431 protein-coding genes, 5 tRNA genes, 51 pseudogenes and 1 other annotated feature (1 of these 488 cut by a window edge) are annotated in these 461373 nt (G+C 38.0%); of the genes and pseudogenes, 296 read left to right on the top strand and 191 right to left on the bottom strand.

Annotation, left to right across the window (positions count from 1 at the left end):
• Positions 1 to 62: 62 nt before the first annotated feature.
• The 4 genes from ArsFIN_RS11490 to ArsFIN_RS11470 all read left to right on the top strand — a co-directional run bounded on the left by ArsFIN_RS11490 (position 63) and on the right by ArsFIN_RS11470 (position 12910).
• Positions 63 to 3725 (top strand): hypothetical protein, encoded by a 3663-nt coding sequence (locus ArsFIN_RS11490; protein ID WP_026823877.1) that lies wholly within the window; start codon positions 63 to 65, stop codon positions 3723 to 3725.
• Positions 3726 to 4079: 354 nt separating this feature from the next.
• Positions 4080 to 6593: a C80 family cysteine peptidase gene (locus ArsFIN_RS11480; RefSeq protein ID WP_026823730.1), complete on the top strand. Its 2514-nt coding sequence runs from the start codon at positions 4080 to 4082 to the stop codon at positions 6591 to 6593.
• A 113-nt stretch (positions 6594 to 6706) separates the two neighbouring features.
• Positions 6707 to 12199: a calcium-binding protein gene (locus ArsFIN_RS11475; RefSeq protein WP_026823731.1), complete on the top strand. Its 5493-nt coding sequence runs from the start codon at positions 6707 to 6709 to the stop codon at positions 12197 to 12199.
• A gap of 45 nt (positions 12200 to 12244) precedes the next feature.
• Positions 12245 to 12910 carry a hypothetical protein gene (locus ArsFIN_RS11470; protein WP_026823732.1) on the top strand — a complete coding sequence of 222 codons (666 nt, stop codon included), beginning with the start codon at positions 12245 to 12247 and terminating at the stop codon, positions 12908 to 12910.
• Here ArsFIN_RS11470 and ArsFIN_RS11465 read toward each other — a convergent pair.
• Positions 12899 to 13743 (bottom strand): IS5 family transposase gene (locus ArsFIN_RS11465; RefSeq protein ID WP_135677396.1). Its coding sequence is split into 2 segments (ribosomal slippage): positions 12899 to 13398 and positions 13398 to 13743, totalling 846 coding nucleotides; the frame shifts between segments, so codons are not numbered across the junction. The genes ArsFIN_RS11470 and ArsFIN_RS11465 overlap by 12 nt on opposite strands.
• A gap of 217 nt (positions 13744 to 13960) precedes the next feature.
• Here ArsFIN_RS11465 and ArsFIN_RS11460 point away from each other — a divergent pair.
• The 3 genes from ArsFIN_RS11460 to ArsFIN_RS11450 all read left to right on the top strand — a co-directional run bounded on the left by ArsFIN_RS11460 (position 13961) and on the right by ArsFIN_RS11450 (position 19759).
• Positions 13961 to 14395 (top strand): hypothetical protein, encoded by a 435-nt coding sequence (locus ArsFIN_RS11460; RefSeq protein WP_026823852.1) that lies wholly within the window; start codon positions 13961 to 13963, stop codon positions 14393 to 14395.
• A 68-nt stretch (positions 14396 to 14463) separates the two neighbouring features.
• Complete coding sequence (locus ArsFIN_RS11455; protein WP_135677735.1) at positions 14464 to 16464, top strand: C80 family cysteine peptidase; 2001 nt, start codon at positions 14464 to 14466, stop codon at positions 16462 to 16464.
• Entirely contained in the window at positions 16415 to 19759 is a 3345-nt protein-coding gene (locus ArsFIN_RS11450) for a calcium-binding protein (RefSeq protein ID WP_026823850.1), read from the top strand. Before ArsFIN_RS11455 ends, ArsFIN_RS11450 begins: the two co-directional genes overlap by 50 nt.
• A 105-nt stretch (positions 19760 to 19864) precedes the next feature.
• Here ArsFIN_RS11450 and ArsFIN_RS28830 read toward each other — a convergent pair.
• Positions 19865 to 20544, bottom strand: a pseudogene (locus ArsFIN_RS28830) (transposase zinc-binding domain-containing protein).
• An 81-nt stretch (positions 20545 to 20625) separates the two neighbouring features.
• Here ArsFIN_RS28830 and ArsFIN_RS11440 point away from each other — a divergent pair.
• From ArsFIN_RS11440 to ArsFIN_RS11430, 3 genes are all read left to right on the top strand, one after another.
• A complete protein-coding gene (locus ArsFIN_RS11440) occupies positions 20626 to 21384 on the top strand; it encodes a hypothetical protein (protein ID WP_026822755.1) in 759 nt (252 codons plus the stop codon).
• Between the two features lie 131 nt (positions 21385 to 21515).
• Positions 21516 to 22154: a calcium-binding protein gene (locus ArsFIN_RS11435; RefSeq protein WP_026822754.1), complete on the top strand. Its 639-nt coding sequence runs from the start codon at positions 21516 to 21518 to the stop codon at positions 22152 to 22154.
• 259 nt (positions 22155 to 22413) lie between these two features.
• Entirely contained in the window at positions 22414 to 23706 is a 1293-nt protein-coding gene (locus ArsFIN_RS11430) for an NAD(P)/FAD-dependent oxidoreductase (RefSeq protein ID WP_026822753.1), read from the top strand.
• An 84-nt stretch (positions 23707 to 23790) separates the two neighbouring features.
• Here the strand turns inward: ArsFIN_RS11430 and mfd are convergent, their stop codons facing one another.
• Positions 23791 to 27231, bottom strand: a complete 3441-nt coding sequence (gene mfd / locus ArsFIN_RS11425) for a transcription-repair coupling factor (protein WP_026822752.1) — start codon at positions 27229 to 27231, stop codon at positions 23791 to 23793.
• 195 nt (positions 27232 to 27426) lie between these two features.
• Between mfd and lolC the strand changes: the two genes are divergently transcribed.
• The 5 genes and pseudogenes from lolC to pepT all read left to right on the top strand — a co-directional run bounded on the left by lolC (position 27427) and on the right by pepT (position 32850).
• A complete protein-coding gene (lolC, locus tag ArsFIN_RS11420; protein ID WP_026822751.1) occupies positions 27427 to 28629 on the top strand; it encodes a lipoprotein-releasing ABC transporter permease subunit LolC in 1203 nt (400 codons plus the stop codon).
• The gene (gene lolD, locus ArsFIN_RS11415) at positions 28622 to 29311 is read left to right on the top strand and encodes a lipoprotein-releasing ABC transporter ATP-binding protein LolD (protein WP_026822750.1); all 690 of its coding nucleotides are present in this window, start codon (positions 28622 to 28624) and stop codon (positions 29309 to 29311) included. The genes lolC and lolD overlap by 8 nt, the downstream gene beginning before the upstream one ends.
• A 16-nt stretch (positions 29312 to 29327) precedes the next feature.
• Positions 29328 to 30575, top strand: coding sequence for a lipoprotein-releasing ABC transporter permease subunit LolE (lolE, locus tag ArsFIN_RS11410; protein WP_026822749.1), 1248 nt, complete (start codon positions 29328 to 29330; stop codon positions 30573 to 30575).
• 91 nt (positions 30576 to 30666) lie between these two features.
• Positions 30667 to 31488 carry a Sir2 family NAD+-dependent deacetylase gene (gene cobB / locus ArsFIN_RS11405; RefSeq protein WP_026822748.1) on the top strand — a complete coding sequence of 274 codons (822 nt, stop codon included), beginning with the start codon at positions 30667 to 30669 and terminating at the stop codon, positions 31486 to 31488.
• Between the two features lie 109 nt (positions 31489 to 31597).
• A pseudogene (pepT, locus tag ArsFIN_RS11400) lies at positions 31598 to 32850 on the top strand (peptidase T).
• Positions 32851 to 32922: 72 nt separating this feature from the next.
• On the opposite strand, the gene ArsFIN_RS11395 reads toward pepT, so the two are convergent.
• From ArsFIN_RS11395 to rluE, 8 genes and pseudogenes are all read right to left on the bottom strand, one after another.
• On the bottom strand, positions 32923 to 34050 hold the full coding sequence (locus tag ArsFIN_RS11395) for a ribosomal protein uL16 3-hydroxylase (RefSeq protein ID WP_026822746.1): 1128 nt from the start codon (positions 34048 to 34050) through the stop codon (positions 32923 to 32925).
• A 70-nt stretch (positions 34051 to 34120) separates the two neighbouring features.
• Positions 34121 to 35573: pseudogene (gene phoQ / locus ArsFIN_RS11390) on the bottom strand (two-component system sensor histidine kinase PhoQ).
• Positions 35560 to 36249: a two-component system response regulator PhoP gene (gene phoP, locus ArsFIN_RS11385; protein ID WP_026822745.1), complete on the bottom strand. Its 690-nt coding sequence runs from the start codon at positions 36247 to 36249 to the stop codon at positions 35560 to 35562. The pseudogene phoQ and the gene phoP overlap by 14 nt, the downstream one beginning before the upstream one ends.
• 175 nt (positions 36250 to 36424) lie before the next feature.
• Positions 36425 to 37795, bottom strand: a complete 1371-nt coding sequence (gene purB, locus ArsFIN_RS11380) for an adenylosuccinate lyase (RefSeq protein WP_026822744.1) — start codon at positions 37793 to 37795, stop codon at positions 36425 to 36427.
• 21 nt (positions 37796 to 37816) lie between these two features.
• Positions 37817 to 38443, bottom strand: coding sequence for a high frequency lysogenization protein HflD (hflD, locus tag ArsFIN_RS11375; RefSeq protein WP_026822743.1), 627 nt, complete (start codon positions 38441 to 38443; stop codon positions 37817 to 37819).
• Complete coding sequence (gene mnmA / locus ArsFIN_RS11370) at positions 38440 to 39549, bottom strand: tRNA 2-thiouridine(34) synthase MnmA (RefSeq protein WP_026822742.1); 1110 nt, start codon at positions 39547 to 39549, stop codon at positions 38440 to 38442. The genes hflD and mnmA overlap by 4 nt, the downstream gene beginning before the upstream one ends.
• A gap of 87 nt (positions 39550 to 39636) precedes the next feature.
• Positions 39637 to 40086 (bottom strand): NUDIX domain-containing protein, encoded by a 450-nt coding sequence (locus tag ArsFIN_RS11365; RefSeq protein ID WP_026822741.1) that lies wholly within the window; start codon positions 40084 to 40086, stop codon positions 39637 to 39639.
• Positions 40079 to 40707 (bottom strand): annotated as a pseudogene (gene rluE, locus ArsFIN_RS11360) (23S rRNA pseudouridine(2457) synthase RluE). Before rluE ends, ArsFIN_RS11365 begins: the two are co-directional and overlap by 8 nt.
• A 139-nt stretch (positions 40708 to 40846) precedes the next feature.
• Here rluE and icd point away from each other — a divergent pair.
• The 4 genes from icd (at position 40847) to ArsFIN_RS11340 (ending at position 46258) form a co-directional block, all read left to right on the top strand.
• Entirely contained in the window at positions 40847 to 42097 is a 1251-nt protein-coding gene (gene icd, locus ArsFIN_RS11355; protein ID WP_026822740.1) for an NADP-dependent isocitrate dehydrogenase, read from the top strand.
• 622 nt (positions 42098 to 42719) lie between these two features.
• The gene (locus ArsFIN_RS11350; RefSeq protein WP_051297002.1) at positions 42720 to 44555 is read left to right on the top strand and encodes a hypothetical protein; all 1836 of its coding nucleotides are present in this window, start codon (positions 42720 to 42722) and stop codon (positions 44553 to 44555) included.
• A gap of 301 nt (positions 44556 to 44856) precedes the next feature.
• A complete protein-coding gene (locus ArsFIN_RS11345; protein WP_135677734.1) occupies positions 44857 to 45351 on the top strand; it encodes a lysis system i-spanin subunit Rz in 495 nt (164 codons plus the stop codon).
• Between the two features lie 142 nt (positions 45352 to 45493).
• Positions 45494 to 46258: an N-acetylmuramoyl-L-alanine amidase gene (locus ArsFIN_RS11340; RefSeq protein ID WP_026822739.1), complete on the top strand. Its 765-nt coding sequence runs from the start codon at positions 45494 to 45496 to the stop codon at positions 46256 to 46258.
• Between the two features lie 599 nt (positions 46259 to 46857).
• On the opposite strand, the gene ArsFIN_RS11335 is transcribed toward ArsFIN_RS11340, so the two are convergent.
• The 3 genes from ArsFIN_RS11335 to ArsFIN_RS11325 form a co-directional block, all read right to left on the bottom strand.
• Entirely contained in the window at positions 46858 to 47508 is a 651-nt protein-coding gene (locus tag ArsFIN_RS11335; RefSeq protein WP_026822738.1) for a hypothetical protein, read from the bottom strand.
• A 356-nt stretch (positions 47509 to 47864) separates the two neighbouring features.
• Positions 47865 to 48827 carry a hypothetical protein gene (locus ArsFIN_RS11330; RefSeq protein WP_026822737.1) on the bottom strand — a complete coding sequence of 321 codons (963 nt, stop codon included), beginning with the start codon at positions 48825 to 48827 and terminating at the stop codon, positions 47865 to 47867.
• 211 nt (positions 48828 to 49038) lie between these two features.
• On the bottom strand, positions 49039 to 49233 hold the full coding sequence (locus ArsFIN_RS11325; RefSeq protein WP_026822736.1) for a hypothetical protein: 195 nt from the start codon (positions 49231 to 49233) through the stop codon (positions 49039 to 49041).
• Between the two features lie 469 nt (positions 49234 to 49702).
• Here ArsFIN_RS11325 and ArsFIN_RS11320 point away from each other — a divergent pair, with 469 nt between their 5' ends.
• The gene (locus tag ArsFIN_RS11320) at positions 49703 to 50062 is read left to right on the top strand and encodes a pyrimidine dimer DNA glycosylase/endonuclease V (RefSeq protein ID WP_246067202.1); all 360 of its coding nucleotides are present in this window, start codon (positions 49703 to 49705) and stop codon (positions 50060 to 50062) included.
• Between the two features lie 190 nt (positions 50063 to 50252).
• Here the strand turns inward: ArsFIN_RS11320 and mgtS are convergent, their stop codons facing one another.
• Entirely contained in the window at positions 50253 to 50330 is a 78-nt protein-coding gene (mgtS, locus tag ArsFIN_RS28825; protein WP_148305538.1) for a protein MgtS, read from the bottom strand.
• A gap of 1182 nt (positions 50331 to 51512) precedes the next feature.
• On the opposite strand from mgtS, the gene ArsFIN_RS11315 reads away from it, so the two are divergent.
• On the top strand, positions 51513 to 52973 hold the full coding sequence (locus tag ArsFIN_RS11315) for an alanine/glycine:cation symporter family protein (RefSeq protein WP_026822734.1): 1461 nt from the start codon (positions 51513 to 51515) through the stop codon (positions 52971 to 52973).
• Positions 52974 to 53185: 212 nt separating this feature from the next.
• Here the strand turns inward: ArsFIN_RS11315 and ArsFIN_RS11310 are convergent, their stop codons facing one another.
• Positions 53186 to 53842 carry a lytic polysaccharide monooxygenase auxiliary activity family 9 protein gene (locus ArsFIN_RS11310; protein WP_135677733.1) on the bottom strand — a complete coding sequence of 219 codons (657 nt, stop codon included), beginning with the start codon at positions 53840 to 53842 and terminating at the stop codon, positions 53186 to 53188.
• Between the two features lie 575 nt (positions 53843 to 54417).
• Complete coding sequence (locus ArsFIN_RS11305; protein WP_026822732.1) at positions 54418 to 54810, bottom strand: helix-turn-helix domain-containing protein; 393 nt, start codon at positions 54808 to 54810, stop codon at positions 54418 to 54420.
• A 381-nt stretch (positions 54811 to 55191) separates the two neighbouring features.
• Between ArsFIN_RS11305 and mgrB the strand changes: the two genes are divergently transcribed.
• Complete coding sequence (gene mgrB, locus ArsFIN_RS11300; RefSeq protein ID WP_210409074.1) at positions 55192 to 55314, top strand: PhoP/PhoQ regulator MgrB; 123 nt, start codon at positions 55192 to 55194, stop codon at positions 55312 to 55314.
• Between the two features lie 151 nt (positions 55315 to 55465).
• Entirely contained in the window at positions 55466 to 56830 is a 1365-nt protein-coding gene (locus tag ArsFIN_RS11295; RefSeq protein WP_026822731.1) for an amino acid permease, read from the top strand.
• A 56-nt stretch (positions 56831 to 56886) separates the two neighbouring features.
• On the opposite strand, the gene pagP is transcribed toward ArsFIN_RS11295, so the two are convergent.
• Positions 56887 to 57504 (bottom strand): lipid IV(A) palmitoyltransferase PagP, encoded by a 618-nt coding sequence (pagP, locus tag ArsFIN_RS11290; RefSeq protein ID WP_276324667.1) that lies wholly within the window; start codon positions 57502 to 57504, stop codon positions 56887 to 56889.
• Between the two features lie 496 nt (positions 57505 to 58000).
• Here pagP and ArsFIN_RS11285 point away from each other — a divergent pair, with 496 nt between their 5' ends.
• Together ArsFIN_RS11285 and ArsFIN_RS11280 are read left to right on the top strand one after the other, a co-directional pair.
• Entirely contained in the window at positions 58001 to 58210 is a 210-nt protein-coding gene (locus ArsFIN_RS11285) for a cold-shock protein (RefSeq protein ID WP_026822729.1), read from the top strand.
• A 497-nt stretch (positions 58211 to 58707) separates the two neighbouring features.
• A complete protein-coding gene (locus ArsFIN_RS11280; RefSeq protein WP_026822728.1) occupies positions 58708 to 59004 on the top strand; it encodes a hypothetical protein in 297 nt (98 codons plus the stop codon).
• A 155-nt stretch (positions 59005 to 59159) separates the two neighbouring features.
• On the opposite strand, the pseudogene ArsFIN_RS11275 reads toward ArsFIN_RS11280, so the two are convergent.
• From ArsFIN_RS11275 to ArsFIN_RS28230, 4 genes and pseudogenes are all read right to left on the bottom strand, one after another.
• Positions 59160 to 60278 (bottom strand): annotated as a pseudogene (locus ArsFIN_RS11275) (IS91 family transposase); the annotation flags it as partial.
• Between the two features lie 66 nt (positions 60279 to 60344).
• Positions 60345 to 61107: pseudogene (istB, locus tag ArsFIN_RS11270) on the bottom strand (IS21-like element helper ATPase IstB).
• On the bottom strand, positions 61094 to 62134 hold the full coding sequence (gene istA / locus ArsFIN_RS11265; protein WP_135677651.1) for an IS21 family transposase: 1041 nt from the start codon (positions 62132 to 62134) through the stop codon (positions 61094 to 61096). The pseudogene istB (ArsFIN_RS11270) and the gene istA (ArsFIN_RS11265) overlap by 14 nt, the downstream one beginning before the upstream one ends.
• 46 nt (positions 62135 to 62180) lie before the next feature.
• A complete protein-coding gene (locus tag ArsFIN_RS28230; protein ID WP_276489383.1) occupies positions 62181 to 62309 on the bottom strand; it encodes a hypothetical protein in 129 nt (42 codons plus the stop codon).
• Positions 62310 to 62767: 458 nt separating this feature from the next.
• Here ArsFIN_RS28230 and ArsFIN_RS11260 point away from each other — a divergent pair, with 458 nt between their 5' ends.
• The 10 genes and pseudogenes from ArsFIN_RS11260 (at position 62768) to ArsFIN_RS11215 (ending at position 70366) form a co-directional block, all read left to right on the top strand.
• Positions 62768 to 62974 carry a hypothetical protein gene (locus tag ArsFIN_RS11260; protein WP_026823702.1) on the top strand — a complete coding sequence of 69 codons (207 nt, stop codon included), beginning with the start codon at positions 62768 to 62770 and terminating at the stop codon, positions 62972 to 62974.
• A 1065-nt stretch (positions 62975 to 64039) separates the two neighbouring features.
• A pseudogene (dtpA, locus tag ArsFIN_RS11255) lies at positions 64040 to 65499 on the top strand (dipeptide/tripeptide permease DtpA).
• A gap of 304 nt (positions 65500 to 65803) precedes the next feature.
• Positions 65804 to 66199, top strand: a complete 396-nt coding sequence (locus ArsFIN_RS11250) for a GFA family protein (protein WP_026823703.1) — start codon at positions 65804 to 65806, stop codon at positions 66197 to 66199.
• A 90-nt stretch (positions 66200 to 66289) separates the two neighbouring features.
• Positions 66290 to 66697, top strand: a complete 408-nt coding sequence (locus ArsFIN_RS11245; protein ID WP_026823704.1) for a phosphate-starvation-inducible PsiE family protein — start codon at positions 66290 to 66292, stop codon at positions 66695 to 66697.
• Between the two features lie 182 nt (positions 66698 to 66879).
• On the top strand, positions 66880 to 67536 hold the full coding sequence (locus ArsFIN_RS11240; protein ID WP_026823705.1) for a LuxR C-terminal-related transcriptional regulator: 657 nt from the start codon (positions 66880 to 66882) through the stop codon (positions 67534 to 67536).
• A complete protein-coding gene (gene uvrC, locus ArsFIN_RS11235) occupies positions 67529 to 69361 on the top strand; it encodes an excinuclease ABC subunit UvrC (RefSeq protein ID WP_026823706.1) in 1833 nt (610 codons plus the stop codon). Before ArsFIN_RS11240 ends, uvrC begins: the two co-directional genes overlap by 8 nt.
• A 53-nt stretch (positions 69362 to 69414) precedes the next feature.
• Entirely contained in the window at positions 69415 to 69963 is a 549-nt protein-coding gene (pgsA, locus tag ArsFIN_RS11230) for a CDP-diacylglycerol--glycerol-3-phosphate 3-phosphatidyltransferase (RefSeq protein WP_026823707.1), read from the top strand.
• A 127-nt stretch (positions 69964 to 70090) separates the two neighbouring features.
• Positions 70091 to 70166: transfer RNA gene (locus tag ArsFIN_RS11225), tRNA-Gly, on the top strand.
• 32 nt (positions 70167 to 70198) lie between these two features.
• Positions 70199 to 70272: transfer RNA gene (locus tag ArsFIN_RS11220), tRNA-Cys, on the top strand.
• A 7-nt stretch (positions 70273 to 70279) separates the two neighbouring features.
• Positions 70280 to 70366 (top strand) — tRNA-Leu (locus tag ArsFIN_RS11215).
• Between the two features lie 141 nt (positions 70367 to 70507).
• On the opposite strand, the gene ArsFIN_RS11210 is transcribed toward ArsFIN_RS11215, so the two are convergent.
• The 11 genes from ArsFIN_RS11210 to ArsFIN_RS11165 form a co-directional block, all read right to left on the bottom strand.
• A complete protein-coding gene (locus tag ArsFIN_RS11210) occupies positions 70508 to 71524 on the bottom strand; it encodes a tyrosine-type recombinase/integrase (RefSeq protein WP_026823708.1) in 1017 nt (338 codons plus the stop codon).
• A 2-nt stretch (positions 71525 to 71526) separates the two neighbouring features.
• Positions 71527 to 71745 (bottom strand): DUF4224 domain-containing protein, encoded by a 219-nt coding sequence (locus ArsFIN_RS11205; protein WP_338023276.1) that lies wholly within the window; start codon positions 71743 to 71745, stop codon positions 71527 to 71529.
• Positions 71746 to 71895: 150 nt separating this feature from the next.
• Positions 71896 to 72141, bottom strand: coding sequence for a hypothetical protein (locus tag ArsFIN_RS11200; RefSeq protein WP_034250100.1), 246 nt, complete (start codon positions 72139 to 72141; stop codon positions 71896 to 71898).
• Between the two features lie 22 nt (positions 72142 to 72163).
• A complete protein-coding gene (locus tag ArsFIN_RS26355) occupies positions 72164 to 72340 on the bottom strand; it encodes a hypothetical protein (RefSeq protein ID WP_167876688.1) in 177 nt (58 codons plus the stop codon).
• A gap of 211 nt (positions 72341 to 72551) precedes the next feature.
• Positions 72552 to 73976 carry a DEAD/DEAH box helicase gene (locus ArsFIN_RS11195; RefSeq protein WP_246067200.1) on the bottom strand — a complete coding sequence of 475 codons (1425 nt, stop codon included), beginning with the start codon at positions 73974 to 73976 and terminating at the stop codon, positions 72552 to 72554.
• A complete protein-coding gene (locus tag ArsFIN_RS27495; RefSeq protein ID WP_246067198.1) occupies positions 73948 to 74733 on the bottom strand; it encodes an antA/AntB antirepressor family protein in 786 nt (261 codons plus the stop codon). The genes ArsFIN_RS11195 and ArsFIN_RS27495 overlap by 29 nt, the downstream gene beginning before the upstream one ends.
• A 65-nt stretch (positions 74734 to 74798) precedes the next feature.
• On the bottom strand, positions 74799 to 75575 hold the full coding sequence (locus tag ArsFIN_RS11185; RefSeq protein ID WP_135677732.1) for a BRO-N domain-containing protein: 777 nt from the start codon (positions 75573 to 75575) through the stop codon (positions 74799 to 74801).
• A gap of 291 nt (positions 75576 to 75866) precedes the next feature.
• The gene (locus ArsFIN_RS11180) at positions 75867 to 76148 is read right to left on the bottom strand and encodes a PDDEXK family nuclease (RefSeq protein ID WP_135677731.1); all 282 of its coding nucleotides are present in this window, start codon (positions 76146 to 76148) and stop codon (positions 75867 to 75869) included.
• A complete protein-coding gene (locus ArsFIN_RS11175; RefSeq protein ID WP_135677730.1) occupies positions 76139 to 76360 on the bottom strand; it encodes an ANR family transcriptional regulator in 222 nt (73 codons plus the stop codon). Before ArsFIN_RS11175 ends, ArsFIN_RS11180 begins: the two co-directional genes overlap by 10 nt.
• Positions 76361 to 76386: 26 nt before the next feature.
• Positions 76387 to 76668: a hypothetical protein gene (locus ArsFIN_RS11170; RefSeq protein ID WP_135677729.1), complete on the bottom strand. Its 282-nt coding sequence runs from the start codon at positions 76666 to 76668 to the stop codon at positions 76387 to 76389.
• Between the two features lie 47 nt (positions 76669 to 76715).
• Positions 76716 to 78779: a DNA polymerase gene (locus tag ArsFIN_RS11165; RefSeq protein WP_135677728.1), complete on the bottom strand. Its 2064-nt coding sequence runs from the start codon at positions 78777 to 78779 to the stop codon at positions 76716 to 76718.
• Between the two features lie 175 nt (positions 78780 to 78954).
• Here ArsFIN_RS11165 and ArsFIN_RS26350 point away from each other — a divergent pair, with 175 nt between their 5' ends.
• Together ArsFIN_RS26350 and ArsFIN_RS11160 are read left to right on the top strand one after the other, a co-directional pair.
• Positions 78955 to 79125 carry a hypothetical protein gene (locus tag ArsFIN_RS26350; protein WP_155847046.1) on the top strand — a complete coding sequence of 57 codons (171 nt, stop codon included), beginning with the start codon at positions 78955 to 78957 and terminating at the stop codon, positions 79123 to 79125.
• Positions 79103 to 79627 carry a helix-turn-helix transcriptional regulator gene (locus ArsFIN_RS11160; RefSeq protein ID WP_135677727.1) on the top strand — a complete coding sequence of 175 codons (525 nt, stop codon included), beginning with the start codon at positions 79103 to 79105 and terminating at the stop codon, positions 79625 to 79627. The genes ArsFIN_RS26350 and ArsFIN_RS11160 overlap by 23 nt, the downstream gene beginning before the upstream one ends.
• A gap of 90 nt (positions 79628 to 79717) precedes the next feature.
• Here ArsFIN_RS11160 and ArsFIN_RS11150 read toward each other — a convergent pair whose 3' ends face one another.
• From ArsFIN_RS11150 to istA (ArsFIN_RS11115), 9 genes and pseudogenes are all read right to left on the bottom strand, one after another.
• Entirely contained in the window at positions 79718 to 79912 is a 195-nt protein-coding gene (locus ArsFIN_RS11150; RefSeq protein WP_026824018.1) for a hypothetical protein, read from the bottom strand.
• A gap of 75 nt (positions 79913 to 79987) precedes the next feature.
• Positions 79988 to 80542 (bottom strand): DUF2815 family protein, encoded by a 555-nt coding sequence (locus ArsFIN_RS11145; protein ID WP_135677726.1) that lies wholly within the window; start codon positions 80540 to 80542, stop codon positions 79988 to 79990.
• Positions 80543 to 80557: 15 nt separating this feature from the next.
• Complete coding sequence (locus tag ArsFIN_RS11140) at positions 80558 to 81877, bottom strand: DUF2800 domain-containing protein (protein WP_135677725.1); 1320 nt, start codon at positions 81875 to 81877, stop codon at positions 80558 to 80560.
• Positions 81849 to 82793 carry a hypothetical protein gene (locus ArsFIN_RS11135; RefSeq protein ID WP_135677724.1) on the bottom strand — a complete coding sequence of 315 codons (945 nt, stop codon included), beginning with the start codon at positions 82791 to 82793 and terminating at the stop codon, positions 81849 to 81851. The genes ArsFIN_RS11140 and ArsFIN_RS11135 overlap by 29 nt, the downstream gene beginning before the upstream one ends.
• Before the next feature lie 12 nt (positions 82794 to 82805).
• Positions 82806 to 82940 (bottom strand): hypothetical protein, encoded by a 135-nt coding sequence (locus tag ArsFIN_RS28225; RefSeq protein WP_276489382.1) that lies wholly within the window; start codon positions 82938 to 82940, stop codon positions 82806 to 82808.
• Positions 82941 to 83036: 96 nt separating this feature from the next.
• Positions 83037 to 83799: pseudogene (istB, locus tag ArsFIN_RS11130) on the bottom strand (IS21-like element helper ATPase IstB).
• On the bottom strand, positions 83786 to 84190 hold the full coding sequence (locus ArsFIN_RS11125; protein ID WP_210409073.1) for a hypothetical protein: 405 nt from the start codon (positions 84188 to 84190) through the stop codon (positions 83786 to 83788). The pseudogene istB (ArsFIN_RS11130) and the gene ArsFIN_RS11125 overlap by 14 nt, the downstream one beginning before the upstream one ends.
• Positions 84180 to 85341: pseudogene (locus ArsFIN_RS11120) on the bottom strand (IS3 family transposase). The gene ArsFIN_RS11125 and the pseudogene ArsFIN_RS11120 overlap by 11 nt, the downstream one beginning before the upstream one ends.
• 62 nt (positions 85342 to 85403) lie before the next feature.
• On the bottom strand, positions 85404 to 86087 hold the full coding sequence (istA, locus tag ArsFIN_RS11115) for an IS21 family transposase (RefSeq protein ID WP_246067197.1): 684 nt from the start codon (positions 86085 to 86087) through the stop codon (positions 85404 to 85406).
• 97 nt (positions 86088 to 86184) lie between these two features.
• Here istA (ArsFIN_RS11115) and ArsFIN_RS11110 point away from each other — a divergent pair, with 97 nt between their 5' ends.
• On the top strand, positions 86185 to 86805 hold the full coding sequence (locus ArsFIN_RS11110; protein ID WP_135677723.1) for a super-infection exclusion protein B: 621 nt from the start codon (positions 86185 to 86187) through the stop codon (positions 86803 to 86805).
• A 126-nt stretch (positions 86806 to 86931) separates the two neighbouring features.
• Here the strand turns inward: ArsFIN_RS11110 and ArsFIN_RS28220 are convergent, their stop codons facing one another.
• From ArsFIN_RS28220 to ArsFIN_RS11100, 3 genes are all read right to left on the bottom strand, one after another.
• Positions 86932 to 87057: a hypothetical protein gene (locus ArsFIN_RS28220; RefSeq protein WP_276489381.1), complete on the bottom strand. Its 126-nt coding sequence runs from the start codon at positions 87055 to 87057 to the stop codon at positions 86932 to 86934.
• 58 nt (positions 87058 to 87115) lie between these two features.
• On the bottom strand, positions 87116 to 87682 hold the full coding sequence (locus ArsFIN_RS11105) for a hypothetical protein (RefSeq protein WP_135677722.1): 567 nt from the start codon (positions 87680 to 87682) through the stop codon (positions 87116 to 87118).
• Between the two features lie 184 nt (positions 87683 to 87866).
• Positions 87867 to 88541: a S24 family peptidase gene (locus ArsFIN_RS11100; protein WP_026824170.1), complete on the bottom strand. Its 675-nt coding sequence runs from the start codon at positions 88539 to 88541 to the stop codon at positions 87867 to 87869.
• A gap of 119 nt (positions 88542 to 88660) precedes the next feature.
• Between ArsFIN_RS11100 and ArsFIN_RS11095 the strand changes: the two genes are divergently transcribed.
• From ArsFIN_RS11095 to ArsFIN_RS11045, 10 genes are all read left to right on the top strand, one after another.
• The gene (locus ArsFIN_RS11095; protein ID WP_051297207.1) at positions 88661 to 88882 is read left to right on the top strand and encodes a helix-turn-helix transcriptional regulator; all 222 of its coding nucleotides are present in this window, start codon (positions 88661 to 88663) and stop codon (positions 88880 to 88882) included.
• A 369-nt stretch (positions 88883 to 89251) separates the two neighbouring features.
• A protein-coding gene (locus ArsFIN_RS11085; protein WP_135677411.1) for an IS3 family transposase occupies positions 89252 to 90411 on the top strand; the annotation gives its coding sequence in 2 pieces (ribosomal slippage) (positions 89252 to 89531 and positions 89531 to 90411; 1161 coding nt in all).
• Entirely contained in the window at positions 90401 to 90658 is a 258-nt protein-coding gene (locus tag ArsFIN_RS11080) for a hypothetical protein (protein WP_026823088.1), read from the top strand. Before ArsFIN_RS11085 ends, ArsFIN_RS11080 begins: the two co-directional genes overlap by 11 nt.
• Before the next feature lie 1439 nt (positions 90659 to 92097).
• The gene (locus ArsFIN_RS11075) at positions 92098 to 93720 is read left to right on the top strand and encodes a TULIP family P47-like protein (protein WP_026823089.1); all 1623 of its coding nucleotides are present in this window, start codon (positions 92098 to 92100) and stop codon (positions 93718 to 93720) included.
• A gap of 21 nt (positions 93721 to 93741) precedes the next feature.
• On the top strand, positions 93742 to 95019 hold the full coding sequence (locus tag ArsFIN_RS11070) for a TULIP family P47-like protein (protein WP_026823090.1): 1278 nt from the start codon (positions 93742 to 93744) through the stop codon (positions 95017 to 95019).
• Positions 95020 to 95176: 157 nt separating this feature from the next.
• A complete protein-coding gene (locus ArsFIN_RS11065) occupies positions 95177 to 96673 on the top strand; it encodes a TULIP family P47-like protein (RefSeq protein WP_026823091.1) in 1497 nt (498 codons plus the stop codon).
• Between the two features lie 81 nt (positions 96674 to 96754).
• Entirely contained in the window at positions 96755 to 97201 is a 447-nt protein-coding gene (locus ArsFIN_RS11060; RefSeq protein WP_026823092.1) for a hypothetical protein, read from the top strand.
• 80 nt (positions 97202 to 97281) lie between these two features.
• Positions 97282 to 100281 carry an RHS repeat protein gene (locus tag ArsFIN_RS11055; RefSeq protein ID WP_026823093.1) on the top strand — a complete coding sequence of 1000 codons (3000 nt, stop codon included), beginning with the start codon at positions 97282 to 97284 and terminating at the stop codon, positions 100279 to 100281.
• 6 nt (positions 100282 to 100287) lie between these two features.
• Positions 100288 to 101178 carry an RHS repeat domain-containing protein gene (locus ArsFIN_RS11050; protein WP_026823094.1) on the top strand — a complete coding sequence of 297 codons (891 nt, stop codon included), beginning with the start codon at positions 100288 to 100290 and terminating at the stop codon, positions 101176 to 101178.
• A gap of 18 nt (positions 101179 to 101196) precedes the next feature.
• On the top strand, positions 101197 to 102084 hold the full coding sequence (locus ArsFIN_RS11045; protein ID WP_081700660.1) for an RHS repeat-associated core domain-containing protein: 888 nt from the start codon (positions 101197 to 101199) through the stop codon (positions 102082 to 102084).
• A 1347-nt stretch (positions 102085 to 103431) separates the two neighbouring features.
• Here the strand turns inward: ArsFIN_RS11045 and fbaB are convergent.
• The 7 genes from fbaB to ArsFIN_RS11010 all read right to left on the bottom strand — a co-directional run bounded on the left by fbaB (position 103432) and on the right by ArsFIN_RS11010 (position 115971).
• A complete protein-coding gene (gene fbaB, locus ArsFIN_RS11040; protein WP_026823097.1) occupies positions 103432 to 104469 on the bottom strand; it encodes a class I fructose-bisphosphate aldolase in 1038 nt (345 codons plus the stop codon).
• 464 nt (positions 104470 to 104933) lie between these two features.
• A complete protein-coding gene (gene trhP, locus ArsFIN_RS11035) occupies positions 104934 to 106316 on the bottom strand; it encodes a prephenate-dependent tRNA uridine(34) hydroxylase TrhP (protein WP_026823098.1) in 1383 nt (460 codons plus the stop codon).
• Positions 106317 to 106440: 124 nt separating this feature from the next.
• The gene (gene baeR / locus ArsFIN_RS11030) at positions 106441 to 107133 is read right to left on the bottom strand and encodes an envelope stress response regulator BaeR (protein ID WP_026823099.1); all 693 of its coding nucleotides are present in this window, start codon (positions 107131 to 107133) and stop codon (positions 106441 to 106443) included.
• Positions 107130 to 108455 (bottom strand): envelope stress sensor histidine kinase BaeS, encoded by a 1326-nt coding sequence (gene baeS / locus ArsFIN_RS11025; protein ID WP_246067437.1) that lies wholly within the window; start codon positions 108453 to 108455, stop codon positions 107130 to 107132. The genes baeR and baeS overlap by 4 nt, the downstream gene beginning before the upstream one ends.
• A 75-nt stretch (positions 108456 to 108530) precedes the next feature.
• Complete coding sequence (gene mdtC / locus ArsFIN_RS11020) at positions 108531 to 111608, bottom strand: multidrug efflux RND transporter permease subunit MdtC (protein ID WP_026823101.1); 3078 nt, start codon at positions 111606 to 111608, stop codon at positions 108531 to 108533.
• Positions 111605 to 114745: an MdtB/MuxB family multidrug efflux RND transporter permease subunit gene (locus ArsFIN_RS11015; RefSeq protein WP_026823102.1), complete on the bottom strand. Its 3141-nt coding sequence runs from the start codon at positions 114743 to 114745 to the stop codon at positions 111605 to 111607. Before ArsFIN_RS11015 ends, mdtC begins: the two co-directional genes overlap by 4 nt.
• On the bottom strand, positions 114745 to 115971 hold the full coding sequence (locus tag ArsFIN_RS11010; protein ID WP_406929759.1) for an MdtA/MuxA family multidrug efflux RND transporter periplasmic adaptor subunit: 1227 nt from the start codon (positions 115969 to 115971) through the stop codon (positions 114745 to 114747). Before ArsFIN_RS11010 ends, ArsFIN_RS11015 begins: the two co-directional genes overlap by 1 nt.
• A 333-nt stretch (positions 115972 to 116304) precedes the next feature.
• Here ArsFIN_RS11010 and ArsFIN_RS28820 point away from each other — a divergent pair.
• The 6 genes and pseudogenes from ArsFIN_RS28820 to ArsFIN_RS10980 all read left to right on the top strand — a co-directional run.
• Positions 116305 to 116634: pseudogene (locus ArsFIN_RS28820) on the top strand (pentapeptide repeat-containing protein); the annotation flags it as partial.
• A gap of 37 nt (positions 116635 to 116671) precedes the next feature.
• Positions 116672 to 117679 (top strand): pentapeptide repeat-containing protein, encoded by a 1008-nt coding sequence (locus ArsFIN_RS11000; protein ID WP_071846876.1) that lies wholly within the window; start codon positions 116672 to 116674, stop codon positions 117677 to 117679.
• Between the two features lie 57 nt (positions 117680 to 117736).
• Positions 117737 to 118774, top strand: a pseudogene (gene istA / locus ArsFIN_RS10995) (IS21 family transposase).
• A complete protein-coding gene (gene istB, locus ArsFIN_RS10990) occupies positions 118761 to 119519 on the top strand; it encodes an IS21-like element helper ATPase IstB (RefSeq protein ID WP_135677720.1) in 759 nt (252 codons plus the stop codon). Before istA (ArsFIN_RS10995) ends, istB (ArsFIN_RS10990) begins: the two are co-directional and overlap by 14 nt.
• Positions 119520 to 119654: 135 nt before the next feature.
• Positions 119655 to 120239 carry a hypothetical protein gene (locus ArsFIN_RS10985; protein WP_026822598.1) on the top strand — a complete coding sequence of 195 codons (585 nt, stop codon included), beginning with the start codon at positions 119655 to 119657 and terminating at the stop codon, positions 120237 to 120239.
• A 278-nt stretch (positions 120240 to 120517) separates the two neighbouring features.
• On the top strand, positions 120518 to 122677 hold the full coding sequence (locus tag ArsFIN_RS10980; RefSeq protein ID WP_026822597.1) for a pentapeptide repeat-containing protein: 2160 nt from the start codon (positions 120518 to 120520) through the stop codon (positions 122675 to 122677).
• A gap of 151 nt (positions 122678 to 122828) precedes the next feature.
• Here ArsFIN_RS10980 and ArsFIN_RS10975 read toward each other — a convergent pair whose 3' ends face one another.
• The 7 genes and pseudogenes from ArsFIN_RS10975 to purM form a co-directional block, all read right to left on the bottom strand.
• The gene (locus ArsFIN_RS10975; protein ID WP_026822596.1) at positions 122829 to 124136 is read right to left on the bottom strand and encodes an MFS transporter; all 1308 of its coding nucleotides are present in this window, start codon (positions 124134 to 124136) and stop codon (positions 122829 to 122831) included.
• Positions 124137 to 124627: 491 nt separating this feature from the next.
• Positions 124628 to 125899, bottom strand: a pseudogene (mgtE, locus tag ArsFIN_RS10970) (magnesium transporter); the annotation flags it as partial.
• Between the two features lie 379 nt (positions 125900 to 126278).
• A complete protein-coding gene (gene ppx, locus ArsFIN_RS10965) occupies positions 126279 to 127808 on the bottom strand; it encodes an exopolyphosphatase (protein ID WP_026822594.1) in 1530 nt (509 codons plus the stop codon).
• Between the two features lie 4 nt (positions 127809 to 127812).
• Positions 127813 to 129882, bottom strand: a complete 2070-nt coding sequence (gene ppk1 / locus ArsFIN_RS10960) for a polyphosphate kinase 1 (protein WP_026822593.1) — start codon at positions 129880 to 129882, stop codon at positions 127813 to 127815.
• Between the two features lie 57 nt (positions 129883 to 129939).
• Entirely contained in the window at positions 129940 to 130524 is a 585-nt protein-coding gene (gene speG, locus ArsFIN_RS10955; protein ID WP_026822592.1) for a spermidine N1-acetyltransferase, read from the bottom strand.
• A 278-nt stretch (positions 130525 to 130802) separates the two neighbouring features.
• Complete coding sequence (purN, locus tag ArsFIN_RS10950) at positions 130803 to 131447, bottom strand: phosphoribosylglycinamide formyltransferase (protein WP_026822591.1); 645 nt, start codon at positions 131445 to 131447, stop codon at positions 130803 to 130805.
• A complete protein-coding gene (gene purM / locus ArsFIN_RS10945; protein WP_026822590.1) occupies positions 131444 to 132487 on the bottom strand; it encodes a phosphoribosylformylglycinamidine cyclo-ligase in 1044 nt (347 codons plus the stop codon). The genes purN and purM overlap by 4 nt, the downstream gene beginning before the upstream one ends.
• Before the next feature lie 231 nt (positions 132488 to 132718).
• Between purM and upp the strand changes: the two genes are divergently transcribed.
• Positions 132719 to 133345 (top strand): uracil phosphoribosyltransferase, encoded by a 627-nt coding sequence (gene upp / locus ArsFIN_RS10940; protein ID WP_026822589.1) that lies wholly within the window; start codon positions 132719 to 132721, stop codon positions 133343 to 133345.
• A gap of 110 nt (positions 133346 to 133455) precedes the next feature.
• Here upp and ArsFIN_RS10935 read toward each other — a convergent pair whose 3' ends face one another.
• Positions 133456 to 134193, bottom strand: a complete 738-nt coding sequence (locus tag ArsFIN_RS10935) for a hypothetical protein (RefSeq protein WP_026822588.1) — start codon at positions 134191 to 134193, stop codon at positions 133456 to 133458.
• A 565-nt stretch (positions 134194 to 134758) separates the two neighbouring features.
• Here ArsFIN_RS10935 and uraA point away from each other — a divergent pair.
• Together uraA and hda are read left to right on the top strand one after the other, a co-directional pair.
• Positions 134759 to 136054 (top strand): uracil permease, encoded by a 1296-nt coding sequence (uraA, locus tag ArsFIN_RS10930; protein WP_026822586.1) that lies wholly within the window; start codon positions 134759 to 134761, stop codon positions 136052 to 136054.
• A gap of 105 nt (positions 136055 to 136159) precedes the next feature.
• A complete protein-coding gene (gene hda, locus ArsFIN_RS10925; RefSeq protein ID WP_071846860.1) occupies positions 136160 to 136882 on the top strand; it encodes a DnaA inactivator Hda in 723 nt (240 codons plus the stop codon).
• Positions 136883 to 136922: 40 nt separating this feature from the next.
• Here hda and arsC read toward each other — a convergent pair whose 3' ends face one another.
• Positions 136923 to 137282, bottom strand: a complete 360-nt coding sequence (gene arsC, locus ArsFIN_RS10920) for an arsenate reductase (glutaredoxin) (RefSeq protein ID WP_026822584.1) — start codon at positions 137280 to 137282, stop codon at positions 136923 to 136925.
• 12 nt (positions 137283 to 137294) lie between these two features.
• Positions 137295 to 138761: a beta-barrel assembly-enhancing protease gene (gene bepA / locus ArsFIN_RS10915; RefSeq protein WP_026822583.1), complete on the bottom strand. Its 1467-nt coding sequence runs from the start codon at positions 138759 to 138761 to the stop codon at positions 137295 to 137297.
• A 136-nt stretch (positions 138762 to 138897) separates the two neighbouring features.
• Here bepA and ArsFIN_RS10910 point away from each other — a divergent pair, with 136 nt between their 5' ends.
• A complete protein-coding gene (locus tag ArsFIN_RS10910) occupies positions 138898 to 139962 on the top strand; it encodes an AI-2E family transporter (RefSeq protein WP_026822582.1) in 1065 nt (354 codons plus the stop codon).
• A gap of 56 nt (positions 139963 to 140018) precedes the next feature.
• On the opposite strand, the gene bcp is transcribed toward ArsFIN_RS10910, so the two are convergent.
• Positions 140019 to 140489, bottom strand: coding sequence for a thioredoxin-dependent thiol peroxidase (bcp, locus tag ArsFIN_RS10905; RefSeq protein WP_026822581.1), 471 nt, complete (start codon positions 140487 to 140489; stop codon positions 140019 to 140021).
• 615 nt (positions 140490 to 141104) lie between these two features.
• On the opposite strand from bcp, the gene dapA reads away from it, so the two are divergent.
• The 6 genes from dapA (at position 141105) to ArsFIN_RS10875 (ending at position 148363) form a co-directional block, all read left to right on the top strand.
• Positions 141105 to 142022: a 4-hydroxy-tetrahydrodipicolinate synthase gene (gene dapA / locus ArsFIN_RS10900; RefSeq protein ID WP_034249492.1), complete on the top strand. Its 918-nt coding sequence runs from the start codon at positions 141105 to 141107 to the stop codon at positions 142020 to 142022.
• Between the two features lie 9 nt (positions 142023 to 142031).
• The gene (gene bamC / locus ArsFIN_RS10895; RefSeq protein ID WP_026822579.1) at positions 142032 to 143081 is read left to right on the top strand and encodes an outer membrane protein assembly factor BamC; all 1050 of its coding nucleotides are present in this window, start codon (positions 142032 to 142034) and stop codon (positions 143079 to 143081) included.
• Positions 143082 to 143353: 272 nt separating this feature from the next.
• Entirely contained in the window at positions 143354 to 144067 is a 714-nt protein-coding gene (gene purC / locus ArsFIN_RS10890; RefSeq protein WP_026822578.1) for a phosphoribosylaminoimidazolesuccinocarboxamide synthase, read from the top strand.
• Positions 144068 to 144877: 810 nt separating this feature from the next.
• The gene (gene ypfJ / locus ArsFIN_RS10885) at positions 144878 to 145756 is read left to right on the top strand and encodes a KPN_02809 family neutral zinc metallopeptidase (protein WP_026822577.1); all 879 of its coding nucleotides are present in this window, start codon (positions 144878 to 144880) and stop codon (positions 145754 to 145756) included.
• A 124-nt stretch (positions 145757 to 145880) separates the two neighbouring features.
• Complete coding sequence (locus ArsFIN_RS10880) at positions 145881 to 146333, top strand: DUF441 domain-containing protein (RefSeq protein WP_026822576.1); 453 nt, start codon at positions 145881 to 145883, stop codon at positions 146331 to 146333.
• Positions 146333 to 148363, top strand: a complete 2031-nt coding sequence (locus ArsFIN_RS10875) for a tRNA(Met) cytidine acetyltransferase TmcA (protein WP_026822575.1) — start codon at positions 146333 to 146335, stop codon at positions 148361 to 148363. Before ArsFIN_RS10880 ends, ArsFIN_RS10875 begins: the two co-directional genes overlap by 1 nt.
• On the opposite strand, the gene ArsFIN_RS10870 is transcribed toward ArsFIN_RS10875, so the two are convergent.
• On the bottom strand, positions 148344 to 148535 hold the full coding sequence (locus ArsFIN_RS10870) for a YpfN family protein (protein WP_026822574.1): 192 nt from the start codon (positions 148533 to 148535) through the stop codon (positions 148344 to 148346). The two genes, ArsFIN_RS10875 and ArsFIN_RS10870, sit on opposite strands and share 20 nt — an antisense overlap.
• A gap of 79 nt (positions 148536 to 148614) precedes the next feature.
• Here ArsFIN_RS10870 and ArsFIN_RS10865 point away from each other — a divergent pair, with 79 nt between their 5' ends.
• Positions 148615 to 148992 (top strand): DUF454 family protein, encoded by a 378-nt coding sequence (locus tag ArsFIN_RS10865; RefSeq protein WP_026822573.1) that lies wholly within the window; start codon positions 148615 to 148617, stop codon positions 148990 to 148992.
• A 44-nt stretch (positions 148993 to 149036) separates the two neighbouring features.
• On the opposite strand, the gene dapE is transcribed toward ArsFIN_RS10865, so the two are convergent.
• The 3 genes from dapE to ArsFIN_RS10850 form a co-directional block, all read right to left on the bottom strand.
• On the bottom strand, positions 149037 to 150173 hold the full coding sequence (gene dapE, locus ArsFIN_RS10860; RefSeq protein WP_026822572.1) for a succinyl-diaminopimelate desuccinylase: 1137 nt from the start codon (positions 150171 to 150173) through the stop codon (positions 149037 to 149039).
• Positions 150174 to 150175: 2 nt separating this feature from the next.
• Positions 150176 to 150550 (bottom strand): ArsC family reductase, encoded by a 375-nt coding sequence (locus tag ArsFIN_RS10855; RefSeq protein ID WP_026822571.1) that lies wholly within the window; start codon positions 150548 to 150550, stop codon positions 150176 to 150178.
• A gap of 262 nt (positions 150551 to 150812) precedes the next feature.
• Positions 150813 to 151433 (bottom strand): response regulator, encoded by a 621-nt coding sequence (locus ArsFIN_RS10850; protein ID WP_026822570.1) that lies wholly within the window; start codon positions 151431 to 151433, stop codon positions 150813 to 150815.
• Between the two features lie 406 nt (positions 151434 to 151839).
• Between ArsFIN_RS10850 and ArsFIN_RS10845 the strand changes: the two genes are divergently transcribed.
• Both ArsFIN_RS10845 and ArsFIN_RS10840 read left to right on the top strand, forming a co-directional pair.
• A complete protein-coding gene (locus ArsFIN_RS10845) occupies positions 151840 to 154119 on the top strand; it encodes an NADP-dependent malic enzyme (protein WP_026822569.1) in 2280 nt (759 codons plus the stop codon).
• Between the two features lie 307 nt (positions 154120 to 154426).
• On the top strand, positions 154427 to 156487 hold the full coding sequence (locus tag ArsFIN_RS10840) for a S9 family peptidase (protein ID WP_210409072.1): 2061 nt from the start codon (positions 154427 to 154429) through the stop codon (positions 156485 to 156487).
• A gap of 73 nt (positions 156488 to 156560) precedes the next feature.
• Here ArsFIN_RS10840 and xseA read toward each other — a convergent pair whose 3' ends face one another.
• Positions 156561 to 157910, bottom strand: coding sequence for an exodeoxyribonuclease VII large subunit (gene xseA / locus ArsFIN_RS10835; protein WP_026822567.1), 1350 nt, complete (start codon positions 157908 to 157910; stop codon positions 156561 to 156563).
• A 74-nt stretch (positions 157911 to 157984) separates the two neighbouring features.
• A complete protein-coding gene (locus tag ArsFIN_RS10830) occupies positions 157985 to 158473 on the bottom strand; it encodes a hypothetical protein (protein ID WP_167876687.1) in 489 nt (162 codons plus the stop codon).
• A 701-nt stretch (positions 158474 to 159174) separates the two neighbouring features.
• Here ArsFIN_RS10830 and ArsFIN_RS10825 point away from each other — a divergent pair.
• The gene (locus ArsFIN_RS10825; protein ID WP_135677718.1) at positions 159175 to 160407 is read left to right on the top strand and encodes a tyrosine-type recombinase/integrase; all 1233 of its coding nucleotides are present in this window, start codon (positions 159175 to 159177) and stop codon (positions 160405 to 160407) included.
• Here the strand turns inward: ArsFIN_RS10825 and ArsFIN_RS10820 are convergent.
• The 13 genes and pseudogenes from ArsFIN_RS10820 to ArsFIN_RS10775 all read right to left on the bottom strand — a co-directional run bounded on the left by ArsFIN_RS10820 (position 160352) and on the right by ArsFIN_RS10775 (position 168454).
• Positions 160352 to 160546, bottom strand: a complete 195-nt coding sequence (locus ArsFIN_RS10820) for a hypothetical protein (protein ID WP_135677717.1) — start codon at positions 160544 to 160546, stop codon at positions 160352 to 160354. The two genes, ArsFIN_RS10825 and ArsFIN_RS10820, sit on opposite strands and share 56 nt — an antisense overlap.
• Before the next feature lie 219 nt (positions 160547 to 160765).
• Entirely contained in the window at positions 160766 to 160942 is a 177-nt protein-coding gene (locus ArsFIN_RS26345; protein ID WP_167876686.1) for a hypothetical protein, read from the bottom strand.
• 55 nt (positions 160943 to 160997) lie between these two features.
• Positions 160998 to 161759 carry an IS21-like element helper ATPase IstB gene (gene istB / locus ArsFIN_RS10815; RefSeq protein ID WP_135677409.1) on the bottom strand — a complete coding sequence of 254 codons (762 nt, stop codon included), beginning with the start codon at positions 161757 to 161759 and terminating at the stop codon, positions 160998 to 161000.
• Positions 161746 to 162786 (bottom strand): annotated as a pseudogene (gene istA / locus ArsFIN_RS10810) (IS21 family transposase). Before istA (ArsFIN_RS10810) ends, istB (ArsFIN_RS10815) begins: the two are co-directional and overlap by 14 nt.
• Before the next feature lie 199 nt (positions 162787 to 162985).
• On the bottom strand, positions 162986 to 163162 hold the full coding sequence (locus ArsFIN_RS26340; protein WP_167876666.1) for a hypothetical protein: 177 nt from the start codon (positions 163160 to 163162) through the stop codon (positions 162986 to 162988).
• A 209-nt stretch (positions 163163 to 163371) separates the two neighbouring features.
• A complete protein-coding gene (locus tag ArsFIN_RS10805) occupies positions 163372 to 164796 on the bottom strand; it encodes a DEAD/DEAH box helicase (protein WP_246067195.1) in 1425 nt (474 codons plus the stop codon).
• The gene (locus ArsFIN_RS10800; RefSeq protein WP_135677568.1) at positions 164768 to 165622 is read right to left on the bottom strand and encodes an ORF6N domain-containing protein; all 855 of its coding nucleotides are present in this window, start codon (positions 165620 to 165622) and stop codon (positions 164768 to 164770) included. The genes ArsFIN_RS10805 and ArsFIN_RS10800 overlap by 29 nt, the downstream gene beginning before the upstream one ends.
• Before the next feature lie 12 nt (positions 165623 to 165634).
• A complete protein-coding gene (locus ArsFIN_RS10795; protein ID WP_135677569.1) occupies positions 165635 to 166120 on the bottom strand; it encodes a hypothetical protein in 486 nt (161 codons plus the stop codon).
• 240 nt (positions 166121 to 166360) lie between these two features.
• Complete coding sequence (locus tag ArsFIN_RS10790; RefSeq protein WP_034250355.1) at positions 166361 to 167005, bottom strand: hypothetical protein; 645 nt, start codon at positions 167003 to 167005, stop codon at positions 166361 to 166363.
• Positions 167002 to 167370, bottom strand: coding sequence for a DNA-processing protein DprA (locus ArsFIN_RS28215; protein WP_276489379.1), 369 nt, complete (start codon positions 167368 to 167370; stop codon positions 167002 to 167004). The genes ArsFIN_RS10790 and ArsFIN_RS28215 overlap by 4 nt, the downstream gene beginning before the upstream one ends.
• Positions 167327 to 167887, bottom strand: a complete 561-nt coding sequence (locus ArsFIN_RS28210) for a DNA-processing protein DprA (protein WP_276489378.1) — start codon at positions 167885 to 167887, stop codon at positions 167327 to 167329. Before ArsFIN_RS28210 ends, ArsFIN_RS28215 begins: the two co-directional genes overlap by 44 nt.
• Positions 167888 to 167975: 88 nt before the next feature.
• A complete protein-coding gene (locus ArsFIN_RS10780) occupies positions 167976 to 168257 on the bottom strand; it encodes a PDDEXK family nuclease (RefSeq protein WP_135677570.1) in 282 nt (93 codons plus the stop codon).
• Positions 168248 to 168454, bottom strand: a complete 207-nt coding sequence (locus ArsFIN_RS10775) for an ANR family transcriptional regulator (protein WP_338023353.1) — start codon at positions 168452 to 168454, stop codon at positions 168248 to 168250. Before ArsFIN_RS10775 ends, ArsFIN_RS10780 begins: the two co-directional genes overlap by 10 nt.
• 53 nt (positions 168455 to 168507) lie before the next feature.
• Between ArsFIN_RS10775 and ArsFIN_RS10770 the strand changes: the two genes are divergently transcribed.
• Positions 168508 to 169667, top strand: a protein-coding gene (locus ArsFIN_RS10770; RefSeq protein ID WP_135677716.1) for an IS3 family transposase whose coding sequence is annotated in 2 segments (ribosomal slippage) — positions 168508 to 168787 and positions 168787 to 169667 — 1161 coding nt in all. Because the reading frame shifts where the segments join, the coding sequence is not laid out codon by codon here.
• Positions 169668 to 169755: 88 nt separating this feature from the next.
• Here the strand turns inward: ArsFIN_RS10770 and ArsFIN_RS10765 are convergent.
• The 3 genes and pseudogenes from ArsFIN_RS10765 to ArsFIN_RS10755 all read right to left on the bottom strand — a co-directional run bounded on the left by ArsFIN_RS10765 (position 169756) and on the right by ArsFIN_RS10755 (position 173358).
• Positions 169756 to 171820, bottom strand: a pseudogene (locus ArsFIN_RS10765) (DNA polymerase).
• Positions 171821 to 171832: 12 nt separating this feature from the next.
• Positions 171833 to 172534: a hypothetical protein gene (locus ArsFIN_RS27490; RefSeq protein WP_246067193.1), complete on the bottom strand. Its 702-nt coding sequence runs from the start codon at positions 172532 to 172534 to the stop codon at positions 171833 to 171835.
• A 65-nt stretch (positions 172535 to 172599) separates the two neighbouring features.
• The gene (locus ArsFIN_RS10755; RefSeq protein ID WP_026824058.1) at positions 172600 to 173358 is read right to left on the bottom strand and encodes a BRO-N domain-containing protein; all 759 of its coding nucleotides are present in this window, start codon (positions 173356 to 173358) and stop codon (positions 172600 to 172602) included.
• A 288-nt stretch (positions 173359 to 173646) separates the two neighbouring features.
• Here ArsFIN_RS10755 and ArsFIN_RS10750 point away from each other — a divergent pair, with 288 nt between their 5' ends.
• Positions 173647 to 173991 carry a CCDC90 family protein gene (locus ArsFIN_RS10750; RefSeq protein ID WP_026824057.1) on the top strand — a complete coding sequence of 115 codons (345 nt, stop codon included), beginning with the start codon at positions 173647 to 173649 and terminating at the stop codon, positions 173989 to 173991.
• 10 nt (positions 173992 to 174001) lie between these two features.
• Positions 174002 to 174077: transfer RNA gene (locus ArsFIN_RS10745), tRNA-Lys, on the top strand.
• Between the two features lie 2 nt (positions 174078 to 174079).
• Here ArsFIN_RS10745 and ArsFIN_RS10740 read toward each other — a convergent pair.
• The 5 genes from ArsFIN_RS10740 to ArsFIN_RS10720 form a co-directional block, all read right to left on the bottom strand.
• Positions 174080 to 174274 (bottom strand): hypothetical protein, encoded by a 195-nt coding sequence (locus ArsFIN_RS10740; protein WP_026824018.1) that lies wholly within the window; start codon positions 174272 to 174274, stop codon positions 174080 to 174082.
• A 75-nt stretch (positions 174275 to 174349) separates the two neighbouring features.
• Positions 174350 to 174904: a DUF2815 family protein gene (locus ArsFIN_RS10735; RefSeq protein WP_135677572.1), complete on the bottom strand. Its 555-nt coding sequence runs from the start codon at positions 174902 to 174904 to the stop codon at positions 174350 to 174352.
• Positions 174905 to 174919: 15 nt separating this feature from the next.
• Entirely contained in the window at positions 174920 to 176218 is a 1299-nt protein-coding gene (locus ArsFIN_RS10730) for a DUF2800 domain-containing protein (protein WP_167876685.1), read from the bottom strand.
• Entirely contained in the window at positions 176211 to 177167 is a 957-nt protein-coding gene (locus ArsFIN_RS10725) for a hypothetical protein (RefSeq protein ID WP_135677714.1), read from the bottom strand. The genes ArsFIN_RS10730 and ArsFIN_RS10725 overlap by 8 nt, the downstream gene beginning before the upstream one ends.
• Before the next feature lie 12 nt (positions 177168 to 177179).
• Positions 177180 to 177437 (bottom strand): hypothetical protein, encoded by a 258-nt coding sequence (locus tag ArsFIN_RS10720; protein ID WP_135677680.1) that lies wholly within the window; start codon positions 177435 to 177437, stop codon positions 177180 to 177182.
• 35 nt (positions 177438 to 177472) lie between these two features.
• Between ArsFIN_RS10720 and ArsFIN_RS10715 the strand changes: the two genes are divergently transcribed.
• Positions 177473 to 177748 carry a hypothetical protein gene (locus ArsFIN_RS10715; protein WP_135677679.1) on the top strand — a complete coding sequence of 92 codons (276 nt, stop codon included), beginning with the start codon at positions 177473 to 177475 and terminating at the stop codon, positions 177746 to 177748.
• Here the strand turns inward: ArsFIN_RS10715 and ArsFIN_RS10710 are convergent.
• Positions 177743 to 177973, bottom strand: coding sequence for a hypothetical protein (locus ArsFIN_RS10710; protein WP_135677678.1), 231 nt, complete (start codon positions 177971 to 177973; stop codon positions 177743 to 177745). The genes ArsFIN_RS10715 and ArsFIN_RS10710 overlap by 6 nt on opposite strands.
• 251 nt (positions 177974 to 178224) lie before the next feature.
• Between ArsFIN_RS10710 and ArsFIN_RS10705 the strand changes: the two genes are divergently transcribed.
• Positions 178225 to 178521 carry a bssS family protein gene (locus tag ArsFIN_RS10705; protein WP_246067172.1) on the top strand — a complete coding sequence of 99 codons (297 nt, stop codon included), beginning with the start codon at positions 178225 to 178227 and terminating at the stop codon, positions 178519 to 178521.
• Between the two features lie 417 nt (positions 178522 to 178938).
• On the opposite strand, the gene ArsFIN_RS10700 is transcribed toward ArsFIN_RS10705, so the two are convergent.
• A complete protein-coding gene (locus tag ArsFIN_RS10700; RefSeq protein WP_026824160.1) occupies positions 178939 to 179619 on the bottom strand; it encodes a LexA family transcriptional regulator in 681 nt (226 codons plus the stop codon).
• A 123-nt stretch (positions 179620 to 179742) separates the two neighbouring features.
• Between ArsFIN_RS10700 and ArsFIN_RS10695 the strand changes: the two genes are divergently transcribed.
• Both ArsFIN_RS10695 and ArsFIN_RS10690 read left to right on the top strand, forming a co-directional pair.
• Positions 179743 to 179949 (top strand): helix-turn-helix domain-containing protein, encoded by a 207-nt coding sequence (locus ArsFIN_RS10695; RefSeq protein ID WP_338023274.1) that lies wholly within the window; start codon positions 179743 to 179745, stop codon positions 179947 to 179949.
• A 15-nt stretch (positions 179950 to 179964) separates the two neighbouring features.
• A complete protein-coding gene (locus ArsFIN_RS10690; RefSeq protein ID WP_246067192.1) occupies positions 179965 to 180411 on the top strand; it encodes a hypothetical protein in 447 nt (148 codons plus the stop codon).
• Positions 180412 to 180440: 29 nt separating this feature from the next.
• Here ArsFIN_RS10690 and istB (ArsFIN_RS10685) read toward each other — a convergent pair whose 3' ends face one another.
• Positions 180441 to 181202: an IS21-like element helper ATPase IstB gene (gene istB, locus ArsFIN_RS10685; protein WP_135677409.1), complete on the bottom strand. Its 762-nt coding sequence runs from the start codon at positions 181200 to 181202 to the stop codon at positions 180441 to 180443.
• Positions 181189 to 182229 (bottom strand): IS21 family transposase, encoded by a 1041-nt coding sequence (gene istA, locus ArsFIN_RS10680; RefSeq protein WP_135677417.1) that lies wholly within the window; start codon positions 182227 to 182229, stop codon positions 181189 to 181191. The genes istB (ArsFIN_RS10685) and istA (ArsFIN_RS10680) overlap by 14 nt, the downstream gene beginning before the upstream one ends.
• Positions 182230 to 182365: 136 nt before the next feature.
• On the opposite strand from istA (ArsFIN_RS10680), the gene ArsFIN_RS10675 reads away from it, so the two are divergent.
• The 6 genes from ArsFIN_RS10675 (at position 182366) to ArsFIN_RS10650 (ending at position 186773) form a co-directional block, all read left to right on the top strand.
• The gene (locus ArsFIN_RS10675) at positions 182366 to 184174 is read left to right on the top strand and encodes a virulence-associated E family protein (RefSeq protein ID WP_246067433.1); all 1809 of its coding nucleotides are present in this window, start codon (positions 182366 to 182368) and stop codon (positions 184172 to 184174) included.
• A gap of 209 nt (positions 184175 to 184383) precedes the next feature.
• Positions 184384 to 184815 carry an antiterminator Q family protein gene (locus tag ArsFIN_RS10670; protein ID WP_210409071.1) on the top strand — a complete coding sequence of 144 codons (432 nt, stop codon included), beginning with the start codon at positions 184384 to 184386 and terminating at the stop codon, positions 184813 to 184815.
• 242 nt (positions 184816 to 185057) lie between these two features.
• A complete protein-coding gene (locus ArsFIN_RS10665; RefSeq protein ID WP_034250608.1) occupies positions 185058 to 185294 on the top strand; it encodes a hypothetical protein in 237 nt (78 codons plus the stop codon).
• 372 nt (positions 185295 to 185666) lie between these two features.
• The gene (locus ArsFIN_RS10660; RefSeq protein ID WP_135677578.1) at positions 185667 to 185909 is read left to right on the top strand and encodes a phage holin family protein; all 243 of its coding nucleotides are present in this window, start codon (positions 185667 to 185669) and stop codon (positions 185907 to 185909) included.
• Positions 185869 to 186351 carry a lysozyme gene (locus ArsFIN_RS10655; protein WP_135677713.1) on the top strand — a complete coding sequence of 161 codons (483 nt, stop codon included), beginning with the start codon at positions 185869 to 185871 and terminating at the stop codon, positions 186349 to 186351. Before ArsFIN_RS10660 ends, ArsFIN_RS10655 begins: the two co-directional genes overlap by 41 nt.
• Positions 186321 to 186773 carry a lysis protein gene (locus tag ArsFIN_RS10650; protein WP_135677580.1) on the top strand — a complete coding sequence of 151 codons (453 nt, stop codon included), beginning with the start codon at positions 186321 to 186323 and terminating at the stop codon, positions 186771 to 186773. The genes ArsFIN_RS10655 and ArsFIN_RS10650 overlap by 31 nt, the downstream gene beginning before the upstream one ends.
• A gap of 7 nt (positions 186774 to 186780) precedes the next feature.
• Here the strand turns inward: ArsFIN_RS10650 and ArsFIN_RS10645 are convergent, their stop codons facing one another.
• Entirely contained in the window at positions 186781 to 187176 is a 396-nt protein-coding gene (locus ArsFIN_RS10645; protein ID WP_135677581.1) for a hypothetical protein, read from the bottom strand.
• Positions 187177 to 187306: 130 nt separating this feature from the next.
• On the opposite strand from ArsFIN_RS10645, the gene ArsFIN_RS10640 reads away from it, so the two are divergent.
• The 69 genes and pseudogenes from ArsFIN_RS10640 to ArsFIN_RS10305 all read left to right on the top strand — a co-directional run bounded on the left by ArsFIN_RS10640 (position 187307) and on the right by ArsFIN_RS10305 (position 242728).
• On the top strand, positions 187307 to 187759 hold the full coding sequence (locus ArsFIN_RS10640) for a hypothetical protein (RefSeq protein ID WP_135677545.1): 453 nt from the start codon (positions 187307 to 187309) through the stop codon (positions 187757 to 187759).
• A gap of 8 nt (positions 187760 to 187767) precedes the next feature.
• Complete coding sequence (locus ArsFIN_RS10635; protein WP_135677546.1) at positions 187768 to 188127, top strand: HNH endonuclease; 360 nt, start codon at positions 187768 to 187770, stop codon at positions 188125 to 188127.
• Between the two features lie 115 nt (positions 188128 to 188242).
• On the top strand, positions 188243 to 188719 hold the full coding sequence (locus ArsFIN_RS10630) for a phage terminase small subunit P27 family (protein WP_135677583.1): 477 nt from the start codon (positions 188243 to 188245) through the stop codon (positions 188717 to 188719).
• Positions 188719 to 189732: pseudogene (locus tag ArsFIN_RS27485) on the top strand (terminase large subunit); the annotation flags it as partial. The gene ArsFIN_RS10630 and the pseudogene ArsFIN_RS27485, both read left to right, overlap by 1 nt.
• Before the next feature lie 165 nt (positions 189733 to 189897).
• A complete protein-coding gene (locus tag ArsFIN_RS27480) occupies positions 189898 to 191085 on the top strand; it encodes a tyrosine-type recombinase/integrase (protein ID WP_034250440.1) in 1188 nt (395 codons plus the stop codon).
• Positions 191086 to 191100: 15 nt separating this feature from the next.
• Positions 191101 to 191325, top strand: coding sequence for a helix-turn-helix transcriptional regulator (locus tag ArsFIN_RS10620; protein ID WP_026824086.1), 225 nt, complete (start codon positions 191101 to 191103; stop codon positions 191323 to 191325).
• 74 nt (positions 191326 to 191399) lie between these two features.
• Positions 191400 to 191684: a helix-turn-helix transcriptional regulator gene (locus ArsFIN_RS10615; RefSeq protein WP_026823957.1), complete on the top strand. Its 285-nt coding sequence runs from the start codon at positions 191400 to 191402 to the stop codon at positions 191682 to 191684.
• Positions 191685 to 191950: 266 nt separating this feature from the next.
• Positions 191951 to 192445, top strand: coding sequence for a hypothetical protein (locus ArsFIN_RS10610; RefSeq protein WP_135677712.1), 495 nt, complete (start codon positions 191951 to 191953; stop codon positions 192443 to 192445).
• A 468-nt stretch (positions 192446 to 192913) separates the two neighbouring features.
• Complete coding sequence (locus tag ArsFIN_RS10605) at positions 192914 to 193102, top strand: hypothetical protein (RefSeq protein ID WP_026824156.1); 189 nt, start codon at positions 192914 to 192916, stop codon at positions 193100 to 193102.
• Positions 193099 to 193302 (top strand): hypothetical protein, encoded by a 204-nt coding sequence (locus ArsFIN_RS10600; RefSeq protein WP_026824155.1) that lies wholly within the window; start codon positions 193099 to 193101, stop codon positions 193300 to 193302. The genes ArsFIN_RS10605 and ArsFIN_RS10600 overlap by 4 nt, the downstream gene beginning before the upstream one ends.
• Complete coding sequence (locus ArsFIN_RS10595; protein WP_026824154.1) at positions 193295 to 193894, top strand: ORF6N domain-containing protein; 600 nt, start codon at positions 193295 to 193297, stop codon at positions 193892 to 193894. The genes ArsFIN_RS10600 and ArsFIN_RS10595 overlap by 8 nt, the downstream gene beginning before the upstream one ends.
• Positions 193887 to 194204, top strand: coding sequence for a hypothetical protein (locus ArsFIN_RS10590; protein WP_135677549.1), 318 nt, complete (start codon positions 193887 to 193889; stop codon positions 194202 to 194204). Before ArsFIN_RS10595 ends, ArsFIN_RS10590 begins: the two co-directional genes overlap by 8 nt.
• Positions 194201 to 194443, top strand: coding sequence for a hypothetical protein (locus ArsFIN_RS10585; RefSeq protein ID WP_135677711.1), 243 nt, complete (start codon positions 194201 to 194203; stop codon positions 194441 to 194443). The genes ArsFIN_RS10590 and ArsFIN_RS10585 overlap by 4 nt, the downstream gene beginning before the upstream one ends.
• A gap of 146 nt (positions 194444 to 194589) precedes the next feature.
• Positions 194590 to 194973: a hypothetical protein gene (locus ArsFIN_RS10580; protein WP_135677710.1), complete on the top strand. Its 384-nt coding sequence runs from the start codon at positions 194590 to 194592 to the stop codon at positions 194971 to 194973.
• Positions 194974 to 195013: 40 nt separating this feature from the next.
• Positions 195014 to 195334 (top strand): hypothetical protein, encoded by a 321-nt coding sequence (locus ArsFIN_RS10575; RefSeq protein ID WP_135677709.1) that lies wholly within the window; start codon positions 195014 to 195016, stop codon positions 195332 to 195334.
• Positions 195331 to 197595, top strand: a pseudogene (locus ArsFIN_RS10570) (primase-helicase zinc-binding domain-containing protein). Before ArsFIN_RS10575 ends, ArsFIN_RS10570 begins: the two are co-directional and overlap by 4 nt.
• A gap of 1198 nt (positions 197596 to 198793) precedes the next feature.
• A pseudogene (locus tag ArsFIN_RS10565) lies at positions 198794 to 199804 on the top strand (phage major capsid protein).
• Positions 199805 to 199808: 4 nt separating this feature from the next.
• Positions 199809 to 200365, top strand: a pseudogene (locus ArsFIN_RS10560) (HK97 family phage prohead protease).
• The gene (locus tag ArsFIN_RS10555; protein WP_135677489.1) at positions 200365 to 201582 is read left to right on the top strand and encodes a phage portal protein; all 1218 of its coding nucleotides are present in this window, start codon (positions 200365 to 200367) and stop codon (positions 201580 to 201582) included. The pseudogene ArsFIN_RS10560 and the gene ArsFIN_RS10555 overlap by 1 nt, the downstream one beginning before the upstream one ends.
• Entirely contained in the window at positions 201579 to 201917 is a 339-nt protein-coding gene (locus ArsFIN_RS10550; RefSeq protein ID WP_026824207.1) for a phage head closure protein, read from the top strand. The genes ArsFIN_RS10555 and ArsFIN_RS10550 overlap by 4 nt, the downstream gene beginning before the upstream one ends.
• Positions 201913 to 202211, top strand: a pseudogene (locus ArsFIN_RS10545) (head-tail connector protein). The gene ArsFIN_RS10550 and the pseudogene ArsFIN_RS10545 overlap by 5 nt, the downstream one beginning before the upstream one ends.
• Positions 202212 to 202680, top strand: a pseudogene (locus ArsFIN_RS10540) (HNH endonuclease).
• A gap of 242 nt (positions 202681 to 202922) precedes the next feature.
• Entirely contained in the window at positions 202923 to 203288 is a 366-nt protein-coding gene (locus ArsFIN_RS10535; protein ID WP_135677454.1) for a phage terminase small subunit P27 family, read from the top strand.
• Positions 203263 to 204917 (top strand): annotated as a pseudogene (locus ArsFIN_RS10530) (terminase large subunit). Before ArsFIN_RS10535 ends, ArsFIN_RS10530 begins: the two are co-directional and overlap by 26 nt.
• A 147-nt stretch (positions 204918 to 205064) precedes the next feature.
• A pseudogene (locus tag ArsFIN_RS10525) lies at positions 205065 to 205805 on the top strand (terminase TerL endonuclease subunit); the annotation flags it as partial.
• Positions 205806 to 205815: 10 nt separating this feature from the next.
• A complete protein-coding gene (locus tag ArsFIN_RS26330) occupies positions 205816 to 205983 on the top strand; it encodes a hypothetical protein (protein WP_167876663.1) in 168 nt (55 codons plus the stop codon).
• Positions 205984 to 205991: 8 nt separating this feature from the next.
• Positions 205992 to 207220 (top strand): annotated as a pseudogene (locus ArsFIN_RS10520) (phage portal protein).
• Positions 207198 to 207836 (top strand): annotated as a pseudogene (locus tag ArsFIN_RS10515) (HK97 family phage prohead protease). Before ArsFIN_RS10520 ends, ArsFIN_RS10515 begins: the two co-directional pseudogenes overlap by 23 nt.
• 16 nt (positions 207837 to 207852) lie before the next feature.
• Positions 207853 to 209061 (top strand): annotated as a pseudogene (locus ArsFIN_RS10510) (phage major capsid protein).
• A gap of 15 nt (positions 209062 to 209076) precedes the next feature.
• The gene (locus ArsFIN_RS10505) at positions 209077 to 209430 is read left to right on the top strand and encodes a head-tail connector protein (RefSeq protein WP_246067190.1); all 354 of its coding nucleotides are present in this window, start codon (positions 209077 to 209079) and stop codon (positions 209428 to 209430) included.
• Positions 209408 to 209734 (top strand): phage head closure protein, encoded by a 327-nt coding sequence (locus ArsFIN_RS10500; RefSeq protein WP_135677666.1) that lies wholly within the window; start codon positions 209408 to 209410, stop codon positions 209732 to 209734. The genes ArsFIN_RS10505 and ArsFIN_RS10500 overlap by 23 nt, the downstream gene beginning before the upstream one ends.
• 370 nt (positions 209735 to 210104) lie before the next feature.
• A complete protein-coding gene (locus tag ArsFIN_RS10490) occupies positions 210105 to 210518 on the top strand; it encodes an HK97-gp10 family putative phage morphogenesis protein (RefSeq protein ID WP_135677664.1) in 414 nt (137 codons plus the stop codon).
• A 17-nt stretch (positions 210519 to 210535) separates the two neighbouring features.
• Positions 210536 to 210730: a hypothetical protein gene (locus tag ArsFIN_RS10485; protein WP_034250263.1), complete on the top strand. Its 195-nt coding sequence runs from the start codon at positions 210536 to 210538 to the stop codon at positions 210728 to 210730.
• Positions 210731 to 210888: 158 nt separating this feature from the next.
• Positions 210889 to 212094, top strand: coding sequence for a tyrosine-type recombinase/integrase (locus tag ArsFIN_RS10480; RefSeq protein ID WP_026823955.1), 1206 nt, complete (start codon positions 210889 to 210891; stop codon positions 212092 to 212094).
• The gene (locus ArsFIN_RS10475; RefSeq protein ID WP_026823956.1) at positions 212091 to 212315 is read left to right on the top strand and encodes a helix-turn-helix transcriptional regulator; all 225 of its coding nucleotides are present in this window, start codon (positions 212091 to 212093) and stop codon (positions 212313 to 212315) included. The genes ArsFIN_RS10480 and ArsFIN_RS10475 overlap by 4 nt, the downstream gene beginning before the upstream one ends.
• A gap of 72 nt (positions 212316 to 212387) precedes the next feature.
• The gene (locus ArsFIN_RS10470; RefSeq protein ID WP_026823957.1) at positions 212388 to 212672 is read left to right on the top strand and encodes a helix-turn-helix transcriptional regulator; all 285 of its coding nucleotides are present in this window, start codon (positions 212388 to 212390) and stop codon (positions 212670 to 212672) included.
• A gap of 269 nt (positions 212673 to 212941) precedes the next feature.
• The gene (locus ArsFIN_RS26325) at positions 212942 to 213940 is read left to right on the top strand and encodes a hypothetical protein (protein ID WP_167876684.1); all 999 of its coding nucleotides are present in this window, start codon (positions 212942 to 212944) and stop codon (positions 213938 to 213940) included.
• Positions 213933 to 214535 carry an ORF6N domain-containing protein gene (locus ArsFIN_RS10460; RefSeq protein WP_034250261.1) on the top strand — a complete coding sequence of 201 codons (603 nt, stop codon included), beginning with the start codon at positions 213933 to 213935 and terminating at the stop codon, positions 214533 to 214535. Before ArsFIN_RS26325 ends, ArsFIN_RS10460 begins: the two co-directional genes overlap by 8 nt.
• Positions 214528 to 214845 (top strand): hypothetical protein, encoded by a 318-nt coding sequence (locus ArsFIN_RS10455; RefSeq protein WP_026823959.1) that lies wholly within the window; start codon positions 214528 to 214530, stop codon positions 214843 to 214845. The genes ArsFIN_RS10460 and ArsFIN_RS10455 overlap by 8 nt, the downstream gene beginning before the upstream one ends.
• Positions 214842 to 215078, top strand: a complete 237-nt coding sequence (locus ArsFIN_RS10450; RefSeq protein WP_135677550.1) for a hypothetical protein — start codon at positions 214842 to 214844, stop codon at positions 215076 to 215078. The genes ArsFIN_RS10455 and ArsFIN_RS10450 overlap by 4 nt, the downstream gene beginning before the upstream one ends.
• Positions 215075 to 215617 carry a hypothetical protein gene (locus ArsFIN_RS10445; RefSeq protein ID WP_135677706.1) on the top strand — a complete coding sequence of 181 codons (543 nt, stop codon included), beginning with the start codon at positions 215075 to 215077 and terminating at the stop codon, positions 215615 to 215617. Before ArsFIN_RS10450 ends, ArsFIN_RS10445 begins: the two co-directional genes overlap by 4 nt.
• A 9-nt stretch (positions 215618 to 215626) precedes the next feature.
• A complete protein-coding gene (locus ArsFIN_RS10440; protein ID WP_135677705.1) occupies positions 215627 to 215977 on the top strand; it encodes a hypothetical protein in 351 nt (116 codons plus the stop codon).
• Positions 215974 to 218202 (top strand): DUF5906 domain-containing protein, encoded by a 2229-nt coding sequence (locus tag ArsFIN_RS10435; RefSeq protein WP_135677704.1) that lies wholly within the window; start codon positions 215974 to 215976, stop codon positions 218200 to 218202. Before ArsFIN_RS10440 ends, ArsFIN_RS10435 begins: the two co-directional genes overlap by 4 nt.
• Positions 218203 to 218551: 349 nt before the next feature.
• A complete protein-coding gene (locus tag ArsFIN_RS27475; RefSeq protein WP_246067189.1) occupies positions 218552 to 219055 on the top strand; it encodes a hypothetical protein in 504 nt (167 codons plus the stop codon).
• Between the two features lie 434 nt (positions 219056 to 219489).
• Entirely contained in the window at positions 219490 to 220644 is a 1155-nt protein-coding gene (locus ArsFIN_RS10425; protein WP_135677703.1) for a phage major capsid protein, read from the top strand.
• Between the two features lie 5 nt (positions 220645 to 220649).
• Positions 220650 to 221204, top strand: a complete 555-nt coding sequence (locus tag ArsFIN_RS10420) for an HK97 family phage prohead protease (protein WP_135677702.1) — start codon at positions 220650 to 220652, stop codon at positions 221202 to 221204.
• Positions 221204 to 222421: a phage portal protein gene (locus tag ArsFIN_RS10415; protein ID WP_135677701.1), complete on the top strand. Its 1218-nt coding sequence runs from the start codon at positions 221204 to 221206 to the stop codon at positions 222419 to 222421. The genes ArsFIN_RS10420 and ArsFIN_RS10415 overlap by 1 nt, the downstream gene beginning before the upstream one ends.
• The gene (locus ArsFIN_RS10410) at positions 222418 to 222756 is read left to right on the top strand and encodes a phage head closure protein (protein WP_026824207.1); all 339 of its coding nucleotides are present in this window, start codon (positions 222418 to 222420) and stop codon (positions 222754 to 222756) included. The genes ArsFIN_RS10415 and ArsFIN_RS10410 overlap by 4 nt, the downstream gene beginning before the upstream one ends.
• Positions 222752 to 223051, top strand: coding sequence for a head-tail connector protein (locus ArsFIN_RS10405; RefSeq protein WP_026824208.1), 300 nt, complete (start codon positions 222752 to 222754; stop codon positions 223049 to 223051). Before ArsFIN_RS10410 ends, ArsFIN_RS10405 begins: the two co-directional genes overlap by 5 nt.
• Positions 223052 to 223522 (top strand): HNH endonuclease, encoded by a 471-nt coding sequence (locus ArsFIN_RS10400; protein ID WP_135677488.1) that lies wholly within the window; start codon positions 223052 to 223054, stop codon positions 223520 to 223522.
• A 240-nt stretch (positions 223523 to 223762) separates the two neighbouring features.
• A complete protein-coding gene (locus ArsFIN_RS10395) occupies positions 223763 to 224128 on the top strand; it encodes a phage terminase small subunit P27 family (RefSeq protein ID WP_135677454.1) in 366 nt (121 codons plus the stop codon).
• Positions 224103 to 225764: a terminase large subunit gene (locus ArsFIN_RS10390; RefSeq protein WP_135678190.1), complete on the top strand. Its 1662-nt coding sequence runs from the start codon at positions 224103 to 224105 to the stop codon at positions 225762 to 225764. The genes ArsFIN_RS10395 and ArsFIN_RS10390 overlap by 26 nt, the downstream gene beginning before the upstream one ends.
• A gap of 153 nt (positions 225765 to 225917) precedes the next feature.
• Positions 225918 to 226202: pseudogene (locus ArsFIN_RS10385) on the top strand (phage tail protein); the annotation flags it as partial.
• A 52-nt stretch (positions 226203 to 226254) separates the two neighbouring features.
• Complete coding sequence (locus tag ArsFIN_RS10380) at positions 226255 to 226482, top strand: hypothetical protein (RefSeq protein WP_026824210.1); 228 nt, start codon at positions 226255 to 226257, stop codon at positions 226480 to 226482.
• Between the two features lie 10 nt (positions 226483 to 226492).
• Positions 226493 to 226840 carry a hypothetical protein gene (locus tag ArsFIN_RS10375; RefSeq protein WP_026824209.1) on the top strand — a complete coding sequence of 116 codons (348 nt, stop codon included), beginning with the start codon at positions 226493 to 226495 and terminating at the stop codon, positions 226838 to 226840.
• Between the two features lie 92 nt (positions 226841 to 226932).
• Positions 226933 to 227064 (top strand): hypothetical protein, encoded by a 132-nt coding sequence (locus ArsFIN_RS28205; protein WP_276489376.1) that lies wholly within the window; start codon positions 226933 to 226935, stop codon positions 227062 to 227064.
• Entirely contained in the window at positions 227057 to 229942 is a 2886-nt protein-coding gene (locus tag ArsFIN_RS10365) for a phage tail tape measure protein (RefSeq protein WP_135677699.1), read from the top strand. The genes ArsFIN_RS28205 and ArsFIN_RS10365 overlap by 8 nt, the downstream gene beginning before the upstream one ends.
• Positions 229943 to 229945: 3 nt before the next feature.
• Positions 229946 to 230545, top strand: coding sequence for a hypothetical protein (locus tag ArsFIN_RS10360; RefSeq protein WP_135677659.1), 600 nt, complete (start codon positions 229946 to 229948; stop codon positions 230543 to 230545).
• Complete coding sequence (locus tag ArsFIN_RS10355; RefSeq protein WP_135677658.1) at positions 230545 to 231126, top strand: hypothetical protein; 582 nt, start codon at positions 230545 to 230547, stop codon at positions 231124 to 231126. The genes ArsFIN_RS10360 and ArsFIN_RS10355 overlap by 1 nt, the downstream gene beginning before the upstream one ends.
• Before the next feature lie 134 nt (positions 231127 to 231260).
• Positions 231261 to 231797 carry an Ail/Lom family outer membrane beta-barrel protein gene (locus tag ArsFIN_RS10350; protein WP_135677590.1) on the top strand — a complete coding sequence of 179 codons (537 nt, stop codon included), beginning with the start codon at positions 231261 to 231263 and terminating at the stop codon, positions 231795 to 231797.
• A gap of 69 nt (positions 231798 to 231866) precedes the next feature.
• Positions 231867 to 232214: a DUF6950 family protein gene (locus ArsFIN_RS10345; RefSeq protein ID WP_246067188.1), complete on the top strand. Its 348-nt coding sequence runs from the start codon at positions 231867 to 231869 to the stop codon at positions 232212 to 232214.
• On the top strand, positions 232199 to 234919 hold the full coding sequence (locus tag ArsFIN_RS10340) for a phage tail tip protein J-related protein (protein ID WP_135677657.1): 2721 nt from the start codon (positions 232199 to 232201) through the stop codon (positions 234917 to 234919). Before ArsFIN_RS10345 ends, ArsFIN_RS10340 begins: the two co-directional genes overlap by 16 nt.
• Positions 234920 to 234923: 4 nt before the next feature.
• The gene (locus ArsFIN_RS10335; RefSeq protein ID WP_135677595.1) at positions 234924 to 235232 is read left to right on the top strand and encodes a hypothetical protein; all 309 of its coding nucleotides are present in this window, start codon (positions 234924 to 234926) and stop codon (positions 235230 to 235232) included.
• A gap of 9 nt (positions 235233 to 235241) precedes the next feature.
• A complete protein-coding gene (locus tag ArsFIN_RS10330) occupies positions 235242 to 235883 on the top strand; it encodes a hypothetical protein (protein ID WP_135677596.1) in 642 nt (213 codons plus the stop codon).
• A gap of 57 nt (positions 235884 to 235940) precedes the next feature.
• Positions 235941 to 237299, top strand: coding sequence for a phage tail fiber protein (locus tag ArsFIN_RS10325; protein WP_135677698.1), 1359 nt, complete (start codon positions 235941 to 235943; stop codon positions 237297 to 237299).
• 410 nt (positions 237300 to 237709) lie between these two features.
• Positions 237710 to 239173 (top strand): IMP dehydrogenase, encoded by a 1464-nt coding sequence (gene guaB, locus ArsFIN_RS10320; protein WP_026822842.1) that lies wholly within the window; start codon positions 237710 to 237712, stop codon positions 239171 to 239173.
• A gap of 67 nt (positions 239174 to 239240) precedes the next feature.
• A complete protein-coding gene (gene guaA / locus ArsFIN_RS10315; protein ID WP_026822841.1) occupies positions 239241 to 240818 on the top strand; it encodes a glutamine-hydrolyzing GMP synthase in 1578 nt (525 codons plus the stop codon).
• A 497-nt stretch (positions 240819 to 241315) separates the two neighbouring features.
• On the top strand, positions 241316 to 241912 hold the full coding sequence (locus ArsFIN_RS10310; RefSeq protein ID WP_026822840.1) for a lytic polysaccharide monooxygenase: 597 nt from the start codon (positions 241316 to 241318) through the stop codon (positions 241910 to 241912).
• Positions 241913 to 241978: 66 nt separating this feature from the next.
• Positions 241979 to 242728 (top strand): S1 family peptidase, encoded by a 750-nt coding sequence (locus ArsFIN_RS10305; RefSeq protein ID WP_026822839.1) that lies wholly within the window; start codon positions 241979 to 241981, stop codon positions 242726 to 242728.
• Between the two features lie 100 nt (positions 242729 to 242828).
• On the opposite strand, the gene ArsFIN_RS10300 is transcribed toward ArsFIN_RS10305, so the two are convergent.
• The 3 genes from ArsFIN_RS10300 to ppsR all read right to left on the bottom strand — a co-directional run bounded on the left by ArsFIN_RS10300 (position 242829) and on the right by ppsR (position 246637).
• Complete coding sequence (locus tag ArsFIN_RS10300) at positions 242829 to 244316, bottom strand: helicase HerA-like C-terminal domain-containing protein (protein WP_026822838.1); 1488 nt, start codon at positions 244314 to 244316, stop codon at positions 242829 to 242831.
• Between the two features lie 295 nt (positions 244317 to 244611).
• Positions 244612 to 245658 carry a 3-deoxy-7-phosphoheptulonate synthase gene (locus ArsFIN_RS10295; protein WP_026822837.1) on the bottom strand — a complete coding sequence of 349 codons (1047 nt, stop codon included), beginning with the start codon at positions 245656 to 245658 and terminating at the stop codon, positions 244612 to 244614.
• Positions 245659 to 245797: 139 nt separating this feature from the next.
• Positions 245798 to 246637: a posphoenolpyruvate synthetase regulatory kinase/phosphorylase PpsR gene (ppsR, locus tag ArsFIN_RS10290; protein WP_026822836.1), complete on the bottom strand. Its 840-nt coding sequence runs from the start codon at positions 246635 to 246637 to the stop codon at positions 245798 to 245800.
• 237 nt (positions 246638 to 246874) lie between these two features.
• Here ppsR and ppsA point away from each other — a divergent pair, with 237 nt between their 5' ends.
• On the top strand, positions 246875 to 249253 hold the full coding sequence (gene ppsA / locus ArsFIN_RS10285; protein WP_026822835.1) for a phosphoenolpyruvate synthase: 2379 nt from the start codon (positions 246875 to 246877) through the stop codon (positions 249251 to 249253).
• Between the two features lie 127 nt (positions 249254 to 249380).
• Here the strand turns inward: ppsA and ArsFIN_RS10280 are convergent, their stop codons facing one another.
• The 7 genes from ArsFIN_RS10280 to ydiK form a co-directional block, all read right to left on the bottom strand.
• Complete coding sequence (locus ArsFIN_RS10280) at positions 249381 to 250172, bottom strand: heme ABC transporter ATP-binding protein (RefSeq protein WP_034249622.1); 792 nt, start codon at positions 250170 to 250172, stop codon at positions 249381 to 249383.
• 10 nt (positions 250173 to 250182) lie between these two features.
• Positions 250183 to 251178, bottom strand: coding sequence for a FecCD family ABC transporter permease (locus tag ArsFIN_RS10275; protein ID WP_026822833.1), 996 nt, complete (start codon positions 251176 to 251178; stop codon positions 250183 to 250185).
• The gene (locus ArsFIN_RS10270; protein ID WP_026822832.1) at positions 251178 to 252002 is read right to left on the bottom strand and encodes a heme/hemin ABC transporter substrate-binding protein; all 825 of its coding nucleotides are present in this window, start codon (positions 252000 to 252002) and stop codon (positions 251178 to 251180) included. Before ArsFIN_RS10270 ends, ArsFIN_RS10275 begins: the two co-directional genes overlap by 1 nt.
• Positions 252003 to 252022: 20 nt before the next feature.
• Positions 252023 to 253075 (bottom strand): hemin-degrading factor, encoded by a 1053-nt coding sequence (locus ArsFIN_RS10265; protein WP_026822831.1) that lies wholly within the window; start codon positions 253073 to 253075, stop codon positions 252023 to 252025.
• A 352-nt stretch (positions 253076 to 253427) separates the two neighbouring features.
• Complete coding sequence (locus ArsFIN_RS10260) at positions 253428 to 255347, bottom strand: TonB-dependent receptor domain-containing protein (RefSeq protein WP_026822830.1); 1920 nt, start codon at positions 255345 to 255347, stop codon at positions 253428 to 253430.
• 229 nt (positions 255348 to 255576) lie between these two features.
• Complete coding sequence (gene hemP, locus ArsFIN_RS10255; protein ID WP_026822829.1) at positions 255577 to 255759, bottom strand: hemin uptake protein HemP; 183 nt, start codon at positions 255757 to 255759, stop codon at positions 255577 to 255579.
• A 1215-nt stretch (positions 255760 to 256974) separates the two neighbouring features.
• Positions 256975 to 258084: an AI-2E family transporter YdiK gene (gene ydiK, locus ArsFIN_RS10250; protein WP_026822828.1), complete on the bottom strand. Its 1110-nt coding sequence runs from the start codon at positions 258082 to 258084 to the stop codon at positions 256975 to 256977.
• 213 nt (positions 258085 to 258297) lie between these two features.
• On the opposite strand from ydiK, the pseudogene ydiJ reads away from it, so the two are divergent.
• The 9 genes and pseudogenes from ydiJ (at position 258298) to ArsFIN_RS10205 (ending at position 268757) form a co-directional block, all read left to right on the top strand.
• Positions 258298 to 261352: pseudogene (gene ydiJ / locus ArsFIN_RS10245) on the top strand (D-2-hydroxyglutarate dehydrogenase YdiJ).
• Positions 261349 to 261759 carry a hotdog fold thioesterase gene (locus ArsFIN_RS10240; protein WP_026822827.1) on the top strand — a complete coding sequence of 137 codons (411 nt, stop codon included), beginning with the start codon at positions 261349 to 261351 and terminating at the stop codon, positions 261757 to 261759. Before ydiJ ends, ArsFIN_RS10240 begins: the two are co-directional and overlap by 4 nt.
• A 316-nt stretch (positions 261760 to 262075) precedes the next feature.
• The gene (gene sufA, locus ArsFIN_RS10235; RefSeq protein ID WP_026822826.1) at positions 262076 to 262444 is read left to right on the top strand and encodes a Fe-S cluster assembly scaffold SufA; all 369 of its coding nucleotides are present in this window, start codon (positions 262076 to 262078) and stop codon (positions 262442 to 262444) included.
• 12 nt (positions 262445 to 262456) lie between these two features.
• On the top strand, positions 262457 to 263956 hold the full coding sequence (gene sufB, locus ArsFIN_RS10230) for a Fe-S cluster assembly protein SufB (protein WP_026822825.1): 1500 nt from the start codon (positions 262457 to 262459) through the stop codon (positions 263954 to 263956).
• A gap of 44 nt (positions 263957 to 264000) precedes the next feature.
• The gene (gene sufC / locus ArsFIN_RS10225; protein WP_026822824.1) at positions 264001 to 264747 is read left to right on the top strand and encodes a Fe-S cluster assembly ATPase SufC; all 747 of its coding nucleotides are present in this window, start codon (positions 264001 to 264003) and stop codon (positions 264745 to 264747) included.
• On the top strand, positions 264722 to 266041 hold the full coding sequence (gene sufD / locus ArsFIN_RS10220) for a Fe-S cluster assembly protein SufD (protein ID WP_026822823.1): 1320 nt from the start codon (positions 264722 to 264724) through the stop codon (positions 266039 to 266041). The genes sufC and sufD overlap by 26 nt, the downstream gene beginning before the upstream one ends.
• A 1-nt stretch (position 266042) precedes the next feature.
• Positions 266043 to 267299, top strand: a complete 1257-nt coding sequence (gene sufS, locus ArsFIN_RS10215; protein ID WP_026822822.1) for a cysteine desulfurase SufS — start codon at positions 266043 to 266045, stop codon at positions 267297 to 267299.
• Between the two features lie 31 nt (positions 267300 to 267330).
• Positions 267331 to 267759: a cysteine desulfuration protein SufE gene (gene sufE / locus ArsFIN_RS10210; protein ID WP_026822821.1), complete on the top strand. Its 429-nt coding sequence runs from the start codon at positions 267331 to 267333 to the stop codon at positions 267757 to 267759.
• Between the two features lie 80 nt (positions 267760 to 267839).
• Positions 267840 to 268757 (top strand): L,D-transpeptidase family protein, encoded by a 918-nt coding sequence (locus ArsFIN_RS10205; protein ID WP_034249620.1) that lies wholly within the window; start codon positions 267840 to 267842, stop codon positions 268755 to 268757.
• A 173-nt stretch (positions 268758 to 268930) separates the two neighbouring features.
• Here ArsFIN_RS10205 and ArsFIN_RS10200 read toward each other — a convergent pair whose 3' ends face one another.
• Positions 268931 to 269167, bottom strand: a complete 237-nt coding sequence (locus tag ArsFIN_RS10200) for a major outer membrane lipoprotein (protein WP_026822820.1) — start codon at positions 269165 to 269167, stop codon at positions 268931 to 268933.
• 559 nt (positions 269168 to 269726) lie between these two features.
• The gene (gene pykF / locus ArsFIN_RS10195) at positions 269727 to 271139 is read right to left on the bottom strand and encodes a pyruvate kinase PykF (protein WP_026822819.1); all 1413 of its coding nucleotides are present in this window, start codon (positions 271137 to 271139) and stop codon (positions 269727 to 269729) included.
• Between the two features lie 494 nt (positions 271140 to 271633).
• On the opposite strand from pykF, the gene ArsFIN_RS10190 reads away from it, so the two are divergent.
• A complete protein-coding gene (locus ArsFIN_RS10190; RefSeq protein WP_026822818.1) occupies positions 271634 to 272536 on the top strand; it encodes a hypothetical protein in 903 nt (300 codons plus the stop codon).
• Between the two features lie 219 nt (positions 272537 to 272755).
• Here the strand turns inward: ArsFIN_RS10190 and ArsFIN_RS10185 are convergent.
• Positions 272756 to 272953 (bottom strand): annotated as a pseudogene (locus ArsFIN_RS10185) (Fe-Mn family superoxide dismutase); the annotation flags it as partial.
• Between the two features lie 156 nt (positions 272954 to 273109).
• Positions 273110 to 273268, bottom strand: a pseudogene (locus ArsFIN_RS26320) (IS91 family transposase); the annotation flags it as partial.
• Positions 273269 to 273358: 90 nt separating this feature from the next.
• On the opposite strand from ArsFIN_RS26320, the gene istA (ArsFIN_RS10180) reads away from it, so the two are divergent.
• On the top strand, positions 273359 to 274387 hold the full coding sequence (istA, locus tag ArsFIN_RS10180) for an IS21 family transposase (protein WP_135677697.1): 1029 nt from the start codon (positions 273359 to 273361) through the stop codon (positions 274385 to 274387).
• Positions 274384 to 275151: an IS21-like element helper ATPase IstB gene (gene istB / locus ArsFIN_RS10175; protein WP_167876683.1), complete on the top strand. Its 768-nt coding sequence runs from the start codon at positions 274384 to 274386 to the stop codon at positions 275149 to 275151. The genes istA (ArsFIN_RS10180) and istB (ArsFIN_RS10175) overlap by 4 nt, the downstream gene beginning before the upstream one ends.
• 67 nt (positions 275152 to 275218) lie before the next feature.
• Here istB (ArsFIN_RS10175) and ArsFIN_RS10170 read toward each other — a convergent pair.
• Both ArsFIN_RS10170 and ArsFIN_RS10165 read right to left on the bottom strand, forming a co-directional pair.
• Positions 275219 to 276286: pseudogene (locus tag ArsFIN_RS10170) on the bottom strand (IS91 family transposase); the annotation flags it as partial.
• An 87-nt stretch (positions 276287 to 276373) separates the two neighbouring features.
• A pseudogene (locus ArsFIN_RS10165) lies at positions 276374 to 276757 on the bottom strand (Fe-Mn family superoxide dismutase); the annotation flags it as partial.
• A gap of 239 nt (positions 276758 to 276996) precedes the next feature.
• On the opposite strand from ArsFIN_RS10165, the gene ArsFIN_RS10160 reads away from it, so the two are divergent.
• Positions 276997 to 277344: a Grx4 family monothiol glutaredoxin gene (locus ArsFIN_RS10160; RefSeq protein WP_026823663.1), complete on the top strand. Its 348-nt coding sequence runs from the start codon at positions 276997 to 276999 to the stop codon at positions 277342 to 277344.
• A gap of 71 nt (positions 277345 to 277415) precedes the next feature.
• On the opposite strand, the gene rnt is transcribed toward ArsFIN_RS10160, so the two are convergent.
• Together rnt and gloA are read right to left on the bottom strand one after the other, a co-directional pair.
• Positions 277416 to 278057 carry a ribonuclease T gene (gene rnt / locus ArsFIN_RS10155; protein WP_026823662.1) on the bottom strand — a complete coding sequence of 214 codons (642 nt, stop codon included), beginning with the start codon at positions 278055 to 278057 and terminating at the stop codon, positions 277416 to 277418.
• Positions 278058 to 278175: 118 nt separating this feature from the next.
• Positions 278176 to 278583, bottom strand: a complete 408-nt coding sequence (gene gloA / locus ArsFIN_RS10150; RefSeq protein WP_026823661.1) for a lactoylglutathione lyase — start codon at positions 278581 to 278583, stop codon at positions 278176 to 278178.
• A gap of 873 nt (positions 278584 to 279456) precedes the next feature.
• On the opposite strand from gloA, the gene slyA reads away from it, so the two are divergent.
• Positions 279457 to 279891, top strand: a complete 435-nt coding sequence (gene slyA / locus ArsFIN_RS10145; protein ID WP_026823660.1) for a transcriptional regulator SlyA — start codon at positions 279457 to 279459, stop codon at positions 279889 to 279891.
• A 97-nt stretch (positions 279892 to 279988) separates the two neighbouring features.
• Here the strand turns inward: slyA and ArsFIN_RS10140 are convergent, their stop codons facing one another.
• From ArsFIN_RS10140 to ArsFIN_RS10130, 3 genes are all read right to left on the bottom strand, one after another.
• Entirely contained in the window at positions 279989 to 280456 is a 468-nt protein-coding gene (locus tag ArsFIN_RS10140) for an outer membrane lipoprotein (protein ID WP_026823659.1), read from the bottom strand.
• A gap of 418 nt (positions 280457 to 280874) precedes the next feature.
• Complete coding sequence (locus tag ArsFIN_RS10135; protein WP_026823658.1) at positions 280875 to 281207, bottom strand: hypothetical protein; 333 nt, start codon at positions 281205 to 281207, stop codon at positions 280875 to 280877.
• Positions 281208 to 281364: 157 nt separating this feature from the next.
• Positions 281365 to 281562, bottom strand: a complete 198-nt coding sequence (locus ArsFIN_RS10130; protein ID WP_026823657.1) for a hypothetical protein — start codon at positions 281560 to 281562, stop codon at positions 281365 to 281367.
• Positions 281563 to 281687: 125 nt separating this feature from the next.
• Here ArsFIN_RS10130 and ArsFIN_RS10125 point away from each other — a divergent pair.
• From ArsFIN_RS10125 to ArsFIN_RS10080, 11 genes and pseudogenes are all read left to right on the top strand, one after another.
• Positions 281688 to 282970, top strand: a pseudogene (locus ArsFIN_RS10125) (phage/plasmid replication protein, II/X family).
• A 20-nt stretch (positions 282971 to 282990) separates the two neighbouring features.
• Entirely contained in the window at positions 282991 to 283284 is a 294-nt protein-coding gene (locus ArsFIN_RS10120) for a hypothetical protein (RefSeq protein ID WP_026823656.1), read from the top strand.
• 3 nt (positions 283285 to 283287) lie between these two features.
• Positions 283288 to 283392 carry a tail virion protein G7P-2 gene (locus ArsFIN_RS28815; protein ID WP_407061971.1) on the top strand — a complete coding sequence of 35 codons (105 nt, stop codon included), beginning with the start codon at positions 283288 to 283290 and terminating at the stop codon, positions 283390 to 283392.
• A 91-nt stretch (positions 283393 to 283483) separates the two neighbouring features.
• Positions 283484 to 283735: a major coat protein gene (locus ArsFIN_RS10115; RefSeq protein WP_026823655.1), complete on the top strand. Its 252-nt coding sequence runs from the start codon at positions 283484 to 283486 to the stop codon at positions 283733 to 283735.
• Positions 283736 to 283777: 42 nt separating this feature from the next.
• Positions 283778 to 284875: a hypothetical protein gene (locus ArsFIN_RS10110; RefSeq protein ID WP_051297125.1), complete on the top strand. Its 1098-nt coding sequence runs from the start codon at positions 283778 to 283780 to the stop codon at positions 284873 to 284875.
• Complete coding sequence (locus ArsFIN_RS10105; RefSeq protein ID WP_026823654.1) at positions 284875 to 285216, top strand: DUF5455 family protein; 342 nt, start codon at positions 284875 to 284877, stop codon at positions 285214 to 285216. The genes ArsFIN_RS10110 and ArsFIN_RS10105 overlap by 1 nt, the downstream gene beginning before the upstream one ends.
• Entirely contained in the window at positions 285217 to 286266 is a 1050-nt protein-coding gene (locus ArsFIN_RS10100) for a zonular occludens toxin domain-containing protein (protein WP_026823653.1), read from the top strand.
• Complete coding sequence (locus ArsFIN_RS10095) at positions 286247 to 286678, top strand: hypothetical protein (RefSeq protein ID WP_034250065.1); 432 nt, start codon at positions 286247 to 286249, stop codon at positions 286676 to 286678. Before ArsFIN_RS10100 ends, ArsFIN_RS10095 begins: the two co-directional genes overlap by 20 nt.
• Positions 286675 to 287511, top strand: coding sequence for a hypothetical protein (locus tag ArsFIN_RS10090; protein ID WP_338023272.1), 837 nt, complete (start codon positions 286675 to 286677; stop codon positions 287509 to 287511). Before ArsFIN_RS10095 ends, ArsFIN_RS10090 begins: the two co-directional genes overlap by 4 nt.
• A gap of 160 nt (positions 287512 to 287671) precedes the next feature.
• Positions 287672 to 287947 (top strand): helix-turn-helix transcriptional regulator, encoded by a 276-nt coding sequence (locus tag ArsFIN_RS10085; protein WP_135677695.1) that lies wholly within the window; start codon positions 287672 to 287674, stop codon positions 287945 to 287947.
• A 422-nt stretch (positions 287948 to 288369) separates the two neighbouring features.
• Positions 288370 to 288627 carry a hypothetical protein gene (locus ArsFIN_RS10080; RefSeq protein WP_135677694.1) on the top strand — a complete coding sequence of 86 codons (258 nt, stop codon included), beginning with the start codon at positions 288370 to 288372 and terminating at the stop codon, positions 288625 to 288627.
• Positions 288628 to 288774: 147 nt separating this feature from the next.
• Here ArsFIN_RS10080 and sseB read toward each other — a convergent pair whose 3' ends face one another.
• Positions 288775 to 289326, bottom strand: a complete 552-nt coding sequence (gene sseB / locus ArsFIN_RS10075; protein ID WP_135677693.1) for a type III secretion system translocon protein SseB — start codon at positions 289324 to 289326, stop codon at positions 288775 to 288777.
• A gap of 190 nt (positions 289327 to 289516) precedes the next feature.
• Here sseB and ArsFIN_RS10070 point away from each other — a divergent pair.
• Positions 289517 to 290374: pseudogene (locus ArsFIN_RS10070) on the top strand (IS91 family transposase); the annotation flags it as partial.
• A gap of 59 nt (positions 290375 to 290433) precedes the next feature.
• Here the strand turns inward: ArsFIN_RS10070 and istB (ArsFIN_RS10065) are convergent.
• Positions 290434 to 291195, bottom strand: a complete 762-nt coding sequence (istB, locus tag ArsFIN_RS10065; RefSeq protein ID WP_135677409.1) for an IS21-like element helper ATPase IstB — start codon at positions 291193 to 291195, stop codon at positions 290434 to 290436.
• Positions 291182 to 292223, bottom strand: a pseudogene (istA, locus tag ArsFIN_RS10060) (IS21 family transposase). Before istA (ArsFIN_RS10060) ends, istB (ArsFIN_RS10065) begins: the two are co-directional and overlap by 14 nt.
• An 86-nt stretch (positions 292224 to 292309) precedes the next feature.
• Here istA (ArsFIN_RS10060) and ArsFIN_RS27465 point away from each other — a divergent pair.
• Positions 292310 to 292663 (top strand): annotated as a pseudogene (locus tag ArsFIN_RS27465) (transposase); the annotation flags it as partial.
• Between the two features lie 181 nt (positions 292664 to 292844).
• Here the strand turns inward: ArsFIN_RS27465 and sseD are convergent.
• Together sseD and ArsFIN_RS10045 are read right to left on the bottom strand one after the other, a co-directional pair.
• A complete protein-coding gene (gene sseD, locus ArsFIN_RS10050) occupies positions 292845 to 293240 on the bottom strand; it encodes a type III secretion system translocon protein SseD (RefSeq protein ID WP_135677692.1) in 396 nt (131 codons plus the stop codon).
• Between the two features lie 541 nt (positions 293241 to 293781).
• On the bottom strand, positions 293782 to 293982 hold the full coding sequence (locus tag ArsFIN_RS10045; RefSeq protein ID WP_026823782.1) for a hypothetical protein: 201 nt from the start codon (positions 293980 to 293982) through the stop codon (positions 293782 to 293784).
• 224 nt (positions 293983 to 294206) lie between these two features.
• Here ArsFIN_RS10045 and ArsFIN_RS10040 point away from each other — a divergent pair, with 224 nt between their 5' ends.
• From ArsFIN_RS10040 to pdxY, 14 genes and pseudogenes are all read left to right on the top strand, one after another.
• Complete coding sequence (locus ArsFIN_RS10040) at positions 294207 to 295442, top strand: phage/plasmid replication protein, II/X family (protein ID WP_246067180.1); 1236 nt, start codon at positions 294207 to 294209, stop codon at positions 295440 to 295442.
• Between the two features lie 20 nt (positions 295443 to 295462).
• Positions 295463 to 295756: a hypothetical protein gene (locus ArsFIN_RS10035; RefSeq protein ID WP_026823780.1), complete on the top strand. Its 294-nt coding sequence runs from the start codon at positions 295463 to 295465 to the stop codon at positions 295754 to 295756.
• 9 nt (positions 295757 to 295765) lie between these two features.
• Positions 295766 to 295990 carry a hypothetical protein gene (locus tag ArsFIN_RS10030; RefSeq protein ID WP_135677691.1) on the top strand — a complete coding sequence of 75 codons (225 nt, stop codon included), beginning with the start codon at positions 295766 to 295768 and terminating at the stop codon, positions 295988 to 295990.
• A 2-nt stretch (positions 295991 to 295992) separates the two neighbouring features.
• Complete coding sequence (locus tag ArsFIN_RS27460; RefSeq protein WP_246067177.1) at positions 295993 to 296274, top strand: major capsid protein; 282 nt, start codon at positions 295993 to 295995, stop codon at positions 296272 to 296274.
• A gap of 19 nt (positions 296275 to 296293) precedes the next feature.
• A complete protein-coding gene (locus ArsFIN_RS10020; RefSeq protein ID WP_026823778.1) occupies positions 296294 to 297922 on the top strand; it encodes a hypothetical protein in 1629 nt (542 codons plus the stop codon).
• A gap of 12 nt (positions 297923 to 297934) precedes the next feature.
• Positions 297935 to 298222: a DUF2523 family protein gene (locus tag ArsFIN_RS10015; protein ID WP_135677690.1), complete on the top strand. Its 288-nt coding sequence runs from the start codon at positions 297935 to 297937 to the stop codon at positions 298220 to 298222.
• Positions 298223 to 298225: 3 nt separating this feature from the next.
• Positions 298226 to 299254 carry a zonular occludens toxin family protein gene (locus tag ArsFIN_RS10010; protein ID WP_026823776.1) on the top strand — a complete coding sequence of 343 codons (1029 nt, stop codon included), beginning with the start codon at positions 298226 to 298228 and terminating at the stop codon, positions 299252 to 299254.
• Positions 299251 to 300417 (top strand): annotated as a pseudogene (locus ArsFIN_RS10005) (type II secretion system protein GspD). The gene ArsFIN_RS10010 and the pseudogene ArsFIN_RS10005 overlap by 4 nt, the downstream one beginning before the upstream one ends.
• 241 nt (positions 300418 to 300658) lie before the next feature.
• Positions 300659 to 300937, top strand: a complete 279-nt coding sequence (locus ArsFIN_RS10000; RefSeq protein WP_026823775.1) for a hypothetical protein — start codon at positions 300659 to 300661, stop codon at positions 300935 to 300937.
• Positions 300938 to 301305: 368 nt separating this feature from the next.
• Entirely contained in the window at positions 301306 to 302481 is a 1176-nt protein-coding gene (gene sctE, locus ArsFIN_RS09995; protein ID WP_135677689.1) for a type III secretion system translocon subunit SctE, read from the top strand.
• Between the two features lie 330 nt (positions 302482 to 302811).
• Positions 302812 to 303897: an anhydro-N-acetylmuramic acid kinase gene (gene anmK / locus ArsFIN_RS09990; RefSeq protein WP_026823905.1), complete on the top strand. Its 1086-nt coding sequence runs from the start codon at positions 302812 to 302814 to the stop codon at positions 303895 to 303897.
• Between the two features lie 35 nt (positions 303898 to 303932).
• Positions 303933 to 304586: a pyridoxamine 5'-phosphate oxidase gene (gene pdxH, locus ArsFIN_RS09985; RefSeq protein ID WP_026823906.1), complete on the top strand. Its 654-nt coding sequence runs from the start codon at positions 303933 to 303935 to the stop codon at positions 304584 to 304586.
• Positions 304587 to 304702: 116 nt separating this feature from the next.
• The gene (tyrS, locus tag ArsFIN_RS09980; RefSeq protein WP_026823907.1) at positions 304703 to 305977 is read left to right on the top strand and encodes a tyrosine--tRNA ligase; all 1275 of its coding nucleotides are present in this window, start codon (positions 304703 to 304705) and stop codon (positions 305975 to 305977) included.
• Positions 305978 to 306147: 170 nt separating this feature from the next.
• Positions 306148 to 307011: a pyridoxal kinase PdxY gene (pdxY, locus tag ArsFIN_RS09975; RefSeq protein ID WP_026823908.1), complete on the top strand. Its 864-nt coding sequence runs from the start codon at positions 306148 to 306150 to the stop codon at positions 307009 to 307011.
• 68 nt (positions 307012 to 307079) lie between these two features.
• On the opposite strand, the gene gstA is transcribed toward pdxY, so the two are convergent.
• Complete coding sequence (gene gstA, locus ArsFIN_RS09970) at positions 307080 to 307559, bottom strand: glutathione transferase GstA (RefSeq protein ID WP_135677688.1); 480 nt, start codon at positions 307557 to 307559, stop codon at positions 307080 to 307082.
• 185 nt (positions 307560 to 307744) lie between these two features.
• Positions 307745 to 307903: pseudogene (locus ArsFIN_RS26315) on the bottom strand (IS91 family transposase); the annotation flags it as partial.
• 282 nt (positions 307904 to 308185) lie between these two features.
• Here ArsFIN_RS26315 and istA (ArsFIN_RS09965) point away from each other — a divergent pair.
• Complete coding sequence (gene istA, locus ArsFIN_RS09965) at positions 308186 to 308662, top strand: IS21 family transposase (RefSeq protein ID WP_167876682.1); 477 nt, start codon at positions 308186 to 308188, stop codon at positions 308660 to 308662.
• Between the two features lie 203 nt (positions 308663 to 308865).
• On the opposite strand, the pseudogene ArsFIN_RS09960 reads toward istA (ArsFIN_RS09965), so the two are convergent.
• Positions 308866 to 310024: pseudogene (locus ArsFIN_RS09960) on the bottom strand (IS3 family transposase).
• A 225-nt stretch (positions 310025 to 310249) separates the two neighbouring features.
• On the opposite strand from ArsFIN_RS09960, the gene istB (ArsFIN_RS09955) reads away from it, so the two are divergent.
• Positions 310250 to 311011: an IS21-like element helper ATPase IstB gene (gene istB, locus ArsFIN_RS09955; RefSeq protein WP_135677409.1), complete on the top strand. Its 762-nt coding sequence runs from the start codon at positions 310250 to 310252 to the stop codon at positions 311009 to 311011.
• 114 nt (positions 311012 to 311125) lie between these two features.
• Here istB (ArsFIN_RS09955) and ArsFIN_RS27455 read toward each other — a convergent pair.
• The 5 genes and pseudogenes from ArsFIN_RS27455 to ArsFIN_RS09940 form a co-directional block, all read right to left on the bottom strand.
• Positions 311126 to 311481, bottom strand: a pseudogene (locus ArsFIN_RS27455) (transposase).
• Positions 311379 to 311681 (bottom strand): transposase, encoded by a 303-nt coding sequence (locus tag ArsFIN_RS28810; protein ID WP_407062039.1) that lies wholly within the window; start codon positions 311679 to 311681, stop codon positions 311379 to 311381. Before ArsFIN_RS28810 ends, ArsFIN_RS27455 begins: the two are co-directional and overlap by 103 nt.
• 99 nt (positions 311682 to 311780) lie before the next feature.
• Positions 311781 to 312116 (bottom strand): transposase zinc-binding domain-containing protein, encoded by a 336-nt coding sequence (locus ArsFIN_RS27450; RefSeq protein ID WP_246067175.1) that lies wholly within the window; start codon positions 312114 to 312116, stop codon positions 311781 to 311783.
• Positions 312117 to 312204: 88 nt separating this feature from the next.
• Positions 312205 to 312309 (bottom strand): annotated as a pseudogene (locus ArsFIN_RS09945) (glutathione transferase GstA); the annotation flags it as partial.
• A 167-nt stretch (positions 312310 to 312476) separates the two neighbouring features.
• A complete protein-coding gene (locus tag ArsFIN_RS09940; RefSeq protein ID WP_026823288.1) occupies positions 312477 to 312671 on the bottom strand; it encodes a YegP family protein in 195 nt (64 codons plus the stop codon).
• Positions 312672 to 313031: 360 nt separating this feature from the next.
• Here ArsFIN_RS09940 and ArsFIN_RS09935 point away from each other — a divergent pair, with 360 nt between their 5' ends.
• On the top strand, positions 313032 to 314681 hold the full coding sequence (locus ArsFIN_RS09935; protein WP_026823289.1) for a hypothetical protein: 1650 nt from the start codon (positions 313032 to 313034) through the stop codon (positions 314679 to 314681).
• 414 nt (positions 314682 to 315095) lie between these two features.
• Positions 315096 to 316196 (top strand): hypothetical protein, encoded by a 1101-nt coding sequence (locus ArsFIN_RS09930; protein WP_135677686.1) that lies wholly within the window; start codon positions 315096 to 315098, stop codon positions 316194 to 316196.
• 101 nt (positions 316197 to 316297) lie between these two features.
• Here ArsFIN_RS09930 and fabI read toward each other — a convergent pair whose 3' ends face one another.
• From fabI to pspF, 7 genes are all read right to left on the bottom strand, one after another.
• Positions 316298 to 317089, bottom strand: coding sequence for an enoyl-ACP reductase FabI (gene fabI / locus ArsFIN_RS09925; RefSeq protein ID WP_026823291.1), 792 nt, complete (start codon positions 317087 to 317089; stop codon positions 316298 to 316300).
• A gap of 172 nt (positions 317090 to 317261) precedes the next feature.
• A complete protein-coding gene (sapF, locus tag ArsFIN_RS09920) occupies positions 317262 to 318071 on the bottom strand; it encodes a putrescine export ABC transporter ATP-binding protein SapF (protein ID WP_026823292.1) in 810 nt (269 codons plus the stop codon).
• Positions 318068 to 319063 (bottom strand): putrescine export ABC transporter ATP-binding protein SapD, encoded by a 996-nt coding sequence (gene sapD / locus ArsFIN_RS09915; protein ID WP_026823293.1) that lies wholly within the window; start codon positions 319061 to 319063, stop codon positions 318068 to 318070. Before sapD ends, sapF begins: the two co-directional genes overlap by 4 nt.
• Positions 319063 to 319953: a putrescine export ABC transporter permease SapC gene (gene sapC, locus ArsFIN_RS09910; RefSeq protein WP_026823294.1), complete on the bottom strand. Its 891-nt coding sequence runs from the start codon at positions 319951 to 319953 to the stop codon at positions 319063 to 319065. The genes sapD and sapC overlap by 1 nt, the downstream gene beginning before the upstream one ends.
• Entirely contained in the window at positions 319940 to 320905 is a 966-nt protein-coding gene (sapB, locus tag ArsFIN_RS09905) for a putrescine export ABC transporter permease SapB (RefSeq protein ID WP_026823295.1), read from the bottom strand. Before sapB ends, sapC begins: the two co-directional genes overlap by 14 nt.
• Positions 320902 to 322572: an ABC transporter substrate-binding protein SapA gene (gene sapA, locus ArsFIN_RS09900; protein WP_051297070.1), complete on the bottom strand. Its 1671-nt coding sequence runs from the start codon at positions 322570 to 322572 to the stop codon at positions 320902 to 320904. Before sapA ends, sapB begins: the two co-directional genes overlap by 4 nt.
• A 273-nt stretch (positions 322573 to 322845) precedes the next feature.
• A complete protein-coding gene (gene pspF / locus ArsFIN_RS09895; RefSeq protein ID WP_026823296.1) occupies positions 322846 to 323856 on the bottom strand; it encodes a phage shock protein operon transcriptional activator in 1011 nt (336 codons plus the stop codon).
• Between the two features lie 194 nt (positions 323857 to 324050).
• Between pspF and pspA the strand changes: the two genes are divergently transcribed.
• The 7 genes from pspA (at position 324051) to tyrR (ending at position 329881) form a co-directional block, all read left to right on the top strand.
• A complete protein-coding gene (gene pspA, locus ArsFIN_RS09890) occupies positions 324051 to 324716 on the top strand; it encodes a phage shock protein PspA (protein ID WP_026823297.1) in 666 nt (221 codons plus the stop codon).
• A gap of 40 nt (positions 324717 to 324756) precedes the next feature.
• Positions 324757 to 324984 (top strand): envelope stress response membrane protein PspB, encoded by a 228-nt coding sequence (gene pspB, locus ArsFIN_RS09885; protein WP_026823298.1) that lies wholly within the window; start codon positions 324757 to 324759, stop codon positions 324982 to 324984.
• Entirely contained in the window at positions 324984 to 325343 is a 360-nt protein-coding gene (gene pspC, locus ArsFIN_RS09880; RefSeq protein WP_026823299.1) for an envelope stress response membrane protein PspC, read from the top strand. Before pspB ends, pspC begins: the two co-directional genes overlap by 1 nt.
• A 155-nt stretch (positions 325344 to 325498) precedes the next feature.
• Positions 325499 to 325669 carry a phage shock protein PspD gene (locus ArsFIN_RS09875; RefSeq protein ID WP_167876681.1) on the top strand — a complete coding sequence of 57 codons (171 nt, stop codon included), beginning with the start codon at positions 325499 to 325501 and terminating at the stop codon, positions 325667 to 325669.
• Positions 325650 to 327047, top strand: coding sequence for a YcjX family GTP-binding protein (locus tag ArsFIN_RS09870; RefSeq protein ID WP_026823300.1), 1398 nt, complete (start codon positions 325650 to 325652; stop codon positions 327045 to 327047). The genes ArsFIN_RS09875 and ArsFIN_RS09870 overlap by 20 nt, the downstream gene beginning before the upstream one ends.
• On the top strand, positions 327044 to 328105 hold the full coding sequence (locus tag ArsFIN_RS09865) for a YcjF family protein (protein WP_026823301.1): 1062 nt from the start codon (positions 327044 to 327046) through the stop codon (positions 328103 to 328105). The genes ArsFIN_RS09870 and ArsFIN_RS09865 overlap by 4 nt, the downstream gene beginning before the upstream one ends.
• A gap of 204 nt (positions 328106 to 328309) precedes the next feature.
• Positions 328310 to 329881 carry a transcriptional regulator TyrR gene (tyrR, locus tag ArsFIN_RS09860; RefSeq protein ID WP_026823302.1) on the top strand — a complete coding sequence of 524 codons (1572 nt, stop codon included), beginning with the start codon at positions 328310 to 328312 and terminating at the stop codon, positions 329879 to 329881.
• Positions 329882 to 329983: 102 nt separating this feature from the next.
• On the opposite strand, the gene tpx is transcribed toward tyrR, so the two are convergent.
• Positions 329984 to 330487 (bottom strand): thiol peroxidase, encoded by a 504-nt coding sequence (tpx, locus tag ArsFIN_RS09855; protein WP_026823303.1) that lies wholly within the window; start codon positions 330485 to 330487, stop codon positions 329984 to 329986.
• Positions 330488 to 330635: 148 nt separating this feature from the next.
• On the opposite strand from tpx, the gene ArsFIN_RS09850 reads away from it, so the two are divergent.
• Complete coding sequence (locus tag ArsFIN_RS09850; protein ID WP_135677685.1) at positions 330636 to 330860, top strand: hypothetical protein; 225 nt, start codon at positions 330636 to 330638, stop codon at positions 330858 to 330860.
• Between the two features lie 206 nt (positions 330861 to 331066).
• Positions 331067 to 332299: a tyrosine-type recombinase/integrase gene (locus ArsFIN_RS09845; protein ID WP_135677684.1), complete on the top strand. Its 1233-nt coding sequence runs from the start codon at positions 331067 to 331069 to the stop codon at positions 332297 to 332299.
• On the opposite strand, the gene ArsFIN_RS09840 is transcribed toward ArsFIN_RS09845, so the two are convergent.
• Positions 332244 to 332438 (bottom strand): hypothetical protein, encoded by a 195-nt coding sequence (locus ArsFIN_RS09840; protein ID WP_135677683.1) that lies wholly within the window; start codon positions 332436 to 332438, stop codon positions 332244 to 332246. The genes ArsFIN_RS09845 and ArsFIN_RS09840 overlap by 56 nt on opposite strands.
• A gap of 219 nt (positions 332439 to 332657) precedes the next feature.
• Entirely contained in the window at positions 332658 to 332834 is a 177-nt protein-coding gene (locus ArsFIN_RS26310) for a hypothetical protein (protein WP_167876680.1), read from the bottom strand.
• Between the two features lie 75 nt (positions 332835 to 332909).
• Between ArsFIN_RS26310 and istA (ArsFIN_RS09835) the strand changes: the two are divergent.
• Positions 332910 to 333949, top strand: a pseudogene (istA, locus tag ArsFIN_RS09835) (IS21 family transposase).
• Positions 333936 to 334697 carry an IS21-like element helper ATPase IstB gene (gene istB, locus ArsFIN_RS09830; RefSeq protein WP_135677409.1) on the top strand — a complete coding sequence of 254 codons (762 nt, stop codon included), beginning with the start codon at positions 333936 to 333938 and terminating at the stop codon, positions 334695 to 334697. The pseudogene istA (ArsFIN_RS09835) and the gene istB (ArsFIN_RS09830) overlap by 14 nt, the downstream one beginning before the upstream one ends.
• Before the next feature lie 177 nt (positions 334698 to 334874).
• Here istB (ArsFIN_RS09830) and ArsFIN_RS26305 read toward each other — a convergent pair whose 3' ends face one another.
• The 9 genes and pseudogenes from ArsFIN_RS26305 to ArsFIN_RS09790 all read right to left on the bottom strand — a co-directional run bounded on the left by ArsFIN_RS26305 (position 334875) and on the right by ArsFIN_RS09790 (position 342448).
• Positions 334875 to 335051: a hypothetical protein gene (locus tag ArsFIN_RS26305; protein ID WP_167876666.1), complete on the bottom strand. Its 177-nt coding sequence runs from the start codon at positions 335049 to 335051 to the stop codon at positions 334875 to 334877.
• Positions 335052 to 335260: 209 nt separating this feature from the next.
• On the bottom strand, positions 335261 to 336685 hold the full coding sequence (locus tag ArsFIN_RS09825) for a DEAD/DEAH box helicase (protein ID WP_246067174.1): 1425 nt from the start codon (positions 336683 to 336685) through the stop codon (positions 335261 to 335263).
• Positions 336657 to 337511 (bottom strand): ORF6N domain-containing protein, encoded by an 855-nt coding sequence (locus tag ArsFIN_RS09820; protein ID WP_135677568.1) that lies wholly within the window; start codon positions 337509 to 337511, stop codon positions 336657 to 336659. The genes ArsFIN_RS09825 and ArsFIN_RS09820 overlap by 29 nt, the downstream gene beginning before the upstream one ends.
• A gap of 12 nt (positions 337512 to 337523) precedes the next feature.
• The gene (locus ArsFIN_RS09815) at positions 337524 to 338009 is read right to left on the bottom strand and encodes a hypothetical protein (RefSeq protein WP_135677569.1); all 486 of its coding nucleotides are present in this window, start codon (positions 338007 to 338009) and stop codon (positions 337524 to 337526) included.
• A 240-nt stretch (positions 338010 to 338249) separates the two neighbouring features.
• Positions 338250 to 338894, bottom strand: coding sequence for a hypothetical protein (locus ArsFIN_RS09810; protein WP_034250355.1), 645 nt, complete (start codon positions 338892 to 338894; stop codon positions 338250 to 338252).
• On the bottom strand, positions 338891 to 339775 hold the full coding sequence (locus ArsFIN_RS09805) for a DNA-processing protein DprA (protein WP_026824038.1): 885 nt from the start codon (positions 339773 to 339775) through the stop codon (positions 338891 to 338893). Before ArsFIN_RS09805 ends, ArsFIN_RS09810 begins: the two co-directional genes overlap by 4 nt.
• Before the next feature lie 88 nt (positions 339776 to 339863).
• The gene (locus ArsFIN_RS09800) at positions 339864 to 340145 is read right to left on the bottom strand and encodes a PDDEXK family nuclease (protein WP_135677570.1); all 282 of its coding nucleotides are present in this window, start codon (positions 340143 to 340145) and stop codon (positions 339864 to 339866) included.
• Entirely contained in the window at positions 340136 to 340357 is a 222-nt protein-coding gene (locus ArsFIN_RS09795; RefSeq protein WP_135677571.1) for an ANR family transcriptional regulator, read from the bottom strand. The genes ArsFIN_RS09800 and ArsFIN_RS09795 overlap by 10 nt, the downstream gene beginning before the upstream one ends.
• Positions 340358 to 340383: 26 nt before the next feature.
• Positions 340384 to 342448 (bottom strand): annotated as a pseudogene (locus ArsFIN_RS09790) (DNA polymerase).
• A 154-nt stretch (positions 342449 to 342602) separates the two neighbouring features.
• Between ArsFIN_RS09790 and ArsFIN_RS09785 the strand changes: the two are divergent.
• Complete coding sequence (locus ArsFIN_RS09785; protein ID WP_135677682.1) at positions 342603 to 343277, top strand: helix-turn-helix transcriptional regulator; 675 nt, start codon at positions 342603 to 342605, stop codon at positions 343275 to 343277.
• 11 nt (positions 343278 to 343288) lie between these two features.
• Positions 343289 to 343364: transfer RNA gene (locus tag ArsFIN_RS09780), tRNA-Lys, on the top strand.
• A 2-nt stretch (positions 343365 to 343366) separates the two neighbouring features.
• On the opposite strand, the gene ArsFIN_RS09775 is transcribed toward ArsFIN_RS09780, so the two are convergent.
• From ArsFIN_RS09775 to ArsFIN_RS09755, 5 genes are all read right to left on the bottom strand, one after another.
• Positions 343367 to 343561: a hypothetical protein gene (locus tag ArsFIN_RS09775; protein WP_026824018.1), complete on the bottom strand. Its 195-nt coding sequence runs from the start codon at positions 343559 to 343561 to the stop codon at positions 343367 to 343369.
• A gap of 75 nt (positions 343562 to 343636) precedes the next feature.
• Positions 343637 to 344191 (bottom strand): DUF2815 family protein, encoded by a 555-nt coding sequence (locus ArsFIN_RS09770; protein WP_135677572.1) that lies wholly within the window; start codon positions 344189 to 344191, stop codon positions 343637 to 343639.
• Between the two features lie 15 nt (positions 344192 to 344206).
• The gene (locus tag ArsFIN_RS09765; protein ID WP_135677681.1) at positions 344207 to 345526 is read right to left on the bottom strand and encodes a DUF2800 domain-containing protein; all 1320 of its coding nucleotides are present in this window, start codon (positions 345524 to 345526) and stop codon (positions 344207 to 344209) included.
• Positions 345498 to 346442, bottom strand: a complete 945-nt coding sequence (locus ArsFIN_RS09760; RefSeq protein ID WP_135677573.1) for a hypothetical protein — start codon at positions 346440 to 346442, stop codon at positions 345498 to 345500. Before ArsFIN_RS09760 ends, ArsFIN_RS09765 begins: the two co-directional genes overlap by 29 nt.
• A 12-nt stretch (positions 346443 to 346454) precedes the next feature.
• A complete protein-coding gene (locus tag ArsFIN_RS09755; RefSeq protein ID WP_135677680.1) occupies positions 346455 to 346712 on the bottom strand; it encodes a hypothetical protein in 258 nt (85 codons plus the stop codon).
• A 35-nt stretch (positions 346713 to 346747) separates the two neighbouring features.
• On the opposite strand from ArsFIN_RS09755, the gene ArsFIN_RS09750 reads away from it, so the two are divergent.
• On the top strand, positions 346748 to 347023 hold the full coding sequence (locus tag ArsFIN_RS09750; protein WP_135677679.1) for a hypothetical protein: 276 nt from the start codon (positions 346748 to 346750) through the stop codon (positions 347021 to 347023).
• Here the strand turns inward: ArsFIN_RS09750 and ArsFIN_RS09745 are convergent.
• Complete coding sequence (locus tag ArsFIN_RS09745; RefSeq protein ID WP_135677678.1) at positions 347018 to 347248, bottom strand: hypothetical protein; 231 nt, start codon at positions 347246 to 347248, stop codon at positions 347018 to 347020. The two genes, ArsFIN_RS09750 and ArsFIN_RS09745, sit on opposite strands and share 6 nt — an antisense overlap.
• A gap of 251 nt (positions 347249 to 347499) precedes the next feature.
• Between ArsFIN_RS09745 and ArsFIN_RS09740 the strand changes: the two genes are divergently transcribed.
• Positions 347500 to 347796, top strand: coding sequence for a bssS family protein (locus ArsFIN_RS09740; protein WP_246067172.1), 297 nt, complete (start codon positions 347500 to 347502; stop codon positions 347794 to 347796).
• Positions 347797 to 348262: 466 nt separating this feature from the next.
• On the opposite strand, the gene ArsFIN_RS09735 is transcribed toward ArsFIN_RS09740, so the two are convergent.
• The gene (locus tag ArsFIN_RS09735; RefSeq protein WP_026824163.1) at positions 348263 to 348961 is read right to left on the bottom strand and encodes an XRE family transcriptional regulator; all 699 of its coding nucleotides are present in this window, start codon (positions 348959 to 348961) and stop codon (positions 348263 to 348265) included.
• A gap of 113 nt (positions 348962 to 349074) precedes the next feature.
• Between ArsFIN_RS09735 and ArsFIN_RS09730 the strand changes: the two genes are divergently transcribed.
• The 3 genes from ArsFIN_RS09730 to ArsFIN_RS09720 all read left to right on the top strand — a co-directional run bounded on the left by ArsFIN_RS09730 (position 349075) and on the right by ArsFIN_RS09720 (position 352359).
• A complete protein-coding gene (locus tag ArsFIN_RS09730) occupies positions 349075 to 349242 on the top strand; it encodes a Cro/CI family transcriptional regulator (protein ID WP_071846922.1) in 168 nt (55 codons plus the stop codon).
• A 3-nt stretch (positions 349243 to 349245) separates the two neighbouring features.
• Positions 349246 to 351603, top strand: a complete 2358-nt coding sequence (locus ArsFIN_RS09725; RefSeq protein ID WP_135677677.1) for a DUF5906 domain-containing protein — start codon at positions 349246 to 349248, stop codon at positions 351601 to 351603.
• A gap of 327 nt (positions 351604 to 351930) precedes the next feature.
• Positions 351931 to 352359, top strand: coding sequence for an antiterminator Q family protein (locus ArsFIN_RS09720; protein ID WP_135677676.1), 429 nt, complete (start codon positions 351931 to 351933; stop codon positions 352357 to 352359).
• Between the two features lie 351 nt (positions 352360 to 352710).
• On the opposite strand, the gene ArsFIN_RS09710 is transcribed toward ArsFIN_RS09720, so the two are convergent.
• Complete coding sequence (locus ArsFIN_RS09710; RefSeq protein WP_246067171.1) at positions 352711 to 352962, bottom strand: DUF1883 domain-containing protein; 252 nt, start codon at positions 352960 to 352962, stop codon at positions 352711 to 352713.
• A 354-nt stretch (positions 352963 to 353316) separates the two neighbouring features.
• Between ArsFIN_RS09710 and ArsFIN_RS09705 the strand changes: the two genes are divergently transcribed.
• The 4 genes from ArsFIN_RS09705 to ArsFIN_RS09690 all read left to right on the top strand — a co-directional run bounded on the left by ArsFIN_RS09705 (position 353317) and on the right by ArsFIN_RS09690 (position 354849).
• Positions 353317 to 353613, top strand: coding sequence for a hypothetical protein (locus ArsFIN_RS09705; RefSeq protein WP_135677674.1), 297 nt, complete (start codon positions 353317 to 353319; stop codon positions 353611 to 353613).
• Positions 353614 to 353742: 129 nt separating this feature from the next.
• Positions 353743 to 353985, top strand: a complete 243-nt coding sequence (locus ArsFIN_RS09700; RefSeq protein ID WP_135677673.1) for a phage holin family protein — start codon at positions 353743 to 353745, stop codon at positions 353983 to 353985.
• Positions 353945 to 354427, top strand: coding sequence for a lysozyme (locus ArsFIN_RS09695; protein ID WP_135677672.1), 483 nt, complete (start codon positions 353945 to 353947; stop codon positions 354425 to 354427). Before ArsFIN_RS09700 ends, ArsFIN_RS09695 begins: the two co-directional genes overlap by 41 nt.
• A complete protein-coding gene (locus ArsFIN_RS09690) occupies positions 354397 to 354849 on the top strand; it encodes a lysis protein (RefSeq protein WP_135677671.1) in 453 nt (150 codons plus the stop codon). The genes ArsFIN_RS09695 and ArsFIN_RS09690 overlap by 31 nt, the downstream gene beginning before the upstream one ends.
• 7 nt (positions 354850 to 354856) lie before the next feature.
• On the opposite strand, the gene ArsFIN_RS09685 is transcribed toward ArsFIN_RS09690, so the two are convergent.
• Positions 354857 to 355252 (bottom strand): hypothetical protein, encoded by a 396-nt coding sequence (locus ArsFIN_RS09685; RefSeq protein ID WP_135677581.1) that lies wholly within the window; start codon positions 355250 to 355252, stop codon positions 354857 to 354859.
• A 130-nt stretch (positions 355253 to 355382) separates the two neighbouring features.
• Here ArsFIN_RS09685 and ArsFIN_RS09680 point away from each other — a divergent pair, with 130 nt between their 5' ends.
• The 8 genes and pseudogenes from ArsFIN_RS09680 to ArsFIN_RS09650 all read left to right on the top strand — a co-directional run bounded on the left by ArsFIN_RS09680 (position 355383) and on the right by ArsFIN_RS09650 (position 360577).
• Positions 355383 to 355835 carry a hypothetical protein gene (locus ArsFIN_RS09680; protein ID WP_135677545.1) on the top strand — a complete coding sequence of 151 codons (453 nt, stop codon included), beginning with the start codon at positions 355383 to 355385 and terminating at the stop codon, positions 355833 to 355835.
• An 8-nt stretch (positions 355836 to 355843) separates the two neighbouring features.
• The gene (locus ArsFIN_RS09675; protein ID WP_135677546.1) at positions 355844 to 356203 is read left to right on the top strand and encodes an HNH endonuclease; all 360 of its coding nucleotides are present in this window, start codon (positions 355844 to 355846) and stop codon (positions 356201 to 356203) included.
• A 115-nt stretch (positions 356204 to 356318) separates the two neighbouring features.
• Entirely contained in the window at positions 356319 to 356795 is a 477-nt protein-coding gene (locus ArsFIN_RS09670; RefSeq protein ID WP_135677583.1) for a phage terminase small subunit P27 family, read from the top strand.
• A pseudogene (locus tag ArsFIN_RS27445) lies at positions 356795 to 357808 on the top strand (terminase large subunit); the annotation flags it as partial. The gene ArsFIN_RS09670 and the pseudogene ArsFIN_RS27445, both read left to right, overlap by 1 nt.
• A gap of 165 nt (positions 357809 to 357973) precedes the next feature.
• Positions 357974 to 359161 carry a tyrosine-type recombinase/integrase gene (locus ArsFIN_RS27440; RefSeq protein ID WP_034250440.1) on the top strand — a complete coding sequence of 396 codons (1188 nt, stop codon included), beginning with the start codon at positions 357974 to 357976 and terminating at the stop codon, positions 359159 to 359161.
• Positions 359162 to 359176: 15 nt separating this feature from the next.
• Complete coding sequence (locus tag ArsFIN_RS09660) at positions 359177 to 359401, top strand: helix-turn-helix transcriptional regulator (protein WP_026824086.1); 225 nt, start codon at positions 359177 to 359179, stop codon at positions 359399 to 359401.
• Positions 359402 to 359475: 74 nt separating this feature from the next.
• Positions 359476 to 359760, top strand: coding sequence for a helix-turn-helix transcriptional regulator (locus ArsFIN_RS09655; RefSeq protein WP_026823957.1), 285 nt, complete (start codon positions 359476 to 359478; stop codon positions 359758 to 359760).
• Positions 359761 to 360028: 268 nt separating this feature from the next.
• A complete protein-coding gene (locus ArsFIN_RS09650) occupies positions 360029 to 360577 on the top strand; it encodes a hypothetical protein (protein ID WP_135677670.1) in 549 nt (182 codons plus the stop codon).
• A gap of 72 nt (positions 360578 to 360649) precedes the next feature.
• On the opposite strand, the gene ArsFIN_RS09645 is transcribed toward ArsFIN_RS09650, so the two are convergent.
• Positions 360650 to 360835, bottom strand: a complete 186-nt coding sequence (locus ArsFIN_RS09645) for a hypothetical protein (protein ID WP_135677669.1) — start codon at positions 360833 to 360835, stop codon at positions 360650 to 360652.
• A 46-nt stretch (positions 360836 to 360881) separates the two neighbouring features.
• Here ArsFIN_RS09645 and ArsFIN_RS27435 point away from each other — a divergent pair, with 46 nt between their 5' ends.
• The 42 genes and pseudogenes from ArsFIN_RS27435 to ArsFIN_RS09445 all read left to right on the top strand — a co-directional run bounded on the left by ArsFIN_RS27435 (position 360882) and on the right by ArsFIN_RS09445 (position 392013).
• A complete protein-coding gene (locus ArsFIN_RS27435) occupies positions 360882 to 361136 on the top strand; it encodes a hypothetical protein (protein ID WP_246067170.1) in 255 nt (84 codons plus the stop codon).
• On the top strand, positions 361129 to 361317 hold the full coding sequence (locus ArsFIN_RS09635) for a hypothetical protein (RefSeq protein ID WP_135677668.1): 189 nt from the start codon (positions 361129 to 361131) through the stop codon (positions 361315 to 361317). The genes ArsFIN_RS27435 and ArsFIN_RS09635 overlap by 8 nt, the downstream gene beginning before the upstream one ends.
• Complete coding sequence (locus tag ArsFIN_RS09630; RefSeq protein ID WP_026824155.1) at positions 361314 to 361517, top strand: hypothetical protein; 204 nt, start codon at positions 361314 to 361316, stop codon at positions 361515 to 361517. The genes ArsFIN_RS09635 and ArsFIN_RS09630 overlap by 4 nt, the downstream gene beginning before the upstream one ends.
• Positions 361510 to 362109, top strand: a complete 600-nt coding sequence (locus ArsFIN_RS09625) for an ORF6N domain-containing protein (protein ID WP_026824154.1) — start codon at positions 361510 to 361512, stop codon at positions 362107 to 362109. The genes ArsFIN_RS09630 and ArsFIN_RS09625 overlap by 8 nt, the downstream gene beginning before the upstream one ends.
• On the top strand, positions 362102 to 362419 hold the full coding sequence (locus tag ArsFIN_RS09620; protein ID WP_135677549.1) for a hypothetical protein: 318 nt from the start codon (positions 362102 to 362104) through the stop codon (positions 362417 to 362419). The genes ArsFIN_RS09625 and ArsFIN_RS09620 overlap by 8 nt, the downstream gene beginning before the upstream one ends.
• Positions 362416 to 362652 (top strand): hypothetical protein, encoded by a 237-nt coding sequence (locus ArsFIN_RS09615; RefSeq protein ID WP_135677550.1) that lies wholly within the window; start codon positions 362416 to 362418, stop codon positions 362650 to 362652. Before ArsFIN_RS09620 ends, ArsFIN_RS09615 begins: the two co-directional genes overlap by 4 nt.
• The gene (locus ArsFIN_RS09610) at positions 362649 to 363191 is read left to right on the top strand and encodes a hypothetical protein (protein ID WP_135677551.1); all 543 of its coding nucleotides are present in this window, start codon (positions 362649 to 362651) and stop codon (positions 363189 to 363191) included. Before ArsFIN_RS09615 ends, ArsFIN_RS09610 begins: the two co-directional genes overlap by 4 nt.
• 9 nt (positions 363192 to 363200) lie before the next feature.
• Entirely contained in the window at positions 363201 to 363551 is a 351-nt protein-coding gene (locus tag ArsFIN_RS09605) for a hypothetical protein (RefSeq protein ID WP_135677552.1), read from the top strand.
• Positions 363548 to 365821 carry a primase-helicase zinc-binding domain-containing protein gene (locus ArsFIN_RS09600; protein WP_135677553.1) on the top strand — a complete coding sequence of 758 codons (2274 nt, stop codon included), beginning with the start codon at positions 363548 to 363550 and terminating at the stop codon, positions 365819 to 365821. The genes ArsFIN_RS09605 and ArsFIN_RS09600 overlap by 4 nt, the downstream gene beginning before the upstream one ends.
• 1082 nt (positions 365822 to 366903) lie before the next feature.
• A pseudogene (locus ArsFIN_RS09595) lies at positions 366904 to 368039 on the top strand (phage major capsid protein).
• 4 nt (positions 368040 to 368043) lie between these two features.
• Entirely contained in the window at positions 368044 to 368598 is a 555-nt protein-coding gene (locus ArsFIN_RS09590) for an HK97 family phage prohead protease (RefSeq protein WP_135677555.1), read from the top strand.
• Complete coding sequence (locus ArsFIN_RS09585) at positions 368598 to 369815, top strand: phage portal protein (RefSeq protein ID WP_135677489.1); 1218 nt, start codon at positions 368598 to 368600, stop codon at positions 369813 to 369815. The genes ArsFIN_RS09590 and ArsFIN_RS09585 overlap by 1 nt, the downstream gene beginning before the upstream one ends.
• A complete protein-coding gene (locus tag ArsFIN_RS09580; RefSeq protein ID WP_026824207.1) occupies positions 369812 to 370150 on the top strand; it encodes a phage head closure protein in 339 nt (112 codons plus the stop codon). Before ArsFIN_RS09585 ends, ArsFIN_RS09580 begins: the two co-directional genes overlap by 4 nt.
• The gene (locus ArsFIN_RS09575; RefSeq protein WP_026824208.1) at positions 370146 to 370445 is read left to right on the top strand and encodes a head-tail connector protein; all 300 of its coding nucleotides are present in this window, start codon (positions 370146 to 370148) and stop codon (positions 370443 to 370445) included. Before ArsFIN_RS09580 ends, ArsFIN_RS09575 begins: the two co-directional genes overlap by 5 nt.
• Positions 370446 to 370916 carry an HNH endonuclease gene (locus ArsFIN_RS09570; RefSeq protein ID WP_135677488.1) on the top strand — a complete coding sequence of 157 codons (471 nt, stop codon included), beginning with the start codon at positions 370446 to 370448 and terminating at the stop codon, positions 370914 to 370916.
• A 240-nt stretch (positions 370917 to 371156) separates the two neighbouring features.
• A complete protein-coding gene (locus ArsFIN_RS09565; RefSeq protein WP_135677454.1) occupies positions 371157 to 371522 on the top strand; it encodes a phage terminase small subunit P27 family in 366 nt (121 codons plus the stop codon).
• A pseudogene (locus ArsFIN_RS09560) lies at positions 371497 to 373155 on the top strand (terminase large subunit). The gene ArsFIN_RS09565 and the pseudogene ArsFIN_RS09560 overlap by 26 nt, the downstream one beginning before the upstream one ends.
• Positions 373156 to 373302: 147 nt before the next feature.
• Positions 373303 to 374046, top strand: a pseudogene (locus ArsFIN_RS09555) (terminase TerL endonuclease subunit); the annotation flags it as partial.
• 10 nt (positions 374047 to 374056) lie between these two features.
• On the top strand, positions 374057 to 374224 hold the full coding sequence (locus ArsFIN_RS26300) for a hypothetical protein (protein WP_167876663.1): 168 nt from the start codon (positions 374057 to 374059) through the stop codon (positions 374222 to 374224).
• A gap of 8 nt (positions 374225 to 374232) precedes the next feature.
• Positions 374233 to 375464: pseudogene (locus tag ArsFIN_RS09550) on the top strand (phage portal protein).
• Positions 375436 to 376086: an HK97 family phage prohead protease gene (locus ArsFIN_RS09545; protein WP_135677585.1), complete on the top strand. Its 651-nt coding sequence runs from the start codon at positions 375436 to 375438 to the stop codon at positions 376084 to 376086. The pseudogene ArsFIN_RS09550 and the gene ArsFIN_RS09545 overlap by 29 nt, the downstream one beginning before the upstream one ends.
• Before the next feature lie 16 nt (positions 376087 to 376102).
• Positions 376103 to 377320 (top strand): phage major capsid protein, encoded by a 1218-nt coding sequence (locus tag ArsFIN_RS09540; RefSeq protein WP_135677667.1) that lies wholly within the window; start codon positions 376103 to 376105, stop codon positions 377318 to 377320.
• Between the two features lie 15 nt (positions 377321 to 377335).
• On the top strand, positions 377336 to 377482 hold the full coding sequence (locus ArsFIN_RS27430; protein WP_246067409.1) for a head-tail connector protein: 147 nt from the start codon (positions 377336 to 377338) through the stop codon (positions 377480 to 377482).
• Positions 377445 to 377690: a head-tail connector protein gene (locus ArsFIN_RS09535; RefSeq protein ID WP_246067408.1), complete on the top strand. Its 246-nt coding sequence runs from the start codon at positions 377445 to 377447 to the stop codon at positions 377688 to 377690. The genes ArsFIN_RS27430 and ArsFIN_RS09535 overlap by 38 nt, the downstream gene beginning before the upstream one ends.
• Positions 377668 to 377994, top strand: a complete 327-nt coding sequence (locus ArsFIN_RS09530; protein ID WP_135677666.1) for a phage head closure protein — start codon at positions 377668 to 377670, stop codon at positions 377992 to 377994. Before ArsFIN_RS09535 ends, ArsFIN_RS09530 begins: the two co-directional genes overlap by 23 nt.
• On the top strand, positions 377981 to 378370 hold the full coding sequence (locus tag ArsFIN_RS09525) for a hypothetical protein (RefSeq protein ID WP_135677665.1): 390 nt from the start codon (positions 377981 to 377983) through the stop codon (positions 378368 to 378370). The genes ArsFIN_RS09530 and ArsFIN_RS09525 overlap by 14 nt, the downstream gene beginning before the upstream one ends.
• Entirely contained in the window at positions 378367 to 378780 is a 414-nt protein-coding gene (locus tag ArsFIN_RS09520) for an HK97-gp10 family putative phage morphogenesis protein (RefSeq protein WP_135677664.1), read from the top strand. Before ArsFIN_RS09525 ends, ArsFIN_RS09520 begins: the two co-directional genes overlap by 4 nt.
• 17 nt (positions 378781 to 378797) lie before the next feature.
• Positions 378798 to 379256 carry a phage tail protein gene (locus ArsFIN_RS09515; protein ID WP_135677663.1) on the top strand — a complete coding sequence of 153 codons (459 nt, stop codon included), beginning with the start codon at positions 378798 to 378800 and terminating at the stop codon, positions 379254 to 379256.
• A gap of 52 nt (positions 379257 to 379308) precedes the next feature.
• Positions 379309 to 379536 (top strand): hypothetical protein, encoded by a 228-nt coding sequence (locus tag ArsFIN_RS09510; protein WP_026824210.1) that lies wholly within the window; start codon positions 379309 to 379311, stop codon positions 379534 to 379536.
• 10 nt (positions 379537 to 379546) lie between these two features.
• The gene (locus ArsFIN_RS09505; RefSeq protein WP_026824209.1) at positions 379547 to 379894 is read left to right on the top strand and encodes a hypothetical protein; all 348 of its coding nucleotides are present in this window, start codon (positions 379547 to 379549) and stop codon (positions 379892 to 379894) included.
• Positions 379895 to 379986: 92 nt separating this feature from the next.
• A complete protein-coding gene (locus tag ArsFIN_RS28200) occupies positions 379987 to 380118 on the top strand; it encodes a hypothetical protein (protein WP_276489376.1) in 132 nt (43 codons plus the stop codon).
• Complete coding sequence (locus ArsFIN_RS09495; protein ID WP_135677661.1) at positions 380111 to 381928, top strand: phage tail length tape measure family protein; 1818 nt, start codon at positions 380111 to 380113, stop codon at positions 381926 to 381928. The genes ArsFIN_RS28200 and ArsFIN_RS09495 overlap by 8 nt, the downstream gene beginning before the upstream one ends.
• A 53-nt stretch (positions 381929 to 381981) precedes the next feature.
• Positions 381982 to 382998 (top strand): phage tail tape measure protein, encoded by a 1017-nt coding sequence (locus ArsFIN_RS09490; protein WP_167876679.1) that lies wholly within the window; start codon positions 381982 to 381984, stop codon positions 382996 to 382998.
• Between the two features lie 3 nt (positions 382999 to 383001).
• Complete coding sequence (locus ArsFIN_RS09485) at positions 383002 to 383601, top strand: hypothetical protein (RefSeq protein ID WP_135677659.1); 600 nt, start codon at positions 383002 to 383004, stop codon at positions 383599 to 383601.
• Positions 383601 to 384182 (top strand): hypothetical protein, encoded by a 582-nt coding sequence (locus ArsFIN_RS09480; RefSeq protein ID WP_135677658.1) that lies wholly within the window; start codon positions 383601 to 383603, stop codon positions 384180 to 384182. The genes ArsFIN_RS09485 and ArsFIN_RS09480 overlap by 1 nt, the downstream gene beginning before the upstream one ends.
• Positions 384183 to 384316: 134 nt before the next feature.
• Entirely contained in the window at positions 384317 to 384853 is a 537-nt protein-coding gene (locus ArsFIN_RS09475) for an Ail/Lom family outer membrane beta-barrel protein (RefSeq protein ID WP_135677590.1), read from the top strand.
• Between the two features lie 69 nt (positions 384854 to 384922).
• Positions 384923 to 385270 (top strand): DUF6950 family protein, encoded by a 348-nt coding sequence (locus ArsFIN_RS09470; RefSeq protein WP_246067188.1) that lies wholly within the window; start codon positions 384923 to 384925, stop codon positions 385268 to 385270.
• A complete protein-coding gene (locus ArsFIN_RS09465; protein WP_135677657.1) occupies positions 385255 to 387975 on the top strand; it encodes a phage tail tip protein J-related protein in 2721 nt (906 codons plus the stop codon). The genes ArsFIN_RS09470 and ArsFIN_RS09465 overlap by 16 nt, the downstream gene beginning before the upstream one ends.
• 4 nt (positions 387976 to 387979) lie before the next feature.
• A complete protein-coding gene (locus tag ArsFIN_RS09460) occupies positions 387980 to 388288 on the top strand; it encodes a hypothetical protein (protein ID WP_135677595.1) in 309 nt (102 codons plus the stop codon).
• Positions 388289 to 388297: 9 nt separating this feature from the next.
• Positions 388298 to 388939 carry a hypothetical protein gene (locus ArsFIN_RS09455; RefSeq protein WP_135677596.1) on the top strand — a complete coding sequence of 214 codons (642 nt, stop codon included), beginning with the start codon at positions 388298 to 388300 and terminating at the stop codon, positions 388937 to 388939.
• Positions 388940 to 388996: 57 nt separating this feature from the next.
• A complete protein-coding gene (locus ArsFIN_RS09450) occupies positions 388997 to 390355 on the top strand; it encodes a phage tail fiber protein (protein ID WP_135677656.1) in 1359 nt (452 codons plus the stop codon).
• Between the two features lie 275 nt (positions 390356 to 390630).
• The gene (locus ArsFIN_RS09445; RefSeq protein ID WP_135677655.1) at positions 390631 to 392013 is read left to right on the top strand and encodes a peptide ABC transporter substrate-binding protein; all 1383 of its coding nucleotides are present in this window, start codon (positions 390631 to 390633) and stop codon (positions 392011 to 392013) included.
• Positions 392014 to 392104: 91 nt separating this feature from the next.
• Here ArsFIN_RS09445 and ArsFIN_RS09440 read toward each other — a convergent pair whose 3' ends face one another.
• On the bottom strand, positions 392105 to 392665 hold the full coding sequence (locus ArsFIN_RS09440) for an Ail/Lom family outer membrane beta-barrel protein (protein WP_026823862.1): 561 nt from the start codon (positions 392663 to 392665) through the stop codon (positions 392105 to 392107).
• Positions 392666 to 392981: 316 nt separating this feature from the next.
• On the opposite strand from ArsFIN_RS09440, the gene zntB reads away from it, so the two are divergent.
• Positions 392982 to 393935, top strand: coding sequence for a zinc transporter ZntB (gene zntB, locus ArsFIN_RS09435; RefSeq protein ID WP_034250193.1), 954 nt, complete (start codon positions 392982 to 392984; stop codon positions 393933 to 393935).
• 255 nt (positions 393936 to 394190) lie between these two features.
• Here the strand turns inward: zntB and ttcA are convergent, their stop codons facing one another.
• Complete coding sequence (ttcA, locus tag ArsFIN_RS09430) at positions 394191 to 395108, bottom strand: tRNA 2-thiocytidine(32) synthetase TtcA (protein WP_406933687.1); 918 nt, start codon at positions 395106 to 395108, stop codon at positions 394191 to 394193.
• Positions 395109 to 395307: 199 nt separating this feature from the next.
• Here ttcA and ArsFIN_RS09425 point away from each other — a divergent pair, with 199 nt between their 5' ends.
• Positions 395308 to 395640, top strand: a complete 333-nt coding sequence (locus tag ArsFIN_RS09425; RefSeq protein ID WP_026823859.1) for a DMT family transporter — start codon at positions 395308 to 395310, stop codon at positions 395638 to 395640.
• Positions 395641 to 395793: 153 nt separating this feature from the next.
• Here the strand turns inward: ArsFIN_RS09425 and dsbB are convergent, their stop codons facing one another.
• Positions 395794 to 396315: a disulfide bond formation protein DsbB gene (gene dsbB / locus ArsFIN_RS09420; RefSeq protein ID WP_026823858.1), complete on the bottom strand. Its 522-nt coding sequence runs from the start codon at positions 396313 to 396315 to the stop codon at positions 395794 to 395796.
• Between the two features lie 328 nt (positions 396316 to 396643).
• Between dsbB and ArsFIN_RS09415 the strand changes: the two are divergent.
• Positions 396644 to 397811 (top strand): annotated as a pseudogene (locus ArsFIN_RS09415) (IS3 family transposase).
• A 22-nt stretch (positions 397812 to 397833) separates the two neighbouring features.
• Here ArsFIN_RS09415 and nhaB read toward each other — a convergent pair.
• Positions 397834 to 399143, bottom strand: a pseudogene (gene nhaB, locus ArsFIN_RS09410) (sodium/proton antiporter NhaB); the annotation flags it as partial.
• Between the two features lie 227 nt (positions 399144 to 399370).
• On the opposite strand from nhaB, the gene fadR reads away from it, so the two are divergent.
• Entirely contained in the window at positions 399371 to 400093 is a 723-nt protein-coding gene (gene fadR / locus ArsFIN_RS09405) for a fatty acid metabolism transcriptional regulator FadR (RefSeq protein ID WP_026821956.1), read from the top strand.
• A 156-nt stretch (positions 400094 to 400249) separates the two neighbouring features.
• Here fadR and ArsFIN_RS09400 read toward each other — a convergent pair whose 3' ends face one another.
• Both ArsFIN_RS09400 and gapA read right to left on the bottom strand, forming a co-directional pair.
• Positions 400250 to 401146 carry a D-hexose-6-phosphate mutarotase gene (locus tag ArsFIN_RS09400; protein WP_026821957.1) on the bottom strand — a complete coding sequence of 299 codons (897 nt, stop codon included), beginning with the start codon at positions 401144 to 401146 and terminating at the stop codon, positions 400250 to 400252.
• Positions 401147 to 401267: 121 nt separating this feature from the next.
• A complete protein-coding gene (gene gapA / locus ArsFIN_RS09395) occupies positions 401268 to 402263 on the bottom strand; it encodes a glyceraldehyde-3-phosphate dehydrogenase (RefSeq protein WP_026821958.1) in 996 nt (331 codons plus the stop codon).
• Positions 402264 to 402599: 336 nt separating this feature from the next.
• On the opposite strand from gapA, the gene msrB reads away from it, so the two are divergent.
• A complete protein-coding gene (gene msrB / locus ArsFIN_RS09390; protein ID WP_026821959.1) occupies positions 402600 to 403013 on the top strand; it encodes a peptide-methionine (R)-S-oxide reductase MsrB in 414 nt (137 codons plus the stop codon).
• Between the two features lie 57 nt (positions 403014 to 403070).
• A complete protein-coding gene (locus ArsFIN_RS09385; RefSeq protein ID WP_026821960.1) occupies positions 403071 to 403325 on the top strand; it encodes a YeaC family protein in 255 nt (84 codons plus the stop codon).
• A 29-nt stretch (positions 403326 to 403354) separates the two neighbouring features.
• Here ArsFIN_RS09385 and pncA read toward each other — a convergent pair whose 3' ends face one another.
• From pncA to sppA, 3 genes are all read right to left on the bottom strand, one after another.
• Positions 403355 to 404023: a bifunctional nicotinamidase/pyrazinamidase gene (pncA, locus tag ArsFIN_RS09380; protein WP_026821961.1), complete on the bottom strand. Its 669-nt coding sequence runs from the start codon at positions 404021 to 404023 to the stop codon at positions 403355 to 403357.
• Between the two features lie 21 nt (positions 404024 to 404044).
• Positions 404045 to 405067: an asparaginase gene (gene ansA, locus ArsFIN_RS09375; RefSeq protein ID WP_026821962.1), complete on the bottom strand. Its 1023-nt coding sequence runs from the start codon at positions 405065 to 405067 to the stop codon at positions 404045 to 404047.
• A 155-nt stretch (positions 405068 to 405222) separates the two neighbouring features.
• Positions 405223 to 407103 (bottom strand): signal peptide peptidase SppA, encoded by a 1881-nt coding sequence (gene sppA, locus ArsFIN_RS09370; protein WP_026821963.1) that lies wholly within the window; start codon positions 407101 to 407103, stop codon positions 405223 to 405225.
• Between the two features lie 249 nt (positions 407104 to 407352).
• Here sppA and ArsFIN_RS09365 point away from each other — a divergent pair, with 249 nt between their 5' ends.
• The 3 genes from ArsFIN_RS09365 to ArsFIN_RS09355 are packed head-to-tail and all read left to right on the top strand — an operon-like array spanning position 407353 to position 410907.
• Entirely contained in the window at positions 407353 to 407904 is a 552-nt protein-coding gene (locus tag ArsFIN_RS09365; RefSeq protein ID WP_026821964.1) for an NAD(P)H nitroreductase, read from the top strand.
• Between the two features lie 9 nt (positions 407905 to 407913).
• Positions 407914 to 408957, top strand: coding sequence for a selenide, water dikinase SelD (gene selD, locus ArsFIN_RS09360; protein WP_026821965.1), 1044 nt, complete (start codon positions 407914 to 407916; stop codon positions 408955 to 408957).
• 3 nt (positions 408958 to 408960) lie between these two features.
• Positions 408961 to 410907 (top strand): DNA topoisomerase III, encoded by a 1947-nt coding sequence (locus tag ArsFIN_RS09355; RefSeq protein WP_026821966.1) that lies wholly within the window; start codon positions 408961 to 408963, stop codon positions 410905 to 410907.
• A gap of 20 nt (positions 410908 to 410927) precedes the next feature.
• Here ArsFIN_RS09355 and xthA read toward each other — a convergent pair whose 3' ends face one another.
• Entirely contained in the window at positions 410928 to 411737 is an 810-nt protein-coding gene (gene xthA / locus ArsFIN_RS09350; protein ID WP_026821967.1) for an exodeoxyribonuclease III, read from the bottom strand.
• A 498-nt stretch (positions 411738 to 412235) separates the two neighbouring features.
• On the opposite strand from xthA, the gene ArsFIN_RS09345 reads away from it, so the two are divergent.
• Positions 412236 to 413069 carry a helix-turn-helix domain-containing protein gene (locus ArsFIN_RS09345; protein ID WP_338023346.1) on the top strand — a complete coding sequence of 278 codons (834 nt, stop codon included), beginning with the start codon at positions 412236 to 412238 and terminating at the stop codon, positions 413067 to 413069.
• A gap of 390 nt (positions 413070 to 413459) precedes the next feature.
• Here the strand turns inward: ArsFIN_RS09345 and purU are convergent, their stop codons facing one another.
• The gene (gene purU, locus ArsFIN_RS09340) at positions 413460 to 414305 is read right to left on the bottom strand and encodes a formyltetrahydrofolate deformylase (protein ID WP_034249266.1); all 846 of its coding nucleotides are present in this window, start codon (positions 414303 to 414305) and stop codon (positions 413460 to 413462) included.
• 706 nt (positions 414306 to 415011) lie between these two features.
• Here purU and rssB point away from each other — a divergent pair.
• Positions 415012 to 416028, top strand: a complete 1017-nt coding sequence (rssB, locus tag ArsFIN_RS09335) for a two-component system response regulator RssB (RefSeq protein WP_026821970.1) — start codon at positions 415012 to 415014, stop codon at positions 416026 to 416028.
• Between the two features lie 155 nt (positions 416029 to 416183).
• On the top strand, positions 416184 to 417092 hold the full coding sequence (gene galU, locus ArsFIN_RS09330; RefSeq protein WP_034249268.1) for a UTP--glucose-1-phosphate uridylyltransferase GalU: 909 nt from the start codon (positions 416184 to 416186) through the stop codon (positions 417090 to 417092).
• Between the two features lie 859 nt (positions 417093 to 417951).
• Here the strand turns inward: galU and ArsFIN_RS09325 are convergent.
• Positions 417952 to 418368: an H-NS family histone-like protein gene (locus ArsFIN_RS09325; protein ID WP_026821972.1), complete on the bottom strand. Its 417-nt coding sequence runs from the start codon at positions 418366 to 418368 to the stop codon at positions 417952 to 417954.
• 627 nt (positions 418369 to 418995) lie between these two features.
• On the opposite strand from ArsFIN_RS09325, the gene ArsFIN_RS09320 reads away from it, so the two are divergent.
• Positions 418996 to 419625 carry a thymidine kinase gene (locus tag ArsFIN_RS09320; protein WP_034249270.1) on the top strand — a complete coding sequence of 210 codons (630 nt, stop codon included), beginning with the start codon at positions 418996 to 418998 and terminating at the stop codon, positions 419623 to 419625.
• Between the two features lie 176 nt (positions 419626 to 419801).
• On the opposite strand, the gene adhE is transcribed toward ArsFIN_RS09320, so the two are convergent.
• Complete coding sequence (gene adhE / locus ArsFIN_RS09315) at positions 419802 to 422468, bottom strand: bifunctional acetaldehyde-CoA/alcohol dehydrogenase (RefSeq protein ID WP_026821974.1); 2667 nt, start codon at positions 422466 to 422468, stop codon at positions 419802 to 419804.
• Positions 422469 to 422966: 498 nt separating this feature from the next.
• Between adhE and ArsFIN_RS09310 the strand changes: the two are divergent.
• A pseudogene (locus ArsFIN_RS09310) lies at positions 422967 to 423586 on the top strand (YchE family NAAT transporter).
• Between the two features lie 494 nt (positions 423587 to 424080).
• Here the strand turns inward: ArsFIN_RS09310 and cls are convergent.
• Positions 424081 to 425541 (bottom strand): cardiolipin synthase, encoded by a 1461-nt coding sequence (gene cls, locus ArsFIN_RS09305; protein WP_026821975.1) that lies wholly within the window; start codon positions 425539 to 425541, stop codon positions 424081 to 424083.
• Positions 425542 to 425947: 406 nt separating this feature from the next.
• Between cls and ArsFIN_RS09300 the strand changes: the two genes are divergently transcribed.
• Positions 425948 to 426694 (top strand): TonB family protein, encoded by a 747-nt coding sequence (locus tag ArsFIN_RS09300; RefSeq protein WP_081700613.1) that lies wholly within the window; start codon positions 425948 to 425950, stop codon positions 426692 to 426694.
• A gap of 58 nt (positions 426695 to 426752) precedes the next feature.
• Here ArsFIN_RS09300 and yciA read toward each other — a convergent pair whose 3' ends face one another.
• The 10 genes and pseudogenes from yciA to ArsFIN_RS09250 all read right to left on the bottom strand — a co-directional run bounded on the left by yciA (position 426753) and on the right by ArsFIN_RS09250 (position 436312).
• Positions 426753 to 427193, bottom strand: coding sequence for an acyl-CoA thioester hydrolase YciA (gene yciA / locus ArsFIN_RS09295; protein ID WP_026821977.1), 441 nt, complete (start codon positions 427191 to 427193; stop codon positions 426753 to 426755).
• A gap of 69 nt (positions 427194 to 427262) precedes the next feature.
• On the bottom strand, positions 427263 to 427799 hold the full coding sequence (locus tag ArsFIN_RS09290; protein ID WP_026821978.1) for a septation protein A: 537 nt from the start codon (positions 427797 to 427799) through the stop codon (positions 427263 to 427265).
• Positions 427800 to 428107: 308 nt separating this feature from the next.
• Complete coding sequence (locus ArsFIN_RS09285; protein WP_026821979.1) at positions 428108 to 428863, bottom strand: YciC family protein; 756 nt, start codon at positions 428861 to 428863, stop codon at positions 428108 to 428110.
• A 329-nt stretch (positions 428864 to 429192) separates the two neighbouring features.
• Positions 429193 to 429514 (bottom strand): annotated as a pseudogene (locus tag ArsFIN_RS09280) (BON domain-containing protein).
• A gap of 231 nt (positions 429515 to 429745) precedes the next feature.
• Complete coding sequence (gene trpA, locus ArsFIN_RS09275) at positions 429746 to 430552, bottom strand: tryptophan synthase subunit alpha (protein WP_026821980.1); 807 nt, start codon at positions 430550 to 430552, stop codon at positions 429746 to 429748.
• Positions 430552 to 431742 (bottom strand): tryptophan synthase subunit beta, encoded by a 1191-nt coding sequence (trpB, locus tag ArsFIN_RS09270; protein ID WP_026821981.1) that lies wholly within the window; start codon positions 431740 to 431742, stop codon positions 430552 to 430554. The genes trpA and trpB overlap by 1 nt, the downstream gene beginning before the upstream one ends.
• A 37-nt stretch (positions 431743 to 431779) precedes the next feature.
• Positions 431780 to 433144 carry a bifunctional indole-3-glycerol-phosphate synthase TrpC/phosphoribosylanthranilate isomerase TrpF gene (gene trpCF / locus ArsFIN_RS09265; RefSeq protein ID WP_026821982.1) on the bottom strand — a complete coding sequence of 455 codons (1365 nt, stop codon included), beginning with the start codon at positions 433142 to 433144 and terminating at the stop codon, positions 431780 to 431782.
• Entirely contained in the window at positions 433144 to 434151 is a 1008-nt protein-coding gene (trpD, locus tag ArsFIN_RS09260; protein WP_026821983.1) for an anthranilate phosphoribosyltransferase, read from the bottom strand. Before trpD ends, trpCF begins: the two co-directional genes overlap by 1 nt.
• An 11-nt stretch (positions 434152 to 434162) precedes the next feature.
• Positions 434163 to 434741, bottom strand: a complete 579-nt coding sequence (locus ArsFIN_RS09255; protein ID WP_026821984.1) for a glutamine amidotransferase-related protein — start codon at positions 434739 to 434741, stop codon at positions 434163 to 434165.
• Positions 434741 to 436312, bottom strand: coding sequence for an anthranilate synthase component 1 (locus tag ArsFIN_RS09250; protein ID WP_026821985.1), 1572 nt, complete (start codon positions 436310 to 436312; stop codon positions 434741 to 434743). The genes ArsFIN_RS09255 and ArsFIN_RS09250 overlap by 1 nt, the downstream gene beginning before the upstream one ends.
• Positions 436313 to 436345: 33 nt before the next feature.
• Positions 436346 to 436447, bottom strand: a sequence feature (Trp leader region).
• Between the two features lie 179 nt (positions 436448 to 436626).
• Here ArsFIN_RS09250 and rnm point away from each other — a divergent pair.
• The 4 genes from rnm to ArsFIN_RS09230 all read left to right on the top strand — a co-directional run bounded on the left by rnm (position 436627) and on the right by ArsFIN_RS09230 (position 440331).
• Positions 436627 to 437484, top strand: coding sequence for an RNase RNM (gene rnm, locus ArsFIN_RS09245; protein WP_026821986.1), 858 nt, complete (start codon positions 436627 to 436629; stop codon positions 437482 to 437484).
• Positions 437485 to 437581: 97 nt separating this feature from the next.
• Positions 437582 to 438202 carry an L-threonylcarbamoyladenylate synthase gene (locus ArsFIN_RS09240; RefSeq protein ID WP_026821987.1) on the top strand — a complete coding sequence of 207 codons (621 nt, stop codon included), beginning with the start codon at positions 437582 to 437584 and terminating at the stop codon, positions 438200 to 438202.
• 112 nt (positions 438203 to 438314) lie between these two features.
• Positions 438315 to 439241 carry a 23S rRNA pseudouridine(2605) synthase RluB gene (rluB, locus tag ArsFIN_RS09235; RefSeq protein WP_026821988.1) on the top strand — a complete coding sequence of 309 codons (927 nt, stop codon included), beginning with the start codon at positions 438315 to 438317 and terminating at the stop codon, positions 439239 to 439241.
• Positions 439242 to 439398: 157 nt separating this feature from the next.
• Positions 439399 to 440331: a hypothetical protein gene (locus tag ArsFIN_RS09230; protein WP_026821989.1), complete on the top strand. Its 933-nt coding sequence runs from the start codon at positions 439399 to 439401 to the stop codon at positions 440329 to 440331.
• Between the two features lie 65 nt (positions 440332 to 440396).
• On the opposite strand, the gene ArsFIN_RS09225 is transcribed toward ArsFIN_RS09230, so the two are convergent.
• Positions 440397 to 441182 (bottom strand): YciK family oxidoreductase, encoded by a 786-nt coding sequence (locus tag ArsFIN_RS09225; RefSeq protein ID WP_026821990.1) that lies wholly within the window; start codon positions 441180 to 441182, stop codon positions 440397 to 440399.
• A 113-nt stretch (positions 441183 to 441295) separates the two neighbouring features.
• On the opposite strand from ArsFIN_RS09225, the gene sohB reads away from it, so the two are divergent.
• The 5 genes from sohB to acnA all read left to right on the top strand — a co-directional run bounded on the left by sohB (position 441296) and on the right by acnA (position 450354).
• On the top strand, positions 441296 to 442342 hold the full coding sequence (gene sohB / locus ArsFIN_RS09220) for a protease SohB (RefSeq protein WP_026821991.1): 1047 nt from the start codon (positions 441296 to 441298) through the stop codon (positions 442340 to 442342).
• A 564-nt stretch (positions 442343 to 442906) separates the two neighbouring features.
• Complete coding sequence (topA, locus tag ArsFIN_RS09215) at positions 442907 to 445507, top strand: type I DNA topoisomerase (protein WP_026821992.1); 2601 nt, start codon at positions 442907 to 442909, stop codon at positions 445505 to 445507.
• Positions 445508 to 445611: 104 nt separating this feature from the next.
• Positions 445612 to 446136, top strand: a complete 525-nt coding sequence (gene sodC / locus ArsFIN_RS09210) for a superoxide dismutase family protein (protein WP_026821993.1) — start codon at positions 445612 to 445614, stop codon at positions 446134 to 446136.
• A gap of 333 nt (positions 446137 to 446469) precedes the next feature.
• Positions 446470 to 447444: an HTH-type transcriptional regulator CysB gene (gene cysB / locus ArsFIN_RS09205; protein WP_026821994.1), complete on the top strand. Its 975-nt coding sequence runs from the start codon at positions 446470 to 446472 to the stop codon at positions 447442 to 447444.
• A gap of 237 nt (positions 447445 to 447681) precedes the next feature.
• Positions 447682 to 450354 carry an aconitate hydratase AcnA gene (acnA, locus tag ArsFIN_RS09200; RefSeq protein ID WP_026821995.1) on the top strand — a complete coding sequence of 891 codons (2673 nt, stop codon included), beginning with the start codon at positions 447682 to 447684 and terminating at the stop codon, positions 450352 to 450354.
• Positions 450355 to 450418: 64 nt separating this feature from the next.
• Here acnA and ribA read toward each other — a convergent pair whose 3' ends face one another.
• On the bottom strand, positions 450419 to 451021 hold the full coding sequence (gene ribA / locus ArsFIN_RS09195) for a GTP cyclohydrolase II (protein WP_026821996.1): 603 nt from the start codon (positions 451019 to 451021) through the stop codon (positions 450419 to 450421).
• 546 nt (positions 451022 to 451567) lie between these two features.
• On the opposite strand from ribA, the gene ArsFIN_RS09190 reads away from it, so the two are divergent.
• From ArsFIN_RS09190 to yciH, 4 genes are read left to right on the top strand one after another with little or no spacing between them, the layout of a single operon-like run.
• A complete protein-coding gene (locus ArsFIN_RS09190; RefSeq protein WP_026821997.1) occupies positions 451568 to 451885 on the top strand; it encodes a LapA family protein in 318 nt (105 codons plus the stop codon).
• 6 nt (positions 451886 to 451891) lie between these two features.
• Positions 451892 to 453061 (top strand): lipopolysaccharide assembly protein LapB, encoded by a 1170-nt coding sequence (gene lapB / locus ArsFIN_RS09185; RefSeq protein WP_026821998.1) that lies wholly within the window; start codon positions 451892 to 451894, stop codon positions 453059 to 453061.
• A 44-nt stretch (positions 453062 to 453105) separates the two neighbouring features.
• Positions 453106 to 453843: an orotidine-5'-phosphate decarboxylase gene (pyrF, locus tag ArsFIN_RS09180; RefSeq protein ID WP_026821999.1), complete on the top strand. Its 738-nt coding sequence runs from the start codon at positions 453106 to 453108 to the stop codon at positions 453841 to 453843.
• The gene (gene yciH / locus ArsFIN_RS09175; protein WP_026822000.1) at positions 453840 to 454160 is read left to right on the top strand and encodes a stress response translation initiation inhibitor YciH; all 321 of its coding nucleotides are present in this window, start codon (positions 453840 to 453842) and stop codon (positions 454158 to 454160) included. Before pyrF ends, yciH begins: the two co-directional genes overlap by 4 nt.
• A 62-nt stretch (positions 454161 to 454222) precedes the next feature.
• On the opposite strand, the gene osmB is transcribed toward yciH, so the two are convergent.
• The 7 genes from osmB to rsxC all read right to left on the bottom strand — a co-directional run.
• Positions 454223 to 454441 carry an osmotically-inducible lipoprotein OsmB gene (gene osmB, locus ArsFIN_RS09170; RefSeq protein WP_026822001.1) on the bottom strand — a complete coding sequence of 73 codons (219 nt, stop codon included), beginning with the start codon at positions 454439 to 454441 and terminating at the stop codon, positions 454223 to 454225.
• Positions 454442 to 454600: 159 nt separating this feature from the next.
• Positions 454601 to 456547 carry an exoribonuclease II gene (locus ArsFIN_RS09165; RefSeq protein ID WP_026822002.1) on the bottom strand — a complete coding sequence of 649 codons (1947 nt, stop codon included), beginning with the start codon at positions 456545 to 456547 and terminating at the stop codon, positions 454601 to 454603.
• Between the two features lie 141 nt (positions 456548 to 456688).
• Complete coding sequence (gene nth / locus ArsFIN_RS09160) at positions 456689 to 457330, bottom strand: endonuclease III (RefSeq protein WP_026822003.1); 642 nt, start codon at positions 457328 to 457330, stop codon at positions 456689 to 456691.
• Entirely contained in the window at positions 457323 to 458057 is a 735-nt protein-coding gene (locus ArsFIN_RS09155; RefSeq protein WP_081700614.1) for an electron transport complex subunit E, read from the bottom strand. The genes nth and ArsFIN_RS09155 overlap by 8 nt, the downstream gene beginning before the upstream one ends.
• Positions 458058 to 458062: 5 nt before the next feature.
• On the bottom strand, positions 458063 to 458689 hold the full coding sequence (gene rsxG, locus ArsFIN_RS09150; protein WP_026822004.1) for an electron transport complex subunit RsxG: 627 nt from the start codon (positions 458687 to 458689) through the stop codon (positions 458063 to 458065).
• 9 nt (positions 458690 to 458698) lie between these two features.
• Entirely contained in the window at positions 458699 to 459784 is a 1086-nt protein-coding gene (gene rsxD, locus ArsFIN_RS09145) for an electron transport complex subunit RsxD (RefSeq protein ID WP_026822005.1), read from the bottom strand.
• Positions 459785 to 459812: 28 nt separating this feature from the next.
• Positions 459813 to 461373: the 3' portion of an electron transport complex subunit RsxC gene (gene rsxC, locus ArsFIN_RS09140; protein WP_034249272.1), read on the bottom strand. 200 nt of this gene lie beyond the right edge of the window; only the last 1561 of its 1761 coding nucleotides appear in the window; its start codon lies off the right edge, out of view; its stop codon occupies positions 459813 to 459815.

Here is a 461373-nt window from a genome sequence, read left to right as displayed (position 1 = left end):
CATTATTCTCAGTTAGAAACGTTACTGATTGGCAAAATAAAATACAGTTTGATGTCGTCACGTTGAATGACTACCTTAGTTTTTATCAACCAACTAAAGATAATATTAATTTCATCAAAATTTTAAAACAAAAATTGAGTGTCAATAAGAATTATCAACAGCTATTGATTAATCGTAACAATTTAAATGATTTTGCGGTTATTATGCGGCGCTTAGCTGATATTGATAACCATACAGCACAACAAGTTATCGATAAACATTTTGCCCAAAAATTACAGCAAGAACTATCTCATTTACCTCGCTATGCTTCAATTGTTAATAAATTTTCTCATACGATGCAAATAGTGAATATCATACAATTAATTTCTTCAACCCAATCTACTATTATGCAACTTAATAATGCTAATTTAGTTGATGATCAACGTAACATATTGGAAGATAATTTGATTGTTGCCTGGGCTGCGAGCATAACAAATTTTGGTGATCAGGCTATCCAGCCATTATTATTTAAAGCTGTTTATCGCATGAGAGGCATAGGTAGTGAAGCCAGTACCTTCGCAAGTCGGGTATCAGCTGGCATCACACTTGCATCAGCAGGATTTGATCTTTATTACTCCTATGAAAATTTTAATCAACTAAATCGTGAACAAGATTCGGCTATTCGGCAGGATATGATTATTAATGGGACGTTATCGCTACTTAATGCCGGAATCAGCGTTTCAACCGCTCTTGCTATTTTTGCGGGTTCTTCTTCTGCTGGGCCTATTGGGGTAGCTATTGGCACAGGTTTGATGTTAGGCGGAATGTTTTATAATTCCTATCGAACTGTGGAACGCATTAAAGAAAAAGTTGCATTGACAACATCGGAAACATTGCAAGTGGGTTTTGCAGCAGCTTTGGGATTGCAATTGCAATCTTCAGTGAGAAATAAGTTATTGAAACAACAAACTGAGTCAGCAATCAAAGCTTATCGGCAACAGCAAGAAAAAGATTTTTTTCAACAACTATTAAGACCACATGATTTTAATTTAAGTATTTTTATTACAGAAACAGAATTAGTTGAAGAATTACCTCTATATTATTTATTTGATAAAATTAATAACACTTATTTGAGTAAACATAAAGATAGTCTTTCTAAATATACTTTTGATTATTTAAGGAATAATTTAGATATTGCTACACTCTCAATTAACCTATGGAAACAACAGCAGATAGATGACACTATAGAGATTACAAGCCGAAAATTTACTAAAGAAGAAGTAGAGAAAATTATTCAGCAGTATCCAAACCGATATCAAGTGCAAGTAGCCAAGATAAAAACTTATATTCCTAATTATTCAATTGCATCGGATGAAATACTCATATTAAATCGAGAATTTGATAACTTACTAAAAAAATTAATTAATCATCATAGATTCAATAATTATCAATTTGATGTTGATCAGAGTAAAGTTATTTATTCGTTGCCACAAACTCAGCAGCCTGTATATGTTTACGATAATTTAAATAATTATCTGTCAAAGGATAATCTAAGAAATTATTTAACAGGGGTGAATTTTAATTTTGCTAATGGTGATGATATTATTGTCGGATTTGCATCAATTAAAAATCAATTTATTTGTTATAACGGCAAAAAAATATTTATTGGTGGTGATAAAGATGATTTTTTTATTTTATTAAGCGATAAGTTAGATAAGTATGAAAATAAATATTTTCATGGTAGTCAAGGTAACGATACATTGTATATTGCACAATTACCTTATCAATCATCAATGGCTACTGATAATCATCAACAACTAACTAAATATTCAAATGTAGTAGCTGGAACAGTAATTAATTTAGAGCATGGTACATTAAGGTATCTCAATCAGGTCTACCTAGATGATTTTGATGATCTGCAATCATTAATAAAGAAAAATTATACCATGGGGATTTGCGCAGATTTAGTCAGTATTGAACATGCTATAGGTGCAAAAGATGTACAAGATCTCATTTTAGGCAATGCCGAGGATAATTTACTGAATGGTAATGGTGGAAAGGATATTTTATATGGCTTTTCTGGAAAAGATACTCTGGTATTAAATAATGGTTATGCCAATGGAGGAGAGAAAGAGGATATTTATATTATTGAACGTTATCATTGGCAAGATTATCAGGAATTATTGCCATGGAGAAATAATAATTATCTTTGGAACCCAGAAGATCAAGATTGGATAGATTTATCAATAAATAGCGTAGTGTTGCAGTCTGGATATAATTTTGATGCTAATATTGTAATCGATGAAATTGAAAAAGGGAGTGGAAGTGTCGTAGAATTACAATACACACTTGATGAAATTATAGAAGTAAATTTAGTTGATAATGATATTCATATTAAATTATTATCAGGAAAAACTCAGCTTCATGATCAAATGAAAGAGAGTTATACCAATTTAAAATTAAAGAATGTCTATCGAAATATAGATGACAAGCAACTCATTAATCATGAATATATCATAAAAACAGTAGACGGTTTTTTATTATCACAAAATTTACCTAAGGTATTAAAAAAAACAGAATCTATTGATAAAATTTTTGAAATTATGTATTTTCCTGCATTGGATAAAGCCAAAAAAATTAATAGCGTTGATCCACTTGACATCAATTTGGCTAATAATAGTATCATGAAGTTTGGTAAAAGTTATTTATTACCTACAATGATAAAACCAATGCTGATGACGAGTGATACCTTACAAACTATTTTTCATGGTGATAAATTTAATAATTATTTTACTAGCATAAAGAAAAATAGTTATATTTATTTTTCTCATGGCCTGGATATATATCTTATTGATAATTTAATGACAACAGGAAACATTGATGACAGCATAATATTTGATTTTAAAGAAATTGCTAACACATATACTAATGAAGATATATTTATTATTATCTTAAAAGATCATAATGGATATGATTTTAATTTTGTTAATAACAACCTGTATTACCAAGGATCAGTAAGACTACCAACCATTAAGTTTGTTAATAATTTTGGTGATTTTTATGGTAAAATTTATCTGTTAGATAAAAATAATCAATATTTTTTTATTAGTTATCAAGACAATAAATATCAAATTACGCCTTGTACCACAGTACAAATACCGTCAGAATTTGATGACAATATTTTTTATCCTAAAGGTTATTCTCAAGTGATAAAAGTTAACTTATCTGCAGGTAATGATATATTAACCGATATGAGTGAAACTGGAAAAATTATTTTAGCTGGGGATGGTAATGGGAATGATATTATTTCAACCGGTGATGGTAATGATATTATTATATCAACGCAAGGCAATAATATTATTGATGCCGGTAAAGGGAATAATATTTTAGCGATAAATCATGGTACAGGTGATATAAATGTATTGCTCAATGAAGGAAATAATAAAATTTTTATTCAAGGCTTAGGTGGTGGTGCTGTATTTGACTATCGAGATAATGATTTAGTTATATCATCACGTAATAATAATAATAAAATAACAATTTATGATTATGAAAAATATAAAAACAAGCTTGAAATTAATACTTCTTTAAATAGTGACATATTATTTGATGAAAAAGATATCGCTTTATTAATCGATGTGGCATCTTCTTTTCAGCAAAAAAATAATGAATTTATAATTTCTAATCTGACTGTAAATGAAAAAAATATAGTTAATCAGCTATTTCAATATAATAAAATGAATTAATTTTTTAGAGTAATTTATCAAAAATAACTGGTTGTTATTAAATTAATTATATTATATTTTTACTATATAAAATATACTATATAAAATATACTATATAAAATATACTATATAAAATATACTATATAAAATATACTATATAAAATATACTATATAAAATATACTATATAAAATATAAAATATAAAATATAAAATATAAAATATAAAATATAAAATATAAAATATAAAATATAAAATATAAAATATAAAATATAAAATATAAAATATAAAATATAAAATATAAAATATAAAATATAAAATATAAAATATAAAATATAAAATATAAAATATAAAATATAAAATATAAGGAAATTTATTATGCCAAAAACAAATAAATATTATTTTGATGTTGGTTTCTCTCAGCAAAAGTATATTTTTGAATTATCTGAAAAACGCTTTAAACATATTATTGATAAGTTTATTTCTTATGATGATCCTGGTCTGGCAAAAGAAATTACAGGTATCTGTCTGGCATTAAGTGCCGCTTATTTAACTCAAGTTCGTGAGGGTGGCTTAGAACAAGGTGAAAGATATCTTAAAGGAATAAAGAGACTAGTTAAAGTAATTGAATCACATACGGAAAGTTATGATCCACCCTATATTAAAGCACGACATCAAGCCAGGCAATTACATGCAAAGGAAAAATTAAATTTACTATTTATAGATTTAGTGAGCAGGCAACGTTTATCATTTGATTTATATGAAATGATGAATTATCAACCTGATTATTCAAATTGGCCTGCAATTGAAAAAAATGAAACTATACCAGACTTTATAAAAAAGGTGGTTGATTTTGAAACTAAAAAAAATTATAAATTTATAGAAAGATTTTGGTTTAAAACTCTTATGTTAGAGATTGAACATGGAATTGACACACATAAAGTTAATGTTGACGATATCAAATTGACTGTACATCGTATTTTTCTTGATTTTAAGAAAAAGTATATTAAAGGATATATTAATTATTATAATGAAAGAGGATTAAAAATAAATGATCAGGATATAAATAGCATAGCAAATGACATAGAGTTTGACGTGTTTATAACAAATTATCTTGATAAAGATAGTACTGTCAATAGACGTTATTTTGAATTATCTTCAGAAAACCATATGATGGCAATAGTCATTGACAAAAATAGTCAAACAGAGCTAGTAAAATATGCATTTTTTGATCCCAATTATGGAGTTATTTATTTTGATGATAAAGAGAAGTTTAAACAATTTTTGACTTATATAATAAAAGAGCGAAAAGATATTTATAACTTTTTAGTTTATGATAATAATACTTATATTACGTCTATTATCGAATTAGAAAATGATCCAGTAATTAATAAAAATAATATTTTCCCAATTATTGAAAGTGATTTAGTTAATATAACAACGACCAAAATTCTTTGTGACGAGCAAAGTTTTTTTTATCTTTCTGATAATCAAAAATTGCAATTTAAAAAATTTCATCAACAAAGCGCTAGTACGGAATTGGAGCTGATTTCTGATGGAGAACAATATAAGGCGATAAGTATAGTCATTAATTCGGTTGATTCTAGTGACATTTTAGCACTTATTACCAATCAATATAAAAATATCTTAAAGTTTAATTATGATAAAATCTATTTAAAAATTGAGAATGATAAATGTATTGTTTATAAAATTAACCACAACGTAAAATTATTGGCTAATCAGCCATTACCAATTTCTGATCTTTCAGAACCTATTACTGAATTTACATTAGAAACTTTACCAGTAGAGTCATTAGAGATACATAAAAATGAGGTTTTAGGTCAAGATACGGTTAAGCTTGATCAGTGGTGGGATCCGAGAGTCGAACCTGAAAAAATTCCGTCACATTCCAGCGCTGTAAAGACAAAATTAGCTGAAAGTAATTATCGACATAATTTGATTATTCAGTTAGAAGGAGAAAATATTGTCAGTCAATCGACAGCAAATTTAATTGGTAAACATCCTGATAACACAACCGTTATTCAATATGATCTTGAACAAAATCGCTATCGAGTTGTTTATGGTGATATAAATAAAGTCGCAGGGGAACGAACAAGATGGTTTTTGATTGGTCATGGCAGAAAGGATGACATCACTAAAAAAAGAACCTTTGCCAGAAAAACAGCAGAATATATAGCAGATAAATTAATGCATTTAAGAAAGACTGAATTTAATAATAGTGAGCCAGAAAAGATAGTACTATTGGGTTGTAAACTCGGACAAGCAAAAATAGGTGATAATTTTGCATTAGATTTTAGTCAACAACTTTGGAATGAAGGATTCAATTCAACAATCACTGCTTATACCCGCGATTTATATATTGGTTCACATGGTCGCAAGAATATTTATTTAAATAACTTTGAGCGTAGCCGGAGAGATGCAAGATATTATAAAACAACTTTTGACAAACAATTATCACCACTCGGTCTACAAATTAATAATGAAATATTAATTTTTTATATTCTCAGATTAATTAATTCAGGTGAGCTTTCATTAGATAGTGAAACAATAAAAAATAATGATTATATAAAAAAATACTTTCATTTACCTAATGGTAAATTAGATATAGATTTATTAAAATTAGTAGCATATGATGCTCGGGCATATGAATTATTTTATCAATGTATAAATGAAAATAGACATAATTATACCATCGATGATTTTTTAAATAAATTATGGGCCGAAAAAATTTTTGATCCCCCATTATGGAAAACTATTAATCAAACAGTGATAAAGAAAAATTTATACTCAGTAAAACAAAATAATATAAAAAAAATAATATTCCGTTTTTCTGACAAACAGAAATATACTGTCAGCAGGCTGAATTATTAGCTAGCGAAAATCCTAATGATAGTTTTATTTTTCAAGCAGATAAAAAAACAAATAAAATTTTTTTAGAATATGGTGATCTTGATAAACTAAAAAATAGTGTAATTGATAAATGGATGATAGTAGGTGAAATTGAACTGCATAATCATTTTTTATTATTTGAGCAAATGACAGTAGAAAAGTTAGTTGATATTATGGATAATATACATAAGCAAAATTTTTTAGCGATACCTGATGAAATATGTTTTTTTAGTAAAAAAGCCTTAGGAACATTATCTAGCCCTTATGATACTTCAGGTATTGCCAGTGAATTTTCAATTAAATTAGCAGAAAGAAATATAAATACCGCTATAACAACTTATCAAGTCAATCCAGATCTTTTCTCAACGCGATCATTAGATGGAGTTAATGAATATTTTGATTTAGTTAAAAATAATAATCAATTAACTAAATTTAGATATGATAAAACAACAAAGCAATTATTTTATAATGAATTAGATACTACTTATGCACTATTTTTTGATATTATGAAAGGTAATATTAATATCGAAAAAGATTTAGATCAATATCAGTTTTATTTAAATAACTATCTATATGACAATAAAGGAAAATTGATTACTAAGAGAATAGAAAATATAAAGTATGATCCGATTATTAACCGTAAAGTAAATAATTATTTTAATAGTAAAATGGAGCAACAACCTGATGCATTAGTAAAATGGGAGGAAATATTTACAAATAATAACGAAATGTTAAATGTAAAAGCCCATCATCTTTCTCTTTTATTAGAAAATATTTATTATCGACCAGAAATAATTAATCACCTTAGTGACTATTCTAATCAATTATTAGGTGAAATATATTCATATTCGGATGGTAGTCCTGATATCGGTCGTTTAATGCTATTAGTTAATGATCAGCCAAGATTAAATCAACTACGAACATCATTAATAGAACTTTCCGCAATTGATAATCGAAGTGGTCTTTATACATTACCTTTAAGTGTGGCATTATCAAAAAGTCAAAAATGGCATAATTATTATCTTAATAATATCCTTTTGTTAACAAAAATAACTAATAACAATGCCAATATAATTATAAAACCAATGCCACATGCTTTTTATTTAGAAAAGAGGGCTAACTTAGAAAAATGTATTGGTATTTTTTATGCATCTTTATCTAGTAAAGTAGATAATGTTGATGATATTTTGCAATATCACCACCGCTTACTTGAATCTTCAGCAACCAGAAGACTATCTATAGATGAACAACTTTTTTTGGATAAATTAAATCAAGCAGTAGATTGGGCTGCTTATTTGGTAGTTAATGAAAACGGATTGACTGAACAGGCTAATATTATTTTACCTGAAAATTTAACTTTGGCTCCAATTACTCAATATCAGTTAAGTATAAATAATGTTACCTTTACTCTGATTGTCAAATATAAAGGAAATGCCAGCTATCAATGTCGAATATTTGATCCAAGAATGGGTGAAATAGTCATCAACAATATTGCAAAAGAAAAAATAAATGAAGAAGTTATATCATTTTTAACAAATTATCTTAATCAAGATGTTACAGTTTTTGATACTGTTTATAAACGTTACGAAATATTTGATATAAATAAAGACATCGCGTTATCTGGACAATTTAAAGTTCATAAAATACATGAAAATGATATTATAAAAATAAAAGTTAATGATTTAATTGAATTTTTACCTGTTAAAGAAAATCTAACTGATTTTTATAAAAATGTAACAATAGCCGAACAAAATATTGGATTATTTGCATTAAAGCGGGCAGGAGCGCATATCAATGAAAATTTAATTTCGCCCTTTATGATTAGAAATATTCCTGACTGGCGGTCTAAATTGAAATTTGATATTGAACAACTTAATGATTACCTTACTTTTTCTCAGGGTACAGAGGAAAATATAAGTATTATAAAATTACTCAAGGAAAAGATAAATTCGTCAGAAAATTATAGAGATTTTTTATTCAATCGTGGTGATTTGCATGACGTTGCGACTATTTATCAACGATTAGCAGCCATTGATCAATATGTTGATGCTAACACGGTAGATGGCGAATTATGGCATAATTTTCAACAGGGCATGACAAGATTGCCTCGTTATGCGCATATTGTTAATAAATTATCTAATGCTACTCAATTAGCCAATATTATCCAACTAATTTCTTCGACTCAATCAGCATTAATTTATTTAAATGATCCTCAAGTTTCTATTCAGGAAAGGCAAGATATTGAAAAAAACCTTATTATTGCTTGGGGAGCTGGAATAACAAATTTTGGCACCGAACTTTTACAACCAATATTACTCAAACTCGCTTATCAAATGACTGGCTCAATTGATACAGCGAGTCGATTTGCGGTTCGAATGTCATTAGGGATTAATATTGCTTCTAGCGGTTTTGATCTCTATTATGCTTATCAAAATTTTGATCAATTGCAAGATGAAATCAATCCAGCAAAGCGTCAGGATTTAATCGTTAATGGCACTTTGTCTTTGTTGAGTGCTGGCATTAATATTAGTAGTGCTTTAGCGATATTAGCGGGTGTTTCGTCAGCTGGTCCTATAGGGCTTTTTCTTGGTACTGGTTTAATGATAAGTAATTCATTTTATAATGCTTACCGTACCGTAGAAGAAATAGAGGAAAAGGTTGCATTAACCACCAGTGAGGAATGGGAGACCGGTTTTAGAGCCATATTAGGATTACAACCTGACTATTCGGTACGTAATAAACTTTTAAAGCAGCAAACTTACAGTGAAATTAAAGAATATAAAATAGAGAAAGAGAAAAAATTATTTACAGAGCTGTTAAAACCCTCAGGCTATAATTTGAGTATTGTCGTTGATGAAGATGAACAAGTGTCAGAACTCCCTCTCTATCATTTATTTGATAAAAAAACAAATCTTTATTTATTTAAAAATAAAAATAAAAATAAAAATAAAAATAAAAATGTTCAGTATGATTTAGAAGCTTTAAAACACAATTTTAATATTCTCACGTTACCAATAAATTTGTGGAAACAGCAACAAATAGATAATATTATAGAAATAAATAAAAGAAAATTTACTGCAGAAGAAATTAAAAAGATTTTTCATCAATATCCTGACCGATATGAAGTTGAAGTGGATAAAATTAAAACTTATATTCCATTGCAAAGTATAGTAACCAATGAAATAATTTTGTTGAATAGAGAATATGATAATTTAATTAAAAGAATAACAAATAAACCTTTTTTAGATAATTATTTATTTCGTCAAGCAAATGCGATCTACTCTTTGCCGGGAAATGGACAACCAGAATATATTTTTGAAAGTTTAGATAGTTATTTCATGAAGGGAGTATTAAGAAAATATATTACAGGAAGTAATTTTAATTTAGGTGATGGCGATGATATTGCAGTTGGTTTATCTTTAGCTAAAAATAGATTTGTTAGCTATAGCGGAAGAAAAATATTTATTGGTGGTGAACAAGATGATGTTTTTATTTTAGCTGGCAATAAGTTAGGTTATGGTGAAGATAAATATTTTAATGGCAAGGGTGGTAATGACACAATAATCGTAGAACACTTACCTCGTTATCATAGTAACATGTTATCAAATGGTGAAGCAGGTTTGTCTAATGCGTTGTTATCACTAACAGGAACTTTTATTAATTTACAACAAGGCACTGTTCGATTTCTTTATGAAGATTATCTTGACAATTTTGAAAATATATCATCTTTCAATAATAGTCACTATATTTCTGATGTTCATGTTGATTTAGTTAGTTTTGAACATGTTATTGGTATAAAAGATAAACAGGATATTATCTTAGGTAATAGAAAAAATAATATTTTAAATGGCAATGGCGGAATTGATATTATATATGGTATGGCTGGAGAAGATACTATTATATTAAATAATGGTTATGCTAATGGTGGAGAGGAACAAGATACTTATGTTATTGAACGTTATAATCCACATGAATATAAAAAGAATCTATTATGGAATCAAAGTCATTATTTATGGGATGCTGATAATCAAGAATGGAATTATATTGATGAAGATAAAAAAGAATTTAATGTCGTAGTAACAATTGATGAACAACAATTTAAAGATAAAAGTATCGTTAACCTTAATTATAAATTAGATGAAATTAAAAATTTAAAATTAGTCGGTAATGATATTCATATTCATTTTTCAATAGTTGATAGTCAATTTACTACAGATAAAGACAATAATATTAAATTAATATTAAAAAATGCCTATAAAAATATGGATAATGAAGGTTTAATAGTGAATCATGAATATATATTACAAACTATTGATGGTTTTCTGCTTTCGATGGATCCATCACAAAAAATAAAAAAACAGGGGCAACCAGAAAAAATATTTAATGTAATGTATTTCGAAAAATTAGATAAACAAAAGACCTCTGCACCTTGCACTAGTATTGAAATTAATTTAAGTAACAATAGTATAACTAATTTTAGAAAAAATTATATTTTGCCTGAGATGATTAAACCGTTACTTAAGACTTATAATGCTCAATATACCATTTTAAATGGCGATCGTTTTGATAATCAATTTTTATCAATTAAAAATAATACTTATATTTATATATCTCATGGTGTTGATTTTTATATTATTTCCGATCTTGATGTTGAAAACATTGAGAATAATAAAGATATTATTTTTGACTTTAATAAAATAATTGACGGTTATACAAATGAAGATATTGTTATAATTGTAATAAAAAATTATAGTGGATATGATTTTATTTTTTGTGATAATAGATTGAAGTATAGCAAAAGCGAGAATAAATCTGAAATTGAATTTATTAATAATTCTATTAATTTTTATGGTAAAATTTATCTGGTTGATAAAAATAATGAATATTTTAATATAACATTTAGCAATAATCAATATTCAATTACTCCTGTGCTTAAAGAGTATATTGGAACCGGAAATAATGATAATATTACCTATACTAAAAATAGTCACCATCATAATGTCATAAGAATGTTATCTGGTAATGATATTGTTACTGATACCAGCGAATTAGGTAATATTATTTTTGGTGACGATGGTGATGATATTATAACTGCTAAAGGTGGCTCTAATATTGTTGTTGATGGTAATGGTAATGATATTATTTCAACGGGTGATGGTAATGATATTATTATATCCACAAAAGGTAATAACATTATAGATGCAGGCAAAGGTGACAATGTAATAGTTATAAATTATACTTCGTATAATATAAAAGTTTATCTGAATGAAGGAAATAATAAAATTTTTCTTCAAGGTATGGATAATGCTTATAGTCAAGAATATAAAAATGATAATTTAATTTTATCCTCGGTAGAAAGTGAAAGAAAAATAACTATTTATAATTATAATAAATATAAAGATAATTTGGAAATTAATACGTTATTAAATAATGGGTTAGTCTTGGATGATGCAAAGATAAATTTATTAGTCAATGCTGCTTCCGCTTTTAAGCAAAATGATTATGAACTTTACTCTACCATGTTAACAACAAATGAAAAATATTTGATTAATCAAATATATCAATATAGTGGAATAAGAAAAAAATAATATATTTATTTACTTATAGGAAATCTGGCTAATAAAGGACGATTCATGCCTACTAATTATAACGCGGATATTAATTTTTCTCATAATACCTATCTCTATTTAATGGCAAAAGATAGACTTGTTCATATCACAGAAAAATTTATTTTACATGGTGATAAAAATAGATTGAAAGATATTAAGGGAAGTTTTTATATTGGATTATCAATTTATTATATGGCTCATGTTCGGCAAGGTGGTAAAAAACAAGGAGAGAAATTTTTACTTGATTTAAATAATGTTATTAATATTATTGAAACACCACTTTCTGACAATTTGCCATCATTAATGAAGGCAAAATTGATGGCAGAAAAAATTCATGCTAAAGAAAAATTAGATAGCATGCTTGCTGCAGTAATTGATATTCAAAAACGCTATCTTAGTCGTATTGATATTAATAATTATGTGTCAGATCCCTATATGTGGCTTGAAATGTTGCCGGCCGAGACGGCGCACCATTATATTGATAGAGTAACAAATCGCGCTTTGAAATTGAATAATAGTTTAAAAAATGCCACCTGGTTTGCGGAACTTTGTATTAGTTTAAAAGCCAGATATTTAAATAGTGATACCGATTCGATTGATAATATTAAAAGTAATTATCATGAACTCTTAAGCAAAAAAAAATATGATTATTATATTGATAGTATTAGGCTGTGTCCCTTAATTGCGTAATCGGCGGTAAAACAAGCGAATGCAGCCCAGTTTCACCATTGCTAGATAGTTTCTTGCCGTTTTTTCATAACGTGTAGCGATCCGGCGATATTCCTTTAAACGGCCAAAACACCTTTCCACAACGTTGCGATGGCGATAAGCATCACGATCAAGTTGCGAGCGTCCATCTGAAGCCAGTTTTTCATTTGATTTTCGGGGAATAACCGTTTTCATCCCTTTTCTTTTCAACTCGTTACGTAGCGCATTCCCAGAGTAGGCTTTGTCAGCCAGTACCGTATGACCACGACGCTTCATGCTGCCGTTCTGGCGTTGTACGCCAATGCCGTCCAGGAGTCGTAGCGCGAACAGGCTTTCGTGAGCCTGCCCAGCACTCAGTACGATGTTTAGCGGGATGCCGCTTCCGTCAGTCGCCATGTGGATTTTGGTGCCATAACCACCTCGTGAGCGACCCAAGCTGTTATCGTCGGTAATATCGGGATGTTTTTTTGAGCACCAGCCGCACATTTGAGAGCACGAATATTACTGCCATCCAGCGCAATGGCTGACCAGTCAACCAGTTCATGAGCATCAAGAAATGAAAGCAACTTATTGAAAATAATGTTAATAGTTCCATCCTTTGACCATCTGTTGAAACGGTTATAAACGGTTTTCCATGGGCCGTAACGTTCAGGTAAATCACGCCATGGGGCGCCTGAACACAGTATCCAGAACATGCCGTTGACGATTTTGCGATGTTCTGCCCACGGCCGACCGACCCGCGAAGATGTCAAAATGGTTGGCAACAAGGGCTCAATGATTGCCCATGCTTCATCAGAAAGATCGTAGCGAGCCATAATTCAAAGTATCGTAGAAACAGATGGATACTATAGCTCAAGCAATTAAGGGACACAGCCTAGATTTACTTTAGAAAATGGTGTACAAGCGATAAAATTTAGTGAAAAAGATGATCATCATTATTATTTTTTTGATATTGATTATTTTTTTAAACAGCATCTTGATGATCCAGCAAAATACAATGCTCATTATTTTGAGATTTTTGCTGGTGATCATATGATGATACTCTCAATAGAAAGTGAACAGGATAAAATTAATTACTGTTTTTTTGATAGTAATATAGGTGTATTTAATTTTGTGAATAAAGAAAAGTTTAAATCATTTTTTATTTATTTTTTGCAAGAACATGAAAAACCTTATAACATAATTAAAAATGAAAGTAATAATTATCAATTTAAAATAGCTGCGTATAAAAATAATAATGATATTAAACAACAATTGATTGACTTAAATATTTCACATGAAGAGATAGAAACAACAGCTGCAAAAATTATTTTTGAACAACAAGAAAAATTTGCCACTCGATACATTATTAGAGAACATAAACTTTATCCAGTTGACTTTGAATTTATAAATATTGATTTCATAAATAAATTTTCTATTATTAAATTAACGGGCACTATTGATAATAAAATAGTGATAAAAAAATAGTTATTCAAGAATTATCTATCGATGAAATACTAAATATTCTCAGTAATGAAGTGAGCGACATATTTTATTTGCAAAGAGAAATGATATTAATAAAATATGATCGCGATAATATCATCTATTATGAGTTGAATGATACGATTAATATTAATCAGCAACTTTCTGAAATTTCAAATAATAGAAAATTACCTTATTTGATCAAGAAAAATGATGATTTTTTATTTATGCATGATTATGTCATTGATAATGAGGATAATGAAAGTGTGTTTACAATGGATACTGTTTTAGATAATAAACATACAGTCATTATTCAGATTCAGGATGATAGCGTGATCAGTAATGGTGTTGAAAGATTAAAAAACAAGCATCCAGAAAATACTACTGTGATCTTTTTTGATATCCGCAATCATAAACACCAGGTTATTTATAATTCAACAGTTTTAGCAAAAAAAGATAATGTCCGTTGGTTAATTACTGCTCATGGTTCATATTTTAATAAATTATCACCGGAGTTTTTTGCTACTAGTTTACAAAATTTGAAGTCTAAGCTATTTGATAATCATGATCCGAAAAAAATTATTTTTTTAAGTTGTAAACAAGCTAATAACAATATATTACATGATAATGGGTTTAAATTTAGCCGTGCATTGTGGTCGAAGGGTTTTAGTTCAACGATGGCAGCTTATACAGAAAATATTTATATCTCTGATTCTGGTCATAGGATGGCAAGAGTAACTTTTTTGGACAAACAAACGCGAGATTTGCCTGCATATATATATAAAAATGTATATCAATATCATCAAAAATCGGGAATTATATTGGTCAATGAGCAGGATTATATTTTCGTCCTATTAGATAATATTAATCATGAACATGTATTGGATGATACTGTTTTAGTAGAACATCATGATTATTTAAAAAAATATTTTGCAGATAAGAATGATCAATTGGATATTGACTTAATCAGATTGGTTAGTTACGAAAATGAAGCTTATAAAATTTTCAAATCATATTATCATGAAATGCTTAATAAGCATCTTATGTTTGATAGTCAAATATTAATAAGTAGACTAAGAGCAAATGGTATAATTGAAATACCTATTTGGCGAAAAGTGAATGCAGATTTTATTTTAGCAGATAATAGTCATTTCCCTGTTGCCACAAAAAAAATCATTATTCTAAGGTTTGCTGGAGATGGTACTACGCGCCAGCAAGCTGAATTAATTGCTGCGCAGGATCCGCAGAATACTTTAATTGTTCAACTTGATACGAAGCGGAAAAAATATTTTATTGAATATGGTAGCTTGGCTGATTTTCAACCTCAATCTGAGCAGCATTGGTTGTTATTAGGCCACGTTTCTCCATCAGGTAGAGAATTTAGTGGTTTAAACGCACAATTATTATCACAATCTTTAATAAGTCTGAAAGAGGAATTATCATTTAATAGCCCGCAAGAAATATCTATTATTAGCACTACGCGAATTGGACAATATAGTAATCCGTTTCGTGCTGATTGGATTGTATCAGGTTTAGCAAAACAGCTCTCTGCTGCTGAAATTGATACTATTTTAACATTTTATACCCATAAAAAGAGTTTTTTGGTCAACCAAAATTTATTAGATTATCACGATAGTTTTTTTAATTGCCGTTATGATCGAACCACAAAGCAAATTTTATTAAATGAAATTCCAATTACCCAAGCTTTATTGATGAGTATCGCATTAAAGGAAATTTCTATTTGGCAGGCAACACAAGAAAGCTCGTTTTACTTACAAAATTATTTCACCGATAAGCGAGGTAATATCGATGAAAATAAACTTAAACAAGCATTGTATGATCCGGTTATAAACAAGAAGATAAATCTTTTTTTTCAACAAAATTATTATATTTCTATTAATGCCATGGATCATTGGCAAAAAATCTTTATTAAAAATATTCGGTTACCAATATGGCAACAAGCGGATGAATTATTATTATTATTGGATGCAATATATGTTGATCATAACGTGTTGTATCACTTAAGTGACCATTCCACGCTGGGTATTAAGGCAATATTTTGCTTTAGGTGCTGATAAGATAAATCAGGGGGAAATATTACGTTTAATAGCAAACTATCCTGAATATTTACATTTACAGACTGCATTAAATGATTTGATCGGTCTCGCTACCGGAAGTGGTCTTGAAGGATTATCGTTACAACTGGCATTAGAAAAAAGTGATCATTGGCATAAACGCTTATTTATCAATTTTTCTCAATTAAGACAACAGATTAGTCATAGCTCAGATATTGAAGGGGGGATCAGGTTGTTTCCCCATGCTTTTTTGTTAGATGACCATAATATTTCTGCCGCTAATATTGCAGCGACTTTAGGCACTATATATGCATATTCTATTGATTATAATGAAAATTTTCATCAATTATTGGTCTATCATCGTAAATTATATGAACAGAGATTGAAGTATTCATTTACTCGCGAAGAATTGCATTTTTTGCAGCAATTTGACCATATGTTCAATAATATCAAGCATAGAGAGATGATAGGTAACACTTCACAATACATTACCAGACAATCACTGGAGCAATGGTTATCTACGGCAGTAGCAGGCAGATATCAACTAAAAGCGGGCAATTTAGTATTTACTTTGTCTATTATTCAACAGGCAGATAATTATCAATATGCTTTATTTGATCCTAATAGTGGCGAGATCAAACTAAGTGGGCAGGATAAACAGAATATTTCGACAGAACTATGTAAAGGATTGACTGCTTACTTAACCGTGGAACTGCCTAAAAATTTTATTATCCATAATAAGACGACCAGAGCGGCGGAAATGGGGATAGCAAAAAACGCTGTAGATCAATTTGAGTTTGATATTTATCGCCTCAAACTTGATCCTGTTATTAAGAATGAAATAAGTTCTTTGATATCACAATTACCCAATAAATCCGAATCAACAGCTCAATCACTAACTGTAAAAATAGGCGCAATTGATATTCAATTGGCAACCTTACAGCAAGCAGGTGCGCAGATTGATAACAAACTCGTTACCTCCCAGTCAGTTAATTTATTGTCTCGTCATCCAGATAAATTGACTTTTGATGTTCAACAACTTAATGATTATTTAACTTTTGTTAGTGGTTCACAGCAGAATTCAAAACTAGTTAGCGTAATTAAGCAACAGTTAAATCAGGTGAATGCAACAAATGCGTTATTAGCCAATCAACAAAATTTGGCTTCATCTGCTCTATTATTAGAAAGACTATCAGATATTAAGCAGTCTAATGATATAAATGGAAATCTTTGGCCACGTTTTCAGCAAAATAGTGTCAAATTACCTCGTTATGCCCGCATGATGAATAAAATCGGTTATGGTACTCAGGCTATTGGCCTATTCCAACTGGTTAACTCTACCCAGATGATGTTAGCGGAGCGAGAGTTACCGCAATTAAGTGATGAGCAGCGAAGCGAAATTGATAAAAATATTATTATTGCCTGGAGTGCTGCTGGAGCCAATTTTAGTACTGATATTTTACAACCGTTACTATTAAAAATCGCTTATAAAACCACCGGTTGTTATCGGGTAGCTGGAACGTTTACTGGGCGAGCAGTTATGTTTTTAAATATCGCCGCGGCAGGTTTTGATGTTTACTATGCCTATGAGAATTTTAGTCAACTGAGGACAGAGCAAGCTGTTGATATTCGTCAAGATCTGATAGTTAATGGTACACTTTCATTACTAAGCGCAGGTGTTGGCGTTGGCACGGCGTTTGCTTTTTTCGTTGGTTCATCGGCAGCTGGCCCTATTAGCATTGCTATTGGTGCCGCATTAATGCTAGGCGGAATGACATATAATGCGGTACGAATCGTAAAGAAAATTAAACAAAAGGTTGAATTAACTTCAGCGGAAGAATTTGAAACCGGTTTACGAGCGGCTTTGGGATTGAGTCTAACTTATACAATACAAAATAGATTACAACAATATCACATAGCAGATACTTTTCAGCTAGCATTATTTGAAAAACAGCGCAATCAATTTGAAGATATACTTAAACCGGCAGGTTATAATTTACATTTTTATATTGAAGAAGAACAGCAGGTTGAAGAACTACCTTATTTTCATTTAATAGATAAACAAACAGGTCAATATATAACCTATCGAGATATTAAAGAGCTGTCAATTTCAAAATATATTAATTCATTTACTATTCCAATAACGACTTTATGGGCAAATGACAATATTGATTTTGAGATAGAAGAGAATAAAAAGCGTTTTTCTACATCAGAAGTAAATTTAATTCTACAACAATTGCCCAATCGTTATGAGGTTGAGCGAGTAAAAATAAAAGAATATATTCCTTCTACTTATGCAGCTACTGATGAAATTATTTTATTGGCACAAGATCATGATAATATATTGTCAAATTTTGAGGATATTGTTATTAATCAAAATAGAATATTTACCTCTAATAGCCAAAATTCAAAAGTGCTCCATTTCACAGCGCTAAATAATCCATATGATCATAATTATGATCTTATTGAAAACTATCTGGCAGAAACTTATCATAAAAAGAATATTTCTGCAGTAAGTTTTAATACCGCGAATGGTAATGATGTTATTATTGGATTAGATACCTTAGCCAATCGATTTGAAATTTATGACGGAAAAAAAATATTTATTGCCGGTAACAAAGATGATATTTTTATTCTCAATAATAGGCAATTTGCAATTAATGAAATAAAACATCTTTATGCTAAAGAAGGTAATGATAGCATTATTATTAATACTTTACCTATTCAACAAGATTTAGGGCTTATAGAGCCAGATTTTTCTGTTTATAATAAACATAATAATACTAGTTTTTTTGGCTGTTATATTGATTTAGAAAACAGCAGTGTAAAATATTTAAAGCGACCTTTTACGCGCTTTGAATATGCTCAACATCTACTGAAAAATTTTATTAATAGTGGCAGTAATGCTTCTCAGCTTGTGGCGTCTATTGATAATTTTGAAAATGCGAGTGGGCCTGATAAAGCACATAATATCATTATCGGTAATGAAAAAGATAATATTTTATCTGCTGGTAACGGCCATGCAATATTGCATGGTGGTGAAGGTAATGATGCGCTTTTATTAACCAAGGGCTATGCGAATGGCGGCAGTGGTGTTGATAGGTATGTTATTCAACGTTATAACTGGATGGATCATATAAAAATTTTACCTGACTACCGTTTTTATAATCAATGGAATGCAGAACAGCAAATTTTTATTAACCCAAACCAACAAAAGCAATTATTTAAATTTACTCGATTGTTCATGGTTAGGAATCTCAATCAATACAGTAAGGCATTAATGGAGGTGTTTTGAACTTAATATTTCTATTAAATTCTGACAGTTTTCTCGTTGATTAACCATGAGAACAGTAATTCGGTTAAATTATCATCTAAAAGCCTAATAATAGGCACACTGCTCCTAGGCTGCGGTTTGTAACCATCGTTTTTTGACCATTTTATCCCGCCTTTCTGACAGTAAAGTGACGGCGTGTATTCCTTTTTCCGCACTCATAAACCGCAATCGGTTTCCACATAAAATACATTGGTACGGGTCAGTATTTAAAAAACCTTTGATAAGGGCCCCAAACCCAGGTTTTTCAGGCACATTAGGAGATATCATGTCTAACGCCTCATACACCTTCGGTAATAAGCACCCGCGTTTGCGATTGGCTAAAAAACCGTAATAACGGATCATCTTAAAATGTCGCGCAGGGATATGACTGACATAACGCCGTATCGTTGGTTGAGCAAGTACCAGTTATTGTTAAAAAAAGGCCAAAGTAGGTGAGGCATAGTGAGGGTAATATGTTGCCATTCGCAATCCGGCAAAATATGGCGCTGCTGGGCAATCCACTGTTCGGTGCCTTTGAGGCCACACGCACTGTAGGCTTTGGATTTACAGGTTTGACAAAAGAAGCGTGAATGAGAGCATTCAGGTGAAGAACAGCAATAACGGCGAACGCCCATAGCGCAGGTGCTGCAGGCGAGCATCTTTTCGACAGAGAGTAGTTGCCATTCATCTACGTGATTATTTTCGATGAAAAGGTTCCATCCGTCATCGTATTGAAATAGCAGTTTTGCAGGTCTGGGGATGTACATAGAGCAGAGTATAAAAGACGAGAAGGGAATTGCCTAGAAATAGAGCGCCTTTGCCGCGATGCTCACGCCAAAGGCGTGCTTATGTTCAATTATCATTCTAACGTGGTTATTGATGAAGAAGGCAACAACGGTGAAACTATTGTCGAGCTGGAGTATCAGTTAGATGAGATAAAATCATTTGCATTAAAAGATCGTGATATTATCCTAAAAATTGAAATAGCTGTGCCATCTGAACTAAATAACGTTGCCAAAAGTGATATCGAAATTAAATTAAAAAATGCCTATGGTTATTATGATAATGGTAAGCATTTTTTAACTCATCAATATAATATCCGCACTCAGGATGGCTTTATATTGGCACCTTACCTACCTCAGTCCGTCAATTTACTTATAGATCAACCAATATTATATGAAGCTATGTATGTTAGGCGTTTTGAGCGCCATGTTACCACGGCTCGCCCCTATTTTGTTGCCATTGATTTGGCTGAAAATAGCATAGAAACTTATAAAAAGATCTATCATTTACCAGATAATATTAGGCCTATGCAAACTACCTTTGAGGCGTTGGGAACGGTATTATCCGGTGATCGGTTTGATAATTATTTTTATAATATAAAAAGTGATAGTTATTGTTATATAACCAAAGGAGTAGATCATTATTATATTAGTGATATATCAATATTAAATTTAGTCTCTATTTATATTACTTTTGACTATGCCAAAATAAGTGAAAATTACACTGACAATGATAGAATCATTATTTATCTTGCTGAATATAGTGGTTATGATTTTTTCTTTGACAATAATGAATTAGTACACAAAGATAAAAAAATAATCTAGCCAGAATAAAATTTATAAATTGGCAGCGATTAGAATCATTAAATATTCTAATACAGGACAAAAATCAGCAAAAATTTAATATAATTCTGTCTGAACAAGGTAACTTTATTGCACCATTAGATCCTGTTAAGTTGGCAACAGAACAAGATGATATTATTGTATTGCCACTCGATTATCGTATGAATGCCAAATTACTTGATGCCGGTGATGGTAATGATATTGTTACTGATGTTAGTGAAAAAGGACATATTATAAAAGGCGGAAAAGGGAATGATATCATTACGGTAAAGGCAGGTAACAATATTCTGCTCGATGGTGAGGGTGATGATGCACTTTATGGCGGTGATGGCGATGATATTCTTATCTCTACCGGCGGAAATGTGACTTTAGCGGCGGGAAAAGGTAACAATATTATTTTTATTAATCAGCTTAATGGCTACGTTACCATTATTAATAATGGTGGTAAAGATACCATTATTTTACAGGATAAAAGGATTGCTGATTATCAGATTGTTGATCACAATGGCAATCGATCGTATCTCTCTGCTGATGGTTTATCTGGCATATTAATCGAAGATTATGATCAACAAAATGTTGTTATTAACGCTGCGATCGGGCAGGGAGAAACGCTTAATAATAGACAACTTGATAGTTTAATTGATTTTATAGCTGCGTTTGATTCTAATGGGGAAAATGGCAGCATCGATTTAATGACTTATCTACCTAACTTTAATATTGATCTCGATTTTAGTGTTGCAACAACGATATAAACACGATTATTAATAAATAGTAATTAGATAGTTAGCTTTTGTTATTATCAACAATGACAGTATTTTGTTTTATTTATTATTAATAAGTAATGATGTAAAATAACCAGCTAAATTGATTTTAATCAATTTAGGTATGAGCAAATAATCAACTATGTTATTCTGTAGGTAAAATAAACATTTTTTGAAAAATTATGCTATTTAAAAGCTAATATCAAATATATATTTAAATAAGAAAAAATTATTTTAGGATAAGGTAGTTATGATGACGCCAAAAACCAAGATTATTATTGTCGGTGGTGGGGCAGGAGGATTAGAACTTGCAACTAAATTAGGGCGCAAGAATCAAGCTGAAATTATATTAGTTGATCGTAATCAAAGCCATTTGTGGAAACCATTACTGCATGAAGTTGCGGCTGGCTCTTTAGACGACGGTGTTGATGCACTGAGTTATTTGGCCCATGCCCGTAATCACTATTTTCATTTTCAATTAGGTAGTTTGATAGATATAGATCGTGAAAATAAAACCATCAAACTCGCAGCGATACATGATAAAGAAGGGCAATTATTAGTTCCTGAACGACAGCTAGATTTTGATATTTTAGTCATGGCGTTAGGCAGTGTGTCTAATGATTTTGGTACTGCCGGTGTAAAAAAACATTGTATTTTCTTAGATAACCCTAAGCAAGCGCATCGTTTTTATGATGAAATGTTAAATTTATTTCTCAGTTACTCGGTGCGACATAAACCGGATGATAAGATCAATATCGCGATTGTTGGTGGTGGCGCAACCGGGGTGGAATTGTCTGCTGAACTTTATAATGCTATCGAGCAATTAACTAGTTATGGTTTTGAAGGCTTAGATAAGGAAGCACTTAACGTAACCCTGGTTGAGGCAGGAGAACGCATCTTACCGGCTTTGCCTATACGGATCTCTACCGCTGCTCATCATGAATTAACCAAATTGGGTGTGCGTGTTTTAACACAAACCATGGTAACCCGAGCCGATGCTGATGGCCTCAACACAAAATCGGCAGAAAAAATTAACGCTGATCTTATGGTTTGGGCGGCTGGTATTAAAGCACCTGATTTTATGCAACAAATTGGCGGTTTAGAAACCAATCGAATTAATCAATTGGTCGTTAAACCAACACTACAAACTACACTCGATAGTACTATTTTTGCCATTGGTGATTGTGCCTCTTGTCCTAAAAAAGAGGGTGGATTTGTGCCTCCGCGGGCACAAGCTGCTCATCAAATGGCGACTTTATGTTATAAAAATATCCTGGCATTACTAGAAGGTAAAGAGTTGAAAGAGTATGTCTATAAAGATTATGGCTCTTTAGTCTCATTGTCTCGTTTTAGTACCGTTGGCAGCCTGATGGGAAATTTAGTGCGTGGAAATATGATGGTTGAAGGGAAAATCGCTCGACTAGTCTATATTTCACTTTATCGCATGCATCAGATAGCATTACACGGTTATATTAAAACGGGATTGATGATGTTAGTGGGTAGTATTAATCGTATCATTCGACCTCGATTAAAATTACACTAATTTACGCTGAACACGCTTAATAACGCTAGATTTGATATTAACCATTGCGTCTTATTTAATTAAAATAAGACGCAATGAATTAATTTATACTTGATGTGATTGAAAATCGGCTATTAATTGGCTAACGAAAGTGAGCCTTTCAGCATAAGTAATTAATGGTTTAATAAATTTCAATTTATTAGGGCCATCTAGTCGATAAACCTCTGGTGAGTTTTGTAGTAAGGCGATAAGAAAAGTGGCGTTTACTCTATTTTGTTCACTAAATTCAATAAATCCACCTTTTTCATGCGCTTCTATGCGTTTAATGCCTAATGCTTGCGCATGCATTCGGATGGCAGTAGATTGTAGTAATTGTTTGCCTGCATCGGGCAGATTACCAAAACGATCGATAAGTTCAATTTTTAACTCATCAAGCTCTTTGTCATGTTTGGCGCTGGCTATTCTTTTATAAAAAGATAATCTGAGATTGACGTCAGGGATATAATCATTCGGCAGCAATACCGGCATTCTTAACTCAATTTCAGTCTGTTGGCGGGTTAGCTCTTCTAAAGAAGGCTCTTTGCCTTGCTTTAATGCCTCAACAGCATTTTCGAGTAGTTCCATATAAAGTGTAAATCCGATAGTAGTCAGCTGCCCACTTTGTTCTGCACCAAGCAACTCCCCTGCGCCCCGAATTTCTAGATCATGGGTTGCTAATGCAAAGCCAGCGCCAAGATCTTCTAGCGCTGCGATCGCTTCAAGCCGTTTTTGCGCATCGATGGTCATCGCTTTAGGATGTGGCGTTAAAAGATATGCATAAGCTTGATGGTAAGAACGACCAACTCTGCCACGTAATTGATGTAATTGCGCTAAACCAAAATGATCTGCGCGTTCAATAATGATAGTATTAGCGCTAGGAATATCGATGCCCGTTTCAATAATGGTGGTGCAAATTAATACATTGAACCGCTGCCGATGGAAATCGGTCATCACACGCTCCAGCTCTCTTTCACGCATTTGCCCATGGCCAATTACAAAACGCGCTTCAGGTACCAACGACTCCAAACGCTCTTTGGCTTTTTCAATATATTTTACATCATTAAATAGATAGTAAACTTGTCCACCGCGCAATATCTCACGCAAAATGGCTTCCCGCACAATTAAGTCATCATATTGACGAACAAAGGTTTTAACGGATAATCGACGAGAAGGAGGGGTAGCAATAATAGACAGATCACGCATGCCACTCATTGCCATATTGAGGGTTCGAGGAATAGGTGTTGCCGTTAATGTGAGAATATCAACATTCGCTCGCATCGATTTAATTAACTCTTTATGACGAACACCGAAACGATGCTCTTCATCAATAATTAATAACCCGAGTGCATGCCAGCGGATATCATTTTGCAATAATTTATGGGTACCAATTAAGATATCAACTTTGCCTTCAGCCGCTGCGTTAATAATCTGTTGTTGCTCTTTTGCACTACGAAAGCGAGACAGCATTTCAATCCGTACCGGCCAGTTAGCAAAACGGTCGCGAAAATTATCAAAATGTTGTTGTGCTAGCAGCGTTGTTGGCACCAATACGGCTACTTGTTGATTATTGGTTATTGCCAGAAATGCTGCTCGCATTGCCACTTCGGTTTTACCAAAGCCAACATCACCACAGACCAAGCGATCCATAGCAATTGGTTGGCACATATCACTTAACACGGCATTAATTGCTTGTTCCTGATCAACGGTTGTTTCGAAGGGAAAACCTTGACAAAAAAGTTGATATTGCATTTTATCGTGTTTGAAAGCAAAACCCGGCTTTATACTACGTTGAGCGTGGATATCTAACAGTTCTGCTGCAACATCACGAATTTTTTCAGCCGCTTTTTGTTTGGCTTTCGTCCAAACATCGTTACCTAATTTATGTAGTGGCGCATTTTCATCGCTGCTGCCACTATAACGACTAATCAAATTTAGCGATGAAACCGGCACATAAAGTTTATCATTGCCAGCATAACTCAGCATTAAGTACTCGGCTTGAATACCGCCTGCTGCTAAAGTGGTTAACCCCTGATAACGTCCAACCCCATGTTCCAGGTGAACAACGGGTTGCCCAGGCCGTAATTCTGCCAGATTGCGGATCAATAGGTCGGTATTGATAGCTTTACGTTGTTCAGTATGACGTTGAATAACCCGTTCACCTAAAATATCGCTTTCACAAATAAAGGCAATTTGTTGATCCTGATTAGTAAAACCCTGTTCAGCCGCACCGACGGTGATATAAAAGCCTGGTTTGTTGGCTTCATTTAGGGTTTTAATTCTATTAGGATTAATTTTTATCTGTGCTAGTAAATCTTGTACAGTTTCACGGCGTCCAGCGCTTTGTGCAGAAAAAATAATCCGCCCGGTGAAATTTCTGCTGAACTGATCGAGTTTATCAAGTGGCGCTTTATTTTGCTGACTGATACTTAAATCAGGTAAGGCTAAGTAGGGTAGATTAGTATGGCCTGCTTTTTGGGCAATTGATTCAGCGGATATTTTGATACGTGGCCATGCCTTAAGACCTCGATTAAGTTGTTCGCTATTTAGCCAAAGTGTTTCAGGTAATAGTAGAGGACGCATGGGATCAACACGGCGACTCTCATAACGCTGATAAGTATCAGCCCAAAATCTATCAACAGCCGCGGTTAAATCTTGTGTAATCAGCAAAGTATTAGCGGGGAAATAGTCAAATAGCGCAGATAACGGCTGATTGAAAAAAAGGGGTTGCCAGTATTCAATTCCTGCGGGTAGTATTTTTTTACTGATTTGTTGATAAATATGTTCAGGATCGCGGCGTATGTCGAAATGCTCTCGCCATTGGCTACGGAATAACTCAATCGCTTTATCATCTGTGGGGAATTCGTGAGCTGGCAGTAAATTTATCTGCTCAACTTCGCTTATAGTAAGTTGGTTATCAACATCAAAAGTTCTTAAGCTGTCGATTTCATCACCGAAAAAGTCAATCCGATAAGGGTAGTCACTGCCCATTGGAAACAGATCAAGTAACGCGCCACGAGTAGCATATTCTCCATGTTCCAGCACTTGTTCAACGTGTCGATAACCGGCTTTATCAAGATTATTACGTAATTTTTCACGTGAAAGTTTATCTCCCTTTTGCATAACCAGGGCATTACTGGTTAGAAAATCAATAGGGCAAACTTTTTGCATTAAGGTATTAACCGGAACAATTAATAAACCTTTTGTCAGGGTTGGCAGTCGATAAAGATTGGCTAACCGCACTGAAATAATTTCTTGATGTGGCGAAAAATTATCATAAGGCAAAGTTTCCCAATCCGATAGCATTGTCACTGAATGGGAAGAAAATTGTTGTATTTCATCACATAATTTTAAGGCATTATGCGTATCTTGAGCGATCAAAACAACAAGACCCGGATGGCGTTCGACAATATCAGCACACTCAACAGCGGCCGCCGCGCCAATTAGACACCCCAAATGGCGAGTATCACCTTTTTGTTTGGGTAGTTGGTAATAATATTTTGCCGACATAAGGATTAATTGATTCTCATTGATAGAAATTGTAATACTTGTTTTGTTGACACTAAAACAAACGAAAAATAGTCTAATCTATTAAGTTAGATATAAAAAATCGTAAAACATTGGCTTAGGGTGGTTCCATTCAGTAACGCTACCCTTTATTATCGCCAAACACTTTGCTTTGGCAACAGAGGTATATCGGATTTCATGTCTCAGTCTGTTATCTTTTATATTGGTCTACGTTACATGCGTGGACGAACAGGTGACCGCTTTGGTCGGTTCGTATCGAGTTTATCTACAATTGGCATTGCACTAGGCGTTATGGCATTAATTACTGTGACTGCTGTTATGAATGGTTTTGAACGTTCATTACAGCAGAGTATTTTGGCATACATGCCACAGGCTATTTTAACGACACCTAAAGGAAATCTCAATCCCAGTGAATATCCAGCAAAAAATGTAACCTATCTACAGGGAATCGATCGCATTGCGCCAATTGTGGAAAGTGATGTGGTATTACAAAGCCGGCAAAATGTGGGGGTTGCGGTCATGATTGGCGTTGATGAAGCGTCGAGCGAGCCTTTATTAAAACATTTGCAAGATGTTGATCCGACAGTATTAACCGCCGGCAGTTACCATGTTATTTTAGGCATAAAATTGGCTGAACAATTGGAGGTAAAGCGAGGTGATCAATTGAGATTAATAGTGCCTGGTGTTAGTCAGCTTACCCCAATGGGCAGAATACCCAGTCAGCGTTTATTCACTGTAGCCGGCGTTTTTGCTAGCCAAGGTGAAGCCGATAATAGCGAATTGTTGGTTAATCAGCAGGACGCAGCACGATTAATGCGTTATCCAATCGGTAATATTACGGGTTGGCGTCTTTATCTTGACTCACCATTAACTGTGGATAGCTTGAGTGAACAAACGTTACCGGTAGGTATGATATGGAAGGATTGGAGAGAACGAAAAGGTGAATTTTTTCAGGCGGTTAGAATGGAAAAAAATATGATGGGCTTATTATTAAGTCTCATTATTGCCGTGGCCGCGTTTAATATTGTTACTTCACTTTCATTATTAGTGATGGAAAAACAGTCCGAAGTGGCTATTTTGCAGACATTAGGTTTAAAGCGCGGCCAAATTATGGCTATTTTTATGCTACAGGGAACTGGAGCTGGGATTATTGGTACCCTTATTGGCACATTATTAGGTCTATTTATCGCTAGCCAGCTTAATATAATAATGCCAATGCTGGGTTTATTAGCCAAAGGTATCGAATTGCCGATAGCTATTGATCCTGGCCGTATTATATTTATTGCTTTATCTTCAATCGCTATCTCATTATTGGCCACCCTTTATCCAGCTTGGCGTGCTGCCACCGTTCAACCTGCAGAGGCTTTACGTTATGAATAATTCTCCCCTATTAGTTTGCCAAGACCTCTGTAAATGTTATCAAGATGGCAAAATTGCGACCAATGTACTTAAAAATATCTCTTTCTCTATCAACAAAAGTGAAATGATGGCAATTTTGGGTAGCTCAGGTTCTGGCAAAAGTACGCTACTCCATTTATTGGGTGGGTTAGATACACCAACTCGTGGTGATGTTATTTTTAATGGTAAAAAAATTAGTTCACTTTCTAGCAGTGGCAGAGCAGAACTACGTAATCAAGAGTTGGGATTTATTTATCAATTTCATCATCTTCTACCGGATTTTACCGCGTTGGAAAATGTGATGATGCCATTATTAATTGGCGGAATGGCACACATGAAAGCGCAGCAAAAAGCCGATGAAATGCTAGCAGCAGTCGGTTTATCGCATCGAGTAAATCATCGCCCGGCTGAGTTATCAGGTGGTGAGCGTCAGCGCGTTGCGATTGCCCGGGCAATCGTGAACGAACCCGCTTTAGTGCTAGCAGATGAACCGACTGGTAATTTAGATTTACACAATGCAGATGTCATTTTTGATCTATTATTGGCGCTTAATCAGCAAAAGGGGACGGCATTTTTAGTGGTGACTCATGATTTGCGACTTGCAGGTCGCTTAACGCATCAGTTAGAAATGCGAGATGGTTATTTACAAGATGATCGGACTTAATAGGAGTGCAATAATCATGGTGGAATTACCCCGTGCTTTAAAAATTGCACTTCGCTTTAGTCGAGGCAAAAAAAGAGCTGGCTTGGTTTCATTGATATCAATTATTTCTACATTGGGTATTGTGCTTGGTGTTGCAGTGTTGATTATTGGTTTAAGTGCGATGAATGGTTTTGAACGTGAATTAAAAAATCGCATTCTTTCCGTTGTCCCTCATGGCCAAATTGCGGCAGTCAATCAGCCTTATTTAAATTGGCAAGCTGATTTAGCTAAAGTTCGACAAACTCCGGGTGTGGTAGGTGTATCACCTTATATTAATTTTACCGGATTACTTGAAAAAGGCAGTGCTTTGAAAGCAATTCAGGTAGCTGGTGTTGATTTATCATCAGAACAAACCGTCAGTTCGTTACCCGATTTTATCTTAAATAATGCATGGCAAAAATTAAAACCAGGCAATAACGAAATTATTTTAGGTCAAGGTGTCGCAGAAACATTAAAAGTTTCGCCCGGCGATCATATTACCATCATGATCCCTAATCATGATGATAAATTACGTATTCAGCAACCGAATCGAATTAATGTCACAGTTATTGGTGTATTTAAATTAAATGGCATGTTAGATCATCAACTCGCAATCGTGCCATTGCAAGATGCTCAGCAATATTTAGCCTATGGTGATGGTATCACCGGTTTTCAGATCAGTGTAACTGATGTTTTTGCCGCTAATAAAGTTGTCTATGATGCGGGTATCAATACTGGCCATTATGTCACTATTAAAAGTTGGATAACGGATTATGGCTACATGTATAGCGATATTCAAATGGTGCGGGGTATTATGTATCTTGCCATGATATTGGTCATAGGTGTTGCCTGTTTTAATATTGTATCTACGCTTGTAATGGCAGTAAAAGATAAAAGCAGTGATATTGCGGTATTAAGAACACTTGGTGCTAAAGATAGTTTTATTCGCGCTATTTTTTTATGGTATGGATTAATAACGGGAATGGTGGGTTGTTTTATTGGTATGCTAGTTGGCATTTTTATATCACTAAATTTAACGACTATTATTAAATATATAGAAAATATTGTTGGTCATTCTATTTTGTCAGGTGATGTTTATTTTATCGATTTTTTACCCTCTGAGCTGCATATTACCGATGTATTTTATGTCATGTTAACAACATTAATTTTAAGTTTACTCGCTAGTTGGTATCCCGCTAAACGGGCAACAAAAATAGATCCGGCGCGAATTTTAAGTGGGCAATAACTGTTGTTGTTTTTGCTGTTATTATCTAAAAGAGGCGATTGTTTGATTAAAAGTAATGGGTCGTTGAGCATGAAAAAGGATACTGTCTATGATGCGGTTTCATTGCCGGCTTAGAAAGTTACGCAAAAAGAAAAACTTACATCGACAAAGATTTCGTTGTTGTCTTTTTTACCGTGAAAAACAATTGATTGATAAGATGAAAAGAAAAAAAATTGTCATTTTAACCGGCGCCGGCATTTCAGCTGAGTCTGGCATTCGTACTTTTCGAGCTACGGATGGTTTATGGGAAGAGCATCGAGTTGACGATGTCGCAACACCTGAAGGTTTTGTGAGAGATCCAGAATTAGTACAACGTTTTTATAATCAGCGTCGTTATCAATTACAGCAACCGGATATAAAACCCAACGCAGCCCATTATGCGTTGGCAAAATTAGAACATCTTTTGGGTGATAATTTTTTATTAGTTACGCAAAATATCGATAATTTACATGAAAAAGCGGGTAATAGACGCATTATTCATATGCATGGTGAATTATTAAAAGCTCGTTGTTGTCAATCAGGTCAGGTTATTGACTGGAAAGGTGATTTAACTACTAATGACCGCTGTCACTGTTGCCAATTTCCGCAGCCTTTGCGCCCCCATATTGTCTGGTTTGGTGAAATGCCACTCGGTATGGAAATGATTTACCAAGCTTTATCATCTGTGGATATTTTTATCGCAATTGGTACATCGGGGCATGTTTATCCTGCCGCTGGATTTGTCCATGAAGCTAAACTTGCTGGTGCTCATACTGTTGAATTAAATCTTGAGCCCAGTCAAGTTGAAAGCCAGTTTGATGAAAAATATTATGGTTCAGCAACTAAAATTGTTGAAAAGTATATTGACGGTTTAGTTGCAGAGATCAAACTCTGATTAAGTATTAGTTTGTTTTATTAGTATATGCTGCTAAAGCTGATTTGACGCAATAATTGTCATTAATTCCTTCCGCATAATGCGATAACAGTTCATTGAGGGAGGAGAAATGGATAGGCTTTTAGAGCGTTTTTGGGAATATATTGCGATTAATAGTCAGTCAAAGACTTATACAAAAGCTAAGCCTAGCAGCTCTGGCCAGGTAAAATTAGCAAAGTTATTATTCACTGAGCTGTTAGAGCTAGGAGTTTCTACTAGCGAGCTGTTAGAAAACGGCTGTGTAATGGCAAAGTTACCCGCTAATATTGAATATTCTGTCCCTGCTATTGGTTTTATTTCCCATCTTGATACATCACCTGATTTCGTTGGTAAAAATGTTAAGCCGCAATTGATTGAAAATTATCGTGGCGGAGATATCGCATTAGGTACTGGTAATTCGGTATTATCGCCAGTAATGTTTCCCATTCTGCATGAAATGATAGGTAAAACCATAATTACGACTGATGGTAAAACCTTATTAGGCGCAGAAAATAAAGCGGGTATTGCTGAAATTATGACGGCGATAAGTCATTTAGAACAGCAAAATATTCCCCATGGTGACATTTATATTGTGTTTACACCCGATGCTAAAATAGGTCGTGGTGCGCATAATATTGATTTAGAAAAATTTAATGTTCAGTGGGCTTATAGTTTGCTTGGAAGGGGAATTGGTGGGCTTGAATACGAGAATTTTAATATCGCTAACGTAAGGATAAAAATTATTGGTAAAGGGACGCTTAAGGAGAGTTCTAAAGAGGGTATGGTAAATGCTTTAACATTGGCTACCCGTATTCATAATCAGATCCCAAGCCATGAAATAGCCAAGTCTACCATAATGGATCAAGGTTTTTATCATCTGAATGGTATTAAAGGCACAGTAGAAAAACTGAAATGAATTACATTATTTGTGATTTTGATAAGCAAAACTTTGCCAAACGTAAGCGAGCTATGTTCCAAATTGCTGAAGAACTGGGAAAAGATTTGCATCCTGATTGTTACATTGAATTGACGGTCGATGACATTTGTTACAATATGAATAAAGTTGTTTGCCAGCATCCACATGTTATTGAGATTGCTAAACAAGCGATGATTGACTGTCATTTAAAACCTATTGTGCAACCGATGCGAGATATCACCCATGGCTTGTTGTTAACCGATTATGGTATACCTTGTCCTAATATTTTTACTGGTGGATATAATTTTCATAGTAAATATGAATTTATCTCTTTAGAAGGTATGCAGCAGGCAGTTGAGGTCATTCTACGGATTGTGACATTAACGGCGCAATATGGTAAATCTGACAGAGTGGCTGTGAACGAATGATAGTTAAGCTACCAAATAAAATTATCGACCCGTCAAGCCAATCATGTTTTATTGTATACAGGCTAAATAATTTTAATCGTTAAAATACCAATATCCATCATTAATTAGTTTAGTTACTAATTGCATAAAATAATGATTATTCAATGCGTTACCTAACATATCAGCTTGAATTTCCAACTTTTCAAACAGGATATTAAGGGCAGTTATATTTGATTTAGATGAGTTTAATTGTTCACCATTAACAAAGTATTGATCCGCTACACATAAAGTACGTAAGCCATTAAGTTTGTAAAGCGTATTTCCTTGACGGAGAAGCTGAATAACTTGCTCAACGGTATAGGATGGATCGGGCGGCGCGATATCTAACTCATGACGAGACTGAGAAATAAACGTGCCAAACCAATGAGTAAAAATTTGTGGTTGAGCAAGCAATTGTTGCATTATATGTTGTATTTCAGTTAATTCAGTGGGCAATATGATAGCAGGATTGTCACGTGTGGCTATATTTGGATCACGATAATGGTAGCTACCTAAGTCATTAGCGATCAGGTAATCGGCAAAACTACTAAATAATTCACGGCTCGTTGGTGATCTAAAACCGACCGAGTAATTAAGTGAAGTCTCTATGGAATAACCTTCATGGGGGAAGCCAGGCGGGATATAAAGAATATCACCTGGCTCAAGTTGTTCATCAATAATGGCAGCAAAAGGTTCAACCTGAAGTAGATCTGGATGTGGACAATGTTGTTTCAGTGTCATTTTTTCACCTACTCGCCAATGACGGCGGCCAAGACCTTGAATAATAAAAACATCATATTGATCTATATGGGGGCCAACGCCACCTGCTGGGACAGAATAAGAAACCATTAAATCATCAATTCGCCAATCAGATAAAACACGAAAGGGGGCTAATAAGGCAGTTGATGGATAATGCCAATGGTTAACGGCTTGTACTAGCAGTGACCATCCAGTCTCGCCCAATTGTTCATAGTTATCAAAAGGGCCGTGAGTAACATGCCAACTTCCATCTTGAAAGCTTACTAATCGGCTATCCACTTCATCTTCCATGGCTAATCCCGCTAAATCATTAGCTGAGATAGGATCAATAAAATTAGTCAATCCTTGTTTAATTAATAACGGCCGTTTTTGCCAAAAATTTTTGATAAAATCTGGCCAATTGATATTCAGTTGATAGTCAATCATGTTATTCTGCATATTTATTTAATTTGTTAGCTAAAAGATAAGAAAATGGCGTTGCTATTTAGTGATATTAGCTATCTGTCACCGGGAATTGTTGTCTAAAAGTGACAATCACTCGTGCTCCACCTAATGGATTATGAGTAATAGCAATATCTCCGTCATATTGTTCAATTATTTCAGCCGCAATAGAGAGTCCCAAACCTTGTCCAGGTCGTAGTGTATCAATGCGTTGACCTCGCAAAAAAATCAAATCACGTTTATCTTCAGCAACCCCAGGACCATCATCATCAACAATAATGGTTAACGAATTTTCAGTGCTATTAGCGCTAACTTCGACAAATTCAAGACAATATTTACAAGCATTTTCAATAATATTACCCATAATTTCCATAAAATCTATCGGTTGACCTAGCCAAGTAATTTCAGGCGAGACATCGAGGGTCAAATTGACGCCCTTTTGTTAAGGCACTGCATAAATTATCTAATAAAGCCGAGACAGAAGAAATTTCTCGGATCGCGAAATGATCTTCACTATGTATACTTGCACGGTGCAAATAGTAACCTATTTGTTGTGAAATTCGGCCAATTTGTTCCAGCATAATAGGCTCGGCTTGTTCAATGGTCATTTGTTTACTTGAGCGCAGAGAACGGAGGGTTGACTGTAATACCGCTAACGGAGTTTTTAGGCTATGGCTCAAATCCGCCAGTGTAGTACGGTATTTGCTATAGCGCTTTTGTTCGTTTACCAGTAAATTATTCAAGTTACGCACTAATCCGCTGAGCTCTAATGGTGGATTTTCATCCAGTGCTTCCTGCTCGCCTTTTTCAATGCCGCTTATTTGTGAGCTTAATGATTTAATCGGGTATAAACTCCAGGAAGTCACTAGCCAAAGCAGCGGAATGACCAGAATAAAATTGGTTAATATAACATAGCCAAACCATTCCCAAACTAATCCAGTTTTTTGTAGATCGAAAGGTAAGGTATCTATTACCACAATGGTAAGTTGCGGTAGATTTTTGGTTGCCTGATAGTGGTTGACAGAAACTGAGTGTGTTAAAGAGGGATTTTCAATATCAGTGATTTTTTTCGCTGGTTTACTGCCGTTAGGTGAAACTTTAATTAATTCGCGTGTAGTATTTAAATCGGTGTCTAATTCATATAGCCCATCCTTTTTTAGCCACTCTTTATCGATAGCTTTTTCAATAGCAGGAATGTTGTGTTGTCGCCACAGAATTTCACCTTGTTGATTATAAATTAAAATAAAAGCTGAGGCATTTAAGTTGAAGTCAGTCGGGACATGAATGTCTAACTTATTATTACGCCATTGAGCCAAACTATAAAATAGATTACTTTGACTACGTAGTAAGGTATAGGTTGTTTTATCAAAACTCACTAAATAGCCAACGATGGCAACGGCACCATAGGAGAGTGTCAATGCTAATATTATCCCTGAAGTTGCAAGTAAAAAACGTGTTCGCAACGAAAAGGGTTTTTTGCGTTTTAAAAAATTAAATAGCATCATCGGGCTGTTCTGCGTCAAACCGGTAACCTTGCCCACGAACGGTCACAATGACATCATTAGGCCATTCTTGCATAATTTTTTTTCGTAATCGTCCCATTAGGACATCGATAGTATGACTTTCACGCAATTCTGCATCTGGATAGAGCTGGCGCATCAGTGACTCTTTACTCACTACCTTACTGTTATTACGCATTAAGGTTTCTAAAATCGTATATTCAAATGCGGTGAGCTTTATATTTTTATCTTTAATAGTGAATTCCTTACGTGACATGTCAATAACAAAGTCACCTAGTTGAAGTATTTGTGAAGCAAGCCCACTGTTACGACGCATTAATGCTTGAATTCGTGCTAAAATCTCTTCCAGGTGAAATGGTTTCGTTACATAATCATCGGCTCCACTATTTAAGGCAATTACTTTTTCTTGCCAGCGCTCACGTGCGGTTAATATTAAAATAGGCAATTTAATATTGTCTTGCCGCCAACGCCTGATCATACTTAATCCATCTTCACCGGGTAATCCTAAGTCAACAATTGCAATATCGGGATTACTCTCTTGTAAAAAATAATCGGCTTCTTTAGCATCTGCTGCTGCATCTACTTGGTGACCGGTCTCTTTTAACTGGACAGTTAGATGGTGACGTAAAAGCGCATTATCTTCTACAATTAATATCCGCATAACAACCTCAATTTCTCAATAAATCTACTAGAAAAAGCAGTAATAAATCCTATGTTAGAAGGATAGCTGGAGGACGGCAAGATATTAGTGAATGAAAAGAAAATAATTATGGGGTTTGATTGGCTAATTAAATAAAAAAGTAGGGTGAGCAATGAATATTGCTCACCGATGAATGCTATTTAAAATAGTCCACTAGTTTGATTGAGTAACCAATATAGTTAGCTGGAGTCATTGTTTTTAAACGATTTTTTTCCGATTCTGGTAAATCTAAATCATCAATAAAAGCTTTGATGTCAGCTGCTGTAGTGCGCTTGCCGCGGGTTAATGCTTTTAGTTTTTCATAAGGCTTTTCAATTCCATAGCGGCGCATAACCGTTTGAATAGCTTCAGCCAGCACTTCCCAATTTGCATCTAATTCAATTTGTAAATTTTGCTCATTCACTTCTAGCTTACTCAAGCCTTTCAATGTCGCTTGATAGGCTATCAAGGCATAACCAATGCCGACTCCTAAATTACGTAATACTGTTGAATCCGTTAGATCTCGTTGCCAACGTGAAATCGGTAATTTATTTGCCAGATGATTTAATAAGGCATTTGCGAGTCCAAGATTACCTTCGGAATTTTCAAAATCAATCGGGTTAACTTTATGTGGCATGGTTGATGAACCAATTTCACCGGCGACGGTTTTTTGTCTGAAATGATTAAGGGCAATATAACCCCAGATATCCCGATTAAAATCGAGCAAAATGGTATTAAAACGAGCAATACAATTAAATAGTTCAGCAATATAGTCATGAGGTTCAATTTGGGTGGTGAACGGATTCCATTTGATACCTAACGAAGTAACAAATTCTTCGCTGAACAGATGCCAATTTATCTCAGGATAAGCGGATAAATGGGCATTATAATTACCGACCGCGCCATTAATTTTGCCTAAAATTTCGATTTGCTCAAGTTGTTGATATTGCCGCTCCATACGATAAGCAACATTGGCAAACTCTTTACCTATCGTAGTCGGCGTCGCGGGTTGGCCATGGGTTCTTGATAGTAGCGGTAAAGCGCGATAAAGATGGGCCATCTCTTTTAGGCTATTAATAATTTTTCGCCATTTTGGCAGAACTACTTGATCACGAGCGGTTTTTAACATTAGCGCATGGGAAAGATTATTAATATCTTCAGAGGTACAGGCAAAATGAATAAATTCTGCCACTTTTTCTAATTCAGGTATGGCAGCCATTTTTTCTTTTAGAAAATATTCAACCGCTTTTACATCATGATTCGTTGTTTGTTCAATTTGTTTGATCTGAATGGCATCATCTTCATTGAAGCGAGTTACAATTTGCTCAAGATAAGTTTTTGCTTCGACACTAAATGGGGGCACTTCTTTAATGTCAGCACATGCTGCTAATTTTTGTAGCCAGCGTACTTCTACTTGGATACGATATTTTAGTAAACCAAATTCACTGAAAATTGGACGTAATAGACTGACTTTATCACTGTAGCGGCCATCAATCGGCGATACAGCAGTCAGTGAAGATAATTCCATTGCTAGTGACTCCCAAATTTATTAACAATGAGCAAGAATTTCTTTTGCTTGAGTGATCAAACGTTGTCGCGAAAACATTAATTGTAGGCGGTTGCCACCGATTTGTTGCCAGAGAACAGCGCTACGAATGCCAGTAAAAAGTAATGCACGTACTTTAGCTTGTATTGAACTATTTTGTAGGATATCCGGAGAACCCGTTACCTGAATACGCGGGCCAATTGGACTAATCACATCCACATAAATACCCGCCAGTGCATTGAAAATACCACTGGACATAGGTTCAAAATAATTTTTTTGGTGTTGAAGGAGTTCAATACGTTGTCTAAGTTCATTACTTGCTGATGGATTTTTTCTTAGCCGGCGCTCTAATCCGATGAGACTTAATAAGTAGCGGGTTAAATTAGAGTAAAGGGTATTATTTGAGACGGTAAGTATAGCAAGTAAAGTATTTAAACCAACACGAAGATTTGCTTCGCTATTGCCATAAACATCTAATGTGGATGTTGGATTAATATTTAGCGTGCTATTAATCATAACGTTTGTCGCATTATCGTCAATCTTTCCGTTATGAGCTATTTGTTGAACTAAATGACATGCTTGGCAGATACCGGCAAAAGCAAGAGTAATATCATAAAAATTTTTGCTCACATTGACTCCTGAATACGTGTTTCAATAACACCACCGCCTAAACAAATTTCACCTTGATAAAAGACTGCGGATTGACCTGGTGTGACGGCTGCAATAGGGTAGTCAAATTGCACGATGATTTTATTGTCACTTAATTGCTTAATTGTACAGGGAATATCTGGCTGCCGGTAACGCGTTTTAACTGTGTATTGATTGGTTTCGTTTAATGCTGGTGGATTAATCCAATGGATTTGTTGGACGATAAGTCCTGTCGACATCAAACGTGGGTGATTATGGCCTTGGGCAACAATTAGGCGATTATTTTTAATATCTTTATCAACAACATACCAGGGATCATCATTAGCTTCTTTTACACCACCGATACCTAATCCCTTACGTTGACCTAACGTATGATACATTAAGCCTGAATGTTCACCTAAAATTTTACCGTCAACCGTTATAATTACACCTGGTTTAGCCGGCAGGTAACGAGCGAGGAAGTCGCGAAATTTACGTTCACCAATAAAACAAATTCCTGTTGAGTCTTTCTTTTTGGCCGTAATTAAACCAATTTCCTCAGCGATACGGCGAACGGTTGATTTTTCTAGTTCACCGATTGGAAAAAGACTTTGTGCCAGTTGCGCTTGATCCAAAGTATAAAGAAAATAGCTCTGATCTTTATTATTATCTAGGCCACGCAGTAATTGATGGCGCCCATTAACAGTTTTGCATCGAGCGTAGTGGCCGGTGGCAATATAGTCTGCTGCCAGATCTTCTGCCGCAAATTCTAGAAATGCTTTAAATTTAATTTCTTTATTACATAGAATGTCAGGATTTGGCGTGCGGCCAGCTTTATACTCAGCAAGAAAATGAGCAAAAACATTGTCCCAATATTCGGCGGCAAAATTAACGGTATGAAGCTCTATATCGAGTTTATCGCATACGGATTGTGCATCGGCAAGATCGGTGGCCGCTGCGCAATACTCTTCATTATCGTCTTCTTCCCAGTTTTTCATGAAGAGACCGGCAACCTGATAACCTTGTTGTTTTAATAGGTAAGCGGATACGGATGAGTCAACGCCACCGGACATTCCAACGATGACTTTTTTCAACGGGTTATCTGACATGAATAAATCTCACTGCGGGCAAACATAAAACAAATATTTTAACATGCTGTGTCAAGTTGCACCATAGTAGCATTGGATTAATCTCTATCAGCCGCTATGAAATTGGTAAGCATCGATTAATGCTAGCGGAAAAAATTTTCGGCTCATATAACAGCGTATGCTTTCTGCCACTAAAGGTGAACGAAGGCACGAGCTGGATAATATTTCATCTGCAGTAAGCCATAGACATTGATGGATATCATTATCTTGTGGAGAGGTTTCAGGCATTTCATCTAGTTCAATCAAAAAAAGAAAGCGTAGGAAAGCACAGCCATCAGGTGCTACCCATTGATGAATTTTTATTAATTGCTGTGGAAGCGCATTAATACCAGTCTCTTCATATAGCTCACGACTAGCGGCAGCCAAAATAGTTTCGTTAGCTTCTAAATGCCCAGCCGGTTGATTCCAGACTGATTTATTATTAATAATTTCTTCTACAATTAAAAAGTTACCGTTAACGTGAACGACATTAGCAACGGTAACGTGCGGTTTAAACAAGATCAATCTCCTTCCATTCACCAGGTTGTAAGTTATCTAATTGAAAATTAGCAATACTATAGAGAATCAATCTTAAGGTTGGAAATCCTATATTGGCTGTCATACGACGTATTTGCCGATTGCGGCCTTCTGATAAGGAGATCTTTAGCCAACTAGTTGGAATATTTTTTCTTATGCGTATAGGAGGATGACGCGGCCAAAGCCAATCTGGCTCAGCAACAAGTTCAGCTTTTGCCGGCTTGGTCATACCATCTTTTAATAGCAAGCCTCGACAAAATTTTTGTAATGCTGCTTCTTCCGGTATACCTTCAACCTGCACATAGTAAATTTTTTTGTTTTATTGTTTGGCTGGGTCAATTTCGCTTGTAATTTGCCATCATTAGTGAGAATTAACAAACCCTCACTATCGCGATCCAAACGTCCGGCAGCATAGACATTGGTAACTGGAATGTAATTTTTTAATGTTTGGCGACCAATATGGTCAGTAAATTGTGACAATACATCGAACGGTTTATTAAACAGTAATATTCTACGTGAATTAATCGTATGTTTGACAAAATTTGCGCTATTTTTGTCATGGTATTGTTTCGATTTGGACTTTTTATGATGCAAATTTGTCATAGCAATGAGTAATAAAAAATGAGATCCCTATTATACCTTAAATTAACAGCCATTGGCGTAGAAAATTATTCAAGTACCATGCAATATTCTTACCATAAGTTAATAGGTATTGCGCTAAGATAACTAAAAGGAGAGATTGATGGAAAACAAAGTAGTTGTTCCTCAACAAGGTGAAAAAATTACCCTGGCAGCAGGTAAGCTGAATGTCCCTAATAATCCAATAATTCCTTTTATTGAAGGGGATGGTATTGGTGCTGATATTACCCCTGTGATGTTGAAAGTGGTTGATGCAGCAGTAAAAAAAGCTTATCACGGTGACAAAAAGATTTCTTGGATGGAAATTTATACCGGTGAAAAATCAACTCAAATTTATGGCAAAGATGTATGGTTACCGGATGAAACCCTCGATTTGATCCAACAATATCATGTCTCTATTAAAGGACCGCTAACTACACCTGTCGGCGGCGGGATCCGTTCTTTAAATGTTGCTTTACGTCAACAACTCGATCTCTATATTTGTTTACGGCCTGTGCGTTATTATCAAGGTACCCCTAGCCCAGTAAAACAGCCAGAATTGACTGATATGGTTATTTTTCGTGAAAATTCTGAAGATATTTATGCGGGTATTGAATGGAAAGCGGGCAGCGCTGAGGCGGATAAAGTTATTAAATTTCTACAAGATGAGATGGAGGTAAATAAAATTCGTTTCCCGACCAACTGTGGTATCGGTATAAAGCCCTGTTCAGAAGAGGGAACTAAGCGGCTAGTGCGGGCAGCAATTGAGTATGCTATCCAAAATAATCGACAATCGGTCACTTTAGTGCATAAAGGCAACATAATGAAATTCACTGAAGGTGCTTTTAAAGATTGGGGATACCAGTTAGCACAAGATGAATTCGGTGCTGAATTACTGGATGGTGGTCCATGGATGAAAATTAAACATCCAGAGACAGGTAAAGATATTATTATTAAGGACGTAATAGCTGATGCGTTTTTACAGCAAATTTTGTTGCGCCCAGCCGAATATGACGTTATTGCTTGTATGAACCTTAATGGCGATTACATTTCGGATGCCTTAGCGGCGCAAGTTGGCGGCATTGGTATCGCCCCTGGCGCGAATATAGGTGATAGTTGTGCACTATTTGAAGCAACCCATGGCACAGCACCGAAATATGCAGGTCAAGACAAAGTAAATCCAGGCTCTATTATCCTCTCTGCTGAGATGATGCTACGCCACATGGGCTGGACAGAGGCGGCCGACTTAATCATTAAAGGTATGCAAGGGGCGATTGCCGCCAAAACCGTCACCTATGATTTTGAACGCTTAATGCCGGGTTCTAAGTTATTGAAATGCAGTGAGTTTGGCGATGCGGTTATCAGCCATATGTAATTGTCTGTTTTACTTAATTGATAACGGGAGCTTGATGGTTCCCGTTTGTTATTATTTACATTGAAATGGTTATCAAACTAGCTAAATAATATTCAATTAAACAACAATTTTTATCCAGCCTTTGCCGCGATCATCATGATTTTAATTGTTTTTGCAATTCATTGATTCTCATTATTAATACACTTTTGTTAGCGAGCAATTAATTCAAACTAGTGGTGAATATATTGTAACTACTGATTGCTTGGATCATTTATTTTTATTGTAGTTGAATATAAGGGGCTTTATTATTGAGAAATTTGAACCATATTCTTATAAATTAATGAATCTTCCAATGGGTATATATTTATATAAAAAGTGATCTGTGATTAAATGAATTTTTTTATTTTTTAAGATTAATTTCATCTAAAACAAAGTTTTTTCATCGTCTCGCATTATAAATTGTGCTCTACTTTCACGAGCACTTTCTACTAATTATATTTCGCTGCAATTTTGATTATTGATAACGGAAATAGATACAAGTTATTTTTGTTAGTACTATTGCAAAATTATTATGCAATGTAATGAGTTTGCATCTATTTAATTTAAGATGTGGATAATTTTAATCTTATGGAATGAGGTTAACATGCAACATTTTGATTCAATAGCAATATTAAGAAATAGTGAATATACCGGCACACTTTATGTTAGTGGTTATTTCCAACCTGGCGATGGTGGTGGTGGTTATTATATTTGGGATAGCGCTTGCGCAAGAGAGGATAATGGTGGGACTGTTATTGCTTCTAACGTTATTGCTGGTGGTCGTTGGTTATTACAGCATGGAGGACGAGCTGATTTTTTCCACTTTGGTATTATGGATGATACAACGCCAGCTGATGATGCACTCGACGCTATGGTCAATGATTTGTCTATTATGCGCATAGAAGCAGGTAGTAATCTATTATTTCAACGCCGTCATCATTTTAATCGTTCAAGTATTAATTTGAATTTTAATCATTACCATCTTTCAACACAAGGTATTGTTCCTATTGACGGCGCAGATGATCCATTTGCCGCAGTATTGTTCTTTCAGGGAAAAATTAGCACTGAAGAAAGAAAATTTACCTTGACTGAAATATTGAACGAGCAGACTGATATTTTTCCAGTTACTGACGCCACCGAATTTAAGACTGGAGATTGGTACGCACTACAAGTTGATCATTTAGTCGGTAGCGATGAGCGCGAATTGCAAAAATTGGTACAGGTAATCGCGATTATTGATAATGAGCATATTCAGATCAATTATTCTAATGGCTGGCAGCTTAATACAGGGCGTGTTATCCGTTGGCGTAAAGTCATGTCAGTGTGTGATGTGACGATCAGCAACCTCCATTTTACCGGTGCTGGTATTGATGCAAAAACCGGTAGTCATCCAATAGCTTTCGAATATGCAATTTATGCCAATGTTTTTGCTGTTCATGCTATTGGCAGCTTTTGGCCAGTAATAATGCGTCGATGGAATACTCATTACATAACAAAACAATGTTCGTTGCAAAATCCTGTCAACACGGCTTATGGTGGAGCGGGTTATTTGACGCAACAAATCTATTGTTTATATGGGCATGTCAGTGATTGCTATGTTGCAAATGCCAGGCATTTAAATGATTTTACTGCTTCTGCTTATTGTATGGTGGAAAATTGTCATGCCACCGGGCAAAGTGCAGAAAAAGGCCCATTTGTCACTCATGGTCAGTATGAACATGATCTTACCTACACCGGTAACTCTGGGCTGATGACATTTGCAAACTCTGGTGCCCAGTGGGGTGGTTGTGCTAAACGGATTAATGTCCGGCAACATATTTGTCCCTGGTTTGTGGCTCGATATAAAATCAGCGATTTGACACTAGAAGATGTTATTGTTATCGCTGATTCGGCGATTCCTAGTTCTGGTATGTTATGGGTAAATGCAGATGGATTACAAATGCGTGGTTGCAAGGTTGATCGTGAATTGCGCATAACACAGGTTTCGGTGCGATCCGTTCGTCGTAACCTAATTAATGGTTGTCATTTTAGCTGGCAAAATGAAACTCAGCCAATTGTGCAAACTAGCGTTAAGAGTGCCATACATATCATAGATAGCGTGTTTGATGGTCTTAATGGGCATAGTTTTGCTAGTTGTGCGCCATTAAGTTTTGAGCGTTGTCAATTCAATGGTATGGCAAATACTACACTGTTAAAAGTAGCGGCAAATCGATTTTCGTTACGTGCTTGTGTGTTAGAGTCAATTTATCTGCAACTGTCTGGCGATAGTGAAAAACATTGGGATATTACCTTGTTGACTCAACATGGGGGTGGCATTTATTTTAGTCATTTTAGTGTCAGTTCTTCATTAGTATTTGTTCATAACCGTTTGCAAAATAGTGAGATTATTGCCAAACCACCCAGCAGTGACCAAGTCATATGGCAAGATAATCTTATGTAACAGTAGTGTTAAATATTGCAAAGATGAGAAGTTTTATCTGCATTAAGTTCCGGCCATTATATTTAAGGTATTAAACGTTATAAAAAATAAATTAAATATTATTAATTTTAATTAAATTTAATTTTACAAAAAGAAAAGTAATCAATTGTTATCTTTTTTATTTTGATTTTTTATTTCAAATTAGCGACAGTTAGATTGCTTTTAAACTTAATCTAAATTTGTATTTTTATTAATAGTAAACGGTTGATTAATTGATTGATTGAATAAGAAAGGCCGCTTTTATTATTATTGAATACGAGAATTGACATATGAGGAAACGTTTGAAAAAGCGTTTTTTATTATGAAATTAAATTCTATCATAATAATTATTGTAACATTAATATCCGCAATATTTGCGGTCATTTATAACGATTACAATCATCTAAAGTACCAATACCAACAACTCAAAGATGAATTACAACAACAAACAGAACTTAAAGACAATTATTTATACGAAATAAAATCGTTGCAACAAATTGATATAAAACGAACTCAGGAACTTAATAATGCAAAAATGGCAATACGTCAGCTTAGTAGTGATTTGCGTAACAACCATAAGCGCTTGCTCGTCAAAGCCGTGTGTTCCGAGAACCATGGAGTTACCGCCAGCCCCACCGGCTTGGATGATGTCAGATCCACCGAATTGGCGCCAGACGCTGGACGAAATTATCTTCGTCTCAGACGTCAACTAGAAACATTAGAAGCTCAATTTTTGGGATTGCGGGCTAGAGGGCAGGAAATTTATAAACAAAAATAAATTTGTTATTCCTATTTTAAATAATAATTTTATTGTTTGTGATGAATATTGCCTTGAAATTAATTGTTACATTTTAAATAAGGAGTTAAATAATCGTTTCATTTATTGTCGATAATAGTTAAGCGGCCAAGAGGAAAAAAACATGTACTTAATCGATTATAATTCATATCGTTCAGTCAAAAGTTTTAACCGTAGGACTCGTTTTCTTGTTATGCATTATACTGCTTTAAACTTTCAAGCTTCAATCACGGCATTAACAGGTAATAGTGTTAGCGCGCATTATTTAGTGCCTGATCCAACTGATAAAACATATCAGGCTGCTGGTTTTAAAGATGTTAGAATTTTTAATTTGGTGGATGAAAATGAACGTGCATGGCATGCGGGTGTCAGCTTTTGGGCTGGACGCTCCAATTTAAATGATACTGCAATAGGGATCGAAATAGTAAATGAGGCGGGTTATGCTAACGGAAAAATGATTTTTCCGCCGTTTAATGACAAACAAATTGATGCAGTAAAAGAATTAGCATTAAATATCATTCAACGTTATCCAGATATGTTACCAACCAATATTGTTGCTCACTCAGATATTGCCCCCGGACGTAAAAGTGATCCAGGCGCGGCCTTTCCATGGAAAAAGCTTTATAACGCCGGAATTGGTGCTTGGTATGAAGAAGAAATAAAACAGCAGTATATGGCACAATTTAAAAATAAAATGCCGGAAAAAGCGGAGATTGTCACCAAATTAAAGCGCTATGGCTATGATGTATCTCAAGCTACCAATAATAATGATTATACAAAATTGATCAGAGCTTTTCAGTTACATTTTCGCCAATCAAATTATGATGGCAACATAGACATTGAAACTGTGGCTATTCTTTATGCGTTAGTAGCAAAATATTTTCCTTAATCACTTGTTATGATTTATTTTATAAAAACTATCATTTAATTTTGATGGTTTTTATATTTAAGTACAACAATTCAATATAAGCAAAGTGAAATTGTTACTGCAGAAAATATAATCGTAATTTTGCCAGTTTAAAAAATTGGTTAAACCGATGCTTATTGATAGTTTAGTTAAAAGCTAGTAGAAGATGTCATTTTACCCCTTTAACCATTTTAAGTCTTAGTTGGTATTTTGTCACATTAATATATCTGTTTGAAAAAAAGTCCTTTATTGGTATTAATGGTTTTAGAATATTAAAATGAGGTGGTAAAGTAGTATTTTTTAATTTAAGTTTTTAATCCTCATTGGATTTTAATATTACTTTTTTTATTTAAAACTTAGGATTGAAATTTTATCTATAAAACTACTGTTTATTAAACTGTACCGTCGGTAAAATTATTGTACCTCCATACAGTCGGCGATAAAATTTACCCTATGATAATGGCATGATTATATATTTTATGATTTAAGTTGTTACCCTATTTTGCTAACCAGCCATTTGGGCTGGTTTTTGAATGATTATTACTTTTTTGCTACCAAATTTATGCGATTATCATTTTATATTAAGGATAATCTCTAGTGAAATGAGCAAGAGTTTCCTCATTATTTTCAATATCGCTATTACTGTTATGAGCAGCACTGCCTGAATTGTGGCTATTGGGTTTAATATGAGTGTTCTCACTAACAGTAGGATTCATGATAATTACGCCATTATGGAAAGTTGTTGTGGCATAAGTATCTAAACTTTTTCTGGTTGCTACATTGGTTGCCTTAAAAGACTCGCTGATACCCGTTTGGGTAGTAGCCAAACTTTTATCAATGTTAGCCATTGTCGCTTCTAAGGTTTTATTAGTTACATTATTAGAAAGCTCTAGGCTAGATTTTAGCAACCCATCATTATTTGTTACGTTATTGTTATGAAGAGCAGCTTGCGCAAAATTAAGACTTTGCTCGATACTATATTTAGCTAATTTTAGATTTTCATTAACAGATTCTTTAGCAAAGTCGAGATTTTGCTGTAGCATGGCTCTAGCTTCATTAAAATTTCTTCCCATAATCGCGTTTATTTGTTCGTAACTATGGTAGCGATTTTTATGGTATCTAATGTTATCAGTATTTTTAGTTGTGAGAGGCATCTGAGTATTATTGGCTATTGATGATATTGAATAACACCCAAATAATATAATAATGGATGCTTTATATAATAATTTCATAGCTTATCTCCTCATATATGAATTATCTTTATTAAGTATAGTTAATTTTAACAATTTATTAACATTTTGATGGTGTTATTTAAATATCAGCCTGGCTACATAATCTTGATAATGGTTAGAAAAATGTAATTAATTGACAGCAAAGATAACTTTGTAAGAGATTTTGACTATAGCTTCTTTCATGGTTAATAAAAGGCGGTTGTTTATAACAGAATCATTTAGCTAATTAATTAAGTTGTTATAAAGAAAGGCTATATTATTAAATTAATATCTCTCTCTCTTTTGTAACCAGCAAAATGAAAGAGAGATAGGATATGCATTTTTTACGAATTGATAAAGAGTGGTTAATAAAAAGGCTATCCTTGGTATCTAGTGGCAATTTCATCTTCTGTGATATTATCGATATTACTATTATTAGCGGCACTAGCTGTACCTGCGCCATTGTTACTAAAAGCTCTCGTGTTATTGGCTGGATCCGCAATCGTAAGAGCACGCTCAGTAGTAGAATTTGCCATGTTAAGACCTCGATTAGTGGTTGAATTAACAAGCTCTGAACTGGCATTTGCGGTGTTAGCAGCCATATTTAAACCATTATTAGCGGTATATTTAGCTGCATCTATTGTTGTTTGAAAATTAGCTTTGTTTGAATCAAAAGTCTCGTTAAGTACTGTATCCGCTGCGTTAAAGCTTGTGTCAAGAATACGATTAGTTGTATCGAAGCTACCTTCCGCAGTTTTACCTACTAGTGTTAGCGTCTTATCTATCGTTTTATTGGCAGTATCTATCCCTGCGTCAATTGTTTGGGTCGCCACAATTAATCCTTGAGGATTAGTGTTATTTCCATATTGTATTTTTGAAATTTTCGTAGAGAAAGTGGTTGTTTTATCAAGAACATCGCCGACAGTTTTAAAACTTTCGTTGGCAGCAGATTCTACCATACCAAGCGTTCTATTGGTGAGGTCAGCTGCTATTTCTACCCCTCTTAGCATAGTATCATTGGCTAAATTCAAACTGTCTTGGGTCGTTTTTTGATTGGCATCTAAACCAGAGTTAGCGACATTGCCAATAAGATTAGTGCTATTATTGGCGACGGATTGGCTTAACTGATTGGCAGCAGTATTTGCTTTTTCAACCGTGTTATAACTTGTTCTCATTGTTTTATCAGCGATATTTGAACCGGCTTGAAGAACGGAGTTTACAACATGCTCATTGTTGCGCGGCGCTGGATTTTTTTGTGAGTTGCCCTTAGCCATAGTAACGGTAGAATTAAGTCCGATCAGTATTGTAATAATGGTTGATGTTTTTGATAATGACTGCATAGTTTATACCCTCGAAAATAAAAATCATTATCAAGTATAGTTTATTTTTAACATTATATTAACATTTGGCTGATTTTATAAAGTTAATCCGCTGCATGTCATTGAAATAGAGGCATTTATTTTTTATGCCATAGCTAATTATAATTAATAAAGCGTGGCTGCCAATGGATGGCAGCAAAAAGAGGAAATTGATAATTCCTTAGTGGTTAAGTTAATTCTTTAATATAATATTATACTCATTACCATCAACATCATGGGTTAAACAATGGCGTTTGCCATCTTCAACTCCCTCGACGATTTTTTCACAAGCATAGATAGCAGGTGGTGGAGCCAGAGCATGACAAACATTAACAAAATAAGCTGTTAAAACAGATATAATAGTCAAGGTTTTAAATAAAATTTTCATCGTTATTGTTCGTATACATAAAGCGGCAATTCTAATTTAATAAGCTGATATTTCAATGTTTTTTGCAAAATTCTTACCAAGTTATTGCTAAGATTTTTTCATTAGAGTTTTATATTGTTTTTACGCTATATCATTGTCAAAATACTTAAAATATATCTATTTTAAACCGCATCATGAATATGCAGTGATTAATAATATGATAATGTCGTTGGCTTATAAAAATCATGGCTAAATGTTTGTAGCGAGTGCAAGATAATTGACTCATAGAGGTTTTAGTTAATACATAAAATGATTTAACAGTAACAATCTAGGATAAAGTCACTTTTAGTATAAATTTAATAATGAATAAAATTATTTTAATATAGTAAATGGAGATATAATAAGACTTTTAACATAAAAATTTGGTTATTAACTAATTATGACGAGAATAAATGTAATCCCGCCTAACGAATTATGCGATCAACACTTGTTGGCTGAACATAGAGAATTAACTCGTATACCAAACTATATTGTTAAAAAAGAAGGACATGTTGTATTGTCGACGTTGACTTCTTATACCTTAGGGAAAGGGCATGTTCTATTTTTTAGAGATAAATTGTTATTTTTGTATTTGAGATATACATCACTACATCAGGAGTGTCTTAATCGAGGATTTTCTGTTACTAATAAATGGCCAGCAAAAGTAAAAAACTATTCTCATTTATGGAATAATTATCAAGTTACTGAGTTAGATATTATGATTAATAAAGCTAGGATAGCTGAAAGAATGCCATTAAAACCTCGATTCACTTCTCATAAAAATAATATTATTAACAAAAATTTGATTTAAATTTGTTGTTAATTTTTTGCCATGAGTATGGAAATAAGCCAAATTTTATTTGGATAAAATTAGATTTTGTAGGTTGAGGGGTTTATATAATATTTTGAATTTGATTTTTAAATATAAAAATAATGCCCCTTTTTTAGATAATAATCTAATAAAGGGGCGTTTTACTCGGTGGATACTCTTCAGTATTCATTTAATCATCCCATTTGGGGCTCATCATTGCGGCGAAAATGCCAGATGCGCAAATCAGGCCGAGAATTAACAAAAACATAATATTCTCCTTATTTTTGGTTAATGCATTTCGATAGAAATACCTCGCTAAAATGAAAGTTAAATGCCATTATTTGGCTCAGTAATTCTAGACAAATAGCGACAAGATAAAAAGGAGTATTGTACAAAAAGATAAGTTATTTCATTTTGTTGAGCTTTCATTTAATGTTTTTCGTTATAACCAAAAATTTGGCAGTATTAAGGATCCGAGTCACACTTTTAGTGTGATTAATTGGATGTTTTAGTGATGAAATGCGGGTTATTAATTGTTATTGAAGTAATGTTAGTCTATGATGGTTTCACTAAAACAAATTACGATAAAAAATAACAGTTACAATAGTTAAAAATACTGTATAAAAGATTATAAAAAGGATCGCATGTCTTTTGAGATATTAGGGAATTTATTACTAGTAAAAAATAATATTAGATAAATAATATAGTGATAATATATTAAATAACTTATTAATAAAATAATAAACAATTAGCTGCTTTTCTATTAAAAAAACCATTAATAATTTATTTTAATAAAGTTATTATTTTAGCTTTTAATATAAAGAATAGATGATTGGTAATTTCATTATTGCTAAATGTAAAAATATTACTAGAAAATAAAAGGTTAAAATAAAATTGATGAATAAGTTGCCAAAATTGAGATTTAGGTTATAGTTAAATATTATATTTAGTTTGGTTGATAAATTTAATCATATTAGTAATTATAATTAATTAGTTGATTTTTTAATGTTATTCTTAATTAGATGAAATTTAATATGAATAATTACTACAGTTATAGAGTTAATATTAAATATATCAACTAGTATTTATAAAAATATGAAGATAATTTAATTATTGGTGTTTAATATCGCTATGATTTACTAGATGCTGATATAATTGTTCATATACATTAAAACTCAGCAAATCGACAAATATTCTTGTTTACCTTTTTGTTATATTGTCGGTTTGTAGCTAATCATGATTCTCACTTTTAAAATAAAAAGGTTACCTAAAGAGGATGTTTATGTTACATTTTAAGGCAGTTTTACTGCTTAGTAATGTTATTATTTTTCAATAAAAGAGTGAAATTTATACAAATAAAAGGGTCATTTTTTAATAAAGGTTTAGTATTATTTATTAGTGTATTTGATTTATTGGACAGTTTTTATTAGTACAGATAAGGGGAAATGTTTTGACGGAACTGATAGACAATTTTAATAATATTCTATGGAGTGGTGTATTAATCTATTTATTGCTTGGAGTAGGTATCTATTTTACGTTAGGCACTGGTCTTATTCAATTCCGCCATTTTGGGCATATGTTTACTATACTAAAAAATAGTAATAAATCAGATAGTTCAGGTATATCTTCTTTTCAAGCTCTTTGTACAAGTCTAGCAGCTAGAGTTGGAACTGGAAATCTTACGGGTGTAGCCATTGCATTGACTGCCGGAGGGCCTGGTGCCATTTTTTGGATGTGGCTTGTTGCTTTAATTGGTATGGCTACCTCTTTTGCTGAGAGCACATTGGCACAGTTATATAAGACAAAAGATGATCAAGGAAATTATCGTGGTGGCCCTGCCTATTATATGGAGAAAGGGCTTAAAATGCGTTGGATGGGCGTACTTTTTTCTATCTTTCTTATCATCGCTTTTGGTCTAGTATTCAATTCTGTTCAAGCTAATTCAATTGCTCAGGCAACAGCCGTTGCTTTTGGTTTTAATCCTCTTTACGTAGGAATTGTGCTCACAATAATTTGTGGCATTATTATTTTTGGAGGACTACGTTCAATTGCTCGGGTAGCCGAACTCGTTGTTCCTATAATGGCAATCGCTTATTTGATATTAGCATTTTGGGTGATGAGCAATAATATTGAACGTTTGCCAGATGTTTTTCTACTGATCATTAAACATGCTTTTGGTTTGCAAGAAGCTGTTGGCGGCGTTGTTGGCTATGGTGTTGCCCAAGCGATGACACAAGGAATACAGCGAGGGCTATTTTCAAATGAAGCAGGTATGGGGTCAGCGCCAAATGCAGCGGCGGCAGCTTCACCTTACCCGCCACATCCGGCATCGCAAGGATATGTACAGATGCTAGGTGTTTTTATGGATACTTTAGTAATTTGTAGTGCAACGGCAATTATTATTATTTCTTCTGGTGCATTAGATAGTGCTGAAGCCACTATTAGTGGAATTGAATTAACACAGCGAGCGCTGTCTTCAGCTGTTGGTGATTGGGGAGCAATTTTCATTGCAATAGCTATTTTTTTCTTTGCTTTTACTTCAATTATTGCAAATTATGCTTATGCAGAAAGTAATATGGTTTTTTTAGAAAACAACCATACGGCCGGATTATATATTCTTAGGCTTGCTACTTTGGGGATGGTTATTTTTGGCTCAATGGCAGAAATGCCCTTAGTTTGGAAATTAGCTGATTTCTCAATGGGCTTAATGGCGTTAACAAATCTAATTGCAATATTAATGCTTTCAGGTATCGTGTTTAAACTTACCAAAGACTACAATCAACAACGCAAAGCTGGCAAATTACCTACATTTGATATAGATGCCTATCCTGATATTAAAAAACAGGTAGAGGATGGTATTTGGGAAAAGGACAATTTAAAACAATGGAATGAACGAGGCGCTAATAGTTAGCTAATATAATAAAAACCTTCGTATAAGAAGGTTTTTATCACTATATTCATCTAAATTTTTATTTATTTTTTTATCAATAAATATATTTGTGACAAAATTAAAATGGAGTAGTATTCTACTGCAATGTTATAAAATAAAAAAGTTTATTTATTATAAATTATCTGTCAAAAACTAGATAATACAGCTTAGTATTTCAGTTAGTTTTTATAATATTAGTTAAATTTGTTTTCGAAATCAAAAGTTTGATAAAATGCCATACCAGTATCAGCAATAATCCATAACACTACAATAACATGATGACCTTTTTTTCTATTCACTGGTAATTGAATATCATGTTCGTATTTTACTGGTAAATCATATGACCAGAATGGGACATCAGGTGAAATATCTTCGAAAAAAGGTGTCAGTTCAAAATGGTTACGAGTTAATCGTGTTGTAGTATCCCAGCCATTCTTAGTAATGTAGGCTACATAACCACGTGTTTTATGTTGTTGTGTGTATTCCCATATAAAGTGCTGTAAACCGTCTTTTGGAACTGGGTGCTTAGGCCATGGTATCTTTCCTTCTGTAATTAATTCATTATCCGTGGAATTTAAGTAAGCTCTTTCTCCAGTTCTTCCACCACTGACGATTAATCCATCTTTTGGTGGCGTACTACTTGCTACGTCTGATGGTTCGCGTATACAAGGCCCACTTTTAGTTTCTGGAAAGTTTTTTCCTCCTTCTAACTCATTAGTTTCCCACCCTAATCCCCACCAGCCATTTATCGAAGCAAAGTGTCCGCGGGATGCTGGGGTTATAATTCTACCATGAGCAGGCTGAATATTATCCAATGTTTCTCCATTATTCTGGATAAAACTATTAGGCATAATGTCTCCTGAAATTTATTGAATGATTAAGTGTGGTCACTTCTAAAACTAGATATATAAACACATTGGATAGAATATAATTTTCTGTTAAGAGTAAATAGATAAAATTATTTAAATAGTGATAAATAAAATTTATATTTAATTATAATTTATTATAAATTTTTATTTTTAATTTAAAATAATAATTAAAGCTTACGATGTTAAATTTTAGTTTTATATTAACAATTAATATAAATATAATAATATTGTCTTTAGTAAAAGGTTTTATAGTTTAATTACTCTAATTTTATTTTAATTAATTGCGATTCATTATTACCCAAAATAGGTATATTTTTGGTTGGAAATTATATATTTATAGTATATTGCATATAAATTAATACAAATGGAGTAATAATTATTTGCCCTTAACAGTGAATTCATATTGAATATTAATAAAGATGCTAAATTAAAATAAAATAGCTGAAGATTTATGTCATTTTATCTTAGCATCGACAATAACCATTATTTTTTATGGATTATTGATTGAAGTTTTACTTATCTATCAATAGGTTAATTAACATATTTCTTACTTATGGTTAAATATTTGATGATTGTTGGTAAATATGATGTAGTGGTTCTTTGATTTTTAATTTAATATTAGGGTCTTGGCGGAAATCGTAAGGTGTAATACCAAATTCTTTACGAAACATATAAGTGAAATGTGATTGCGAACCAAAGCCAAAATCTAACGCAATATCAAAAATGGCTTTAGAGCTATTTCTCAGAAGATTAACCGCTTTGGCAAGACGACGTTGACGAATGTATTTACCAAGTGAAATTCCTGTTATTTCTTTAAAAATTTTTTGCATATGCCAAAGAGAATAACCTGAGTAAGCGGCAAGCTCTTCCAGGTAGATTATCCTTCCTATGTGTTCTTCAATCCATTTACTTAATTCGCAAACAAGTGCTAAGTGGGTATCTTGTAGCATTGTGATATCATACTAGTTATAGGTTAAAGAAGTATACACAACTTTTTTTAGGGATGGCAAAGTTCGATAGCTTGATGTTTAAATAATTTATATAAAAATTTATGTTGATCTTTAAAGAGAACAGTTTATCTCTTTATCAGTGAGTGTTTAAGCCATTTTTATCTATAATAATTGTTTTGAATTTCGGCAGTTAACTGATAAATAGCATAGACAATAAATTAATAAAGAGATTTTATTGATTTCTGCAATGACACTATGGTTACTGTAGTTAGTGACTTGATTTTTTACCTAGAGTGACATACTAATTGTTTTTTATCTTATGTGGTATTAAAAATATGAAAAGGGTTAGATATTGAAATTAAAAAAATAGTCATTGCGATTATGATCGTTTTACTCTGCTTATTTTTATATTTAGTCGCATTAGACAGTTATTGTGATCAAGATCAAAATGGTGGGAATTTCACCATTGGTATCTGTAAAATAACCGGTTATTTACCATTTTAACTAAAATTAATAGAGTTTTAATCTGATGTGATGATTTAATATAGGCTTAAAAAGAAATTAATGTTTTAATTAATCGTTTTGACATGCGCTTTTAGTTAAGGTTTGCATTGATAAAAATATTAGGAAATTAGAATAAAATGAAGGTTTAATTATGGCGGAACAAGTTGGGCAAACGCTTAAGCGCGGGTTGAAAAACAGACATATCCAATTGATTGCACTTGGTGGTGCGGTTGGAACAGGACTTTTTTTAGGAATTGCACAAACTATAAATATGGCGGGGCCATCTGTTTTATTGGGTTATGCAATAGGTGGATTTATTGCTTTCTTAATTATGCGCCAATTAGGAGAGATGATTGTTGAAGAACCTGTTGCTGGTTCTTTTAGTCACTTTGCTTATAAATATTGGGGCTCTTTTGCTGGTTTTTTATCTGGCTGGAACTATTGGGCAATGTTTATTTTAGTTGGTATGGCTGAACTAACCGCAGCAGGTATTTATGTTCAATATTGGTGGGATATTCCAACCTGGATTTCAGCCGCATTCTTTTTTATAGTCATTAATCTAATCAATCTTACAAATGTACGTTTATATGGTGAAACAGAATTTTGGTTTGCAATTATCAAGGTGTTAGCAATTATTGCAATGATTATTTTCGGTTGCTATCTGCTAATTAGTGGAAAAGGAGGCCCACAAGCATCGGTATCAAATCTTTGGCAATATGGGGGATTCTTTCCCAATGGCATTTCAGGATTGATAATGGCAATGGCTGTTATTATGTTTTCTTTTGGTGGACTAGAGCTGGTTGGCATAACAGCCGCGGAAGCGGAAAATCCGACACAAAGTATTCCTAAAGCGACTAATCAAGTCGTTTATCGTATTTTAATTTTTTATATTGGTTCGTTATTTGTGTTGCTCTCATTGTATCCTTGGATAAATGTAGTCAGTGGTGAAAGCCCGTTTGTACTTATTTTTCATGATATTGGCGATAAATTTGTTTCTAATTCTTTGAATATTGTTGTTTTAATAGCGGCATTATCAGTTTATAACAGTGGAGTATATAGTAATAGCCGTATGCTTTATGGTTTAGCAAAGCAAGGTAACGCACCACATCTGTTGAATACAGTGACTAAGCGTGGCGTGCCTATTGTATCGATTGCTATTTCAGCTTTAGCAACATCAGGCGGTATTTTAATCAATTATTTATTAGATGGTAAAGCGCTAGAATTACTAATGTCGTTAGTTGTGACAACTTTGGTAATCAACTGGGTTATGATTTGTATCTCTAATTTAAAATTTAGGGCGGTAAAAATAAAAGAAGGTGTTGAACCTAAATTCAAAGCATTATGGTATCCATTTGGTAATTATCTCTGTTTAGTTTTTTTATTTCTTATTTTACTTATTATTTTAATGACTGATGGAATTCGTATTTCAGTTATTCTTATGCCATTTTGGGTTATGTTTTTATGGATGGGATTTTTATTCACAAAAATTAGAAAAGAAAATAAATCTAATTGGTAAAATAATAACCGGTAGCCTTGGTTTATACCAGGGTATTAGTCTTGAATCTAAAAAGTTTATTTCCATTGCCAGCGTAGCCAAGCAAAAAGCACATTACCGTTATTGTATGTTCCAGGTACATATGTTGCTTGGATTGATAATTGCTTATATTCTATAGAAGCAATAGGAAGTGGTAATGGTATCGCTAGATACCAATATTCATTTCTAGCAGTGATGCTTAGCGTAAAACCTGCTCCTAGACGAAATTCATCAAAATTACTTGGCCGCCAAATTTTTTGAAATCCATATCCAACTATAGGTTGTACTTTATTATGGGAATCAGCAAAAGCCATTGCATAGATAGAATGCCAATTACTATTTTGATCAAAGTGGCATTTACCAATACCTAATCCCCAAGGCGTTTCATTATAGCCGGAAATTTTTTTATTATCATAAGTTAATCGGTTATGCCAAATTAAAAAAGGCAAATAAATTTCATAATGATAAGAATTCCATATCTTATTAATATTATAAGTAAACCTTTCTCCTAAGGAGAAAGGTTTACTACTTCTTGTATCAATGTGGTTAGCTGAATTAGATATCGCTATTATATAAGTTGGAAATATGCAGCAGGAAACTAATATACCAACAAAAACAATATTAATAAATCGTTTTTGATTGATTCTAAAATCCAATATTCAGTTATTACGTAACAAATATTCATATCCCTCCAATATGGTTAGAAATATAGAATTAATTTGATATTATTAAATTTTTTTATTTTAGTATTATAACTAATAATAAAGAAAAAATGAAAATAGTAAAGTAATGCACTCAACATTAAGAATAAAATTAATTATTATAGGTTTATATAACAAGTTTATGAATATAATTTCAATTTCTAAATTTGAGAATGCATAATGTATAAGCTATTAAAACTATTGAATTTGCAATTGAAATAGCTAAGGTTGCATACGCATTTTTTATTGTAATTTTTTTATTTTCTTGATAGAAAGTAGTGAAAAAGGTTTTTCACTGTTAATTTTTTAAAGTAACTAATCGCTCTGAGATATAAAATAATTTGCTATTGTAAATAAAGTATGTAATAGCACAAATATAAGTAGTAATAATATATTGTTTAATATCTGTTGTGTTATTCAAAAATTAATTGATAGTATTAAAGGACAAAAAATGACAAAGATCACTGGTACAGTAAAGTGGTTTAATGAAACAAAAGGTTTTGGTTTTATTACACCGGAAGGTGGTGGTAAAGATGTATTTGTTCATTATACTGCTATTGATGTTAATGGTTTTAAAACATTGACAGTAGGTCAGAAGGTTGAATTTGACATTCAAGAAGGCAGTAAGGGTTCCGCTGCTAATAATGTAACAATTATTTGATTATTATTAAAAATGATAAGTTATGAATTACTTAATGGTAAGATAATTTATTTTATTGGCAATATTGATGATTTAACTCATCCTGAATATAACAGGATGAGTTTTATAGATAATAATAAATTAAATTTTTATTATATTATATAGTTATTATTGTTATAATGCGATATTTTATAAAATACAACTATATTTAAATAAAAAAGATTTAATGAATGTTTTTTTAATACTAATTGGATTAAATTAGTAATTCGTAACTTTTTTTGTCGTTATGTTAAATTTCCCCTTGAAATTATGTTATTAAAAAGAAAAGCCAAGGCTATAATTAGTAGTAAATAAGATAAAAAATAGTTATCATATGAAGATAATCTTAATTCGATATCAAGTATTTACTATAACTCATGCGAATAAAATTAACTTGAGCAAAATAAAAAGCAATCTTTGTTAATTGAGTGTAAAAATAATGCTGGTCATTAAAATAAAATTGGAGTTTTAACTATTTTATGAAGAAATTTTTAGGGTTTTTACTTATAATACAAGTTTTATTTACCTCAGCGTGCTCTGATGAGAAGTCTAAGATTGAAGAATACAAGAATAATTTTGCTAAGTATTGTACAAGTTCTGCAAGAGGAAGTGAAGGTAATATAAGTTTTATCACTAATGTATGTAATTGTGCGTTTGATAAAATAGTTAAAAAATATGGCATAAATAAGTTTATACAATTAGATAACCAATTGAAAGATAATGGTTATACACCGCCAGAAGTTGAGCAAAATATGGTACGAATTGTTGAGTCTTGATGGTTAGGAATCTCAATCAATACAGTAAGGCATTAATGGAGGTGTTTTGAACTTAATATTTCTATTAAATTCTGACAGTTTTCTCGTTGATTAACCATGAGAACAGTAATTCGGTTAAATTATCATCTAAAAGCCTAATAATAGGCACACTGCTCCTAGGCTGCGGTTTGTAACCATCGTTTTTTGACCATTTTATCCCGCCTTTCTGACAGTAAAGTGACGGCGTGTATTCCTTTTTCCGCACTCATAAACCGCAATCGGTTTCCACATAAAATACATTGGTACGGGTCAGTATTTAAAAAACCTTTGATAAGGGCCCCAAACCCAGGTTTTTCAGGCACATTAGGAGATATCATGTCTAACGCCTCATACACCTTCGGTAATAAGCACCCGCGTTTGCGATTGGCTAAAAAACCGTAATAACGGATCATCTTAAAATGTCGCGCAGGGATATGACTGACATAACGCCGTATCATTTCTTCTTGGGATAAGGTCTGTCGTCTGTATTGTTGGCTGTGGTGGTCATAGTAATGATGAACCACGGTGCCGCCGCTGTAGTGTTTCAATTGAGAAGCGGAGATAGGGGGACGTTTAAGATAACGGCCCAGATATTTCACATTATGCCAGGCCCCGCGTGTCTTTTTGGCAAAATGTACTTTCCAATAACGTTGAAACTGGGCATTGAGGTAACGACACCAGGTCTGATAATTGCGAATGTGCCCGAAGCCAGGCAATTTATTGGGTTGTAACTGAAAATAGTTATCCCTAAGGAGTCGAATGACCGCACTGCGCCAGACCTTTTCAACGTCTTTCTTTTTAAAGAAAATCGGTTTCCAGGTGTCATATTGAGTGAGTCCCCCACGCGTGACGGATAAATGAATATGCGGATGTTGATTGAGTTGGCGACCGTAAGTATGCAGCGCACAAAAAATGCCAATTTCGAGGCCTTGGCGCTTGGCGTGTTTGAGCATGGCGCGGGTTGCACAGCGAAAGAGTTGGTTGAGCAAGTACCAGTTATTGTTAAAAAAAGGCCAAAGTAGGTGAGGCATAGTGAGGGTAATATGTTGCCATTCGCAATCCGGCAAAATATGGCGCTGCTGGGCAATCCACTGTTCGGTGCCTTTGAGGCCACACGCACTGCAGGCTTTGGATTTACAGGTTTGACAAAAGAAGCGTGAATGAGAGCATTCAGGTGAAGAACAGCAATAACGGCGAACGCCCATAGCGCAGGTGCTGCAGGCGAGCATCTTTTCGACAGAGAGTAGTTGCCATTGTCAACGATCACCGAAAACTGATCCACTTTTTATCTAAATCCGATCAATCAAAATTGATCCACTGTTTTACTCAGTTATTGCTCCTGAGCGCCGCTTATCTTTCAATCGGTAGCTTTCACCGCTTAATTGCAGTACATGCGAATGATGAAGTAAACGATCAAGCATAGCGGCAGTTAATGTTGCGTCATCAGCAAAAGCACTTGGCCATTGCCCAAATGATAGGTTACTCGTCAATATGACACTGCCATGCTCATAACGCTTGGCAATCACATTGAAAAACAGGTTTGCTTCTTCTCGCCCAAACGGCAGGTATCCAATCTCATCGATAATCAACAACTTCGGGGCCATCACCGAACGTGATAGATATTGTTTGAGCTTATTTTGTCGTTTGGCAGTTGAGAGTTGCAACATCAGTTCAGCTGCCGTGGTAAAGCGGGTTTTTCTTCTTGGCCTGTACTGCTTTTAATCCTAACCCAATAGCTAAATGCGTTTTGCCTACACCGCTTGGGCCAAGCAACACGACATTTTCATTACGTTCAATAAACGTTAATGCGCTTAATTCCTGTATGTGTTGTTTGGGGATCCCCGTTGCAAACTTAAAATCGAACGTATTAAGTTCTTTATGTGCTGGGAATCCTGCCATCCGACTCAAAAGATTACGAGTTCGTTCATCTCGTTGTTGTTGCTCACATTTTAACAGGGACAGTAAAAACTCTCCGTAGCTTTTGTCTTGGGCAATGCATTTTTCGGCAAGTGATGACCAATGAGTCGGAATAGAATTTAATTTCAATGACTCACACAGGTGTTCAATTTGTTCATGCAATAACATGTTCACCTCCCAGTAATGCTTCGTATACGCTGATTGAGTGTTGCAAACTGACAGATTCAAGGGGCGGTACGATAGGGATATTAAGCGTATTAGTCTGTGGGATAGATTGGCAAACCCTTGCTGGTAAGGGTAGAAGAGACTTAACTTCCTTAGCTAATCTATCTGCTGGCTTCTCTAACGTTGTTCCATGAATTCGCTGATGGGCAACGCGTTGTAACCATGGACCCACTTTTGCATTAGCTATTTCAATATCCAGTTCAAGATTATGAGCACGAAGGTCGGTGTTTAATGGCACGATAAAGCTGTTTTTTAAATAGTGGTTAAAGCGCTCTACTTTCCCTTTCGTTTTTGCCCTGTAGGGCTTGCAAGCCTTCAATTTAAACCCGTAATCTTTCGACATTTGAAGCATTTCGACATGTAATTTATGCTCACCTTCTGCATAAGCATCCCGTTCGATGATGAGGGATTTTGCGTTATCACACAATACTTCCTGTGGTACACCACCAAAGTAGTCGAAAGCTTCTCTTAAACCTTGCTGCCACGATTCTGCTCGTTCATTATCAAAGAACTTTACATAACTCGCACGCGAATAGCCTAGCGTTGCAACAAACGCTTTCAGCGATTTTTTACCTCGCCGGATGCTGGTGAAGTCGATTTGCATTTGTTGACCTGGCTGTGTTTCAAAACGGACGACTACTTCGGGAACAATGCTTGGTTTAAATTGACAAACAAATCGGCGTAATTGAGCAATACCACCTTGATAGCCGTTTTCAACTACCTCATCAAATAAGACTGTTGCAGGGATCCAATCAGGTTTAGCCAGTTCAATTCGCTGAAGCAAATAAGGTTTAAAGGGGGATAATTTAGTCGGTTGTTGACTTCTTTTAGCATAAGTTGGCATTGTCTGTTGTTGTAAATGATGTTTTACGGTGTTACGGGATATACCCAACTCACTGGCAATTTTTCGAAGGCTTTGTCCTTGTGCAAAGCGAACATGAATATCCACAAATATCTCCTTGGTTAACATAAATTATCCGTACAAAAATGTGCGAATAATACCAAGTGGATCAGTTTTAGATGATCGTTAGTGGATCAGTTTTGCATGATCGGTGACACCATTCATCCACGTAATTATTTTCGATGAAAAGGTTCCATCCGTCATCGTATTGAAATAGCAGTTTTGCAGGTCTGGGGATGTACATAGAGCAGAGTATAAAAGACGAGAAGGGAATTGCCTAGAAATAGAGCGCCTTTGCCGCGATGCTCACGCCAAAGGCGTGCTTATGTTCTTTGGCAGAATTAAAGAAAAACTCTTATTAATTTTGAATATTAGCGCTGTTATTGTTATTCAAATTAATCGGCGCTTTTTTAAAAATTAAGTTACATATAAAAATTTAAGGCATTAAACTAATTCTAATTATTTTGGAACTTAAATTTATGTTAAATGAGTAATTTTAAAGTTTTGCAAATACGAGTTAGCCAAATTATTATTTTTCAGCCAGATTTAAATAAATATATCATATTAAATAAATTGTTTTTGTTTTGTTAATTTTTATTTGCAAAAAAGTATATCTGTATTTTTTTTTAAATAAAATTTTTAAAATTGAAATTTATAGCTTATGCTTATAATTAATAAATTAACTAAAGTGGATAATCATTTATGATGAAGCGTAATGAAAGCCTAGAATATACATTAGAGTCAATGGCTTATGATCTTGCTATCCAAATAGTTTCCAAATCATCATATTCGTGCAATTCTAATGATCTTTTAGCAGAATTGGCTGGAATATTGCCAATGTGTATAGAAATAATTAAATTTCAGCAAGAAAGCATAAAGCACAAAAGTGAAAAAATTTTGCAAAAATAATTAATTGTTTTGCATAAAATGATATATTTATATAAAATATAAATTGATTTAATAATTTCTGTCTAATAATAAAATTTTAATGTTGAGTACTAATTGTTTTGAATTTATAGTACTTTTATTACTTTATTTTACTTCTAATGTATATTTTTTTGTTGCAATAAAATAAATTGATAATTTAAATATTAGTAATATATATTCATCTAATATATGATTTTATTTTTTATAAAATAGGTAATTGTTAATATTAACACTATATTTTATATTGTACTTAGTTAGTAACACCATTTTATAATTAATACTCATCTAATTTAAAAAATTATTTAAGAACATTTAAGTATACTATTATTTAGTTTAAAAATAAAATTTAACTACTATTGAGTGTATGTTTTTTAAGTAGTATGATATGCAACTTATACTGATTTGTGTTTATTAAATACGATATTTTTCATTCATTCTTATATAATCAGATATTTATTATAAATTTTTTAGCAATTACATTATTATTTTATGAATTGTTGAAAAATAATGAAGTTGATTTTTTTAACTATTATATTCAAATTGATCAATGCATTGTCTTCAATAAAATAACATGCTTACAAAATATAAGCTTATCATTATATAATTTAAATTTTTTAACATAAAATTTAATACCTAATGGAAACTAAAATATTAGTTGATAGTCATATTTCTGCTAAATTTTACCTATTCTTATACTTTAATAATAATTAATTCTTTATTTTTTATGCATAAATGGCGTATATTGCTATTTATGCTTCGTTTGCTTATGTAGGAGTTAGATGTTGAAAACAGAATATGAAGCGTATTCAATAGTCTTAACTTATTGAAATATTTGCTATATTAGTTTTCATCCCGCGTTGTTAAAAGCATGAAAACAGCGTGTTATAAATGATGATGATCGCATGATTATGTAGTAATTGACAAACTAACCGTGATCACTCGTTGGGATTGTTTAGCTTTTATTTGATATTTAATTTATAACTGCAAAGTACACGGTGATGATTCATGCATGTGCATATAAACGTATTGGCTGTATAGAGGTAACTTGTGTCCACAACGAATAATACCAAGAATATCAGTTTGAATGCTTTCAAACAACCACGTTCTTTTTATCTCATTTTTTCAATTGAGCTATGGGAAAGATTTGGCTTCAGTGGTTTACAGGGGATTTTAACGATTTATTTAACTCAAATGTTAGGAATGTCCGAAGCTCAATCTTTTTATTTTCTGCTTTCACTGCATTAGTTTATGGTTTTGTTGCAATTGGTGGATGGTTAGGTGATAAGGTATTAGGCACTAAAAGGGTTATTATATTAGGTGCTATCGTACTTATTGTCGGTTATGCTTTTATTGCTTATTCTAGTCACGATGTTTTATTAGTGTATCTGGGGTTAGCAACTATTGCAGTTGGTAATGGTTTATTTAAGGCAAATCCTTCTTCGTTACTTTCCACTTGTTATGATAAAAATGATCAACGTCTCGACGGTGCATTTACAATGTACTACATGGCTGTCAATATCGGTTCATTCTTTTCTATGTTAGCCACACCCTGGTTGGCAAAGCATTATGGTTGGGATATTGCATTTTCACTGAGTGTGATTGGTTTGATTATTACTTTAGTTAATTTTTTATTATGCAAAAATTGGGTTAAAGATTATGGCTCTAAACCTGATTTTCAATCGATAGAATTGTCTAAATATTTATTTACTATTATCGGTATAGTGGCACTGATTATACTTTCTAATTGGTTATTGCATAATATGGCTGTGGCAAGAGCCGCCCTAGCAATCATTTCATGTTTTATTATAATTGTTTTTGTTAAGGAAACTATTGCATTAAAAGGTGCAGCTCGTCGAAAAATGATTGTGGCATTTATTTTAATGATAGAGGCAGTTGTATTTTTTGTACTATATAGCCAGATGCCAACGTCATTAAATTTCTTTGCTATACATAATGTCGAACATAATATTTTGGGTATTAGTATTGAGCCAGCGCAATACCAAGCTTTGAATCCACTTTGGATCATGCTTTCTAGCCCGATTCTTGCATCAATATATAATAAGATGGGTGATAATTTACCAATGCCCCATAAATTTGCCATCGGAATGGTACTTTGTTCGACAGCATTTCTTATATTACCCCTAGGTGCTAAATTTGCTAATGAAGCAGGTATTGTTTCTGTTAATTGGTTAGTACTGTCTTATGGATTACAAAGTATTGGAGAATTGATGATTTCTGGCTTGGGACTAGCAATGGTCGCGCAGCTAGTACCTCAACGTTTGATGGGATTTATTATGGGTTCATGGTTTTTAACCAGCTCAGCCGCTGCTTTTATTGCAGGTTTTATTGCTTCTATGACAGCAACGCCTCAAGGGGAATCACTAAGCCCTTTAATATCATTAGGCATATATAGTGATGTTTTCATGAAGATAGGCATAGTAACAGCAGTTATTGCATTAATTATGTTGCTCACAGCGCCGTTACTTAATCGCATGACACAAGTATAAATTAGATATTTTATATAGAGAAAGCTATTGAAAATATGTTCAATAGCTTTCTATTATTATAATTTCAGATAATTGATTGTTTTTGCGTTATCATATCAATTTAGACAGAAATTTTTGGAAAGTAAGTATTAGTTCTATTAAGTAATTCTCTGGTAAAAAATTAACATTTTTGTGTTAGTTAATCAACATAATAACGAGCCTGATCACATATATATTATTCAAACCTTTTGGTTAAAAAATAGTTATTGATTTTAAAAAATTGCTATGTTTTTATTTGTTTTTCAATAATAAAAAGGTCATGTTTATGCAGTATGAGGGTCAATGTTTATATGGACGAGTTATATTAAAAACAGAGCAAACTTGTTATGAAATTACAGCCTGCCATTGTCTGATGTATCAAAAATGGAATGGCTATCTGTTAATGCGTTTTATTATTGAGCGTGGTTTATCAATTGAAGATAAAACTAATGTAAGTTATTGTCACTTTTTTGCATGGCTAGTGCAAAAATTTTGTAATAAATGTTCGCATTTTTTTTCTAAGATGTTTAACCCTCAAAGTCATTATATTAGTGTGACTTTATTTGAACAGAGTCAAATTGCTTTTCTAGTTACTCAGTTTTATATTGGTTGTAATCCTATGTATTATAAGCTTATTGAAGAGAAGGCCTTGTTTACACAACAACATATTCTTAATACTTAAAAATAAATTAAACCAGTTTTTGTTAGATTTATAATTCTATAATCATGAGTATCTTGGTAAAATTTTGGTTGATGGTATTGAGGAGATTCAATGAAAATAACTAAATATAATATCAATATATCTAGGTTGCGTCATTATATTTTGAATTTTAGCTCGCTAATCTTAGCAATATTGCTGGTATTCTTTTTAGCAAGTAAAACTTACCTGTTAACATTATTATTTAGTATTAATTTAGCACCTCCATCTTACTATTTACTTGAAAATATCTTTACTTGTATTTTTTATTTTCCATTTATTACATTAATGATTAAATATTTTCAATCAAAGAATTATTTTCCTTTACGTTATTTTATTTATATTGGTATTACAACTATTATCTATTTGATTATTATTTTTTATAAATCTGCTACCGATATTATTATTTATAATGAAGCGATCTTGTTATTGGTTTTAGCTTTATATTTTACCAATACAGAAAAAATAAAATACAAACCATAACATAAAGTTATGTTTAATGTTGTTTTATATCAAAGATAAATAGTATCTAGCATAATTAATAATACGTTTATTTTATTAACTTTCTATTTTAAGTTATAAAATATAGTGGTTATCTAGCATAAATAAATTCATATATAAAAGATAATGATATTTTTATTACTTATTAGAAGAGGGAGATTTCTTTGATCAGTCTTTTATTAGTCGAAGATAATGAGTTTATTCGATTGGGAATGCAGTCTATTTTTGATAAAACAAAAGGTATGAAAATAGCTGGGCATGTTGTCTCTTTGAATCAAGCCATCCAATGGTGCCGAAAACATACGGCGGAAATTATTTTATTAAATGGGAGAACAAGTGATTATGAGTTAATTAAAAAATTACAAAGTTTGATTAGGATGATCCCTGATATAGGCATAATTATGTATTCTACTGAAAAGAAAAATATCTATTTAATGAAGGCGCTAGAAGCTGGAGCACGAGGTATACTGAGTGTGAAGGCAAAAGAGAGTGATTTACTGCATGCCATTCGTGTCGTCAAGTTAAAGCAAAAATATTTGTCGCCTGATATTGCGCAATGGCTTGTATTACATCAATTAGAGACAGAAATGAGTAACCCTTTAAACCTTTTATCTGATCGTGAATTACAAATTATGCTTATGGTAACGCGTGGTGTACCCGTTGGCGAGATAGCAAAACAGCTCAATTTAAATACAAAAACAATAAATAGCTACAGATATAGAATGTTTAGTAAACTAAAAGTTCGTAGTGATGTAGAATTAACTCATATAGCTATAACAAATGGATTGATTCAAACAGAGAGTTTTTATTATAGTGCCTGAATTATTTGATCCGAAAGTATTTTTGCAAACAGTAACTAGTCAACCGGGTGTGTATCGTATGTATGATACATCTGGGGTAGTGATTTATGTTGGTAAAGCGAAGGATTTAAAAAAACGCTTAGCGAGTTATTTTAGAGGGCAAGTAACGAGCCGTAAAACGGAACAACTGGTTAAAAATATTGCTCAAATTGATATTACCGTAACACATACAGAAACAGAGGCTTTATTACTTGAGCATAATTATATTAAACTTTACCAACCTCGGTATAATGTTTTACTAAGGGATGATAAATCTTATCCTTATATTTTTTTAAGCGCAGATAAACATCCACGTTTGGCTATGCATCGTGGTGCTATGAAGGCAAAGGGTGACTATTTTGGCCCATTTCCTAGTGTTAATGCCGTCAGAGAAACGCTGGCTTTATTACAAAAGCTTTTTCCACTGCGTCAGTGTGAAGATAGTGTCTATCGAAACCGATCCAGACCATGCCTTCAATATCAAATTAATCGCTGTCTTGGCCCCTGTGTTAGCGGGCTGGTTACTGATGAAGAATATTATCAACAAGTAGAATATGTTCGTTTATTCTTATCGGGTAAGGATCAGCAGGTTCTCAATCAATTAATCCAAAATATGGAGCAGGCTAGTCAAACGCTTAAATTTGAAAATGCAGCACGTTATCGTGATCAAATACAAGCAGTTAGAGCGGTAACTGAGCAACAATTCGTCTCTGGTAATACGCAAGATCTTGACGCTATTAGTGTTGCTTATCACTTAGGCATTGCATGTGTTCAGGTACTTTTTATTCGACAAGGAAAAGTCCTTGGTAGTCGTAGTTATTATCCAAAGATCCCAGCAAATACCCAATTAAGCGAAGTCGTGCAAACCTTTTTAGGTCAATTTTATTTACAGGGTAGTGAAATTCGCTCTTTACCTGCAGAAATATTGTTAGATTTTTTATTACCAGAAAAAGCGCTATTTACTGATTTATTAACTAAAATAGCGGGACGTAAAATTAACATTCAAGTGCGACCAAGAGGAATAAAAGCTAAATATTTAAAACTGGCTCGTACTAATGCAGCGACAGCATTGGCAACAAAAGTTGCACAACAATCTACTATTCACCAAAGAATGGAGGCATTAGCTGACTTGCTAGGAATCGAAAAAATTTATCGAATGGAATGTTTTGATATTAGTCATACTTCGGGACAGCAAACTGTAGCATCTTGTGTTGTTTTTGATAGTAATGGGCCATTACGTTCGGAATATCGTCGTTATAATATAATTGATATTACGCCTGGTGATGACTATGCTGCTATGTATCAAGTTTTAACGAGACGTTATGGGAAACATGTAGATGAAAGTAAAGTGCCGGATGTTATTTTTATTGATGGCGGCAAGGGACAACTGGCTCAAGCAATTGGTGTATTCCAGGCATTAAATGTCGATTGGGACATTACACGACCTAAATTGATAGGCGTTGCTAAAGGACATGATCGCAAAGCCGGCTTAGAAACATTATTTTTTAAACCTGATGGTGAAGGCCTTTCGTTACCGCCTGATTCACCGGCGCTACACTTAATACAAAATATTCGTGATGAATCACATAATCACGCGATTACCGGACATCGTCAGCGTAGGGCGAAAGTTAGAAACACCAGTACCTTAGAGTCTATTGAAGGTGTAGGTCCTAAACGTCGGCAGATGCTACTTAAATATATGGGGGGCTTACAAGCTCTGCGTAATGCGAGCATTGATGAAATCGCAAAAGTGCCAACGATTTCATATGCACTAGCAGAAAAAATTCATAATGCGTTGAAGCAATAAGCTTAGTGGAATTGTATATATATTTTATTTTGGCCAGACATTTATAGAGCATGATGCAATTAAATATCCCAACTTGGTTAACACTTTTTCGTATCATATTGATTCCGTTTTTTGTGTTATTTTTTTATCTTCCTTTTCATTGGGCGCCTTTTGTTTGTGCGTTTCTTTTTGTTGTTGCGGCGTTGACCGACTGGTTTGATGGTTTTCTTGCCAGACTCTGGCAGCAAACAACTAAATTTGGTGCATTTTTAGATCCTGTTGCTGATAAAATTATGGTAGTAACGGCATTAGTATTGGTGACCGAATATTATCATACTTGGTGGATTACATTACCAACAGTGACGATGATTGCGCGTGAGATTATTATTTCTTCATTACGGGAATGGATGGCTGAAGTGGGCAAACGTAGTTGTGTGGCTGTTTCTTGGATTGGAAAATTTAAAACAGCTGCCCAGATGGGCTCATTAGTAGGATTGCTGTGGCATCCTAATATCCAAATTGAGGTAATTGCTATTCTATTACTTTATTTTGCGGCTGCTTTAACGTTTTGGTCTATGTTTCAATATTTATCTGCCGCATGGAAAAATTTGAATGAAGCTTGATCGAAATGATTGAAAAAACAGCGAACGAACCGAATTAATAAATAATAGTATTGACTCAATACAGGAAACAAGTAGAATGCAGCGCATCAAACGATGCTAGGTTTAACTAACTAAGCATAGTAAGAATGCGGGAATAGCTCAGTTGGTAGAGCACGACCTTGCCAAGGTCGGGGTCGCGAGTTCGAGTCTCGTTTCCCGCTCCAAATCGGCCCTACAAATAAGCTAGATTAAGTAGGGCGCGTTGGCAGAGTGGCCATGCAGCGGATTGCAAATCCGTCTACCTCGGTTCGACTCCGGGACGCGCCTCCAGAATTTAGCCCAGGTGGTGAAATCGGTAGACACAAGGGATTTAAAATCCCTCGGCCTTAAGGCTGTGCGGGTTCAAGTCCCGCCCTGGGCACCATGAAATTTTCCATTTATTATCAATAAGTTAGTAAGTAAAAGGTTAGTCGCTTAAGACCAAATTTTTGTGACCAAGATCACCTTTCAGAACATCTTCAGAAGATGCTTTCAGAAGATAAATTAAGTTAATTTAAATATTTATTCATTTCTTCTGATTACCTACGACCGGCACGACTTCTATTTTTCTGTCATATCTGGCAGTCTGCCCAATATTTTTATGACCCGAAATAGCCTGCTTCTCTTGTAAAGTTCCATCTAAATCAGATATACCTTTTGCTTTTAAATCATGAAAGGTAAAATTGAAATCCAATTCAGGGTATTTTTTAGCGGCTTCTTCTTTAGCTTTTAACCATCTACTATTAAAGCCATCTCTGGTATATAGTTTCCCGTTTGCTTGATGTAAAACGTATAAGCTATTAACACCTTCTTTTAACGGTAATTGTTTAGCTAATTTTATAGTTTTAGTTAATCTTTCAGACCAACCTTTTATCTGGCTTTTGCCTGTTTTTCCTTGTTTGATATAAATTCCTGCTTCCATGAGTTGATCTTTGCGTAATGCTAAAATATCTCCTTGCCGAGCACAGCAAAGATATGCTAGTTCCATGGCGATCTGAACAATCAACGGTGAAATAGAATATAATGCGTGATACTCTGTATCTGTAACATAACGATCACGGGCTATTTCTTTGTATTGTTTAACGCCTTTACACGGATTATTTTTTACTAATCCTCGTTCATATCCCCATCGAAATACTCTGGACATAAACGATTTTTCTCTGTTGGCCTGTGTTCTACTCTTTAATCCTCTTTTATCCATATATTTTCTAATATGTTCAGGTTTAATATTATCCGGATTCATTTTGCCAAAAACAGGAATAACTTTTTTGGAATATTTTTGATAGTCATTCTGTGTGTCTTTCGATAATTCGATAAAATCTGCTGAACATAGAAACTGATTAATCAGCGATTCATAATTAAAAATATGTTTTTCGTCATTAACGTATTGTTCATAGTGACTCCAAACAACAGATTTATCTGCATTTAGAGCACATAAACGAATTGTACGACCATTTGGATGTTTAAACTCGTATGCAGATCTCCCACGAAATACACGTGGGGGCATCCAATTATCAGCAGGATTTTTTCGTTTTCCAGACATAACTATATAGCTCCGAAATTTGGTTTCTCAGCAAAATTAATATCAAATTTTTTTGAAGAGGGGTTATTGAAATGCTCCCATGTCGTTTTGGGGCGACCATCAGGCCTCTTAATAAAAAATATTCCCGCTTCTTCCAAAACTTTGCATTGTTTGGATGGTTTTTGGTAACCTGTTAGTTCTTTCATCTGTTCATCTGTAATAAACATAGAATTATTATTCACGTTTATGTCCTCATTGAAAAACTCACAATGTAATTTTCCCTAGTGTTGGCTAGCCTTGTGCTGGTCTTTTTTAATAGCTAAACGTTCACCTTTCGGTATGGCTAATTTAAGTGGGATAAATTCAGGGGGGATAATAACTATTCGCGCTAACTATTTCTTCAATGTGTCGAGGAATACCCCCAAATAAACCATAAGAGCTGGCACTAGCATGATGCCAATAACCAGTAGCTCTTGTCCGCCTAATTGAATATTGCCTAATTCGCCACGTTTAAACCTGATTTGTGGGTCAATGACGGTATCGGCGTGCGCAATGTGACCAACTATCAGTTCGAAAGCAAATGCTGCACTGATAAACAATAATGTCGTGATTAATAGTTTGATGATGTTAAGTTTCATGGTTGAACCTTTTAAAATTGGCTTATTTCTTAACGCAAATCGCTTTGGCGTTGATATCCGTGAACGTTTCAAATTCCTGCTCAAACTGTTTAGCGGCGAATTGGCACATATTTTCAGTGTCAAATTCCTGAGTATGAACACTTGCAAAGTTACTCGATGCATAAGGGCTGGCGTACATGGCTAAAATTAAAATCCACATGGTGAGTTCTCCGTTGTTAATGAGAATAGTAATGCTAATGATAACTATTTGATATTAATATATAAATTTTTGTAAATTTAAGGTTAATTCTTTATTTCTCTTCTATGCTTATTGCAGATGATAATTTTTATTCCTTTCACGTTTTTTCGTGATTAAACTCATTTTCTCCTGGTTTAAGTCGTCGCCAACTTGTTTGAGTTGGCATTTTTTTTTATTTCCTTCTCATCGCTTCCAGTAATAAATCCTGTATTGCCCGTTTTGAATTACGGCGCGCCATCACCACTTCATCGAGGGTATCTTTAGCGACGATATGGTGGACAAAGACAGGACGATTATGTCCAGCTTGCGCTTGACGGGTGGGGCCGATACGCTCGATAATTTGCTGGTATTGCTCCAAGTCCCACCAGTGGGAGAAAAAGACCAGAATATTACCGCCGTCCTGTAAATTTAAGCCGTGTCCACAGCTTGCAGGGTGGGCAAAAAGCAGCGGGATTTTGCCATTATTCCAGTCGGTGAGGGTTTGTGGGTTAGCGTCTAACATTTTGCCTTTTGGAAATGCTTTTAACAGTCTTTCAAGGTCATGTTTCCAGTGGTAAGCAACCAGTACAGGCATTCCTCCGGCTTCATTGACAATACTTTCCAGCGCCTGGATTTTGGCATCGTGTATTTCTGTCCAGTTGTGATTGTCATCGCTATAAATAGCGCCTGCTGCAATTTGCAAACATTTTATTGTTTTGGCAGCAGTATTTAACGCTTCGATAGCGCTATCGCCCAACTCAAGAAACAGTTCTTTTTCCATCGCCTGATAGTGCGCTCGTGCTTTTACAGGTAACGTAATGTTGATAACGTTGTGTATCGGCTCTTCGATATCAAACCAGTCAGCGGCGTTAAGGGATAAGGTGACATCGCTAAGCGCTAACTGAATTTGTAGATTAGCAAATCCTAAAGGCTCAAATCTGCTCCACTGTTGCCCAGGAAACTGGATACGATTAAACCAGCGGGACGTAAACGCACTATGCGTTCTGCCTAGCCTTTCGCCCTGGTCAACAAACCACGCTTGCCCCCATAAGTCCATCAGGCCATTGGGTGAAGGCGTGCCTGTTAGGTTTACCCATCGATGAACCGATTTATGGGCGATTTTGGCAAGGGCTGCGGTGCGTTTACCCCCTTTGCGTAGCCGGAATGATTTTAACCGAGTGCTCTCATCGGCAATAATCGTACCAAAAGGCCAATTTTCTCCGAGGATGTCAACCAGCCAGACGAGATTGTCATAATTGATAGTAAATACGCTGGCATGGGTATTTTTGAGTGCTGCCATTCGTGATTTGGCAGTGCCAATGATGGGTTGCACTTCGATATTATGGAGGTGGTTCCATTTAAGCACTTCATCCGGCCAGGTGGATTGGGCTACCCGTAAAGGGGCTAATACCAATGTGGTTTTGGTTTCACTGCCTGCAAGATAGAGATTTTCTAACGCCGTCAGCGTTGCTGCTGTTTTACCCATTCCCATTCCCGCCCAGACATTTGAGCGTTTGATATCGAGTAGGTGATTGATAATGAGATTTTGGTAAGGGCGAGGGGTGAAGGTTTTAGCGATTGTCTTTTGTTCAGGCGACAATCTGGATAGTTTTGTCATGGGTATGTAATCCGTTCCAGTTCTTTTTCATAGGGAGTTTGTCAGCCAAATACTGGTCATAAAGTCGCTGTGCGCCTTTTCTAAGTAAAACAGGACGATAACTAATGAAGCTATTCGCACCATGAGGGCTTATTTCGTTTTGTTTTTCGGTTAAATATTTATCCCGAGCGGTAGCGGCAACACGCCAGCGTAAATTGTTGCCGGATTTACTTTCGTTATAGAGCCAGTTTTTCGCGGCAAGATAATGATTTATCTGTTGACTGTTTACCCCGTTAAGCATTTTGCTAAACTGGGTAGGGGTCATGCCTTCTTTGAAGAGATTTTTAAGACAATCGTTTTCTGTTGAGAGGCTTTTGTTTTCCAGTAATAACTGTTCTTTCTCTTCCTCGGCACGAACAACCATGAGAGCGAGTTCTTTTGCTGTTGGTAGCAATGTTTGAGGTTGTAAAACACGTCGTTCACATTCAATAAAATACTGCCTTGCCTGTTTTCCTTTTTCATTACGCTCAACCATGGATAGCTCTTTCGCCATGTCGAGGGAAATTGCGTATTCTATAGACGGCCTACCTTTTGCGGTTTTTTCCGCGAAAGTCACGAAGTCCTCATTCGCAAGGAATCCATACTTTTCAATGCGATCTTTTATCCAATCTTTAAAATGGTTTTTTACCCCTAAGAATGCATGTAGATCACGAGCATTAACCGTTTGGATTAATCCACCGTTAATGTTTTTTGTTTCGATGTTGATTAAATTTGACATAAGGATATTCCTCAATAATGAAATTGATGAAAGATTGCCCCTATAAAAAGGGGCGTTAAGATTAATTAGTGACGTTCTAAGAAATGGGTCAATTCACCTTCGTACCACTGATCGGTGCGAGCGGTGATTATCCCGATTTGTTGATGGTGGAATTGTTCAAAAAGCTGCTTTATTTCCGCTAAAACAGTATCGATATTTTCACGCTTACGTAAAAGTCGTTTGATAACTTGCTTTTCAGCCTCATTGATAATTTGGCGTAGTGACTCGGTAATATAGTAAATGCGTCTGCATTCGTCAGCCATTAACGGTATATGCTCCACCTGAAAACGCTCCGGTGATGGTGTGCCAGTTACTTCGCGTAACGCTAGCCACACCGCATTACTCCATGAACGCTCAAATCGAAAGCCATTTGTCATACACCAAACTAAATGCGTCAGATTACGGGTGTCTGAATGGCTAAAACGTTCTGCGGCTTTTGGTTGATATTTTGAGGTAAAGTTACTGGTCTGATTAACTGTTTGTTTATCGAGAATATCCAGCACCCATTTTCTGAATTCTTTTGCTACTGGCGTATTAGCGAACATGGCGATCAGATGTGCGCCTCTTAGGGAGAAAATTCGTACCGTTTTTTCACGTAAGCTATTGTTTATTCCATTGAACGTCAAATTGACGGTCATTGACATGCCAGGTGTAAATTCGTCTTTATTGCGATCATAAATTCTTGTAACAGAGTCGATGCGTGAGTATTCCAATGCTTTAGAAAGCACGCTAGATGTAAACCAGATCTGCCCATTACGAGAGATGGTTTCAAGAATAGTGTTACGGAAAATTAAAGTATTCATAGTAATGATTACCTTGTTAGTTAAGAGGATAATCACCACCTTTGAGGTCAATCTTGGGTGGCGAACTGGACGAGGTTGACCTTACCGGCTAACAAGGACCCGGCGAGCCTTACGGCTCCCCCATCCAGCCCACCATTGATTCTTGATATGGCAGACTGACGCATAAAAAAACACGCTATCGGCGTGCTATGCGCCTTGTTAGTTACAACGAGAGGTCAATCCCGACATCTGATTTTGCAGATGCAAATAAACTATAGCGCATGATTTCTTCTTTCGTCAATAAGTTAATTTTTAACTGATAGCGGGTAAAATGCTGCTTAGATCCTGACTGTCCAGTACGATGACCTGATGGCCCAGGGCAAAAAGCCTTGCGTGTTCGCGCAATTGATAGGGGGTAGGTTTTTCGCCCGGTGCTTTGCACTCCACAAAAATAATCTTGCCATTGGGCAGGGCGACTAATCGGTCAGGCACGCCTCGTCGTCCGGGGGAAAGAAACTTATAGGCAATGCCGCCGATTTTTTGCACTTCACGCACCAAATGTTTTTCGATACTCTCTTCCCTGATTAACCGCATGAATACATCCTTTTAATATTTTCCCGTTTTATTTGCATTAAGCAAAAATCGGCGCGGTTCTCACTCCAGATACGGTTATTGCGATTGCGTGCCAATCGGTTTGCCTGTGCCCATGCGCGTGCGGCTTCATGGTATTGCCCTGACTGCTCAAGGTGTACCGCGTCCTGTGCAGCCTTAAAATAAAGGGGGCTGTCGTTTTTTCTAAAGGCCATGATGACTCCAAAAAATAAACTTCTTCCTAGTCGGCGGAAAGGGTATCGCTCTTAGGTGGCGAATAGTGGGGTAAATGTGTTTTAAGTATTTTTTCAATAACCGAGGTTGCTGAGGGGTTACCTTGTAGTTGAATGGTATTATTGCGGTACAGGTTAATATACACCCCACAGGCTAATTCATAGCATATAAAATTCCCTTTCATTTTTGGCATAATTTTGCCTAATCCGCATTTTTCTAGAAAACTGGAAAACGTAGCTATCTGGTAAGGGTATTTTTTCAGCGGTAATATATTTAGTTGGTCTTGCATAGTGGATAAACCTTATTGTTTCCCTGTTAATCGTGACGAATACTTTTTTATTCTTTTCGATAGCGATAAGTCTCAAACCCCGCTGCACTAAGCGGTAAATCAAAAGCCCAGTCAGGCCTGGCACTTAACAGTGCGCTTAACCCCTCAGCGGAAAATTGTGGGGTATCGGGCGCTTCGCTGATAATCTCATCGTGGACGGTTAGGACAATCTCATAACCCGCCTTTTCAATAGGCGGCATGTTATAGGCTAATACATCGCGTGCAGCGGCCTGACAGATATTTTCTGTAATTTTCCCCCCGTAGGTTTTTAGCCTTTCCCATTTACGGCTGTAGGGGTTAGTCCCCGTGTAGGTAATTTGTCCATTCTCTATTCGCGCAGAAGGGTAGCAAAGACTACGACCTGATGGTAAACAAATCCTGAGCCAGCCTTTATCGCGACGAACGCTAAGTTTACGGCACTTAAACACTATCCCTGGTGACTGAATGGCCTGTTTTACTGCCTTTTCAATATCGTACCAGAATGATACGGTTTGTGGATGGGCATTGCGCCACATGCGCTTAAGGGAATCGCAGGTAACAAAGACTTTTTCGCTGAGGCCATAAGTTTTATCTGTTTCAACAGATTTTTGATACCAGCTTATTGCCTCTCGCTTAACGTTATGCGGTATATTAGGTAATGCGGCTTCCGCCAGTTCATCTAAATTCAGACCGTAGGCAAGGGCGAATGTCAGAAATGCCGCAACCCCACCGCCATAGCCTAAGCCGAGTTCCATCACCTTACCGATTTGTCGTTGAGCTTTAGTGACGTTTTTAGGTAATAGATTAAACGCGCGCGCATAGGCGAGTTTATAGAGGTCATCACCTTTACCGTTATCGAACTCGCTAAAAGCCTTGACTTTCCAGTTTTCGCCCGCCAGCCATGCCAACATGCGACCTTCAATATTGGATAAATCGGAGATAACCAGTTTTTTACCCGGTGGGGCAATAATACATCCTCTAAGCGCAGAACTGGTCAGTTGCATAATGTCATCACAAATCAGCTCGGCGCAACCCGCTTTTAACGCTTCAACCCCCTCATCAATGGTTTTTTGGTCAAGCGTGGGTCTGGGGAGATTATCCGGTTGAAAAATCCGCCCCGCCCATCGTCCAGTACGTGAAGCGCCACAAAACTGTTTGGTTCCTCGAAGTCGTCCATCTGTACTCACCGATTTCAACAGCGCTTTATATTTACTGGTGCTGGTTGTGCACGATTGCAGACGGACTGACAGCAGTTCACGTAAAGCCCGTGGAATATCAGGGTCATTAACGCGTCGCTGTAGCGTGCTGGCTTGCATATCCGGTAATGTGATGCCAAATGACGCGGTGATATGCTGTAGCAGAGCATCGCGTTGGGTCGCAGCCTGTACAGCGTTACCTGTTAATTGCTGTGTGACGGTTGATAACCGTTTCTGCTCGCTTTCAACCGCGGTCAAAGCGCTTTTCGCCAGTTCAACATCCATACACATCCCCCGGAGATTAATTCTTTGGTCTAACTGCCATAACGTTGTTTCATTAAAATTCATATTCCAACGCGGTAAATGTTGATAAATCTCGCGCATTGCTAAAATATCTGAACCTGCGTAGGTTTTAAAACGCAGCCATTCTTCGAAATGTGTTAACGCCGTGGCGCGTTGTATTTTGCTGTTTTTAGGGCGTGGTTTGCAAAATAACTGTATGAGCGCTTTACCTTCTTTATCTTTGGTTTTATCGCTGTTGACGTTGAAGATATCGCAAAGCGAACCAAGCGCACCGGGTAAGCCATGTGCCAGTGCTTGTACCAGGGTGTCGTGAACGCGAGATAAGGGTAAGTCAATATTTAACGCGTGTTTTAAAATTACCGTATCAAACATCCCGCCGTTATGCCAGACGGTTAAAATTTCAGGGTCATCGAGGTAGGCTTTTAAATCCTTTGGCATCGTTTTATCTTGCGTCACATCCCAAACCTTTACGGGTTCATGATTGTACGCATACGCAAAAAGTAATATTTCTGCATTTTCAGCATAGCGATGTGTGCCACAATTAATCGGAATATCGCTGTAGGTTTCTAAATCGCAAAACAGTAAATTTTGCATGTAAAAATGCCTCAATAATGAAATTGATGGATGATTACCCTTTATGAAGTGTGTCAGTTCACCTTCGTACCCGTGGTTGTCAGTACACGAGATTATTTAATAAAAAAGCGGTATTTATTTTTCTTTTTTTTATTAAGAAACTAAGCTTAAAAATAAAATTGTAACAAGGATATTTATGAAAACTCGCGATGTACTAACAAGTCATTTGATTTCGTTTATGGAGAAACAGGAAGATATTTGGGATATTAAAGATAAAGATTCCCGCATTATCTATGCCAATAAAGCAGTCTTTAGCACTTCTTGTTTACCGATGAACTTCAGTATTGAAGGAAAAAAAAATTGCTGAGTGTCCTATATCATGGTGTGAATATGCGGACACAGTTCATGCACATGAACAAATTGTTATTCAATCTGATAAGCCAATATTTATTATTAACACACACTTCACAGCGAAAAAGCAAGTGGTGCAATCTTTTATTATTGAAAAAAGACCCTATTACAATCAGAATAAAATTGCAGGTACTATTTGTCATGGAAGAAAAATACCATCGAGATTACTATCAGAACATTTCTTTAAGAACCCAGCGACACCTTCTTTTTTAACAAATCACCCACCGAATAATTTATTTACGACTAAAGAACTGAATGTACTCTTTTTCGCGATGAAGCTATTCACTAACCAAGAAATCGCATTGCGATTAGGTACCTATTGTTGTGTTGTAGAGCAAATAATACAACAGATATATAGAAAGATTGACATTTACTCACGAAAGCAACTAAGAGATTATGGTATAGCTGAAGGGTTTGATAATTACTTCCCACCGTATTTATTAAAAGGACTGTTATAAAAAAAAATATTGCGGGATGTTAGATTAATTATAGAGCTGTGGACTCTTAATCCATCGGTCGTAGGTTCGAGTCCTGCATAGCCCATCAACTCAACGATGGCTTTTTGCCAATCGTTTATTCTCTTTTCTCAGGTACTGGTTTTCTTCTGCCAGTAGTTGGATCATATTGATTAATGTTCTGGTTTCCTCATCAGCGTAAACGGGTTGTTCCAGGTTAAGCAGATAATGGTGGTTGTTACTGGGATTAGTAAGTGCAATGGTTTCACTCATATTATCTAATTTCATGTTTAACTCTCCTCAAGGAATATAGCGCGATGCCTGATTATTTCACCACCTCAGGCGGCGGTAGTTTCCCTGGTGTTAACTTGCCAATAATGCTTCTTCCTCAGCCATGCTCAGGTCGTCAAACTCGTCAACAGAAGCTACGCTTCCACCGCTAAACGCATCACCATCGCGGAAAAACTGAACGCCTCTTAATGATGCTGAAACGCCTTTACCGTTATTATCATAGGCGTAAAACTCAATGGTGGCGTTAACGTAGCAGCCTGAGTAGGGGCGTCCGTCCTGTGCAGTTAATGGTGAGGTATTACGGTCAATGACTAATGGGCGGGATTTATTACTGGCGCTGATATACAGGTTTCCGGCGTAGCCGTCGTATTCTTTATTGTCGCCATCGCGTAAGCAAAAATGGTTAGGATTATTGCAGATGTTATTATAGATTTTTTCGATATCCTTGGCGCCCCATTTCTCGCCAATCACACGTTTGATACCGGTTTTAATTTCCTCAATCAGGTGAGTACGATTTTTGGCGATTAGGAAAGTGGCACGGTATTTAAATTCACTCTGACCACTAAACTGAGAGGGTTCAAACAAATCAGGAAAAGCCAGACGTACGTTGTTTAATTTGATTTTCATAGTGTTACCTTTTAATTAAATGGATTTATCAGCGAGTGACGCTTCGGTCACATCGTCGAAGTCGTTTAAGGGGTTAGTAATAATGGCAGGTCTTGGGTCTGATTCTGGTGCGATGACGGGTTTACCGTCTGCTCGCTCAATAAGTGCTTCCAGTTTTGCCCAGCGACTCGGCTTGTCTTTTTTAAGCAATTTTTCAGCCTGTGGTGGACTGATAATTTTCTTGTGGTAGATTTGCTCCTGTTTAAGTTTGGCATTTTTTAACAGTGCTTCGGCTTCACGCTCATCACCCCAGGTGCGATTACCCTGTTTGCCAGTCACCAGTTTAAAGCCCGGTACCGATTGCCCGTTGTGTAATGTTTCGGCGACCCGATTTCGCAGGGCTTTACAAAAGCTCTCTATCAAATCAACATGCTGGTAGAGTTTTGCCATTTGTGCAGGGGTTAGCAGCGTAATGCGTTTGATAGCATCACTTAGTTGGGGGTTCAAAGGCCGAGTTAAATCGACAAAATCGCCTCTGACTTCATTATGGATAAATTGCGCCTGAGCAAAACACAATCCGCCTTTTGCTTTGCAGAACTGGCATTGCTTGATACCCGGTGAAAAGGCACTATCCGGTAGCGCATCAAGCCCGTTGCGCTCGGCGAGGGTTGCCATCTCCATGGCTTTTTGCGCCCGCAATCGGGCTAGGTCACCAAAGTCTTTTAAGTCCTCAACCGATAGCGCCCATTCAGACAGATGGTTAAGGCGGGGTTGATGGATGAAAAGCCGTACGGTTTTGAAATCATAAACAAGGTCAAACTGCTGTAACGCCCCTAGCGCGTAGAGCATGAGCTGCTCATTGTTCGGGGCATATACTTTAACGCCTTTACCGTATTTTAGGTCATGGATTTGTAGCTCATCCTCGCTGATAATAATCGCATCGGCGGTACCAAACGAATGCTCTACGTCAATGACGGCTGAAAAGTCAACGCGCTCCTCAACCTGTAAGATTTTCCCGTCCGCCAGGTGCCAGACAGTATCAACATAGGTCTGGACGTGTTCAATCATCTCTTCACCCACTTGTGGTGAGTTGGCTTTTAGCAACGGATATGTACCGATATAATCTTTTGCATCAAAGCCATATGTTCGCTTACACCCGTCACTATAGGGGTTTTGACGCATTTTTAAGACACTTTCTGCTAAAGCATGCGCCGCGCTGCCTTCTTCCGCAAATGGAGATGTTTTATCGGGTAAGGTGGCTTCTACTGCGAGACTGGCGCTACATCTCATCCATCTATGCGCTGAGGAGGGGGAAAGTTTTGCATGTTCAGCCATCACTACCCTCTGCGTTATCATCGGCTAAAACGCGTTGGGCTTTCTTGATAAACTGAACCAGATTGTCATCAGGAATATCACCTAGCCTTTTAGCGTTGAATTCATGGAGTATTTTAACGACTTCATTCCGATAGCCTTTTTTTGCCAATTCAGTGATCAGTTTTGAAGACTTAGTTCGTGGGTCTTCAGCTTCTACCAATTTCACTTCCGCCGGTGTAGGCAATTCACGCACTAATGACAAGGCAAATTCGCGACGATCGGTAATGCCAAAGAGATTATCCCAATTAGCCAACGTTTTTAGGCATATCGTAAATATTTTGGCTTTGGGAAGAAATGTCACTTTAGGTAACCCATTCAAGGCACAATACAGCGCATCAATTTGCCCAGTGACGCTATCAGCTTTCTCGGATGCAAGCGTTGCGGTGGCTTTAGCGACTTGCGTACTGTCAGGTTTAAGCGCTTTGTCACCAAACAAGACGGATAGGGCGACGACGTGACGCAAATCAAGCGATTCAATATCAACCGGTTCGGGCTTAGGTTCAGGTTCAGGCGCTACTTTAGGGGTTTCAACAATCGGTTTAACGGCTTTAGCAGGTTTCGCTTCTGCCTTAGGGGCTTGAACCTTTTTCTCGGCGACAACGGTGGCTGGTTTGTCTTCAGCGCTAGCGGGCACTTCGATAGTAATTTTAGGCTCAATCACTTCTTGAGGCTCAACCATAGCTGATGGCACGACAGGTTGAGGCTTAACGTCCGGTGTGAAGGGTTTTGGTTTGTTCGCCCTTGTCGGTTCATTTGGGTCACTCGGGTCATGTTCAGTATGTGCGACCAACTGACTAATTAACATTTTATGGGCTTCGGCCAGTTGATTGTGCGCCATGATCATTTGCGTGTGGTTTTCTGCCAGTCTTGCCAGCAGGGGAGTATTTGTGGTAAGCATTATGCGTTGACCTTAACGGTATATAGTGACAGGGAACTGGTGATTGCCATTGCGCTTTAGCGCTTCTAATTTTTGTAAATAGCGTAAACGCCGGACGTTGTTGTTCATCGGAAATCGCTCCGATGACAGGATTTTTGCTTTTTGCATGGTGGTTTTTCCGATGGAATGGGTTAGATGTCAACGATCACCGAAAACTGATCCACTTTTTATCTAAATCCGATCAATCAAAATTGATCCACTGTTTTACTCAGTTATTGCTCCTGAGCGCCGCTTATCTTTCAATCGGTAGCTTTCACCGCTTAATTGCAGTACATGCGAATGATGAAGTAAACGATCAAGCATAGCGGCAGTTAATGTTGCGTCATCAGCAAAAGCACTTGGCCATTGCCCAAATGATAGGTTACTCGTCAATATGACACTGCCATGCTCATAACGCTTGGCAATCACATTGAAAAACAGGTTTGCTTCTTCTCGCCCAAACGGCAGGTATCCAATCTCATCGATAATCAACAACTTCGGGGCCATCACCGAACGTGATAGATATTGTTTGAGCTTATTTTGTCGTTTGGCAGTTGAGAGTTGCAACATCAGTTCAGCTGCCGTGGTAAAGCGGGTTTTCTTCTTGGCCTGTACTGCTTTTAATCCTAACCCAATAGCTAAATGCGTTTTGCCTACACCGCTTGGGCCAAGCAACACGACATTTTCATTACGTTCAATAAACGTTAATGCGCTTAATTCCTGTATGTGTTGTTTGGGGATCCCCGTTGCAAACTTAAAATCGAACGTATTAAGTTCTTTATGTGCTGGGAATCCTGCCATCCGACTCAAAAGATTACGAGTTCGTTCATCTCGTTGTTGTTGCTCACATTTTAACAGGGACAGTAAAAAACTCTCCGTAGCTTTTGTCTTGGGCAATGCATTTTTCGGCAAGTGATGACCAATGAGTCGGAATAGAATTTAATTTCAATGACTCACACAGGTGTTCAATTTGTTCATGCAATAACATGTTCACCTCCCAGTAATGCTTCGTATACGCTGATTGAGTGTTGCAAACTGACAGATTCAAGGGGCGGTACGATAGGGATATTAAGCGTATTAGTCTGTGGGATAGATTGGCAAACCCTTGCTGGTAAGGGTAGAAGAGACTTAACTTCCTTAGCTAATCTATCTGCTGGCTTCTCTAACGTTGTTCCATGAATTCGCTGATGGGCAACGCGTTGTAACCATGGACCCACTTTTGCATTAGCTATTTCAATATCCAGTTCAAGATTATGAGCACGAAGGTCGGTGTTTAATGGCACGATAAAGCTGTTTTTTAAATAGTGGTTAAAGCGCTCTACTTTCCCTTTCGTTTTTGTGTAATGGTCAACAAATTCTGTAGAAGATCTAAGCGGCATTTTTTAGTTCATGATATTTTTGATGTGGCGTTAAATAACCAATCGTTGAATGGCGTCGATAATAATTGTAAAACTGAATATAATTTTCAACTTCACAGACAACAGATTGATGATTCATAAACGATAAACGGTTAAGTCTTTCTGTCTTTAAACTCCTAAAAAATCTTTCCATCACGGCATTATCGAGGCAATTACCTCGCCGACTCATGCTTTGAGTTATTTTCCGTTCAAAGAGGTGCGCCCTAAACTCCTCCGATGAATATTGGCAACCTTGATCTGAATGGAACATCAAACTTGTCGTATCCGGTAATTGCCGTTCAATTGCGTTATCTAAGGCTTCTTTCACTAATTTCGAATCCGGTTTTGTTGATAAGGCATAACCAATAATTTCTTTGGTGGCTAAATCCAACACACAGGCTAAATAGCTCCACCCATAGTGATGTCTAATATACGTGATATCCCCGACATAATAGTGATTATGCTGTTCAGGGGAAAATTGTCGTTTAAGCAAATTAGGGGCATATCGATGTTCGTTACCCAATGAGTGATAGTAGTGCTTTTTCGTTGGTCTAATTGCAACTAATTGATTTAATTTCATGATGTTCGATATTTTATAAGTGCCAATTTGGTGCCCTAAACCCTTTAACTCGGCTTGAATACGTCTTTTTGCCATAAATTTGACCCGATGTATAAAAAATACGTTTGATTTCGCCACACAGTCTTTCATTTTCAACTGTCGGTATTTTCGTTTCATAATAAAAACTACTGCTGCTTACTTCAAAAAGATGGCATAACTCAGTGACCGTAAAATTGGGGTACATGATTTTCAGTTGCTTCACGATTTTGAGTTTTGATTGTCGAGGATGAAGTAAGCCGCGGCTTTTTTTAATATGTCATTATCCCCTCTGAGCACGCTTAAGTTGAACTTCTAATTCTTGTATGCGCTGTTGCTCGGGTGTTAACGCTTTTGATTTTACAGGCGTATTCCCATTTAACTCGGCAAGATATTGTTGCTTCCATCGTGATACGGCAGATTTACCCGCACCGGATATTTTTTCAACTTGGATATTGCTATATCCACCTTCAACCATGAGTTTTGCATATTCCAGTTTTTGCTTTCCGCTAAAGGTTACTTTTACTTTTCGGGTCATATTTATACCTATAAGATTTTGCTTAATTATAAGCTATAAATCTCTACAGTTTTATTAGACCACTACATTGCCCTGTAGGGCTTGCAAGCCTTCAATTTAAACCCGTAATCTTTCGACATTTGAAGCATTTCGACATGTAATTTATGCTCACCTTCTGCATAAGCATCCCGTTCGATGATGAGGGATTTTGCGTTATCACACAATACTTCCTGTGGTACACCACCAAAGTAGTCGAAAGCTTCTCTTAAACCTTGCTGCCACGATTCTGCTCGTTCATTATCAAAGAACTTTACATAACTCGCACGCGAATAGCCTAGCGTTGCAACAAACGCTTTCAGCGATTTTTTACCTCGCCGGATGCTGGTGAAGTCGATTTGCATTTGTTGACCTGGCTGTGTTTCAAAACGGACGACTACTTCGGGAACAATGCTTGGTTTAAATTGACAAACAAATCGGCGTAATTGAGCAATACCACCTTGATAGCCGTTTTCAACTACCTCATCAAATAAGACTGTTGCAGGGATCCAATCAGGTTTAGCCAGTTCAATTCGCTGAAGCAAATAAGGTTTAAAGGGGGATAATTTAGTCGGTTGTTGACTTCTTTTAGCATAAGTTGGCATTGTCTGTTGTTGTAAATGATGTTTTACGGTGTTACGGGATATACCCAACTCACTGGCAATTTTTCGAAGGCTTTGTCCTTGTGCAAAGCGAACATGAATATCCACAAATATCTCCTTGGTTAACATAAATTATCCGTACAAAAATGTGCGAATAATACCAAGTGGATCAGTTTTAGATGATCGTTAGTGGATCAGTTTTGCATGATCGGTGACAAGATAAGGTATGCCTGATTATTTAGCCACTTCAGGCCGCAGTGGTTTCTCTTGTACCCCTACAGAGAGAAATAAGCTAAAATTCTCTCACCCCTTACAGAGTGAGAGAATTAAGCCTATGAACAACACTTGGTGGCAGGAATTTGTTCGTTTCTTCCTGCAAGGAATAACCCTAAATCGGCTGATTTATATGCTTATTATTTTTGTGTTGTTAATATTCATCACGCCCGCATCAATAAAAGACTGGATTAATTCCAGTAGTCCAGAGATTTTTTCATCTTACTGGCTTTATTTTGTTTTCTTTCTTGTGAGTTATGTTATTGCACAATTAATTAGTTTTCTGACAGTGTTTACTAAACGAAGGTTCAGGAATTTGATTGAATGTCCAAACAGGGCTGCAATATTAAATACATTAACACATGATGAAATTGATTTACTTAAGCATATTGTTAGGTCTGGCGAGATTGTTGAATTGCCAACGCAAAACGAAACTGTCAAAGGGTTAATAAGAAAAGGCATAATCGCTTATTATGATTATCCTGATGCTCCGATGGTTTTTACTGGGGATGAGAAACAGCTTTTCAAACTAACTAACTATTACAAAAATATTTTAAAGTTTGTAGATATTTAAGTTATTTTATTGAGGGAAAAGTCCGCCATTCAATCTCCTGAAGCCGATGAGCACTAACTAAAAACACAGTGCTAACCGATTCTCTATCAAAAAACCTAATTGATAGGTGCTTATTTTTAGCAACCATTATCGGTTACTCCAAAATATTAATAGGTTGTTGTAATGCGCTAAGGCGGTTTTTTGCGTAGCCAGCCAATCCTCAAGTTCTTCACTGCTTAAATTCGGGTTGAAAAAATAAGGTTTTTTATTCATGAATTTATATCCTCGGCTTAACTGTCATCACCGTCTGTAAGTGGCTTCTCAGAAATACCTAACCCCTGAAAATCTTCCGGATTAAGCCCGGAACTACGTAAATGGAATAACATTGAACAAAGCTGCGACTGGTATTGATTGGCGCTTGAAAATAAACTGGACATTGGGCTTTGGCGAAGTGATCTTGGAAGGCGCTCATTAACCCCCCCCCTAAACGCATAATTTGTTGTTCAAAATGTTCTGCACATCCTGAAATATAAAATAGTCGCTCTTTTAAGTCAGAAAGGGTGGCTAATTCTGTTTTCAGCCACTCAATTAACGCTTCAAGACTTAAGCTAGCTGTGTAAATAAAGGGTTCATTACCATAGTCCTGTGTTTGATCCTCTTCACTTTTCAGCTTGAAGTCATCATCATCATAATGATTCTTTGAACGGGTTGATTGCATTTTCTTAACCTCAGATGGTAGAGATAGATTACTGTCGTCACTCACCATAGACCACTTCGCAAAATGACCTATAATTAGTGTTTTTGCGTTTGTACAGTCTGGTATGGCTGCCTGTCCCTTGACATTGCTGTCTTGCAAAGAGCGGATCGCACTCAATGCAACGTGCATCGCTACACTCATACAGACATAACGCGCTGTACATTCCGACTTTCTAAATTGTTAAAGAGCGTATTGGTAGTTATTTATATTTAACTGAATTTTTATTTCCATATAATTTATAATTGAATTTCTCCATCATGTCAATTCATATTTGAATTATTAAGGCTAAAAAATTATGATTTGATGGATTAATACAAAAAAAACTCTATAAACAATCATATAGAGAAGGTTTAGCGATTCCTCCAACATAAAGTATTTTTTCTATTCTATTTATATCAAAATGGAGAGGGGGGTGATTTTCGTTTATTGAGATCACAACGATTACCCCATCTCTTTCATAAAGGAAAGTTTTAACCATAGCTTCTCCCTCAGATGTTGTAATGAAAACTTCATCTCCGGGCAAATAAGTATGGTTAGGTTCAATAACTACATATTCTCCGTTTTTTATCCTTGGTTTCATTGAATCTCCTATACATTTTAGAGCAAACGCATCAGGATCCTTTGTTGGCCAATTTATATATCCGTCACCATAACCTATAGGATATTCCAGTTCTTCCCAATAACCTTCACTACCTAATTGTGCGTTGCCTAAAACTGGGATTGCTTTAAATTGAAATATTTCTTCGGCCTTTAGTACATTGCTTGATAATTTACTACTTCCTATATCTTTTTCGACTAGTTCGCTAACTGGGATATTAAAATAAGATGCTACCTGTTTTAATAATGCATATTTAGGCTCTTTAATTTCTCCAGAAATTAATCTATGCATCGTTGGCTGTGGTATTCTTGTTCTACGAGCTAATTCTGTGACATTTTCTATATCCCTCTCTTTCATTAGCACTTGTATATTTCTTATCAGTCTGTCAGTTGTGGTTATCATAATTTCCCCGCTATTCATAGATGAATATTTATATATGAATATTTTAATATGGATTTCAACTTAATATTGAATTAATATAAATTCATAGATGAATTTAATGATGTGAGGAAATGTGAAAAATGGCACCCAAAAATATGATTGAATACTTAATTAATTCAGGTTTAACTCAAATACAAATTCAACAAAAAACAGGTATTAGTCAGCCATCAATCAGTAGGCTTTTATCTGGTAAAAATTCTGATCCTCGTATTTCTGTTTTGAAAGCTATAGAAAGTTTATATATTGAAGCGAAAAACTCTAAAGATAAACAGGTAGTTGCTTCAAACACTAAGGCCAAATAACCCATGCAAATAAATTATTCTGTCGGGCGTAGTGTTACTGATCAGCGCCCGAGTCCTGCTGTTGCTGGCTCGTATGACGAGCGTGATCACCTAAAAACATGGGGTGCGTTACCTGATGAATGGGTGCACTTCGATTTAGTCCTTGGTTATACCGATAGGTTATTACCTGTGGTCTGTAATGCTGAGGCTACGATTTCGCCTTCCAGTAAAATGAAAGCACTAGGTAAAACGCCCTCAATCTATAATTCTCAGCGACAGGTTATTGGTATAACCGAATGGACTAGCAAATCTTCCACAGGGGATGTAGTGGTCTAATAAAACTGTAGAGATTTATAGCTTATAATTAAGCCAAATCTTATAGGTATAAATATGACCCGAAAAGTAAAAGTAACCTTTAGCGGAAAGCAAAAACTGGAATATGCAAAACTCATGGTTGAAGGTGGATATAGCAATATCCAAGTTGAAAAAATATCCGGTGCGGGTAAATCTGCCGTATCACGATGGAAGCAACAATATCTTGCCGAGTTAAATGGGAATACGCCTGTAAAATCAAAAGCGTTAACACCCGAGCAACAGCGCATACAAGAATTAGAAGTTCAACTTAAGCGTGCTCAGAGGGATAATGACATATTAAAAAAAGCCGCGGCTTACTTCATCCTCGACAATCAAAACTCAAAATCGTGAAGCAACTGAAAATCATGTACCCCAATTTTACGGTCACTGAGTTATGCCATCTTTTTGAAGTAAGCAGCAGTAGTTTTTATTATGAAACGAAAATACCGACAGTTGAAAATGAAAGACTGTGTGGCGAAATCAAACGTATTTTTTATACATCGGGTCAAATTTATGGCAAAAGACGTATTCAAGCCGAGTTAAAGGGTTTAGGGCACCAAATTGGCACTTATAAAATATCGAACATCATGAAATTAAATCAATTAGTTGCAATTAGACCAACGAAAAAGCACTACTATCACTCATCGGGTAACGAACATCGATATGCCCCTAATTTGCTTAAACGACAATTTTCCCCTGAACAGCATAATCACTATTATGTCGGGGATATCACGTATATTAGACATCACTATGGGTGGAGCTATTTAGCCTGTGTGTTGGATTTAGCCACCAAAGAAATTATTGGTTATGCCTTATCAACAAAACCGGATTCGAAATTAGTGAAAGAAGCCTTAGATAACGCAATTGAACGGCAATTACCGGATACGACAAGTTTGATGTTCCATTCAGATCAAGGTTGCCAATATTCATCGGAGGAGTTTAGGGCGCACCTCTTTGAACGGAAAATAACTCAAAGCATGAGTCGGCGAGGTAATTGCCTCGATAATGCCGTGATGGAAAGATTTTTTAGGAGTTTAAAGACAGAAAGACTTAACCGTTTATCGTTTATGAATCATCAATCTGTTGTCTGTGAAGTTGAAAATTATATTCAGTTTTACAATTATTATCGACGCCATTCAACGATTGGTTATTTAACGCCACATCAAAAATATCATGAACTAAAAAATGCCGCTTAGATCTTCTACAGAATTTGTTGACCATTACAGGCAATCCGTGGTCGCTAATTTTACACGAGCAGCGGTAAGCGCAACCGATTTAGTGAAAGCTTCTTTGAATAAAGAGTATGTAGCAATTAGTACCTTTGAACAATTCGTGCATAATTTTACCAATACTCATTCTTTATCAAACAGCAAAATAGCTAAAATAGAGTCAGCGCAATTTGCCGATAGTTTAGTGATAGGCGTTAAATTAGCAACCGGCTAATATTAACGACAAGATAAATCATATTATTTGGTAAATAATATGATTTATTATCTCATTTAATAAATTAAGGTAAAAATAAAAATGAATTATTCACTGAATGAAATAATAGAGATTGACTGAATTAAAATATATGAAAAAATCCAACTACTTTTTTATCGAGATAAACTGAATTAAGCCCGCAAATTTTATCTATTTCTTATTGTAAACAACAGAAATGATAATTATATAAAGTTATTATAAATAAACATTATTAACAGCAATGGATATTTTTATTTTAACTTTTATAATCTAATCAATTATTTGGAAAATATTTTTCATTTATTTGCCAATGTCTTTTAATTAGTAATTAATTATTTCAATATTGCCCATCAGCACTAATGATTTCACTCTGTCCTGTGGTTGTTGTTTTTACCAATGATTAAGACATCAATAATCGCTGTGACTCTTTGGCTTGAGTGTTATTTTATTGTTTACAACAGCGTTAATGAGGTAGGCATAATATTAAATATGCTTTTTTGTCAGTATTGTTACGGCCGTAATTATCGCTGCTATTAACAATTCAATATCGACCCACTATCGTCATTCAGTAGTTAATTAACTCAGTCTAGTAATAAAATTGTCCATACAAAGTCGCAACTTGTTGTCAGCTGATGATAACCTTTTGCTTTAATAAAACCTACGAACTCCATAATTTAAAGAAAAATTTATTTAGTAAGTTGTTAACTTAATTAAATAAATAATGATTGAAAGCCAGTTATCAACTCTATTCTCAAAGCAAAATATATTAGGCTTTTACCACAATAGCCATATTCTTCTTAGAATAGCGATGTGACAACGGTCAACATTTAAAGTAAATTCAGCTTAGCCATGGTGCTATATATAATATAAAAGTATTAGTTAAGTTTGGTTTACAATTAGATATTGTTACTGTAAATAACAAAAAAGAAAATAACCTTGTTTAGTATTAACTAAATAGTAAATAGAACATTACCATTAACGGCAAAAAAATAAAAATAACATTATTTAGTATTAACCAAATAATTAATAGGTTATTACAGTTGCGCTAACAAAAATAAAATGTCACTTTTTTTTATTAATTTATAAAATTGGTAAAAATAATTATTCTTAATTCGATGAAAATAATTTTTTTCTAATAAAATTAAGCTAATTTTATCTTGACGGAATTTTTCTTTGATGCAAATCTCTGGCTTCAACTACCATGAAAACAGACAATTAACAGAGGTAAATTATGCCTAAATTTTATTAAATTAATTTTAGTTTAGTAAAATAAAAATCACACATTAACAATATAAAAGTTTGTCAATTTAATAAAAACGACAGGGGAATTATCAATATTAATATTCACAATAATATTTGATTACTTGACATTTGTAAAAAACATATCTCAATTCTATTAATGAAATTAAGCGAGGTAAGTTATGCCTTCCGTATCAACAAGTGGATGGGATGTTGTCAGTCTCACGGATATTGACACATTAAATAAAATAGCGGGTGAAAATCATCCTTATCCCGATAAATTCGAACAAACAACCAAAATTATCGGGCAACAACTGAAAATCGAAGGACGGTGGGGAGAATGGCGGATAGCCAATGAGGCAAGTGGAAAAAATGTTTATATGCAATGTGTCATCCAAAATGGGAGCGCAACTATTTTCGGTAAAAATTATCCTCTCAATGCCAATGAAGAGCTCTCTTCAGTCACGATTCAAATTTCACTGGCGGGACTGGAAGCTTTACCTGAGAAATGGCTTAGCCAGGATGATGACACCTCTATTATAACTGAACAGACGCAATGCTTTGAATTGATCATTAATCAGCAAGAAGTCATCATCATAACCCAAGCAAATTTTACCAATCCAGAGTTATATTCTGAAGATGTTGGTTTAGCAACGCCAATAGAAAGTGCTTTTAAACTATGGTTAAACAACAATATTGACCAGTTGAAGCAAATTTTTTCCGTCGTGCTGATCGGATTAAGAGCCAATAAAGGCGATTTTCAATGGTTAAAGCCTTCAGCCTATAGCTACTCTGCTAATAGCTCGATCGATAAAAAAACCGCCGCATTTGGTGCCTTAACCTTAATTGATGGCAAAACGGATATCGGTCATTTACAACAAACTGTTGATATTGCTGCCTTACAGTTGGTTAAGCCATTTGGTGCAAATGCGGCTTTAAGTGTCAGTAAGGCAATGTTTGTTAAGCATATTCTTTTACCGGCGGCAATTGCCATTGTTAAAAGCTCAACTGCAGCGGATTTTGATATCAGTGAAAGCGGGCTTTCCCTTACCAATAACCGAGAAATGCTTTGGCAAGAGTTTGACGGGCCTAATGGTGAAAAAATGTCGCCAATGTTACCAAAGGAAAGTTTTAATTTAACCCTGCAATCGGATTATATCCATATCTCGATTGTAGGCGCCCATTATCGGCCACGGGCTGGTATGACGCTTTACATGAATCTTGAACAAAATTTTAAATACAAAGTTGAAAAAAATAAACAGGGTGAGCCGGTTTTTGTACCGGATAATGAAGGTTTAGGTGACGGAACGCTTAGTTGTACTGTTGTACTTGACGATTGGTTGAAATGGTATGAATTGGTGATGAGCATTATTACCCTTATTGCATCAGTTTTAGCCTTAGGCACTTGGTTTGCTGGTGGGCTTGCCAAGGCGGCACGAGCTACGGTAGAGGGTGTAGAAGCAACAAGAACAGCCACTTTTTCCTTTAGATTCTTTAAAAGCATTAGCAATACACGAATTTTAGCACCAATAGCAGCTAGGATTGCGCGAGGAGTGGCTTCTCATCCGACGATATTTAATACGATTAAAATTGCCTCGAATGTTACAGCTGCAACGACAGGGATTGCTTGGGGTTCCATTCTATTATCAGACGCTATTTATAAACAGATTTATGATGATGTGCCTGCTTTTCGACAATTTGCCAGCAACATTACTTCCGCCGTGAAATGGCCAGAAATCGATAATATCGAATTAAAGTCAGCCACATTAGCTGACAGTTTTGTTATTGGCCTTAACTTAACTTAATAAAAATATAAGGATCTATTTATGGATATGTTTAATTGGGATCTAGTTTGTGCTGCTTCTTGTACATCAATTAATAACAAATTAAAAACCGCGCAAGATTTATTAATTAAAAATTTTTCTTATACCAATGAAAATAATAGCACCATTAATGGCGAATTTGATAGTTGGCAAATTGTTCCGGGTGGCAGTTCACAGCGAATTAATTTTATTACCCCAATAAAATCTGGTCGATTATCGACTACGATTGCCGGCAAAAGAATAGAGGTGGCGGTGAATGGTATCTGTCCAAAAATTGCTGTTGAACTGCAATTTGTCGGTAGCAATGATTTAACAAAGACACAATTAAAATTTAATTGTCAGCAAGTGGTGCAGGAAAAAAAGGACGTTTTTTCCGGTGCTGGCAGCGTTGTTATATTAGATGATGATATTAATAATATCTTCCCGGCAGATGAAAGAATTATTTCAGAAATGTTCAGCGCATTGATGGCTGAAATGATTGTAGCCAATAAAGAACAATTGCAGTTTGTTTTTTCCGATCTGATTAGTTTACCGGAAGATAACAATGGTTGGTTGCAAACCCATATTATTCAATATACTTACAATGAGCCTATTAATGGTGAATTGGGCGCCTTAGCGGTGCTGGCTATTTTAGATTGTAATCCCAATCCACCTAACTTAGCTGATTTACAATTACAATTTGATCCGGCGCTAATGAGAAGTACCGACTCAATTGGCTTTGCCATTGCCAAATGGGCTTTTCTAAAACATGTGATCCTAGCAGGGCTACCGGAAATATTTAAGGGCGCTAATCGCAATCATTTTAAACTAGTTGAAAATAATGTTATTCGTAATAATGGCAATATCCCGTTAAATCCAATCAACGGCTATACCCCCTATTTTGAAAATGCCCTAGTGCAAATTGTTGATGACAAAATCGTTATTAATAACACCAGTGGGCGCTGCGATGTGGTTTATAATAGTAGCTACGTTACTTTTAGTTTATCCGGCATTTATTCTGTTTCGTTACAACGTCAAAATAACCGTATTAAAGTCAGCTTAAATTCTGTTTCAACTCCCTCATTTAGTGCTTCGGTTTATGATCCCCTGGCTTTAGCTTTCTGGATCTTTGGTGGCTGGGTGGTTGATGCCCTGTTACGGGGAATTAAAAGCCAAATGGAATATTTGTTATGGAGTTTTGGCTACTATGGCCTTGAGTTCGATGTTTTCCCCGTCACAATGAACGTTGTAGCAGATTATAAAGAGTGTGGATTAGCAGAAAACTTCTTTATGCGCGGATAGCCGATCTAATTTTTAACAGGAAGTCAATTATGCATGAAATAGCAACCTATGGTTGGGTTGTCATTTATGCCATGCAATACGATATGATTAATCAATCAATTCAGGCAAATCATCGTTATCCCAAACAATTTTCGGCCGAAAAAAAATAGTAGGCAGTTTGTATCGTATTAGTGGCAGCTGGGCGAGTTGGGCGTTGAAAAATGGCGGTAGTGGTAAGAATATTTGGCTGGAATGTTTTGTTTCAGAAGGCAGTTTTTTTAACAATAATAACGAGGTTATTCACGACTTAGCAGCTACGCGTCTGACGATACAGGTTAATTTAGCCAAGTTTCACGATCAAACAAAAAGAATTAAAGATACAACCTCTATCAATGAGGGCAAAGCCTGGGTATTAAAGGTAAATAGTCAGGCAACGGAAAATTCAAAAGCGGTGGTTATCCTGGCGAGTGAATATAGGAATATTCCAGCCGAAGATAGTGCGGTTATCGATCAACTGTTTGATAACTATTTCAATGACAATATTCAGCAATTTGACCAAATTTTCACCATCGTAATGCTCGAACTGGAAGCTAAAGATAAAGATTTGCAATGGATCAAACCGTCAGCTTTTAGCTATGCCGTCCAGCCGATGATAAAAGGAAAATCCGATGATTTATTTGGTTGTTTAAATCGGATTGATGGTAAGACGGCGATCGAGCATTTACAACAATCGTTAGATGCCAGAATCGGAAATTATTTTTCCAATGATGTCAATGGCTTAATTATTGTCAGTAAAGAAATGTATACTAAACATTTTCTTTTACCCGCGGCGTTAAATTTACTCAAAGGCAGTAAAGCCGAGGATTTTGCCATCAGTGCGCAAGGCTTATCAATTCACAATAAAGTGCCGTTAACCTGGGGAGATTTTGTCGTAGGATCAGAGCAAAATCCTGAGACTGTCGCGCCCTTGATCCCGGCTCACGGTCTGCAAATTAATCTACAAGGAGAAAATATCAATCTTAATGTTAGCGGCGCCACTTTCAGACCAAAAAGTGGGGGGATAACCACAACAATCAATATCAATCAATCGATGGGTTTTGCAACGGTTAGAAAAAACCCTAACGAGATTATATTTATTCCCGATTTAAATAATATCAAACAAACCAGTATTAATATTAGCAATAAAGTGGATAAAGGTACCATCATTGGTGAGATAATTGCTGGCGTTCTGATCCTTATTACCTCAATTGTAGCCGGTGTCGCCGCATGGCGCGATCTCCGTACCATTAGAGATGTTGCTGCCGCGACCGAATTAGGTGAAGAAATGGTCATATTTAATCGAGAGCTCAGTGAAATTAATTTATTGAGTGAAGAAAGTATATGGTCTACCGCTACGGTTATGGATAATGGCGAAATGTTGCCTGTTTCTTTGCCTATGTATAATTTTCTCGCGGTTGGGCAATCCGTGGTAGCTAATTTTTCATTAGAGGCGGTTACTGCAACCGATTTAGTCAAAGCGGCTTTCAATAAAGAATATGCAGGAATTAGTACCTTTGAGCAATTTGTGCATAATTTTACCAGTACTAATTCATTGCCGAAGAGCAAAATAGCTAAAATAGACTCAGCAAAATTTGCCGATAGTTTAGTAATCGGCGTTAAATTAACTGATGAATAATATTAAATATAATATAAATCATATTATTTGAAAAATAATATGATTTATTCCCTCCAACAATAAATAAGGTAAAAATAAATCATGATCTATTCACTGAATGAAGTAACAGGGTTTGGCCGAATTGAAATGCTGGAAGAAAATTTAAATGCCTTTTCTTATCAAGATAAAACAAATTATCCTACCAAATTTTATCTATTTTTTACTGCAATCGACAGAAATAATAATTATATAACATTTAATGAAACAGTATTAGCAAACGCCATCTATAACCAACAAATTAAACTAGTAAATTTCCTTACTGGATTGGAATATACTTTGGGTGCATCAGCGGCAGAAAATAAGGACTTTTTTGCTAGTCGTTTTTTTATTAAAAATGATATTAATGTTATTGAAATAACCGCAGGTAATTTTTATGGCTATGCACCAATTAGTGTGGTTTTTACAATAAATAATAATAGTAAAATTTCAACCGAGTTTATGTCACTTTCCGGCTTTGAAAGTCGAGTATTAATAGCCAGAAATAAATAATCATTTATATTAAAAACTATTTTCCACCACTTATTATTTAATAATGACTATTTTATTTCACATTTTATTCAGATGAAAATATGGAAGCAATACACCACTCTCAGGCATTCAATTTTACCAGTGCAGTTACTGGCCAGGTTGACCCGCGCCCCGGTATTTTTGGTGTTAATATCCCGATTGCCCATATTATTGGCAATGATCACATGGGGCCCGAATTACCGCTTACCCTTTCTTATTCCCCATTAGATAATAATGATGCCACTTATGGGTTGGGTTTTTCTGATAATTTAACCCGTTATAATATTGAATCAAGAATTTTAACCCTTTCCACCGGCCAATCCTATCACGTCAAAGAAGAAAAGTCAGAATGTACCTTTAGTCATGCTGAACCGAAGAATTTTAAATTGCTAAAAAAAAATAATGCGTTATGGGTTGTTTATAACACTGGCATTAGTGAAAAATTAACTGACTATGATACGGCAGATAATATCAAAGTTGTGCGTGAAATATATAGTCCGGCGGGTAATAAGCTGATCCTGGATTGGGAAAATTTTGGCGGATTTCCTCGACTTATATCTGTTAGTGATCAGCGTGATATTTTATTATCAGTCAGTTATTCTTCGGCAGGAGAAAGCATTAGTTTTGATATTTGGCCATATTCCGATGAAAACTATAGTATAACGCTTGTGCAAAAAGGCATATTTTTGTCGACAGTAACCATAAACACCCAGCAACAGTTATTGACATGGTCACTAGCCTATTCTAAATATGGCAGAAGTAGTTTACGGCATAAATTTTTGACACAAATCACTACGCCAACCGGGTTAGTTGAGCGGGTTGAATATAAGCGCAATGGCCATCGTTTACCGCAAAATCATCAGTTGGATAATGGGGCACATAGTCCAGTCATAATTTTTGATCGGCTTCCCTACCTACCTTATGTAAGAAGCCATATTATCGAACCCAGTTTTGGCGTACTGAAACAAATTACCAGTTATGAATATTCAGACAAAAATTTTCTTGGCTATGGCGGGCAAATTAATGAACTAACCTTATATGGTCAAGATTATTTATATAATGTAGAAAATAACTATCAGTATGACTCGATAGCAATACAGCATAATTGGACTGAAAATGAATCTTATTTAACCATCCGAACTTATAATAGTTTTCATTTAATGATTGAACAGAAGCAACAAACCAAAGCGGATAATGGAAATATTCTGTGTGAAAAAGTGAATCAAATAAAATATTATGCTGATGTAACCAAATCTTTTGCTGAGCAGGTTCCTCAATATCAAATGCCAAAAGAGCATACCGTAACTTGGCGAGCAGATGGCGATTATCGAGTCGAAAAAAGCCTGTCTGAATATGATGAATATTGTAATATTATTTTGCAACAAGACTTTGATGAAACGAAAACCCTATTTACTTACTATGATGTTAATGGTGAAGCGGGTACATGCCCTGCTGAACCAAATGGTTTTAAGCGATTTCTAAAAGAACAAACCATCTATCCGGCAAAAAGTGATTTTCAAACGCCAATTAGAAAAACACAGTATAAATATGACAGTTATCCCATCAGAAATAGTGATTCATTGCTAGCCGATAAAATGGTGCTATTGAGTGCTGAGTATTATTTTTCTGATAATGCCCCCATAAGAAGAGAAGAAATACAATATTACAAGGATGCCACATCAACAAATCATGGCCGGCTATTAGAAAAAAATGTATGGGTAAACGAAAACGGTAACGAAACTGCCTCTTTTAAAGAGCAATATCAATGGTCAACGTTAAATAATAACAGCCAAATTCGCTGCATAACCAAATTGACCGGCTTAAAAGATAATTTATCGGTAAGCAAAGAACAGTGCTGGACTTCACGTGCTTATCGCTTAATTATGGAAAAGGATACGCAAAACAATATCACTCAATATAGTTATAATAAACTCGGCCAAATTATTTCAAATACGCTAAATTTTGATACCCAATATGAGAACCGAATGGAATATAGCTGGTCATTTGGTGAATCTGGTATACCAATCAGCGTAATGATGACTGATACTTTTGGTAACGCATATAAAATAAACATGGATGGGCAGGGGCGGTTAGTTGAAAAATATTATTTTACCCAACAAGTACCCCATGGTTTTAAAATAGAAGCACGGCAATATAATTTATTTGGCAAATTATCGAGTACGACTCATTATGATTTATTAAATCCAGGCGAAGCGAGTGAAAATATCTGCCAAACCACGGTGTCTCTTAAATATGATCATTGGAAAGAGAATGTCAGTCAAGAGTACAATAATGAAACTTTAGTGAATGATATTTACGATCCAGTTAAAAATCTAAGTTGGCAGCAGATAGTATCATTAGTAGATAATCGTGATGTTTCGAGTATTATAAAAAAAGAATATAATACTCGTGGCCAACTTATTAGATTAGTGCAATTAAAAACTGATACTGTTACAAAATATACGGTATGGCAATTTTTTTATGATGGCCTGGGCCGGATCCGTAAAACAATTGATGAGTCAGACAATATAACCCTATTTGAATATGATGAATTTGATCGTGTTACTAAACAGATATTAGCTGATGGTACGACGATTAAAAAAGGCTATAAAGATGGTTTACCAATTCAGATTTCCTTAACGGCGAAAGAGGGTACAGAAAAAATCCTCGGCACACAACAATTTGATAGCCTTGGCCGATTAACCAGCAGCCAAATTGGTGGGCGCAATGTTACACTATATTATCAAGGCGCCTCGCCGGCGCCCCATCAGGTCACAAATGCAGATGGCAGTGTCATAAATTATCAATATATTCCCGCGCTAAATAATGCTATCGCAGAAATTCGGTTTGGTGAAATAACCCGTAAATTGGAATATGAAGCTGTTAGCGGACGTTTAAATAAAATTAGTGAAAATACCGGTATGTCACACACTTTTATTTATAACGCTGCCGGTCAGCTTAATCAAGAACAAATTACATTACCTAATCAGGTGCAACGAACAAATTATTACCGCTATTCACTCGCCAATCAATTAACTTCTTATACTGGTGCTGATAATTAGACGACGATGTATAGTTATGATCCTCATGGCAGACTAAATAACATTGTTGATCCAGGAATAAGTGTTAGCCTAAATTATGACAAATTAGGTCGTTTTATCGGCCAGTTAGCCAGTTATCAAGCAAGCGGCAATAGTGTGGAAACCAAACTGAGTTTGGATGAGTTTGGGCGGGAATTCAAGCGGCAAATTATTGAAAATAACCCAGCAACAATTACCTCATTTGAAATTGAACAAAATATTTCTGCTAATAATAAAATTGCCAATAGAAAATTATATCTGAATACCCGTTTACTGCGTGAAGAGCAATATTCCTATGATCTCTTTGGCCGATTAACGGATTATCAATGTTCCGGCGATACTTGCCCTGAAACGCCAGAGGGGAAAAAAATACAACAGCAAAATTATCGCTGGGATGCATTGGGTAATTTAACCCGCTGTGTTACCACAGCAAACAATAGCAATGAAACGGTAGAATATAAATATCTAAATAGTAGTGACCCCTGTCAGTTAACCGATATTGAATATCTCGAGAAACAACAAACTATATCATTACAGTATGATGCCAATGGTAGAATGACAGTCGACGAAGTCGGACGTTCTCTGGGTTATGATGTAACAGGAAGGCTTAAAACTGTCTCTAAAGATCAAAATACCACATTTTATGGGTATGATGGATTGGATAGGTTATTAATCAAACAATCTAATCATGATTTTAGAGAATTTTATTATCAGTCAGATATATTAACCAATGAGTTTTATACAGACGGTCAGATAAGATATAACACCTTCGATAAAACCTGCTTGGGTTTTCGTCAGCAATTTTATGATAATAATAAACCCGTGCGATATACAGCAACAGCTACCGATGCAATGGGAAGTGTATTTGCCTTATATTAGAATGGCCAAGAAACAACGATTAAATCTTACAGTCCTTGGGGGGATGGCGCTGGAGAAGGAACTATTGGGCCCAGATTCAATGGTGAACATTGGGATGCCGCTAGTGGCAGCTATCTACTGGGAAATGGCTATCGTGCTTACAACAGTCGTTTAATGCGCTTCACTGCGCCGGATAGCTGGAGTCCATTTGGTGCTGGTGGTTTTAATACTTATGCATATTGTGATGGTGATCCGATAAACTTCAGCGACCCTAGTGGCCATATCAGCGGCTGGGGATGGGCGAGTATTATTGTGGGTGGTATCGGTCTTCTACTGGCGCCGCTCACGTTTGGCTTATCACTGAAATTTGGGGTAGGAGTTGCTTTAGCATTGACTGCCTTAGAAGCCGCTAGTGGAGCAACCGCCATTATTTCTGGTGCGCTGGAAGAAAAAAATCCTCAAGCTTCAGAGCAGTATGGCTGGGCCTCATTAGGGTTAGGTATACCTTCAGCCGCAATGGGAATATTTACGTTGAGTAAAGGTATCGCGAAAGGTGTCGGGGCGATAAAAAATACGCGATTGACCTTAGGTGGCACGATGAGGCAAGTTGAGTTGTTAGCTGATGGCTTATATACCTTTAGGGATACTTATAAAAATGCCAACCGTCTTAATATTGTTTCTCATGGTCAAGCGATTGGTGAGGGTTCACTGCTCGTTGTCCCACAAGGAAACGGATGGAGAAATATGGATGTTGACGAATTAGTTCAGCTTTTAAAATCTCGCTATAATTTTGATGATTATAGTAATGTCAGAACAATAGCTTGCTACTCTGGGGTGGGCGGAGAAAATTCTTTTGGTTATCGACTTGGACAGGTGTTGCAAAAGGATGTAAAAAGCTATACAGCACCGGTAACGGGTAACTTTTAAGTAACGGGTACCCCTGAAAAGCAGGGTATGACTGAGCTTTTTCGGGATGCGGAGCGAGCAAATCTTTATTCTGCTTTACAAGAAAAATTTGCCGCGCGGCATATTTATAGGGTTGATAAAACTAATCCATATTCAAAGTTTGACATATTTAATTATAGAGCATTTAGATATGAACCCATCAAATTTAAATATTAAATAGGTACCAACTAAGCATCGATTATTAAGACACAGTTTTATTTGAGAAAATAATATCACTGTTTAATTGCCTGCCATTAGGTACTGTTTTATTAAAACAGTACCTAATAGAATAAGTTATAATTAGCTGCGTTACATTTATTATCGTATAAAAAAGAACAACATGGCTAAAACTTATTCGTTCTATTGAAAGGAACGGTTTTCTATTGATCAGCGGGTTCTAAATAGTATGGTTATAAATTAACAATTATTAGCGATTTAATTTTATATTATAAATAAAATTTATAAAGTCATTAAGAAGGCAGTAAAAAATATTTTTTTAATGGATGTATTTAATTGCTATATTAAAGAAATAAGAATAATGGCGATGATAATTAATATCGCTAATATCGAGCTATTGGCTGCTATTTTATCTAGTTTATTCTTATTAATAATAAGCCATTATTTATAAACTATTTTACGTAGGTATAATAAATATTTTTCATTAGTTGAATCTATTAACTTTTTTTTGCAGCGATGCTTTTATTGTCATTTCAATAGCCTGTTTGGTTGTGGGATTACCTTGTATTAGTATGGTACCGTTCTTATACAAATAGATGCTGACTCCCTGCGGTAGTTGATAACAAAAACAATATCCTTTTGAGATTAGTTCTATTTTACTTAAACCGCATTTAGCTAAAAAATGGCTAAAAGTATCAAAGCTATATGGATATTTTAACATTATCTTTACCTTTCTGTAGTATTGCCTGGATATTATTTAATTTATAAAATATAAAAATTGTGATCTTTAATCAATATTATGATGATCAAATATTAATTTTATGTGCTAACTAAATAATATTAATCAATCACTAACTAGAACTAATAAATAAAGTGATAATTAGCGATAAAACTTGTTCGTTTATTTATTTCGATATTATGGCATTATTGTTATTAATTTTGTCAGAATCTACTATATTTGGCTTTTTGTTGTATATTGATATTAACCAATAGTGAGAATTTGAAGATAGAACTTAAATGATTTGCTGTAGTTACTATTTAATAAAATAAAAAATGATAAACGGTGATACAAAATTAGCATTTATCACCGTAAACATTTCTATTATTAATAATACCACCGTAGATAATTAAATTGTAAAGGCTAAGCTATGGTTATTTCTTTATTAAATAAACATCTTGCACTGCATTAATAAGGGCAATCCCTTCTTTCATCGATTTTTTAAATGCTTTTCTGCCAAGAATTAATCCCATACCACCGGCACGTTTATTGATCACGGCGGTACGAACCGTCTCTTTTAGGTCATTTGAACCAGCAGCACCGCCGGAATTAATTAATCCAGCTCGACCCATATAGCAATTTGCTAATTGATATCTCACTAAATCAATCGGATGTTCGGTTGTCAAATGGCTATATACCCGCTCATCGGTGTAACCAAAGCCAACAGCTTTGAAGCCACCGTTATTTTCTGCCATTTTTTGTTTAATAATGTCAGCACCAATTGTTGCTGCTAAATGGTTTGCTTGCCCAGTAAGATCGGCACTAGTATGATAATCATTTTTCCCTTTCTGAAAGGCTGGATTGCGTAAATACTCCCATAGCACCGTCACCATCCCCAGTTCGTGGGCGCGTTCAAAGGCAGCGGAAATTTCTTCAATCTGGCGTCGAGACTCCAGTGAACCATAGTAAATGGTCGCACCAACCGCAACCGCACCCATGGCAAAAGCTTGCTCAACACTGGCATAAAGCGTTTGATCATATTGAGTTGGATAACTGAGTGTTTCATTGTGATTCAGTTTTACTAAAAAAGGAATTTTATGCGCATAACGACGTGAAACGGCGGCTAAAACACCATAGGTAGAGGCGACGCAATTACATCCAGCTTCTATAGCCAGTTCAACAATATTTTTAGGATCGAAATAGAGTGGATTAGCTGCGAAAGAGGCCGCCGCTGAATGTTCGACGCCTTGATCTACTGGCAGAATTGAAAGGTAGCCACTACCGGCGAGTCTGCCGTGATCAAACAGGGTTTGCATTGAGCGTAAAACTGAGTTTGGGCGGTTATTATCTATCATGACGCGATCAATAAAATCGTTGCCGGGTAGGTATAATTTTTCCTGGGCAATGGTTTGGCAGCGATGTTGTAATAAACTGTCAGCTTCAGAGCCTAGCAGTGTCTCGATATCGGTCATGATTTACTCCCGTTTATTGACGATGTGATTGATTGTTATCCATTATCATTTGAAAAACAAGCAGCATTGCCTTAGTTAAGAGAGGTGGATCGCTTCAGTTTACGGTTAGTTTTCGCGTTGCTGATTAAAGTGGGGGCACTATTTTATTAACTATTTACTGTTATTCTGCTTAATAATATTGGCTGACAAAACAGTAGAAATTTATTAGTTACAAAAAGAAAAAGCTAACTCAAGGGAGATTGAGTTAGCAAAGAAGGTGGTTCCTAGTCTTACTATTAATTTCTAGTTCTACATTTTTCGCTAACTATCTTATGATAATAAATATTATGTTGCTGTGATCTAATACATAAAAATGGCATTTTTTCCTTAAATTATGCATTAAATTGTTATTTAAGATCGCCAAAATTAATAACAAAGAGTTATAACTAAAGCAAACTTGTTACTGTTTACTTTAGTATTTACAGCTATTTTACCGTTTGCCGTTGTTGTTTGCCGTGGGGATCTCTGGTTGTTGTCCCAGCTAAATTGCGAATTAATAACGCAAAATGCAGATCAACGTCCGCAGGAATGGCGAGGTAAACTTTATAGCCATTGCCTGGTGCCACTTGAATAGGTAGGTTTTTTTTATCAAATAAGTCAGTTAAGGTAAATTGGATATTACCAGCAGGTGTCATTAACTCTAAGTTATCACCTAGGCTGAATTTATTTTTTACGTCCACTTCTGCCAACCCATCTTTGCGTTGGCCGGTGAATTCACCGACAAATTGTTGGCTATCAGAAACAGAATAACCGTATTCATAGGTTTGGTAGGCATCATGTGTATGTCGACGTAAAAAGCCTTCGGTATAGCCTCGGTGAGCTAAGCCTTCTAATGTGGTTAATAAGGTCGGATCGAAAGGTTTACCTGCAACGGCATTATCAATAGCTCGGCGATAAACTTGAGCAGTACGAGCACAATAGTAGAACGATTTGGTTCGTCCTTCAATTTTTAATGAGTGAACGCCTATTTGAGTTAAACGTTCTACATGTTCGATTGCCCGTAGATCTTTCGAATTCATAATATAGGTGCCGTGCTCATCTTCAAAAGCGGTCATATATTCACCGGGACGTTTCGTTTCTTCAATCAAAAAAACTTTGTCGGTAGGTTGTCCATTACCTAAAGTTGGCTGAATATTTTTTATCTTGATCGGTTGGTGGTGATGAACAATATTACCGATTGCGTCTTCTTTTCCTTCCTGTACTTTATATTGCCAACGACAAGCATTGGTACAGGTACCCTGATTGGGATCGCGTTTATTGATATAACCTGATAGTAAACAACGACCAGAATAGGCCATACAAAGTGCGCCGTGAACAAAAATCTCTAATTCAATATCAGGCACTTGTTGGCGAATTTCCGCAATTTCTTCAATAGAGAGTTCACGAGACAAAATAATGCGACTTAATCCCATTTGTTGCCAAAATTTTACTGTTGCCCAGTTAACGGCGTTTGCTTGGACCGAAAGATGGATCTCCATGGCTGGAAATGTTTCTCTCACTAGCATGATTAGACCAGGATCGGACATAATCAAAGCATCCGGTTGCATTTCAATAACCGGAGTAAGATCACGAATAAAGGTTTTTAATTTAGCATTATGCGGCGCAATATTAACCACTACATAAAAACGTTTTCCCATTTCATGGGCTTCTTTAATACCTATAGCTAAATTCTCATGATTGAATTCGTTGTTACGAACACGGAGGCTATAGCGAGGCTGCCCAGCGTAAACAGCGTCAGCGCCGTAGGCAAAAGCATAACGCATGTTCTTTAGCGAACCTGCGGGAGAAAGTAATTCTGGCGTAAACATGATGAGTTCTCAATCTGATAACAAGTCAGTACTTATTCTTAAGCGGATAAGTTTTAAGTCGTTAATTCTAACGTCTTATGGGATGAAAGCCAAATTAACCGGCAGCCGGATTGGCAAAATTTAATTAAATTTGTTCCCAACGATAACCTAAACCGTATACTGAACGAATAAATTGCCGTTGTTTATCTAATAGTTGCAGCTTGCGGCGCAAATTTTTTATATGGCTATCAATCGTGCGATCAGTAACGATACGATAATCATCATAGAGATTATTCAGCAGTTTATCACGGGAAAAAACTTTACCGGGATGCTGGGATAAAAATTTTAATAAGCGAAATTCAGCCGGCGTTAATTCAACGGTTTGATGTTGAAAATGGATCTGATAAGCGCTGTCATCAATAATCAGCTTCAGATCGCTATTTTGTGCTACAGTTTGCCGATAGCAACGACGTAAAATGGTTTTAATTCTAGCGATCACTTCACGTGGACTAAAGGGTTTACAGATATAGTCATCAGCGCCAATCTCTAAGCCAACTAAGCGATCATGCTCTTCGGTTTTTGCTGTCACAATGATAATTGGGATGTCTGAAAATTGACGTAATTGACGGCAAATTGATAAACCATCCGTTCCTGGCAACATCAGATCAAGTAAAATCAGATCAGGGAAAAAATTTTTCACTTGTTTAATGACACTATTACCATCGAGTAACCAATCACTCTGAAAACCTGCGGCTTGCAGATAATCAACTAACAGTTGGCCTAACTTTGGTTCATCTTCAACAACTAAAATACGGTAGCAGTGATTATCGCAACTCATACACTTTGGCTTTTATGGTTATTATCTAACGGTAATTCTATGCTAATTTTTACCCCACCTAAAGAGGAGGCTGAAGCGATAATTTTGCCGCCATGGGCTTCAACAATATTGTAACAAATAGCTAAGCCAAGTCCTGAACCGCCACTGGCGCGATTACGAGAGTTTTCAACCCGGTAAAAGCGTTCAAAGATATAAGGATATTGATAGTCTAATAAGCCGGGCGTGCTGTCTTGCCAAATGAGATAAAACCGCTGTTGTGAAACATAACCTTGAATAACCAGTGAGCCTGGTGAGTGAGTATAACGCAAGCTATTTTCCAGTAAATTATGCCATAGTTGCGCTAAACGATCAGGATCTGCATTTAACGTTATTTTATTAGGCAGAGTAATATTTAACGTTATTTGTTTATCAATAAATCGGCTATGGTAGCTACTAATAGCTAACTCAATTTGTTGGACTAAATTGATATTTTTTTTTCGATAAACCAGTGAACCACGATCAGACAGGGATAACTGATGTAAGTCATTGACAAGTTTAATTAATATATTTGTTTCAGCCAATAAAGAATGTAATGTTGATACAGAAAGTGGCCGAACACCATCCTGAATGGCTTCGAGTTCACCCCGTAATATCGCTAATGGGGTGCGTAATTCATGAGAGATATCTGCCATATAATCACGCCGCATATGTTCATTTTTTTCTAATGTTGAGGCTAATTGATTAAAATCTTTAGCCAATTGGCCTAGTTCATCGCGGCTTGAGTTCCGTACGCGAACGGCAAAATTACCAGTAGTAAGTTGGTGAGTACCCTCAACAATATGTTTGATTGGTTTGAGAAAATTTCTGGCCAGTAAAAAGGTGGTGATCAGCGCCAGCAGCAATGAGAACATGGTTACCAAAGAACTGGTGATATGTTGTTGACGATCAAAATTAATATCCGCTTCACGACTGATTTTATCAGCTGCATTACTCATTACCCAACCCACTACCTGGTTATGATACTTGACTGGCTTTTGAATAATATCTTCACTGACAGTCGGTAATTTTCCACTGCCTGAAAGTCTCTCCATATTATGATCAACAATCCAAACTTGCGTACGCCAGCTTTTAGTTGAAGATTGCGTCGGCAGAAAGTTTTCTTGTTCCAGGGTATTAATGATCCTGGTTACTGCGCGGCCATTGTGTTGCAAAAATGTCCAATTACCGGTTTGCTGATATTGTTCCGTCAGGGCTTGAGCAATTAGGCTGGTACGTAATTCATTGGTTTGTTTTATGTAGCCAATAAAACCTTGCTCAAAAGTTAATCTAATTCCCCAATGCATAGTAAAAACGATCAACAGACAGAGGGCGAAGATAGCAAAAAAAAAGCTTACTAGTAACGCCGCTAAAATGTATTTTCATTCAAGCCTCGCCAACTGGCGTTTTTGTTGTAGATAGCCTTGAAGCTTATCGAAAGCGAGATAGACCACTGGCGTGGTATAGAGTGTTAATATTTGACTAACAATTAAGCCGCCAACAATTGTTATACCTAACGGTTGGCGTAATTCTGCACCCTCACCATTACCTAGCGCTAGCGGTAGCATGCCAAAAATCGCCGCGATGGTTGTCATTAATATGGGTCGAAACCTTAATAAGCTGGCTTTAAATATGGCATCGTGTGCGCTTAGCTGACCCTGCCTTTGCGCCTGAATGGCAAAATCCACCATAATGATGGCATTTTTTTTAACAATACCAATTAATAACATAATACCGATCAGCGCAATTAAACTGAAAGGGGTATTAAACAGTTCTAATGCTAATAACGCACCTAAACCAGCGGAAGGTAAAGTGGAAATAATGGTTAATGGATGGATATAGCTTTCATAAAGGATACCAAGAACAAGGTAGACCGCACCGATGGCGGCAATAATTAAAAATAATTGGGTTTTTAAGGTTTCTTGAAATATTTTTGCTGTACCCGAGAAGGTACTACGCACTGTAGGTGGCACACTTAATTGGATCATAGTCAGTTCAATGGCCTCCATGGCATCATTAAGGGTGTAACCTTCATTAAGATTAAAAGAAATCGTTGATGAAGCAGATAAGCCTTGATGATTAACACTTAACGGGGCATTAGCAGGTTGCCATTTGGCAAAAAAGGAGAGCGGAATTGCTTTGCCGTGTTTATTAATTACAAACATTTTCTCTAATGAACTGGCATCTTGGGTATATTCAGGTGCGACTTCCATTACAACTTTATATTGATTCATCGGTTGATAAATCGTTGATATTTGTCGCTGGCCGAAGGCATCGTTAAGTAAATTGTTAGCATCTTTAACGTTAATACCTAATTGTGCCATTCTGTCACGATCGTAAGTTATCGCCATTTCAGAACCTTTGTCCTCTTTGTCAGAATTAACATCGGCCAACTGTGGCAGCTGAGCCAGGGCTTTACGGACTTGAGGTTCCCACTGACGTAATTCATTAAGATCATCAGCAAGTAGGGTAAATTGATAACTGGCCGTAGCCTGCCGCCCACCAGCGCGAATATCTTGCACCGGTATAAGAAATAAGTTAGCGCCGGGTTCATTTGCCAGTTGAGTTCGCAATCGCTGAATAACTTGATTTGCCGTTTCTTGCCGCAGATTTTGGGGTTTTAAAGAGATAAACATAAAGCCGCTATTTATTCGGCTGCCACCAGTAAAACCGGTGACATTATCAATGCTCGAATCTTTTACCAATTGGGTCATGAATTGTGTCATTTTGCTTTTCATGGCTTGAAAAGAGATGCTCTGATCGGCCCGCACATAACCTAACAGTCGGCCGGTATCCTGTTCGGGGAAGAATGTTTTTGGGATACTGATATAGAGGTAAATGTTTAAACCGATAGTCGTTAGTAAAACTAATGATACATTACGTTGATGCGCTAAAACCCAATTTAATGTGACGCCGTAACTTTGTTGTATTTTTAATAATAGCCGACCCACGCCGCTTATTTTAGGTGGGCTGTGTTTTTGGGTTTTTTTTAACAGATAAGCACACATCATGGGGGTAAGCGTAAGGGAAACAAATAATGAGATTAAAATGGCTGTGGCTAAGGTAAGGGCAAATTCGTGGAAAAATCGGCCAATTAACCCTCCCATAAAGAAGAGTGGAATAAAAACGGCAATTAAGGAAATACTCATCGACAATACGGTAAAACCAACTTCACTAACGCCGATAATAGCTGCTTTATGTGGCGCTAAGCCATTTTCTATGTGGCGCATAATGTTCTCAATCACCACAATGGCATCATCGACAACAAAGCCGGTCGCGACCGTTAATGCCATCAGCGATAAATTATTCAAGCTAAAGCCACATAAATACATAGCTGAAAAGCTACCAATTAGCGAAACGGGTACCACAATCGCGGGAATAATGGTTGCCCGGCCAGAGCGTAAGAACAAGAAAACCACTAAGATCACCAAACCAATTGCAATCGCTAATGCTCGCTCAACTTCCGTCAAGGAGGCTCGAATTGTCGGTGTTCTATCTTGGGCAATGGCTAAATTAATACTTGCAGGTAACATTTTGCTAAGTTCAGGTAGCTCGGCACGAATACGATCGACGGTAGCAATGATATTGGCGCCCGCTTCACGGCGAATGACTAAAATAATCGCCGGTTGGCCGGCAGCCATACCGGCGGTGCGAATGTCTTGTACCGAGTCTTTGATCTTAGCAACATCTTGTAGTCTAACCACAGAGTTATTATGCGAATGAATAATTATCGGTTGATAATCGGCAGCGGTTTTTAATTCATCATTGGTTTTTATTTGCCAGCGTGATTGTTCATCATGAAGGTAGCCTTGTGGACGACGGACATTGGCATCATTAACCGCTTCTCTGACGGCATCAAGGGCGATTCCTTGATTAAATAGTGCAGTGGGATTGAGTTCAATACGTACTGCTGGCAGTGAACCACCGCTAACAGAAACTTCACTGACGCCGGCTATTTGGGCAAGACGTTGCGCCAGGCGCGTCGAAGCAATGTCATATATTTCACCGATTGGGTAGCTCTTAGAGGTTAAGGTTAGGATCATAATTGGCGCATCGGCTGGATTGGTTTTGTAGTAACGTGGCCGTGATGGCATGCCGGTAGGTAGCATACTTTGCGCTGCATTTAATGCGGCTTGTACTTCTCTGGCAGCACTATTAATATCTTTATCAAGATCAAATTCCAGCATAATGCTAGTACTACCCAATGAACTGTTAGAAGTCATTTCATTAATACCCGCAATTTGACCTAAAGCGCGCTCTAAGGGGGTCGCGACCGAAGATGCCATGGTTTCCGGTGATGCACCAGGCAGTGAGGCGGTGACTTTAATGACGGGGAAATCCACTTGTGGTAATGGTGCGATCGGTAGCAGCATAAACGTTAAAACACCGCATAGAGTAATTGCCACGCTAAGTAAGGTTGATGTTACCGGACGCTCGATAAATAATGCGAACAACTTCACCGTAATGGCTCCTCTCCTTTTAATGCCCGCTGATAATGGCGGCCAGATTTCCAATAATTTGCTAGCCTGTCAAAAAGTAGATAGATCACGGGTGTAGTAAAAAGGGTTAAGATTTGACTCAAAATTAAGCCACCGACCATTCCCGTACCTAGTGGTCGGCGTAACTCAGCGCCGACGCCGCTACTTAACATTAAAGGCAAAGCGCCAAGCAGAGCGGCCATAGTAGTCATCAAAATAGGTCTGAAGCGTAATAAACACGCTTGATAAATGGCTTCTTGCGGCGATAAACCTTGTTCTCGCTCTGCGGCTAAGGCAAAGTCGATCATCATAATAGCGTTTTTCTTGACGATCCCAATCAATAATATGATGCCGATCACGGCAATAATATCCAGTTCATAACCTGCCATCATTAAGGCTAATAGCGCGCCAACCCCTGCGGTGGGCAGGGTAGAAAGAATGGTGATTGGGTGAATAAAACTTTCATATAAGATACCCAGAACAATATACATGGCAATAATGGCGGCTAATATCAGCCATAAAGTATTAGCCAGTGCTTTTTCAAATGCTAAGGTTGCACCTTGGAATTGAGTAACAATCTCATGGGGTAATTTAATTTGATTTTCGATCTGTTTGATTGCCTTAACTGCCTCTTCCAACGAGCTACCTTTGGCAACATTGAAGGAAAACGTGGCCGAGGGAAACTGGGCTAAGTGATTAATTGATAAAGGGCCATAATGTTGTTCAACTTTAGCCAGAGTATTAAGTGGCACCATAGTATTTTGGTTGCTTCGCAAACGAATATTATTTAGTGCCGCCAGACCAACACCCCCTTCAACGCCATGCTCAAGAATAACTCGGTATTGATTGGCTTGGGTATAAATGGTCGAAATCATTCGCTGGCCAAAAGCATTATATAATGCGTTATCAATGGCCGACATACTGATGCCTAAACGACTGGCTGTATCGCGGTCAACTGTTACATTGGCAATTAAGCCTCTATCTTGCCAATCACTGCTTACATCAGTAAGTTGTTGATTGGCTTTTAATGCGGTGACAAGCTTAGGTACCCATAATGAAAGTTGTTCTAACGATGTTGCTTGTAAAGTAAATTGATATTGGGTGCGAGAAATCTGGGTATTAATGGTTAAATCTTGCATTGGCTGTAAAAATAACTTAAGACCGGCAATATTATTAACCGCATGTTGTAGCCGAGGGATAATAACGTCAATTCGCTCATGACGTTGATTTAATGGTTTAAGGGTAATTTGCAATCGAGCATTATTGAGGGCCGAATTGCTACCATCGACACCGACAAAAGTAACCACATTTTCTACTGCTGGATCGGCTAATATCCGTTCAGCCACTTGTTGCTGCTTGTCAGCCATTGCGGCATAAGAGCTCGATTGTGGTGCTTGGATTACACCTTGCAGTAATCCATTGTCTTGTAAGGGGAAAAAACCCTTTGAAATGATCATATAGAGGAGGGCGGTCAGTAATAATGTGCTGACGGCGATAGCCAATATTATCCATTCATGATTAAGAATGCGTTTAAGCCAGGCGCCATAAATCACAATCATTTTATCAAATACTATTTCACAGCCTTTTTCAAAACGATTATGTTTAATCTTTGCTTCAGCTTTCAGTAAGCGGGCACACATCATTGGTGTCAGTGTCAGGGAGACAACCGCCGAAATTAAGATAGCCACGGCCAGCGTAATGGCAAATTCACGAAACAAGCGACCGACAATATCACTCATAAAAAACAGAGGGATTAGCACAGCAATTAATGAAAAGGTTAATGAAATAATAGTAAAACCAATTTCACCAGCGCCTTTAAGCGCTGCTGTTAACGGTTTATCGCCTTTTTCCAGGTAGCGAGAGATGTTTTCAATTACCACAATCGCATCATCGACCACAAATCCCGTTGCCACCGTTAAGGCCATTAGGGTGAGGTTATTAATCGAAAAACCACAAAAATACATAACGGCAAAAGTACCCACCAGTGATAAAGGAACGGCGATGCTCGGAATTAATGTTGCGGTACCATTGCGCAAAAACAGATAAATCACCATGACAACTAATGCGATAGCCATTACTAATTCAAATTGCACATCTTTAACTGAAGCGCGAATTGTCGTTGTCCGATCGGTTAAGATATTCACTTTAACCGCCTTGGGTAAATTTTTAACTAATTCAGGTAAAATTTTTCGAATGTTATCGGTTGTCTTAATAACATTCGCCCCAGGTTGGCGTTGTACATTAATCACAATGGCCGGTTTTTGATTTGCCCAAGCGCCTAATTGCGTATTTTCCGCCGCTTGGGAAATCGTAGCAATATCCCCTAGCCGAATTGCGCCACCTTGCTTATAAGCAATAATGAGTGAGCGATAATCTGCTAATGATTTCATTTGATCATTAGCAGAAAGCGTAATTGCCCGAGCGGGACCATCGAGGCTACCTTTAGCTGAATTAACATTGGCATTGTTAATCGCTAGCCGGATAGTTTCATTATCCAGTTGCTGGGCTGCAACGGCTTGGGGGTTTAATTTAATACGTACTGCCGGACGTTGTCCGCCGGCGAGAGTGACTAATCCTACGCCATCGACCTGCGAAATTTTTTGCGCCACCCGGGTTTCAACCATATCTTGCAGTTGGGTCATGGGGAGGGCATTGGTGGTCACCGCTAAGGTTAAAATGGGCGGATCGGCCGGATTAACTTTGCTATAGACGGGTGGATAGGGCAGATCTTTCGGTAATAGGTTACTGGCCGCATTAATGGCTGCTTGTACTTCTTGCTCAGCGATATCCAGTGCCAGTGACAATTGAAAAGTTAACGTAATGACTGAAGAGCCGCCAGCGCTTTGGGAAAACATCTGTTTTAGTCCTGACATTTGACCCAACTGGCGTTCTAATGGTGCAGTAATAGCGGAAGTCATCACATCAGGGTTGGCACCCGGATAGAGGGTGACCACTTGTATGGTCGGATAATCAACTTGTGGCAAGGCAGAGACTGGTAAAAACCGGTAACCGATAATACCAGCCAATAAAATGGCAACCATAAATAGCGTGGTTGCTACTGGGCGTAAAATAAATAACCGGGAAGGGCCACCACTTTTTACCGGAGTCTCAAACTGCATTAAGATTTCTCCGTCGTATTGGCATAGGAAGTTAATTGATCGTTTGGGGTAACAACCTGAACTTTTACCCCATCAACAAGCCTATCGACACCATCGGTAACAACACCAACACCTGCGTCCAAACCAGTGCTAATAATAGTCTTTTGACCATCATGTAAACCCACGGTGACTTTCTGCTTGCTAACAACATTATTGTTATCTATTGTCCAGACAAAGTGACCAATACTACCCATCTGTAAGGCGGCGGTTGGGATCACTACTACATTTTTTAGCGTATTAACTTGCATATGGATATTAATAAATTGGTTAGGAAACAGTCTATTATCTTGGTTGGGAAAACGCGCCTTCATTTTTAATGTACCCGTTGTACTATCGATCTGATTATCGGTACTTAACAGATAACCGGCCGCAATTTGGGTGCTATTATTGCGATCCCAGGCGCTCACTGGAATTTTAGTGTTTTGCTGTTGCGCGATTTTGATCAATGGAATATCGGCCTCAGGTAGCGCAAAAAGGGCGTCAATCGGGGTTGTTTGGGTAATGATAACGATGGGGGTAGTTGAACTGCTGGTGATGAAATTACCAATATCGACCTGTTTTAAACCAACACGACCAGCAATGGGCGCGGTAATTCGGCTATAGGTCAGTTGCAGTTTAGCATTACTAATTGCCGCCTGATCGATTTTAACACTGCCTTCTGCTTGTTGAACCAAGGTTTGCTGTTTATCTAATTCTTGTTGTGAAATAACCTTACTGGCCGCCAGCTTTTGATAACGGGCTAAATCTTGTCGGGTATTACGTAATAGCGCCTGATCTTTGGTCAATTGTCCTTCTGCTTGTGCCAGCGAAATTTGAAATGGTCGTGGATCAATTTCCGCTAATAAATCGCCTGCCTTAACTGCTTGTCCTTCAATGAAATGCAGAGCCATTAATTGTCCTTGAACACGACTGGTTACGGTAACCGTATTGGCGGCTTGTACAGTACCGAGGGCAGTCAGAATATGAGGAATACTTTGACGCACTGATAATGCCGCTTGCACCGGTGGCAATGGTATTTTACGCGATTTAGTTGAACTTAGGCTTGGTGCTTGGGTTGTTGATAAGGAACCTGACATAGTAGTTTGTGGCTGAAAATAACGCCAGGCAAACATCCCACTAAGGGATAAAAGAACAATGGCAATAGCAAATATGACAACTTTTTGGCGGCGATTATTTTTGTTCATCATGTCCTTAGCATTCTTAATGTGCTGGCAATAGTAGGTATTTTTAATTGCTTAAATAAATTATTTACACTCTATAGTTTAGCGAGTATTTACTATAAAAAAATGAAGGAAATGTGGAAATTATACCAGTCAGTGTGCGACAAGCATAAATTAGCTAAATGGCATAGGTTAAAATAGTGATCATAAGCAAATCGGTTTAATACCACCCTCTAGATAAGTGTTTAATAACAAAAAAGAATTATTAACAGTAATTAAATAGTGGTTTTCTTAAACTTATTATTTTATTTTATCAATAACTAACATACCATCTCGCTTTCATTATAAATTAATCAAGGAATGATTATGCGAGTACCTACTAGTAAGAGTGCGGATCCTGCTATTAATTCAGCTCACACCTCATTAGACTCACCTTCTCGTTTTCAACGATTAAGTCAGGTAATCTCGACTATTTACAATGATTATAAGGTGGCAGTACATCGCAATAATTGTCACCGAATTAAGAAATTAGTTAACAAAGAGTGTAACTCTGTTAGCCAATTTTTAATTAAGATTAGTCTCAGTGGCAATAATTTGTCTGGTATTAATTTACAACATGCCAATTTGGCATCGCTACCCCTGAGTAGGGTCAATTTATCACACGCTAAATTGCAACATGCTGATTTAAATCACAGTAAATTGACAAATGCGCTATTAACAGCCGTTAATGTTAGGGGGTACAAGTTTTCGTGGGGCAAATTTAGCCAAGGTAAATTTATTAGGCATAGATCTAAAGAAAGTGGATTTAAGGGAGGTGGATTTCAGAGAAACGGATCTCTATACCACGACCTTACGTGGGATGAATTTAAGTTGCGCCAATTTTAGTCGCAAGGACTTAAGTAAGATGGATTTGCGTGGGAGTAATTTAAGTGGGACGAATTTGAGTGGTGTGGATTTATGTGGCGCTAATTTAAGTCAGGCTAAATTAGCGGGTGCAAACTTATGCGATATAAAGCTACCTTGCTGGAATGAGGATAATCTGGATCGCTATTTTAATCACATAAACAATCGGTCTAGTTTGCTTAAAACTATTGCTAGCATTGACGTTAAGTATCATAACGAGAAAATCTCGTTGGTTCACCAGTTAATTAATTCATTAGACCAGCGTTCTCCAGATATCTCACTATCATCGGTAGTAGAGCCCTTGTTAGATACGTTGGCTACTGTGCCCTATAATCAGGATCCGAAAATTATCAACTGGCTCAATAACAATATACTGCCGCTCTATTTGGCTAAGTATGATACCAGCATGATGCCAGTACCCGCTGATCCCCTGTTGGCAACGTTGTTAAGTTGTATTAACAAGCAACAGGAGCTGATGTTTAGCCATAATGGAGCCTTTATTCAGTTGATTTCACAAGTGATGGCGCGAGATAGTTGCCTTAGGCATCAGACTAAAACGCTATATAATCATTATCTACAAGATAACCGTGTAGCGTTTTATACAATGAATCCTGATTTTGGTAATTATGCTGGCAATCCTGACTGGTCAGATAGAGAGGCTAATAATTTTATTTTGCTCTCTAGTCAGCAAAATAGTCACTATGCCATGATGATGTCACAAAACCAGCTCCAGCAAATGTTGGATTCGCAAGGGAAAAAACAGATATCAATTGGTATGGTTTTTATCTCTATCAGGAACAGTGTCACCGATCATGCAAAACTGATCCACTAACGATCATCTAAAACTGATCCACTTGGTATTATTCGCACATTTTTGTACGGATAATTTATGTTAACCAAGGAGATATTTGTGGATATTCATGTTCGCTTTGCACAAGGACAAAGCCTTCGAAAAATTGCCAGTGAGTTGGGTATATCCCGTAACACCGTAAAACATCATTTACAACAACAGACAATGCCAACTTATGCTAAAAGAAGTCAACAACCGACTAAATTATCCCCCTTTAAACCTTATTTGCTTCAGCGAATTGAACTGGCTAAACCTGATTGGATCCCTGCAACAGTCTTATTTGATGAGGTAGTTGAAAACGGCTATCAAGGTGGTATTGCTCAATTACGCCGATTTGTTTGTCAATTTAAACCAAGCATTGTTCCCGAAGTAGTCGTCCGTTTTGAAACACAGCCAGGTCAACAAATGCAAATCGACTTCACCAGCATCCGGCGAGGTAAAATCGCTGAAAGCGTTTGTTGCCACGCTAGGCTATTCGCGTGCGAGTTATGTAAAGTTCTTTGATAATGAACGAGCAGAATCGTGGCAGCAAGGTTTAAGAGAAGCTTTCGACTACTTTGGTGGTGTACCACAGGAAGTATTGTGTGATAACGCAAAATCCCTCATCATCGAACGGGATGCTTATGCAGAAGGTGATCATAAATTACATGTCGAAATGCTTCAAATGTCGAAAGATTACGGGTTTAAATTGAAGGCTTGCAAGCCCTACAGGGCAAAAACGAAAGGGAAAGTAGAGCGCTTTAACCACTATTTAAAAAACAGCTTTATCGTGCCATTAAACACCGACCTTCGTGCTCATAATCTTGAACTGGATATTGAAATAGCTAATGCAAAAGTGGGTCCATGGTTACAACGCGTTGCCCATCAGCGAATTCATGGAACAACGTTAGAGAAGCCAGCAGATAGATTAGCTAAGGAAGTGAAGTCTCTTCTACCCTTACCAGCAAGGGTTTGCCAATCTATCCCACAGACTAATACGCTTAATATCCCTATCGTACCGCCCTTGAATCTGTCAGTTTGCAACACTCAATCAGCGTATACGAAGCATTACTGGGAGGTGAACATGTTATTGCATGAACAAATTGAACACCTGTGTGAGTCATTGAAATTAAATTCTATTCCGACTCATTGGTCATCACTTGCCGAAAATGCATTGCCCAAGACAAAGCTACGGAGAGTTTTACTGTCCCTGTTAAAATGTGAGCAACAACAACGAGATGAACGAACTCGTAATCTTTTGAGTCGGATGGCAGGATTCCCAGCACATAAAGAACTTAATACGTTCGATTTTAAGTTTGCAACGGGGATCCCCAAACAACACATACAGGAATTAAGCGCATTAACGTTTATTGAACGTAATGAAAATGTCGTGTTGCTTGGCCCAAGCGGTGTAGGCAAAACGCATTTAGCTATTGGGTTAGGATTAAAAGCAGTACAGGCCAAGAAGAAAACCCGCTTTACCACGGCAGCTGAACTGATGTTGCAACTCTCAACTGCCAAACGACAAAATAAGCTCAAACAATATCTATCACGTTCGGTGATGGCCCCGAAGTTGTTGATTATCGATGAGATTGGATACCTGCCGTTTGGGCGAGAAGAAGCAAACCTGTTTTTCAATGTGATTGCCAAGCGTTATGAGCATGGCAGTGTCATATTGACGAGTAACCTATCATTTGGGCAATGGCCAAGTGCTTTTGCTGATGACGCAACATTAACTGCCGCTATGCTTGATCGTTTACTTCATCATTCGCATGTACTGCAATTAAGCGGTGAAAGCTACCGATTGAAAGATAAGCGGCGCTCAGGAGCAATAACTGAGTAAAACAGTGGATCAATTTTGATTGATCGGATTTAGATAAAAAGTGGATCAGTTTTCGGTGATCGTTGACAACAGGAGAATATTGGCCCGGCAGATTATCAGTTAGATACCCTTTTTCAACATCATTTTAAATTATTTATGGCAAACTATTGTTTTCATCAACAGCAAGCTAAATTTGCCAAATTATTGGCTACTTTAGAATTAGGTGAATTCCAGTCCACTTTTCAAACTGCGATAACGCAAGGTTTTTCTAAAAAAAAGTTAATCGATTTTTCCAGTCAGAATAAACTGACAGACATATTCAACAATAAGCTTGAGCCATATACGGAAAGTGGCGTAACCGGTTATCGCTTAACCGCTGATTACACGCAACAATTGCTGCAAGCTTATAATTTATCTACTGCGGATAAAACCACTCAGGCGCAAACCTTATTAAGCTTGGCCGCTGTTTTTAGCAAATATTCTTCTAGTGCCATATTTGGTACGGAAACTGAGTCACCGAATGTATTAAGGTCTTTTGCTTTTGCTCTTATGACGCAGGCCTATCAATTGGCACCGCAAACATTTGCTTCGAAAAAACAGTATAAAGACTGGGGCGACCGATTGCTGGGCTACAATAACGCATTTAGTTGTACGGCGGTGTTATCAACTATTATGGTAGAGCATATCAAACAACATTTTCCAACCACCTTAACAGGAATTATGCCGCCGGCCTGGAGTTAGTCGCGCTGATTTTATTGCCTTAAACTTAATCGATGATGCGTCTCTGATTGCTGGTTATTAGGGACGTTAATTCTATTGCGTTCGTTCACAAATTTGTCTAGTAGATAAACAACATAATTGGCTGAAAATAGTTTTTATGTTAGATAAAATAGATAATTAATAGCAAAAAATGGCAAAAATAATCATTAATTGTCGTTAAATAGCGGTTTTGTGCAATCATATTCCATCAATCACTCATATATTACCCGCTCTAATTATAAATCAATCAAGGAGTGATTATGCACGTTTCCCCTTCTAAGGGCGCCAATTCTGTCTTTCGCTCAATGGATACAGCCTCAGAGCCACTTTCTGATTTAGCCATTTTAAGGCAAGCCATCCCAGATGATTGTAGTGTTGATGACAAAAGGGATTTACAACAGCAAAAGCGCGATATTTTGGATAAATTAATTAAGCAACGTCAGGTTGGTGCTGAGCTGGATTTGAGGGAAATTGAACTAAAAGAACTTGATTTAACTAGTGTCAATTTACGGTCTGTTAATTTAGAGCGGGCTAAATTGCAAAAAGCGAATTTAGCCAAAGCCTGTTTAAGTGAGGCCAATCTGCAAATAGCTAATTTGTCAGATGCCACATTAAAATATGCTAGATTGGCTAATGCCAATCTTGATTATACTAATCTCACTAATGCTAAATTAAATATGGCAACATTGAGCCATGCTCAGTTACATAGGAGTAAGCTAATAAAGGCGGATCTCAGTTATGCGAATTTGAATCACGCTGAGCTGAATATTGTTGAACTACACGAAGCAATTTTGAATAATACTAAGTTAATGAATGCAAATTTACAGCAAGTACTATTTTTTAAGGCTGAACTGCAACAGGCTAATTTTAGTAATTCTAATCTGCAATCCAGTGTTTTTATCGAGGCCAATCTGTCAGATGCTAATTTGAGTAATACTAAACTATATTTTGTTAATTTTACTAAAGCTAAGTTAAATGGTGCTAACCTAAAGGATGCTAATTTTCTTGGTGCTAATTTAAATGGTGCCGATTTAACGGGCGCTAATTTAGCCGGGGCAAAGCTAACTGAGATCGCTTTACCTGATTGGAGCAATGGTGATTGTTTAGATCGTTATCTAAACCATATCAATAATAACTCTAGTTTACTGACAACTATCGACAGTATTGATGCTAAATATCATGACCAGAAAATAGCCCTGGTTCACCAACTAATTGATTCATTAAACAAATGCCTTACAAAAGTTTCACTATCATCGGTGGTAGATCCCTTATTAGATACATTAGCGAAAGCGCCCTATAACCAGGATCTGAAAATCATCAACTGGCTTAATAATAAAATCTTGCCACTCTATTTGGCTAAGTATGATACCAGCATGATGCCAGTACCCGCAGACCCTATTTTGGCAACCTTATTGACTTACATTGAAAACAAGCCAGAGCTGATGTTTAGCTATAATGGGGCCTTTATTCAGTTGATTTCACAAGCGATGGCGGGTGATAGTTGCCATAAAGAGCAGGCAAAAACGCTATATAATCATTATCTGCAAGATAACCGTGTTGAACCTTATACCAAGAACCTTAATTTTGCTAATTATGCCGGCCATGCTGATTGGTCTGATAACGAAGCTAATAATTTTATTCTGCTTTCTGCCGAACAAAATAGTCATTATGCCATGATGATATCACCAGATCGATTACGCAGTATGTTAGATGTTGAGACAAAAAGTAATATGATCTGGAATGGTTTTTATCTGTTTCAGGGCGGAGAGGTTATTCCAACTGAACGGCAAGATTTTTCATTAACCGATCTTTTTAATCATCATTTTAAAATATTTGCATCGAATTACCAATTTCATCAACAGCAAGCTAAATTTGGCACATTATTGGCTACTTTAGAATTAGGTGAATTCCTGTCCACTTTTCAAACTGCGATAACGCAAGGTTTTTCTGAAAAAAAGTTAATCGATTTTTCCAGTCAGAATAAACTGACAGACATATTTAACAATAAGCTTGAGCCATATACGGAAAATGGCGTAACCGGTTATCGCTTAACCGCTGATTACACGCAACAATTGCTGCAAGCTTATAATTTATCCACTGCGGATAAAACCACTCAGGCGCAAACCTTATTAAGCTTGGCCGCCGTTTTTAGCAAATATTCTTCTAGTGCCATATTTGGTACGGAAACTGAGTCACCGAATGTATTAAGGTCTTTTGCTTTTGCTCTAATGGCGCAGGCCTATCAATTGGCACCGCAAATATTTGCTTCGAAAGAACAGTATAAAGACTGGGGCGACCGATTGCTGGGCTACAATAACGCATTTAGTTGTACGGCGGTGTTATCAACTATTATGATTGAACATTTAAAAGCCCATTTCCCAAGCACATTGGCTGGTATTATGCCGCCGGCCTGGAGTTAATACTGGCATTTTTATCGTGAAATAATCAGTTTTTTATCAAAAGTATCCGTCTTATGACGAATACTTTTTTGTTTAATTAACGATGATGTTATTAACGACTTAATGCATTTTTCTTAGGGTTATGAGTATCAGAGTTGGATTTGTCTAGTTGCTAATTTGACCATCCTTTATAAGCCAAGGGTAAAAAGCCAATCAAAATAGCTAATACTGCTACGGCACTGACATAATAAGCGGGCGCCAGCTGAGACTGTTGTAGCCAGAAACCAGTAATAATTGGCGTTAAGCCACCAAAAATCGCATAGGCGATATTATAAGCAAAAGACAGGCCGGAATAGCGGATTGCGGGTGGAAAGGCTCTGGTAGCCACAATCGGTGTTAGAACCACTGCGCCGACAAACAGTCCCATAATACCATAATAACTACTTAACGCTAAAAATGAGAGGGTGGGTGATAATATATAATAAAAATAGCTAGTTGAAATGATAAGCCCGCTGTAGGCAATGAGCATCGTGATACGTGAACCAATTTTATCACTTAAGTAACCCCAAAAAATACAGCCAACGGTTAACATTAATACCGCAATGCAATTAGCTTGCAAGGCGCTATTCCGATCAATATGGTAGATGCCGCGTAAAATAACGTCAGGCGTCATTAAAATGATCACGATAATAGCGGTAGATAAAGACCAGGTTAACCCAGCGGTGATCAAACAGGCCTGCTTATGTGAAGTTAAAACCGTCTTGATCGGTAACTCATTACTAAGCGCTTTTTGTGCCGCTAACTCTTTGAATATCGGAGTTTCCTGTAAAAAACGGCGCAGATAGACAGAAATTAAGCCAAATAAACCACCGAGAATAAATGGGATACGCCAGGCAAAGTCAATAATTTGTTGTTCGCTAAAGTGATATTCAATGCTAATGGCAATCATAGAGCCAAGTAAAATACCGCCGGTAATACCCGAAGTCAGTATGCCAATACCTAAACCATAACGCTGTTTTGGTGTGTGTTCAGCGATAAATACCCAGGCGCCGGGCATTTCCCCACCAATTGCTGCCCCCTGCATAATACGCATTAATAGTAATAGCAATGGAGCGGCACTACCAATTGTTGCATAAGTGGGTAGGGATCCGATGACTAAAGTAGGCAGTGCCATCATAAATATACTCAGGCTGAACATGCGTTTACGACCGATTTTATCGCCATAATGCGCCATAATAATGCCACCTAACGGACGAGCCAAATAACCGGCGGCAAATAACCCAAGCGTTGCCATCAGCGCGAGAAATTGATTGCCACTCGGAAAAAAAAGTTGCGAGATGATCTTGGCGTAAAAGACAAAAATAACAAAGTCATAAAACTCAAGTGTGCCACCTAACGAAGATAGACCCAGTGTTTTATAATCTTGTTGATTTAATGGCCTGGCAACAGGCTGGCTTTGCATGTTGGTTAGCGATGGCATGTTTTATCCTTTTTATTTTATTAATTGGAAAATAGTGTATGAGTATGCGGGATAAATTATTCTAACAATTGGTGCAATTTGTTGATTGTTTTTTATTTTTCAATCATAAAAGATTAAAGTAATAATGATATTTCATTTAACTGAAATCGTTATCCGTTTATCATCTGGAAGTTATAATCATAATCTTCTATTTATCGCGGTTGTCTATATAAACATCAATAGCGGATTTTATAATATCTTACTTTGAACGAGCTTTAAATGGGCTAAATATTAGGTTATTAGTTTTTAATTAAATGGATAACTAGCAAAATCAAGGATGGAATTTAAATAAGAATGCATTTTATTTTAGTAATATAAATAGATTAAATTGTTATATTTGAATTCATACATAGAGAAAAATTTGCTTACTAATTTAAATAAAAAAGATGTTTAAGTAAGTTAGGTTGCAAGGCGCTATTCTAATATTACAGTAATAGATTAGCGCTAGCGTTTCAAATTAGAAAAAGAGTTGCTAAGCCTAAGAAAATAAAGAAGCCGCCGGTATCAGTTATTGCGGTTATCATCACACTTGAGCCAATGGCCGGATCTCGATTCAGTTTTACCATAATTAATGGGATAATAACACCCATTAATGCGGCCATCATTAAGTTCAGTATCATGGCTAACGTCATCACTGCACCCATCTCTAGGTTACCATAAAGTAAATAGGTGACGATGCCCATTATTCCGCCCCAGACAATGCCATTAATTAAGGCCACCCCTAGCTCTCTCAGTAAGAGAAATGAGAAATTACCAGTCTGGATCTGATGTAAGGCAATCGCCCGCACAATCATGGTAATAGTTTGATTGCCAGTATTGCCACCAATGCCGGCTACAATCGGCATTAATGTTGCCAGTGCGACCAGTTGTGAAATGGTATTTTCAAAAACGCCAATTACTCGAGAGGCGATAAAAGCGGTGCATAGGTTAATGGCAAGCCACGTCCAGCGAGTTTTTACCGCTTGCCCAACGGGCGCAAAAACATCTTCTGCTGGACTTAATCCCCCCATTCGCCGAATATTACTATCACTCTCTTCATTAAGATTATCAACTATATCTTCAACGGTTAACCGTCCCATTAATAACCCATTATTATCAACCACAGCAGCAGAGATCAAGTCGTATCGTTCAAAAGCACTCGCGGCATCTTCCGCTTTTTCGTCGGGTAAGAAGCTTACTGTGGCGGTTTTCATCACATCAGCCACGGTTTTTGTTGGTAATGCGGTTAAAATTGTTGTTAAGGGTAATTCCCCTTGTAAGCGATTTTGCATATCAACAATAAAAATTTTATCGGTTGCTTCAGGAATATTGCCTCGTTGCCGGAGATAGCGTTGAACAGTTTTCAGGCTAACGTTAGGTCTAACGGTAATAAATTCAAAATCCATCATTTGGCCAACGCTATCTTTTGGATATTGCAAAACTTCTCGGATCTGATTACGTAGACTGGGATCAAGATAAGTTAATAACCGACGCATTGTATCGCGAGGCAAATGTTCGGCGATATAGGCTTGTTCATCAACATGTAGATTAGCAACAGCACGTAGCAATTCTCTATCCGACATGTTTTTTAGTAAACTTTCCCAGACTGAGGTTGAAGCCTCAACTAATACCTGGCCGCGTATATTATTATCAATTAAATACCATAACGATGAGCGTTCATCATAAGGTAACATTTCTAATAGATCAGCAATATCTGCTGCATGTAAGGCATTCAACAGTGATTTAAATTGGATGATTTTTTGATCATGTTTTACGATTGATGAGCTTTGCTGTTTGTTATGTTGCGTGGCTAATATTTTAATTGTCTCTTCATTTTCCATAAAAAGCGTTAAAATATCTTGCCTAATTTGGGCCAGCTTTTGGGAATGCGGATTAATAAGTGAGGTAATATTTGATGAAAAGGCTGGTTGAGACATGGTTATCCTTAAATAATAATAGTCGTAACCTATTATCAGGTATTATCATTTATAAGACTTTTGATTAAATGCACACATTATTTAAACAACTACTATCAGCAGCAGGATAGATAAGTTATCAGATAGAAATTAAGCAGTTAAATTAGATTTATATTTGGTAAATTTTATTTTTTATAATACCAAAATATCAAGCAGATTCCTCTTTAATTTTTAATTTCCAACCAGGTACCTCTTGCCAGTATTTTTGTTCTTTTTCTAAATCTAGCAGCATTAATGCATTTTGCTGTAAATAGTGAGCAGGAAAGGTCAGCCTCCAATGACTTTGATCAGTTTTTAAACGCAGTGAATTTGGCGTTGTGGTTGATTGACGTTGATTATTAAGCAGCGTAGCCAAGCGTAAGAGTTGGATCATGGGTAAAAATTGTTTTTTCTTAAACAGATTAAACTTTGGAATATCTTCAGACTTGATGCTTTTTTTATGATATCTCACCAAAGTTGCCAATAATAATTGTTGCTCTTGGTTAAATCCAGGCAGATTAGTATTGTGTAAAATGTAGGCAGAATGCCGGTGTAAACCATTATGATTTATATTTAATCCGACCTCGTGCAGCATAGCGGCCCAGATAAGTAGCACTTTTAATTGTGGATTAGCCAACTTGGGATTTTGTTTAGCCCATTGTTGATAAAGAATTTCGATGGTTTTTGACACTCGCTGGGTTTGTTCACGGTCAATATTATAGTGTTCAGCTAAACTTAATGCGGTGCGTTGGCGGATGTCCTGATGACGAAAACGTCCTTCCATTTCATATAGAACGCCTTCACGTAACGCGCCGTCAGATAAAGATAATTGTTTGATCTGCAGGGAATCAAATATTCCACATAAAATGGCCAACCCTGGCACAAAAACGTGCGCACGCTCTGCTGATAATCCAGGTAGATCGAGAGATTTAAAATTTTTATACTTTAGAACTAATTTTTTTAGTTTAGTTAAGCGCTCAGGGGTGATGATGCCATCTGAGTCACCCAACTGGCAAAGGACTTCATGGATTGCTTTGATGGTTCCTGAAGCACCAAAAGCACAGTCCCAACCTTTCATTTGATATTGGCAAGCCAGATTTTCTAGTTTTTGCCGGCTTGCAAAATAGGCGCGCGCAAAATTAGTTTCATTAATGATATTATTGGCAAAAAATTGGCGGCCATAACTGATGCATCCCATTTTACGGCTTTCCATTAGTAAAGGCTTAAAATCTTCACCAATAATAAGTTCCGTTGATCCACCGCCAACATCAATCACCAACTTCCGCCCTTTCTCTGGCTGGGTATGTTCGACACCCATAAAAATGAGTCGCGCTTCTTCTTGGCCTGAAATAATTTCGATCGGGTAGGGTATAATGGCTTTAGCGCGTTGTAAAAACGCTTTGACGTTAATTGCTTCTCGTAAGGCATGCGTGCCAACAATACAGACATTATCTGCGCTAAAACCTTGTAAACGTTCAGCAAAAAGCGCTAAGCAGGTTAAGGCACGCTGAATTGACTCTTCGTTTAATTGGTTATGCTCATCTAAGCCATCAGCCAGATGAACGCGTTTTTTTATGCGGGTTAAAATTTGTAGAGCGCCATTAACAATTCGCGCGACAATCATATGAAAGCTATTAGAGCCTAGATCAATGGCAGCAATTTCCATCGGCCTCGATGCTGAAGGTTTTGTTAATGGCATAGTGTTAAGCTCTTGTCTCTGGATGTTCTAGTGATTTTAAATAATCGTAGACAGCAAGTTGGGCTTGGATTTTGCGTTTATTACCGCGTGGTACGTAACGATTAGTTAACTCTTTATCGATATAACGAGCTTTAACTGTATCGTTAAATTGTAATTCAAGAATGTCGAGCACGCGTTGTTTCAGTTGTTGATCAACCAATTTAACCGCTACTTCAATCCGAAAATCGATATTGCGCGTCATCCAATCAGCCGATGAGATAAAGACTTCTTCGTTGCCATTGTTACTAAATACATAAACTCTATCATGCTCAAGAAAGCGGTCGACAATGCTAGTAACTTGAATATTTTCACTAAAATTAGCTTGGCCTGGAACCAGTGAACACATGCCGCGGATAAGCAGACGAATTTTTACCCCAGCATTGGAGGCATCATAAAGACGATTAATTAACTCTTTATCGTCTAAGTTATTAATTTTTAGCAAGATAGCGGCTGCTTTTCCTGCCTGAGCGTTGGCAATTTCCCGATCGATCAATTGCGTCAGCCGAGTGCGTGAATTTTGCGGTGAAACCATGAGATTTTCAAAACTGACGGGTCGGTAAGGATTTTCAATAAAATTAAATACCCGTCTTACTTCATTGGTAATTTGTTGATTTGCCGTTAATAAGGAATAATCGGTATAAAGGCGTGCCGTTTTTTCGTTAAAATTGCCGGTGCCAATGTGGGCATAACGAATAATTTCTCCTTGTTCGAGGCGAGAAATAATAAAAAGTTTAGCGTGGATTTTCAGGCCAGGCGCAGAGAAAATAACATGTACTCCGGCTTCAGTAAGATGCTTAGCCCAATGGATATTGGCCTCTTCATCAAATCTAGCTTGTAGTTCAACCACCACGGTGACTTTTTTGCCGTTGTGAGCCGCATTAATCATCGACTCAATGATGCGCGAATCCTTAGCTACACGATAAATATTGATTTTAATTGTTAATACATTGGGATCAAAAGAGGCTTGGCGTAATAATTCTATCGTATGTTCAAAAGTGTAATAAGGGTAGTAGAGGAGAATATCTTTTTCTCTAATGGCATCAAATCCATTACGAAAGTTATCAAAACGACGATGACGTAAGCGTGGCAGTGGCTTATTAAGTAAATTTTTATTACCTTCATTTGGAAATTTAATGAAATCTTTAAAGTTATGATAACGGCCACCGGCAATAACTGAGTCATCATTAGATAGTCCGAGTTTTTTTCTCAGCAGCGCTACCATTTCATCGGGCATGTTGCGTTGATAAACAAAACGAACTGGTTCGGCATTAAGACGCTGTTTTAAACTGGATGACATCAACTCTATCATGCTAGATTCCATCTCAGTAGTTAAATCATATTCCGCATCGCGCGTCATTTTCATGGCGTAGGCGTTTAATTGGTCGTAATCAAAAAAGCCTTTAAATATTTCGTCGAGACAATAACGCAAAATATTATCTAGCAAAATCATTGATTTCCTGCGTTTCGGCATTTCAGGCGGTAAGTGAATAAATCGAGGCTGTTTGCCGGCTGGAATTTCGAGTAAGGCATATTGAATATGCTGTCCTTGGATAATCTCAACGGCTAAATAGGTATAGTCATCTTTTAGGAATTCAACTAAATCCGTTTCTGGTGTGATCAAAATAGGCGTAATATGTTGACGAAGTTGTTGGCGAAAAAATTGTCGTAACCAAATTTGTTGGTTTGGTGAAATTTGCCGTTCGTTAATGAGAAAAATTTGATTATGCGCCATTTCAAGTAACAGCTCGTTATAGAGGGAGTCAAATTCTTGATCGAGCTTGGCAACTTTACTTTCAATTCTCTTAAGTAGCTGGCGTGAACTGGATGCTGTTCCTCGTTCTTCATTAATTAATATTCGGCGCTTAACATCGGCAAATCTAATTTTATAAAATTCCTCAAGGTTATTGGAATAAATGCCCAAAAATCGCATGCGTTCAATCAGCGGATTACGTTTATCTGCTGCTTCTTGCAAAACTCGCTCATTGAATGATAGCCAACTGATCTCTTTTTCAGTATAGAGTCGATCTTGAGACATCTTTACTCCATAACCAATATTGTTATTTAGTAATACGGGATATTGATACTTACCAGCTTATCTGATTACTGATGATTTTTCAGGTATTTTATTGCTCTCTACGCGAGATTTTTTTTTCATTTCACTGTATTGATGTTGAAAAATACTCATGCGAATGACGGTACGATATTTGCCATTAATAAAAAATTCATCCACCAGATCGCCTTCAATATGAAAACCCAACTTTTTATAAATATGCAGCGCTTTGGTATTTTCTTTATCGACAATCAAGTAAACTTTATAGAGGTTTAAGACCGAAAAGGCATAATCCATTGCTAAGTTAGTGGCTTTTGCTGCGTATCCTTTACCTTGAAATGCCGGATCAATAATAATCCCAATTTCAGCTCGGCGATGAATGTAATTTATTTCTACTAATTCGATTAAACCAATTTTAGTGCCTTCATTTTCTATAATGAACCGACGTTCTAACTGATCATGAATATGTTTATCATACAAATCGCTTAATTCAACAAAGGCTTCATAAGGTTCTTCGAACCAATAACGCATAACACTGGCGTTATTATCTAATTGATGGACAAATGGGAGATCTTCACGTTCTAGCGGTCGTAGTGTAATCGACTCGTTTTTTTTGCCAGTAGGCATTGGATACCTCGATTGGAAGTAAAACTTAGCATATAAAATAGTCACTATGGATGTTCTGTATTTTTAGTCACTTTGATCAGGCAAAAAAATAGCAGAATCAAGCTGAGTGATAAATAAGAGCAACTATATTTTAGCAATAAACTCAGCTTTCGATAACTAATTCGTTAAGTATTGGTTGATTATTACTACAAAATTAATCAATTAGAATTGGTTTAAGTATGGATTATATTAGTATACAACGTTGTGATGCCATAGGCATCACATAGTGAGGGATAATGTTAATCTTCATCACTGGCGTAACCTTGTTCAGGAAGTTTACAACCATCTAAGAAAGCTGAATTATTAACCATCACTAATCGACCTTCAACAAACCAATTAATGACTAATGGATAAATACGATGCTCTTGTGTTTGAACGCGCGCAATAATGTCTTGCGGCTGATCTTCAACAAAAATAGGCACTTTAGCTTGTAAAATAATCGGGCCTGCATCCAATTTCTCAGTGACAAAATGAATAGAAGTACCATGCTCTTTATCACCATTTGCCAGCGCTTTACGGTGGGTATTTAATCCAGGATACTTAGGCAATAGAGAAGGATGAATATTAATTATTTTACCTAAATAATGGCTGACAAAGCGTGGTGTGAGAATGCGCATGTAACCCGCCAGTACAATCAGATCTGGCTGATATTGTGCTAGCTCGGTCATGAGTGATGCATCATAAGTCTGGTTATCAACGTAATCCGCTTTTGGCATCACAACCGTTGGGATCGAGGCTTGTTTAGCCCGTTCTAAACCATAGGCCGTCGGATTATCACTGAAAACTGCACTAATTTTTGCGGTAATATTTTGTTTTTGGCAAGCATCAATAATGGCTTGTAAATTGCTGCCGTTGCCAGAAATTAAAACCACGAGATTTTTCATTTGCTGATCGTCACCTGTGGTTCATTCGCCTTGCTCGCGACAATTTTACCAATAAGCCAGGCGTTTTCACCTAGTTGATTGAGCAGTTGTAACGCGTCAGAAACTTCTTCTGCGGCTATTACCATTACCATGCCAACGCCACAATTAAAGGTGCGGTACATTTCATGCGTCGTTACATTACCGGTTTGTTGTAACCAACTAAATATGGCTGGCCATTGCCAGCTCGCACCATCAATTTGTGCTTGGGTATTTGCTGGTAAAACCCGTGGAATATTTTCCCCAAAACCACCACCGGTTATATGGGCAATGGCATGAATATCCAGTTTTTCAATTAACGCTAGAATATTTTTAACATAAATGCGCGTTGGGGCTAACAAGCTTTCTGCCAGTGACTTATTTTCTAGTTGTGTCGTGGTTGGATCTACTTGGCTTAGCTGTAGAATTTTTCTAATTAATGAATAGCCATTGGAATGGGGGCCACTAGAACCTAAAGCAATCAGGGCATCGCCAGCTTTAACTTTGCTACCATCAATAATTTTTGTTTTTTCGACCACACCAACACAAAAACCGGCTATATCATAATCGTCGCCATGATACATACCCGGCATCTCTGCTGTTTCGCCACCGACCAGAGCACAGCCTGATTGTTTACAGCCTGCGGCAATGCTTTTGATCACACTGCTCGCTGTGTCTACATCTAGTTTACCAGTTGCATAATAATCGAGAAAAAATAGGGGCTCCGCACCTTGAACAATCAAATCATTAACACACATGGCAACCAAATCAATGCCAATGGTATCATGGCGTTTTAAGTCCATAGCTAATCGCAGTTTGGTTCCAACACCATCGGTGCCGGAAACTAATATTGGCTCACGATACTTTTGTGGTAAGGCACATAGTGCGCCAAATCCCCCTAATCCTCCCATTACTTCTGGGCGGCGGGTTTCTTTAACTGCCCCTTTAATACGTTCGACCAGTGTATTACCTGCATCGATATTGACACCAGCATCTTTATAGCTGAGAGAAATTTTATCTGTCACAGCAAGCTCCCAAGGCGATTGCATTTAGTAAAATAGATGGAAACGGCATAATTCTACCAGCCTAAGCAAACGTTTGCGAGACTCTTTATTGGTTTTGATAATAAAGTGCAAAAGGGCGTAAAATAAATTTTATATATGGGGAACCTTAATCTAGCAGTGGAAGAGGGCAGAAAAAGGGCTATAATTTGCTAATTTTTTATTTGTAGATAGTTTGTACTGAAGGAGAGTAGCGTGAAAATCGTTGAGGTAAAACACCCGTTAGTTAAACATAAATTGGGTTTATTGCGGGATAAAGATATTAGTACTAAACGTTTTCGTGAATTGGCCTCAGAAGTGGGCAGTCTTTTAACTTATGAAGCAACAGCTAACTTAGAAACCGAGACCATTGCAATCGAAGGTTGGTGTGGTCAGGTAAACATCGAGCAAATTAAAGGAAAAAAAATTACCGTTGTGCCAATTTTACGTGCTGGATTGGGAATGATGGATGGGGTATTGGAAAATATTCCTAGTGCCCGTATAAGTGTTGTGGGTGTTTATCGTGATGAAAAGACATTGGAGCCTATTTCATATTTTCAAAAGCTGGCTTCAAATATTAATGAACGCATGGCATTGGTTGTTGATCCGATGTTGGCCACCGGTGGTTCAATGATTGCTACGATTGATTTACTTAAACAAGCAGGCTGTCAGGTTATCAAAATATTGGTATTAGTTGCCGCTCCCGAGGGTATTAAAGCACTAGAAGCAGCCCACCCCGATGTTGAACTCTATACCGCATCGATTGATGATCATTTGGATGAACATGGTTATATTGTTCCGGGTTTAGGTGATGCGGGCGATAAGATATTTGGTACTAAGTAACTTTTATCGTTTAAGTTATTTTTTATTATTGATGGTCATTGAAAATAAATAAGATTGGCTGCGATACCAATCTTATTAAGCGTGAAAATTATTATTTTAAATTTAATTAGTTAATTTTGGGGCGTTTTTTTCGCTCTATTTTTATCCAACCAACGTTTTAGCCCTTCATAATTTTTATTTAGTTCGATGTTGGCATTTTCTATTGTCAGTTTATTGGGATCAAAAATAAACTCTTGTGCTATGTAATTAAAATCATAGCCGGAAGCGGGATTAGAATACAAACTGTAATAGAATAGTTTAGCTTGTTTGTCTGCTTTTATTACTGGTTCAATAAACTGAATAAAATTATGATCCTCTTCATTAAATTTTACAAAATCTGCTAGATTGGCTGCTAACTCTTTAGTTAAGCTAGCACGTTCATCATTGTCAATAAATTTATGCGTGGCAATAATATGTTCAGCTAATTGGTCTGGATTATTCGTTTTGAAGCTGCTTGAACGGCTATTAAAATTTGAAATATAGTTACAGGTTCTAATTTGATAGAGATAATCTAAGTAGTTCCTTAAATAAAGCGATGCATTATCTAATGAATTAGTCGGCGCCCATTTTGATTGATCACGGATATTAGTTATTATTGTGGTAACGAAATTTGTCGGTGAAGCGGCCAGTTTTTTGGCATTTGTGTCTCTATCATTATTTTCATTCCATTGATTATCATCTTGGATGGCTTTTTCTTTTCCGTGACCAAATATTTCAGCACAACCTAATAAATGACTAATATTTTCACTACTATATTTTGATATATCAATAGAATTATCGATACTATTAAATTTATTTGTATTTATCATAAAGATTCCTTTAATTAAAATAATTAATTTAGTTTAATTAGTGTTTAAAATGAATTTTATAGCCATTAGATTAATATAAATCTTAACAATTTTATTTTGCTAAATTAGCTAATATAACTTAATTAGTTATATTATTATTTAGATTTAATACACTATATAATTTATAAAAGCGTGATAAAAAATCATTTTCATTATCTATCTTATGATATAAATAATAAAATATATTAATTAAGGCGATGCAATAATTTGCTATTTTCAACCTTAGTGTTATTTTTTCTAACCAATCAAAAAGTAGGGTAAATTTAACCTGAATAATACTTTTTATATCTTCAGGTGATAAGTTAAAATCCATAAAATGAAGTGTTAATCTGGCTATCTTATATGACAATAAAATTTGCTTTTTCTTAGTGATTAGTCCAAAGAAATGGTTTTTATATTACCAGAGCTTACTTAATATTTAATACAATTTTCTGTGATGAAATTAAAATATTAACAAGTGGACTTTATTGATCACTTTTGATGAGTAATAATATATCAATAATGAGTTACTGAGAGGATAGTGTTCATGACCCGCCGCGTAATTGGCGTAGCAGAAAGGCCGCCGTTAAGAGAAACGATTCCATTAAGTTTTCAGCATCTGTTTGCTATGTTTGGTGCGACAGTATTAGTCCCTATTTTATTTAACATCAATCCTGCAACCGTTTTATTGTTTAATGGTATTGGTACATTGCTCTATTTGGTTATTTGTCGGGGGCGTATTCCTGCTTATCTGGGCTCAAGCTTTGCGTTTATTTCGCCAGTTTTATTGTTATTACCCCTTGGTTATGAGTTAGCATTGGGTGGATTTATTGTTTGTGGACTACTTTTTTGCTTAGTATCACTCATTGTAAAAATAGTAGGTAGAAATTGGATCAATATTATCTTTCCTCCTGCGGCAATGGGTGCGATTGTGGCTGTTATTGGGCTGGAATTAGCGCAAACGGCAGCTGGTATGGCAGGACTTTTACCTAAAGCGGATATACCGGTTGATTCAAGTAGTTTAATTATTTCAGTGGTGACGTTGATTGTGACCATTTTATGTTCGGTGGTTTTTCGCGGTTTCTTAGCGATTATTCCTATTTTGATTGGAGTGGTTGTCGGCTATTTACTTGCCTTTTTAATGGGAAAAGTTGATTTAACTCCGGTTATTACCGCGCCATGGTTTGCATTACCCACATTTTATTCTCCACGATTTGAGTGGTTTGCTATTTTGACTATTTTGCCTGCTGCGCTAGTTGTTATTGCGGAACATGTGGGTCATTTGGTTGTAACTGCCAATATTGTTGGGCGAGATTTATTAAAAGATCCCGGTTTACATCGTTCAATGTTTGCCAATGGTTTATCAACCACCATTTCAGGATTTTTTGGTTCAACACCGAATACCACCTATGGTGAAAATATTGGTGTGATGGCGATCACTAAAGTATATAGTACTTGGGTAATTGGCGGCGCGGCAATCTTAGCTATCATGCTTTCCTGTGTTGGTAAATTAGCGGCGGCAATTCAGCTTATTCCCGTTCCAGTGATGGGGGGCGTTTCCTTATTACTTTATGGGGTTATCGCAGCATCAGGTATTCGAGTATTAATTGATTCTCGTGTAGACTACAACAAACCACAAAATTTAATATTGACTTCAGTTATTCTAATTATTGGCGTAAGTGGTGCGACGATCCATATTGGTGCGGCTGAACTGAAAGGGATGGCACTTGCTACCATTATCGGTATTATAATGTCGTTAATTTTTCGCCTAATTAATATTATTCGGCCAGAAAAAACTTATATCACCGCTAAGATTGAGTCGATTGACCCGATTAAAAAATAGCTATTTTTGTTGGAATAATAACGAGATTGTTAGTTTCATCGGATGATATTGTTTAAGTTCATCTAATTACAACTTTTGTGTTAAGCTGTATGTGTTTTCTTATCTATACAGAAAGAGGTGCTTCTGAATACGCCGTCGCAGCTTTCATTACCTTTATCTACGCCCGATGATGAAACCTTTGCCAGTTTTATTACTGGCGAAAATGGTATTTTATTAGCGGCCATTAAATCTGCTATTAATCAATTCCATAGTAGCTATATATATTTTTGGTCTCAGCAAGAAGGTAGTGGTAAAAGCCATTTATTGCATGCCGCATGTACTGAATTGTCACAAAAAGGCGAGGCGGTTGGTTATGTTCCTCTGGATAAACGTAGCTATTTTGTCCCTGATGTTTTAGATGGTATGGAGCATTTAGCGCTGGTTTGCATTGATAATGTTCATTGCATTGCCGATGATGAAGAGTGGGAAATAGCACTTTTTAATTTATATAATCGTATCTTAGAAAACGGTAAAAGCTGTTTATTGATCACCGGGGATAAGCCGCCAAGGTTGATTGATTTAACTTTACCTGATTTAGCATCCAGACTCGATTGGGGGCAGATCTATAAACTTCATCCACTTAGTGATGAAGATAAGATCCAGGCACTACAATTACGCGCTAAATTACGCGGTTTTGAATTATCTGAAGAGGTTAGTCGTTTTGTATTAAAGCGTTTGGATAGAAAAACCCGTACACTATTTACTATGTTAGATGAGTTAGATCATGCTTCGATTGTTGCTCAGCGTAAACTGACTATTCCCTTTGTTAAAGATATTCTTAAGCTTTGATTTAAGAGGTAAACTTGTTTTACCTCTTCAAGATAGAAAACTATTTAAATAGCTTTTTGACTAATTCTGGTGGACGACCAAGCTGAGCATGACCATTGACAACAACAATCGGTCGCTCTATCAATATCGGATTATCATGCATTGCTTGGAGTAACATATCGTCTGATAACGAGTGGTCAGATAAATTAAGTGTTTGATAAATTGTTTCATTGCGCCTCATTAATTGACGAGGTTCAGTGAAACCTAATTGTAAAAGTAAGGTTTTTAAGCTATTGGTGCTTGGTGGTGTTTTAAGATATTCAATGATGCGCGGTTTAACCCCCATATCCTCTAATAGTTGTAGGGTTTGTCGGCTTTTTGAACAACGAGGATTATGATAAATGGTCACTTGGTGAGTCATTGGATAAGTTCCTTAGCGTTTTTGTAATTGTTTATCACGAATTTGTAACTGGCGTAGTGCATCAATGCGCGCATCATATCTGGCTTGATCATAACTGCCAATTTTTGTTAACCGACTGGCATCAGTAAGATATTGAATGGCAGTATTATAATTGCCACGTAAAGCCATACCTTCAGCATAAGCAGCTAACTCTTCACTTCGCTTAGCTTGTTTAGCTGAAACTTCAGCCAGCAAAGTCCAACCATTTAAGTCATTGGGATTATCAAAGGTGTATTTACGTAACAATTGACTAGCTTGTTGATACTGATTATTAGCAAGGTAGGCATTAGCCAAATTGATTTGTAACACTGGGTCGTTTGGAGTTTTGGTTAGTGCACTTTGTAAACGAGAAATCGCCTTTAGGGGTTGATTTAACCCAATCTCTATATCGGTCATGAGATCAATAAACCAGGAATTAGTGGGTTGTTTAGCTAAAAGTAAGTTCATAATATTACTCGCAGCCTGATATTTTTTATCTTTATTAAGTTGTAGTGCATGACCATAATCAGCCGCCATTCTTTCTTTAGCATCACCCTGACTATATTGTGATAAAATTTGTTCAAGAATGGTTTTTTGCCCGTCTGTATACATGGCAAGAATGCGCACTCGAGCCAGCATAAAATCCAGTGATGGAGGAAGATTAATTTTCGGGTATTGATTTGAACGATTTAGCGCATCAGCTAAACGACTATCGGGTAATGGATGGGTTAATAGCATTTCAGGTGGTTTTGACATATAACGGCTCTGATGGGCTAAAATTTGCATAAAGTCAGACATGGCGCGCGGATCGAATCCGGCTCGACGTAAAGTTTGTATGCCAATTCGATCAGCTTCTTGCTCGTTAGATTGCGTAAAGCTTATTATACCTTGCTGCACTCCGGCTAATGTTCCCGTTAGCGCTGCAATACCTGCTTGTGGATTAGCCATCACTAACAGTGCTGAGCCAATAGCGCCTATCCAGGCCAAGGGTGCATTTCGTTCACGATCCTCTAGCATACGGGCAAGATGTCTTTGTGTTACATGAGAAATTTCATGCGCGATCACTGAGGCTAGTTGACTTTCATTCTGGCTATAACGAAAAAGGGCAGAATGGAGAACGACATTACCACCAAAATAAGCATAAGCATTGATATTAGGGTTATTTATCATGTAAAAATGGAACGGTGTTTTTACTGAGTGGGCATTTTTTACTAAGCGCATGCCGAGATGATTAATATATTGATTTAATAAGGGATCGTAAATAAGTGGTGTGCTAGCACGTAATTGGCGGGTTAATGCGTCACCAATAATGATCTCTTGATCAATAGTTAATGTACCACCTGCTGTAGTACCAATATCCGGCAGATTATCGTCAACAGCGGTATAAACAGGTTTCATAGGAACTGCTAACATTATTGTTATTACAAGAGTAATGAGTGGTTTAGTAAATTTTGTATTCATAAACCGAAAGTATCCCTTATGATTGATTATATTATTAAATGACATTTTTTATGATAGCAAACCTTACTGGATAATCTGTCAATTGGTATAATTTCGTGGATTAAAAGGCTAATTTACCACATTCAGGAGTGAATATATGCTGGAGATGTTTTTGCAATGGTATCGTCGAAGATTTTCAGATCCTCAGGTCGTTGCATTGTTTATCAGCCTGATTATCGGTTTTTGTATCATTTTCTTTTTTCATGATATTTTAGCTCCTCTATTGGTTGCTATCGTGTTGGCTTATTTACTTGAATGGCCAACCCAAAAACTGGGTAAGTTAGGCTTATCAAGGCTGGCGGCGGCGTCCATTGTGCTGACAATATTTATGGGTATTAGCGCCATGGTTTTTTTAATTATTGTGCCCATTGTTTGGCAGCAAGGAATGAATTTATTATTTGATTTACCCTCAATGGTGAATAGCTTTAATGAATATGCCAAGGCTTTGCCTGAACGTTACCCCGCTTTGGTCGATGCCGGTATTATTGATATGATAGCGGATAATTTACGCAATCGTTTATCAACGTTAGGTGAATCTGTCGTTAAGTACTCTGTTGCCTCACTTATTGGCATTATTACCATAGCAATATATCTGGTTTTAGTACCCCTAATGGTATTTTTTCTGTTGAAAGATAAAACGAGAATGATACGTGGATTACAACGTATTTTACCTCGTGATCGGTTATTAGTCGGACAAGTTTGGCAGGAGATGAACCAACAGATCACTAACTATATCCGTGGTAAAGTTATTGAAATGATGATTGTTGGTATCTGTACATATATTGCATTTGCTTTTTTAGGTTTGCGCTATTCGCTATTTCTGTCAGTACTGGTTGGTATTTCTGTTTTGATCCCCTACATTGGCGCAGTGGTGGTTACTATCCCTGTAGTATTAGTTGCGCTTTTTCAATGGGGTATTGGACCCGATTTTTGGACTTTACTCATCGCTTATTTAATTGTTCAGGGGCTCGACGGCAACTTATTGGTGCCCATACTATTTTCTGAGGCAGTTAATTTGCATCCACTGGTTATTATTTTATCTGTCGTGGTCTTTGGTGGGCTTTGGGGCTTTTGGGGCGTATTTTTTGCCATTCCATTGGCAACGTTAATTAAAGCCGTAATGCATGTTTGGCCGGAAGATAATCTAGTAACTAAAAAATAGTGTTTAATTGTTAATTGCCAGCAAAACATGCAAAGGCAATTAACAATCGATTTTAATCACGGATGGGTAGTGAGATAATCCATTACAATTTGGTGATGATCCGCTGTTTTGAATTTGTCAAAAACATGTTCAATTTCGCCTTTGGTATTAATTAGGAAACTGATACGATGAATACCATCAAACGTTTTTCCCATAAACTGTTTTGCTCCCCATACACCGAATTTTTCCGCAACCTCATGCTTGTAATCCGATAGTAATGTAAATTCTAGCATCTCTTTTTCAGCGAAACGTGATAACTTTTCTGGTTTATCAGTACTGATGCCTAAGACTTCGACACCCATTTGTTTTAATTTATCCCATTCGTCACGTAATCCACAAGCTTGTATTGTGCAACCGGGAGTCATTGCTTTGGGATAAAAATAAATCAAAACTCTTTGACCAAGATAATCAGATAAATTGATTATTTCGCCATCTTGGTCAGGCAGGCTAAATTGAGGGGCCTTATCACCGGCTTTCAATGGGCTCATTAGATTCTCTCCATTTAATGCTATATGTTATTGCGATTTGCTGATAATGCTAATTGTACCTTGGGTATTTAATTTTGTGCACAATTGTTTAAATCTATTTTTGCTAATTCATACATTAGCATCAATAAAATTTTGGGCATTTATAGCAATTTCAAGTTTTCATCCTACTTGTCTATGGCTTGATCTTTTTTAATACTAGTCCGGCCAGCTTGAAGTTATGGTTAATAAATAATCAAGTAAATTGTTTAATTATACCTAGCGACATAAACAATAACTTTGAATATTGTATGGTAACCATAAAAAAAAGCTCATGCCAAGATAAAAAACAAGTATATCAATATAATACGCTGACAGACTGAGGAGTGATTAAATGATATTTAATGGAATAAAATAGGCACTTTTTGACTAATTTTTTAATTTTAAAAGATTTATTTGCTGATAAAATAATAAATAGGGCGAGAAAAATAAACGGAAAGTAGGCTGATAAATCATTATTTATTTTTCTTAAAATAGAGAAGTTATTAATAAATTTCATTAAATATTGTGTATGAGAAGGTTTTTTTCTTTAGACTGAAAAAGTACCATAATTTTAATATCTCATTTAGGAAAAAGGTTATGGTTAATAATTCTATTGCAGATCGGAATTTTTTGCGTGGAAGTCTTGCTGCGCTTGTTACCCCAATGGACATAAAAGGACAAATAGATAAACCTAGTCTGAAAAAACTAGTTAATTATCATGTGGATAATGGTACAACCGCGATCGTATCTGTTGGCACAACTGGCGAATCAGCGACTCTTGAGCATAGAGAGCACTTGGAGGTGGTATTGATGACCTTAGAGTATGCTGATGGTAGAATCCCGATTATTGCCGGTAGTGGCGCAAATGCCACCCAACAAGCGATTGCAGTCACTAAATCTTTGGAAAAAACGGGTATTGTTGCTTGCTTGGCGGTAACACCTTACTATAATAAACCCTCACAAGAAGGACTCTTTCAGCATTTTAAAGCCATTGCTGAACAGACAGATTTGCCGCAAATCTTATATAATGTTCCTTCGCGTACCGGATGTGATTTATTACCTGAGACAGTTGCTAGATTAGCAAAGTTAGGTAATATTGTTGCTCTTAAGGAAGCCAGTGGTGATTTAAGTCGCGTGAATCGCATCCGCAGATTAATTAATGATGATAATTTTATTTTGCTAAGTGGTGATGATGCAACTGCGTTAGACTTTATACAATTAGGTGGGCAAGGGGTAATTTCTGTAACAGCCAATATTGCCGCCAAATTAATGGCTGAAATTTGCAAGCTAGCATTAACAGGAAAGTATGCCGAAGCGCATAAGTTAAATTATCGACTAAGTGAATTGCATCATCAATTATTTATTGAGCCTAATCCCATTCCAGTTAAATGGGCTTGTTATCAGTTAGGACTTATTAATTCTGATACATTGCGCTTACCGATGACACCATTAACACAGACCGGTCAGATAGCGGTACAAAGGGCGCTAAAGATCGCTGATTTACAAAAAATTTAGGGAAATTTAATGGCAACATTATTGCACAAATCAAAAGCTGTTAAGCTGGCAGGACTGTCACTTGCGATATTTTTGGTCGCTTGCACGACTAATCAACGTTATAAGCGTCAAGTAAGTGGTGACGAGTCATATTTAAATACACCACCGTTAAAAAATTTGACTATTCCTCAAGGTATGTCGTTACCATTACAAAACGGTGAATATGATATTCCGCCCGCTAATCAAAATGGTTCTGTAGGTAAAGCATTAGATATTCGCCCTCCCATTCAAACCCTTTCGTTACTTAGTGACACCCATACCGAAAATAGTCCAACAGCAAGTCGCTTATTTTTAAGTAATACAGCTGAAAACAGCGCTCTTTGGTCGCAAATTAACGCTATTTTGCCACAAAAAGCGATTAACGTTACGCAAAAAAATGATTCTGACCATTTCTTGATAACCGATTGGATTACCTGGCCGCGAGGAGATGAAGATATTCCTCTACAAACTCGGCACAAAATTCAGTTGACTCCACAAAATAATCAAATAGTCATCACGGTCACTAATGAAGGCATAAAGCAGGGTGAAGAGACAATTGCCGATCCGGTAGAAATCCAACGCTATAATATTTTAATGTTAAATGAGCTGATTGATTCAATAAATAAATTACGTAATAACGCAACCCTTTCTGATGCCCAGGGTCGTTATGCCATTATAGATGTGCAAACGGGTAGTGATAGCAGTGGATTACCGCAAATTATCGTGCGTGCACCTTATGATGTTGTTTGGGATAGATTACCCTCTGTGCTTGAAAGTATTGGTATGCAAGTTGGTGATCGTAGTCGTTCAACGGGAGCGATTAACCTCACTTATAATGGTATGAGTGATAGTGATTGGCAAGCGATTGGCGTCGATAATCCAACTATGGCAAAAGGCGATTATAAATTGCAAGTGGGTGATATGAATAATCGTAGTAGTCTGCAATTTATGGCAGTGAAAGGGACCACCTTAACACAAAAACAAAATGATGAAATGGTCGCGGCATTAAAAGTGGCGTTTAGTAAAGTGAGCAGTAATTAGTTAATAAAACTGAGTTTATTACGCTTACTTATAATATTGCCTAAATAAATGATAGATGGTTTATAGTGGTTTATTCACTATAGATCATCTGTTTTTTTATTTATTCTCTGGGTTTTGGGCTAACAAATGTTTCCTTTATAGTTATTTAATTAACATATATAACCGTTAATCTGTTATTCTCACTCATCTAACGAAGTAAACGTTTGCGTCTTGCTTTAATGTCCCATAAAAGCGTTTTTTTATTAAAATGATCAAAGTTCGGAGTCAATAAAATGCAGAAAAAAGCTGAGTTGTATCGCGGAAAAGCGAAAACCGTATATCTTACGGATGATCCTAATTTATTAGTATTAGAATTTCGCAATGATACATCGGCACTAGATGGTGAGCGTATAGAGCAGTTTGAACGTAAGGGAATGATAAACAATAAATTTAATCATTTCATTATGCAAAAACTGGCGCAAGCCGGCATTCCAACCCAAATGGAACGCTTACTGTCAGATACTGAATCATTAGTAAAAAAATTAACCATGATCCCCGTTGAATGCGTAATTCGTAATCGAGCAGCCGGTTCATTAGTTAAACGGCTGGGTATCGAAGAGGGTAAGTTGCTTGAGCCACCAATTTTTGATCTGTTTTTGAAAAATGATGCCCAGCATGACCCAATGATTAATGAGTCTTACTGTGAAACTTTTGGCTGGGTTAGCAAGGCGCATCTTCGTGAGATGAAACGATTAAGTTATAAAGCAAACGAAGTATTAAATACAATTTTTGATAAAGCAGGCTTGATTCTGGTTGATTTTAAACTTGAATTTGGCCTGTTTAATGGTCAAGTTGTCTTAGGTGATGAATTTTCACCAGATGGTAGTCGTTTATGGGATAAAAAAACCAAGGATAAATTAGATAAAGATCGTTTTCGTCAGCGTCTAGGTGGATTAATTGAAGCTTATGAAGAGGTTGCTAAGCGTATAGGTGTTTGCTTAGATTAAAGAAGTTTTTGGCAAAAAACCTCAAGAAGGGATTGCTTAACAACCAACATTATTTTATTGATTGCTCATATTGGCTATTACTTTTAATAATTAATTTGTAAGAGCAGCTTATGTATTTATTGGCTGCTCGCAGGGTTTTATTAGATTAACGAGATAAATAGACTACAGGGTAAATTGCTATGGTAAAATTTTAATCTTTTTTATAAATATGAAATTTATGTTTTTTTTGGCTACTTTTTAATTTAATTGGTGATTGTTTTTACTGGATTTTTATCGTGTTAAATTAATATTTTTATTATTAAATAAACTAAAATAGTTAAATATAACTAAATAAAGCAATTAGGTATGAAAAAATTAAATTATATGCATGGCTTAAATTCTTTAGCGTTAATTATGTTGTTATTTATCAATAAGATAGATGAATTTTAATATTCCATTTATTAACTGAAATAACGGCAAAATTAAAAATTAATTAGATAATAGTATAGTTAATAATGTCTACAATACTTATGAAAAAATCAATTTAGCATATTTGGCTATGATAGTGATTAGTCACGATATCCTCGCCGTTACAACAGTAATTATGCAAATATTCAATACGGTTGTGCATCAATATTTTATCGTTTCTCTTTGACCTGCAATTAATTTTTGTGCTTAGTTTTTATTACATAGCTCTTTTCTATTTGTTCCGCAGCATTGAAATGAATTTATTAAATTTATCCTATTGAGAGTTAATAATTACACAATAATCAAGATGATTCGCTATAATCCCATCAAGGGCTAATTATTCATGTCATATTGGGAGATGATATGCGCTGGCGGGATCATCGTAGAAGCGATAATATTGAAGACCGACGAAATCAATCGGGCAGAATGGGATCACCTTTTGGTGGCGGTGGAATGCGGTTGCCATTACGTGGAAAAAGTGGTTTATTCATTTTGGTAGTTGTTTTCGTTGCCGGCTATTATGGTATCGATTTAACCAGTTTTATTACAGGCGACTCCAACATCAATTCCTCTCAACAAGCCAATTACCAACCGATCAGTGCTAAAGATCAGCAGTTAGCTGATTTTACTTCAGTTATATTGGCTTCAACTGAAGATGTCTGGCAAAAAGAGTTTAGTCGGGTAGGGCGTAGTTATACGGAGCCTAAATTAGTACTTTATCGAGGTTATACTACTACTGCCTGTGGCACTGGTCAGGCAATTATGGGACCATTTTATTGTCCGGCTGATCAGAAAGTTTATATTGATTTGTCTTTTTATGAAGAGATGAAAAATAAACTCGGGGCAGGTGGTGATTTTGCACAAGGCTATGTTGTGGCCCATGAAGTGGGTCATCATGTGCAACATTTATTGGGTATTGATCAGAAAGTGAGAGAAGCGCAACAAAGTATGAGTCGTACCGAAGCGAATAAGCTTTCGGTGAAGCTTGAACTTCAGGCTGACTGTTTTGCTGGCGTTTGGGGGAATAAAATGGACGAGCAAGGTCTGCTAGAAGAAGGAGATTTACAACAAGCGTTAGCTGCCGCTCAGGCAATCGGTGATGATCGTTTACAGCAACAAAGCCAGGGACGTATTGTGCCCGATAGTTTTACTCATGGTACCTCAGAGCAGCGTTATACTTGGTTTAAAAAAGGCTATGACAGTGGTGATTTTAAAAGTTGCAATACTTTTGGCGCACTTTAGTACGATAAAAGTCGCTGTAAGTTAGCATCCTTGTAGCGACTAATAGAGTTTTATTATTTATTTTGCTCAGTCATGATTTATTGATAGGATAATTAATTATATATTTTTATTGGTAAATAATTTTATGGGTAATTTTGATCCAACCTTGCTGATTTTATTAGTGTTGGCCGGCTTAGGAATAATTAGTCATAACATGACGGTTACACTGGCAATGTTATTTTTGCTGGTAGTTCGCATTACGCCGCTTAATAATTTTTTCCCTTGGATTGAAAAATATGGCTTGAGCATAGGTATTTTGATTTTAACTGTTGGTGTAATGGCTCCCATCGCAAGTGGCAAAATCTCACCCCATGAGGTTGTTAACGCTTTTTTTAACTGGAAATCGTTGTTGGCGATAGTGATTGGCATTTTAGTCTCTTGGTTAGGCAGTAGAGGCGTTTCTTTGATGTCGAATCAACCATCAACAGTTGCTGGATTATTAGTTGGTACGGTGATAGGTGTTGCTGCTTTTCGTGGTGTTCCTGTTGGTCCATTAATCGCAGCAGGTCTGCTCTCTTTATTGATTGGCAAGTTTTAGTGACAATTACCAGCCTAATTAATTTACAATCTCAGTTGTCCATTCATGGTCAACGCCGCTTACTGGTGTTAAGTGGTCATAGCAACTGGATCCTTGAACAGCTAATAGCGCTTAAACAAGGGATGATTGGGGATTGGCAAACCATTTCACCGCATTGGCCTGATGCTATACCGCCACAAAAAGCGGCGTCACTATTAGGACAAGAATTCTTACATGGTGTTTTTGATGCCACAAAGGGACTTCATACGGAAGCATTGCTAATGTTGGCAGGGACGCTAAAAGCGGGTAGCTATCTTATTATTTGCCTACCTGAATGGGCAACCTGGTCTCAGCAGCCAGATCAAGATAGTCAACGCTGGAATGAAATGGCGTCGATAATAGCAGTGCCAAATTTTGTTTCTTGGTTAAAATATCATCTACAACAAGATGCGAATGCCTTGCTATGGCGTGAAGGTAAACCTTTTATTGCTGATGCGCTACCCCAATTAACGGCTTGGCATCAGCCCACTGGCCAACCAACCATCGAACAAGAAAAAATTTTGCAGCGTCTACTGACTGTGGAGGCAGGAATTTGGGCATTAGTCGCGCCGCGTGGTAGAGGAAAATCTGCCTTGGCTGGTATGCTGATTGAACGGTGGCAGGGGACATGTTGGGTTTGTGCACCAGCAAAATCAGCGTCAATGATATTAACTCACTATACCAACAAAAAAATTCGCTATTGGTCAATTGATAATTTATTGGCTGATTGCCAATCACAAAAACCACATGAAGTTGATTGGTTAATTGTTGATGAAGCGGCGATGCTCCCGATTGGACAATTAAATCAATTAACACACTATTTTCCACGCTTACTGTTTACGACGACTGTTGATGGTTATGAAGGTACAGGGCGAGGATTTTTGCTAAAACTTTGTGCTCAATTAGCACAATGTCATATTCTCTCTTTAACCACTCCGATCCGTTGGGCATCGAATGATCCATTGGAAAATTGGTTAAATAATAGCTTATTATTAAAAGAATATTTACCCAAACCAACAACGATAACTAAATTAAATAACCATCACATTACGTTGTTACTCATAACGCAATCTTTATTGATTGAAAAGCCGCAATTATTATCAGCCATTTATAGTTTGCTGACTAACGCGCATTATCGTACTTCACCCCTTGATTTAAGACGTTTATTGGATGCGCAAGGAATGCACTTATTGGTTGCGCAACAAAAAAAACAACTGCTAGCGGTATTATGGTTAGTTGATGAAGGGGGACTATCTGCATCGCTTGCTCATGAAGTATGGGCTGGACGGCGTCGACCTAGCGGTAATTTAGTTGCTCAATCTTTAGCAGCACACAGTTATTTTCCGCAAGCGGCACAAATGAATTCTCAGCGAATAAGCCGTATAGCCGTTATTGCTGCTTTCCGTCGCCAGGGTGTAGCAACAAAATTACTCACTTTTTGTCAACAGCAGGCGATTAACGAGGGAAAAGATTTTCTTTCTGTTAGCTTTGGCTATTGTGAACAGTTGCAGGCCTTATGGCAGCAAAATGGTTTTCATTTGGTCAGGGTCGGTAGCCGTAAAGAAGCGACCAGTGGATTTTATACTGCTATGGCGGTATTGCCCTTATCACCAAAGGCTAGACAATGGGTGTCACGAGCGCAGTATTTGTTAAAGCGGGACGCTTTTTATATCAATCAGTTAACTGGTTTAACACTAGCAGCGATTAAAGATGATCAATTAAATGATGAAGATTGGCAGGTTTTGGCCGGCTTTGCTTACGGCAATAGAAGTTTTTCAGCTAGCTATTCAGCAATTCGACGGTTATTAATGCAGTCGTCACTGCCTTTAAAAGCGACTAGAATTCATTGTGAACATAATTTATCTATTGAGATATGTTGTCAGCAGTTAAAATTGACAGGACAAAAAATATGGTTAAAACAGGTGCGCAATGATATTGCAGACGCATTATTAGAATTAGACTGGCAGCGAGCAGAAAAACTTAAATCATGGGTTAATGCTTCTTTTGATTAGGCCAGTCATCTTCATCATCCCATTTGTTATTAAAATCACGATGAGGAGGAAGTTTGGGTTTATTATCTAAAAAACGTTTAGGATCAATTTTTTGCATCTGTTTGACAGCGCTCCAGATAATACCAATCAGGATCAGAATGATAATCCACCAGTAATCAGCTAACCAATGCATAAACTTTTTCCATTAGCAAATGTAGTAAATAAAAGTATACTCTGTTTTTCTTTATCGTATAACTATTATTGATTTCAGTATGCATTTACAACGAATTTTACTTATTATTGTGGGCTGGATTAGTATTGTCTTAGCGACATTTGGTTTACTTTTACCCTTATTACCTACTACCCCTTTTTTGCTATTAGCTGCCTGGTGTTTTTCTCGCTCATCGCCACGTTTTCATCACTGGTTACTTTATCACTCATGGTTTGGTCAATATATTCGCCATTGGCAACAGCATAAAGCGTTGCCTAAAGGCGTTAAAATTAAGCTAATTATTATTATTTTATTTACTTTTATGTTCTCACTTTGGTTAGTAAAAGCTTGGTGGATCAGAGGGGGACTATTAATTATCTTAGTGATATTACTCGGTTATATGTCAAGATTGCCAGAAATCAATGGGTCGAAAAATTAGTCCAATTTTTATCGGATTAAGATTAAAGCTAGTTAACTAAAATTTTATGCCGGTAATAATATTTTTTGCATAATTTGCTGATAAATAAGGCTTAATTGCTGTAGATCAACAACGCTTACACATTCATCAACTTTATGAATGGTTTCATTTATAGGGCCTAATTCAACAATTTGTGCACCCATTTTAGCAATAAAACGGCCATCAGATGTGCCGCCATCGGTTGATAGCTGAGGTTGATAGCCACAATATTGCGCTATGACCTGGCTAACAATATTAATTAATTTGCCTTTTTCTGTTAAAAAAGGATGACCGGATAATGACCACTCAATTTTATAATTAAGTTGATATTTTTTTAGGATTGTTTCAACTTGCTGGCGAATTTGTTGCTCGGTGAGCTCGGTGCTAAAGCGAAAATTAAATTGTATAACTAATTCACCAGGAATAATATTATTACTGCCAGTGCCAGCATGGATATTGGAAATTTGCATGCTGGTGGGAGGAAAAAAAGCATTACCGTCATCCCATTTTTTATTAACCAGTTCATTTAAAAAAGGTAATGAACTATGTATTGCATTATTGGCTAAATGTGGATAAGCGATGTGCCCTTGGATTCCTTGGACGGTGAGTTTGGCGGTTAGTGAACCTCGCCGACCATTCTTGATAATATCACCAAGCTTAACCTGGCTAGTCGGTTCACCTACAATGCAATAATCAATTTGTTCGTTGCGCATCATTAATTTATCAACCACTTTTACCGTTCCATTAGTCGCTTTAGCCTCTTCGTCTGAGGTAATTAAAAAGGCTAATCGGCCAGCATGGTTGGGAAAATCAATAATAAATCTTTCGGCGGCAACAATCATTGCCGCAAGGGAACCTTTCATATCGGCTGCTCCACGGCCATAGAGCAGTCCGTTATTTAATGTTGGTGTAAAAGGAGGATAACGCCAATTCTGAGTTGCACCTGCCGGAACAACATCGGTATGTCCAGCAAAAACTAGCGTTTCACCTTGTTCCCCATGATATGCCCATAGATTGGCGGTATCGTCAAAGGGCATGACTTCAATTGAAAAACCAATTTTTTTCAATCGATTGATTAAAATAGTTTGACAGCCATGATCATTGGGGCTAACAGAGGGTTGTTGAATAAGTTGTTGCGCAAGCTTAAGAACAGGACAAATCATAGTTAGCCTCTGTGATGCAGAAATTGTTGATACTCGTCTATTGAAAATCCAAGTAGATAATCGTTATTGGTAGTTGTTAATAATGGGCGTTTAATAATTGCTGGATATTTTAACATTAACTCTTTAGCAGTTGTGGCATCAATAATATTCGCTTTTTGCTCATCGGACAATTTTTTCCAGGTCATACCACGTTTATTGATCAAGGCTTCCCATCCTAAATATTGAATAAAAATTTCGAGTAATTCAATTGAGATCCCATCCGTGCGATAATCATGAAATTGATAGATTATATGATGATTATCGAGCCACTGACGCGCCTTTTTAATAGTATCACAATTTTTTATACCATAAAGTACGTAACTTGTTGATGTTGACATCATAATTTCCTTTTTGGATATGAAGCACTAAGATCTCTATAATGCTGCAAAATGCGATAATAATCTATATAAGGCTACAATTAAGCACAATACTTATTAAATTTATGAGAAATCGAATATAAAAATATTTAATAAAATATATTTTACATCATATAAAATGATGCATTAATTAAGTAATGCATATACATATACTATGTGTAATGTGATTTTTTATTAATAAATCATTTCTTCTTCCTTTAGTGATATTTTGTTTATGCTATATTTATTTAGCGCGCATATAAACTAGGCTGGCTTCTAAGCGAGAACGCACATTAAGCTTTTTCAATAAATTACGAATATGTACTTTGACTGTTTCTTCAGAAATAAAAAGATATTTAGATATTTCTCTATTTTTTAATCCATTAGCAATTTCACGTAATACTTCAAATTCACGTTTTGTTAATGAAGAAAGTGGATCTTGATATTGATGACGATTATTTAAATACTGATGAATTTGATTGCTAAAAACCGGTAAACCATTTGCAGCACTTTTTAGGCTATTAACTAACATATCTAATTCGCAATTTTTTAATAAATAACCATTAGCTCCAGCATCGATAGCATTATAAACATCAATTCTATTAGCAGAAAAAGAGAGAATTAATATATAAGATTTAATACCTTCTTTTCGAATTTGACGAATAACTTCAGGACCATACATATTAGATATATTAATATCCATCATAATAATATCTGGTTTTAATTGATTAGCTATATTAATAACATCAATACCATTACTGACTTCGGCAACAACACTAAATTCATGTGCAGCTTTAATGAGTTGTTTTAAACTATGACGTATTAGGGGATGTTCATCAACCAACATTATTGAATGATTAGACATAGTATATTCCTTTTTAAAAAGCCTGTAGAAATAAATGGTGTTTTTACAACTGATTTTAATTATTAGTCTTAAAAGTTTTTTGAAAAAATGAAACAGTGCAAGAATATAAGAAAAACAATATTAATGAAATAACCAAAAGGTAATTATCTTAAATAAAAAACACATGGAATTTAATAATTTTAAATTCAATAATCTTAAATTTTATAATTATGAAAAAATTAATATTATAAATGTAATTAGTTTTACATTTTAATTTTAATATTATTTAGTTATGTTATTTTTGCTGATATGATGTTTATGTTTTTCTAGTTTCTATCGGAATTGTTGCATATGTCATGATTTCATTGATAGAGATTATTATAATGGGGATGTTTTTTGCTAATAAAATTCTCTAAGGACACACACAATGGATGAAAAATTAAAACAAAGTGCGCTTGATTTTCATGAGTTTCCCCAACCAGGTAAAATTGAAGTTACGCCCACTAAGCCATTAACGGCACAACGCGATCTGGCCCTTGCTTATTCTCCCGGTGTTGCTTACCCTTGTCTTGAAATTGCCGCAGATCCTTTGGCCGCTTACAAATACACGGCTAAGGCTAATTTAGTGGCTGTCGTTTCTAATGGTACGGCAGTATTAGGCCTTGGAAATATAGGTGCTTTGGCCGGTAAACCCGTTATGGAAGGCAAAGGTGTTTTATTTAAAAAATTTTCCGGCATTGATGTGTTTGATATAGAAATAGACGAATCTAACCCAGATAAACTAATAGATGTTATTGCTGCATTGGAGCCAACCTTTGGCGGGATCAATTTGGAAGATATTAAAGCACCAGAATGTTTTTATATCGAGAAAAAGCTGCGGGAAAAAATGCAAATCCCCGTGTTCCATGATGATCAGCATGGTACGGCCATTATTTCAACCGCCGCAATATTGAATGGTTTGCGCATTGTTAATAAAAAAATTGAACAAGTTCGTTTAGTTGTTTCAGGCGCTGGTGCAGCGTCTATTGCCTGCATGAATTTATTGGTTGCATTAGGTCTTGATCGTAGCAATATTATTGTCTGTGATTCAAAAAGGGTTATCTATCGTGGCCGCGATGAACTGATGGATGAAACCAAAGCCGCTTATGCAATCGAAGATAATGGATTACGTACCTTAGCAGATGTTATTCCAGGTGCGGATATTTTCTTAGGCTGTTCAGCGCCAGGTGTGTTGACGGCAGAAATGGTAAAATCGATGGCTAATGCTCCGCTTATCTTAGCATTAGCCAATCCAGAACCAGAAATTCTCCCCTCATTAGCAAAAGCTGCGCGGCCTGATGCGATTGTCTGCACTGGGCGTTCAGATTATCCTAATCAGGTAAATAATGTACTCTGTTTTCCTTTCATCTTTCGTGGCGCATTGGATGTTGGTGCAACTACCATTAATGAAGAGATGAAACTAGCTTGTGTTCAGGCTATTGCTGATTTGGCATTAGCTGAACAGAATGACGTTGTTGTTTCCGCTTATGGTGATCAGGAGTTAAAATTTGGTGCTGATTATATTATTCCAAAACCTTTTGATCCTCGGCTAATCGTTAAGATTGCGCCGGCAGTCGCTAAAGCAGCGATGGAATCAGGTGTAGCGACACGACCCATTGAAGATTTTAATTCTTATATAGAAAAGCTTAATGAATTTGTCTATAGCACCCACCTATTTATGAAGCCAATTTTTTCTTTGGCCCGCAAAGAGAAAAAACGGATTGTGTTAGCGGAAGGTGAGGAAGAGCGCATATTGCATGCAACACAGGAATTAATATCTTTAGATTTAGCTTATCCCATTTTAATTGGTCGACCCAGTGTTATTGAAAAGCGGATTGAGAAGCTTGGGTTACAAATTAGAATTGGTGAAGATTTTGAGTTGATTAACAATGAAAACGATCCGCGTTTCAAAACCTATTGGCAACAATATTATCAATTAATGAAGCGCTATGGGGTTTCGCAAGAAATGGCGCGTAGAGAAGTTATCAATAATCCAACGTTAATTGGTGCATTGATGATCCACCAAGGTGAAGCAGATGGTATGATTTGCGGTACTATAGGTAGTTATCATCAACATTTTACCATTATAAAAAATGTGCTTGGCTTCCGGCAGAATAGTTCGGTAGCAGGTGCAATGAATGCGCTTATGTTGCCAACAGGAAATACTTTTATTGCAGATACCTATGTGAATGATAATCCTACACCGGAAGAGTTGGCAGAACTTACACTAATGGCGGCACAGGCAGTAAGGCGTTTTGGCATCGAGCCTAAAGTGGCTCTATTATCACGCTCAAGTTTTGGTTCATCAGACTGTCCATCGGCGCAAAAAATGCGTAAAACATTGGCCTTAGTTAAACGTGCCGATCCTAACTTGGAAATTGATGGTGAAATGCATGGCGATGCAGCGTTAGTTGAAAGCATTCGACGAGATATTATGCCGGATAGTACATTAAAAGGATCGGCTAATTTATTGATTATGCCTAATATGGAAGCTGCACGTATTAGTTATAACTTACTTCGTGTTACAAGTTCTAATGGAGTCACTGTGGGGCCGGTATTAATGGGAGTAGCAAAACCAGTACATATATTAACACCGGTTGTATCGGTAAGACGTATCGTAAACATGGTGGCTCTTGCTGCAGCAGAAGCACAAACTCAGCCATTATAGTTTAAAATTAGCCACTGATTTAAACCTCTGTAATATCCATTACAGAGGTTTATTGTGTGACGACAATAAAAATAGCGCTATAAATTAAGTTAATTATTTAGATATTTATTTAAAAGGTGGGTTAATTAATTGCGCTGGCTGTCTTTTATTTATTAAATTTTTGTTATTAAATAACTTAGAAATTGCCAACAGAGTGTTCTTGATAATGATGCAATTAAACCAGCACTTTTCTTATCAATATTTAAACCTTGTACTAATGACTTGGTTGTTAAATATCATCGCGTTTACCAGCTTTGCAGGAGAAAAAATGATAATTCCAATGGCTGAAAAGCAACCACATAAAATGGTGTTACATGGCGATACCCGCATTGATAATTATTATTGGTTAAGAGATGATACAAGAAAAAATAAAAAAGTTATCAAATATTTGACTGAGGAAAATCATTATACCAATACGGTATTAAAATCAGGCACCGCATTAAGGGAACAACTATACGGTGAGATGGTCGCTCGTATGGAGCAACAGGATCAATCGGTGCCTTATATTTATAATGGTTATATTTATCGTACCCTTTATCAAGAAGGTCAAGATTACCCTATTTATCAACGTAAGCCTGTTAATCGAAATAGTGATTGGCAGATATTAGTTGATGGTAATGAGCGTGCTAAGGGACATCAATTTTATTCATTGGGTGGTATTGCTGTTTCTGAAGATAATAATCGTTTGGCAATTGTTGAAGATTTCCAAGGGCGTCGTCAGTTTGAGGTTTCATTTAGACAATTAGATAGTAAAAAATGGCAGAATGCAGTCATTAAAAATACTTCTGGTAATATTGTATGGTCTAATGATAATCAAACACTCTATTATATTAGTAATCATCCTCAAACATTGTTACCTTATCAAGTCTATTGCCATCAATATGGAAAAGAGGGTGTTGAAGATAAAAAAGTTTATCAGGAGAGTGACGATAGATTTTATTTGAGCATCGCTAAAAGTAGCTCAAAAGCGTATATCTTGCTGTCGATTAGCAGTACAGAAACATCAGAATATCGATTAATTAATGCCAATAACCCCGCTGAAGTGCTTAAAGTATTTTCACCACGTCAAACAGGTCGTGAGTACGACTTAGATCATTTTCGTGATAATTTCTATATTCGCTCTAACCATCAATCGGAGCAATTTGGCTTATATGTCACACAGTCAATTCAACAGCCATGGCAAACGGTGATTGCACCAAATAAAGAGATCGATTTAGAAAATTTTGCCCTTTTTAACCGTTGGTTGGTGGTTGAAGAACGTCACAATGGATTGGTTAATCTTCGTCAGATAGACTGGCAGACAAAACAGCAAAAAATGGTTGAATTTGATGAGCCGGTATATAGCGCGTGGATTGGTTATAATCCAGAGCCTGATAGTGAGACTTTACGCTATGGCTATTCATCACTAACTACACCAATATCTGTTATGCAGATAAATATGCTAACAGGGCAACGTGAATTACTAAAACAACAACAAGTTAATAAATTTGATCAGTCACTATATACCAGTGAACGTATCTGGATTCGAGTAAAAGATGGGACAAAAGTGCCTATTTCGTTAGTATATCGTAAAGATCTATGGCAAAAAAACAAAAATCCTATTTTGATTTATGGTTATGGTGCTTATGGTATCAATGTAGATCCGGTTTTTAGTTCACCACGTTTGAGTTTGTTAGATAGGGGTTTTGTATATGCATTAGTCCATGTTCGTGGCGGCGGTGATTTAGGTAAAACTTGGTATCAGCAAGGTAAGGTTGAAAATAAGGCTAATAGTTTTAGTGATTTTATTGATGCAACTAAGATATTGATTGCCAAGGGTTATGCTGACCCAAAACGGGTTTATGCGATGGGCGGCAGCGCTGGTGGTTTATTGATGGCGGCGGTAATTAACCAGGCACCGGAACTGTATCGAGGCATTGTTGCTCAAGTTCCTTTTGTCGATGTAGTGACGACGATGCTTGATCCCTCTATTCCATTAACAACTGGAGAATATGATGAGTGGGGTGATCCTGCTGAACAAGAAGCTTATTTTCGACTAAAATCTTACAGCCCCTATGATAATATTAAGCATCAACGTTATCCCAATTTATTGGTTACGACAGGTCTATATGATTCTCAAGTCCAATATTGGGAGCCGGCAAAATGGGTGGCTAAATTAAGGGAATATAAAGTGGGTAATACTGTCTTATTGCTGGAAACAAATATGAAAGCCGGACATGGTGGACAATCGGGTCGTTTTAACCGCTTAAAGGATACGGCACTAGAATATGCTTTTATTTTGATGCTAGATGATAATAAAAAATATTTCCCTGATTTTGATATCCAATAAATTTTTGTGGCCTTATATAATAATTTAATATAAGGCTAATAAATCTATTTTTATGTATGATGATTTGTTTGAGTTAAGCAATTTTATTGATAGATAAAATTTTACTTTCAAGCCAGCCGTCTTGTAAGCGCGTTTTTAATTTTACTCCGACATCTACTTGCTGTGTATTGGTTAAAACCTTGCCATTAGGTAATTCGCTGATAGTATAACCGCGTGCTAATGTTGCTAATGGACTTACTGCTTCAAGGCGGGAACAGTTAATAGCAAATTTTTCTCGATATTGACTTAATGTTTGATTAATCAATTGTTTTAGTTGGAATTCATGTTGAATATAACGTTGACGACAAGTTTGTAATTGTGGTCGCGGATCACACAGTATTAAACGTTGTTCAAGGCTATAATGTTGACGATTAATTTGCTGTAAATAGTGTTGGGTGGCGCTAACAAGTTTTTGTTGTAATTGGATTAGATAATTTTGTTGTCGTGTTATCCGCAGTTCAGGATGTTGTTGTTGTAGTTTATGATGTAATTGACTAAAGACACGTAGTTTACGTGCCAAGAAATAGTCCATCGCCATTTCGAGTCGCTGTTTTTGTTCAAGTAGTTGGCGAAGTAATTCTTGTTGGTTACGACTTACTAGCTCAGCTGCTGCTGAGGGCGTCGGGGCACGTAAATCAGCAACAAAATCAGCAATAGTCACATCGGTTTCATGACCCACGGCAGCGATAATCGGTAATTGACTGGCAAAAATCGCTCGTGCAACCTTTTCATCGTTAAAGGCCCACAAATCTTCCAATGAACCACCACCCCGGCCGACAATCAGTACGTCACATTCTTGCCTGTGGTTGGCCACCTCAATGGCACGAACAATTTGTCGCGGAGCATCTTCCCCTTGGACGGCGGTGGGATAAATAATGACAGGTAATGAGGGATCGCGGCGTTTTAATATATTTAAAATATCGTGTAATGCAGCGCCTGTTGCTGACGTAATAACCCCCAAGCGTTTGGCCGGCATTGGTAGCGCTTGTTTGTAATGTTGAGCAAATAATCCTTCAGCTGAAAGTTTCTGTTTCAATATTTCAAATTGTCGTTGTAATAATCCATCACCTGCAGGTTGCATATTTTCGATAATTAATTGGTACTCTCCTCTCGGTTCGTACAAGGTAACCGTCGCTCGAACTAACACTTGTTGGCCATTTTGCGGTCGAAAATTGAGCCGAATATTTTGGCCACGAAACATTGCAGCACGTAGCTGCGCTTTTTCATCTTTTAAAGTGAAATACCAGTGGCCGGAAGCAGGCTGAGAAAAATTAGAAATTTCTGCATTAAGCCAAACTCGACCAAGTTGAAGTTCAAGTAATTGCCGAACTGATTGATTAAGTTGGCTAACTGAGTAAATTATACTATTTTCTAAAGTTAACATATTAAGTTAGCACCACCTTATAAATAAAATTAATGGCTTAATATTAGCAGCTATTAATTTTATTATACATAGAATCAAAATAGAGAGTGCAAATGATTATCCCATTCATATTGCTCAAGATTGGCTGTTGTCATTCGTATAGTTATATTTGTATCTTTAGGATTAGATTTTATATCGGTGATAATAAATTCCGTTTTTGGCCAAAATAATACATCATGTTTGCCATTTTTTAATAGAGCGGAAATATTAGCGCCGACTAAAGGTTCAGTATATTGAATTTCATATAAGACATTAATTTTATCATTAGCTAATGTTGTTTTATCTTTTAGGTATGGTATGACTTTATCTTGAATTTCATAGGTACTGAAAAAAGTATCTAGTTTATAAGAACTATTAGTTTGCAAAAACATCATATCAGCCGTTTTTCTGACTTCACCTCGATAAACCATTCTCGGTGTAAATTGGCTATGATAGTTATCGAATAATGATAAATGCATTAAAGATAAATTCAATTGGGCAACTAAAGGGTGATGATGATTAACTGCTGTCCCGAGTTTTAACATACTATTTAAATAAGTGTAGCTGCTATATTGGTAATCTTGAATACTATACCAATCAATAAAATGACACTTCTTATAACCTTCTAATTGATTAAATCGATTCATTGTTGACACAAAATTAATTTTAGATTTATTTTCAACATAATCTTTATCAAAAATGGGGGTTAAAAGTGCTAACGCTTCATCATAAGAATGTAGAGGTTGACTAATATTCTCATTAGCATAGAGAGAATCCAGAAAGTTAATATGCTGTTTTTCAATAGATGAAAGAGGGGGGGGGCTCTTTGGATATCGGTTTGGTAAGTCGATATTTGATTGGGGGTTATTTTATTAATGGCGAACATAACTTTCCTTAGTTTAAGCCGTTAATTTTACCCATATTTTAAACAAGTAATAAGTTTTAAAAAGTGATGGTTAGAACAGAATAAATTAACAAAAATACCTAATTACAGTAAATATATATTTGATTTGAAATTAATTAACTCATTCTGTTAATAAATAGAGTTAAAATGTCAGTAATAGCCGTTAACCGTCATCGATAGGAGATATTTTATAGATAATAAACTGTTTTATATCATTTTTATTTCTTATCTCAGCATAGAATAGCTGTTTTCAGTCACCTATTATATTCCTTGTGTCATCAAATTTATGTACATATTGGTGTACATAAAATATTATATAAAAAAGACGCAAGGAGAAAAAAGATGGCGGTAAGTGATTCATGGTTAAGAGCGGTAAATGGTAAGCCACAAGCTAAAATGGTGACTAAATCAGACAGAGAGGGTTTATCAGTTCGCGTAACACCAAAAGGTAAAGTGATTTTCCAGTATCGCTATCGTTGGCGGGGAAAAGGTGATCGAATAGATATTGGAACGTATCCTGCAATGAGCTTAAAAGATGCCCGTGATAGTGCGCTTTTTTACCGAGGTGAACTGGAGCAGCACAGAAATCCTAAAGTGGTTAAACGCACTCGAAAGCAACAGTCGATTGATGCACACACGGTTGAATCGGTTATCAGGGATTGGTGGGAGAAGTCACTTAAAAATGCACAGGTAAAAGCGGGTGAGATACTACGGTCATTTGAAATTTATGTTTTCCCTAAGATAGGCAATTTGCCTCATGATGAAACGCATTTGCATGTTTGGTTATCCCTAATTGAAGAGGTGGTAAAAGTAAAACCTACAATTGGCGCGCGGATCTTACGTTATGCCAAAACAGCCCATCGGTGGGGGATACGTAGGGGGATTATTTCTTTAAATCCACTTATCGATGTAACACCTCAAGATTTAGGGGTAAAAGTGCAACAGGGGGAAAGGGTATTAAGTGAAGATGAACTCAGAGTATTATTTGCGTTAATTGAGGCACCAGACTATAACCCTAGAAATGCCCTGATAATCAAACTGGCGTTGTTGTTTGGCTGCCGGATAGGGGAATTGCTAAAAGCGAAAATGGCCGATTTCGATTTCACTAAAGGAATATGGACAGTGCCACCTGAGAATCATAAAACAGGGCGGAAAAGCAAAAAGCCCATTATCCGGCCTATTATTCCAGCGGCAGAGGTATTGATAAAAACAGCTAAAAAATTGAGTTATGGCAGTTATTATTTGTTCACAGTATCAGAGGGTAAAGCTTTATGTATGGGTGGGCACCTTAGTTTTGTCAACGGCTTGAACAAAAAAATGGCTCACAAATTTGAGAATTATACTCACTGGTCAATTCATGATTTACGTAAAACCATGCGCACGGGGGTTGCGGAGTTAACCCAGCCCCATGTTGCTGAGATCATGTTAGGGCATAAATTACCGGGGGTTTGGCAGGTATACGATAAGCACACCTACCTGGAAGAGCAGCGAGAGGCTTATGAGCGCTGGTGGAATAAAGTTAATCAAATCGTTTACCCATCTCCCAATCCAGAATATCCTGCTGGGCAAAGTTAAGCTCATTAGATCTAAACCGAGGGCGTGGAAAACCGTCACGCCGTTGTTTTCCATTACCCGCCCACTGTCTAATGGTGTGAATTGTCACTTTGTACCTTTTTGCCAGTTCACTGGTTTTGACAAAAGGGGATTCATTCATAGGATTTTCTCCTTTATTACATCTTTACACCTGTTTTTATATACAGTGATTGATTTTTTTGTTACGATTTTCTTTGTTGTGTGTTTGCTATTCACAACGTGATTTTCCCTGGTGTTGGCCAGCCTTGCGCTGGTCTTTTTTAATAGCTAAATGCTTACCTTTCGATATTGCTAATTAGAGTAGGAAAATTCAGGTGGGATAATGCTTATTCTCTTTATGCTACTTCTTCAAGGTATCGAGAAATACCCCCAAATAAACCATAAGAGCTGGCACTATGATAGTGCCAATAACTAGTAGCTCTTGTCCGCCTAAATGAATATTGCCTAATTCGCCACGTTTAAACCTGATTTGCGGGTCAATGACGACATCGGCATGGGCAATCTTGTCAACGATCACCGAAAACTGATCCACTTTTTATCTAAATCCGATCAATCAAAATTGATCCACTGTTTTACTCAGTTATTGCTCCTGAGCGCCGCTTATCTTTCAATCGGTAGCTTTCACCGCTTAATTGCAGTACATGCGAATGATGAAGTAAACGATCAAGCATAGCGGCAGTTAATGTTGCGTCATCAGCAAAAGCACTTGGCCATTGCCCAAATGATAGGTTACTCGTCAATATGACACTGCCATGCTCATAACGCTTGGCAATCACATTGAAAAACAGGTTTGCTTCTTCTCGCCCAAACGGCAGGTATCCAATCTCATCGATAATCAACAACTTCGGGGCCATCACCGAACGTGATAGATATTGTTTGAGCTTATTTTGTCGTTTGGCAGTTGAGAGTTGCAACATCAGTTCAGCTGCCGTGGTAAAGCGGGTTTTCTTCTTGGCCTGTACTGCTTTTAATCCTAACCCAATAGCTAAATGCGTTTTGCCTACACCGCTTGGGCCAAGCAACACGACATTTTCATTACGTTCAATAAACGTTAATGCGCTTAATTCCTGTATGTGTTGTTTGGGGATCCCCGTTGCAAACTTAAAATCGAACGTATTAAGTTCTTTATGTGCTGGGAATCCTGCCATCCGACTCAAAAGATTACGAGTTCGTTCATCTCGTTGTTGTTGCTCACATTTTAACAGGGACAGTAAAAACTCTCCGTAGCTTTTGTCTTGGGCAATGCATTTTTCGGCAAGTGATGACCAATGAGTCGGAATAGAATTTAATTTCAATGACTCACACAGGTGTTCAATTTGTTCATGCAATAACATGTTCACCTCCCAGTAATGCTTCGTATACGCTGATTGAGTGTTGCAAACTGACAGATTCAAGGGGCGGTACGATAGGGATATTAAGCGTATTAGTCTGTGGGATAGATTGGCAAACCCTTGCTGGTAAGGGTAGAAGAGACTTAACTTCCTTAGCTAATCTATCTGCTGGCTTCTCTAACGTTGTTCCATGAATTCGCTGATGGGCAACGCGTTGTAACCATGGACCCACTTTTGCATTAGCTATTTCAATATCCAGTTCAAGATTATGAGCACGAAGGTCGGTGTTTAATGGCACGATAAAGCTATTTTTTAAATAGTGGTTAAAGCGCTCTACTTTCCCTTTCGTTTTTGCCCTGTAGGGCTTGCAAGCCTTCAATTTAAACCCGTAATCTTTCGACATTTGAAGCATTTCGACATGTAATTTATGATCACCTTCTGCATAAGCATCCCGTTCGATGATGAGGGATTTTGCGTTATCACACAATACTTCCTGTGGTACACCACTAAAGTAGTCGAAAGCTTCTCTTAAACCTTGCTGCCACGATTCTGCTCGTTCATTATCAAAGAACTTTACATAACTCGCACGCGAATAGCCTAGCGTTGCAACAAACGCTTTCAGCGATTTTTTACCTCGCCGGATGCTGGTGAAGTAGATTTGCATTTGTTCACCTGGCTGTGTTTCAAAACGGACGACTACTTCGGGAACAATGCTTGGTTTAAATTGACAAACAAATCGGCGTAATTGAGCAATACCACCTTGATAGCCGTTTTCAACTACCTCATCAAATAAGACTGTTGCAGGGATCCAATCAGGTTTAGCCAGTTCAATTCACTGAAGCAAATAAGGTTTAAAGGGGGATAATTTAGTCGGTTGTTGACTTCTTTTAGCATAAGTTGGCATTGTCTGTTGTTGTAAATGATGTTTTACGGTGTTACGGGATATACCCAACTCACTGGCAATTTTTCGAAGGCTTTGTCCTTGTGCAAAGCGAACATGAATATCCACAAATATCTCCTTGGTTAACATAAATTATCCGTACAAAAATGTGCGAATAATACCAAGTGGATCAGTTTTAGATGATCGTTAGTGGATCAGTTTTGCATGATCGGTGACACAATCTGACCAACAATGAGTTCGAAGGCGAACGCTGCGCTGATAAAAAGTAACGTAGTGATTAATAATTTGATGATGTTAAGTTTCATGGTTGAACCTTTGTAAAATTAGCTTATTTCTTAACGCAAATCGCTTTGGCATCTATATCTTTGAAAGTTTCCAATTCACGCTGAAATTGTTTAGCGGCGAATTGGCACATATTTTCAGTGTCGAATTCCTGAGTATGAACACTTGCAAAGTCACTTGAGGCATAAGGGCTGGCGTACATGGCTAAGATTAAAATCCACATGGTGAATTCTCCATTGTTAATGAGAATAGTAATGCTAATGATAACTATTTGATATTAATATATAAATTTTTGTAAATTTAAGGTTAATTCTTTATTTCTCTTCTATGCTTATTGCAGATGGTAATTTTTATTCCTTTCACGTTTTTTCGTGATTAAACTCATTTTCTCCTGGTTTAAGTCGTCGCCAACTTGTTTGAGTTGGCATTTTTTTATTTCCTTCTCATCGCTTCCAGTAATAAATCCTGTATTGCCCGTTTTGAATTACGGCGCGCCATCACCACTTCATCGAGGGTATCTTTAGCGACTATATGGTGGACAAAGACAGGACGATTATGTCCAGCTTGCGCTTGACGGGTGGGGCCGATACGTTCGATAATTTGCTGGTACTGCTCCAAGTCCCACCAGTGGGAGAAAAAAACCAGAATATTACCGCCGTCCTGTAAATTTAAGCCGTGTCCACAGCTTGCAGGATGGGCAAAGAGCATCGGGATTTTGCCATTATTCCAGTCCGTAAGGGTTTGTGGGTTAGCGTCTAACATTTTGCCTTTTGGAAATGCTTTTAACAGTCTTTCAAGATCATGTTTCCAGTGGTAAGCAACCAGTACAGGCATTCCTCCGGCTTCATTGACAATACTTTCCAGCGCCTGGATTTTGGCATCGTGTATTTCTGTCCAGTTGTGATTGTCATCGCTATAAATAGCGCCTGCTGCAATTTGCAAACATTTTATTGTTTTGGCAGCAGCATTTAACGCTTCGATAGCGCTATCGCCCAACTCAAGAAACAGTTCTTTTTCCATCGCCTGATAGTGCGCTCGTGCTTTTACAGGTAACGTAATGTTGATAACGTTGTGTATCGGCTCTTCGATATCAAACCAGTCAGCGGCGTTAAGGGATAAGGTGACATCCCTGAGAGCTGCCTGAATTTGTAGATTAGCAAATCCTAAAGGCTCAAATTTGCTCCATTGTTGCCCAGGAAATTGGATACGATTAAACCAGCGAGACGTAAACGCATTATGCGTTCTGCCTAGCCGTTCGCCCTGGTCAACAAACCACGCTTGCCCCCATAAGTCCATCAGGCCATTGGGTGAAGGTGTGCCTGTTAGGTTTACCCATCGATGAACCGATTTATGGGCGATTTTGGCAAGGGCTGCGGTGCGTTTACCCCCTTTGCGTAGCCGGAATGATTTTAACCGAGTGCTCTCATCGGCAATAATCGTACCAAAAGGCCAATTTTCTCCGAGGATGTCAACCAGCCAGACGAGATTGTCATAATTGATAGTAAATACGCTGGCATGGGTATTTTTGAGTGCTGCCATTCGTGATTTGGTGGGGCCAATGATGGGTTGCACTTCGATATTATGGAGATGGTTCCATTTAAGCACTTCATCCGGCCAGGTGGATTGGGCTACCCGTAAAGGGGCTAATACCAATGTGGGTTTGGTTTCACTGCCTGCAAGATAGAGATTTTCTAAAGCTGTCAGTGTGGCTGCTGTTTTGCCCATCCCCATTCCCGCCCATACATTTGAGCGTTTGATATCGAGTAGGTGATTGATAATGAGGTTTTGGTAAGGTCGAGGGGCAAAGGTTTTAGCGATTGTCTTTTGTTCAGGCGACAATCTGGATAGTTTTGTCATGGGTATGTAATCCGTTCCAGTTCTTTTTCATGGGGAGTTTGTCAGCCAGATACTGGTCATAAAGTCGCTGTGCCCCCTTTCTCAGCAAAACAGGGCGATAGCTAATGAAACTATTCGCACCATGAGGGCTTATTTCGTTTTGCTTTTCGGTTAAATATTTATCCCGAGCGGTAGCGGCAACACGCCAGCGTAAATTGTTACCGGACTTACTTTCGTTATAGAGCCATTTAAGTCCTGCCAGAAAATGATTTATCTGCTGACTGTTTACCCCGTTAAGCATTTTGCTAAATTGGGTAGGGGTCATACCTTCTTTGAAGAGATTTTTAAGACAATCGTTTTCGGTTTCAAGTTGTTGAACCTGTACACCTAATAATTGAACTTTTTTATGCTGAGCAGCCCATGCGATTGCTGATTCAGTAGGGTCAAGGAAATTAGGTAAGCCTAAAGTTGTTGGGTCATTCGGTAGTAATTTTTGATTAAAGTAAGCAGATTCCATTTTTTCAAAGAAAGACCAGGCTTCATCGGTATCAACAATTTTTGACATGCGAGCTGCGCCTTTTTCTGTATATAAGGTAATAGCCCGTGCTTTGTTCGAAATTTGTGCGTAAATATTATTTACTCGCAAATGTGCTAGCGCTTCCCCCGTAACATTGAAATAGTGAATACCTTCAATAAAACGAGATTTATTATTAGATAAATTCATTCTGATATTTGAGGCTTCAGTGCCATAACCAGAAGCGAGAGTTTCAGTCGTCACAACACGAACATTTTGCCACTCAATAACGGGTAATTGATTTGAATCGATAGTAATTAATTCAGTTTTCATCGTGATTGTCCTCTAGTGAGTTGTGTATGATGTAGGTTGAGTTACAAAGAGCTTAAGACCGTCGATAATCACTTCATCGATAAAGTTTTGTATCCATTTTTCATCTGCTTGTTGTTGTTCTTTTGCATCGTTAGCATTGTAAAAAAACCAGACGGGTAAAAATCCTTCACCTGGCTTTTCTTGCATGATTGGATTTTCAATTTGATGGGCAAGTAGGTTTTCAATAACCTCTCTGTCTAATTCGATCGAAACATTGTGATATGTGAACAAGTAGTTACCATTTGAACTAAAACCAAAGCGTTCATAACAAGAAAGAAGGTAACGGGAAGCAAAGATACTTCGCTTTGTTTTCACCATATATTCTGCAAATTCCATTTGTTCTGTTTTTGTGAGTTTTTTATTTTTATTAAAGCGCTCAGTCTCGAGTAACCATTTAGGGCAATCAGGGGCGATATTTTTCAATTTCTCAATAATTTGCTCATCGGTTAAATCTTGCATATAAAAATTCCTCAATAGTTAAATTGATGAAAAATTGCCCCTATAAAAAGGGGCGTTAAGATTAATTAGTGGCGTTCTAAGAAATGGGTCAATTCACCTTCGTACCAGTGATCGGTGCGTGCGGTGATTATTCCGATTTGTTGATGGTGGAAATGTTCAAAAAGCTGTTTGATCTCCGCTAACATGGTATCGATACAAAAAAAACTTCAGGGGAAAATCGGCGTTGAATATAAAATTTGATTAAAAATCTATAACATCAAAATCATCAATAATATTTCTAACCGTTCTTGCGATAAAAAGCCCTATTATTTGAACATCTGGAATATGTTGCTTAATAACGGTTTTCATCGCCTTATAGTGACTACCAGCGGTTAAAATATCATCAAAAATAATTATAGTAGATCTAATATCATTGGCTAAAGAGCCATGGAATTCATAATTATTTGCTAATTCTTCACAAGATGGTCTATTTGAAGAATTATGTGATGCTGTTAAGGTTTCTCTTTGTGTTATTAGCTCTCTAAAGTCAACAGTGGAATTTATTTTTTTACATTCATCAAGGATGTTAATTAATCTATCATCATATTTGGGATCTAATTTACATCTAGATGGTGGGACAGGTACAACTGTACATTTAAGCAAATAATCACGATATTCAGATAAAAAAGAAGCTATTTGTTTAATCGCTCTTTTCTTGTATTTATATTCAGGTTTATCTTTTTTTAAAACATCCTTTTTTAAATTAAGAATCAAATTGTTAGTATTACTGAAAGCAAATCCTTTTTCCGCTGTATACTCTCCAAAATAAAGACAGATATCATCTTCAGTTAAATGAAAATGATGACCAAGAGTAAGCTCATCTATCTTTTGTAATAGAAATGTCACAGATTATCCTTAATATCTTGGTAGTTCTTAACTCTAATTGCACCACGAGCTTCATATTTTTCAGGCCAAGATATTGTACTATTTTTGAAACAGCTATCCAGTATAAATAATTTTCTACCCTGATCCAAAGCTGCTCTGGCTTGAGTCAAAGTTCCTGACGTATCGGATGCTTCTACAATAATTGTCGCTTCCGATAAAGCAGACATAGTAGCATTGCGCTCAGGAAAAAATAATCTATTAGTACGATAATCTTGATCTAGATAACGTTTGAACGGTACCTGACTGATCAATAAATAATTTTCTCTAATCCGTTGTTGTAACTCAATATTCTGTTTTGGATAAAAAATGTGATAACGGCGTGCCAATAACTGCTATAGTATTCCCTCCAGCATCCAATGCTGTTCTATGAGCCTCAGTATCAACACCTTCAGCAAGACCGGAAACTATGGTAAAATTATCTTCTATAAGGCATTTAACAAGCTTTCTTGTTCTTTTCTTACCTTCTTCAGATACCCTACGAGAGCCAACAACTGCAACGCTGCGAGTATTTATTAGATCCCACCATCCCTGATAATAAAAAACTTCTATCGGATGTTTAGCATCCCTTAATTTCTCGGGATATTCATTAGCTCCATGTATTCTAATTCCAAAATGCTTAACCTGAAATCGGTCAAAAATATCTTTTAAGATCTCCTTAAATTCTTTTCTTACATTCTCAGTAACCATTCTTGATGGAATGGTATCAGGATATTTTCTAAATCTGTCTGCAATAGACCTGAATGTAGCTCCATTTTCAGACCACAAAGCTTCATAAGCTGCCATTTCTTCAAAAGGAGATATGACATGATCAAAAGAATCTAACGAACTGAAATTAAGCTGCATGTGTAACTGCTCTCCTTATGCAAAAATAATTAACTAAAAAATAATAAAAATATGTGGATTCTACAAGAAATAAATTGTTTTTAAGGTATCAATCCACAACAGGTAAGATGCTGCTTAAATCCTGACTGTCCAGTACGATGACCTGATGGCCTAGGGCAAAAAGCCGTGCGTGTTCGCGTAATTGGTAGGGGGTAGGTTTTTCGCCTGGGGCTTTACATTCCACAAAAATAATGTTGCCATTGGGCAGGGCGACTAATCGGTCAGGTACGCCTCGTCGCCCAGGCGAAACAAATTTATAGGCAATGCCACCGATTTTTTGCACTTCACGCACCAAATGTTTTTCGATACTCTCTTCCCTAATTAACCGCATGGATACTTCCTTTTTATGTCTTCCCGTTTTATTTGCATAATGCAAAAATCGGCGCGGTTCTCACTCCAGATACGGTTATTGCGATTGCGCGCCAATCGGTTTGCCTGTGCCCATGCGCGCGCTGCTTCATGGTATTGCCCTGACTGCTCAAGGTGTACCGCGTCCTGTGCAGCCTTAAAATAATGTAGTGGTCTAATAAAACTGTAGAGATTTATAGCTTATAATTAAGCAAAATCTTATAGGTATAAATATGACCCGAAAAGTAAAAGTAACCTTTAGCGGAAAGCAAAAACTGGAATATGCAAAACTCATGGTTGAAGGTGGATATAGCAATATCCAAGTTGAAAAAATATCCGGTGCGGGTAAATCTGCCGTATCACGATGGAAGCAACAATATCTTGCCGAGTTAAATGGGAATACGCCTGTAAAATCAAAAGCGTTAACACCCGAGCAACAGCGCATACAAGAATTAGAAGTTCAACTTAAGCGTGCTCAGAGGGATAATGACATATTAAAAAAAGCCGCGGCTTACTTCATCCTCGACAATCAAAACTCAAAATCGTGAAGCAACTGAAAATCATGTACCCCAATTTTACGGTCACTGAGTTATGCCATCTTTTTGAAGTAAGCAGCAGTAGTTTTTATTATGAAACGAAAATACCGACAGTTGAAAATGAAAGACTGTGTGGCGAAATCAAACGTATTTTTTATACATCGGGTCAAATTTATGGCAAAAGACGTATTCAAGCCGAGTTAAAGGGTTTAGGGCACCAAATTGGCACTTATAAAATATCGAACATCATGAAATTAAATCAATTAGTTGCAATTAGACCAACGAAAAAGCACTACTATCACTCATTGGGTAACGAACATCGATATGCCCCTAATTTGCTTAAACGACAATTTTCCCCTGAACAGCATAATCACTATTATGTCGGGGATATCACGTATATTAGACATCACTATGGGTGGAGCTATTTAGCCTGTGTGTTGGATTTAGCCACCAAAGAAATTATTGGTTATGCCTTATCAACAAAACCGGATTCGAAATTAGTGAAAGAAGCCTTAGATAACGCAATTGAACGGCAATTACCGGATACGACAAGTTTGATGTTCCATTCAGATCAAGGTTGCCAATATTCATCGGAGGAGTTTAGGGCGCACCTCTTTGAACGGAAAATAACTCAAAGCATGAGTCGGCGAGGTAATTGCCTCGATAATGCCGTGATGGAAAGATTTTTTAGGAGTTTAAAGACAGAAAGACTTAACCGTTTATCGTTTATGAATCATCAATCTGTTGTCTGTGAAGTTGAAAATTATATTCAGTTTTACAATTATTATCGACGCCATTCAACGATTGGTTATTTAACGCCACATCAAAAATATCATGAACTAAAAAATGCCGCTTAGATCTTCTACAGAATTTGTTGACCATTACAATAAAGGGGGCTGTCGTTTTTTCTAAAGGCCATGATGTTTATTTTATCCTGTGTATTATTTATTCCTTGCGATAGCGATAAGTCTCAAACCCCGCTGCACTAAGCGGTAAATCAAAAGCCCAGTCAGGCTTGGCACTTAACAGTGCGCTTAACCCCTCAGCGGAAAATTGTGGGGTATCGGGCGCTTCGCTGATAATCTCATCGTGGACGGTTAGGACAATCTCATAACCCGCCTTTTCAATAGGCGGCATGTTATAGGCTAATACATCGCGTGCAGCGGCCTGACAGATATTTTCTGTAATTTTCCCCCCGTAGGTTTTTAGCCTTTCCCATTTACGGCTGTAGGGGTTAGTCCCCATGTAGGTAATCTGTCCATTCTCTATTCGCGCAGAAGGGTAACAAAGACTCCGTCCTGATGGTAGACAAATCCTAAGCCAACCTTTATTTCGCCGGACGTTAAGTTTACGGCACTTAAACGGTATCTCAGGTGATTGAATGGCCTTTTTTACGGCGTCTTCAATATCGTACCAGAATGATACGGTTTGTGGATGGGCATTGCGCCACATGCGCTTAAGGGCATCGCAGGTAACAAAGACTTTTTCGCTCAGGCCATAAGTTTTATCTGTTTCAACAGATTTTTGATACCAGCGTATCGCCTCTCGTTTAACGTCAGGCGGGATGTTAGGTAATGCCGCTTCCGCCAGTTCCGCTAAGTCAAGGCCATAGGCGAGGGCAAATGTCAAAAATGCCGCAACCCCACCGCCATAGCCTAATCCAAGCTCCATCACCTTACCGATTTGTCGTTGAGCTTTAGTGACGTTTTTAGGTAATAGATTAAACGCGCGCGCATAGGCGAGTTTATAGAGGTCATCGCCTTTGCCGTTATCGAACTCGCTAAAAGCTTTGACTTTCCAGTTTTCGCCCGCCAGCCATGCCAACATGCGACCTTCAATATTGGATAAATCGGAAATAACCAGCTTCTTACCCTGCGGGGCAATAATACATCCTCTAAGCGCAGAACTGGTCAGTTGCATAATGTCATCGCAAATCAGCTCGGCGCAACCCGCTTTTAACGCTTCAACCCCCTCATCAATGGTTTTTTGGTCAAGCGTGGGTCTGGGGAGATTATCCGGTTGAAAAAATCCGCCCCGCCCATCGTCCAGTACGTGAAGCGCCACAAAACTGTTTGGTTCCTCGAAGTCGTCCATCTACACTCACCGATTTCAACAGCGCTTTATATTTACTGGTGCTGGTTGTGCACGATTGCAGACGGACTGACAGCAGTTCACGTAAAGCCCGTGGAATATCAGGGTCATTAACGCGTCGCTGTAGCGTGCTGGCTTGCATATCCGGTAACGTGATGCCAAATGCCGAGGCAATATGCTGTAATAGTGCATCACGTTGGGTTGCGGACTGTACGGTGTTATCCGTTAATTGCCGGGTGACGGCTGATAACCGCTTTTGCTCGTTTTCAACGGCGGTTAAGGCGCTTTTGGCCAACTCAACGTCCATACCCATTCCACGGCGATTAATCTTTTGGTCTAACTGCCATAATTGGGTTTCGTCCACACTCATATTCCAACGCGGTAAATGCTGATAAATCTCACGCATGGCTAAAATATCAGAACCTGCGTATTGCTTAAAACGTTGCCATTCTTCGAAATGTGTTAACACCGTGGCGCGTTGTATTTTGCTGTTTTTAGGGCGCGGTTTGCAAAATAGCTGTATGAGCGCTTTACCTTCTTTATCTTTGGCTTTATCGCTATTGACGTTGAAGATATCGCAAAGCGAACCCAGTGCGCCAGGTAAGCAATGTGCCAGTGCTTGCACCAGCGTATCGTGAACGCGGGATAAGGGTAAGTCGATATTTAACACTTTGCTTAAAATCACCGTATCAAACATCCCCCCATTATGCCAAACGGTTAAAATTTCAGGGTCATCGAGGTAGGCTTTTAAATCCTTTGGCATCGTTTTATCTTCAGTCACATCCCAAACCTTTACGGGTTCATGATTGTACGCATACGCAAAAAGTAATATTTCTGCATTTTCAGCATAGCGATGTGTGCCACAATTAATCGGAATATCGCTGTAGGTTTCTAAATCGCAAAATAGTAAATTTTGCATAATCTATCCTTATCAGGCGGTAACGGAAAAACGCCCCATTTTAGGGTGATACCACTGACTGCCGCGTTTCTCAGACTCAAGCATCATCTTATCCAACGCGTTTTTAAATGCCGCTTCATCAACCACCGACATTTGCGTAATTTGGCCACCTGGCGCTACATGGGGCACTTTTTTGTAAGGTACATTCCAAGCCATTACTAACTGCCGACATTTCGCATCGCTTAAGCCATATTTTGTTTTCAAATAGTTGTAGCCTTGGAAACCAGTGGGTATCGTGCCTTGTTTGATGTGTTCGATTTCTTCTGAGACTTGCTCTACCTGATGCTCGATACTCTTTAACCGACGCTCCTGTGCAACGTTCGCTAATGCCATTGCTGCAATAATTTCATTGGCGCTTTGTGGTTTACTTTGCTGCTCCAATTTATCAATCAGTGAGCGGCGAACGGCTTTCGATTCACGCGCGGCAACACGAAGTGCTTGTTTAAGCGTCATTTCGATAACTTCTGATTCTGTGTTGTTCATTTTTTGCACTACACTTTTTGTGTAGTACTCTCCTTCAAGCTCATCCTTAATTTTTTCAATAAATTTATTATTCCTGATCGGCGGTTCGCCGTGTTCTTTTCGTGTTTCGTTAACCATGCTCAGTAATTGTTGTGAGTCAATTTTTTCACCGCCGGACAGAGTGACATTTTGTGTGTTCATTAAATTTTGCATGTAAAAATTCCTCAATAATGAAATTGATGAAAGATTGCCCCTATAAAAAGGGGCGTTAAGATTAATTAGTGGCGTTCTAAGAAATGGGTCAACTCACCTTCGTACCACTGATCGGTGCGTGCAGTGATTATCCCGATTTGTTGATGGTGGAATTGCTCAAAAAGCTGTTTTATTTCCGCTAAAACGGTATCGATATTCTCACGCTTACGTAAAAGTCGTTTGATAACCTGTTTTTCTGCGTCGTTGATAATTTGGTGCAGTGACTCGGTAATATAATAAATACGGCGACACTCATCAGCCATTAACGGGATATGCGCTACCTGAAAACGCTCTGGTGATGCTGTGCCAGTTACTTCGCGCAACGCCAGCCACACCGCATTACTCCACGAACGCTCAAATCGAAAACCATTTGTCATACACCAGACTAAATGTGTCAGGTTACGGGTGTCTGAATGGCTAAAACGCTCTGAGGCTTTTGGATGGGGTTGAGGATGCTCATATTTGCCAGTTTTGCGGATTGATGGAAGGACTTCATTAAACACCCAATCCTGAAATTGTTTTGCTTCCAGCTTATTGCTACGGAAAATAACACGATAAAGATTAGGTTCGTTTACAAAAGCAAATTGCCGTCTCTGCCCATCTGACCTAAGGTAGATTTTTTCTACCCCAGCTTTATCTAACTGTTTTGAAAGCAAATCACTTGAGTTTATGACTGTCAAAGCTTTACAAACATCATTAAGGCAGAACCATGGTTCAGAATTAATAATCTGAACACGCACATCGTAGATATTGTTAAAATAAAATGATCTGAGTTGAGTATTCATTTTTACATCCTATATCAATTGTTCAATATCACCCATTGTTCGGATGGGCGGTCGGGTACTTGAACACCGGATATAGACGGCCAACAGTTTTCCCCAATAGGGTGTTGTATATACTGTTCGCTACCCGACCATAACAATCTATGGACGTAAAAAAACCGCATTACTTTCGGGAGCGGTATCCGCTATATCAAAAGGTGTGTTCAGCACCTGATATAGAATATAGCGCATGATTTCTTCTTTCGTCAATGGATATCGTTAGGTTATACTTACCAAAAAGGAGGATTCCCTATGGGTCAAGTTGCATTTGATACACAAGAGTTTGTCGAAACACTAGAGAATGCAGGTTTGCCAAAAGAGCAAGCAAAAGCAATTTCTATTGCTGTACGTAAGTCACATGAGGTTGCTGATGTAGCGACCAAAAGAGATTTAGAGGATGTTCGTAAAGAAATAGATACAAGATTCGATAAGCTTGATGCCAAAATAGACTCACAGATATCACTAGTTCGCAAAGACTTACAACTGGAAATGTCAGGCATTCGCGCTGAGCAAAAGTTAATGCGCTGGATGTTAGGCGCGGGTATTTTAGGTATCCTCTCTCTGGTGGTAAAAGCGTTTTTGATGCCAGCACTATAGTTACTATCATGGGTTATTAGCTCAGTGGGTAGAGCAGTGGACTCTTAATCCATCGGTCGCAGGTTCGAGTCCTGCATAGCCCACCATTTTACCGATGGCTTTTTGCCAATCGTTTATTCTCTTTTCTCAGGTACTGGTTTTCTTCTGCCAGTAGTTGGATCATATTGATTAATGTTCTGGTTTCCTCATCAGCGTAAACGGGTTGTTCCAGGTTAAGCAGATAATGGTGGTTGTTACTGGGATTAGTAAGTGCAATGGTTTCACTCATATTATCTAATTTCATGTTTAACTCTCCTCAAGGAATATAGCGCGATGCCTGATTATTTCACCACCTCAGGCGGCGGTAGTTTCCCTGGTGTTAACTTGCCAATAACTCTTCTTCCTCAGCCATGCTCAGGTCGTCAAATTCGTCAACGGAGGCCACACTTCCACCGCTAAATGCATCACCATCCCGGAAAAACTGAACGCCTCTTAATGACGCTGAAACGCCTTTACCATTATTGTCATAGGCATAAAACTCAATGGTGGCGTTAACGTAGCAGCCTGAGTAGGGGCGACCATCCTGTGCGGTTAACGGTGAGGTATTGCGGTCAATGACTAATGGGCGGGATTTATTACTGGCGCTGATATACAGGTTTCCGGCGTAGCCGTCGTATTCTTTATTGTCGCCATCGCGTAAGCAAAAATGGTTAGGATTATTGCAGATGTTATTATAGATTTTTTCGATATCCTTGGCGCCCCATTTTTCCCCAATCACACGTTTGATACCGGTTTTAATTTCCTCAATCAGGTCAGTACGACTTTTAGCGATAAGGAAAGTGGCGCGGTATTTAAATTCACTCTGACCACTAAATTGAGAGGGTTCAAACAAATCAGGAAAAGCCAGACGTACGTTGTTTAATTTGATTTTCATCACGTTACCTTTTAATTAGATGGATTTATCAACAAGTGATGCTTCGGTCACATCGTCAAAGTCGTTTAAGGGGTTAGTAATAATGGCAGGTCTTGGGTCAGATTCCGGTGCGATGACGGGTTTACCGTCTGCTCGTTCAATAAGTGCTTCCAGTTTTGCCCAGCGACTCGGTTTGTCTTTTTTAAGCAATTTTTCAGCCTGTGGTGGACTGATAATTTTCTTGTGGTAGATTTGTTCCTGTTTAAGTTTGGCGCCTTTTAACAGCGCTTCGGCTTCACGCTCATCACCCCAGGTGCGATTACCCTGTTTGCCAGTCACCAGTTTAAAGCCCGGTACTGATTGCCCGTTGTGTAATGTTTCGGCGACCCGATTTCGTAGGGCTTTACAAAAGTTCTCTACCAGATCGACATGCTGGTAGAGTTTTGCCATTTGTGCAGGGGTTAGCAGCGTAATGCGTTTGATAGCATCACTTAGTTGGGGGTTCAAAGGTTGAGTTAAATCGACAAAATCGCCTCTGACTTCATTATGGATAAATTGCGCCTGAGCAAAACACAATCCGCCTTTTGCTTTGCAGAACTGGCATTGCTTGATACCCGGTGAAAACGCACTATCCGGTAGCGCATCAAGCCCGTTGCGCTCGGCGAGGGTTACCATCTCCATGGCTTTTTTCGCGCCTGATTTAGCCTGTTCGCCAAATTCTTTTAAATCCTCAACCGATAGCGCCCATTCAGACAGATGGTTAAGCCTGGGTTGATGGATGAAAAGCCGAACCGTTTTGAAATCATAAACAAGGTCAAACTGATATAAAGCGCCCAGCGCATAAAGCATGAGCTGCTCGTTGTTCGGGGCATCCACTTTAACGCCTTTACCGTATTTTAGGTCATGGATTTGTAGCTCATCCTCGCTGATAATAATCGCATCGGCGGTACCAAAAGAATTCTCTACGCCAATGACCGCTGAAAAATCCACCCGTTCTTCAACCTGTAGGATTTTCCCGTCCGCTAGTTGCCAGACGGTATCAACATAGGTCTGGACGTGTTCAATCATCTCTTCATCCACTTGTGGCGAATTAGCTTTCAACAAGGGATATGTGCCGATATAATCCTTTGCATCAAAACCGTAGGTTCGTCTACACCCTTCGCTAAACGGGTTTTGACGCATTGTTAGGATACTTTCCGCTAACGCATGCGCCGCGCTGCCTTCTTCCGCAAATGGCGATGTTTTATCGGGTAAGGTGGCTTCTACTGCGAGACTGGCGCTACATCTCATCCATCTATGTGCTGAGGAGGGGGAAAGTTTTGCATGTTCAGCCATCGCTACCCTCGGCGTTATCATTGGCTAAAACGCGTTGGGCTTTCTCGATAAACTGAACCAGATTGTCATCAGGAATATCACCTAGCCTTTTAGCGTTGAATTCATCGAGTATTTTAACGACTTCATTCCGATAGCCTTTTTTTGCCAATTCAGTGATCAGTTTTGAAGACTTAGTTCGTGGGTCTTCAGCTTCTACCAATTTCACTTCCGCCGGTGTAGGCAATTCACGCACTAATGACAAGGCAAATTCGCGACGATCGGTAATGCCAAAGAGATTATCCCAATTAGCCAACGTTTTTAGGCATATCGTAAAAATTTTAACTTTGGGAAGAAATGTCACCTTAGGTAATCCATTTAAGGCGCAATAAAGTGCATCAATTTGTCCGGTAACACTATTTGCTTTCTCAGATGCAAGCGTTGCGGTGGCTTTAGCGACTTGCGTACTGTCAGGTTTAAGCGCTTTGTCACCAAACAAGACGGATAGGGCGACGACGTGACGCAAATCAAGCGATTCAATATCAACCGGTTCGGGCTTAAGTTCTACTTTAGGCTCTTCTTTAGGCGCTACTTTAGGGGTTTCAACAATCGGTTTAACGGCTTTAGCAGGTTTGGTTTCTGCCCGAAGGGTTTTAACCTTTTTCTCGGCGACAACCGGTGTTGGTTTGTCTTCAGCGCTAGCGGGCACTTCGATAGTAATTTTAGGCTCAATCACTTCTTGAGGCTCAACCATAGCTGATGGCACGACAGGTTGAGGCTTAACGTCCGGTGTGAAGGGTTTTGGTTTGTTCGCCCCTGTTGGTTCGTTTGGGTCACTGGGGTCATTTTCAGTATGTGCGACCAACTGACTGATTAACATTTTATGGGCTTCGGCTAGTTGATTGTGCGCCATGATCATTTGCGTGTGGTTTTCTGCCAGTCTTGCCAGCAGGGGAGTATTTGTGGTAAGCATTATGCGTTGACCTCAACGGTATATAGTGACAGGGAACTGGTGATTGCCATTGCGTTTTAGCGCTTCTAATTTTTGTACATAGCGTATGCGCCGGACGTTGTTGTTCATCGGAAATCGCTCCGATGACAGGATTTTTGCTTTTTGCATGGTGGTTTTTCCGATGGGATGGACTAGATAGGGTATGCCTGATATTTCTGGCGCGTCAGGCTCGCCCCCTTTTGTGTATTCCCACAACACACAAAACAGGTTACTATGTGTTTCCCACAACACATAAAAGAGAGACGATATTAACAATGGCTAAATATATGGCGCGAGTTGAACTGCATGATGCTGATTCAAAGCAATATGAAATTCTTCATGAAAGGATGAAATCACTTGGATTTTATCGAACACTCATGAGCGATAATAACAGACTGCTAAAATTACCAGATGCCACATATCAAGGTGATACATCTAACACCGCAAAAGATATATGCAATCAAGTTAATCGTATTGCCCATCCTCTATCTTATGGTAGTCCATCTATAATAGTTTGTAGCATGGTTGACGATTGGGAAGCCTGGTTACCGTACACATCATGAATTAGCAAAACCAAAATTCATATTATCTTTGCCACAATCTTTACCAGCATCTTTTTCTGATGCTTCTCTTTCCAGCGCAATAAAACCATCTCTGATGGCCGATGCAAGTGCTTTCGCCCTGACCTTATCGATAGCGCGATTTGAATCCATTTCTGCCTGTAATGCATACCGTAACGCTTCGCTGGCTTTCTCTTGAGATTTTTCACTCAATTCTTCAAATTTCATCATTTCTCCTAAATACAAATCGGTTTTGGTGGTGTGTGCCGGAGGTGTCCGGATTATATTTACAGTCATCTTGGTAGTTCCCTGGTGTTGGCTTTTAACTTAATGGCTGTATTTTGGTTATTTCACACACCCCAAAACCGACTGTTTGGGTGTTTTGTGGTTACGCTTTTTCAGCGAAAGGGTGTTAAAGAGCGGTACTGCTTAATTGCATTTAAATTTATTGCGCCTGTCTTTTCACCACATCAGGCTCGGTGGTATCCTTGCTGTTCTCTACAACAACAAAGAAGAAAAAATTATGTCTAAAAAAAAATGATATTCCCACGTTTCCTATTGCTGGTTGGAAAATCGGTCCTTTACCAGGTTACGATGCGCTGGCGTTGAAATTTCAATTTCTTTCGTCGCCTATGCAGTCAATTAATGAAGCTCAGGAAACTCAGTTCTTTATTATTAATCCACAGATGGCTCGAACACTCATTGCTGATCTAACCAAACATATTGACACCTTGGAAAAGTCTGCCATTCAATCTCCTCAAGGAGATACCCACTAACTAAAAACACAGTACTAACCGCTTTTTGTTCAAAGCGCCTAATTTCATAGGTGCTTTTTACATTCGTCATATCTTAAATCCTTTTGAATTACTGTCGTCACTCACCATAGGCCACTTCGCAAAATGACCTATAATTAGTGTTTTTTGCGTTTGTACACTCTGTTATGGCTGCCTGTCCCTTGACATTGCTGTCCTGCAAAGAGCGGATCGCACTCTATGCAACGTGCACCACTGCACTACTACAGACATAACGCGCTGTACATTTCGACTTTCTAAATTGTTAAAGAGCTAAGAAGTAACCCATAAACGCATTACCTTATGTGATATTTATATGCCAAACTGCATTAGCTGTCAACCCATAATTGCATTATCTTAAAAAGTTTCGCTATATGAGACTTTAATTTTTTTTTAAATTTATTAGGTGTGCCAAAGAGATGACTTTGCGATACCCGCAATATATTGAATTATCGTAACCTTCTTTTTAGGTATTTTTATTGGAGCAACATTTTCATTTACAGGTAACAAATGGTAAAGAGCATCTCGTTCAAATAAAAATGTTTTTACCATTACCTGACCTTCTTCCGTAACAACTAAAACTTCATCACCTGGGTGATAGATATGATTTGGCTCTACAATTATAAATTCACCTTCTTTAATTCTAGGTATCATAGAATCATCGACACTTTTTAATGCGTAAGCATTTTCATCATAAGAAGGCCAACGTATGTAACCACCTCTATTTTCTACGGGATGCTTCATGTTTGGCCAATAGCTACCGTGCCCAACTTGAGTATTACCCAATACTGGCACTTCTTTAAATATTAAATAATCATACGGGTCGCCATCCACTTCTACTAAAGTGCGTGGTGGGTTTTCCTGCAGGTCGCACTCAATTAAATCTACTGGAGATATTTTAAAAAATTCAGCTATTTGTTTTAGAGTAACGTACTTAGGATCTTTTACTTCCCCTACTAACATTCGTTGCAGTGTCGATTGTTGCATTTTCACACGTTTTGAAAGTTCTGTAACGCTACTAATACCTGTATTTTGCATTAAATATTTTATGTTTTTTTTTAAAATATCGTAGTCAAGTGCCATTTTTCTTTTCCTTCTTATTCATCGAATTATTATGCGTTATTGCATATTTGAGGTTTCTACAAGAAACCAAATTCGGGTTGATTGTCAATGCTTTTTCGGATAATTTAAGTTCATAATATACCAATGGAGCCGAAATCTATGCACGAATTAACTCCCAAAGATATAGTGAAATACTTGCTCGATTTGGGATATACCCAAAATCAAATAGCTAAACTTACAGGTGTACCACAATCAACAATTAGTCGTTTATTAGCGGGGATACACACAAATCCACGTATATCAACAGTAAGATCTCTTGAGAAACTTTTATATACAGCTATTGTTCGATGAAAGGCCAAATAACCCATGCAAATCAATTATTCTGTCGGGCGTAGTGTGAGTGATCAGCGCCCGAGTCCTGCTGTTGCGGGCTCTTTTGCCGAGTATCAGCAGGCGATCAAAAAATTAACCAAACGTATTAATATTAGTCCCTTTGATACAAAAGCCATTTTCGACAAAAAGAAAAAAGCCCTTAATTATATCTGGGGTGCAATGAAAAATGCCAAGAAAGGGCGTAACGCACTTAATGCGGGTAACCGCAGCGTGTTATGGCTTGACATGGATGGGTGTACCCTGGATGCGTGGGAAATGCTTACAGGCATTCTCGGATTTTATCAATGTTTTGCCTATACCACCGCAAGCCATGAACATCCTGTTGCGCAGGGTGAACAACGCTGGCGTATTGGTTTTTTGTTATCCCGTGAGGTGACTGCATGTCAACGATCACCGAAAACTGATCCACTTTTTATCTAAATCCGATCAATCAAAATTGATCCACTGTTTTACTCAGTTATTGCTCCTGAGCGCCGCTTATCTTTCAATCGGTAGCTTTCACCGCTTAATTGCAGTACATGCGAATGATGAAGTAAACGATCAAGCATAGCGGCAGTTAATGTTGCGTCATCAGCAAAAGCACTTGGCCATTGCCCAAATGATAGGTTACTCGTCAATATGACACTGCCATGCTCATAACGTTTGGCAATCACATTGAAAAACAGGTTTGCTTCTTCTCGCCCAAACGGCAGGTATCCAATCTCATCGATAATCAACAACTTCGGGGCCATCACCGAACGTGATAGATATTGTTTGAGCTTATTTTGTCGTTTGGCAGTTGAGAGTTGCAACATCAGTTCAGCTGCCGTGGTAAAGCGGGTTTTCTTCTTGGCCTGTACTGCTTTTAATCCTAACCCAATAGCTAAATGCGTTTTGCCTACACCGCTTGGGCCAAGCAACACGACATTTTCATTACGTTCAATAAACGTTAATGCGCTTAATTCCTGTATGTGTTGTTTGGGGATCCCCGTTGCAAACTTAAAATCGAACGTATTAAGTTCTTTATGTGCTGGGAATCCTGCCATCCGACTCAAAAGATTACGAGTTCGTTCATCTCGTTGTTGTTGCTCACATTTTAACAGGGACAGTAAAAACTCTCCGTAGCTTTTGTCTTGGGCAATACATTTTTCGGCAAGTGATGACCAATGAGTCGGAATAGAATTTAATTTCAATGACTCACACAGGTGTTCAATTTGTTCATGCAATAACATGTTCACCTCCCAGTAATGCTTCGTATACGCTGATTGAGTGTTGCAAACTGACAGATTCAAGGGGCGGTACGATAGGGATATTAAGCGTATTAGTCTGTGGGATAGATTGGCAAACCCTTGCTGGTAAGGGTAGAAGAGACTTAACTTCCTTAGCTAATCTATCTGCTGGCTTCTCTAACGTTGTTCCATGAATTCGCTGATGGGCAACGCGTTGTAACCATGGACCCACTTTTGCATTAGCTATTTCAATATCCAGTTCAAGATTATGAGCACGAAGGTCGGTGTTTAATGGCACGATAAAGCTGTTTTTTAAATAGTGGTTAAAGCGCTCTACTTTCCCTTTCGTTTTTGCCCTGTAGGGCTTGCAAGCCTTCAATTTAAACCCGTAATCTTTCGACATTTGAAGCATTTCGACATGTAATTTATGATCACCTTCTGCATAAGCATCCCGTTCGATGATGAGGGATTTTGCGTTATCACACAATACTTCCTGTGGTACACCACCAAAGTAGTCGAAAGCTTCTCTTAAACCTTGCTGCCACGATTCTGCTCGTTCATTATCAAAGAACTTTACATAACTCGCACGCGAATAGCCTAGCGTTGCAACAAACGCTTTCAGCGATTTTTTACCTCGCCGGATGCTGGTGAAGTCGATTTGCATTTGTTGACCTGGCTGTGTTTCAAAACGGACGACTACTTCGGGAACAATGCTTGGTTTAAATTGACAAACAAATCGGCGTAATTGAGCAATACCACCTTGATAGCCGTTTTCAACTACCTCATCAAATAAGACTGTTGCAGGGATCCAATCAGGTTTAGCCAGTTCAATTCGCTGAAGCAAATAAGGTTTAAAGGGGGATAATTTAGTCGGTTGTTGACTTCTTTTAGCATAAGTTGGCATTGTCTGTTGTTGTAAATGATGTTTTACGGTGTTACGGGATATACCCAACTCACTGGCAATTTTTCGAAGGCTTTGTCCTTGTGCAAAGCGAACATGAATATCCACAAATATCTCCTTGGTTAACATAAATTATCCGTACAAAAATGTGCGAATAATACCAAGTGGATCAGTTTTAGATGATCGTTAGTGGATCAGTTTTGCATGATCGGTGACAACTGCATTAGAGTATGCACAACTAGGACCACGGATTGAGCAGGAGTTGATGGATTGTTTCGAATTGCTCAGCGATTTGGCGATTAAGTGGGATCGCTCTGTCTATGAGCCTTCGCATATGGTTTTTGCACCGCATGAAGGGGCAAAGTATGAAAGTTTCGAAGGCACAGTGGTTGATGTTGATACGCTTTTAGCCTCCGATAATACGCCTGTTATTGAGCGGGTTGATCTCCCTAAGCCTGATAATGACGATTTAACCCGTCTAGTCGATTTGCAAAATATTAATGACCAGACGTTTGAAGATTTACGATCCGCACTATGGTATCCGAAAATGTTAAACCAGGCTGAGAACTACCCTTCATGGGTGGATATGGGCAATCGCCTCGCCTGGTTTAAAGACACACACTTTGAAGATGAAGCTAAAAAGATGTGGCTTGATTGGTCTTCTGCCGTCGATAAAGGAGACATATCCGCTGCCGAAGCCAAATGGCCTGAACTACGTGCTGAAAGAACAGGCTATCAAGCGATATTCAGTTTAGCGCAAAAAGCAGGATGGGTAAATCCCGGTGCCGAGCGATTGAAAACAGCGGTTGCTACAATTGATGAGTTCGAAGATCTAACAGACCCTACTGAAAATTCAAACTGGCCTACGTTTAAACGCAATAAAACGTCAGGCCAAATAGAAGCGACCATTGACAATGCGGCTAAAGCGGTTATGTGCCCTGATTTTGTCGGTGTAGAAATTCGGTTTGATACTTTCCGTGATGAGATCATGTTTGCGCCTGTTGGCACTAAAGCATGGCAAACCTTTACTGATGCTGATTATTCCCGATTGCGTATCACAATGGAAAAACGAGGCTTCAAAGCGGTTGGACGTGAGTTAATCCGTGATGTGGTATTACTGGCTGCGGATGAAAATCCTTTTGATTCCGCCATGGAATGGCTTAAAAGCCTCGAATGGGACGGTATACCGCGTATCGAAAAGTTTTATCATACCCATTTTGGCACTGAGGATAGTGCTTATACGCGTGCGGTATCGCGCTATATGTGGACAGCCCTTGCGGGACGCGTGTTAAAGCCCGGTATCAAAGCGGATATGGTGCCGATCCTAGTAGGTGCTCAAGGTGCTGGAAAATCTTCTGTCGTGGCAGCGTTATCCCCTGATCCGGCTTTTTTCACTGAAATTTCCTTTGCTGAAAAAGATGATGATCTGGCGCGTAAGATGCGCGGTTGTCTGGTGGCAGAAATTAGCGAATTACGCGGACTGAATACGAAAGAACTGGAATCCATCAAAGCCTTTGTCACGCGGACACATGAAAAGTGGATACCCAAGTTCAAAGAATTCGCCACCCAGTTTCCTAGACGCTCATTGAGTATTGGTACGACAAATGAAGATGAATTTTTAGGCGATAAAACCGGTAATCGTCGTTGGCTGCCTGTTGAAGTTGGAAAAATGGATGTAGAAGGTATCAAAAAGGATGTGATTCAGTTTTGGGCGGAAGCGCGAGAGCTATTTACCAAAACAGGGATTCAATTTAAAGAAGCAGAGCAATTGGCTAATCAGGTACATGAAAAATATTTTATCAAAGATGCATGGCAGGAAATTATCGAGCGTTGGTTAGATGAACCGGATTTAATGACAGGCCAAAAACCACGGGCACGGGAATTTTTACGTTCTGCGGATATTTTGCGTGAAGCATTGAACCTTGAACCGAAAAATATATCGCGAAGGGAACAAATGCGAATTGGCAATGTTTTATTAAATTGTGGGTATAAACAAATTTTGCGTCGCGTTGATGGAAAAGTTTGCAGGGTTTGGGAGCTGAGTAACAACCTGCAACGACCTGTAACGACCTAAAATCCGTCAGGTTGTTACACTATTAATCTATTTAATATCAATAGGTTAAAGTTAGTGTAACAACCGTAACAACCTTTTTTGAAATCAATACGCGCGTTAGTAATATATGTCCCTAAAGATATTAATACAAAAAGGTTGTTACGGTCGTTACGGTTGTTACACCTACGAGTGCCAAAAACATTGCCGTTCACAACAGGAGCGAAAAGATCATGAGCAGAGACATTGAGAAAATACTACTCCACTGGGGCGGGTGGTGTGCGGGTAATCCGTATGCCTCGGTGAGCTGGCTGTCAGTGGCTTCCGGCTTTAGTCGCCTCATGCCGTTTACAGGCGCAAATCGCTTATCGTGCAGTGATGCGGATGGGCTGGTGATTGATGTGTGCGTCAGTCGCCTTAACACGGTGGGGATGGCGAGAGAGTTGAATTATATCGAGGATTATTACATCAGGGGGATATCGAAGCGTGCTATTGCGCGAAAGTTTGCGGTACGCGAGGATGAGGTGCGAAAAAGAATGCAAATTGCGGAAGGATTTGTTCTAGGATGCCTAGAAACCCTTGATATTCAATTAGATATCGACATATTGTACAAATATCATACAAACGGTTATCAAACACTAGTGCGGCCGCAAAAGGTATGCTAAAGTGCCCATGATGAATTTTTGCGTCCAGCAGAAATGTACGCTGATAAATAAAACCTCGATTAATTATTTTTTTTTGCTCACCTCGCTTTTGCGAGGTTTTTTGTTTTACGCCACCGCAATACTCACAAATTGAATACGCAAAAATAGCACCCATTGAGGTGTTTTTTTTTGTTTTAGGGATGAGTCATTAACAATATCCAGGAACTGGATAATTTATAACAATAGCAAAAAAGAGAAATTTTATGACTAAAACATTAAACCTTGAATTACATCCCTCTAGCGTCAAACCTGGTACAAAAGAATACCCCCGTCAATATCTTATCGTTAACAGTGCAGATTACTATAACCAGGTAGTCGGGACTTTTGACTCAGCCGGCAAGTTCCTCTATTTCCAAGGCTGGGATAACGGTGAGTATGTCACCTTTAAACCAAGAGATTATGCTTATTGGGCGGTGTTACCTGCCAAAAAACCTGAATAAGCTTTAAAAATAAGCCACCGCAATACTCACACAAACAATCATTAAAACGAGTAAGGCGGCTGGCTCCCTGTTCAAAACAAAGCAATAGAACCCTCACAAGGAGAATATTCCCATGAGTGACCTCATTAATAAGACAATTTTAATCGAAGAGGGTTTAACCATATGCAAACCCTCAATCTATGCACTGAGCATTATAGACGATAAGCAGTCAGGGAAGTTAGTACGAATATCGCATAGCGGAAATAACATTATTGAGTTTCCACTAACGGAAATACAGTGTAGAGCATTGGCAAGAAAACTCATGGATTAATTAAACTTTTTAAGTCATCCAACCAATCACTTAAAGCAATGGAACCCTCAGTGGGAGGGTATATGCGCATGTCTGAAAAATATTCAACACCTGCTGCCTATCTGTGGGGCATTATGACCACCATCGGTGGCGTTACAACAACGATTTTTGATTTTTTAACCCTTGACCAGTGGGTTGCAGTGATGGGTATCGGCTGCACGATAGGGACATTTTTAATCAACGTGTACTACCGCCGAAGGGAGTACAAACTCAAAGAGCGTCAGTATGAAGATACCGAAAAAAATAGTGATGGCAACGGGCGGTAGTGCGTTGTTTCTGGCCTCAAGCATGATAACGCATTTCGAAGGATTAAGACTTAATCCCTATTTTGACGGTGGCGGTGTGCTTTCTGTTTGCTACGGGCATACCGGCAACGATATTGAGCGTAACCGGACGTACACGCAAAAAGACTGCGATAAATGGCTTGATGACGATTTAAAAGCGGTAAAACGTTACGTTGACCCACTGATTAAGGTCAGTATCAATACACTCACTCAGGCAGCCCTTTACTCATTTGCATACAACGTGGGCGTGGGGAATTTCGCTAAATCCACGTTACTCAAAAAGCTCAACGCTGATGACCGAAAAGGCGCTTGTGATGAAATGAGACGATGGGTTCATGTTGATGGTAGAAAATGGAAAGGGTTAATGACCCGGCGGGAAATTGAGAGCGTAATATGTTATGGAGACCTGTCACACCCATCTTGATAATCATTGTTGGATTGATGATTTATCTCAGCGTTGTCTTATCAAACTACAAAAATCTGAAAACACAATACCACACACTAAAACAGCAATATCACGCACAAATTGAAGCGGTGAAATTACAACAGCAAAAAATCGATGCTTTACACCAACTCGATATTCAACACACCGAGGAACTGAACAATGCCAACGCTGAACTGGATAAGCTGCATGATGCTGTTCGCGCTGGCACTCAGCGGTTGCGCGTCAACGCCGTGTGTCGTACATCCAAAATCGTTACCACCAAGAGCCGATATGATGAAGCCACCTCACAATTTAGCGAAGCAGCTCGACAAGATTATTTCCGTCTCAGAAAGATGATGATTGAGAACGAAAAACAGACGGAATATTTACAGCAGTACATCAAGACACAGTGTAGTGGTTAATTTTGATTTATTTTAAGCGTAAAAATAGTTTTATATCTGCCACCTGTTTTAATAATAAATTGTATGCCTCATCCGTTCTGGATTTTTCATGCTTGAGCTGATTAAAAGTCGATTGATATTGACAAATTAAAGCTTCGAAGCGTTTCTGTTGTCTTTTAGATAACCGTCGCATTAAGCATGTTATGGCAGATTCTGGTAAGAGGAATGCAGTAGTAAAACCCCGTTGTTCAAACCATGACTGCATATAATCAAAATAGTCAATTATGGGTTCAGCACGTTCATTAAACTCTTGTCTTTTATCTCTACCTATGGCGTGTTTGTTACCAATATATAAGCCCAAAAAGAATGTTAATAAACTAATCAGAGGTGAGTAAAGTTGCAGGATTTTTATCAAATCATTCATGAATATTGGTGGCTCCTTTATCCAATAATTACGTTTATTTTTGGCTTGCTATGTGGGGGTTTAACAGGTTGGCCACCATTCAGTTGGAAATAATTATTAAAGATTACCATTAATTTGAAATAGGTGAGCTATGTCTGAAAAAAATGCACCAGAAATTAGAGTAAGAATAAAGGCTGATGATAGTGATCTCATTAAATTAGAAGATCGCTTGCAACGTATTGCTAATTTGATGCAACAAATGGGGTCAATTAACGAAGAGAAAACATATCCAGCCAGTTTGCAAATGGCAGTACAAGAGGCTTGTAATATAGGTGCTCGAGAAGGCGCGAAAAAAGCAAGAGATAAACAAATCAATGATGAAAAAGAGACATCGATAAAATTATCAAAACTGTTTATTAGGGGTGTGTTTAAAGGCTATGCACTTACCGTTAATGGCAAGATACTCTCTAATCAGGAATCGACGGTTATAGAGAGTAAACCGCAGGAAATTCCACGTGTTAAGGCCTCTTTCATTGTGACTGATGAGATAATAGTTGATGCGCCTGATATATATTTAAAATCAGCAGAAGAAGTGAATGCTTAAGGAGGACTATGCCGCCACGTATTCCTCGTGCCTGTCGCAAACCCGGTTGTGCCAAGACAACAACTGAATGCAGTGGGTACTGTGACGCACATCGAAACCAAAGTTGGAAAGATTATCAACAAGGTAAAAGCCGTCATCAGCGTGGCTATGGTACAAAGTGGGATCATCTCCGTAAAAAAATATTAAAACGTGATAAATTTTTGTGTCAGGGATGTTTAGTTGAAGGGCGATTGATAACCGCAACCACCGTTGACCATATTCTCGCAAAAGCAACAGGCGGCAATGATGCAGAAAGTAACTTGCAAGCGTTATGTTGGCCATGCCATCGCACGAAGACCGCAAGAGAAAAGCGAGGGAGGGGCGGGTAAAATCGCTCCCTCTTTTACCTTTGGGAACCGCCGATTTGCCTTTTTTTACACCACCGCAGGTTAGAAAACCTTTTTATAGGTATCCCAATTGCGCGATTAATAGGAATTTTAAATTATGTCTGGACCCCCAAAAACACCGACACATCTACGTTTGATAAGGGGTAATCCTTCAAAAAGGGCAATTAATAAAAATGAGCCAAAACCCGAAAAAGGGGTTCCCCCAACACCAAAACACTTTAACAAGCAAGAACGCTACTGGTTTAAGGTTCTTTGCGAACGGCTAGATGCGATAGGCGTTATTACTGCTATCGATGGTATGGCTCTGGAATTGCTGGTTGGGGCGTATGTCGAATGGCGAAAACATCGAGATGTTATTGACAAAGAAGGCGAGACCTACAAGACAACATCCACTGACGGCAACGTCATGATCCGTCCACATCCGCAAGTTGCCATGATGGCCGATGCGTGGAAGCGCATTTGCAGAATGCAAGCTGAATTCGGCATGACCCCCGCTAGCAGGTCAAAAGTAAACGGTAAGGCTTCAAACGAAATAGATCCGTTTGTCGAATTTTTGAAAAGCAGGATAGACTAATGGCAAAAGTAGCGGAAGGCATTAGCTATGCACAACGCGCTGTGTCGGGTGATATCATCGCGTGTGAATATGTACGATTGGCGTGTCAACGCTTTTTGAATGACCTTGAGCATGGTGAAGAACGGGGTATCTATTTTAGCTTCCCCCGCGCACAACATATCCTTAATTTCTATCAGTTTGTGCCCCATGTAAAAGGTAATCTTGCCGGTCAAACTATAAAATTGATGGATTGGCATATTTTTATCCTGATCAATATTTTTGGATTTGTTATCCCTTTAGTCGATGAACAAACGGGGGAAAGGGTAATCCGTAATGATGGCAGTGGACGAGTCGTGATGGTCAGACGTTTTCGTACCGCCTATAACGAAGTTGCCCGTAAGAATGCCAAATCAACGCTTTCTTCAGGTATTGCACTTTATATGACCGGATCAGACGGCGAAGGTGGCGCAGAGGTTTATTCAGCCGCCACGACTCGTGATCAGGCTCGCATTGTCTTTGAAGATGCAAAAAACATGATAAGGAAGGCTAAACATACCCTTGGTCAATGTTTTGAGTTCAATAAATTAGCGATTTATCAAGAAGTCACCGCTTCAAAATTCGAACCACTATCCAGCGATGCAAATAATTTGGACGGGTTAAATATCCATTGCGGTATTGTCGATGAACTGCACGCACACAAAACGCGTGATGTTTGGGACGTATTAGAGACGGCAACAGGTGCAAGATTACAATCCTTGCTCTTCGGTATTACCACCGCTGGATTTAATAAAGAAGGCATATGCTACGAATTACGCGATTATGCCATCAAGGTTTTACAGGGGCAGGTTGAAGACGATTCCTTCTTTGGCATTATTTATACCCTAGACAAGAAAGATGATCCGTTTGACGAGAAGATGTGGCAAAAAGCCAATCCTGGATTAGGTATTTGCAAGCGATGGGATGATATGCGCCGCCTTGCAAAAAAAGCACAGGAGCAGGTTTCAGCTAGGACGAATTTTATAACAAAGAATGTAATATCTGCTAATTATAATGGATTAGCCGTCCTCGTGTTGTTTGTAAGATACTGATATAAAATAGATTATTCATTTTTTATTGTTCTCGTGTTTTTTCGTGTTTTCTGGTTTTTACACAACTCTGTGTATTGCAATGTGTATTGCAAATTGAAAAAAGGGCGCTACATGGCAGTCAACAAGCTCAGTGATAAAAAGTTAAGATCCTTACATGGTAAATTAAGCGAAAAACAACAAACTATTGCTGATGGTAATGGGTTAGCTATAAGAATAAGTAAAACAGGTACGATAAGTTTTGTTTTTTTCTTTCGCCTTTACGGGAGAAAGAGCGCGCCTATATGGTTAACATTAGGCAAGTACCCAGATTTAAGTTTAAAAGCCGCAAGGGAGCAGAGAGATAATTGTCGAATATGGTTAGCTGGGGGTAAAGATCCGAGAATACAAATCAAAATAACCAAAGATGATTTACTGAAACCTGTTACAGTCAAAGATAGCTTAGAATACTGGATTAATAATTATGCTCAAGATAAAAGAAAAGGCGCAAAATATATTCAAAGTTGTTTCATGAAACATATTTATTCCGATATTGGAGATATTCCATTGAATGATTGTTCGTTGTCTATGTGGGTTAACTGTTTCGATAGAATAAAAAAAGTTGCTCCGGTACAAGCAGGCGCAATGTTAAAAACAACAAAACAGGCTTTAAAATTTTGTAGGGTTAGAAAATATGCAATCAGCCATGAAATTGACGATTTAGATGTAAGTGATGTAGGAAAAAAATCAAATAAAAGAGAGAGAGTGTTAACAAAGGATGAATTAAAAGCGCTGTGGCATTATGTGAATAAAGAATATGATAATCATATTATCTCATATGAAAATAGAATTATTTTAAAATTTCTTATTGTCTTTGGTTGTCGTCTTTCTGAAATAATATTATCAACATGGGATGAATGGGACTTAGAAAATGATATATGGCGAGTCCCCCCTCATCATAGTAAAAATGGTAGAGAAATTATTAGACCCATTCCCTATAATTTTAAACAATGGCTATCACTATTAAACAAAGCAACTTGTAATAGAGAGAGGGTAATTGGTTTTAACATGCGTCAGAGTGCAGCCAGTATCAGCATGATAAAAATATGGAAAAGGCTTAATCATTTAGAAAAATGGACTCCACATGATATGCGAAGAGTAATCGCTACAAATCTTAGTGATAACGGATTTGAACATAATGTTATTGAACAATTACTTGGTCACACATTAACTGGTGTAGCGGGAATATACAATCGAAGTAAATATATGAATAGGAAAAGAGAAGCGCTTGTTTGGTGGGTAGATTATTTAAACGCATTATAAAAAGAAGATGGTTTTATGATACTAATATTAACTCGTGCTGAGATAGAAAATATGGATGAAATTGACCGATTAATTAAAGAAGAAGAATGTGAATGGTTAACTTCGCTAGGTAGAAATCATAGATATTATTTAGAAAAAAGGGGCAGATTTCCTTTAAAAATAAATATAGGACTACAAACCAGATTATACCGATTATCCGAAGTTCAGGCTTGGATAAAAGGCACATGGAAACCTGAATAACTAGAACGTATAAAAATTAAATGTCATGAATTGAACCCCGTTAATCGGGGTTTTTTTATTATGGAGAAGAAATAATGATAACGGTTAAATTTACTGAACCTACCAGAGAAGAAAGACAATTTATTTTAGATGAATATGGTCAAAAGTATGATCGCCGAATCAGGGAAGCCGAATGTAAGCAGATATCTGGTTTATCCCGTTCCCGTCGATGGGTGTTAGAGGAAGAAGGAAAATTTCCTAAGCGTATACCTATGGGAAAGAACTCCGTCTCATGGCTATTAAGCGATGTTCTATGGTGGGCACGCAATCCGCCAGAGGTGAAGAACGTGAATAATCCTTACAGCCGTCAATCTCACTGATGAGGGGAAAAGTCCCCTTTTTGGCAGAAAACCTAAAAAACCTGTATCACCTGTACCAATTACATTTAATCCGTTTAATATCAATTAGTTAATTAGGTATAGGTAGATAAAATACCTCTAAAAACCTATAAAGACCTGTAACAACTTAAAGAGGAAGTAGATTAAAAAAATTCTTTCCTTTCCCTGGCAGGCAGTGATTACCGAAAGTCCCCTTTTTCTGACCAAGCAGCATGACTCACCGCTCAATTAATTAAATAAGGTTCAATATGAACATTCAAAACACGGTGAATAACCGTGAAGGGCTTCTTTATGCCAAAAATCAGGGGGGCGATATATTTAATCGCCTGAACAAGTCGACCTACAAAAAAAGTGTAGGTCACTACACAAAAAGTGTAGTTCAGAAATTAAACAACATGGGTGTACAAGCCATTAGAGAGGTGCGAACAAAAGAAAGCATTAAAAACAATAGGTTGATTCAATTTGTGCAGTATACAAAACAACCATCTAACCGCAGCTTAAAATACCTCATCTACTCAAATTTGAGTAGTGCAAAAAATAACCATTCATCATTAAGAGGAACGGTTAATAAACAAACAAAGCGAGTGGCTCATGGTCACTCAGAACATCAAGGAAATTTTTCTCTGATGATGAGGCTACCCGATAATATCGGGTTGGTTGGGTTGGCTGGATTGGCTCAGAAGCAATCAGCGGAATATGTATCTAAGCGATTTCAGCCTTTAGGGGATGCCTCTTTTGTCTAGTTCTTTACGGATAATGCGTTTCATCCATCCTGAAACAGAAGCATCGCCGTCTTCTAATAATGCTGTTTTATTCCTTAGCAGCTCCAAGTGGCGGTTCAACTCGAAATTAGAAAACTGCGTTATTTCGTTTATCCTTTTCCTGTATTGACACTTGGTTTACTCCTATTATACTGTGTTTATTTGTAACTACAAGTGACTATGGCATTGTATAAAAGACAACGCCCTACAGTCGTACCACACTAGCAGGGCGCCTAACCACAACGATAACTGGAGTAACAGTTATGGCTTCGTATAAGTCTACCTAAACTCGCCCTAATTTTACAGATACTTACTGGATTATCCCTCTAGATTCCAACATTCCCTACGGCAAAGTGTCATTAACCCGTCGTGAGCGCAGATTATTTCATGTGCTGGTCAAAGGTGATCGGCTTGTCTTGTCAGGCCTTAAGCCTGTACAGGAGGTGGCTTATGTGTAATAGCTCACTTCCAGCGGCTTATATTCACCCTCAAGACAAATTAAATGTCATAGCGACATTGCTTGAGACGATGGAATATTTATTTAGCGATCCGAAGTCACAAGACATTGCTTTCGCCCTACTCGAATATGCCAGGGACTTGGCTAAATCTCGTCAGGATTTAGAGGAGGTGACATTATGAATAGCGCTTATGTCAATAATGACAATCTTCTTCACTATGCAACCATAACGGCATCTTTGCTTAATTGTATCAATCAGATAGCAGTAGAAAAGGATAATAGCCTAGCCTTTTATCTATCTGATTTAGTGTTTTTGGCGTCTGAAAGGGCTAATACCCTCGTGACCATGCTAGACATGGGTAAGGAGGGACAACATGTCTAATTTTGTCGCTATCCATAATCGGGCGATGCCTGTTGTGGAGTACCAAGGTAAGCGTGTTGTTACTTTTGCCATGATTGATAAGGCACATGATCGCCCTAAAGGAACTACACGAGTCGCATTTAACCGCCATAGAGAACATTTTGTCTATGAGGAAGATTATTTATCGATTCCAGTATCTCTAAAGTATCAATTAGATACTTTAGGAATTTCTGTGCCAAACAGGGGGCTAACGGTTCTAACTGAATCAGGTTATTTGTTAATCGTTAAGTCATTTCGTGATGAGCTTTCTTGGAAAATACAAAAAGAGCTAGTCAATGTTTATTTCCGCCGTAACACCTTAGGTGAACTCCGTCATGTTGATATTCCTTCGCTTGAAGAGTTAAGCCAGATGAAACCGGAGGAAGCGCAACATCTTGTCGTTAAGGCAGAGAAGGACTCTTATCTTGGTCATGGTAAGCCAGGCAGTGCAGCGATGACCCTACGCCGTAGAGAGCTTAAGCGCCTTCGTCCAGCCATCAAAACCGTTATTGAACTTTCCCAACTGTCTATCTGTGATTTAGGTGATTTCACCAAGGGGGTACATCATGGCTGATATTCAGCATTACCTCATAGCGGATAATTTACAGGCGATGAGCACTAAAGATCTAAGAGAAATGAAAGGTGCTTGTGAGGCAGGGTTTGATGGGATTATGTCAGGGCTAAAAGCCTTTGGTGAATGCGCATATTGGGCATGTAGCAATGAAAACTATGCCGATAGTCAGGCGAAAGCGGATTTATGCCGGATGAGTGAGGCGTTGATGTGCTTACCTAAAATTGCTCAGGCACTCATTATCAACGCAGAAAACGCCCAGTTCACACTCTATCAGCGTGAAGGATTCCCTGTATCGGAGGGCGTGAGATGAACATGACACAATATGACGAACAACCATTAATTACTTTTAGCGATGGCTATAACTCAGGGCGGGATAATACCTTTAACGCTAAGAATACACGGGCTTTTCTTAAGGGAAAAGTGAAGCCCCAATTTATAAGAAATCCTGGGATTAACACTTATGTCAGTGGCTCAAAGCACACAGGCACTAAGTCGAAAAGTGTAAGCGCAAACAGGCTAAAAAAAGGAAGGGGTCAAGATGAGCTATAAAATAAAACCATTGGCAAAATGTATGCCTTACACATTTAAACGAACAGGGGCATATTGAAAAATAACGATTCCTGTGGCGGATATCCCTAATCGTGTTAATGAGGGTCATTGGGATGATGACCCTAAGTTAATCCTGAAATTAATCGATGAATACTGGAAAAAAAGACGATTTTAACAAAGCCGATGTGATCACGTCCGTACGCTGTGTTATTTCGGCTATTTTCGTTATGCAATGCAACGTTAAAAATGGTCAGCCTTACTACACCCATAAAAACTATCACCTTCCTATTTTTCTGGCGACTGAACGCATGGGCATGGAGAATAATATTGAAGGCGCTTTTTATTCTAGGGAGACCAAGGAAGACGCAGAGCAATATATTCTGACGTTTTATCGAAACATGCTAGAAGTCAGTAATGCTAAGTGTTTAAAACTTTCCTTTATGGGGCAAGAAATTTTAGCCCAACTCCATAACCTATTTATCGATGATGTGCTTAACGGCAATGTTCAGCCCGTTGCTGTGGTGCATTAAGGGGGAAAGATGACATTAATCACTTTAAACTTTCGCCTGAATGCACGGGCTAACGCTTTTTGCTAAGGCAATCTATCAGGATGTAAGAGCAGAAAACGGCGGAGACTGGTTTACCTTATACACCGAAGATGACGCTATTCATGTTGATATTATCGACGGCGTAAAAGGGATTCGGAAGCTGGTTGATACTTATGCATTAAAACCGTTGAAAGATGAATACAAATCTTGGGAATCTGTCGCTGAACAAATACTTGACCTGTGCGTTGAGAACGGCAAGTTGTCAGGGATGGGGCTTGATATGTGGGTTGACATGATGAATGACATGGCGGATAGCGCTGCTGCTCAGGAGGATAAATCATGAGAAATATTGATTTAATCCGTCAGGTTAAGCAGCAGGCCACAGGACGTTGGCAAGGTATATTAGCATCACTGGGGGGCAGAAGTCCCCTTGAATCGTCATACCGCTTGTCCAGCTTGTGGGGGTAAAGACCGCTTTCGCTTTGATGATAAGGAAGGTAACGGCACATTTATCTGTAATCAGTGTGGTAGTGGTGACGGACTGGATTTAGTGAGACGGTTATTTAATGTTGATGTCACGGAAGCGGCTAAGGAAGTGGCTAAGGTTATTTCAATACCTGTCCAAAAAAGAAACGACTATATCAGATAAACCGCCTTTAACGGATGCTATTAAAAAATCCGCAAAGTTATTAGAAGAAGCCACATTAGGTCAATCTCAGTACTTAATACTCAAAGGTCATACCTGTTCAGTTAAGCTATTAAAAGATGGCTCGATGATATTACCCGTAAAACAGGGTGATAAATTACTGGGTGCTCAGATTATCAGAGCTAACGGTGAAAAGCGCTTTATCTCAGGCACAAAGAAAAAAGGTGGCTATATTCCCGTCGTTGATTTCACTGGAACGCCCGATACGGTGTTAATTGCCGAAGGATATGCAACCGCTTTAACCGTGAGCCAGTTGCATGAAGGCGTGGTACTGGCAGCGCTTGATGAAGGTAATTTATTACCCGTTGCTACATGGGTCAGGAAGCATTACCTCAATCAAAATCATTATTGCGGCGGATAATGATGTTAAGCCCGATGAAGCCAATATTGGCAAGATTAAAGCGGAGAAAACCGCAAAAGTGGTTAATGGTTGGGTCACCATACCGCCAACCAAAGAAAAGCTGATTGGGATGATTACCGTCAGCAACATGGGATTGAGGCAGCAAAACAGGCGTTTATAGAGGGGGCGTATCAAGTTGAGCCTGACAAGCAAAAGACGGGTAACAATCTTTCTCAAATGGCAGACAATGAAAAAGCCTTGTTGCTGGCTGAACGTTATGAGGGGATCGCTGTACACAGTGATAGTAAGGTATTTTATCGCTACGTATCAGGGATATGGGAAAAAATTTCCCACCTTGATCTGGCTCGTGAAATGGGCAATATCTATTGTCAACATAACACCAACTTTAGCAACCGAGCGGTTAATAATGCGGTGGAGGCATTGAAAATTATTGTCCCTAAGTTGGGTAAGCCTTGTAACGATGTTATTCCTTTTGCTAATGGTGTCTTTAATATTAAAACTAAAGTATTTTCACCACACCAGCCCGATAACTGGTTATTAAATCACAATGGGATTGAATATAGACCCGCCCCACCCGATGAAAATTTACGGATCATGCCCACATTTTCATAAATGGTTAGATCATGCTGCTAATCGTGACCCGTATAAAATGAAACGGATTTTGCAGGGTTATATATGATTTTAGCTAACCGCTATGACTGGGAACTGTTTTAGAAATTACAGGAATAGGCGGAAGCGGTAAAGTGTTTTGCCCAAATAGCCACTTTACTCGTAGGTGAAGATAATACCGGAAGTAGCAATATGGCCGCTTTAGATACCGCGAGAGGGCGAGCACAATTCGTTAGTAAACGATTGATCACCATCCCCGATCAACCGAAGTACATAGGAGAAGCCACGGGAGCAAAAGCCATAACAGGCGGTGATTTAATTGAAATTGACCCTAAATATGAACATCAGTATAGCACTGTAATAAGAGCCGTTGTTATTGCAACAAATAATACCCCTATGATATTCACTGAACGTGCAGACGGTGTAGCCCGTAGGCGAGTGATATTCCAGTTCAATAACAAGGTAAAAGACGAAGATAAAGATTCTAGGTTAGCGGAAAAGATTTCAAGTGAGATCGCTGTCATTGTACGTCGATTGTTGGCAACTTTGATGATCCAGAAGACGCAAAAGCGTTATTACTTGAACAAAGGGGATCAGGGGAAGCGATAGAAATCAAACGGGAAAGTGACCCCTCATCGATTTTTGCGCCTATCTCATTACATTAGAAGCTGCTAGCGGTATGATGATGGGGAACGCCAATATTTACCCGCCAGTGCCAAGGAAATATTTATACCATGCTTACACGGCTTATATGCAAGGGAACGGTAATAAAAACGCCTTGAGTTTAACCGCCTTTGGACGCTCGATTAATAATGCGCTTAAAGAACTGGGTAAAAGGTATATTAGAGAAAGAACAAAACATGGATATAGAACAAATCTGGAATTAAATGAAGTGGAGGCCGAAGATTGGTTGCCAAGTGTACCTTAACATAAATTATAGACACCGTAATATCAAACCAGCATCAGCCAATACTAAACAAACAACGCCAGCCAGTAAAAGGCTGGCTTTTTTATCTGCCTACCAGGGAAAGGAAAGAATTTTTTATTTAAGTCGCGTTAGACAAAAAATAGATGCGTATAAAACTTTTTGGTAAAAACTGTTCATACTGTTCACCAATTCAATAAAAGATATATATATCAATAAATTAAAGGGTGAACACTTAACTTAAAACTATTCACCAAGTGTTCACCACTGTTCACCTTTTATGGGAGGGGTAATGAACAAAAGTTTTCTAACTTCAATTTATTTATAAATAAAATTAATATTTATTTAAGTTGGTTAATAAAATAATTTTTTAATCTTGTAAGAAAAATAAAAGATGGAAGTGTTTATTAATATTTAATAAAAGTGTTTTGATTGTTAATGATTGCAAATAAATATATTATATATCAATACGTTATACTATTATTGCCTGAACTAAAGCAATCCATAAAAAGGTGAACACTTTATTGAAAGGGTGAACAGTGGTGAACACTTAACACAAAACTATTCACCACATAATTTATTGATATATATATCTTTTATTGAATTGGTGAACAGTATGAACAGTTTTCCAGTTTTTTTTAATTATATAAAACGCACGCTAAAATATTTTTATTTTTTCTCTGACATGAGAAATATTATTAAATAAATTTTATCTTTTCGAAAGAGAACAAGGATCATCATAAAAATTCTTTCTTTTCCTGGTAGGCAGTGATTACCGATTGTCCAAAATAGCTCATGATGTTTTCACTAAAACGGGTGCAACCCTTATTAATGTTTTAATAAATAATTAATGTAAAGTTATGTAAATTATTGGTTCTCATGTTTTCTCATCTTTTGCCTTCCTGTGAGGTTGTTTCCTGTTATTTTTCATCATGTTAAATTGAGGTTCCTGATTCATGCAGGTGTATTTTGAAATATTCATGGTTACTAAAAGCGGTTAAGGTTTATATCACCTTCCCTTAGCTGCTTTTTTTCTGCATGTTCAGTCAAGACAATCACTGCATGCAGGAGCCAACCTTGAAAAGACTACTTGAATTACGTCAGCAAAAAGCCGATTTAACGGCACAAATGCGATCAATGCTGACATTAGCAGAAACAGAAAACGAACACTGACCGAAGATGAAGCTAAAACTTTGATGCGTTGCGTCATCAGTCGGAAACCCTCAATACTGAAATCGCCCGTTATGAAAGTCTCGCTGATGAAGAAAGAACATTAGCGGCAAAGCCTGTACAAAAAGAACAGGGAAATGATGCATTAAGGCATTATGTTTTGACAGGGGAAACACGCGGGCTTTCGACTGGGGTTCCGGCTGATGGTGGCTATACCGTTATCCCTGAACTGAATAAACAGATTATGCAACGTCTCAGTGATGAGTCCGTCATGCGTAAAATCTGTACTATCAAGACCACTCACAGCAACGAATATAAGCAACTGGTGTCTGTTGGTGGTGCCGTGATCAATCACGGTGAAGAAGGCAAAGCCAGAACCGAAACCGCTACCCCTAAACTGGAAGAAGTGAGTATCAAGTTATTTCCTGTCTATGCCTATCCCAAGACAACACAGGAAATTCTGGATTTTAGTGATGTCGATATTTTAGGCTGGTTGACCCGTGAAATCGCTGACACCTTTGTTGATACCGAAGAAACCGATTTAGTCAGTGGTAACGGTACAAAGAAAGCAAAAGGATTTCTATCCTATCCCCGTGATACGAAAGCCGATAAAGCGCGTAGTTTTGGCACATTGCAAAAGCAGGAAGTGACCAAACTGGAAGCCGATAGCCTGATTGACCTGAAATTCACGCTAAAAAATAAATACCGTAAAATGCTGTCTGGGTGATGAACTCAAACACCGCTGCCAAAGTACAAAATTGAAAATGGCAATGGTGATTATATCTGGCGTGAACGGTTACAAGTGGGTGATCCTGATAGTCTGTTGGGTTTATCGGTTCATTACCTTGAATTTATGAATGATGATGTGATAGCGCTGGGTGACTTTAAACGTGGCTACACCATTGTTGACCATCAGACAGGCACCCGTACACGACCTGACAATATTACTGAGCCTGGCTTTATCAAAATTCATACTGATAAATATCTCGGTGGTGGATTAGTCGATTCCAATGCGATTAAAGTGCTTGAGGTTAAGGCATAACGCCATGAAATCAACCGATTTTGAAATACGCACGGCAGGCATCACCGCTGATGAAAAAAAACTAATGGGCTATGCGGTTAAATGGAATAGCCGTTCACAACTGTTGTGGGGTGAATTTATTGAAACCTTTGCCCCCCTATGCGTTTAAAAACAGTCTGGGAAAAGGAACAGATGTAAGGTGTCTGTTTGAACATGACGTAACTAATCTATTAGGGCGTACCGCGTCGAGTACGTTACAACTGGCTGAAGATGAAACGGGGTTACGGTTTGCGCTTACCCCGCCTGATACCCAATTAGGCCGAGATGTTCTAACACTGGTTGAACGGGGGGGATATATCCGGTATGAGCTTTGCGTTTAGGACGATAAAAGACCATTGGGAAATTGGTGAAAAGCCTTATCTCAGAACGGTTATTGAGGCTGAATTGCTAGAAATCACGATCACCAGTTTACCCGCTTACCCTGAAAGTGGTGTCGAAATTGCCAAGCGTTCACTCAATGCTAATCGCTCCAAACCCACGCATTTGTACAATCGGTGGCTACAATTATCTGAGGTGGAATAATGTGGCCATTCAGACATAAAAAGGCAGAAGAACGCAGCCTTAGTATTGATGAGTTCCTGTCACTGGCTGGCATTCCTAACAGTCGGTCAGGCGAATATGTCTCACCGATAACCGCAGAAGGCTTACCCGCTGTTATCAATGCCGTTACGGTGATTAGTGAAGCGGTGGCGACGATGCCCTGTTTTTTATATCGGGTACACAATGATAAAGGTATGGAATCACGGGAATGGCTAAGTAACCACGTGGTAGATTATTTGCTCAATGAAAAACCAAATGATTGTCAAACACCTTTCCAGTTTAAACGAACCCTAATGCGCCATTGCTTACTCAATGGTAATGCCTATGCGCTTATCACATGGGGTAAAGACGGACAGCCCGCTTCATTACATCCTTATCCGCCGAGTGCGGTTGTACCTGAACGATTAAGTGAGCACCGTTACCGTTATACGATAACCGAGCCATACAGTGGTCAAGTCCGTATCTGTCTGCAAGAAGAAATCTTACATTTACGTTACGCCACGGATGATGGGTTTATGGGACGTTCACCGATTACGATTTGTCGGGAGACATTAGGTTTAGGACTAGCCCAACAGCGCCACGGCGCGAGTGTGATGAAAGATGGCATGATGGCAGCAGGGATTATTAAATCCAATGAGTGGCTGAATGATGCCAAAGGGCAAAAAGCCCTTGACGCGCTTGAACGTTATCGAGGCGCAAAAAATGCGGGTAAAGTGCCAATCCTTGAAGGTGGAATGGGATATGAAAAATTAGGCATGAGTAATCAGGATGCAGAATGGTTAGCTTCCCGCCGTTTTACGATAGAAGATATCGCCCGCATGTTCAATGTCAGCCCTATTTTTCTGCAAGAATATTCCAACAGTACCTACAGTAATTTTAGTGAAGCCAGCCGCGCGTTTTTAACCATTACCATGCGCCCTTGGTTAGCGAATTTCGAACAGCAAATCAAATCGGCACTACTACTTAATGTTCCGCAATCCGGTATGCGTTACCAAGTGGAATTTGACACCGCCGATTTACTCAGAGCCAACCCAAGAGAGCGTTTCTTAAGTTATGAAACGGCGATTAAATCCGGTGTGATGTGCCCCAATGAAGCCCGTGAACGGGAAGGCTTACCGCCTCGTGATGGCGGTGATGAATTTAGTCAGGCGTGGAAACAGCATATTGAGGTTAAGAAACATGCGGAGGACAACGCATGAGAGCAGGACGATTAAGACATCGTGTGACGATTCAGAAACAAGAGATTACATACGGTAATCTAGGTGACCAGCGAGTAACCTGGGTAGATGTTGAAGATGTCTGGGCAGAAGTAAAAGCGCTACGCGGTCAGGAGTTATTAACCTTTGGTACTCGCTATCCTCAAGCCATCGTCAAGATTTGGATGCGTTATCGTCCTGATATCACGATTGACAACGCCATTGTGTATAAAGGTGCTAATACACTGGGTTCTCGATTTGAGATAGCCGTTGTTTTATCCGATGCACGCCAATCAAGATTAGAATTGATTTGCAAGGGAGGAGGACGATTTGATTAATGTAAAAATCCCTTTAAATGAAATCAAACAGCATTGTCGATTAGAAGAGAGTTTTACGCTGGATGATAAATTATTAACCACGTATGCCGAAGCAGCACTTGAAGCCTGTCAACAACATATCGGCAAACGGTTTGATGAAGGATTGACATTCACGCCAGCAATTAAGGTTGGGTGTTTGCTCTATATCGGATTGCTCTATGAGAATCGGGAAATGGCAACAGATGTTGAGCTTAAAGAAGTCCCTTTACGATTAAATCGTTATGGTCAGTGTATCGAGATATTGGAGTGTATTAAATGCCGTATCAACCATTAAAAGATGTACAGAGCCAGGCTGTAGTACCCGAGTGAAATCGGGTAAGTGCGAGGCGCATAAACGAGCAGCCAGACGCAGAGTAGAAAACAACGTGGAACGCATACCCAGCGTGGCTACTCCAGCCAATGGGCTAAATATCGTCTGATTTATTTGAAGGAGCATCCTCTTTGCGTGAAGTGCGAAAGTCAGGGGATATATACACCCGCTAAAATCGTTGACCATATCATCCCAATCGATGGAGATAGCGATGTACTGTTCTGGTGGCAAGATAACCATCAATCATTGTGTCAGGGATGTCATAACCGCAAAATTATTCAGCAAGATCCAATAACTAAAGCACAGCGTAAAGCTGGCATGTTCCGTGAGCAGGAAGAAAAAGCTGCTCATCGTAATGACTGGATACACGAGTATAACCTTAATGGACGAATATCAGATAAATCAATTGATTAAGGGATTACTTAGACATAGCCAAGGTTATCGACGCGTTAAGCCAAGCGCGAATAAATCCTACGTTAAACGATTGGCTCAGCGTGACCGTGAGCTAATGGAATGTTTTAGGAATCAGCCTTGGGAAGTAGGGGGTGGGGGAGTTAAATATGACAACCCCCTATTGCGCTGGGACCGCACGTCAATCGAATTTTTTATGCGCGGTCATTTTTTTGAAAATAAAACAATAAGGAAAACAGTAGATTATGGCAAGAGCACCCAAAGCACCTAGCTATCTTGATGAGATTGCTACTACAGAATGGAAAGCTAAGGCAAAATTCGTTGCAGAGCGTAACGACCTGAACCCCACTGATTGGAGTAGCTTTGAGCTGTATTGCGTCAACTATTCCATTTACCGAAAAGCCGTTGCAGACCTCGCAGAACGCGGATTTAGTATCGCCAACAGTCAGGGAAGCGAAAGTAGGAACCCCGCATTAAGCGCCAAAGCTGAGGCAGAAAAAACCATGATAAAAATGGCCTCCCTATTAGGTTTTGACCCCGTATCACGTCGCCGTAATCCGGTAGAAATGCAAGAAGAAGATGAACTTGACCGATTGGCATCAATACGCTGAGCGCGTCAGAAATAGCGATATTCCGGCCTGTAAGCGCTTAAAACAGGCGGTTAATCGTTATTTTAATGACCGCAATAATCCCGTTTATACCTTCGATACGCCAACGGTAGCACGTTTTATCGCTTTTTCCCGTCTCTGCCCCCATGTAAAAGGACATCTTCGAGGTAAGCCCATTCAATTAGAACCTTGGCAGCAATTTGCTATAGCGAATATTTTAGGATTCAAAGAAGTTAGCACGGGAAGAAGAAAATATCGTAGTGCGTATATCCAAGTGCCAAGAAAGAACGCTAAGTCTACATTGGCTGCAATACTGGCTAATTGGTTTTTAATCATGGAAGGGGCAACAGGATATTTATACGGCAGCCGTGAGTCGAGACCAGGCACGCATTGTTTTGATGATGCCCGTCAGATGTGTTTGCTATCCCTAGCCTAAAGAAACGGCTGACTATCCAGCAACATAAAATAATTTATCCTAAAATAACAGTTTGCTAAAGCCGCTTGCTGCCAAAGCTGCCACCATTGAGGGCACTAATCCGAGTCTGGCGATCGTCGATGAGTACCATCTACACCCTGATAATGCGGTTTATTCCGCGCTTGAGTTAGGGATGGGGCACGCCCTGAAGCACTACTTTTGCCATTACCACCGCAGGGAGCAATGTTATTTCAGCCTGTAAACAGCACTATGATTATTGTTGTCAGATATTGGACGGTGAAGCGCAGAATGAATCACTCTTTGCCCTGATTTATGAACTAGACGAAGACGGTGAGCTTGATGATGAGCATAACTGGGTTAAAGCCAATCCTAATCTTAATGTCTCTGTAGAAAGTCATGCCCTGAACGATACGATTAAAAAAGCAAGGGGAATTCCCTCACAATGGACAGAGATGTTAACCAAACGATTTAATATCTGGTGTCAGGGTCAAACGCCGTGGATGGGTGAAGGGGCTTGGGCTGCCTGTCAACGGGACTACAAGGAAACGGATTTAAAGGGACAAACCTGTTATGCAGGGATGGATTTATCCTCAACAAACGATATTACTAGCGTCTGTTATACCTTCCCACAAGAGAATGCGCTCTTGCTATTGAGCCGTCACTATATCCCCGAAGCGCAATTACAGAGTCCAGCGAATAAAAATAGAGCAATCTATCATCAATGGGTGCGGTTAGGCTGGCTGAGAACCACCAAAGGCGATTGTATTGATTATGACCGTATCAGAGATGATATTCTCAAAGACAGTGAGCAGTTTGAGATTAAGCTCATTGGCTTTGATACGTGGAATGCGACTCATCTTAGAACGCAATTACAGGGTGCAGGTTTAGATGTTGAACCCTTCCCACAAACCTATATGCGTTTAAGCCCTGTCGCCAAGTCAGCAGAAGTGTTTGTTAATCGTCAGAATATCCACCATAACGGCGACCCTGTTTTAACATGGGCGATCGCAAATGTAGTGATGGAAACCGATGCAAACGCCAATATTAAACCGAACAAGAAGAAATCGGCTAATAAAATCGACCCGGCCTTAGCGTTTCTGATGAGTTTTGGCACATGGCAGATAGAGCATGAGGACTTTACCTTTAGTTTGACCGATGAGCAGAAACAACGATTAGCTTCATTTGATGGGGTGTAGCGGGTTTTTATTAGCGCCCCGGATAATCTTAAACAAATTTCTCTTCTGATTAAAACCTGTGTATTGCAATGTGTATTGCAGATAGCTATAAATAAATAATAAATATTCATTAACTTATTGATATATAGTTAAATTATAATTGTTTGTAATTTTATAACAAAGCACGCCAACGTTTGGGTGAGTGCAGAGTCAGCCTGGATGGATATGCTCAAATGGACAGATCTCTGCTGTCGCCCCAATGCACGAGCTAAAACCTATCCGATGTGGGTCGGTGTTGATTTGGCTAACAAAATTGATATTTGTGCGGCCGTCAAAGTCTGGCAGGCAAACAATGGTCATGTTCATACTGATGCCAGGTTCTGGCTGCCAGAGGACAGGCTAGCGCGTTGTTCTCGACAAATTGCAGAACTCTATCGGAAATGGTCAGCGATGGGGGTATTAACCCTGACTGATGGTGAAGTGGTTGATCACAATCAAATCAAAGAGGAAATCATTACGTGGGTCTCAGGACAAACATTAAAAGAAATAGGATTTGATCCCTGGAGTGCAACGCAATTTGGCTTATCACTCGCAGAAGAAGGCCTACCACTGGTTGAAGTTTCTCAAACAGTCAGAAATCTGTCAGAAGCAATGAAAGCAGTGGAAGCATTGGTATACGCCGGGAAACTGCACCACAACCAACACCCAGTAATGAACTGGATGATGTCTAATGTGACGGTAAGACCTGACAAAAATGACAACATCTTCCCAAATAAGTCAACGGCGGAAGCTAAGATTGATGGCCCTTGTGCGCTTTTTACCGCAATGAGTCGATTATTAGTCAATGGGGGGAACCATCAACCTTCGCTTTCTGAAATTATTAGTTCCCACGGACTGAGATCGCTTTAAGGATCACACAATGATATTAACACTGCTTTCATTTATCACAGGCATTATTGGTGCCATTTTATTGGCTTTCGGTGCCTGGTTATTGCTGCCCGCCGCTGGTTTTATTGTTGGCGGTATTCTTTGTTTGCTGTGGTCATTTTTGGTTTCGTACATGATGAGTCGAAAAATCAAACAATAAGAGGCATTATGTTTTTTCCAGGACTTTTTAGCAAAAAAAGTGACATAACTTCACAGGAACTTGGTCATCTGATGGGGCTTTCTTACGATACTTACGCCGGTCGTAGAGTCAGTCCTAGGTTGGCTATGCAGCTAACCGCGGTATTTAGCTGTGTCAGAGTATTAGCAGAATCTGTCGGCATGCTGCCTTGTGCCCTGTATGAACGAACGGCACAATGCAATCAACGCGCCACGAAAGAAAGGCTTCATCAGCTATTATCAGCCAAACCAAATGGGTATATGACTTCACAAGAGTTTTGGGAATTATTAATAACGAGTTTGTGTCTGAGGGGCAATTTTTATGCCTATAAGGTTAAGGCCTTAGGCGAAGTGGTTGAATTACTTCCATTAAGTCCTGACAGTGTCGCACCAACGCTAAATCCTCAATGGGGTATTGAATATCAAGTCACGTTGCCAGATGGAACAAGCCGTATTCTGAGTCAGGATGAAATATGGCATGTTCGCATTTTTACATTGGATGGATTAATAGGGTTGAGTCCAATTGCGTATGCACGTCAAGCCATCGGTCTTGGACTAGCAACAGAAGAGCATGGCTCACGTCTATTTGGAAATGGGGCAGTGACAAGTGGGGTTTTACAAACGGAACAATATTTGACAGATGACGCTTATGAGCGATTAAAAAATGACTTTGAAGTCCGCCATCAAGGCCTTGAGAATGCCCATAAACCGATGATCCTTGAAATGGGATTGAAGTGGCAACAAATTAGTTTGTCAGCGGAAGATGCTCAGTTTTTGGAAACACGCAAGTTTCAACTGGAAGAAATCTGCCGTATTTTTCGCGTTCCGTTGCACATGGTGCAAAATACAGATAGAGCCACGTTTAATAATATTGAGAATCTGGGCATTGGTTTTATCAACTATTCGCTGGTTCCTTATCTAACGCGCATTGAACAGCGAATCAATATCGGGTTAATCGCTGAAAAAAAGCAGAAAAATTTTTATGCTAAGTTCAATACTGGGGCGTTATTACGTGGTGATATGAAATCACGGTTTGCAGCTTACGCAACGGGAATTAATTGGGAATTTATTCCCCAAATGAATGCCGCGAACTGGAGGAGCTTAACCCTCGTGAAGGCGGTGATATTTATTTAACGCCGATGAATATGACAACAAAACCCAGTCTTACCGAGTTTAGCGAGGATAAATCGAATGACAATAATGATAAAACAGCGGTTTGATATGCCGCTGAGTCTAAAATCAGTGACTGAATCGGGTGAGTTTTCCGGCTATGGTTCTGTTTTGGGGTAAAGACAGTTTTGATGACATCGTAATGCGAGGCGCATTTGAAACATCACTAACGCATTGGCGATGTAAAATAGTTTTCCTGCCCTTCTTTGGCAGCACCGCATGGATGAACCGATAGGGTCTATACCGAAATGTGGGAGGATGAAAGAGGGTTATTTGTCAAAGGAAAATTGCTCATTGAAGATGACCCTTTAGCCAAGCGAGCCCATGCGCACATGAAGGCCGGATCACTATCCGGCCTTTCTATTGGGTATGTGCTTAAAGATGGCGAATACGAACGCACTAAAGGGTCTTTTGATTAAAGAGATAGATTTATGGGAGGTGAGTTTAGTGACCTTTCCAGCGAATGATGAAGCGAGGATTAATACGATCAAATCAGTATTTGCGCAAGGTCAAATTCCCGCACCAAAAGAGATTGAACGAGTCCTGCGTGATGTTGGACTTTCTCGAACACAAGCAAAAAATTTCATGGCGGAAGGCTACCTTGCTTTGTCTCAGCGAGACGTTGAAACCGATCTGTTAGCAGCCTTGAAATCCATTATATTTTAAAAGATAAGGGTAAATTATGCCAATAGACAAGAAAGATGTTGAACTGGTAGCACAAGAGCTACAAAACCGATTTAACGAATTTAAAGAAAAAATGATAAACGTATTGAAGCCATTGAAGCGCAGAAGGGTAAGCTATCGGAAAATGTTGAAACACTGAATGCTAAACTCAGTGAACTCGATGCGTTAAAATCCTCGCTTGAAGAAGAATTAGTGGCGTTAAAACGCCCTGCGGCAATGAAAAGCAGCCAGAGTATAAATGATCATAAATTGGCTTTTTCGCTGTTCATCCGCAAAGGCAAAGAAGAGGGACTCGCTGAACTTGAAAAAAAAGCCATGCAAACGACCACAGACCCTGACGGGGGGTATGCAGTACCTGAGGAATTAGACCGCAATATCATCAAGGCGTTGGGGGATGAAATTGTGATGCGCCAGGAATGTCAGGTATTAACGGTTGGTACCCCCGATTATAAAAAGCTAATTAATAAAGGCGGAACGACAAGTGGTTGGGTCGGTGAAACGGATAAGCGTCCGGAGACATCGACATCGAAATTAGGGGTTATTGAGCCTGTCTGGGGTGAAATTTATGGTAATCCAGCTGCCACCCAAAGAATGCTTGATGATAGTTTTTTGTTGAACAATTTATCGTGTCAGAATTGACGCAGGAGTTTGCTCAACAGGAAGAGTTGGCATTTACATCCGGTGATGGTCAAAAAAAAAAGGATTGTTAGCCTATGGGAGCGATGAAAAAGCGGATAAGGAGCGTGAATGGGGAACGCTGCAACACCTGATGCTTAAAAAACCATCAGAAATTACCGCTGATGAAATCATGCAACTCATTTATACCTTGCGTAAACCTTATCGTACTAATGCCCGGTTTATGATGAATAATAAGACATTATTTCAGGTAAGAACATTAAAAGATTCACAAGGTAATTATTTGTGGCAACCTGGTTTGCAGTTAGGACAACCCTCCGCCTTATTAGGTTACGGTATTGCAGAAAATGAACAGTTTGCGGATTTAGGCGCGGGCAATGTTCCGGTTGCTTTTGGTAATTTTAAACGTTGCTATACCATTTTAGATCGTATTGGTGTCAGGGTATTGAGAGATCCCTATACCAATAAACCGTTTGTTCATTTTTATACGACAAAAAGAGTGGGGTCTATGTTAGTGGATAGTAATGCGATTAAATTATTGAAGGGCAAAGCCAGTGGAGCAGGCGGTTAATTTAAGAGGGGCAATATGCCCCTTTTGCAAAAGTTGAGGTTTGGCATGTTACCTACGCTTGATGATTTACATCTTCAGTGTCGTATTGATACGGATGAGGAAGATGCGCTTTTATTGATGTACCTTGCCGCTGCCAAAGAAAAAGCAGAAAACTACCTTAACCGTTCATTATCTGATTCAGAGAAAAAGACGCAAAACGCAACCCAATTAGTGATAACGCCGTTGATTAAACAGGCATTGATATTGGCGGTAGGCTTTTGGTATGACACGCGGGAGTTAAAAAGAATTCCCCCTGGATTTTACGAAATATTAAACGATTATCGGATATACCCGATGAGAGGGAAGGATGTTAGCCGCCGAATTGACTAAACGCATTACCTTGTATCGGCCTATCACAAAATATCGTCCTTTAGGCGATCCGTATACTGAAATGGAAGCGGTTAACACCGTTTGGGCCCATGCGGAGTCGATATCTAATCGGAAAATTCGCACCGCTGATCAAGAACAGGTGATTGAAACTTTGCGTTTTACGTTAAGGCCAAGAAACGATATTGATATTGATTGGCTGGTTGAATATCGGCAACGTCGCTTTACCGTCAGAGCATTAGATCGTAATCAACCTGATCGACTCATTATTACCACAGAAGCAAATATCCGCCATGATAGAAAATGATATTAAAAAAGACTTAAGCCGTATTACGGGATTAGATGCTTTCCCCTTCAACTTCCTTCAAAACAGCTTGAAGGGTCATTTATCAGCGTATCAGTGATCCGAAAGTATTTACGGGGTTAGCAAAAACAACGCTCGTACAGGCGCGATATCAGATAACAGTTCAGTTACTCAATGATTATGAAAAAGCCCTCTGGCTAAGCGAAAAAATCAAGGAGGAATGGGAAAAAATTGAACACGGTTATCTGGGTGACTATCCGGTACAACATATTGAACGCGGTAACTTAATTCAGGACAGGGAAGAACTGACAGAAAACCGTATATGTTATCGGATCACGCGGGATTTTATTTTGACCTATGCGGAGGATGCTAAATGAGAAATCGAGTAGAAGTGAAGGGATTAAGCGATCTTGAATCGGTATTAAAAAAATTGGGCGATGAAGTTGCGGTTGAGGTTTTACGCAAAGCAGGGAGTGAAGTAATGAAACCGGTGCTCGCCGATATGAAAGGCCATTCGGGATTTGATGCGATTCATTCAGGCGAACATATGCGAGATAGCATTAAAATCCGCACTAACAGCAGAATAAAGGACAAAAAAACACAAACCGTCGTCACAGTGAGAGTTGGCCCTTCAAAACAACAGGCGATAAAAGCACGCGCCCAAGAGTTTGGTACGGTTAAACAGATAGCGCGCCCTTTTATCCGACCCGCATTGGATTATCACCGTGAATTTATCCTTAATACCTTAGCATCAGAAATTCGCGCCAGCATTGAAAAACATCGTTAATACAACAGGAAAATACTATGGCTAAAAGAAAAAGTTCGCCGGAATACGCTAAGTTACCCGAAAATACCGTAGTGAAATTTGGCAAAGTGGGGGATGCAGTGACTGCAATGAAACTTCTGGATACCTGTAGAGCAATAGGCGCAACAGGATTAACAGGAAGCTTTATAGACTGCACCACATTACTTGACACCAACAAACACTGTGTAACATAGTAATTATTTACGCATATTCGCGTTTCCATGTTTTAAGTAATTTATTGATTTTAAATAATTAGTTATTAATTTATGTACTGGTGTTATTTCATGTTTATTCATTGGTACTGAACTCTGTGTATTGCAATGTGTATTGCTAGAAATGAGAAGTTAACGCTATGGCAGCAGAAAATAAGCTCAGTGAAAAACGATTAAAAGCACTCAGCGGTAGCCTAAGAGAAAAGCAATTACTCGTTGCTGATGGAAGGGGATTATCAATCAGGGTATCTAAAAGTGGGATGGTCAGCTTTGTCTTCTTTTATCGATTAGGTGATCGCAATAGTTCCCCTATTTGGTTAACATTAGGTAAATATCCTGATATGTCGTTAAAACAGGCAAGGAAGGTAAGAAATCAGTGTAGAGAATGGCTAGTAGAAAATAAAGACCCTCGTATTTATATTAAAATTCAAAAAGAAACAACACTAAAACCCGTGACGGTGAAAGATGCGCTTGAATATTGGATTGAACACTACGTTAAGGATAAAAGGAAAGATTGGCTAAAAGTTCAAAACAATTTGAAACGGTATATTTATCTTCATATCGGTGATATGCCATTAAGCGAATGTAAAGCAGATATATGGTTATCGTTATTTGATAAACTAAAAAGAAAAGCCCCCGTTATTTCCGGTGGGACATTCCTCGATGTAAAACAAGCTTTGCGATTTTGTCGGGTAAGACGTTATGCCGTTAATCATGAATTAGACGATTTTACGTTGTCTGATATGGGCAAAAATGCAAAGAAAAGAGACAGAGTCTTAACAGAAAATGAGTTAAGGGATGTGTGGCGTTTGGCTAATAAAGAACTCAACAATACCGTCATTGAATCGCATTATAGACATATTTTATTGCTGGCTATTTTATTTGGTTGTCGCATGGTTGAAATTAGAAAATCGACATGGGATGAATGGGATTTTCAAAACTGGATATGGACAGTACCCAAAGAGAATAGCAAAAATGGTAGAGAAATCATTCGCCCAATACCAAAAGACATAAGACAGTGGCTAGTCAATTTAAAAGCGGTAAATAATACTAATTTAATCCTTGGTAAACTCTACAATCAAGTACCTATCAGTACAACGATGGGTAGGTTATGGAAGAAATTAGGACATGCTAGATCATGGTGTTTACATGATATGAGACGAACATTAGCAACAAATATGGCGGACAAGGGTGTTAACATTTATGTTATTGAACAATTGTTAGGACATACATTGCCTGGGGTGATGGGAATATATAACCGTAGCCAATATATGAATGAAAAAACTCAGGCATTAGAGGATTGGTTACGCTATCTGAATACATTTATAGAGGCAGATAACCAATGATAAAAATAATGAGTAAAGATGAATTATTGTTAGAGCCTGAGATAGATAGAATGATAAAAGAAGGTGAATGTAAATGGTTAACCAGCATAGGAGCATCAACAAGGCACTATATGATAAAAATGGGCAGATTTCCTAAAAGATACGTTTATGGGCCCAAAACAAAACTATACCGATTATCCGAGGTTCAGGCTTGGGTAAACGGCACATGGAAACCTGAATAACTAAAACGTATAAAATTAAATGTCATGAATTGAACCCCGTTAATCGGGGTTTTTTATTATGGAGAGAAAATAATGATAACCGTTAAATTTACTGAACCTACCAGAGAAGAAAGACAATTTATTTTAGATGAATACGGTCAAAAGTATGATCGACGAATCAGGGAAGCCGAATGTAAGCAGATATCCGGTTTATCCCGTTCCCGTCGATGGGTGTTAGAGGAAGAAGGAAAATTTCCTAAGCGTATACCTATGGGAAAGAACTCCGTCTCATGGCTATTAAGCGATGTTCTATGGTGGGCACGCAATCCGCCAGAGGTGAAGAACGTGAATAATCCTTATAGCCGTCAATCTCATTGATTAGAGGAAAAATACCCTTTTTGGCAGAAAACCTAAAAAACCTGTATCACCTGTACCAATTACATTTAATCTATTTAATATCAATTAGTTAATTAGGTACAGGTAGATAAAATACCTCTAAAAACCTATAAAGACCTGTAACAACTTAAAGAGGAAGTCGGTTAGAAAAAAATTCCTTCCTTTCCCTGGTAGGCAGTGATTACCGAAAGTCCCCTTTTTTCTGACCAAGCAGCATGACTCACCGCTCAATTAATTAAATAAGGTTCAATATGAACATTCAAAACACGGTGAATAACCGTGAAGGGCTTCTTTATGCCAAAAATCAGGGGGGCGATATATTTAATCGCCTGAACAAGTCGACCTACAAAAAAAGTGTAGGTCACTACACAAAAAGTGTAGTTCAGAAATTAAACAACATGGGTGTACAAGCCGTTAGAGAGGTGCGCACAAAAGAAAGCATTAAAAACAATAGGTTGATTCAATTTGTGCAGTACGAGAAACAACCCGCTAATCGCAGTTTACAATACTTCATCTACTCAAATTTGAGTAGTGCAAAAAATAACCATTCATCATTAAGAGGAACGGTTAATAAACAAACAAAGCGAGTGGCTCATGGTCACTCAGAACATCAAGGAAATATTTCTCTGATGATGAGGCTACCCGATAATATCGGGTTGGTTGGGTTGGCTCAGGGGCAACCAGCGGAATATTTCTCTAAGCAATCTCAGCCTTTGGGGGGGATGCCTCTTTTGTCTAGTTCTCTGCGAAGTAAGCGTTTTATCCAACCAGCTTTATTGTCATCTCCGTCCTCTTTCATTGCTAAGTTAAGGCGTTCAGATAAGCTAGAATCTAATCGCAATTGTACAACGATTCTTTCTTTTTGGTGTTCTTTGGTTGACATTGGTTTTTTCCTGTATATATTAGATATTGAGATTACCAATGTACACTATTGCATAGCAATAAGTAAGACAATGCCCCGCAGTGCGCAAACACTTGCAGAGCATCTAACCACAATGTTAACTGAGGTAACAGTTATGGCTTCGTATAAGTCTACCCAAACTCACCCTAAATTTACAGATACTTACTGGATTATCCCTCTAGATTCCAACATTCCCTACGGCAAAGTGTCATTAACCCGTCGTGAGCGCAGATTATTTCATGTGCTGTTCAAAGGTGATCGGCTTGTCTGGTCAGGCCGTAAGCCCATAACACCCCAAAGCATCATAGCGTGCTCCGCTTCTCAACGTCAGGAGGTGGCTCATGCGTAATTTTGTCGCTATCCATAATCGTGCGATGCCCGTTGTGGAGTACCAAGGTAAGCGTGTTGTGACCTTTGCCATGATTGATAAGGCACATGATCGCCCTAAAGGAACAGCAAGGCAGACGTTTAATCGTCATCGTTCTCGTTTTGTTGAAGGTAAAGATTTCTTTGATGTGACATCGTCTGTTAAACATACGATGTGGCTAAAAGACGTTTTCCCGAAACGTACCGCTAGGGGACTGCTTATCACCGAAAGAGGTTATTTACTTATCGTTAAACCGTTCAACGATTCGCTATCGTGGGATGTACAGAATGAGATGATAGATAGCTATTTCCGCCGTAACACCTTAGGTGAACTCCGTCATGTTGATATCCCTTCAATTGAAGAGTTAAGCCAGATGAAACCGGAAGAAGCACAACACCTTGTCGCCAAGGCTGAGAAAGACTCTTATCTTGGTCATGGTAAGCCAGGTAGTGCAGCGATGACCCTACGCCGTAGAGAGCTTAAGCGCCTTCGTCCGGCAACGCGTGCCGTTATTGAACTTTCCCAACTGTCTATCTGTGATTTAGGCGATTTCGCTAAGGAGGCTCTGCATGGCTGATATTCAGCATTACCTCATACCGGATAATTTACAAGCCATGAGCACTAAAGAGCTAAGAGAAATGAAAGGCGCTTGTGATGCCGCGTTTGACGGGATTATGTCAGGGCTAAAAGCCTTTGGTGAATGCGCATATTGGGCATGTGGCAATGAAAACTATGCCGATAGTCAGGCGAAAGCGGATTTATGCCGGATGAGTGAGGCGTTGATGTGCTTACCTAAAATTGCTCAGGCACTCATTATCAACGCAGAAAACGCCCAGTTCACACTCTATCAGCGTGAAGGGTTCCCTGTATCGGAGGGCGTGAGATGAACATGACACAATATGACGAACAACCATTAATTACTTTTAGCGATGGCTATAACTCAGGGCGGGATAATACCTTTAACGCTAAGAATACACGGGCTTTTCTTAAGGGAAAAGTGAAGCCCCAATTTATAAGAAATCCTGGGATTAACACTTATGTCAGTGGCTCAAAGCACACAGGCACTAAGTCGAAAAAGTGTAAGCGCAAACAGGCTAAAAAAAGGAAGGGGTCAAGATGAGCTATAAAATAAAAACCATTGGCAAAAATGTATGCCTTACACATTTAAACGAACAGGGGCATATTGAAAAAATAACGATTCCTGTGGCGGATATCCCTAATCGTGTTAATGAGGGTCATTGGGATGATGACCCTAAGTTAATCCTGAAATTAATCGATGAATACTGGAAAAAAGACGATTTTAACAAAGCCGATGTGATCACGTCCGTACGCTGTGTTATTTCGGCTATTTTCGTTATGCAATGCAACGTTAAAAATGGTCAGCCTTACTACACCCATAAAAACTATCACCTTCCTATTTTTCTGGCGACTGAACGCATGGGCATGGAGAATAATATTGAAGGCGCTTTTTATTCTAGGGAGACCAAGGAAGACGCAGAGCAATATATTCTGACGTTTTATCGAAACATGCTAGAAGTCAGTAATGCTAAGTGTTTAAAACTTTCCTTTATGGGGCAAGAAATTTTAGCCCAACTCCATAACCTATTTATCGATGATGTGCTTAACGGCAGCGTTCAGCCTGTCGCTGTGGTGCATTAAGGGGGAGAGATGACATTAATCACTTTAAACTTTCGCCTGAATGCACGAATCAATGCATTTGCTAAGGCAATCTATCAGGATGTGAGAGAGGAATACGGCGGAGACTGGTTTACCTTATACACCGAAGATGACGCTATTCATGTTGATATTATCGACGGTGTAAAAGGGATTAGGAAGCTGGTTGATACTTATGTGTTAGCGCCGTTGAAAGATGAATACAAATCTTGGGAATCCGTCGCTGAGCAAATACTTGACCTGTGCGTTGAGAACGGCAAGTTGTCAGGGATGGGGCTTGATATGTGGGTTGACATGATGAATGACATGGCGGATAGCGCTGCTGCTCAGGAGGATAAATCATGAGAAATATTGATTTAATCCGTCAGGTTAAGCAGCAGGCCACAGGACGTTGGCAAGGTATATTAGCATCACTGGGGGCAGAAGTCCCCTTGAATCGTCATACCGCTTGTCCAGCTTGTGGGGGTAAAGACCGCTTTCGCTTTGATGATAAGGAAGGTAACGGCACATTTATCTGTAATCAGTGTGGTAGTGGTGACGGACTGGATTTAGTGAGACGGTTATTTAATGTTGATGTCACGGAAGCGGCTAAGGAAGTGGCTAAGGTTATTTCAATACCTGTCCAAAAAGAAACGACTATATCAGATAAACCGCCTTTAACGGATGCTATTAAAAAATCCGCAAAGTTATTAGAAGAAGCCACATTAGGTCAATCTCAGTACTTAATACTCAAAGGTCATACCTGTTCAGTTAAGCTATTAAAAGATGGCTCGATGATATTACCCGTAAAACAGGGTGATAAATTACTGGGTGCTCAGATTATCAGAGCTAACGGTGAAAAGCGCTTTATCTCAGGCACAAAGAAAAAAGGCGGCTATATTCCCGTCGTTGATTTCACTGGAACGCCCGATACGGTGTTAATTGCCGAAGGATATGCAACCGCTTTAACCGTGAGCCAGTTACATGAAGGCGTGGTACTGGCAGCGCTTGATGAAGGTAATTTATTACCCGTTGCTACATGGGTCAGGAAGCATTACCCCCAATCAAAAATCATTATTGCGGCGGATAATGATGTTAAGCCCGATGAAGCCAATATTGGCAAGATTAAAGCGGAGAAAACCGCAAAAGTGGTTAATGGTTGGGTCACCATACCGCCAACCAAAGAAAAAGCTGATTGGGATGATTACCGTCAGCAACATGGGATTGAGGCAGCAAAACAGGCGTTTATAGAGGGGGCGTATCAAGTTGAATTTGATGAAGTAACCGATTTTGATCCCTACGAGCTAGGAAGTGGAGAAGTGATTACGGCTAACGAACTCGCTTTACTTCAAAAGATGAATGGCATTTATACCCATGTTACGATCGGCGGAAAACACAGAGTTGTCACCCTTAAACCTTGTCAAGTTAATGGATTAATGCATACCTTTGAGGAATTAGCGCAATTTAAAAACTATTTCCTGCATGAAGGGCGCATTGCCAAAAAGCTATCATTAGGTGATGCCTGGTTAAAATGGAAAGGGAAGAACTATAAACCTAATGGAGTCGGTTTTTACCCTGAACCGTCAAAATGTCCTGATACTGTCTACAACCTGTATATGGGGTTATCGGTTAAACCTGTTGAGGGGGATTGTAGCCTTTATTTAAATCATATCCGCCACATAATTTGTTCAGGTGATGAAATAGCGTATCAATATGTAATTGCATGGATGGCGCATTTAATCCAGAAACCGGATGAAAAACCGTCCGTGGCTATCGCTATGAAATCGGTCAGAGGGGCAGGAAAAGGAACTTTTGTAAAGCCATTACTCCAAATTTTAGGGCAATACGGCGTACAGGTTAACGGTGCAGAGCACCTTACCGCAAAGTTCAATGCCATGTTAGCAAATAAATTGTTGGTATTTGCTGATGAAGCGACAGTAGCCAGTGCTAAAGATGGCGAAAAACTCAATGGCATTATTAGTGAATCTACGTTTAACCTTGAGCGGAAAGGAATTGATCCTGAGCCAATGGCTAATTTTTCACGTTTGATATTTGCAAGTAATAGTACTCAGGCATTGAAGGCAGGAATAAAAGAGAGGCGATATTTAGTATTAGAGCCTGACGGCAGTAGAGCACAAGATAAAAGCTATTTTGATAACTTATACCAATGGGTGAATGATAAAGGTGCAGCCAAGCTACTTTATTATTTACAGCATTATGATATTTCAGGTTTTGATCGCCACCGCGCACCGAAAACCGAGGCACTTAAAGAAGAAATACTCTTTGGTTTAACGGGGTTATATGCTTACCTGTATGCCGAATTATCAAAAGATGAACCGTTTGATCGAAAGGTACGAATTCCAGTAACTGAATTAATCGATAACTATTTATTCTGGTGTAAAAGTAATGGTGAACCGGAAACCGAAGCCGCCGCCCGTAGTCGCGTTGGGAAAACGATGATCAGAATGGGGCTAAATAAACTAGGACGTAGGGGATGCGGTATAGGAATTGTTTATGAACTACCGAGTGTTGATGAATTACGGATCAGATTTGCCGATATGATTGGTATGGAGTTAAAAGATGTATTCTAAAAGCTAAGATCCCCTAAAAATAAAATTTCCGGGTTACCTTCCTTGTCCAAGGAGAGCGATAATTAAATTTTAAATCGATGTTATCTACTCTAACGCGGTGCTTAGTTCCTAGGCTCAATCAATGTGTACAGGTTCTTAGTGGTATTTAGGGGTATTTTCATCTACCTGTACATAGTTAACTTATTGAAATTAAATATATTTATTTCTGTTTGTACAGGTAGTATAGGTTTTTTGGAATTTTTCAGCTAGGGCGTATTTTGACTGTATAAATTTACTGATTTTGGAAATCGGATAAATTAAATAGGTCATGACGACGGTGACCAAGCATGAATAAATAATAGGTATGCGAATGAAAAAAACAGAAAAGCAAGTGTGTATTTTAAAGCTGATGGTTATTGCGTTAAATGAAGCTATTAAATCAGGACACTTTGATTTGAACGGGCGATCAGCTGATGATAGAACAAAAAATAGACATGGATATCGTGAATTGATTATTGCTGGCAGACGAACAATTATTAATTGGTTTGATCTGGGTTATGATGAATTACGTATTAGTGTTTGGTGGAACTACCAGCCCGAAATGATACCAGCCAAAAGCAAAAGATTTGTGGAAAGCTTCCCACCACGGTATTCAATGCCTCAAGTTTATAGACCTTTTTTCAAATATATTTTATGGGCATGCGGTAGCTGCCATTTTGAGAGAAGAACAGGAAAATTCATCTACGGTAAGGAGGGGTGTCAATTTTTTGATATTTATATCAATGAAAACGCTATCTTTTATTTAGATGAAATACCATCAGAAGAGCCACAAGGGTACGCGACTCATCGTTTTATTCAGAATTCAAATCAATAAAGATAGTCATAACAGATTACTCACTATGTCATTAGAAATTTTCTTGATGAATTGAATATTCTAGCAAGGGGTCAATTTGACCACTTGCAGTAAATCAAAGGGTTAGCGGGTTATTTCGAGGTCATCACAACAGTGACCTAGGAGAATGATAAATTGATAAGAACATCTGTTAAATTTTTAGCTGATGATATTTGATAAATAACTAATGTAAAGTTGCGTAAATTATTGGTTCTCATGTTTTCTCATCTTTTTTGCCTTCCTGTGAGGTTGTTTCCTGTTATTTTTCATCATGTTAAATTGAGGTTCCTGATTCATGCAGGTGTATTTTGAAATATTCATGGTTACTAAAAGCGGTTAAGGTTTATATCACCTTCCCTTAGCTGCTTTTTTTCTGCATGTTCAGTTAAGACAATCACTGCATGCAGGAGCCAACCTTGAAAAGACTACTTGAATTACGTCAGCAAAAAGCCGATTTAACGGCACAAATGCGATCAATGCTGACCTTAGCAGAAACCGAAAAACGAACACTGACCGAAGATGAAGCTAAAAACTTTGATGCGTTGCGTCATCAGTCGGAAACCCTTAATACTGAAATTGCCCGTTATGAAAGCCTTGCTGATGAAGAAAGAACATTAGCGGCAAAGCCTGTACAAAAAGAACAGGGAAATGATGCATTAAGGCATTATGTTTTGACAGGGGAAACGCGCGGACTTTCGACTGGGGTTCCGGCTGATGGTGGCTATACCGTTATTCCTGAACTAAATAAACAGATTATGCAACGTCTCAGTGATGAGTCCGTCATGCGTAAAATCTGTACTATCAAGACCACTCACAGCAACGAATATAAGCAACTGGTGTCTGTTGGTGGTGCCGTGATCAATCACGGTGAAGAAGGCAAAGCCCGCACCGAAACCGCTACCCCTAAACTGGAAGAAGTCAGTATCAAGTTATTTCCTGTCTATGCCTATCCTAAAACCACTCAGGAAATCCTCGATTTTAGTGATGTCGATATTTTAGGCTGGTTGACCCGTGAAATTGCTGACACCTTTGTTGATACCGAAGAAACCGATTTAGTCAGTGGTAACGGCACAAAAAAAGCAAAAGGATTTCTATCCTATCCCCGTGATACGAAAGCAGATAAAGACCGCAGCTTTGGCACATTGCAAAAGCAGGAAGTGACCAAGCTGGAAGCGGATAGTCTGATTGACCTGAAATTCACGCTAAAAAATAAATACCGTAAAAATGCCGTCTGGGTGATGAACTCAAACACGGCTGCCAAAGTACAAAAATTGAAAAATGGCAATGGTGATTATATCTGGCGTGAACGGTTACAAGTGGGTGATCCTGATAGTCTGTTGGGTTTATCGGTTCATTACCTTGAATTTATGAATGATGATGTGATAGCCCTCGGTGACTTTAAACGCGGTTACACCATTGTTGACCATCAGACGGGCACACGTACACGGCCTGACAATATTACTGAGCCTGGCTTTATCAAGATCCATACTGATAAATATCTAGGCGGTGGATTAGTCGATTCCAATGCAATTAAAGTGCTTGAGGTCAAGGCGAAAGGAGCCGGAGGCTAATATCCATGAAATCAACCGATTTTGAAATACGTACGGCAAGCCTGTCTGCTGATGAAAAAAAGCTAACAGGCTATGCGGTTAAGTGGAATAGCCGCTCACAACTGTTATGGGGTGAATTTATTGAAACCTTCGCCCCGTATGCGTTTAAAAACAGTCTGGGAAAAGAGACAGATGTAAGGTGTCTGTTTGAACATGACGTGACCAACCTGTTAGGGCGTACCGCGTCGAGTACGTTACAACTGGCTGAAGATGAAACGGGGTTACGGTTTGCGCTTACCCCGCCTGATACGCAATTAGGCCGAGATGTTCTGACACTGGTTGAACGGGGGGATATCTCCGGCATGAGCTTTGCGTTTAGGACGATAAAAGACCATTGGGAAATTGGCGAAAAGCCTTATCTTAGAACGGTTATTGAGGCTGAATTGCTCGAAATTACGATCACCAGTTTACCCGCTTACCCTGAAAGTGGTGTCGAAATTGCCAAGCGTTCACTCAATGTTAATCGCTCCAAACCCACGTATTTACATCATCGGTGGCTCCAATTATCCGAGGTGGAATGATGTGGCCATTCAGACATAAAAAGGCAGAAGAACGCAGCTTTAGTATTGATGAGTTCCTGTCACTGGCTGGCATTCCTAACAGTCGGTCAGGCGAATATGTCTCACCGATCACCGCAGAAGGCTTACCCGCTGTTATCAATGCCGTTACGGTGATTAGTGAAGCGGTGGCGACGATGCCCTGTTTTTTATATCGGGTACACAATGATAAAGGTATGGAATCACGGGAATGGCTAAGTAACCACGTGGTAGATTATTTGCTCAATGAAAAACCAAATGATTGTCAAACACCTTTCCAGTTTAAACGAACCCTAATGCGCCATTGCTTACTCAATGGTAATGCCTATGCGCTTATCACATGGGGTAAAGACGGACAGCCCGCTTCATTACATCCTTATCCGCCGAGTGCGGTTGTACCTGAACGATTAAGTGAGCACCGTTACCGTTATACGATAACCGAGCCCTACAGTGGTCAAGTCCGTATCTGTCTGCAAGAAGAAATCTTACATTTACGTTACGCCACGGATGATGGGTTTATGGGACGTTCACCGATTACGATTTGTCGGGAGACATTAGGTTTAGGACTAGCCCAACAGCGCCACGGCGCGAGTGTGATGAAAGATGGCATGATGGCAGCAGGGATTATTAAATCCAATGAGTGGCTGAATGATGCCAAAGGGCAAAAAGCCCTTGACGCGCTTGAACGTTATCGAGGGGCAAAAAATGCGGGTAAAGTGCCAATCCTTGAAGGTGGAATGGGATATGAAAAATTAGGCATGAGTAATCAGGATGCAGAATGGTTAGCTTCCCGCCGTTTTACGATAGAAGATATCGCCCGCATGTTTAATGTCAGCCCTATTTTTCTGCAAGAATATTCCAACAGTACCTACAGTAATTTTAGTGAAGCCAGCCGCGCGTTTTTAACCATTACCATGCGCCCTTGGTTAGCGAATTTCGAACAGCAAATCAAATCGGCACTACTACTTAATGTTCCGCAATCCGGTATGCGTTACCAAGTGGAATTTGACACCGCCGATTTACTCAGAGCCAACCCAAGAGAGCGTTTCTTAAGTTATGAAACGGCGATTAAATCCGGTGTGATGTGCCCCAATGAAGCCCGTGAACGGGAAGGCTTACCGCCTCGTGATGGCGGTGATGAATTTAGTCAGGCGTGGAAACAGCATATTGAGGTTAAGAAACATGCGGAGGACAACGCATGAGAGCAGGACGATTAAGACATCGTGTGACGATTCAGAAACAAGAGATTACATACGGTAATCTAGGTGACCAGCGAGTAACCTGGGTAGATGTTGAAGATGTCTGGGCAGAAGTAAAAGCGCTACGCGGTCAGGAGTTATTAACCTTTGGTACTCGCTATCCTCAAGCCATCGTCAAGATTTGGATGCGTTATCGTCCTGATATCACGATTGACAACGCCATTGTGTATAAAGGTGCTAATACACTGGGTTCTCGATTTGAGATAGCCGTTGTTTTATCCGATGCACGCCAATCAAGATTAGAATTGATTTGCAAGGGAGGAGGACGATTTGATTAATGTAAAAATCCCTTTAAATGAAATCAAACAGCATTGTCGATTAGAAGAGAGTTTTACGCTGGATGATAAATTATTAACCACGTATGCCGAAGCAGCACTTGAAGCCTGTCAACAACATATCGGCAAACGGTTTGATGAAGGATTGACATTCACGCCAGCAATTAAGGTTGGGTGTTTGCTCTATATCGGATTGCTCTATGAGAATCGGGAAATGGCAACAGATGTTGAGCTTAAAGAAGTCCCCTTTACGATTAAATCGTTATGGTCAGTGTATCGAGATATTGGAGTGTATTAAATGCCGTATCAACCATTAAAAAGATGTACAGAGCCAGGCTGTAGTACCCGAGTGAAATCGGGTAAGTGCGAGGCGCATAAACGAGCAGCCAGACGCAGAGTAGAAAAACAACGAGGAACGCATACCCAGCGTGGCTACTCCAGCCAATGGGCTAAATATCGTCTGATTTATTTGAAGGAGCATCCTCTTTGCGTGAAGTGCGAAAGTCAGGGGATATATACACCCGCTAAAATCGTTGACCATATCATCCCAATCGATGGAGATAGCGATGTACTGTTCTGGTGGCAAGATAACCATCAATCATTGTGTCAGGGATGTCATAACCGCAAAATTATTCAGCAAGATCCAATAACTAAAGCACAGCGTAAAGCTGGCATGTTCCGTGAGCAGGAAGAAAAAGCTGCTCATCGTAATGACTGGATACACGAGTATAACCTTAATGGACGAATATCAGATAAATCAATTGATTAAGGGATTACTTAGACATAGCCAAGGTTATCGACGCGTTAAGCCAAGCGCGAATAAATCCTACGTTAAACGATTGACTCAGCGTGACCGTGAGCTAATGGAATGTTTTAGGAATCAGCCTTGGAAGTAGGGGGTGGGGGAGTTAAATATGACAACCCCCTATTGCGCTGGGACCGCACGTCAATCCAATTTTTATGCGCAGTAATTTTTTTGAAAATAAAACAATAAGGAAAACAATAGATTATGGCAAGAGCACCCAAAGCCCCTAGCTATCTTGATGAGATTGCTACTACAGAATGGAAAGCTAAGGCAAAATTCGTTGCAGAGCGTAACGACCTGAACCCCACTGATTGGAGTAGCTTTGAGCTGTATTGCGTCAACTATTCCATTTACCGAAAAGCCGTTGCAGACCTCGCAGAACGCGGATTTAGTATCGCCAACAGTCAGGGAAGCGAAAGTAGGAACCCCGCACTAAGCGCAAAAGCCGAGGCAGAAAAAACCATGATAAAAATGGCCTCACTATTAGGTTTTGACCCCGTATCACGTCGCCGTAATCCGGTAGAAATGCAAGAAGAAGATGAACTTGACCGATTGGCATCAATACGCTGAGCGCGTCAGAAATAGCGATATTCCGGCCTGTAAACGCTTAAAACAGGCGGTTAATCGTTATTTTAATGACCTCAATAATCCTGTTTATACCTTCGATACGCCAACGGTAGCACGGTTTATCGCTTTTTCCAGTCTCTGCCCCCATGTCAAAGGACATCTTCGAGGCAAGCCTATTCAATTAGAACCTTGGCAGCAATTTGCTATAGCGAATATTTTAGGATTCAAAGAAGTTAGCACGGGAAGAAGAAAATATCGTAGTGCGTATATCCAAGTGCCAAGAAAGAACGCTAAGTCTACATTAGCTGCAATACTGGCTAACTGGTTTTTAATCATGGAAGGGGGTCAACAGGATATTTATACAGCAGCCGTGAGTCGAGACCAGGCACGCATTGTTTTTGATGATGCCCGTCAGATGTGTTTGCTATCCCCTAGCCTAAAGAAACGGCTGACTATCCAGCAACATAAAATAATTTATCCTAAAAATAACAGTTTGCTAAAACCTCTGGCAGCTAAGGCGGCAACAATCGAAGGGACTAATCCGAGTCTGGCGATTGTCGATGAGTATCATTTACACCCTGATAATGCGGTTTATTCCGCGCTTGAGTTAGGGATGGGGGCACGCCCTGAAGCACTACTTTTTGCCATTACCACCGCAGGGAGCAATGTTATTTCAGCCTGTAAACAGCACTATGATTATTGTTGTCAGATATTGGACGGTGAAGCGCAGAATGAATCACTCTTTGCCCTGATTTATGAACTAGACGAAGACGGTGAGCTTGATGATGAGCATAACTGGGTTAAAGCCAATCCTAATCTTAATGTCTCTGTAGAAAGTCATGCCCTGAACGATACGATTAAAAAAGCAAGGGGAATTCCCTCACAATGGACAGAGATGTTAACCAAACGATTTAATATCTGGTGTCAGGGTCAAACGCCGTGGATGGGTGAAGGGGCTTGGGCTGCCTGTCAACGGGACTACAAGGAAACGGATTTAAAGGGACAAACCTGTTATGCAGGGATGGATTTATCCTCAACAAACGATATTACTAGCGTCTGTTATACCTTCCCACAAGAAAATGCGCTCTTGCTATTGAGCCGTCACTATATCCCCGAAGCGCAATTACAGAGTCCAGCGAATAAAAATAGAGCAATCTATCATCAATGGGTACGGTCAGGCTGGCTGAGAACCACTAAAGGCGATTGTATTGATTATGACCGTATCAGAGATGATATTCTCAAAGACAGTGAGCAGTTTGAAATTAAGCTCATTGGCTTTGATACATGGAATGCCACTCATCTCAGAACGCAATTACAGGGTGCAGGTTTAGATGTTGAACCCTTCCCACAAACCTATATGCGTTTAAGCCCTGTCGCCAAGTCAGCAGAAGTCTTTGTTAATCGTCAGAATATCCACCATAACGGTGACCCCGTTTTAGCGTGGGCGATCGCAAATGTGGTAATGGAAACCGATGCAAACGCCAATATCAAACCGAACAAGAAAAAATCGGCTAACAAAATTGACCCCGCCTTAGCCTTTTTGATGAGCTTTGGTACATGGCAGATAGAGCATGAGGACTTTACCTTTAGCCTGACCGATGAGCAGAAAGAACGATTAGCTTCATTTGATGGTGTGTAGCGGGTTTTTATTAGCGCCCCGGATAATCTTAAACAAATTTCTCTTCTGATTAAAACCTGTGTATTGCAATGTGTATTGCAGATAGCTATTTTTATGCCTGTATATATAAATAAATATATATAATTCAAATAGATATAAATAATTTGAAATAAAAACAAACAATATATAGCCGATTTACCGGAAGGGCCGGAAAAGACGCTAGGTTTTATCGATGACCCCGAAAATGAAGATTTTACTGAATTTTTAAATTTGGCACAAAATAGAGAAACCGTTCAGCTTTATATTGAGCTACCCAATAAACGGACAGCCACGATGATCTTGGCCCTGTCAGGCTGGGAGATGAATGAGATTAGTGCGCCAGCAAGTGAAGTCATTCAAATTACGGTAAAAGGGAAACAGAATAATCTCACCTGGGGAACAGTACCCCCAAAGCCTTAACCGCCGATGCGACAAAATTCACGGCGGATAGCACCAAGAGGAAAGTAAACTGATGGCAGAAATCAAAAAAATCAATATTGGCACAAAACCGGATGATGGAACGGGTGATACTTTACGTGATGCTTTTAGTAAAACCAATGACAACTTTGAAGCACTTAATACCTTACCCGAAAAAGGGGATAAGGGCGATAAAGGAGAAAAAGGCGAACCCGGTAAGGATTTGTCATCAGAACTTGATGCGCTCACCAAACGTGTCAGAGCATTAGAAGAAAAAGAATAAGGTAAATAGCATGTCATCACTTAAATCACGTTTATTAGCACCGGATAGTTATGTTGAAAAACACGCTATTTTTGATGTTGATGTTTATCTACGCCGCTTAACCATTGCAGAGCTAGATACCTATGAGCAAGCGTTAAAACAGGCGCAAGACAGTGGCTCTAACACACAGGCAAGTATTGCGGGAGCAAACCTGATTTTGCAAACGATTTGCGATAAAGCAGGGCAACCCTTACCCACAGAAGAATTGCCCACCGCAGAGGAATTAATTGCTACCAAATCCACGCAATCATTGATTGAAGCCCTCAAGTTTGTTCAGCAATTTAGCTGTGGCAGTCTGGATGGCGCTAAAAAAAACTAACCGACTCCGCTCGCTTACGCTTTATTTTCCAACTGGCTGATAGATGGGGTCAACCTGACCCGCGTAAAATCGCCGCTTTACCGAACGAAATATTGACGCACTGGCAAGCGTTTTTTCTGCTGGAAAGTGAACTCAAAGGCGCAGATATTACGGAAAATGAAGTCATTGCACATAATGATGTTAATCAACAATGTAATAACGTTATGAGGGTTTTAAATGGCTGATGTCGCAAGTCTGGCCGTAGCGTTACACTTGAATTCTGCTAGTTTTAAATCGCAAATTCATGATGCTTATAGTTCTGCGGCTAATGAATCTAAAAAATTTGCTCAGCAGATTGAATCTGGCTCAAGTCAAAGTGAACGTGCAGTGACAAGGATGTCAAATCAGATAAGAAAATCCAGTGGACAGGCAGCAGTTGGCTTTGGAAATTTGCATCATGTGTTAACGGAGCTGGTTTCTGGCAGCAATGTTGCCGCCAGTACGATTTCAAATGCGTTAGTACCCGCTTTTGAACGATTGTTTGGTGCTACGCATGGCACGACTTTCGATACTCAACGGCAGATGGCGAAAGAAGCCGCGCAAAGTGCGGTAGATTATGCACAGTCTAGCATTGAAGCGGCCAAAGCAGATGCCACCAGAGCACAGCAGGGATTAAAAACCGCGCAAGTAATGAAAGCACAGGCCATCGCGCAGCGTGAACAGGCGTTTGCCTCTGATGAATACCTTGAAAAAATGCGCGCGGTCAACGCCCAAAATGGACTGAATACGGCTGAAATTGAAAAGGCATATGCGGCGCAAAATGCGGCAAACGCCAGAACGATCGCCGAAGCAAATCTGGCTGAAGTCAGCGCAAATCAAAAAGCTGCCGCCGCTTCTGCGCAATTAACGACAGCGCAAGCAGCGGAAACGGCGGGCACGCGACAATTAGCTTTAGCCAAGCAGCAGCTTGCCGTTGCAAATACTGAGTTGTCCGCTTTGCAGCGCGTAACCGGAGGAATAACGGGCGCTTTCAGTAACCTTATTAATCTCATGGGTGGGCCGCTCAATGTTGGCTTGATGGCAACCGCAGGGTCAGTATTTTATTTGTATTCGCAGTTTAAGGAAGCGGAAGAAAGGCAGAAGTCTTTTTATGCAGCCATTCAAAAAGGCGGATTATTTTTATCGACAACAACGGTTGAATTGAATCTGTTAGCAGATCGACTAGGCGGGACAGCCGAAGCCTATAAAGCGGTGACTTCTGCCGCAAGTGCAGGGTTTAGCGGTAAGCTACTGGAAGACGTGGCGGAGTTTGGGGCTCAACTTGAGGAGTCGGGCGGTAGCGTCGATATGTTGGTCAGCAAGCTATCGGCAATCGGTGACCAACCGTTAAAAGCCTTGCGAAATTACGCGGCTGAGGGTGTGGTATTAACGCAATCGATTTACGAGCAAATTGCTGCCTTGGAAAGACGGGGACAAATTGAAGAAGCCAAAGCGCTTGCAAGAAATGCCTACGAAAAACAGAATCAGGAAAATACTAAAGAAAGCGAGCGCTTAACGCAGGCGCATAAAAGATCACTCGATGATCTGACCGGTAGTTTTAACGTGTTAATGGCGGCATCAACGCAAAGTCTGACACTGTATAATCAGGTGTTGCAAAAAGAAAAGGACAAGGAAAATGCGATTTATGCTAGGCAACTGGAAGAACGCAAAGCACAAATTAAAACTGAAAGTCAGTTCGCCATTCATACCATCGAAACCGCTGCACAAATTAATGCGGCCATTAATGCGGGTAAAGATCCGCTGAAAGAAAGAGCCAGAATTCAGCAGGAAATCAACCAACGCTATAAAGAGGGCAGTTTAACATTAAATGAGTACACCCAAGCGCTTAAAGGACTCGACAAACTGTACGCCTCCCCGCAAAAAACGTCCGGGGAAACCCTTGATGCGGGGCGTCAGCGAATTGAGCAACTGCAACAACAAACAGCGACCTTACAAGCGCAGTTAATGGAAAATGAAAAACTCCTCGATTCAGAACGGAAATTGGCAGCCTTTGAGCAAGAAATCACTCGATTAAAAGGGCGAACGCTGAATGCATCACAGAAGAGTGTGTTAGCGCATGCGGATGAAATTCGTACACAGTTGCAAATCAATGCCGGATTAGAGCGTGAATTACAGTTAAAAGCATTAAGGCAACGATTTGCAGATCAGGATTTTGAAATCACAAAACGTACGACTCAAATGCAGCAGGAAGCCCAAAATCAGATTCTGCAAATGACGATGCCCAAAGTGGATTATGACTTGATGCTTGAAGAACAACGCGTCAGGGATGACTTTCGTAATCGGCGATATCAGCTTGATAAGGAAGTTTCAGATAAGACCTCACAACTTTATGCAGAACGGACGCAGTTTTTAGCGCAAGAAGAACAAAAACAGATTGAGATAGTGAGAGCTGCTGCATTAAGTAAGGCGAAGGTGGCGCAAGATGGGGGGAAAGGCGTAGCCAAAGGCTGGCAGGATTTCGGTGCGGAAACAGAAAACGTGTTTGATAACATGCGTAATATCACTAAAAACGCTTTCGATGGTATGTCAAATACCCTGGCAGACTTTGTGACCACAGGTAAATTTAATTTTTCTGATTTTGCGCAATCGGTGGTCAATGATATAACGCGCATGATTGTTAAAATGATGATATTTAAAGCGTTGGAGTCAAGTTTGGGTGGTTCTGGTCTTGGCAGTTTTCTTGGCATAAGAGCCAATGCACTGGGCGGTGTTTATCGTTCGTCAGGGTTAAGTGCCTATAGTAATCGTGTTGTGGATTCGCCGACGTTATTCCCATTTGCCAAAGGAATCGGGTTAATGGGTGAAGCGGGGCCTGAAGCCATTATGCCGTTAACTCGAGGGCGTGATGGTTCGCTGGGTGTCAAAGCAGTCGGTGGCTCATCAGAGACCCAAGATGTAAGCACTATCCATATTCATCAGGTTATCAATGTGACCGGTAATGGCGATAAAGTCATTGGAGAAATAACCCAACGCGCAGCAAAACAGGGAGCAGATGATGCCCTCGCACGCATTCAGCGAGATTTTGCGACTAATGGACGTATACGGAAACTTTTAGGGAGTTAACTGATGGCATCGGTTATTGAATGGCCAAAAGAGGTTGTGCCTTCATCAATGAATTGGCAACTAGTTAGTAATAGTAAAACCTTTGTTTCAACTTTTACCGGCAGCGCACAAACGGTCAGATATCCCGGTAGCCGCTGGCGGTGTAGCTTAACTTTCAATAACCTGACTGAGACTAAGTCGCGTGAACTTGAAGCATTGACTGCTGAACTTGACGGCGAAAGTGGTCGGGTTAAAATTAGTCACTGGATACGACAAGGATTGGTGGAAAGAGGTGTTCCAGCAATTCGTACCGCAAACCAAACCGGCAGGATATTGCTTACCCGAGGCTGGAAAAAAAATTTAATTGTCATCAGAAAAGGGGATTATTTAACGATTGGCGATGAGCTGAAAATAGTTACGGATAATGTCTTCAGTGATACTAACGGTAATGCGTCAATTCCCATTTCACCGATGCTGCGATATGCGCCAAAAGTTAATGATAAATTAGAAACCCTGTCACCGTTTGGCATTTTTAAACTGACGACTAATGATCAGGGTAGTTTTCAGTATCGTCCAGGCGTGTTTACTCATGTTACTTTGGAGTTTGAGGAGGCGCTTTACTGATGTTATACCATCCTTTTTCTAACAACATGGTTAAAGCGATTAATGACGGATATGAATTAGTCATGGCTGCAAGATTAGATTTTAAGTCAGGGGTAGCTAGAAATCATACCGGTGTTGGCAATATCATTATTGCGGGTGAAGTTTACGAGGGTGTTGGAAAATTCGGTGCAGTTGAAAATGTAAAAGAGGAAAATACAACCAGTCCACAGCAATTAATATTATCCCTTTCTGGCTTTGACTCGATGCTGGTCGGTGATGTGATGAATGAACGCAGTCGCGGCAGAAATGTTCGTTTAATGTTGATTGCCATCAATCTGGAAGGAAAGCCTGCGATTGCTGAGGTGATTTTTGCCGGACAGATTTCGCATATTGGCGTTTCGAGCGGTGAAGAAAATGCAGTAGCGGTGACCGTATCCAATCGTTTTGAACGTTGGTCGATGGGGCTACCGGACAGATTCACGGATGAGTCATGGCGCAAACGGAAAAGTGACGACCGTATCTTCAGATATGTGGCGCAAATGGCTGAGCGGGCGATTTATTGGGGTGGTAAAAAGGATTCACCGGGGTTTGTTTATAAGTAAATAATTTCAAATATATCTATTTTGAAATAGATTTTAAATGTAATACGAATAAACTTATATGATAATTTGCGATACGCAATGCAAATTATGTTGCTTTGTTTTAATCATTTATTTTTAGTAATAGCAGGAAAAAAATGAAAAAAATATTATTGATATCATCGATAGCTTCTATTCTTACATTTATCGCATTTAGCGCTAATGCGGAAGGAAATAATACCCTATCAATGGGTTATGCGCAAAGTAACATTAAGGTCAGTGTTGGTGATGTAAATTTTGACCTTAATGATAGTGCAAAAGGTTTCAATATTAAAGCCCGTCATGAGTTCAATGATAACTGGGGTGTGATGGGTTCATTTGCTTATACGCATAAAGGTTATTATTTTTCTGATTATTCAACCGTCGATATCGATTACTACTCACTCAGTGTCGGGCCCGCTTATCGTTTTAATGAATATATGAGTGCGTATGGCTTAATTGGTATTGCACATGGTAAAGCGAAAGTAAAAACATTTAATGATAGCGAAAGTGGTTCTGAAAGCAGATTAGTTGGTGGTGTTGGTTTGCAATTTAATCCAGTGGAAAATATTGCCATTGATGCCTCTTATGAATACACCAGATTCGGTGATTTTAAAGTCGGCACCTGGATGCTTGGTGCAGGTTTCCGGTTCTAAATTTTAATTGATATCAAAATGCGACATAAAAATTGGGTAACCAGATTACCCCAAACTTTAAGGGCGGCGATGAGTCGCCCTTTTTCATGGGGTGAGCATGACTGCTGTTTATTTACGGCTGACTGCGTAATAGCTATTTGTGACTTTGATCCGTGTTCATCCGTTCGGGGGCGTTATAACAGCAAAGCGAGTGCATTTCGGCTATTGAAAAATGAATTTGGCACACTTCAGTATTTCTGGGGGCTGTTTTTCAATGTGCTCCAGGATGGGGAAGCAGGACGGGGGGACATTGTGATGTTTGATGGTGATGAGGGGTTGACCATGGGAGTCATTTGGGCGGGTAAAATCTGGGCAGTTACTGACCATGGCGCAAGACCGGTTGATAAAAAAATCGTGATGGCATGGAGGGTGACGTAATGCCAGGCAGCATTGGAAACTCGATTACCGGTATTATTGGTGCCGGATTAATGATAGCGGGCGTAATTGCTACCGGTGGATTGGGGTTGGGGTTAATTGCGGCGGGTCTTGCCGTTCAAACGGCGGGATCATTGTTGTTCCAACAAAAGCCGCCTGATCCTGCGCGCGATCAAGCCGAACGTAAGCAAATATTACGTTCGGCGTCCGCATCAGAAGTCGTCATCATGGGTAAAACAGTCTGTTCAGGATTACTCTTTTTTGCTGAAACTAAAAAAGTTAAAATTCCAGTTATAGGCGGAATAAATTACATACTCTATATGGCCATTGCACTGGCCGGACATAAAATCAGTCGTGTTGGTCGCATCTGGTTTAATGATGATCTGATAGATTCTTTTGGTAAAGCGGCTGAGTACGAACTGCATAACGACAGGAAAGATGCCGATCCTTATTTACTCAGAGAGGCTCCTAGCTGGAAAAAGGATATGATTGGCAGGGGGCTGGCATGGTTAAGATTTACCCTTTACCATGATGATGAGAAGTACCCACAAGGTATCCCTAATATAAAAGTTGAAATTTGGGGCAAAGAGATTTTTGATCCAAGAACCCATAAAACGACATGGAGCAATAATGGGGCACTGGTTATTCTTGATTACTATCGTCGTTACTTAAAGGTACCGGATACCGATATTGATTTTTCGGCGTTTAAAGTAGCGGCTGACTTGTGTGATGAGTCGACTAAAACGGCGGATGGTACTGAACCCCGCTATACCCTGAACGGTGCTTATGATTTATCCGAGTCACCCGCCTCAGTGCTAGATAATATGCACAAATGCATTGCGGCAGAACCCACTTATATCGCGGGTAAGCACGGCATTTTAATGCAGTCTTATAACGGACCGGCTACTTTGCGTATTGAAGCCAACCAAATCATTGATACCGTCAATATTACCCCTGAATTGTCCCTGCGCGAAGCGACTAATGCGATATACGGTACGTTTATTGATGCTGAGCAACAATATATCAAAACAGATTTCCCGCCGGTGATTGTACAGGAGTGGGTTGATGAAGACGGGCTGGAAATTAAAGAAAATATCGATTATCGCTTTGTCACCAGTCCTTATCAGGCACAGCGTTTAGCCAATCTTTATTTACGCAAAAAGCGCGCGGGTCGCAGGGTTCAGCTTACCATGAATCTGGATGGTTATGCTTATCGGCCTGGTGATGTTGTTTTGCTTAACTTACCCAGTCTTGGTATTAAGGATGCTGAATTTCGTATAGCAGAGTGGAAATTTCACCCGCAAGAGGGCGTAGAAATTCTGTTAGAGGAAGACGGTGCTTATATTTACGAAGATATTATCGGTAAACCTTCTAAAGCCCCGCCGTTTACTGAATTACCCATAGGGGGAGTCGCCCCACCTATAAATCTGGCTTTTGTGCCAACGACGATTGGCGATGTTGTACAGGGTTATTTGAGCTGGGAAAACACCGCAGCAGATGTTCGGTATAACACCGTTAATGTTATTGAAAATGGTCAGGTCATACAGACAATTCAGGTTCCAGGAGAGCGGGTTGATATTGCAGGGCTACCGAGAGGCACTTACCGTGCTGAAGTCAGATCAGTTGACGCGGCTGGCGCAATTTCTCAGCCTACTATTCTTGATTTTGCGATTGAAGCGCCGCCCTCCCCTGTTAGCGTGTCTGTTACTCCGGGTATGTCTTCATTAACGGTCGTGCCGACAATTGCCGATTCAGCGGCCTATGGCAGTAACTTTGAATTCTGGTTTAGCGACAAAAAACTGAAAGATAAGTCTGAGAATGAAGTTATCACGAATGCAAAGAAAATCGGCCAGGGCCAACGTTGGACACAGGAAAATCTTAAAGTTGGTCATGAATATTTTTTCTATATTCGCACGATAAACAGTTACGGTAAATCGGCGTTTGTTGAAGCATCAGGTTTTCCAAATAGCGTAGCGAGCGATATTCTTGATGAAATAGACAAAAAAATTAACGATACGGAAGCCATTAAACAGCTAAAGAAAGGAATAGATAGCAGCACAGAGGCCATACTGGAAAACGCGAAGGGACTCAACGGCAATACGCAGTACTTCATGCGTCAAAACGGCAAGATGAAGGCGAAAATCGTCAGGGTTGACAATTATGTGGTAACCGAGACTAAAGCCTTAGCCGAGTCTATCCATCAAGTCAGAGCGACAGCGGATAAGTCATGGGCAGCCGCTCAGAATTCGCTACAAGCTAAGTATGACATGAAAAAAGGCGAGGCTTCTGCAACTTTCACTAACTTGGTTAAGATTGTTTATGATGGCGTTTCTTACGATGCAGGAATGGTGATAGGTGCGGAATTAAAAAACGAAAAAGTAACCACTGTGATGGGGTTTAATGCGCAACAATTTGCTTTTTATAATCCTAGCAACGGGAAAATGGATTTATTTATGTATCTGCAAGACGGACAGGTTTTTATTAATGAAGCGTTCATTAATGAAGCTTGGCTCAATAGCGTTGTCGTTATCGACAAAATACAATCCAAAAACTACCTACCTGAAAAATCTGGATTCATCCTTGATGCTAAAAACAATCGCTTTGAGATGAACTCGAATAGTAAAGATAGTCGATTTACCTTTGATGGCACCGGATTACGTCTTTATGACGAAAAGGGGCAGGTTAGAATAGAAATTGCGTTGGAGTGATAAGATGCTAATCCCCAAATTTAATATTTATCATGATGGCGGAGAAATAGATAATATTCTTCAATCATTCGGCTTTGTTATCCATTCAGAAGAAGTTGATTTTAAAAAAAACAGCTTTCAATTCGATCAGCGTTTTCTTAAAGGTGGCAGAAAAATAGTTGCGGTTCCTCGCATTGATATTGCCCATACCGGTAATAAATATCCCGCAATTGAGAACGTCCATATATATGGAAATATCGTTAGCTGGAATTATACGAATTTTTGTATTGGATGTGCAACGATACCTATCATTCATGTTTTTAAACTGATTTAACGTTAATTTATGAAACCGGTAATAAAAGTAAATGGTGCAGAACTTGGGATTTTCACTTCCGTCACTTATGTCTTGGAAAGATTAATCGATTTTTCCAGGGAAGGTACGCCAGATCAAAATGTGCAAGGGTTCAAAAACTTAAGATATAGCGTAAATCATCCAAACATTTTGAATAGCTATTTGGTATTTCATCGTAATGCGAGGAGGGAGGGTGAAAATTCAACCTATACGGAGGCAATCAAGCAAGGAAATGTATTTGCTATCCGCGCGCACAATACGACAAATGTTTATATTTATAGACCCCAACTACCTAATGACAGCAATGACAAAGGTTTTTTGAAAATTCACAACGAAAAAAAGGAATTATTTTATTCGTCCAGTCATCTACCCTTAAAAATAGATGATATCGTTTTCGGCCCATTTCCAAAACCAGGCTATTTCGGTCAAATGACTTTAGTCTATATTACTGCCGTTTATGAGCCTGATAATCAAGCATTGGCATTCGTTAATGGTTATAGTGTTTCAAAAGATGGCATTATCGCAATCACAGAATGGACCGGTCCTAGTTTTGGCTGTAAAGGTTGGGGGTACAATAATAACTTTGGTGCGGTGATGGCTTATGCGCCTGACGCTTATCCAAGATGGAAGTAACCAATTCATAGAGATCGTTTAATTGCGATTTTCTATATCAAAATTTCAGGAAAAAACATGATTTATAAAGATGGCACCGTAACTGTCGTGTCAGGCTCTTCTATTGTCAAAGGCACAGGCACAAAATGGAACAGTAATAATCCGTTGGTATCACCTGGCATGTTAATGCTGATTAAAAATGGTAATATTAACTATCCTTACATGATATTGTCAGTCAACAGTGATACTGAATTAACGTTAGCAGATAAGCCGACTTTTAGCGCAACAGATACCACTTACAGCATTAATCTCACTGAACCCAATAATAATTCTGATGCGGCAAGAGCACTTGTTGCTGCTAACACATACATCCTCTACTTTCTGCAAAACATGGATACCTGGATGGGGGAAAACGGTGTCGTTGAACTTACGCTACCCAGTGGCAAAACGGTTAAGTTAGAGTCAATCAAGGCACTGCAAGAATTAGTCGAAGGAAAAGCAGACTCAAGTGCTATCGATGAAATCAAGGAAACAGTAAAAGGCAAAGCAGATGCTAAAGATGTTGTAGAAATAAGCGAAAAGTTAGATAAAAAATTTGATAAAACGGGCGGTGAAATTAACGGTAATGTGCAATTAAATGCGGGAAAAATAAATTCAAAGCACGGGGATAAGGTTGTGTCCCATACCTTTCAGGATAAGGATGGTACCTTGATACAGATGGGTGATTTTGGATTAGGCGGTACAACTATTTATGAAAGAGGAAATGAATCGATAACAGGAGGCTGTGGTTTTTTTAGTAATCTTGGTTATGATGATGACCGCTTTGATGGTAAATGGGGTTCAGGAATTAGACTCCAGTATGATAAGAATAGTTTTTATTTTCTCTTTCTAGATGGTTATGGGAACACATGGACAGCTATCCATTTGGCGGATAAACAGTCTTTTAAGTTAAAAAAGCAATGGAGTGAAAATAACACAACGGTTGATGGTAATGGTTTTATCAAAAAAGCCTCACCGATTATTAAAATTTATCCTAATGGGCATTTTGAAACAAATGATAAGTCCGAAGGTGCGATTGTTCAACGACTCGATACAGGAAAATATTTGATTTCCAGAGTATTGGGCTATAACTCAGACGGCGCATGGGGTGTGAATGGAGGTGTTTCAGTACCTAAAGATATTAATGGCTTAGAACTTATCTACGTCAGAGACAAAATTTTATCTAATGGTAACATCGAGATTCAAACATTTCATCGCCAACACTCGCATTTACCAGAAGATTTTCAGAACTGGCGGATTAAAGAAATTATTGATGGAAAACCAACTTATTATGTCGATGGTGAGCCGTGTGATATTCCACCCTCAACATGGCTAGATGTGAGGGTAGAAATGCCCGTTGATTCAATCTGGAATCAGCAACACGCGCAAAAAGAATAGCCCCATCCTATTAGCAGCGTTGGAGAAAGTTGTTAACTATTAACTATTAGTTGTTGGTTGCGGGTAAGTGGCTTTGTACGAGACGGTGGTTTTGTTCTAAGCATTAGGGCGAAGATAGCACGTGAAGGGTGGAAAATAAATTTGTACATATATGTGTATATAAAAATAAATTTAATTGTCAATATGTTAATTAATCAATTGATTATTAATGTTATTTTTAAATGTATTTCATTCTGTTAATAAATAAATTACTGATAAGCTAAGGTCTAAGCCTTATTATGGAATTATGCGTTTTTGTTGGTAAAAAATTAATTTTAGTGAGAAAGTACTGGAGTCAATAAATTTCGGCATGTATAATATCACCGCAATATTTTATCTTTTTCCAAATTCTGCCTGGTGAGATATTGCTTATGCTACGTATAAAGAAAGAAGCGCTAACATTCGATGATGTATTGTTAGTTCCCGCACACTCAAATGTATTACCCAATACGGTTGATTTATCTACTCAACTAACTGCCGCGATCCGTTTAACTATTCCTATGCTTTCTGCTGCCATGGATACCGTGACTGAATCAGATTTAGCCATTGCATTAGCCCAAGAGGGCGGAATTGGTTTTATTCATAAAAATATGTCAATTGAGCGTCAGGCAGAAGAAGTTCGCCGAGTTAAAAAGTATGAAAGTGGCATCGTTATCGATCCAGTTACTGTCACGCCGGAAACCACCATTCGTGAAGTCTATGAGCTGGCTGAACGCAATGGTTTTGCGGGTTATCCGGTGGTGAATAATAATAAAGAATTGGTGGGTATCATTACCGGTCGTGATATCCGTTTTGTCACCGATTTGGATAAACCGGTTACTGCAGTCATGACAGCTAAACCCCATTTGGTCACGGTCAAAGAGGGTGAATCCCGTGATGTGGTTTTGCAAAAATTGCATGAAAGGCGTATAGAAAAAGCCTTGGTGGTTGATGATAATTTTCACCTGTTTGGTATGATTACAGTAAAAGATTTTCAGAAAGCTGAACGCAAACCTAATGCATGTAAAGATGAGCAAGGTCGTTTGCGAGTTGGAGCCGCAGTTGGTGCGGGTGGGAATAATGAACAACGTATTGAAGCATTAGTCGCGGCCGGTGTTGATGTGTTGTTAATTGACTCTTCTCATGGACATTCGCAGGGTGTTTTACAACGTATACGTGAAACACGGGCAAAATATCCAGATTTGCCAATTATTGGTGGTAACGTAGCAACAGGCGAAGGTGCTAAAGCCTTGGCAGAAGCAGGTGCCAGTGCGGTGAAAGTTGGTATTGGTCCGGGTTCTATCTGTACAACCCGAATTGTGACTGGTGTTGGTGTACCTCAGATCACCGCGATTGCCGATGCGGTTGAAGCGCTTGATGGTATGAATATTCCAGTAATTGCCGATGGCGGGATTCGCTTCTCGGGTGATATTGCTAAAGCGCTAGCTGCGGGTGCTTCATGCGTTATGGTTGGTTCAATGCTTGCTGGTACTGAAGAATCTCCAGGCGAAACAATCTTGTTTCAGGGACGCTCTTATAAAGCCTACCGAGGAATGGGATCATTAGGTGCAATGTCGAAAGGCTCTTCCGATCGCTACTTCCAAACCGATAATGCGGCCGACAAATTAGTTCCTGAAGGAATAGAAGGCCGGGTTGCTTATAAAGGATTATTGAAGAATATTGTTCATCAGCAAATGGGCGGGCTTCGTTCTTGTATGGGGTTGACGGGGTGTGCCACGATAGATGAATTAAGAAGCAAAGCAGAATTTGTACGGATCAGTGGTGCGGGCATCCAAGAGAGTCATGTGCATGATGTTACCATCACCAAAGAATCACCTAATTATCGTTTAGGTTAATTATTTTAGCGGTGGTTTTTTCACTATAAACCGTCAAATTACTATTAGTTTTTGGAATTATTTTTAGATGACAACTGACATTCATCAATATCGAATTTTGATCCTTGATTTTGGTTCACAATACACGCAATTAATAGCACGTCGTATTCGTGAAATTGGCGTTTATTGTGAACTTTGGGCATGGGATGTTTCCGAAGCACAGATCCGTGAATTTAATCCCAACGGCATTATTCTTTCTGGCGGACCGGAGAGCACAACCGAGCAAAACAGCCCACGTGCATCGGAATATGTTTTTCAGGCCGGCGTCCCGGTATTAGGTATTTGTTATGGCATGCAAACGATGTCTATCCAATTAGGTGGGCAAGTGGAAGTGTCTGGTGAGCGAGAGTTTGGCTACGCTCAGGTCTCTATTCAACAATCCTGTGAACTATTTCGTGATATCTATGACAGCTTAAGTGCAGAGGGTAAACCACTGCTTGATGTGTGGATGAGTCATGGCGATAAAGTGACTGCTATCCCAACAGATTTTAAGATTATCGCCAGTACCGATAGCTGCCCATTTGCTATTATGGCAAATGATGAAAAACGTTTTTATGGCGTCCAATTTCATCCTGAAGTCACTCACACACATCAAGGTGCGGCTATTTTACAGCGTTTTGTATTAGATATTTGTGGTTGTAAAGCGCGTTGGACTGCGGCGGCGATTGTTGAAGATACGGTACAACGCCTAAAGGCACAGATTGGTGATGATCAAGTGATTTTAGCGCTATCCGGCGGTGTGGATTCATCAGTGACTGCGCTATTACTCAATCGTGCTATTGGTAAACAACTCACTTGCGTTTTTGTTGATAATGGTTTGTTACGCTTAAATGAAGCTCAGCAAGTTATGGCCATGTTTGCTGGTAAATTTGATCTTAACATTATTCATGTGGCTGCCGAAGAGCGCTTTCTTAATGCATTGGCGGGCATTGATGAGCCAGAATTAAAGCGTAAAACGATTGGTCGTGTTTTTATTGATGTATTTGATGAACAAGCCGCTAAACAAACGCAAGTAAAATGGCTAGCACAAGGGACTATTTATCCTGACGTCATTGAGTCCGCTGCTTCGGCGACAGGTAAAGCACATGTCATTAAATCTCACCACAATGTAGGCGGCTTACCCGCGGAAATGAGAATGGGTTTAGTTGAGCCATTAAAAGAATTATTTAAAGATGAGGTGCGTAAAGTAGGCCTGGCATTAGGACTTCCTTACGACATGTTATACCGTCATCCATTTCCTGGCCCTGGCTTAGGCGTGCGGGTACTGGGTGAAGTGAAGAAAGCTTATTGTGATCTCTTACGCCAAGCAGATGCCATTTTTATTGAGGAATTACATAAAGCCGATCTTTATCATAAAGTCAGCCAAGCCTTCACCGTTTTCTTACCGGTGCGCTCAGTTGGTGTAATGGGAGATGGCCGCAAATATGACTGGGTTGTATCATTACGTGCCGTTGAAACTATTGACTTTATGACCGCCCATTGGGCACATTTGCCCTATGATTTTCTTGGCCGAGTGTCAAATAGGATCATCAATGAAGTCGCCGGTATCTCTAGGGTAGTTTACGATATTAGTGGCAAACCCCCGGCGACAATTGAGTGGGAATAAAAAACACATATTAACCAAAATAACTTCACCCTAATAACCCAGTAAAACACATTTACTGGGTTTTTTATTAGCCAATACTTTTATTATTGTTATTTTTAATTAAAAAGTAATTTAATATTTTATTTATAATCGATACAAAATACCTATTTAAATTAATTCAATTGATTTCAGCGATATGTTACATAAGAAATTAATTTGAGAATTTATTTAATTATCGGTTTTACTGTTATTAAATATTTAATGTTAAATATAAAAATCGTATTTATTGAACATCTATAACATTATAATTGTATTATAAAGCGGCTAAAAATCATTACTATTTATTTATATTTATTAATTAGTTCTTAAAGATGCTGTAAGTATTTTTTAAGCATTAACTAATTATTTTAAATTGCTATCGCGCTGGTTCTGGGATGATAATTTTCTGAGCTGTTATTACGTTTATTACTCATTATTTCTTTACAGAAATAAAAATTATTGATCAAGGAGTAAGCGAAATGAAAACAAAATTACTGTTGGCTATGTTAGCGTTACTGAGTGCCTCGAGTTTTGCCAGTATCACCACTGATATTAAACCAATGCATGGCTATATTGATAACCCAGCTAGTCGGGCTTATTTATGTTCAATGTTGGAAAACAAAAATTGTGGTCCTATTCAGTATGAACCGCAATCGGTTGAAGGACGAAAAGGTTTTCCACAAAGAGGGCCAGCGGATGGCAAAATAGCCAGCGCTGGTGTTGGGATGTTTAAACAATTAGATGAACAATCAGTAACGCGCTGGACTAAGGTTAATATGAGATCAGGTGAAAATGTGTTTCACTGGACATTAACTGTCCCACATAGTACCACTGGCTGGGAATATTTTATTACCAAACAAGACTGGAATCCTAATGCACCATTAAGTCGCACTGCGTTTGAATTAAAACCCTTCTGTTCACGATTTGATGGTGGCGCAGTACCCGCCCGAGAAGTTACCATGAAATGCAATGTACCTTATCGTACTGGTTATCAAGTGATTTTAGGTGTCTGGACCATTGCAGATACATCAAATGCCTTCTATCAAGTGATTGATGCCAATATCAATGTTCGCTAATTTTAATTAGCTAAATATTATTATTTTTAATAGTTATTCTAATATAATTAACTTTATGGTAATACAATGATTAATAAATATATTTCTAATGGTACGCGAGCTGAACCAGGCGAATTTCCCTTTTTTTGTGCATTATGTCTTTCTGATTCTGCGGATATTGATAGACATCGCTGTGGTAGCGTTCTTATTAATAAACGCTGGGTATTGAGTGCAGCACATTGTATTGAAAATATCGATATTGCTAAACTTAACGTTTATGTTGGTATGGAACACTATAATCCGGGTGCAATTTATCAAGATAAAGTAAAAATTAAACGGATTATTTGTCATCCCTATTGGCGTAATCCACCCTCTGACCTGGATGTGATTTGTCCTCCGCCATTTAATGTACCCTATGATATTGCATTACTTGAGTTAGCCCGTGAGACAATTAGTAATGATTTTGCCAGTATTAATGGTATCAATAAACATCTAAATTTACCTGAAGGTACTGAAGTAACTGCGATTGGTATGGGTGATACTGAATTGGGGAAAACATCTGAATATTTACGAAAAACGATTATTTCGCTAGCCAATCCTAAACAATGTATTGAAGTCCCTGAGGGTTATCCACCGACTTGTCATAAACCCGCACTGCATATTTGTGCAATTGGTAATAATACCGCAACCGAAGGTGGCGATTCGGGTAGTCCATTATTAGCTAACGATGGTAACAACACGGTAGTAGGTTTAGTCTCTCGTACAATAATGCAGTCGATGGAATTTACCAGAGTAAGTTATTATAGTGATTGGATCCTAAAAAATATTAATAAGTAATTTTATCGATTTTATTATGTAAATAAAACAATTCATACCATTAGGATGTTTGTTTAACAAACCTGGTGTAGTCTACTACCAGGTTTGCTATTTTTTGTTTTTAACGTTTTCTACCACCCAAAATACCACGAATAATTTGAGTACTTATTTGCCGTACTGCAGATTTAGTTGCTGTTTGCACTAAACCCTCTTTTTTACCTCCTCTGGGGCCGGTTGAGCCAAATAGGAAATCTTTTAAGCCGCCAACAAACCCACTATCTTCGGTATTTTTTGTTGTCTGATTTGCTTGGCTACTAGCTGTTATCTCATCGCTGGTTTGATTTGCCAGTTTTTCATAGGCTGATTCACGATCCAACATTTTCTCATACTTGCCATAAATATTTGAATGATTAAGTAACTGGCTACGTTCTTCGCTAGTTAAAATTCCCATGCGTGAATCTGGCGCAATAACGAAAGCCCGTTGAACAATGTTTGGACGTCCTTTTTCATCTAAGAACGAAATTAATGCTTCACCCACACCTAGTTCAGTTATTGCCTGTTCGGCTTTAAATTTTGGATTTGCTCGCATCGTTTCGGCTGCTGCTTTAACGGCTTTTTGATCCCTTGGCGTAAAAGCGCGTAATGCATGCTGAACCCGGTTGCCAAGCTGTCCTAGAATATTATCCGGAATATCAAGGGGATTTTGTGTAACAAAATAAACGCCAACGCCTTTTGAACGGATCAGGCGAACAACCTGTTCGATTTTTTCCAGTAGTGCAGTCGATGCGTTAGTAAAAAGTAGATGTGCTTCATCAAAGAAAAACACAAGTTTCGGTTTTTCTACATCGCCCATTTCAGGCAAACGTTCAAAAAGTTCCGATAATAACCATAATAGAAATACTGCGTATAGCTTTGGCTGATTATAGAGTTTGTCTGCGGCAAGAATATTAACCATTCCTTGACCATTCGAATCGGTTTTGATCAGATCGACGATATCAAGCATAGGTTCGCCGAAAAAGTAATCAGCCCCTTGCTGTTGAAGAGTTAATAAACCACGTTGTATGGCACCGATTGAGGTAGCGGCAATGTTACCATATTCCGTTTGAAATTGTTTCGCATTTTCACCGACATATTGAACCGTCGCACGTAGATCTTTCATGTCAAGCAGTAGTAAGCCATTGTCGTCAGCGATTTTAAAAATAAGTTGTAATACACCACTTTGCACATCATTTAAATTCATTAAACGTGATAATAGTAATGGTCCCATATCTGAGATGGTTGCTCGTACCGGATGTCCAAGTTCGGCAAATACATCCCAGAAAGTGACTGGGCAAGCAGCGGGATGCCAGTCTGTTACGCCAAGCGCTTCCAGGCGTGATTGTAATTTAGGTGTTAATACACCTTTGGCACCAATCCCCGAAAGGTCACCTTTTACATCAGCCATAAAAATCGGCACCCCAATTTGAGAAAAACTTTCCGCCATTTTTTGTAGCGTTACCGTTTTGCCTGTTCCTGTTGCACCGGTAATTAATCCATGTCGATTTGCCAGCGCAGGCAAGATGGCTAATTCAGTTTCACTATTTTTAGCGATGACAAGAGATTTTTGCATCTAAATTAATCCTCTGTAGTCGGCATAATGGGTATAATTTTGTTGCCAGGCTCGTTAGCAGATTTTCGTTAAATATTTAATTACCAGACAGAACAGTTAATGCTACGGTTGAAATATGATCAATTAATAAAAAATTATAAAAGAGTATAGGGTAAAGATAGCTGATGGTGGTGTATTTGGTATTTTAATAATAAAAAATTCAGTAAATTCTGCCTGATAAAATATTCTATTGGTTAGGGAGAATTTTGTTTGACAATTAATTTAATTGCTGCTGAAAAATTCTCCTGTAGGGTGATTAAAACCGATGTTTTACCGCTTCAGCCAGTATAGACAGCAATTGTTCCGTGTCCTGCCAGCCCAAGCAAGGATCGGTGATTGACTGACCATAAATAAGGGGCTTACCGGCAATGACTTGCTGGGTACCTTCTACGAGAAAACTTTCTGCCATAATGCCCGCGATCGCTTTCGAGCCTTTTTGCAGTTGTTGGGCAATGTTTTTAGCCACGTCTATTTGGCGTTGATGAATTTTTTGACAATTACCGTGACTAAAGTCGATAACTAATTTTTCAGCTAAGCCTAATTGGCGTAACTGACGACAGGCAACGGCAATATCTTCAGCGCTATAATTAGGCTGTTTTCCTCCCCGCATAATAATATGGCCATAAGGATTACCTTGTGTTTGATAAACAGTCATTTGGCCATTTTTATTGGGCGATAAAAATACATGGCTGGCACGCGCAGCACGAATAGCATCAAGCGCAATATTAATATTCCCGTCAGTACCATTTTTAAAACCAACTGGGCAAGAAAGCGCCGATGCCATTTGTCGATGGATTTGGCTTTCTGTGGTTCTGGCGCCGATGGCTCCCCAGCTAATAAGATCGGCAACATATTGGCCGATTATCATATCTAAAAATTCAGTTGCCGTTGGCAGCCCAAGTTGGTTAATGTTAGTCAGTAGCTCACGGGCTAATCGTAGGCCTTTATTAACTTGGCAGGAATTGTTCAGATCTGGATCGGAAATTAACCCTTTCCAACCAACGACGGTTCGTGGTTTTTCAAAATAGGTACGCATCACAATTTCAAGATAATCTTTATATTCGACACGCAGCTTAGCCAGCATTTTTGCGTATTCAAGTGCTGCTTGGGTATCATGTATCGAACAGGGGCCAATAATCACCAACAGTCGTTGATCTTGACCAGTTAAAATTAATTCAATCGCTTTTCGTGACATTGTCACGTTTTCGATAATTTCTTTGGATAGCGGAAACGCATTGGCCAGCACTTGAGGCGCAATAAGGCTATCAATAGGTTGAGTTTTTAACTCATCTGTTTTATACATATTTATCTCATATATGCTTCAATGTAGCAGATCTTCTTGCTAAATAAACTAGCATTACCCTAACTGAAAATAAACCGATTCAAAGGGTTGTTTAAGATAGCGTTAAAATAATTAATGTTTCTCAGCTAATTTTAAATTATTAAAATATACGGCGGGTTAGACCGAATGTATCGATGACTTTAGCTGAGATCTCTTCAACAGAGTAATTAGTTGTATTTAAATAATGAATATTGTGTCTTCTAAATAAAGCTTCAACCTCAGTTAACTCTATTCGACATTGACGTAAAGATGCATAACGACTTTTTTCACAGCGCTCTTCACGAATAGCCGCTAGTCGCTCAGGACTAATTGTTAGACCAAAGAGTTTATTCATATACGGCTTCAATGCAGAGGGTAATTGCAAATTATCCATATCATCTGCGGTGAAAGGATAATTGGCAGCCTGAATAGCAAATTGCATGGCTAAATAGAGGCTGGTTGGTGTTTTACCACAGCGAGAAACACCCAATAAAATTACTTGAGCCTGATCGAGATTTTTTAATGATATGCCATCATCGTGTGCCAATGTATATTCAATCGCCGCAATTCTAGCATCATATTGATTTAGGTTAGATAATCCATGAGTACGGTTAAGCTTTGGTTCAGGTTTTAAGCCAATTTCTTGCTGGATCGGATCAATTAAAGATTGGACGATATCCTGACAACAGCCAGCACTTGTGGTAATAATTTTTTTTACTGTTGGCGAGATGATTGAGTAAAAAACCAACGGGCGAATATGGGTTTTAGAATAGATTTGATCAATTCTTTGTTTTATTTCTGTGGCACGTTTTTCAGTGGTGACAAACGGTAGTGTGTAAGAAGAAAAATGAAGTGGAAATTGCGATAAAACAGCATGACCTAGCGTCTCTGCAGTAATAGCAGTGCCGTCGGAGATAAAAAATACACAGCGTGCTAAATTTTTAGCGTGATGATTGTCCATTGGTTAATTTTCCTTTTCATTTTATTCTATTTTTAGAAAGTAAAATAATAAAGATCAAATGTAAAAATTTGTTAGCCCAATGATAGATTATATGGCGTTAAAAAATATTATTATGAGCTTGATCGATTCACCATTCCATTTTGGGTTCAGCATTATGTTAGTCTTAGCGATGAGAGAGTTTTACCAACTAACTAACATATTTACACTTCTATGAATTTTAATAAGGGTTCTTTTTCAATGTCTGATAATGGCCGAACTTCAAGCAATATACTTTGGTATAACCAGCTTACTATGAATGATGTTGATTTAGTTGGCGGAAAGAATGCTTCGTTAGGTGAAATGATTACACATTTAGCTGTTCTGGATGTACTGGTACCGAATGGCTTTGCTACTACCGCTCGTGCTTTCAATGATTTTTTAGAACAAGGTGGTGTTAATCAACATATATACCAATTATTGGATGAAATTGATATTGACGATGTGGATCAATTAGCCAAAGCAGGTAGCCAAATCCGGCAATGGATCATTGATACCCCTTTTGGTTCTAAATTAGAAAAAGATATCCGTCAGGCTTTTTTGCAATTATCCGCCGATGAATCTGATATTTCCTTTGCAGTACGCTCTTCTGCTACTGCCGAAGATATGCCAGATGCTTCTTTTGCTGGTCAGCAAGAAACTTTTTTGAACGTGCAAGGTATTGATGCGGTAATGGTCGCTATCAAGCATGTTTTTGCTTCGCTATTTAATGACCGGGCTATCTCATATCGTGTCCATCAAGGGTATGATCATCGTGGTGTGGCGCTTTCTGCTGGAATCCAACGTATGGTACGTTCTGATTTAGCTTCTTCGGGCGTGATGTTTACTATAGATACTGAATCCGGTTTTGATCAGGTTGTTTTTATTACCTCAGCGTGTGGTCTTGGCGAGATGGTTGTTCAAGGTGCGGTAAATCCTGATGAATTTTATGTGCATAAAGCGACATTAAAAGCGGGGCGTCCGGCTATTGTGCGCAGAACGTTAGGCTCAAAAAAAGTGCGGATGGTTTATGCTGATAATCATCAACATGGTAAGCAAGTAAGGATTGAAGAGGTAGCAGAAAAACAACGAAATTGTTTTTCTTTAGCTGATCATGAAGTTGAAGCGCTTGCTCATCAAGCATTATTAATTGAGCAGCACTATGGCCGGCCAATGGATATAGAATGGGCTAAAGATGGCCATAATGGTAAATTATATATCGTCCAGGCGCGACCTGAGACTGTCCGTTCTAATCAGCAAATAATGGAACGCTATCAAATAAAAAAAACCGGTAAAGTATTAGTAGAAGGGCGTGCGATTGGTCAACGTATTGGTGCAGGAACGGTTAAAATTATCCATGATATTAGTGAAATGAGTTGTGTGCAGGCAGGTGATGTTTTGGTTACTGATATGACTGATCCTGATTGGGAACCTATCATGAAGCGAGCGGCTGCTATTGTCACTAATCGTGGTGGACGTACTTGTCATGCTGCGATTATTGCACGTGAGTTGGGTATTCCCGCTGTGGTTGGCTGTGGTGATGCGACTGAGCACCTACAAGATGGCCAGTTAGTAACCGTTTCTTGCGCTGAAGGCGATACCGGTTTTGTTTATGCTGATAAATTGCCATTTGAGATCAAAAGTTGTCAGGTAGATAAAATGCCAGCGTTGAAGGTGAAAATCATGATGAATGTTGGTAATCCTGATCGGGCATTTGATTTTGCTTGTTTACCTAATGATGGGGTGGGTTTAGCGCGTTTGGAATTTATTATCAATCGCATGATCGGAGTGCATCCCCGTGCTTTATTGGAATTTGAGCAACAAACGACTGAGTTACAGGCTGAAATTCGAGCGCTAATGTTAGGTTATCAGGATCCCGTGGAGTTTTACATCGGTCGCTTAACGGAAGGAATTGCAACATTAGCAGCAGCATTTTGGCCGAAACGGGTAATTGTTCGTTTATCTGATTTTAAATCAAATGAATACGCTAACCTAATTGGTGGTGATCTTTATGAACCGCATGAAGAAAACCCAATGTTAGGTTTTCGGGGTGCTGGTCGCTATGTGGCCGATAGTTTTCGCCAATGTTTTGCCTTTGAGTGTGAAGCGGTCAAGCGGGTGCGAAATATCATGGGACTAACCAATGTTGAGATTATGATCCCATTTGTCAGAACTGTTGCTCAAGCTGAAGCGGTTATTGAAGAGTTAGCGCATCATGGCTTAAAACGCGGTGAGAATGGTTTGAAAATTATCATGATGTGTGAAATCCCATCAAATGCCCTATTAGCAGAACAATTTCTTGCCTATTTTGATGGATTCTCCATTGGTTCAAATGATATGACACAATTAACACTCGGTCTAGATCGTGATTCTGCTATTATCTCTTCGCTATTTGATGAACGCAATGAAGCAGTTAAGGCATTGATATCGATGGCAATAAAGGCCGCTAAACAACAAGGCAAGTATGTAGGTATTTGTGGTCAAGGGCCTTCTGATCATCAGGATTTTGCACAATGGTTAGTGAAAGAAGGGATTGATAGTCTTTCGCTTAACCCTGATACGGTGATGAAAACCTGGTTATCACTGGCGGAAAATGATTAACACTGATTAATTTTTTATTCATCAATTTGTCTTGCAAACTGAGTCTGAAAATGAAAAACAGCAGACTCAGTTAATGATGATTAATATTTATTGCGTTAATTGGCGATGACCGATCAAACTAAATTGGTTAGTGGTGTAAAAATATTTGCGGAACCTTTTTGTCTGGGTGAGTTTTTACATAAAGATTAGCTCTGTACCAGCGGCGTAAATTTTCTTCTGTCATGACTTGTTGCGGTGTGCCGACACTAACCAGTTGACCCTGATGCAGTAAATAAATGCGATCTGCATATAATGCTGCCAAGTTTAGATCATGCAATATACAACAAACGCCAATAGATTGTTGACGGTTTAAACGATGTAATAAGCGTAAACTTTGTTGCTGATGATAGAGATCAAGTGCTGAGGTTGGTTCATCCAAAAATAAGTAGCTATTATTGGGCTCAGGATGCCAAAGTTGGGCGATAACACGGGCTAACTGCACACGTTGCTGTTCGCCGCCGGAAAGTTGTTGGTAATTTCGATAGCGTAATGCCAGGCAGTCAGTTTGTATTAATGCACTTTCGATAGCTTGATTGAAGCAATAATTTGCATGAGGACTTCGTCCCATCGCCACAATTTCTTCAACACTAAAGGGAAAGTTGAGTTGGTGCTGTTGATGCATTACCGCGCGTTTAAGCGATAATTTATTGATATCCCAAGTTGCCAGCGATTTCCCATCTAATAAACAGTCTCCCGTATGTGGTGTAAGAAAACCGGTCAATAAACGTAGTAAAGTCGATTTACCAGCACCGTTAGGCCCGATAATAATACTTATTTGGTTGTGATAAAGTGACAGTGATAAATCATCAATAATATTTTGACTATTTACGCGATAGCAGAGTCGCTTTGCTTCAATAAAAGGTTTAGAGGAACGGCACATAATTTTATCACTAACCTTGTGACTGTTTTAAAATAAGATAGAGAAAATAAGGTGCACCAATTAGTCCGGTAATTAAGCCAACTGGAATTTCCGCTGGTGTGGCTAAGGTACGCGCGATGGTATCAGCGATAAGTAGTAGAGCAGCGCCTGCCAAAGCGGAAGCCGGTAATAACCATTTATGATTGGCGCCAAAGGTCATTCTAATTAGATGCGGCACGACTAAGCCAATAAAACCAATTATTCCACTTAGCGCTACAGCACAACCAATTAAAAGTGAGCTCAGTACTAACAGGATAAACTTGCTTTTTTTTACTTTTAAACCGAGACAATAGGCTTCTTCATCGCCTAATTGTAATAAATTAAGTTTCATACTTTGTTGTAAGACCATAAACATGGTTAGTGAAATGATGCTAGAGGCAATGGCCAGTATCGCACCATTATTTTGACTTAAGGAGCCCATCATCCATAATGTCAAGCTACGTAATTGTTGGTCTTCGCTAACATAGCTAAGTACGCCAATGAAAGATACGCATAATGTATTAATCGCTATGCCTGACAAAAGTAATTTTGTTAATTGACCATTTGAATAGTGAGTTAATAAAAAAATAACTATTGCAACGATAAAGCCGCCAACAAAAGCGGCGATCAGATAACCATAATCACTTAGCAGTGAAGAAATAGGCAAGGGAAGAACAATAAAAAGCGCAACGCTAAGGGCTGCTCCGCTACTGATGCCAAGTAAGCCTGGATCGGCTAATGGATTACGAAATAACCCTTGCATAATAGCACCCGCAACCGCTAATGCGCAGCCGACTAATAATGCTAATAAAATACGGGGTAAGCGAATAGTTAGCCAAATTTGCCAATGATTATCTGTTAAGGGTAATTGCCAAAGTGTATTAAATGACAGAGGCATAGCGCCTACATTTGCCGCCAGTACGACAATTAAAATAACAATGCAAAATAAAATCAATAATCCTACTTTTGGATAAGCGAATTGTTTCATCATTTATTGGTTTTTTCCAAAGCATCGCGTATTTGTTTCATAACGCTCGGCGTTGATAGTCCAAATCCGAGTAGTCCTAAATCATTAACCACCAGTAATGTTTTATTTTTACCGGCAGGTGTCATATTAATACCGGGTAATTGCCAGATTTTCTCTATTCCCCCCAAGGAACGAATCCCTTCAATGGTAATTAAAATCCAATCGGGTTGACTGGCAATAATAGCTTCTTGAGAGAGTGGAAGATAACCGTTAAAACCTTGTAGTGCATTTTGGGCACCGACCGTTGAAATAATACTATCTGCTGCAGTGCGTTGACCGGCGACGAGAGGCACAGTGCCATTATGGCTGAATATGAAAATGATTTTTTGTTGTAGAGGCGCCGTATTAATTAATAACAATTGCTCATTAAGCTTATTAATGAGCGCTTCTCCTTTTTGGGGTTGTTCGATAGCATTAGCAATGGTACGAATTTTTTCTGGTATGGCTGCCAGAGTAGGGGTTGCTGTCACTTTTATTATCTTAACGCCTGTTTGTTGAATTTGTTTTAGGGCGAAATCGGGTTTTGCCTGTTCACTTGCTAAGATCAAAGTTGGGTATAACGATAAAATGCCTTCAGCATTTAACATACGCATATAACCGACGTCTGGTAGCTTTAATACCGAGTCTGGTTGACGACTACTACTATCGCGAGCAATAACCTGTTTTCCTTCATTAAGGGCAAAGATAATTTCAGTAATATCCCCACCGAGCGTGATAATGCGTTCACTAGCTTGAGAACAAGGAATGAGTAAAGAGATGATAATTGAGAGAAGCCATAATTTCATATTATGTTTAACTCCGGGTATTATATTTTAGTTAAGGTTGAAATTTGCTTCCGCCAATCTAATTGTTCAGGTTCTCCTTCTGTACGTTGACCAAATAATTGAATGATAGGATCGCCATGATGATCAAAAATTTCCAGGCTGGTGACTATACCATCCTTGGTTGGTTTACGCGTTACCCAACTGTTAGCAATGCCCGTTTCAATGACATTGAGTGAGAATTTTGGATTTAAAACATTAATTTTTTGTAGTGCACTTAGTTTGTCATGATAAGCGGCTAGTTTTTGAATGCATCCGGTAAATATTTGCATGCATCCAAGGCTACCGACAAAGATCATAATTTCATTTTGCTGATTAAAGGCGCTATGTAGAATTTGGTAGAGCGCATGATTATCAACTTGATAAGCAAGTTCGTCGCTGACTGCGGCGAAGATTTGTTGTCGTTTAACATTATATTTTTGCAATAGTTGAAAAAATTGATGAACATTTGTCATGTTACGCCAATCGGTTTCTAGTTGTTTTTTTACCGTTTGGGTAATTTGTGGTGATTGTGGATGGACAGTAGCTGGACGCAAATTTAATGGTGGATTTGTGGTCATCTGATATTGATTAATCAACTTATACCAAACCGCCATATTGGTTTTTTCAGTGGCATAGATCTTATGCACGGCATTACCATGGTAATCAAAAAACTGAATACTATGTTGTAAATTATCGGAAGATGTCTCAGTTAAGGCAAAGCTGATTGCCCAGTGGTCAAGAAATATACGCAAATCAAGCTCTCTGGGATTAAGTACAATACCCGTTTGGTTGTTTAAACGAACATTTTTAAATTCACCAATATGGATGTGAGTAGCATATTTATTAGCGGTAATCGCTTTTATTTCCCCTAAATTGGTCAGTTCAGGTAATAATAGTGTGGTATTTACATTTAACCGTTTAGCATCATCAGCATTAGCACATGCGTAGATCAATTCTGCTTCTGTGACATTTAAATGGTTAGCCAATTCTGCAATCGATTGTAGGCTACTCTGTTGTTTTGCTTGCTGGTAACGGTTATAAAGTGAATCGTTCATACTGTCATTTCCTTATTATGTATATTGTGTTGATCCATATTTTTATTGCTATTATTAACCTGCTATGCCTGATGCTAAACATCGGCATAAATTATTGCTTCTCACTTGTCTGTTAACCTAAAATCCTGCTTATTAGCACTTATAGCTTAAATAGAAATCTTTGGCCCTATAAAACCCTTGTTGCTGTAGATTGTCTGATTTTTGCTATTTTGTTTATTATTTGCACTAAATAACCTATTTATGACAAAATTTTGATTGGATAAAGAGCGAAAGTTTGCGATAAAAATTAATTGTCATGAGTAAAATAAATAATCAATTACTCATGACTTAGTGCTAAGCTTAATGAAAATAATTACCAGCGATAATTAATTTTAAAATGTATATTCCTGCCTTCTTGTGGAACACCCAAAGATGAGCTGTATGACTTATTAAATGCATTGGTCAATGATAGGGTCGTATTTATCCCTGATAACTGACCATCACCTTGATAATGAATATAAAAATCATTAACACCATAACCCGCTTGTTGCATAATAGGTTGTCGATATTTATCTCTGCCAGTTTTGCGATCACCGGAAAGGTTGGTTTTGGCGGCAAATTGACCAACCCAGCCCAAGGAAAAACCGCTATTAGCCAGTGGTAGATCAAGTGAAGCCGTTAAACTTTCTGGTCGAATTGATGAAATGCTCATGCCTGTTATGGTGTCTTTAGCATGAGTGCGATTATAAGCGAGTGCAGCATTAAACCAAGGCGTGATATAGTTAAGACTGCTGTCGATACCATGAATGACGACAGAGGGTGTATTAATGCTTAATGTGTTTCCGATAGGTGGAAAGCCATGGATTACAGTTGTGATATAATTAGTTGCTTTAGTATTAAAAACAGCAGTTCGCCATTGTAAGCGGTCATTAGTGAGTAACTTATTATTAAACTGTAAGTTTATGCCGTATTCAATTGTCTGATTGCGTTCAGGTTGTAAATTCGGGTTTGGCTTGAAATAATTCTGCGCGAAGTGTTTGGAGTCATTATAAATTTCATTTAAGCTAGGCGTTCTGTAACCCTCAGCATAAGAGCTGAAAAGTTCCAACCAGTTTGTTGGAGTAAAGCTAACTGCGCCACGCGATGTCCATTGAGAATCCTGATTGCTACTGTATTTATCACTATTATTTCTATAGTTAGAGTAACGGGTGCCGATAGAAAATGTGATTGGCAAGGTGTTTAATCGGATTTCGTCCTCTAACCAGACTGCAATATTACGTAATGTTGCTGGTGGAAAGAAATCTGCTTGTTCATTAGCCTCTTGCTGCTGTTGATTAAATTCGCTACCAATGTTGAAATGGTGAGCCGCAAATTGATCATGATCCCAGATAAAATAGTGAGTTATCTTGCTTCCTTTGCTAATCAGCGAGCGTTTTTCCTCACCATGCTTATTAATGCTAAAGAGCGAGTGTTTTACCTGTTCAATGGGTTTTTGTTCGATTATCACCTTACTATAGTAAAGATCCCAATCTATAAGCCAATTTTCTGCTTGAAGAGGATAAATTTTTTGCGTTAATTGAATATCATATTGGCTAGTATTACGATCGTAACGGCTATTTTTGTACTTGCTGGGTTCGACAACTTCTGGATTTTTTAGCTGTATTCCCTCATTTTGATAATAGCGTAATTGAGCTGAAATTATATATGACGGAGTCATCATCCAGTTACCTTTGGCGAGTAGGTTGTGGATATCCTCCTTATTATAGGGTATTGAGCCATTACTTAAACGGGAGGACCCTTTTGTTCGCCTGCTTAAAGCCATTAATCCATCAACATGATGAGTTTTGCCAAAAAGTAAACTACCATATTGATATCCCTGATCATTACGGCTATGGCTTAATGTCAAAATAGCGCCATGAGATTGTTCTGGTGCCAGCAGATCCCGTGCGGTAACTGTTTTTAGGGCAATTGTCCCACCCAATGCTCCACTACCATGTTGTAGGCTATTACTGCCTTGTATGGCAATAATTTTTTTTATATACATTGGGTCGAGAAATGTGCCAGTGATAGTCCCGGCATTAATATCTTGCCGAATACCATCAATGGTGATGAGAACGCCAGATTTTTCATAGCCACGCATGTTTAAAGTTTGCCCATTTGTACTGCCAATGCCTGAAAGACTGAGTCCGGGCGTTTTTTTTAATAAACCTAATGCATCAGATGCATATTGATATTTTGGCTGACTAGTATTAATGACAGTATATGTTTTAGCGGTAGTGGATATATTTGGCATAGCTTCATCAGCGTATACGATAATGGCTTTCTCGTCTGATTTGGACCAGGATTGTGGCGAAATGATCAGTCCGATGATACAAGATACACTATATAGTGAATTTTTAAGGTAATTGTTTGATTTTAAGGCAGTCTTTTGCTTGAGATCCATAGTATCCCTTCCTATAATTATAGTAGATCTAAACGTTGGCTGCCTGATAGTAGTTAGGTGGCTTGGTGTTGATTAAATTCTATTTAGTTAAAATTAATTTGCCTGCTCTTGTCTGGCGTAATTGATAAATTTCACCTTGATGGTAAATATTCGCAATTCCTTTTTGATTCAATAGATGTTGGCTATTAATGGTATTAATTACCGGAGTTGATATTTGCTTTATATCTGAATTAAGTAGATCACTTTGGCTGAGTTTATTCATATAAGTAGATTGCTTTGGCTGAGTGTGTTCATATTGAAGAGGTATAACCAAATAATAGTAATGGTAATGATAATCATTATTGTCTTGTTGTTAATCAAGTTTTTTCCTCTATAGATAAACAGTAATAAAGTGAAATAATGATAAATAATTACAAAATTTTTTTAAAAACAATCAAATAGAATTATTCTTATAAAGAGAGGTTGAAAAAATATAAATAATTTTTATAAATTAGAATTATTGTTTTATAGGATATTAGAATAATCAGTTATCTTTATCTGTTTTTTATAGTTTTTTATTCATATATTGGACAGTAAAATAGGTAATAAGTATGTTTTCAAATATAATTCAATTATATAATAAAATAGTATTTTAAAATAACAAATTATATTTGCTTATATTATAGTCAGTAGATAACGTTCGAAACTTTTATTTGTTTTTCATGATTTTTTATTCACTTATTTATTGTTAACTTTAGGTTATTTTTACTATTTTATTTATATTCAGTGAGGTGAAAAAATATAATATAGTTTAATTTTGTAAATTATATGTTCAATTATATCTGGACGGATGACAGACCAGATTATGATATAAAATAAGGCTCATTTGCTGTTATAAAATAAAAATCAAATAATAATATATAGTATTTGATAGTCAATTGAACAGTAAATTAATAACAGGTAAAATTTATGTATGTTTTATTATTAATCAATATTTGTCAGGCTTAATTAAAAATATGAATATTTGTAGGTAAGTATCTTACTTTATCAAAGTTACTTTTTAGACTCTATAAATATAATTCAAGAATATCATTATAAATCAATTTGTTATCATCGATTTTATTGAATAAAACAGAAAAAAAAGCCTATCATGGGCTGACAGGCAAAGACTACACACAGCAATATTCTAGAGGTATCATCATTTTTATATTACATAATGATACCGAAAATAATTGAAATCAATAATTCATCAACAGGTTAATCTATAAGCATTATATTAAAATAACTCTAAGATTTTATCACTAAGAATTATCTCAATAAAAATTTTACTTTCAGGTGTAAATAAATAAGATTATTATTTAATCATATTAATGTTAAAATTAATGGAATTTAATTACGCTTGATTAATCGATATTTTGGCAATTTTTTAACAGAACAATTTTTAAATAATTTAAGTATAATGATTAATAAGAATATTAATTAAGTCAATCATTTTTATTTAAGAATCTTTCTTATATAAATTAGTTTTGGTTAAATTGTTTGATAATTTAGTTGGTTTTGCGACATCATTCATCCAGGCAGTTAGTAAATTATGCGAGACAGCTAAAACTACTGGGCCAATAAAAAGACCAATTACACCAAATGATAAAATTCCACCAATAACACCAATTAAAATAAGGATCATTGATAAATTCGCACCCATCTTTATTAAAATAGGACGTAGTACACCATCCATTGTTGCGACAATAATGCTCCATACAATCATGATAATCGCCCAGCTGGTATCGCCTGACCAGAATAACCATATTATCGAGGGCACCATAATCAATAAAGGGCCAAGTTGGGCAACACAACATACAAAGATAAGAATTGTTAATATTGCAGCGTAAGGAACATCTGCTAAAGCTAAACCAATACCACTGATAATCGCTTGTATTAATGCAGTTACAACAACACCTAATGCAACGGCACGAATTGATTGACCAGCAAGTAGAATAGCCATATCGCCTCGTGTGCCTGCCAGACGAATAGCAAAGTGTCTGATACTTGATATAACACTTTCACCTTTTAGAAAGAGTAGTGCACTAAATAGTAACATTACGATAAGATGAAACATAAAACGCCCGGCATTAATGGCTTGTGCTAAGAACCAACTGGTTGCTTCTCCGACATAAGGTTGTAATTTAGAAATTAATGTATTGCCACCATTCGCTACCAGTGTATGCCAACCATAAAAAAGTTTATTACCAATGAAGGGGAGATTTTTTAACCACAATAGCTCAGGTAATCGAATTTCAGCCGGCGATTTGGCCCATTCAATTAGTGGGCCACTATTTTGTATTATGCTACCAATTAGGATGGCAAAAGGAATAACGAATAATAGGATTACTATTAATGTCATCGCTATACTCGCTAGCCATTTTTTATGCCATAGTTTGCTTTCAATTTTTTTAAATAATGGCCAGGTTGCAATAACCACCATGCCTGCCCAGAGAAAACCAAGTATGAACGGTCTTAATACCCAAAAACATGCTGTTATCATCAATAAAATAGCAATTATACTAAAAATAAATTTGGGTAAATCATTAGGAGATTGCGCTTTTTCCATATATTAGCCTGATTATAAAAAATGACCGGTAGATATTCTTGATTGTCTATTACATGAATAATCCTGTTTTTGTAACTAATAAAAGTAGGGTGATAATGGAAACTGTATTGTTTACAAAATATTAATTGCCAAGTTTTATCTGGTATGTACTCTCAATCAAAGATAGTACATAAAATGCAAAGTGAACACTAATTAAAAAGAGTTACTAATATCATGATCCAACGTATAGGACGCTCTCATCAAGTCAGTCAACAGATAACTAAGTATTTGACTATATTAAAAGAGCAAGGTTTTAGCGGTGATTTAACCACTAGTTATGCTGAACGTTTATCAATGGCAACAGATAATAGTATCTATCAGCTCCTTCCTCAAGCGGTTGTCTATCCACGTTCGACTAGCGATGTTCAACTATTGGCAAAACTAGCTACGGATAAACAATTTCAGTCATTAACCTTTACGCCTCGAGGCGGTGGCACAGGGACCAATGGTCAGGCTTTGACTGAGGGTATTGTGGTTGATCTGTCGCGCTATATGCAAAAAATTTTGCAAATTGATGTGGCACAAAAATGGGTTAGGGTGGAAGCGGGTGTAATAAAAGATCAGCTTAATCAATTTTTGGCACCTTACGGTTATTTTTTCTCACCAGAATTATCAACCAGTAACCGAGCCACTTTGGGTGGCATGATTAATACTGATACATCAGGTCAAGGTTCATTAGTTTATGGTAAAACATCGGATCATGTACTGAGTATTAAAGCCGTTTTACTGGGTGGCGACGTATTAGAAACCTCTCCGATGCCAGTTGAGTCGGCGAAGCGTATTGCACAGCAGCAATCAACTATTGGCCGCATATATCGCACCGTTTATCAACATTGTCATCAGCAGCGACAACTAATTCTGGCTAAATTCCCGCGTTTAAATCGTTTTTTAACCGGTTATGATTTGCGTCATGTGTTTGACGATAGTATGACTCACTTTGATTTAACTCGAATTTTAACCGGCTCGGAAGGAACGCTGGCTTTCATTACCGAAGCTAAGCTAAATATTACTCCATTACCTAAAGTAAGACGATTAGTTAATATAAACTATGATTCATTTGATTCAGCGTTACGTAATGCACCGTTTATGGTGGCAGCTAATGCATTATCAGTAGAAACGGTGGATGCTAAAATCCTATCTTTAGCGCGTCAAGATATTATCTGGCAGTCAGTAAGTAAATTGGTTAACGATGTCGATGAAAAAAAATATCAGCATTAAATATTGTTGAATTTAGTGGGGATAATGAAGAAAAAATTAATCAGCAATTAACCCGCTTATGCTCGCAATTGGATAAGCTAAAGCAAGCAGGTAATTCTGGTATCCTTGGTTATCAGATATGCCATCATTTAGCAGATATTGAACGTATCTATACGATGAGAAAAAAAGCGGTTGGTCTATTGGCTAATACTAAAGGGTTAGCAAAGCCAATACCTTTCGTAGAGGATACTTGTGTGCCGCCAGAGCATTTAGCCGATTATATTGCTGAATTTCGTGCGTTGCTTGACCGTAATAATTTAGCTTATGGCATGTTTGGTCATGTTGATGCTGGAGTATTACACGTTCGCCCGGTAATGGATATGTGTGATCCTCAGCAAGAAGTATTAATGAAGCAAATTTCTGATCAAATTGTTCAACTTACGGCTAAATATGGCGGCTTATTATGGGGAGAACACGGCAAAGGTTTTCGCTCCAGCTATGGCCGACAATTTTTTGGTAACCAGCTTTATCAAATACTTTGTCACATTAAAACCGCGTTTGATCCCTTTAATCAATTAAATCCAGGAAAAATATGCTCATCGCTTAATGTAGAGCTTCCGTTAATACCGATCGATACAGTGAAAAGAGGAACTTATGATCGCATCATCCCGATTAATGTAAGGCAAACTTTTGAGCGTGTCATGGCATGTAACGGCAATGGTTTATGTTTTAATTTTGATGTTAATAGTCCAATGTGCCCTTCGATGAAAATATCACAACAACGCATTCATTCACCTAAAGGAAGGGCAACTTTAATGCGAGAGTGGTTAAGGTTACAGGTTAAGCATGGCATAAACCTAAAGTTATTTGCCGAGGATATCAAGAGTTATAAACTCTCTTGGTGGCAAAAAATAACACGCTTATACCATACCTTGCGAGCTAAGTGTGGACAATATGATTTTTCCCATGAAGTAAAAGAAGCGATGGCGGGCTGTTTAGCTTGTAAAGCATGTTCAACTCAATGCCCAGTTAAAATTGATGTTCCCACTTTTAGAGCAAAATTTTTAGCGCTCTATTATAGCCGCTATTTGCGACCAATCAGTGACTATGTTGTTGCCAGTATTGAATTGACTTTACCGTTAATGGCAAAGCATCCACGTTGGTTTAATTTTATCTTACAGCAAAAGTGGATACAAACTTTAAGTTACAAGGTGATTGGATTAACAGATTTTCCTCAACTTTCTACGCCCAGTTTACAACAACAATTGGCTGCGCATGCAGCATTATCACTGTCATTGTCGCAGTTAGAAAGTTTATCAGAAAAGATGCGCAGTCAATTTGTTTTTATCGTCCAAGACCCCTTTACTAGCTATTATGATGCTAAGGTGGTTGCTGATTTTATTCATTTAATTGAACGATTAGGTTATCGGCCGATATTATTGCCCTTTTTAGCTAATGGAAAAGCGTTACATATTAAGGGATATTTAACCCGTTTTGCCGAAACAGCACAAAAGACAGCGAATTTTCTTAACCGTTTAGCTAAATTATCAATTCCTATGGTCGGTATCGATCCAGCTCTAGTGCTCTGTTATCGCGATGAATATAATCAAATTCTCGGTAATAAACGTGGTGATTTTGAGGTTAAATTAGTTAATGAATGGCTGATAACAGCACTAGCGTCAAAGCCCGTATCGAAGTTAACAACTGAAAAATGGTATTTATTGGGGCACTGTACCGAAATGTCATTGCTCGCTGCTAGTGCTCAGCATTGGATTAAAATTTTTGCTCAATTCGGTTGTCAACTTATTAATGTGAATGTTGGCTGTTGCGGGATGGCAGGAACTTATGGTCATGAAGTTAAACATTTGGCAAATTCAAAGGGAATTTATGCCTTATCTTGGGGAAATCAATTACAAAAATTACCCCTAAAACGCTGTTTAGCAACTGGCTATTCCTGCCGTAGTCAAGTAAAGCGAATGGAGAAGGAATAATAAAACATCCATTACAAGCACTATTGGAGATTATTAAATGATTTGGCAACGTCCTTATACCCTCGAAGAAATTAATAGTTGGAGTAAAAACAGCATTTTATCCCATTTAGGTATTGTTATGCTAAGTATCAGCGATGATACCATTGAAGCAACAATGCCGGTTGATCAACGTACCATGCAACCGTTTGGATTATTACATGGTGGTGCTTCGGTGGTATTAGCTGAATCGTTAGGCTCGATAGCCGGTTATCTGTGTACTCAAGGTGAGCAAAAAGTGGTCGGTACTGAAATTAACGCTAGCCATATTAGGCCAGTATCTTCAGGCAAAGTGCGTGGCGTGTGTAGCGCGATCCATCTAGGGCGACGGCAACAAGTCTGGTCGATAAAAATTTTTGATGAACAATTAAAACTGAGCTGTATTTGCCGTTTGACAACCGCAATAATTTAATGGCGCGTGATTAAGAACAAAAGTAAATTTTTTTGCAACACTTTGGTTTTCACCTGAAACATTTATAAATTTGCTGGTTAATTTTATTTTTAATATATTTATCAGTGAATTAAAATAAATAATGAATTGAAAATTGTGAAATTATAGTAAAATAAATGCCACTTTTTGCTGAAAAAATATGCTAATGAAAATATCCTCTTAAAATAAATGGTTGAAGTGAGAAATGTTATCATTACCATATATAATATTAAGCAAAAAAAGTCTAGTTACTTACATAGTATAATATAGTGAAAATATTAGTTTAGTGAGGTCAATAATGGCAGAGCATGTTGATACTTTTTCTTTAAATGAAACAACCTGGCAGGGCCTTACCATGACCGATAAAGCGGCTGCTCAAATTCGTAAATTAATGAAAAAAAATCCTGATAGTCAGGGATTATCTCTTAATATCAAACAATCAGGCTGTGCAGGATTTGGTTATGTTATTGCATTGATTGATAATCCAACCAAAGAATATTTGCTGTTTGAAAATAATGGCGCCAAACTTTTTGTGCCTCTAAAAGCAATGCCATTTATTGATGGCACTGAGGTTGATTATGTTCGTGAGGGACTTAATCAAGTATTTAAATTTAATAATCCTAAAGCTCAGCACGCTTGTGGTTGTGGTGAAAGCTTTGGTATTTAAGCGAATTAAATTATGTCACAGCGTAATATAGAAATTGGTGATGATGTTCAACAATGGTTAGTGGAACATCGTTATAAAGAGGGGTTTTTCACTCAGGTTGCAACGGATGAATTAGCTAAAGGCCTCAATGAAGAGGTTATCAAAGCCATTTCAGCCAAACGTAATGAACCTGATTGGATGTTACAGTTTCGTTTAGAAGCTTATCAACATTGGTTGGGTATGGAAGAGCCACACTGGCTTAAAGGCTATTATCCTGATTTAAACTATCAGGAATATAGTTATTATGCAGCGCCATCCTGTAATAGTTGCGATGAAAATTGTCATGCTGAAATTGATTCATCAGCTGACGAGAGTAATACCCATAGCAATAATTATCTGACCGCAGAAGTTGAAGAAGCATTCAATAAACTAGGCGTGCCAGTACGTGAGGGCAAATCGGTTGCGGTAGATGCTATCTTTGACTCGGTTTCAGTTTCGACAACCTATCGTAGCGAATTAGCAAAACTGGGTATTATTTTTTGTTCTTTCGGTGAGGCAATCCAACAATATCCTGAATTAGTAAAAAAATATATCGGTACGGTTGTTTCTAATCGGGATAATTTTTTTGCTGCATTGAATTCTGCTGTCGCTTCTGATGGCACATTTGTTTATGTGCCAAAAGGTGTTCGTTGCCCGATGGAATTATCAACCTATTTTCGTATTAATGCGGCTAAGACAGGTCAGTTTGAGCGCACTATCTTGGTTGCTGATGAAGGCAGCTACGTTAGTTATATTGAGGGATGCTCTGCGCCAGTGCGAGAGAGTTATCAATTACATGCCGCTGTAGTTGAAGTTATTATTCATAAGGATGCTGAAGTAAAATATTCTACCGTACAAAACTGGTTTTCAGGGGGTGAAAGTGAAACTGGTGGAATTTTAAATTTTGTCACTAAACGCGCCTTATGTGAGGGAGAAAATGCCAAAATGTCCTGGACGCAGTCTGAAACAGGATCGGCAATTACTTGGAAATATCCCAGTGTTATTCTGCAAGGGGATAATTCAGTGGGCGAATTTTTTTCAGTTGCATTAACCAATGGTAATCAACAGGCTGATACCGGTACAAAAATGATCCATATTGGTAAGAATACGCATTCGACAATTATTTCCAAAGGAATTTCAGCTGGCCGCAGTCAAAATAGTTACCGCGGTTTAGTAAAGATTTTACCGACTGCAGAAAATGCCAGAAATTATACCCAATGTGATTCTATGTTAATTGGCACAGAATGTGGCGCGCATACCTTTCCTTATATCGAAGTAAAAAATAGTAGCGCTCAGTTAGAGCATGAAGCCACGACATCGCGTATTGGTGAAGATCAACTTTTTTATTGTTTACAACGTGGCATTAGTGAGGATGACGCCATTTCCATGATAGTAAATGGTTTCTGTAAAGATGTTTTTTCTAAATTACCGTTAGAGTTTGCCGTAGAAGCGCAAAAATTGTTAGCAATTAGCTTGGAACATAGTGTGGGTTAATAGTTCCTATTAAAAGAATACTAAGTTATTCAAAGGCCAATGAAATGTTAAGTGTTAAAAATTTAAATGTCAGTATTGAAGGTAATCAAATTCTTAACGGATTAAACCTAGAAGTAAAAGCGGGTGAAGTACATGCCATCATGGGGCCTAATGGATCAGGCAAGAGTACTTTATCAGCCACACTAGCGGGACGTGAAGAATATCAAATAGAGCAGGGTGAAATTTTATTCAAAAATAAAAATTTACTTGAGTTATCGCCGGAAGAACGCGCAGGCGAAGGTATATTTTTAGCCTTTCAGTATCCAGTGGAAATTCCTGGCGTAAGTAATCAATTTTTTTTACAAACTTCCGTTAATGCAGTTAGAGAGTACCGTCAGCAGCCGCCACTCGATAGGTTTGATTTTCAGGATTTTATTGAAGATAAAATTGAACTGCTTGATATGCCGAAAGATTTACTGACTCGATCGGTTAATGTCGGTTTTTCGGGCGGTGAAAAAAAACGCAATGATATTTTACAGATGGCAGCGTTAGAGCCCGCATTATGTATTTTAGATGAAACAGACTCGGGTCTTGATATTGATGCTCTGAAAGTAGTGGCTAATGGCGTGAATTCCCTACGTACCGCTGAAAGAGCATTTATCATCGTTACTCACTATCAGCGTATTTTGGATTATGTGCAGCCTGATTTTGTTCATGTTCTCCATCAAGGTAAAATTATTGAATCAGGTGATTTTACATTGGCCAAAAAACTGGAGGTACAAGGCTATGGCTGGCTTATTGACCAACAGTGAAAAAGCAGAAAAACAGCGTCAAGTCACCCTATTAAATAAACAGGCGCTAAAAAGTTTTGCGGCACTTTTTTATGCCAGCAAAAGAGCGAACGAAAAACAAGCTCAGGCCTATTGGCAGCAGGTAGAAAAAATTGGTTTTCCGTTCTTTCGCCATGAAGAGTGGCACTATACGCCATTGGCAAAAGTACTTAGCGCTCAATACCAATTAAGTAATGATAGCGTTAATCCAATGACGTCTGAGCAATTAAGACAGCTGGCTATTGCCACTGATGGTTGGCAAATTGTTTTGTTTAATGGATGGCTTATTCCAACACTCAGTAGTGATAACTTTGGTCCTTATCAAATTCAAATGATAGATACGCTGGCACAGCCTCAGACGCCTATTGTGAACGATGAAATATTTCTCTATTTAACTGAAAGTCTTGCCGCTCAGCCCCTATTGATTAAGCTGGCCGCTAATCAACAGGTAGAAAAACCGCTTTATATATTGAATATTACCTCTGGTTCAAACCGTGCTGATTATGTTAATACTAGTCACTATCGCTATCATTTAGAAATTGGCGCTAATTGCAAATCGCAAGTTATTGAACATTTTGTTTCTATCGATGATAAACCGCATCTAACCGGCAGCCGCTTAACCGCTAATATTGGTGATAATAGTCATTTCAGTCATATTAAACTTAGCGTCGAAAACAATCAAAGTAACCACTTTGCTCATAATGACATTTTGTCAGGGCGAGATAGTCAAATAAAAAGTAGCGGTATTTTTATCGGTTCAGCATTACTTCGCCATCATACCAGCGTGAAGTTAAATGGTGCAGGTAGCAGACTAGCGCTTAATAGCTTATTGTTGCCACAAAATAGGGAAATTGTTGATAGCAGGACTTATCTTGAACATAATCAGCCATTTTGTAAAAGTCGACAGTTACATAAAACGATTGCGCAGGATGAAAGTAAAGCTGTTTTTAATGGTATGATTAAAGTTGCACCACCGGCACTTAAAACTGATGGTCAAATGACAAATAACAATTTGTTATTAGGTAAATATGCAGAAATTGATACCAAACCACAATTAGAAATTTATGCTGATGATGTCAAGTGTAGTCATGGTGCTACAGTAGGCCGTATTGATGATGAACAGCTGTTTTATTTACGTTCACGGGGTATTCATCTCAATGATGCAAAACATATGATCATGGTTGCTTTTGCGGCTGAAGTCATTGAAGCTATTGATAATGAAGAGATAAGTAATAAGGTAATGGATATTATTCAGCAGCGCTTAGCAGGAATTTAATATGACATTTTCAGTGGCCTCCATTCGCAAAGATTTTCCTATGCTGGCAGAAAAAATCAAGGGTCAACCGTTGGTTTATTTGGATAGTGCTGCTAGTGCGCAAAAACCGATACAAGTAATTGAAAAAGAAAAAGAGTTTCTTTGTCATCACTATGCGGCGGTACACCGAGGGATCCACAGCTTAAGCAGTAAAGCAACTGCGATGGTGGAAAATGTTCGCCAGCAAGTCGCTGATTTTATTCATGCAGCTAATGCTGAAGAAATTGTTTTTGTTAAAGGAACAACAGAAGGCATAAATTTAATTGCTAATAGTTATGGCCGTGGGTTTATCAAACCAGGCGATAATATTATTATTAGCCAAATGGAACATCACGCGAACATCGTTCCTTGGCACCTGCTTGCTGGCCAGATAGGTTTTGATATTCGTATATTACCTATTGATCATGATGGAAAATTAATTTTTGAACAATTGGATAAGCTAATCGATGGCCGGACTCGATTACTCTCTTTTACTCATATGTCCAATGTTTTGGGAACTGTTAACCCAGTAAAACAGATTATTGCCTATGCTCGCCAATGTGCAGAAAAAAAAGCAGCGCAATTGCATATTTTACTTGATGGTGCCCAAAGCATTATGCATCAAATGATTGATGTCCAAGATTTAGATTGTGATTTTTATGTTTTTTCCGGCCATAAACTGTATGGACCTACCGGAATAGGTGTTTTATATGGTAGAAAAGCATTATTAAATGCTTTACCGCCTTGGCAAGGTGGTGGAGCCATGATTGATAAAGTCTGTATGACGTTAGCTGAGCACTCAAAAATCAATATTAGCTATGAAAAGGTGCCATGGCGATTCGAAGCAGGCACGCCAAATATTGTTGGCATTATTGGCTTAGGTGAGGCATTACGTTATGTTAATAATATTGGTTATGACCAAATATTGGCTCATGAAACTACATTAATGCAGTATGCTAACCATCGTTTGAGTATGGTAAATTCTTTGCGTCTTTACGGTTCAGAGGAACGCCAAGGGGTTATTGCCTTTAATTTAGGTGATCATCATGCTTATGATGTCGGTAGTTTTTTAGATAATTATGCTATTGCTATACGAACAGGTCACCATTGTGCGTTGCCATTGATGGATTTGTATCAAGTACCAGCTATGTGCCGTGCTTCGCTAGCGGTTTATACTACTAAAGAAGAAATTGATATTTTGGTTGAAAAACTACAACATATTGAAAAATTACTGGGTTAATCTGTTTTAAAGTACATATAAGGGTAGAATGATGTCAGCCTTACCTGATGAGAATAAATTGTTGCGTAATTTTTCACGTTGTCAAAACTGGGAAGAGCGATATCTTTATTTAATTGAATTAGGGGAAAAATTATTACCGCTAAGTGATCAACAAAAACAAGTAAAAAACCAGGTCTCAGGTTGTCAAAGCCAGGTTTGGATTGTTATGCAACCCGATAGTAACGGTCGGATTCAATTTGCGGGTGACAGCGATGCGGCTATAGTTAAGGGATTGATTGCACTAGTAATAATTATTTTCCAAAATAAAACAGGACAACAAATTTTGACGACAGATAGTAAAACTTTTTTCCAAAAGTTGTCATTGGAGCAGCATTTAACGCCATCAAGAAGCCAGGGATTGCATGCTATGATCAGAACAATCCACCAGCGAGCCGAAAAAATTATCCAATCAAGCACTTAAACATTTAGTTAACTACTGATATTATTAAAGTGACGCTTATTCATCCGATAAACTTTGTACGTTCCTTAGGAGGAAAAAGTATGAAGAGAATTCTATTATTTATCGGCTTGTTGTTTTTAAGCGGGCTGACTGTCAATGTCAGTGCTGCTGAATACTCCTTGCCATCCACTACAGCACGTTTAATTGGGGAAAATAGTCATTATGTGGTGCCTAATGATGGGCGTCCACTGGAAGCTATTGCAAGTGAATTTCAGATAGGTTTACTTGGTATGTTGGAAGCTAATCCAGGTACTGACCCTTACTTACCTAAAGCCGGTATGACATTGATTATTCCATCGCAAATGTTATTACCAGCAACTAAACGTGATGGAATCATTGTTAATTTAGCTGAATTGCGACTGTATTATTTTCCTAAAGGAAGCAATAAAGTCATTGTTTACCCTATTGGTATCGGCCAATTGGGTGCTAACACGCCTAAAATGGTGACAACTGTTAGTCAATTGATTAAAAATCCAACTTGGACGCCGACAGCGAATATCCGTAAACGTTATGCTGCCGATGGCGTTATTTTGCCGGCAGTATTTCCAGCAGGGCCTGATAATCCAATGGGGCTGTATGCCTTGCGATTATCTTACGGTAAGGGACAATATCTGATCCATGGTACTAATGCTAATTTTGGTATTGGATTACGGGTTAGTTCCGGCTGTATACGTTTAAGACCTGAGGATATAGAAGCATTATTTTACTCTATACCAGTAGGAACACGAGTACAGGTAATTAATGAACCCATTAAGTACGCTAAAGAGCCTGATGGAAGCTATTACATCGAAGTTCATCAACCGTTATCTAAAAGGGAGTCTGATGACCCGCAAACGATGCCATTAATTTATAGCAATGAGTTTAAGGCATTTTTGCAACAACCTGGCATTGATCAGAAATTAGTTGCTCAAGCAGTAGCACGCCGTTCAGGAATGCCAGTAAAGGTAAATAAGACATAAATTAATATTAGATGGCGATGCATAGGAGTAGATTTGCTATTTTTTATAAAAACTAGTGAATTAATAAATAATCAAATAATGGTATTATTAAAAATTAGTTGTATGTAATAAATAATAAGGCACCCAATGGGTGCCTTATTAATATATCGAGTGATCCGTTAAATACAATTGGATTACTTTTTATATCTACGAACTTGATTATCCAAACGTTGATTAGCACGAGCAGCTTCATCTTTAGCAGTCTGAACATCACTACGTAATGACTGAACGTCATTTGATAGTTGATCGACTTTACCGTTTAACGTTTGAACATCTGAGGACAGTTTGTTAATTTGGCTACTGTTTGAACAGCCTGCTAACAACGCAGAAGCCAGAACGATAGAGCCCAGTACAACTTTAGTACGATTCATTATATTACCCTCTAGATTTAGTTAATCTCCAAGTAGCAAGGTAAGTATTACACATTCCTGGCAAAACAGAGAATAAATTTCTGTCTCTAACTTTGAATTATTAGATCTTTTTCAAATTCAGGCAGAATACTTACTTATTCTTATGCTAGTACTTAATTAGAATATTTTCTACTTAAAATCTGACAAGTTGTTTAATAAAATTAAGAAAAGAGAATAAATTTGTTTATTTTTTGTTCATTTTGCTTGCGTAGGGGCATTTTAAAATTATCTCATTGGGTTATTTTGACAAATATTTTTACCACTGATATAAAATAAAATTAATGCGATAACAGTTATTTTTTAAATAACATGCGGATTAAGATCTTTTTTAGCTGGAAATATTAGTTTTGGGTTAATAGAATGGGTTTTAAATAAATACTCAATGGCAAAAGTAGCTAATGGCCTTTTCGATTATAAATTACCAATATTAGATATTTGCCATCTAATATTTCTTTATTAAAAAAAGAAAAAATAAATTCCCCGCTATTTTATTCAGAGGAATTTATTTTTGTTAACAGAATTATAAAATATGAACAGATGAGGTATTTGTCGTGCCACTTGGCACTAATGCACCTGAAACCATAACAACAACATCACCTTTTTCGGCCATATTATTTGTTAAAGCAACCTGTTTACCAATACGATAGAAATCGTCTGTAGAGGCAATTTCTTTTACTAATTGCGGAATAACGCCTTTAACTAATAATAATTGACGGGCAGTTTCTTCATTGGTTGTTAAAGCAAGGATCGGGGCTGTTGGAAAATATTTACGTACTGATTTTGCTGATTTACCGCCGTAGGTTGCTACAATAATCAATTGCGAGTTTAACTTTTCCGCCATTTCAACTGCACCGCGGCAAACCGCTTCAGTAATACGTAATTTTTGGTTTATTTTGCTATCATCAATGCGGCTTGGCATAACCCGATCGGTACGAACGCAAATAGTCGCCATAATTTTTACTGCTTCGATAGGATATTTTCCTTTCGCGCTTTCGCCAGATAGCATAACCGCATCAGTACCGTCCAAAATAGCATTGGCAACATCACCGGCTTCGGCACGAGTAGGCCGAGGGTTTTTGATCATCGAATCTAACATTTGGGTGGCAGTAATGACAATTTTACGAGCAGCAACGCATTTTTCGATCATCATCTTTTGTGCAAAAATAACTTCTTCGACCGGGATCTCGACGCCAAGATCACCGCGAGCCACCATAATCCCATCAGAGGCCTCTAAAATTTCATCGAAGTTGTTTAACCCTTCTTGATTTTCAATTTTAGCAATGATTTGGATATTTTTACCACCATGCTGCGCTAGGTGGTCGCGGATTTCTTCTACATCAGCGCGTTTGCGGATAAAGGAAGCAGCAACAAAATCAACGCCTTGCTGACAACCAAAAACGAGATCTTGTTTATCTTTTTCTGCCAGGGCGGGCAAGCCTATCGATACACCTGGTAAATTAACGCCTTTATTTTCACCTAAATCGCCATTATTAAGTACCCGACAGATGACATCACTAGCGGTAACAGATAAAACTTCCATACCGATTAAGCCATCATCAACCAGGATAGTGTTACCAGGCTTAAGATCATTAGGTAAACCTGCGTAGGTTACAGCAACACGCTCCTGATTACCTATCACTGATGTGTCGGTTGTAAAGGTAAAATTTTGTCCAGCGGTTAGCGATACATCCTTGCCGTCTTCAAGCCGCATTGTGCGGATCTCTGGCCCTTTGGTATCTAATAATATAGCGGCCTGATGGTTTTTTTGGCGACAGACGGCACGAAGATTTTTAATGCGTTGACCATGTTCTTCATGATCACCATGGGAGAAATTTAGTCGCATGACATTCATGCCAGCATTCAGCAATTGTAACAGTTTTTCTTCAGATTCAGTTTTGGGGCCGATAGTACAAACAATTTTGGTTTTTTTCATGACAATTAATCTACAGGTTTTATAGCAGTATTTTATGAATTAATTGCGGTGTTTATATCAGTTTTTGCCTTGATATAGGTTATACGCCGTAACAAATAGCTAAAAATCCACTGGTATTTAATAAAGATAAAGCAAGTGGCTCAAGTATAAATATCATGCGTTATTATTGCAACTAGCCGCTTATTAATCCGCTGCATCATTAAATAATATATAACGCATAATGATATTTGTAGTTAGCACTATTCATGCTATCAACGTAAGAGCAATATAAACATAAGCTAATTGTCAGGATGTTCGCTAGAAAATAATAGCGTCGGTAAATTTTATCTGAAATGATAAAATTTGACTGAAAATATTCAGCAAAGCTAACTGTTTATTTATATACTCAACAGGGAATAATGTCATTTCATTTTAAATAAAATTGAATATTTGATATTTAATTCTATTAAATTGTGTTTTGGTAAATAATTATAGAAGATTTAAGGGGAATATTCATGTTTAGACAAGTTATTCATAACTATCCGCAAAGCAATATAACCACGATTCAGATTGGTGAAGTAGATGATATTACTATTTCCTCATCACGCCCAATGAATTCTCACTTGGCACAGCAAATTCGACATGTCAGTAATAATCATATCGATAGGCCGTCGGCTATGATGAGTAGTGGACTGGAATCGAGTGCTGCACAATCGACTAGTGCAAATCGCCTAACGGTCTCAATGCAATGCACTAATATTAGCTCAGAAGATGTGCAGCTAGTACCTAATATGGCCTTAAATATGACTGAATGCGTTGATCCCAATATTTCGCTGTATACGCAGTCAGAGACTTTTAATATTGAAAGAAATATTGTTAATTATGGTGTTTCATCTCTTAGTGAACTTAATTATGGGTTACCTGAATTAGAAAGGGCTTCTAGCGAACAAATTCGGGATCTCAGAGAATATATTAATCAATTAGATCGTGGGCAAGTCGCTCAGCCAGTAGCAGAAAATGAACTTTCACCGTTGCATGCTGAAGAAAATGGTATAAATTCGACTCTCAATGTTGAAGTCTTTAATAGATTGCTGGCACAAAGAGAACAAGAGGATTTTTATGACTCAAATATTGATAATATAAGAGCTGCAGAACGTAGAGCCGCTGAAGGTCGAGCTGTTGAGAGTGAAGAATTAATAATAAACCGGGATTTGGCCCCGTTTGCAGAAGTCGAAATGGTAGGAGGCAATTTGTCTGGCTGGGAGGAGAACTTTATCCCCATTGAGAAGGCACCTAATGGGCGACATTCATTATCATCAGTGGTGGGTTCGTCTGAAAGGCTAAGTCAAAACAGCGCTGAAAGCATTTCTTCAGCTAGAGCGCCCATGGAAGGGGATGATCCATCAATTAACGGATAAATAAACGAAGAATTAAGAGAAAATTAACAATTGAAAAGCAACTAGATTAATAACAAATTATCCGTATTTTACTCATAGTGCCATAGATTGTAATTTAGGATGTTATTTGGATATTAATTATGGCATTGCAGTTAGTGAGAATACTCAATAACAGCCATAGCTAAGCGTCTGTTATGGCTGTTTAACTTCTTAACGCTGTTTTAAATCAAATTCGATAAATTATTGCAATAAATTTTGTTCGACAAATTGCCAGTTAACCAGTGACCAAAAGTTGGTCAAATATTCTGCTCGTACATTACGATAATCTATATAGTAAGCATGTTCCCAGATATCGACAGTCAGCAATGGTTTATCGTTACCGGTAAGGGGTGTTGCAGCATTTGAAGTATTGACGATGGAAAGCTTTCCATTTGCTTGATGGTTAGGAATCTCAATCAATACAGTAAGGCATTAATGGAGGTGTTTTGAACTTAATATTTCTATTAAATTCTGACAGTTTTCTCGTTGATTAACCATGAGAACAGTAATTCGGTTAAATTATCATCTAAAAGCCTAATAATAGGCACACTGCTCCTAGGCTGCGGTTTGTAACCATCGTTTTTTGACCATTTTATCCCGCCTTTCTGACAGTAAAGTGACGGCGTGTATTCCTTTTTCCGCACTCATAAACCGCAATCGGTTTCCACATAAAATACATTGGTACGGGTCAGTATTTAAAAAACCTTTGATAAGGGTGTCACCGATCATGCAAAACTGATCCACTAACGATCATCTAAAACTGATCCACTTGGTATTATTCGCACATTTTTGTACGGATAATTTATGTTAACCAAGGAGATATTTGTGGATATTCATGTTCGCTTTGCACAAGGACAAAGCCTTCGAAAAATTGCCAGTGAGTTGGGTATATCCCGTAACACCGTAAAACATCATTTACAACAACAGACAATGCCAACTTATGCTAAAAGAAGTCAACAACCGACTAAATTATCCCCCTTTAAACCTTATTTGCTTCAGCGAATTGAACTGGCTAAACCTGATTGGATCCCTGCAACAGTCTTATTTGATGAGGTAGTTGAAAACGGCTATCAAGGTGGTATTGCTCAATTACGCCGATTTGTTTGTCAATTTAAACCAAGCATTGTTCCCGAAGTAGTCGTCCGTTTTGAAACACAGCCAGGTCAACAAATGCAAATCGACTTCACCAGCATCCGGCGAGGTAAAAAATCGCTGAAAGCGTTTGTTGCAACGCTAGGCTATTCGCGTGCGAGTTATGTAAAGTTCTTTGATAATGAACGAGCAGAATCGTGGCAGCAAGGTTTAAGAGAAGCTTTCGACTACTTTGGTGGTGTACCACAGGAAGTATTGTGTGATAACGCAAAATCCCTCATCATCGAACGGGATGCTTATGCAGAAGGTGATCATAAATTACATGTCGAAATGCTTCAAATGTCGAAAGATTACGGGTTTAAATTGAAGGCTTGCAAGCCCTACAGGGCAAAAACGAAAGGGAAAGTAGAGCGCTTTAACCACTATTTAAAAAACAGCTTTATCGTGCCATTAAACACCGACCTTCGTGCTCATAATCTTGAACTGGATATTGAAATAGCTAATGCAAAAGTGGGTCCATGGTTACAACGCGTTGCCCATCAGCGAATTCATGGAACAACGTTAGAGAAGCCAGCAGATAGATTAGCTAAGGAAGTTAAGTCTCTTCTACCCTTACCAGCAAGGGTTTGCCAATCTATCCCACAGACTAATACGCTTAATATCCCTATCGTACCGCCCCTTGAATCTGTCAGTTTGCAACACTCAATCAGCGTATACGAAGCATTACTGGGAGGGACATGAACATGTTATTGCATGAACAAATTGAACACCTGTGTGAGTCATTGAAATTAAATTCTATTCCGACTCATTGGTCATCACTTGCCGAAAAATGCATTGCCCAAGACAAAAGCTACGGAGAGTTTTTACTGTCCCTGTTAAAATGTGAGCAACAACAACGAGATGAACGAACTCGTAATCTTTTGAGTCGGATGGCAGGATTCCCAGCACATAAAGAACTTAATACGTTCGATTTTAAGTTTGCAACGGGGATCCCCAAACAACACATACAGGAATTAAGCGCATTAACGTTTATTGAACGTAATGAAAATGTCGTGTTGCTTGGCCCAAGCGGTGTAGGCAAAACGCATTTAGCTATTGGGTTAGGATTAAAAGCAGTACAGGCCAAGAAGAAAACCCGCTTTACCACGGCAGCTGAACTGATGTTGCAACTCTCAACTGCCAAACGACAAAATAAGCTCAAACAATATCTATCACGTTCGGTGATGGCCCCGAAGTTGTTGATTATCGATGAGATTGGATACCTGCCGTTTGGGCGAGAAGAAGCAAACCTGTTTTTCAATGTGATTGCCAAGCGTTATGAGCATGGCAGTGTCATATTGACGAGTAACCTATCATTTGGGCAATGGCCAAGTGCTTTTGCTGATGACGCAACATTAACTGCCGCTATGCTTGATCGTTTACTTCATCATTCGCATGTACTGCAATTAAGCGGTGAAAGCTACCGATTGAAAGATAAGCGGCGCTCAGGAGCAATAACTGAGTAAAACAGTGGATCAATTTTGATTGATCGGATTTAGATAAAAAGTGGATCAGTTTTCGGTGATCGTTGACATCAGTATTTAAAAAACCTTTGATAAGGGCCCCAAACCCAGGTTTTTCAGGCACATTAGGAGATATCATGTCTAACGCCTCATACACCTTCGGTAATAAGCACCCGCGTTTGCGATTGGCTAAAAAACCGTAATAACGGATCATCTTAAAATGTCGCGCAGGGATATGACTGACATAACGCCGTATCATTTCTTCTTGGGATAAGGTCTGTCGTCTGTATTGTTGGCTGTGGTGGTCATAGTAATGATGAACCACGGTGCCGCCGCTGTAGTGTTTCAATTGAGAAGCGGAGATAGGGGGACGTTTAAGATAACGGCCCAGATATTTCACATTATGCCAGGCCCCGCGTGTCTTTTTGGCAAAATGTACTTTCCAATAACGTTGAAACTGGGCATTGAGGTAACGGCACCAGGTCTGATAATTGCGAATGTGCCCGAAGCCAGGCAATTTATTGGGTTGTAACTGAAAATAGTTATCCCTAAGGAGTCGAATGACCGCACTGCGCCAGACCTTTTCAACGTCTTTCTTTTTAAAGAAAATCGGTTTCCAGGTGTCATATTGAGTGAGTCCCCCACGCGTGACGGATAAATGAATATGCGGATGTTGATTGAGTTGGCGACCGTAAGTATGCAGCGCACAAAAAATGCCAATTTCGAGGCCTTGGCGCTTGGCGTGTTTGAGCATGGCGCGGGTTGCACAGCGAAAGAGTTGGTTGAGCAAGTACCAGTTATTGTTAAAAAAAGGCCAAAGTAGGTGAGGCATAGTGAGGGTAATATGTTGCCATTCGCAATCCGGCAAAATATGGCGCTGCTGGGCAATCCACTGTTCGGTGCCTTTGAGGCCACACGCACTGCAGGCTTTGGATTTACAGGTTTGACAAAAGAAGCGTGAATGAGAGCATTCAGGTGAAGAACAGCAATAACGGCGAACGCCCATAGCGCAGGTGCTGCAGGCGAGCATCTTTTCGACAGAGAGTAGTTGCCATTCATCCACGTAATTATTTTCGATGAAAAGGTTCCATCCGTCATCGTATTGAAATAGCAGTTTTGCAGGTCTGGGGATGTACATAGAGCAGAGTATAAAAGACGAGAAGGGAATTGCCTAGAAATAGAGCGCCTTTGCCGCGATGCTCACGCCAAAGGCGTGCTTATGTTCTTTGACTAACCACGTCCAGCCTGAACCAAAGTTTTTAATCGCCGCATCGGTAAATTGTTTCTTAAATTTTTCAAATTCCTCAAAATTTTGATTAATGGCCTCAGCTATTTTACCTGTTGGTTCGCCACCGGCATTAGGCGCTAAACAATGCCAATAAAAGGTATGATTCCAAACTTGGGCAGCATTATTAAAAATTCCTCCTTGTGCAGTTTTTATAATTTCTTCTAATGTTTTCCCCGCAAAGTTAGTGTCTTTAATTAAATTATTTAGATTATTGACATAAGTGCTATGGTGTTTGCCATAATGGTATTCTAACGTTTCCTGAGAAATATGGGGCTCTAAGGCATTTTTAGCATAAGGTAATGACGGTAATTGGAAAGACATTGCAGACTCCTTTTTTTATCTTGCGCAACCAGTTGAAAATACAAAATATAACCGTATTGAAATTATCATTTTTATATAGATAACATACTAATTATACTAAGACGTTTTATTAAATATGTTTGAAACATAATAAAGATAGCAGCGAAGGGTTATCAAGTATTGATAGAAAATGGTATTCTTAATCAATGTTATGTTCGCGTAGTGCAAAATAATAAATTTAGTTTTTTAAGGAAGTGACAATGACGACAATAGAAAAAATTGAACGCCAGATAAAAGAGAATCCAATTCTTTTATACATGAAAGGCTCACCTAAATTTCCAAGCTGTGGTTTTTCAGCTCAGGCGGTTCAAGCCCTTTCTGCTTGTGGTGAGCGTTTTGCTTATGTAGATATTTTGCAAAACCCTGATATTCGCAGTGAGTTACCTAAGTATGCCAATTGGCCAACATTTCCTCAGTTATGGATTGAAGGTGAGCTAATTGGCGGTTGTGATATTATTATTGAAATGTATCAGCAGGGTGAATTGCAGAAATTGATCACTGCAACTGCCGATAAATATCGCACTTCAGAACAACCAGGTGCTGAATAGATAAATAATTTTATAATATAACTAACTAGTTAGAAGGCAGTGTAATTATGTGTTACCACTGCCTTTGGTTATCAATCGGTTGTTAGTGGCCAGCCACCTAATTTTTTCCATTTATTAACAATTTCACAAAACAGCAATGCTGTTCTATCGGTATCGTATAGTGCACCATGTGCTTGTTTGCCGTCAAATGGGATCCCGGCGGTATAACAAGCTTTGGCTAAAATTGTTTGACCAAAAACCAGCCCGCTGAGTGTAGCCGTATCGAAAGTGGCAAAGGGGTGGAATGGATTACGTTTTAAATTTGCTCGTTGAGCGGCGGCCATAATAAAACTATGATCAAAATTGGCATTGTGGGCTACGATAATTGCGCGATTGCAATCGTTATTTTTGATGCCTTTTCTAACCATCTTAAAAATGGCATGTAAAGCCGTATATTCATCGACAGCGTTACGTAAAGGATTATTTGGGTCAATACCCGTAAAAGCGAGTGCAGTTGCTTCTATATTTGCTCCCACAAAAGGTGCAACATGGAAATGGCGTTTTTCATCAATCTGTAACCAACCCTCTTGATCCATTTTTAGCGTCATTGCCGCAACTTCTAAAAGCGCGTCTTGTTGTGCATTAAACCCACCAGTTTCTACATCGATAACAACAGGATAATAACCTCGAAAACGCTTTGCTAGCGTGTTAACATCATTTTTTTTATTAGACATTTGCTTAAGACTTTATACTTGAGAATAAAAATATTATGCCAAATTTTGGTTAAAATGCATTAAATTGGCTTAAGTATAGAAAATGTATGGATATATGCTCATTCCATGACGTAAAGGATTAGCTACCTAAAGCATTACAGGCATTTTTATTTTCAATCAGTTCAATTTTATAGCCATCTGGATCTTCCACAAATGCAATAATCGTTGAGCCGCCTTTAACTGGTCCAGCTTCGCGCGTCACCTTGCCACCTGCTTGACGTATGCTATTACATGTATCTGCAACGTTATCAACCCCTAGTGCAATGTGACCAAAGGCGGTGCCCATTTCGTAATGCTCAACATTCCAATTATAGGTTAATTCTATCACGGCTCCTTTACTTTCATCATCATAGCCAACGAAGGCAAGTGAGTATTTGTATTCAGGATTTTCACTTGTGCGTAATAGACGCATACCTAATATTTCAGTATAAAAGTGAATTGAGCGTTGCAGAGAGCCAACACGTAACATGGTATGAAGTAAGCGCATATAAACCTCTTTTGTAAGTTTAAAACCATTCATTACTGATATTAATATAACGTGAACTTTACTATTATTTCAATTTATATAGTTTGTTGATTAATTAAAATTTACAATATAATTGATTGTGTTGTTTTAGTGTTGAACATTGACTATTTAAGAATGTCTTTATACTAACTTTATAATTGCTATTCATTATAACTAATTGATGATGTTGTTATAAGCTATTTGTAATCATAATATTGTAAACTGAACGATTAAATTTATTTGCTAAGTATGCATCAGTAATGCATAACAATTACTTGTTTATTATTACCAACGAGTAAGACATTAATTTATTGCTTAGCTATATTTTTTATTTTCAAATAATTTGTTAACTTATTAGCTTATTTTATTTGGTATTATTTATTTAAGATATAATAAGTTTTTATTAGTTTTTTTCAACTTTCAGGTAATTTATTAAAAATCAATATAGACTTAGTATCTAAGTATAGCTGAATAAATGCTTTTAAGAATATTTATAATAACTTGTTTTATAATGATTTTTATTTTTTATTGTCTATTTTTTGCAAATTAAAAATAATATTAATATAAAAACATATAGAATAGAATTTAGATGAAGGCTATTCTTATAAGGATATTTAACTAATAGCCTTTTGTTTTATATAGTAAATAAGTGGGTAATGATTAGAGCACTAATTAAGTCAAATTAATATACTAATAATGAAATATAAATTTATATATTACAATGCTAAATATAAACCTTTACTCATTTCTATATTAATATCTTAGTGAATAGAAATGGATATATATTTCTAGAATATTAATTGGCAATTTAATAATTATAGATATTGATGGTATTCTATTTTTAAGGAGGAACAATTGGAATCAAAAATAGGAACTGATCTTGCGCGTTTAGTTCGAGTCTGGCGAGCATTGATTGATCATCGTCTGAAACCATTAAAACTCACCCAAACTCATTGGGTAACCTTATATAACATTAGCCAGCTACCGCCTGATCAATCACAAATTCAATTGGCCAAAGCAATAGGTATTGAACAGCCATCGCTAGTTAGAACCCTCGATCAATTAGAAGAAAAGAAATTGATTACGCGTCACACCTGTGTCAACGACAGACGAGCAAAAAGAATTAAATTAACAGAAGAATCGATGCCATTTATTAAACAGGTTGATGATGTAATTGAAAAAACACGAAAGGAGATATTAGGAGGTATTACACATGATGAATTAAATACACTTTATTCATTGATATTAAAACTCGAGCAAAATATTATTCGGTTACATAATCATTCGTAAGATATGATAGAATAATAAAAAGAATAAATGGCATTATAATTTAATTCATACGCGGCTAATTATTTAAATTTAGCCGCGGTATGCTATTTTAGTTGAGTTAACGAGGTGAAACAGTTATGTTATTTCCACTACCTATAATAGATACACGTTGCCCATTACGGAAACTATTTGGATCACCTTTTTGTACCACAGAGATAATGCGGCCATTATCCAGCCTAATTTCTAATTGAACACCTTTTGTTTTGTTAAGTGCCCCTTGAACATTTTGACCGGCAACACCACCTGCAATCGCGCCCGCTGCCGTTGCCAGGGTTTTTCCTGTGCCCCCGCCAACTGTATTACCCAATAGTCCACCAAGAACAGCACCACCCAGTGCACCTATGATGTTTTCGTCACCGCCGGCCTGAATATTAACCGGGGTTATGCGAGTAACTGTACCATAGGTTACGCTTTGTACTTGTTTAGCTTGCGAAGCGGTATAAGTGTCCCCAGAAAGACTACCTGTATTTATACAGCCAGATAAAGCTGTAACTGTAAAAATACCGACGAGAACTTGCTTTAACATGATTACTCCTTTTGGAAATCTGATGTACAGTATAATAATAATCATGAATACACAGATATCATAATTTATTATATATAAACGAACTGGATAATCAGACAATAGCAAAATTAATTTACTTTCTACAATCTAAATATAGTCTAAACATTAATAATTTTTTCTTAAAGTAATAAATTCAGCTTAATTAATTTATATTTAATTAAAATATTTTTAAATTGTTATTTTATGTTTTATTTCAACAAGTTAAATTTTTAAAGTAAAAAACCATGACAATGAGTATATTGAATGACTGCAATGAAGTATAGAGAAAAATAATCAGAGGACAAACATGAAAGCAGGTCGCTATATGTACAATGCCGTTATGTTGAATAGCCGTCTGCGAAAATAGCTCCTCGCAGACGGCGGCCATTTACACATAACGCTATTGTGCGAACCTGCGGTTATGTCGATCTAGGTAGCCTGACTTGACGCTAAGCCCAAATAGGGGGTTTTTGATTAGTGGAACAACCGCAATATCGAATTTATCAGGTTCTGGTAACAATTCTCTACTTATCAATGCGGGAAATTTTGTATCTTCAAAATAAGCTATTTCAAGATTATCCGTATAGATAGGCATTCCAAATCCATTTTCTTTCATTGTCACAAAACGTCGATTAACGATATTAAACAGGGTATAACCGATGACGTCAGGGTTATTTTTTCTAAATTCAATTTCTATTTCTTTTAGTCGTTTTATTATTTTTTTCTGTTCCATTTACATCAGCCATTTGTTAATTAAATGTTACGTAATTAAGAGTGCATGACTCTTTAATTATGTACTCTAATTATGTACTCTTGTATCATTTTGATATACTTTTACTTAAACTTAACTTTTATTTCCACATTTAATAACAATGATATTGTTATTTTATCTATGCTTTCCTGACAGTTTTTTTAGCTATTATATCTTTTACTGCATCATCAAGATAATTATCTATAAGATAACTTACTAATTCTGATTGTTTTAGTATATCTCCTGTTTTATTTCCTATTTCTAGTATTTTCCTTTTTAGTTCTAGCTTTCTTTCTTCGTTTATTCTTACTGTTGTATCTGCTCTCTTGGATGTCATAACAAATTTCCCCTTTTAGTTACTAATCATATCTTTTTTTTATTCAACATTTCACGCATGCGTATTTACAATATGCAAATGTTTCTTATATCATGTGTGCATGATGTAAATATTGAGATTTGTAAATGATAGATTCCCTTGAATTGCAGATTCCATTTAAAGACGAGTATGTGATGAGAACATCCCGTGATAGAGAGCACGGAGGGGGCTCTATCGATTTTATTCAGATTGCTAAATTAAGTGGTATTCGCCTGTCTGCTCGTGATGTGGAATTTGAAATAAAAGGGGATTTATCTGTTCAGGGATTAGCGCATCCTTTTGAATCGTTACCAACGCATTTTGCCAGTTTGGGCATGAAGATTTATCAGGGAACCCATTTGATTTTTCCGCGTGTCAATCTTAAAGCTTCACCTGCCAAACTTTTACAGGGCATAACGTATTTGGTTCAACCAATATTGCATTATGTGGTTTGGAATTAATCACCAATCTGGCGGCTTCCATGCCACATCTTTTTAATTTGTTAGATGTGGCAAATACCGAAGTTTCTGAGCTTCATACAACCTTATCAGTAAGATTACCGACGGAAAGTATTTGTAAACAGGTGATTGCCTATTTCAAAAATATTAGTCATGGACAAACCAAAGCCACGAAATCAAACGATTATGAATCCACCGTCTATTTTAACCGTGGCTCTAAACACAGGGAATTGTGTATTTATTATAAAGCGTTTGAATTGGCAAAACGATTAGGTGAAATACAAAGAAAATTACGGGTTAATCCTAATGATGAGGTTTTGCTTAATCAGTTTGCCATTTTAAATGATAAACGCCTGACGGATTTTGCCAATAATCTGTTGAGATTAGAAGGGCGATTAAAAAAACGGTTTTTAAAAGATAATCAGATCCCGGTTAATTTTTCGGCGCTTTGTCTTTATCAACAACACTATGAACGTGGTGGGGCTAATTTAATTTACGATCTGTGGATGAAAAGTTTTGATGATTTGCTGACGGCACTGAGGGGAATGGAAATGAATATTTATGATGATGAACATATTTTTGAACGATTAAAATTACATTATTATTCCACTACGCCAAAAGGTAATATCTCCTATGCCAAAGCCCAACGGATATTTGGTTTTTATCGCCGTTTAGTCAATGAAGGATTTTACAATGTTCTTAATTCCATGAGTCGAATGACTTTTTGGCGTTACTTAACTTTATTAACTGATATTGGCATCAGTAAATCACAATTACAAAATCTTACGGGCGATAAATCTAACGTCATTCCTTTTTATAAAGTTATCCATATCGATTTTTCTCAACAACGTCCTGACTGGTATGTCGAGCCAATCAGTGTTTTTGAACGTCAAAATAATATTTATCCATTTAAACAAGTTGCAAACGCTTAAATCAAGAAAGGTGAACCATTATGGCTGCATTGCCCTTATATCAAACGGTGATTAGTGGAAAAGTGACCCGTGTCAGTACGTCTAATGATGGACATGTTTATACCACCGTTATTTTACCCGCTCCTGACCCTTATTCTAAACCGCCTGTTGTAAAAATTCGTTCTAAACGGCGTGTGGGGGCGATTGATTCAGAAGCGAATGAATTGGTTTGCCGTATTTCCGGTTTTGAGCGTTCGTTTAGATATCACGATAAGCAGACAGGGCAACCTTCGACGGGTCATAACGTTGAAATGTTTCTCGATTTAGCAGAATAGGTAATGGCTATGGCAACAGTAGGGTTACCTGAAATATATAACCTGATTTTCGAGATTGGAATTGTTTTATGTTTCGGTCTTGGATTTATAGCAGGAGGACAGAGGTAATGGAAATCGTTTATTTATTCTCGGCTTTTGCTATTGGGTGGGGGTTTTCTTACTCCATTTTAGTCTTTAAAAAATTAGCGGAGGTTTCAGTATGAAATTCTTATCTAACGTAAAGGAATTTATTTTAAATAAATATCTCGCGGTATCACTTTTCCTTTTTTCAGGAATGGCGTTAGCGGAAGGTGGTGCAGCTACGACACCGGATTATGCGGGTCAGGCGATGGATTCATTGCTCACTCAGGCGAATACTTTAATTGGTAAGGTTTGGCCTGTTGTCGTTGCGGTTGTTGGCGCAGGGCTGGCAATTCGGTTATTTAAGAAATTTTCTTCTAAAGCAGTTTAATAGCCTGTTGGGGGGTAATGCCCCCACTTTTAGGGGTTATTTATGAACAACTGGCCTTATATTTTTTTATTATTTTCAATTTCCTTTTTTGCTCATGCTGAGTGGGAAACATCTTATCATGAGTTAGAAGTTATTTGGGATCCTAAAAAAGAAAGCGCTGTCAGGCTATGTGCGGAAGCGAAAGATGCGGCTTTAGATTTTTATGAGAGTGTTAAAGATTGTTTTGTAAATCAAGGGTATCAAACTAAATATGAGTTAGATAAGAGTTGTAAGGTGCCTTCTGCGAGTAAAGAGCTTGTGTATGTTAAATGGGGTATTACGTTTTATTGGGGTAAGGATGATGAAAAGGATTGTTTGGCAAAACCGATAGAAGCAAAGACTTATTCTAATACTTATAAAATTGGTAGTGATTATTATGTCAATTTTGAGGGTTGTCAGTATATTGCCAAGGGTGTAATTGTTGGTGGTGGTGACGGTACTATTGCAGCGGATTGGAAACCGACGGGTAAAGTTGTTGAAGAAGGTGCAGGTAATGGCTCTGGCAGTCATGGAGGTAATCCGGGTGAGGGTTCTGGTGGGAATGAGGGCGGCAGTAGTTCGGGTGGCGGTTCCGGCGGGAATGAAGGAAGCGGTAGTATCGGCGGTGGTTCGGGTGGTAATGGTTCAGATGACGAGGATGATATCGCTTCTGCGGTAGAAATAGCGTTAAAAAAATCGTTAATTGAAGAATATGATAGTGGTAAGGATACTTCAGAGGCGACTAAAAAAACCGATGAATCATTAAAAAGTATTTCTGGGTCGTTTGATAATTTATTAAGAGGGGCGGGTAATTTTGCTGATCCTGATACGACTTTATACGGTCAGGGAGAATCGGTATTTGATACAGCGGTTAAGATTGCCAGTCCGTTAGAAATTAAAGAGGGGTCTTTTTGGCGTTCAATTTTTAGTCATGTGTCTATTTTTCCTAATGGTCAGGGGTGTTCTGATTTTATTCTTTTTGAGGATGACGTTTATGAAATCAGAATTGGGTGCGATAAGTTAACCGCAATAAAATCATTACTTTCGTGGGTAATGACGGCATTAACATTTTGGTATGTTTTTTCTTCGTTGACCTCTTTGTTACGTAAGGGAGGTGATTAATGCCAGTATTATTAGGACTTGCGGCAGTATTACGCTATTTAACGGGTTTTATTCCTCTCGCATTAAGTTATATCGCATTATTATTGACTAAATTAATTACGAGAACGGGATTAATTGTTACTGCTTTAGTTTCGCTTATTCTCACTACAATGATAACTGCGTATGGTTATTTTATTGAAATTGCAGTGACGTACTTACCGACTGATTTTTCCCATTTAATGACATCGATTTTACCCGATAATTTTCATGCTTATATTATTGCTATTATGTCAACCCGAATTGTGGTTTTTTTATTTGATTTAAAAGAAAGGCTTTTAAATTATGCCCATAGGATTTTATAAATGGCGGTTTATTTTGTTACAGGGGCATTAGGCTCCGGAAAATCATTAATTTCCGTGGCGAAGATTCAGGATAAATTAATAAAGGGTTGTCCGGTGACAACAAATATCGATTTAAAACCCCATAATATGCCCGCTGTTGGCAAAATGGCGAAGAAAATAATGATTTATCGTTTACCCGATAAACCGACCTTATTTGATTTAAATGTTATTGGTCGTGGTAATAAGACGTATGATGAAAAATTAAATGGGTTATTAGTGCTTGATGAATGTGGCACTTGGTTAAATACCCGCAGCTGGAATGATAAAAGCCGTCAGCCTGTTTTAGACTGGTTTTTACATGCCCGTAAATTAGGCTGGGATATTATTTTTTTAGTGCAAAATATTTCATTAGTGGATAAACAGGCTAGAGAAGCGTTAGCCGAGCATGTGGTTTATTGTCGACGGCTTGACCGCTTTACTATTCCATTGATTGGGTCACTATTGAGTATTATTTTTGGAGCCAAAGTATCCGCGCCAAAAATTCATTTAGGCATAGTTAAATATGGCGATAATATTCAATCGCCCGTTGTTGAACGTTGGATATATCGTGGTACAGATTTATATGATGCTTATGATACCAAACAACAGTTTTCTTCTTTTTATAATAAGGGTGTTTATTGTCTTTTACCGCCTTATTCTATTTATGGTCGCTATCAACAACCTTTAACGTTAAGTAAAATTATGCGATTAACACGTATTTATTTAAAACGTTTTTCAAAATTAAGATTATTAATTTTAGGCGGTTTATTGGGTATTTCTATCGGTTATTTTTTTATTCATCATCCTCAAAAAGAAATATTAGAAACACAGCTAGTTAAGCAATTTGAAATAAATAAATTAAAAATAAAATCATTTAAATTATTAGGTGATGAAACACGGATTTTATTTTTAATGGATAATGAAATGATTGAATCCGGTGAACTTATTCAACAAGGTTACAATATTGAAGTGATGAGTGCCTGTAAAATGAGAATATACGGGAGGGGAAAAAATGCGCTGGTGTCTTGTTAGTTTTATCCTGATATTTTCATTAAATACGTTTGCTGAAAAAATTGCCATGACCAATGTGCCAATCTCTGAATTTGTGGATTGGTATTCGAGAAAAACGGGTAAAGGGGTGATTGTTCCTAATGATTTTAATGAAAAAATTACCGTTTATAATTCTGATATTTCCCCTGAAAATTTACCCGCTTTTTTTGTTTCAGTGATGGCTTCAAGAGGTTATGAAGTTAGTCCCGGTAATCCGGTGATTATTACCAAAAGTCACCAAGGCAATTATGGCATTTCTGCGTTGGATAAGGCGTTAGAGAATCCATTGCCGGAAGGGTCAAGCCTGAATTATTTGCCGGATTATCCCGAACCAAAACGGGACATTTTTTTACGCAAAAAACGCAAACCTATTCTTTTCATCATGTTCTGGTGAAAGATATTTTTTCCGTTATTGATATCTTTCTGAAATCGTCACCTTATTCAGGCGGCCAGGTGGCGATTGATGAGGGTAATAATCGTTTGATTGTGACGACAACGGTAGAGAATCATAAGCAGATACAATCTTTTGTGCCGTCTATTGATATACAACGAACGCAAGTGTTAATTGAAAGCATTATGTTTGAAACCACTGACGGCAGTAATTTTAATTTTTCTTTTGGCGTAGGGAAAAAATCAGGGTCAACGGTGGTAGGGGGCGTAAATACGACTACGCTTGGCGATATTTTGTCCAGTAGCGGTGGGTCATTTGGTATTTTTTCAGGCAATGTTTTAGGTTTGGCATTAACGGCGGTGCAAGGTGATAAGCACAGCAAGTTATTATCTGTGCCACGTATTTTGACTTTATCCGGTCAGAATGTGCCGATTGTGACGGGTAAAATTATTGGTCAGGGTGTTGATGTTAAAAATCCTTTTCAGACCATAGAGCGACGTGATGTAGGGATTTCGCTTGATGTCACACCGGTAGTGTTAAATGGTGACAGTGTCATGTTAACGGTGAAATCAAAAGCGGACAGTGTTTCAAATATTTCCAATGCAACGGATATTGTTTTTAATCAACGCTCAATTGATACGACGGTTCAGTTGAAAAATGGCGATACGTTGTTGATAGGGGGCTTAATCCAGCATAATGCGGTTAACTCCACTTCTTCGGTTCCTTTTATTTCTGCCATTCCGTTGATAGGTTGGTTGTTCGATGCCCGGTCAGATACGAAGGATAATACGGTGATGTATATTCTGATTAGAGCACGGGTATTGAATGTTGTTTAACTGACGGAAGGCCATACCCTAGCAGGCGCAGCCTGATGGGGTATGGTTGGAGTCAGTTGTTAAATGTTGTTTGTTATGCGTTAAGTTGTTGTTTAGCGCTGCATAGCCAGACGTCCATCTGACTATACAGCTATCACATAAACCTAAGTTGGAGGTCTATATGACTGTGTTCGATCCTACTCAATATCCGGAATTACGCAATCTTTTTCCTGAATTAACGCCAGTGCAGTTTGAAACGGCAATGTTATATGCTCTAGGATTAACCAAAAAAGAGATTGCCTGGGCGCGTGATGTGTCTTATCCGGTGGTAAGAGATACGTTACAAGACATTAAGAATAAATTTCAGTTTTATTCATTGAGTAATCTTATTTCGACGTTTCATATCCGTTTGGTCTTGTTCGCGTTTTATCAATGTACCTTGCCAAAGAGAAAATAGCCGTTTTTTTCTTTAAAGTGCCCTACATTTTGTAGGGTGTAATCTTTATTGTCATTTTTTATACTGACTGGGTATTAGATCATAACTTCTAAAATCAATCATGAAATACCGCCACTTCTGATTTTGAGTCGCATCACACTAACATCAGGAAAACCCGCTACTTTATGGCGGGCTTTTTTTTATGTTTTAAAATGTCCGTCAGGACATGTAAGGCGGCAGATTGAAATCACAAAGATAACTGAATGGAAAACCGCCGAAGCCAGGGGGGACTAATCGAGTAGCAGGAAACCCTGCGCTTGCGCCTCCTGCCAAGCCATCTTTTTACGGTAGCTAAAGCAACTAAGGCGCTTAAGGGGCGAAGAAAAAAGAACTTTTAACTATTTTTATGACTCAGTTTCTTTGAATATATTGGTCTATAATTAATGCTGACAAAAGAAGTTGTGAAAGTTTGTCGTAATCAGTTTGAATTAATTGATTTAAGGAGATTTATGATTATACGGTTATTATTTTTGTTGAGTTCTTTTAGTTTTTTTGGCGTTGCATTAGCTGAAGAACCACCTGTAGGATCTCCAGAATGGTGTGCTATTCATAAAGTTTGTGATGATCCGGCCACAGGTCCTAATGTTGGAAGTGATGAATGGAAACGTTGTCACGCTAGAGGTGGTTGTCAATATAATTAATCATCATTTAATTTTCTGACGAAGTAATTTAAGGTTCGCATAATATATAACACCGTTATGTTGAATAGCCGTCTGCGAAAATATCTCTTCGCAGACGGCGACCATTTACACATAACGCCATTGTGCGAACCTGTGGTTATTTAGTTTTTAGCGGATATTTTGCGCGATTGATTTGTTCATTTCAGCTATCATAGTTTGCATGCTATTAATTAAGCTAACTGTTATGTTATAGCTCTGCATGACTTTTTGAATTTGTAATTGTGATTGAGAAACAAAATCAGATGCTCTATCTGATACGGTTTTGATAGCAGCTTTAACAGCATTTAGTTGACCTTGATCTAAAGTTTGACCTTTTGGAACGTAATCATTGATGTTCTTTCTGTCAACAGTAATATTATTTTTTTCCATAAATTTTCTGACATCGTCAGGAATCTCTTCTTTAGCTTTATCGCCTTCCTTAGCTACCTTAGCGATGATTTCATCAACTCGGTTAGCCATTTCCTGCGAATCTCTTGAAAAATTCGCTTTATTTTGCATTTCATTAAATTTTGATTGAGCTAAATTTGTTAGTAACTCCATGAATGTAAATAATACTTCTATGCCTTGAGATAATATAGGATCTTGGTTATAGCTATATCCATTATTATATGATCCCCAAATAGCATTACTGTTAAATGATCCTACTGGCGAATTAATCATAATTTATTTCCATGGTTTATAAAGGTTATTTTGGTTTTTTCCATTTTAAAAAATACATATAACGAATTTTTATTGTTAAAATCAATTTTAATGGCGAATGGAAGAACATAAGCACGCCTTTGGCGTGAGTATCGCGGCAAAGGCGCTCTATTTCTAGGCAATTCCCTTCTCGTCTTTTATACTCTGCTCTATGTACATCCCCAGACCTGCAAAACTGCTATTTCAATACGATGACGGATGGAACCTTTTCATCGAAAATAATCACGTAGATGAATGGCAACTACTCTCTGTCGAAAAGATGCTCGCCTGCAGCACCTGCGCTATGGGCGTTCGCCGTTATTGCTGTTCTTCACCTGAATGCTCTCATTCACGCTTCTTTTGTCAAACCTGTAAATCCAAAGCCTGCAGTGCGTGTGGCCTCAAAGGCACCGAACAGTGGATTGCCCAGCAGCGCCATATTTTGCCGGATTGCGAATGGCAACATATTACCCTCACTATGCCTCACCTACTTTGGCCTTTTTTTAACAATAACTGGTACTTGCTCAACCAACTCTTTCGCTGTGCAACCCGCGCCATGCTCAAAAACGCCAAGCGCCAAGGCCTCGAAATTGGCATTTTTTGTGCGCTGCATACTTACGGTCGCCAACTCAATCAACATCCGCATATTCATTTATCCGTCACGCGTGGGGGACTCACTCAATATGACACCTGGAAACCGATTTTCTTTAAAAAGAAAGACGTTGAAAAGGTCTGGCGCAGTGCGGTCATTCGACTCCTTAGGGATAACTATTTTCAGTTACAACCCAATAAATTACCTGGCTTCGGGCACATTCGCAATTATCAGACCTAGTGCCGTTACCTCAATGCCCAGTTTCAACGTTATTGGAAAGTACATTTTGCCAAAAAGACACGCGGGGCCTGGCATAATGTGAAATATCTGGGCCGTTATCTTAAACGTCCCCCTATCTCCGCTTCTCAATTGAAACACTACAGCGGCGGCACCGTGGTTCATCATTACTATGACCACCACAGCCAACAATGTCAACGATCACCGAAAACTGATCCACTTTTTATCTAAATCCGATCAATCAAAATTGATCCACTGTTTTACTCAGTTATTGCTCCTGAGCGCCGCTTATCTTTCAATCGGTAGCTTTCACCGCTTAATTGCAGTACATGCGAATGATGAAGTAAACGATCAAGCATAGCGGCAGTTAATGTTGCGTCATCAGCAAAAGCACTTGGCCATTGCCCAAATGATAGGTTACTCGTCAATATGACACTGCCATGCTCATAACGCTTGGCAATCACATTGAAAAACAGGTTTGCTTCTTCTCGCCCAAACGGCAGGTATCCAATCTCATCGATAATCAACAACTTCGGGGCCATCACCGAACGTGATAGATATTGTTTGAGCTTATTTTGTCGTTTGGCAGTTGAGAGTTGCAACATCAGTTCAGCTGCCGTGGTAAAGCGGGTTTTCTTCTTGGCCTGTACTGCTTTTAATCCTAACCCAATAGCTAAATGCGTTTTGCCTACACCGCTTGGGCCAAGCAACACGACATTTTCATTACGTTCAATAAACGTTAATGCGCTTAATTCCTGTATGTGTTGTTTGGGGATCCCCGTTGCAAACTTAAAATCGAACGTATTAAGTTCTTTATGTGCTGGGAATCCTGCCATCCGACTCAAAAGATTACGAGTTCGTTCATCTCGTTGTTGTTGCTCACATTTTAACAGGGACAGTAAAAACTCTCCGTAGCTTTTGTCTTGGGCAATGCATTTTTCGGCAAGTGATGACCAATGAGTCGGAATAGAATTTAATTTCAATGACTCACACAGGTGTTCAATTTGTTCATGCAATAACATGTTCACCTCCCAGTAATGCTTCGTATACGCTGATTGAGTGTTGCAAACTGACAGATTCAAGGGGCGGTACGATAGGGATATTAAGCGTATTAGTCTGTGGGATAGATTGGCAAACCCTTGCTGGTAAGGGTAGAAGAGACTTAACTTCCTTAGCTAATCTATCTGCTGGCTTCTCTAACGTTGTTCCATGAATTCGCTGATGGGCAACGCGTTGTAACCATGGACCCACTTTTGCATTAGCTATTTCAATATCCAGTTCAAGATTATGAGCACGAAGGTCGGTGTTTAATGGCACGATAAAGCTGTTTTTTTAAATAGTGGTTAAAGCGCTCTACTTTCCCTTTCGTTTTTGCCCTGTAGGGCTTGCAAGCCTTCAATTTAAACCCGTAATCTTTCGACATTTGAAGCATTTCGACATGTAATTTATGATCACCTTCTGCATAAGCATCCCGTTCGATGATGAGGGATTTTGCGTTATCACACAATACTTCCTGTGGTACACCACCAAAGTAGTCGAAAGCTTCTCTTAAACCTTGCTGCCACGATTCTGCTCGTTCATTATCAAAGAACTTTACATAACTCGCACGCGAATAGCCTAGCGTTGCAACAAACGCTTTCAGCGATTTTTTACCTCGCCGGATGCTGGTGAAGTCGATTTGCATTTGTTGACCTGGCTGTGTTTCAAAACGGACGACTACTTCGGGAACAATGCTTGGTTTAAATTGACAAACAAATCGGCGTAATTGAGCAATACCACCTTGATAGCCGTTTTCAACTACCTCATCAAATAAGACTGTTGCAGGGATCCAATCAGGTTTAGCCAGTTCAATTCGCTGAAGCAAATAAGGTTTAAAGGGGGATAATTTAGTCGGTTGTTGACTTCTTTTAGCATAAGTTGGCATTGTCTGTTGTTGTAAATGATGTTTTACGGTGTTACGGGATATACCCAACTCACTGGCAATTTTTCGAAGGCTTTGTCCTTGTGCAAAGCGAACATGAATATCCACAAATATCTCCTTGGTTAACATAAATTATCCGTACAAAAATGTGCGAATAATACCAAGTGGATCAGTTTTAGATGATCGTTAGTGGATCAGTTTTGCATGATCGGTGACAACAATACAGACGACAGACCTTATCCCAAGAAGAAATGATACGGCGTTATGTCAGTCATATCCCTGCGCGACATTTTAAGATGATCCGTTATTACGGTTTTTTAGCCAATCGCAAACGCGGGTGCTTATTACCGAAGGTGTATGAGGCGTTAGACATGATATCTCCTAATGTGCCTGAAAAACCTGGGTTTGGGGCCCTTATCAAAGGTTTTTTAAATACTGACCCGTACCAATGTATTTTATGTGGAAACCGATTGCGGTTTATGAGTGCGGAAAAGGAATACACGCCGTCACTTTACTGTCAGAAAGGCGGGATAAAATGGTCAAAACGATGGTTACAAACCGCAGCCTAGGAGTAGTGTGCCTATTATTAGGCTTTTAGATGATAATTTAACCGAATTACTGTTCTCATGGTTAATCAACGAGAAAACTGTCAGAATTTAATAGAAATATTGAGTTCAAAACACCTCTATTAATGCCTTACTGTATTGATTGAGATTCCTAACCTTGAACTTATTCGACTGTGGAGTTCAACTAAATCTTCGTAAAAGCTCTCATTTGTTCAGAAACTTGCCGAATTTTGTCTGCTAAATCATTAGTATTTTTTGCGTAATTTTGCGCATTGGTTGTTTGAAGTTCTCCTGTCAATTTATCTAGTTCTACTAATTTTGTGTCGTTAGCCGATTGTATTTGTGTAATACCTTGAGTGCTTTGACCTAAACTATTTCCAATTTGTCCTCCAATTTGAGCTGAGCCCAAATATTTACCCGCTCCGATTCCTGCCAGACCAACTACTCCTGCAGCTATTTGTCCCCATACTGACCATTTTGCTGCAGAATTTGCGTTATCTATTCCTTCACGTTTTTTATCCATTGAGGCAACTTGGATATTCCATTCTAGTTCTTGCTGTTTCTGGTTAAAGTCTTGCAAGGTGTTACGGAGTTTTTTAGCATTTCAGTTAGCATCATCATCAGTTCGTTGATTTGAGAAATGCTTTCCATACCATCACTGTATGACGATGTTTTATATTGAGTTATTGAATTTGTATCGTGTAAGGTTGATTGAATATTATCCATTATTATTTTCCTTTTCATGAAATATTGAAACAAAATATATGATAATTTTGCTTGTACTTGGTTAACTTAAACTTCTTTATCTTCTAATATTCAAAAGCGATCAATCAGTTAAATACCGGAATTGTTTAGTATAAATTAAATAGGGTATAAACGATGAAGTCAGGGTTATTTTCTGTAAATGCAATTTCCATTTACATTAGTCATTTGTTAATTAAATGTTACGTAATTAAGAGTGCATGACTCTTTAATTATGTACTAAAATTATGTACTCTTGTGCCAATTTGGCATTATTTTACTTAATTTTTTCTTTATTAATTCATTTTTTTAACATTTGCACATTTTAGTTTTGGTATGCTTTTTATACTTTTACTCAATTTTGATGTCGATAATAACTTTTATTTTGGTTGTTTTTTTTCTCTTTTATCTATCGCATTATGAACCATATCTTTTTTTGCCTCTTCTAGGTATTTTTCTACCATAAAATGTACCACATCAGTCCATTTGACTATTTTTCCTGTTTTTATTGATACATCTAATGCCGCTCTTTCGATTTTCATGTGTGTTGCTTCTGTGAAAGCAATTTGTTTTCTGCTCATTTTTTCTCCTATTTTTTAGTCTTTATATTATGTCGACATGTTTACTATTTTTCATGTTTACAAATTTACTTAATTACTTGTCTGTTTTGGTTTATATCTAAAAATAATAATTTCGACATGTTTAAATGTTGACATATTGAAATATAGTTAGCTGAAAGCAGAACAGGACTTTATTCATGATTGATCTTCTTGAGCTTCAGATTCCATTTAAAGATGAGTATGTGATGAGAACGTCTCGTGATAAGGATCATGGCGGAGGATCTATCGATTTTATGCAGATTGCTAAATTAAGCGGTATTCGGCTATCTGCTCGCGATGTGGAATTTGAAATAAAAGGCGATTTATCTGTTCAGGGATTAGCGCATCCTTTTGAATCGTTACCAACGCATTTTGCCAGTTTGGGCATGAAGATTTATCAGGGAACTCATTTGATTTTCCCGCGCGTCAATCTTAAGGCTTCACCTGCCAAGCTCTTACAGGGGCATAATGTGTTTGGTTCAACCAATATTGCATTATGTGGTCTGGAGTTAATCACTAATTTAGCGGCTTCTATGCCACATCTTTTTAATTTGTTAGACGTAACGAATACCGAAGTTTCTGAGCTTCATACAACGTTATCAGTAAGATTACCGACGGAAAGTATTTGTAAACAGGTGATTGCCTATTTCAAAAATATCAGTCATGGACAAACCAAAGCCACGAAATCAAACGATTATGAATCAACCGTCTATTTTAACCGTGGCTCTAAACATAGGGAATTGTGTATTTATTATAAAGCGTTTGAACTGGCAAAACGTTTGGGTGAAATACAAAGAAAATTACGCGTTAATCCCAATGATGAGGTGTTGCTTAATCAGTTTGCCATTTTAAATGATAAACGCCTGACGGATTTTGCCAATAACCTGTTGAGGTTAGAAGGGCGATTGAAAAAACGGTTTTTAAAAGATAATCAGATCCCGATTAATTTTTCGGCGCTTTGTCTTTATCAACAACACTATGAACGTGATGGGGCTAATTTAATTTACGATCTGTGGATGAAAAGTTTTGATGATTTGCTGACGGCATTGAGGGGAATGGAAATGAATATTTATGATGATGAACATATTTTTGAACGATTAAAATCACATTATTATTCTACTACGCCAAAAGGCAACATTTCATACTCTAAAGCGCAACGGATATTTGGTTTTTATCGTCGTTTAGTGAATGAGGGTTATTTAAATGTTTTTAATTCTCTGGCAAAAAGAACATTTTATAATAATTTAATCTTATTAACCGATATTGGCATCAGTAAATCACAATTACAAAATCTCACGGGCGACAAATCTAACGTCATTCCTTTTTATAAAGTTATCAATATTGATTTTGCACAACAGCGTCCTGACTGGTATGTCGAGCCTGTGAGTGTTTTTGAACGTCAAAATAATATTTATTCATTTAAACAAGTTGCAAACGCTTAAATCAAGAAAGGTGAACCATTATGGCTGCATTGCCCTTATATCAAACGGTAATTAGTGGAAAAGTGACCCGTGTCAGTACGTCTAATGATGGACATGTTTATACCACCGTTATTTTACCCGCACCTGACCCTTATTCTAAACCGCCTATAGTCAAAATTCGTTCTAAACGGCGTGTGGGGGCGATTGATTCAGAAGTGAATGAATTGGTTTGCCGTATTTCCGGTTTTGAGCGTTCGTTTAGATATCACGATAAGCAGACAGGGCAACCCTTAACGGGTCATAACGTTGAAATGTTTCTCGATCTAGTGGAATAGGTAATGGCTATGGCTGCTCAGGAAAATAATATTGTTGGTAAGATTTGCTCAAAAGTCATGAATGACTGCCAAGTAATTGAACTGACGGTAAAAGAGTTGCCATATCAGGAACTCCTTAATATTGATTATTCAGTCGCGGCACAATTTTGGGGGATTCCTTTTACCACGGTAATTGGTCTTTGGTTATTTTCCAAGGGTCTGGGTGCAGTAATTAATATGATGAAAGGTGTTTAATTATGTTGACTAAATTAAGTTTAAATAAGTTTTTTAACAAACTTAATCTGCGCACTTTATATTTAAGTGTAGGTATTGGTTTATTCGGTGCTTTTAGTTCTGCAATGTCATTTGCCGAAGCAGCGACAGGGACAAGTACGGCTATTGATTACACGCAATTAACGAACTCCCTTAATTTCAATTCTGTCATGACGGGTATTTTAGCGGTTGCAGGTGGTCTTATTGCCGTTTATGCAGGCATGGCGGGCGTTAAGTGGGTTTTGCGTATGGTACGGGGTGCGTAACAAGGAGAGGGGCAAATTAATGCCCCTTTATATCGATGCTGACAATCGGATTTTATTTTCTGTGTTTTTTGTGGGGGCTGTTATGCGCCTGGGCAGTCATACAAGGGTTGGATTGATATTGTTGTTTTTAACGTCTTATGCTTATGCTGAAACGTGGGAGACTTTGGATAAAAGTACGTTTGATATCGATGTTATTTCTAAATCAAAAGATGTTAAGAGTGAAGACGGAACGCTTAAACGTGTTGAATATATTGATTTAACTATGCAGCAGCAGGCTTGTAGTGAGGCTAAACAATCTGCTCATAATTTATTCGATAATATGAAATCTATTTATGCTGAAGTTTACCCTGATTCACAATTTAAATTTGAGGTTAGCGAGTGTTTTTATGATGGTTCTCCGACTGAGAAAATTGTTGATTCTTACGGTGATAGTTTTTGGTTAAAAGCATCCGTTATCGGTGAGATTAAAAGGACGGTTTCTGATACTGAAAATAATAATAAGGATTTACAAACGCCGGAAGAAGTTTGCATGAATAAAAGTTCGATATCGGGTTCATTTTATACAAAAAAAGTGGGTAGTAATTATTATGCCAATGTTGATGGTTGTGAATATATTGCTAATGATGATGTATTGCTCTGTGGTGAAAAGTCGGGCACTTGTTATGCTAAATGGAATCCGACAGGAAAAACGGTAGAAGATGGAAATGGAAAAGATAATGAGAAAGAAAAAAGTGATAATAAAATTTCGGGGCAATCACCAAATGTCAATAAGGTTTTAGAATCATCTTCAGATTTCCCGCCTGTTCAACACGTTTATAATCCGGTTTCGGGGCAATCTGATTTTATTTCACCCAGTGAAAGAGAATGTGCTGATATTGTCTATCCAACGTATCAGAATGTGACAAGTTATGACGATTCGGGCAATCCTGTTGTTCGTAAAGAGCCATTCAAATTTTATAATACCTTTAATTTTATGGGGAATAATTATTTACAAAAATATGGTTGTTTATATGTGCGGACATCAGAAGGGTACAAGCCGAGTACATCTCGTGCCGTTTATGAGGCTTTTGATACAGGTAAATTAAATGATTGTACTTGGAAAAGTGGTTTTACCGAGGTTCATAACTGCTCTTATCGTGGGGAGCGTCCAAAAACACAGACAGATTCAACTAAATATTCGGGTAGTACGGGCATAAATGATGCAATTCCTTCTAATGAAGGCAATGCTAATAGTAAATCTGGCGCCAGTAGTTTAGGCAGTGCGGTTAATATTTTTCCTTCATCAGGAACCCGTCAAGCGGGTGTCAGTTCATCTTCAGGCGTTGCTTCACATTCTGGTCAATCTTCTGGCTCAACAGGTAACGGGCAAGGAACCGATTTATCACATCCCGATAATAATGAGCCGGATTTAGATTCACCGACGGCAGAATCAATATTATCGCCATTGCAGCATCTTTTTCCATTTTTGGAAAATTTCAATTTGCCGGAACGGACAGCGTCATGCCCAGTAGCGACTTTTGAGGTGTTTGAGCAGCGTTTTGTCATTGATGCTCATTGTACCTTGTTTGAAAGCATTCGTGGGTTGTTAACCCTGTTTTCAATGATTATCTGGTCATTTCTGGGATTACGGATTGTATTGTCTTCTTAAGGGGATTAAGTGATGTATGCCTTGATTGTGTCTGCATTTAATTTTTTATTAGGGTTTGTTTTTAGAACGCTGACCATTAAATTTATCGTATTTTCAGCGCTGTTTTTAGTGGTCACTGAATTTGTTCCTGTTTTGTTAGCTTTATTACCCACGTCAACGAATTTACCGGAGTTGATTGGTCAACTTCCTGATAGTGTCTGGTATTTTATGAATTTGTTTGCGGTGATAACGGGGATTAAGATTGTGATTTCGGCTTATCTGACCCGCTTTATTGTGCGCCGTATTCCGGTGATAGGGTGATGTATGGCGATTTCAGCTTATGTCGGTATCCCAAGAAGCGGTAAATCCTATGAAGTGGTTTGCAATGTTATTATTCCCGCTTTTATGAAAGGTCGCCGGATTGTGACGAATATCTACGGTATTTCAGCAGAAAAAATCAGGATTTATTGTCTTGATAAAAAGAAAGCCGATGAGTCTCAATTAGGTGAAATTATCTGCGTTGATAATGAACAGGTTAAAGAGGCTGATTTTTTCCCATTTAAAACACAAACGGGTATTGCAGAAGACACTTTTTGTCAGGCGGGTGATTTGATTTGCATTGATGAAGCGTGGCGAATTTGGGAAAACAACAGGATACCGCAACAACATCGCTCATTTATAGCTGAGCATGGTCATTTTGTTAATACAGAAGGTTTTACCTGTGATTTAGTGGTATTAAATCAGTCGGTGGCTAATTTACCGTGTTTTATCAAAGATAGGATTGAGACGACTTACAGAATGACCAAACTGGTGGCGTTAGGGTTACGAAATCGCTATCGGGTCGATGTTTATTCAGGGATTAAACTGTTTAAAAATAATCGCACTTCATCCTATCAGTGCAGTTATGACAAGGCGATTTTTCCACTTTATCATTCTTATGAAGGGGGGCAAGGACAAGAGCAGGTGGTGGATAAACGTCAGAGTATTTTTAATCAATCTAAATTCTGGTTATTAACATCAGGATTGTTGTTACTGGTTATTGTTTCCGTTTATTTTCTTTATCAATTCTTTAGTGGTAACGGGATTACGCCCAAAAATCGGCCTATCTCTGAATCAGTTGATAAATCAGTGACTACTCAAAAATCACATCAAAATTCGTCGGCGCAAAATTTATCCGGTCAATGGCGTATTGCGGGCAAAATTAGTCAGCGAGGGCAAGCATGGGTGGTATTACTTAATCAGCAGGGGCAAATCCGGCTTGAGCCGTTATCTCAATTTCGTTTTTATGGTTTGCGGATGACGGGCAACATTGATGGTGACGTTGTCACAACCTATTCGGGAGGCATGAAATGAAAAGGGCATGGATAGGGGTGTTGTTAGCGGTAAGTCCGTTATTAATGGCTAAAGGCGTGATGATGGAACTGGATAACGTGCCTTTACCGCAAGCGTTGAATGTCTTGTATAGGTATGTTTTTGAGCGTCCTTTCATGCTATCACCAGAATTAATCAATGACCCTCGTAAAGTGACCTTTCGTATTACGCCAGAAATTGATGAACGGGCTTTCATTAAGCGCTATCTAAATAATTTACAGATTGCCATTCATGAACGTAATGGGATTGATTATTTAGTTTCCTTTACGCCAAAAACACCCACAGTAGTCATGGAAACCTATGTTTATCAGCCACGTTATCGCTCAGTAGAGTATTTATCGGATTTATTACGCAGCCAGTTTGACGGTAATTTTAATTCGCCTCGTAGTGGTATTTCAGTGGGGCAAATCGCACCCGAAAAGACCGGGGCGGGGACGGCTTCGGATTTTCTGAACCGGACAGGCGATGTACTGGTTTATTATGGTACTAAAGCCGATATTGCCCGATTAAAAGTATTGTTACCTAAAATTGATATTGTGACGGATGAGGTTATTGTTTCTGCCTATGTTTTTGAAGTGCAAACTGCTGAACGTAACGGGTCAGGTTTGGCATTGGCGGCCAAACTGGTTTCAGGTAAATTTAATATTGGTATCGGTAAAGAAGCCGGATTTGATAATTTTGTTCGTTTTAATTTAGGTTCATTAGATGCGTTATATGAATTATTTCGTACGGATAGCCGTTTTCATGTGGTGAGTTCACCTAGATTAAGAGTGAAGAATGGAGCTCAAGCATCATTTTCTGTTGGTTCTGATGTGCCTGTATTAGGTAAGGTGAGTTATTCTGATAATAAGCCTGTGCAGTCAATAGAATATCGTTCCAGTGGGGTTATATTAAATGTACGTCCGCAAATCCGGCAACAGGGTGTAGATTTAACCATTGACCAGTAGTTATCAAATTTTGCCAAAACTGAAACAGGTGTCAATAATAGTCCAACATTGATTAAACGTCAGGTCAATACGCAAGTGAGCGTTGCTGATGGCGATATTATTTTGTTAGGCGGTTTGGCTGAGAATAAAGTGACTGAAGTCGATACCGGATTTTCATTTTGCCGAAGGGCTGGTTTACGGGGCGTCGGCAGAAAATAATAAACTGATATTTTAGTGATTTTGCAGGTGAAGAAGGTTCAGCGATGAAGGCAGGCAGCGTACCACAGCATTAGCGAGGAACGCGGCCTGTCTGAAGAGGCGAACCGACGTAGCCGGTAAGAAAATAAAACGTCGGTTTGTTGTATTACATGTTGTTTGTTGCGTTAAGTTGTTTTAGCGCTGTATAGCCAGACTTCGATCTGACTATACAGCTATCACATAAACCTGACTGGAGGTCTATATGACTGTGTTCGATCCTACTCAATATCCGGAATTACGCAATCTTTTTCCTGAATTAACGCCAGTACAGTTTGAAACGGCATTGTTATTTGCTTTTGGCATTCCACAAAAAGAAATCTCAGTGTTGCGTTCAGTGGCGTATAAAGTGGTGAGACAGACGATAACAGAATCCAGAATGAAATTTGAGCCAGCCTCATTAACGGGATTATTAACGGTATTTCATGTTCGATTGGTGTTATTTGCCTTGTATGATTGCCAGCAACGCATTTGTAAGACATAAAAGATGGTCAATCTAGGTGTTTAACGCACCTAGGGTATTTTATTCGATGAGATAATATCGATGCGGTATTAGGTTATAACTTCTAAAATTAATCGTAAATACCGCCACTTCTGATTTTGAGTCGCATCACACCATCAGGAAACCCGCTACTTTATGGCGGGCTTTTATTTCTGCTTCCCCACAATTAAAAAAATCACAGAACAGCTATAGGTTATTATCGGTTGGTATATACAATGGTGTTGCAGTATGTAAATCGGAGGGGCTGTGACTATACCACAATCGTAAGCTTTACGTATAATACCTGATATTGAATATCAATAAGTATAATTAAGATATAAATTGACTTAAATTAATAGGGCTATTATTTCATGAATAATATAAATGTTTTTTCATCTATTTCTTCACCAGAGCGACAAGAGCTCAGTATTATTAATAATGCTCCTGTGATTAAATCACCGTTACCGCAATCTCCTATACCGAATGAAATATTATTAAATATGGTAGGTGAGAAAACCGGGAAAATCACCTATCAGCAGGCAGACGAGGCTTTAGGAAGGGTGTTAACTGTTTTCCACAACACAGAGAATCTGACTCTAAAAAATATCGAGAAAGTGTCAATTAACGATTTATTTTTACTCTCATCAACTCTTAGTTTAAAGATATTCGGTGATACTGCTAATTCAGTCGCTAAGGCTAGTAAATTGATGACGGATACTCAAGCGTTTTTACGTGATCAAAACGTTAAGGCATTTCAAGAAGAATTGGCAAAAAAAATTGAGCAATCCGAAAAAAATAAATGGCTAGTTCTTTTCGATTGGATAGTTGGTGTGGCTGAAATAGCTTATGGCGCGGTGTTGACTTGTCTTGGACAACCCGCAGGTCCAGTTTATATCGCCGCGGGTGTGGCAGGTATAGTCAAAGCTATTGCTGAAACAGCAATATATTTTGGTATAGGTGATAAAGAAATGTGGCAAAAAGTTGCTGATGCAGCATTTTACGTGCAAACAGTACTTGAAGTTGGTGCAGTTATTTTAGATGTTTGCAAAGCTGGAGCATTAGTAACGTTGGGTAGAGGGATCATGAAAGGAACACAAATTATTTTAAAAGAGATGATCCCCCAATTAACTCAAGCAGTTTTAAAGAACTCAATAAAGGAAGGTTTTAAAGCAATGAAGGCACTCGCTGAGAAATTTTATGAGATGTTTGTTCGTGAAATAATGCCTTATATTACAAAACTTAAATCACCTAAAAACGCTATAGAAGCAGGTGCTACCATTTTGAATGGCGTGACTAATGGTGGTCTAGCTATTGCTAAAGGAAGTATTTATTTAGATAAAGCTGGACTTCAAAAAGAGATTGAAGAGTTAATGCTTGAGCAGAATTTCTTTGAATTTTGTTTTGACTGGTATGATAAAATGAAAGAACAGCAACAAAAAACGCTTAAAAATCTTGTAGATAAGCAAGCCGATAGTTTGGAAGGCGCTAGTAAAAACATAAGTGAGACAGGGATGTTACAGGCACGTATTGCTAGCTCGATTGTTTAGTAATTTAGTTTTCTTAGTAACAAATATTTTTAAAATGTCCGTCAGGACATGGAAGGCGGCAGATTGAAATCACAAAGATAACTGAATGGAAAACCGCCGAAGCCAGGAGGGACTTATCGGGTAGCAATGAACCCTCGCGTTAGCGCTCCTGCTAAGCCATCTTTTTACGATAAATAAAGCGACTGAGTAGTTTGAGGGTCGAAGACAAGCGAATCGTTTAGCGATATTTTGTTTGTTTTTTAATTTCACACCAAATCAATAAAACAATAAAATGATTATTCCTAGATTAATATTCCATAATATACCATCAAGGTTCGCATAATAGGTGTTATGTCAGGTACAAGCCTCGATGGGGTTGATGTTGTTTTGGCAGAAATTGATGACCAAAATGTGGTTCAGTTAGGTGCGATTGCCTTTCCCTTTCCTATGGAATTAAAAAAACAAATCTTGTCTATATGTCAAGGTCAAGCGGTCACTTTAGCAACAATAGGTGAAATTGATTATCAGCTCGGCACGTTATATGCTGATGCGATCAATTATCTATTGAAACAGCAATCATTACTGGCCACAGAGATTACCGCAATAGGGTGTCATGGGCAAACCGTTTGGCATCAACCTACTGGCCAAAAGCCTTTTACTATGCAATTAGGCGATAATAATAGAATTGTTGCGTTAACTAACATCACCGTAGTAGGTGATTTTCGTCGTAGGGATATGGCGTATGGTGGGCAAGGAGCTCCTTTAGTACCGGCTTTTCATCATAAGGTAGTTAGCCATCCAGATGAAAATCGCATTATTTTAAATATTGGCGGCATCGCAAATCTTACTACTTTATTTGGGAATTCAATAATTAAAGGCTATGATACCGGACCAGGAAATATGCTGTTGGATATCTGGGCCAATCAACATTTAAATAAACCTTATGATAATAATGGCGATTGGGCGCGATCGGGTCAGGTTAATGAGTTGCTTTTGGCTGATATGTTAGCGGATCCTTATTTTAAGCGGCCAGCACCAAAAAGTACGGGTAGAGAATATTTTAATGCTGCTTGGTTACAAAAATATCTAACACCTTACATAAGTTTATCGGCACAGGATGTCCAGGCGACATTAACGCAATTAACCATCCGTTCAATTGTTGATCAAGTTTTACTTTATGATCAGGTCGATTGCTTATTGGTTTGTGGTGGAGGCGCTAAAAATAGCTATCTTATGGCAAGCTTAAGCGAATTATTAAGCCATATTGTGGTGGCAACGACAGATAAATATGGTTTGAGTGGTGATAATATGGAAGCTTTAGCCTTTGCGTGGTTAGCAGCTCGTACCTTATCGAGTATGCCAGGCAATTTACCCTCTGTAACTGGTGCTAGCCAGGAAACCATATTAGGCGCAATTTACCCGGCCAATAATGTATAACATGCTATCCATCATAATAAGACAGAGGCAAAAAAATGGCAGAAAAAAATCAGTTGGATATTGCTAATTTAAGACGGGAATATACTCAAGGGGGTTTAAGGCGTAAGGATTTAACCGACGATCCATTGGTTTTATTCGAGCGTTGGTTAGAACAGGCGTATGAAGCAAAATTAGCCGATCCGACAGCCATGTGTGTTGCGACGGTAGATAGCGATGGACAACCCTATCAACGAATTGTATTACTCAAGCATTATGATAAAGATGGACTCATATTTTATACCAACTTATCGAGTCGCAAGGCACAACATATTGCCCATAACAATAAGGTCAGTTTGCTATTTCCCTGGTATCAGTTAGAGCGACAGGTTTGTTTCCTGGGTGAAGCAGAAAAACTCTCCCCACTTAAGGTAATAAAATATTTTCAAAGTCGACCAAAAGATAGTCAAATAGCGGCCTGGGTTTCACGGCAATCGGCAAAAATCTCGGCTAGAAGCCTATTAGAAAATAAATTTTTTGAATTAAAACAAAAATTTAAAAATGGTGAAATTCCTTTACCTAGTTTTTGGGGCGGATATCGCGTCAGATTTAACAGTGTTGAATTTTGGCAAGGTGGTACTAAACGGCTACATGATCGATTTTTGTATCAATGGCAACAAGATCATTGGCAAATTGATCGCTTGGCGCCTTAATCGGAAAAAATGATTTTTAACTGGCACTTATTTGACTAGCGTTTTATTCTATTGCGCTTATTTATATTATATTTATCCACAAAATTGACGAAATAAAAAAATTGATGGAGTTATTGATGGTTAGCAAGAACCTAATTGAACAATTGCAAGAGCGGGGTTTAATTGCCCAGTTGACGGATGAAAAGGCATTAATAGAGAAACTATCCCAGGGATCTGTGACACTCTATTGTGGTTTTGATCCAACCGCTGATAGCTTGCACTTAGGGCATTTAGTTCCTTTGCTATGTTTAAAGCGTTTTCAGCAGATGGGACACCAACCGGTAGCTTTAGTGGGTGGGGCAACAGGTTTAATTGGCGATCCCAGTTTTAAAGCCACTGAACGTAAATTAAATACTAGCGAAACGGTGCAGCAATGGGTTGAAAAAATTCGTCAACAGGTTTCGCCATTTCTTGATTTTGATTGTGGTAACAATAGCGCTAAGGTCGTTAATAATTATGACTGGTTTGGTCAAATGGATGTCTTAACCTTTTTGCGCGATATTGGCAAACATTTTTCAGTTAATCAAATGATTAATAAAGAAGCTGTTAAACAACGTCTTGAGCGCGATGATGCAGGTATCTCTTTTACTGAGTTCTCCTATAATCTGCTGCAATCTTATGATTTTGCTAACCTTTGCTATCAACATAATGTTGAATTACAGATAGGTGGCTCTGATCAATGGGGCAATATTACTTCAGGTATTGATCTGACTCGTCGTCTATTTCAAAAACAAGTTTTTGGTCTAACGGTACCGCTAATTACTAAATCTGATGGCACTAAATTTGGCAAAACGGAAGCGGGCGCAGTTTGGTTAGATCCGCAAAAAACCAGTCCATATAAGTTTTATCAATTCTGGGTGAATACCGCCGATGCGGATGTTTATCGTTTTCTTAAATTTTTTACTTTTATGCCAATTGAAGAAATTGACGCATTGCAAGAAGAAGATCAAAACAGTGGTAAAGCGCCGCGAGCGCAGTATGTATTAGCGGAAAAAGTCACCCAGTTAGTACATGGCGATGAGGGCTTACAGGCTGCTAAGCGGATCACAGAAAGCCTATTTTCCGATACCATTGCTGCTTTAACCGCAGCAGATTTTGCCCAGTTAGCGCAAGATGGCATGCCGATGATCAAATTAAATTCAGGGGCAGATTTACAGCAGGCATTAGTCGAGGCTAAATTGGTTCCTTCACGCGGCCAGGCAAGAACGATGATAAGCTCAAAGGCGGTGGCGATTAATGGCGAGAAATGTGTTGATCCTGAATATATTTTTACTGCTGAAGATCGCCTATTTGGTCGCTATTCTTTAATTAGGCGTGGAAAAAAACATTACTGTTTAGTTAATTGGCAATAATGCGTGTACCGCAGCGTAAATTTAATCATATTAAGATTTATCCAACGTAGCGATCAACTTATTGGAATTTATTAGATTAATTACTAACATGTTAATTACATATTTAGCTAGTAATGATTTTATTTTATAACAGCAACGATTATTAAAAAATAAAAATAAATGAGTGGTATATGAAAAGCGTTCTTTCAATTCAGTCGCATGTTGTTTTCGGCCATGCGGGTAATAGCGCCACGGTTTTTCCCATGCAACGGCTGGGAATTGATGTCTGGCCGCTGAATACTGTTCAATTTTCTAATCATACACAATATCCACAATGGATAGGTAGTGTCATGTCCTCTGAACATTTAACGGATATTGTTAACGGTATTGCTAAAATCCATAAACTAAAACATTGTGATGCGGTTCTGACGGGCTATATTGGTTCTGCTGAACAAGGAAAAGCAATTGTTGATATTTTTAGACAGACCAAAATAACAAATCCTGCTGCTTGGTATTTCTGTGATCCGGTGATGGGGCATGCTGAAAAGGGCTGTATTGTGACCCCGGGAGTAGCTGAATTTTTATGTAATGAAGCTTTACCTATCTGCGACATAATGGCGCCTAACCTGTTAGAGCTGGAAACATTGGTTGGAAAATCGATTACTAATGTGGAGCAAGCGCTATCAGCGGCGAGAGAATTGTGTCAAAAAGGCCCTAAAACCATTTTAGTAAAACATCTTAGTCGTGCTGGTTATCATACCAACTGTTTTGAAATGTTATTAGTGACCGAAGCGCATTGCTGGCATATTAGTCGGCCCCTAATTGATTTTGGTAAACAGCAACCGGTTGGGGTTGGCGATTTAACCAGTGGCTTATTGCTAGTCAATTTATTAAACGGTAAATCGTTATCTAGCGCATTAGAGCACGTCGCCGCTGCGGTTTATGAAGTGATGTTAAAAACCAAAGCAATGAAACAATATGAATTACAACTGATTGCAGCACAAGATAAGATGGTAAATCCTACTCATTACTTTAAAGCAGTACAGCTTGATTAACCCTGTTATCGAATGATATTGCTCTTCGAATTAATGTAAACTTGAAGAGCAAAAAATAAAAAACCAATTTAGATTAAACCTTCTGCCGTTAATGCTTCTTGTACACTTTTACGTGGGCTAATTTTTTCTTCAATATACTGTTTTAGATGTTGATATTGACTAAGATCCACATTAACGGCTGTAGCCCAACGATAAATAGTAAAAAGATAAGCATCAGCAATTGTAAAGTGTTCACCGCAGATAAATTTCCGCTTAACCAACAAATTTTCCATATAGCTGAATTTTGTGATCAAGGATTTTATCACTATCTCGCGGTAATTATCTGGCGTTAAAGGAGAAAATAGCGGACTAAAACCTTTATGTAATTCCGTTGCAATATAGTTAACTAATTCTAGCTGATGATAACGTTGCAAGCTGCCCATGGGTGCGATTAATTTATCATTTAATCCTGCGGCTTGATCGGCAATATATTGTAAAATAATCGCATTTTCCGTCAAAATATCATGGTTATCTAACTGTAATACCGGTACCTGGCCTTTAGGATTAATAGTATAAAAATCCGCTTCTTTCTCGGTACATGGTTAGGAATCTCAATCAATACAGTAAGGCATTAATGGAGGTGTTTTGAACTCAATATTTCTATTAAATTCTGACAGTTTTCTCGTTGATTAACCATGAGAACATTAATTCGGTTAAATTATCATCTAAAAGCCTAATAATAGGCACACTGCTCCTAGGCTGCGGTTTGTAACCATCGTTTTTTGACCATTTTATCCCGCCTTTCTGACAGTAAAGTGACGGCGTGTATTCCTTTTTCCGCACTCATAAACCGCAATCGGTTTCCACATAAAATACATTGGTACGGGTCAGTATTTAAAAAACCTTTGATAAGGGTGTCACCGATCATCTAAAACTGATCCACTTGGTATTATTCGCACATTTTTGTACGGATAATTTATGTTAACCAAGGAGATATTTGTGGATATTCATGTTCGCTTTGCACAAGGACAAAGCCTTCGAAAAATTGCCAGTGAGTTGGGTATATCCAGCTAACCGTAAAACATCATTTTACAACAACAGACAATGCCAACTTATGCTAAAAGAAGTCAACAACCGACTAAATTATCCCCTTTAAACCTTATTTGCTTCAAGGAATTGAACTGGCTAAATACTGTTGATTGATCCCTGCAACTTATTTGATGAGGTAGTTGAAAACGGCTATCAAGGTGGTATTGCTCAATTACGCCGATTTGTTTGTCAATTTAAACCAAGCATTGTTCCCGAAGTAGTCGTCCGTTTTGAAACACAGCCAGGTCAACAAATGCAAATCGACTTCACCAGCATCCGGCGAGGTAAAAAATCGCTGAAAGCGTTTGTTGCAACGCTAGGCTATTCGCGTGCGAGTTATGTAAAGTTCTTTGATAATGAACGAGCAGAATCGTGGCAGCAAGGTTTAAGAGAAGCTTTCGACTACTTTGGTGGTGTACCACAGGAAGTATTGTGTGATAACGCAAAATCCCTCATCATCGAACGGGATGCTTATGCAGAAGGTGCTCATAAATTACATGTCGAAATGCTTCAAATGTCGAAAGATTACGGGTTTAAATTGAAGGTTTGCAAGCCCTACAGGGCAAAACGAAAGGGAAAGTAGAGCGCTTTAACCACTATTTAAAAACAGCTTTATCGTGCCATTAAACACCGACCTTCGTGCTCATAATCTTGAACTGGATATTGAAATAGCTAATGCAAAAGTGGGTCCATGGTTACAACGCGTTGCCCATCAGCGAATTCATGGAACAACGTTAGAGAAGCCAGCAGATAGATTTGTAATGGTCAACAAATTCTGTAGAAGATCTAAGCGGCATTTTTTAGTTCATGATATTTTTGATGTGGCGTTAAATAACCAATCGTTGAATGGCGTCGATAATAATTGTAAAACTGAATATAATTTTCAACTTCACAGACAACAGATTGATGATTCATAAACGATAAACGGTTAAGTCTTTCTGTCTTTAAACTCCTAAAAAATCTTTCCATCACGGCATTATCGAGGCAATTACCTCGCCGACTCATGCTTTGAGTTATTTTCCGTTCAAAGAGGTGCGCCCTAAACTCCTCCGATGAATATTGGCAACCTTGATCTGAATGGAACATCAAACTTGTCGTATCCGGTAATTGCCGTTCAATTGCGTTATCTAAGGCTTCTTTCACTAATTTCGAATCCGGTTTTGTTGATAAGGCATAACCAATAATTTCTTTGGTGGCTAAATCCAACACACAGGCTAAATAGCTCCACCCATAGTGATGTCTAATATACGTGATATCCCCGACATAATAGTGATTATGCTGTTCAGGGGAAAATTGTCGTTTAAGCAAATTAGGGGCATATCGATGTTCGTTACCCGATGAGTGATAGTAGTGCTTTTTCGTTGGTCTAATTGCAACTAATTGATTTAATTTCATGATGTTCGATATTTTATAAGTGCCAATTTGGTGCCCTAAACCCTTTAACTCGGCTTGAATACGTCTTTTGCCATAAATTTGACCCGATGTATAAAAATACGTTTGATTTCGCCACACAGTCTTTCATTTTCAACTGTCGGTATTTTCGTTTCATAATAAAAACTACTGCTGCTTACTTCAAAAAGATGGCATAACTCAGTGACCGTAAAATTGGGGTACATGATTTTCAGTTGCTTCACGATTTTGAGTTTTGATTGTCGAGGATGAAGTAAGCCGCGGCTTTTTTTAATATGTCATTATCCCTCTGAGCACGCTTAAGTTGAACTTCTAATTCTTGTATGCGCTGTTGCTCGGGTGTTAACGCTTTTGATTTTACAGGCGTATTCCCATTTAACTCGGCAAGATATTGTTGCTTCCATCGTGATACGGCAGATTTACCCGCACCGGATATTTTTTCAACTTGGATATTGCTATATCCACCTTCAACCATGAGTTTTGCATATTCCAGTTTTTGCTTTCCGCTAAAGGTTACTTTTACTTTTCGGGTCATATTTATACCTATAAGATTTTGCTTAATTATAAGCTATAAATCTCTACAGTTTTATTAGACCACTACAATTAGCTAAGGAAGTTAAGTCTCTTCTACCCTTACCAGCAAGGGTTTGCCAATCTATCCCACAGACTAATACGCTTAATATCCCTATCGTACCGCCCCTTGAATCTGTCAGTTTGCAACACTCAATCAGCGTATACGAAGCATTACTGGGAGGTGAACATGTTATTGCATGAACAAATTGAACACCTGTGTGAGTCATTGAAATTAAATTCTATTCCGACTCATTGGTCATCACTTGCCGAAAAATGCATTGCCCAAGACAAAAGCTACGGAGAGTTTTTACTGTCCCTGTTAAAATGTGAGCAACAACAACGAGATGAACGAACTCGTAATCTTTTGAGTCGGATGGCAGGATTCCCAGCACATAAAGAACTTAATACGTTCGATTTTAAGTTTGCAACGGGGATCCCCAAACAACACATACAGGAATTAAGCGCATTAACGTTTATTGAACGTAATGAAAATGTCGTGTTGCTTGGCCCAAGCGGTGTAGGCAAAACGCATTTAGCTATTGGGTTAGGATTAAAAGCAGTACAGGCCAAGAAGAAAACCCGCTTTACCACGGCAGCTGAACTGATGTTGCAACTCTCAACTGCCAAACGACAAAATAAGCTCAAACAATATCTATCACGTTCGGTGATGGCCCCGAAGTTGTTGATTATCGATGAGATTGGATACCTGCCGTTTGGGCGAGAAGAAGCAAACCTGTTTTTCAATGTGATTGCCAAGCGTTATGAGCATGGCAGTGTCATATTGACGAGTAACCTATCATTTGGGCAATGGCCAAGTGCTTTTGCTGATGACGCAACATTAACTGCCGCTATGCTTGATCGTTTACTTCATCATTCGCATGTACTGCAATTAAGCGGTGAAAGCTACCGATTGAAAGATAAGCGGCGCTCAGGAGCAATAACTGAGTAAAACAGTGGATCAATTTTGATTGATCGGATTTAGATAAAAAGTGGATCAGTTTTCGGTGATCGTTGACAAGGGCCCCAAACCCAGGTTTTTCAGGCACATTAGGAGATATCATGTCTAACGCCTCATACACCTTCGGTAATAAGCCCCGCGTTTGCGATTGGCTAAAAAACCGTAATAACGGATCATCTTAAAATGTCGCGCAGGGATATGACTGACATAACGCCGTATCATTTCTTCTGGGATAAGGTCTGTCGTCTGTATTGTTGGCTGTGGTGGTCATAGTAATGATGAACCACGGTGCCGCCGCTGTAGTGTTTCAATTGAGAAGCGGAGATAGGGGGACGTTTAAGATAACGGCCCAGATATTTCACATTATGCCAGGCCCCGCGTGTCTTTTTGGCAAAATGTACTTTCCAATAACGTTGAAACTGGGCATTGAGGTAACGGCACCAGGTCTGATAATTGCGAATGTGCCCGAAGCCAGGCAATTTATTGGGTTGTAACTGAAAATAGTTATCCCTAAGGAGTCGAATGACCGCACTGCGCCAGACCTTTCAACGTCTTCTTTTAAAGAAAATCGGTTTCCAGGTGTCATATTGAGTGAGTCCCCACGCGTGACGGATAAATGAATATGCGGATGTTGATTGAGTTGGCGACCGTAAGTATGCAGCGCACAAAAAATGCCAATTTCGAGGCCTTGGCGCTTGGCGTTTTGAGCATGGCGCGGGTTGCACAGCGAAAGAGTTGGTTGAGCAAGTACCAGTTATTGTTAAAAAAAAGGCCAAAGTAGGTGAGGCATAGTGAGGGTAATATGTTGCCATTCGCAATCCGGCAAAATATGGCGCTGCTGGGCAATCCACTGTTCGGTGCCTTTGAGGCCACACGCACTGCAGGCTTTGGATTTACAGGTTTGACAAAAGAAGCGTGAATGAGAGCATTCAGGTGAAGAACAGCAATAACGGCGAACGCCCATAGCGCAGGTGCTGCAGGCGAGCATCTTTTCGACAGAGAGTAGTTGCCATTCATCTACGTGATTATTTTCGATGAAAAGGTTCCATCCGTCATCGTATTGAAATAGCAGTTTTGCAGGTCTGGGGATGTACATAGAGCAGAGTATAAAAGACGAGAAGGGAATTGCCTAGAAATAGAGCGCCTTTGCCGCGATGCTCACGCCAAAGGCGTGCTTATGTTCATTTTTTCTTTAAATCAACCCGCTCGATACTAAAATCTAAGCCAGTTTCTCTTAATACAATGTGAGGGGCAAGTGAACAAGTGCCGGCAGAATAATAGAGTTTCATGGTGACATTCCTTTGGATTTAATAGGGTTTATTGCTGTTAAAATAACAGCATAGCAGTTGCTAAAAATTTTATTACTTTATTTTTATCTTGGCTAAGGAGAATAATAGAAAGGCGCTAAATGGAAAAGCTGCCAATATCTGCAGCTTTTAGATAAATAATGAGTCGCTTAGGTTTCGCTAGTGAGATCTTTAACTTGTTTGGTTGGGCCATTTTTTTGTACTGAAGCAATCCCTTTTTGTACAGCGGCTTTAGTTTTATACATCTCACTGGTGGCAATAACTTCATGATTAGCGGCTTTTAACACAAAGTAGTATGGTTGCTCAGTGCTTTTACTACTTTTTTTGATTTCATAGTAACCCATGCGTGCTCCTATTGAAAAGAATGCTAATAACTTATTGAATATGGCTGACATTTTAATAACCTTAACACCCTAGAGTATATTAATTTAACCATCTCTAAATATGGAAGTAGTTTGAAAATTTGTCAAATTTATAGGTGGTTAGATTAAATTAATATTATTTATTATTTAAATAAGAAATATATTTATCCTTCAAGTAATATAAAAATATTTTTTATATTATTGAATGTTTAATTAAATATAATTCGTTTTTATATATAAAGTCGCTCTGGTTATGACTATTTGAACGTAATTTGATATTTATTTTTACTGGCTAATTTATAATTATTATTGGAAATAGATAATAATCAATAGGGAGTCACAATGAGTTATAACCATGCCACGATGCCAATTTCGTTAACATCATATAAAAAACTAAATCCGGATAGAGAGTTTATCGTGATTAATTTATATCCGGTTTCTAAAGAGATTAACAGTATTAACAATAGCGCTCAACGTCTCGCCAATAACATAAAATTTAATAATGGTGGATTAGGCTGCGAAAAAAACATAATTTCCATGCTGCCCAATTTTTCTGTCTTTCTTGATACCCATTTACACAATGCTTTTATTACTGCAAAAAATGCAGAAAACGGGTTACAACAAGGAGAATTGCCAAGTGCAAATTTATATTCTGTGCCTTTTGATGGAATTAGAGAAAAGGAGCCTATTTATCATATTCCTAATGATGACATTGCAAAACAAAAATTTATCAATAATCAAGCTCCTTATAGTGTTATTGGCGATGCGCTCAATAATGGTGAAGTTTATTATGATGCGCAAAGATATGCTACGGTAGGAGAACAAGCCCATATTTATGACGAAATTGACAATGCTGCTGGAGAAGAAGCCCACATTTATGAAGCAGTTGACGATAGTGCTGTTGGAGAAGAGACCCACATTTATGAAACGGTCGATGATGGCGTTGTTGCAGATGAAGCCCACATTTATGAAGCGGTTGATGGCAGCATTGTTGGAGATGAGCCTATTTATGAAGAAATTGACAATTATACCCGAGAGGCAGAAACGGAGCATTTGAATAGCAAAAAAGAGATAAATTTATCTAAGCCAAATAATTTATCTCCTATTGAAAAGAAGGTTTTTACCGAAGTGGAGCTCAATAATGAACGGAAGAAGATAACGCGATTGGCAGAACAAACGTTTGCTCCACCAAGATCTTTTATTACTCGTCTGACAAGCTCTATATGGAATGCGCTATTTGGCGCGAAAAATGAATCAGTGGTAATATCGAAAGATAAATTGGTCACTGATGCTATGCGGGTTAATATTGAAGGAATTTGTAATGCGTTAAATAAACAGATAAATAACGGTGAAGTTGACGGTCTTTTTAGAAAAGAACCCGCTAAAGCAACGTACGATAAAAATAGTCCGAAGCAATTGGTTGAGGTATTTAATAGCGATAAATGTTATTCAGATCCTATCGGATTGGCGTGGATGATAAAACACTATATAGCTGAAAGTTTACCTAAGATAACTATTAAAGAATTTAATGACAGTAACAATCAAGCTGAATTTAAGGACATACTTGATAATAAAATTAATCAAATAGAATGTAATATAACAAGAGAAAACATAAAAAATTGTTTTGTTGCCATAAAAGAAACCTTAAATGCAGCCGAAAAATTAGAGACAGCTAAAAAATTATTGGAAAAAAATTTAATTTCAGCTAAAGAATTTAATCTATCTAAAGAATTTGATTTGGCTAAGGTATCATTAACTAAAAAATTAAACGTAGATAAAAAATTATTAGATAATGGATTAGAGGTACACGAACATAAAGATGATAAAAAAATAATCATAAACTCAACTTTAACCAAGGATAGTATCATTGGCTCAATGTTAACCGCCTTTATAGCAAAATCTGCAGATCCTATTGCTGAACTCAATTTCATGAGGGATAAACAAAGTGAATTTTCTAACTTAATGGCAAAATATGTCGCTAATAACTATTAAGTAAATAAATGTAATTAAATGTCTGCTAAAATATGTTATATTGTTAAGAAATTAGCGATCGTTTTGACAGTATTATTTATTAGCAGACTTTATTTAATTATTTTATTGTTTAAATTTTGTTTTTATTTACTACGCTAACATTGTTATTCCTTGTAAACAATATTTCCCATACATTGTTATTAACTTACCATTAACAATAACATCTATTTTTATTAATAAAATTATATAACACAATAATGTCTAATTTTATTTTTTATATCGACTATTCATATAATTATATGAATTTATTTTATAACTATTTTATTTTCTATAGATAATATACTTAGTGTTTATAAAAAGTTAGCTATTTATTTCGTAAATAATAGAAAAGCTAAATTTGGTATTGGTGTTATTTAATTATATTTAAACTTGTCGGTGCAAATATATAAAATAAATAATGGAGTTAACATGCGTTTAGATAGTTTTTCCAACACCAACAATACGGAACCATCATGGACAGAAGCAACCTCGGTAATATCAACAATTCAAAGAAGCTTTAATAATTTTATCAATACAGTAACGAGTTTGGTAAATAATTTTACTGGAGTAAAAAATAGTTCTAGTGAATGTGACTGGAAATCAAGGGATGCATTCAGCTATTCATCCCAACCGCTAAAATTTCCCGTTGAATTACGTAAGGTGAGTTCATTATCGTCAGATGGAATGACTTTAACCAACCAAAGTGCGCCAGAGTTGGCACGCTCAACTTCAGTAAAATCAGAAAGTACTATTTTAAATGAAAAACAACAGAAAACTGGCTTCAATGATTTTTTCAAATTTAGTATGTCTACTTTTTGGCAGAAAAATGTTTCCTCAACCAATGACAGTGTTGATCAGAATAAAGTCGCAGCAACTAAAATTGCTGAAGTTGCTAAAGCGTGTGTAGAAGAAGCAATGCACACCGGTATTGGGGAAATTTGTGCCAATTTAAATCAACATATCAACAACAAGCATGTTGAAGGTATTTTTAGGGGAGAGCCGAATAAAACAATATACAATAAAGATGATAATAACAAACTGATTAAGGCATTTAGTACGCCAGAATTACAATCTGAACCCATTGCGTTGGCCTGGATGGTAAAAACCTATTTAGGTGAATTTTTTCCCAAAGTCACAATGGATGAATTAGATAAAATTATGCCAATGGATAAAAGTGCGCCAGAGGCAGTGCAGCAATTAGACCAGGTCGTTGCACAAGAGGAATTTAAACATTTAATGGACGACAAAATTAATACTATTACATCTGAGAAAATACAAAATAATCTGAAAGCTTGCTTTGCTACCATGGCTGAGGGGTTACGTTTAATTGAGCGTGAGCCGGATATTCAAGGTTTAACAAAATCAAGTATTGTGACATCAATGTTACCCAGGGTCATCGATATAACCACGTTAACGCCAGAAAACTTGATGAGTTATAGCGCAAAAACCAATATCATCACCGATCTAATGGTAAATTATCTCACTAGTCATGATTAATTTATTTCACTAACAATGGCAGCCCGCCTTTAAATGATATCGTTGATAAGCCAATATATTACGCTAGGTATATTAATTTATTGGCGGGCTAATTATCCTAATTAGGCTTTTAATTCCAGTTCATTCATTGCAGCGATACTGAATCCACCGTCAACATGTATAATCTCACCGGTAACGCCCGCCGATAAATCAGAACAGAGAAAAGCGGCACAATTGCCAACATCTTCAGTCGTCACTGTACGGCGAATAGGGGTTACTGATTCACAATGCGATAGCATTTTACGAAAATCTTTAATGCCCGATGCCGCCAATGTGCGGATTGGGCCGGCAGAAATACCATTAACGCGAATAGCTTCAGGCCCCATTGCGTTAGCCATATAACGAACATTTGCCTCCAGAGAGGCTTTTGCTAATCCCATAATATTATAGTTGGGGATCGCGCGCTCAGCGCCCAAATAGGTTAGGGTAACTAGAGCAGAATTAGGCTTTAACATACTTCGGCAAGCTTTTGCTAACGCAACAAAGCTATATGAACTAATATCGTGGGCAATGCGGGATCCTTCGCGGGTAACCGCATTAACATAATCACCGTCAAGTTGATCGGCTGGTGCATAGGCGATTGAATGAACAAAACCATCAAATTTGGGCCATACTTTCGCCAGCTCGGCAAATAATGCCGTGATACTTTCATCGGAGGCGACATCACATGGCAAAACAATACTAGAGCCAAAGCTGTTTGCCATCTCTTCCACGCGAGATTTCAGTTTATCGCCTTGATAACTGAAGGCCAGTTCAGCGCCTTGTTGGTGCATTGCTTGTGCAATACCGTGAGCAATAGATAGTTTACTGGCTAAACCAGTGATCAGAATGCGCTTGCCGCTCATAAAGCCCATAAGCCGTATCCTTGTAAATTTTTAAATAATAAAACTAATATACACAGCATAAATTATCTATTGTAGATAGTATTTATGCATTATTTGTTTGATAAACGGCAGAGAGTTTATCATGACAGAAGAAAATATGTTGCATTACCTTGCTGATCCGATCAGTTTTTCTGCCTTAATACTAGATAACATCTTGTCGCCAGGCATCGGCAGAAAGAAGTTCACCAAAGTGGCTAGCAATTAAGCGTCGGGTCACTTCATGTAAAGGTGAAGCAAGCACTTCGGCGGTATTACCTCTTTCGACCACAACACCATTATCCATTACCAACACCTTATCGCTGATATGTTTCATCATACCAAGATGTTGAGTAACATAAATATAGGAAATGCCTTGTTTTTCTTGTAATTCAAGCATTAAATTGATGATTTGAGAACGCATTGTCATATCTAATGAAGCCAGCGCCTCATCGGCAATAATAATCTCTGGTTGCAGGATTAACGCTCTCGCCAGTGCAACTCGCTGTTTTTGACCCGCTGCTAACATATGCGGATAATAGCCAGCGTGATCAGGTAATAGCCCAACTTGCCGGAGGGTTTGTTCTATGCGTTCTTCACGTTCGTGAACGGCAAGCGAAGTATTAAGAATTAAAGGGATCTCAAGAATTTGGCCGATACGCTGTCTAGGGGTCAAAGAAGTACTGGGATCCTGAAATATCATGCGTATGCGTTGACTACGATAACTATAATCGCCAAAGTTAAGTTGCTGGCCATTAATAAAGATTTCACCCCCACTGGGTTCAATCACACCCGATAACATGCGAGCAAGGGTTGATTTACCTGATCCGTTAGCACCGATAATCGCCAAAGTTTCACCAGATTTTAAGCTAAAACTTAACGGTTTTACGGCTTCTAGTAGTTGAGTTTGAAATAACCCGGTGCGATAACGGAAGGTTTTAGTCAGATTTTTTACTGCCAGTAAGGGTGTTGTCATGATGTTTCCTCCATGTTAAGAGGAAAATGACAGGCAAAGGCGCGATTTTTTATGCTGCGTAGCGGCGGTGTTATAATACAGGTTTTTTGTGCATAGGGACAACGCGGCCCAAGACGGCAACCGATGGGTAAGTGCTCTAAAGATGGAATCGCGCCAGGTAGTGTATTTAGTCGACTTTTATGAGGGAGTGGGCTGCCAAAATCGGGGACAGCACGTATTAAGGCTTGGGTATAGGGATGATGAGGGCGAACCAATAACTCTTCAGGTGTCGCACTTTCAACGGTTTGGCCACAATAGAGTACACTAATACGATCAACCAGCTTGCTCATCATTTGCATATCATGACTAATTAATAGAATTGTCATATTATTGTTTTGATTTAATCTATCAAGCAGGCGAAATATTTGCGCTTGAGTCGTCGATTCCATTGCATTGGTGGGTTCGTCTGCAATGAGTAGTCGCGGTTGGTTTGCCAGCGCAATAGCTATCATCACTTTCTGACATTCACCTTCTGTCAGTTCATAAGGGTAGCTGTACATAATGTCATTGTGATCTTTAATACCCACACGATGAAGCAATTCAATTGCTCGTCGCCTACGCCAGCTAAATCGTTGCCACCAACGGCCTTTAAAAGTCCATTGGGGAATTGATTGAATAAGTTGTTTACCAATATTTTCAGCAGGATCTAAGCAGGACTGAGGTTCTTGAAAAATCATGGAAATATTATGACCTATCACTCTGCGTCGTTGCCGTGCAGTGAGTTTTAGCAGATCAATATCAAGAAAATAAAAACGATCGGCAGTCACTTTTAGATTATCTTTAGTAACGCCGCAAATAGCCTTAGCAATTAAGCTCTTACCTGAACCAGATTCGCCTGCTAAGCCGCGAACTTCGCCTTCATTTAGCTGCAAAGAAACGTTATCGACAGCTTTTACTGGCCCTTTAGCAGTCATAAATTCAATAGTGAGGTTACGGATATCTAATAATGGCATTATTCCACCCCAGCATTAATCGCGCGATGTAAGCCATCACCAAGTAAGTTAACAAATAATACGCTGAACATAATGGCTGCCCCAGGAAGAAAAACCGTCCATGGCGCCACATAAATTAACTCTAAACTATCACCAAGCATGGTGCCCCATTCCGCAGTCGGTAATCTGGCACCTAAATCAAGAAAACCTAACGCAGCCATATCCAGAATGGCCATAGAGAGCGTACGAGTAATTTCTGTTACCAAGATAGGCGTAATATTGGGTAATACGGTATACCAAAGGATATAAAAATTTGAGGCACCGTCAAGTCGAGCGGCAAGAACATACTCTGTATCGAGTTCATCGCGTACAGCGCTGTAGATTGTTCTAACAATTCTTGGTAGCAAGGCTAACCAAATTGCTATCATTGCATTTTCAAGGCTTGAACCAGCAAAAGCAACAATAATAATCGCCAGTAGCAGGGAGGGAATGGATAATAGGGTATCTAATACATGATTTAAAATCGCTGATTTTAACCCATGGGTAATGCCAGCTAAGCAACCTAATACTAATCCAACCAGTGTCGTACTAATGGTGATCACAAGTGCAGAGCCGAAGGTAGATGCGGTACCGATAAGTAATCGACTTAAAATATCACGGCCAAGATCATCCGTACCCAAAAAAAATGCCACATTGCCATAATGCGACCAGGATGGCGGTAGTAGCTGGTAGCCTAAAAATTGTTGGTTAATGGTATAGGGGGCTAAGTAGTCGCCGAGTAATGTCAAAACCAGGAGAAAAACAACACCATAAAATCCCGTCATTGCCAGAATATCATTAGAAAAAAACCGCCAGACGACCCGGAGCGGCGATGGCATTTTTTGTTCGCGATAAAAATTATCTGAAGACATACCCATCCTTATATTTAGAAGGGTTCATCATAGCGCCTAAAATATCCGATATGACATTAACGAAAATAACTAAGGTACCAATAATCATTACGCCGGCAGAAATTGCTGAGTAATCATTTTGTCGAATGGCTGTTACTAACCAACGGCCTAATCCTGGCCAATTAAAGACAAGTTCAGTGATCATTGCTAGTGTGATCATAGTAGAAAATTGCAAACCAAGCTTTGGAATAATGGGAGGAAGCGCATTGTGTAGTACATGGCGTTTGATGATGGTGATACGGGATAGTCCTCTAGTTGCCGCTGCTTTAATATAATTTTCACCCATAACGGCTTCAGTACTATTTTTCATTAAACGTATCATTTCAGAAATTGGCGCAATGGCTAATGTAATAACGGGTAAAATTAAATGCTCTAATAGATTGATAAACATTTGACTACGATAGATTGAATCAGATAACCAAACATCGATTAGGGCAAAACCCGTAACCGGTTCAAGATCATACAGTAAATTAATTCGTCCAGAGACCGGAAACCAGCCTAACTTCAATGAAAAAAGCAGAATAAATAATAAAGCCAACACGAAAATTGGCATAGAAAAACCGATTAGGGTAAAAATTTTAATAATATAATCAATCGGTTTATTTCGCCAAACCCCAGCAATAATACCGGTGGGAATGCCGATTATTAACGCTAAAATAAACGCTAAAAAGCACAACTCCATAGTGGCCGGAAAAGTGGCATTTAGCTGATCGCTAATGGGCTGGCCATTAATACTAGAAAAACCAAAATTCCAATGTAACAAACTGGTTAAATAAAAAATATAGGCATCCCATAATGAAAGTCCACTTAAGGGAGCATCAGCAGTAAAATAGTTCAAACTAAAACTAACCAGCGTCAGTAGAAATAAGGTAATAATTAAAAGTAATAAGCGTCTTAATGCATAAATAATCACCATGCAGCTCCTTCTGCATCATCAAAATAAGAATCCGCCGGCAATGGGGTTTTAATAGACTCATCACGATAAACCCCGGCAAAAGATGAATTCCCAAAGGCGCTAATAACTAACCCTTTGATATCATACCGATAAGCCTGCAAATGTAATGAATAAGCGAGCGGTAATACGGGTAATTCTTTTGCCAATAATGATTGCGCTTGATGGTAATAATTGATACGCGATGAAATACTTTGGCTTACTAGCGCCTTGCGTAAAAGCTCATCAAAGTAAGGGTTACACCATTTACTCCAATTAGTATGAGATTCAATTGCTGGGCAACTGAGTAGAGGGCGAAAAAAACTATCTGGATCATTACTATCCGTTGACCAACCATCAAGAACCATGTCGTAGTTGCGATCATTAAGTTTATTTTCTAATAGGTTGCCTTCTACAGGGTGAATATCCATCTTAATGCCCACTTTTGCGAGATCTGCCTGAATAAGTTCTGCCGTTTTTAATGGACTCGGATTATATGATTGAGAAATCACAGGCACCCAAAGATCTAATTTCATACCAGATAAGCCTAGCTCTTCCAGCATTTGTTTGGCCTTTTCTGGATTATAATCTGTCACTTTAATTTGATTATCATATGCCCATGAAGCTCTTGGTAACACCGAAGTTGCGGTTTCAGCGGTGCCATAATAGATAGATTGCATTAATCTTTCATTATTAATTGAATATGCAATAGCTTGTCTAACTTTTAATTGATCAAAAGGCGGATTGCTGGTGTTAAAAATTAGATAGGCGATATTCATGCCAGCTCGCATCGATAGCCGTAAACGGGCATCTTCACGTAACACCTTTAATTGACTAGCTGCTGGGTAGGCTAATACATCGCATTCGCCAGTTAATAATTTAGATATGCGTCCTGTACCACCGACGCCAAGATCAATCACAACTTGCTTCATTAAAGGTTTGCCTTTCCAATAATTATCATGGCGAGAAAGTTTGATAAATTGACCGGTTTGATATCCTACCAACATGAAAGGACCGGTACCAACCGGTTGCCAATCAATAAATTCTTTATGATTAATTTTATTGAGATATTGCGCATATTCCTGTGAAAGTATTGGGGCATAGCGAGTAGCTAAATGCCAGAGAAATGACGCATCAGGTGTATATAATTTAAATTCAACCGTGTAATTATCGATCTTACGAATACTACGGATATTATTAGCTAATTGTAGGCTATCGAAATAAGGATAGTTGCCACCACCGACATAATGATAAGGATGGTTTTTATCAAACATACGGGAAAAACTAAACACAACGTCATCGGCATTGAGCGTTCGGGTCGGTGTAAACCAATCCGTCGTTTGAAATGGAATATTGCGTTTTAAATAGAATCGATAAGTAGCGCCTTTATCAAATGATTTCCAATGTGAGGCAAGTTCGGAATTTAGTTTGTAAGTAAAGGGATTAACTTCTAATAACCGATCGTAAAGTTGAGCGGCAAGTGGATCAATAATTAGCCCCGTGCTGGCAATTTGAAGATTAAATGTAGTGACAATGCCATTAAAACAATAAATAAAACTGGTTTGACGAATTTGTGGTGGAAGGGTGTCTGCTAATGCATTTATTGTCCCTACATTTATTAAAATAATCCATAAAATTAGGTACCGCATATAAAAACCTATTATAAGTGCGAATGGCTTTATTGTAGCTTAACTCCGGCTAGGCAACAAAATAGAGTTGATAAAATTATTAGTTATTTATTGAGAAAAATTCTCAACAAAGTACTTTGCTAATGTTATTGATAACTATTATTATCAACCCGTCTGCTAAACAGGTTATCGTCAAGTCGTAGCCTTAATTTACGGTAGACACGACATTGCTCACATTGCTTCTATAATGTTTTCAATTTTCTTGCCAGCATCGGGTGCTGGCTCTTTTTTTAATTATTTATTCTTATTTATATTTTGGTTATCGGGCAAGTTATGCTTTTTCAGTAATCCTCTTAATTGATGATAGGTTAATTTTAATTGTTGTGCGGCTAGCCGCTGATTATACTGACTTATTTGTAATGCTTGTTCGAGCAAAATTTTTTCCGCTGTATGCTGCCAGTGTTTTAAATTAATCGGAAGTTCAGGCAGACGATTATTTTCTTCTATTACCGCCGCTTTTATTGGCCCATTAGCAAAAGGATCGAAGACAATCAAATCTAGTGGTTCAGTACTATTGCGATGTCGATAGACAGAACGTTCAATAACATTCTTTAATTCACGCACATTGCCTGGCCAAGAATAAATTAACAAATTTTTTTGCGCTTTAATCGAAAATCCCGGAAAAAAAGGCAGATTGAGCTCGCGACACATATTAATAGCAAAATGTTCGGCCAGTAACATAATATCTGCTAATCGCTCACGCAATGGCGGAATATGGATAACATCAAAGGCCAGGCGGTCAAGTAGATCGGCACGAAATAAGCCTTTGCTAGCTAATTGAGGTAAGTTAGCATTGGTCGCGCAAATAAGCCTAACATTGACTTTAAGACTTTGGCTACCACCGACCCGTTCTAGTTGGCCATATTCGATCACGCGCAATAATTTTTCTTGCACAATCATGGGGGCGGTTGCCAGTTCGTCAAGAAAAAGTGTGCCACGATCCGCGCGCTCAAAGCGGCCTAAATGTCTTTTTTGTGCCCCCGTAAATGCGCCAGCTTCATGGCCAAATAATTCGGAATCTAACAAATTATCATTAAGTGCACTGCAATTAAGGGAAATAAAGGGTTCTTGCCAACGGGGTGACAGGTAATGAAGGCGATTAGCAATCAGCTCCTTACCTGTACCACGCTCTCCAGTAACTAAAACCGGTTTACTCAGTTTGGCAAGGGCAGAAGTTTGCTCCAGTATTTCTAGGAAATTATCAGCAGTGCCAAGAATATTATCAATAGAGTTTTCTGTGGTCATTTTAGCCATTTATTAGTCATTTTAATTAATATGCAAATTATAGCGAAAAGTTATGTAAAAGATAAAAAATAAAAACAGTTGTATTTCATGTTGTTATATTAATTTATAAAGTTGGCACGAATATTGTTTATCAATAACTAAAGTTAAAAATAAATGACAAATCAATCATTCAATATAAATTGAGGAATTTATCGATGGGCATTTTTACACGTTTCGCAGATATCATTAATGCTAATGTTGCTTCTCTATTAGATAAAGCAGAAGATCCACAGAAAATGATCCGCTTAATGATCCAAGAAATGGAAGATATGTTAGTTGAGTCCCGTTCAATATCAGCACGCACTTTAGCAGAGCAAAAAGGATTAGAACGTCGTATTGCCAGTGGTGAAAAGCAAATTATGCAATGGCAGGAAAAAGCAGAATTGGCGCTCGTTAAGGATAAAGAAGATTTAGCTCGTGCTGCATTAATTGAAAAGCAAAAAGTGGCTACCCTGGTTGATACACTAAAAAGTGAGTTAATCATGGTTGATGAAACTTTAGTGCGAATGAAAGGTGAGATTGCCGAATTAGAGCAAAAATTGACGGAAACACGGGCAAAGCAGCAAACTATGGTATTAAGACATCAAGCTGCACAATCGAGTCGTGATGTGCGTCGGCAGTTAGATAGTGGTAAGCTGGATGAAGCGCTTGCGCGGTTTGAGCAGTTTGAGCAGCGAATTGATCATATGGAAAGTGAAGCACAAAGTTATCATTTAGGTAAACAAAAATCTTTAGAGCAGCAGTTTGCTGAATTGAAAGCTGATGATGAAATCAGTGAGCAATTGGCTGCGTTGAAAGCTAAACTGAACAAAGAAGAGTAATCTATTGGTAGTTAAAATTAATGATGAATAAGGAAATGTGATGGGCTCTATATTTATTGGGTTAGTTTTATTGATCTTTGTTATCTTTATTCTACCTATTTGGTTATGGTGCCACTATGGTAAAAAAGGTGTTAGCCATAGTCAATTAACGCAGAATGAGATCCAGAGACTAACACAGTTAGCCGAGCGAGCACAACGCATGCAGCAACGGATCAAAGCTCTAGAAGATATTCTGGATGCAGAACATCCAAATTGGAGGCAACGATAATGGCAAAAATGGGCGAGAGAAAACTTTATCGACTTACTGATCAGCGTATGATTGGTGGTGTTTGCGCAGGACTGGCGCATTACTTTGATTTACCGGTGAATTTAGTTCGGGCACTGGCAGTTGTGGCATTATTTTTGGGATTTTTTGCCATCACTATCGTTATTTATCTGTTAATGTGGTTTTTTATTGAACCTGCACCGATAGGTTATGAGGATGAAACGGATACTAGTGTTAAAGTAACTAAGTTACTAAATGAAATTGATCAGCAATTGAAGGCCGGTGAAAAAAAACTGTGCCAGATGGAACGCTATATCACTTCTGATAGTTTTAGTATTGATAGTCGCATCAATAAATTATAACTATTTGGCAAACTGCGGTAGAGTAAATTATGCTCTACCGTAAAATCATTTTTCTTATCAATTAAAATTATCCTATGTTTTAGCCGAGTAATATGATGTTGTGCGGGCAAAAATTTAAGCTTTTGAGCAAAAAGATGGCAAGAATAGCCATAATTATGGCTATTCATTACGCGCCAGCTGGAATAATCGGTCTAATGTTAAAATATATTAGCCGAAAACCTTTGCGATGGTTTATGTTAATAGCTATGCAGCCATTGCTACGTCTAGGCATTGCTAAACTTGTGCGTAATTTGTTGTGGGAGAAATATGAAAAGATTGCGAAGTGAGCTTAGTGAACTTGTCAATCGTAGTGTAGATCGTCATGTCCGTATAGCGGTTACCGGGCTTAGCCGTAGTGGTAAAACGGCATTTATCACGTCACTAGTTAATCAGTTACTGCATGTGCACAGTGGCGCGCGTTTACCCCTATTTTCCGCCGCAAGAGAGGGTCGTCTATTAGGTGCAAAACGGATCCCGCAAAAACATTTTAATATTCCTCGTTTTGCTTATGACGAAGGTATAGCGGCATTGTATCATTCTCCTCCTCAATGGCCGATTCCTACTAGTGGGATCAGTGAAATATGTTTACAACTGCGTTATCGATCACAACGCAGTTTGCTACGCCACGTTAAAGAGACCTCTAATTTATATATTGAAATTATTGACTATCCAGGTGAATGGTTACTGGATCTACCTATGTTAACTCAGGACTATTTTAGTTGGTCACGGCAAATGCAACAGCTGTTAAAAGGCCGTAACAACGAAGGGGCACAGAAATGGTTGCAACTTTGCCAGCAATGCGACCCTTTTGCGCCGGCTGATGAGAAATTATTAGCCAATGTTGCCCAGGCTTATACCGATTATTTGGTTTTTTGTAAACAACAGGGACTCTATTTTATTCAACCCGGGCGATTTATTTTACCTGGTGATCTTGCCGGGGCACCTGTATTGCAGTTTTTTCCTTGGCTTAATATTGATACCACGGATGAACAGAAATTAAAGCAAGCGGACAAACAGTCTAATATTGGTATGTTGCAACAGCGTTATAACTATTATTGCCAGAAAATTATCAAGCCTTTTTATAAAGAATACTTTCAACATTTTGATCGGCAAATTGTCTTAGTTGACTGTTTAACTGCGTTAAATAGTGGTTCGACAGCATTTAATGATATGCAGAACGCGTTGACCCAAATTATGCGTAGCTTTCACTATGGTAAAAGGACATTATTGCGGCGAATATTCTCACCTCGTATTGATAAATTACTTTTTGCTGCAAGCAAAGTTGATCATATAACCCATGATCAACAGGCTAATTTAGTCTCATTGCTCCAGCAATTAGTTCGTGCGGCCTGGCAAAATGCAGCTTTTGAAGGGATCAGCTTAGATTGTATCGCGCTGGCTTCAATCCAGGCGACGGAAAATGGCATGATTGAATATAAGGGTGAGCAGTTACCCGCACTAAAGGGACATAGATTAAGTGATGGTCAATTAATGACCTTTTTCCCAGGTGAAGTACCAAGGCGTTTGCCTAATGTTGATTTTTGGTTAAAGCAAGGCTTTGATTTTGAATCTTTTCGGCCTTGCGAAACAGCGCTTGATCAGCCAGTTGCTCATATTCGATTGGATAGTGCTTTAGAATTTTTACTCGGAGATAAATTGAAATGAGTAAACCGCTAAAATCCCGCATCGATTTTGATGACTCTCTGCCATCTAACAAAAAACCAAAGTTAAAAAAAGCCAAAGTATTTGATAAATTAATATCTGAACAATTTGCAGCTAGCAGTTACCAAACAGAACATGAGGAGCGAGAAGGCGAAATTGAGTCACTGGTTAATGCTGCACTCAAACCGCGCTATAGTTTTTGGCGTAAACTACTGATTATTGCCTTAAGTTTAATTGTCATTAGTCTCTTTGCCCAGACAGCTCAATGGATCTATCAAGCGTGGATAAAGCAAAATTGGGTTTCTCTAGCTTTTATCGCAGCAGGTGGCTTAATTATTATTGCCGCTGTTGGCAGCATAATAACGGAATGGCGGCGACTTTATTATTTAAAAGAACGTAGTCAAGAACGCATCCAGGCCAAAGCATTTTTACAAAGTTATGGTATGCATGGTGGGCGTGAATTTTGTCAAAAGCTAGGCCAACAATCAGCGATTGGCTTAGATCATCCGGCGATGAAGCGTTGGCAAAAAGCCATCCATGATAGTCATAATGATAAAGAAATTGTGACTCTTTATAGTCAATTAGTGCAACCTATTTTAGATGAGCAAGCTAGAAAAGAGATCAATCGCTCATCCGCTGAATCGGCGTTAATGATTGCCGTTAGTCCATTGGCCATTGTCGACATGGCATTTATTGCCTGGCGCAATATACGATTAATTAATCGCATTGCTGCTATTTATGGTATTGAACTGGGTTATTATAGCCGTATTAGATTATTCAAAATGGTATTACTGAATATTGCTTTTGCTGGGGCAAGTGAGTTGGTGCGTGAAATTGGTATGGATTGGTTATCGCAAGATATTATGGCCAGACTCTCTACTCGAGCCGCGCAGGGAATTGGTGCCGGTTTACTCACGGCTCGGTTAGGTATTAAAACGATGGAGTTATGCCGTCCTTTACCCTGGATGGATGATAAACCTAAATTGGCTGATTTTCGTCGTCAATTATTCAGCCAATTAAAAAATATTATGCCAAAGAGTGTTGAGCATAAAAATGTTTAACCAATCCACTATTCAGCTTAATGGGTCATTCTTTAATTATCTTCCGTGTTAGCTAAATGGTGTGAGCAATAATTAGTGCTTATCTGTTTATGATTTCTTGTATTAGTGCGGATGCGATAACATATTTTCCATGGTAGCTTATTAAATAAAAATGCGTACTTAACTATTTAAATAGTGAATAATATCGATATAAGGTTCTCAGCGATGCGATTAGAAGTGATTTGCCAAGATCGAATGGGGCTAACACGTGAATTACTTGATTTACTTGATTTACTTGTTTTGCAAAACATTGACCTTGAAGGAGTGGAGATTTCACCAAATCGTAATATTTATCTCAAATTTGCTCAAGTCGACACCATGACGTTTCAACAGTTAATGACTGAAATTCGGCGTATTCACGGTGTAAAAGATGTCAAGACAGTCTCTTTTGTGCCTTCTGAGCATGAAAAAGAGCTATTATTGACTTTATTAAATACTTTTCCTGATCCTATTTTTTCGGTTAATGCCAAAGCGAATATCGAATTAGCCAATTCTGCGATGTTAAAGTTGTTTGCTATTCATAATAACCAGTTAAAAGAAAAAAAATTTAATCAGCTAATCAATCATCAGCATTTGGCAAAATTACTAGAACAAAATAATTTACAATCTTATTCTGAACGAGTGATGATCAAGGGTAATAAATATCTGCTTCAGGTTACGCCTATTAACAACCATAAAGCCACAGGTTCGACTGAAAATGCAGGCGCTATTATTCTACTAAAGGCATTGCCTGCAGAGCAGCAATCTCAAGCAAATGAAAAGGAAAAAACAGATAGTTTTGCTCACATCATCGCGGTCAGTCCTAAAATGATTCTGTTAGTTGAACATTTAAAAAAAATAGCCCTACTTGATGAACCATTACTATTGGTTGGTGAAACAGGTACGGGTAAAGATATTTTAGCTAAAGCGTGTCACTTGCAGAGCATGAGAGGCGATAAACCTTTCTTAGGATTGAATTGTGCATCGATGCCAGTGGATGTAGTCGAAAGTGAACTATTTGGTTACGCAGCAGGGGCTTATCCCAATGCCATTGAGGCCAAAAAGGGTTTTTTTGAGCAAGCCAATGGGGGTACTGTTTTATTAGATGAAATTGGCGAAATGTCACCACAAATGCAGATCAAATTGTTACGTTTCTTAAACGATGGTACCTTTCGTCGGGTAGGTGAAGATCAAGAGGTTAAAGTTGATGTCAGAGTGATCTGCGCAACACAAAAAAATTTGTTGGAATTAGTTGAAAAGGGACAATTCAGGCAAGATCTTTATTATCGCCTGCACGTATTAACGGTAAACTTACCTCCACTGCGCGAAAGACAAGCAGATATAATGCCGCTTACGGAAGAATTTGTCAGGCAATTTTCACAGGAACAACGTATTAAAAAACCCAAATTTTCACCTAAATTAGCGCCTTATCTTGCCAATTATCATTGGCCTGGTAACGTACGGCAGCTACGTAATGTTCTCTATCAGGCTTTAATTCAGTCGGCGGGACGAGAATTAACACCGCAAGATATTAATTTGCCCGATCTAAAAGATATTTCTCTATTTTCCGCCGATCAATTAAATGGCACGTTAGATGAATTGATAAAACATTTTGAAGCTTCAATATTAGCGCGACTTTATCAAGATTATCCTAGTACGCGTAAATTAGCAAAGCGGCTTAATGTATCGCATACAGCAATTGCCAATAAGTTGCGGGAGTATGGATTAAGTCATAAAAAAGAGAATGAGGGTGAGTGATATAGTGTTACCAAAACCGAGATAGCGATAAGTTTTATCGCTATCAAGTTAAAGCTACACAAATAGCTTAATTAAAACATATTTCCATTAGTATTATTATCGCTATTTTAATGCTTTGAGAGCAGCATCATAGTTGGGTTCATGGGTAATTTCATCAACTAATTCACTATAAATAACTTTATCATTTTCATCGATAATAACCACCGCACGAGCGGTTAATCCTTTTAATGGCCCAGAAGATATTTCTACACCATAGTCTTTACTGAAGCTTGGCGCACGAAAGATTGATAATGTAACTACATTATCTAGCGCTTCAGCGCCACAAAACCGGCTCTGTGCAAAAGGAAGATCGGCAGAGATACACAATACAACGCTGTTTTCTAATTGGCTGGCTAACTGGTTGAATTTGCGAACAGAGGTAGCGCAGACACCGGTATCAATACTGGGAAATATATTAAGAATTTTTCGTTTGCCTTGATAATCTGACAAAGATTTTTCTGCCAGATCGTTAGCGACTAGAGTAAATTCTTTAGCTTTATCAACCAGTTGCAAGAAAGTACCATTGATAGCAACAGGTTGCCCTTTGAAATTTGTACTCGTTGACATCTTATCCTTACCTCCCTTAATAACATTTAGTTCAACAATTCTAAATGAAAATAATTAAGTTTCCTATCTAAATCGTTACAACAACTTGCTATATCTAATTGTTTTAACCAAATTATTTTCTATAATTATAACAACCTCGGGATATAATATGGAAATCTATATGCTTCGCTATAAAACAGCATTAGCAATATTCTTTTTTAATTGTATCGTGAATATTAAACCTGCAGTAGCTGCGTTAGTGGCTAGAGGGGATTCCTTAGCTGAAAAACAAGAGGTAGTTAGGCAGATTAACGCGGATCCTACTTCTTTAGATCCAATTAGCGAGATTGGTTTAGCCGAAGCACATGTAATACGTGATTTGTTTGAAGGATAAATGATAATAATCTATCAGTAATAGCCGTTAACCGTCATCGATAGGAGATATTTTATAGATAATAAACTGTTTTATATCATTTTTATTTCTTATCTCAGCATAGAATAGCTGTTTTTAGCTGCCTATTATAACCCTTGAGTCATTAAGTTTATGTACATATTGGTGTACATGAAATATTATAGAAAAAAGACGCAAGGAGAAAAAAGATGGCGGTAAGTGATTCATGGTTAAGAGCGGTAAATGGTAAGCCACAAGCTAAAATGGTGACTAAATCAGACAGAGAGGGGTTATCAGTTCGCGTGACACCGAAAGGTAAAGTGATTTTTCAATATCGTTATCGCTGGCAAGGGAAAGGCGATCGGATAGATATTGGAACCTATCCGGCGATCAGTTTAAAAGATGCGCGTGATAGCGCGCTTTTTTACCGTCGTGAATTGGAACAGCATAGAAACCCTAAAGTGGTTAAACGTACACGTAAGCAACAGTCGGTTGACGCGCACACGGTTGAATCTGTTATTAGGGATTGGTGGGAAAAAACTCTTAAAAATGTACAGGTAAACGCTATAGCGATACGACGGTCATTTGAAATTTATGTTTTCCCTAAGATCGGCAATTTACCCCATGACGAAACCCACTTGCATGTCTGGTTATCGCTAATTGAAGAGGTGGTAAAAGCAAAACCAGCAATAGGGGCACGAATTTTACTTTATGCCAAAACCGCGCATCGGTGGGGGATTCGCAGGGGGATTATTTCTTTAAATCCGCTTATCGATGTGACTGCCCAAGACTTAGGGGTGATAAAGCACCAAGGTGAGCGAGTGTTGAGTAACAACGAACTCAGAGTATTATTTGCGTTAATTGATGCGCCAAACTATAACCCTAGAAACGCCTTGATAATCAAACTGGCGTTGTTGTTTGGCTGCCGGATAGGGGAATTGCTAAAAGCAAAAATCACCGATTTCGATTTCACTAAAGGAATATGGACAGTGCCACCTGAGAATCATAAAACAGGGCGGAAAAGCAAAAAGCCTATTATCCGGCCTATTATTCCAGCGGCAGAGGAATTGATAAAAACAGCTAAAAAATTGAGTTATGGCAGTTATTATTTGTTCACAGTATCAGAGGGTAAAGCTTTATGTATGGGTGGGCACCTTAGTTTTGTCAACGGCTTGAACAAAAAAATGGCTCACAAATTTGAGAATTATACTCACTGGTCAATTCATGATTTACGTAAAACCATGCGCACGGGGGTTGCGGAGTTAACCCAGCCCCATGTTGCTGAGATCATGTTAGGGCATAAATTACCGGGGGTTTGGCAGGTATACGACAAACATACCTACCTAGAAGAGCAGCGAGAGGCTTATGAGCGCTGGTGGACTAAAGTTAATCAAATCGTTTACCCATTTCCCAATCCAGAATATCCTGCCGGGCAAAATTAAGCTCATCAGACCTAAACCGAGGGCGTGGAAAACCGTCACGCCGTTGTTTTCCATTACCCGCCCACTGTCTGATGGTGTGAATTGTCACTTTGTACCTTTTTGCCAGTTCACTGGTTTTGACAAAAGGGGATTCATTCATAGGATTTTCTCCTTTATTACATCTTTACACCTGTTTTTATATACAGTGATTGATTTTTTTGTTACGATTTTCTTTGTTGTGTGTTTGCTATTCACAACGTGATTTTCCCTGGTGTTGGCCAGCCTTGCGCTGGTCTTTTTTAATAGCTAAATGCTTACCTTTCGATATTGCTAATTAGAGTAGGAAAATTCAGGTGGGATAATGCTTATTCTCTTTATGCTACTTCTTCAAGGTATCGAGAAATACCCCCAAATAAACCATAAGAGCTGGCACTATGATAGTGCCAATAACTAGTAGCTCTTGTCCGCCTAAATGAATATTGCCTAATTCGCCACGTTTAAACCTGATTTGCGGGTCAATGACGACATCGGCATGGGCAATCTTGTCACCGATCATGCAAAACTGATCCACTAACGATCATCTAAAACTGATCCACTTGGTATTATTCGCACATTTTTGTACGGATAATTTATGTTAACCAAGGAGATATTTGTGGATATTCATGTTCGCTTTGCACAAGGACAAAGCCTTCGAAAAATTGCCAGTGAGTTGGGTATATCCCGTAACACCGTAAAACATCATTTACAACAACAGACAATGCCAACTTATGCTAAAAGAAGTCAACAACCGACTAAATTATCCCCCTTTAAACCTTATTTGCTTCAGCGAATTGAACTGGCTAAACCTGATTGGATCCCTGCAACAGTCTTATTTGATGAGGTAGTTGAAAACGGCTATCAAGGTGGTATTGCTCAATTACGCCGATTTGTTTGTCAATTAAACCAAGCATTGTTCCCGAAGTAGTCGTCCGTTTTGAAACACAGCCAGGTCAACAAATGCAAATCGACTTCACCAGCATCCGGCGAGGTAAAAAATCGCTGAAAGCGTTTGTTGCAACGCTAGGCTATTCGCGTGCGAGTTATGTAAAGTTCTTTGATAATGAACGAGCAGAATCGTGGCAGCAAGGTTTAAGAGAAGCTTTCGACTACTTTGGTGGTGTACCACAGGAAGTATTGTGTGATAACGCAAAATCCCTCATCATCGAACGGGATGCTTATGCAGAAGGTGATCATAAATTACATGTCGAAATGCTTCAAATGTCGAAAGATTACGGGTTTAAATTGAAGGCTTGCAAGCCCTACAGGGCAAAAACGAAAGGGAAAGTAGAGCGCTTTAACCACTATTTAAAAAACAGCTTTATCGTGCCATTAAACACCGACCTTCGTGCTCATAATCTTGAACTGGATATTGAAATAGCTAATGCAAAAGTGGGTCCATGGTTACAACGCGTTGCCCATCAGCGAATTCATGGAACAACGTTAGAGAAGCCAGCAGATAGATTAGCTAAGGAAGTTAAGTCTCTTCTACCCTTACCAGCAAGGGTTTGCCAATCTATCCCACAGACTAATACGCTTAATATCCCTATCGTACCGCCCCTTGAATCTGTCAGTTTGCAACACTCAATCAGCGTATACGAAGCATTACTGGGAGGTGAACATGTTATTGCATGAACAAATTGAACACCTGTGTGAGTCATTGAAATTAAATTCTATTCCGACTCATTGGTCATCACTTGCCGAAAAATGCATTGCCCAAGACAAAAGCTACGGAGAGTTTTTACTGTCCCTGTTAAAATGTGAGCAACAACAACGAGATGAACGAACTCGTAATCTTTTGAGTCGGATGGCAGGATTCCCAGCACATAAAGAACTTAATACGTTCGATTTTAAGTTTGCAACGGGGATCCCCAAACAACACATACAGGAATTAAGCGCATTAACGTTTATTGAACGTAATGAAAATGTCGTGTTGCTTGGCCCAAGCGGTGTAGGCAAAACGCATTTAGCTATTGGGTTAGGATTAAAAGCAGTACAGGCCAAGAAGAAAACCCGCTTTACCACGGCAGCTGAACTGATGTTGCAACTCTCAACTGCCAAACGACAAAATAAGCTCAAACAATATCTATCACGTTCGGTGATGGCCCCGAAGTTGTTGATTATCGATGAGATTGGATACCTGCCGTTTGGGCGAGAAGAAGCAAACCTGTTTTTCAATGTGATTGCCAAGCGTTATGAGCATGGCAGTGTCATATTGACGAGTAACCTATCATTTGGGCAATGGCCAAGTGCTTTTGCTGATGACGCAACATTAACTGCCGCTATGCTTGATCGTTTACTTCATCATTCGCATGTACTGCAATTAAGCGGTGAAAGCTACCGATTGAAAGATAAGCGGCGCTCAGGAGCAATAACTGAGTAAAATAGTGGATCAATTTTGATTGATCGGATTTAGATAAAAAGTGGATCAGTTTTCGGTGATCGTTGACAATCTGACCAACAATGAGTTCGAAGGCGAACGCTGCGCTGATAAAAAGTAACGTAGTGATTAATAATTTGATGATGTTAAGTTTCATGGTTGAACCTTTGTAAAATTAGCTTATTTCTTAACGCAAATCGCTTTGGCATCTATATCTTTGAAAGTTTCCAATTCACGCTGAAATTGTTTAGCGGCGAATTGGCACATATTTTCAGTGTCGAATTCCTGAGTATGAACACTTGCAAAGTCACTTGAGGCATAAGGGCTGGCGTACATGGCTAAGATTAAAATCCACATGGTGAATTCTCCATTGTTAATGAGAATGGTAATGCTAATGATAACTATTTGATATTAATATATAAATTTTTGTAAATTTAAGGTTGATTCTTTATTTCTCTTCTATGCTTATTGCAGATGGTAATTTTTATTCCTTTCACGTTTTTTCGTGATTAAACTCATTTTCTCCTGGTTTAAGTCGTCGCCAACTTGTTTGAGTTGGCATTTTTTTATTTCCTTCTCATCGCTTCCAGTAATAAATCCTGTATTGCCCGTTTTGAATTACGGCGCGCCATCACCACTTCATCGAGGGTATCTTTAGCGACTATATGGTGGACAAAGACAGGACGATTATGTCCAGCTTGCGCTTGACGGGTGGGGCCGATACGTTCGATAATTTGCTGGTACTGCTCCAAGTCCCACCAGTGGGAGAAAAAAACCAGAATATTACCGCCGTCCTGTAAATTTAAGCCGTGTCCACAGCTTGCAGGATGGGCAAAGAGCATCGGGATTTTGCCATTATTCCAGTCCGTAAGGGTTTGTGGGTTAGCGTCTAACATTTTGCCTTTTGGAAATGCTTTTAACAGTCTTTCAAGATCATGTTTCCAGTGGTAAGCAACCAGTACAGGCATTCCTCCGGCTTCATTGACAATACTTTCCAGCGCCTGGATTTTGGCATCGTGTATTTCTGTCCAGTTGTGATTGTCATCGCTATAAATAGCGCCTGCTGCAATTTGCAAACATTTTATTGTTTTGGCAGCAGCATTTAACGCTTCGATAGCGCTATCGCCCAACTCAAGAAACAGTTCTTTTTCCATCGCCTGATAGTGCGCTCGTGCTTTTACAGGTAACGTAATGTTGATAACGTTGTGTATCGGTTCATCGATATCAAACCAGTCAGCGGCGTTAAGGGATAAGGTGACATCCCTGAGAGCTGCCTGAATTTGTAGATTAGCAAATCCTAAAGGCTCAAATTTGCTCCATTGTTGCCCAGGAAATTGGATACGATTAAACCAGCGAGACGTAAACGCATTATGCGTTCTGCCTAGCCGTTCGCCCTGGTCAACAAACCACGCTTGCCCCCATAAGTCCATCAGGCCATTGGGTGAAGGTGTGCCTGTTAGGTTTACCCATCGATGAACCGATTTATGGGCGATTTTGGCAAGGGCTGCGGTGCGTTTACCCCCTTTGCGTAGCCGGAATGATTTTAACCGAGTGCTCTCATCGGCAATAATCGTACCAAAAGGCCAATTTTCTCCGAGGATGTCAACCAGCCAGACGAGATTGTCATAATTGATAGTAAATACGCTGGCATGGGTATTTTTGAGTGCTGCCATTCGTGATTTGGTGGGGCCAATGATGGGTTGCACTTCGATATTATGGAGATGGTTCCATTTAAGCACTTCATCCGGCCAGGTGGATTGGGCTACCCGTAAAGGGGCTAATACCAATGTGGGTTTGGTTTCACTGCCTGCAAGATAGAGATTTTCTAAAGCTGTCAGTGTGGCTGCTGTTTTGCCCATCCCCATTCCCGCCCATACATTTGAGCGTTTGATATCGAGTAGGTGATTGATAATGAGGTTTTGGTAAGGTCGAGGGGCAAAGGTTTTAGCGATTGTCTTTTGTTCAGGCGACAATCTGGATAGTTTTGTCATGGGTATGTAATCCGTTCCAGTTCTTTTTCATGGGGAGTTTGTCAGCCAGATACTGGTCATAAAGTCGCTGTGCCCCCTTTCTCAGCAAAACAGGGCGATAGCTAATGAAACTATTCGCACCATGAGGGCTTATTTCGTTTTGCTTTTCGGTTAAATATTTATCCCGAGCGGTAGCGGCAACACGCCAGCGTAAATTGTTACCGGACTTACTTTCGTTATAGAGCCATTTAAGTCCTGCCAGAAAATGATTTATCTGCTGACTGTTTACCCCGTTAAGCATTTTGCTAAATTGGGTAGGGGTCATACCTTCTTTGAAGAGATTTTTAAGACAATCGTTTTCGGTTTCAAGTTGTTGAACCTGTACACCTAATAATTGAACTTTTTTATGCTGAGCAGCCCATGCGATTGCTGATTCAGTAGGGTCAAGGAAATTAGGTAAGCCTAAAGTTGTTGGGTCATTCGGTAGTAATTTTTGATTAAAGTAAGCAGATTCCATTTTTTCAAAGAAAGACCAGGCTTCATCGGTATCAACAATTTTTGACATGCGAGCTGCGCCTTTTTCTGTATATAAGGTAATAGCCCGTGCTTTGTTCGAAATTTGTGCGTAAATATTATTTACTCGCAAATGTGCTAGCGCTTCCCCCGTAACATTGAAATAGTGAATACCTTCAATAAAACGAGATTTATTATTAGATAAATTCATTCTGATATTTGAGGCTTCAGTGCCATAACCAGAAGCGAGAGTTTCAGTCGTCACAACACGAACATTTTGCCACTCAATAACGGGTAATTGATTTGAATCGATAGTAATTAATTCAGTTTTCATCGTGATTGTCCTCTAGTGAGTTGTGTATGATGTAGGTTGAGTTACAAAGAGCTTAAGACCGTCGATAATCACTTCATCGATAAAGTTTTGTATCCATTTTTCATCTGCTTGTTGTTGTTCTTTTGCATCGTTAGCATTGTAAAAAAACCAGACGGGTAAAAATCCTTCACCTGGCTTTTCTTGCATGATTGGATTTTCAATTTGATGGGCAAGTAGGTTTTCAATAACCTCTCTGTCTAATTCGATCGAAACATTGTGATATGTGAACAAGTAGTTACCATTTGAACTAAAACCAAAGCGTTCATAACAAGAAAGAAGGTAACGGGAAGCAAAGATACTTCGCTTTGTTTTCACCATATATTCTGCAAATTCCATTTGTTCTGTTTTTGTGAGTTTTTTATTTTTATTAAAGCGCTCAGTCTCGAGTAACCATTTAGGGCAATCAGGGGCGATATTTTTCAATTTCTCAATAATTTGCTCATCGGTTAAATCTTGCATATAAAAATTCCTCAATAGTTAAATTGATGAAAAATTGCCCCTATAAAAAGGGGCGTTAAGATTAATTAGTGGCGTTCTAAGAAATGGGTCAATTCACCTTCGTACCAGTGATCGGTGCGTGCGGTGATTATTCCGATTTGTTGATGGTGGAAATGTTCAAAAAGCTGTTTGATCTCCGCTAACATGGTATCGATACAAAAAAAACTTCAGGGGAAAATCGGCGTTGAATATAAAATTTGATTAAAAATCTATAACATCAAAATCATCAATAATATTTCTAACCGTTCTTGCGATAAAAAGCCCTATTATTTGAACATCTGGAATATGTTGCTTAATAACGGTTTTCATCGCCTTATAGTGACTACCAGCGGTTAAAATATCATCAAAAATAATTATAGTAGATCTAATATCATTGGCTAAAGAGCCATGGAATTCATAATTATTTGCTAATTCTTCACAAGATGGTCTATTTGAAGAATTATGTGATGCTGTTAAGGTTTCTCTTTGTGTTATTAGCTCTCTAAAGTCAACAGTGGAATTTATTTTTTTACATTCATCAAGGATGTTAATTAATCTATCATCATATTTGGGATCTAATTTACATCTAGATGGTGGGACAGGTACAACTGTACATTTAAGCAAATAATCACGATATTCAGATAAAAAAGAAGCTATTTGTTTAATCGCTCTTTTCTTGTATTTATATTCAGGTTTATCTTTTTTTAAAACATCCTTTTTTAAATTAAGAATCAAATTGTTAGTATTACTGAAAGCAAATCCTTTTTCCGCTGTATACTCTCCAAAATAAAGACAGATATCATCTTCAGTTAAATGAAAATGATGACCAAGAGTAAGCTCATCTATCTTTTGTAATAGAAATGTCACAGATTATCCTTAATATCTTGGTAGTTCTTAACTCTAATTGCACCACGAGCTTCATATTTTTCAGGCCAAGATATTGTACTATTTTTGAAACAGCTATCCAGTATAAATAATTTTCTACCCTGATCCAAAGCTGCTCTGGCTTGAGTCAAAGTTCCTGACGTATCGGATGCTTCTACAATAATTGTCGCTTCCGATAAAGCAGACATAGTAGCATTGCGCTCAGGAAAAAATAATCTATTAGTACGATAATCTTGATCTAGATAACGTTTGAACGGTACCTGACTGATCAATAAATAATTTTCTCTAATCCGTTGTTGTAACTCAATATTCTGTTTTGGATAAAAATGTGATAACGGCGTGCCAATAACTGCTATAGTATTCCCTCCAGCATCCAATGCTGTTCTATGAGCCTCAGTATCAACACCTTCAGCAAGACCGGAAACTATGGTAAAATTATCTTCTATAAGGCATTTAACAAGCTTTCTTGTTCTTTTCTTACCTTCTTCAGATACCCTACGAGAGCCAACAACTGCAACGCTGCGAGTATTTATTAGATCCCACCATCCCTGATAATAAAAAACTTCTATCGGATGTTTAGCATCCCTTAATTTCTCGGGATATTCATTAGCTCCATGTATTCTAATTCCAAAATGCTTAACCTGAAATCGGTCAAAAATATCTTTTAAGATCTCCTTAAATTCTTTTCTTACATTCTCAGTAACCATTCTTGATGGAATGGTATCAGGATATTTTCTAAATCTGTCTGCAATAGACCTGAATGTAGCTCCATTTTCAGACCACAAAGCTTCATAAGCTGCCATTTCTTCAAAAGGAGATATGACATGATCAAAAGAATCTAACGAACTGAAATTAAGCTGCATGTGTAACTGCTCTCCTTATGCAAAAATAATTAACTAAAAAATAATAAAAATATGTGGATTCTACAAGAAATAAATTGTTTTTAAGGTATCAATCCACAACAGGTAAGATGCTGCTTAAATCCTGACTGTCCAGTACGATGACCTGATGGCCTAGGGCAAAAAGCCGTGCGTGTTCGCGTAATTGGTAGGGGGTAGGTTTTTCGCCTGGGGCTTTACATTCCACAAAAATAATGTTGCCATTGGGCAGGGCGACTAATCGGTCAGGTACGCCTCGTCGCCCAGGCGAAACAAATTTATAGGCAATGCCACCGATTTTTTGCACTTCACGCACCAAATGTTTTTCGATACTCTCTTCCCTAATTAACCGCATGGATACTTCCTTTTTATGTCTTCCCGTTTTATTTGCATAATGCAAAAATCGGCGCGGTTCTCACTCCAGATACGGTTATTGCGATTGCGCGCCAATCGGTTTGCCTGTGCCCATGCGCGCGCTGCTTCATGGTATTGCCCTGACTGCTCAAGGTGTACCGCGTCCTGTGCAGCCTTAAAATAAAGGGGGCTGTCGTTTTTTCTAAAGGCCATGATGTTTATTTTATCCTGTGTATTATTTATTCCTTGCGATAGCGATAAGTCTCAAACCCCGCTGCACTAAGCGGTAAATCAAAAGCCCAGTCAGGCTTGGCACTTAACAGTGCGCTTAACCCCTCAGCGGAAAATTGTGGGGGTATCGGGCGCTTCGCTGATAATCTCATCGTGGACGGTTAGGACAATCTCATAACCCGCCTTTTCAATAGGCGGCATGTTATAGGCTAATACATCGCGTGCAGCGGCCTGACAGATATTTTCTGTAATTTTCCCCCCGTAGGTTTTTAGCCTTTCCCATTTACGGCTGTAGGGGTTAGTCCCCATGTAGGTAATCTGTCCATTCTCTATTCGCGCAGAAGGGTAACAAAGACTCCGTCCTGATGGTAGACAAATCCTAAGCCAACCTTTATTTCGCCGGACGTTAAGTTTACGGCACTTAAACGGTATCTCAGGTGATTGAATGGCCTTTTTTACGGCGTCTTCAATATCGTACCAGAATGATACGGTTTGTGGATGGGCATTGCGCCACATGCGCTTAAGGGCATCGCAGGTAACAAAGACTTTTTCGCTCAGGCCATAAGTTTTATCTGTTTCAACAGATTTTTGATACCAGCGTATCGCCTCTCGTTTAACGTCAGGCGGGATGTTAGGTAATGCCGCTTCCGCCAGTTCCGCTAAGTCAAGGCCATAGGCGAGGGCAAATGTCAAAAATGCCGCAACCCCACCGCCATAGCCTAATCCAAGCTCCATCACCTTACCGATTTGTCGTTGAGCTTTAGTGACGTTTTTAGGTAATAGATTAAACGCGCGCGCATAGGCGAGTTTATAGAGGTCATCGCCTTTGCCGTTATCGAACTCGCTAAAAGCTTTGACTTTCCAGTTTTCGCCCGCCAGCCATGCCAACATGCGACCTTCAATATTGGATAAATCGGAAATAACCAGCTTCTTACCCTGCGGGGCAATAATACATCCTCTAAGCGCAGAACTGGTCAGTTGCATAATGTCATCGCAAATCAGCTCGGCGCAACCCGCTTTTAACGCTTCAACCCCCTCATCAATGGTTTTTTGGTCAAGCGTGGGTCTGGGGAGATTATCCGGTTGAAAAATCCGCCCCGCCCATCGTCCAGTACGTGAAGCGCCACAAAACTGTTTGGTTCCTCGAAGTCGTCCATCTACACTCACCGATTTCAACAGCGCTTTATATTTACTGGTGCTGGTTGTGCACGATTGCAGACGGACTGACAGCAGTTCACGTAAAGCCCGTGGAATATCAGGGTCATTAACGCGTCGCTGTAGCGTGCTGGCTTGCATATCCGGTAACGTGATGCCAAATGCCGAGGCAATATGCTGTAATAGTGCATCACGTTGGGTTGCGGACTGTACGGTGTTATCCGTTAATTGCCGGGTGACGGCTGATAACCGCTTTTGCTCGTTTTCAACGGCGGTTAAGGCGCTTTTGGCCAACTCAACGTCCATACCCATTCCACGGCGATTAATCTTTTGGTCTAACTGCCATAATTGGGTTTCGTCCACACTCATATTCCAACGCGGTAAATGCTGATAAATCTCACGCATGGCTAAAATATCAGAACCTGCGTATTGCTTAAAACGTTGCCATTCTTCGAAATGTGTTAACACCGTGGCGCGTTGTATTTTGCTGTTTTTAGGGCGCGGTTTGCAAAATAGCTGTATGAGCGCTTTACCTTCTTTATCTTTGGCTTTATCGCTATTGACGTTGAAGATATCGCAAAGCGAACCCAGTGCGCCAGGTAAGCCATGTGCCAGTGCTTGCACCAGCGTATCGTGAACGCGGGATAAGGGTAAGTCGATATTTAACACTTTGCTTAAAATCACCGTATCAAACATCCCCCCATTATGCCAAACGGTTAAAATTTCAGGGTCATCGAGGTAGGCTTTTAAATCCTTTGGCATCGTTTTATCTTCAGTCACATCCCAAACCTTTACGGGTTCATGATTGTACGCATACGCAAAAAGTAATATTTCTGCATTTTCAGCATAGCGATGTGTGCCACAATTAATCGGAATATCGCTGTAGGTTTCTAAATCGCAAAATAGTAAATTTTGCATGTAAAAATTCCTCAATACTTAAATTGATGAAAGATTGCCTCATTTTACATATGTGTTAAGATTTCATACTAGGGGTATTAGTGAACGAGATGATTTATTAAAAAACCACGCTTAATTGTAAAAATTAAATTGTAATGGTGATATATATATATATATGAAAACGTGTGACGTACTGACAAAGCACCTCATCTCATTTATTCAAAGACAAAAAGATTATTGGCATATAAAAGATATTCAATCACGTTTTATCTATGCTAATAGTTCAGCTTTTATTCTTTCTGGTTTACCGTTCAACTTCGATATTGAAGGTAAATTAAACTCTGAATGTCCTTTATTATGGATTGAATGTGATAAAATTCGTAATTATTTTCCTCAAAAAATCATTTGGGAGCCTGGTAAGTCAATATTTAGTATTTTTTCTTTCCATGAAAGAAAAAAGAAAATACTTCAATCCGGTTTTGTTAAAAAATTTCCCTATTACAATCAGAATGAAATTGTGGGTACTATTTGTCATGGAAGACTAATTGACCCTTTATTGGTATCAAGGTATTTATTTAAACCATCTAATGCGCCTTCTTTTTTAACCAATCACCCACCAAATAATTTATTTACGACTGAAGAACTGAATGTACTCTTTTTCGCGATGAAACTATTCACTAATCAAGAAATCGCATTGCGATTAGGTACCTATTGTTGTGTTGTAGAGCAAATAATACGACAGATATGTAACAAGATTGATATTCACTCACGAAAACAACTGAGAGATTATGGTATCGCTGAAGGTTTTGATAATTACTTCCCGCCATTTTTATTAAAAGGATTGTTATAAATTACTATCATGGGTTATTAGCTCAGCGGGTAGAGCTGTGGACTCTTAATCCATCGGTCGTAGGTTCGAGTCCTGCATAGCCCACCATTTTACCGATGGCTTTTTGCCAATCGTTTATTCTCTTTTCTCAGGTACTGGTTTTCTTCTGCCAGTAGTTGGATCATATTGATTAATGTTCTGGTTTCCTCATCAGCGTAAACGGGTTGTTCCAGGTTAAGCAGATAATGGTGGTTGTTACTGGGATTAGTAAGTGCAATGGTTTCACTCATATTATCTAATTTCATGTTTAACTCTCCTCAAGGAATATAGCGCGATGCCTGATTATTTCACCACCTCAGGCGGCGGTAGTTTCCCTGGTGTTAACTTGCCAATAACTCTTCTTCCTCAGCCATGCTCAGGTCGTCAAATTCGTCAACGGAGGCCACACTTCCACCGCTAAATGCATCACCATCCCGGAAAAACTGAACGCCTCTTAATGACGCTGAAACGCCTTTACCATTATTGTCATAGGCATAAAACTCAATGGTGGCGTTAACGTAGCAGCCTGAGTAGGGGCGACCATCCTGTGCGGTTAACGGTGAGGTATTGCGGTCAATGACTAATGGGCGGGATTTATTACTGGCGCTGATATACAGGTTTCCGGCGTAGCCGTCGTATTCTTTATTGTCGCCATCGCGTAAGCAAAAATGGTTAGGATTATTGCAGATGTTATTATAGATTTTTTCGATATCCTTGGCGCCCCATTTTTCCCCAATCACACGTTTGATACCGGTTTTAATTTCCTCAATCAGGTCAGTACGACTTTTAGCGATAAGGAAAGTGGCGCGGTATTTAAATTCACTCTGACCACTAAATTGAGAGGGTTCAAACAAATCAGGAAAAGCCAGACGTACGTTGTTTAATTTGATTTTCATCACGTTACCTTTTAATTAGATGGATTTATCAACAAGTGATGCTTCGGTCACATCGTCAAAGTCGTTTAAGGGGTTAGTAATAATGGCAGGTCTTGGGTCAGATTCCGGTGCGATGACGGGTTTACCGTCTGCTCGTTCAATAAGTGCTTCCAGTTTTGCCCAGCGACTCGGTTTGTCTTTTTTAAGCAATTTTTCAGCCTGTGGTGGACTGATAATTTTCTTGTGGTAGATTTGTTCCTGTTTAAGTTTGGCGCCTTTTAACAGCGCTTCGGCTTCACGCTCATCACCCCAGGTGCGATTACCCTGTTTGCCAGTCACCAGTTTAAAGCCCGGTACTGATTGCCCGTTGTGTAATGTTTCGGCGACCCGATTTCGCAGGGCTTTACAAAAGCTCTCTATCAAATCAACATGCTGGTAGAGTTTTGCCATTTGTGCAGGGGTTAGCAGCGTAATGCGTTTGATAGCATCACTTAGTTGGGGGTTCAAAGGCCGAGTTAAATCGACAAAATCGCCTCTGACTTCATTATGGATAAATTGCGCCTGAGCAAAACACAATCCGCCTTTTGCTTTGCAGAACTGGCATTGCTTGATACCCGGTGAAAACGCACTATCCGGTAGCGCATCAAGCCCGTTGCGCTCGGCGAGGGTTACCATCTCCATGGCTTTTTTCGCGCCTGATTTAGCCTGTTCGCCAAATTCTTTTAAATCCTCAACCGATAGCGCCCATTCAGACAGATGGTTAAGCCTGGGTTGATGGATGAAAAGCCGAACCGTTTTGAAATCATAAACAAGGTCAAACTGATATAAAGCGCCCAGCGCATAAAGCATGAGCTGCTCGTTGTTCGGGGCATCCACTTTAACGCCTTTACCGTATTTTAGGTCATGGATTTGTAGCTCATCCTCGCTGATAATAATCGCATCGGCGGTACCAAAAGAATTCTCTACGCCAATGACCGCTGAAAAATCCACCCGTTCTTCAACCTGTAGGATTTTCCCGTCCGCTAGTTGCCAGACGGTATCAACATAGGTCTGGACGTGTTCAATCATCTCTTCATCCACTTGTGGCGAATTAGCTTTCAACAAGGGATATGTGCCGATATAATCCTTTGCATCAAAACCGTAGGTTCGTCTACACCCTTCGCTAAACGGGTTTTGACGCATTGTTAGGATACTTTCCGCTAACGCATGCGCCGCGCTGCCTTCTTCCGCAAACGGCGATGTTTTATCGGGTAAGGTGGCTTCTACTGCGAGACTGGCGCTACATCTCATCCATCTATGCGCTGAGGAGGGGGAAAGTTTTGCATGTTCAGCCATCACTACCCTCTGCGTTATCATCGGCTAAAACGCGTTGGGCTTTCTTGATAAACTGAACCAGATTGTCATCAGGAATATCACCTAGCCTTTTAGCGTTGAATTCATCGAGTATTTTAACGACTTCATTCCGATAGCCTTTTTTTGCCAATTCAGTGATCAGTTTTGAAGACTTAGTTCGTGGGTCTTCAGCTTCTACCAATTTCACTTCCGCCGGTGTAGGCAATTCACGCACTAATGACAAGGCAAATTCGCGACGATCGGTAATGCCAAAGAGATTATCCCAATTAGCCAACGTTTTTAGGCATATCGTAAAAATTTTAACTTTGGGAAGAAATGTCACCTTAGGTAATCCATTTAAGGCGCAATAAAGTGCATCAATTTGTCCGGTAACACTATTTGCTTTCTCAGATGCAAGCGTTGCGGTGGCTTTAGCGACTTGCGTACTGTCAGGTTTAAGCGCTTTGTCACCAAACAAGACGGATAGGGCGACGACGTGACGCAAATCAAGCGATTCAATATCAACCGGTTCGGGCTTAGGTTCAGGTTCAGGCGCTACTTTAGGGGTTTCAACAATCGGTTTAACGGCTTTAGCAGGTTTGGTTTCTGCCCGAAGGGTTTTAACCTTTTTCTCGGCGACAACCGGTGTTGGTTTGTCTTCAGCGCTAGCGGGCACTTCGATAGTAATTTTAGGCTCAATCACTTCTTGAGGCTCAACCATAGCTGATGGCACGACAGGTTGAGGCTTAACGTCCGGTGTGAAGGGTTTTGGTTTGTTCGCCCTTGTCGGTTCATTTGGGTCACTCGGGTCATGTTCAGTATGTGCGACCAACTGACTAATTAACATTTTATGGGCTTCGGCCAGTTGATTGTGCGCCATGATCATTTGCGTGTGGTTTTCTGCCAGTCTTGCCAGCAGGGGGCTATTTGCGGTAAGCATAATGCGTTGACCTCAACGGTATATAGTGACAGGGAACTGGTGATTGCCATTGCGTTTTAGCGCTTCTAATTTTTGTACATAGCGTATGCGCCGGACGTTGTTGTTCATCGGAAATCGCTCCGATGACAGGATTTTTGCTTTTTGCATGGTGGTTTTTCCGATGGGATGGACTAGATAGGGTATGCCTGATATTTCTGGCGCGTCAGGCTCGCCCCCTTTTGTGTATTCCCACAACACACAAAACAGGTTACTATGTGTTTCCCACAACACATAAAAGAGAGACGATATTAACAATGGCTAAATATATGGCGCGAGTTGAACTGCATGATGCTGATTCAAAGCAATATGAAATTCTTCATGAAAGGATGAAATCACTTGGATTTTATCGAACACTCATGAGCGATAATAACAGACTGCTAAAATTACCAGATGCCACATATCAAGGTGATACATCTAACACCGCAAAAGATATATGCAATCAAGTTAATCGTATTGCCCATCCTCTATCTTATGGTAGTCCATCTATAATAGTTTGTAGCATGGTTGACGATTGGGAAGCCTGGTTACCGTACACATCATGAATTAGCAAAACCAAAATTCATATTATCTTTGCCACAATCTTTACCAGCATCTTTTTCTGATGCTTCTCTTTCCAGCGCAATAAAACCATCTCTGATGGCCGATGCAAGTGCTTTCGCCCTGACCTTATCGATAGCGCGATTTGAATCCATTTCTGCCTGTAATGCATACCGTAACGCTTCGCTGGCTTTCTCTTGAGATTTTTCACTCAATTCTTCAAATTTCATCATTTCTCCTAAATACAAATCGGTTTTGGTGGTGTGTGCCGGAGGTGTCCGGATTATATTTACAGTCATCTTGGTAGTTCCCTGGTGTTGGCTTTTAACTTAATGGCTGTATTTTGGTTATTTCACACACCCCAAAACCGACTGTTTGGGTGTTTTGTGGTTACGCTTTTTCAGCGAAAGGGTGTTAAAGAGCGGTACTGCTTAATTGCATTTAAATTTATTGCGCCTGTCTTTTCACCACATCAGGCTCGGTGGTATCCTTGCTGTTCTCTACAACAACAAAGAAGAAAAAATTATGTCTAAAAAAAAATGATATTCCCACGTTTCCTATTGCTGGTTGGAAAATCGGTCCTTTACCAGGTTACGATGCGCTGGCGTTGAAATTTCAATTTCTTTCGTCGCCTATGCAGTCAATTAATGAAGCTCAGGAAACTCAGTTCTTTATTATTAATCCACAGATGGCTCGAACACTCATTGCTGATCTAACCAAACATATTGACACCTTGGAAAAGTCTGCCATTCAATCTCCTCAAGGAGATACCCACTAACTAAAAACACAGCACTAACCGCTTTTTGTTCAAAGCGCCTAATTTCATAGGTGCTTTTTACATTCGTCATATCTTAAATCCTTTTGAATTACTGTCGTCACTCACCATAGGCCACTTCGCAAAATGACCTATAATTAGTGTTTTTTGCGTTTGTACACTCTGTTATGGCTGCCTGTCCCTTGACATTGCTGTCCTGCAAAGAGCGGATCGCACTCTATGCAACGTGCACCACTGCACTACTACAGACATAACGCGCTGTACATTTCGACTTTCTAAATTGTTAAAGAGCGAGAGTTTGGTCACTTAAAAATTAATACATATAAGTTAAGATTTATTTTCTGATATTAAGTTTACTAAACATAATTGTCAAGGCTAAAGTTAAGATATTTAAACTTTGTTTAAATGGGGAAATAAAAACCTACTTTTAACGTAGGTTTTTAGGGGGAGAATTGAGCGTGGAGAACCTTTAAAGGAGAACAGAGTACCAAAAAACTTTACCCATGATTTTTATATTGCTTATATCAGATCCTATATAATCTTCATCAGCGTATTCATCTCTATTATATGATCTGATCCGTATACCTCCAGGTATACGGTATAATATTTTAACACGTAACATACCTTCATGTTCAATAGCATACATTTGACCATCTTTGATGTTAGTGTCTGATCTATCTATCCCCGCGGTGGCTCCGTCAGGGACAACAGGCTCCATACTATTACCTGTAATACTTACACAAGCGGCGTTTGCAGGATCAACACCGGCTTTTCGGAGGGTTGAATACGCAAAACGTAATTTATATCCATTGTTATCTAGCGTAACAAAAGAGCCTTTTCCTGCCGATAATGATATTTCCTTAAAAAATGGTAATTCAATTTCATCTTCACCTAGTGGTGTATTTGAATCCCACGGTGCAAAATTACCAATAATTTTTGCGTTTGCCAGTTGAGCGTTTACTTCAGCATTTTTTTCATCCCCATCAAGCAGCCATTCGATAGTTACACCAAGTGCTTTAGCCAAACTAACAAGATTTTTGCCGTTTGGCTCTGTAGTACCTGATTCCCATTGAGATATAGTTGCTTTTGATACGCCAATTCGCTTCCCTAAAGATTCTTGAGTCATTTTATTGTGATTGCGAGCTTGACGAATTCTTTCACATTGCATGGTTTTATCCCCTAAATAAGTTTAGATAGCTTAACTCTTTTGATGTTATGTTATCTTGACTTATTTGTTTAGTATTCTTAACATGATGCTTATATCTTTCGGAGGCCGTAATTATGAAGAAAAGTGAAGCTATTTATTTGGCGGGTAATAAGACTAATTTAGCAAAATTATTAAAAATAACAAAAAGCGCAGTCTCACAATGGGGTGATGATATTCCAGAATTACGCGCATTACAGCTTGAAAAACTAGTTAATGACAAGAATAACACTAAGGCCAAATAACCCATGCAAATAAATTATTCTGTCGGGCGTAGTGTTACTGATCAGCGCCCGAGTCCTGCTGTTGCTGGCTCGTATGACGAGCGTGATCACCTAAAAACATGGGGTGCGTTGCCTGATGAATGGGTGCACTTCGATTTAGTCCTTGGCTATACCGATAGATTATTACCTGTGGTCTGTAATGCTGAGGCTACGATTTCGCCTTCTAGTAAAATGAAAGCACTAGGTAAAACGCCTTCAATCTATAATTCTCAGCGACAGGTTATTGGTATAACCGAATGGACTAGCAAATCTTCCTCAGGGGCAGATATTGAAAAATGGATGATGGAGCCTGATTACGGTATATGTGTCAAAACGGGCTCTGGCATAGTAGCACTGGATTGTGATAGTGACGATGTTGATGTCCAAGCACGTATCCAGGCCTTTATGCTACAGTCCTTTGGTCAAATCCCACCACGCCGTTTTCGAAATAACAGTAACAAATGCCTTTACCTCATCGCAGTAGAAGGTGAGTTTTCTAAACGTGTACATCGATTAAAAAACATTTTGGGGATCATTGAGCTTCTCGCTAAAGGGCAACAATTTGTTGCCATCGGCGCGCATCCTACTGGTGCCCGGCTTCAATGGGATAATGATTTACCGTCTGAACCTTTTATGATCACTGAAAAACAATTGAATGATTTTTGGAAGGACTTAGCGGATGAATTGCCCGTTGTGTCGTCGTCAGAGTCTGATCGCGTAGGTAAAGTAAGAGACCGTTCGATCGTAACGCCTAATGCAACCGATGAAGTCGCTGAGTTCTTGGATAGCCAGGGGCTAACACTAGACTATGGGCGTAATGGTGAACGCTATATCACTTGCCCTTTTGAAAGCGGACATAGCACTGATAGTGGGGTCACCAGTACGGCGTATTTCCCTAAAAATACAGCGGGGTTTGAAGTAGGGCATTTCAAATGTCTTCATGCCAGTTGTGCACATCGAAACGATGGCGATTTCTTGCACGCTATTGGGTTTGGTAAAGATGATTTTGATGATCTGTCGGATAATAAAACTGAAGAGGGTTTTACCGATATCAATATGGATATGACAAGCCATTTCCTTGAACGTTTTATTTATGTAGTCAAAGGTGATCAGGTGTGTGATTTATCACGGCCCCCTTATAATTGTGTTATTGAGATGAAATCATTTAAAAATCTGATGGCGCCTTTTCAAATACCATCAATAAGTAAAAAAGGTCAACCAACTTCTGCAACGAAACGCTGGATAGAGCATCCTAAAAAACAAGTGGCTGAAAGTATTGGATACCAACCCGGCAAAGGACGTTTAATTAAACGACATGATGGGCGCTTTGATATTAATGAGTTTTATCTACCTGACCATGCGAAGGTTTCGAATTTTGATAAATCAGATAACATCTTTCTTAAACACATGGAATACCTTTTGCCTAAAAAAGAGCAAAGGGACTTTTTCATTGCGCGTTTAGCCTGGATAGTCCAACGCCCCGATCGTCGATGCCCTATTACTATTCTTCATATATCGTTGTTACATGGAACGGGCAGAGGATGGGTGATTCAACTGATGGAAAAAATTCTAGGCTCCTGGAATTGTACAAGGGCGAAAATGGATGTTATCTGTAAAAATCAATACCATGACTATTTACATCATTCTCTACTATGTACTGTTGATGAAGTAAGAGAAAACACGGATAAGCGGTATTCAATTAGCGATCAACTACGTGACATTCTTACCGAGCCTAGATTTGAAGTTAATAATAAATATGGAAAGAAAATAACTGAAGACATTTTTACCAGCTTTCTGTTTTTATCAAACCATATAGATGCCATTATTATCCCCGAAGAAGACAGACGTATTGCAGTCTTTGGGGGGCCTGATCACTTACAAGATGTCAAGTATTATGAAACCCTTTATCGTCATTTACAAGACGCTAATTTTATATCACAGGTATTTTGGTACTTAAAATCCATTGATTTGAATCAATTCAATTGGCAAAGAGCACCTGATACTGAAGAGCGTCAGATCATGATAGAAAGTAGCCGTTCAGATGTTGCCAAAACCTTGCACGATTTGATTGATGCGCCTATTTCTCCCGTTATGACCTATCAGCAGATAGTTAATTTTATTATTGGTGATATGGGTTCAGCAGTGGAGATCAACGCTAAACAAATTACGGCGATTTTAAGAGCAAAAGGGTTGACGCAATATGCAAAATTAAAATTTAAAGGCGACACAGTTCGTCCTTGGATACTTGTTAAAAAAAGAAAGTTAACAAACGAAGAAGTACGTACCGAATTAGAAAAATGCGAAAATTTACAAGAGAAGGTGGTAGGTGGCACTTACTTTTAAAACTTTTATTTTTTTAAGAGCGAGAAAAGTGGCAGGTGGTGGCATATAAAAGAATAACTGCCACCTTAAAAAAATCAATAAAATCAAAGCATAAACCCTAAAAGGTGGTAGGTGGCATGTGTTTTAACATATTACGTGCGAGATAGTGTAATATTATGTTACATAATATACGTGTTTTATATATATGTTTAAAGTATCTGCCACCTCCCCCCTTTTTTGTAAAGATGTAGATACGGTAAGGCTTAGTACAGGGGGCTGATAGGTATTTTAAGCACCACCCTGTGCCACCTCTACGTTTTTCACACTTCTAGGAGGAGCGAAAAGATCATGAGCAGAGACATTGAGAAAATACTACTCCACTGGGGCGGTTGGTGTGCGGGTAATCCGTATGCCTCGGTGAGCTGGTTGCCTGTGGCATCAGGTTTTAATCGCTTCATGCCATTTTCCACCTCCCGATTATCGTGCAGTGATGCGGATGGGCTGGTGATTGATGTATGCGTCAGTCGCCTTAACACGGTGGGGATGGCGAGAGAGTTGAGTTACATTGAGGATTATTATATCCGTGGCATCTCCAAGCGCGCCATCGCGCGAAAGTTTGCGGTACGCGAGGATGAGGTGCGAAAAAGAATGCAAATTGCGGAAGGATTTGTTTTGGGATGCTTAGAAACCCTTGATATTCAATTAGATATCGACACATTGTACAAATATCGTACAAATAGTTATCAAACACTGGTGCGACCGCAAAAGGTATGCTAAAGTGCCCACAATGATTTTTTGCGTCCAGCAGAAATGTACGCTGATAAATAAAACCTCGATTAATTATTTTTTTGCTCACCTCGCTTTTTGCGGGGTTTTCTTTTTTAGTTTTGTTGTTACCCAAATAGTTATATCTTGTTTGTGCACTACTTTTTATAAGCTCGTAGGGTACATATAAGGTAATGTCACAGGTATCGTATGCGGATTATTATAAAAAATAAAAATGAAGTTGTTTGGTATAGAAACATTGAAAAAGGTGAAGGCATGGCATCAAAGGGATATACGAAGGACGGAACGCAACATGAAATTATATCCGCCCTGGAATATGCACTAGAACAGTCTAGAGCGGAGTTAATGTGCTGGAATGACAGATATAGAATGTCTGAGGGTAGCTGAGCCTCCACCAAGATCTAGTGTTATGTTCCAATATCCATTATGCGGAACAGTAAGTTGAGCAGGTAGTCTTTTAAAAAATCCGCCACCGCCATGATGATGAAATGTTCTTCCATTACGATAATTATTAAATTCAGAGTCTGTTGTCATAAGTATGTTGCATTGATGGGTACAATTTATAACAACAGTGTCACCTGTGTTTAATTGCATTCTTTTGTGTAAGAAATTCATTAATAATTAGTCCTGTATATAAACAGGGCTTTACACAGATCATCAAGTGGAATAAACTAAATGCGTGATCACATGTAAAACCTTGTCGTTTTATCTTCTGTCCCTGATAGTTATCGCTATCAGGGATTCCTATATATATAGTGTCTACTACTCAAAATATACACTATATGTCGTTATTATATTCTTGAGCAAAAAAAGATCAACTTACGAATTTTTAACATCTGCTTGATGGTGGGCTTTTTCATTTACGCCACCGCAATACTCACAAAAACAATAATGAAAATGAGTAAGGCGGCTGGCTTCCTGTTCAATTGTTAAACATGAGGTTAAAGTATGGACGAACGTATAGAAGTATTAGAAAGTAGAATAGGTAAATTGGAAAAACAGTTCACAGAGATGAATAAGGTGAACTACTGTACTAAATCAGAACATAGTGTTAATGCTATTCTTCAAAATGCTTTAGATTTAACCCATGTAAAAAAGGCTACATCCAATTTTAAAACAAATTTTAAAACAAATTGTAAAGTTACTTATCAACAAGCAGTCATAGACAAAGTCTTGGTAAAAGATAATTTTATATTAGAAGCTATTATAAATCAGCCATCCCTTAGATTGGTTACTCTGGGCTGAATTGAAAGTTTATCTCAAATATCTATTTGATGCTTTGAATTCTTTTTTGGAAAATTATCATGAAAAATTTATGCCCTCCTCTTTTTTAACAAATAATTCAAAGCAATGGAACCCTCAGTGGGAGGGTATATGCGCATGTCAGAAAAATACTCAACACCTGCGGCCTATCTGTGGGGCATCATGACCTCCATCGGGGGCGTTATAACAACGATTTTTGATTTTTTAACCCTTGACCAGTGGGTAGCGGTGATGGGTATTGGCTGCACGATAGGGACATTTTTAATCAACGTGTACTACCGCAAAAAGGAATACAGACTCAAGGAGCGTCAGTATGAAAATACCGAAAAAAATACTCATGGCGACGGGCGGTAGTGCGTTGTTTTTAGCGTCAAGCATGATAACGCATTTTGAGGGATTGAGACTTAAGCCTTATTTCGATGGGGGCGGTGTGCTTTCTGTTTGCTATGGCCATACCGGTAAGGATATTGCGCGTAATCGGGCGTACACTAAATCGGAATGTGATAAGTGGCTTGATGACGATTTGAAAGCGATAAAACGTTACGTTGACCCACTGATTAAGGTCAGTATCAATACACTCACTCAGGCAGCCCTTTACTCATTTGCTTACAACGTGGGCGTGGGGAATTTCGCTAAATCCACGTTACTCAAAAAGCTCAACGCTGATGACCGAAAAGGCGCTTGTGATGAAATGAAACGCTGGGTTTATGTCGATGGCAGAAAGTGGAAAGGGTTAATGACCCGCCGGGAAATAGAGAGCGTAATATGTTATGGCGACCTGTCACATTTATCGTAGTGATTATTGCTGCATTGATTTTATCACTCGTTTTCACCCACTCCCGTTACCAAACCGTCAAACAAAACTACCAAACGCTAAAACAGCAATATCACGAGCAAATTGAAGCGTTGAAATTGCAGAAGCGAAAAATCGATGCTTTGCACCAGCTCGACATTCAACACACCAAGGAACTCAATAATGCCAAAGCTGAAATTGCTAAGCTGCATGATGCTGTTCGTGCTGGCACTAAACGGTTGCGCGTCAATGCCGTGTGTCGTGCATCCAAAACCACTACCCCCAAGAGCCGATATGATGAAGCCAGCCCACAACTTGGTGAGGCAGCTAGACAGGATTATTTCCATCTCAGAGAGATGATAGCTGAGAACGAAAAGCAGACGGAATATCTACAGCAGTACATCAAAACACAGTGTAGTGGTTAATTTTGATTTATTTTAAGCGTAAAAATAGTTTTATATCTGCCACCTGTTTTAATAATAAATTGTATGCCTCATCCGTTCTGGATTTTTCATGCTTGAGCTGATTAAAAGTCGATTGATATTGACAAATTAAAGCTTCGAAGCGTTTCTGTTGTCTTTTAGATAACCGTCGCATTAAGCATGTTATGGCAGATTCTGGTAAGAGGAATGCAGTAGTAAAACCCCGTTGTTCAAACCATGACTGCATATAATCAAAATAGTCAATTATGGGTTCAGCACGTTCATTAAACTCTTGTCTTTTATCTCTACCTATGGCGTGTTTGTTACCAATATATAAGCCCAAAAAGAATGTTAATAAACTAATCAGAGGTGAGTAAAGTTGCAGGATTTTTATCAAATCATTCATGAATATTGGTGGCTCCTTTATCCAATAATTACGTTTATTTTTGGCTTGCTATGTGGTGGTTTAACAGGTTGGCCACCATTCAGTTGGAAATAATTATTAAAGATTACCATTAATTTGAAATAGGTGAGCTATGTCTGAAAAAAATGCACCAGAAATTAGAGTAAGAATAAAGGCTGATGATAGTGATCTCATTAAATTAGAAGATCGCTTGCAACGTATTGCTAATTTGATGCAACAAATGGGGTCAATTAACGAAGAGAAAACATATCCAGCCAGTTTGCAAATGGCAGTACAAGAGGCTTGTAATATAGGTGCTCGAGAAGGCGCGAAAAAAGCAAGAGATAAACAAATCAATGATGAAAAAGAGACATCGATAAAATTATCAAAACTGTTTATTAGGGGTGTGTTTAAAGGCTATGCACTTACCGTTAATGGCAAGATACTCTCTAATCAGGAATCGACGGTTATAGAGAGTAAACCGCAGGAAATTCCACGTGTTAAGGCCTCTTTCATTGTGACTGATGAGATAATAGTTGATGCGCCTGATATATATTTAAAATCAGCAGAAGAAGTGAATGCTTAAGGAGGACTATGCCGCCACGTATTCCTCGTGCCTGTCGCAAACCCGGTTGTGCCAAGACAACAACTGAATGCAGTGGGTACTGTGACGCACATCGAAACCAAAGTTGGAAAGATTATCAACAAGGTAAAAGCCGTCATCAGCGTGGCTATGGTACAAAGTGGGATCATCTCCGTAAAAAAATATTAAAACGTGATAAATTTTTGTGTCAGGGATGTTTAGTTGAAGGGCGATTGATAACCGCAACCACCGTTGACCATATTCTCGCAAAAGCAACAGGCGGCAATGATGCAGAAAGTAACTTGCAAGCGTTATGTTGGCCATGCCATCGCACGAAGACCGCAAGAGAAAAGCGAGGGAGGGGCGGGTAAAATCGCTCCCTCTTTTACCTTTGGGAACCGCCGATTTGCCTTTTTTTACACCACCGCAGGTTAGAAAACCTTTTTATAGGTATCCCAATTGCGCGATTAATAGGAATTTTAAATTATGTCTGGACCCCCAAAAACACCGACACATCTACGTTTGATAAGGGGTAATCCTTCAAAAAGGGCAATTAATAAAAATGAGCCAAAACCCGAAAAAGGGGTTCCCCCAACACCAAAACACTTTAACAAGCAAGAACGCTACTGGTTTAAGGTTCTTTGCGAACGGCTAGATGCGATAGGCGTTATTACTGCTATCGATGGTATGGCTCTGGAATTGCTGGTTGGGGCGTATGTCGAATGGCGAAAACATCGAGATGTTATTGACAAAGAAGGCGAGACCTACAAGACAACATCCACTGACGGCAACGTCATGATCCGTCCACATCCGCAAGTTGCCATGATGGCCGATGCGTGGAAGCGCATTTGCAGAATGCAAGCTGAATTCGGCATGACCCCCGCTAGCAGGTCAAAAGTAAACGGTAAGGCTTCAAACGAAATAGATCCGTTTGTCGAATTTTTGAAAAGCAGGATAGACTAATGGCAAAAGTAGCGGAAGGCATTAGCTATGCACAACGCGCTGTGTCGGGTGATATCATCGCGTGTGAATATGTACGATTGGCGTGTCAACGCTTTTTGAATGACCTTGAGCATGGTGAAGAACGGGGTATCTATTTTAGCTTCCCCCGCGCACAACATATCCTTAATTTCTATCAGTTTGTGCCCCATGTAAAAGGTAATCTTGCCGGTCAAACTATAAAATTGATGGATTGGCATATTTTTATCCTGATCAATATTTTTGGATTTGTTATCCCTTTAGTCGATGAACAAACGGGGGAAAGGGTAATCCGTAATGATGGCAGTGGACGAGTCGTGATGGTCAGACGTTTTCGTACCGCCTATAACGAAGTTGCCCGTAAGAATGCCAAATCAACGCTTTCTTCAGGTATTGCACTTTATATGACCGGATCAGACGGCGAAGGTGGCGCAGAGGTTTATTCAGCCGCCACGACTCGTGATCAGGCTCGCATTGTCTTTGAAGATGCAAAAAACATGATAAGGAAGGCTAAACATACCCTTGGTCAATGTTTTGAGTTCAATAAATTAGCGATTTATCAAGAAGTCACCGCTTCAAAATTCGAACCACTATCCAGCGATGCAAATAATTTGGACGGGTTAAATATCCATTGCGGTATTGTCGATGAACTGCACGCACACAAAACGCGTGATGTTTGGGACGTATTAGAGACGGCAACAGGTGCAAGATTACAATCCTTGCTCTTCGGTATTACCACCGCTGGATTTAATAAAGAAGGCATATGCTACGAATTACGCGATTATGCCATCAAGGTTTTACAGGGGCAGGTTGAAGACGATTCCTTCTTTGGCATTATTTATACCCTAGACAAGAAAGATGATCCGTTTGACGAGAAGATGTGGCAAAAAGCCAATCCTGGATTAGGTATTTGCAAGCGATGGGATGATATGCGCCGCCTTGCAAAAAAAGCACAGGAGCAGGTTTCAGCTAGGACGAATTTTATAACAAAGAATGTAATATCTGCTAATTATAATGGATTAGCCGTCCTCGTGTTGTTTGTAAGATACTGATATAAAATAGATTATTCATTTTTTATTGTTCTCGTGTTTTTTCGTGTTTTCTGGTTTTTACACAACTCTGTGTATTGCAATGTGTATTGCAAATTGAAAAAAGGGCGCTACATGGCAGTCAACAAGCTCAGTGATAAAAAGTTAAGATCCTTACATGGTAAATTAAGCGAAAAACAACAAACTATTGCTGATGGTAATGGGTTAGCTATAAGAATAAGTAAAACAGGTACGATAAGTTTTGTTTTTTTCTTTCGCCTTTACGGGAGAAAGAGCGCGCCTATATGGTTAACATTAGGCAAGTACCCAGATTTAAGTTTAAAAGCCGCAAGGGAGCAGAGAGATAATTGTCGAATATGGTTAGCTGGGGGTAAAGATCCGAGAATACAAATCAAAATAACCAAAGATGATTTACTGAAACCTGTTACAGTCAAAGATAGCTTAGAATACTGGATTAATAATTATGCTCAAGATAAAAGAAAAGGCGCAAAATATATTCAAAGTTGTTTCATGAAACATATTTATTCCGATATTGGAGATATTCCATTGAATGATTGTTCGTTGTCTATGTGGGTTAACTGTTTCGATAGAATAAAAAAAGTTGCTCCGGTACAAGCAGGCGCAATGTTAAAAACAACAAAACAGGCTTTAAAATTTTGTAGGGTTAGAAAATATGCAATCAGCCATGAAATTGACGATTTAGATGTAAGTGATGTAGGAAAAAAATCAAATAAAAGAGAGAGAGTGTTAACAAAGGATGAATTAAAAGCGCTGTGGCATTATGTGAATAAAGAATATGATAATCATATTATCTCATATGAAAATAGAATTATTTTAAAATTTCTTATTGTCTTTGGTTGTCGTCTTTCTGAAATAATATTATCAACATGGGATGAATGGGACTTAGAAAATGATATATGGCGAGTCCCCCCTCATCATAGTAAAAATGGTAGAGAAATTATTAGACCCATTCCCTATAATTTTAAACAATGGCTATCACTATTAAACAAAGCAACTTGTAATAGAGAGAGGGTAATTGGTTTTAACATGCGTCAGAGTGCAGCCAGTATCAGCATGATAAAAATATGGAAAAGGCTTAATCATTTAGAAAAATGGACTCCACATGATATGCGAAGAGTAATCGCTACAAATCTTAGTGATAACGGATTTGAACATAATGTTATTGAACAATTACTTGGTCACACATTAACTGGTGTAGCGGGAATATACAATCGAAGTAAATATATGAATAGGAAAAGAGAAGCGCTTGTTTGGTGGGTAGATTATTTAAACGCATTATAAAAAGAAGATGGTTTTATGATACTAATATTAACTCGTGCTGAGATAGAAAATATGGATGAAATTGACCGATTAATTAAAGAAGAAGAATGTGAATGGTTAACTTCGCTAGGTAGAAATCATAGATATTATTTAGAAAAAAGGGGCAGATTTCCTTTAAAAATAAATATAGGACTACAAACCAGATTATACCGATTATCCGAAGTTCAGGCTTGGATAAAAGGCACATGGAAACCTGAATAACTAGAACGTATAAAAATTAAATGTCATGAATTGAACCCCGTTAATCGGGGTTTTTTTATTATGGAGAAGAAATAATGATAACGGTTAAATTTACTGAACCTACCAGAGAAGAAAGACAATTTATTTTAGATGAATATGGTCAAAAGTATGATCGCCGAATCAGGGAAGCCGAATGTAAGCAGATATCTGGTTTATCCCGTTCCCGTCGATGGGTGTTAGAGGAAGAAGGAAAATTTCCTAAGCGTATACCTATGGGAAAGAACTCCGTCTCATGGCTATTAAGCGATGTTCTATGGTGGGCACGCAATCCGCCAGAGGTGAAGAACGTGAATAATCCTTACAGCCGTCAATCTCACTGATGAGGGGAAAAGTCCCCTTTTTGGCAGAAAACCTAAAAAACCTGTATCACCTGTACCAATTACATTTAATCCGTTTAATATCAATTAGTTAATTAGGTATAGGTAGATAAAATACCTCTAAAAACCTATAAAGACCTGTAACAACTTAAAGAGGAAGTCGGTTAGAAAAAAATTCTTTCCTTTCCCTGGCAGGCAGTGATTACCGAAAGTCCCCTTTTTCTGACCAAGCAGCATGACTCACCGCTCAATTAATTAAATAAGGTTCAATATGAACATTCAAAACACGGTGAATAACCGTGAAGGGCTTCTTTATGCCAAAAATCAGGGGGGCGATATATTTAATCGCCTGAACAAGTCGACCTACAAAAAAAGTGTAGGTCACTACACAAAAAGTGTAGTTCAGAAATTAAACAACATGGGTGTACAAGCCATTAGAGAGGTGCGCACAAAAGAAAGCATTAAAAACAATAGGTTGATTCAATTTGTGCAGTATACAAAACAACCATCTAACCGCAGCTTAAAATACCTCATCTACTCAAATTTGAGTAGTGCAAAAAATAACCATTCATCATTAAGAGGAACGGTTAATAAACAAACAAAGCGAGTGGCTCATGGTCACTCAGAACATCAAGGAAATTTTTCTCTGATGATGAGGCTACCCGATAATATCGGGTTGGTTGGGTTGGCTGGATTGGCTCAGAAGCAATCAGCGGAATATGTATCTAAGCGATTTCAGCCTTTAGGGGGGGATGCCAAAGATTTTTTCACAAATTGGACGCAAAAGATCTCCTTCATTTTTTCCGCATGGGATCATTGATGGTGCACATGATTTGATAAATAACAAAACTACAAGTACAGCCAATATAATTAAAGGAATTTTATGCATCATTTACCCCTTGGATTCTAAGTTGATACCCCGTGATTTTAATTCTTTCCTTATTATTCGTTTAATCCAAGCTGAAACAGAAGCATCGCCGTCTTCTAATAATGCTGTTTTTATTCCTTGCTCCAATGGCGGTTCAACTCTTAGTGCTATTTGTTTATTTCCTTTTCCTGACATACTAATGGTTGACACTTGGTTTACTCCTATCTATACTTTATTTGTACACCAAGTGTATGGCATGTGTAGTAATAAAACAACGCCCCCGAATGGTATTCGTCGTACCACACGAGGGCTAACCACCAACGATAGATTATTTATCGAGGTAGCTATGTATAAATATACCTTCCTAATTGGAAAGGGTAAAACCCGTTTATCTGAAATTAACCCTATTCGTCTAATAAGTGTTCTAGCTAAAAGTGAAAATGAAGCTCGTCTCTTGGCTGGCAATCGTCATTTAGTCTTTGTTGCTCGTCAGGGGGTGGCTCATGCGTAATAGCCCATGCGCTACGCTCTATCCGCACCCTCTAGACAGATTAAGTGTCATAGCGACATTGCTTGAGACGATGGAATATTTATTTAACGACCCTCAGTCACAAGACATTGCTTTCGCCCTACTGGAATATGCCAGGGACTTGGCTAAATCTCGTCAGGATTTAGAGGAGGTGACATTATGAATAGCGCTTATGTCAATAATGACAATCTTCTTCACTATGCAACCATAACGGCATCTTTGCTTAATTGTATCAATCAGATAGCAGTAGAAAAGGATAATAGCCTAGCCTTTTATCTATCTGATTTAGTGTTTTTGGCGTCTGAAAGGGCTAATACCCTCGTGACCATGCTAGACATGGGTAAGGAGGGACAACATGTCTAATTTTGTCGCTATCCATAATCGGGCGATGCCTGTTGTGGAGTACCAAGGTAAGCGTGTTGTTACTTTTGCCATGATTGATAAGGCACATGATCGCCCTAAAGGAACTACACGAGTCGCATTTAACCGCCATAGAGAACATTTTGTCTATGAGGAAGATTATTTATCGATTCCAGTATCTCTAAAGTATCAATTAGATACTTTAGGAATTTCTGTGCCAAACAGGGGGCTAACGGTTCTAACTGAATCAGGTTATTTGTTAATCGTTAAGTCATTTCGTGATGAGCTTTCTTGGAAAATACAAAAAGAGCTAGTCAATGTTTATTTCCGCCGTAACACCTTAGGTGAACTCCGTCATGTTGATATTCCTTCGCTTGAAGAGTTAAGCCAGATGAAACCGGAGGAAGCGCAACATCTTGTCGTTAAGGCAGAGAAGGACTCTTATCTTGGTCATGGTAAGCCAGGCAGTGCAGCGATGACCCTACGCCGTAGAGAGCTTAAGCGCCTTCGTCCAGCCATCAAAACCGTTATTGAACTTTCCCAACTGTCTATCTGTGATTTAGGTGATTTCACCAAGGGGGTACATCATGGCTGATATTCAGCATTACCTCATAGCGGATAATTTACAGGCGATGAGCACTAAAGATCTAAGAGAAATGAAAGGTGCTTGTGAGGCAGGGTTTGATGGGATTATGTCAGGGCTAAAAGCCTTTGGTGAATGCGCATATTGGGCATGTAGCAATGAAAACTATGCCGATAGTCAGGCGAAAGCGGATTTATGCCGGATGAGTGAGGCGTTGATGTGCTTACCTAAAATTGCTCAGGCACTCATTATCAACGCAGAAAACGCCCAGTTCACACTCTATCAGCGTGAAGGATTCCCTGTATCGGAGGGCGTGAGATGAACATGACACAATATGACGAACAACCATTAATTACTTTTAGCGATGGCTATAACTCAGGGCGGGATAATACCTTTAACGCTAAGAATACACGGGCTTTTCTTAAGGGAAAAGTGAAGCCCCAATTTATAAGAAATCCTGGGATTAACACTTATGTCAGTGGCTCAAAGCACACAGGCACTAAGTCGAAAAAGTGTAAGCGCAAACAGGCTAAAAAAAGGAAGGGGTCAAGATGAGCTATAAAATAAAAACCATTGGCAAAAATGTATGCCTTACACATTTAAACGAACAGGGGCATATTGAAAAAATAACGATTCCTGTGGCGGATATCCCTAATCGTGTTAATGAGGGTCATTGGGATGATGACCCTAAGTTAATCCTGAAATTAATCGATGAATACTGGAAAAAAGACGATTTTAACAAAGCCGATGTGATCACGTCCGTACGCTGTGTTATTTCGGCTATTTTCGTTATGCAATGCAACGTTAAAAATGGTCAGCCTTACTACACCCATAAAAACTATCACCTTCCTATTTTTCTGGCGACTGAACGCATGGGCATGGAGAATAATATTGAAGGCGCTTTTTATTCTAGGGAGACCAAGGAAGACGCAGAGCAATATATTCTGACGTTTTATCGAAACATGCTAGAAGTCAGTAATGCTAAGTGTTTAAAACTTTCCTTTATGGGGCAAGAAATTTTAGCCCAACTCCATAACCTATTTATCGATGATGTGCTTAACGGCAATGTTCAGCCCGTTGCTGTGGTGCATTAAGGGGGAAAGATGACATTAATCACTTTAAACTTTCGCCTGAATGCACGGGCTAACGCTTTTGCTAAGGCAATCTATCAGGATGTAAGAGCAGAAAACGGCGGAGACTGGTTTACCTTATACACCGAAGATGACGCTATTCATGTTGATATTATCGACGGCGTAAAAGGGATTCGGAAGCTGGTTGATACTTATGCATTAAAACCGTTGAAAGATGAATACAAATCTTGGGAATCTGTCGCTGAACAAATACTTGACCTGTGCGTTGAGAACGGCAAGTTGTCAGGGATGGGGCTTGATATGTGGGTTGACATGATGAATGACATGGCGGATAGCGCTGCTGCTCAGGAGGATAAATCATGAGAAATATTGATTTAATCCGTCAGGTTAAGCAGCAGGCCACAGGACGTTGGCAAGGTATATTAGCATCACTGGGGGCAGAAGTCCCCTTGAATCGTCATACCGCTTGTCCAGCTTGTGGGGGTAAAGACCGCTTTCGCTTTGATGATAAGGAAGGTAACGGCACATTTATCTGTAATCAGTGTGGTAGTGGTGACGGACTGGATTTAGTGAGACGGTTATTTAATGTTGATGTCACGGAAGCGGCTAAGGAAGTGGCTAAGGTTATTTCAATACCTGTCCAAAAAGAAACGACTATATCAGATAAACCGCCTTTAACGGATGCTATTAAAAAATCCGCAAAGTTATTAGAAGAAGCCACATTAGGTCAATCTCAGTACTTAATACTCAAAGGTCATACCTGTTCAGTTAAGCTATTAAAAGATGGCTCGATGATATTACCCGTAAAACAGGGTGATAAATTACTGGGTGCTCAGATTATCAGAGCTAACGGTGAAAAGCGCTTTATCTCAGGCACAAAGAAAAAAGGTGGCTATATTCCCGTCGTTGATTTCACTGGAACGCCCGATACGGTGTTAATTGCCGAAGGATATGCAACCGCTTTAACCGTGAGCCAGTTGCATGAAGGCGTGGTACTGGCAGCGCTTGATGAAGGTAATTTATTACCCGTTGCTACATGGGTCAGGAAGCATTACCCTCAATCAAAAATCATTATTGCGGCGGATAATGATGTTAAGCCCGATGAAGCCAATATTGGCAAGATTAAAGCGGAGAAAACCGCAAAAGTGGTTAATGGTTGGGTCACCATACCGCCAACCAAAGAAAAAGCTGATTGGGATGATTACCGTCAGCAACATGGGATTGAGGCAGCAAAACAGGCGTTTATAGAGGGGGCGTATCAAGTTGAGCCTGACAAGCAAAAGACGGGTAACAATCTTTCTCAAATGGCAGACAATGAAAAAGCCTTGTTGCTGGCTGAACGTTATGAGGGGATCGCTGTACACAGTGATAGTAAGGTATTTTATCGCTACGTATCAGGGATATGGGAAAAAATTTCCCACCTTGATCTGGCTCGTGAAATGGGCAATATCTATTGTCAACATAACACCAACTTTAGCAACCGAGCGGTTAATAATGCGGTGGAGGCATTGAAAATTATTGTCCCTAAGTTGGGTAAGCCTTGTAACGATGTTATTCCTTTTGCTAATGGTGTCTTTAATATTAAAACTAAAGTATTTTCACCACACCAGCCCGATAACTGGTTATTAAATCACAATGGGATTGAATATAGACCCGCCCCACCCGATGAAAATTTACGGGATCATGCTCCACATTTTCATAAATGGTTAGATCATGCTGCTAATCGTGACCCGTATAAAATGAAACGGATTTTTGCAGGGTTATATATGATTTTAGCTAACCGCTATGACTGGGAACTGTTTTTAGAAATTACAGGAATAGGCGGAAGCGGTAAAAGTGTTTTTGCCCAAATAGCCACTTTACTCGTAGGTGAAGATAATACCGGAAGTAGCAATATGGCCGCTTTAGATACCGCGAGAGGGCGAGCACAATTCGTTAGTAAACGATTGATCACCCTCCCCGATCAACCGAAGTACATAGGAGAAGCCACGGGAGCAAAAGCCATAACAGGCGGTGATTTAATTGAAATTGACCCTAAATATGAACATCAGTATAGCACTGTAATAAGAGCCGTTGTTATTGCAACAAATAATACCCCTATGATATTCACTGAACGTGCAGACGGTGTAGCCCGTAGGCGAGTGATATTCCAGTTCAATAACAAGGTAAAAGACGAAGATAAAGATTCTAGGTTAGCGGAAAAGATTTCAAGTGAGATCGCTGTCATTGTACGTCGATTGTTGGCAACTTTTGATGATCCAGAAGACGCAAAAGCGTTATTACTTGAACAAAGGGGATCAGGGGAAGCGATAGAAATCAAACGGGAAAGTGACCCCCTCATCGATTTTTGCGCCTATCTCATTACATTAGAAGCTGCTAGCGGTATGTTGATGGGGAACGCCAATATTTACCCGCCAGTGCCAAGGAAATATTTATACCATGCTTACACGGCTTATATGCAAGGGAACGGTAATAAAAACGCCTTGAGTTTAACCGCCTTTGGACGCTCGATTAATAATGCGCTTAAAGAACTGGGTAAAAGGTATATTAGAGAAAGAACAAAACATGGATATAGAACAAATCTGGAATTAAATGAAGTGGAGGCCGAAGATTGGTTGCCAAGTGTACCTTAACATAAATTATAGACACCGTAATATCAAACCAGCATCAGCCAATACTAAACAAACAACGCCAGCCAGTAAAAGGCTGGCTTTTTTATCTGCCTACCAGGGAAAGGAAAGAATTTTTTATTTAAGTCGCGTTAGACAAAAAATAGATGCGTATAAAACTTTTTGGTAAAAACTGTTCATACTGTTCACCAATTCAATAAAAGATATATATATCAATAAATTAAAGGGTGAACACTTAACTTAAAACTATTCACCAAGTGTTCACCACTGTTCACCTTTTTATGGGAGGGGTAATGAACAAAAAGTTTTCTAACTTCAATTTATTTATAAATAAAATTAATATTTATTTAAGTTGGTTAATAAAATAATTTTTTAATCTTGTAAGAAAAATAAAAGATGGAAGTGTTTATTAATATTTAATAAAAAGTGTTTTGATTGTTAATGATTGCAAATAAATATATTATATATCAATACGTTATACTATTATTGCCTGAACTAAAGCAATCCATAAAAAGGTGAACACTTTATTGAAAGGGTGAACAGTGGTGAACACTTAACACAAAACTATTCACCACATAATTTATTGATATATATATCTTTTATTGAATTGGTGAACAGTATGAACAGTTTTCCAGTTTTTTTTAATTATATAAAACGCACGCTAAAATATTTTTATTTTTTTCTCTGACATGAGAAATATTATTAAATAAATTTTATCTTTTCGAAAGAGAACAAGGATCATCATAAAAAATTCTTTCTTTTTCCTGGTAGGCAGTGATTACCGATTGTCCAAAATAGCTCATGATGTTTTCACTAAAACGGGTGCAACCCTTATTAATGTTTTAATAAATAATTAATGTAAAGTTATGTAAATTATTGGTTCTCATGTTTTCTCATCTTTTTTGCCTTCCTGTGAGGTTGTTTCCTGTTATTTTTCATCATGTTAAATTGAGGTTCCTGATTCATGCAGGTGTATTTTGAAATATTCATGGTTACTAAAAGCGGTTAAGGTTTATATCACCTTCCCTTAGCTGCTTTTTTTCTGCATGTTCAGTCAAGACAATCACTGCATGCAGGAGCCAACCTTGAAAAGACTACTTGAATTACGTCAGCAAAAGCCGATTTAACGGCACAAATGCGATCAATGCTGACATTAGCAGAAACAGAAAAACGAACACTGACCGAAGATGAAGCTAAAACTTTGATGCGTTGCGTCATCAGTCGGAAACCCTCAATACTGAAATCGCCCGTTATGAAAGTCTCGCTGATGAAGAAAGAACATTAGCGGCAAAGCCTGTACAAAAGAACAGGAAATGATGCATTAAGGCATTATGTTTTGACAGGGGAAACACGCGGGCTTTCGACTGGGGTTCCGGCTGATGGTGGCTATACCGTTATCCCTGAACTGAATAAACAGATTATGCAACGTCTCAGTGATGAGTCCGTCATGCGTAAAATCTGTACTATCAAGACCACTCACAGCAACGAATATAAGCAACTGGTGTCTGTTGGTGGTGCCGTGATCAATCACGGTGAAGAAGGCAAAGCCAGAACCGAAACCGCTACCCCTAAACTGGAAGAAGTGAGTATCAAGTTATTTCCTGTCTATGCCTATCCCAAGACAACACAGGAAATTCTGGATTTTAGTGATGTCGATATTTTAGGCTGGTTGACCCGTGAAATCGCTGACACCTTTGTTGATACCGAAGAAACCGATTTAGTCAGTGGTAACGGTACAAAGAAAGCAAAAGGATTTCTATCCTATCCCCGTGATACGAAAGCCGATAAAGCGCGTAGTTTTGGCACATTGCAAAAGCAGGAAGTGACCAAACTGGAAGCCGATAGCCTGATTGACCTGAAATTCACGCTAAAAAATAAATACCGTAAAAATGCTGTCTGGGTGATGAACTCAAACACCGCTGCCAAAGTACAAAAATTGAAAAATGGCAATGGTGATTATATCTGGCGTGAACGGTTACAAGTGGGTGATCCTGATAGTCTGTTGGGTTTATCGGTTCATTACCTTGAATTTATGAATGATGATGTGATAGCGCTGGGTGACTTTAAACGTGGCTACACCATTGTTGACCATCAGACAGGCACCCGTACACGACCTGACAATATTACTGAGCCTGGCTTTATCAAAATTCATACTGATAAATATCTCGGTGGTGGATTAGTCGATTCCAATGCGATTAAAGTGCTTGAGGTTAAGGCATAACGCCATGAAATCAACCGATTTTGAAATACGCACGGCAGGCATCACCGCTGATGAAAAAAAACTAATGGGCTATGCGGTTAAATGGAATAGCCGTTCACAACTGTTGTGGGGTGAATTTATTGAAACCTTTGCCCCCTATGCGTTTAAAAACAGTCTGGGAAAAGGAACAGATGTAAGGTGTCTGTTTGAACATGACGTAACTAATCTATTAGGGCGTACCGCGTCGAGTACGTTACAACTGGCTGAAGATGAAACGGGGTTACGGTTTGCGCTTACCCCGCCTGATACCCAATTAGGCCGAGATGTTCTAACACTGGTTGAACGGGGGGATATATCCGGTATGAGCTTTGCGTTTAGGACGATAAAAGACCATTGGGAAATTGGTGAAAAGCCTTATCTCAGAACGGTTATTGAGGCTGAATTGCTAGAAATCACGATCACCAGTTTACCCGCTTACCCTGAAAGTGGTGTCGAAATTGCCAAGCGTTCACTCAATGCTAATCGCTCCAAACCCACGCATTTGTACAATCGGTGGCTACAATTATCTGAGGTGGAATAATGTGGCCATTCAGACATAAAAAGGCAGAAGAACGCAGCCTTAGTATTGATGAGTTCCTGTCACTGGCTGGCATTCCTAACAGTCGGTCAGGCGAATATGTCTCACCGATAACCGCAGAAGGCTTACCCGCTGTTATCAATGCCGTTACGGTGATTAGTGAAGCGGTGGCGACGATGCCCTGTTTTTTATATCGGGTACACAATGATAAAGGTATGGAATCACGGGAATGGCTAAGTAACCACGTGGTAGATTATTTGCTCAATGAAAAACCAAATGATTGTCAAACACCTTTCCAGTTTAAACGAACCCTAATGCGCCATTGCTTACTCAATGGTAATGCCTATGCGCTTATCACATGGGGTAAAGACGGACAGCCCGCTTCATTACATCCTTATCCGCCGAGTGCGGTTGTACCTGAACGATTAAGTGAGCACCGTTACCGTTATACGATAACCGAGCCATACAGTGGTCAAGTCCGTATCTGTCTGCAAGAAGAAATCTTACATTTACGTTACGCCACGGATGATGGGTTTATGGGACGTTCACCGATTACGATTTGTCGGGAGACATTAGGTTTAGGACTAGCCCAACAGCGCCACGGCGCGAGTGTGATGAAAGATGGCATGATGGCAGCAGGGATTATTAAATCCAATGAGTGGCTGAATGATGCCAAAGGGCAAAAAGCCCTTGACGCGCTTGAACGTTATCGAGGCGCAAAAAATGCGGGTAAAGTGCCAATCCTTGAAGGTGGAATGGGATATGAAAAATTAGGCATGAGTAATCAGGATGCAGAATGGTTAGCTTCCCGCCGTTTTACGATAGAAGATATCGCCCGCATGTTCAATGTCAGCCCTATTTTTCTGCAAGAATATTCCAACAGTACCTACAGTAATTTTAGTGAAGCCAGCCGCGCGTTTTTAACCATTACCATGCGCCCTTGGTTAGCGAATTTCGAACAGCAAATCAAATCGGCACTACTACTTAATGTTCCGCAATCCGGTATGCGTTACCAAGTGGAATTTGACACCGCCGATTTACTCAGAGCCAACCCAAGAGAGCGTTTCTTAAGTTATGAAACGGCGATTAAATCCGGTGTGATGTGCCCCAATGAAGCCCGTGAACGGGAAGGCTTACCGCCTCGTGATGGCGGTGATGAATTTAGTCAGGCGTGGAAACAGCATATTGAGGTTAAGAAACATGCGGAGGACAACGCATGAGAGCAGGACGATTAAGACATCGTGTGACGATTCAGAAACAAGAGATTACATACGGTAATCTAGGTGACCAGCGAGTAACCTGGGTAGATGTTGAAGATGTCTGGGCAGAAGTAAAAGCGCTACGCGGTCAGGAGTTATTAACCTTTGGTACTCGCTATCCTCAAGCCATCGTCAAGATTTGGATGCGTTATCGTCCTGATATCACGATTGACAACGCCATTGTGTATAAAGGTGCTAATACACTGGGTTCTCGATTTGAGATAGCCGTTGTTTTATCCGATGCACGCCAATCAAGATTAGAATTGATTTGCAAGGGAGGAGGACGATTTGATTAATGTAAAAATCCCTTTAAATGAAATCAAACAGCATTGTCGATTAGAAGAGAGTTTTACGCTGGATGATAAATTATTAACCACGTATGCCGAAGCAGCACTTGAAGCCTGTCAACAACATATCGGCAAACGGTTTGATGAAGGATTGACATTCACGCCAGCAATTAAGGTTGGGTGTTTGCTCTATATCGGATTGCTCTATGAGAATCGGGAAATGGCAACAGATGTTGAGCTTAAAGAAGTCCCCTTTACGATTAAATCGTTATGGTCAGTGTATCGAGATATTGGAGTGTATTAAATGCCGTATCAACCATTAAAAAGATGTACAGAGCCAGGCTGTAGTACCCGAGTGAAATCGGGTAAGTGCGAGGCGCATAAACGAGCAGCCAGACGCAGAGTAGAAAAACAACGTGGAACGCATACCCAGCGTGGCTACTCCAGCCAATGGGCTAAATATCGTCTGATTTATTTGAAGGAGCATCCTCTTTGCGTGAAGTGCGAAAGTCAGGGGATATATACACCCGCTAAAATCGTTGACCATATCATCCCAATCGATGGAGATAGCGATGTACTGTTCTGGTGGCAAGATAACCATCAATCATTGTGTCAGGGATGTCATAACCGCAAAATTATTCAGCAAGATCCAATAACTAAAGCACAGCGTAAAGCTGGCATGTTCCGTGAGCAGGAAGAAAAAGCTGCTCATCGTAATGACTGGATACACGAGTATAACCTTAATGGACGAATATCAGATAAATCAATTGATTAAGGGATTACTTAGACATAGCCAAGGTTATCGACGCGTTAAGCCAAGCGCGAATAAATCCTACGTTAAACGATTGACTCAGCGTGACCGTGAGCTAATGGAATGTTTTAGGAATCAGCCTTGGAAGTAGGGGGTGGGGGAGTTAAATATGACAACCCCCTATTGCGCTGGGACCGCACGTCAATCGAATTTTTATGCGCGGTCATTTTTTTGAAAATAAAACAATAAGGAAAACAGTAGATTATGGCAAGAGCACCCAAAGCCCCTAGCTATCTTGATGAGATTGCTACTACAGAATGGAAAGCTAAGGCAAAATTCGTTGCAGAGCGTAACGACCTGAACCCCACTGATTGGAGTAGCTTTGAGCTGTATTGCGTCAACTATTCCATTTACCGAAAAGCCGTTGCAGACCTCGCAGAACGCGGATTTAGTATCGCCAACAGTCAGGGAAGCGAAAGTAGGAACCCCGCATTAAGCGCCAAAGCTGAGGCAGAAAAAACCATGATAAAAATGGCCTCCCTATTAGGTTTTGACCCCGTATCACGTCGCCGTAATCCGGTAGAAATGCAAGAAGAAGATGAACTTGACCGATTGGCATCAATACGCTGAGCGCGTCAGAAATAGCGATATTCCGGCCTGTAAGCGCTTAAAACAGGCGGTTAATCGTTATTTTAATGACCGCAATAATCCCGTTTATACCTTCGATACGCCAACGGTAGCACGTTTTATCGCTTTTCCCGTCTCTGCCCCCATGTAAAAGGACATCTTCGAGGTAAGCCCATTCAATTAGAACCTTGGCAGCAATTTGCTATAGCGAATATTTTAGGATTCAAAGAAGTTAGCACGGGAAGAAGAAAATATCGTAGTGCGTATATCCAAGTGCCAAGAAAGAACGCTAAGTCTACATTGGCTGCAATACTGGCTAATTGGTTTTTAATCATGGAAGGGGGGCAACAGGATATTTATACGGCAGCCGTGAGTCGAGACCAGGCACGCATTGTTTTTGATGATGCCCGTCAGATGTGTTTGCTATCCCCTAGCCTAAAGAAACGGCTGACTATCCAGCAACATAAAATAATTTATCCTAAAAATAACAGTTTGCTAAAGCCGCTTGCTGCCAAAGCTGCCACCATTGAGGGCACTAATCCGAGTCTGGCGATCGTCGATGAGTACCATCTACACCCTGATAATGCGGTTTATTCCGCGCTTGAGTTAGGGATGGGGCACGCCCTGAAGCACTACTTTTGCCATTACCACCGCAGGGAGCAATGTTATTTCAGCCTGTAAACAGCACTATGATTATTGTTGTCAGATATTGGACGGTGAAGCGCAGAATGAATCACTCTTTGCCCTGATTTATGAACTAGACGAAGACGGTGAGCTTGATGATGAGCATAACTGGGTTAAAGCCAATCCTAATCTTAATGTCTCTGTAGAAAGTCATGCCCTGAACGATACGATTAAAAAAGCAAGGGGAATTCCCTCACAATGGACAGAGATGTTAACCAAACGATTTAATATCTGGTGTCAGGGTCAAACGCCGTGGATGGGTGAAGGGGCTTGGGCTGCCTGTCAACGGGACTACAAGGAAACGGATTTAAAGGGACAAACCTGTTATGCAGGGATGGATTTATCCTCAACAAACGATATTACTAGCGTCTGTTATACCTTCCCACAAGAGAATGCGCTCTTGCTATTGAGCCGTCACTATATCCCCGAAGCGCAATTACAGAGTCCAGCGAATAAAAATAGAGCAATCTATCATCAATGGGTGCGGTTAGGCTGGCTGAGAACCACCAAAGGCGATTGTATTGATTATGACCGTATCAGAGATGATATTCTCAAAGACAGTGAGCAGTTTGAGATTAAGCTCATTGGCTTTGATACGTGGAATGCGACTCATCTTAGAACGCAATTACAGGGTGCAGGTTTAGATGTTGAACCCTTCCCACAAACCTATATGCGTTTAAGCCCTGTCGCCAAGTCAGCAGAAGTGTTTGTTAATCGTCAGAATATCCACCATAACGGCGACCCTGTTTTAACATGGGCGATCGCAAATGTAGTGATGGAAACCGATGCAAACGCCAATATTAAACCGAACAAGAAGAAATCGGCTAATAAAATCGACCCGGCCTTAGCGTTTCTGATGAGTTTTGGCACATGGCAGATAGAGCATGAGGACTTTACCTTTAGTTTGACCGATGAGCAGAAACAACGATTAGCTTCATTTGATGGGGTGTAGCGGGTTTTTATTAGCGCCCCGGATAATCTTAAACAAATTTCTCTTCTGATTAAAACCTGTGTATTGCAATGTGTATTGCAGATAGCTATAAATAAATAATAAATATTCATTAACTTATTGATATATAGTTAAATTATAATTGTTTGTAATTTTATAACAAAGCACGCCAACGTTTGGGTGAGTGCAGAGTCAGCCTGGATGGATATGCTCAAATGGACAGATCTCTCTGCTGTCGCCCCAATGCACGAGCTAAAAACCTATCCGATGTGGGTCGGTGTTGATTTGGCTAACAAAATTGATATTTGTGCGGCCGTCAAAGTCTGGCAGGCAAACAATGGTCATGTTCATACTGATGCCAGGTTCTGGCTGCCAGAGGACAGGCTAGCGCGTTGTTCTCGACAAATTGCAGAACTCTATCGGAAATGGTCAGCGATGGGGGTATTAACCCTGACTGATGGTGAAGTGGTTGATCACAATCAAATCAAAGAGGAAATCATTACGTGGGTCTCAGGACAAACATTAAAAGAAATAGGATTTGATCCCTGGAGTGCAACGCAATTTGGCTTATCACTCGCAGAAGAAGGCCTACCACTGGTTGAAGTTTCTCAAACAGTCAGAAATCTGTCAGAAGCAATGAAAGCAGTGGAAGCATTGGTATACGCCGGGAAACTGCACCACAACCAACACCCAGTAATGAACTGGATGATGTCTAATGTGACGGTAAGACCTGACAAAAATGACAACATCTTCCCAAATAAGTCAACGGCGGAAGCTAAGATTGATGGCCCTTGTGCGCTTTTTACCGCAATGAGTCGATTATTAGTCAATGGGGGGAACCATCAACCTTCGCTTTCTGAAATTATTAGTTCCCACGGACTGAGATCGCTTTAAGGATCACACAATGATATTAACACTGCTTTCATTTATCACAGGCATTATTGGTGCCATTTTATTGGCTTTCGGTGCCTGGTTATTGCTGCCCGCCGCTGGTTTTATTGTTGGCGGTATTCTTTGTTTGCTGTGGTCATTTTTGGTTTCGTACATGATGAGTCGAAAAATCAAACAATAAGAGGCATTATGTTTTTTCCAGGACTTTTTAGCAAAAAAAGTGACATAACTTCACAGGAACTTGGTCATCTGATGGGGCTTTCTTACGATACTTACGCCGGTCGTAGAGTCAGTCCTAGGTTGGCTATGCAGCTAACCGCGGTATTTAGCTGTGTCAGAGTATTAGCAGAATCTGTCGGCATGCTGCCTTGTGCCCTGTATGAACGAACGGCACAATGCAATCAACGCGCCACGAAAGAAAGGCTTCATCAGCTATTATCAGCCAAACCAAATGGGTATATGACTTCACAAGAGTTTTGGGAATTATTAATAACGAGTTTGTGTCTGAGGGGCAATTTTTATGCCTATAAGGTTAAGGCCTTAGGCGAAGTGGTTGAATTACTTCCATTAAGTCCTGACAGTGTCGCACCAACGCTAAATCCTCAATGGGGTATTGAATATCAAGTCACGTTGCCAGATGGAACAAGCCGTATTCTGAGTCAGGATGAAATATGGCATGTTCGCATTTTTACATTGGATGGATTAATAGGGTTGAGTCCAATTGCGTATGCACGTCAAGCCATCGGTCTTGGACTAGCAACAGAAGAGCATGGCTCACGTCTATTTGGAAATGGGGCAGTGACAAGTGGGGTTTTACAAACGGAACAATATTTGACAGATGACGCTTATGAGCGATTAAAAAATGACTTTGAAGTCCGCCATCAAGGCCTTGAGAATGCCCATAAACCGATGATCCTTGAAATGGGATTGAAGTGGCAACAAATTAGTTTGTCAGCGGAAGATGCTCAGTTTTTTGGAAACACGCAAGTTTCAACTGGAAGAAATCTGCCGTATTTTTTCGCGTTCCGTTGCACATGGTGCAAAATACAGATAGAGCCACGTTTAATAATATTGAGAATCTGGGCATTGGTTTTATCAACTATTCGCTGGTTCCTTATCTAACGCGCATTGAACAGCGAATCAATATCGGGTTAATCGCTGAAAAAAAGCAGAAAAATTTTTATGCTAAGTTCAATACTGGGGCGTTATTACGTGGTGATATGAAATCACGGTTTGCAGCTTACGCAACGGGAATTAATTGGGGAATTTATTCCCCAAATGAATGCCGCGAACTGGAGGAGCTTAACCCTCGTGAAGGCGGTGATATTTATTTAACGCCGATGAATATGACAACAAAACCCAGTCTTACCGAGTTTAGCGAGGATAAATCGAATGACAATAATGATAAAACAGCGGTTTGATATGCCGCTGAGTCTAAAATCAGTGACTGAATCGGGTGAGTTTTCCGGCTATGGTTCTGTTTTTGGGGTAAAAGACAGTTTTGATGACATCGTAATGCGAGGCGCATTTGAAACATCACTAACGCATTGGCGATGTAAAAATAGTTTTCCTGCCCTTCTTTGGCAGCACCGCATGGATGAACCGATAGGGGTCTATACCGAAATGTGGGAGGATGAAAGAGGGTTATTTGTCAAAGGAAAATTGCTCATTGAAGATGACCCTTTAGCCAAGCGAGCCCATGCGCACATGAAGGCCGGATCACTATCCGGCCTTTCTATTGGGTATGTGCTTAAAGATGGCGAATACGAACGCACTAAAGGGGTCTTTTTGATTAAAGAGATAGATTTATGGGAGGTGAGTTTAGTGACCTTTCCAGCGAATGATGAAGCGAGGATTAATACGATCAAATCAGTATTTGCGCAAGGTCAAATTCCCGCACCAAAAGAGATTGAACGAGTCCTGCGTGATGTTGGACTTTCTCGAACACAAGCAAAAAAATTCATGGCGGAAGGCTACCTTGCTTTGTCTCAGCGAGACGTTGAAACCGATCTGTTAGCAGCCTTGAAATCCATTATATTTTAAAAGATAAGGGTAAATTATGCCAATAGACAAGAAAGATGTTGAACTGGTAGCACAAGAGCTACAAAACCGATTTAACGAATTTAAAGAAAAAAATGATAAACGTATTGAAGCCATTGAAGCGCAGAAGGGTAAGCTATCGGAAAATGTTGAAACACTGAATGCTAAACTCAGTGAACTCGATGCGTTAAAATCCTCGCTTGAAGAAGAATTAGTGGCGTTAAAACGCCCTGCGGCAATGAAAAGCAGCCAGAGTATAAATGATCATAAATTGGCTTTTTCGCTGTTCATCCGCAAAGGCAAAGAAGAGGGACTCGCTGAACTTGAAAAAAAAGCCATGCAAACGACCACAGACCCTGACGGGGGGTATGCAGTACCTGAGGAATTAGACCGCAATATCATCAAGGCGTTGGGGGATGAAATTGTGATGCGCCAGGAATGTCAGGTATTAACGGTTGGTACCCCCGATTATAAAAAGCTAATTAATAAAGGCGGAACGACAAGTGGTTGGGTCGGTGAAACGGATAAGCGTCCGGAGACATCGACATCGAAATTAGGGGTTATTGAGCCTGTCTGGGGTGAAATTTATGGTAATCCAGCTGCCACCCAAAGAATGCTTGATGATAGTTTTTTTAATGTTGAACAATTTATCGTGTCAGAATTGACGCAGGAGTTTGCTCAACAGGAAGAGTTGGCATTTACATCCGGTGATGGTCAAAAAAAACCAAAAGGATTGTTAGCCTATGGGAGCGATGAAAAAGCGGATAAGGAGCGTGAATGGGGAACGCTGCAACACCTGATGCTTAAAAAACCATCAGAAATTACCGCTGATGAAATCATGCAACTCATTTATACCTTGCGTAAACCTTATCGTACTAATGCCCGGTTTATGATGAATAATAAGACATTATTTCAGGTAAGAACATTAAAAGATTCACAAGGTAATTATTTGTGGCAACCTGGTTTGCAGTTAGGACAACCCTCCGCCTTATTAGGTTACGGTATTGCAGAAAATGAACAGTTTGCGGATTTAGGCGCGGGCAATGTTCCGGTTGCTTTTGGTAATTTTAAACGTTGCTATACCATTTTAGATCGTATTGGTGTCAGGGTATTGAGAGATCCCTATACCAATAAACCGTTTGTTCATTTTTATACGACAAAAAGAGTGGGGTCTATGTTAGTGGATAGTAATGCGATTAAATTATTGAAGGGCAAAGCCAGTGGAGCAGGCGGTTAATTTAAGAGGGGCAATATGCCCCTTTTGCAAAAGTTGAGGTTTGGCATGTTACCTACGCTTGATGATTTACATCTTCAGTGTCGTATTGATACGGATGAGGAAGATGCGCTTTTATTGATGTACCTTGCCGCTGCCAAAGAAAAAAGCAGAAAACTACCTTAACCGTTCATTATCTGATTCAGAGAAAAAGACGCAAAACGCAACCCAATTAGTGATAACGCCGTTGATTAAACAGGCATTGATATTGGCGGTAGGCTTTTGGTATGACACGCGGGAGTTAAAAAGAATTCCCCCTGGATTTTACGAAATATTAAACGATTATCGGATATACCCGATGAGAGGGAAGGATGTTAGCCGCCGAATTGACTAAACGCATTACCTTGTATCGGCCTATCACAAAATATCGTCCTTTGGGCGATCCGTATACTGAAATGGAAGCGGTTAACACCGTTTGGGCCCATGCGGAGTCGATATCTAATCGGAAAATTCGCACGGCTGATCAAGAACAGGTGATTGAAACTTTGCGTTTTACGTTAAGGCCAAGAAACGATATTGATATTGATTGGCTGGTTGAATATCGGCAACGTCGCTTTACCGTCAGAGCATTAGATCGTAATCAACCTGATCGACTCATTATTACCACAGAAGCAAATATCCGCCATGATAGAAAATGATATTAAAAAAGACTTAAGCCGTATTACGGGATTAGATGCTTTCCCCCTTCAACTTCCTTCAAAACAGCTTGAAGGGGTCATTTATCAGCGTATCAGTGATCCGAAAGTATTTACGGGGTTAGCAAAAACAACGCTCGTACAGGCGCGATATCAGATAACAGTTCAGTTACTCAATGATTATGAAAAAGCCCTCTGGCTAAGCGAAAAAATCAAGGAGGAATGGGAAAAAATTGAACACGGTTATCTGGGTGACTATCCGGTACAACATATTGAACGCGGTAACTTAATTCAGGACAGGGAAGAACTGACAGAAAACCGTATATGTTATCGGATCACGCGGGATTTTATTTTGACCTATGCGGAGGATGCTAAATGAGAAATCGAGTAGAAGTGAAGGGATTAAGCGATCTTGAATCGGTATTAAAAAAATTGGGCGATGAAGTTGCGGTTGAGGTTTTACGCAAAGCAGGGAGTGAAGTAATGAAACCGGTGCTCGCCGATATGAAAGGCCATTCGGGATTTGATGCGATTCATTCAGGCGAACATATGCGAGATAGCATTAAAATCCGCACTAACAGCAGAATAAAGGACAAAAAAACACAAACCGTCGTCACAGTGAGAGTTGGCCCTTCAAAACAACAGGCGATAAAAGCACGCGCCCAAGAGTTTGGTACGGTTAAACAGATAGCGCGCCCTTTTATCCGACCCGCATTGGATTATCACCGTGAATTTATCCTTAATACCTTAGCATCAGAAATTCGCGCCAGCATTGAAAAACATCGTTAATACAACAGGAAAATACTATGGCTAAAAGAAAAAGTTCGCCGGAATACGCTAAGTTACCCGAAAATACCGTAGTGAAATTTGGCAAAGTGGGGGATGCAGTGACTGCAATGAAACTTCTGGATACCTGTAGAGCAATAGGCGCAACAGGATTAACAGGAAGCTTTATAGACTGCACCACATTACTTGACACCAACAAACAATATATAGCCGATTTACCGGAAGGGCCGGAAAAGACGCTAGGTTTTATCGATGACCCCGAAAATGAAGATTTTACTGAATTTTTAAATTTGGCACAAAATAGAGAAACCGTTCAGCTTTATATTGAGCTACCCAATAAACGGACAGCCACGATGATCTTGGCCCTGTCAGGCTGGGAGATGAATGAGATTAGTGCGCCAGCAAGTGAAGTCATTCAAATTACGGTAAAAGGGAAACAGAATAATCTCACCTGGGGAACAGTACCCCCAAAGCCTTAACCGCCGATGCGACAAAATTCACGGCGGATAGCACCAAGAGGAAAGTAAACTGATGGCAGAAATCAAAAAAATCAATATTGGCACAAAACCGGATGATGGAACGGGTGATACTTTACGTGATGCTTTTAGTAAAACCAATGACAACTTTGAAGCACTTAATACCTTACCCGAAAAAGGGGATAAGGGCGATAAAGGAGAAAAAGGCGAACCCGGTAAGGATTTGTCATCAGAACTTGATGCGCTCACCAAACGTGTCAGAGCATTAGAAGAAAAAGAATAAGGTAAATAGCATGTCATCACTTAAATCACGTTTATTAGCACCGGATAGTTATGTTGAAAAACACGCTATTTTTGATGTTGATGTTTATCTACGCCGCTTAACCATTGCAGAGCTAGATACCTATGAGCAAGCGTTAAAACAGGCGCAAGACAGTGGCTCTAACACACAGGCAAGTATTGCGGGAGCAAACCTGATTTTGCAAACGATTTGCGATAAAGCAGGGCAACCCTTACCCACAGAAGAATTGCCCACCGCAGAGGAATTAATTGCTACCAAATCCACGCAATCATTGATTGAAGCCCTCAAGTTTGTTCAGCAATTTAGCTGTGGCAGTCTGGATGGCGCTAAAAAAAACTAACCGACTCCGCTCGCTTACGCTTTATTTTCCAACTGGCTGATAGATGGGGTCAACCTGACCCGCGTAAAATCGCCGCTTTACCGAACGAAATATTGACGCACTGGCAAGCGTTTTTTCTGCTGGAAAGTGAACTCAAAGGCGCAGATATTACGGAAAATGAAGTCATTGCACATAATGATGTTAATCAACAATGTAATAACGTTATGAGGGTTTTAAATGGCTGATGTCGCAAGTCTGGCCGTAGCGTTACACTTGAATTCTGCTAGTTTTAAATCGCAAATTCATGATGCTTATAGTTCTGCGGCTAATGAATCTAAAAAATTTGCTCAGCAGATTGAATCTGGCTCAAGTCAAAGTGAACGTGCAGTGACAAGGATGTCAAATCAGATAAGAAAATCCAGTGGACAGGCAGCAGTTGGCTTTGGAAATTTGCATCATGTGTTAACGGAGCTGGTTTCTGGCAGCAATGTTGCCGCCAGTACGATTTCAAATGCGTTAGTACCCGCTTTTGAACGATTGTTTGGTGCTACGCATGGCACGACTTTCGATACTCAACGGCAGATGGCGAAAGAAGCCGCGCAAAGTGCGGTAGATTATGCACAGTCTAGCATTGAAGCGGCCAAAGCAGATGCCACCAGAGCACAGCAGGGATTAAAAACCGCGCAAGTAATGAAAGCACAGGCCATCGCGCAGCGTGAACAGGCGTTTGCCTCTGATGAATACCTTGAAAAAATGCGCGCGGTCAACGCCCAAAATGGACTGAATACGGCTGAAATTGAAAAGGCATATGCGGCGCAAAATGCGGCAAACGCCAGAACGATCGCCGAAGCAAATCTGGCTGAAGTCAGCGCAAATCAAAAAGCTGCCGCCGCTTCTGCGCAATTAACGACAGCGCAAGCAGCGGAAACGGCGGGCACGCGACAATTAGCTTTAGCCAAGCAGCAGCTTGCCGTTGCAAATACTGAGTTGTCCGCTTTGCAGCGCGTAACCGGAGGAATAACGGGCGCTTTCAGTAACCTTATTAATCTCATGGGTGGGCCGCTCAATGTTGGCTTGATGGCAACCGCAGGGTCAGTATTTTATTTGTATTCGCAGTTTAAGGAAGCGGAAGAAAGGCAGAAGTCTTTTTATGCAGCCATTCAAAAAGGCGGATTATTTTTATCGACAACAACGGTTGAATTGAATCTGTTAGCAGATCGACTAGGCGGGACAGCCGAAGCCTATAAAGCGGTGACTTCTGCCGCAAGTGCAGGGTTTAGCGGTAAGCTACTGGAAGACGTGGCGGAGTTTGGGGCTCAACTTGAGGAGTCGGGCGGTAGCGTCGATATGTTGGTCAGCAAGCTATCGGCAATCGGTGACCAACCGTTAAAAGCCTTGCGAAATTACGCGGCTGAGGGTGTGGTATTAACGCAATCGATTTACGAGCAAATTGCTGCCTTGGAAAGACGGGGACAAATTGAAGAAGCCAAAGCGCTTGCAAGAAATGCCTACGAAAAACAGAATCAGGAAAATACTAAAGAAAGCGAGCGCTTAACGCAGGCGCATAAAAGATCACTCGATGATCTGACCGGTAGTTTTAACGTGTTAATGGCGGCATCAACGCAAAGTCTGACACTGTATAATCAGGTGTTGCAAAAAGAAAAGGACAAGGAAAATGCGATTTATGCTAGGCAACTGGAAGAACGCAAAGCACAAATTAAAACTGAAAGTCAGTTCGCCATTCATACCATCGAAACCGCTGCACAAATTAATGCGGCCATTAATGCGGGTAAAGATCCGCTGAAAGAAAGAGCCAGAATTCAGCAGGAAATCAACCAACGCTATAAAGAGGGCAGTTTAACATTAAATGAGTACACCCAAGCGCTTAAAGGACTCGACAAACTGTACGCCTCCCCGCAAAAAACGTCCGGGGAAACCCTTGATGCGGGGCGTCAGCGAATTGAGCAACTGCAACAACAAACAGCGACCTTACAAGCGCAGTTAATGGAAAATGAAAAAACTCCTCGATTCAGAACGGAAATTGGCAGCCTTTGAGCAAGAAATCACTCGATTAAAAAGGGCGAACGCTGAATGCATCACAGAAGAGTGTGTTAGCGCATGCGGATGAAATTCGTACACAGTTGCAAATCAATGCCGGATTAGAGCGTGAATTACAGTTAAAAGCATTAAGGCAACGATTTGCAGATCAGGATTTTGAAATCACAAAACGTACGACTCAAATGCAGCAGGAAGCCCAAAATCAGATTCTGCAAATGACGATGCCCAAAGTGGATTATGACTTGATGCTTGAAGAACAACGCGTCAGGGATGACTTTCGTAATCGGCGATATCAGCTTGATAAGGAAGTTTCAGATAAGACCTCACAACTTTATGCAGAACGGACGCAGTTTTTAGCGCAAGAAGAACAAAAACAGATTGAGATAGTGAGAGCTGCTGCATTAAGTAAGGCGAAGGTGGCGCAAGATGGGGGGAAAGGCGTAGCCAAAGGCTGGCAGGATTTCGGTGCGGAAACAGAAAACGTGTTTGATAACATGCGTAATATCACTAAAAACGCTTTCGATGGTATGTCAAATACCCTGGCAGACTTTGTGACCACAGGTAAATTTAATTTTTCTGATTTTGCGCAATCGGTGGTCAATGATATAACGCGCATGATTGTTAAAATGATGATATTTAAAGCGTTGGAGTCAAGTTTGGGTGGTTCTGGTCTTGGCAGTTTTCTTGGCATAAGAGCCAATGCACTGGGCGGTGTTTATCGTTCGTCAGGGTTAAGTGCCTATAGTAATCGTGTTGTGGATTCGCCGACGTTATTCCCATTTGCCAAAGGAATCGGGTTAATGGGTGAAGCGGGGCCTGAAGCCATTATGCCGTTAACTCGAGGGCGTGATGGTTCGCTGGGTGTCAAAGCAGTCGGTGGCTCATCAGAGACCCAAGATGTAAGCACTATCCATATTCATCAGGTTATCAATGTGACCGGTAATGGCGATAAAGTCATTGGAGAAATAACCCAACGCGCAGCAAAACAGGGAGCAGATGATGCCCTCGCACGCATTCAGCGAGATTTTGCGACTAATGGACGTATACGGAAACTTTTAGGGAGTTAACTGATGGCATCGGTTATTGAATGGCCAAAAGAGGTTGTGCCTTCATCAATGAATTGGCAACTAGTTAGTAATAGTAAAACCTTTGTTTCAACTTTTACCGGCAGCGCACAAACGGTCAGATATCCCGGTAGCCGCTGGCGGTGTAGCTTAACTTTCAATAACCTGACTGAGACTAAGTCGCGTGAACTTGAAGCATTGACTGCTGAACTTGACGGCGAAAGTGGTCGGGTTAAAATTAGTCACTGGATACGACAAGGATTGGTGGAAAGAGGTGTTCCAGCAATTCGTACCGCAAACCAAACCGGCAGGATATTGCTTACCCGAGGCTGGAAAAAAAATTTAATTGTCATCAGAAAAGGGGATTATTTAACGATTGGCGATGAGCTGAAAATAGTTACGGATAATGTCTTCAGTGATACTAACGGTAATGCGTCAATTCCCATTTCACCGATGCTGCGATATGCGCCAAAAGTTAATGATAAATTAGAAACCCTGTCACCGTTTGGCATTTTTAAACTGACGACTAATGATCAGGGTAGTTTTCAGTATCGTCCAGGCGTGTTTACTCATGTTACTTTGGAGTTTGAGGAGGCGCTTTACTGATGTTATACCATCCTTTTTCTAACAACATGGTTAAAGCGATTAATGACGGATATGAATTAGTCATGGCTGCAAGATTAGATTTTAAGTCAGGGGTAGCTAGAAATCATACCGGTGTTGGCAATATCATTATTGCGGGTGAAGTTTACGAGGGTGTTGGAAAATTCGGTGCAGTTGAAAATGTAAAAGAGGAAAATACAACCAGTCCACAGCAATTAATATTATCCCTTTCTGGCTTTGACTCGATGCTGGTCGGTGATGTGATGAATGAACGCAGTCGCGGCAGAAATGTTCGTTTAATGTTGATTGCCATCAATCTGGAAGGAAAGCCTGCGATTGCTGAGGTGATTTTTGCCGGACAGATTTCGCATATTGGCGTTTCGAGCGGTGAAGAAAATGCAGTAGCGGTGACCGTATCCAATCGTTTTGAACGTTGGTCGATGGGGCTACCGGACAGATTCACGGATGAGTCATGGCGCAAACGGAAAAGTGACGACCGTATCTTCAGATATGTGGCGCAAATGGCTGAGCGGGCGATTTATTGGGGTGGTAAAAAGGATTCACCGGGGTTTGTTTATAAGTAAATAATTTCAAATATATCTATTTTGAAATAGATTTTAAATGTAATACGAATAAACTTATATGATAATTTGCGATACGCAATGCAAATTATGTTGCTTTGTTTTAATCATTTATTTTTAGTAATAGCAGGAAAAAAATGAAAAAAATATTATTGATATCATCGATAGCTTCTATTCTTACATTTATCGCATTTAGCGCTAATGCGGAAGGAAATAATACCCTATCAATGGGTTATGCGCAAAGTAACATTAAGGTCAGTGTTGGTGATGTAAATTTTGACCTTAATGATAGTGCAAAAGGTTTCAATATTAAAGCCCGTCATGAGTTCAATGATAACTGGGGTGTGATGGGTTCATTTGCTTATACGCATAAAGGTTATTATTTTTCTGATTATTCAACCGTCGATATCGATTACTACTCACTCAGTGTCGGGCCCGCTTATCGTTTTAATGAATATATGAGTGCGTATGGCTTAATTGGTATTGCACATGGTAAAGCGAAAGTAAAAACATTTAATGATAGCGAAAGTGGTTCTGAAAGCAGATTAGTTGGTGGTGTTGGTTTGCAATTTAATCCAGTGGAAAATATTGCCATTGATGCCTCTTATGAATACACCAGATTCGGTGATTTTAAAGTCGGCACCTGGATGCTTGGTGCAGGTTTCCGGTTCTAAATTTTAATTGATATCAAAATGCGACATAAAAATTGGGTAACCAGATTACCCCAAACTTTAAGGGCGGCGATGAGTCGCCCTTTTTCATGGGGTGAGCATGACTGCTGTTTATTTACGGCTGACTGCGTAATAGCTATTTGTGACTTTGATCCGTGTTCATCCGTTCGGGGGCGTTATAACAGCAAAGCGAGTGCATTTCGGCTATTGAAAAATGAATTTGGCACACTTCAGTATTTCTGGGGGCTGTTTTTCAATGTGCTCCAGGATGGGGAAGCAGGACGGGGGGACATTGTGATGTTTGATGGTGATGAGGGGTTGACCATGGGAGTCATTTGGGCGGGTAAAATCTGGGCAGTTACTGACCATGGCGCAAGACCGGTTGATAAAAAAATCGTGATGGCATGGAGGGTGACGTAATGCCAGGCAGCATTGGAAACTCGATTACCGGTATTATTGGTGCCGGATTAATGATAGCGGGCGTAATTGCTACCGGTGGATTGGGGTTGGGGTTAATTGCGGCGGGTCTTGCCGTTCAAACGGCGGGATCATTGTTGTTCCAACAAAAGCCGCCTGATCCTGCGCGCGATCAAGCCGAACGTAAGCAAATATTACGTTCGGCGTCCGCATCAGAAGTCGTCATCATGGGTAAAACAGTCTGTTCAGGATTACTCTTTTTTGCTGAAACTAAAAAAGTTAAAATTCCAGTTATAGGCGGAATAAATTACATACTCTATATGGCCATTGCACTGGCCGGACATAAAATCAGTCGTGTTGGTCGCATCTGGTTTAATGATGATCTGATAGATTCTTTTGGTAAAGCGGCTGAGTACGAACTGCATAACGACAGGAAAGATGCCGATCCTTATTTACTCAGAGAGGCTCCTAGCTGGAAAAAGGATATGATTGGCAGGGGGCTGGCATGGTTAAGATTTACCCTTTACCATGATGATGAGAAGTACCCACAAGGTATCCCTAATATAAAAGTTGAAATTTGGGGCAAAGAGATTTTTGATCCAAGAACCCATAAAACGACATGGAGCAATAATGGGGCACTGGTTATTCTTGATTACTATCGTCGTTACTTAAAGGTACCGGATACCGATATTGATTTTTCGGCGTTTAAAGTAGCGGCTGACTTGTGTGATGAGTCGACTAAAACGGCGGATGGTACTGAACCCCGCTATACCCTGAACGGTGCTTATGATTTATCCGAGTCACCCGCCTCAGTGCTAGATAATATGCACAAATGCATTGCGGCAGAACCCACTTATATCGCGGGTAAGCACGGCATTTTAATGCAGTCTTATAACGGACCGGCTACTTTGCGTATTGAAGCCAACCAAATCATTGATACCGTCAATATTACCCCTGAATTGTCCCTGCGCGAAGCGACTAATGCGATATACGGTACGTTTATTGATGCTGAGCAACAATATATCAAAACAGATTTCCCGCCGGTGATTGTACAGGAGTGGGTTGATGAAGACGGGCTGGAAATTAAAGAAAATATCGATTATCGCTTTGTCACCAGTCCTTATCAGGCACAGCGTTTAGCCAATCTTTATTTACGCAAAAAGCGCGCGGGTCGCAGGGTTCAGCTTACCATGAATCTGGATGGTTATGCTTATCGGCCTGGTGATGTTGTTTTGCTTAACTTACCCAGTCTTGGTATTAAGGATGCTGAATTTCGTATAGCAGAGTGGAAATTTCACCCGCAAGAGGGCGTAGAAATTCTGTTAGAGGAAGACGGTGCTTATATTTACGAAGATATTATCGGTAAACCTTCTAAAGCCCCGCCGTTTACTGAATTACCCATAGGGGGAGTCGCCCCACCTATAAATCTGGCTTTTGTGCCAACGACGATTGGCGATGTTGTACAGGGTTATTTGAGCTGGGAAAACACCGCAGCAGATGTTCGGTATAACACCGTTAATGTTATTGAAAATGGTCAGGTCATACAGACAATTCAGGTTCCAGGAGAGCGGGTTGATATTGCAGGGCTACCGAGAGGCACTTACCGTGCTGAAGTCAGATCAGTTGACGCGGCTGGCGCAATTTCTCAGCCTACTATTCTTGATTTTGCGATTGAAGCGCCGCCCTCCCCTGTTAGCGTGTCTGTTACTCCGGGTATGTCTTCATTAACGGTCGTGCCGACAATTGCCGATTCAGCGGCCTATGGCAGTAACTTTGAATTCTGGTTTAGCGACAAAAAACTGAAAGATAAGTCTGAGAATGAAGTTATCACGAATGCAAAGAAAATCGGCCAGGGCCAACGTTGGACACAGGAAAATCTTAAAGTTGGTCATGAATATTTTTTCTATATTCGCACGATAAACAGTTACGGTAAATCGGCGTTTGTTGAAGCATCAGGTTTTCCAAATAGCGTAGCGAGCGATATTCTTGATGAAATAGACAAAAAAATTAACGATACGGAAGCCATTAAACAGCTAAAGAAAGGAATAGATAGCAGCACAGAGGCCATACTGGAAAACGCGAAGGGACTCAACGGCAATACGCAGTACTTCATGCGTCAAAACGGCAAGATGAAGGCGAAAATCGTCAGGGTTGACAATTATGTGGTAACCGAGACTAAAGCCTTAGCCGAGTCTATCCATCAAGTCAGAGCGACAGCGGATAAGTCATGGGCAGCCGCTCAGAATTCGCTACAAGCTAAGTATGACATGAAAAAAGGCGAGGCTTCTGCAACTTTCACTAACTTGGTTAAGATTGTTTATGATGGCGTTTCTTACGATGCAGGAATGGTGATAGGTGCGGAATTAAAAAACGAAAAAGTAACCACTGTGATGGGGTTTAATGCGCAACAATTTGCTTTTTATAATCCTAGCAACGGGAAAATGGATTTATTTATGTATCTGCAAGACGGACAGGTTTTTATTAATGAAGCGTTCATTAATGAAGCTTGGCTCAATAGCGTTGTCGTTATCGACAAAATACAATCCAAAAACTACCTACCTGAAAAATCTGGATTCATCCTTGATGCTAAAAACAATCGCTTTGAGATGAACTCGAATAGTAAAGATAGTCGATTTACCTTTGATGGCACCGGATTACGTCTTTATGACGAAAAGGGGCAGGTTAGAATAGAAATTGCGTTGGAGTGATAAGATGCTAATCCCCAAATTTAATATTTATCATGATGGCGGAGAAATAGATAATATTCTTCAATCATTCGGCTTTGTTATCCATTCAGAAGAAGTTGATTTTAAAAAAAACAGCTTTCAATTCGATCAGCGTTTTCTTAAAGGTGGCAGAAAAATAGTTGCGGTTCCTCGCATTGATATTGCCCATACCGGTAATAAATATCCCGCAATTGAGAACGTCCATATATATGGAAATATCGTTAGCTGGAATTATACGAATTTTTGTATTGGATGTGCAACGATACCTATCATTCATGTTTTTAAACTGATTTAACGTTAATTTATGAAACCGGTAATAAAAGTAAATGGTGCAGAACTTGGGATTTTCACTTCCGTCACTTATGTCTTGGAAAGATTAATCGATTTTTCCAGGGAAGGTACGCCAGATCAAAATGTGCAAGGGTTCAAAAACTTAAGATATAGCGTAAATCATCCAAACATTTTGAATAGCTATTTGGTATTTCATCGTAATGCGAGGAGGGAGGGTGAAAATTCAACCTATACGGAGGCAATCAAGCAAGGAAATGTATTTGCTATCCGCGCGCACAATACGACAAATGTTTATATTTATAGACCCCAACTACCTAATGACAGCAATGACAAAGGTTTTTTGAAAATTCACAACGAAAAAAAGGAATTATTTTATTCGTCCAGTCATCTACCCTTAAAAATAGATGATATCGTTTTCGGCCCATTTCCAAAACCAGGCTATTTCGGTCAAATGACTTTAGTCTATATTACTGCCGTTTATGAGCCTGATAATCAAGCATTGGCATTCGTTAATGGTTATAGTGTTTCAAAAGATGGCATTATCGCAATCACAGAATGGACCGGTCCTAGTTTTGGCTGTAAAGGTTGGGGGTACAATAATAACTTTGGTGCGGTGATGGCTTATGCGCCTGACGCTTATCCAAGATGGAAGTAACCAATTCATAGAGATCGTTTAATTGCGATTTTCTATATCAAAATTTCAGGAAAAAACATGATTTATAAAGATGGCACCGTAACTGTCGTGTCAGGCTCTTCTATTGTCAAAGGCACAGGCACAAAATGGAACAGTAATAATCCGTTGGTATCACCTGGCATGTTAATGCTGATTAAAAATGGTAATATTAACTATCCTTACATGATATTGTCAGTCAACAGTGATACTGAATTAACGTTAGCAGATAAGCCGACTTTTAGCGCAACAGATACCACTTACAGCATTAATCTCACTGAACCCAATAATAATTCTGATGCGGCAAGAGCACTTGTTGCTGCTAACACATACATCCTCTACTTTCTGCAAAACATGGATACCTGGATGGGGGAAAACGGTGTCGTTGAACTTACGCTACCCAGTGGCAAAACGGTTAAGTTAGAGTCAATCAAGGCACTGCAAGAATTAGTCGAAGGAAAAGCAGACTCAAGTGCTATCGATGAAATCAAGGAAACAGTAAAAGGCAAAGCAGATGCTAAAGATGTTGTAGAAATAAGCGAAAAGTTAGATAAAAAATTTGATAAAACGGGCGGTGAAATTAACGGTAATGTGCAATTAAATGCGGGAAAAATAAATTCAAAGCACGGGGATAAGGTTGTGTCCCATACCTTTCAGGATAAGGATGGTACCTTGATACAGATGGGTGATTTTGGATTAGGCGGTACAACTATTTATGAAAGAGGAAATGAATCGATAACAGGAGGCTGTGGTTTTTTTAGTAATCTTGGTTATGATGATGACCGCTTTGATGGTAAATGGGGTTCAGGAATTAGACTCCAGTATGATAAGAATAGTTTTTATTTTCTCTTTCTAGATGGTTATGGGAACACATGGACAGCTATCCATTTGGCGGATAAACAGTCTTTTAAGTTAAAAAAGCAATGGAGTGAAAATAACACAACGGTTGATGGTAATGGTTTTATCAAAAAAGCCTCACCGATTATTAAAATTTATCCTAATGGGCATTTTGAAACAAATGATAAGTCCGAAGGTGCGATTGTTCAACGACTCGATACAGGAAAATATTTGATTTCCAGAGTATTGGGCTATAACTCAGACGGCGCATGGGGTGTGAATGGAGGTGTTTCAGTACCTAAAGATATTAATGGCTTAGAACTTATCTACGTCAGAGACAAAATTTTATCTAATGGTAACATCGAGATTCAAACATTTCATCGCCAACACTCGCATTTACCAGAAGATTTTCAGAACTGGCGGATTAAAGAAATTATTGATGGAAAACCAACTTATTATATCGATGGTGAGCCGTGTGATATTCCGCCATCGACATGGCTAGATGTGAGGGTAGAGATGCCGGTTGATTCAATCTGGAATCAGCAACACGCGCAAACTAAATAACCCCATCCAAGGGGCATCATATTAGCAGCGTTGGAGAAAGTTGTTAACTATTAGTTGTTGGTTGCGGGTAAGTGGCTTTGGGTGGGATTGCGGTTTTGTTCTAAGCATTAGGGCGAAGATAGCACGTGAAGGGTGGAAAATAAATTTGTACATATATGTGTATATATGAATAAATTAAGATAAATATATGTTATTTAACTTATTGATTAATATATTAAAATCTATTTAATAATTTATTTGAAGGATTAACTAATCAAAATGAAGCCGGCCGTCCTATTCCAGGTGTAGCAAATCATTGGACAAATGCCGGTAATCGGATTTGGTTTTTTTATTTAAGGCCGGATGCTAAGTGGTCAAATGGTGACCCTGTCACGGCTAAAGATTTTGTTTATAGTTGGCATCGCTTGGTTGATCCGGTAAATCACTCACCATTTGCTTATTTTGCCACCCTGGCGGGGATTAAAAATGCACAAAAAATTATTAATAATGAATTACCCATTGAAAAGTTAGGCGTCGAAGCGCTTGATAACCATACCTTGAAAGTGACTTTGGAGCAGCCAGCACCCTATTTTCTAAATTTAACTAGTCATTTTAGTTTCTTTCCTGTTAATCAAAAAATAATTGCTAGATATGGTCAAAATTGGCTCACACCGACTAACTTAGTCGGCAATGGTGCTTTTAGGTTAACCGAACGGATTGCCGGCGAAAAAATAGTTTTACAACCTAATCGATACTATTGGGATCATAAAAATACAATTTTAACTAAAGTGACCTTTGTACCGATTAAGCAAAATGCTCGGGCATGGCAAAGTTATTTTGCCGGTGATGTTGTTGAAACTGAATTTTTGCCTGAGCATTTAGATAGTAAATTACTGCAGCAAATACCGGATGAGTTTTATTTGGTTGGCCAGTTGGCGACTTATTACTATGTTTTTAATACCCAAAAGCCACCCACTGATGATAGACGAGTGAGAAGAGCATTGACTGTATCAATTAATAGAGACGTTATAACCAACAAAATATTAGCTGATGGAGAAAAAGTTGCTTACCGTTTTATACCAGATGTTATTGCAGATTTTACTCCTGAAAGAGGCTTTTATGATGGCTATGGGCAAAAAGAGTTGGACGAACAAGCCAGAGTTTTATTACATTTAGCGGGATTTAGTAGACATAATCCATTAAAGCTTTCTCTTGTATACAATAATTCAGAAAATAATAAAAAGGTGGCTATTGCTATTGCCTCAATGTGGAAAAGAAAATTGGGTGCTGAGATAACGCTGGTTAATCAGCAATGGAAAACTTACAATGAGAGTCGTAATTCCGGTCATTTTAATGTGTTGGGCGCAGCCAGATTTGCTGAATATAATGAGCCATCAAGTTTTTTAAATGTCATGGTATCTTCTAACCGTGGTAATTGGGCCAAATTTCAAAATAGTGACTATGACCAAATTATTGCCGCGGCAATGATGGAAAAGAATATTAAAAATCGTAATCGATTTTATAATCGAGCAGAAAAAATGTTGTTAACACACGCGCCTATTGCACCGATTTACTATTACAGTCGCGGATACTTAATTAAATCTTGGTTAAAAGGCTATCCAGTCAATAATCCAGAAAATGTAAGTTATAGTCATACACTTTATGTTATTAAACATTAATTTAATACTAAATTAGTATGCTTAATGCAGGGCAGTGATGAAATTTATGCCCTGGCGTATCATCAGGCGACCAAGATTGTAAATTAGACAACTAGAATCGATAACCTAAACCAATATTAAATCCATTAACTGTGGGATTTGTGTGATAGTTATGTCTATTCGCTCCTTCATAGCTTAAATAGAGACTAAGCATTTTGAGTGGGTTGATTTTTATTCCAGCTCCCCAACTCAGGCCAGTATGATGTTCCATTGAATCAATCACTATATTTTCGATCACCAATTTCTCTGTGTTTTTTAGAGTAAAACGAGCAAAACCGAGGGTGCTATATAGCGTTAAATAGTCATTGAAACGATAACTGGGGCCGGCTTGTAAGCTGAGGTAATTAATATTAACTTTATGTTTAACGAGTTGATGGAAATTATTGTAACTATACCGATGCTTAACGCCTTTATTCCAGCTTATCGATGTTAATACTCCCCAATGGTTATCTATTTGGTAGTCATAGTTAAAGTTTAATCCAGTAAGAGAATTACCATGATAATAGAGATTAGAATAGCCTAGACTGAAAGTTTGCGATTGAGGAGAAGCTGAAAATCCTGTAGGAGAAAAAAATAAATGGGTCATTAAGGTAAAAATAACGGTTTTTTTCATAACTGTCCCTAGTTTATGGTTAATATTATTAATTATTTTAATTGTTTTTCATTTGTAATCAACTTTTTATTAATTTGTTTTTAATTATAATATATTGAATTTAAATGTATTATTAATAAATTTAAATTTATTTTATTTTTGTTTTAATTAATTTTTATGATGAATTTTGACGAATAGAAAGGGTTAGCGACATAAAAATAAAATATTATTCGCAATTAATCATATAACAATCGAGTAAGAAAGCTTTAATTAAACAGAAATAGGACTATTTTTAAAAGGAAAAATAAAAATTGACCGTAATAGGGGGATATGTGTTGTGGCTATTTATGGCTCAATAATTCAGGGTTCTGAACCTGTGCATGCATACCAATTAGATGGTGAAGGTGGATTTATTGCTATCGATGTTAATGCGGAAGCGACACCACAAAGACCGTTTTGGCTTCACTATGATTATAGAAATAAAGCCAGTTATCAATGGATAAAGCATTCTGGATTATTCAATTCAACTATTAAAGATGGATTAACTGGAAATATTAATCGGTTGCGTATAATAAGAACTGGTGATGGTACACTGATTAATTTACAAACGATTAATAAAAATATTGGTGATCGGCCTGAACAGTTGGTTGCCTTTCGTATCTATATTAATAATCAGGTAATTATTTCTAGTCGCCACCGTAAAGTTAAATCCCTTGAGCCCGTTATTGACGATCTGACTCATCATGTTGGCGCAAAAACGAGCGGAGAATGGTTAGTTGAGGTTGCTGATTCAATTAACTATGAAGTCAGTGATTTTACCGATATATTGCATGATCGTTTAATTAAAATGGAAGAAAAAATATTAACTGAAGAGATTCCGGAACGGGGAAAATTAGCGTTATTAAGAAAACAGATTATTATCGTGCGCCGCTATATGTCTACTCAACGAGATGTTTTTGCTCGTTTAGCCACCGAAAAATTTCTATGGATGAGCGATGACGATCGCCATCGCATGCAGGAAAATGCCGAAAGGCTTGGGCGATGTATTGATGAATTAGATGGTTTTGTAGCTCGTACCGCTGTTATCACCGATGAAATTAATGCATTGATTTCTGAAGCAACTAATAAACGGATTTATACTATGTCAATGTTAGCGATTGTTTTTCTTCCATCAACCTTTTTAACCGGATTATTTGGGGTGAACCTAAATGGTATTCCTGGTAGTGAGTTTAAATTTGCCTTTAGTATTTTTTGTTTATTGTTAAGTTGTTTAATTATTTTTGTTATCTAGTGGTTAAAAAGAGGGAAGTGGTTATAAAATAAAACATTTTTTAATATAAAATTTCCAGTTATTTAGTTTAGTAAAAATAAATTGAGCTATATCAAGAAATTTTATAGCTAATTAAGGCAGAATTGATTTCGCAGGTGAATACAACGTTAAGCGATGAACGTTGTGCTCCATAATTGTAGTTTTTCTCATATTGAGTTCTTATACAGAATAATTGACCACTATCAGCCGATGTATAATTCATCGGCTTTTTTTATTTTATTTCACAACAATATTAACCCGATTTGAGTGAGGGCTATCTGACTCGGTAGCATGGTGGGCGTTAATTATGGAAAATGTTTCGTTATCAAATGCTAAATCGCCACCATCAACAATGTTGCTGGTATGATTAATCTGTTTGAAATTGAATAGGTTACTGTCGCATAAATGAGAAGGAACAATATTTTGCATTGCTTGAAACATAGTCTCAATTCTTCCTGGGTACTGTTTGTCCCATTCTCTTAGCATATTGCCGATGACTTGCCGTTGTAAATTAGGTTGAGAACCACAAAGATTGCAAGGAATGATTGGAAATTCTTTAATTTTGGCGTAGTGCGCAATATCTTTTTCCCGGCAATAGGCTAAGGGTCGAATAACGATATGTTTACCATTGTCACTCATTAGCTTAGGTGGCATTCCTTTGAGTTTGCCCCCATAAAACATATTGAGAAATACGGTTTGTAAAATATCATCTCGATGATGGCCTAATGCGATTTTAGTGGCACCCAGTTCGCTGGCAGTTCGATATAAAATACCACGACGTAGGCGAGAGCATAGTGAGCAGGTCGTTTTTCCTGCCGGTATTTTCTCTTTCACAATAGCATAAGTATTTTCTGTCACTATTTGGTATTCAATACCGAGTTTATCGAGATAAGATGGCAAAATGTCGGCCGGAAAGCCGGGTTGCTTTTGGTCAAGATTGATAGCAAATAGAGTAAAATTTACTGGCGCACTTTTTTGTAAATTTTGTAATATTGATAATAGTGTGTAACTATCTTTGCCACCAGAAAGGCAAACCATAATGCGATCGTTATCTTCAATCATACTGAAATCAGCGATCGCTTGGCCAACGTTACGACGTAACTTTTTTTGTAGTTTATTAAAGTTATACTGTTCTTTTTGTTGATTCATATTTATTACTGATGTATTAAAGGTAATCGATTTTATTATCAAAAGAATGATTTTTAAATCCACCGCGATAAAAAACGCGACCAGTTTAGGCTAGTTTAAAGCAAAAGAAAACTTTTGCTGATGATTTAGTTTTACCTTAATACTGGCAATTAATGTTTCGATTATCTTACCATTATGATGATATAGTTTATATTTAGGAGTATAAATGAACGGATTGGCTTATTTATTAATATCGATTGTGGCTGAAGTGATTGCAACTACATCATTAAAGGCTTCTGATGGTTTTACCCGTTTGTTGCCATCGATTATTGTTGTTGTTGGTTATAGCATTTCATTTTTTGGCTTATCACAAGTAGTTAAAATGATGCCATTAGGTATTGCCTATGCTATTTGGTCTGGTTTAGGCATCGTGCTGGTGTCAGTAGCAGCGTTGTTTCTCTATCAGCAAAAATTAGATTGGCCAGCTATTTTAGGGATCTTATTAATTATTTCTGGGGTTTTAGTTATTAATCTAGTTTCTAAAACTAGTATTCATTAATAATTATTATTTATAAAGTGTATTAGGTAATAATCTATTGAACCTCATACTTATTGAGTGGTTTGACAGTTCCCCGCTAGTCAGCCGTAATAGTTGCATAAAGTCGTTATTGCCAAAGCTGGACTGATAATTATTAGTCCAGCTAAAATTGTCTTAATGACTATTTTTTTTAAAGCCAAAAAATTGGCTTAACAAGACAATTATTGCCAGCAAAAAATAAGCGATAAAAATAATTAATAACCATACGGACATTTCAATATTTAAAAATGACCACTGTTTTTGGATACAGTCACCATAGGCTTCAAAAACAGCTGGAAACCAGTGATTAAGTGGCAGCCATGATGGAAGATTAACGGCAAAATCACACGAGTCAAAAGGTGATGGGTAAAATTTTAGTCTGACATGTTCCCAAGTTAGCTTCAATCCTTGCCAACTGCTGTATAACCATAAAATGAGTGCTACGATGCGAAGAGTACTTTTTGGCGCGATGAGGGCGATTAAACCAGCTGCCAAAATAGCAAACAGTGCAATCCGTTCGTAAATGCATAATACACAAGGTCTAAGCCCCATTCCGTGTTGAAAATAAAGTGCAATAATTTCTAAAATACAGGCGCTGATAGTCAGTAATAACCAGGCTTTTCTGGTTTGAGAGTATGAGTAAAAAAATTTAAGCATGTTTATTCTATTCCATTTCTTGGATAAGTTAGTTAGGGAAGCATATGATCTTATTTTGTTTACGCAAAAAAAAATAGCTAATTTAAATTTGTTAATTAGATAGGATAATGAATTGAATTGTAAAATGAATTTTCTTTTTAGTTGTCAGCTTTTATGTTAAATGAAAGAAAAATGCTATTATTTTCAATTAAATAATAGCATTTTGTAATAGAAATTATTTAGCTATATTTATCAGGCCTAATGAAGTAAACCACTCAGTTGTGTAGTGGTCTAATAAAACTGTAGAGATTTATAGCTTATAATTAAGCAAAATCTTATAGGTATAAATATGACCCGAAAAGTAAAAGTAACCTTTAGCGGAAAGCAAAAACTGGAATATGCAAAACTCATGGTTGAAGGTGGATATAGCAATATCCAAGTTGAAAAAATATCCGGTGCGGGTAAATCTGCCGTATCACGATGGAAGCAACAATATCTTGCCGAGTTAAATGGGAATACGCCTGTAAAATCAAAAGCGTTAACACCCGGGCAACAGCGCATACAAGAATTAGAAGTTCAACTTAAGCGTGCTCAGAGGGATAATGACATATTAAAAAAAGCCGCGGCTTACTTCATCCTCGACAATCAAAACTCAAAATCGTGAAGCAACTGAAAATCATGTACCCCAATTTTACGGTCACTGAGTTATGCCATCTTTTTGAAGTAAGCAGCAGTAGTTTTTATTATGAAACGAAAATACCGACAGTTGAAAATGAAAGACTGTGTGGCGAAATCAAACGTATTTTTTATACATCGGGTCAAATTTATGGCAAAAGACGTATTCAAGCCGAGTTAAAGGGTTTAGGGCACCAAATTGGCACTTATAAAATATCGAACATCATGAAATTAAATCAATTAGTTGCAATTAGACCAACGAAAAAAGCACTACTATCACTCATCGGGTAACGAACATCGATATGCCCCTAATTTGCTTAAACGACAATTTTCCCCTGAACAGCATAATCACTATTATGTCGGGGATATCACGTATATTAGACATCACTATGGGTGGAGCTATTTAGCCTGTGTGTTGGATTTAGCCACCAAAGAAATTATTGGTTATGCCTTATCAACAAAACCGGATTCGAAATTAGTGAAAGAAGCCTTAGATAACGCAATTGAACGGCAATTACCGGATACGACAAGTTTGATGTTCCATTCAGATCAAGGTTGCCAATATTCATCGGAGGAGTTTAGGGCGCACCTCTTTGAACGGAAAATAACTCAAAGCATGAGTCGGCGAGGTAATTGCCTCGATAATGCCGTGATGGAAAGATTTTTTAGGAGTTTAAAGACAGAAAGACTTAACCGTTTATCGTTTATCGTTTATGAATCATCAATCTGTTGTCTGTGAAGTTGAAAATTATATTCAGTTTTACAATTATTATCGACGCCATTCAACGATTGGTTATTTAACGCCACATCAAAAATATCATGAACTAAAAAATGCCGCTTAGATCTTCTACAGAATTTGTTGACCATTACAACCGCCAGATATTCAAATTGTTGGCGTGATATTAATCCTTCTTTTAACGCACTTATTGCTTCATTTATATAGACAGTACCCACAAAGACATTGTCTGAAATAGCAGAAAGTAACCCATTAAATAAGTAAAATAAAAATAGTTGCGATGATTCAGAGGACTGTAATACAAATTGAATAAATGGCGTAAAAAGATGTTGATCAATAATAACTGCAACAATCGAGAAAAATACGGTTAATAAGGCGGTAAAGGGTAAAGCTTCTTCAAATGCTTTGCAATAGTGTGTTCATCAGTGATGCCACAAAATGAGGTGATTAATATGATAACCGATAAACCAATTAAGCCGACTTCAGCAAGATGAAAAGCTAGAGCAATAATTAACCAAACACCGACTAATGCTTGAGTTATTAGTTGCAATTTTTCCCGTCGATCTCGTTTTCTGCTCGCATTTTTATCGTGCATTTGCAAAATATGGCGGACGCTTTCAGGTAATTCTGCACCGTAGCCGAATAGTTTAAAATGTTCGACGCAATAACAGATAATTAAGCCACATAAAAATACCGGTAATGTTACTGGGATCATATGTAAAAAAAAAGCACTAAAATTCCAGCCAACATATTTAGCAATAATTAAATTTTGTGGCTCACCAACCATTGTCATTACACCACCTAATGCAGTTCCAATGCCAGCATGCATCATTAGACTACGTAAAAAAGCGCGAAATTGTTCAAGGATCTGGTTTTTTCCCCTGGTATCCATGTTATCTCCTGGCTGGAGAGGCTCTTTCTGACTGGATACATAGTTATGATAAATAGAATAAAAACCAACGGCTACACTGATCACGACAGCAATTACCGTTAGCGCGTCTAAAAAGGCGGAAAGTAAAGCGCTTGCTAAACAGAAAGCCAGTGACAGGATTCGTTTAGAATGAATAGACAGTAGTAATTTTGTGAAAGCAAATAACAACAATTGTTTCATGAAATAAATGCCTGCTACCATAAAAATCAATAGCAATATCACTTCAATGTTATTGGCGATTTCATGACTGACTTGTTTCGGTGAAGTCATACCAATTATTATTGCTTCAATAGCAAGTAATCCGCCAGGCTGTAGCGGGTAGCATTTTAGTGCCATGCCAAGGGTAAAAATAAATTCGGCAATTAGTAACCAACCGGCAATAAAAGGGTTAACGAAAAAAAAGCACAGTGGATTGATTATCAAAAAGAAAATAATGGTCAATTTGTACCATTCAGGGGAATTACCCAGGAAATTTTTCAACATAATTTGTCTGGTATTTATATTCATTATTACATGCTTTCCTTCACTAGTATGTAAGTAAAATTGACTAACGTAGCATACTACGTTTTTTCTAGGCTAGAAATTAAAAGAACGAATGCCTAATTAACGGCAAATTGTATTAAGTCTTTATGATCAGATTAGTATTTCTTTATAACTCGGCTACCTCAAAGTTTTTCATTCTGATATTATCTCGTTTTATAATGACAAAAAATTTGTTTTAGGTAGAGAAAAATATGATTATTAGAGCGCAAAGTCCCGCTAATTTTGCTGAAGAGTATATTGTTGAAAGTATTTGGAATAACCATTTTCCTCCGGGTTCAATTTTACCTGCAGAACGTGAGTTGTCTGAGTTGATCGGTGTAACGAGAACAACTTTACGAGAAGTTTTACAGCGGCTTGCAAGGGATGGTTGGTTAACAATTCAGCATGGAAAACCGACTAAAGTAAACAATTTTTGGGAAACTTCAGGACTTAATATTTTAGAGACGCTGGCTCGGTTAGATCACAGTGGGGCACCAAAATTGATTGAGGATTTATTATCTGTTAGAACCAATATTTCCGCTATTTTTATTCGAACAGCTTTTCGTAAAAATAAACAAAAATCATTAGAGATATTATCAATAAGAGAGAATATAGAAGATTGTTCCGAAGCATTTAGTAGAGTTGATTATAATATTTTTCGTGGACTGGCATTTGTTTCTGGTAATCCTATTTATGGCTTAATCCTAAATGGGTTAAAAGGATTATATACCCGCGTTGGTCGTTACTTTTTTTCTGATCCTAAAGCGCGTCAACTTGCTTACGATTTTTACCATGATTTAGCTAAAATCTGTGAACAAGAAAAGTGTGAGCAGGTGTTAGAGCGGGTTCGTAGCTATGGTAAAGAGAGTGGCAATATTTGGCGTGAAATGAAAGATAAAGACAATATGATAAATAATTTGTCTGAATCACGTTAACCCCGTGTTGCTGGAAAATGACTAGATGTGCTATGAGACTATTTTTCTATTCCCTCATCAAAAGTGAGGGTGTTGTTTAAGAGAACAGTTATTCGTGTAAGATGCGCGTAAACTTTATCAATCTTTATTATTATTTTTAGCTTAAAAATCGCGAAGTTATCGCATTACGTCTTGCATTTTAATACTACGAACCCCTAAAATTAATGACATTCGGGCAGGATTTTCACCTGCTGGTTGCATAGGTTGGCTAATATGAGCGGTTTCCAGACATAGCATTTTTTTGTACCCATCGCGGGTCATATCTTTTATTGTACTGGATAATTCAGCGCCAGGATTCCAACAGACTATATCAGTATGATGGCAGTGATGTATTTCTAAAATACGTTGCCAATTTTTGTCGTATACTAAATTGCAATCATCGGATTCGGTATAAATACGATCAGTCCGTGCGGTTATATAAGTTTTTGTCTCTTTAGTGTAAACCTCTCGATCAGCGACTTTATCAAAATAATGTTTGCCTAATCCTTCAATGTATATCTTGTTTATGTCACTGACTTGCAAATAAGTATGTAATGCACCAGTGGCAGGCTCAGTACCAAAATATTCAAATTCAATTTCACAGGTAGCAGCGAGTTTTAAGCGCATTATTAAGGTAAATTCATGTGGCCATATCTTTTTTGTCTTTTCATTATCTGCAAGTGTTAACGTAAGGATCACACAATCCCTATGCTCACTATGTGCTGTCAATTGCGATTCTTGTAAACGGGCAAAACCATGACTGGGTTGCGCGGCCAGACCAAACCATGGCCAACAAATAGGAATTCCACCGCGTATAGCGGTATTTTTTTTAAATAGACTATTTTTACTTACCCACAAACAGTCTTTTTCCCCATCTGGCTGCCAGCTAAGTAGTTGTGCTCCCTGAAGGCTGACTGCGGCATTCACATTAGGATGAGAAACAATAATGACGGGCAATTCATCGAGCTGGCAAAGCGTGATATAGGATGAAATTTTTTCTCTTACAGGTAAGTTAAACAGTGTCGTGTCATTCATAATTTCAACCTTTTTGTCTTTTTATGATTGCAAACTAGCCAGTTTAAAAATACCGTTGGATTATATGTCAGAATGAAAAAAGCCGCCATTAATGACGGCTTGCAGTGGGAAATTACGCTAATTATTTAGCAATATGCGCAATTAGATCTAAAACTTTATTTGAATAACCGGTTTCATTATCGTACCAGGCGACTAATTTTACAAAACTATCATTTAAGGCAATACCCGCTTTGGCATCAAAAATGGATGTTAATTTGTCGCCATTAAAGTCAGTGGAAACAACGTCATCTTCGGTGTAACCAAGAATGCCTTTTAATTCACCATTTGCAGCATGTTGGATTGCCTGGCAAATTTCTTTATAAGTGGCAGGGTTATTTAAACGAACAGTTAGATCGACAACTGAAACATTCGGTGTTGGAACACGGAACGCCATACCCGTTAATTTGCCATTGAGTTCAGGAATGACTTTACCAACAGCTTTAGCTGCACCGGTTGATGAAGGAATGATGTTTTGTGAAGCACCACGTCCACCACGCCAATCCTTAGCTGAAGGTCCGTCAACGGTTTTTTGAGTTGCGGTCGTTGCATGAACAGTTGTCATCAGACCTTCAATGATACCAAATTTGTCATTAATAACTTTCGCTAACGGGGCTAAGCAATTAGTAGTACAAGAGGCATTAGAAACAATATCTTGACCACTATAGGTGTTATGATTAACACCCATAACAAACATTGGGGTTTCATCTTTAGATGGACCGGTTAAAACGACTTTTTTTGCTCCCGCTGCAATATGTTTGCGTGCTGTTTCATCAGTTAAGAAAATACCTGTTGCTTCGGCAACGACATCAACACCAACTTCATTCCATTTCAAGTTAGCAGGGTCTTTTTCTGCTGTACAGCGAATAGTTTTACCGTTAACCACTAGGTGACCATCCTTAACTTCGACAGTACCGTTGAAACGACCATGTGTTGAGTCATATTTCAGCATATAGGCCATATAATTGGCATCTAATAAATCATTGATTGCCACGATTTCGATATCTTTACGCTCTTGTGCAGCACGAAAAACAATACGGCCAATACGACCGAAACCATTAATACCTACTTTGATAGTCATAGTATTTCCACCAGCTATATTTTAATTTAAAAGAATTCAATATTGTTTCTAACGTTACCAAAACCTTGCCATCCGTCAAGCGGAATCGTGTCAATTACCATAAAAATTGACATATAAAGCACCTTTTGTATGTTTAGCAAACAAGCTTAAGGTGAATGTTTTGATTCACTATTATCGGTCTGGATAGGGAGATTTTAAGTGAATATTAATAATATATGTGAATTATATCACAAATCACATCAGAAAGGGCCTTTTTGCTAGGATAAAAGGTTTAAATTTACCTTTTCTCAACCGATAAATATAATTATGTTTACTAATGATAAGGAAAGCTTTCTTATGACAGAAAAAGAACATAAACCCATTAAGTCGAATAAACTTAATGAAATGCAACATCATGTCACTCAAGAAGCCGGAACCGAGCCGCCTTTTTCAGGTAAATTATTGCATAATCAACGAGAAGGTATTTATTACTGTCTATGTTGCCAGGCGCCGCTTTTTTTATCGCAAACAAAATTTGATACGGGTTGTGGCTGGCCAAGCTTTTACCAACCGATAGATGATCAAGCCGTCACCTATATTGATGATTTTTCTCATGGTATGCAACGGATCGAAGTACGTTGCCGTCACTGTAATGCGCATTTAGGCCATGTTTTTGCCGATGGCCCACAACCGACTGGGCAACGTTATTGCATTAATTCAGTCGCATTAAGTTTTACTGATCAACAATCTGGTGAGGTAACTGAGGGTTAAGTAAGACTCATTGGATGCAATTAACGATAAATCCAAAACAAAAATAAGGAATGAAATATGGAGCTTAATGAACTGGTTGATTTAATGACAGTTGAGATTTATCAACGATTGCTAAGCGCCGTTGAATTGGGTAAATGGCCAGATGGTGTTGCGTTAACCCCAGAGCAAAAAGAAAATAGTCTGCAGGCTGTTATGCTTTGGCAGGCAAGGCATAATCATAATGCGCAGCATATGACAGTAGGTACGGATGGGAAAATTATTATGAAAACAAAAAATGAATTAAAGAAATTATTTGATAGTCAACAACACTAACTAAAATTGACTAAATGTTAATAGATTAATCACTTTTGGCGAAAATCATTAGCACGGTCAAAAAAATGAATGGGCAAATCAGAAGATGTTATTAGTTTGGCACCCGCTAATGCCATTTCTTGTAATGCGTTATGGCTGTCTTCTGGATCGAGGTTAACTCCCCGACAACCATCTTGAATAACCGTTACTTGATAACCTAATTGCAATGCATCAAGGACGGTAAATTTTACGCAGTAATCTGTTGCTAAGCCCATAATATATAAATGTTTGATTTGATTTTGTGTGAGCCAATAATCTAACTGGGTTGCATGCTGATGGTCATTGTCAAAAAAAGCACTATAACTATCAATTATGGCATTAACACCTTTTTGAAAAATAGCTTGGATTGCTGACTGATTGAGTGCTGGATGAAATTCCGCTCCTTTCTGATGTTGCACACAATGAACTGGCCACCAAATTTGGCGTAAACCATTAAGTTTACCCTCGGTGCCTACCTTAGTTGCTGAGTTGACGGCAAAGCTTAAATGATCAGCAGGATGCCAGTCTTGGCTGGCGATAATAGCAATATCGTGTTGCTGGCAATAGGTGATAACTTCATTGGCTGTATTAATAACACTTTCACTGTCTAATACTGCTAAGGCGCCCCCATTACAAAAGTCATTTTGCAGATCGACCAGTAATAATGCGCTATCACTCATCATGTTATCCTTAAAAATTGCTTAAAAATTGTCGTTATAACTTAATTCACCGCGCAAATTTTTTTGCATCAGTGTACGAATATCATCTACTGATAAAGATTGACTGAGTAAATAATGAAGTTTGGTAAGTGTTGCCTCAAAAGTCATATCATAACCGCTAATAACACCCACTTTGGCTAATGCGTGCCCGGTTGCATACCCATTCATGTTAACTCGCCCAGATAGGCATTGTGTTAGATTAACGACGATAATATCTTGTTGACAAGCTTTTTCAAGGCATTTTAACAACGCGGTTTGTGAAGGCGCATTACCAACCCCGTAAGAACGGAGAATAAGGGCTTTGGTTGGTTGCAATAAGATATTTTCAATACATTGTACTGAAATGCCAGGATAAATGGTAACAACACCAATGGCTTGAGGGGTAATTTTATGGCTACTAAAATTACCATCGTTTTTTGGCAATGGACAGCTTTGTAAACAACGGATATGAATACCCGCATCAATCAACGGTGGACAATTAGGTGAAGTAAAGGCATTAAAACCATCAGCATGTGATTTAACGGTACGGTTACCCCTAAATAATTTGTTATTAAAAAACAGCGTCACTTCATTGATAGGGTAATTTGCCGCCAAGTACAAGGAATTAAGAAGATTGGTTTGTCCATCGGATCTTAACGCTTCCAGAGGTATTTGTGACCCTGTCACGATAATGGGTTTGCTTAGGTTGTCAAACATAAATGAGAGTGCAGAGGCAGTAAATGCCATGGTATCAGTACCATGTAGAATAACAAAACCATCATAGTTCTCATAATTATCCCTAATATCATCAGCAATGCATTGCCAATCTAGTGGCGTCATATTAGCGGAATCTATTAAAGGATTATGTTCTCGGATAGTGAAATGTGGCATTTCAGCCCGATGAAATTCTAGCATGTTAGTGAGTTGTTTTTGCAGGTGTCCAGAAGCTGGCACATATCCATGTAGGGAATACTTCATGCCAATGGTGCCGCCTGTGTAAACAACATAGATGGATTTTTTTTCCATTCTTGCTACCTAAGGATATGAATAAGTGGTAATAAATAAATTTAAAGAATTATAAAGTAGTTAATTAATAAAATCTGTGGCATGTTAAATATTAATATAAAAATAAAGCGCCCATATACGGGGCGCTAGCGTTGTAACAATGTAATACCTTTTTATTAATAAATCTCACCACAATTCAAACAAAATGCGTAGCGATTTTGTGGATCATTCATATGGCGGTAAAATTGAATTTGTTGCTGAAGGTGATTAGCCGTTTTTTGCGGAAGTAACAATTGTAGCGTATCGGGCATCATTGCTTCAGCGTTTGAAGTTAATTCAAGTATTAATTGATCAATCAAAGAACGTTCAGGCTGCATCCAGTCAAGTGAAGGGGCGGTAATTTTAGCTAATTCAGCCGCTTTATTTACGGCATCGTCAAAATCACCCAGTTTATCAATCAGGCCATTTTGTAGCGCATCTGAACCTACCCATACTCTACCTTGAGCAATTTTGTCTATCTCTGCTGGTGTCTTATGGCGCGCCTGTGCAACATATTTTAGGAAGGTATGATAGCCATTTTCAATAATGATTTGCATCATGTCAGAAAATTGTTTATTAATCCCTTTAGTCGCTGAGATATCCGCTAATGGCGTGGTGGAGACACCATCAGTATAAACACCAATTGTATCTAAGCTTTTTTCAAAGGTATTTATCACACCAAAAATACCAATTGAGCCAGTCAAGGTTGTTGGACTGGCAAAAATATAATTGGCTGGTGTCGAAATCCAATAGCCACCTGAGGCGGCCATTCCTCCCATCGAAACCACAATAGGTTTATTAGCGTCACGGGCAGCAACCAGTTCATTACGTATCGCTTCTGAAGCGGTAACACTGCCACCAGGACTATTCACACGTAAAACAATCGCTTTGATATCTGGATTAAGTCTTGCTTTACGTATTTGCGCCACGGTTGTTTCGCTGCCCACCATGCCCGGCTCTTGCGGTCCATCAATAATAGCGCCTTGGGCAATTATCACAGCAATATTGCTAGGTTGGTCATCAGATTGTTTTTGTTGCATTAGTTGACTTTGCTGTGGTTGTTCATTGGCATAATCATAGATACTAATGTAATTAAAATGTTGCTCTTTATCATTCCAACCAAATTTTTTGCTTAATTCTTTCTCCATCACTGCGCCGGTAAAAATATGATCAATAAGTTTTTGTTTAATTGCATATTGCGCACTGTCACCATTGACGCTTTTCATTTCTTCGATCAATTTATCGGCACCTGGGAAAATATTTCCTGCTGTTGTTTGTCGGTTCTGCGCAATGGTTGATAGATAATGTTGCCATAGTGAACCGATCCAGACTTTATCTGCTTCACGTGCTTCAGCTGACATATTATCGCGAATAAATGGCTCTACCGCTGATTTATAGGTACCAATGCGGAAGATATGACTATTGACTTTTAGGTTATCTAGTAGCGTTTTGTAATAGAGTTTATTGGTTGAAAAACCGTAAATTCCGACATTACCTTGTTGTGACATATAGATATTATTGGCAAAACTGGCTAAATAATATTGCGATTGATTATAGCCATTACCCACCGCGTAAATGGGTTTTCCCGCCTGTTTAAACTCGGTCAATGCCTTACCAATATATTGTAAGGATGGCTGATCAGATCCAATCAGATTATCCAGTTGTAAAACGATACCGGTAATTTTGTCATCATAAGTTGCCCGGCGAATAATATTCACAATATCAAATAAGGAGTTTTCTTGCATGCGGTTGCTTGATGAGCCTAATAATTCGCGGCTCATTTTGCCAAGGGGGTTAGGGATAGAGACTTGATCTACAATCACTCCTTGTAGGTCAATAAGTAGCGCTCCATGATATTGGCTAGTCGATTTTTTTTCACTTTTATAGGCAAAATAGCTGCTTGCTGCAATAAAAATCAAAAAAAGACAGATAAAACTGGTAATAAATCGTCTGATAAAATTAAGTAATCGCCAACTAAATTTAAAAAAGGCTGCGATTAAATTCCATGGGTTTCGCATGTGATCTCCAATTATATGATTAACATATTTATCTTAAAAGTAGATAAGATAATTGTCAGCCATAACTCATAGAATAATTAAAATATTATTTTATTGCTATTCAAGCTGATTGAAAATGTTACCTTACTATACTAATGCTGATGATAATATTCTATTTTTGAGAAACATACTTATAAAACCGTCATTTCTACGCTATTTGTAGCTATTTAATGAGTGGCAATGAAAGTTAATATCAACAAGGAGGAGTCTATGGATGCTTTAACGCTATTATTAACCCGTCGTTCCATGAGCCATCTGACAACACCAGCACCTGAAGGTCAATCACTGGATAATATTTTGGCGGCCGGAATGCGAGCACCTGATCATGGTGCGTTACGGCCTTGGCATTTTGTGGTTATCCAAAATGAAGGGCTGTATAAGTTTGGCCAGTTACTGGAAAAAGCGGCAATTAACGCTAATTTGGGAAAAGGAGTGGAAGAAAAAGCGAAAAAAGCACCTTTGCGCGCCCCTTTAATCATTGCTGTCATTGCCAAAATTGTCGTCGATGCAAAAATTCCCGCTTGGGAGCAGGTTGTTACTGCGGGTTGTTGTGTTCATGCTATGCAGATGGCCGCCGTTGCTCAAGGATTTGATGGTATCTGGCGTACCGGCTCTTGGACGACGGATCCGGTTGTCAGATCAGGTTTAGCATGTCAAGAACATGATAAAATTGTTGGCTTTCTCTATTTAGGAACGCCAAAATTCAACCTTCCTATAAAAGGAACTGCGCAAGATATAAAGGATTTTGTGACTTATTATTAAGGAAAAAATATGCCATCAGAAATCAAATTAACCCAATTCAGTCATGGAGCCGGTTGTGGTTGTAAAATCGCTCCAAATATATTGGAGACCATTTTATATAGTGAACGTAAAAAATTTAATGATCCCCATTTGCTGGTGGGCAATGAGACCAATGATGCTGCTGCTGTTTATGATCTTGGCAATGGCGTAGGGATTATCAGTACAACGGATTTTTTTATGCCAATAGTCGATAAGCCCATTGATTTTGGGCGTATTGCTGCTACTAATGCAATTAGTGATATTTACGCGATGGGTGGTAAACCCATTATGGCGATTGCGATATTAGGTTGGCCGATTAATAAAATTCCCGCAGAGATCGCACAGCAAGTGATTGAAGGGGGGCGAATGATTTGTCAGGATGCCGGTATATCACTTGCTGGAGGTCATTCAATTGATGCGCCAGAGCCTATATTTGGCCTCGCTGTGACAGGTGTTATTAATACCGCTAAAGTAAAAAAAAATAGTACTGCTTTAGCAGGTAGTCAATTATTTTTAACTAAACCGTTAGGAATTGGGATTCATACAACAGCAGAAAAGAAAAAATTATTATTACCTGAACATCAAGGGTTAGCAACTGAGATTATGTGTCAATTAAATAGATCAGGCGCAGAGTTGGCAAATATTGAGGGTGTTACTGCCATGACGGATGTAACAGGTTTTGGTCTGCTAGGTCATTTAATGGAAATTTGCCGGGCGGCTGATTTACAGGCGACGGTGGCTTTTTCACAAATCGCTAAGTTACCGCATATTGAAAGTTATATTGAACAAGGGTGTGTACCAGGTGGAACCCTACGTAATTTTGCTAGTTATGGCCATCATTTAGGCCAGATAACACCATTACAGCGCGATGTGTTATGTGATCCACAGACATCAGGAGGATTATTAATGGCTGTTTTACCAACAGCAATTACTGAAGTTAAACAAATTGCTTGGCAAAATAATTTATCGTTTAGTGCGATTGGACAACTAGAAAAAGCTAAATCGGGCAGAGCGATGATTGAGGTAGTTGAATAAGTTATGCGCCGTCTATTTATTGCAGAAAAGCCCAGTTTGGCGCGTGCTATTGCTGATGTTTTGCCAAAGCCACATAAACGACAAGACGGCTTTATTGTGTGTGGGGATTCGCAATATGTGACTTGGTGCATTGGTCATCTATTAGAGCAAGCTGAACCTGAAGCTTATGATCCCCGTTTCGCACGTTGGTCATTAACTGATTTGCCGATCATACCTGAAAAATGGCAATTAAAGCCTCGAGGCGCGGTTATAAAGCAACTTAATACGATTAAAACACTATTGGCTCAGGCTGATGAGATTGTGCATGCGGGCGATCCTGATCGAGAGGGACAATTGCTGGTGGATGAAGTATTAGATTTTTTAGCTTTGCCTAATGATAAAAAACAGACTGTTCAGCGTTGTTTAATTAGCGATCTCAATCCGCAAGCGGTGCTTAAAGCCATCGGACGGTTAAGAAATAATCGTGATTTTATTCCCCTTTGTGTATCTGCATTAGCTCGAGCCAGAGCAGATTGGTTGTATGGCATAAATATGACGCGGGCTTATACTTTGCTTGGGCAGCAAGGGGGTTATCAAGGGGTATTATCCGTAGGCCGAGTTCAAACGCCAGTATTAGGATTAGTCGTTAGGAGAGATGAAGATATTGAACATTTTGTTGCCAAAAATTTTTTTGAAGTAAAAGCACATATAATTACCCCAAATGAAGAACGTTTTACCGCTATCTGGCAACCGAGTGAGGCGTGTATTGATTATCAGGATGAAGAAGGACGTCTTATTCATCGCCCTTTAGCCGAGCATGTAGCGACAAGGATTACTCATCAACCGGCTTTGGTTGTTGTATATCAAAATAAACAAGAAGCAGAAATTGCCCCCTTGCCTTATTCATTATCGGCGCTACAAATTGAAGCAGCCAAAAAATATGGCTTAAGTACCAAGGAAGTGCTTGATATTTGCCAACAATTATATGAAAAACATAAAGTGATTACTTATCCTCGTTCCGATTGTCGTTACTTACCACAAGAGCACTTTGCTGGTCGTCATGGGGTATTAAAGGCGATTGCTGTTCATCAGCCCAGCCTGACAAAATTTGAGCTGACTGAATTAGATAAGCAAAATCGCTGCTGGGATGATAAAAAAGTTGATGCACATCATGCCATTATTCCAACCGCCCGCGCAACAGCAGTACAGCTTAACCAAAATGAAAGCAGAATTTATGCCTTGGTTGCTAGTCAATATATTATCCAATTTATGGCCATCGCAAAATTTCATAAGCGAGTTATTGAACTGGAGATCGCAGGTGGAAAATTTATTGCTAAAGCTCGCTTTTTAGTCGAGCCTGGTTGGCGAGCAATTTTGAGTACCAAGGAACGGGATGCTGATAATGATGGTATGCCACTACCAGAAGTAAAGGTAAAAGATGAACTATTTTGTGAACAGGGTGAGGTAATAGAAAAGCAAACCCAGCCACCAAAACCTTTTACTGATGCCACTTTGTTGGCTGCTATGACAGGGATTGCCCGTTTTGTACAAGATAAAGCGCTGAAAAAGGTATTAAGAGCAACGGATGGTTTAGGTACAGAAGCAACTCGAGCGGGTATTATTGATCTATTATTTAAACGAAAATTTTTAGTTAAAAAAGGCCGTTATATCCATGCTGCGCCAGCAGGGATAGCCTTATTTAAGGTTCTGCCAGCGGTGGCAGTATTACCTGATATGACTGCTCATTGGGAGTCTAAATTAACCCAAATAAGTGAAAAACAGTTTCGATATCAGGATTTTATGTCACCATTAGCTGAGACACTGAAAATGTTAATTCAACAAGCAAAACAACAAACCGATTTAACGATATTTCGTAACTTATCGGTTATCGAAGATAAAACTGAGAAAAAATTATCAGAAAAAAAGAAGAGAAATCGTCAAAAAGTGAAATCAAATGATAACTTAAAATAGTGTTATCATTTGATCTTAACTTAATTTAACTCAAATTTTGCCCAAATGGGGGCATGATCTGAAGGTTTTTCCATACTTCGGATGTCATAGTCAATGCCTGTTTCACCACAGCAGGCAAACAATGAACTTGATGCTAAAATCAAATCAATACGCAAACCGCGGTTATCAACAAAACCCTTTGAACGGTAATCAAACCAAGAAAATTGATCAGTAATTTCTGGATTTTGTTGACGATAAGTATCGATTAATCCCCAGGATTTTAATTTATCCATCCATTCGCGTTCTTCAGGTAAAAAAGAGCATTTGCCCGCACTTAACCAACGTTTTCTATTAATTTCGCCAATGCCAATATCATGATCCGTTGGGCTAATATTCATATCTCCCATAATAATAATATGGGATTGGGGTGAAAGATTACTTTGTAGATAAAGTTGCAAGTCTTGGTAAAATTTTGCTTTTGCTGCAAATTTTGTTGGATGATCACGGCATTCACCTTGTGGAAAATAACCGTTTATTATGGTAATTATTCCTTGTTCTGTCTCAATATCGGCCATAATAATACGTCGCTGGGCATCAATATCGTCGCCAGGAAATCCTTTTTGAATAGTGATTGGTTTTTGTTTGCAAAATAGTGCGACACCATAATGTGCTTTTTGTCCATGATAGCAGATATGATAGCCTAATTGATTAAGTTGCTCTAAAGGGAATGCGTTATCATCAACTTTGGTCTCCTGTAAGCCAATAACATCAGGTTGGTGTTTTTCGATGATAGCTTCAAGTTGGTGGATGCGCGCTCTTAGGCTATTAATGTTAAATGAGACAAATTTCATTCTAATCGGTTACCTAATTTAAATATATTTATCTAAATATTTTATCAGATTGAATATATAAATGTAACCCATTATATAAAACATTTTCTTTTATTTATTAATGAGTTATTTTTTATATTTATATTATCTAGTGTAATTGACAATTAAAAAAATTAAAAAAAATATATATTTTTAAAAAAATAATTAATTTTATTCAAATTAATAAACTATAATTAAAAATGCACTATATGAAAATTTGTTTTTTGTCCGGAAATAATAGTCAGATGTAATGATGTCGTTTGCTAAAAATCAATTTATGAAATTAATTATCGAGGTTTAATTATTTTCTTTAAATTATTTGCCTAAGTGCTTTTATCTTAACGAGCTGTAAAAAGGTATTCTTTTGAATTTCTGGGTCAGCGATAAATTATTAAATAGAATTTTAAATTATTTCTATTTGATATTTAAGATTGAAGTGGAGTAATCATTATGTTTTTCTCAAGAAAATTAGAAGCTTTTATGGCGGTTGTAGAACAAGGTTCATTATGTAAAGCGGCAAGAATATTGAACCGCACGGCACCGCCTGTAGCAAAATCAATTAAAGACTTTGAAGCTGTATTAGGTAAGACATTGTTTAAAAGAAAAAAATCCGGCATGACTTTAACAAAAGAGGGGCAAGAGCTTTATAATGATTTAAAAAATTTATATTTGCAGGAAAAAGAAATTACTAAAAGATATGTTAGTAATGAGTTTCGTAATATAGTTAATATTTATTATGATTGGGGTAAAGATCATCACTTGATAAAACTTTATCAAACAGCGGGTATTAATAAAATACCCATAAATGTTTTAAAATTTGATTATGATAAAGTAAATGAAATATCAGATTATGATGGCAATATTTTAATTTTAAGTTCAGAAAAAATTGTAAGTGAACGTTTTATTTTGTTAAAAAAATCACAAAAAGAAGCCATTGGTATTTGTTGTCGTAAACAACTTTACGAACACGCCGAAAAAAATCTATTAAAGTTATTGAATCAATTTCCTTGGCTATGTGATCCTGTTTTATATAAGAGTCAATTTATTCGAGATATAGAATCAAAAGCGACGCTAGGGACAAATAGAATCAATATTAGGTGGATGGAAAATAGTGGTTTTTGTGATGGATTAATACAAAATGGTGACTATATCGGTTTAACCGATAAATTGCCTGAAACCTGCCAACTAACACCTGACATTATTTTTTTACCGCTAGACGAGCTCAGCATGACAAATAGTTGTTATTTTTATAAATCTAAGGCCCACGGTAGTATTTTGAATCGGTTTATTGATGCGATTGAAAAAATAAATTAATCAATAGGTGAAATATTTGCTTGGCTAAAATTTTTCTTGACCAAATGTTAGTAACAGCAAGGTTTGTAGCATGCAAGTTTATAACCATAAATAGATAGCGCATTGACTTTAACTATCTTGATAATCTAACTATTTGATATCTAAATTATTATTTAGATGTTTTATCCTGACCATTTGTGCTTTAGGTAAATTTTGAATGCAATAAAGGTATCCATTTTTTAAATATAGTTAATAATAAATAATCATTTATCATAAAAAATAATTAAATAAATTATTTAATGGAATATGAAATTTAATAAAATAATTATGATGGTGTAAAGGTAATATTATGTGCTTTGTATAATAGTTACCTTTAAAAAATAAGTCAGTTTTTATTAAATAGAGGATAAATTAAAGAATAATAGTGCGATTGCCATGAACAAAAACACGTTGTGCCAATACCCAATATAAAGCGTGACTTAAGACATTTTTTTCAACGTCTCTACCTGCTCGCATCATATCCTCGGCAGTGTAACTATGATCAACGTTAATCACATTTTGGGTGATAATTGGGCCTTCATCGAGATCATTATTGACAAAATGAGCCGTTGCACCAATGATCTTGACCCCACGTTGATAAGCTTGATGATAAGGTTTTGCACCGATAAAAGCGGGTAAAAAAGAGTGATGGATATTGATAATTTTATTGGGATAATGTTGAACAAAATCAGGAGTAAGTACGCGCATATATTTCGCTAAAACCACATAATCAGGGTTATAGTGATCAATTTGCTGTTTTAATAAATGATCATGTTGTTCACGCGTTAAATTTTCATGGCTAATGCAGTGAAAAGGGATATGAAATTGTTCAACGAGTGATCTTAGTGTCTCGTGGTTACCAATTACTGCGGCAATTTCAACATCAAGACCACCATAGACGCTTTTCATTAATAGATCACCTAAACAGTGTGCTTCTTTGGTTACCATAATAACTATATGTCTTTGATTTGAAATACTTAATTCCCGTTTAGACCCTGTTGGTAAAGCATCGTCGAGATCGGCTAATAATGTATTATCGTTAAAAATACCTTCAAGTTCAGTGCGCATAAAAAAACAGTTCGTATGGTGATCAACAAATTCATTATTTTGAATAATATTTAATTGATGTTTATAACAAATATTTGTGATTTTAGCGATTAAGCCTTTTGCGTCAGGGCAGATAGTACGAAGAATTTTTTTTTGAGAGTTCTGGTGCATGAATAGTATTTTCCTTAAAAATTTTTTGTTACAAATATCGCAAAATAGCAAACTTTAATCTTAATACGATAAAATGTGGTAATTTTGACGCTTTTGGACCAGTTATGGCAATGTTTTTTTCAAAATTTCATTAAATTTATTTAAAAAAAGGGTTTGTATTATCGTTACTCACATTTTTATCATTTCGGATATTGATTAATTAAGAGCAAACAGGCGCTATAATAGATAATTATCAGTTATTTATGATTATTTAATCTGAAAACTTTAACAAAGATTCATTTTTATCTTTATATTCACTTTTAATTGAGTAAATAATGTTACTTACCAGTGACTAAATTATCCTCAATGCTTTTGATAATTCATCTATTTTTTTTGCTGATATGAATTTCTGATATTGATAATAAAGTAATAAATAATTTTTTAGTTGCCAGAAACAGGATGAAAAAACATAAGATAATTTTGATTTACAATAGAGATTATTTTCATTAAAGAAAAAAGGAACAAAATTAAGAAAGTAATTTCTAATTATAATAACTGTATAAAAGTAACCAATTGATTCCAATAAGTGAAAAAATAATTATATATTTCAATACAAAAAAATATATAACTTTAAGTGTAAATCCGTAAAATATTTGTTCTATCATAAGTACTATTTTCTAAAAAGATAATATCGTCAATGGCATTTTATGTAATGTAAGGCTGGCATATGAAAGGGAAGAAAATATTAATTGTAGAAGATGAGGTGGTTTTTCGTTCCGTACTGAGAAATTACCTTAAATCATTTGATGTGATTACTTATACAGCCAGTAATGGGCAGGAGGCGTTAGATATTATTAATGCTGTTGAGCATCTTGATTTGATTTTATGTGATTTAAGTATGCCTGTGATGAGTGGTGAGACTTTAATGCAGAAACTGGTAGAAATGAAGTGTGAAATTCCAGTTATTGTTATTTCAGGAACAAATAGAATCAGTGATTTGGATAGAATGCTTCGACTCGGTGTAAAAGATGCGTTATTAAAACCAATTGTTGATTTTGATGACGTTAAAGAAACGATCACTCGTAATTTGTATCCAGATATTGTAGAAACAACTACCCGTTTATCTGCTGAGCTTTCTCATATTCAGCAAATGATACAGCACGAAAAACATGATATTTTGCCAGTTTTACTTGAGCTGCAGCCAAAAGTAAATCAAACATTGGCAAATTATAAAATTAATTATCGGCAACTAAAAGATATTAATAAAATTGGATTATTATTTGATTTAGCAGAACTTTCTGATAAACAGATAGGTTTTTATTGCCTTGATATTGAGTATTCTTCGGGCGATGGAGTTATGGCTGCATTATTACTTAGAGTTGCATTTAATGAATTATTGCAAACCTATCTTAATAGCCAAGCAAACAGATTATTTAATATTAGTGAAATGCTTGGGCAAATAAATACTTTATTAAAGGATTTAGGTATTAAAGGACAATTCCCACTTTTATTAGGTTATTTTCATACAGAAAGCAAAACAATTGTGTTGGCTTCGGCAGGACTTAATGTAAAATTAAAAACAGAGAATAAAGAAGTTAAATTATCATCAAGTACATCATTAGGTAGTTTACAACCAATGACTTATCAACAAATAATGGAAAAGGGCACAGATTGGCAATGTAAAATATGGAATCATAGACATCGAATGACCTTAATGTTTAACTCATTGGTAGAAATATTATAATTAGTTACTTTTCACTGGATTGTTAACCTAGGCCAATTTTCTCTAGTTAGCTATTTATTTGGTACATTTTACTGCTATACTCGCCACATAAGTTGTTGAAAATCTATTTGTCTCATTTCCATAGCATATTGTATATAGGTAACTTGGAAGAAAAAATGCAACTAAAAAAAGCGGAAAAAAAAGTTAGCAAAGCAGTTATTCCTGTTGCTGGATTAGGAACTCGTATGTTACCAGCAACGAAAGCAATCCCTAAAGAAATGTTGCCTTTGGCAGATAAACCACTTATTCAGTATGTCGTGAATGAGTGTATATCTGCCGGTATTAATGAAATTATTTTAGTCACTCATTCTTCAAAGAATTCAATAGAAAACCATTTTGATACTAGTTTTGAATTAGAAGCGATTTTGGAAAAGCGTGTTAAACGGCAATTATTAAATGATGTGCAATCCATATGCCCAAGTCATGTCACAATTATGCAAACGAGGCAAGGTATTGCTAAAGGGCTTGGGCATGCCATTTTATGTGCAAAACCATTGGTAGGAGAGGGGCCTTTTGCTGTAGTTTTACCTGACGTAATTATTGATCAATATTCCTCTGATTTGAAACAGTATAATTTGACTGCAATGCTGAAACGTTATCATGAAACGTCAGCCAGCCAAATTCTAGTTGAGCCGGTACCAAAAGAATCTGTATCTAATTATGGTGTTGTGGATTGTAATAGTTACGAATTAAAACCCGGTGAAAGCAAAATGATTAAAGGTGTTGTTGAAAAACCTAAAACTGAAGAGGCGCCATCCAATCTATCGATTGTTGGTCGTTATGTATTGTCAGAGAAAATTTGGGCTTTATTAGAAAAAACACCAGCAGGTGCAGGTGATGAAATCCAGTTAACTGATGCGATTGAAATGTTAATAGAAGGTGAACCGGTTGAGGCTTATCATTTACACGGTAAGAGTCATGATTGCGGTAATAAATTGGGTTATATAAAAGCATTTGTTGAATATAGTATGCGGCATGAATCCTTAGGCGCCGAATTTTCTGCATGGATAAAAAAAATATCTTAGATTGCTAATCATCAATAAATTTGGATTAAATCAATAAAAAGTCTATATGATTTTTTTATAAAATATTGCTTGTTTGTTATTTTAAGTTTATTTTAACAAGTTTTATTTATGCATGAAATTAAAATGAGATTTATTGATTTTATAAGCAGGGTAGCATGTTGTATAAATCGAGATATTACATACTATTTCAAATAATAATAGTTTGATTTTGGCTGTTAATATATTGTTTTGGCAACTGGTTAAATTTTCTTACGTAAGTGAGCGCATTTTTATCATTAATATTTACACTAACACTTATCATAATTATGATAAAAAAGTATAGTAATTATATTTAATTGATTTAGCATGCATCAGATTAGCTGTTTATTTTTTTGTTTATAAGGTAATCTGTTTATTATTTCTATAGTAAATTTTTTCATAATGAATAGAATGAAATTTAACAACCTAGCTAACAAAATAAATATAGAGTAGTCTAATAATGAACATTGAATGCATGAGTTTATGACAATAAAAATCAACGATACTATTTCTTGTAGGAATAATTTGGAATGTTTAGATGACAAAAATTTACATAACATGATGTATCGTTGATAACAAAATATTTATATTAATCGAAGTTTTACATTTTGATATTGGTATCTTTATTAAGAGAAAATATAGGTAGCTATTTGTGAAAAGTGGCTTGTAGGTAAATGTATTTAAGTATTATTAATGTTATCTTATCGAGCAGGGATTTTTACTCTTTGATATTTATTAGTGTTTATTAAAGACGCTTATTTATTGTATGAGAAATGTTAATAATATGTGTAATAAAAATACCCTTTATATAAAGGGTATTTTTAAAGTAGAGAAAGAACATTTAGATTAAAAAATCGTCTAATTTTTTACCTTTTTGTTCCATTGCTTTTTTAATGACTGCTGGTGTACGACCTTGACCGGTCCAAGTTTTAATTTCACCATTTTCATCTTTATATTGATATTTAGCTGGTCTTGCAGCACGTTTAGTACGGCTAGATGTTTTTGCCGGAGCCTTTGCAGTTACTAGATCATCTAGACTGAGTCCTTCTCCTTCAAGTAATTTAATATATTTTGCAATTTTTTGACTATGAACTTCTAATTGTGCTCTCTCTTGTTTTTCATATTCGATTCGTTCTTCAACAACTGTCTTGAATTTATCGAATATTTCTTGCAATATTTCTAACGACAATTCTCTTGCTATAGCACGTAAGGTACGAATGTTATTTAATGATTTAAAATATTTCAATGAATCGCTCATTATCCTGGTCTCGAATTAAAATGAATGTTGGCTGATGTCTACTAATAATAGAATGCTATTTTATTTTCTGCAATAGTGAAGTTACAAAATAAGGTTAAATTTATTGTTTTTTTAAACTTAAACTTCTTTGCAAAAGCAATATAAGCTTTTACTGGAAAATATTATATATCTTATATTAGATACCGAGCATACTTAAAAATCTATACGAAAATGATAGTAATGCTTTTATATTTGAATTTCATTCATATGTAAAGACGATGTTTTTTATTTTTATTCAACTTTATGGTATGTAACATAAACTAAATTTTAACTTAATATGTGTAAAAGAGTTTGCTTATTAAGCTTTTGTTGAGTTATTACTACTAGGTATCTAAGTTTTATGATGAATGTTAGCTATTAATAATCTTTTCTTATCACATACTTTGTTAAAATAAAGCTGTTGTTTGTAGAGAATGGCATTTAAAATATACTGACTTTTTCATAACTATAAACATTACAAAAAAATCTGTTATGTTAGTTATCAATATTTATAATCAAATGAAATGAAGAATAATGTTTGATAATGTTTGATAATGTATGTGGTAAACTTTCAAAACGTTTGTCTAAATAGCTAAGAGGAAAGGGCTAATGGCTCAGCTTTATTTCTATTATTCAGCAATGAATGCGGGTAAATCAACTTCACTACTTCAGTCTTCATACAATTATAATGAACGGGGGATGAATACGCTTATTTTCACCGCTGAGATTGATACCCGATTTGTTCAAGGTAAAGTAACGTCCCGAATTGGTTTAGTTGCAGATGCAATATTATTTTCGCAACAGACAGATATGGGGAGATTAATAAAAGAAAAAAATAGTTCTCAAAAAATTCATTGTGTACTCGTTGATGAGTGTCAGTTTTTAACTAAAGAACAAGTTACTCAGCTTTGTGAAATTGTTGATTATACCAACATACCGGTTCTGTGTTATGGATTAAGAACAGATTTTTGTGGTGAGTTATTTATTGGTACTCACTATCTGTTAGCATGGGCAGATAAGCTTATTGAACTAAAAACTATTTGTTATTGTGTGCGCAAAGCAAGTAGGGTTTTGCGATTAGATGATAATGGACTTGCTGTCTATCAAGGAGAGCAGATTGAAATTGGCGGCAATGAGAAATATATTTCAGTTTGTCGTAGACATTATATGGATGCAATTAAGCACACTAAAAGTATTGAGGCGGGTGAAAAACCTTTTTCAGTTGTTCCATTTAAATAATTTTTAACTTCCTTTATTCGCTTATTACTCTTATATGAAAATTAATTACCTATAATAACTATTTTGGTTTTAAATTATTTTTAAATAAGGATTGATAAAATATTTTGAGATTAAAAAAGCACCGAATATATTTTCAGTGCTAATTATTAAATAAATGGTTACAAATAAAATGTCTATTAAATAGATTCTTTTACTCGATGACTTTTTTCCTCTGCCGGCAGAAATATATTTTTCTCTTCGGTAAAAATATTACCATAGTAAGAATCCAACATAATTTGTTTTAGTTCAGCGATCAAAGGAAAGCGAGGGTTCGCACCGGTACATTGATCATCAAAGGCATCTTCAGATAACTTATCAACTTTAGCTAAGAAATCCTTTTCTGCTACCCCAGCTTCACGAATAGATTTAGGAATGCCGAGCACAGTTTTAAGTGTTGCTAACCAATTAAGGAGTTTTTCAATTTTATTGGCTGTACGATCACCCGGTGAGGTTAGCCCTAAATGATCAGCAATTTCACCATAGCGACGACGAGCTTGAGGGCGATCATATTGGCTGAATGCTGTTTGTTTCGTTGGAATATCATTAGCGTTATAGCGAATGATATTTTCAATTAGCAGCGCATTAGCTAAGCCATGGGGTAAATGGAATTCGGAGCCTAATTTATGAGCCATTGAGTGGCAAACCCCTAAAAAGGCATTAGCAAAGGCAATACCAGCGATGGTTGCTGCATTATGCACTCGTTCACGGGCAATCGGATCCTTTGACCCATTTAGATAACTTGCTGGCAAATATTCTTTTAACAGCGTTAAAGCTTGCAAAGCTTGTCCATCAGAGTATTCACTTGCAAGAACTGAAACATAGGCTTCTAATGCATGGACAATCGCATCGAGTCCACCAAATGCAGTAAGTGATTTAGGCATATGCATGACCAGATTTGCATCAACAATTGCCATATTTGGCGTAATTGCATAATCAGCTAAAGGATATTTTTGACCAGTATCATCATCAGTAACAACAGCAAACGGTGTGACTTCAGAGCCCGTACCTGATGTAGTGGTGATAGCGACCATTTTGGCTTTAACACCCATTTTAGGGAACTTATGAATCCGTTTGCGAATATCCATAAAGCGTAAAGCAAGCTCTTCAAAATGGGTTTCAGGATGTTCATACATTACCCACATGATTTTAGCTGCATCCATAGGAGACCCGCCACCTAATGCGATAATCACGTCTGGTTTAAAGGTATGCATTAAAGCGGCACCTTTACGAACAATGCTCAGCGTTGGATCAGCTTCAACTTCAAAAAAGACTTCAGTTTCTACATTATAAGCTTTTAATACTTTAACGACTTCATCAACATAACCATTATTGAATAAGTAACTGTCAGTAACAATAAAAGCTCGCTTAGCCCCGTCCGTAGCAATTTCTTCCAGCGCGATTGGTAGGCAACCACGACGAAAATAGATAGAATTAGGCAGTTTATGCCACAACATATTTTCTGCTCTTTTCGCTACCGTTTTAGTATTAATTAGGTGCTTAGGTCCCACGTTTTCAGAAATAGAATTTCCACCCCAGGAGCCGCATCCTAATGTTAATGAAGGAGCTAATTTAAAATTATAAAGATCACCAATCCCACCTTGAGATGCAGGAGTATTAATTAAGATGCGTGCGGTTTTCATTTTTTCGCCGAAATAATTAACTCGTTCAGTTTGATTGTCCTGATCGGTATAAAGACAAGAAGTATGACCAATGCCTCCCATCTCAACCAATTTTTCTGCCTTTCCAACGGCATCAGCAAAATCTTTACTATGGTACATGGCAAGTAATGGTGAGAGTTTTTCGTGGGCAAAAGGTTCACTCTCATCTGTGGCTTTTACTTCCCCGATTAAAATTTTAGTGTTTAGGGGCACTTTTATGCCGGCTAGTTCAGCAATTTTTACCGCAGGTTGACCAACAATAGCGGCATTTAAATTACCATTTTTTAAAATAATATTTTGTACTGCTTTAAGCTCTTTACCTTTTAATAAGTAGCCACCATGAGTGACAAAACGTTCGCGTACTTGATTGTAAATTTCGTCCACAATGATAACAGATTGCTCTGAGGCGCAAATAACCCCATTATCAAAAGTTTTTGACATTAAAATTGAAGCAACTGCACGTTTAATGTCGGCAGAGCTGTCAATAACTACAGGTGTATTCCCCGCGCCTACACCGATGGCAGGTTTTCCTGAGCTATAGGCTGCTTTCACCATACCTGGACCACCGGTTGCTAAGATAAGATTAACATCGGGGTGATGCATCAACGCATTTGAAAGTTCGACGGAAGGTTCATCAATCCAGCCAATGATATCTTTTGGTGCCCCTGCAGCAACAGCAGCTTGTAAAACAATTTTGGCGGCCTTGTTAGTGGCTTTTTTTGCACGAGGGTGGGGGGAAAAAATAATACCGTTACGCGTTTTTAGACTAATTAAAGATTTAAAAATGGCTGTTGAAGTAGGATTAGTTGTTGGAACAATACCACAAATTAAACCAATAGGTTCAGCGATTGTTATAGTTCCAAAAGTAAGATCTTCTGACAGCACGCCACAAGTTTTCTCATCTTTATAGGCGTTGTAAATATATTCTGAGGCAAAATGATTTTTAATCACTTTATCCTCTATAATTCCCATGCCTGATTCTTCAACTGCTAATTTTGCTAAAGGGATGCGGGAATCAGCAGCTGCAAGAGCAGCGGCACGAAAAATTTTATCAACTTGAGCCTGGTTAAAATTGGCAAATTCTTGTTGCGCTTTTTTGACACGCGCAACAAGTTCATTGAGTTCAGTAACATTAGTTACAGACATAATGGTTACTCCTAATAAATGTTAAATTTTTTTAGTCAATTAGCCTAGATTAGGAGCAATATAATTAAATATGATGTGACATATTATATAAGTGCTGATTAGTTTTTTGTAAGCTAATTGACTTAAAAAATTCCATTATAAAAATAAATAAAAACGCTCATTATATTTATGAGTACTCAATAGATATATAGCTTACCATTTATAAATAGCGCTAAAGTGATCTTTATCAAAAAAAGTGCATACTGAATCAATTCAGTAATAAGTTATATAAGGATAATTTCAATTAGCAATATAAGTAAATAGCGAAAGTTAAGTTAGCAAAATTTCGTATAGCATCTAATTTAGAAACTTATTTTGTTATTGGATTTAGTTTTTAAATTTTAGCTAGATTAGTATGCTACGCTAAGATAAAGTGTTTTTCCTGCATAAGCTAAATATTATTTGTTATGAATAATTAATTTTTAGCGAAGCATTAATATTTGAGTGAGGGATACAATTGTGGTTGGTACTTTACTGGATCTGCCTAATTATATTAAGTTTTTTTTGGGGCTTTTTGCGTTAGTTAATCCGATAGGAATTTTGCCTGTATTTATTAGTATGACTAATTATCAATCTGTGACAGAAAGAAATCGAACTAATTTAGTAGCTAATTTTTCTGTGGCAATTATTTTATGTATTTCGTTATTGGTGGGTGAGGTTTTTTTTAAATTATTTGGTATTTTTATCGATTCTTTTCGTATCGCTGGTGGAATAGTTATTGCGGCCATTGCTATGTCTATGATTAGTGGTCGAATAGGTGAAGATAAGCAGAATAAACAAGAAAAATCAGAAAGTGTTATTCGTGATAGCATTGGTGTTGTTCCTTTAGCACTTCCATTAATGGCTGGGCCTGGAGCAATCAGTTCATGTATTGTCTGGTCTTCTCGCTGGTTGGGATGGCAAAATTTAGTTGGTCTATCGTTAACTTGTATCTTTTTCGCTCAGCAACAATTCTAGTTAAGTATTTAGGACAAACGGGCATTAATGTTATTACTCGTATTATGGGGTTACTATTAATGTCACTTGGAATTGAGTTCATCATCACAGGGACTAAATCAGTTTTTCCCGGATTACTTTAAACCCACAATAACATGATAACACAGTGATATTTATGATTTATTCACTAAATTCTGGGATATTGATTTGATATTGTTATAAAACCAAATATTAATAATTTTATTTCTCTAATGGTTGTAAATTTTATGGATTATTAATCCACTATAAAACTAATTTCGATAGATTAAAAAAACACGCGTTTGCTAAGATAACCATATCAATTTTAATTTATGTCTAATTTGGTGATTAATGTTTTAAAATTAAAACATTTTTTTGTTAGTAATCAATTTGATTATAACTCTTGTAGATGTAAGTTATGCTGGCTATTTGCAAAATGAATTAATTAGCCAGTTAACTGTGTGCACCATAATTTATGAAAAATTAGCCTTATTTTTCTAACTAAGATGTATATATGAATATCATTACCGGATTATTATGAAAAATGCTATTGGTTGATTTATTGGTATTCGCTTTTTAACAGAAATAATTTTTTGTGTCTTATCATTTTATAATAAAATTACAATAACGGACTAAAAAAATAGCAAATACGTTCGATAACACGGTTCCATAACGGGCGTTTATTCCAATTCTTCTGTATCAAAGGCGTAGAGCGAGCAATGTAATCGTATTGAACTAATATTAAATCGTTACCAAAACTTTTATCATCAATAACAACAGTAATTTCAAAATTAAGCCAAAGGCTTCTCATGTCTAAATTAACCGAACCGATTAGGCTTAACTCACCATCAATTGATAGGCTTTTAGTGTGTAAAAGCCCATCGTTAAATTGATAAATTTTAACACCGGCTTCTAATAATTCCGAATAGAATGCCCGGCTTGCCCACCGAACTAAAAAAGAATTATTTCGATTAGGGATGACCATTAATACTTCTACACCCCGCATTGCTGCAGTGCAAATAGCATGAATTAGATCATCACTGGGAACAAAGTAAGGGGTGGTTAGGATCAACTGCTTACGTGCAGAAAAAATAGCGGTTATTAAAGATTGTTGAATTAATTCTTCCGGGAAACCGGGCCCTGAAGCAATGACTTGGGTCGTATGACCACTTGCTTGTTCAAATGGCATAATATTGGTATCGGGAGGGGGAGGAAGAATGCGTTGACCTGTTTCAATTTCCCAATCAAACGCATATACAATGCCAAGTGTTGTTGAGACAGGTCCTTCCATCCGGACGACGATATCTACCCATTGCCCTACACCAGCATTTTGCTTAAAAAAGCGAGGATCAACCATATTCATACTACCAACATAGGAAATATAATTATCAATAATGATTATTTTTCGATGTTGGCGCAGATCCATGCGACGAAGAAAAAAGCGAAATAAATTTACTTTTAATGATTCTATTAATTCTATTCCAGCTTCTCGCATTTTTTTCGGTTGATGGCTATGAAAAAAAGACCAGCTACCGGCAGAATCAATCATAATTCGGCATTTTACACCACGCTTTGCCGCATTAATCAGGGCTTGCGTAACTTCATCAACTAATCCTCCGTCTTGCCAAATATAAAATACCATCTCGATATTGTAATGGGCTGCGTTAATATCACGTATGATAGTAGTCAAAGCGTCTTGATAATTGGTTAAAAGTTGAATTTTATTACCTTTAACGCCGCCAATTCCTTGTCTTTTTTCGCAGAGTTCAAATAAAGGTTCAGCCACTCGGCTGTTACTTTTACAAAAAATATGTTTTGATTGTTTGAGTTTTTCAAGCCAGGTTTCAACTGAAGGCCACATCCTCTTTGCTTTCATTACTCGTCGTTTGCCAAGGTGTAACTCACCAAAAGCCAGATATGCAATAACGCCAACTAGTGGAATAATATAAATAATCAATAGCCAGGTCAGGGCCGAAGTAACCGGACGTCGTTTTAATAAAATGCGTATAGTAACCGTGGCTATCATTAGCCAGTACAAAAAAAGTAAAGCCCAGTTCAATAATATATAGACAGTTGCCATAGGCAAAGATGTTCCTATCATAGAGTTAGTTAAATACTCTTAATTATCTGGTTATTCACTATAGCAAAATAAAATTTGTTATGAATATTAAAAGTATCATTTTTAGCATACGTGAGAGTAATTTAATGTATTTTATGAATATTTTAATTATTTTTATATTTTTTTGGCTGCGTGCATGGACAATAATTTGTCAAATCAACGAGTCAGTTAGTATTTTATACAACAAATGTTAAGTTCGGTTATTACTAAATGAACAAATACATTAATAATTGGTGAATTTTTATGATTTTTTATGTTGATGTCGTTAATTAAAAATTCGATCACTGCCTAATTTTATCCACCGCTAGATACTTTTTTAATCTTAGCAGACTATCCTTATTGAATATGATTGCTATTTGCATTTAGAATGCAACTTATTTATTTGCTTAATTTAAGAAAGAATTTTCTCATGCGTTGGATCCGTTCGGCATCATTTATTGCTTTATCATTATTTCTACATGCTTCGTTAGCAGTATCTTGGCTTTTATTGCAGCCTATGTTATCGGCTTCGACAGCTAAATCTATGTCAGTATCTATGGTTACCTTGGCTGCACCAGATGGTATTAGCCAGTCGGTAAAGATCGCTGATAATAAACCAGAAGGGGCTATAAAGCCTAAAATAGAGTCTGATGTTGAACCCAAATTGGCATTACCAGTGAAAAAGAAGGTCATGCAGAAAAAGTCGATTGTTAAACAAAATTCTAAATCTAAGCAGTTAGTAGAACGCCAAATTAAAAAAACCATTGTCGAACAGTCAAATCAACAACAAGCTAATATAAGCGATGATAATATTGGTGTTAATAACAATCAGCAGGCTAGCCAAATGGCTTCGCCACCATTTGCTATAGAAGGACCTAAGGCATTGAGAATTCAACATCCCGATTATCCCGATCGCGCTCGTAAACTCGGTAAAGAAGGTTACGTAAATGTTCAATATGATATTGATGAAAATGGCAGAGTCGTGAATTTAGAAGTGATTGATTCATCACCTAGAGGTATGTTCGAACGTGAAGTTAAACGCGCGATGAATCGTTGGTACTATGAAAAAATTCCGGCTAAGGGATTAAAAAAGACATTCCTTTTTAAAATTGATGGTTCAATTAATCTTTCTTAGAGTGGTTTAATTATAAAATTTGCTTGAAGGTCAAAATAAATTGGCCTGTTAAAACTGATCAAGAGGAAGTTACGTTATCGGAGGTAGGTAATTGGTAATGACGTTTATCTTCAGGTAAGCAACGGGGAGAGTTATCCTCATTAACGGCGACATAAGTAAAAATGGCTTCTGTAGCTCGATAATGTTGGCCTACTGGTTCACTAGCAACTTTTTTGACCCAAACTTCAATATTTATGGTGATAGAAGTGTTACCTGTTTTAATGCAATGAGCATAACAACATATCACATCGCCGACTGAGACTGGTTTTTGGAACGTAATCCCATTGACGGCCACCGTAACAACACGACCAAGTGCGATTTCTTTAGCTAGAATTGCGCCGCCAATATCCATTTGCGACATTAGCCACCCGCCAAATATATCACCGTTAGCATTTGTATCGGCAGGCATTGCTAATGTACGGAGAACTAATTCCCCTTGTGGTAATTGTTGTTGTGTCATGAAAAATTTACTTCTGTTATTTGCCACAATATACCTATTGGAAATAGGTATACTTTATTATCATATCGATTACTTTTGTTCTTTAGGAAGATGTTTATAGATATACACCATACTAAGTATTGTAAATATTAGCGTGACTGCAGTCAAACCAAAAACTTTAAAATTAACCCAGATGTCCTGAGGTAGCCAAAAGGCAACATAAATATTAACCAGCGCACAGATGGCAAAAAAGATGGCCCATGACAGATTTAATTTATACCAAATTTCATTAGCTAAATGGATCTCTTTACCCAGCATTCTTTGAATTAATGGTTTTTGGGTAAAATACTGGCTGACTAATAATGCTAATGAAAAAATAGCGTAAATAACCGTCACTTTCCATTTAATAAAAAGATCACTATGGAAAATCAACGTCAATCCGCCAAAAATTATCACGATTACTAAAGTAATTAACGAACTTTTCTCAATTTTTTTATAGATAAGATAGATGGCCAGCATAGATAAAGCGGTTGCAACCATCAATGCGCCAGATGCGTAAAAAATATCTACTTTTTTATATACAATAAAGAAAACAATGAGAGGAATAAAATCTAATAGTTGTCTCATAAGGGCGCTTGTCCTGATCCTTTTCGAATAAATTATAAAATATCATATTGCCAATTTGTTTTATATTATATTACCTTATTTGATAAAATGTTACACGGTTAGTAGGCGTAAATTTTTATCGATAAAATTATCTTCTGAGCAATGAAATTCACGAGTTAAGCTATTGAAGTAATTAGCTGGTTATTATGAATTAAATGAAATTTGAGCCAGAATATTAGTTCGACGATAGATGATTATTTTTTTAAGTTGATAATAAAACCTTACCACGGTATCAAATGGCAAATAATAACCGTGGTATTTTTATCTGCTTAATTTGTTGTTTTTCCGATTAACATGTAGAGACGGAAAAAATAAATCAAAGTAAAAGAGGTAAGTAAATTATTTAATGTAAAAGAAATAATATTATTCACCATACCCGGCAAAAAACGAAATTGTCCAAGTAGCATAGTAAGTAACATTTGTAATGCTAACCAAAGTAATAAAATTGATAGAATTAACCACCAATGACGAAAGGCTATTTTCCAACTTTGACTAATAGCGCGTAGCGGCATGATGTTTTTACTGGTGATTAAAATAATGGGTGATAAGGAAAAACCGATAGCTAAAATGACACCCGGTAGTATGGATAGCATAAAACCAAAATAAATGATAATAGTGCATATAACTAGCAAAATTAACATGCTAGGTAATATACGTAACGAAAGTATAAAAGCCTGCAATGCACTGATGCTATTGCCAGTACTAAGTTCTGACAAATAAGTAACTACTGAAGAAATTAATAATATTAATCCGATAAAAACTGCAGTCAATGAGAGTAGTGAAACTCTCATCATTATCGCTTTTTCTTCATCGGATAGTTGGCTTACCCAGGTTAAAAGTGAAGTTGAGTCATTTTGACCACCTAGGGTTTTAACAATAGTTACCATTTCATCGATAGGTACCAGAAAATAATAGAGTATTAGACTGATGGTAGCTGAAATGAATGACAGGATAAAAAGGCCGCTCAGCTGATTTTTAAAAAAATTAAAGCTATCGCTGATAAGTGAGTTGGCCGTAATGGACATGAAAACTGCTCCTATAACTGGTTTTTATCATCATATTCTCGTTGCATAGTGTAACTGACCGTGACGAGAGCGTATAGCTTTTCTATGGTAAAGCTATTGCGATATCAGTAAATTTTGTGGTTATTCTATAAGTAAGGATAAAATATTAAAAAAGAATTATATTTATATTATAGTAATTTTGGATATAGCAATATAATTATTCAGTTAAATAATTGATATATTATAATCATTTGGTAATGAAAAGTGATTGTTTTATTATCTAATTAGAGGGGGTAAGGATGGCAAATTATATTTATCTCAGCCCCAATAGGGGCTGAAGGCTAAAACAATCATCGTATTTTCATCGAATCGATAACTGACTGCACACCTGCTACACCTTGTGTTACTTGCACTGCACGTTGTGCGTCGTGCGTCGGCACGCGAACTAACAAAGCCACTCAATTGCACACGTCCTTTAAAAGTTTCAACATTGATTTGGGTTGATTTCAGGTTTTTTTCTGCCAATAATGCCGTCTTCACTTTAGTTGTAATAACGGTGTCATCGATATATCCACCAGTTCCTTCTGTTTTTGCTGTTGGAGCACAAGCAGAAAGGAATAATGCCATAAATAACACGGTACAAAGCGCTGTCATTGATTTAAGATATTTCATTATTCAATTCTCCATCAATACGAGGGTTATTTTTATTTATCTTTTATGAATGCTAAATGAGTATTTTCATTGCAGTCAATATACTGATTATTGATGAAATAGGGATAAATTACAAATGAATAGCTGGCACTCGTAGCGACACGTTAGTTACAATTGCTTATTAGAATCGAAAATTAGTAATTGTAAAAATAACTAGGCTATCCAGTCTTTGTTCAAATCGTTTTGAAATGTCTATTTGTGGGTAGCCATTTTCATCTGTGAAACAAACTGTTTTAATTTGGTCAATAATGCATCAGGTTGTTGATGATAAGTTTCAATTAATTTAACCACGGCTGAACCAGATATTGCACCAGCTACACCATTTTTGATTGCATCAGTGACTTGTTTCGCTTCAGCAATACCAAAACCCAAGAGGGGCGGGGCGGCATGATAGTCTTGTAATTTGGTGAGTAAATGGCTAACAGGAATATTGGCTTTTTTTTCTGTGCCCGTTACACCTGAACGCGAGAGTAAGTAAGTATAGCCACGACCATATAAAGCAATTTTGCGTAAAAGCTGCTCATCTGCATTAGGCGGACAAATAAATATCGGTGCAATATTGTGTCGCAGTGCCGAAATACGAAAGGGGTCGGACTCATTCATGGGCACATCAGCGATTAAAACGGAGTCGATGCCGCTATGCTGACATTTGGCATAAAAGTTATCAATGCCATTACTAAAAACCAGATTAGCATAAACTAATAGGCCAATAGGAACCAAAGGGTGCTTTTCACGAATCTGTGATAATAGTTCAAAACAACGGGTTGGCGTAATGTTGGCATTAAGGGCGCGTAAATTCGCCTTTTGAATAGTTGGACCATCAGCTAGAGGATCAGAAAAAGGAATACCAATCTCTAACGCATCGGCTTGTGCTTCAATTAATGTATCAATAATTTTTAGCGATAGTTCGGCATTAGGATCGCCTAAGGTGACAAATGGAACGAATGCTCCCTGATTTTTATCATGTAAGTGCTTAAATAATTGCTGATAACGCTCCATTAGATCTCTCCTTTGGCTTGCAAAATAGGATGTACAGTATAAATATCTTTGTCGCCACGGCCGGAGAGATTAACAATTAGTAATTGTTCTTTTTCTGGGGCTGCCTTGATCATTTTCAAGGCATAAGCCAGGGCGTGTGACGATTCCAAGGCTGGAATAATACCCTCATGAGTGGATAATTTTTTAAATGCAGCTAATGCTTCATCATCGGTAATCGAGACATAATCAGCTCGGCCAATACTATTTAAATAAGCATGCTCAGGTCCTACAGAGGGAAAATCGAGTCCAGCTGAGATAGAATAAGACTCTTTAATTTGTCCTTCATCGGTTTGGATGATAGGCGATTTCATGCCAAAGAAGATGCCAAGCTGTCCATGCTTTAACGCTGCACCATGAGAGCCGGTGTCAATACCCAACCCGGCCGGCTCAACCCCAATTAAACGCACATTTTGCTCAGGTTTAAAAGCTGTGAATAAGCCAATGGCATTAGAGCCACCACCGACACAAGCGATTACCGCATCGGGTAATCGTCCTTCTTTGGCTAAAATTTGTGCTTTAGCTTCATCACCAATCATACGTTGAAACTCTCGTACCAGCGTAGGATAGGGATGAGGCCCGGCAGCGGTGCCAAGTAAATAGTGTGCTTGGTGATAGCTGCCTGACCAATCTCTCAATGCTTCATTGCAAGCATCTTTTAAGCTAGCTGAACCATTATTTACCGCAATAACGGTTGCTCCCATCAATTTCATACGAAATACATTAGGTGATTGGCGTTGGATATCTTTTTCCCCCATATAAATACGACATTTTAGCCCTAATAATGCACAGGCTAGGGCTGTGGCCACGCCATGTTGTCCGGCTCCGGTTTCAGCAATAATCTCAGTTTTGCCCATCCTTTTTGCCAATAAAGCTTGGCCTAATACTTGATTTGTCTTATGGGCACCACCATGCAATAGATCTTCTCGTTTTAGATAAAGTTTAGTTTTAGTCCCCAGAGTTAAATTGCGACACAGCGTTAAGGCAGTGGGGCGGCCAGCGTAATTTTGTAATAGATCGTTAAACTGTTGTTGAAAGTTATTATCTTCCAGTGCTTCGATAAAAGCCTGTTCAAGTTCGTTAAGTGCAGGAATAAGAATCTCTGGCACATATTGGCCACCAAATTGGCCAAAGTAGGGATTGAATTTCTTCATTAATTTATTCCACTAATCTAAGCATTAATTGTTACGCTTATAAATAATTAAACAATTTTTCAAAAATAATCTGTAACTTATGGCAACTTTTTATGCCCGGCTGGTGTTCAGCACCAGAATTGAAATCAAGACCTCTACAGCCTAACGCCGCCGCTTGTTGGCAGTTGTTGGCATTCAGTCCACCAGCTAACATAATTTGCTCAAGATGATCTAAGGGGAGTTTTGACCAATCAAAGGTTTTACCTGTGCCACCTTCACCGTGATCAAGTAGATAACGATCGATATTGTTTAAGTTGAAACTAATTGCTGTTTTGCTCATATTTACTGCTTGCCATATTTCACAATTTGCTGGTAATAAGGTACGCAGTTGTTGAAGATCAGCAGCAGTTTTATCACCATGTAGCTGGACGGCAAATAAGCTCAGTTTATGACTGATTTCAGCAATAAATGAGTTAGCTTGATGTTGAAAAACGCCAACATAGTTAAGAGGGGCTGCCTTTATAATGGTTTGGGCTTGCTGAAGGGTTACTTTTCGCGGTGATTTATCTGCAAAGATCAAACCACCATAAATCGCCCCGACTTGATAAGCACATTGTGCATCTTGTGGGCGAGTGAGGCCACAGACTTTATTGTCACCAATAATTAGCCGCCGGATAGCTAACATTAAGTTTTCCTCACCCATTAATGCGCTGCCGATCAAAAAACCATCAACTTGTTTGCTCAATTGACGGATTTGTTGGTGGTTATGAATACCTGATTCACTAATAACTAATGTTTTGGCGGCTAATTGTGGCGCAAATTGTTTAGTGCGATTTAAATCCGTTGACAGATCGTGAAGATCACGATTATTGATACCGACAATGTTAGCTTTTAACCTAATCGCCCGCTTTAATTCTTGTTCGTTACTCACTTCAGTGAGAATGCCCATCTTTAACTTATCTGCCAGGGCGGCTAAAGATAAATAGGTCTGATTATCTAATATAGATAGCATTAATAAAATAGCGTCTGCCTGGTAAAAGCGAGCTAAATAGATTTGGTAGGGATCAATAATGAAGTCTTTGCACAAAATCGGTTGTGGCACAGTGTTACTCACCAAGCGTAAATAGTCAAAACTGCCGTGAAAATATTTTTCATCCGTCAATACTGATATTGCTGTCGCATAATTTTGGTAATCTTTAGCAATTTGCACCGGATCAAAGTGATGACGAATAATGCCTTTCGATGGTGAAGCTTTTTTACATTCTAGAATAAATGCCAACTTGGTTTGTGCAAGAGCAGCAAAAAAATTGCGCTCACTGGATTTAACTTGCGCAATAAAGCTAGCTAATGGTTGCTTTAATTTTCTTGCTGCTAGATAGGTCACTTTATCAGCAACAATTTTTTGTAAAATAGTCGCTTGCATTAATGAAACTTCCTCCTATTTGCTAGCGCGGTTAGCCGTTGATAGGCTTTGCCGCTACGAATAACCTGTAGAGCAAAGTCGGTATTGGTTTTTAGATCTTCATGGTTATTAAGCTTCATCAGTAATGCAACATTGGCAGCCACAGTGCAGGTATGGGCGGCTTTTCCATGACCCTGTAACAACGTGGTAATAAGTTGATGATTTTTATCAACGGAACCGCCAATCAATTCTGACAAACAATAGCTTGGTAAACCAAAATCTTGCGCAGTGAGTTGGTAAGTTAAAATTTCATTCTGATTTAATTCGGCGACTTGAATAGGCCCATGTAATGCGACTTCGTCTATTCCACCGCTGTGTACAACGGCTGCTCGTTTATATCCTATTAATTGCAGAGTCTTAGCAATAGGTATAATAAGCCTAGGGTCATAAACACCAATAAGTGAAATTGGCGGTTTAGCCGGATTAATTAGCGGGCCAAGAATATTAAAAAGAGTGCGAGTTTTTAATTGACTACGTATCGGGGCGGCATGGCTAAATCCCTGGTGATATTGTGGCGCGAATAAAAAACATATACCAATCTCATCTAAAGCACGTCGTGCAGAGCTTGGTGTCATATCGAGCGGAATGCCAAAAGATGCCAGTAAATCAGATGACCCCGTACGACTTGATATACTACGATTGCCATGTTTAGCTACTTTTAAACCACACTCGGCGGCAACAAAAGCACTGGCAGTGGAAATATTGATACTATTACTGTGATCACCGCCAGTACCCACGATATCGCAGAAATCGTAATTAGGTCGAGGAAAAGGTTGCGCGTTTTCTAAACAAGCTAACGCGGCACCAACAATTTCATTAGGCTCTTCTCCCCGCATTTTCATGCTAATCAATGCACCCGCTAGTTGAGACTCCGTTAATTCACCTCGCATCATAATACTGAAAAGTAAATGACTTTCTTGTTGAGTAAGTACTTGTGCATTAAATAATTTATCCAAGATAAATTGCATTTTGCTGCTCCTTAATTTAATGCCCATAATAGGGTTTGGCTTAATAAAGGGGTTCCCTCTGGAGTTAAAATCGATTCAGGATGGAATTGAAATCCGCAGGCTTTATGTTGGCTATGACGTATGGCCATTACTGCACCTTGGCAGTGAGCATTAATGATCAAATCAGTAGGAATTTTTTCACCAATCAGAGAATGGTACCGTGCAATTGGTAGTGGATTTGTTAGATGACGGAACATAAATTGGTTATCATGCGTGGCGAAAGATGATTTGCCATGTATGATCTCTTTCGCAGATGAAACTTTTCCGCCATAAGCTTCAATAATGGCTTGATGGCCAAGGCAAATACCAATTACTGGAATTTTACCAAGTACTGATGGCAGCAGTTTAGGCATACAGCCAGCATCAGCTGGTTTACCGGGGCCGGGTGAGAGTATCAGTACCGGCGAAGACATTCTTTTAAGCTGCTGTTCAATGATGGATTTAGGCAGTGAATTGCGATAGATAGTGACTTTATGACCTAATACTCTTAATTGATCGACCAAGTTATAAGTAAAAGAATCAATATTATCAAGTAGTAAAATATTAGCCATTAGCATACCTCTAGAGTTTGATGAGATTGCATAATGGCGTTGATAACCGCCTGAGCTTTATTGCGCGTCTCGTCCGTTTCAGATTGCGGATCCGAATCTAATACCACGCCAGCGCCGACTTGAACAGTGGCAATGCCATCTTCTATATAAGCGGCACGAATAACAATACAGGTATCAAAATCCCCATTGCCCTTGAAATAGCCAATTGAGCCACCATAGCTGCCCCGATTCTCTTTTTCATAGTCAGCAATAAGTGTCATTGCTTTGATTTTAGGCGCGCCGGTTAAAGTCCCCATATTCATACAGGCTTGATAAGCATGTAATACATCCAGATCAGTCCTTAGTTTGCCAACCACCCGAGAAACAAGGTGCATAACATGGGAATAACGATCAACAGCAGTTAACTTGGCAACATATCGACTACCAGGCTGACAAATACGCGCTAAGTCATTACGAGCCAAATCAACTAACATAATATGTTCAGCGAGTTCTTTCTGATCGGTTCGCAGCGCAAGTTCAATTTTACTGTCTAGATCAGCATCTATTTCGCCTAACCCATTGCGTCCTCTTGGCCGAGTTCCGGCGATTGGATATAGTTCAATTTGCCGATTTTTGGCATCATACTTAAGTGCGCTTTCAGGCGATGCGCCAAATAGAGTAAATTCCTGATCTTGCATATAAAACATGTAAGGACTGGGATTTTGTATTGTAAGGCGTTGATAGGCACTTAATGGTGCGGTACATGGCAACATAAATTTACGTGAAGGTACTACTTGAAAAATATCACCTTGATAGATGTATTTTTTTAATTTTTCAACCATCCCGCTATATTCGCTATCGTTTTTATTGACTATTAAAGATGTTGATACCTCAGCGCCAATAGGTAAGGAAAATAATGGTTGCTGAGTTGCGGTAATAATTGCTTGATGACGGTTAAAAAGCGTATTAGCAATAGATTGTTTTGCTGAAAATTGGCAGCTTATGAGTTTTGCAGATTGTTGTTGATGATCGATGACAAGATAATGTTCAGCTAAATAGAGACAGTAATCCGGACAACGATTTGATTTTGCTACAGGTGGTAAATTTTCAAAATGAGCCACTAAATCGTAGGAGAATAAGCCTGCTAATAGAATTTTTTCTGCATCAATGGTGTTTTGTTTGGCTAAATGATGAATCAAACGTAAGGCATCAAAAGATGAAGTTGCTTTTAATCGGCTATCTTCGTCAAGATGGGGTTCAATTTGCGGATAATTAACGATTAATTGACCATCAGACACGATCTTTTCTAATTCACTCGGTAATGCGATGTCGATATAGCTTAATAGCGCATTTCCATTTGTGCTTAGAGAGGTAAAAGTAACTTGCTGTTGGTTGGAGGTAATTCGTAATGTACTATTAACAATCAAGATACTTTGTAGATTTTGCTTATTATTAACGGCAGCAGATTCTAATAATAAAGTGCCAGGGCGATTGTTGCATAAATGATGAAACAACAGACAAGGTTCAGGCTGATAATTAATCCTATTCTCTAATATGCGAAAAGTTGTTTGATTGACCGCTATGTTTTCCATATTAATTGCCTTTCATATTTATATTCATTGGCTATAAAAAAACCCGCTTCATGGCGGGTTTCGATCTGGTGTTGCGTTATTTATTCACGCACAAGAAGAAACCACCCATTTAAGGGAATTGCGCCACCAACGAACTTTAGCGATGATAAAAAATACCAATGTCATTTTTGTTCTTCCTCGCAATGTGTCATGATAGATTAGCTATATTGCCATCCACTGCACTAGTAAACTAGATCATTAGGGTTGTGTCAAGTGATTTATGCCACACAATGAATTTTTTCTATAATTGTTAGCAGTAAAATGAGGGTAAAACTTTGGTACAAAACAATGAGACGCTATCTGTTATTTATGATCTACATAGTCATACAAAAGCTTCTGATGGTGATCTTACACCCGTAGAGTTAGTTGATAGAGCAGTATTAATGGGGGTTGATGTATTAGCGATCACTGATCATGATACGGTAAATGGAATTTTGCCGGCATGGCAATATATTGATGAAAAAAATAAGCCGCTAACATTAATTACTGGTGTAGAAATTTCCACGCTTTGGCAAAAGATTGAAATTCATATTTTAGGTCTTAATATTAATCTGGATGCAAGCTGTCTTAAACATTTACTTGCAATGCAAACGGCAAGACGTAATCAACGTGGGGAAAAAATTGGCGATAAATTAGAAAAATTCGGTATTCCTGATGCTTGGTTAAATGCTAAAGCCTATGCAGCAGGGGGGCAGGTAACACGTAGCCATTTTGCTCGTTACATCATGGATTATGCTAAACAAAAAAGTATCGGTCATGTTTTTAAAAAATATTTAACGCGCGGTAAACCTGGTTATGTTCCCGCTGATTGGTGTGAGCTTGATGAGGCAATAGAAGTTATTCATCAAGCGGGTGGCGTTGCCGTCTTAGCACATCCTGGTCGTTACTCACTATCAGCAAAATGGCAAAAAAGGTTAGTTTTATATTTTAAACAGCAACAAGGTGATGCAATTGAAATTGCTCAATGCCAGCAGTCGCCTGATGAACGAAAAAATTTAACTGAATTAGCTAAACTACATGGTTTATATGCTTCGGTTGGTTCTGATTTTCATCGTCCTTGTGCTTGGACTGAGCTAGGTAGAAATCTTTGGCTACCAGCAGGTGTTGTTCCCGTTTGGCAAATGTGGCGATGAAAATAGGCAATTATCATACTAGTTTAGATATTATATAGTAAGCGCTTTATTTATATTGATAACTTAATTTTCAAGTTTAATTATATAGAGATCATTCATGGGACAATCTTTGCAAATTCACCCACAAAATCCGCAACCTCGCTTAATTAGCCAATGTGTAAATATATTAAACAAAGGCGGTATTATTGTTTATCCAACTGATTCTGGTTATGCAATTGGCTGTAAGTTAGATAATAAAAACGCTCTTACGCAAATTTGTCGCTTACGTCAATTGGATTCTCGTCACAATTTTACCTTGATGTGTCGTAATTTATCCGAAATAGCTGAATATGCTTATCTTGATAATCCTGTATTTCGAATGATTAAAAATAGTACACCCGGTCATTACACTTTTATCTTACGCGCAACAAAAGAAGTTCCACGTCGGATTATGAATAAAAAACGTAAGACAATAGGGATACGTTTACCTAGTAATCCAATTGCAAAAGATCTGCTTAACGGAATAGGCGAACCTTTACTATCGACTAGCTTAATATTGCCAGGTGATGATTTTGCCCAATCTTCAGCCGAGGAGATCGAAAGTTTAATTGGTGAACAAGTTGATTTGATTATAAATGGCGGTTATTTAAGTGAAAAATCAACCACGGTTGTTGATTTAACGGAGAGTACCCCAAATATTATTCGGGTTGGAATGGGCAGCCTAACGCCGTTTGAATAAAAAAAGTACGGGTGAGGATATTAGAAAAACTGTGTATAATAATCACAGTTTATTTTTTTAAGTTATTTTTATGATTATGACGCCTGTGAAGGTGACACAAGAGGTTTACGCTATGAGCGTTAAAAAGCAGAAAAGTGAAAAGTTACAAAAAGTTCTTGCACGTTGTGGTTATGGTTCGCGCAGGGAAATAGAAAGTTTTATTCAATCTGGCAGGATCAGTGTTGATGGTCAATTAGCGACGTTGGGTGACCGAATAGAAGTTAAGGCTAACACCAAAATTCGCTTAGATGGTCATCTGTTGCGGATCAAGGAAGCAGAGAAAAGCATTTGTCGGATATTAGCTTATTATAAGCCAGAAGGTGAGCTATGTACTCATCATGATCCAGAAGGACGTCCAACCGTATTTGATCGCTTACCAAAATTAACAGGTTCGCGCTGGATTGCGATAGGGCGCTTAGATGTCAATACGTGTGGTTTATTATTATTTACCACAGATGGAGAACTGGCTAATCGTTTGATGCATCCACGTCATGAGGTTGAACGTGAATATGCGGTTCGTGTTTTTGGTGAAATTAACGATGCTAAAATTCGTCAATTGACCAAAGGTGTTCAGCTGGAAGATGGTGAAGCTAGTTTTAAGACCTTAAAGTTTCGTGGCGGAGAAGGCATGAATCAATGGTTTAATGTTACTTTAACTGAAGGCCGTAATCGTGAAGTAAGGCGTTTATGGGAAGCCGTAGGTATTCAAGTCAGCCGTTTGATCCGTGTTCGTTATGGTGATATTTATTTACCAAAAGGATTACCCAGAGGAGGATGGACGGAATTAGGTTTAGTACAGATTAATTATTTGCGTCAACTGGTTGGTCTTAGTGATGAAACAGCCAGTAAGATAGCAGTTGAGCAAGATAGACGTCGTATTAAAGCAAATCAGATCCGTCGTGCTGTAAAACGCCATACTCAAGTTTCTTCGATGCGGGTAGCAAATAAACGAGCTACTGGAGCGGCTAAGGGGCATAATAAGCCTGCGCGTAAAGTATAATATAAAATTAAAGGTAATATTAGAGTCTAATTTAGCTACCTAATATTTGTTTAATAGATAAAAATAGTGCTATATAAATACTTTTAATTTAATTGAGAAGAACCTCAAAATAAGCTGCTTTCATTAGGTTAACTTGATTAGAGGGTTGAAATTTTATATGCCACGATTTTGGCAAATTATCGCTAACAGCTTATTTGTATTGCTGTTAGCAAGTTGTGATGAACGACAATTAACCAATTCAGCTGATGGGAAATTTTACATAAGTCATAATAACAAGGATGCACTTTATTTTAAGATTGATAATCATCCTGTTAAACTTGTTCAAGGAGAGATTAAACAAGTTGATTTAGCATCGGGCAAGCATACGATTGAATATCCTATTGGCGAAAAAACTGAATTTATCATTTACCCTGGTAACCAGGGTGGAATTATTAATCCTACCCAACAATATTATTATGCTTACAGCTCGGTTTTCAAAGAAATCATTTCTAACCAATTGCTTTCTTTAAAGTATAATCAAATTGTTGTTGAGGGAATAAAAGTAAAGGGTCCAATATTAAGTAGTAATGCCTTACTTATTGATAATAATGTTTTTAAATGTGATTACCCTATAGGCGCATCCTTTCTGAATGTTTTAGCCTTAAATAAAAGCAAACAATCATATAGTCATGTGGAAACAAAATGTTTCACTAAAGAGGAGTTTATTGATTTTTTGTCAGTAGTCGGTTCAAAAGTTAATAATATTCAAATTGTTGATAAAGGCCTAAACGAACAAAATACGGTAACTCATTCATTTGAATATGCACTTCCAATTGCACATTTTAATAATTATTCTTTACAATCTTATGCTAATAAAATTGTTGAAATTGTTGATAATTTTAAAAACATCAGTAATGTAGAGTCTAAAGCGCAACTTTATGAAGAATATTATCAATATCTTTACAATATGGCGAAAGTGTATAGCACTTTTCATTTGGGGCAGAATAAGCATGATCGTGATGAATATTCTGCTTTTATTAATCAAACAAATATGATTTTTAATGCAGGGATATTAAAGCGTCGCCCAGCAAATACCTACAAAGCTCACTAATTGAGTAATGACTTTGTTTGATAATTAGTGACATTACTCATTATCAATTTTTTTGCTTTTCGCTTTTATACGCCAATATTATAATAGGCAACGCCTGGTTTACGATTTGGCTGTGCATCGAAACTTATGCCTGATTCCTTGATACTGTCTTCTCCCATAAGATAAAGATATAGCGGCATAATTTCTTGCGGGGTCTTTAGCTTCATAGGATCCTCTGAGGGAAACGCGTCTGCTCTCATTTGCGTTCTTGTTCCTCCGGGATTAATGCAATTAACCCGTAAGTTAGTCTCTTTATATTCATCAGATAATACCTGCATTAGACCTTCCGTTGCGAATTTGGAAACCGAGTAGGCCCCCCAATTAGCTCGCCCTCGTCTGCCAACGCTTGATGTAGTAAATATTAAGGAACTATTTGGTGCTTGTAAAAGCAGTGGTAGCAGCGCTTGTGTTAGCATGAAAGTTGCATTAACGTTTACTTGCATAACGTCGTGCCAGAGTTTTATGGGTTGATCAATAATCGGTGCAATTTTTCCTAATATGCTTGCATTATGTAATACACCATCAAGATAGGTATAATTTTGATTAATATCGGTTGCTAATTCATGGCATTGTGATTCGGTTATTGTTAACAAATCAAGGGGATAAATAGAAACTGAAGGTATAAATTTGCTATTAGAAATAATTTCCTGTTTAACGTGTTCTAGTTTTGCCAGTGTTCTACCGACTAAAATAAGATTGGCGCCATAAGATGAATAAGTTAATGCTGCTTCACGTCCAATGCCATCGCCTGCGCCTGTAATTAGAATGTTTTTTTGGTTAAGTAGATCAGCTTTAGCTTGGTAATGTAACATGATATTTTCCTACTTTTGATTATTCAAATTTATTAATGAGAGTTATAAGCACTTTATCAAGTTTTTAGTTACAATACTCCCATTGTTTATATTCTGTAAATAAGGATAAAATTGTGGAATTTCTTTCATCGTATGGATTATTTGTTGCTAAAATAGTTACAGTTGTTATCGCTATTATATTGATTTCAATGGTTATTTTTAGTTTTGCGCTGCGTAAACAGAACAAAAAAGGTGATTTAAAACTTATTGATTTAAGTGAAGCTTATCGCGAACGTCAGCGTGAAATGCAACAGGTTAAGATGAGTGATGCCGAATATAAAGTTTGGTTAAAAACCTATAAGAAACAACGAAAAATTGAAGAAAAAAAGCAGAAAGCGGATGCGAAAGTTGGTCAAACAACGCTAAAAAAACCTTGTCTTTTTGTAATTGATTTTAAAGGCAGCATGAATGCCCTGGAAGTCAATGCACTACGTGAGGAAATTACTGCAATTCTATCAATTGCTGATAACAAAGATGAGGTTTTATTGAGGCTTGAAAGTCCAGGTGGTGTTGTGCACGGCTATGGTTTAGCTGCCTCTCAACTAAACCGTTTACGAGAAAAAGGCCTGAAATTAATTGTTTCGGTGGATAAAGTAGCAGCAAGCGGTGGTTATATGATGGCTTGTGTTGCCGATCATATTGTGGCGGCTCCTTTTGCCATTATTGGCTCTATCGGTGTGGTTGCTCAAGTACCCAATTTTCATCGATTACTGAAGAAAAAGGATATTGATGTAGAATTGCATACCGCTGGAGAATATAAACGCACACTAACGTTGTTAGGTGAAAATACCGAGCAGGGACGCAAGAAGTTTGTACAAGATTTAAATGAAGCACATCAATTATTTAAAGATTTTGTGCATCAAAAACGCCCAGCCCTTGATATCAATGCGGTGGCAACCGGTGAGCATTGGTATGGTGTCCAAGCGAAGGAAAAAGGCTTAATTGATGAGATAGGCGTTAGTGATGACATTATCATTAATCAAATTGAAGCCCGAGAAATTATTGCAGTGACTTATACGCCTGCAAAACGTTTTGTTGATCGCTTAATGGGCAGCATGATAGAAAATGCAGATAAGTTGTTAATACGCTGGTGGCAAAGAGGACAGAAACCACTATTTTGAATTAAGAATAAGAAATAAATACCGGCGTTTTCAGCCGGTATTTTTATAACATGATGGTTAAAATTTAATTATTCTATTGCAAATAAAATATTAATTAATTACTTAAAACATAATAAATAATTTTATATACCATCATTAAGCTATTTTATTTGGAAATTAATTTCTTTCTAAAAATTTATTTATTTATCTGTTTGAACTAGGTTTCTGATACTTTTATATAATTTTATTGATTTTTTTTATAATGTATTCATAACTTATTGAAGTAATTTTTGGTGTTATAAGAATAGCAGTGAATAAAATAAGTGGTTGCGCATCATTTTTTATCAGGTAGAGTGTAGGCTTTTTATTACTTACTATGCTTTACTTTTGTCATGCTTTTACTGACAAAATTGTATTATTGAATCTGATTACAGTATGAATTAACAAAGGTTTTTATCTTTATGGCAAAGTATTTAAGCAAAAAAAAGTTGATATATTGTAAATCTGACGCAATATAAAAAGAGATTTCATTTCATCTGGCTGGAAAGCCAGTACGCTTAGACAATATTTTAGGTAAAGATAACTATGGGTAAAGCTCTTGTTATTGTGGAGTCCCCGGCAAAAGCTAAGACGATTAATAAATATCTTGGTAGCAACTACGTTGTTAAAAGCAGCGTAGGGCATATACGTGATTTGCCAAAAAGTGGTGGTTCCAGCTCACAAAAGAATACAAACTCAGCCAATAAGGTTAAAAAAGTAAAAAAAGATGAACATGAGGCGCTTGTAAATCGAATGGGAGTTGACCCATATCATGGGTGGAAAGCTAATTATCAAATTTTACCTGGCAAAGAAAAAGTCGTTGCTGAATTAAGATCGCTCGCTTCTGACGCTGAACATATCTATCTAGCAACGGATCTCGATCGTGAGGGGGAAGCGATTGCCTGGCATTTGCGAGAAGTGATTGGCGGCGATAATCAACGCTTTAGTCGAGTAGTTTTTAATGAAATTACTAAAAATGCGATTAAGCAGGCTTTTGATAAACCCGGTGAATTAAATATTGATCGTGTTAATGCTCAACAAGCTCGGCGTTTTTTAGATCGGGTTGTTGGTTACATGGTTTCACCTTTATTATGGAAAAAAATTGCTCGTGGTCTTTCTGCTGGTCGTGTTCAATCAGTCGCTGTGCGTCTGATTGTTGAACGAGAACGAGAAATTAAAGCATTTGTTCCACAAGAATATTGGCAGCTCCATGCCGAATTACTTACCGTTGATACGGCATTAATTCGACTGGAGGTCACGCACGAAAAGGGTAAGCCGTTTAAACCCGTCACCAAAGCACAAATTGATGCTGCTGTTGCATTATTAAAAGATGCACACTACCAGGTAGTAGATCGCGAAGATCGACCCACAATTAGTAAACCTAGCGCTCCCTTTATTACCTCAACGTTGCAACAAGCAGCAAGCACACGTCTAGGCTTTGGTGTTAAGAAAACCATGATGTTGGCACAGCGGCTTTATGAAGCAGGCTATATTACCTATATGCGTACTGACTCGACTAACTTAAGTCAGGATGCGTTAACTATGGCTCGCGATTATATTGAGCATAAATTTGGCAAAAAATATCTACCTAAACAGGCAAATGTCTATACCAATCAAAAAAGTTCTCAAGAGGCACATGAAGCTATTCGTCCTTCTAATATTGACATTGATATTGACGCGCTAAAAGAGATGGAGGCGGATGCTAAAAAATTATATCAGCTAATTTGGAACCAATTTGTTGCTTGTCAGATGACACCGGCAGAATTTGATTCAACAACATTAACCGTTAAAGCTGGAGATTTTGAGTTGAAGGCTAAAGGGCGTATTTTACGTTTTGATGGCTGGACCAAAGTTATGCCTGCATTACGCAAAGGTGATGAAGATAAAATATTATCAATGGTTAAAGTTGGTAATCAGCTTGAATTGGATAAATTGTCTCCCAGCCAACATTTTACTAAACCTCCTGCGCGTTTTAGCGAAGCTTCACTGGTTAGAGAACTAGAAAAGCGTGGAATTGGCCGGCCATCAACCTATCCGGTTATAATTTCAACTATCCAAGATCGTGGCTATGTAAAAGTTGAAAATCGCCGTTTTTATGCAGAAAAAATAGGTGAAATAGTTACTGATCGATTAGATGAAAATTTTAGTGAATTGATGGACTATGATTTTACTGCTCGCATGGAAGATCAGCTTGACTTAATAGCAGAAGATCGTATTGAGTGGAAGCGTGTTTTAGATGAATTTTTTGCTGCTTTTACTAAGCAGCTTGAAAGCGCCAACAAGGCACCTGAAGAAGGCGGTATGCGACCCAATCCGATGGTATTAACATCGATTGAATGTCCCGACTGTCACCGAAAAATGGGAATTAGAACTGCTTCTACGGGTGTTTTTCTTGGATGTTCTGGTTATAGCTTACCAGCAAAAGAGTGTTGCAAAAAAACAATTAATTTAATTCCAGAAGATGAATTATCAAATATTCTGGTAGGAGAAGAAGAGGATGTAGAAACACATGCTTTGCGAGCCCGCCGGAGATGTCCTAAATGCGGCACCGCAATGGATAGTTACCTTATTGACAATAAACGTAAATTACATGTATGTGGTAATAATCCAGTATGTAATGGTTATGAAGTTGAAGAAGGTGAATTTCGTCTTAAAGGCTATGATGGACCAGTTATTGAATGCGATAAATGTGGCTCAGAAATGCATCTGAAAATGGGACGCTTTGGCAAATATATGGGATGCACGAATGACGCTTGTAAAAATACTCGTAAGATTTTAAAGAGTGGTGAAGTGGCTCCGCCTAAAGAAGATCCTATTCCACTGCCAGAATTAGTTTGTGAAAAATCGGATGCTTACTTTGTATTAAGAGACGGAGCGGCGGGAATATTTTTGGCTGCTAACACTTTTCCAAAATCAAGAGAGACTCGCGCACCATTGGTTGAAGAGTTGGTGCGTTTTAAAGATCGTTTGCCCGTCAAATTTAGTTATTTAACCTTAGCGCCACTGGTAGATCCTGAGGGTAATAAAACAATTGTTAGATTTAGTCGTAAGACCAAACAACAATATATTTCCTCAGAAAAAAATGGTAAAGCGACTGGCTGGAGTGCATTTTATATTGATGGTAAATGGATAGAAAAAAACAAATAAAAAGTTATCTGCTTCCTATAATTAAACAAGGCTACTGATTTCAGTAGCCTAATTTTTAGTTTACTTATCCTCGGTATTTCAAATCATAACAAGGATTAATATCTATGAAATTAAAAATGTTACTGGTTGTGGGCGCTTTTTTTACTGCAACTTCGCTAGCCAATACAATTACAGTCCCAATGCAGATAGTTACTGCAAACAATAACGGTCAATCCGTGGGTAAAATTACCATCAAGGAAACGAAGTTTGGTTTATTGTTTACTCCGCAATTACAAGGATTAGTGCCAGGAATACATGGTTTTCATATTCATGAACATCCTAATTGTAATGCTTTGCAAAAAGAGGGAAAGCTAATAGCAGCAGGAAAAGCGGGTGGCCATTTTGATCCCAATAAAACGGCTAAACATGAAGGTCCATATAATAGTAGCGGGCATTTAGGTGATTTACCGGGTTTAGTCGTTAACACAAATGGTAGTGCTGATTATGCTATTTTAGCGCCGCGTTTAAAATTGATAAGTCAAATTAAGAATAGAGCATTAATGATCCATGGAGGTGGCGATAATTATTCAGATCATCCAGTAACATTAGGTGGTGGTGGTTTAAGGGTTGTTTGCGGTATTATTAAATAATTAATTTATTTTTAAGCCATGCAAAGTTAGTTTAGGAAATCTTTAGTAATAGAGAATGACTTTGTTTGGTTTTTTATTTTTAACATTCAATCAATTAATAAATCTTGTCAAAATTTATATTCATTATAACTAATAAATATATAATTAATTGTTGGTAAAATAAGTTAATTATATAAATAATATTTTATTTGTAATTTATTTGTTGTTATATTCACAACCACATATATTATTGATTATAATAAATAACACTTATATTTCTTTTTGTTATAATATACTTACTATAAGTTATTAAATAATTAATCCTTTATTCAATTTATAAGGACGCTGAATAAGATGAAATTACAGCAATTACGTTACATTGTAGAGATTGAAAATCATAATTTAAATGTTTCATCAACAGCTGAAGGGTTATATACATCACAACCAGGTATAAGCAAGCAGGTTCGTATGCTTGAAGATGAGCTGGGAGTGCAAATTTTTGGTCGTAGTGGTAAACATTTAACGCATGTTACTCCTGCCGGAAAGGAAGTGATAAAAATTGCTCGAGAAGTGATGACGAAAATGAACGCTATTCGAGCAGTCGTTGGTGAGCATACTTACCCTGATCGAGGCATATTGGCGATTGCTACCACACATACTCAAGCAAGATATGCTCTTCCTCCAGTGATAAAGCAATTTATCGAACACTATCCACAAGTTTCCTTACATATGAGCCAGGGCTCGCCAATCCAAATTGCGGAAGATGTCAGTAAAGGAAATAGCGACTTTGCTATTGCAACTGAAGCTTTGCATCTTTACAAAGATTTAGTGATGTTACCTTGTTATCATTGGAATCGTTCGGTTGTCGTTAAAGCAGATCATCCTTTGGTGAGCAAGAAAAATATTACTATTAATGAGCTAGCTCAATACCCGATTGTGACTTATACCCATGGTTTTACCGGTCGTTCTGAGTTGGATGAGGCTTTTTTAAAGGCAGGTTTACAGGCGAAGATTATTTTTACCGCCACAGATGCTGATGTTATTAAAACTTATGTAAGATTAGGATTAGGTATAGGAATTATTGCTAGCATGGCAGTTGATCCTAGTCTGGATCAAGACTTAGTTATTATTGATATGCGGGATAAGTTTAGCTATAGCACCACAAAAATAGGTTTTCATCGTAATAGTTTTTTACGTAGTTATATGTATGATTTTATTTGGCGTTTTGCACCACATTTAACACCTGATGTTGTTGATAAAGCGATTTCTTTGCGTTCAAATGAAGAAATCGAAGAGATGTTTAAAGAGATTCAATTACCAACAATATAATTTTAGTAAAAATTGGCATTTATTCCTATTAATCATTTTTTATTTTATATTTTTTCTTATGCATTAATTTTATATCAAGCTAGCGCTATTTATCGTTAATATTTTTTTGTTTATTTTGAACAAAATCATATTTAATGATCATTATGTGTTACTTAACCGAAAAATATTTCTAATATAATATCTTTATAAGATGCGTCACCTTTGCTAGTTAGATAAAAAATAAAAAAAGGAGGAGTTATGTCGTTAAGTCTAAGAACGGACTGTGCATCCACACTCTCCGCTGGAAGTAAACACTATGAATATTTTAGCTTGTCTAAAGCAGCAAAACAGTTAGGTGATATTTCGAATCTACCAAAATCACTTAAAGTACTGTTTGAAAATTTGCTGCGCCATCTTGATGGAAAATCTGTCGTATTAAAAGATTTACAGGCGATGGTTGATTGGCAGCATATCGGGCATGCTGAGCGTGAAATTGCCTATCAACCGGCCCGAGTTTTGATGCAGGATTTTACCGGTGTGCCAGCAGTTGTTGATCTTGCTGCAATGCGTGAAGCTGTGCAACGATTAGGGGGTGAGGTTAATAAGGTAAATCCACTCACACCTGTCGATTTAATTATTGACCATTCGGTTATGGTTGATGAATTTGCTACCCCACAAGCCTTTACTGATAACGTAAAATTTGAAATGCAACGCAATCATGAACGTTACCTATTTTTACGTTGGGGACAAAAAGCATTTAATCGTTTTAGGGTTGTGCCGCCTGGAACAGGTATTTGTCATCAGGTAAATCTTGAGTATTTAGGTAAGGCAGTGTGGTATGAAGAACGAGACGGGAAATTGTTCGCTTATCCAGATACATTGGTTGGTACTGATTCTCATACCACGATGATCAATGGTTTGGGGGTCTTAGGTTGGGGGGTAGGCGGTATTGAAGCTGAAGCCGCGATGTTGGGCCAACCGATTTCGATGCTTATTCCTGATGTAGTTGGTTTCAAATTAACAGGTAAACTCAAAGAAGGGATCACTGCTACCGACTTAGTTTTGACAGTGACGCAAATGCTGCGTAAACATGGTGTAGTGGGGAAATTTGTTGAATTTTATGGTGATGGTTTGGCCGATTTACCACTCGCGGATCGCGCTACTATTGCCAATATGTCACCTGAATATGGTGCTACATGTGTTTTTTTCCCCGTTGATGAAATCACGTTAAGTTATATGCGATTAACCGGACGTTCGGAAGATGAAATTGCTTTAGTTGAAAATTATACTAAAACACAAGGATTATGGCGCCATCCCGGCGAAGAGCCTATTTTTACCAGTACGTTAACTTTAGATTTAGCCTCGGTTGAAGCAAGTCTGGCTGGGCCAAAACGCCCGCAAGATCGGGTTGAATTGAGTCAGGTTCCGCATGCGTTTAAAAATTCCGTTGATCTTGAATTAAATAAATCAACCAAACAGCATGCGCCCTTGGTCAGTTATGCGGGTAAAAATTTTCAATTGCAAGAAGGAGCGGTTGTTATTGCAGCAATCACTTCCTGTACTAATACTTCAAACCCAAGTGTTTTAATGGCAGCAGGATTATTAGCCAAAAAAGCGGTTGAAAAAGGTTTAGAGCGTAAGCCTTGGGTAAAATCTTCGTTAGCGCCAGGCTCAAAAGTGGTTACTGATTATTTAGCTAAAGCCGGATTGACTGATTACTTAAATCAGTTAGGTTTCAACCTAGTCGGCTATGGCTGTACCACTTGTATTGGCAATTCAGGCCCACTACCGTCGCCAATAGAAGAGGCAATCAAGAAAAATGATCTTACTGTCGGTGCGGTGCTATCAGGTAATCGAAATTTTGAAGGTCGGATCCATCCATTAGTAAAAACTAACTGGTTAGCTTCACCACCTTTAGTGGTTGCTTATGCTTTGGCAGGTAATATGCAAATCAATCTTGCTGATGAGCCGTTAGGGCAAGATAAGAATGGTAACGATGTATTGCTAAAAGATATTTGGCCAACGAGTCAGGAAATTGCTAATGCTGTACAATTGGTAAAATCTGACATGTTCCATAAGGAATATAATGCGGTTTTTGATGGCGATGAAGCATGGCAGGCACTTGAGGTAAAAAGTTCAGCCACTTATTCATGGCAGCCTGATTCAACTTATATTCGTAATCCACCTTTCTTTGATGATATGCAGCTAGTACCAGCGCCGATTACTGATATTCATGGTGCCCATATTTTGGCTATTTTAGGCGATTCTGTTACCACCGATCATATTTCACCCGCCGGCAATATTAAAGCGGATAGTCCCGCTGGTCATTACTTACAATCACATGGCGTTCAAGCAAAAGATTTCAATTCGTATGGTTCAAGACGAGGTAATCATGAAGTTATGATGCGAGGTACATTTGCCAATATACGTATTCGTAATGAAATGCTGCCTGGTGTTGAAGGAGGATTTACTCGCTATATCCCCACACAGACTCAGCTAGCTATCTATGACGCCGCTATGCAATATCAGCAAAATAAGATACCGTTAGCTATTATTGCTGGTAAAGAGTATGGCTCCGGCTCCAGTCGTGACTGGGCGGCTAAAGGAACACTACTACTAGGAATAAGGGTAGTTATTGCTGAATCTTATGAACGAATCCATCGCTCTAATTTGATTGGGATGGGGGTTTTACCATTAGAATTTCCGGCTAATGTAAATCGTAAAACGTTAAAATTGACTGGTGATGAGATAATTGACATTGCCGGCTTGCAATCAATTACCCTAGGCGAGATGATTACAGTCACTATTACTGATAAAAATGGTCAGATAATGACAATGGCTATGCGTTGCCGAATTGATACGATGACTGAATTAGAATACTTTCGTCATGGCGGTATTCTTCATTATGTTATTCGTCAAATGGTAAAATAAATGTATTTAAACCATCAAAAACTGCTCTGTAAAAAACAGACAGTTTTTGATAATAATTGGTTGATTATTTTTTGTCATCATCAGATAGAATATGGCCTAATTTGCTGGCTTTTACATTGAGATAGTCGCTATTTTTAGGATTACGGCCAACAATAAGCGGAACGCGTTCTACGACATTAATTCCGGCTTCTTTCATAATTTCTAGTTTTTTAGGATTATTCGTTAGTAATTTTACTTCATTAATGGCAAGTAATTTATACATGTCTGCACAGATAGTAAAATCACGTTCATCGGGTTTAAAGCCGAGTTTTAAATTAGCTTCAACAGTATCCAGACCTTGATCTTGCAGCGAATAGGCGCGTATTTTATTCAATAATCCGATATTACGCCCTTCTTGACGATGGTAAAGTAGTACTCCGCGTCCCTCTAGTGCAATTTGTTTAAGTGCTGCTTCTAGCTGAAACCCACAATCACAACGTAAACTAAATAAGGCATCACCGGTTAGACATTCCGAGTGGATACGGGAAAGAACGGGTTTTCCATCAGTAATATCACCATAAATAAGTGCTATATGATTATTACCATTAACAATTTCTTCAAAACCGACGAGGAGAAACTCACCAAAAGGAGTGGGTAGCTTGGCTTCAGCTATACGTTTTAGCTGCATAGTGTTATACATAATGAATAAAACTCTGGATTTAAAATTAAGGAAAAATGCGTTAAAAAATAGTTAAATATAGTTATCAATTTATTTTTCACCTATATATTTTACTAGGCTAGTAGATATCATCAGCAGATAAGATTATGTTCATATTACTACAATATGATTATTAAAAAATTAACTATTTTAATTATAAGCACATTTTGCTTATCAATTTAGATTGAAGTTTTGTGATTGAAATGGGGTACTAATCTCAATCAATGATCTGAATGTTTATTCACTTATTGAAAAAAATAGCCAGCAACACTAGTATTTCGTTGAACGGGATAAATCCAAGCAGGGATTTTTCATTAAAATAATTTTGTACTATTAACATGATTTAGATAATTTTTTGTGATAACGCATTCTGTTATCTACCATTGAAATGTTTATTTAAATAAAAAGGTGAGTGTTGATATAATTCTCTTTCTTTATTGGGTTATCAAATGTTAAGTTAACAAAAGAAAAGTGATTTAACCACTTTTCTATCATTAAGCAATAATAGGAAAAAATGTGAAATATTTTTTAATTTTATTACTTGCTATAGCCATTTTTATTGTTTCCGTGACACTTGGCTCAAGCAATAATCAGATAATAACATTTAATTATTTGATTGCCAAAGGTGACTATCCAATATCAACATTACTAGCAATCCTTTTTGCGGTTGGATTCGTATTGGGTTGGCTTATTTGCGGGGTATTTTACGCTAAGGCATTAATTTCATTATCGAATGCAAGACGTAAAATTAAACGACTAGAAAGTCAATTAGTTGAATCACCGCTAAGTGAACATGACACTAAAGTGGCGCTTGTTACAAATGAAAAAAGGTAATTTTTTATGTTAGAGCTGCTGTTTCTGCTACTGCCTATTGCCGCTGCCTATGGTTGGTATATGGGACGCAGAAGTGCTCAACATGATAAACAGCAAAGTGCTGATCGTTTATCCCGTGAGTATGTGGCTGGGGTCAATTTTTTACTATCTAATCAACAAGATAAAGCCGTTGATCTGTTTTTAGATATGCTTAAAGAAGATAGTTCGGCGTTTGAAGCTCATCTAACATTAGGCAACCTTTTTCGTTCAAGAGGTGAGATTGAGCGTGCGATTCGTATTCATCAATCATTATTTGAAAGTAACTCATTATCATTTGAGCAGAAACTACTAGCCACACAGCAGCTTGGACGTGATTATTTTGCAGCTGGGGTTTATGATCGCGCAAGAAATATTTTCTTACAGCTTGTTGATGAGCAAGATTTTCGCTTTAGTGCACTCCAATCTTTACTTGCCATTTATCAAGCAACGAGCGATTGGCATAAAGCAATCGATGTTGCTGAAAAATTAGTCAAAATGGGCAATCCTCAACTAAAAGAAGAAATTGCTCATTTTTATTGCGAACTTGCGCTCATGGAATTGAGTAGTGACAATTTAGATGGGGCATTTCTTTTACTCAATAAAGCTGCCCAAGCAAATAAAAATGGTGCGCGAGTTTCTATTATGAAAGGACGCATTCATATCGCTCGTGGTGAATATGAAAAAGCAATTTCAATACTTAAGCAAGTTTTTGACCAAGATAGAGATTTAGTCAGTGACACTTTAGCCATGCTTTATGAATGTTATTATCATTTAGCGACTTGGAATGATTGGGAAGCTTATATCCAGCAATGTGTTGCCGGCGATTGTGGGGCAACTGCACAGCTTTATCTGGCGGAAATAATTGAAAAAAGAAAAGGGACGGAAAAAGCACAAATATTTATTAAACAGCAGCTAGAACGTCATCCAACGATGCGATTGTTTTATAAATTGATCGATTATCATTTAGCAGACGCAGAAGAAGGTAGAGCAAAAGAGAGTTTGGAATTATTGCGCAATATGGTTGGTGAGCAGATTCGTTCAAAACCTGATTACCGTTGTCGTAAATGTGGTTTTACTACCCATTCTTTATATTGGTATTGTCCTTCATGCCGCTCTTGGGATACGATCAAACCAATAAAAGGCCTTGATGGTCAGTGACAACGTAACTGATATTGCATTTATTAAATTTAAAAAGGTTAAAAATGATCGCCCGTACGCAAAATAAACTTTCCGTCTCTACTAATTCCCCCGTTATTGTTGCATTAGATTATCATGATCTAACCAAGGCATTATCTTTTGTTGATAATATTAGCCCGCAGGATTGCCGCCTAAAAGTGGGTATGCAGATGTTTACTTTATATGGACCACAATTTATTCAAACTCTACATAGCCGAGGGTTTCAAGTTTTTTTGGATTTGAAATTTCATGATATTCCGAATACCGTTGCACAGGCCGTTAAAGCTGCTGCAGAAATAGGTGTTTGGATGGTTAATGTGCATGCTTGTGGTGGTGCTAGAATGATGATGGCCGCTAAAGAAGCATTAATTGAATATGGTAAAGATGCACCTCTATTGATTGCGGTGACTGTATTAACCAGTATGGAACAAATGGATCTCCAACAGATTGGTATTAAACAAACACCGGCTGATCGCGCTTTGCAGCTAGCAAAATTAGTCAACCAGTGTGGGGTAGATGGTGTTGTCTGTTCAGCTCACGAAGCTTTAACACTGAAATCCGCTTGCGGTAATGATTTTTTATTAGTTACACCGGGGATCCGTCCTACTGGTGCACAAGCGAGTGATCAGCGGCGAATAATGACACCAGAGCAGGCTATTAATGTTGGTGTTGATTATATGGTTATTGGTCGTCCAATTACTCATAGCGCGGATCCAGCGTTAACTCTGAGCCAAATTAATCGTTCTATTGGATGGATAAAATGAGTGACTCGCGTTTAGTTTATTCGACAGAAAGTGGCAGAATCGTCGAAACAGAAAAAAAATTATCACCGACAAAAGGCGATGGTATTATTCGCATCAGACGTGAAAGCTCAGGGCGAAAGGGTAAAGGGGTTTGTGTTATTACCGGCTTGGGTTTGAATAAAGATGAATTAATCTTGCTTGCTGCTGAGTTAAAGAAAAAATGTGGTTCAGGTGGCTCAATTAAAGAGGGTAATATTGAGATTCAGGGTGACAAACGGGAGCTTATCAAGCAATTATTAGAAGCTAAGGAAATGAAAGTTAAGCTGGCCGGTGGTTAATCCTATTGATAAATAAAGCCAGATAATTAACTGGCTTTATTGTTGTTTGTTGAGCGCGACAATTATTTACCGACTTGGTGACCAATTACACCACCAATAGCCGCACCACCTACCGTGCCTAATCCACTTCCTTCAGTCAGAATAGCCCCACCGACTGCACCAATGCCTGCACCGATAGCGGTATTTTTATCGCGTGTTGACATATTAGAGCAGGCTGTAATAGTTATGAGGGAAAAGACCGATATTAATATTAGCAATACGTGTTTTTTTGAACGCTTCATTCTTCTGTCCTATTGATATGATATATTAAATTCAAATTAACCCAGATAGCGACTTTTTTAATCAGAATTGTCGACAAACCATTAATGGAATAGCTAAATTAATAAAGTCGCTATTCTGTACAGATAGCTCGTTATCAACAAGCTATCTGACGAATGTCCTTAAGCCACAAGTCGTGCAATAATATTGCGGGTTTCCATTCGAACTTCTTCAAGTTGAACGTTAATCACATCGTTAAGTTTATAAACAGCAATACCTTTAATAAGTATAGCGCCTGCTTCTTGACTACACTGTATTTCTTCTCGCACGGGATGGATAAAAGGTGCCGGAATAAAGGCACTAGCGCCATTATCGGTTAAGCGAATGCGGATCCCACCTCGAGTAATATCGGTTATTTCAGCAGCAAAAATGGTGTTAGTTTTAGCAAAAGGTTTTAGAAAACGCGCATACAACCAATCACCCACATCGCGTTCAGCTAAACGATTAGCACGCTTACGTTCAGTAATTTTTGCCATCAAAGTTTCAGCAGGTTTTGTGACATTATGCTGCTCATTATTTATTATGGCTTTTAATAAACGATGGTTGATGATATCGGTATATTTACGGATTGGAGATGTCCAGGTGGCATAGGCATCAAATCCTAAACCATAATGGGCAGCCGGTGTGGTTTTAATTTCAGCAAAAGCTTGAAAACGGCGTATTCTACTATCTATAAATTTAGTGGGTTGGTCATCTAATAAACGTCGTAAACGGCAAAATCCGTCAAGGGTTAACAGTGTTTCTGCATTTTGTTCGATATCACTTTCTTGCAAAATGGCAACAACGTTATCAATTTGGCTGGGGTCAAAGCCATTATGAACATTAAAAATACCAATCCCTAATTTATCTTTTAATACTTTTGTTGCACAAAGATTGGCGGCAATCATCGCTTCTTCGACAATACGATTAGCAATTCGGCGTTTCTCGATCAAGATGTTAATAACATTACCATTTTCATCAAGTACAAAGCGATAATCAGGTCGATCTTTAAATACCAATGCATGGGATTGGCGCCATGCAGAACGTTTTTCACACATTTCATTGAGCAATAATATTTGCTGTTTGATTATTTCATTTTCGCCTTGCCATTTATCTTGCTGTTCTAACCAGTCAGAAACATCATCATATACCAACTTGTTTTTTGATTCGATCCAGGCCAGGCAAAATTGAATATTTTCAGCTAATTGTCCATCTTGTTTGATATCAAATTGACAGACTAGCGCAGGGCGGCGCTCATTAGGGCGTAGAGAGCACAAATCATCCGATAATTCACGTGGTAACATCGGAATATTGAAGCCAGGTAAGTAATTGGTATATCCACGTTGTTGGGCTATGGTATCTAATTCACTATTTAGCCGGATATAAGTGGTTGGATCAGCGATAGCAACAAAAAGGCGTAATTGATTATCATCAATCCGCTCTATATAAAGCGCATCATCCATATCTTCAGTGCTGGCACTATCAATAGTAATAAAATTGAGATGAGTAAGATCTTGGCGCTCTGATGTCTGTTCTTCAATTGTGCAGCTTTGCATTTTTGGGGCTTCGCGCTCTAATTGGTGTCGACTCAGTGTTACCCACCAAGGAGCGAAGTGATCATCGCCATCAGTAATATATTGGGTAATTTCAGCTTGAAATCCGCCTTGATTTTTTAATGGATGACGGCGAATCTCCGCTATTACCCAATCATTGTGCGCAAAGTCATGACTAAGATGTTGTGCCGGACGACAAAAAATCTTTTCTTTTAAAATTGGATGATCGGGTTTGACATAAAGTCGGTTATCATTATTTCTTTTTTGAATTCGTCCTACAAATCGGGTGAGAAAGGGTTCAACTAATTGCTCTGGTTCAGCCATTTCCCGATCTTTATTGGTGTGAATAGTGGCGATGATCCGATCGCCATGCATTACTTTTTTCATTTGTGGTGGTGGAATGAAATAAGTTTTCGTTCCATCGACCTCAAGAAAACCAAAACCTTTTTCTGTACTTTTAACAATCCCTTCAACACGAGGTGTTTGGGCATGTAATTGCTGTTTTAGCTGCGCTAGCAGCGGGTTATCTTGAAACATACTATCCGTATTTATGTCATTAAATTAAAATTTACCCACATTTTGCTCAAGTTGAGTGCTATGGGCAAGCAGAATAATAATATTTGTCACTTTAATAATGGTGTGTTTAAAGTTTGTCTGGCAAATTCCATTTGTTAATTATTAGGTTGTTGGGTGTTGTTTGTCGTTAAATTCACATAAATCTTCAATAATACATGCGCCACAGCGTGGCTTTCTGGCAATACATGTGTAACGGCCGTGTAGTATAAACCAGTGGTGACAATCCACTTTAAATTCAGTCGGTACTACTGTGAGCAACTTTTGTTCAACTTCAATAACATTCTTACCTGGTGCAAAATTTGTGCGATTACAAACGCGGAAAATATGGGTATCAACAGCAATTGTTGGCCAGCCGAAAGCGGTGTTTAATACCACATTGGCGGTTTTACGACCTACACCGGGTAATGATTCCAAGGCTTCGCGATTTTCGGGGACCTCGCCGTTATATTTATCAATTAATATCTGACAAGTTTTAATAATATTTTTAGCTTTGGTATTAAATAAACCGATTGTTTTGATGTAACGCTTTATTTCATCGAGACCAAGTTCCAGCATCTTTTCAGCTGTATTAGCGACGGGATAGAGTTTTGCTGTGGCTTTATTGACACTAATATCTGTTGCTTGGGCGGAAAGTAAGACAGAAATAAGTAATTCAAAAGGCGAATTAAAAGTAAGCTCGGTTGTTGGTGTTGGATTGTTATCACGTAAGCGAGTCAAGATGGCTATCCGCTTTTGTTTATTCATATTTTATTTGCTCTTGATCCTTGGCTAAATGATTTTTATTGGGGAAAGACGTTGATTTTACAACAGGGTGTTGTTGTTTTTGACTAATATATTTTATCATCCTTTCATCGATTAAATATTTGCCTGCTAGCATCAATCCTAATCCAATGAAAGCCCCAGGCGGCAATATGGCTAATAAAAAAGGCGAATTAAGATGAATAACTTCAATACGTAATATTTTTGCCCATTCTCCTAATAGCAAATTTGCACCATCAAATAATGTGCCGTTACCTAAAATTTCTCGCATTGCACCTAAAAAAAATAGCGCCATTGTCGCACCCGCACCCATTGCCAAACCATCGATTGCTGAGTGATAGACATTATTTTTGGCAGCATAAGCTTCAGCCCGCCCAATAACAATACAGTTAGTAACGATCAGTGGAATAAAAATACCTAAAGATTGATATAAACCAACGGCATAAGCGTTAATTAACATCTGCACAGCGGAAACAACCGATGCAATAATCATGACATAGATGGGAATACGTATTTCGCTTGGGATCCAATGACGGAAGGTTGAAACTGTAATATTGGTAAAAAACAACACTAATGTTGTTGCCAGTCCTAATCCTAATGCGTTAGTGGCGGTTGAAGAAACCGCTAGCAACGGGCATAAACCTAATAATTGAACCAGTGCCGAATTGTTTTTCCATAATCCTTGGATAAAAAGTTTTTTAGTTTCATTCATGGTAATTAATTTGAGCATGCTGGATAAGTTGATAATTTTTGAGGCACCGATTGTATAAACATGGCAGTACGCTCAGTGGCATTAATAACGGCTCTTGGCGTGATAGTGGCACCAGTAAATTGGTCAAAATCCCCGCCATCTTTTTTTACTGCCCAATGTGAGCTATGTTCTGAGTCAATTTTTTTACCTGAGAAATGATTGATCCAATTTGAAATACGAATATCAATTTTATCACCTAACCCTGGGGTTTCATGATGTTCAGTTACACGGACACCGAGGACTTTACCATGGAAATCAGCTGCGACCAGTAATTTTATTGCGCCTGAATAGCCATCAGGTGCCGTACTTTCTATGATGGCCGCAATCGGTTTTCCTGCTTTTCTGGCAATGTAGAGATGATGAGGCCGTGAGCTACCTAATACTTCATTTTTACTGACTAAATAACACTCTTTGGTTAAATTATTGTCATATAAGTTAGGGGAAATAATTTGATCAAAAAGTTTTTGTTGTTGGATTAGGGCCTGGCCGTCGATAGTACTTTTGGTAATAGTATAAACTGTTGCTGCCAGTCCGGTGGTAGCCGCAGCAAAAACAGCCAATATTAAGCCATGATGTCTAATCGATTTTAACATAACCGTTCCTTATTTATGGCCATAAACACGAGGTTGGCTATAGTGATCAATCAGTGGTACCGCAATATTGGCCAGTAATACCGCAAAAGCAACTGCATCAGGATAACCACCATAAACGCGAATGATCCAGATTAGTAATCCTATCATGGCACCATAAATGATACGGCCACGCGGAGTGGTTGCCGCTGTAACGGGATCGGTAGCAATAAAAAAGGCGCCGAGCATGGTTGCCCCTGAAAATAGATGAAGCATAGGTGACGCGTATTGTGATGGCATAATCAACCAACTTAGTAATGAGCAGAATAGTAGCGTGGCTAAAAATGCTAGAGGAATTTGCCAGCCAATTATTCGGCGACTAAGGAGGATAATACCACCAAATAAATAGGCAATATTAACCCATTGCCAACCAATACCAGCTAATGAACCTTGTAAAATAGGTTGTTGTAGTATTTGACTAATCGAGTGTGTTAATAAACCCGTTTTAAAACTATCTAGGGGGGTTGCTTGACTTATGCCATCAAAACCTAGTGTCAATTGGTTTAATGTGGCTCCTGTCGCGGTATGGCCGGTAAAAATCACTTGCAGACTTGCTAACGCATTGGCATGAATAGATTGAAGTTCTATCGGGGGTAACCAACTAGTCATTTGGACTGGAAATGAGATCAATAATACCACATAACCTACCATGGCTGGATTAAACGGATTTTGACCCAATCCGCCATAGATATGCTTAGCAATTAATATAGCAAAAGCCGTACCTAAAACGACTAGCCACCAGGGTGATAAAGGCGGGATACTAATGGCTAATAGTAAAGCCGTTACCAAGGCAGAATTATCTTTTAAATGGGGCATAACAGGGAATTTTCGTAGCTGTAAAGCGCCAGCCTCAGTAATAAAAGCCGTTATGACAGCGAGTAAAATTTGGTAAATTGTCCCGCTACCAAAAAAGTAAATTTGGCAGGCAATACCGGGAATGGCAGCGATAACCACCCACAACATGAGTTTACTGGTAGTTTGTTTTTCATGTGTAAAGGGCGAACTGGCCATCTTTAACCGGTTCATCCGACGATCAGTAGGTATTGGTCTGAATTTCATTTTTCAGCTCATTTGTTGTTTAATTATATTAGCGAGTTTTACCCTGCGCATCACGTTTTGCTTTAACACGAGCAATCGCTGCGGCAACAGCAGCTTTGCGTGCATCAGTTGATTGTGGTTCTGTCGTTGTTTCTATGGCTATGGTAGATTGACTTTCTGCCGCTTTTTGGGCTGCTTGAGTAACATGCAATTGAGCTGTTCTGGCATGGCGAGCTTCGATAGCAGCCTGGTTATTTAATGACTCAATATTACTATTGCTAGTCTGTTTTTGCTGCGCATTAATTCGCAGCAATGCGGCGTTAATTACTGCTTTGTCTTTCGCTTCGATCTTAACGGCAGCTTGGTTATGGCGTTGTTGACGTAGAATTTTTTCTCGTTCAAGCCTAGCTTTTTTAGCTTCAAACCGTTTTTTGGCATCAGAGGCACGTTGTTTTTCTCGGGCAATGGCTTTAATTTCTGCTTTTTCTTGTCGATAGTATTGCACGAGAGGAATATTACTTGGGCAAACATAGGCACAGGCACCGCATTCTATACAGTCGGATAAATTATATTTTTCTGCTTTTTCATGCTCCTGGCCTCGACTAAACCAATAAAGTTGTTGCGGTAATAAATTAGCTGGGCAAGCTTGAGTGCAAAGACCACAGCGAATACAAGCTTCCTCAATGGCAGGTTTACCTATTTCTGCCAAAGTTGGAACAAGAATACAGTTGCTAATTTTAACAATAGGTGTGGTTAAATCAGGCAACGTAAATCCCATTAATGGCCCTCCCATAATAACCATCTGTTCTGATTGTGGCACCATACCAACTTGTTGTAATAGGAAATTAACTGGGGTGCCCAAACGAACCCAATAATTGCCTGGATTTTGTATTGCAGCGCCCGTTAATGTTACCACCCGCTCAATTAACGGTTCACCATCGATAATCGCTCGTTTAATGGCAAACACTGTGCCAACATTTTGCATCAATATACCAATAAAAGAAGAGTGAACACCGTGGGGTATTTCCTTACCGGTTAATATCTTAGTTAATTGTTTAGCTCCGCCTGAAGGATACTTGGTTGGGATCACTCTTAATTTAATGATAGCTTGTTGGCCTAAAAGTGCTTCTTTTAAGGCTGCTATTGCCGCCGGCTTATTATCTTCAATCCCAATTAAGACTTCTTTCGGTTTTAGTATATGTATTAATATCAGTATGCCTTCGATGATTTCATCAGCATGCTCCTGCATTAATCGATCATCGGCGGTTATATAAGGTTCGCATTCTGCTGCGTTAATAATCAAGGTGTTAATTAATTTATTGCCATTTTTCAACTTTGTTGCAGTAGGAAAACCTGCGCCGCCTAATCCCGCTATGCCAGCTTGTTCGATATGTGACAATAAGACTTTAGTAGAATGTTGTAAGTAGTTGGTTAAAGGTTTACGCTCACACCATTGATCTTTACTATCTGGTTGTAGTCGGATAGAAAGTGTTTTTAGGCCGGAAGGATGTGCTGTTATATGTGGCTCTATGGCAGTGATAGTTCCTGAGGTAGTGGCATGGACTGGGATCCTATGATCACAACCTTTAGTCAGCGCTTGTCCTTTTAAT

The organism is Arsenophonus nasoniae, assembly GCF_004768525.1.
Classification (GTDB): Bacteria; Pseudomonadota; Gammaproteobacteria; order Enterobacterales; family Enterobacteriaceae; genus Arsenophonus; species Arsenophonus nasoniae.
This window is presented reverse-complemented; position numbering and strand designations above follow the sequence as displayed.

Excerpts from the sequence above, each read along its gene's own strand:
- ArsFIN_RS10105 (WP_026823654.1), top strand. The coding sequence starts at position 284,875 with ATGCCAGTATTATTAGGACTTGCGGCAGTATTACGCTATTTAACGGGT.
- ArsFIN_RS09850 (WP_135677685.1), top strand. The coding sequence starts at position 330,636 with ATGGAAATCTATATGCTTCGCTATAAAACAGCATTAGCAATATTCTTT.
- ArsFIN_RS28230 (WP_276489383.1), bottom strand. The coding sequence starts at position 62,309 with ATGTACATCCCCAGACCTGCAAAACTGCTATTTCAATACGATGACGGA.
- ArsFIN_RS09615 (WP_135677550.1), top strand. The coding sequence starts at position 362,416 with ATGAACATGACACAATATGACGAACAACCATTAATTACTTTTAGCGAT.
- lapB (WP_026821998.1), top strand. The coding sequence starts at position 451,892 with ATGTTAGAGCTGCTGTTTCTGCTACTGCCTATTGCCGCTGCCTATGGT.
- yciH (WP_026822000.1), top strand. The coding sequence starts at position 453,840 with ATGAGTGACTCGCGTTTAGTTTATTCGACAGAAAGTGGCAGAATCGTC.
- ArsFIN_RS09765 (WP_135677681.1), bottom strand. The coding sequence starts at position 345,526 with ATGATAACGCAGAGGGTAGTGATGGCTGAACATGCAAAACTTTCCCCC.
- ArsFIN_RS09285 (WP_026821979.1), bottom strand. The coding sequence starts at position 428,863 with ATGTCCATTACGGCCAACTCACTTATCAGCGATAGCTTTAATTTTTTT.
- ArsFIN_RS09580 (WP_026824207.1), top strand. The coding sequence starts at position 369,812 with ATGAGAGCAGGACGATTAAGACATCGTGTGACGATTCAGAAACAAGAG.
- ArsFIN_RS09625 (WP_026824154.1), top strand. The coding sequence starts at position 361,510 with ATGTCTAATTTTGTCGCTATCCATAATCGGGCGATGCCTGTTGTGGAG.
- ArsFIN_RS11285 (WP_026822729.1), top strand. The coding sequence starts at position 58,001 with ATGACAAAGATCACTGGTACAGTAAAGTGGTTTAATGAAACAAAAGGT.
- ArsFIN_RS10980 (WP_026822597.1), top strand. The coding sequence starts at position 120,518 with ATGCACGTTTCCCCTTCTAAGGGCGCCAATTCTGTCTTTCGCTCAATG.
- ArsFIN_RS10190 (WP_026822818.1), top strand. The coding sequence starts at position 271,634 with ATGTTTAGACAAGTTATTCATAACTATCCGCAAAGCAATATAACCACG.
- bepA (WP_026822583.1), bottom strand. The coding sequence starts at position 138,761 with ATGAATACAAAATTTACTAAACCACTCATTACTCTTGTAATAACAATA.
- ArsFIN_RS28225 (WP_276489382.1), bottom strand. The coding sequence starts at position 82,940 with ATGCAAAAAGCAAAAATCCTGTCATCGGAGCGATTTCCGATGAACAAC.
- ArsFIN_RS09845 (WP_135677684.1), top strand. The coding sequence starts at position 331,067 with ATGGCGGTAAGTGATTCATGGTTAAGAGCGGTAAATGGTAAGCCACAA.
- ArsFIN_RS10015 (WP_135677690.1), top strand. The coding sequence starts at position 297,935 with ATGTATGCCTTGATTGTGTCTGCATTTAATTTTTTATTAGGGTTTGTT.
- ArsFIN_RS10645 (WP_135677581.1), bottom strand. The coding sequence starts at position 187,176 with ATGAATGATTTGATAAAAATCCTGCAACTTTACTCACCTCTGATTAGT.
- ArsFIN_RS26355 (WP_167876688.1), bottom strand. The coding sequence starts at position 72,340 with ATGTGGATTTTAATTTTAGCCATGTACGCCAGCCCTTATGCATCGAGT.
- ArsFIN_RS09525 (WP_135677665.1), top strand. The coding sequence starts at position 377,981 with ATGATAGAAAATGATATTAAAAAAGACTTAAGCCGTATTACGGGATTA.
- istB (WP_135677409.1), top strand. The coding sequence starts at position 333,936 with ATGTTATTGCATGAACAAATTGAACACCTGTGTGAGTCATTGAAATTA.
- ArsFIN_RS10030 (WP_135677691.1), top strand. The coding sequence starts at position 295,766 with ATGGCTGCTCAGGAAAATAATATTGTTGGTAAGATTTGCTCAAAAGTC.
- ArsFIN_RS11280 (WP_026822728.1), top strand. The coding sequence starts at position 58,708 with ATGAAGAAATTTTTAGGGTTTTTACTTATAATACAAGTTTTATTTACC.
- ArsFIN_RS10825 (WP_135677718.1), top strand. The coding sequence starts at position 159,175 with ATGGCGGTAAGTGATTCATGGTTAAGAGCGGTAAATGGTAAGCCACAA.
- ArsFIN_RS09825 (WP_246067174.1), bottom strand. The coding sequence starts at position 336,685 with ATGACAAAACTATCCAGATTGTCGCCTGAACAAAAGACAATCGCTAAA.
- lolD (WP_026822750.1), top strand. The coding sequence starts at position 28,622 with ATGAATAATTCTCCCCTATTAGTTTGCCAAGACCTCTGTAAATGTTAT.
- msrB (WP_026821959.1), top strand. The coding sequence starts at position 402,600 with ATGACAGAAAAAGAACATAAACCCATTAAGTCGAATAAACTTAATGAA.
- ArsFIN_RS10935 (WP_026822588.1), bottom strand. The coding sequence starts at position 134,193 with ATGATAAATACAAATAAATTTAATAGTATCGATAATTCTATTGATATA.
- ArsFIN_RS09255 (WP_026821984.1), bottom strand. The coding sequence starts at position 434,741 with ATGGCTAATATTTTACTACTTGATAATATTGATTCTTTTACTTATAAC.
- istA (WP_135677651.1), bottom strand. The coding sequence starts at position 62,134 with ATGTTAACCAAGGAGATATTTGTGGATATTCATGTTCGCTTTGCACAA.
- ArsFIN_RS11330 (WP_026822737.1), bottom strand. The coding sequence starts at position 48,827 with ATGCAGTCATTATCAAAAACATCAACCATTATTACAATACTGATCGGA.
- ArsFIN_RS11000 (WP_071846876.1), top strand. The coding sequence starts at position 116,672 with ATGTTAGGGGGTACAAGTTTTCGTGGGGCAAATTTAGCCAAGGTAAAT.
- dapE (WP_026822572.1), bottom strand. The coding sequence starts at position 150,173 with ATGATTTGTCCTGTTCTTAAGCTTGCGCAACAACTTATTCAACAACCC.
- ribA (WP_026821996.1), bottom strand. The coding sequence starts at position 451,021 with ATGCAGCTAAAACGTATAGCTGAAGCCAAGCTACCCACTCCTTTTGGT.
- ArsFIN_RS10240 (WP_026822827.1), top strand. The coding sequence starts at position 261,349 with ATGATTTGGCAACGTCCTTATACCCTCGAAGAAATTAATAGTTGGAGT.
- ArsFIN_RS09570 (WP_135677488.1), top strand. The coding sequence starts at position 370,446 with ATGCCGTATCAACCATTAAAAAGATGTACAGAGCCAGGCTGTAGTACC.
- tpx (WP_026823303.1), bottom strand. The coding sequence starts at position 330,487 with ATGTCAACGAGTACAAATTTCAAAGGGCAACCTGTTGCTATCAATGGT.
- ArsFIN_RS10110 (WP_051297125.1), top strand. The coding sequence starts at position 283,778 with ATGAACAACTGGCCTTATATTTTTTTATTATTTTCAATTTCCTTTTTT.
- anmK (WP_026823905.1), top strand. The coding sequence starts at position 302,812 with ATGTCAGGTACAAGCCTCGATGGGGTTGATGTTGTTTTGGCAGAAATT.
- bcp (WP_026822581.1), bottom strand. The coding sequence starts at position 140,489 with ATGAGCCCATTGAAAGCCGGTGATAAGGCCCCTCAATTTAGCCTGCCT.
- ArsFIN_RS09660 (WP_026824086.1), top strand. The coding sequence starts at position 359,177 with ATGATACTAATATTAACTCGTGCTGAGATAGAAAATATGGATGAAATT.
- fabI (WP_026823291.1), bottom strand. The coding sequence starts at position 317,089 with ATGGGCTTTATGAGCGGCAAGCGCATTCTGATCACTGGTTTAGCCAGT.
- ArsFIN_RS09620 (WP_135677549.1), top strand. The coding sequence starts at position 362,102 with ATGGCTGATATTCAGCATTACCTCATAGCGGATAATTTACAGGCGATG.
- ArsFIN_RS10590 (WP_135677549.1), top strand. The coding sequence starts at position 193,887 with ATGGCTGATATTCAGCATTACCTCATAGCGGATAATTTACAGGCGATG.
- ArsFIN_RS09225 (WP_026821990.1), bottom strand. The coding sequence starts at position 441,182 with ATGTTACATTACCAAGCTAAAGCTGATCTACTTAACCAAAAAAACATT.
- sapD (WP_026823293.1), bottom strand. The coding sequence starts at position 319,063 with ATGCCATTATTAGATATCCGTAACCTCACTATTGAATTTATGACTGCT.
- ArsFIN_RS09940 (WP_026823288.1), bottom strand. The coding sequence starts at position 312,671 with ATGGGTTACTATGAAATCAAAAAAAGTAGTAAAAGCACTGAGCAACCA.
- galU (WP_034249268.1), top strand. The coding sequence starts at position 416,184 with ATGCAACTAAAAAAAGCGGAAAAAAAAGTTAGCAAAGCAGTTATTCCT.
- ArsFIN_RS27430 (WP_246067409.1), top strand. The coding sequence starts at position 377,336 with ATGCCCCTTTTGCAAAAGTTGAGGTTTGGCATGTTACCTACGCTTGAT.
- ArsFIN_RS10795 (WP_135677569.1), bottom strand. The coding sequence starts at position 166,120 with ATGCAAGATTTAACCGATGAGCAAATTATTGAGAAATTGAAAAATATC.
- ArsFIN_RS26350 (WP_155847046.1), top strand. The coding sequence starts at position 78,955 with ATGAAAACTCGCGATGTACTAACAAGTCATTTGATTTCGTTTATGGAG.
- ArsFIN_RS09365 (WP_026821964.1), top strand. The coding sequence starts at position 407,353 with ATGGATGCTTTAACGCTATTATTAACCCGTCGTTCCATGAGCCATCTG.
- pdxH (WP_026823906.1), top strand. The coding sequence starts at position 303,933 with ATGGCAGAAAAAAATCAGTTGGATATTGCTAATTTAAGACGGGAATAT.
- ArsFIN_RS10600 (WP_026824155.1), top strand. The coding sequence starts at position 193,099 with ATGAATAGCGCTTATGTCAATAATGACAATCTTCTTCACTATGCAACC.
- ArsFIN_RS10735 (WP_135677572.1), bottom strand. The coding sequence starts at position 174,904 with ATGAAAATCAAATTAAACAACGTACGTCTGGCTTTTCCTGATTTGTTT.
- ArsFIN_RS11470 (WP_026823732.1), top strand. The coding sequence starts at position 12,245 with ATGCCTACTAATTATAACGCGGATATTAATTTTTCTCATAATACCTAT.
- ArsFIN_RS10130 (WP_026823657.1), bottom strand. The coding sequence starts at position 281,562 with ATGACATCCAAGAGAGCAGATACAACAGTAAGAATAAACGAAGAAAGA.
- ArsFIN_RS10985 (WP_026822598.1), top strand. The coding sequence starts at position 119,655 with ATGGCAAACTATTGTTTTCATCAACAGCAAGCTAAATTTGCCAAATTA.
- ArsFIN_RS10095 (WP_034250065.1), top strand. The coding sequence starts at position 286,247 with ATGCGCTGGTGTCTTGTTAGTTTTATCCTGATATTTTCATTAAATACG.
- ArsFIN_RS10470 (WP_026823957.1), top strand. The coding sequence starts at position 212,388 with ATGATAACCGTTAAATTTACTGAACCTACCAGAGAAGAAAGACAATTT.
- pyrF (WP_026821999.1), top strand. The coding sequence starts at position 453,106 with ATGATCGCCCGTACGCAAAATAAACTTTCCGTCTCTACTAATTCCCCC.
- istA (WP_135677417.1), bottom strand. The coding sequence starts at position 182,229 with ATGTTAACCAAGGAGATATTTGTGGATATTCATGTTCGCTTTGCACAA.
- ArsFIN_RS27480 (WP_034250440.1), top strand. The coding sequence starts at position 189,898 with ATGGCAGTCAACAAGCTCAGTGATAAAAAGTTAAGATCCTTACATGGT.
- ArsFIN_RS10360 (WP_135677659.1), top strand. The coding sequence starts at position 229,946 with ATGGCATCGGTTATTGAATGGCCAAAAGAGGTTGTGCCTTCATCAATG.
- ArsFIN_RS09495 (WP_135677661.1), top strand. The coding sequence starts at position 380,111 with ATGGCTGATGTCGCAAGTCTGGCCGTAGCGTTACACTTGAATTCTGCT.
- ArsFIN_RS09240 (WP_026821987.1), top strand. The coding sequence starts at position 437,582 with ATGGGACAATCTTTGCAAATTCACCCACAAAATCCGCAACCTCGCTTA.
- ArsFIN_RS27490 (WP_246067193.1), bottom strand. The coding sequence starts at position 172,534 with ATGCAAAATTTAATGAACACACAAAATGTCACTCTGTCCGGCGGTGAA.
- lolC (WP_026822751.1), top strand. The coding sequence starts at position 27,427 with ATGTCTCAGTCTGTTATCTTTTATATTGGTCTACGTTACATGCGTGGA.
- dapA (WP_034249492.1), top strand. The coding sequence starts at position 141,105 with ATGGTTAATAATTCTATTGCAGATCGGAATTTTTTGCGTGGAAGTCTT.
- ArsFIN_RS10655 (WP_135677713.1), top strand. The coding sequence starts at position 185,869 with ATGAAGATACCGAAAAAAATAGTGATGGCAACGGGCGGTAGTGCGTTG.
- ArsFIN_RS09795 (WP_135677571.1), bottom strand. The coding sequence starts at position 340,357 with ATGGCCTTTAGAAAAAACGACAGCCCCCTTTATTTTAAGGCTGCACAG.
- istB (WP_135677409.1), top strand. The coding sequence starts at position 310,250 with ATGTTATTGCATGAACAAATTGAACACCTGTGTGAGTCATTGAAATTA.
- ArsFIN_RS09935 (WP_026823289.1), top strand. The coding sequence starts at position 313,032 with ATGAGTTATAACCATGCCACGATGCCAATTTCGTTAACATCATATAAA.
- purN (WP_026822591.1), bottom strand. The coding sequence starts at position 131,447 with ATGAAAAATCTCGTGGTTTTAATTTCTGGCAACGGCAGCAATTTACAA.
- ArsFIN_RS10750 (WP_026824057.1), top strand. The coding sequence starts at position 173,647 with ATGGGTCAAGTTGCATTTGATACACAAGAGTTTGTCGAAACACTAGAG.
- xthA (WP_026821967.1), bottom strand. The coding sequence starts at position 411,737 with ATGAAATTTGTCTCATTTAACATTAATAGCCTAAGAGCGCGCATCCAC.
- ArsFIN_RS10270 (WP_026822832.1), bottom strand. The coding sequence starts at position 252,002 with ATGAAATTATGGCTTCTCTCAATTATCATCTCTTTACTCATTCCTTGT.
- gapA (WP_026821958.1), bottom strand. The coding sequence starts at position 402,263 with ATGACTATCAAAGTAGGTATTAATGGTTTCGGTCGTATTGGCCGTATT.
- baeR (WP_026823099.1), bottom strand. The coding sequence starts at position 107,133 with ATGAGTTGCGATAATCACTGCTACCGTATTTTAGTTGTTGAAGATGAA.
- ArsFIN_RS11480 (WP_026823730.1), top strand. The coding sequence starts at position 4,080 with ATGCCAAAAACAAATAAATATTATTTTGATGTTGGTTTCTCTCAGCAA.
- arsC (WP_026822584.1), bottom strand. The coding sequence starts at position 137,282 with ATGACTCACCAAGTGACCATTTATCATAATCCTCGTTGTTCAAAAAGC.
- ArsFIN_RS10475 (WP_026823956.1), top strand. The coding sequence starts at position 212,091 with ATGATAAAAATAATGAGTAAAGATGAATTATTGTTAGAGCCTGAGATA.
- ArsFIN_RS10675 (WP_246067433.1), top strand. The coding sequence starts at position 182,366 with ATGGATTGTTTCGAATTGCTCAGCGATTTGGCGATTAAGTGGGATCGC.
- ArsFIN_RS09775 (WP_026824018.1), bottom strand. The coding sequence starts at position 343,561 with ATGAAATTAGATAATATGAGTGAAACCATTGCACTTACTAATCCCAGT.
- ArsFIN_RS09690 (WP_135677671.1), top strand. The coding sequence starts at position 354,397 with ATGTTATGGCGACCTGTCACATTTATCGTAGTGATTATTGCTGCATTG.
- cysB (WP_026821994.1), top strand. The coding sequence starts at position 446,470 with ATGAAATTACAGCAATTACGTTACATTGTAGAGATTGAAAATCATAAT.
- ArsFIN_RS10650 (WP_135677580.1), top strand. The coding sequence starts at position 186,321 with ATGTTATGGAGACCTGTCACACCCATCTTGATAATCATTGTTGGATTG.
- rsxG (WP_026822004.1), bottom strand. The coding sequence starts at position 458,689 with ATGTTAAAATCGATTAGACATCATGGCTTAATATTGGCTGTTTTTGCT.
- ArsFIN_RS10140 (WP_026823659.1), bottom strand. The coding sequence starts at position 280,456 with ATGTTAAAGCAAGTTCTCGTCGGTATTTTTACAGTTACAGCTTTATCT.
- ArsFIN_RS09510 (WP_026824210.1), top strand. The coding sequence starts at position 379,309 with ATGGCAGAAATCAAAAAAATCAATATTGGCACAAAACCGGATGATGGA.
- ydiK (WP_026822828.1), bottom strand. The coding sequence starts at position 258,084 with ATGGAAAAAGCGCAATCTCCTAATGATTTACCCAAATTTATTTTTAGT.
- ArsFIN_RS10695 (WP_338023274.1), top strand. The coding sequence starts at position 179,743 with ATGGAGCCGAAATCTATGCACGAATTAACTCCCAAAGATATAGTGAAA.
- ArsFIN_RS10585 (WP_135677711.1), top strand. The coding sequence starts at position 194,201 with ATGAACATGACACAATATGACGAACAACCATTAATTACTTTTAGCGAT.
- mfd (WP_026822752.1), bottom strand. The coding sequence starts at position 27,231 with ATGTCGGCAAAATATTATTACCAACTACCCAAACAAAAAGGTGATACT.
- ArsFIN_RS10410 (WP_026824207.1), top strand. The coding sequence starts at position 222,418 with ATGAGAGCAGGACGATTAAGACATCGTGTGACGATTCAGAAACAAGAG.
- purU (WP_034249266.1), bottom strand. The coding sequence starts at position 414,305 with ATGCACCAGAACTCTCAAAAAAAAATTCTTCGTACTATCTGCCCTGAC.
- acnA (WP_026821995.1), top strand. The coding sequence starts at position 447,682 with ATGTCGTTAAGTCTAAGAACGGACTGTGCATCCACACTCTCCGCTGGA.
- ArsFIN_RS11165 (WP_135677728.1), bottom strand. The coding sequence starts at position 78,779 with ATGCAAAATTTACTGTTTTGCGATTTAGAAACCTACAGCGATATTCCG.
- ArsFIN_RS11250 (WP_026823703.1), top strand. The coding sequence starts at position 65,804 with ATGCAGTATGAGGGTCAATGTTTATATGGACGAGTTATATTAAAAACA.
- bamC (WP_026822579.1), top strand. The coding sequence starts at position 142,032 with ATGGCAACATTATTGCACAAATCAAAAGCTGTTAAGCTGGCAGGACTG.
- ArsFIN_RS09515 (WP_135677663.1), top strand. The coding sequence starts at position 378,798 with ATGGCTAAAAGAAAAAGTTCGCCGGAATACGCTAAGTTACCCGAAAAT.
- ArsFIN_RS10340 (WP_135677657.1), top strand. The coding sequence starts at position 232,199 with ATGGAGGGTGACGTAATGCCAGGCAGCATTGGAAACTCGATTACCGGT.
- hemP (WP_026822829.1), bottom strand. The coding sequence starts at position 255,759 with ATGAATAAACTCAGCCAAAGTGATCTACTTAATTCAGATATAAAGCAA.
- ppx (WP_026822594.1), bottom strand. The coding sequence starts at position 127,808 with ATGCCATTAACAAAACCTTCAGCATCGAGGCCGATGGAAATTGCTGCC.
- ArsFIN_RS09760 (WP_135677573.1), bottom strand. The coding sequence starts at position 346,442 with ATGCTTACCGCAAATAGCCCCCTGCTGGCAAGACTGGCAGAAAACCAC.
- ArsFIN_RS10480 (WP_026823955.1), top strand. The coding sequence starts at position 210,889 with ATGGCAGCAGAAAATAAGCTCAGTGAAAAACGATTAAAAGCACTCAGC.
- ArsFIN_RS11440 (WP_026822755.1), top strand. The coding sequence starts at position 20,626 with ATGTTCAATTATCATTCTAACGTGGTTATTGATGAAGAAGGCAACAAC.
- ArsFIN_RS10325 (WP_135677698.1), top strand. The coding sequence starts at position 235,941 with ATGATTTATAAAGATGGCACCGTAACTGTCGTGTCAGGCTCTTCTATT.
- sodC (WP_026821993.1), top strand. The coding sequence starts at position 445,612 with ATGAAATTAAAAATGTTACTGGTTGTGGGCGCTTTTTTTACTGCAACT.
- ArsFIN_RS09875 (WP_167876681.1), top strand. The coding sequence starts at position 325,499 with ATGGCTATTCATTACGCGCCAGCTGGAATAATCGGTCTAATGTTAAAA.
- ArsFIN_RS11140 (WP_135677725.1), bottom strand. The coding sequence starts at position 81,877 with ATGATAACGCAGAGGGTAGTGATGGCTGAACATGCAAAACTTTCCCCC.
- ArsFIN_RS09750 (WP_135677679.1), top strand. The coding sequence starts at position 346,748 with ATGGCGCGAGTTGAACTGCATGATGCTGATTCAAAGCAATATGAAATT.
- trpCF (WP_026821982.1), bottom strand. The coding sequence starts at position 433,144 with ATGCAAGCGACTATTTTACAAAAAATTGTTGCTGATAAAGTGACCTAT.
- ArsFIN_RS09800 (WP_135677570.1), bottom strand. The coding sequence starts at position 340,145 with ATGCGGTTAATTAGGGAAGAGAGTATCGAAAAACATTTGGTGCGTGAA.
- sapC (WP_026823294.1), bottom strand. The coding sequence starts at position 319,953 with ATGTCTTCAGATAATTTTTATCGCGAACAAAAAATGCCATCGCCGCTC.
- ArsFIN_RS09710 (WP_246067171.1), bottom strand. The coding sequence starts at position 352,962 with ATGCAATTAAACACAGGTGACACTGTTGTTATAAATTGTACCCATCAA.
- istA (WP_135677697.1), top strand. The coding sequence starts at position 273,359 with ATGTTAACCAAGGAGATATTTGTGGATATTCATGTTCGCTTTGCACAA.
- ArsFIN_RS10010 (WP_026823776.1), top strand. The coding sequence starts at position 298,226 with ATGGCGATTTCAGCTTATGTCGGTATCCCAAGAAGCGGTAAATCCTAT.
- ArsFIN_RS10365 (WP_135677699.1), top strand. The coding sequence starts at position 227,057 with ATGGCTGATGTCGCAAGTCTGGCCGTAGCGTTACACTTGAATTCTGCT.
- ArsFIN_RS10040 (WP_246067180.1), top strand. The coding sequence starts at position 294,207 with ATGAGAACGTCTCGTGATAAGGATCATGGCGGAGGATCTATCGATTTT.
- ArsFIN_RS10840 (WP_210409072.1), top strand. The coding sequence starts at position 154,427 with ATGATAATTCCAATGGCTGAAAAGCAACCACATAAAATGGTGTTACAT.
- ArsFIN_RS10280 (WP_034249622.1), bottom strand. The coding sequence starts at position 250,172 with ATGTGCCGTTCCTCTAAACCTTTTATTGAAGCAAAGCGACTCTGCTAT.
- gloA (WP_026823661.1), bottom strand. The coding sequence starts at position 278,583 with ATGCGCTTACTTCATACCATGTTACGTGTTGGCTCTCTGCAACGCTCA.
- ArsFIN_RS11015 (WP_026823102.1), bottom strand. The coding sequence starts at position 114,745 with ATGCAGTTTGAGACTCCGGTAAAAAGTGGTGGCCCTTCCCGGTTATTT.
- ArsFIN_RS09165 (WP_026822002.1), bottom strand. The coding sequence starts at position 456,547 with ATGTTTCAAGATAACCCGCTGCTAGCGCAGCTAAAACAGCAATTACAT.
- ArsFIN_RS10120 (WP_026823656.1), top strand. The coding sequence starts at position 282,991 with ATGGCTGCATTGCCCTTATATCAAACGGTGATTAGTGGAAAAGTGACC.
- ArsFIN_RS26325 (WP_167876684.1), top strand. The coding sequence starts at position 212,942 with ATGAACATTCAAAACACGGTGAATAACCGTGAAGGGCTTCTTTATGCC.
- sppA (WP_026821963.1), bottom strand. The coding sequence starts at position 407,103 with ATGCGAAACCCATGGAATTTAATCGCAGCCTTTTTTAAATTTAGTTGG.
- guaA (WP_026822841.1), top strand. The coding sequence starts at position 239,241 with ATGACAACTGACATTCATCAATATCGAATTTTGATCCTTGATTTTGGT.
- ArsFIN_RS11170 (WP_135677729.1), bottom strand. The coding sequence starts at position 76,668 with ATGCAAGACCAACTAAATATATTACCGCTGAAAAAATACCCTTACCAG.
- ArsFIN_RS09730 (WP_071846922.1), top strand. The coding sequence starts at position 349,075 with ATGAAGAAAAGTGAAGCTATTTATTTGGCGGGTAATAAGACTAATTTA.
- ArsFIN_RS11335 (WP_026822738.1), bottom strand. The coding sequence starts at position 47,508 with ATGAAATTATTATATAAAGCATCCATTATTATATTATTTGGGTGTTAT.
- ArsFIN_RS10135 (WP_026823658.1), bottom strand. The coding sequence starts at position 281,207 with ATGGAACAGAAAAAAATAATAAAACGACTAAAAGAAATAGAAATTGAA.
- ArsFIN_RS10800 (WP_135677568.1), bottom strand. The coding sequence starts at position 165,622 with ATGAAAACTGAATTAATTACTATCGATTCAAATCAATTACCCGTTATT.
- ArsFIN_RS10870 (WP_026822574.1), bottom strand. The coding sequence starts at position 148,535 with ATGCATTGGTTAGCTGATTACTGGTGGATTATCATTCTGATCCTGATT.
- ArsFIN_RS27440 (WP_034250440.1), top strand. The coding sequence starts at position 357,974 with ATGGCAGTCAACAAGCTCAGTGATAAAAAGTTAAGATCCTTACATGGT.
- ArsFIN_RS10085 (WP_135677695.1), top strand. The coding sequence starts at position 287,672 with ATGACTGTGTTCGATCCTACTCAATATCCGGAATTACGCAATCTTTTT.
- ArsFIN_RS10550 (WP_026824207.1), top strand. The coding sequence starts at position 201,579 with ATGAGAGCAGGACGATTAAGACATCGTGTGACGATTCAGAAACAAGAG.
- mgtS (WP_148305538.1), bottom strand. The coding sequence starts at position 50,330 with ATGTTTTTGTTAATTCTCGGCCTGATTTGCGCATCTGGCATTTTCGCC.
- ArsFIN_RS10780 (WP_135677570.1), bottom strand. The coding sequence starts at position 168,257 with ATGCGGTTAATTAGGGAAGAGAGTATCGAAAAACATTTGGTGCGTGAA.
- ArsFIN_RS09485 (WP_135677659.1), top strand. The coding sequence starts at position 383,002 with ATGGCATCGGTTATTGAATGGCCAAAAGAGGTTGTGCCTTCATCAATG.
- ArsFIN_RS10450 (WP_135677550.1), top strand. The coding sequence starts at position 214,842 with ATGAACATGACACAATATGACGAACAACCATTAATTACTTTTAGCGAT.
- ArsFIN_RS10400 (WP_135677488.1), top strand. The coding sequence starts at position 223,052 with ATGCCGTATCAACCATTAAAAAGATGTACAGAGCCAGGCTGTAGTACC.
- ArsFIN_RS10335 (WP_135677595.1), top strand. The coding sequence starts at position 234,924 with ATGCTAATCCCCAAATTTAATATTTATCATGATGGCGGAGAAATAGAT.
- ArsFIN_RS11325 (WP_026822736.1), bottom strand. The coding sequence starts at position 49,233 with ATGAAAATTTTATTTAAAACCTTGACTATTATATCTGTTTTAACAGCT.
- sapF (WP_026823292.1), bottom strand. The coding sequence starts at position 318,071 with ATGACAACACCCTTACTGGCAGTAAAAAATCTGACTAAAACCTTCCGT.
- ArsFIN_RS10555 (WP_135677489.1), top strand. The coding sequence starts at position 200,365 with ATGTGGCCATTCAGACATAAAAAGGCAGAAGAACGCAGCCTTAGTATT.
- sseB (WP_135677693.1), bottom strand. The coding sequence starts at position 289,326 with ATGATTAATTCGCCAGTAGGATCATTTAACAGTAATGCTATTTGGGGA.
- ArsFIN_RS11080 (WP_026823088.1), top strand. The coding sequence starts at position 90,401 with ATGCCGCTTAGATCTTCTACAGAATTTGTTGACCATTACAGGCAATCC.
- ArsFIN_RS09300 (WP_081700613.1), top strand. The coding sequence starts at position 425,948 with ATGCAACTTATTTATTTGCTTAATTTAAGAAAGAATTTTCTCATGCGT.
- ArsFIN_RS10445 (WP_135677706.1), top strand. The coding sequence starts at position 215,075 with ATGAGCTATAAAATAAAAACCATTGGCAAAAATGTATGCCTTACACAT.
- icd (WP_026822740.1), top strand. The coding sequence starts at position 40,847 with ATGGAAAACAAAGTAGTTGTTCCTCAACAAGGTGAAAAAATTACCCTG.
- ArsFIN_RS11125 (WP_210409073.1), bottom strand. The coding sequence starts at position 84,190 with ATGCCGCTTAGATCTTCTACAGAATTTGTTGACCATTACACAAAAACG.
- ArsFIN_RS10830 (WP_167876687.1), bottom strand. The coding sequence starts at position 158,473 with ATGTTAAAACTCGGGACAGCAGTTAATCATCATCACCCTTTAGTTGCC.
- ArsFIN_RS10020 (WP_026823778.1), top strand. The coding sequence starts at position 296,294 with ATGCCCCTTTATATCGATGCTGACAATCGGATTTTATTTTCTGTGTTT.
- ArsFIN_RS11210 (WP_026823708.1), bottom strand. The coding sequence starts at position 71,524 with ATGTCTGGAAAACGAAAAAATCCTGCTGATAATTGGATGCCCCCACGT.
- ArsFIN_RS11145 (WP_135677726.1), bottom strand. The coding sequence starts at position 80,542 with ATGAAAATCAAATTAAACAACGTACGTCTGGCTTTTCCTGATTTGTTT.
- ArsFIN_RS10115 (WP_026823655.1), top strand. The coding sequence starts at position 283,484 with ATGAAATTCTTATCTAACGTAAAGGAATTTATTTTAAATAAATATCTC.
- ArsFIN_RS26310 (WP_167876680.1), bottom strand. The coding sequence starts at position 332,834 with ATGATCGGTGACAAGATTGCCCATGCCGATGTCGTCATTGACCCGCAA.
- cobB (WP_026822748.1), top strand. The coding sequence starts at position 30,667 with ATGCGGTTTCATTGCCGGCTTAGAAAGTTACGCAAAAAGAAAAACTTA.
- ArsFIN_RS11135 (WP_135677724.1), bottom strand. The coding sequence starts at position 82,793 with ATGCTTACCACAAATACTCCCCTGCTGGCAAGACTGGCAGAAAACCAC.
- ArsFIN_RS09355 (WP_026821966.1), top strand. The coding sequence starts at position 408,961 with ATGCGCCGTCTATTTATTGCAGAAAAGCCCAGTTTGGCGCGTGCTATT.
- sapA (WP_051297070.1), bottom strand. The coding sequence starts at position 322,572 with ATGCGGTACCTAATTTTATGGATTATTTTAATAAATGTAGGGACAATA.
- ArsFIN_RS10975 (WP_026822596.1), bottom strand. The coding sequence starts at position 124,136 with ATGCCATCGCTAACCAACATGCAAAGCCAGCCTGTTGCCAGGCCATTA.
- ArsFIN_RS09465 (WP_135677657.1), top strand. The coding sequence starts at position 385,255 with ATGGAGGGTGACGTAATGCCAGGCAGCATTGGAAACTCGATTACCGGT.
- ArsFIN_RS11075 (WP_026823089.1), top strand. The coding sequence starts at position 92,098 with ATGCCTTCCGTATCAACAAGTGGATGGGATGTTGTCAGTCTCACGGAT.
- ArsFIN_RS10630 (WP_135677583.1), top strand. The coding sequence starts at position 188,243 with ATGTCTGGACCCCCAAAAACACCGACACATCTACGTTTGATAAGGGGT.
- mgrB (WP_210409074.1), top strand. The coding sequence starts at position 55,192 with ATGATCGTTTTACTCTGCTTATTTTTATATTTAGTCGCATTAGACAGT.
- ansA (WP_026821962.1), bottom strand. The coding sequence starts at position 405,067 with ATGGAAAAAAAATCCATCTATGTTGTTTACACAGGCGGCACCATTGGC.
- ArsFIN_RS10725 (WP_135677714.1), bottom strand. The coding sequence starts at position 177,167 with ATGCTTACCACAAATACTCCCCTGCTGGCAAGACTGGCAGAAAACCAC.
- ArsFIN_RS09725 (WP_135677677.1), top strand. The coding sequence starts at position 349,246 with ATGCAAATAAATTATTCTGTCGGGCGTAGTGTTACTGATCAGCGCCCG.
- ArsFIN_RS10375 (WP_026824209.1), top strand. The coding sequence starts at position 226,493 with ATGTCATCACTTAAATCACGTTTATTAGCACCGGATAGTTATGTTGAA.
- sufB (WP_026822825.1), top strand. The coding sequence starts at position 262,457 with ATGTCACAGCGTAATATAGAAATTGGTGATGATGTTCAACAATGGTTA.
- ArsFIN_RS27495 (WP_246067198.1), bottom strand. The coding sequence starts at position 74,733 with ATGTCAAATTTAATCAACATCGAAACAAAAAACATTAACGGTGGATTA.
- ArsFIN_RS10045 (WP_026823782.1), bottom strand. The coding sequence starts at position 293,982 with ATGAGCAGAAAACAAATTGCTTTCACAGAAGCAACACACATGAAAATC.
- ArsFIN_RS10395 (WP_135677454.1), top strand. The coding sequence starts at position 223,763 with ATGGCAAGAGCACCCAAAGCCCCTAGCTATCTTGATGAGATTGCTACT.
- ArsFIN_RS10805 (WP_246067195.1), bottom strand. The coding sequence starts at position 164,796 with ATGACAAAACTATCCAGATTGTCGCCTGAACAAAAGACAATCGCTAAA.
- ArsFIN_RS09770 (WP_135677572.1), bottom strand. The coding sequence starts at position 344,191 with ATGAAAATCAAATTAAACAACGTACGTCTGGCTTTTCCTGATTTGTTT.
- rnt (WP_026823662.1), bottom strand. The coding sequence starts at position 278,057 with ATGTCTAATAAAAAAAATGATGTTAACACGCTAGCAAAGCGTTTTCGA.
- pspF (WP_026823296.1), bottom strand. The coding sequence starts at position 323,856 with ATGACCACAGAAAACTCTATTGATAATATTCTTGGCACTGCTGATAAT.
- pspC (WP_026823299.1), top strand. The coding sequence starts at position 324,984 with ATGGCAAAAATGGGCGAGAGAAAACTTTATCGACTTACTGATCAGCGT.
- ArsFIN_RS09590 (WP_135677555.1), top strand. The coding sequence starts at position 368,044 with ATGAAATCAACCGATTTTGAAATACGCACGGCAGGCATCACCGCTGAT.
- uraA (WP_026822586.1), top strand. The coding sequence starts at position 134,759 with ATGACCCGCCGCGTAATTGGCGTAGCAGAAAGGCCGCCGTTAAGAGAA.
- ArsFIN_RS10505 (WP_246067190.1), top strand. The coding sequence starts at position 209,077 with ATGCCCCTTTTGCAAAAGTTGAGGTTTGGCATGTTACCTACGCTTGAT.
- purC (WP_026822578.1), top strand. The coding sequence starts at position 143,354 with ATGCAGAAAAAAGCTGAGTTGTATCGCGGAAAAGCGAAAACCGTATAT.
- ArsFIN_RS11460 (WP_026823852.1), top strand. The coding sequence starts at position 13,961 with ATGATGATACTCTCAATAGAAAGTGAACAGGATAAAATTAATTACTGT.
- ArsFIN_RS10610 (WP_135677712.1), top strand. The coding sequence starts at position 191,951 with ATGAACATTCAAAACACGGTGAATAACCGTGAAGGGCTTCTTTATGCC.
- ArsFIN_RS09475 (WP_135677590.1), top strand. The coding sequence starts at position 384,317 with ATGAAAAAAATATTATTGATATCATCGATAGCTTCTATTCTTACATTT.
- ArsFIN_RS09720 (WP_135677676.1), top strand. The coding sequence starts at position 351,931 with ATGAGCAGAGACATTGAGAAAATACTACTCCACTGGGGCGGTTGGTGT.
- ArsFIN_RS10415 (WP_135677701.1), top strand. The coding sequence starts at position 221,204 with ATGTGGCCATTCAGACATAAAAAGGCAGAAGAACGCAGCTTTAGTATT.
- ArsFIN_RS09565 (WP_135677454.1), top strand. The coding sequence starts at position 371,157 with ATGGCAAGAGCACCCAAAGCCCCTAGCTATCTTGATGAGATTGCTACT.
- ArsFIN_RS11010 (WP_406929759.1), bottom strand. The coding sequence starts at position 115,971 with ATGATGAACAAAAATAATCGCCGCCAAAAAGTTGTCATATTTGCTATT.
- ArsFIN_RS28210 (WP_276489378.1), bottom strand. The coding sequence starts at position 167,887 with ATGCAGCTTAATTTCAGTTCGTTAGATTCTTTTGATCATGTCATATCT.
- ArsFIN_RS28220 (WP_276489381.1), bottom strand. The coding sequence starts at position 87,057 with ATGAATAAAAAACCTTATTTTTTCAACCCGAATTTAAGCAGTGAAGAA.
- ArsFIN_RS10740 (WP_026824018.1), bottom strand. The coding sequence starts at position 174,274 with ATGAAATTAGATAATATGAGTGAAACCATTGCACTTACTAATCCCAGT.
- istA (WP_246067197.1), bottom strand. The coding sequence starts at position 86,087 with ATGTTAACCAAGGAGATATTTGTGGATATTCATGTTCGCTTTGCACAA.
- ArsFIN_RS10355 (WP_135677658.1), top strand. The coding sequence starts at position 230,545 with ATGTTATACCATCCTTTTTCTAACAACATGGTTAAAGCGATTAATGAC.
- ArsFIN_RS09545 (WP_135677585.1), top strand. The coding sequence starts at position 375,436 with ATGACAATAATGATAAAACAGCGGTTTGATATGCCGCTGAGTCTAAAA.
- ArsFIN_RS27460 (WP_246067177.1), top strand. The coding sequence starts at position 295,993 with ATGTTGACTAAATTAAGTTTAAATAAGTTTTTTAACAAACTTAATCTG.
- pncA (WP_026821961.1), bottom strand. The coding sequence starts at position 404,023 with ATGAGTGATAGCGCATTATTACTGGTCGATCTGCAAAATGACTTTTGT.
- ArsFIN_RS09675 (WP_135677546.1), top strand. The coding sequence starts at position 355,844 with ATGCCGCCACGTATTCCTCGTGCCTGTCGCAAACCCGGTTGTGCCAAG.
- rsxD (WP_026822005.1), bottom strand. The coding sequence starts at position 459,784 with ATGAAATTCAGACCAATACCTACTGATCGTCGGATGAACCGGTTAAAG.
- ArsFIN_RS10855 (WP_026822571.1), bottom strand. The coding sequence starts at position 150,550 with ATGTCAACATCAACAAGTTACGTACTTTATGGTATAAAAAATTGTGAT.
- ArsFIN_RS11185 (WP_135677732.1), bottom strand. The coding sequence starts at position 75,575 with ATGAATACTTTAATTTTCCGTAACACTATTCTTGAAACCATCTCTCGT.
- ArsFIN_RS10665 (WP_034250608.1), top strand. The coding sequence starts at position 185,058 with ATGACTAAAACATTAAACCTTGAATTACATCCCTCTAGCGTCAAACCT.
- sufA (WP_026822826.1), top strand. The coding sequence starts at position 262,076 with ATGGCAGAGCATGTTGATACTTTTTCTTTAAATGAAACAACCTGGCAG.
- ArsFIN_RS10350 (WP_135677590.1), top strand. The coding sequence starts at position 231,261 with ATGAAAAAAATATTATTGATATCATCGATAGCTTCTATTCTTACATTT.
- ArsFIN_RS10295 (WP_026822837.1), bottom strand. The coding sequence starts at position 245,658 with ATGTATAAAACAGATGAGTTAAAAACTCAACCTATTGATAGCCTTATT.
- ArsFIN_RS09320 (WP_034249270.1), top strand. The coding sequence starts at position 418,996 with ATGGCTCAGCTTTATTTCTATTATTCAGCAATGAATGCGGGTAAATCA.
- ArsFIN_RS10435 (WP_135677704.1), top strand. The coding sequence starts at position 215,974 with ATGAGAAATATTGATTTAATCCGTCAGGTTAAGCAGCAGGCCACAGGA.
- ArsFIN_RS09480 (WP_135677658.1), top strand. The coding sequence starts at position 383,601 with ATGTTATACCATCCTTTTTCTAACAACATGGTTAAAGCGATTAATGAC.
- ArsFIN_RS09585 (WP_135677489.1), top strand. The coding sequence starts at position 368,598 with ATGTGGCCATTCAGACATAAAAAGGCAGAAGAACGCAGCCTTAGTATT.
- ArsFIN_RS09325 (WP_026821972.1), bottom strand. The coding sequence starts at position 418,368 with ATGAGCGATTCATTGAAATATTTTAAATCATTAAATAACATTCGTACC.
- ArsFIN_RS11430 (WP_026822753.1), top strand. The coding sequence starts at position 22,414 with ATGATGACGCCAAAAACCAAGATTATTATTGTCGGTGGTGGGGCAGGA.
- speG (WP_026822592.1), bottom strand. The coding sequence starts at position 130,524 with ATGCCTACTGGCAAAAAAAACGAGTCGATTACACTACGACCGCTAGAA.
- topA (WP_026821992.1), top strand. The coding sequence starts at position 442,907 with ATGGGTAAAGCTCTTGTTATTGTGGAGTCCCCGGCAAAAGCTAAGACG.
- ArsFIN_RS09455 (WP_135677596.1), top strand. The coding sequence starts at position 388,298 with ATGAAACCGGTAATAAAAGTAAATGGTGCAGAACTTGGGATTTTCACT.
- ArsFIN_RS09400 (WP_026821957.1), bottom strand. The coding sequence starts at position 401,146 with ATGAATGACACGACACTGTTTAACTTACCTGTAAGAGAAAAAATTTCA.
- pdxY (WP_026823908.1), top strand. The coding sequence starts at position 306,148 with ATGAAAAGCGTTCTTTCAATTCAGTCGCATGTTGTTTTCGGCCATGCG.
- ArsFIN_RS09610 (WP_135677551.1), top strand. The coding sequence starts at position 362,649 with ATGAGCTATAAAATAAAAACCATTGGCAAAAATGTATGCCTTACACAT.
- ArsFIN_RS09450 (WP_135677656.1), top strand. The coding sequence starts at position 388,997 with ATGATTTATAAAGATGGCACCGTAACTGTCGTGTCAGGCTCTTCTATT.
- ArsFIN_RS10880 (WP_026822576.1), top strand. The coding sequence starts at position 145,881 with ATGGGTAATTTTGATCCAACCTTGCTGATTTTATTAGTGTTGGCCGGC.
- ArsFIN_RS10460 (WP_034250261.1), top strand. The coding sequence starts at position 213,933 with ATGCGTAATTTTGTCGCTATCCATAATCGTGCGATGCCCGTTGTGGAG.
- adhE (WP_026821974.1), bottom strand. The coding sequence starts at position 422,468 with ATGTCTGTAACTAATGTTACTGAACTCAATGAACTTGTTGCGCGTGTC.
- ArsFIN_RS09530 (WP_135677666.1), top strand. The coding sequence starts at position 377,668 with ATGTTAGCCGCCGAATTGACTAAACGCATTACCTTGTATCGGCCTATC.
- sufE (WP_026822821.1), top strand. The coding sequence starts at position 267,331 with ATGTCAGCCTTACCTGATGAGAATAAATTGTTGCGTAATTTTTCACGT.
- ArsFIN_RS11295 (WP_026822731.1), top strand. The coding sequence starts at position 55,466 with ATGGCGGAACAAGTTGGGCAAACGCTTAAGCGCGGGTTGAAAAACAGA.
- ArsFIN_RS11180 (WP_135677731.1), bottom strand. The coding sequence starts at position 76,148 with ATGCGGTTAATCAGGGAAGAGAGTATCGAAAAACATTTGGTGCGTGAA.
- cls (WP_026821975.1), bottom strand. The coding sequence starts at position 425,541 with ATGGCAACTGTCTATATATTATTGAACTGGGCTTTACTTTTTTTGTAC.
- trpB (WP_026821981.1), bottom strand. The coding sequence starts at position 431,742 with ATGAAGAAATTCAATCCCTACTTTGGCCAATTTGGTGGCCAATATGTG.
- ArsFIN_RS09655 (WP_026823957.1), top strand. The coding sequence starts at position 359,476 with ATGATAACGGTTAAATTTACTGAACCTACCAGAGAAGAAAGACAATTT.
- nth (WP_026822003.1), bottom strand. The coding sequence starts at position 457,330 with ATGAATAAACAAAAGCGGATAGCCATCTTGACTCGCTTACGTGATAAC.
- sctE (WP_135677689.1), top strand. The coding sequence starts at position 301,306 with ATGAATAATATAAATGTTTTTTCATCTATTTCTTCACCAGAGCGACAA.
- ArsFIN_RS10265 (WP_026822831.1), bottom strand. The coding sequence starts at position 253,075 with ATGAACGATTCACTTTATAACCGTTACCAGCAAGCAAAACAACAGAGT.
- ArsFIN_RS10715 (WP_135677679.1), top strand. The coding sequence starts at position 177,473 with ATGGCGCGAGTTGAACTGCATGATGCTGATTCAAAGCAATATGAAATT.
- ArsFIN_RS09505 (WP_026824209.1), top strand. The coding sequence starts at position 379,547 with ATGTCATCACTTAAATCACGTTTATTAGCACCGGATAGTTATGTTGAA.
- ArsFIN_RS11175 (WP_135677730.1), bottom strand. The coding sequence starts at position 76,360 with ATGGCCTTTAGAAAAAACGACAGCCCCCTTTATTTTAAGGCTGCACAG.
- ArsFIN_RS09290 (WP_026821978.1), bottom strand. The coding sequence starts at position 427,799 with ATGAGACAACTATTAGATTTTATTCCTCTCATTGTTTTCTTTATTGTA.
- sufC (WP_026822824.1), top strand. The coding sequence starts at position 264,001 with ATGTTAAGTGTTAAAAATTTAAATGTCAGTATTGAAGGTAATCAAATT.
- ArsFIN_RS09425 (WP_026823859.1), top strand. The coding sequence starts at position 395,308 with ATGAACGGATTGGCTTATTTATTAATATCGATTGTGGCTGAAGTGATT.
- sufD (WP_026822823.1), top strand. The coding sequence starts at position 264,722 with ATGGCTGGCTTATTGACCAACAGTGAAAAAGCAGAAAAACAGCGTCAA.
- ArsFIN_RS09745 (WP_135677678.1), bottom strand. The coding sequence starts at position 347,248 with ATGAAATTTGAAGAATTGAGTGAAAAATCTCAAGAGAAAGCCAGCGAA.
- ArsFIN_RS10080 (WP_135677694.1), top strand. The coding sequence starts at position 288,370 with ATGCTGACAAAAGAAGTTGTGAAAGTTTGTCGTAATCAGTTTGAATTA.
- ArsFIN_RS09470 (WP_246067188.1), top strand. The coding sequence starts at position 384,923 with ATGAGTCGCCCTTTTTCATGGGGTGAGCATGACTGCTGTTTATTTACG.
- rssB (WP_026821970.1), top strand. The coding sequence starts at position 415,012 with ATGAAAGGGAAGAAAATATTAATTGTAGAAGATGAGGTGGTTTTTCGT.
- ArsFIN_RS10850 (WP_026822570.1), bottom strand. The coding sequence starts at position 151,433 with ATGTCTAATCATTCAATAATGTTGGTTGATGAACATCCCCTAATACGT.
- ArsFIN_RS09540 (WP_135677667.1), top strand. The coding sequence starts at position 376,103 with ATGCCAATAGACAAGAAAGATGTTGAACTGGTAGCACAAGAGCTACAA.
- ArsFIN_RS10660 (WP_135677578.1), top strand. The coding sequence starts at position 185,667 with ATGCGCATGTCTGAAAAATATTCAACACCTGCTGCCTATCTGTGGGGC.
- ArsFIN_RS11310 (WP_135677733.1), bottom strand. The coding sequence starts at position 53,842 with ATGCCTAATAGTTTTATCCAGAATAATGGAGAAACATTGGATAATATT.
- ArsFIN_RS10845 (WP_026822569.1), top strand. The coding sequence starts at position 151,840 with ATGGATGAAAAATTAAAACAAAGTGCGCTTGATTTTCATGAGTTTCCC.
- yciA (WP_026821977.1), bottom strand. The coding sequence starts at position 427,193 with ATGACACAACAACAATTACCACAAGGGGAATTAGTTCTCCGTACATTA.
- ArsFIN_RS09230 (WP_026821989.1), top strand. The coding sequence starts at position 439,399 with ATGCCACGATTTTGGCAAATTATCGCTAACAGCTTATTTGTATTGCTG.
- ArsFIN_RS09805 (WP_026824038.1), bottom strand. The coding sequence starts at position 339,775 with ATGCAGCTTAATTTCAGTTCGTTAGATTCTTTTGATCATGTCATATCT.
- ArsFIN_RS10330 (WP_135677596.1), top strand. The coding sequence starts at position 235,242 with ATGAAACCGGTAATAAAAGTAAATGGTGCAGAACTTGGGATTTTCACT.
- sufS (WP_026822822.1), top strand. The coding sequence starts at position 266,043 with ATGACATTTTCAGTGGCCTCCATTCGCAAAGATTTTCCTATGCTGGCA.
- ArsFIN_RS10200 (WP_026822820.1), bottom strand. The coding sequence starts at position 269,167 with ATGAATCGTACTAAAGTTGTACTGGGCTCTATCGTTCTGGCTTCTGCG.
- istB (WP_135677720.1), top strand. The coding sequence starts at position 118,761 with ATGTTATTGCATGAACAAATTGAACACCTGTGTGAGTCATTGAAATTA.
- ArsFIN_RS09440 (WP_026823862.1), bottom strand. The coding sequence starts at position 392,665 with ATGAAAAAAACCGTTATTTTTACCTTAATGACCCATTTATTTTTTTCT.
- ArsFIN_RS10300 (WP_026822838.1), bottom strand. The coding sequence starts at position 244,316 with ATGCAAAAATCTCTTGTCATCGCTAAAAATAGTGAAACTGAATTAGCC.
- ArsFIN_RS09865 (WP_026823301.1), top strand. The coding sequence starts at position 327,044 with ATGAGTAAACCGCTAAAATCCCGCATCGATTTTGATGACTCTCTGCCA.
- baeS (WP_246067437.1), bottom strand. The coding sequence starts at position 108,455 with ATGCATTGGGGAATTAGATTAACTTTTGAGCAAGGTTTTATTGGCTAC.
- phoP (WP_026822745.1), bottom strand. The coding sequence starts at position 36,249 with ATGCGGATATTAATTGTAGAAGATAATGCGCTTTTACGTCACCATCTA.
- ArsFIN_RS26300 (WP_167876663.1), top strand. The coding sequence starts at position 374,057 with ATGATATTAACACTGCTTTCATTTATCACAGGCATTATTGGTGCCATT.
- ArsFIN_RS10500 (WP_135677666.1), top strand. The coding sequence starts at position 209,408 with ATGTTAGCCGCCGAATTGACTAAACGCATTACCTTGTATCGGCCTATC.
- ArsFIN_RS11110 (WP_135677723.1), top strand. The coding sequence starts at position 86,185 with ATGCCTGATTATTTAGCCACTTCAGGCCGCAGTGGTTTCTCTTGTACC.
- ArsFIN_RS11305 (WP_026822732.1), bottom strand. The coding sequence starts at position 54,810 with ATGCTACAAGATACCCACTTAGCACTTGTTTGCGAATTAAGTAAATGG.
- ArsFIN_RS09700 (WP_135677673.1), top strand. The coding sequence starts at position 353,743 with ATGCGCATGTCAGAAAAATACTCAACACCTGCGGCCTATCTGTGGGGC.
- ArsFIN_RS10910 (WP_026822582.1), top strand. The coding sequence starts at position 138,898 with ATGCTGGAGATGTTTTTGCAATGGTATCGTCGAAGATTTTCAGATCCT.
- ArsFIN_RS09815 (WP_135677569.1), bottom strand. The coding sequence starts at position 338,009 with ATGCAAGATTTAACCGATGAGCAAATTATTGAGAAATTGAAAAATATC.
- tyrR (WP_026823302.1), top strand. The coding sequence starts at position 328,310 with ATGCGATTAGAAGTGATTTGCCAAGATCGAATGGGGCTAACACGTGAA.
- ArsFIN_RS10755 (WP_026824058.1), bottom strand. The coding sequence starts at position 173,358 with ATGAATACTCAACTCAGATCATTTTATTTTAACAATATCTACGATGTG.
- pykF (WP_026822819.1), bottom strand. The coding sequence starts at position 271,139 with ATGAAAAAAACCAAAATTGTTTGTACTATCGGCCCCAAAACTGAATCT.
- dsbB (WP_026823858.1), bottom strand. The coding sequence starts at position 396,315 with ATGCTTAAATTTTTTTACTCATACTCTCAAACCAGAAAAGCCTGGTTA.
- ArsFIN_RS09345 (WP_338023346.1), top strand. The coding sequence starts at position 412,236 with ATGGCGGTTGTAGAACAAGGTTCATTATGTAAAGCGGCAAGAATATTG.
- ArsFIN_RS09735 (WP_026824163.1), bottom strand. The coding sequence starts at position 348,961 with ATGCAATGTGAAAGAATTCGTCAAGCTCGCAATCACAATAAAATGACT.
- ArsFIN_RS10000 (WP_026823775.1), top strand. The coding sequence starts at position 300,659 with ATGACTGTGTTCGATCCTACTCAATATCCGGAATTACGCAATCTTTTT.
- ArsFIN_RS10710 (WP_135677678.1), bottom strand. The coding sequence starts at position 177,973 with ATGAAATTTGAAGAATTGAGTGAAAAATCTCAAGAGAAAGCCAGCGAA.
- ArsFIN_RS11095 (WP_051297207.1), top strand. The coding sequence starts at position 88,661 with ATGGCACCCAAAAATATGATTGAATACTTAATTAATTCAGGTTTAACT.
- ArsFIN_RS11200 (WP_034250100.1), bottom strand. The coding sequence starts at position 72,141 with ATGAAACTTAACATCATCAAACTATTAATCACGACATTATTGTTTATC.
- ArsFIN_RS10305 (WP_026822839.1), top strand. The coding sequence starts at position 241,979 with ATGATTAATAAATATATTTCTAATGGTACGCGAGCTGAACCAGGCGAA.
- trpD (WP_026821983.1), bottom strand. The coding sequence starts at position 434,151 with ATGCAATTTATCTTGGATAAATTATTTAATGCACAAGTACTTACTCAA.
- istB (WP_135677409.1), bottom strand. The coding sequence starts at position 291,195 with ATGTTATTGCATGAACAAATTGAACACCTGTGTGAGTCATTGAAATTA.
- istB (WP_167876683.1), top strand. The coding sequence starts at position 274,384 with ATGAACATGTTATTGCATGAACAAATTGAACACCTGTGTGAGTCATTG.
- ArsFIN_RS09155 (WP_081700614.1), bottom strand. The coding sequence starts at position 458,057 with ATGAATGAAACTAAAAAACTTTTTATCCAAGGATTATGGAAAAACAAT.
- ArsFIN_RS10310 (WP_026822840.1), top strand. The coding sequence starts at position 241,316 with ATGAAAACAAAATTACTGTTGGCTATGTTAGCGTTACTGAGTGCCTCG.
- ArsFIN_RS09680 (WP_135677545.1), top strand. The coding sequence starts at position 355,383 with ATGTCTGAAAAAAATGCACCAGAAATTAGAGTAAGAATAAAGGCTGAT.
- ArsFIN_RS11105 (WP_135677722.1), bottom strand. The coding sequence starts at position 87,682 with ATGAGTGTAGCGATGCACGTTGCATTGAGTGCGATCCGCTCTTTGCAA.
- ArsFIN_RS09840 (WP_135677683.1), bottom strand. The coding sequence starts at position 332,438 with ATGAATGAATCCCCTTTTGTCAAAACCAGTGAACTGGCAAAAAGGTAC.
- ArsFIN_RS27435 (WP_246067170.1), top strand. The coding sequence starts at position 360,882 with ATGTGTAGTAATAAAACAACGCCCCCGAATGGTATTCGTCGTACCACA.
- ArsFIN_RS10260 (WP_026822830.1), bottom strand. The coding sequence starts at position 255,347 with ATGCCAAATATATCCACTACCGCTAAAACATATACTGTCATTAATACT.
- ArsFIN_RS09670 (WP_135677583.1), top strand. The coding sequence starts at position 356,319 with ATGTCTGGACCCCCAAAAACACCGACACATCTACGTTTGATAAGGGGT.
- guaB (WP_026822842.1), top strand. The coding sequence starts at position 237,710 with ATGCTACGTATAAAGAAAGAAGCGCTAACATTCGATGATGTATTGTTA.
- fbaB (WP_026823097.1), bottom strand. The coding sequence starts at position 104,469 with ATGACCGATATCGAGACACTGCTAGGCTCTGAAGCTGACAGTTTATTA.
- ArsFIN_RS09705 (WP_135677674.1), top strand. The coding sequence starts at position 353,317 with ATGGACGAACGTATAGAAGTATTAGAAAGTAGAATAGGTAAATTGGAA.
- ppk1 (WP_026822593.1), bottom strand. The coding sequence starts at position 129,882 with ATGTCTCAAGATCGACTCTATACTGAAAAAGAGATCAGTTGGCTATCA.
- istB (WP_135677409.1), bottom strand. The coding sequence starts at position 181,202 with ATGTTATTGCATGAACAAATTGAACACCTGTGTGAGTCATTGAAATTA.
- ArsFIN_RS09695 (WP_135677672.1), top strand. The coding sequence starts at position 353,945 with ATGAAAATACCGAAAAAAATACTCATGGCGACGGGCGGTAGTGCGTTG.
- ArsFIN_RS10575 (WP_135677709.1), top strand. The coding sequence starts at position 195,014 with ATGCACGGGCTAACGCTTTTTGCTAAGGCAATCTATCAGGATGTAAGA.
- ArsFIN_RS11350 (WP_051297002.1), top strand. The coding sequence starts at position 42,720 with ATGCAACATTTTGATTCAATAGCAATATTAAGAAATAGTGAATATACC.
- ArsFIN_RS09685 (WP_135677581.1), bottom strand. The coding sequence starts at position 355,252 with ATGAATGATTTGATAAAAATCCTGCAACTTTACTCACCTCTGATTAGT.
- ArsFIN_RS11195 (WP_246067200.1), bottom strand. The coding sequence starts at position 73,976 with ATGACAAAACTATCCAGATTGTCGCCTGAACAAAAGACAATCGCTAAA.
- ArsFIN_RS10620 (WP_026824086.1), top strand. The coding sequence starts at position 191,101 with ATGATACTAATATTAACTCGTGCTGAGATAGAAAATATGGATGAAATT.
- ArsFIN_RS10865 (WP_026822573.1), top strand. The coding sequence starts at position 148,615 with ATGCATTTACAACGAATTTTACTTATTATTGTGGGCTGGATTAGTATT.
- ArsFIN_RS10595 (WP_026824154.1), top strand. The coding sequence starts at position 193,295 with ATGTCTAATTTTGTCGCTATCCATAATCGGGCGATGCCTGTTGTGGAG.
- ArsFIN_RS26305 (WP_167876666.1), bottom strand. The coding sequence starts at position 335,051 with ATGTGGATTTTAATCTTAGCCATGTACGCCAGCCCTTATGCCTCAAGT.
- ArsFIN_RS09460 (WP_135677595.1), top strand. The coding sequence starts at position 387,980 with ATGCTAATCCCCAAATTTAATATTTATCATGATGGCGGAGAAATAGAT.
- ArsFIN_RS11060 (WP_026823092.1), top strand. The coding sequence starts at position 96,755 with ATGATCTATTCACTGAATGAAGTAACAGGGTTTGGCCGAATTGAAATG.
- ArsFIN_RS10205 (WP_034249620.1), top strand. The coding sequence starts at position 267,840 with ATGAAGAGAATTCTATTATTTATCGGCTTGTTGTTTTTAAGCGGGCTG.
- ArsFIN_RS11475 (WP_026823731.1), top strand. The coding sequence starts at position 6,707 with ATGATAGTAGGTGAAATTGAACTGCATAATCATTTTTTATTATTTGAG.
- ArsFIN_RS11150 (WP_026824018.1), bottom strand. The coding sequence starts at position 79,912 with ATGAAATTAGATAATATGAGTGAAACCATTGCACTTACTAATCCCAGT.
- ArsFIN_RS09870 (WP_026823300.1), top strand. The coding sequence starts at position 325,650 with ATGAAAAGATTGCGAAGTGAGCTTAGTGAACTTGTCAATCGTAGTGTA.
- ArsFIN_RS10615 (WP_026823957.1), top strand. The coding sequence starts at position 191,400 with ATGATAACGGTTAAATTTACTGAACCTACCAGAGAAGAAAGACAATTT.
- ArsFIN_RS11245 (WP_026823704.1), top strand. The coding sequence starts at position 66,290 with ATGAAAATAACTAAATATAATATCAATATATCTAGGTTGCGTCATTAT.
- ArsFIN_RS10700 (WP_026824160.1), bottom strand. The coding sequence starts at position 179,619 with ATGGCACTTGACTACGATATTTTAAAAAAAAACATAAAATATTTAATG.
- ArsFIN_RS27475 (WP_246067189.1), top strand. The coding sequence starts at position 218,552 with ATGAAAAAAACAGAAAAGCAAGTGTGTATTTTAAAGCTGATGGTTATT.
- ArsFIN_RS10275 (WP_026822833.1), bottom strand. The coding sequence starts at position 251,178 with ATGAAACAATTCGCTTATCCAAAAGTAGGATTATTGATTTTATTTTGC.
- ArsFIN_RS11260 (WP_026823702.1), top strand. The coding sequence starts at position 62,768 with ATGATGAAGCGTAATGAAAGCCTAGAATATACATTAGAGTCAATGGCT.
- rluB (WP_026821988.1), top strand. The coding sequence starts at position 438,315 with ATGAGCGTTAAAAAGCAGAAAAGTGAAAAGTTACAAAAAGTTCTTGCA.
- pspA (WP_026823297.1), top strand. The coding sequence starts at position 324,051 with ATGGGCATTTTTACACGTTTCGCAGATATCATTAATGCTAATGTTGCT.
- ArsFIN_RS28815 (WP_407061971.1), top strand. The coding sequence starts at position 283,288 with ATGGCTATGGCAACAGTAGGGTTACCTGAAATATATAACCTGATTTTC.
- osmB (WP_026822001.1), bottom strand. The coding sequence starts at position 454,441 with ATGAAGCGTTCAAAAAAACACGTATTGCTAATATTAATATCGGTCTTT.
- lolE (WP_026822749.1), top strand. The coding sequence starts at position 29,328 with ATGGTGGAATTACCCCGTGCTTTAAAAATTGCACTTCGCTTTAGTCGA.
- ArsFIN_RS26340 (WP_167876666.1), bottom strand. The coding sequence starts at position 163,162 with ATGTGGATTTTAATCTTAGCCATGTACGCCAGCCCTTATGCCTCAAGT.
- ArsFIN_RS09250 (WP_026821985.1), bottom strand. The coding sequence starts at position 436,312 with ATGGAAAACATAGCGGTCAATCAAACAACTTTTCGCATATTAGAGAAT.
- ArsFIN_RS10485 (WP_034250263.1), top strand. The coding sequence starts at position 210,536 with ATGGCTAAAAGAAAAAGTTCGCCGGAATACGCTAAGTTACCCGAAAAT.
- trhP (WP_026823098.1), bottom strand. The coding sequence starts at position 106,316 with ATGTTTACGCCAGAATTACTTTCTCCCGCAGGTTCGCTAAAGAACATG.
- ArsFIN_RS10440 (WP_135677705.1), top strand. The coding sequence starts at position 215,627 with ATGACATTAATCACTTTAAACTTTCGCCTGAATGCACGAATCAATGCA.
- ArsFIN_RS10420 (WP_135677702.1), top strand. The coding sequence starts at position 220,650 with ATGAAATCAACCGATTTTGAAATACGTACGGCAAGCCTGTCTGCTGAT.
- ArsFIN_RS11050 (WP_026823094.1), top strand. The coding sequence starts at position 100,288 with ATGTATAGTTATGATCCTCATGGCAGACTAAATAACATTGTTGATCCA.
- ArsFIN_RS10635 (WP_135677546.1), top strand. The coding sequence starts at position 187,768 with ATGCCGCCACGTATTCCTCGTGCCTGTCGCAAACCCGGTTGTGCCAAG.
- ArsFIN_RS10580 (WP_135677710.1), top strand. The coding sequence starts at position 194,590 with ATGAATACTGGAAAAAAAGACGATTTTAACAAAGCCGATGTGATCACG.
- ArsFIN_RS10820 (WP_135677717.1), bottom strand. The coding sequence starts at position 160,546 with ATGAATGAATCCCCTTTTGTCAAAACCAGTGAACTGGCAAAAAGGTAC.
- ArsFIN_RS09630 (WP_026824155.1), top strand. The coding sequence starts at position 361,314 with ATGAATAGCGCTTATGTCAATAATGACAATCTTCTTCACTATGCAACC.
- tyrS (WP_026823907.1), top strand. The coding sequence starts at position 304,703 with ATGGTTAGCAAGAACCTAATTGAACAATTGCAAGAGCGGGGTTTAATT.
- istB (WP_135677409.1), bottom strand. The coding sequence starts at position 161,759 with ATGTTATTGCATGAACAAATTGAACACCTGTGTGAGTCATTGAAATTA.
- ArsFIN_RS09385 (WP_026821960.1), top strand. The coding sequence starts at position 403,071 with ATGGAGCTTAATGAACTGGTTGATTTAATGACAGTTGAGATTTATCAA.
- ArsFIN_RS10380 (WP_026824210.1), top strand. The coding sequence starts at position 226,255 with ATGGCAGAAATCAAAAAAATCAATATTGGCACAAAACCGGATGATGGA.
- mnmA (WP_026822742.1), bottom strand. The coding sequence starts at position 39,549 with ATGTCAGATAACCCGTTGAAAAAAGTCATCGTTGGAATGTCCGGTGGC.
- trpA (WP_026821980.1), bottom strand. The coding sequence starts at position 430,552 with ATGGAGCGTTATCAGCAATTATTTAAGCACTTACATGATAAAAATCAG.
- ArsFIN_RS10455 (WP_026823959.1), top strand. The coding sequence starts at position 214,528 with ATGGCTGATATTCAGCATTACCTCATACCGGATAATTTACAAGCCATG.
- ArsFIN_RS09520 (WP_135677664.1), top strand. The coding sequence starts at position 378,367 with ATGAGAAATCGAGTAGAAGTGAAGGGATTAAGCGATCTTGAATCGGTA.
- purB (WP_026822744.1), bottom strand. The coding sequence starts at position 37,795 with ATGGAATTATCTTCACTGACTGCTGTATCGCCGATTGATGGCCGCTAC.
- xseA (WP_026822567.1), bottom strand. The coding sequence starts at position 157,910 with ATGTTAACTTTAGAAAATAGTATAATTTACTCAGTTAGCCAACTTAAT.
- ArsFIN_RS11340 (WP_026822739.1), top strand. The coding sequence starts at position 45,494 with ATGTACTTAATCGATTATAATTCATATCGTTCAGTCAAAAGTTTTAAC.
- ArsFIN_RS10345 (WP_246067188.1), top strand. The coding sequence starts at position 231,867 with ATGAGTCGCCCTTTTTCATGGGGTGAGCATGACTGCTGTTTATTTACG.
- ArsFIN_RS10100 (WP_026823653.1), top strand. The coding sequence starts at position 285,217 with ATGGCGGTTTATTTTGTTACAGGGGCATTAGGCTCCGGAAAATCATTA.
- ArsFIN_RS10690 (WP_246067192.1), top strand. The coding sequence starts at position 179,965 with ATGCAAATCAATTATTCTGTCGGGCGTAGTGTGAGTGATCAGCGCCCG.
- ypfJ (WP_026822577.1), top strand. The coding sequence starts at position 144,878 with ATGCGCTGGCGGGATCATCGTAGAAGCGATAATATTGAAGACCGACGA.
- selD (WP_026821965.1), top strand. The coding sequence starts at position 407,914 with ATGCCATCAGAAATCAAATTAACCCAATTCAGTCATGGAGCCGGTTGT.
- ArsFIN_RS09785 (WP_135677682.1), top strand. The coding sequence starts at position 342,603 with ATGAAAACGTGTGACGTACTGACAAAGCACCTCATCTCATTTATTCAA.
- ArsFIN_RS11070 (WP_026823090.1), top strand. The coding sequence starts at position 93,742 with ATGGATATGTTTAATTGGGATCTAGTTTGTGCTGCTTCTTGTACATCA.
- ArsFIN_RS11100 (WP_026824170.1), bottom strand. The coding sequence starts at position 88,541 with ATGATAACCACAACTGACAGACTGATAAGAAATATACAAGTGCTAATG.
- ArsFIN_RS27450 (WP_246067175.1), bottom strand. The coding sequence starts at position 312,116 with ATGTACATCCCCAGACCTGCAAAACTGCTATTTCAATACGATGACGGA.
- pspB (WP_026823298.1), top strand. The coding sequence starts at position 324,757 with ATGGGCTCTATATTTATTGGGTTAGTTTTATTGATCTTTGTTATCTTT.
- ArsFIN_RS10605 (WP_026824156.1), top strand. The coding sequence starts at position 192,914 with ATGTGTAATAGCTCACTTCCAGCGGCTTATATTCACCCTCAAGACAAA.
- ArsFIN_RS09820 (WP_135677568.1), bottom strand. The coding sequence starts at position 337,511 with ATGAAAACTGAATTAATTACTATCGATTCAAATCAATTACCCGTTATT.
- fadR (WP_026821956.1), top strand. The coding sequence starts at position 399,371 with ATGATTATTAGAGCGCAAAGTCCCGCTAATTTTGCTGAAGAGTATATT.
- pgsA (WP_026823707.1), top strand. The coding sequence starts at position 69,415 with ATGCAATTAAATATCCCAACTTGGTTAACACTTTTTCGTATCATATTG.
- ArsFIN_RS11055 (WP_026823093.1), top strand. The coding sequence starts at position 97,282 with ATGGAAGCAATACACCACTCTCAGGCATTCAATTTTACCAGTGCAGTT.
- ArsFIN_RS10670 (WP_210409071.1), top strand. The coding sequence starts at position 184,384 with ATGAGCAGAGACATTGAGAAAATACTACTCCACTGGGGCGGGTGGTGT.
- ArsFIN_RS10490 (WP_135677664.1), top strand. The coding sequence starts at position 210,105 with ATGAGAAATCGAGTAGAAGTGAAGGGATTAAGCGATCTTGAATCGGTA.
- ArsFIN_RS10535 (WP_135677454.1), top strand. The coding sequence starts at position 202,923 with ATGGCAAGAGCACCCAAAGCACCTAGCTATCTTGATGAGATTGCTACT.
- ArsFIN_RS10160 (WP_026823663.1), top strand. The coding sequence starts at position 276,997 with ATGACGACAATAGAAAAAATTGAACGCCAGATAAAAGAGAATCCAATT.
- ArsFIN_RS10640 (WP_135677545.1), top strand. The coding sequence starts at position 187,307 with ATGTCTGAAAAAAATGCACCAGAAATTAGAGTAAGAATAAAGGCTGAT.
- ArsFIN_RS10035 (WP_026823780.1), top strand. The coding sequence starts at position 295,463 with ATGGCTGCATTGCCCTTATATCAAACGGTAATTAGTGGAAAAGTGACC.
- ppsR (WP_026822836.1), bottom strand. The coding sequence starts at position 246,637 with ATGGACAATCATCACGCTAAAAATTTAGCACGCTGTGTATTTTTTATC.
- ArsFIN_RS26330 (WP_167876663.1), top strand. The coding sequence starts at position 205,816 with ATGATATTAACACTGCTTTCATTTATCACAGGCATTATTGGTGCCATT.
- ArsFIN_RS09635 (WP_135677668.1), top strand. The coding sequence starts at position 361,129 with ATGCGTAATAGCCCATGCGCTACGCTCTATCCGCACCCTCTAGACAGA.
- ArsFIN_RS09605 (WP_135677552.1), top strand. The coding sequence starts at position 363,201 with ATGACATTAATCACTTTAAACTTTCGCCTGAATGCACGGGCTAACGCT.
- ppsA (WP_026822835.1), top strand. The coding sequence starts at position 246,875 with ATGTCTGATAATGGCCGAACTTCAAGCAATATACTTTGGTATAACCAG.
- ArsFIN_RS09600 (WP_135677553.1), top strand. The coding sequence starts at position 363,548 with ATGAGAAATATTGATTTAATCCGTCAGGTTAAGCAGCAGGCCACAGGA.
- ArsFIN_RS10730 (WP_167876685.1), bottom strand. The coding sequence starts at position 176,218 with ATGGCTGAACATGCAAAACTTTCCCCCTCCTCAGCACATAGATGGATG.
- ArsFIN_RS09650 (WP_135677670.1), top strand. The coding sequence starts at position 360,029 with ATGAACATTCAAAACACGGTGAATAACCGTGAAGGGCTTCTTTATGCC.